Annotated in this window: 462 protein-coding genes, 25 pseudogenes, 3 riboswitches and 1 other annotated feature (2 of these 491 cut by a window edge); of the genes and pseudogenes, 372 read left to right on the top strand and 115 right to left on the bottom strand. The window is 35.4% G+C overall.

The genetic code is table 11. The annotated features are described in order from the left end of the window. The 12 genes and pseudogenes from LMD38_RS08440 to LMD38_RS08495 all read left to right on the top strand — a co-directional run. Positions 1–800 carry the 3' portion of a FecCD family ABC transporter permease gene (locus LMD38_RS08440; RefSeq protein WP_061183110.1) on the top strand. It extends 223 nt beyond the left edge of the window, so only the last 800 of its 1023 coding nucleotides appear in the window; the start codon falls outside the window, past its left edge; its stop codon occupies positions 798–800. 14 nt (positions 801–814) lie between these two features. Further along, positions 815–1636: an ABC transporter ATP-binding protein gene (locus tag LMD38_RS08445; RefSeq protein ID WP_062822118.1), complete on the top strand. Its 822-nt coding sequence runs from the start codon at positions 815–817 to the stop codon at positions 1634–1636. A 15-nt stretch (positions 1637–1651) separates the two neighbouring features. Further along, positions 1652–2470, top strand: a complete 819-nt coding sequence (locus LMD38_RS08450; protein ID WP_061183109.1) for an alpha/beta hydrolase — start codon at positions 1652–1654, stop codon at positions 2468–2470. 198 nt (positions 2471–2668) lie between these two features. Then, a complete protein-coding gene (locus tag LMD38_RS08455) occupies positions 2669–3043 on the top strand; it encodes an ArsR/SmtB family transcription factor (protein ID WP_000656811.1) in 375 nt (124 codons plus the stop codon). A 66-nt stretch (positions 3044–3109) separates the two neighbouring features. Then, a complete protein-coding gene (gene gpmA / locus LMD38_RS08460; RefSeq protein WP_000240143.1) occupies positions 3110–3832 on the top strand; it encodes a 2,3-diphosphoglycerate-dependent phosphoglycerate mutase in 723 nt (240 codons plus the stop codon). Positions 3833–3892: 60 nt separating this feature from the next. Beyond that, entirely contained in the window at positions 3893–4126 is a 234-nt protein-coding gene (locus tag LMD38_RS08465; protein WP_061183108.1) for a ferredoxin, read from the top strand. A 99-nt stretch (positions 4127–4225) separates the two neighbouring features. Continuing rightward, positions 4226–5173, top strand: a complete 948-nt coding sequence (locus LMD38_RS08470; protein ID WP_062822116.1) for a cation diffusion facilitator family transporter — start codon at positions 4226–4228, stop codon at positions 5171–5173. Between the two features lie 259 nt (positions 5174–5432). Then, complete coding sequence (locus LMD38_RS08475; RefSeq protein WP_000849103.1) at positions 5433–5660, top strand: hypothetical protein; 228 nt, start codon at positions 5433–5435, stop codon at positions 5658–5660. Between the two features lie 290 nt (positions 5661–5950). Next, positions 5951–6253 carry a metal-sensing transcriptional repressor gene (locus LMD38_RS08480; protein ID WP_000509876.1) on the top strand — a complete coding sequence of 101 codons (303 nt, stop codon included), beginning with the start codon at positions 5951–5953 and terminating at the stop codon, positions 6251–6253. Positions 6254–6455: 202 nt separating this feature from the next. Further along, positions 6456–6662, top strand: coding sequence for a copper chaperone CopZ (gene copZ, locus LMD38_RS08485; RefSeq protein ID WP_061183106.1), 207 nt, complete (start codon positions 6456–6458; stop codon positions 6660–6662). 95 nt (positions 6663–6757) lie between these two features. Then, a complete protein-coding gene (locus LMD38_RS08490; protein WP_062822115.1) occupies positions 6758–9175 on the top strand; it encodes a heavy metal translocating P-type ATPase in 2418 nt (805 codons plus the stop codon). Then, positions 9171–9263 (top strand): annotated as a pseudogene (locus LMD38_RS08495) (GNAT family N-acetyltransferase); the annotation flags it as partial. The gene LMD38_RS08490 and the pseudogene LMD38_RS08495, both read left to right, overlap by 5 nt. Before the next feature lie 19 nt (positions 9264–9282). Here the strand turns inward: LMD38_RS08495 and LMD38_RS08500 are convergent. Further along, a complete protein-coding gene (locus tag LMD38_RS08500) occupies positions 9283–9555 on the bottom strand; it encodes an HU family DNA-binding protein (RefSeq protein WP_001043904.1) in 273 nt (90 codons plus the stop codon). A 142-nt stretch (positions 9556–9697) separates the two neighbouring features. After that, positions 9698–10513, bottom strand: coding sequence for a formate/nitrite transporter family protein (locus tag LMD38_RS08505; protein WP_000110523.1), 816 nt, complete (start codon positions 10511–10513; stop codon positions 9698–9700). A 195-nt stretch (positions 10514–10708) separates the two neighbouring features. Between LMD38_RS08505 and LMD38_RS08510 the strand changes: the two genes are divergently transcribed. Then, entirely contained in the window at positions 10709–11602 is an 894-nt protein-coding gene (locus tag LMD38_RS08510) for a metallophosphoesterase (protein ID WP_061183104.1), read from the top strand. A gap of 112 nt (positions 11603–11714) precedes the next feature. Here LMD38_RS08510 and LMD38_RS08515 read toward each other — a convergent pair whose 3' ends face one another. Beyond that, entirely contained in the window at positions 11715–12797 is a 1083-nt protein-coding gene (locus LMD38_RS08515) for a chitinase (protein WP_062822114.1), read from the bottom strand. A 373-nt stretch (positions 12798–13170) separates the two neighbouring features. Here LMD38_RS08515 and gabP point away from each other — a divergent pair, with 373 nt between their 5' ends. The 8 genes from gabP to entD all read left to right on the top strand — a co-directional run bounded on the left by gabP (position 13171) and on the right by entD (position 22148). After that, a complete protein-coding gene (gabP, locus tag LMD38_RS08520; RefSeq protein ID WP_016718271.1) occupies positions 13171–14565 on the top strand; it encodes a GABA permease in 1395 nt (464 codons plus the stop codon). A gap of 133 nt (positions 14566–14698) precedes the next feature. Beyond that, the gene (locus tag LMD38_RS08525) at positions 14699–15037 is read left to right on the top strand and encodes a hypothetical protein (protein WP_116733334.1); all 339 of its coding nucleotides are present in this window, start codon (positions 14699–14701) and stop codon (positions 15035–15037) included. A gap of 318 nt (positions 15038–15355) precedes the next feature. Next, entirely contained in the window at positions 15356–15898 is a 543-nt protein-coding gene (locus tag LMD38_RS08530; protein WP_000228316.1) for a DUF420 domain-containing protein, read from the top strand. Positions 15899–16014: 116 nt separating this feature from the next. Further along, positions 16015–17178, top strand: coding sequence for an iron-containing alcohol dehydrogenase (locus LMD38_RS08535; RefSeq protein ID WP_001179079.1), 1164 nt, complete (start codon positions 16015–16017; stop codon positions 17176–17178). Between the two features lie 158 nt (positions 17179–17336). Further along, positions 17337–18089 carry a DeoR/GlpR family DNA-binding transcription regulator gene (locus tag LMD38_RS08540; protein ID WP_000957276.1) on the top strand — a complete coding sequence of 251 codons (753 nt, stop codon included), beginning with the start codon at positions 17337–17339 and terminating at the stop codon, positions 18087–18089. Continuing rightward, entirely contained in the window at positions 18086–18997 is a 912-nt protein-coding gene (gene pfkB, locus LMD38_RS08545; protein ID WP_016718269.1) for a 1-phosphofructokinase, read from the top strand. Before LMD38_RS08540 ends, pfkB begins: the two co-directional genes overlap by 4 nt. 13 nt (positions 18998–19010) lie before the next feature. Then, positions 19011–20867, top strand: coding sequence for a PTS fructose transporter subunit IIABC (locus tag LMD38_RS08550; protein ID WP_016718268.1), 1857 nt, complete (start codon positions 19011–19013; stop codon positions 20865–20867). Positions 20868–21215: 348 nt separating this feature from the next. Continuing rightward, positions 21216–22148 carry a cell wall-binding protein EntD gene (entD, locus tag LMD38_RS08555; RefSeq protein WP_016718267.1) on the top strand — a complete coding sequence of 311 codons (933 nt, stop codon included), beginning with the start codon at positions 21216–21218 and terminating at the stop codon, positions 22146–22148. A gap of 62 nt (positions 22149–22210) precedes the next feature. Here entD and LMD38_RS08560 read toward each other — a convergent pair whose 3' ends face one another. Beyond that, positions 22211–22456: a hypothetical protein gene (locus tag LMD38_RS08560; RefSeq protein ID WP_228920249.1), complete on the bottom strand. Its 246-nt coding sequence runs from the start codon at positions 22454–22456 to the stop codon at positions 22211–22213. 181 nt (positions 22457–22637) lie between these two features. Between LMD38_RS08560 and miaA the strand changes: the two genes are divergently transcribed. Beyond that, positions 22638–23591, top strand: coding sequence for a tRNA (adenosine(37)-N6)-dimethylallyltransferase MiaA (gene miaA, locus LMD38_RS08565; protein WP_016718266.1), 954 nt, complete (start codon positions 22638–22640; stop codon positions 23589–23591). 21 nt (positions 23592–23612) lie between these two features. Beyond that, positions 23613–23837, top strand: coding sequence for an RNA chaperone Hfq (gene hfq, locus LMD38_RS08570; protein WP_000813896.1), 225 nt, complete (start codon positions 23613–23615; stop codon positions 23835–23837). An 80-nt stretch (positions 23838–23917) separates the two neighbouring features. Here hfq and LMD38_RS08575 read toward each other — a convergent pair whose 3' ends face one another. Both LMD38_RS08575 and LMD38_RS08580 read right to left on the bottom strand, forming a co-directional pair. Continuing rightward, positions 23918–25570: a Gly-Xaa-Xaa repeat protein gene (locus LMD38_RS08575; protein WP_228920250.1), complete on the bottom strand. Its 1653-nt coding sequence runs from the start codon at positions 25568–25570 to the stop codon at positions 23918–23920. A 113-nt stretch (positions 25571–25683) separates the two neighbouring features. After that, positions 25684–26649: a tyrosine-type recombinase/integrase gene (locus LMD38_RS08580; protein WP_000450317.1), complete on the bottom strand. Its 966-nt coding sequence runs from the start codon at positions 26647–26649 to the stop codon at positions 25684–25686. A gap of 113 nt (positions 26650–26762) precedes the next feature. Here LMD38_RS08580 and spoVK point away from each other — a divergent pair, with 113 nt between their 5' ends. Beyond that, positions 26763–27719 carry a stage V sporulation protein K gene (spoVK, locus tag LMD38_RS08585; RefSeq protein WP_062822111.1) on the top strand — a complete coding sequence of 319 codons (957 nt, stop codon included), beginning with the start codon at positions 26763–26765 and terminating at the stop codon, positions 27717–27719. Positions 27720–27753: 34 nt separating this feature from the next. On the opposite strand, the gene LMD38_RS28610 is transcribed toward spoVK, so the two are convergent. Both LMD38_RS28610 and LMD38_RS08590 read right to left on the bottom strand, forming a co-directional pair. Continuing rightward, positions 27754–27888, bottom strand: coding sequence for a hypothetical protein (locus LMD38_RS28610; RefSeq protein WP_000181496.1), 135 nt, complete (start codon positions 27886–27888; stop codon positions 27754–27756). 99 nt (positions 27889–27987) lie between these two features. Beyond that, on the bottom strand, positions 27988–28611 hold the full coding sequence (locus tag LMD38_RS08590; RefSeq protein WP_000312265.1) for a trimeric intracellular cation channel family protein: 624 nt from the start codon (positions 28609–28611) through the stop codon (positions 27988–27990). 92 nt (positions 28612–28703) lie between these two features. Here LMD38_RS08590 and hflX point away from each other — a divergent pair, with 92 nt between their 5' ends. The 7 genes from hflX to LMD38_RS08625 all read left to right on the top strand — a co-directional run bounded on the left by hflX (position 28704) and on the right by LMD38_RS08625 (position 35233). After that, a complete protein-coding gene (gene hflX, locus LMD38_RS08595) occupies positions 28704–29978 on the top strand; it encodes a GTPase HflX (protein ID WP_016718264.1) in 1275 nt (424 codons plus the stop codon). Further along, positions 29971–31242 (top strand): methionine gamma-lyase family protein, encoded by a 1272-nt coding sequence (locus LMD38_RS08600; protein WP_000460298.1) that lies wholly within the window; start codon positions 29971–29973, stop codon positions 31240–31242. The genes hflX and LMD38_RS08600 overlap by 8 nt, the downstream gene beginning before the upstream one ends. A gap of 175 nt (positions 31243–31417) precedes the next feature. Next, positions 31418–31807, top strand: a complete 390-nt coding sequence (glnR, locus tag LMD38_RS08605; protein ID WP_000656783.1) for a transcriptional repressor GlnR — start codon at positions 31418–31420, stop codon at positions 31805–31807. A gap of 48 nt (positions 31808–31855) precedes the next feature. Beyond that, entirely contained in the window at positions 31856–33190 is a 1335-nt protein-coding gene (glnA, locus tag LMD38_RS08610; protein WP_000135330.1) for a type I glutamate--ammonia ligase, read from the top strand. Between the two features lie 377 nt (positions 33191–33567). Next, the gene (locus LMD38_RS08615) at positions 33568–33891 is read left to right on the top strand and encodes a PadR family transcriptional regulator (protein WP_062822110.1); all 324 of its coding nucleotides are present in this window, start codon (positions 33568–33570) and stop codon (positions 33889–33891) included. Next, positions 33884–34426 (top strand): DUF1700 domain-containing protein, encoded by a 543-nt coding sequence (locus LMD38_RS08620; protein WP_227585552.1) that lies wholly within the window; start codon positions 33884–33886, stop codon positions 34424–34426. The genes LMD38_RS08615 and LMD38_RS08620 overlap by 8 nt, the downstream gene beginning before the upstream one ends. Beyond that, positions 34427–35233: a DUF4097 family beta strand repeat-containing protein gene (locus tag LMD38_RS08625; RefSeq protein ID WP_016718262.1), complete on the top strand. Its 807-nt coding sequence runs from the start codon at positions 34427–34429 to the stop codon at positions 35231–35233. An 86-nt stretch (positions 35234–35319) separates the two neighbouring features. Here the strand turns inward: LMD38_RS08625 and lexA are convergent, their stop codons facing one another. After that, the gene (gene lexA / locus LMD38_RS08630; protein WP_000413738.1) at positions 35320–35940 is read right to left on the bottom strand and encodes a transcriptional repressor LexA; all 621 of its coding nucleotides are present in this window, start codon (positions 35938–35940) and stop codon (positions 35320–35322) included. A 141-nt stretch (positions 35941–36081) separates the two neighbouring features. Here lexA and LMD38_RS08635 point away from each other — a divergent pair, with 141 nt between their 5' ends. Both LMD38_RS08635 and LMD38_RS08640 read left to right on the top strand, forming a co-directional pair. Further along, positions 36082–36738: a YneB family resolvase-like protein gene (locus tag LMD38_RS08635; protein ID WP_000991471.1), complete on the top strand. Its 657-nt coding sequence runs from the start codon at positions 36082–36084 to the stop codon at positions 36736–36738. Between the two features lie 45 nt (positions 36739–36783). Further along, entirely contained in the window at positions 36784–37023 is a 240-nt protein-coding gene (locus LMD38_RS08640) for a DUF896 domain-containing protein (protein WP_000948565.1), read from the top strand. 27 nt (positions 37024–37050) lie between these two features. Here LMD38_RS08640 and LMD38_RS08645 read toward each other — a convergent pair whose 3' ends face one another. Beyond that, the gene (locus LMD38_RS08645) at positions 37051–38634 is read right to left on the bottom strand and encodes a bifunctional metallophosphatase/5'-nucleotidase (protein ID WP_061182994.1); all 1584 of its coding nucleotides are present in this window, start codon (positions 38632–38634) and stop codon (positions 37051–37053) included. Positions 38635–38818: 184 nt separating this feature from the next. On the opposite strand from LMD38_RS08645, the gene LMD38_RS08650 reads away from it, so the two are divergent. From LMD38_RS08650 to LMD38_RS08710, 13 genes are all read left to right on the top strand, one after another. Next, positions 38819–39757, top strand: a complete 939-nt coding sequence (locus tag LMD38_RS08650; protein ID WP_062822108.1) for a phosphate/phosphite/phosphonate ABC transporter substrate-binding protein — start codon at positions 38819–38821, stop codon at positions 39755–39757. Between the two features lie 83 nt (positions 39758–39840). Further along, positions 39841–40614, top strand: a complete 774-nt coding sequence (gene phnC, locus LMD38_RS08655) for a phosphonate ABC transporter ATP-binding protein (RefSeq protein ID WP_228920252.1) — start codon at positions 39841–39843, stop codon at positions 40612–40614. Next, positions 40611–41405, top strand: coding sequence for a phosphonate ABC transporter, permease protein PhnE (gene phnE / locus LMD38_RS08660; RefSeq protein ID WP_001000768.1), 795 nt, complete (start codon positions 40611–40613; stop codon positions 41403–41405). Before phnC ends, phnE (LMD38_RS08660) begins: the two co-directional genes overlap by 4 nt. Further along, positions 41405–42208 (top strand): phosphonate ABC transporter, permease protein PhnE, encoded by an 804-nt coding sequence (gene phnE / locus LMD38_RS08665; RefSeq protein ID WP_016718259.1) that lies wholly within the window; start codon positions 41405–41407, stop codon positions 42206–42208. Before phnE (LMD38_RS08660) ends, phnE (LMD38_RS08665) begins: the two co-directional genes overlap by 1 nt. Before the next feature lie 304 nt (positions 42209–42512). Beyond that, on the top strand, positions 42513–44513 hold the full coding sequence (gene tkt, locus LMD38_RS08670) for a transketolase (RefSeq protein WP_000019785.1): 2001 nt from the start codon (positions 42513–42515) through the stop codon (positions 44511–44513). A 156-nt stretch (positions 44514–44669) separates the two neighbouring features. Then, on the top strand, positions 44670–45110 hold the full coding sequence (gene sirA, locus LMD38_RS08675) for a sporulation inhibitor of replication protein SirA (RefSeq protein ID WP_000860645.1): 441 nt from the start codon (positions 44670–44672) through the stop codon (positions 45108–45110). Positions 45111–45188: 78 nt separating this feature from the next. Then, entirely contained in the window at positions 45189–45410 is a 222-nt protein-coding gene (locus tag LMD38_RS08680) for a YneF family protein (protein WP_001123317.1), read from the top strand. A 123-nt stretch (positions 45411–45533) separates the two neighbouring features. Then, positions 45534–47285 carry an ABC transporter ATP-binding protein gene (locus LMD38_RS08685; protein ID WP_000862464.1) on the top strand — a complete coding sequence of 584 codons (1752 nt, stop codon included), beginning with the start codon at positions 45534–45536 and terminating at the stop codon, positions 47283–47285. Continuing rightward, positions 47285–49048 (top strand): ABC transporter ATP-binding protein, encoded by a 1764-nt coding sequence (locus LMD38_RS08690; RefSeq protein ID WP_061182998.1) that lies wholly within the window; start codon positions 47285–47287, stop codon positions 49046–49048. Before LMD38_RS08685 ends, LMD38_RS08690 begins: the two co-directional genes overlap by 1 nt. Positions 49049–49179: 131 nt before the next feature. Then, complete coding sequence (locus LMD38_RS08695) at positions 49180–50226, top strand: GH25 family lysozyme (protein WP_062822093.1); 1047 nt, start codon at positions 49180–49182, stop codon at positions 50224–50226. 140 nt (positions 50227–50366) lie between these two features. Continuing rightward, positions 50367–51386 (top strand): nuclease-related domain-containing protein, encoded by a 1020-nt coding sequence (locus tag LMD38_RS08700; protein ID WP_062822092.1) that lies wholly within the window; start codon positions 50367–50369, stop codon positions 51384–51386. A gap of 249 nt (positions 51387–51635) precedes the next feature. Then, positions 51636–51782, top strand: coding sequence for a BC1881 family protein (locus LMD38_RS08705; protein WP_000644411.1), 147 nt, complete (start codon positions 51636–51638; stop codon positions 51780–51782). Between the two features lie 98 nt (positions 51783–51880). After that, a complete protein-coding gene (locus tag LMD38_RS08710) occupies positions 51881–52636 on the top strand; it encodes a sulfite exporter TauE/SafE family protein (RefSeq protein ID WP_000974645.1) in 756 nt (251 codons plus the stop codon). A 315-nt stretch (positions 52637–52951) separates the two neighbouring features. On the opposite strand, the gene LMD38_RS08715 is transcribed toward LMD38_RS08710, so the two are convergent. Then, the gene (locus LMD38_RS08715) at positions 52952–53152 is read right to left on the bottom strand and encodes a DUF3903 domain-containing protein (RefSeq protein ID WP_000624205.1); all 201 of its coding nucleotides are present in this window, start codon (positions 53150–53152) and stop codon (positions 52952–52954) included. Between the two features lie 141 nt (positions 53153–53293). Here LMD38_RS08715 and LMD38_RS08720 point away from each other — a divergent pair, with 141 nt between their 5' ends. Then, a complete protein-coding gene (locus LMD38_RS08720) occupies positions 53294–53707 on the top strand; it encodes an NUDIX hydrolase (RefSeq protein WP_016718256.1) in 414 nt (137 codons plus the stop codon). 12 nt (positions 53708–53719) lie between these two features. On the opposite strand, the gene LMD38_RS08725 is transcribed toward LMD38_RS08720, so the two are convergent. Together LMD38_RS08725 and LMD38_RS08730 are read right to left on the bottom strand one after the other, a co-directional pair. Then, the gene (locus LMD38_RS08725; RefSeq protein WP_000578951.1) at positions 53720–54397 is read right to left on the bottom strand and encodes an LrgB family protein; all 678 of its coding nucleotides are present in this window, start codon (positions 54395–54397) and stop codon (positions 53720–53722) included. After that, positions 54394–54759, bottom strand: coding sequence for a CidA/LrgA family holin-like protein (locus LMD38_RS08730; RefSeq protein WP_000872364.1), 366 nt, complete (start codon positions 54757–54759; stop codon positions 54394–54396). The genes LMD38_RS08725 and LMD38_RS08730 overlap by 4 nt, the downstream gene beginning before the upstream one ends. Before the next feature lie 152 nt (positions 54760–54911). Between LMD38_RS08730 and alsR the strand changes: the two genes are divergently transcribed. The 4 genes from alsR (at position 54912) to LMD38_RS08750 (ending at position 58563) form a co-directional block, all read left to right on the top strand. Then, entirely contained in the window at positions 54912–55817 is a 906-nt protein-coding gene (gene alsR, locus LMD38_RS08735) for an acetoin biosynthesis transcriptional regulator AlsR (protein ID WP_000423223.1), read from the top strand. A 231-nt stretch (positions 55818–56048) separates the two neighbouring features. Beyond that, positions 56049–56624: an FtsX-like permease family protein gene (locus LMD38_RS08740; RefSeq protein ID WP_061183001.1), complete on the top strand. Its 576-nt coding sequence runs from the start codon at positions 56049–56051 to the stop codon at positions 56622–56624. A gap of 90 nt (positions 56625–56714) precedes the next feature. Continuing rightward, the gene (locus tag LMD38_RS08745) at positions 56715–57626 is read left to right on the top strand and encodes an ABC transporter ATP-binding protein (protein WP_000180642.1); all 912 of its coding nucleotides are present in this window, start codon (positions 56715–56717) and stop codon (positions 57624–57626) included. Continuing rightward, positions 57619–58563 (top strand): ABC transporter permease, encoded by a 945-nt coding sequence (locus tag LMD38_RS08750; protein WP_000482765.1) that lies wholly within the window; start codon positions 57619–57621, stop codon positions 58561–58563. Before LMD38_RS08745 ends, LMD38_RS08750 begins: the two co-directional genes overlap by 8 nt. Positions 58564–58600: 37 nt before the next feature. On the opposite strand, the gene LMD38_RS08755 is transcribed toward LMD38_RS08750, so the two are convergent. Then, the gene (locus LMD38_RS08755) at positions 58601–59746 is read right to left on the bottom strand and encodes a M20 peptidase aminoacylase family protein (protein WP_000157891.1); all 1146 of its coding nucleotides are present in this window, start codon (positions 59744–59746) and stop codon (positions 58601–58603) included. An 87-nt stretch (positions 59747–59833) separates the two neighbouring features. After that, positions 59834–60742 carry an EamA family transporter gene (locus tag LMD38_RS08760; RefSeq protein ID WP_062822091.1) on the bottom strand — a complete coding sequence of 303 codons (909 nt, stop codon included), beginning with the start codon at positions 60740–60742 and terminating at the stop codon, positions 59834–59836. Between the two features lie 326 nt (positions 60743–61068). On the opposite strand from LMD38_RS08760, the pseudogene LMD38_RS28695 reads away from it, so the two are divergent. From LMD38_RS28695 to LMD38_RS08770, 3 genes and pseudogenes are all read left to right on the top strand, one after another. Continuing rightward, positions 61069–61213 (top strand): annotated as a pseudogene (locus tag LMD38_RS28695) (peptidase T). 16 nt (positions 61214–61229) lie between these two features. Further along, positions 61230–61937: a cytochrome c-type biogenesis protein CcdA gene (gene ccdA, locus LMD38_RS08765; protein ID WP_016718254.1), complete on the top strand. Its 708-nt coding sequence runs from the start codon at positions 61230–61232 to the stop codon at positions 61935–61937. Between the two features lie 90 nt (positions 61938–62027). After that, positions 62028–62534 (top strand): CcdC family protein, encoded by a 507-nt coding sequence (locus tag LMD38_RS08770; RefSeq protein WP_001028639.1) that lies wholly within the window; start codon positions 62028–62030, stop codon positions 62532–62534. Positions 62535–62596: 62 nt separating this feature from the next. Here LMD38_RS08770 and LMD38_RS08775 read toward each other — a convergent pair. Continuing rightward, positions 62597–63802: pseudogene (locus tag LMD38_RS08775) on the bottom strand (hypothetical protein); the annotation flags it as partial. 776 nt (positions 63803–64578) lie between these two features. Here LMD38_RS08775 and ltrA (LMD38_RS08780) point away from each other — a divergent pair. Next, positions 64579–66507: a group II intron reverse transcriptase/maturase gene (gene ltrA, locus LMD38_RS08780; protein WP_000999901.1), complete on the top strand. Its 1929-nt coding sequence runs from the start codon at positions 64579–64581 to the stop codon at positions 66505–66507. A 180-nt stretch (positions 66508–66687) separates the two neighbouring features. Here ltrA (LMD38_RS08780) and LMD38_RS08785 read toward each other — a convergent pair. Next, positions 66688–73041 (bottom strand): annotated as a pseudogene (locus tag LMD38_RS08785) (DUF7507 domain-containing protein); the annotation flags it as partial. A 275-nt stretch (positions 73042–73316) separates the two neighbouring features. Between LMD38_RS08785 and LMD38_RS08790 the strand changes: the two are divergent. Together LMD38_RS08790 and LMD38_RS08795 are read left to right on the top strand one after the other, a co-directional pair. Then, a complete protein-coding gene (locus LMD38_RS08790) occupies positions 73317–74387 on the top strand; it encodes a hypothetical protein (protein WP_062821822.1) in 1071 nt (356 codons plus the stop codon). Positions 74388–74429: 42 nt separating this feature from the next. Next, complete coding sequence (locus LMD38_RS08795) at positions 74430–75485, top strand: hypothetical protein (protein ID WP_000896226.1); 1056 nt, start codon at positions 74430–74432, stop codon at positions 75483–75485. Between the two features lie 31 nt (positions 75486–75516). Here LMD38_RS08795 and LMD38_RS08800 read toward each other — a convergent pair whose 3' ends face one another. Beyond that, a complete protein-coding gene (locus LMD38_RS08800) occupies positions 75517–75957 on the bottom strand; it encodes a DUF2621 domain-containing protein (RefSeq protein WP_000889381.1) in 441 nt (146 codons plus the stop codon). A gap of 103 nt (positions 75958–76060) precedes the next feature. Beyond that, complete coding sequence (locus tag LMD38_RS08805; protein ID WP_000262403.1) at positions 76061–76357, bottom strand: hypothetical protein; 297 nt, start codon at positions 76355–76357, stop codon at positions 76061–76063. 221 nt (positions 76358–76578) lie between these two features. Between LMD38_RS08805 and LMD38_RS08810 the strand changes: the two are divergent. Next, positions 76579–76668: pseudogene (locus LMD38_RS08810) on the top strand (ATP-binding protein); the annotation flags it as partial. Here the strand turns inward: LMD38_RS08810 and LMD38_RS08815 are convergent. Continuing rightward, positions 76667–77614 (bottom strand): class I SAM-dependent methyltransferase, encoded by a 948-nt coding sequence (locus LMD38_RS08815; protein ID WP_062821820.1) that lies wholly within the window; start codon positions 77612–77614, stop codon positions 76667–76669. The pseudogene LMD38_RS08810 and the gene LMD38_RS08815 overlap by 2 nt on opposite strands. A 194-nt stretch (positions 77615–77808) precedes the next feature. Here LMD38_RS08815 and hutP point away from each other — a divergent pair, with 194 nt between their 5' ends. From hutP to LMD38_RS08870, 11 genes are all read left to right on the top strand, one after another. Next, complete coding sequence (gene hutP / locus LMD38_RS08820; protein WP_000926516.1) at positions 77809–78249, top strand: histidine utilization transcription antiterminator HutP; 441 nt, start codon at positions 77809–77811, stop codon at positions 78247–78249. Between the two features lie 103 nt (positions 78250–78352). Next, entirely contained in the window at positions 78353–79870 is a 1518-nt protein-coding gene (gene hutH, locus LMD38_RS08825) for a histidine ammonia-lyase (RefSeq protein WP_000631849.1), read from the top strand. Between the two features lie 23 nt (positions 79871–79893). Further along, positions 79894–81552 carry a urocanate hydratase gene (gene hutU / locus LMD38_RS08830; RefSeq protein WP_000416709.1) on the top strand — a complete coding sequence of 553 codons (1659 nt, stop codon included), beginning with the start codon at positions 79894–79896 and terminating at the stop codon, positions 81550–81552. Positions 81553–81565: 13 nt separating this feature from the next. Continuing rightward, positions 81566–82837: an imidazolonepropionase gene (gene hutI, locus LMD38_RS08835; protein ID WP_061183400.1), complete on the top strand. Its 1272-nt coding sequence runs from the start codon at positions 81566–81568 to the stop codon at positions 82835–82837. Beyond that, the gene (gene hutG, locus LMD38_RS08840) at positions 82816–83787 is read left to right on the top strand and encodes a formimidoylglutamase (RefSeq protein ID WP_016718245.1); all 972 of its coding nucleotides are present in this window, start codon (positions 82816–82818) and stop codon (positions 83785–83787) included. The genes hutI and hutG overlap by 22 nt, the downstream gene beginning before the upstream one ends. A gap of 135 nt (positions 83788–83922) precedes the next feature. Continuing rightward, a complete protein-coding gene (locus LMD38_RS08845) occupies positions 83923–85050 on the top strand; it encodes an alkene reductase (protein ID WP_016718244.1) in 1128 nt (375 codons plus the stop codon). 67 nt (positions 85051–85117) lie between these two features. Further along, positions 85118–86692 carry an FMN-binding glutamate synthase family protein gene (locus LMD38_RS08850; protein WP_061183398.1) on the top strand — a complete coding sequence of 525 codons (1575 nt, stop codon included), beginning with the start codon at positions 85118–85120 and terminating at the stop codon, positions 86690–86692. 111 nt (positions 86693–86803) lie between these two features. Beyond that, positions 86804–87292 carry a CcdC protein domain-containing protein gene (locus LMD38_RS08855; RefSeq protein ID WP_001183912.1) on the top strand — a complete coding sequence of 163 codons (489 nt, stop codon included), beginning with the start codon at positions 86804–86806 and terminating at the stop codon, positions 87290–87292. Positions 87293–87592: 300 nt separating this feature from the next. After that, complete coding sequence (gene putP / locus LMD38_RS08860; protein ID WP_000687613.1) at positions 87593–89071, top strand: sodium/proline symporter PutP; 1479 nt, start codon at positions 87593–87595, stop codon at positions 89069–89071. 384 nt (positions 89072–89455) lie between these two features. Beyond that, positions 89456–90394, top strand: coding sequence for a ring-cleaving dioxygenase (locus LMD38_RS08865; protein ID WP_016718240.1), 939 nt, complete (start codon positions 89456–89458; stop codon positions 90392–90394). Between the two features lie 24 nt (positions 90395–90418). Beyond that, entirely contained in the window at positions 90419–91030 is a 612-nt protein-coding gene (locus tag LMD38_RS08870; protein ID WP_016718239.1) for an alpha/beta hydrolase, read from the top strand. A gap of 55 nt (positions 91031–91085) precedes the next feature. Here the strand turns inward: LMD38_RS08870 and LMD38_RS08875 are convergent, their stop codons facing one another. Next, positions 91086–92618, bottom strand: coding sequence for a BA3702 family sensor histidine kinase (locus LMD38_RS08875; protein WP_000087685.1), 1533 nt, complete (start codon positions 92616–92618; stop codon positions 91086–91088). 236 nt (positions 92619–92854) lie between these two features. On the opposite strand from LMD38_RS08875, the pseudogene LMD38_RS08880 reads away from it, so the two are divergent. Beyond that, positions 92855–93282 (top strand): annotated as a pseudogene (locus tag LMD38_RS08880) (VOC family protein). Here LMD38_RS08880 and LMD38_RS08885 read toward each other — a convergent pair. Continuing rightward, positions 93259–94098 carry a YitT family protein gene (locus tag LMD38_RS08885; RefSeq protein WP_153016942.1) on the bottom strand — a complete coding sequence of 280 codons (840 nt, stop codon included), beginning with the start codon at positions 94096–94098 and terminating at the stop codon, positions 93259–93261. The pseudogene LMD38_RS08880 and the gene LMD38_RS08885 overlap by 24 nt on opposite strands. Before the next feature lie 96 nt (positions 94099–94194). On the opposite strand from LMD38_RS08885, the gene LMD38_RS08890 reads away from it, so the two are divergent. Genes LMD38_RS08890 through LMD38_RS08900 form a run of 3 tightly spaced genes read left to right on the top strand, consistent with a single transcriptional unit; the run spans position 94195 to position 95752 of the window. Further along, positions 94195–95016 carry a protein phosphatase 2C domain-containing protein gene (locus LMD38_RS08890; protein WP_029141178.1) on the top strand — a complete coding sequence of 274 codons (822 nt, stop codon included), beginning with the start codon at positions 94195–94197 and terminating at the stop codon, positions 95014–95016. A gap of 14 nt (positions 95017–95030) precedes the next feature. Continuing rightward, the gene (locus tag LMD38_RS08895; protein WP_062821818.1) at positions 95031–95483 is read left to right on the top strand and encodes a peptidoglycan recognition protein family protein; all 453 of its coding nucleotides are present in this window, start codon (positions 95031–95033) and stop codon (positions 95481–95483) included. Positions 95484–95500: 17 nt separating this feature from the next. Continuing rightward, positions 95501–95752, top strand: a complete 252-nt coding sequence (locus LMD38_RS08900) for a DUF2164 domain-containing protein (protein ID WP_001994665.1) — start codon at positions 95501–95503, stop codon at positions 95750–95752. Between the two features lie 22 nt (positions 95753–95774). Here LMD38_RS08900 and LMD38_RS08905 read toward each other — a convergent pair whose 3' ends face one another. Together LMD38_RS08905 and LMD38_RS08910 are read right to left on the bottom strand one after the other, a co-directional pair. Continuing rightward, complete coding sequence (locus LMD38_RS08905; RefSeq protein WP_016718234.1) at positions 95775–95987, bottom strand: CsbD family protein; 213 nt, start codon at positions 95985–95987, stop codon at positions 95775–95777. Positions 95988–96158: 171 nt separating this feature from the next. Continuing rightward, entirely contained in the window at positions 96159–96971 is an 813-nt protein-coding gene (locus LMD38_RS08910; protein ID WP_062821817.1) for a GNAT family N-acetyltransferase, read from the bottom strand. A 152-nt stretch (positions 96972–97123) separates the two neighbouring features. Here LMD38_RS08910 and LMD38_RS08915 point away from each other — a divergent pair, with 152 nt between their 5' ends. From LMD38_RS08915 to LMD38_RS08965, 11 genes are all read left to right on the top strand, one after another. Further along, positions 97124–97327, top strand: coding sequence for a hypothetical protein (locus tag LMD38_RS08915; protein WP_000810212.1), 204 nt, complete (start codon positions 97124–97126; stop codon positions 97325–97327). Further along, complete coding sequence (locus LMD38_RS08920; RefSeq protein WP_016718232.1) at positions 97324–97884, top strand: GNAT family N-acetyltransferase; 561 nt, start codon at positions 97324–97326, stop codon at positions 97882–97884. The genes LMD38_RS08915 and LMD38_RS08920 overlap by 4 nt, the downstream gene beginning before the upstream one ends. A gap of 266 nt (positions 97885–98150) precedes the next feature. Further along, complete coding sequence (locus LMD38_RS08925) at positions 98151–98939, top strand: helix-turn-helix domain-containing protein (RefSeq protein ID WP_016718231.1); 789 nt, start codon at positions 98151–98153, stop codon at positions 98937–98939. 46 nt (positions 98940–98985) lie between these two features. Continuing rightward, positions 98986–99837, top strand: coding sequence for an ABC transporter ATP-binding protein (locus LMD38_RS08930; RefSeq protein WP_016718230.1), 852 nt, complete (start codon positions 98986–98988; stop codon positions 99835–99837). Next, the gene (locus LMD38_RS08935) at positions 99838–100488 is read left to right on the top strand and encodes an ABC-2 transporter permease (protein ID WP_000677371.1); all 651 of its coding nucleotides are present in this window, start codon (positions 99838–99840) and stop codon (positions 100486–100488) included. Positions 100489–100624: 136 nt separating this feature from the next. Further along, a complete protein-coding gene (locus tag LMD38_RS08940) occupies positions 100625–102238 on the top strand; it encodes a long-chain fatty acid--CoA ligase (protein WP_061183390.1) in 1614 nt (537 codons plus the stop codon). 123 nt (positions 102239–102361) lie between these two features. Further along, complete coding sequence (locus LMD38_RS08945; protein WP_001093342.1) at positions 102362–102937, top strand: biotin transporter BioY; 576 nt, start codon at positions 102362–102364, stop codon at positions 102935–102937. A 65-nt stretch (positions 102938–103002) separates the two neighbouring features. Next, positions 103003–104466, top strand: coding sequence for an acyl-CoA synthetase (locus tag LMD38_RS08950; protein ID WP_062821816.1), 1464 nt, complete (start codon positions 103003–103005; stop codon positions 104464–104466). Continuing rightward, the gene (locus LMD38_RS08955; protein WP_062821815.1) at positions 104459–105550 is read left to right on the top strand and encodes an acetyl-CoA C-acyltransferase; all 1092 of its coding nucleotides are present in this window, start codon (positions 104459–104461) and stop codon (positions 105548–105550) included. Before LMD38_RS08950 ends, LMD38_RS08955 begins: the two co-directional genes overlap by 8 nt. An 819-nt stretch (positions 105551–106369) precedes the next feature. Next, positions 106370–107635 carry a helix-turn-helix domain-containing protein gene (locus LMD38_RS08960; protein WP_001020463.1) on the top strand — a complete coding sequence of 422 codons (1266 nt, stop codon included), beginning with the start codon at positions 106370–106372 and terminating at the stop codon, positions 107633–107635. A gap of 557 nt (positions 107636–108192) precedes the next feature. Further along, on the top strand, positions 108193–108390 hold the full coding sequence (locus tag LMD38_RS08965; RefSeq protein WP_000840055.1) for a hypothetical protein: 198 nt from the start codon (positions 108193–108195) through the stop codon (positions 108388–108390). Positions 108391–108567: 177 nt separating this feature from the next. Here the strand turns inward: LMD38_RS08965 and LMD38_RS08970 are convergent, their stop codons facing one another. Next, complete coding sequence (locus LMD38_RS08970; RefSeq protein WP_001247723.1) at positions 108568–109149, bottom strand: DUF6434 domain-containing protein; 582 nt, start codon at positions 109147–109149, stop codon at positions 108568–108570. A gap of 104 nt (positions 109150–109253) precedes the next feature. Between LMD38_RS08970 and LMD38_RS08975 the strand changes: the two genes are divergently transcribed. Beyond that, a complete protein-coding gene (locus LMD38_RS08975) occupies positions 109254–109697 on the top strand; it encodes an NUDIX hydrolase (protein WP_061183388.1) in 444 nt (147 codons plus the stop codon). A gap of 44 nt (positions 109698–109741) precedes the next feature. Here the strand turns inward: LMD38_RS08975 and LMD38_RS08980 are convergent, their stop codons facing one another. Further along, complete coding sequence (locus tag LMD38_RS08980) at positions 109742–110944, bottom strand: serine-tRNA(Ala) deacylase AlaX (protein WP_000435906.1); 1203 nt, start codon at positions 110942–110944, stop codon at positions 109742–109744. Between the two features lie 137 nt (positions 110945–111081). On the opposite strand from LMD38_RS08980, the gene LMD38_RS08985 reads away from it, so the two are divergent. The 3 genes from LMD38_RS08985 (at position 111082) to LMD38_RS08995 (ending at position 114267) form a co-directional block, all read left to right on the top strand. After that, entirely contained in the window at positions 111082–111489 is a 408-nt protein-coding gene (locus LMD38_RS08985; protein ID WP_016718225.1) for a hypothetical protein, read from the top strand. Positions 111490–111602: 113 nt separating this feature from the next. Further along, positions 111603–112936 (top strand): IS3 family transposase gene (locus LMD38_RS08990; protein WP_228920254.1). Its coding sequence is split into 2 segments (ribosomal slippage): positions 111603–111990 and positions 111990–112936, totalling 1335 coding nucleotides; the frame shifts between segments, so codons are not numbered across the junction. Between the two features lie 92 nt (positions 112937–113028). Further along, complete coding sequence (locus LMD38_RS08995) at positions 113029–114267, top strand: MDR family MFS transporter (protein WP_062821461.1); 1239 nt, start codon at positions 113029–113031, stop codon at positions 114265–114267. Between the two features lie 93 nt (positions 114268–114360). Here the strand turns inward: LMD38_RS08995 and LMD38_RS09000 are convergent, their stop codons facing one another. After that, positions 114361–114747 carry an Hsp20/alpha crystallin family protein gene (locus LMD38_RS09000; protein ID WP_000516732.1) on the bottom strand — a complete coding sequence of 129 codons (387 nt, stop codon included), beginning with the start codon at positions 114745–114747 and terminating at the stop codon, positions 114361–114363. A gap of 124 nt (positions 114748–114871) precedes the next feature. Further along, complete coding sequence (locus LMD38_RS09005) at positions 114872–114994, bottom strand: small acid-soluble spore protein P (protein ID WP_000517649.1); 123 nt, start codon at positions 114992–114994, stop codon at positions 114872–114874. Positions 114995–115115: 121 nt separating this feature from the next. Here LMD38_RS09005 and LMD38_RS09010 point away from each other — a divergent pair, with 121 nt between their 5' ends. Both LMD38_RS09010 and pdaB read left to right on the top strand, forming a co-directional pair. Further along, positions 115116–115379 carry a hypothetical protein gene (locus LMD38_RS09010; RefSeq protein WP_001146297.1) on the top strand — a complete coding sequence of 88 codons (264 nt, stop codon included), beginning with the start codon at positions 115116–115118 and terminating at the stop codon, positions 115377–115379. 44 nt (positions 115380–115423) lie between these two features. Beyond that, positions 115424–116149 (top strand): polysaccharide deacetylase family sporulation protein PdaB, encoded by a 726-nt coding sequence (gene pdaB, locus LMD38_RS09015; RefSeq protein ID WP_123805654.1) that lies wholly within the window; start codon positions 115424–115426, stop codon positions 116147–116149. Positions 116150–116190: 41 nt separating this feature from the next. On the opposite strand, the gene sspO is transcribed toward pdaB, so the two are convergent. Then, positions 116191–116340, bottom strand: coding sequence for a small acid-soluble spore protein SspO (gene sspO, locus LMD38_RS09020; RefSeq protein WP_000518051.1), 150 nt, complete (start codon positions 116338–116340; stop codon positions 116191–116193). 291 nt (positions 116341–116631) lie between these two features. Here sspO and acnA point away from each other — a divergent pair, with 291 nt between their 5' ends. Further along, complete coding sequence (acnA, locus tag LMD38_RS09025) at positions 116632–119355, top strand: aconitate hydratase AcnA (protein ID WP_000238560.1); 2724 nt, start codon at positions 116632–116634, stop codon at positions 119353–119355. A 51-nt stretch (positions 119356–119406) separates the two neighbouring features. Then, positions 119407–121122 carry an ABC transporter ATP-binding protein gene (locus LMD38_RS09030; RefSeq protein ID WP_002028147.1) on the top strand — a complete coding sequence of 572 codons (1716 nt, stop codon included), beginning with the start codon at positions 119407–119409 and terminating at the stop codon, positions 121120–121122. A gap of 41 nt (positions 121123–121163) precedes the next feature. Here LMD38_RS09030 and LMD38_RS09035 read toward each other — a convergent pair whose 3' ends face one another. Continuing rightward, positions 121164–121403: a hypothetical protein gene (locus LMD38_RS09035; protein ID WP_001083878.1), complete on the bottom strand. Its 240-nt coding sequence runs from the start codon at positions 121401–121403 to the stop codon at positions 121164–121166. A 252-nt stretch (positions 121404–121655) separates the two neighbouring features. Here LMD38_RS09035 and LMD38_RS09040 point away from each other — a divergent pair, with 252 nt between their 5' ends. From LMD38_RS09040 to tlp, 5 genes are all read left to right on the top strand, one after another. Beyond that, the gene (locus tag LMD38_RS09040; protein ID WP_000269070.1) at positions 121656–122231 is read left to right on the top strand and encodes a TlpA family protein disulfide reductase; all 576 of its coding nucleotides are present in this window, start codon (positions 121656–121658) and stop codon (positions 122229–122231) included. A gap of 117 nt (positions 122232–122348) precedes the next feature. Next, positions 122349–123296, top strand: a complete 948-nt coding sequence (locus tag LMD38_RS09045; RefSeq protein ID WP_000526908.1) for a 3'-5' exonuclease — start codon at positions 122349–122351, stop codon at positions 123294–123296. A 139-nt stretch (positions 123297–123435) separates the two neighbouring features. Beyond that, complete coding sequence (locus LMD38_RS09050) at positions 123436–123579, top strand: FbpB family small basic protein (RefSeq protein ID WP_001254697.1); 144 nt, start codon at positions 123436–123438, stop codon at positions 123577–123579. A 43-nt stretch (positions 123580–123622) separates the two neighbouring features. Then, complete coding sequence (gene sspN, locus LMD38_RS09055; protein ID WP_000527987.1) at positions 123623–123757, top strand: acid-soluble spore protein SspN; 135 nt, start codon at positions 123623–123625, stop codon at positions 123755–123757. Positions 123758–123856: 99 nt separating this feature from the next. Further along, positions 123857–124054 carry a small acid-soluble spore protein Tlp gene (tlp, locus tag LMD38_RS09060; protein WP_001133509.1) on the top strand — a complete coding sequence of 66 codons (198 nt, stop codon included), beginning with the start codon at positions 123857–123859 and terminating at the stop codon, positions 124052–124054. 28 nt (positions 124055–124082) lie between these two features. On the opposite strand, the gene LMD38_RS09065 is transcribed toward tlp, so the two are convergent. After that, positions 124083–125375 carry a glycoside hydrolase family 18 protein gene (locus tag LMD38_RS09065; RefSeq protein ID WP_000614837.1) on the bottom strand — a complete coding sequence of 431 codons (1293 nt, stop codon included), beginning with the start codon at positions 125373–125375 and terminating at the stop codon, positions 124083–124085. Positions 125376–125484: 109 nt separating this feature from the next. On the opposite strand from LMD38_RS09065, the gene LMD38_RS09070 reads away from it, so the two are divergent. Continuing rightward, positions 125485–125904: an acyl-CoA thioesterase gene (locus tag LMD38_RS09070; protein WP_000495815.1), complete on the top strand. Its 420-nt coding sequence runs from the start codon at positions 125485–125487 to the stop codon at positions 125902–125904. Positions 125905–125930: 26 nt separating this feature from the next. On the opposite strand, the gene LMD38_RS09075 is transcribed toward LMD38_RS09070, so the two are convergent. Then, complete coding sequence (locus LMD38_RS09075; protein ID WP_001054446.1) at positions 125931–126221, bottom strand: HesB/YadR/YfhF family protein; 291 nt, start codon at positions 126219–126221, stop codon at positions 125931–125933. A 108-nt stretch (positions 126222–126329) separates the two neighbouring features. Then, the gene (gene plsY / locus LMD38_RS09080; protein ID WP_000258965.1) at positions 126330–126926 is read right to left on the bottom strand and encodes a glycerol-3-phosphate 1-O-acyltransferase PlsY; all 597 of its coding nucleotides are present in this window, start codon (positions 126924–126926) and stop codon (positions 126330–126332) included. Between the two features lie 225 nt (positions 126927–127151). Between plsY and LMD38_RS09085 the strand changes: the two genes are divergently transcribed. From LMD38_RS09085 to LMD38_RS09120, 8 genes are all read left to right on the top strand, one after another. Then, a complete protein-coding gene (locus LMD38_RS09085) occupies positions 127152–129008 on the top strand; it encodes an anaerobic ribonucleoside triphosphate reductase (protein ID WP_062821460.1) in 1857 nt (618 codons plus the stop codon). Further along, positions 129005–129457: an anaerobic ribonucleoside-triphosphate reductase activating protein gene (gene nrdG, locus LMD38_RS09090; protein WP_000867064.1), complete on the top strand. Its 453-nt coding sequence runs from the start codon at positions 129005–129007 to the stop codon at positions 129455–129457. Before LMD38_RS09085 ends, nrdG begins: the two co-directional genes overlap by 4 nt. Before the next feature lie 18 nt (positions 129458–129475). Continuing rightward, entirely contained in the window at positions 129476–130153 is a 678-nt protein-coding gene (locus tag LMD38_RS09095; RefSeq protein WP_001044683.1) for a response regulator transcription factor, read from the top strand. Positions 130154–130355: 202 nt separating this feature from the next. Then, positions 130356–131597, top strand: coding sequence for a S1C family serine protease (locus LMD38_RS09100; protein ID WP_000542636.1), 1242 nt, complete (start codon positions 130356–130358; stop codon positions 131595–131597). A 79-nt stretch (positions 131598–131676) separates the two neighbouring features. Next, entirely contained in the window at positions 131677–132090 is a 414-nt protein-coding gene (locus LMD38_RS09105) for a CoA-binding protein (protein WP_000972424.1), read from the top strand. A gap of 376 nt (positions 132091–132466) precedes the next feature. Continuing rightward, positions 132467–134431 carry a DNA topoisomerase IV subunit B gene (gene parE / locus LMD38_RS09110; protein ID WP_001062200.1) on the top strand — a complete coding sequence of 655 codons (1965 nt, stop codon included), beginning with the start codon at positions 132467–132469 and terminating at the stop codon, positions 134429–134431. A 1-nt stretch (position 134432) separates the two neighbouring features. Continuing rightward, entirely contained in the window at positions 134433–136856 is a 2424-nt protein-coding gene (gene parC / locus LMD38_RS09115; protein WP_001147473.1) for a DNA topoisomerase IV subunit A, read from the top strand. A 172-nt stretch (positions 136857–137028) separates the two neighbouring features. Further along, the gene (locus LMD38_RS09120; protein WP_062821459.1) at positions 137029–138060 is read left to right on the top strand and encodes an oxidoreductase; all 1032 of its coding nucleotides are present in this window, start codon (positions 137029–137031) and stop codon (positions 138058–138060) included. 47 nt (positions 138061–138107) lie between these two features. Here LMD38_RS09120 and LMD38_RS09125 read toward each other — a convergent pair whose 3' ends face one another. Next, positions 138108–138551 carry a VOC family protein gene (locus tag LMD38_RS09125; protein WP_016718218.1) on the bottom strand — a complete coding sequence of 148 codons (444 nt, stop codon included), beginning with the start codon at positions 138549–138551 and terminating at the stop codon, positions 138108–138110. A 59-nt stretch (positions 138552–138610) separates the two neighbouring features. Between LMD38_RS09125 and LMD38_RS09130 the strand changes: the two genes are divergently transcribed. Continuing rightward, positions 138611–139579 (top strand): helix-turn-helix transcriptional regulator, encoded by a 969-nt coding sequence (locus LMD38_RS09130; protein ID WP_062821458.1) that lies wholly within the window; start codon positions 138611–138613, stop codon positions 139577–139579. Positions 139580–139672: 93 nt separating this feature from the next. On the opposite strand, the gene LMD38_RS09135 is transcribed toward LMD38_RS09130, so the two are convergent. Beyond that, positions 139673–140293, bottom strand: a complete 621-nt coding sequence (locus LMD38_RS09135) for a TetR/AcrR family transcriptional regulator (protein WP_116733341.1) — start codon at positions 140291–140293, stop codon at positions 139673–139675. 138 nt (positions 140294–140431) lie between these two features. Here LMD38_RS09135 and LMD38_RS09140 point away from each other — a divergent pair, with 138 nt between their 5' ends. The 11 genes from LMD38_RS09140 (at position 140432) to LMD38_RS09190 (ending at position 153683) form a co-directional block, all read left to right on the top strand. Beyond that, positions 140432–141325: an ABC transporter ATP-binding protein gene (locus LMD38_RS09140; RefSeq protein WP_000626590.1), complete on the top strand. Its 894-nt coding sequence runs from the start codon at positions 140432–140434 to the stop codon at positions 141323–141325. Next, positions 141318–142124 carry a DUF2705 family protein gene (locus LMD38_RS09145; protein WP_001041456.1) on the top strand — a complete coding sequence of 269 codons (807 nt, stop codon included), beginning with the start codon at positions 141318–141320 and terminating at the stop codon, positions 142122–142124. The genes LMD38_RS09140 and LMD38_RS09145 overlap by 8 nt, the downstream gene beginning before the upstream one ends. Positions 142125–142179: 55 nt before the next feature. Next, complete coding sequence (locus LMD38_RS09150; RefSeq protein WP_061182418.1) at positions 142180–142533, top strand: VOC family protein; 354 nt, start codon at positions 142180–142182, stop codon at positions 142531–142533. A 127-nt stretch (positions 142534–142660) separates the two neighbouring features. Beyond that, a complete protein-coding gene (locus LMD38_RS09155) occupies positions 142661–143194 on the top strand; it encodes a sigma-70 family RNA polymerase sigma factor (protein ID WP_000864742.1) in 534 nt (177 codons plus the stop codon). A 12-nt stretch (positions 143195–143206) separates the two neighbouring features. Then, a complete protein-coding gene (locus LMD38_RS09160) occupies positions 143207–144205 on the top strand; it encodes a hypothetical protein (RefSeq protein WP_016718212.1) in 999 nt (332 codons plus the stop codon). Positions 144206–144222: 17 nt separating this feature from the next. After that, complete coding sequence (locus tag LMD38_RS09165) at positions 144223–145260, top strand: LCP family protein (RefSeq protein ID WP_062821457.1); 1038 nt, start codon at positions 144223–144225, stop codon at positions 145258–145260. Between the two features lie 205 nt (positions 145261–145465). After that, positions 145466–146728: a dicarboxylate/amino acid:cation symporter gene (locus LMD38_RS09170; protein WP_001223614.1), complete on the top strand. Its 1263-nt coding sequence runs from the start codon at positions 145466–145468 to the stop codon at positions 146726–146728. Between the two features lie 347 nt (positions 146729–147075). Then, on the top strand, positions 147076–148788 hold the full coding sequence (locus LMD38_RS09175) for a peptide ABC transporter substrate-binding protein (RefSeq protein WP_000727524.1): 1713 nt from the start codon (positions 147076–147078) through the stop codon (positions 148786–148788). 372 nt (positions 148789–149160) lie between these two features. Then, positions 149161–150867, top strand: coding sequence for a peptide ABC transporter substrate-binding protein (locus LMD38_RS09180; protein WP_000728458.1), 1707 nt, complete (start codon positions 149161–149163; stop codon positions 150865–150867). Between the two features lie 282 nt (positions 150868–151149). Further along, on the top strand, positions 151150–152856 hold the full coding sequence (locus tag LMD38_RS09185) for a peptide ABC transporter substrate-binding protein (RefSeq protein ID WP_000728487.1): 1707 nt from the start codon (positions 151150–151152) through the stop codon (positions 152854–152856). Positions 152857–152963: 107 nt separating this feature from the next. Further along, the gene (locus tag LMD38_RS09190) at positions 152964–153683 is read left to right on the top strand and encodes a class I SAM-dependent methyltransferase (protein ID WP_000828280.1); all 720 of its coding nucleotides are present in this window, start codon (positions 152964–152966) and stop codon (positions 153681–153683) included. Positions 153684–153724: 41 nt separating this feature from the next. Here the strand turns inward: LMD38_RS09190 and LMD38_RS09195 are convergent, their stop codons facing one another. Beyond that, entirely contained in the window at positions 153725–154123 is a 399-nt protein-coding gene (locus LMD38_RS09195; RefSeq protein ID WP_000554981.1) for a hypothetical protein, read from the bottom strand. A 133-nt stretch (positions 154124–154256) separates the two neighbouring features. On the opposite strand from LMD38_RS09195, the gene LMD38_RS09200 reads away from it, so the two are divergent. The 4 genes from LMD38_RS09200 to LMD38_RS09215 all read left to right on the top strand — a co-directional run bounded on the left by LMD38_RS09200 (position 154257) and on the right by LMD38_RS09215 (position 160570). Continuing rightward, the gene (locus tag LMD38_RS09200) at positions 154257–154592 is read left to right on the top strand and encodes a hypothetical protein (RefSeq protein ID WP_062821455.1); all 336 of its coding nucleotides are present in this window, start codon (positions 154257–154259) and stop codon (positions 154590–154592) included. Positions 154593–154842: 250 nt separating this feature from the next. Continuing rightward, positions 154843–156942: a vWA domain-containing protein gene (locus tag LMD38_RS09205; protein ID WP_016718210.1), complete on the top strand. Its 2100-nt coding sequence runs from the start codon at positions 154843–154845 to the stop codon at positions 156940–156942. 73 nt (positions 156943–157015) lie between these two features. Beyond that, complete coding sequence (locus LMD38_RS09210; RefSeq protein WP_000175139.1) at positions 157016–160378, top strand: tubulin-like doman-containing protein; 3363 nt, start codon at positions 157016–157018, stop codon at positions 160376–160378. 57 nt (positions 160379–160435) lie between these two features. Next, entirely contained in the window at positions 160436–160570 is a 135-nt protein-coding gene (locus tag LMD38_RS09215; protein WP_001116176.1) for a hypothetical protein, read from the top strand. A gap of 79 nt (positions 160571–160649) precedes the next feature. On the opposite strand, the gene gerSC is transcribed toward LMD38_RS09215, so the two are convergent. The 3 genes from gerSC to gerSA are packed head-to-tail and all read right to left on the bottom strand — an operon-like array spanning position 160650 to position 164419. Further along, positions 160650–161786, bottom strand: a complete 1137-nt coding sequence (gene gerSC, locus LMD38_RS09220; RefSeq protein ID WP_001252220.1) for a spore germination protein GerSC — start codon at positions 161784–161786, stop codon at positions 160650–160652. Further along, on the bottom strand, positions 161787–162884 hold the full coding sequence (locus LMD38_RS09225; protein ID WP_016718209.1) for an endospore germination permease: 1098 nt from the start codon (positions 162882–162884) through the stop codon (positions 161787–161789). It abuts the gene before it with no gap. After that, positions 162881–164419, bottom strand: a complete 1539-nt coding sequence (gerSA, locus tag LMD38_RS09230; RefSeq protein WP_062821453.1) for a spore germination protein GerSA — start codon at positions 164417–164419, stop codon at positions 162881–162883. Before gerSA ends, LMD38_RS09225 begins: the two co-directional genes overlap by 4 nt. 344 nt (positions 164420–164763) lie before the next feature. On the opposite strand from gerSA, the gene fdhF reads away from it, so the two are divergent. The 17 genes from fdhF (at position 164764) to LMD38_RS09315 (ending at position 180226) form a co-directional block, all read left to right on the top strand. Beyond that, positions 164764–167691 (top strand): formate dehydrogenase subunit alpha, encoded by a 2928-nt coding sequence (gene fdhF, locus LMD38_RS09235; protein ID WP_162493027.1) that lies wholly within the window; start codon positions 164764–164766, stop codon positions 167689–167691. Between the two features lie 12 nt (positions 167692–167703). Then, positions 167704–168186 (top strand): helical membrane plugin domain-containing protein, encoded by a 483-nt coding sequence (locus tag LMD38_RS09240; RefSeq protein ID WP_000729887.1) that lies wholly within the window; start codon positions 167704–167706, stop codon positions 168184–168186. Positions 168187–168301: 115 nt separating this feature from the next. Then, positions 168302–168646, top strand: a complete 345-nt coding sequence (locus tag LMD38_RS09245; protein ID WP_000039582.1) for a Na-translocating system protein MpsC family protein — start codon at positions 168302–168304, stop codon at positions 168644–168646. A 16-nt stretch (positions 168647–168662) separates the two neighbouring features. After that, a complete protein-coding gene (gene fdhD, locus LMD38_RS09250) occupies positions 168663–169460 on the top strand; it encodes a formate dehydrogenase accessory sulfurtransferase FdhD (RefSeq protein ID WP_228920256.1) in 798 nt (265 codons plus the stop codon). A gap of 20 nt (positions 169461–169480) precedes the next feature. Beyond that, complete coding sequence (gene moaA / locus LMD38_RS09255; protein WP_016718207.1) at positions 169481–170497, top strand: GTP 3',8-cyclase MoaA; 1017 nt, start codon at positions 169481–169483, stop codon at positions 170495–170497. Between the two features lie 200 nt (positions 170498–170697). Continuing rightward, positions 170698–171477 (top strand): formate channel, encoded by a 780-nt coding sequence (locus LMD38_RS09260; RefSeq protein ID WP_029141173.1) that lies wholly within the window; start codon positions 170698–170700, stop codon positions 171475–171477. Between the two features lie 24 nt (positions 171478–171501). Further along, positions 171502–172518, top strand: a complete 1017-nt coding sequence (locus LMD38_RS09265) for a molybdopterin-synthase adenylyltransferase MoeB (protein ID WP_016718205.1) — start codon at positions 171502–171504, stop codon at positions 172516–172518. An 18-nt stretch (positions 172519–172536) separates the two neighbouring features. Further along, positions 172537–173844 (top strand): molybdopterin molybdotransferase MoeA, encoded by a 1308-nt coding sequence (gene moeA / locus LMD38_RS09270; protein ID WP_016718204.1) that lies wholly within the window; start codon positions 172537–172539, stop codon positions 173842–173844. Beyond that, a complete protein-coding gene (gene moaE / locus LMD38_RS09275) occupies positions 173825–174289 on the top strand; it encodes a molybdopterin synthase catalytic subunit MoaE (protein ID WP_000531873.1) in 465 nt (154 codons plus the stop codon). The genes moeA and moaE overlap by 20 nt, the downstream gene beginning before the upstream one ends. Positions 174290–174293: 4 nt before the next feature. Then, complete coding sequence (gene moaD, locus LMD38_RS09280; protein WP_000628477.1) at positions 174294–174530, top strand: molybdopterin converting factor subunit 1; 237 nt, start codon at positions 174294–174296, stop codon at positions 174528–174530. A gap of 66 nt (positions 174531–174596) precedes the next feature. Next, complete coding sequence (locus tag LMD38_RS09285; protein WP_016718203.1) at positions 174597–175646, top strand: P-loop NTPase; 1050 nt, start codon at positions 174597–174599, stop codon at positions 175644–175646. Between the two features lie 14 nt (positions 175647–175660). After that, a complete protein-coding gene (locus tag LMD38_RS09290; RefSeq protein ID WP_016718202.1) occupies positions 175661–175885 on the top strand; it encodes a hypothetical protein in 225 nt (74 codons plus the stop codon). A 42-nt stretch (positions 175886–175927) separates the two neighbouring features. Continuing rightward, entirely contained in the window at positions 175928–176326 is a 399-nt protein-coding gene (locus tag LMD38_RS09295) for a hypothetical protein (RefSeq protein WP_016718201.1), read from the top strand. A 159-nt stretch (positions 176327–176485) separates the two neighbouring features. Further along, on the top strand, positions 176486–176734 hold the full coding sequence (locus LMD38_RS09300) for a DUF1294 domain-containing protein (protein WP_000871342.1): 249 nt from the start codon (positions 176486–176488) through the stop codon (positions 176732–176734). 92 nt (positions 176735–176826) lie between these two features. Then, the gene (rarD, locus tag LMD38_RS09305; RefSeq protein WP_016718200.1) at positions 176827–177768 is read left to right on the top strand and encodes an EamA family transporter RarD; all 942 of its coding nucleotides are present in this window, start codon (positions 176827–176829) and stop codon (positions 177766–177768) included. A 79-nt stretch (positions 177769–177847) separates the two neighbouring features. After that, positions 177848–178273 (top strand): divergent PAP2 family protein, encoded by a 426-nt coding sequence (locus LMD38_RS09310; RefSeq protein WP_000447823.1) that lies wholly within the window; start codon positions 177848–177850, stop codon positions 178271–178273. A gap of 99 nt (positions 178274–178372) precedes the next feature. Then, positions 178373–180226 (top strand): terpene cyclase/mutase family protein, encoded by a 1854-nt coding sequence (locus LMD38_RS09315; RefSeq protein WP_016718199.1) that lies wholly within the window; start codon positions 178373–178375, stop codon positions 180224–180226. Between the two features lie 72 nt (positions 180227–180298). On the opposite strand, the gene LMD38_RS09320 is transcribed toward LMD38_RS09315, so the two are convergent. Then, a complete protein-coding gene (locus LMD38_RS09320) occupies positions 180299–180448 on the bottom strand; it encodes a YfhD family protein (RefSeq protein ID WP_001035808.1) in 150 nt (49 codons plus the stop codon). A 133-nt stretch (positions 180449–180581) separates the two neighbouring features. Between LMD38_RS09320 and fabG the strand changes: the two genes are divergently transcribed. After that, positions 180582–181322 (top strand): 3-oxoacyl-ACP reductase FabG, encoded by a 741-nt coding sequence (gene fabG, locus LMD38_RS09325; RefSeq protein WP_062821452.1) that lies wholly within the window; start codon positions 180582–180584, stop codon positions 181320–181322. A gap of 50 nt (positions 181323–181372) precedes the next feature. On the opposite strand, the pseudogene dhaS (LMD38_RS09330) reads toward fabG, so the two are convergent. Beyond that, positions 181373–182086, bottom strand: a pseudogene (gene dhaS / locus LMD38_RS09330) (aldehyde dehydrogenase DhaS); the annotation flags it as partial. A gap of 257 nt (positions 182087–182343) precedes the next feature. Between dhaS (LMD38_RS09330) and LMD38_RS09335 the strand changes: the two are divergent. The 4 genes from LMD38_RS09335 to LMD38_RS09350 are packed head-to-tail and all read left to right on the top strand — an operon-like array spanning position 182344 to position 188805. Continuing rightward, complete coding sequence (locus tag LMD38_RS09335; protein WP_078386900.1) at positions 182344–183642, top strand: site-specific integrase; 1299 nt, start codon at positions 182344–182346, stop codon at positions 183640–183642. 21 nt (positions 183643–183663) lie between these two features. Next, positions 183664–186414 (top strand): hypothetical protein, encoded by a 2751-nt coding sequence (locus tag LMD38_RS09340; RefSeq protein ID WP_228920257.1) that lies wholly within the window; start codon positions 183664–183666, stop codon positions 186412–186414. 23 nt (positions 186415–186437) lie between these two features. Continuing rightward, entirely contained in the window at positions 186438–188123 is a 1686-nt protein-coding gene (locus LMD38_RS09345) for a tyrosine-type recombinase/integrase (RefSeq protein WP_228920258.1), read from the top strand. Next, positions 188116–188805, top strand: a complete 690-nt coding sequence (locus LMD38_RS09350; protein ID WP_228920259.1) for a hypothetical protein — start codon at positions 188116–188118, stop codon at positions 188803–188805. Before LMD38_RS09345 ends, LMD38_RS09350 begins: the two co-directional genes overlap by 8 nt. Before the next feature lie 47 nt (positions 188806–188852). Here LMD38_RS09350 and LMD38_RS09355 read toward each other — a convergent pair whose 3' ends face one another. Then, complete coding sequence (locus LMD38_RS09355) at positions 188853–189059, bottom strand: hypothetical protein (RefSeq protein ID WP_228920263.1); 207 nt, start codon at positions 189057–189059, stop codon at positions 188853–188855. A gap of 322 nt (positions 189060–189381) precedes the next feature. Beyond that, positions 189382–190152, bottom strand: a pseudogene (gene dhaS / locus LMD38_RS09360) (aldehyde dehydrogenase DhaS); the annotation flags it as partial. Positions 190153–190425: 273 nt separating this feature from the next. Here dhaS (LMD38_RS09360) and LMD38_RS09365 point away from each other — a divergent pair. The 6 genes from LMD38_RS09365 (at position 190426) to LMD38_RS09390 (ending at position 196933) form a co-directional block, all read left to right on the top strand. After that, a complete protein-coding gene (locus LMD38_RS09365; RefSeq protein WP_000800722.1) occupies positions 190426–190704 on the top strand; it encodes a YhdT family protein in 279 nt (92 codons plus the stop codon). 3 nt (positions 190705–190707) lie between these two features. Next, entirely contained in the window at positions 190708–192141 is a 1434-nt protein-coding gene (gene panF, locus LMD38_RS09370; protein ID WP_016718196.1) for a sodium/pantothenate symporter, read from the top strand. 122 nt (positions 192142–192263) lie between these two features. Further along, positions 192264–193196 carry a nucleoside hydrolase gene (locus LMD38_RS09375; protein ID WP_228920264.1) on the top strand — a complete coding sequence of 311 codons (933 nt, stop codon included), beginning with the start codon at positions 192264–192266 and terminating at the stop codon, positions 193194–193196. A gap of 117 nt (positions 193197–193313) precedes the next feature. Continuing rightward, positions 193314–194423: a serine hydrolase gene (locus LMD38_RS09380; protein WP_000751370.1), complete on the top strand. Its 1110-nt coding sequence runs from the start codon at positions 193314–193316 to the stop codon at positions 194421–194423. A 100-nt stretch (positions 194424–194523) separates the two neighbouring features. Then, positions 194524–196032, top strand: coding sequence for an argininosuccinate lyase (gene argH / locus LMD38_RS09385; RefSeq protein ID WP_016718194.1), 1509 nt, complete (start codon positions 194524–194526; stop codon positions 196030–196032). Positions 196033–196099: 67 nt separating this feature from the next. Continuing rightward, the gene (locus LMD38_RS09390; protein WP_000615396.1) at positions 196100–196933 is read left to right on the top strand and encodes a GNAT family N-acetyltransferase; all 834 of its coding nucleotides are present in this window, start codon (positions 196100–196102) and stop codon (positions 196931–196933) included. A 35-nt stretch (positions 196934–196968) separates the two neighbouring features. Here the strand turns inward: LMD38_RS09390 and LMD38_RS09395 are convergent, their stop codons facing one another. Next, entirely contained in the window at positions 196969–197718 is a 750-nt protein-coding gene (locus LMD38_RS09395) for a (S)-benzoin forming benzil reductase (protein WP_016718192.1), read from the bottom strand. Positions 197719–197834: 116 nt separating this feature from the next. On the opposite strand from LMD38_RS09395, the gene LMD38_RS09400 reads away from it, so the two are divergent. Next, the gene (locus tag LMD38_RS09400; RefSeq protein WP_062821451.1) at positions 197835–205307 is read left to right on the top strand and encodes a DUF7507 domain-containing protein; all 7473 of its coding nucleotides are present in this window, start codon (positions 197835–197837) and stop codon (positions 205305–205307) included. 47 nt (positions 205308–205354) lie between these two features. Here the strand turns inward: LMD38_RS09400 and LMD38_RS09405 are convergent, their stop codons facing one another. Then, positions 205355–205912 (bottom strand): CatB-related O-acetyltransferase, encoded by a 558-nt coding sequence (locus tag LMD38_RS09405; RefSeq protein WP_000966314.1) that lies wholly within the window; start codon positions 205910–205912, stop codon positions 205355–205357. Positions 205913–206022: 110 nt separating this feature from the next. On the opposite strand from LMD38_RS09405, the gene LMD38_RS09410 reads away from it, so the two are divergent. From LMD38_RS09410 to LMD38_RS09450, 9 genes are all read left to right on the top strand, one after another. Next, positions 206023–206364: an ASCH domain-containing protein gene (locus LMD38_RS09410; protein WP_012644528.1), complete on the top strand. Its 342-nt coding sequence runs from the start codon at positions 206023–206025 to the stop codon at positions 206362–206364. Further along, on the top strand, positions 206361–206756 hold the full coding sequence (locus LMD38_RS09415; RefSeq protein WP_016718190.1) for an NUDIX hydrolase: 396 nt from the start codon (positions 206361–206363) through the stop codon (positions 206754–206756). The genes LMD38_RS09410 and LMD38_RS09415 overlap by 4 nt, the downstream gene beginning before the upstream one ends. Positions 206757–206842: 86 nt before the next feature. Further along, on the top strand, positions 206843–207463 hold the full coding sequence (locus LMD38_RS09420; protein WP_000070938.1) for an acetate uptake transporter: 621 nt from the start codon (positions 206843–206845) through the stop codon (positions 207461–207463). Positions 207464–207602: 139 nt separating this feature from the next. Further along, complete coding sequence (locus tag LMD38_RS09425; protein WP_001062754.1) at positions 207603–208046, top strand: flavodoxin; 444 nt, start codon at positions 207603–207605, stop codon at positions 208044–208046. Positions 208047–208062: 16 nt separating this feature from the next. Further along, the gene (locus LMD38_RS09430; RefSeq protein ID WP_000449506.1) at positions 208063–208962 is read left to right on the top strand and encodes a WD40/YVTN/BNR-like repeat-containing protein; all 900 of its coding nucleotides are present in this window, start codon (positions 208063–208065) and stop codon (positions 208960–208962) included. Positions 208963–209178: 216 nt separating this feature from the next. After that, positions 209179–209379: a cold shock-like protein CspB gene (gene cspB, locus LMD38_RS09435; protein ID WP_001179150.1), complete on the top strand. Its 201-nt coding sequence runs from the start codon at positions 209179–209181 to the stop codon at positions 209377–209379. Positions 209380–209566: 187 nt separating this feature from the next. Then, positions 209567–210412 (top strand): exonuclease, encoded by an 846-nt coding sequence (locus tag LMD38_RS09440; RefSeq protein WP_062821450.1) that lies wholly within the window; start codon positions 209567–209569, stop codon positions 210410–210412. A 177-nt stretch (positions 210413–210589) separates the two neighbouring features. Further along, positions 210590–210751, top strand: a complete 162-nt coding sequence (locus tag LMD38_RS09445) for a hypothetical protein (protein ID WP_000387289.1) — start codon at positions 210590–210592, stop codon at positions 210749–210751. Between the two features lie 31 nt (positions 210752–210782). Then, positions 210783–211130: a hypothetical protein gene (locus tag LMD38_RS09450; RefSeq protein ID WP_016718188.1), complete on the top strand. Its 348-nt coding sequence runs from the start codon at positions 210783–210785 to the stop codon at positions 211128–211130. Between the two features lie 307 nt (positions 211131–211437). Here LMD38_RS09450 and LMD38_RS09455 read toward each other — a convergent pair whose 3' ends face one another. Both LMD38_RS09455 and LMD38_RS09460 read right to left on the bottom strand, forming a co-directional pair. After that, positions 211438–212529: a DUF3900 domain-containing protein gene (locus LMD38_RS09455; RefSeq protein WP_000345047.1), complete on the bottom strand. Its 1092-nt coding sequence runs from the start codon at positions 212527–212529 to the stop codon at positions 211438–211440. A 117-nt stretch (positions 212530–212646) separates the two neighbouring features. Next, positions 212647–212988 (bottom strand): hypothetical protein, encoded by a 342-nt coding sequence (locus LMD38_RS09460; RefSeq protein ID WP_001997954.1) that lies wholly within the window; start codon positions 212986–212988, stop codon positions 212647–212649. A 362-nt stretch (positions 212989–213350) separates the two neighbouring features. On the opposite strand from LMD38_RS09460, the gene LMD38_RS09465 reads away from it, so the two are divergent. From LMD38_RS09465 to LMD38_RS09485, 5 genes are all read left to right on the top strand, one after another. Continuing rightward, a complete protein-coding gene (locus tag LMD38_RS09465; protein WP_000488988.1) occupies positions 213351–214262 on the top strand; it encodes a VanW family protein in 912 nt (303 codons plus the stop codon). 330 nt (positions 214263–214592) lie between these two features. Continuing rightward, positions 214593–214699: riboswitch (SAM riboswitch) on the top strand. 69 nt (positions 214700–214768) lie between these two features. Beyond that, a complete protein-coding gene (locus LMD38_RS09470) occupies positions 214769–215437 on the top strand; it encodes an amino acid ABC transporter permease (RefSeq protein WP_000667175.1) in 669 nt (222 codons plus the stop codon). 19 nt (positions 215438–215456) lie between these two features. Further along, the gene (locus tag LMD38_RS09475; RefSeq protein ID WP_061183440.1) at positions 215457–216218 is read left to right on the top strand and encodes an amino acid ABC transporter ATP-binding protein; all 762 of its coding nucleotides are present in this window, start codon (positions 215457–215459) and stop codon (positions 216216–216218) included. 11 nt (positions 216219–216229) lie between these two features. Continuing rightward, positions 216230–217021 (top strand): amino acid ABC transporter substrate-binding protein, encoded by a 792-nt coding sequence (locus LMD38_RS09480; RefSeq protein ID WP_001232341.1) that lies wholly within the window; start codon positions 216230–216232, stop codon positions 217019–217021. Between the two features lie 74 nt (positions 217022–217095). Beyond that, on the top strand, positions 217096–218004 hold the full coding sequence (locus LMD38_RS09485; protein ID WP_062821449.1) for a VOC family protein: 909 nt from the start codon (positions 217096–217098) through the stop codon (positions 218002–218004). Between the two features lie 21 nt (positions 218005–218025). Here LMD38_RS09485 and LMD38_RS09490 read toward each other — a convergent pair whose 3' ends face one another. Further along, the gene (locus LMD38_RS09490) at positions 218026–218943 is read right to left on the bottom strand and encodes a hypothetical protein (protein WP_062821448.1); all 918 of its coding nucleotides are present in this window, start codon (positions 218941–218943) and stop codon (positions 218026–218028) included. Next, on the bottom strand, positions 218940–219458 hold the full coding sequence (locus LMD38_RS09495; RefSeq protein ID WP_062821447.1) for a GNAT family N-acetyltransferase: 519 nt from the start codon (positions 219456–219458) through the stop codon (positions 218940–218942). Before LMD38_RS09495 ends, LMD38_RS09490 begins: the two co-directional genes overlap by 4 nt. A gap of 290 nt (positions 219459–219748) precedes the next feature. Here LMD38_RS09495 and LMD38_RS09500 point away from each other — a divergent pair, with 290 nt between their 5' ends. After that, positions 219749–220426: an MgtC/SapB family protein gene (locus LMD38_RS09500; RefSeq protein WP_062821446.1), complete on the top strand. Its 678-nt coding sequence runs from the start codon at positions 219749–219751 to the stop codon at positions 220424–220426. A gap of 203 nt (positions 220427–220629) precedes the next feature. Then, complete coding sequence (gene colA / locus LMD38_RS09505) at positions 220630–223545, top strand: collagenase ColA (protein WP_062821445.1); 2916 nt, start codon at positions 220630–220632, stop codon at positions 223543–223545. A 39-nt stretch (positions 223546–223584) separates the two neighbouring features. Here colA and LMD38_RS09510 read toward each other — a convergent pair whose 3' ends face one another. The 3 genes from LMD38_RS09510 to LMD38_RS09515 form a co-directional block, all read right to left on the bottom strand. Continuing rightward, positions 223585–223770, bottom strand: a complete 186-nt coding sequence (locus LMD38_RS09510) for a hypothetical protein (protein ID WP_049113234.1) — start codon at positions 223768–223770, stop codon at positions 223585–223587. A gap of 172 nt (positions 223771–223942) precedes the next feature. Next, a complete protein-coding gene (locus LMD38_RS28815) occupies positions 223943–224173 on the bottom strand; it encodes a transposase (RefSeq protein ID WP_080120835.1) in 231 nt (76 codons plus the stop codon). Further along, the gene (locus LMD38_RS09515) at positions 224115–224501 is read right to left on the bottom strand and encodes a transposase (RefSeq protein ID WP_161485285.1); all 387 of its coding nucleotides are present in this window, start codon (positions 224499–224501) and stop codon (positions 224115–224117) included. The genes LMD38_RS28815 and LMD38_RS09515 overlap by 59 nt, the downstream gene beginning before the upstream one ends. A gap of 358 nt (positions 224502–224859) precedes the next feature. Here LMD38_RS09515 and LMD38_RS09520 point away from each other — a divergent pair, with 358 nt between their 5' ends. After that, entirely contained in the window at positions 224860–225162 is a 303-nt protein-coding gene (locus tag LMD38_RS09520; protein WP_062821443.1) for a hypothetical protein, read from the top strand. A gap of 56 nt (positions 225163–225218) precedes the next feature. After that, positions 225219–225620, top strand: a pseudogene (locus LMD38_RS09525) (Tn3 family transposase). A 58-nt stretch (positions 225621–225678) separates the two neighbouring features. Here the strand turns inward: LMD38_RS09525 and LMD38_RS09530 are convergent. After that, positions 225679–226182, bottom strand: a complete 504-nt coding sequence (locus LMD38_RS09530) for a GNAT family N-acetyltransferase (RefSeq protein WP_061183445.1) — start codon at positions 226180–226182, stop codon at positions 225679–225681. Between the two features lie 255 nt (positions 226183–226437). Here LMD38_RS09530 and LMD38_RS09535 point away from each other — a divergent pair, with 255 nt between their 5' ends. The 7 genes from LMD38_RS09535 to LMD38_RS09565 all read left to right on the top strand — a co-directional run bounded on the left by LMD38_RS09535 (position 226438) and on the right by LMD38_RS09565 (position 231580). Beyond that, positions 226438–226836: a DUF2871 family protein gene (locus LMD38_RS09535; RefSeq protein WP_061183446.1), complete on the top strand. Its 399-nt coding sequence runs from the start codon at positions 226438–226440 to the stop codon at positions 226834–226836. Positions 226837–227007: 171 nt separating this feature from the next. After that, positions 227008–228399: an FAD-binding oxidoreductase gene (locus LMD38_RS09540; protein ID WP_061183447.1), complete on the top strand. Its 1392-nt coding sequence runs from the start codon at positions 227008–227010 to the stop codon at positions 228397–228399. 4 nt (positions 228400–228403) lie between these two features. Continuing rightward, positions 228404–229372 carry a bile acid:sodium symporter family protein gene (locus tag LMD38_RS09545; RefSeq protein WP_061183448.1) on the top strand — a complete coding sequence of 323 codons (969 nt, stop codon included), beginning with the start codon at positions 228404–228406 and terminating at the stop codon, positions 229370–229372. Positions 229373–229384: 12 nt separating this feature from the next. Beyond that, a complete protein-coding gene (locus tag LMD38_RS09550; protein ID WP_061183449.1) occupies positions 229385–229732 on the top strand; it encodes a DUF4260 domain-containing protein in 348 nt (115 codons plus the stop codon). 23 nt (positions 229733–229755) lie between these two features. Continuing rightward, complete coding sequence (locus LMD38_RS09555; RefSeq protein WP_061183450.1) at positions 229756–230283, top strand: GrpB family protein; 528 nt, start codon at positions 229756–229758, stop codon at positions 230281–230283. 134 nt (positions 230284–230417) lie between these two features. Continuing rightward, positions 230418–231023 (top strand): FMN-binding negative transcriptional regulator, encoded by a 606-nt coding sequence (locus tag LMD38_RS09560; protein WP_016718173.1) that lies wholly within the window; start codon positions 230418–230420, stop codon positions 231021–231023. A 347-nt stretch (positions 231024–231370) separates the two neighbouring features. Further along, on the top strand, positions 231371–231580 hold the full coding sequence (locus LMD38_RS09565; protein ID WP_061183451.1) for a hypothetical protein: 210 nt from the start codon (positions 231371–231373) through the stop codon (positions 231578–231580). Between the two features lie 51 nt (positions 231581–231631). Here the strand turns inward: LMD38_RS09565 and LMD38_RS09570 are convergent, their stop codons facing one another. The 5 genes from LMD38_RS09570 to LMD38_RS09590 form a co-directional block, all read right to left on the bottom strand. After that, complete coding sequence (locus tag LMD38_RS09570; protein ID WP_061183452.1) at positions 231632–231820, bottom strand: Phr family secreted Rap phosphatase inhibitor; 189 nt, start codon at positions 231818–231820, stop codon at positions 231632–231634. After that, positions 231817–232911: a Rap family tetratricopeptide repeat protein gene (locus tag LMD38_RS09575; protein ID WP_016718170.1), complete on the bottom strand. Its 1095-nt coding sequence runs from the start codon at positions 232909–232911 to the stop codon at positions 231817–231819. Before LMD38_RS09575 ends, LMD38_RS09570 begins: the two co-directional genes overlap by 4 nt. A gap of 254 nt (positions 232912–233165) precedes the next feature. After that, positions 233166–234632 carry a protein adenylyltransferase SelO gene (locus LMD38_RS09580; protein ID WP_062821442.1) on the bottom strand — a complete coding sequence of 489 codons (1467 nt, stop codon included), beginning with the start codon at positions 234630–234632 and terminating at the stop codon, positions 233166–233168. A 177-nt stretch (positions 234633–234809) separates the two neighbouring features. Next, on the bottom strand, positions 234810–235808 hold the full coding sequence (locus LMD38_RS09585) for an NADP-dependent oxidoreductase (protein ID WP_062821441.1): 999 nt from the start codon (positions 235806–235808) through the stop codon (positions 234810–234812). 18 nt (positions 235809–235826) lie between these two features. Beyond that, complete coding sequence (locus tag LMD38_RS09590; RefSeq protein ID WP_000571881.1) at positions 235827–236171, bottom strand: ArsR/SmtB family transcription factor; 345 nt, start codon at positions 236169–236171, stop codon at positions 235827–235829. Positions 236172–236637: 466 nt separating this feature from the next. On the opposite strand from LMD38_RS09590, the gene LMD38_RS09595 reads away from it, so the two are divergent. Together LMD38_RS09595 and LMD38_RS09600 are read left to right on the top strand one after the other, a co-directional pair. Further along, positions 236638–238257, top strand: coding sequence for an FAD-dependent oxidoreductase (locus LMD38_RS09595; protein ID WP_062821440.1), 1620 nt, complete (start codon positions 236638–236640; stop codon positions 238255–238257). Between the two features lie 382 nt (positions 238258–238639). Then, the gene (locus tag LMD38_RS09600) at positions 238640–239584 is read left to right on the top strand and encodes a glycerophosphodiester phosphodiesterase (protein ID WP_062821439.1); all 945 of its coding nucleotides are present in this window, start codon (positions 238640–238642) and stop codon (positions 239582–239584) included. A 48-nt stretch (positions 239585–239632) separates the two neighbouring features. Here LMD38_RS09600 and LMD38_RS09605 read toward each other — a convergent pair whose 3' ends face one another. The 3 genes from LMD38_RS09605 to LMD38_RS09615 form a co-directional block, all read right to left on the bottom strand. Next, the gene (locus LMD38_RS09605; RefSeq protein WP_016718162.1) at positions 239633–240310 is read right to left on the bottom strand and encodes a YdcF family protein; all 678 of its coding nucleotides are present in this window, start codon (positions 240308–240310) and stop codon (positions 239633–239635) included. A gap of 92 nt (positions 240311–240402) precedes the next feature. Continuing rightward, the gene (locus LMD38_RS09610) at positions 240403–240912 is read right to left on the bottom strand and encodes a DUF3916 domain-containing protein (protein ID WP_016718161.1); all 510 of its coding nucleotides are present in this window, start codon (positions 240910–240912) and stop codon (positions 240403–240405) included. After that, positions 240905–241756, bottom strand: coding sequence for a LysR family transcriptional regulator (locus LMD38_RS09615; RefSeq protein WP_016718160.1), 852 nt, complete (start codon positions 241754–241756; stop codon positions 240905–240907). Before LMD38_RS09615 ends, LMD38_RS09610 begins: the two co-directional genes overlap by 8 nt. A gap of 107 nt (positions 241757–241863) precedes the next feature. Here LMD38_RS09615 and LMD38_RS09620 point away from each other — a divergent pair, with 107 nt between their 5' ends. Beyond that, a complete protein-coding gene (locus tag LMD38_RS09620) occupies positions 241864–243084 on the top strand; it encodes an MFS transporter (protein WP_016718159.1) in 1221 nt (406 codons plus the stop codon). Positions 243085–243182: 98 nt separating this feature from the next. Here the strand turns inward: LMD38_RS09620 and LMD38_RS09625 are convergent. Further along, a pseudogene (locus LMD38_RS09625) lies at positions 243183–243413 on the bottom strand (hypothetical protein). Positions 243414–243671: 258 nt separating this feature from the next. Between LMD38_RS09625 and LMD38_RS09630 the strand changes: the two are divergent. From LMD38_RS09630 to LMD38_RS09645, 4 genes are all read left to right on the top strand, one after another. Then, positions 243672–244799 carry a serine hydrolase domain-containing protein gene (locus LMD38_RS09630; RefSeq protein ID WP_062821437.1) on the top strand — a complete coding sequence of 376 codons (1128 nt, stop codon included), beginning with the start codon at positions 243672–243674 and terminating at the stop codon, positions 244797–244799. 287 nt (positions 244800–245086) lie between these two features. Continuing rightward, a complete protein-coding gene (locus tag LMD38_RS09635) occupies positions 245087–246244 on the top strand; it encodes an agmatine deiminase family protein (protein WP_016718157.1) in 1158 nt (385 codons plus the stop codon). A 332-nt stretch (positions 246245–246576) separates the two neighbouring features. Further along, complete coding sequence (locus LMD38_RS09640) at positions 246577–247572, top strand: agmatine deiminase family protein (RefSeq protein ID WP_228920266.1); 996 nt, start codon at positions 246577–246579, stop codon at positions 247570–247572. 42 nt (positions 247573–247614) lie between these two features. Continuing rightward, a complete protein-coding gene (locus LMD38_RS09645) occupies positions 247615–248436 on the top strand; it encodes a MerR family transcriptional regulator (RefSeq protein WP_062821435.1) in 822 nt (273 codons plus the stop codon). A gap of 53 nt (positions 248437–248489) precedes the next feature. On the opposite strand, the gene pepF is transcribed toward LMD38_RS09645, so the two are convergent. Then, positions 248490–250277 carry an oligoendopeptidase F gene (pepF, locus tag LMD38_RS09650; protein WP_000137552.1) on the bottom strand — a complete coding sequence of 596 codons (1788 nt, stop codon included), beginning with the start codon at positions 250275–250277 and terminating at the stop codon, positions 248490–248492. Between the two features lie 117 nt (positions 250278–250394). Then, positions 250395–251186 (bottom strand): arylamine N-acetyltransferase family protein, encoded by a 792-nt coding sequence (locus LMD38_RS09655; protein WP_062821433.1) that lies wholly within the window; start codon positions 251184–251186, stop codon positions 250395–250397. A 536-nt stretch (positions 251187–251722) separates the two neighbouring features. Between LMD38_RS09655 and LMD38_RS09660 the strand changes: the two genes are divergently transcribed. From LMD38_RS09660 to LMD38_RS09670, 3 genes are all read left to right on the top strand, one after another. Continuing rightward, positions 251723–253624, top strand: coding sequence for an endonuclease MutS2 (locus LMD38_RS09660; RefSeq protein WP_016718152.1), 1902 nt, complete (start codon positions 251723–251725; stop codon positions 253622–253624). A 6-nt stretch (positions 253625–253630) separates the two neighbouring features. Further along, positions 253631–254155 (top strand): GNAT family N-acetyltransferase, encoded by a 525-nt coding sequence (locus LMD38_RS09665; RefSeq protein ID WP_000256491.1) that lies wholly within the window; start codon positions 253631–253633, stop codon positions 254153–254155. Between the two features lie 160 nt (positions 254156–254315). Then, the gene (locus tag LMD38_RS09670; protein WP_000745512.1) at positions 254316–255026 is read left to right on the top strand and encodes a histidine phosphatase family protein; all 711 of its coding nucleotides are present in this window, start codon (positions 254316–254318) and stop codon (positions 255024–255026) included. Between the two features lie 111 nt (positions 255027–255137). On the opposite strand, the gene LMD38_RS09675 is transcribed toward LMD38_RS09670, so the two are convergent. Next, a protein-coding gene (locus LMD38_RS09675; RefSeq protein WP_228920043.1) for an IS3 family transposase occupies positions 255138–256471 on the bottom strand; the annotation gives its coding sequence in 2 pieces (ribosomal slippage) (positions 255138–256084 and positions 256084–256471; 1335 coding nt in all). A gap of 127 nt (positions 256472–256598) precedes the next feature. After that, positions 256599–257564 (bottom strand): quinone oxidoreductase family protein, encoded by a 966-nt coding sequence (locus LMD38_RS09680; RefSeq protein WP_062822159.1) that lies wholly within the window; start codon positions 257562–257564, stop codon positions 256599–256601. A gap of 122 nt (positions 257565–257686) precedes the next feature. Here LMD38_RS09680 and LMD38_RS09685 point away from each other — a divergent pair, with 122 nt between their 5' ends. The 3 genes from LMD38_RS09685 (at position 257687) to LMD38_RS09695 (ending at position 259878) form a co-directional block, all read left to right on the top strand. Further along, on the top strand, positions 257687–258580 hold the full coding sequence (locus LMD38_RS09685) for a LysR family transcriptional regulator (RefSeq protein WP_000403884.1): 894 nt from the start codon (positions 257687–257689) through the stop codon (positions 258578–258580). Between the two features lie 291 nt (positions 258581–258871). Continuing rightward, complete coding sequence (locus LMD38_RS09690) at positions 258872–259384, top strand: DUF2690 domain-containing protein (RefSeq protein WP_062822160.1); 513 nt, start codon at positions 258872–258874, stop codon at positions 259382–259384. A gap of 17 nt (positions 259385–259401) precedes the next feature. Continuing rightward, positions 259402–259878, top strand: coding sequence for a DUF2690 domain-containing protein (locus LMD38_RS09695; protein ID WP_000765226.1), 477 nt, complete (start codon positions 259402–259404; stop codon positions 259876–259878). A 236-nt stretch (positions 259879–260114) separates the two neighbouring features. On the opposite strand, the gene LMD38_RS09700 is transcribed toward LMD38_RS09695, so the two are convergent. The 3 genes from LMD38_RS09700 to LMD38_RS09710 all read right to left on the bottom strand — a co-directional run bounded on the left by LMD38_RS09700 (position 260115) and on the right by LMD38_RS09710 (position 262753). Then, positions 260115–261551, bottom strand: a complete 1437-nt coding sequence (locus tag LMD38_RS09700) for an IS4 family transposase (RefSeq protein ID WP_001053964.1) — start codon at positions 261549–261551, stop codon at positions 260115–260117. Between the two features lie 557 nt (positions 261552–262108). Further along, complete coding sequence (locus LMD38_RS28700; RefSeq protein WP_049113272.1) at positions 262109–262543, bottom strand: hypothetical protein; 435 nt, start codon at positions 262541–262543, stop codon at positions 262109–262111. Between the two features lie 6 nt (positions 262544–262549). After that, the gene (locus LMD38_RS09710; protein ID WP_049113274.1) at positions 262550–262753 is read right to left on the bottom strand and encodes a helix-turn-helix transcriptional regulator; all 204 of its coding nucleotides are present in this window, start codon (positions 262751–262753) and stop codon (positions 262550–262552) included. 385 nt (positions 262754–263138) lie between these two features. Here LMD38_RS09710 and LMD38_RS09715 point away from each other — a divergent pair, with 385 nt between their 5' ends. The 7 genes and pseudogenes from LMD38_RS09715 to LMD38_RS09745 all read left to right on the top strand — a co-directional run. After that, positions 263139–263333, top strand: coding sequence for a helix-turn-helix transcriptional regulator (locus LMD38_RS09715; protein ID WP_049113278.1), 195 nt, complete (start codon positions 263139–263141; stop codon positions 263331–263333). 139 nt (positions 263334–263472) lie between these two features. Further along, a complete protein-coding gene (locus tag LMD38_RS09720) occupies positions 263473–263949 on the top strand; it encodes a small multi-drug export protein (RefSeq protein WP_049114111.1) in 477 nt (158 codons plus the stop codon). A 17-nt stretch (positions 263950–263966) separates the two neighbouring features. Beyond that, positions 263967–264635: a GOLPH3/VPS74 family protein gene (locus tag LMD38_RS09725; RefSeq protein WP_049114110.1), complete on the top strand. Its 669-nt coding sequence runs from the start codon at positions 263967–263969 to the stop codon at positions 264633–264635. Positions 264636–264677: 42 nt separating this feature from the next. Further along, on the top strand, positions 264678–265601 hold the full coding sequence (locus tag LMD38_RS09730; RefSeq protein WP_062821227.1) for an ABC transporter ATP-binding protein: 924 nt from the start codon (positions 264678–264680) through the stop codon (positions 265599–265601). After that, entirely contained in the window at positions 265601–266377 is a 777-nt protein-coding gene (locus tag LMD38_RS09735; protein ID WP_062821226.1) for an ABC transporter permease, read from the top strand. Before LMD38_RS09730 ends, LMD38_RS09735 begins: the two co-directional genes overlap by 1 nt. Before the next feature lie 10 nt (positions 266378–266387). Continuing rightward, entirely contained in the window at positions 266388–267131 is a 744-nt protein-coding gene (locus tag LMD38_RS09740; protein WP_062821225.1) for an ABC transporter permease, read from the top strand. Between the two features lie 149 nt (positions 267132–267280). After that, positions 267281–267400 (top strand): annotated as a pseudogene (locus LMD38_RS09745) (CPBP family intramembrane glutamic endopeptidase); the annotation flags it as partial. Between the two features lie 214 nt (positions 267401–267614). Here the strand turns inward: LMD38_RS09745 and LMD38_RS09750 are convergent. Beyond that, entirely contained in the window at positions 267615–268109 is a 495-nt protein-coding gene (locus LMD38_RS09750; RefSeq protein WP_062821224.1) for a DinB family protein, read from the bottom strand. A gap of 196 nt (positions 268110–268305) precedes the next feature. Here LMD38_RS09750 and LMD38_RS09755 point away from each other — a divergent pair, with 196 nt between their 5' ends. After that, on the top strand, positions 268306–268761 hold the full coding sequence (locus tag LMD38_RS09755) for a DinB family protein (protein WP_062821223.1): 456 nt from the start codon (positions 268306–268308) through the stop codon (positions 268759–268761). Positions 268762–268952: 191 nt separating this feature from the next. Beyond that, positions 268953–269990: a DUF4003 domain-containing protein gene (locus LMD38_RS09760; protein ID WP_062821222.1), complete on the top strand. Its 1038-nt coding sequence runs from the start codon at positions 268953–268955 to the stop codon at positions 269988–269990. 124 nt (positions 269991–270114) lie between these two features. Here the strand turns inward: LMD38_RS09760 and LMD38_RS09765 are convergent, their stop codons facing one another. Further along, complete coding sequence (locus LMD38_RS09765) at positions 270115–270879, bottom strand: DUF817 domain-containing protein (protein ID WP_062821221.1); 765 nt, start codon at positions 270877–270879, stop codon at positions 270115–270117. A gap of 275 nt (positions 270880–271154) precedes the next feature. On the opposite strand from LMD38_RS09765, the gene LMD38_RS09770 reads away from it, so the two are divergent. The 5 genes from LMD38_RS09770 (at position 271155) to LMD38_RS09790 (ending at position 275306) form a co-directional block, all read left to right on the top strand. Further along, positions 271155–272189, top strand: a complete 1035-nt coding sequence (locus tag LMD38_RS09770; protein ID WP_062821220.1) for a FecCD family ABC transporter permease — start codon at positions 271155–271157, stop codon at positions 272187–272189. Beyond that, positions 272190–273206, top strand: a complete 1017-nt coding sequence (locus LMD38_RS09775; protein ID WP_062821219.1) for a FecCD family ABC transporter permease — start codon at positions 272190–272192, stop codon at positions 273204–273206. Positions 273207–273227: 21 nt separating this feature from the next. Next, positions 273228–274136, top strand: coding sequence for an iron-hydroxamate ABC transporter substrate-binding protein (locus tag LMD38_RS09780; protein WP_062821218.1), 909 nt, complete (start codon positions 273228–273230; stop codon positions 274134–274136). Positions 274137–274347: 211 nt separating this feature from the next. Beyond that, positions 274348–274899: a GNAT family N-acetyltransferase gene (locus LMD38_RS09785; protein WP_228920267.1), complete on the top strand. Its 552-nt coding sequence runs from the start codon at positions 274348–274350 to the stop codon at positions 274897–274899. 179 nt (positions 274900–275078) lie between these two features. Next, entirely contained in the window at positions 275079–275306 is a 228-nt protein-coding gene (locus LMD38_RS09790; RefSeq protein WP_001047304.1) for a coiled-coil domain-containing protein, read from the top strand. 110 nt (positions 275307–275416) lie between these two features. Here LMD38_RS09790 and LMD38_RS09795 read toward each other — a convergent pair whose 3' ends face one another. After that, the gene (locus LMD38_RS09795) at positions 275417–276742 is read right to left on the bottom strand and encodes an ArsB/NhaD family transporter (protein ID WP_062821216.1); all 1326 of its coding nucleotides are present in this window, start codon (positions 276740–276742) and stop codon (positions 275417–275419) included. 720 nt (positions 276743–277462) lie between these two features. Here LMD38_RS09795 and LMD38_RS09800 point away from each other — a divergent pair. The 4 genes from LMD38_RS09800 (at position 277463) to LMD38_RS09815 (ending at position 280314) form a co-directional block, all read left to right on the top strand. Continuing rightward, on the top strand, positions 277463–277813 hold the full coding sequence (locus LMD38_RS09800; RefSeq protein ID WP_000407043.1) for a YojF family protein: 351 nt from the start codon (positions 277463–277465) through the stop codon (positions 277811–277813). Positions 277814–277828: 15 nt separating this feature from the next. Then, the gene (gene bshB2 / locus LMD38_RS09805; RefSeq protein WP_228920269.1) at positions 277829–278491 is read left to right on the top strand and encodes a bacillithiol biosynthesis deacetylase BshB2; all 663 of its coding nucleotides are present in this window, start codon (positions 277829–277831) and stop codon (positions 278489–278491) included. 999 nt (positions 278492–279490) lie between these two features. After that, positions 279491–279769, top strand: coding sequence for a hypothetical protein (locus LMD38_RS09810; RefSeq protein WP_061130367.1), 279 nt, complete (start codon positions 279491–279493; stop codon positions 279767–279769). A 320-nt stretch (positions 279770–280089) separates the two neighbouring features. Continuing rightward, positions 280090–280314 (top strand): hemolysin XhlA family protein, encoded by a 225-nt coding sequence (locus LMD38_RS09815; protein WP_000390460.1) that lies wholly within the window; start codon positions 280090–280092, stop codon positions 280312–280314. A 43-nt stretch (positions 280315–280357) separates the two neighbouring features. Here LMD38_RS09815 and LMD38_RS09820 read toward each other — a convergent pair whose 3' ends face one another. Beyond that, positions 280358–280924: a DUF5823 family protein gene (locus tag LMD38_RS09820; protein ID WP_062821363.1), complete on the bottom strand. Its 567-nt coding sequence runs from the start codon at positions 280922–280924 to the stop codon at positions 280358–280360. Positions 280925–281290: 366 nt separating this feature from the next. Here LMD38_RS09820 and LMD38_RS09825 point away from each other — a divergent pair, with 366 nt between their 5' ends. Continuing rightward, entirely contained in the window at positions 281291–282490 is a 1200-nt protein-coding gene (locus LMD38_RS09825; protein ID WP_062821364.1) for a multidrug effflux MFS transporter, read from the top strand. A gap of 575 nt (positions 282491–283065) precedes the next feature. After that, positions 283066–284457, top strand: coding sequence for an amino acid permease (locus tag LMD38_RS09830; RefSeq protein WP_016718131.1), 1392 nt, complete (start codon positions 283066–283068; stop codon positions 284455–284457). Between the two features lie 49 nt (positions 284458–284506). On the opposite strand, the gene LMD38_RS09835 is transcribed toward LMD38_RS09830, so the two are convergent. Next, positions 284507–285526, bottom strand: a complete 1020-nt coding sequence (locus LMD38_RS09835; RefSeq protein ID WP_061182843.1) for a zinc-binding alcohol dehydrogenase family protein — start codon at positions 285524–285526, stop codon at positions 284507–284509. Between the two features lie 187 nt (positions 285527–285713). Here LMD38_RS09835 and aiiA point away from each other — a divergent pair, with 187 nt between their 5' ends. Further along, positions 285714–286466 carry a quorum-quenching N-acyl homoserine lactonase AiiA gene (aiiA, locus tag LMD38_RS09840; RefSeq protein ID WP_000216576.1) on the top strand — a complete coding sequence of 251 codons (753 nt, stop codon included), beginning with the start codon at positions 285714–285716 and terminating at the stop codon, positions 286464–286466. A gap of 40 nt (positions 286467–286506) precedes the next feature. On the opposite strand, the gene LMD38_RS09845 is transcribed toward aiiA, so the two are convergent. From LMD38_RS09845 to LMD38_RS09855, 3 genes are all read right to left on the bottom strand, one after another. Then, the gene (locus LMD38_RS09845; protein WP_228920360.1) at positions 286507–287001 is read right to left on the bottom strand and encodes a hypothetical protein; all 495 of its coding nucleotides are present in this window, start codon (positions 286999–287001) and stop codon (positions 286507–286509) included. An 89-nt stretch (positions 287002–287090) separates the two neighbouring features. Next, positions 287091–287555, bottom strand: a complete 465-nt coding sequence (locus LMD38_RS09850) for a DMT family transporter (protein WP_000965818.1) — start codon at positions 287553–287555, stop codon at positions 287091–287093. A 13-nt stretch (positions 287556–287568) separates the two neighbouring features. Then, the gene (locus LMD38_RS09855; protein ID WP_227585694.1) at positions 287569–288015 is read right to left on the bottom strand and encodes a DMT family transporter; all 447 of its coding nucleotides are present in this window, start codon (positions 288013–288015) and stop codon (positions 287569–287571) included. Positions 288016–288123: 108 nt separating this feature from the next. On the opposite strand from LMD38_RS09855, the gene LMD38_RS09860 reads away from it, so the two are divergent. From LMD38_RS09860 to LMD38_RS09875, 4 genes are all read left to right on the top strand, one after another. Next, complete coding sequence (locus tag LMD38_RS09860; RefSeq protein WP_061182846.1) at positions 288124–288816, top strand: cyclic nucleotide-binding domain-containing protein; 693 nt, start codon at positions 288124–288126, stop codon at positions 288814–288816. A gap of 21 nt (positions 288817–288837) precedes the next feature. Continuing rightward, positions 288838–289569 (top strand): metallophosphoesterase family protein, encoded by a 732-nt coding sequence (locus LMD38_RS09865; RefSeq protein ID WP_000684257.1) that lies wholly within the window; start codon positions 288838–288840, stop codon positions 289567–289569. Positions 289570–289708: 139 nt separating this feature from the next. Further along, positions 289709–290752: a flavin-containing monooxygenase gene (locus LMD38_RS09870; protein ID WP_062821365.1), complete on the top strand. Its 1044-nt coding sequence runs from the start codon at positions 289709–289711 to the stop codon at positions 290750–290752. 265 nt (positions 290753–291017) lie between these two features. Continuing rightward, positions 291018–291266 (top strand): hypothetical protein, encoded by a 249-nt coding sequence (locus tag LMD38_RS09875; protein ID WP_000666946.1) that lies wholly within the window; start codon positions 291018–291020, stop codon positions 291264–291266. 52 nt (positions 291267–291318) lie between these two features. Here LMD38_RS09875 and LMD38_RS09880 read toward each other — a convergent pair whose 3' ends face one another. Further along, positions 291319–291513, bottom strand: a complete 195-nt coding sequence (locus tag LMD38_RS09880) for a hypothetical protein (protein WP_062821366.1) — start codon at positions 291511–291513, stop codon at positions 291319–291321. A gap of 132 nt (positions 291514–291645) precedes the next feature. On the opposite strand from LMD38_RS09880, the gene LMD38_RS09885 reads away from it, so the two are divergent. Beyond that, positions 291646–291927 (top strand): hypothetical protein, encoded by a 282-nt coding sequence (locus LMD38_RS09885; protein WP_000397700.1) that lies wholly within the window; start codon positions 291646–291648, stop codon positions 291925–291927. A 28-nt stretch (positions 291928–291955) separates the two neighbouring features. Here LMD38_RS09885 and LMD38_RS09890 read toward each other — a convergent pair whose 3' ends face one another. After that, positions 291956–292246: a DUF3784 domain-containing protein gene (locus LMD38_RS09890; RefSeq protein WP_000171761.1), complete on the bottom strand. Its 291-nt coding sequence runs from the start codon at positions 292244–292246 to the stop codon at positions 291956–291958. 111 nt (positions 292247–292357) lie between these two features. On the opposite strand from LMD38_RS09890, the gene LMD38_RS09895 reads away from it, so the two are divergent. After that, positions 292358–292639 carry a MazG nucleotide pyrophosphohydrolase domain-containing protein gene (locus LMD38_RS09895; protein ID WP_001028126.1) on the top strand — a complete coding sequence of 94 codons (282 nt, stop codon included), beginning with the start codon at positions 292358–292360 and terminating at the stop codon, positions 292637–292639. Between the two features lie 145 nt (positions 292640–292784). Beyond that, a complete protein-coding gene (bla2, locus tag LMD38_RS09900; protein ID WP_062821367.1) occupies positions 292785–293555 on the top strand; it encodes a BcII family subclass B1 metallo-beta-lactamase in 771 nt (256 codons plus the stop codon). Positions 293556–293991: 436 nt separating this feature from the next. On the opposite strand, the gene LMD38_RS09905 is transcribed toward bla2, so the two are convergent. Beyond that, the gene (locus tag LMD38_RS09905) at positions 293992–295044 is read right to left on the bottom strand and encodes an MFS transporter (RefSeq protein WP_228920270.1); all 1053 of its coding nucleotides are present in this window, start codon (positions 295042–295044) and stop codon (positions 293992–293994) included. 243 nt (positions 295045–295287) lie between these two features. Between LMD38_RS09905 and LMD38_RS09910 the strand changes: the two are divergent. The 6 genes and pseudogenes from LMD38_RS09910 to LMD38_RS09935 all read left to right on the top strand — a co-directional run. After that, positions 295288–295749, top strand: a pseudogene (locus LMD38_RS09910) (hydroxylamine reductase); the annotation flags it as partial. A 308-nt stretch (positions 295750–296057) separates the two neighbouring features. Continuing rightward, complete coding sequence (locus LMD38_RS09915; RefSeq protein WP_000429483.1) at positions 296058–296378, top strand: PadR family transcriptional regulator; 321 nt, start codon at positions 296058–296060, stop codon at positions 296376–296378. 74 nt (positions 296379–296452) lie between these two features. Then, complete coding sequence (locus LMD38_RS09920) at positions 296453–296794, top strand: DUF1048 domain-containing protein (RefSeq protein ID WP_000891984.1); 342 nt, start codon at positions 296453–296455, stop codon at positions 296792–296794. A gap of 155 nt (positions 296795–296949) precedes the next feature. After that, complete coding sequence (locus tag LMD38_RS09925; protein WP_062821369.1) at positions 296950–297711, top strand: ABC transporter ATP-binding protein; 762 nt, start codon at positions 296950–296952, stop codon at positions 297709–297711. Next, positions 297712–298461 (top strand): ABC transporter permease, encoded by a 750-nt coding sequence (locus tag LMD38_RS09930; protein ID WP_000837838.1) that lies wholly within the window; start codon positions 297712–297714, stop codon positions 298459–298461. 292 nt (positions 298462–298753) lie between these two features. Further along, a complete protein-coding gene (locus LMD38_RS09935; protein ID WP_001267895.1) occupies positions 298754–299125 on the top strand; it encodes a DUF805 domain-containing protein in 372 nt (123 codons plus the stop codon). A 122-nt stretch (positions 299126–299247) separates the two neighbouring features. Here the strand turns inward: LMD38_RS09935 and LMD38_RS09940 are convergent, their stop codons facing one another. Next, entirely contained in the window at positions 299248–300219 is a 972-nt protein-coding gene (locus LMD38_RS09940; RefSeq protein ID WP_062821370.1) for a helix-turn-helix transcriptional regulator, read from the bottom strand. A 109-nt stretch (positions 300220–300328) separates the two neighbouring features. Between LMD38_RS09940 and LMD38_RS09945 the strand changes: the two genes are divergently transcribed. The 5 genes from LMD38_RS09945 (at position 300329) to LMD38_RS09965 (ending at position 304980) form a co-directional block, all read left to right on the top strand. Further along, positions 300329–300808, top strand: a complete 480-nt coding sequence (locus LMD38_RS09945; RefSeq protein WP_061182853.1) for a GyrI-like domain-containing protein — start codon at positions 300329–300331, stop codon at positions 300806–300808. Between the two features lie 156 nt (positions 300809–300964). Further along, positions 300965–301726: a glycosyltransferase family 2 protein gene (locus LMD38_RS09950; protein WP_061182854.1), complete on the top strand. Its 762-nt coding sequence runs from the start codon at positions 300965–300967 to the stop codon at positions 301724–301726. Positions 301727–302301: 575 nt separating this feature from the next. Continuing rightward, positions 302302–303024 carry an RNA polymerase sigma factor SigI gene (gene sigI / locus LMD38_RS09955; protein ID WP_000950303.1) on the top strand — a complete coding sequence of 241 codons (723 nt, stop codon included), beginning with the start codon at positions 302302–302304 and terminating at the stop codon, positions 303022–303024. Next, a complete protein-coding gene (locus LMD38_RS09960) occupies positions 303014–304438 on the top strand; it encodes an anti-sigma-I factor RsgI family protein (RefSeq protein WP_228920271.1) in 1425 nt (474 codons plus the stop codon). The genes sigI and LMD38_RS09960 overlap by 11 nt, the downstream gene beginning before the upstream one ends. 275 nt (positions 304439–304713) lie before the next feature. Then, positions 304714–304980: an ArsR/SmtB family transcription factor gene (locus LMD38_RS09965; RefSeq protein ID WP_000661864.1), complete on the top strand. Its 267-nt coding sequence runs from the start codon at positions 304714–304716 to the stop codon at positions 304978–304980. Positions 304981–305225: 245 nt separating this feature from the next. Here the strand turns inward: LMD38_RS09965 and LMD38_RS09970 are convergent, their stop codons facing one another. Next, the gene (locus LMD38_RS09970; protein WP_001072964.1) at positions 305226–305549 is read right to left on the bottom strand and encodes a winged helix-turn-helix transcriptional regulator; all 324 of its coding nucleotides are present in this window, start codon (positions 305547–305549) and stop codon (positions 305226–305228) included. Between the two features lie 124 nt (positions 305550–305673). Between LMD38_RS09970 and LMD38_RS09975 the strand changes: the two genes are divergently transcribed. The 6 genes from LMD38_RS09975 to LMD38_RS10000 all read left to right on the top strand — a co-directional run bounded on the left by LMD38_RS09975 (position 305674) and on the right by LMD38_RS10000 (position 310934). Beyond that, entirely contained in the window at positions 305674–306207 is a 534-nt protein-coding gene (locus tag LMD38_RS09975) for an NAD(P)H-dependent oxidoreductase (RefSeq protein ID WP_029141166.1), read from the top strand. A gap of 133 nt (positions 306208–306340) precedes the next feature. Further along, complete coding sequence (locus LMD38_RS09980; protein WP_062821803.1) at positions 306341–307840, top strand: class I adenylate-forming enzyme family protein; 1500 nt, start codon at positions 306341–306343, stop codon at positions 307838–307840. Between the two features lie 145 nt (positions 307841–307985). Then, positions 307986–308549 carry a GNAT family N-acetyltransferase gene (locus tag LMD38_RS09985; RefSeq protein WP_016718117.1) on the top strand — a complete coding sequence of 188 codons (564 nt, stop codon included), beginning with the start codon at positions 307986–307988 and terminating at the stop codon, positions 308547–308549. After that, complete coding sequence (locus LMD38_RS09990; RefSeq protein WP_001263473.1) at positions 308546–309250, top strand: SDR family NAD(P)-dependent oxidoreductase; 705 nt, start codon at positions 308546–308548, stop codon at positions 309248–309250. The genes LMD38_RS09985 and LMD38_RS09990 overlap by 4 nt, the downstream gene beginning before the upstream one ends. Beyond that, positions 309247–310023: a GNAT family N-acetyltransferase gene (locus LMD38_RS09995; RefSeq protein ID WP_016718116.1), complete on the top strand. Its 777-nt coding sequence runs from the start codon at positions 309247–309249 to the stop codon at positions 310021–310023. The genes LMD38_RS09990 and LMD38_RS09995 overlap by 4 nt, the downstream gene beginning before the upstream one ends. An 11-nt stretch (positions 310024–310034) precedes the next feature. Further along, complete coding sequence (locus tag LMD38_RS10000; protein WP_016718115.1) at positions 310035–310934, top strand: PhzF family phenazine biosynthesis isomerase; 900 nt, start codon at positions 310035–310037, stop codon at positions 310932–310934. A gap of 32 nt (positions 310935–310966) precedes the next feature. Here LMD38_RS10000 and LMD38_RS10005 read toward each other — a convergent pair whose 3' ends face one another. Beyond that, entirely contained in the window at positions 310967–311176 is a 210-nt protein-coding gene (locus tag LMD38_RS10005; protein ID WP_000801653.1) for a hypothetical protein, read from the bottom strand. A gap of 129 nt (positions 311177–311305) precedes the next feature. On the opposite strand from LMD38_RS10005, the pseudogene LMD38_RS10010 reads away from it, so the two are divergent. The 3 genes and pseudogenes from LMD38_RS10010 to LMD38_RS10020 all read left to right on the top strand — a co-directional run. Then, positions 311306–311470: pseudogene (locus LMD38_RS10010) on the top strand (aminoglycoside phosphotransferase family protein); the annotation flags it as partial. Positions 311471–311554: 84 nt separating this feature from the next. After that, a complete protein-coding gene (locus LMD38_RS10015; RefSeq protein WP_029141165.1) occupies positions 311555–312379 on the top strand; it encodes an MBL fold metallo-hydrolase in 825 nt (274 codons plus the stop codon). A 17-nt stretch (positions 312380–312396) separates the two neighbouring features. Further along, positions 312397–312963 (top strand): SGNH/GDSL hydrolase family protein, encoded by a 567-nt coding sequence (locus LMD38_RS10020; RefSeq protein WP_016718112.1) that lies wholly within the window; start codon positions 312397–312399, stop codon positions 312961–312963. Between the two features lie 45 nt (positions 312964–313008). Here LMD38_RS10020 and LMD38_RS10025 read toward each other — a convergent pair whose 3' ends face one another. Further along, positions 313009–313425: an SRPBCC family protein gene (locus LMD38_RS10025; RefSeq protein WP_000951525.1), complete on the bottom strand. Its 417-nt coding sequence runs from the start codon at positions 313423–313425 to the stop codon at positions 313009–313011. A 133-nt stretch (positions 313426–313558) separates the two neighbouring features. Between LMD38_RS10025 and LMD38_RS10030 the strand changes: the two genes are divergently transcribed. The 17 genes from LMD38_RS10030 (at position 313559) to LMD38_RS10110 (ending at position 331911) form a co-directional block, all read left to right on the top strand. Then, entirely contained in the window at positions 313559–314620 is a 1062-nt protein-coding gene (locus tag LMD38_RS10030) for an oxidoreductase (RefSeq protein ID WP_062821802.1), read from the top strand. Between the two features lie 32 nt (positions 314621–314652). Further along, a complete protein-coding gene (locus tag LMD38_RS10035) occupies positions 314653–315390 on the top strand; it encodes a GntR family transcriptional regulator (RefSeq protein WP_062821801.1) in 738 nt (245 codons plus the stop codon). A gap of 361 nt (positions 315391–315751) precedes the next feature. Then, positions 315752–316147, top strand: a complete 396-nt coding sequence (gene spxA, locus LMD38_RS10040) for a transcriptional regulator SpxA (protein WP_000261188.1) — start codon at positions 315752–315754, stop codon at positions 316145–316147. Between the two features lie 47 nt (positions 316148–316194). Beyond that, positions 316195–316329, top strand: a complete 135-nt coding sequence (locus LMD38_RS10045) for a BA3454 family stress response protein (protein WP_000573534.1) — start codon at positions 316195–316197, stop codon at positions 316327–316329. 163 nt (positions 316330–316492) lie between these two features. Further along, positions 316493–316906, top strand: a complete 414-nt coding sequence (gene saiR, locus LMD38_RS10050; protein ID WP_000093222.1) for an Rrf2-family transcriptional regulator SaiR — start codon at positions 316493–316495, stop codon at positions 316904–316906. Between the two features lie 127 nt (positions 316907–317033). Continuing rightward, complete coding sequence (locus LMD38_RS10055; RefSeq protein ID WP_000950600.1) at positions 317034–317369, top strand: IDEAL domain-containing protein; 336 nt, start codon at positions 317034–317036, stop codon at positions 317367–317369. A gap of 94 nt (positions 317370–317463) precedes the next feature. After that, complete coding sequence (locus tag LMD38_RS10060; protein WP_061183603.1) at positions 317464–318132, top strand: DUF3888 domain-containing protein; 669 nt, start codon at positions 317464–317466, stop codon at positions 318130–318132. 1013 nt (positions 318133–319145) lie between these two features. Then, positions 319146–320465 carry an aromatic amino acid transport family protein gene (locus LMD38_RS10065; protein ID WP_001014187.1) on the top strand — a complete coding sequence of 440 codons (1320 nt, stop codon included), beginning with the start codon at positions 319146–319148 and terminating at the stop codon, positions 320463–320465. A gap of 121 nt (positions 320466–320586) precedes the next feature. Next, the gene (locus LMD38_RS10070) at positions 320587–320994 is read left to right on the top strand and encodes an STAS/SEC14 domain-containing protein (RefSeq protein WP_153019369.1); all 408 of its coding nucleotides are present in this window, start codon (positions 320587–320589) and stop codon (positions 320992–320994) included. A 211-nt stretch (positions 320995–321205) separates the two neighbouring features. Then, a complete protein-coding gene (locus tag LMD38_RS10075) occupies positions 321206–321715 on the top strand; it encodes a heme-degrading domain-containing protein (RefSeq protein ID WP_153019368.1) in 510 nt (169 codons plus the stop codon). A gap of 412 nt (positions 321716–322127) precedes the next feature. Beyond that, complete coding sequence (gene zwf, locus LMD38_RS10080; RefSeq protein WP_000445366.1) at positions 322128–323612, top strand: glucose-6-phosphate dehydrogenase; 1485 nt, start codon at positions 322128–322130, stop codon at positions 323610–323612. A gap of 39 nt (positions 323613–323651) precedes the next feature. Beyond that, positions 323652–325646 (top strand): transketolase, encoded by a 1995-nt coding sequence (gene tkt / locus LMD38_RS10085; RefSeq protein ID WP_016718105.1) that lies wholly within the window; start codon positions 323652–323654, stop codon positions 325644–325646. Between the two features lie 112 nt (positions 325647–325758). Then, positions 325759–326652, top strand: coding sequence for a phosphogluconate dehydrogenase (NAD(+)-dependent, decarboxylating) (gene gnd / locus LMD38_RS10090; RefSeq protein WP_001195921.1), 894 nt, complete (start codon positions 325759–325761; stop codon positions 326650–326652). Positions 326653–326703: 51 nt separating this feature from the next. Continuing rightward, positions 326704–327372 (top strand): fructose-6-phosphate aldolase, encoded by a 669-nt coding sequence (gene fsa, locus LMD38_RS10095; protein ID WP_016718104.1) that lies wholly within the window; start codon positions 326704–326706, stop codon positions 327370–327372. Positions 327373–327749: 377 nt separating this feature from the next. Continuing rightward, entirely contained in the window at positions 327750–329075 is a 1326-nt protein-coding gene (gene gntP / locus LMD38_RS10100) for a gluconate permease GntP (RefSeq protein ID WP_016718103.1), read from the top strand. Between the two features lie 109 nt (positions 329076–329184). Beyond that, complete coding sequence (gene gntK, locus LMD38_RS10105; protein ID WP_000255192.1) at positions 329185–330726, top strand: gluconokinase; 1542 nt, start codon at positions 329185–329187, stop codon at positions 330724–330726. A gap of 126 nt (positions 330727–330852) precedes the next feature. Next, positions 330853–331911, top strand: a complete 1059-nt coding sequence (locus tag LMD38_RS10110) for a lactonase family protein (RefSeq protein ID WP_153019370.1) — start codon at positions 330853–330855, stop codon at positions 331909–331911. A 189-nt stretch (positions 331912–332100) separates the two neighbouring features. On the opposite strand, the gene LMD38_RS10115 is transcribed toward LMD38_RS10110, so the two are convergent. Then, complete coding sequence (locus tag LMD38_RS10115) at positions 332101–332277, bottom strand: DUF1272 domain-containing protein (protein WP_016098742.1); 177 nt, start codon at positions 332275–332277, stop codon at positions 332101–332103. A gap of 141 nt (positions 332278–332418) precedes the next feature. Continuing rightward, on the bottom strand, positions 332419–333000 hold the full coding sequence (locus LMD38_RS10120; protein ID WP_080454338.1) for a cysteine hydrolase family protein: 582 nt from the start codon (positions 332998–333000) through the stop codon (positions 332419–332421). 115 nt (positions 333001–333115) lie between these two features. Between LMD38_RS10120 and LMD38_RS10125 the strand changes: the two genes are divergently transcribed. The 3 genes from LMD38_RS10125 (at position 333116) to LMD38_RS10135 (ending at position 335425) form a co-directional block, all read left to right on the top strand. Then, positions 333116–333982: a LysR family transcriptional regulator gene (locus tag LMD38_RS10125; protein WP_227585555.1), complete on the top strand. Its 867-nt coding sequence runs from the start codon at positions 333116–333118 to the stop codon at positions 333980–333982. Positions 333983–334059: 77 nt separating this feature from the next. Beyond that, entirely contained in the window at positions 334060–334869 is an 810-nt protein-coding gene (locus tag LMD38_RS10130) for a pentapeptide repeat-containing protein (RefSeq protein ID WP_062821805.1), read from the top strand. Positions 334870–334888: 19 nt separating this feature from the next. Then, positions 334889–335425, top strand: a complete 537-nt coding sequence (locus tag LMD38_RS10135; RefSeq protein WP_061183597.1) for a hypothetical protein — start codon at positions 334889–334891, stop codon at positions 335423–335425. A 17-nt stretch (positions 335426–335442) separates the two neighbouring features. Here the strand turns inward: LMD38_RS10135 and LMD38_RS10140 are convergent, their stop codons facing one another. Further along, the gene (locus LMD38_RS10140; RefSeq protein ID WP_000814740.1) at positions 335443–336327 is read right to left on the bottom strand and encodes a DMT family transporter; all 885 of its coding nucleotides are present in this window, start codon (positions 336325–336327) and stop codon (positions 335443–335445) included. A 202-nt stretch (positions 336328–336529) separates the two neighbouring features. Between LMD38_RS10140 and LMD38_RS10145 the strand changes: the two genes are divergently transcribed. Next, positions 336530–336880: an SH3 domain-containing protein gene (locus LMD38_RS10145; protein WP_061183596.1), complete on the top strand. Its 351-nt coding sequence runs from the start codon at positions 336530–336532 to the stop codon at positions 336878–336880. 63 nt (positions 336881–336943) lie between these two features. Further along, positions 336944–337741 (top strand): glycosyltransferase family 2 protein, encoded by a 798-nt coding sequence (locus LMD38_RS10150; RefSeq protein ID WP_061183595.1) that lies wholly within the window; start codon positions 336944–336946, stop codon positions 337739–337741. Here the strand turns inward: LMD38_RS10150 and LMD38_RS10155 are convergent. From LMD38_RS10155 to LMD38_RS10175, 5 genes are all read right to left on the bottom strand, one after another. Beyond that, entirely contained in the window at positions 337710–338633 is a 924-nt protein-coding gene (locus LMD38_RS10155) for an NAD-dependent epimerase/dehydratase family protein (RefSeq protein WP_062821796.1), read from the bottom strand. The two genes, LMD38_RS10150 and LMD38_RS10155, sit on opposite strands and share 32 nt — an antisense overlap. Then, on the bottom strand, positions 338630–339853 hold the full coding sequence (locus LMD38_RS10160; protein ID WP_000435751.1) for a class I SAM-dependent methyltransferase: 1224 nt from the start codon (positions 339851–339853) through the stop codon (positions 338630–338632). The genes LMD38_RS10155 and LMD38_RS10160 overlap by 4 nt, the downstream gene beginning before the upstream one ends. A gap of 12 nt (positions 339854–339865) precedes the next feature. Beyond that, a complete protein-coding gene (gene rfbG / locus LMD38_RS10165; RefSeq protein ID WP_061183594.1) occupies positions 339866–340921 on the bottom strand; it encodes a CDP-glucose 4,6-dehydratase in 1056 nt (351 codons plus the stop codon). 1 nt (position 340922) lies between these two features. Continuing rightward, complete coding sequence (gene rfbF, locus LMD38_RS10170) at positions 340923–341690, bottom strand: glucose-1-phosphate cytidylyltransferase (protein ID WP_228920272.1); 768 nt, start codon at positions 341688–341690, stop codon at positions 340923–340925. Between the two features lie 114 nt (positions 341691–341804). After that, a complete protein-coding gene (locus LMD38_RS10175) occupies positions 341805–342599 on the bottom strand; it encodes a glycosyltransferase family 2 protein (RefSeq protein WP_062821804.1) in 795 nt (264 codons plus the stop codon). 275 nt (positions 342600–342874) lie between these two features. On the opposite strand from LMD38_RS10175, the gene LMD38_RS10180 reads away from it, so the two are divergent. From LMD38_RS10180 to LMD38_RS10195, 4 genes are all read left to right on the top strand, one after another. Next, positions 342875–343282 carry a MerR family transcriptional regulator gene (locus LMD38_RS10180; protein ID WP_000285644.1) on the top strand — a complete coding sequence of 136 codons (408 nt, stop codon included), beginning with the start codon at positions 342875–342877 and terminating at the stop codon, positions 343280–343282. Between the two features lie 119 nt (positions 343283–343401). Beyond that, the gene (locus LMD38_RS10185; protein WP_000402269.1) at positions 343402–344730 is read left to right on the top strand and encodes a hemolysin family protein; all 1329 of its coding nucleotides are present in this window, start codon (positions 343402–343404) and stop codon (positions 344728–344730) included. Positions 344731–344783: 53 nt separating this feature from the next. After that, on the top strand, positions 344784–345197 hold the full coding sequence (locus LMD38_RS10190) for an ATP synthase subunit I (protein WP_000613878.1): 414 nt from the start codon (positions 344784–344786) through the stop codon (positions 345195–345197). Between the two features lie 198 nt (positions 345198–345395). Then, positions 345396–345944, top strand: a complete 549-nt coding sequence (locus LMD38_RS10195; RefSeq protein WP_000938438.1) for a DUF2179 domain-containing protein — start codon at positions 345396–345398, stop codon at positions 345942–345944. A gap of 106 nt (positions 345945–346050) precedes the next feature. On the opposite strand, the gene LMD38_RS10200 is transcribed toward LMD38_RS10195, so the two are convergent. The 3 genes from LMD38_RS10200 to LMD38_RS10210 all read right to left on the bottom strand — a co-directional run bounded on the left by LMD38_RS10200 (position 346051) and on the right by LMD38_RS10210 (position 348058). Then, a complete protein-coding gene (locus LMD38_RS10200; protein WP_000747680.1) occupies positions 346051–346290 on the bottom strand; it encodes a DUF3923 family protein in 240 nt (79 codons plus the stop codon). Positions 346291–346343: 53 nt separating this feature from the next. Continuing rightward, on the bottom strand, positions 346344–346721 hold the full coding sequence (locus tag LMD38_RS10205) for a hypothetical protein (RefSeq protein ID WP_016718092.1): 378 nt from the start codon (positions 346719–346721) through the stop codon (positions 346344–346346). A gap of 149 nt (positions 346722–346870) precedes the next feature. Next, positions 346871–348058, bottom strand: coding sequence for an MDR family MFS transporter (locus tag LMD38_RS10210; protein ID WP_000834832.1), 1188 nt, complete (start codon positions 348056–348058; stop codon positions 346871–346873). Between the two features lie 112 nt (positions 348059–348170). Between LMD38_RS10210 and LMD38_RS10215 the strand changes: the two genes are divergently transcribed. The 5 genes from LMD38_RS10215 to LMD38_RS10235 all read left to right on the top strand — a co-directional run bounded on the left by LMD38_RS10215 (position 348171) and on the right by LMD38_RS10235 (position 355612). Further along, positions 348171–348722, top strand: a complete 552-nt coding sequence (locus LMD38_RS10215; RefSeq protein WP_228920273.1) for a CGNR zinc finger domain-containing protein — start codon at positions 348171–348173, stop codon at positions 348720–348722. 75 nt (positions 348723–348797) lie between these two features. Next, positions 348798–350131 (top strand): IS3 family transposase gene (locus LMD38_RS10220; protein ID WP_085966774.1). Its coding sequence is split into 2 segments (ribosomal slippage): positions 348798–349185 and positions 349185–350131, totalling 1335 coding nucleotides; the frame shifts between segments, so codons are not numbered across the junction. A 92-nt stretch (positions 350132–350223) separates the two neighbouring features. Continuing rightward, positions 350224–350979 (top strand): class I SAM-dependent methyltransferase, encoded by a 756-nt coding sequence (locus tag LMD38_RS10225; protein ID WP_062821795.1) that lies wholly within the window; start codon positions 350224–350226, stop codon positions 350977–350979. A 147-nt stretch (positions 350980–351126) separates the two neighbouring features. Beyond that, positions 351127–353589 carry a collagen-like protein gene (locus LMD38_RS10230; RefSeq protein WP_062821794.1) on the top strand — a complete coding sequence of 821 codons (2463 nt, stop codon included), beginning with the start codon at positions 351127–351129 and terminating at the stop codon, positions 353587–353589. A gap of 22 nt (positions 353590–353611) precedes the next feature. Then, the gene (locus tag LMD38_RS10235; protein ID WP_228920274.1) at positions 353612–355612 is read left to right on the top strand and encodes a collagen-like protein; all 2001 of its coding nucleotides are present in this window, start codon (positions 353612–353614) and stop codon (positions 355610–355612) included. Positions 355613–355666: 54 nt separating this feature from the next. On the opposite strand, the gene LMD38_RS10240 is transcribed toward LMD38_RS10235, so the two are convergent. Both LMD38_RS10240 and LMD38_RS10245 read right to left on the bottom strand, forming a co-directional pair. Continuing rightward, complete coding sequence (locus LMD38_RS10240; RefSeq protein ID WP_000945243.1) at positions 355667–355810, bottom strand: hypothetical protein; 144 nt, start codon at positions 355808–355810, stop codon at positions 355667–355669. A 97-nt stretch (positions 355811–355907) separates the two neighbouring features. Then, positions 355908–356050: riboswitch (cyclic di-AMP (ydaO/yuaA leader) on the bottom strand. Between the two features lie 38 nt (positions 356051–356088). Further along, positions 356089–356550: a GNAT family N-acetyltransferase gene (locus LMD38_RS10245; protein WP_016718088.1), complete on the bottom strand. Its 462-nt coding sequence runs from the start codon at positions 356548–356550 to the stop codon at positions 356089–356091. 136 nt (positions 356551–356686) lie between these two features. Between LMD38_RS10245 and LMD38_RS10250 the strand changes: the two genes are divergently transcribed. The 8 genes and pseudogenes from LMD38_RS10250 (at position 356687) to LMD38_RS10285 (ending at position 362912) form a co-directional block, all read left to right on the top strand. Continuing rightward, complete coding sequence (locus LMD38_RS10250) at positions 356687–356935, top strand: GlsB/YeaQ/YmgE family stress response membrane protein (protein ID WP_000539716.1); 249 nt, start codon at positions 356687–356689, stop codon at positions 356933–356935. Between the two features lie 63 nt (positions 356936–356998). Then, the gene (locus tag LMD38_RS10255; RefSeq protein ID WP_016718087.1) at positions 356999–358120 is read left to right on the top strand and encodes an AI-2E family transporter; all 1122 of its coding nucleotides are present in this window, start codon (positions 356999–357001) and stop codon (positions 358118–358120) included. Positions 358121–358521: 401 nt separating this feature from the next. Further along, positions 358522–358884: a VOC family protein gene (locus LMD38_RS10260; RefSeq protein ID WP_016718086.1), complete on the top strand. Its 363-nt coding sequence runs from the start codon at positions 358522–358524 to the stop codon at positions 358882–358884. A 106-nt stretch (positions 358885–358990) separates the two neighbouring features. Next, positions 358991–359200: a binding site (T-box leader), on the top strand. A 43-nt stretch (positions 359201–359243) separates the two neighbouring features. Further along, on the top strand, positions 359244–360242 hold the full coding sequence (locus tag LMD38_RS10265) for a tryptophan--tRNA ligase (protein WP_061183587.1): 999 nt from the start codon (positions 359244–359246) through the stop codon (positions 360240–360242). Positions 360243–360452: 210 nt separating this feature from the next. Beyond that, a complete protein-coding gene (locus LMD38_RS10270; protein WP_062822398.1) occupies positions 360453–361016 on the top strand; it encodes a maltose O-acetyltransferase in 564 nt (187 codons plus the stop codon). Positions 361017–361183: 167 nt separating this feature from the next. Next, positions 361184–361305 (top strand): annotated as a pseudogene (locus LMD38_RS10275) (MFS transporter); the annotation flags it as partial. Positions 361306–361441: 136 nt separating this feature from the next. After that, a complete protein-coding gene (locus LMD38_RS10280) occupies positions 361442–362470 on the top strand; it encodes an ROK family transcriptional regulator (RefSeq protein ID WP_062822397.1) in 1029 nt (342 codons plus the stop codon). 61 nt (positions 362471–362531) lie between these two features. Beyond that, positions 362532–362912 (top strand): VOC family protein, encoded by a 381-nt coding sequence (locus tag LMD38_RS10285; protein WP_061183584.1) that lies wholly within the window; start codon positions 362532–362534, stop codon positions 362910–362912. A gap of 59 nt (positions 362913–362971) precedes the next feature. Here LMD38_RS10285 and LMD38_RS10290 read toward each other — a convergent pair whose 3' ends face one another. Beyond that, the gene (locus tag LMD38_RS10290; RefSeq protein WP_000540479.1) at positions 362972–363421 is read right to left on the bottom strand and encodes an NUDIX hydrolase; all 450 of its coding nucleotides are present in this window, start codon (positions 363419–363421) and stop codon (positions 362972–362974) included. A gap of 17 nt (positions 363422–363438) precedes the next feature. Further along, positions 363439–364278 (bottom strand): DUF2785 domain-containing protein, encoded by an 840-nt coding sequence (locus tag LMD38_RS10295; RefSeq protein ID WP_061183583.1) that lies wholly within the window; start codon positions 364276–364278, stop codon positions 363439–363441. Positions 364279–364401: 123 nt separating this feature from the next. Here LMD38_RS10295 and LMD38_RS10300 point away from each other — a divergent pair, with 123 nt between their 5' ends. The 6 genes from LMD38_RS10300 (at position 364402) to LMD38_RS10325 (ending at position 370013) form a co-directional block, all read left to right on the top strand. After that, positions 364402–365124, top strand: a complete 723-nt coding sequence (locus LMD38_RS10300) for a GNAT family N-acetyltransferase (protein WP_228920276.1) — start codon at positions 364402–364404, stop codon at positions 365122–365124. A 51-nt stretch (positions 365125–365175) separates the two neighbouring features. Then, complete coding sequence (locus LMD38_RS10305) at positions 365176–366015, top strand: hypothetical protein (RefSeq protein WP_062822395.1); 840 nt, start codon at positions 365176–365178, stop codon at positions 366013–366015. A gap of 89 nt (positions 366016–366104) precedes the next feature. Beyond that, positions 366105–367127: a tyrosine-protein phosphatase gene (locus tag LMD38_RS10310; protein ID WP_016718080.1), complete on the top strand. Its 1023-nt coding sequence runs from the start codon at positions 366105–366107 to the stop codon at positions 367125–367127. A gap of 89 nt (positions 367128–367216) precedes the next feature. Beyond that, on the top strand, positions 367217–368161 hold the full coding sequence (locus tag LMD38_RS10315; RefSeq protein ID WP_080454412.1) for a phosphotransferase family protein: 945 nt from the start codon (positions 367217–367219) through the stop codon (positions 368159–368161). Between the two features lie 46 nt (positions 368162–368207). Beyond that, positions 368208–368918, top strand: coding sequence for a YjjG family noncanonical pyrimidine nucleotidase (locus tag LMD38_RS10320; protein ID WP_061183578.1), 711 nt, complete (start codon positions 368208–368210; stop codon positions 368916–368918). 132 nt (positions 368919–369050) lie between these two features. Continuing rightward, positions 369051–370013, top strand: a complete 963-nt coding sequence (locus LMD38_RS10325; RefSeq protein ID WP_062822393.1) for a tubby C-terminal domain-like protein — start codon at positions 369051–369053, stop codon at positions 370011–370013. A gap of 55 nt (positions 370014–370068) precedes the next feature. Here the strand turns inward: LMD38_RS10325 and LMD38_RS10330 are convergent, their stop codons facing one another. Both LMD38_RS10330 and LMD38_RS10335 read right to left on the bottom strand, forming a co-directional pair. Beyond that, positions 370069–370272: a helix-turn-helix transcriptional regulator gene (locus tag LMD38_RS10330; protein WP_061183576.1), complete on the bottom strand. Its 204-nt coding sequence runs from the start codon at positions 370270–370272 to the stop codon at positions 370069–370071. After that, positions 370260–370619: a DUF3796 domain-containing protein gene (locus tag LMD38_RS10335; protein WP_016718075.1), complete on the bottom strand. Its 360-nt coding sequence runs from the start codon at positions 370617–370619 to the stop codon at positions 370260–370262. The genes LMD38_RS10330 and LMD38_RS10335 overlap by 13 nt, the downstream gene beginning before the upstream one ends. A gap of 179 nt (positions 370620–370798) precedes the next feature. On the opposite strand from LMD38_RS10335, the gene LMD38_RS10340 reads away from it, so the two are divergent. From LMD38_RS10340 to LMD38_RS10365, 6 genes are all read left to right on the top strand, one after another. After that, positions 370799–370993, top strand: coding sequence for a hypothetical protein (locus tag LMD38_RS10340; RefSeq protein ID WP_000958870.1), 195 nt, complete (start codon positions 370799–370801; stop codon positions 370991–370993). Between the two features lie 87 nt (positions 370994–371080). Next, a complete protein-coding gene (locus LMD38_RS10345) occupies positions 371081–371806 on the top strand; it encodes an ABC transporter ATP-binding protein (RefSeq protein ID WP_000570195.1) in 726 nt (241 codons plus the stop codon). Beyond that, on the top strand, positions 371799–373457 hold the full coding sequence (locus tag LMD38_RS10350; protein ID WP_061183575.1) for a putative ABC transporter permease subunit: 1659 nt from the start codon (positions 371799–371801) through the stop codon (positions 373455–373457). The genes LMD38_RS10345 and LMD38_RS10350 overlap by 8 nt, the downstream gene beginning before the upstream one ends. A gap of 56 nt (positions 373458–373513) precedes the next feature. Further along, on the top strand, positions 373514–374272 hold the full coding sequence (locus tag LMD38_RS10355) for an SDR family oxidoreductase (RefSeq protein ID WP_062822392.1): 759 nt from the start codon (positions 373514–373516) through the stop codon (positions 374270–374272). Positions 374273–374610: 338 nt separating this feature from the next. Then, complete coding sequence (locus LMD38_RS10360) at positions 374611–375321, top strand: hypothetical protein (RefSeq protein WP_000782528.1); 711 nt, start codon at positions 374611–374613, stop codon at positions 375319–375321. Between the two features lie 81 nt (positions 375322–375402). After that, positions 375403–376473, top strand: coding sequence for a pyruvate kinase (locus LMD38_RS10365; RefSeq protein WP_074585785.1), 1071 nt, complete (start codon positions 375403–375405; stop codon positions 376471–376473). 46 nt (positions 376474–376519) lie between these two features. Here the strand turns inward: LMD38_RS10365 and LMD38_RS10370 are convergent, their stop codons facing one another. Next, on the bottom strand, positions 376520–376801 hold the full coding sequence (locus LMD38_RS10370) for a DUF1292 domain-containing protein (RefSeq protein WP_001997837.1): 282 nt from the start codon (positions 376799–376801) through the stop codon (positions 376520–376522). 161 nt (positions 376802–376962) lie between these two features. Then, positions 376963–377169 (bottom strand): annotated as a pseudogene (locus tag LMD38_RS10375) (hypothetical protein); the annotation flags it as partial. Positions 377170–377515: 346 nt separating this feature from the next. Between LMD38_RS10375 and LMD38_RS10380 the strand changes: the two are divergent. Continuing rightward, complete coding sequence (locus LMD38_RS10380) at positions 377516–377992, top strand: hypothetical protein (RefSeq protein ID WP_062822391.1); 477 nt, start codon at positions 377516–377518, stop codon at positions 377990–377992. Positions 377993–378067: 75 nt separating this feature from the next. On the opposite strand, the gene LMD38_RS10385 is transcribed toward LMD38_RS10380, so the two are convergent. After that, positions 378068–379381, bottom strand: a complete 1314-nt coding sequence (locus LMD38_RS10385; protein WP_324251911.1) for a histidine--tRNA ligase — start codon at positions 379379–379381, stop codon at positions 378068–378070. A gap of 337 nt (positions 379382–379718) precedes the next feature. Here LMD38_RS10385 and ybaK point away from each other — a divergent pair, with 337 nt between their 5' ends. The 7 genes from ybaK to LMD38_RS10420 all read left to right on the top strand — a co-directional run bounded on the left by ybaK (position 379719) and on the right by LMD38_RS10420 (position 389296). Further along, positions 379719–380195 (top strand): Cys-tRNA(Pro) deacylase, encoded by a 477-nt coding sequence (ybaK, locus tag LMD38_RS10390; RefSeq protein ID WP_000710870.1) that lies wholly within the window; start codon positions 379719–379721, stop codon positions 380193–380195. A 627-nt stretch (positions 380196–380822) separates the two neighbouring features. Further along, the gene (locus tag LMD38_RS10395) at positions 380823–381494 is read left to right on the top strand and encodes a 5'-methylthioadenosine/S-adenosylhomocysteine nucleosidase family protein (protein WP_000579419.1); all 672 of its coding nucleotides are present in this window, start codon (positions 380823–380825) and stop codon (positions 381492–381494) included. A gap of 711 nt (positions 381495–382205) precedes the next feature. Further along, positions 382206–383852 (top strand): group II intron reverse transcriptase/maturase, encoded by a 1647-nt coding sequence (gene ltrA, locus LMD38_RS10400; RefSeq protein WP_001097732.1) that lies wholly within the window; start codon positions 382206–382208, stop codon positions 383850–383852. A 359-nt stretch (positions 383853–384211) separates the two neighbouring features. After that, a complete protein-coding gene (locus tag LMD38_RS10405) occupies positions 384212–385336 on the top strand; it encodes a helix-turn-helix domain-containing protein (protein ID WP_062821824.1) in 1125 nt (374 codons plus the stop codon). Positions 385337–385352: 16 nt separating this feature from the next. Next, positions 385353–386378: an alpha/beta hydrolase family protein gene (locus LMD38_RS10410; protein ID WP_061182658.1), complete on the top strand. Its 1026-nt coding sequence runs from the start codon at positions 385353–385355 to the stop codon at positions 386376–386378. Between the two features lie 436 nt (positions 386379–386814). Next, positions 386815–388434, top strand: coding sequence for an S-layer homology domain-containing protein (locus tag LMD38_RS10415; protein WP_029141157.1), 1620 nt, complete (start codon positions 386815–386817; stop codon positions 388432–388434). Positions 388435–388870: 436 nt separating this feature from the next. Then, positions 388871–389296 carry a DUF2262 domain-containing protein gene (locus LMD38_RS10420; RefSeq protein WP_016718065.1) on the top strand — a complete coding sequence of 142 codons (426 nt, stop codon included), beginning with the start codon at positions 388871–388873 and terminating at the stop codon, positions 389294–389296. 101 nt (positions 389297–389397) lie between these two features. On the opposite strand, the gene LMD38_RS10425 is transcribed toward LMD38_RS10420, so the two are convergent. Then, positions 389398–390828, bottom strand: coding sequence for a YfcC family protein (locus LMD38_RS10425; protein ID WP_062821825.1), 1431 nt, complete (start codon positions 390826–390828; stop codon positions 389398–389400). Between the two features lie 200 nt (positions 390829–391028). On the opposite strand from LMD38_RS10425, the gene rraA reads away from it, so the two are divergent. The 6 genes from rraA (at position 391029) to LMD38_RS10455 (ending at position 397785) form a co-directional block, all read left to right on the top strand. Next, on the top strand, positions 391029–391508 hold the full coding sequence (gene rraA, locus LMD38_RS10430; RefSeq protein WP_016718063.1) for a ribonuclease E activity regulator RraA: 480 nt from the start codon (positions 391029–391031) through the stop codon (positions 391506–391508). A gap of 338 nt (positions 391509–391846) precedes the next feature. Further along, positions 391847–393670, top strand: a complete 1824-nt coding sequence (locus tag LMD38_RS10435; protein ID WP_062821826.1) for a DUF4430 domain-containing protein — start codon at positions 391847–391849, stop codon at positions 393668–393670. Between the two features lie 57 nt (positions 393671–393727). Beyond that, positions 393728–394576: a DUF4430 domain-containing protein gene (locus LMD38_RS10440; RefSeq protein ID WP_062821827.1), complete on the top strand. Its 849-nt coding sequence runs from the start codon at positions 393728–393730 to the stop codon at positions 394574–394576. Between the two features lie 22 nt (positions 394577–394598). Beyond that, the gene (locus tag LMD38_RS10445) at positions 394599–395477 is read left to right on the top strand and encodes an energy-coupling factor transporter transmembrane component T (protein ID WP_062821828.1); all 879 of its coding nucleotides are present in this window, start codon (positions 394599–394601) and stop codon (positions 395475–395477) included. After that, on the top strand, positions 395450–397111 hold the full coding sequence (locus LMD38_RS10450) for an ABC transporter ATP-binding protein (RefSeq protein WP_016718060.1): 1662 nt from the start codon (positions 395450–395452) through the stop codon (positions 397109–397111). The genes LMD38_RS10445 and LMD38_RS10450 overlap by 28 nt, the downstream gene beginning before the upstream one ends. Next, positions 397084–397785 (top strand): ECF transporter S component, encoded by a 702-nt coding sequence (locus tag LMD38_RS10455; protein ID WP_016718059.1) that lies wholly within the window; start codon positions 397084–397086, stop codon positions 397783–397785. The genes LMD38_RS10450 and LMD38_RS10455 overlap by 28 nt, the downstream gene beginning before the upstream one ends. A gap of 168 nt (positions 397786–397953) precedes the next feature. Here the strand turns inward: LMD38_RS10455 and LMD38_RS10460 are convergent, their stop codons facing one another. Further along, positions 397954–398145, bottom strand: coding sequence for a hypothetical protein (locus LMD38_RS10460; protein ID WP_000554030.1), 192 nt, complete (start codon positions 398143–398145; stop codon positions 397954–397956). A gap of 122 nt (positions 398146–398267) precedes the next feature. Further along, positions 398268–398366, top strand: a riboswitch (SAM riboswitch). Positions 398367–398466: 100 nt separating this feature from the next. Here LMD38_RS10460 and LMD38_RS10465 point away from each other — a divergent pair. The 4 genes from LMD38_RS10465 to LMD38_RS10480 all read left to right on the top strand — a co-directional run bounded on the left by LMD38_RS10465 (position 398467) and on the right by LMD38_RS10480 (position 400254). Continuing rightward, positions 398467–398724, top strand: coding sequence for a hypothetical protein (locus LMD38_RS10465; protein WP_000171475.1), 258 nt, complete (start codon positions 398467–398469; stop codon positions 398722–398724). A gap of 252 nt (positions 398725–398976) precedes the next feature. Beyond that, on the top strand, positions 398977–399366 hold the full coding sequence (locus LMD38_RS10470; RefSeq protein ID WP_061182667.1) for an SWIM zinc finger family protein: 390 nt from the start codon (positions 398977–398979) through the stop codon (positions 399364–399366). Between the two features lie 22 nt (positions 399367–399388). Further along, positions 399389–399964 (top strand): NAD(P)H-dependent oxidoreductase, encoded by a 576-nt coding sequence (locus tag LMD38_RS10475; RefSeq protein ID WP_016718056.1) that lies wholly within the window; start codon positions 399389–399391, stop codon positions 399962–399964. Further along, a complete protein-coding gene (locus LMD38_RS10480) occupies positions 399961–400254 on the top strand; it encodes a group-specific protein (RefSeq protein ID WP_227585531.1) in 294 nt (97 codons plus the stop codon). Before LMD38_RS10475 ends, LMD38_RS10480 begins: the two co-directional genes overlap by 4 nt. A gap of 100 nt (positions 400255–400354) precedes the next feature. On the opposite strand, the gene LMD38_RS10485 is transcribed toward LMD38_RS10480, so the two are convergent. Continuing rightward, entirely contained in the window at positions 400355–401701 is a 1347-nt protein-coding gene (locus tag LMD38_RS10485) for a short-chain fatty acid transporter (protein WP_062821830.1), read from the bottom strand. A 347-nt stretch (positions 401702–402048) separates the two neighbouring features. On the opposite strand from LMD38_RS10485, the gene LMD38_RS10490 reads away from it, so the two are divergent. Further along, entirely contained in the window at positions 402049–402531 is a 483-nt protein-coding gene (locus LMD38_RS10490) for a hypothetical protein (RefSeq protein WP_062821831.1), read from the top strand. Positions 402532–402703: 172 nt separating this feature from the next. On the opposite strand, the gene LMD38_RS10495 is transcribed toward LMD38_RS10490, so the two are convergent. The 3 genes from LMD38_RS10495 to LMD38_RS10505 form a co-directional block, all read right to left on the bottom strand. Next, complete coding sequence (locus LMD38_RS10495; protein ID WP_046647587.1) at positions 402704–403963, bottom strand: serine hydrolase domain-containing protein; 1260 nt, start codon at positions 403961–403963, stop codon at positions 402704–402706. 100 nt (positions 403964–404063) lie between these two features. Then, positions 404064–405263: an MFS transporter gene (locus LMD38_RS10500; RefSeq protein WP_001190316.1), complete on the bottom strand. Its 1200-nt coding sequence runs from the start codon at positions 405261–405263 to the stop codon at positions 404064–404066. A gap of 15 nt (positions 405264–405278) precedes the next feature. Next, a complete protein-coding gene (locus tag LMD38_RS10505) occupies positions 405279–405695 on the bottom strand; it encodes a MarR family winged helix-turn-helix transcriptional regulator (protein WP_062821832.1) in 417 nt (138 codons plus the stop codon). Positions 405696–405869: 174 nt separating this feature from the next. On the opposite strand from LMD38_RS10505, the gene phaZ reads away from it, so the two are divergent. From phaZ to LMD38_RS10530, 5 genes are all read left to right on the top strand, one after another. Further along, positions 405870–406787, top strand: a complete 918-nt coding sequence (gene phaZ, locus LMD38_RS10510; RefSeq protein WP_139866125.1) for an intracellular short-chain-length polyhydroxyalkanoate depolymerase — start codon at positions 405870–405872, stop codon at positions 406785–406787. Between the two features lie 60 nt (positions 406788–406847). Beyond that, on the top strand, positions 406848–407075 hold the full coding sequence (locus LMD38_RS10515) for a hypothetical protein (RefSeq protein WP_062821833.1): 228 nt from the start codon (positions 406848–406850) through the stop codon (positions 407073–407075). A gap of 114 nt (positions 407076–407189) precedes the next feature. After that, entirely contained in the window at positions 407190–408386 is a 1197-nt protein-coding gene (locus LMD38_RS10520; protein ID WP_062821834.1) for an MFS transporter, read from the top strand. Then, a complete protein-coding gene (locus tag LMD38_RS10525) occupies positions 408370–408570 on the top strand; it encodes an NETI motif-containing protein (RefSeq protein WP_000166303.1) in 201 nt (66 codons plus the stop codon). The genes LMD38_RS10520 and LMD38_RS10525 overlap by 17 nt, the downstream gene beginning before the upstream one ends. 381 nt (positions 408571–408951) lie before the next feature. Further along, positions 408952–409941 (top strand): hypothetical protein, encoded by a 990-nt coding sequence (locus LMD38_RS10530; RefSeq protein WP_062821835.1) that lies wholly within the window; start codon positions 408952–408954, stop codon positions 409939–409941. A gap of 197 nt (positions 409942–410138) precedes the next feature. On the opposite strand, the gene LMD38_RS10535 is transcribed toward LMD38_RS10530, so the two are convergent. Continuing rightward, positions 410139–410549: a DUF4279 domain-containing protein gene (locus LMD38_RS10535; protein ID WP_062821836.1), complete on the bottom strand. Its 411-nt coding sequence runs from the start codon at positions 410547–410549 to the stop codon at positions 410139–410141. 263 nt (positions 410550–410812) lie between these two features. On the opposite strand from LMD38_RS10535, the gene LMD38_RS10540 reads away from it, so the two are divergent. Beyond that, entirely contained in the window at positions 410813–411262 is a 450-nt protein-coding gene (locus LMD38_RS10540; protein ID WP_062821837.1) for a VOC family protein, read from the top strand. 147 nt (positions 411263–411409) lie between these two features. Here LMD38_RS10540 and LMD38_RS10545 read toward each other — a convergent pair whose 3' ends face one another. Next, positions 411410–412492: an S-layer homology domain-containing protein gene (locus tag LMD38_RS10545; RefSeq protein ID WP_062822243.1), complete on the bottom strand. Its 1083-nt coding sequence runs from the start codon at positions 412490–412492 to the stop codon at positions 411410–411412. 322 nt (positions 412493–412814) lie between these two features. On the opposite strand from LMD38_RS10545, the gene LMD38_RS10550 reads away from it, so the two are divergent. The 23 genes and pseudogenes from LMD38_RS10550 to LMD38_RS10660 form a co-directional block, all read left to right on the top strand. Then, positions 412815–413237 carry a hypothetical protein gene (locus LMD38_RS10550; protein ID WP_016718045.1) on the top strand — a complete coding sequence of 141 codons (423 nt, stop codon included), beginning with the start codon at positions 412815–412817 and terminating at the stop codon, positions 413235–413237. 26 nt (positions 413238–413263) lie between these two features. After that, complete coding sequence (locus tag LMD38_RS10555) at positions 413264–413569, top strand: WXG100 family type VII secretion target (protein ID WP_000014540.1); 306 nt, start codon at positions 413264–413266, stop codon at positions 413567–413569. A 22-nt stretch (positions 413570–413591) separates the two neighbouring features. Continuing rightward, on the top strand, positions 413592–414311 hold the full coding sequence (locus LMD38_RS10560; protein WP_062822242.1) for a DUF5081 family protein: 720 nt from the start codon (positions 413592–413594) through the stop codon (positions 414309–414311). Further along, positions 414311–414637, top strand: coding sequence for a hypothetical protein (locus LMD38_RS10565; protein ID WP_001198193.1), 327 nt, complete (start codon positions 414311–414313; stop codon positions 414635–414637). Before LMD38_RS10560 ends, LMD38_RS10565 begins: the two co-directional genes overlap by 1 nt. Before the next feature lie 33 nt (positions 414638–414670). Beyond that, the gene (locus LMD38_RS10570) at positions 414671–416437 is read left to right on the top strand and encodes a DNA/RNA non-specific endonuclease (RefSeq protein WP_062822241.1); all 1767 of its coding nucleotides are present in this window, start codon (positions 414671–414673) and stop codon (positions 416435–416437) included. Position 416438: 1 nt separating this feature from the next. After that, the gene (locus LMD38_RS10575; protein ID WP_000007322.1) at positions 416439–416930 is read left to right on the top strand and encodes an immunity protein YezG family protein; all 492 of its coding nucleotides are present in this window, start codon (positions 416439–416441) and stop codon (positions 416928–416930) included. A gap of 350 nt (positions 416931–417280) precedes the next feature. After that, on the top strand, positions 417281–417931 hold the full coding sequence (locus tag LMD38_RS10580; RefSeq protein ID WP_062822240.1) for a hypothetical protein: 651 nt from the start codon (positions 417281–417283) through the stop codon (positions 417929–417931). A gap of 8 nt (positions 417932–417939) precedes the next feature. Further along, entirely contained in the window at positions 417940–418476 is a 537-nt protein-coding gene (locus LMD38_RS10585) for a SecY-interacting protein Syd (protein WP_062822239.1), read from the top strand. Beyond that, positions 418476–418668 (top strand): annotated as a pseudogene (locus LMD38_RS10590) (endonuclease V); the annotation flags it as partial. The gene LMD38_RS10585 and the pseudogene LMD38_RS10590, both read left to right, overlap by 1 nt. A 314-nt stretch (positions 418669–418982) precedes the next feature. Then, positions 418983–419773: pseudogene (locus LMD38_RS10595) on the top strand (ADP-ribosyltransferase). Positions 419774–419833: 60 nt separating this feature from the next. Then, entirely contained in the window at positions 419834–420613 is a 780-nt protein-coding gene (locus tag LMD38_RS10600) for a hypothetical protein (protein ID WP_062822238.1), read from the top strand. 19 nt (positions 420614–420632) lie between these two features. Then, entirely contained in the window at positions 420633–421346 is a 714-nt protein-coding gene (locus LMD38_RS10605; RefSeq protein ID WP_062822237.1) for a pentapeptide repeat-containing protein, read from the top strand. Between the two features lie 113 nt (positions 421347–421459). Next, positions 421460–422164, top strand: a complete 705-nt coding sequence (locus tag LMD38_RS10610) for a hypothetical protein (protein WP_080454392.1) — start codon at positions 421460–421462, stop codon at positions 422162–422164. A 13-nt stretch (positions 422165–422177) separates the two neighbouring features. After that, complete coding sequence (locus tag LMD38_RS10615; protein WP_062822236.1) at positions 422178–422876, top strand: SMI1/KNR4 family protein; 699 nt, start codon at positions 422178–422180, stop codon at positions 422874–422876. 428 nt (positions 422877–423304) lie between these two features. Continuing rightward, a complete protein-coding gene (locus tag LMD38_RS10620) occupies positions 423305–423838 on the top strand; it encodes an AHH domain-containing protein (protein WP_228920280.1) in 534 nt (177 codons plus the stop codon). Between the two features lie 5 nt (positions 423839–423843). Beyond that, complete coding sequence (locus tag LMD38_RS10625) at positions 423844–424992, top strand: suppressor of fused domain protein (RefSeq protein WP_062822235.1); 1149 nt, start codon at positions 423844–423846, stop codon at positions 424990–424992. A gap of 211 nt (positions 424993–425203) precedes the next feature. Continuing rightward, positions 425204–425587: a hypothetical protein gene (locus tag LMD38_RS10630; protein ID WP_201099524.1), complete on the top strand. Its 384-nt coding sequence runs from the start codon at positions 425204–425206 to the stop codon at positions 425585–425587. A gap of 22 nt (positions 425588–425609) precedes the next feature. Beyond that, positions 425610–426071, top strand: coding sequence for an Imm30 family immunity protein (locus LMD38_RS10635; protein ID WP_061130544.1), 462 nt, complete (start codon positions 425610–425612; stop codon positions 426069–426071). Positions 426072–426660: 589 nt separating this feature from the next. Next, the gene (locus LMD38_RS10640; protein ID WP_061130545.1) at positions 426661–427005 is read left to right on the top strand and encodes a DUF2185 domain-containing protein; all 345 of its coding nucleotides are present in this window, start codon (positions 426661–426663) and stop codon (positions 427003–427005) included. 340 nt (positions 427006–427345) lie between these two features. Beyond that, the gene (locus LMD38_RS10645) at positions 427346–427777 is read left to right on the top strand and encodes an SMI1/KNR4 family protein (protein ID WP_062822234.1); all 432 of its coding nucleotides are present in this window, start codon (positions 427346–427348) and stop codon (positions 427775–427777) included. 175 nt (positions 427778–427952) lie between these two features. After that, on the top strand, positions 427953–428609 hold the full coding sequence (locus tag LMD38_RS10650; protein ID WP_061184296.1) for an SMI1/KNR4 family protein: 657 nt from the start codon (positions 427953–427955) through the stop codon (positions 428607–428609). A gap of 444 nt (positions 428610–429053) precedes the next feature. Beyond that, a complete protein-coding gene (locus LMD38_RS10655; protein ID WP_062822233.1) occupies positions 429054–429329 on the top strand; it encodes a hypothetical protein in 276 nt (91 codons plus the stop codon). Positions 429330–429399: 70 nt separating this feature from the next. Continuing rightward, positions 429400–429624 (top strand): annotated as a pseudogene (locus tag LMD38_RS10660) (Imm30 family immunity protein); the annotation flags it as partial. A 184-nt stretch (positions 429625–429808) separates the two neighbouring features. Here LMD38_RS10660 and LMD38_RS10665 read toward each other — a convergent pair. After that, positions 429809–430063: a SunI/YnzG family protein gene (locus LMD38_RS10665; RefSeq protein WP_000900622.1), complete on the bottom strand. Its 255-nt coding sequence runs from the start codon at positions 430061–430063 to the stop codon at positions 429809–429811. 306 nt (positions 430064–430369) lie between these two features. Between LMD38_RS10665 and LMD38_RS10670 the strand changes: the two genes are divergently transcribed. The 6 genes and pseudogenes from LMD38_RS10670 (at position 430370) to LMD38_RS10695 (ending at position 432423) form a co-directional block, all read left to right on the top strand. Continuing rightward, positions 430370–430702: a DUF3895 domain-containing protein gene (locus tag LMD38_RS10670; protein WP_061182938.1), complete on the top strand. Its 333-nt coding sequence runs from the start codon at positions 430370–430372 to the stop codon at positions 430700–430702. 98 nt (positions 430703–430800) lie between these two features. Next, on the top strand, positions 430801–431160 hold the full coding sequence (locus LMD38_RS10675; RefSeq protein ID WP_061182939.1) for an Imm3 family immunity protein: 360 nt from the start codon (positions 430801–430803) through the stop codon (positions 431158–431160). Positions 431161–431225: 65 nt separating this feature from the next. Beyond that, positions 431226–431428 (top strand): annotated as a pseudogene (locus LMD38_RS10680) (ankyrin repeat domain-containing protein); the annotation flags it as partial. Then, positions 431421–431555, top strand: coding sequence for a hypothetical protein (locus LMD38_RS10685; protein WP_048525239.1), 135 nt, complete (start codon positions 431421–431423; stop codon positions 431553–431555). The pseudogene LMD38_RS10680 and the gene LMD38_RS10685, both read left to right, overlap by 8 nt. A 64-nt stretch (positions 431556–431619) precedes the next feature. After that, a complete protein-coding gene (locus tag LMD38_RS10690; protein ID WP_061182940.1) occupies positions 431620–432111 on the top strand; it encodes an SMI1/KNR4 family protein in 492 nt (163 codons plus the stop codon). 60 nt (positions 432112–432171) lie between these two features. Continuing rightward, a complete protein-coding gene (locus tag LMD38_RS10695) occupies positions 432172–432423 on the top strand; it encodes a hypothetical protein (protein ID WP_061182941.1) in 252 nt (83 codons plus the stop codon). A gap of 127 nt (positions 432424–432550) precedes the next feature. Here the strand turns inward: LMD38_RS10695 and LMD38_RS10700 are convergent, their stop codons facing one another. Then, a complete protein-coding gene (locus LMD38_RS10700; RefSeq protein ID WP_016718024.1) occupies positions 432551–433168 on the bottom strand; it encodes a DUF4241 domain-containing protein in 618 nt (205 codons plus the stop codon). A gap of 664 nt (positions 433169–433832) precedes the next feature. Between LMD38_RS10700 and LMD38_RS10705 the strand changes: the two genes are divergently transcribed. The 11 genes and pseudogenes from LMD38_RS10705 (at position 433833) to LMD38_RS10755 (ending at position 438700) form a co-directional block, all read left to right on the top strand. Continuing rightward, a complete protein-coding gene (locus LMD38_RS10705) occupies positions 433833–434138 on the top strand; it encodes a hypothetical protein (RefSeq protein WP_000836238.1) in 306 nt (101 codons plus the stop codon). Positions 434139–434216: 78 nt separating this feature from the next. Continuing rightward, positions 434217–434456, top strand: a pseudogene (locus tag LMD38_RS10710) (DUF7021 domain-containing protein); the annotation flags it as partial. A gap of 50 nt (positions 434457–434506) precedes the next feature. Beyond that, the gene (locus tag LMD38_RS10715) at positions 434507–434998 is read left to right on the top strand and encodes an SMI1/KNR4 family protein (RefSeq protein ID WP_062822231.1); all 492 of its coding nucleotides are present in this window, start codon (positions 434507–434509) and stop codon (positions 434996–434998) included. Between the two features lie 61 nt (positions 434999–435059). Beyond that, positions 435060–435848: an Imm47 family immunity protein gene (gene imm47 / locus LMD38_RS10720; protein WP_062822230.1), complete on the top strand. Its 789-nt coding sequence runs from the start codon at positions 435060–435062 to the stop codon at positions 435846–435848. Between the two features lie 56 nt (positions 435849–435904). Then, entirely contained in the window at positions 435905–436459 is a 555-nt protein-coding gene (locus tag LMD38_RS10725; protein ID WP_062822229.1) for an SUKH-4 family immunity protein, read from the top strand. A 69-nt stretch (positions 436460–436528) separates the two neighbouring features. Further along, the gene (locus LMD38_RS10730) at positions 436529–437080 is read left to right on the top strand and encodes an SUKH-4 family immunity protein (protein ID WP_000602767.1); all 552 of its coding nucleotides are present in this window, start codon (positions 436529–436531) and stop codon (positions 437078–437080) included. Between the two features lie 3 nt (positions 437081–437083). Beyond that, positions 437084–437437, top strand: a pseudogene (locus LMD38_RS10735) (hypothetical protein); the annotation flags it as partial. A gap of 7 nt (positions 437438–437444) precedes the next feature. Continuing rightward, a pseudogene (locus LMD38_RS10740) lies at positions 437445–437599 on the top strand (SecY-interacting protein Syd); the annotation flags it as partial. Between the two features lie 68 nt (positions 437600–437667). Further along, positions 437668–437916: pseudogene (locus LMD38_RS10745) on the top strand (immunity 22 family protein); the annotation flags it as partial. Between the two features lies 1 nt (position 437917). Then, positions 437918–438106, top strand: a pseudogene (locus tag LMD38_RS10750) (DUF6985 domain-containing protein); the annotation flags it as partial. Between the two features lie 132 nt (positions 438107–438238). Further along, entirely contained in the window at positions 438239–438700 is a 462-nt protein-coding gene (locus LMD38_RS10755) for an Imm30 family immunity protein (RefSeq protein WP_016718018.1), read from the top strand. A gap of 66 nt (positions 438701–438766) precedes the next feature. Here LMD38_RS10755 and LMD38_RS10760 read toward each other — a convergent pair whose 3' ends face one another. Beyond that, the gene (locus LMD38_RS10760) at positions 438767–439474 is read right to left on the bottom strand and encodes a DNA alkylation repair protein (protein ID WP_016718017.1); all 708 of its coding nucleotides are present in this window, start codon (positions 439472–439474) and stop codon (positions 438767–438769) included. A 278-nt stretch (positions 439475–439752) separates the two neighbouring features. Here LMD38_RS10760 and LMD38_RS10765 point away from each other — a divergent pair, with 278 nt between their 5' ends. The 19 genes and pseudogenes from LMD38_RS10765 to LMD38_RS10855 all read left to right on the top strand — a co-directional run. Further along, entirely contained in the window at positions 439753–440187 is a 435-nt protein-coding gene (locus tag LMD38_RS10765) for an antitoxin YezG family protein (RefSeq protein WP_003294549.1), read from the top strand. A 103-nt stretch (positions 440188–440290) separates the two neighbouring features. After that, positions 440291–440665: an immunity 22 family protein gene (locus LMD38_RS10770; RefSeq protein WP_016718015.1), complete on the top strand. Its 375-nt coding sequence runs from the start codon at positions 440291–440293 to the stop codon at positions 440663–440665. Positions 440666–440792: 127 nt separating this feature from the next. Next, positions 440793–441131: a DUF4064 domain-containing protein gene (locus LMD38_RS10775; protein ID WP_062822228.1), complete on the top strand. Its 339-nt coding sequence runs from the start codon at positions 440793–440795 to the stop codon at positions 441129–441131. A gap of 101 nt (positions 441132–441232) precedes the next feature. Continuing rightward, positions 441233–441562: a hypothetical protein gene (locus LMD38_RS10780; RefSeq protein WP_016718013.1), complete on the top strand. Its 330-nt coding sequence runs from the start codon at positions 441233–441235 to the stop codon at positions 441560–441562. Positions 441563–441618: 56 nt separating this feature from the next. Continuing rightward, positions 441619–442576 (top strand): annotated as a pseudogene (locus tag LMD38_RS10785) (DUF3994 domain-containing protein). Positions 442577–442731: 155 nt separating this feature from the next. Further along, on the top strand, positions 442732–443187 hold the full coding sequence (locus LMD38_RS10790) for a hypothetical protein (protein ID WP_228920282.1): 456 nt from the start codon (positions 442732–442734) through the stop codon (positions 443185–443187). 374 nt (positions 443188–443561) lie between these two features. Further along, positions 443562–445337: an S-layer homology domain-containing protein gene (locus LMD38_RS10795; protein WP_062822227.1), complete on the top strand. Its 1776-nt coding sequence runs from the start codon at positions 443562–443564 to the stop codon at positions 445335–445337. Between the two features lie 290 nt (positions 445338–445627). Then, complete coding sequence (locus LMD38_RS10800) at positions 445628–446380, top strand: DnaD domain-containing protein (RefSeq protein ID WP_062822226.1); 753 nt, start codon at positions 445628–445630, stop codon at positions 446378–446380. A 110-nt stretch (positions 446381–446490) separates the two neighbouring features. Further along, positions 446491–449910 carry a DUF4132 domain-containing protein gene (locus LMD38_RS10805; RefSeq protein ID WP_062822225.1) on the top strand — a complete coding sequence of 1140 codons (3420 nt, stop codon included), beginning with the start codon at positions 446491–446493 and terminating at the stop codon, positions 449908–449910. Between the two features lie 100 nt (positions 449911–450010). Further along, a complete protein-coding gene (locus LMD38_RS10810; protein ID WP_062822224.1) occupies positions 450011–452401 on the top strand; it encodes a penicillin acylase family protein in 2391 nt (796 codons plus the stop codon). Between the two features lie 178 nt (positions 452402–452579). Beyond that, positions 452580–453524 carry an ATP-binding protein gene (locus tag LMD38_RS10815; protein ID WP_016718007.1) on the top strand — a complete coding sequence of 315 codons (945 nt, stop codon included), beginning with the start codon at positions 452580–452582 and terminating at the stop codon, positions 453522–453524. A 28-nt stretch (positions 453525–453552) separates the two neighbouring features. Continuing rightward, positions 453553–455286, top strand: coding sequence for a tetratricopeptide repeat protein (locus LMD38_RS10820; RefSeq protein WP_062822223.1), 1734 nt, complete (start codon positions 453553–453555; stop codon positions 455284–455286). A gap of 1 nt (position 455287) precedes the next feature. Next, positions 455288–455653, top strand: coding sequence for a hypothetical protein (locus tag LMD38_RS10825; RefSeq protein ID WP_016718006.1), 366 nt, complete (start codon positions 455288–455290; stop codon positions 455651–455653). 85 nt (positions 455654–455738) lie between these two features. Continuing rightward, positions 455739–456509 (top strand): hypothetical protein, encoded by a 771-nt coding sequence (locus LMD38_RS10830; RefSeq protein ID WP_016718005.1) that lies wholly within the window; start codon positions 455739–455741, stop codon positions 456507–456509. Between the two features lie 206 nt (positions 456510–456715). Continuing rightward, positions 456716–457783, top strand: a complete 1068-nt coding sequence (locus LMD38_RS10835; RefSeq protein WP_062822222.1) for a glycoside hydrolase family 113 — start codon at positions 456716–456718, stop codon at positions 457781–457783. Between the two features lie 89 nt (positions 457784–457872). After that, on the top strand, positions 457873–458064 hold the full coding sequence (locus LMD38_RS10840) for a DUF378 domain-containing protein (RefSeq protein WP_062822221.1): 192 nt from the start codon (positions 457873–457875) through the stop codon (positions 458062–458064). Between the two features lie 209 nt (positions 458065–458273). Continuing rightward, a complete protein-coding gene (gene serC, locus LMD38_RS10845) occupies positions 458274–459356 on the top strand; it encodes a 3-phosphoserine/phosphohydroxythreonine transaminase (RefSeq protein ID WP_062822244.1) in 1083 nt (360 codons plus the stop codon). Positions 459357–459368: 12 nt separating this feature from the next. Then, complete coding sequence (locus tag LMD38_RS10850; protein WP_062822220.1) at positions 459369–460541, top strand: 3-phosphoglycerate dehydrogenase family protein; 1173 nt, start codon at positions 459369–459371, stop codon at positions 460539–460541. Between the two features lie 13 nt (positions 460542–460554). Next, on the top strand, positions 460555–461373 hold the 5' portion of the coding sequence (locus LMD38_RS10855) for a DUF1015 domain-containing protein (RefSeq protein WP_062822219.1). Its footprint extends 429 nt past the window's final position; only the first 819 of its 1248 coding nucleotides appear in the window; the start codon lies at positions 460555–460557; the stop codon falls past the right edge of the window.

Genomic DNA, 461373 nt, shown 5'->3' on the forward strand with positions numbered 1-461373 from the left:
TCGGTGTTGCAGGTGCTGTTATTCAAGGGATTACGAGAAATGGATTGGCAGACCCAGGTATTTTAGGAGTTAATGCCGGAGCAGGAACAGCAATCGTCATTTTTATGTTTTTCTTCCAAGGACAATTAAAAAGCACAGACTGGGTTTCTATTATGATGATGCCAATGTTTGGTTTAGTAGGTGGATTAGGTGCAGCTATCATCATTTATCTGTTTTCTTGGAAAAACGGTAAGTTAGATTCGCAGCGACTTTTATTAACAGGGATTGCAATTGGATCAGGATTCGGGGCATTTTCTATGTATTTATCACTCAAAATGAAATCAACTGATTTTGAAATGGCTGCAGTATGGGTGTCCGGAAGTATATATAGTGCAAACTGGAAGTACATTATTGCCATGTTGCCGTGGCTTATCATATTAATTCCTCTCATACAAAAGAAAGCTTATTTATTAGATTTATTTCAGTTGGAAGAAACGAGTATTACAAGTTTAGGGGTTTCAGTAGAAAGAGAGAAATCTATTTTACTATTAAGTAGTATCGGACTTGTGAGCGCTTGTGTTGCAGTTTCAGGAAGTATCGGTTTCATTGGACTAATGGCACCACATATAGCGAAAAGACTTGTCGGTATTCAGCATAAGCATATCATTCCTACGTGCGGAGTAATCGGAATGTTTCTTGTAATTGCTTCAGACTTTATTGCAAAAACAGTTTTCACACCTGTAGAGTTACCAGTTGGAATCGTTATTTCTATTGTCGGTGTACCGTATTTCTTATATTTACTTTATAAGGCGAAAGCGTAAGAGGAGGAATAAAAGTGAGTATTTTAAGTGCAAAAAATTTAGAAACGAGTTATGAAAAGCTTACAGTGTTTCGCGATTTAAATGTGGAAATACAAGAAGGAAAAGTAACGACAATTATAGGGCCAAACGGGTGCGGTAAATCAACATTGTTAAAAACAATGGGAAGAATTTTAAAGCAAAAGAGTGGTAAAGTATATTTGCAAGGGCAAGATCTAAATACAATTCCAACGAAAGAAATTGCGAAGCAGTTAGCTTTACTTCCGCAAACTCCAATTGCGCCAGGAGAGCTTAAAGTAGAAGAATTAATTTCTTATGGACGTTATCCACATCGAAATAATGTAAATAAGTTAACTTCAAAAGATAAAGAAATGATTGACTGGGCATTAGATATAACGAAAACTTCTGCATTTCGAACGAGACAAATTGCAAATTTATCAGGTGGTCAACGACAAAAGGTATGGCTAGCAATGGCTTTAGCACAAGAGACAGAAGTGTTGCTACTAGATGAACCAACTACATATCTTGATATGTCTCATCAATTAGATGTATTACAAATTGTGGAGAAGTTAAATAAAGAACATAATTGTACGGTCGTTATGGTACTACATGATATTAACCATGCAGCAAGGTTTTCAGATGAAATTATTGCAATGAAGGAAGGGGAAATTATTACAACTGGTAGTCCAGAAGAGATTATTACAAATGAAGTATTAAAAGAAGTATTTCATATTGATGCGCGTGTCATGATCGATCCGTATAACGGGGCTCCTGTTTGCTTCGGTTATGATAGCGTTGTATCTCAAGAAGAAAAAGTAGAAATATATGTAACAAGTTAAAAGGGGGGATATAGGGTGAATACTGCTATTGAAAAACAGCAGATTAAAACATCTAATACAGAACAGTGGAACATGTATTCAAAATTAGAAGGTAACGAGTATCAAATTTATATTTCAAAGCCGAGGCAGCCAGCACCCGAGTCAGGGTATCCTGTTATATACGTATTAGACGGCAATGCCTTTTTTCAAACATTCCATGAAGCTGTTAAAATACAATCAGTTAGAGCAGAAAAAACAGGTGTTTTACCAGCCATTATAGTAGGTATTGGTTATCCGATTGAAGGGGCATTTTCAGGTGAAGAAAGATGCTATGATTTTACGCCTAGCGTAATTTCAAATGATGCACCTTTAAAGCCAGACGGTAAACCGTGGCCTAAAACAGGAGGAGCACATCATTTTTTTACTTTTATTGAAGAAGAATTAAAGCCGCAAATTGAAAAGAATTTTGAAATTGATAAAGGAAAGCAAACACTATTTGGGCATTCTTTAGGTGGTCTATTTGCTTTACATATATTATTTACAAATCTAAATGCTTTTCAAAATTATTTTATAAGTAGCCCGTCGATTTGGTGGAATAACCAATCTGTGCTTGAAAAAGAAGAGAATCTTATAAGTGAATTAAACAATGCAAAGGTTAAAACAGGAGTATTTCTTACAGTGGGTTCACTAGAACGAGAGCATATGGTTGTAGGGGCAAAGGAATTATCAGAGCGCCTTTTCCAAGTGAAACACGATCAGTTTAGATTTACGTTTTATGAAGCTGAAGGGGAGAATCACGCGTCTGTTGTGCCGACTTCTTTAAGTAAAGGATTGAGGTTTGTTAGTCACATATAGAAGAGGGAAAAGGTAAGCGATTGCTTACCTTTTTTTCATTATTGTTTAAAAGCAACGTATCCATCAATTAAAAAGCTAGTGAGAAAGCGAGTAATTTAATATAAACGAGAAACATTCAAATGAATATTTGAATGTTTCTCGTTTATAAGGTATACTACATACATAATCAAATATATATTTGAACAAGAGGTGTTACATATGAAGGAAGAACATTGTGAACTTTGTTATCATGATGAGCAAAAAGTAAAACATGCAAGTGATATGCTAGAGAAAGAAAATATAAGTAGTGTAGCAAAAATGTTTAAGGCACTTGCAGATGAAACACGTTTAAAAATTGCTTATGCGTTGTATACAGAAAAGGAACTTTGCGTACGCGATGTCGCAAGTATTATTCATAGTAGTATTGCAACAGCATCACACCACTTAAGACTATTACAAACGATAGGATTAGCGAAAAAGCGTAAAGAGGGGAAACTTGTTTTTTATTCATTAGATGACTCCCACGTAAATGGATTAATTGAATTAGCGTTTAGTCATAGTAGTGAAATAAGCAAAAAAGAACTAAATATGTAACAATGCATTTTCATAAAGATACTTCTTTATGAAAATGCAACTTTCAAGGGAGAGGGGATAATAAGTATGGTAAAGTTAGTTTTAATACGACATGGACAAAGTGAATGGAATGTTGAAAATCGGTTTACAGGTTGGACGGATGTTGATTTATCTAGTAAAGGTTTGGAAGAAGCAAGAGAAGCCGGAGTAATGCTGAAAGCTAGTGGTTTCTCATTTGATATCGCATATACATCTGTTTTGAGAAGAGCGATGCGTACTTTATGGATTACTCTCGAAGAAATGGATTTGATGTGGATACCTGTTTATAAAACATGGAAATTAAATGAGCGACATTACGGTGCACTTCAAGGGTTAAATAAGGAAGAGACAGCAAGAAAATATGGCGATGAACAAGTAACCTTATGGAGACGTTCAACAAATGTACGCCCACCAGCACTTACAAAAGATGATGAAAGATATGAAGCAGCACATCCGAAATATAGAGATATAAAAGATTATGAGTTCCCTCTTACAGAAGACCTAGAAGATACAGAGAAACGAGTTGTTTCATATTGGAATGAAGAGATAGCTCCTAACGTAAAAGCTGGTAAACAAGTAATTATTGCAGCCCATGGAAATACAATACGTGCTTTAGTAAAACATTTAGATCAAATTTCAGATAAAGATATAGAAAATGTAAACATTCCAACAGGAACACCATTAGTTTATGAATTGGATAACGATTTAAAACCGATAGGCCATTATTATTTAAATAGGGAAATAGAAACTTTAGAAGAAAAACAGGTGTGAAATAAACGATTTATAATACCCTACCTATGTATTGTATATTAACAATGGGGGTGATTAATAGTGTTACATTATACGGTCGTAAATAAAAAGAATTGTAAGTCATGTGGATTATGTACTTCTATAGCACCTGATATATATCAATTAGACGGAAGGGGGAAATCATTTGGTGTATTAGATAACAATCAAGGAATAGTGGGTATACCAAAAATTTTCTTGCAAGCAATGTTGGCGGCAAGTGACGGCTGCCCAACAAGTTCAATTCAGGTCAAAAAAGAGCCATTTATCCCACTTTAATGGGCAGTAAGACCCCCACTAATTGAAGTTTCACTTTATAAAGAAAGTAAAAATTTAATAGAGGAATTATGAAAGACAAAATTAAAAGGAGGCATTTATATGGGACATCATCACGGTCACCAACATCATGGACATGCTCATGGGCATTCACATGGACATCATCATTTTGAGGAAAGCAGGAAAGGAAATAGAAAAGGATTAATTACAGCTTTAGTAATTACAGCAACTATTATGTTCCTTGAATTTTTCGGGGGACTAGTCACAAATAGTTTGGCCTTATTATCTGATTCAGGCCATATGTTAAGTGATACAAGTTCATTATTATTAAGTTTAATTGCTATTGGATTGGCAGCTAGAACAGTTACTTCTAAAAAAACGTATGGATATTATCGTTTTGAGATTTTAGCAGCATTAATTAATGGAGTTACGTTATTTGTTGTAGCGGGGCTTATCGTATGGGAAGCAGTTGGTCGTTTTTTTGAACCACCAACTGTTGCAAGTGGTCCAATGATGTTAATCGCATCAATTGGTTTACTAGCAAATTTAATTAGTGCCTGGGCACTTATGAGACAAGGTGATGTGAAAAATAATGTGAATTTACGTAGCGCGTATTTACATGTTCTTGGAGATGCTTTAGGATCAGTGGGAGCGTTAGTAGCTGGTGTACTTATGTCATTATTCTCATGGTATATTGCAGATCCAATTATTTCAGTAGTTGTTGCTTTATTAATTTTAAAGAGCGCGTGGGGAGTAACAAAACATTCCATTCATATACTTATGGAGGGTACACCCGTTGCAATTGAACTAGAGAAAGTAAAACAAGCGATTAAAGGAGTAAAAGGTGTACGTGATTTACATGATCTTCATATTTGGACAATTACATCTGGATTAGATGCATTAAGCGTCCATGTAATGATTGATAAAAAACAGGATGATCAAGAAGTACTTCAAAATATTATTGATACGTTAAAACAAGAGTTTCATATTGAACATGCTACCATTCAAATTGAAACACTTACTATTAAACATAATGAAATGATCGTCTAATTAAATGTAAGCAAAAGGCTATGGGGAAATTCTCCATAGCCTTTTGTTTGCGTAAGTAGAATTGTCCTTTTTGAAAGTTTTGTTTCAATTTTTCGTCTAAAGAGACAAAAAGTTGTCACAATTCGTTCACAATTAGCATAAACATAAAATAGACGAAATGAACTTATTTCCGAAAAGGCTTGGTTCATTCCAATTATGATTCGTAGAGCTGAAAAAGCACGGATGAAAAGTTCACTATATTCTCAAGGAGGTAGATCGTATGAAAACTATTCTTGCTATTGCTGGGCTTATTTGGGTTTTATCACATGGCATTCCAATTTATGAAGGAGAACAAATTCGCAGTGCTCTGAATAAAAATTTTAATGAATATCATATTATTGATCGGCAAGATAACGTTGTGACTGTTCGTGTAAATGACTGTTTTCATACGGTAACCGTTGAAGGAACTTCAGTAGTGAATGATACAAAAGTATGTGATCAGCAATAATTATATATAGGAAGAAAAAGTCTCAATTTACATGTGTGAAGATTGAGGCTTTTATATTTGGGAATGAATAATAAGCGGGGATGGAAAATCCCCGCTTATTATTGTTTTTTGAAAAAAGGAAAGGGTATAATGAAAATTGAGACTGAGAAGCTAACAATGTATTAAAAATAATCATAAAGTGGAAATATACTCATATGGGGTATCATGCATAGATATTTAATGCTATAATTGGTATACTCGTAAAAGTAATTGTTTTATTGGATGAAGAGAAACTTTAAGAAGGTGATAATATGGGGCATAAAGAGCATGAAGCAGTAACACATAGATCAGAAAAAGAAAAAGAGCAAATTATAAATAGATTAAAGAGAATTGAAGGGCAAGTTCGGGGTATTCAAAATATGATTGAAAACGATCGGTATTGCGTGGATATTTTAGTGCAAATTTCAGCGATTAATGCAGCAATGAAAAAAGTAGGAATGGGTGTATTAAAAAACCATACAAGTCATTGTGTTTCAGGTGCAATTAAAGATGGTAATGGTGACGAAGCAATTGAAGAATTAATGACAGTATTTGAACGTTTTTCAAAAGCGTAAAAACAAGCTAGTACGTAACTGGCTTGTTTTTTGTTTACTTTCATATAAGGTTTCGGGGTATTGATGTGAAAAAGTGTATGTAAAATAAACTTTTAGAAAATAATTGAAAAATCATGATACAAAACTATTGATTACCTTAGGGGGGTATGGTAATATGTAATTGTGATTAACAAACAATAAAGAAACAAGAGGAGGATTTTAAATGGAACAGTTAACATTACAAGTTGAAGGTATGTCTTGTGGACATTGTGTAAATGCTATTGAAAGTAGTGTGAAAGAACTAGATGGCGTTGATCAAGTAAAAGTTCAATTAGCAGAAGGAACTGTTGAAGTTACTATCGACTCGTCAGTTGTAACATTAAAAGATATCATTGCTGTAATTGAAGATCAAGGATACGATGTTCAATAATTATTTTTAGATATGGAAATAAATCGTACTTTCTATAAAGTACGATTTATTTTGCTAATAATTATACCTCATAAGGGTATATAGAGGTGAGAGACATGAATGAACAAAAAGAGGCCAATCTTCAAATATCAGGAATGACATGTGCCGCATGTGCAAATAGAATTGAAAAAGGCCTAAAAAAAGTAGAAGGTGTTCATGATGCAAATGTAAATTTTGCACTTGAAAAAACAAAAATAATGTATGATCCCCAAAAAACAAATCCGCAACAATTTAAGGAAAAAGTTGAATCGTTAGGATATGGAATTGTAAGTGATAAAGCTGAATTTACTGTTTCAGGAATGACATGCGCAGCATGTGCGAATAGAGTAGAAAAGCGTTTAAATAAGTTAGAAGGCGTGAACGAAGCGACAGTAAATTTCGCTTTGGAATCGGCTACAGTAGATTTTAATCCTGATGAAATTAATGTAAATGAAATGAAGAGTGCAATTACGAAATTAGGATATAAATTGGAATTGAAATCAGATGAGCAAGATGGATCAACTGATCATCGCTTACAAGAAATTGAGCGACAAAAGAAGAAGTTTATCGTTTCGTTTATTTTATCATTCCCGTTACTGTGGGCAATGGTAAGTCACTTCTCATTTACATCGTTTATTTATTTACCTGATATGCTTATGAACCCTTGGGTGCAGATGGCTCTTGCAACGCCAGTTCAATTTATCATTGGTGGACAGTTTTATGTTGGAGCTTATAAAGCGTTACGTAATAAAAGTGCTAACATGGATGTTCTTGTGGCACTTGGAACGTCGGCTGCCTATTTCTATAGTGTATATTTAAGCATTCAATCTATCGGTTCTTCGGAGCATATGACAGATTTATATTTTGAAACGAGCGCGGTACTTATTACACTAATTATTTTAGGTAAATTATTTGAAGCGAAAGCAAAGGGACGTTCATCAGAGGCAATTAAAAAGTTGATGGGTTTACAAGCAAAGACAGCTACAGTTGTGCGAGATGGAACAGAAATGAAAATTTTAATCGAAGAAGTAGTAGCTGGTGATATCGTTTATGTAAAGCCTGGTGAAAAAATTCCAGTAGATGGTGAGATTGTAGAAGGAAAGTCAGCAATAGATGAATCGATGTTAACAGGTGAAAGTATTCCAGTTGATAAAACAATTGGGGATGTAGTAATCGGTTCTACAATGAATAAAAATGGATTTTTAAAAGTGAAAGCAACTAAGGTAGGAAGAGATACTGCATTAGCTCAAATTATTAAAGTAGTAGAAGAGGCACAAGGTTCAAAAGCTCCTATTCAAAGGGTAGCTGATCAAATTTCTGGTATTTTTGTACCAGTTGTAGTTGGAATCGCGATTATTACATTTGCAGTGTGGATGATCTTTGTTACACCAGGTGATTTTGGCGGAGCACTTGAGAAAATGATAGCAGTACTTGTTATCGCTTGTCCATGTGCATTAGGTCTTGCAACGCCTACATCTATTATGGCTGGATCAGGAAGATCAGCTGAGTATGGTATTTTATTTAAGGGCGGAGAGCATTTAGAAGCAACGCATCGATTAGATACAGTTATTCTAGATAAAACAGGTACTGTGACAAACGGGAAGCCTGTGTTAACAGATGTAATTGTAGCAGATGGATTCCATGAAGAAGAAATACTACGTTTAGTAGGTGCGGCAGAAAAGAATTCTGAACACCCACTTGCAGAAGCGATTGTAGATGGAATTAAAGAAAAGAAAATTGATATTCCAAGTTCAGAAACATTTGAAGCGATTCCTGGATTTGGTATTGAATCAGTCGTAGAAGGAAAACAATTATTAATTGGTACACGCCGATTAATGAAGAAATTCAATATTGATATTGAAGAAGTTTCTAAATCAATGGAAGAGTTAGAACGAGAAGGAAAAACAGCAATGCTTATTGCGATCAATAAAGAATATGCTGGTATAGTTGCCGTTGCAGATACTGTAAAAGATACGTCAAAAGCAGCTATCGCAAGACTTAAGAAAATGGGTCTAGACGTTGTTATGATTACAGGAGATAATACACAAACTGCTCAGGCAATCGCTAAGCAAGTAGGTATTGATCACGTAATTGCAGAAGTATTACCAGAAGGAAAAGCAGAAGAAGTGAAACAACTTCAAGCGCAAGGTAAAAAAGTAGCAATGGTTGGAGATGGAATAAATGATGCTCCAGCACTTGCAACGGCGGATATCGGTATGGCGATTGGAACAGGAACGGATGTAGCGATGGAAGCGGCAGATATTACGTTAATCCGTGGTGATTTAAATAGTATTGCTGATGCAATCTTTATGAGTAAGGTGACGATAAGAAATATTAAGCAAAACTTATTCTGGGCACTAGCTTATAATGGCTTAGGAATCCCGATTGCAGCGCTTGGCTTCTTAGCGCCTTGGGTTGCAGGAGCAGCGATGGCATTTAGTTCTGTATCGGTCGTATTAAATGCATTACGATTGCAAAGAGTGAAGTTAAAATAAAGGCTTTATGTGCATAAAGGAACAAAAGAAACAGCATAATGGTCAGATTTTTATTAATTATGTAATGAAAAAAATAGCCCTCTCGTAAACGAGAAGGCTATTTTTCATTATTTTACAGCTTCTTTTAGTTCTTTACCAGCTTTGAAAGCAGGTACTTTAGAAGCTGCGATTTGCATTTCTTCACCAGTTTGTGGGTTACGGCCTGTACGAGCAGCTCTTTCGCGAACTTCGAATGTACCGAATCCGATAAGTTGTACTTTTTCACCAGCAGCTAGAGTGTTAGTGATTGATTCTACTACAGTTTGTACAACTACAGTAGCTTCTTTTTGAGAAATCTCAGCATTTTGTGCTACGTTTTTAATTAATTCTGTTTTGTTCATGTTTTTCACCTCATATGTAAATAATGCTATTTAAGTTGTTATTATAACGTATAAAACATTCGAGAACAAGTGTACGCACATATATTCGTAAAAAAAATGAAATTTGTAATATTTTTTAGATACGTCTATATAGACGGTTCATTTAAGCGGATACAGATTTTTTCTTTAATTCGGTTTGCTCTTTATTGGAAGGTAGTTTCTTATTATAAGATATGAAATAAGGTAATGCCACAAATAACATACCTCCCACTAAGTTTCCGAAGAAAACAAAAATGAAGTTTGGAAAATATTCAATCCATGTTAAATGACCAGCAAAAATTGCAGCTGGGATGACAAACATATTGGCTACAACGTGTTGAAATCCAATTGCAACAAAAGTCATAACTGGGAACCAAATGCCGATAATCTTTCCGATAAATTCTTTACTTCCCATACTAAGCCAAACAGCTAAACAAACGAGCCAATTACATCCGATGGCAGAAATGAAGGCTTGTAGTGGTGTATCTTGTAGTTTAGCTTGCGCAATAGAAACTGTTTTTGCTAAAAAAGCTCCCTCTGTTAATCCGACGACATGACCGAAAAAATAAGCAACGAATACAGCACCTATGAAGTTGCTAAACGTAACAATAACTAAATTTCGAATGAAGTGAAATAAGTCGATTTTTTTATGAAGCCACGCCATTGAAACGGTCATCATATTGCCAGTTACTAACTCACCGCCTGCAAGAATAACGAGTATAAGACCGATAGGGAATACAGCGGCACCTAGAAAACTAGTAAATGATCCCCAAGCTTTTGGCATTGTTCCAATAACATGAATATCGAGTAAATACCCTAATGCTATGAAAGCACCGCCAAAAAAACCGAGAATTAGCATAGGGAGTAATGATAAATGAGCTTTTTTTCTTCCGGAATTAGCAGCAAGTTCCGTGATTTCTTCTGGTGTAAATACAGACATGAATAATCTCTCCTTAATAAAATGATAAAAGAATAAATGGAACATTTTTAAGAATCTATGTATTATAAAAACATGTTATGACTTCTGTATAAATTTGTCAAAGTGAGCAGGGCTGGAATTGAATATAACTAACATTGTTCGTGTTGTCACATGAATGTAACAATAAGGTTTTAAAGTACTTCTAGAGGTGAGAACATGAATACGTATCACGTAAAAGAAGAACAAAAAAAATCAATCGTCAAGATATCTATAATCAGTTTCGTAAGTGTAGTAATGATTTCTATAAGTTTGTATTTCTATGCGACAGAAATAGAACGAAAACTAGTAACAGTTACGTGGAATGAAATAGAAGCTTCTACAATTCCTAAAGAGTTTCATAATAAAAAAATATTACAGTTCTCAGATGTACATTTAGGACCAGAATTCACACTGAAACAATTAGAAAATTTGGTGGAGAAGATGAATGCATTAAGTCCAGATGTAGTAGTTTTCACAGGGGATTTAATAGATAAGTTTGGATCGTACAAAGCCGAAAGAGAAGAAGCGAAAGGGATTTTACAAAAAATACATGCGCCCTTAGGGAAATATGCAGTGTTTGGGAATCATGATAGGGGCGGCGGAGGTAGTTTATTTTATAAAAAATATATGGAGGAAGCTGGTTTCGCTGTGTTAGTCAATGAAGTGCAGAAAATTAAAGCGGAAAACGGCAAATATATTACAATATCAGGTTTGGATGATTTTTTATTAGGTAAGCCGCAAATAGACTCGACTTTAAAACATGTAAGGCAACAAGATTTCAATATGTTATTAGTACATGAGCCGGATGTTGTAGACAAAATAGTACGTTACCCAGTTGATTTTCAAATGTCAGGCCATAGTCACGGAGGACAAGTTCAAATCCCTTTTATCGGTCCATTCATTACGACAAAACTAGCTGAGAGTCATGTTGAAGGTATGTATGAATTAGAAGGAAAGAATAAGCCATTACATTTATACGTAAATCGTGGGATTGGGACAACTCGAATGCCTGTTAGATTTTTGAGTGTACCTGAACTTTCAGTATTTGTATTGAAGCAAAATAGTAACTAATGTATTCAATTCCACATCATCATTCTTAATTTGATTTTGATGAACGAGCGATGTTAATTGATGGTAAATAAAAAACAACAATAGGTCATATAAAACCTATTGTTGTTTTTTATTATTTTTGCAAGGAAATCGCATCAAAATATGTTCTATAGTTATTAGAGAATTCAAAGTTGTTTTTTGCATCCCAATTAATAGACCAAGACATTAGGCCGCGGAATGCAGGATAGCCACTCTCATTTGAAAGTTTATACTTTCCTCCGAAAGGAATTCCCTTAATGATATAATCTAAAGCTTTTTTCATTTCAGTTGGAGAAATATACCCACCACTTGGAGCGGCCGCTGGTGCTGCAGGAAGTCCAATCATGACTTGATCCGAACGAAGAGCTGGGAACATGTTATTTGCATTACCACCTACAGGAAAACCATGTAAGAGCATATCTGCCATAGCGACCTCGTAGTCTGCAGTACCTTGATTGTAGTTATTACCGTCCATTCCAATGCCACTGCCAGCGTTGTAGTGTTGAACGTGAATGTATGTTAGTTTATCTTTCACTCCGTAAATAATCGGTAAATATGCGCCCCAGATGCTTCCGTATGCGCTATAACCGCCTTGAACATAAGCTGTTTCAGGAGCCATGCTTAATAGAAAGTCGGGACCGTAATGATCTGAGATTGTTCGAATAGCCGAAATAAGATTTACGATTTGAGGAGTAGTTGGGTTTTTGAAATTAGTGTCATTACCGTTTAAGTAAATGCCTGATTCAAGGTCAATATCTATTCCATTAAAACCGTATTTATCGATTAGAGATTGTATGGAATTAATGAAACGTTGCTTAGCAGCATTGTCAGGAAGTAAAACGACCCCATTTTGTCCACCTATTGAAAGAACTACTTTCTTTCCTTTACTTTTTAAATAAGAAATATCTGATTTGAATTCTGCATCTGTACCATACACAGGAGAAAATTCAACAGTAGAACGATCACCACCAGTTTCCCCAAAAGATACATTGATTACATCCCATTTTGGTGAAACGTCTCTTAATTTAATAATGCCAGTACCGTTATCAAAGTTATGCCAGTATCCAACGAGTAGTTTTGATCCTAAATTGTTTGCTGCTTGTGCTTGAAAGGGGGATAGTGGTAACAGTAAAAAAATTACTAACGTACAACAAATGAATTTGAACTTGTTTAACATATCAACACTCCTATACAAAAAGTTGTCTAGATGTATAATCTTGTTTATTTGATAATATCTGAAAATTCATTCTTTTGTAAGGTAACTATAATTTTCTCAACAATTGTATATGGGAAATTGTTAAACTTAATGAAATAATTTTTATAGGAGCTTGCATTATAATTGTTAAATTCAGAATATTTTGATATATTTTAAAGTGTAGGCCAAGGTTTTTCACATAATACTCTTACATAAAGTTGAACCAATCGGGCATTTACGGGGAGTAGATTCCCACCTAACTTCTTTGCTTCCCCTGAATTTTGAGGTGGGGGTCTTACTGCCCGGTAATGCGGGGCAAATTTCAAAATTACGTTTGAAAGGGGATGTACAAGAGTTGGAAAAAAATCTTAAGAAAGACCTCAAAATACGCCATATTACAATGATTTCAATTGGTGGCGTAATAGGAGCTGGTTTGTTTGTTGGAAGTGGGGCGGTTGTACATTCAGCCGGACCAGGTTCTATCATTTCATATGCATTAGCAGGACTTCTAGTTATTTTCGTTATGAGAATGCTTGGAGAAATGGCAGCTATTAACCCGACAAGTGGGTCATTTGCAACATATGCAAGAGAAGCAATTGGTCCATGGGCCGGTTATACAATTGGGTGGCTATATTGGTTTTTCTGGGTAATTGTTATTGCAATAGAAGCCACAGCAGGTGCTGGTATTATTCAATACTGGATTCCAGAAATTCCACTTTGGTTATTAAGCCTAATATTAACGATTTTATTAACATTGACGAATGTTTTTTCGGTGAAATCATTTGGAGAGTTTGAATATTGGTTTTCTTTTATTAAAGTAATAAGTATCGTTTTGTTCCTTTGTCTTGGACTAGCTGTTATTTTAGGATTTGTACCAGGAACGGAAGCACCTGGCACTTCGAATTTAGTAGGACAAGGAGGATTTATGCCAAACGGTATAAGTTCGGTGCTACTTGGAATTACTGTCGTTATATTTTCATTTATGGGATCTGAGATTGTTGCAGTAGCTGCTGGAGAATCTGCTGAACCTGTAAAAGCAGTAAAAACAGCAACAAATAGTGTAATTTGGCGTATTCTCGTATTTTTCATTGGATCGATTGCTGTAGTTGTTACACTTCTTCCATGGAATTCAGCGAACATACTAAAAAGTCCGTTTGTAGCGGTACTGGAACATATAGGGATACCAGCGGCAGCACAAATTATGAATTTTATCGTTTTAACAGCTGTACTTTCTTGTTTAAATTCTGGTTTATATACGAACTCAAGAATGCTTTTTTCGATGGCAGAAAGAGGAGATGCTCCAAAGGCGTTTTTGAAATTGAACAATAGTGGTGTTCCAGTTCGGGCAGTTTTATTCGGAACGTTCTTCGCTTATATTGGAGTTGTTTTTAGTTATATATCTCCAGATAAAGTCTTTTTATTTTTAGTGAATGCATCTGGCGGGATTGCGTTGCTCGTTTATCTCGTTATAGCTGTTTCGCATTTAAAGATCCGTAAAAAAATGGGGAAAGTAGAACAACAAAATTTGAAAGTGAAAATGTGGTTTTTCCCGTATGTAACGTATGTTACAATTGCCGCTATTATAGCAGTTTTAGTTGCGATGCTTGCAATTGAATCTTTACGTTCACAAGCACTTTTGACGATGCTTGTTACTGTTCTTATAATACTTTCTTATTTTATTTTTAATAGAAATAAAAATAGTACAGTATCGAATACTACAAGTAAGAATGAGGAATCTGTTCGATTCTAATTTCTTGTTTTCGAAGAGATTTACACCCAATCATTGCTATAAAAGAATCATATATAATCATAGAAATGAGTAATTACTATTGTCATAGTGAATATAAACTTTTTTCTTGACTTTTTATACGAAGGCGAGCAGAATGGTAAAAAAGGAAGGGGGGATGACGATGGAAGATTACGTATTAGAGCTGTATAACCTGCTATATACGACAGAATGGCAAGATATTGTTTCGTTTCTAGGAATCGTATTTTGTATGAAAATAGTAATTGTATATATGGAAGAGCAAGGTATGTTCTATTCCTTCTCATCCCCGTTCGATATGCAACGCGAGCCGTTGCTAAACTATGCCAATGTGAATTACGAACAATTTCCTTTTGTTATTTTCTTTATGATTCGATTTATTACAGCAATTGTAAAGAAAAAGGAAAGTGACGATGAAGAGTGCCACTCAACTTGTAATATAGCGAATGTTTTTTAAGCTAAATACAAGGAGGAGATTTATATGTGGTTTCGATTTCTTATGATTGGTTTCTTTTCATTAACAGCAATTTCTTTAATGGGATACCAAGTGTCTGAAATTTTTCAAGCATATAGCGATACATTTTTTAACAAAAACTAATCGCATTGCTATTTGAATAATAAAGCGATAAAATCCTTCTTAAGAAGTTTTATTAAGAAGGGTTTTTTTCTTTGTTTTGTCTTGCTGTGTCAAACTATTGTCACATTTACACTGTGAATAGTATGTTAAAATAGTGAGGTTACGTATACATATTTGAAGGAAGAGGGAGTGACCATTTTGGTGGATCAATCAACAAATCAGAAAAGCTATGCTCCTATTGTGATAACGCTTTCTGTAATTGTAAATGCGATTATTTTATTTTTGTTCTTTGGACCTGTTGGCTATGAAGGAGAAGTACATTTTGATGTAACGATTTTACCAATGTTAAACGCAATTTTTAATAGCTTTACGTTCGTATTCTTATTAGCAGCGCTATACTCTATTATTAAGAAGAATGTGAAAATGCACCGTGGTTTCATCCTGGCAGCATTTACGACGACGTTGCTATTTTGTGTTTCTTATTTATCGTATCATTACTTAGCGCCGGCAACACATTTTGGCGGAGAAGGGTTTATTAAATATGTGTATTTCATCATTTTAATTACACATATTATCCTGGCAGCAATTATTGTACCACTTGCATTGTTTGCACTTGTATTTGGTTTTACAAATCAATTAACACGTCATCGTAAAATTGTACGTTGGACGATGCCGATTTGGTTATATGTAAGTTTATCTGGTGTTATTGTTTACTTAATGATCTCACCTTATTATCAATAAAAAATCTCAGCCTATAGGCTGGGATTTTTTTGTTAGGCAAATATTTTTGTGAAATGAAAAAAATATGGTATACAAAAGTATAGTTACTTTTCATATAGAAGGGATGGTAAAGGGATATGCAAAATTTTGTATTTCGTAATCCAACGAAACTTATTTTCGGTAAAGGGCAATTAGAACAGTTGAAAACTGAAATTCCACAGTTTGGTAAAAAAGTTCTTCTCGTATACGGGGGAGGTAGTATTAAAAGAAACGGTATTTATGATAATGTAATTTCTATTTTAAAAGATATAAATGCAGAAGTGTTTGAATTGACAGGCGTTGAACCGAATCCACGTGTATCAACTGTAAAGAAAGGAATTCAAATTTGTAAAGATAACGGTGTTGAATTTATTTTAGCAGTTGGTGGAGGAAGTGTAATTGACTGTACGAAGGCAATTGCTGCTGGTAGTAAGTACGATGGAGATGTGTGGGATATTGTAACGAAAAAAGCTTTTGCTAGTGAGGCATTACCATTTGGTACTGTACTTACGCTTGCAGCAACAGGATCTGAAATGAATGCTGGTTCTGTCATTACAAACTGGGAAACGAATGAAAAATATGGCTGGGGTAGTCCAGTTACTTTCCCGCAATTTTCAATTTTAGATCCCGTTCATACTGCGTCTGTACCGAGGGATCAAACAATTTACGGTATGGTAGATATTATGTCGCACGTATTAGAGCAATATTTCCACCACGGAACAAATACAGAATTACAAGATCGTTATTGTGAGTCTGTTTTAAAAACAGTAATTGAAACTGCCCCTAAGCTTTTAAGTGATTTAGAAAGTTATGAGCATAGAGAAACTATTTTATACTGCGGTACTATGGCGCTAAACGGTATTTTAGCGATGGGAGTAAAAGGAGACTGGGCAACACACAATATTGAGCACGCAGTTTCTGCGGTTCATGATATACCACACGGAGGTGGCCTTGCGATTTTATTCCCGAACTGGATGAAGCATGTTGTAGATGAAAATGTAAGTCGTTTTAAACAATTCGCTATTCGTGTATTCGATGTAGAAACAGATGGAAAGACTGATCGAGAAATTGCGTTAGAAGGAATTGAGGCGTTACGTCAATTTTGGACTTCAATTGAGGCACCAGTAACGTTATCTGATTATGCTATTGGAGAAAATGAAATTGATGTAATGGCGGATAAAGCGATGGCTTATGGCGAATTTGGTAACTTTAAAAAATTAAATAAAGACGATGTTTTAAGCATATATAAAGCTTCCCTATAAGTGAAGCGAGTAAAGGAACCCATTTGATATAACAATCCAATGGGTTTCTTTTTTGTTGTTTATAACTGTTTGTGACTGATTTTGATTATTTGTGAATGTTTGTGGTTGATTTTTGTGATCGTTTTCATTATACTGTAATCAAAGAAGAGGTGAATGAAATGTTAACTCCTGAACGTCATCAAATGATATTGCAACTTGTAAAAGAGCAGAAGGTTGTTAAATTACAACAATTAGTGGAAAGAACAGAAAGCTCTGAATCAACAATTCGTCGTGACTTAGCACAATTGGAAAAGCAAAGGTTATTAAAAAGAGTTCATGGTGGTGCGGCTGTTTTAACGGGAAAAGGACAGGAGCCAACGATGGTTGAAAAATCATCCAAAAACATTCAAATAAAACAACAAATTGCGAAGTATGCGGCTAACGTTGTGGAACAAGGTGATTGTATTTATTTAGATGCAGGAAGTACAACATTTGAAATGATTCCATTTTTAATAAATAAAGATGTTACCGTTGTTACGAATGGACTTATGCATATTGAAGCTTTAGTTGAAAATAATATTCGTGCATATTTACTAGGCGGAATGATGAAGAGTAGGACGAAAGCTTTAATCGGTGCAATGGCGCAGGAAAGTATGCAGAAGTATCGTTTTGATAAATGTTTTTTAGGAGCGAATGGTGTACATGAACAGCTTGGTTTTACAACACCAGATCCAGAAGAGGCACTTTTAAAGCAAATGGCATTAACATTAGCAAATGAAGGATATTTCTTAATAGATGAAAGTAAGTTTTCGGAAGTTGCGTTTGCGAAAATTGCCAATGTGGAAGAGGCAAATATTATTACAAACCATTTAGAAATTGATTTAGAAAAATATAAAAGACAAACCAATGTAATTGAGGCTGATAAACAATGATCTATACAGTAACTTTAAATCCATCTATTGATTATGTAGTACAAGTTAATTCCTTAGATTTAGGCGCAGTAAATCGAGCGGAGAAAGATATGAAGTTTCCTGGAGGAAAAGGAATTAATGTTTCTCGCGTTCTTCATCGTTTAGGTGTTGAAAATGTAGCGCTTGGATTTACTGGTGGATTTACCGGTCGATTTATTAAAGATGTATTACAGACAGAAGGTGTAATAACAAACTTCATCCAAGTAAGTGAAGATACTCGAATTAACGTGAAAATAAAAGGACGAGAAGAGACAGAATTAAATGGACAAGGTCCTAGTGTGACTAAGGAACAATTTGAACAATTAATGAAACAAATTGAAAGTATGGAGCAGGGAGATTGTGTTGTACTAGCTGGAAGTGTACCAGCGTCTATCCCAACTACTTTTTATGCATCAATCGCAGCGTTCGGAGCTGAAAAAGGCATTCGTGTAGTAGTAGATGCAAGTGGTAGTGCCTTGCAGCATGTAGTTAAAAATAAACCATTTTTAATAAAGCCTAATCATCATGAACTTGGTGAGTTATTCGGAGTAGAGATTTCCACAGTAGAAGATGTTTTACCATATGGAAGAAAATTAGTTGAACAAGGTGTAGAGCATGTTATCGTATCAATGGCCGGAGATGGGGCTTTATTATTTACGGCAGAAGGTATATATGAAGCAACTATTCCAAAAGGTGTTGTAATTAATTCGGTTGGGGCTGGAGATTCTCTCGTTGCGGGATTTGTAGGAAGATATGAACAGACAAAAGATATTGAAAAGGCATTTCAATATGGCGTTGCAACAGGGAGTGCAACAGCATTTTCAGCCGATTTATGTGAAAAGGAAAAAGTAGAAGAATTATTGTCGCAAGTAATTGTAACTAAGCGATAGGGGGAAGCAACATATGAAAATTACAGAACTATTAAAAAGGGATACAGTTATTATGAATTTGACAGCTTCAAATAAAGAAGCTGTCATAGATGAGTTAGTTGAGAAATTAAACGGGGCAAATCGTTTAAATAGCAAAGCTGAATTTAAAGAAGCTATTTTAAAGCGGGAGTCACAAAGTACAACCGGCATTGGTGAAGGGATTGCTATACCTCATGCGAAAACAAAAGCTGTTAAGCAACCAGCGATTTGTTTTGGTAGAAGTGTAAGCGGTATCAACTATGAATCGCTTGACGGACAACCAGCGCATTTATTCTTTATGATTGCTGCGAGTGAAGGGGCGAATAATACGCATTTAGAAACGTTATCACGCCTATCTACACTATTAATGGATGAAGGGTTTCGTAAGCAATTGTTAGAAGCGAAGGATGAAGAAGAACTTCTTCGTTTATTTGATGAAAAAGAAAATGAAAAAGAAGAAGAGGTTGAAGTTGCAAAACCAGAAGGGAATGAACCGTACGTATTAGCTGTTACAGCTTGCCCGACTGGAATCGCTCACACATATATGGCTGCAGATAGCTTGAAAGCAAAAGCAGAAGAGCTAGGAATTGCAATTAAAGTTGAAACGAACGGATCAACAGGTATAAAAAACGGTTTAACGAAAGAGGATATTGAACGCGCAACGGCTATAATTGTTGCGGCAGATAAACAAGTAGAAATGAACCGTTTTGCTGGGAAACATGTTATTCAAGTGCCAGTCGCTGATGGGATTAGAAAAACGGAGACGCTTCTTAATCGGGCTGTAAAACAAGATGCACCAATCTTTAAAGGTGTAAAAGAGGATGGAAAGGTAGAAAATACGGAGAAAGAAAAAGGATTAGGAATTTATAAGCATTTAATGAACGGCGTAAGTAATATGCTTCCATTCGTTGTTGGTGGCGGGATTTTAATTGCGCTAGCGTTTTCGTTTGGTGGTATAAAAGCAGAAGGTCCTTTAGCTGAATTGTTCATGTCTATTGGAGGAGGGGGAACAGGGGCATTTCTATTCCTTGTACCAATTTTAGCAGGATTTATTGCTAGTTCTATTGCTGATCGTCCTGGTTTTATGCCTGGTGTTGTCGGAGGATTTTTAGCGGCACATGCGAATGCTGGATTTTTAGGTGGATTAATTGCTGGTTTCTTAGCCGGATATGTTGTTTTAGGATTGAAAAAATTATTTTCAGGGTTACCAGTACAGTTAGAAGGAATTAAGCCTGTTTTGTTATATCCAGTCTTTGGATTATTGATTACAGGAGTTGTTATGCAAAAAGTAGTAATTCCGCCTGTAGTAGCATTGAATGAAATGTTAACAGGATGGTTAAATGGTTTGAACGGTACAAATGCTATATTACTAGGTCTTATTTTAGGTGCGATGATGGCAATTGATATGGGTGGTCCAATTAATAAAGCAGCATTTACGTTTGGTATTGCTGCGATAGAAGCGAAGAACTTTGGGGTGCATTCAGCGGTTATGGCCGGTGGTATGGTGCCACCGCTTGCAATTGCGTTAGCAACTACCTTCTTTAAATCGAAGTTTACAGAAGCGGAACGTAAGTCTGGTTTAACAAATTATATTATGGGGGCATCGTTTATTACAGAAGGTGCGATTCCATTTGCAGCAGCAGATCCGGTTCGGGTAATTGTCAGTTGTGTTGTCGGTTCAAGTATTGCAGGTGCATTATCAATGTTATTCCAAATTACATTACCAGCACCGCATGGTGGATTGTTTGTTATCGCTTTAGTCAATAAACCAGTGTTATATATTTTCTCGATATTGATAGGGGCAGTTGTTTCTGCTCTTATGATGGGAATTTGGAAAAAGAAAGTTAAATAATACGTGTAAAGGGAGTAGCTTTTATTAGCTGCTCCTTTTTATTACAAAAAAGGAGGTTAATAATTGGAGAATGATGAATTTTGGTAAAAGATGTAATGAAATATGATTTTTTTGTAACAAAAAAGTAATACTGTAATTTTTTCTGGAAAAAAATTCTGGTGCTTGTATGTGGAAAGTATATGAAAACTATTGAAGATTCTATTAGAAATGGGATTCATTAATATGGAAATTTATGTTACAACTCATTAATCGCATATTACGAATGGTTTGTAATTGTGTGATTTCGAAAAATACTAAAAATCTGTTGCTATAATAAAAATACGAAAACAAAGCAAATGGAGGCTATTCATGAAAAGATTATTAGGTATAGCAACGGCGGCAGTTTTTGGTCTTGGGATTTTTGCAGGTTCTGCGAAAGCAGAAACGATTGTAACAACAGACGTATTAAATGTTAGAGAAAACCCAACTGTAGAGTCTAAGCTTGTAGGTAAAATGTTAAGTGGAAATAAATTAGATGTTGTAAATACAGAAAACGGATGGACAAAAATTAAATTAAATGGTCAAGAAGCGTTTGTAAGTGCTGAATTTACAAAAAGTACATATTATGTGACGGCGGGTGTGTTAAATGTTCGCGCTGGAGCGAATACTGACTCAGAAATTCTTGGTAAACTGAATAAAAATGATGTAATTGAAACGACAAATCAAGTTCAAAATGAATGGTTGCAATTTGACTATAATGGAAAAACAGGATATGTTCATGTGCCATTTTTAACAGGAACGGCACCAGTGATTGAAAAGAAAGAAGTTGCAACGAAAGAAGAAGCGCCGGAAAGAGTAAATACGCCGGTTAAAAGTAATAAAGTAGTTAAGGGTAAAGAATCTGTTAAGAATGTAGAATCAAGTAAACCTGTGGCAAAACAGCAGTCAACTACGAAACAAGTTGCGAAATCTAATGAAACAAGTGCACCGGCTGGTGGACGTGAAATAACGGTAGAAGCGACAGCATATACAGCAGATCCGAGTGAGAATGGTTCGTATGGTGGTCGTGTATTAACTGCAATGGGGCATGATTTAACAGCGAATCCAAATATGAAAGTAATTGCTGTTGATCCTAAAGTAATTCCACTTGGATCAAAAGTATGGGTAGAAGGATATGGAGAAGCGATTGCTGGAGATACTGGTGGGGCGATTAAAGGAAATCGTATTGATGTTTTAGTTGGCTCAGATGGTAGTGCGAATAGCTGGGGGCGCAAATCTGTAAAAGTGAAAGTGATAGAGTAGTGTATATGTATTAATATAAAAGGCGGTTGCTTGAAAGTATGTAAGCAACCGCCTTTTATGGATTATTGAAAAGGGTAAATAGTTTTACCTGTAATAATTTTATATGCACTGCAAAATTGGTTTTGTATATACTCTGTATCTTTATTTTCTAGATGTAATGTTGTTTCTTGGAGAGCAGAATGAAAAGAACGTAGTAAACAATTTAAGGCAAAGTATAATTCTTCTTGTGAACAATTGTGTTCTTTTGTAGTAGTAGCTAAAATGAGGTCTTTTGTCAAAGATGAAAAATTGATAGTGGATTGTTTCATAGTTAACTCATCCTCTCGAAGGTATTTTTAATCATGTATATGCGGAATTGGACAAACTATGTTCTTTTTTATTTATAATTTCATGTACCGTAATGAAAGAACTTGCAATCATGCCGTTAAAATTGGTAAGATTGGATATAATCAATAGATGGAGTACATTACATAAAGAGAGTTGAATGATATGGGAGAAGTGCAACGTGAAAAAGTTGCTGTCATCATTGGACCAACTGCTGTTGGGAAGACGAAGTTAAGTATTGATCTTGCCAAAGCGTTAAATGGTGAAATTATAAGTGGAGATTCCATGCAGATTTATCGTACGATGGATATTGGAACCGCAAAGGTGACGAAAGAAGAGATGGACGGAATTCCACATTATATGGTTGATATAAAAAATCCGGAAGAATCATTTTCGGTTGCCGAATTTCAAGAACGTGTTCGTAAGCATATTCGCGAGATTACAGAGCGTGGTAAATTGCCGATTATCGTTGGTGGAACTGGTCTGTATATACAATCTGTTTTATTCGATTATCAGTTTACGGATGATGCTGGTGATGTTATATACCGAGAACAAATGGAAAAGTTAGCATTAGAACGTGGTGTGGAATATGTACATAAGAAATTACAGGAAGTAGACCCAGAAAGCGCTGAGCGTATTCATGCAAATAATGTACGCCGTGTCATTAGGGCGTTAGAAATTTTCCACACGACGGGTGAAAAAATGAGTGATCAACTTGAAAAACAAGAAAACGAGTTATTATACGATGTTTCCTTAATTGGCTTGACAATGGATCGTGAAATGCTATACGATCGCATTAACTTACGAGTTGATATAATGATGGACCAAGGTTTATTAGAAGAAGTAGAAGGGTTGTATAATCGAGGGATACGAGATTGTCAATCTATTCAAGCGATTGGGTATAAAGAGATATATGATTATTTTGAGGATCGTGTCTCTTTAGAAGAAGCGGTATCACAATTAAAGACGAATTCACGTCGTTATGCAAAACGTCAATTAACGTGGTTCCGTAATAAGATGGATGTCACATGGTTTGATGTTACAGACGGTGAAAAAACGTCAGAAATTTTACGATACATAGAAGGAAAGCTACAACTAAAGTCGAATAATAGTAAGTAGAGAAAAAGAGGAGGATTCGACATGAAGCAATCAATCAATATTCAAGATCAGTTTTTAAATCAACTCCGTAAAGAGAATACGTTTGTTACGCTGTACTTATTAAATGGTTTCCAGCTTCGTGGGTTAATTAAAGGATTTGATAATTTTACAGTCCTACTGGAAACAGAAGGTAAGCAACAGCTTATTTATAAACATGCAATTTCTACATTCGTACCACAAAAAAATGTTTCAATTGAATTAGAGTAGTAATAAATTATTGTACATAACAAAAAAAGAGCGAGTTTCTCGCTCTTTTTTTATTTGCCATAAACAATAAATAGTGAAATTTAAGCGATTCTAAATACAGTTAGACGAATGTTAGTGTTTCCTGTTGCAGGGATCGTAATCTCGTTAAGAGTAGATTGGACAGAAATGTTTGCTCCTGCAGCTAATGTTTCGATTGTAGTAAATGAAAGTGAGTCGCCTATTAAATTTGAAGAGAAGTTGTCAGTTGCAACTGCTCCATTTATTGAAATTCCTACTCCGAGTGGCGCACATCCTGGTGCAGTTGTAGAGATGGATACGCTAATTACATAAATACCACCGTTGATAACTGTAACTGTGTCTGTGCCATTAAAGATAATATTATTTACGTTAATTGCAGTACTGAAGATAAAGTTATTAAATTGTAGTACTGTTTGTTGAATGTTGTTTGTTACAACAATTGTTGCTATAGGGAAGCTAGGTCCAGTAGGCCCAGTAGGTCCTGTAACTCCTATACCAGTAGCGCCCGTTGGCCCTTGAACACCTTGAGGTCCAGTAGCACCAGTAGCACCAGTAGCACCCGCCGGTCCTTGAGCACCTTGAGGTCCAGTGGCCCCAGTAGCACCTGCTGGCCCTTGAATACCTTGAGGTCCAGTAGCACCTGTATTACCTTGAGGTCCCTGAGGTCCAGTAGGTCCAGGAGGCCCACCAGAAGGTCCAGTAGGTCCGGTAACTCCTATACCAGTAGCGCCCGTTGGCCCTTGAATACCTTGAGGTCCAGTGGCACCAGTAGCGCCCGCCGGTCCTTGAATACCTTGAGGTCCAGTGGCACCAGTAGCACCTGCTGGTCCTTGAGCACCCTGAGGTCCAGTAGCGCCAGTAGCACCTGCTGGTCCTTGAGCACCTTGAGGTCCAGTAGCGCCAGTAGCACCTGCTGGTCCTTGAGCACCCTGAGGTCCAGTAGCACCAGTAGCACCTGCTGGTCCTTGAGCACCCTGAGGTCCAGTAGCACCAGTAGCACCCGTGTTACCTTGAATACCTTGAGGTCCAGTAGTACCGGTAGCCCCCGCTGGTCCTTGAGACCCGGTAGCACCAGTAGCGCCAGTAGCGCCTGTATTACCTTGAGGCCCCTGAGGTCCAGTAGCACCGGTAGCCCCCGCTGGTCCTTGAGATCCGGTAGCGCCAGTAGCGCCTGTATTACCCCGAGGTCCTTGAGGTCCAGTAGCACCGGTAGCCCCTGCTGGCCCAGTAGGTCCAGTAGGTCCTTGAATGAATGAAGCAGAATTAACTAGAGCGGTTTGTAATGCTGCGATTAATTTAAGAAGCTCTTGAAGTGTGCAAGGGTCAATTCGGAATAGTTTTGTAATGGATAGTAAATAATTAATTAGATTTTGAAGCTCGATAAATACAGCGCTTGCTACGAAAGTTGGATTTTTTAATATAGTTATTAAGTTTTTAATAATAGCTAACCCTTGTGCTTTCAGGGAGGAAGTAGCATCTAGTGAACAAATAAATTTACTTAGTAGGTTCAATGTATCAATTAGATCTTCAATATTTTGGGGAGATGGATTTGCGAAAAGTTTTGGGATTATTTTTGTTAAATCGATAATGATTGCGCGGAATGTTCTAAGTTGTGCTTTAGTAACTGGGATTGATGGAGTATTTGGAATTCGTCCAGCGCTACTTGGAAAGCATGGTTTGGAGAATTTGTTCTGACTGTCGTTATAATGAGACATTAAATCTCTCCTTTCTCATGAGGATATGAACGAAACTCATCATAGTAGATGCAAAAATTAGTTAAATGGTCATAGTAAAATCGTTTGTTTGAAGAAAAAATAGAAAAAACGCCTTATGATAAGGCGTTTTTTCTATTTTCTGCGTATTGATAATATCGTTTTAGTGAAATCTTTGACTTGAAGCCAGCTAGCTTTATAATTTCTGACTCCGGAGTTTCTTTTTTTATTAAGTTTAAAATATAGGTGTTACGAAAGTGTTGTCCTGAGATTCCTTTGCGTAAATTAGCTCTGGATACTTCAAGGCGAATCATTTTTTGGATAGCGATTTCTGTTAATCCCTTTGGTGCATCATTTTCGTATACCCATCTGTATGTTCCACGATTAAAATCGAATGCGACAAATAATGGATCATTACTATGATATTTTGGACGAACGGGTTCAGGGATACTTTTGTAATAAGTATATAGTTGTTTTTTGTCTTCGCTAGTTAATGTAATTGTTCTTTCTACTCCTGCGGTTGCAGGTATAGATAACGTGTTAGTTTCAAAGTGGACGTGATGCATAGTTAATGCTGTAAGTTCCTGTAAGGATAATCCATAGTCAATTAATAAATTTAAAATAGCGATATTACGATCCATCAATAAAGGGCGTACAGGACGTTGTTTTTCTGAAAGTCCTTCTAATGAAGTGACTATATATTTTAATCTTTTTTCTTCATCAGATGAAATGAAATCTTCATTGCGGAGTGTGCGGTCTGGTTGAATAGACATTTCCATGTTCTTTAATGGGTTAGGAATATTTAGAAAGTGATGCATTCTATTTAATACAATGAATACACGGTGCATCGTTTTCTCTGAGTAATGTCGATTCTTTTTTAAGTCGGAAAAGTAATCTTCGTAGTCTTTTGTACAAAGTGTAGCCCATATATTACTGGAAGGGAGCTTTTTGTTTTTTTCTAACCAATGTCCGAAATCTTCAATGTCATAAACATAACGTTTAATGGTTGAAGGTTTTCGGCCTTTATTCAATAAAAAAATAGAAAAGGCTTGTATTGTATCATGGAATTCCGTTGTCTCCATAGTCCCACCACCTTCATTATTTCTTTTATTATAGCAAACTTTTCTGAAAATAGTCATTTGCAAAGGAGACAAGAATAATAATATTTGGTGAGTGGATAAAATGAGGTGATTGTATGGAACAATCGATGCGAAAGAAAAATAATAATCAAATTAACATTGTGTTAAATCATCGAAAGAAAATTTCTTTAACGGCTGCAGAAAATAAAACAGTAATTTCAAGTGAAACTACTACGAAACATGAGATGCTGCAAAGAATTGAAGAAGAGATGGGAAAACTCGTTGGGATGGATGATATAAAAAAGATAATAAAAGAAATATATGCTTGGATTTATGTGAATAAAAAAAGACAAGAAATAGGATTGAAGTCTGAGAAACAAGTACTTCATATGTTATTTAAAGGGAATCCAGGTACAGGGAAGACAACTGTTGCTAGAATGATAGGGAAATTATTATTTGAGATGAATATTCTATCAAAAGGGCACTTAGTTGAAGCTGAACGTGCGGATCTTGTAGGAGAGTACATCGGTCATACAGCTCAAAAAACAAGAGATTTAATAAAAAAAGCAATGGGAGGAATTTTGTTTATTGATGAGGCATATTCATTAGCCCGAGGGGGAGAAAAAGATTTTGGAAAAGAAGCAATTGATACGCTCGTAAAACATATGGAAGATAAACAACACGGTTTTGTATTGATTTTAGCTGGATATTCAAGAGAGATGAATCACTTTCTTTCATTGAATCCAGGACTGCAATCTCGTTTTCCATTTATAATTGAGTTTGCGGACTACTCAGTAAATCAGTTGTTAGAAATAGGGAAGAGGATGTATGAAGAACGTGAATATCAGTTATCGAAAGAGGCTGAATGGAAATTTAGAGATCATTTACATGCTGTAAAGTACTCATCGCAAATTACATCCTTTAGTAATGGACGATATGTCCGGAATATTGTTGAAAAATCGATTCGTACACAAGCTATGCGGTTGTTACAAGAGGATGCATATGATAAATATGATTTGATTGGAATATCAAGCAGTGATTTGATGCTTGAAGAGGAGACGCACAGTACGTAAACTGTGCGTCTGTTTTTCTGTATAAGTGCTTCTATTACTTTTTTGCTTTTTCTTGATAAGATTTATGGAATCGTTCCATTTTAGCACTTTTTTCGTGTGCGGAATTAGGGTCGTGTCCAATTTGACCTACTGAGCTTTTTTGAGCCCCTTTATTCACATGGTTTGTCATTTGTATTCACCTCGCTTTGAGGATTAGTATAAACATTCTGTAAAGAAAAACTCATTAGAAAAGAAAAACCCCTTTACGATTTGTAAAGAGGTTGGATTGCTATTTATGCATTGAACGTTCGTTTGTGTCGATGCGTCTATGCGGTAAATGCCATTTGTAATGAATAGAAACCATGCGGAAGCAAACAATTAAAATGAATAAGGTGTATAGAGCCCAATCGCTAACAATAATTTGAGCGCCAATTAAGAAACCTGCCAGAATCGTCCAAAAAGCATATACATCAGCTCGAAGAACGAGAGGTTTTCTACGGGCTAAAAGATCGCGGATAATACCGCCTCCAATGCCAGTTAAAACGGCTGCTACGATTGTAGCGCTAATTGGTAAATTTAATTTTTGAGCGTATAATGCCCCTTGTACGGCAAATGCTGATAAGCCGATAGCATCAGTGATGTTTTCCCACTTTTTCCAGTGTCTAATTAATTTATTTGGAAAAAGAAAAATAATCGTCATTGATAAAAGTGCGATTTGGAATAACATGTCTTGTTGCCAAAACGCGACAATCGGATAACCGATTAATAAATTACGAAGGGCACCTCCCCCAAATGCGGTTGCCATTCCTAAAATATACACCCCGAAAATATCATAATCCTCTTCCATTGCAACAATAGCCCCGCTTAATGCGAAAGCAATTGTGCCTATGATGCTAAAAATCTCCCATGCCATGAATTTTCTCCCCCGCTAACTAGATGAAATGTGCTTCCTCTGCTATTATATTAGAAGGTTTAAATTTCGAAAAGGATGAGTGAACATATTTGATGGAAGAAAAAGAGAAAGTCATATTAGTGGGCTGTCAATTGCCGCAAGATGATGATGAAAAATTTATGCATTCCATGAAAGAACTTGCATCATTAGCGAAAACTGCACGAGCAGAATTGTTAGTGTCTACAACGCAAAAACGACCGAAGTTTCATCCAGCGACTTATATAGGTAAAGGTAAATTAGAAGAGCTTACAATGTTAACTGAAGAATTAGAACCGGATGTTATCGTATTTAATAACGAATTAACACCGAGTCAAATTCGGAATTTATCCTCAGTATTAGATGCGAGGGTAATTGATCGAACGCAACTTATATTAGATATTTTTGCGCAACGTGCGAAGTCGAGAGAAGGGAAGCTTCAAGTAGAATTAGCTCAGTTGCAATATACAATGCCGCGTCTTATGGGGCAAGGGTTGTCTTTATCACGTCTTGGTGGTGGTATTGGAACGAGAGGGCCAGGTGAAACGAAACTTGAGACGGATCGTCGTCATATTCGATCACGGATTGATGAAATAAAGAAACAACTTGCAGTTGTTGTGGAACATCGAAAAAGATATCGTGAGAGAAGAAAAGATAATAAAGTATTTCAAGTTTCGTTAATAGGATATACAAATGCGGGGAAATCTACGTTGTTTAATAGATTAACGGAAGCTGATACATTTGAAGAGAACTTGTTGTTTGCAACGCTAGACCCGACAACAAGGAAGATGCCGTTACCTTCTGGTTATACAGTATTACTAACTGATACGGTTGGTTTTATACAAGATTTACCTACATCATTAATTGCTGCATTCCGCTCGACATTAGAAGAAGCTGGTGAAGCGGATGTTATTTTACATGTTGTGGATTCTGCAGATCCGAATTATGTAGGGCATGAGAAAACAGTAAAACAATTATTGTCAGAACTCGAAATCAATCATATTCCTATTATTACGTTATATAATAAAAAAGATGAATTACATCAAAACTTTATTCCGTTTCCGAAAAGTGACTTCTTAATGACTAGTGCTTTTGAAGAAAATGATCTATTACATATAAAAGAAGCGATAGAAACGAAAATGAAGGAAGAAATGAATTGTTATCAAGTGAAAATTCCTCCGAGTGAAGGTAAGTTATTAACTCTATTAAAGACAGAGACGCTATTAACGAAAATGGAGTTTTTGGAAGAGAAATTTGTATATGATTGCGCGGGGTATATTTTTGCTCATTCATCGCTTAATGTACAATTAAAGAGATTTTTAGTGGAAGAAGGAGAAAATAAAAATGTTTGATCGTTTGAAAAATGGAGAAAAAATTGCTCCAATCGTAAAAGAAGTAGAGAGTCAAATTACAGAAGTACATAAACGTGCGGATGAAGTAATTGAAAGTAATCAGTTTCGTGTGTTAGAAAGTTTCCGTAAACATAAAATTAGTGATTCACATTTTATTCCGACGACAGGTTATGGTTATGATGATATTGGTCGTGATACGTTAGAAAAAGTGTATGCAGATGTATTTGGAGCGGAAGCTGGTCTTGTTCGTCCGCAAATCATTTCAGGTACTCACGCAATTTCAACAGCGCTATTCGGTATTTTACGTCCAGGAGATGAGTTATTGTACATCACGGGTAAGCCGTATGATACGTTAGAAGAAATTGTTGGTGTACGTGGAAAAGGTGTAGGATCATTCAAAGAATATAATATTGGTTATAATGCAGTTCCGCTTACTGAAGAGGGGCTAGTTGATTTTAGAGCTGTTGCAGCTGCCATTCATAGTAATACGAAGATGATTGGAATTCAACGTTCAAAAGGTTATGCTACTCGTCCGTCGTTTACTATTTCTCAAATTAAAGAGATGATAGCGTTTGTTAAGGAAATTAAACCGGATGTTGTCGTGTTTGTAGATAACTGTTATGGCGAGTTTATTGAAGAGCAAGAGCCATGTCATGTTGGTGCAGATTTAATGGCAGGTTCGCTTATTAAAAACCCGGGTGGGGGAATTGTTAAAACTGGTGGTTACATTGTTGGTAAAGAACAGTATGTTGAAGCGTGTGCATATCGTTTAACATCTCCAGGAATCGGTGCGGAAGCAGGGGCATCTTTATACAGTCTGCAAGAAATGTATCAAGGTTTCTTCTTAGCGCCGCATGTAGCAGGACAAGCGCTAAAAGGTGCGATTTTTACAGCTGCATTTTTAGAAAAGTTAGGAATGAATACATCACCAGCGTGGAATGCACCAAGAACGGATTTAATTCAATCTGTTCAATTTGATGACAAAGATCGCATGATTGCATTCTGCCAAGCAATTCAATATGCATCTCCGATTAACTCTCACTTCACTCCATATGCCAATTATATGCCGGGGTATGAAGATGATGTAATTATGGCTGCGGGAACGTTTATTCAAGGTGCAAGTATTGAATTGTCAGCTGATGGTCCAATTCGTCCGCCTTATGTTGCTTACGTACAAGGTGGGCTAACTTATTCGCATGTGAAGATTGCGATTTGTTCTGCAATTGATGCATTAATTGAAAAAGAATTATTAACAATTTCTTAAAGGGAAGCTGTCGATTTCGACAGCTTTTTTTGCGTGAAAGTAATGATTTATTTCATTAGAAAAAAGAATGAAAAAAATTTTAAAAAAATCATGTAAGAAAAGCTAACATCTATTGACACTAAACATAACATGGTATAAAATGAGAAGCAGTTAAGGCGAAGGAGGAACTGAAACGATGAAAGAAGATAGACGTTCTGCCCCGCTGTTTCCTATTGGTATTGTTATGGATTTAACACAATTATCTGCACGTCAAATTCGCTACTATGAAGAGCATAATCTTGTTTCTCCAACCCGTACAAAGGGGAATCGTAGATTATTCTCATTTAACGATGTAGATAAGTTGTTAGAGATTAAAGATTTATTAGATCAAGGCTTGAATATGGCTGGTATTAAACAAGTGTTACTAATGAAAGAAAATCAAACAGAAGCAGTGAAAGTAAAAGAAGAAACGAAAGAAATTTCAAAAACTGAGCTTCGCAAAATACTTCGAGATGAACTACAACATACAGGTAGATTTAATCGAACTTCATTGCGACAAGGTGATATTTCAAGATTTTTTCACTAAAGAGAACTGATTCTGAAGGTGTTTAGAGGGACTAAGGAGGAATTTATAATGGCTAGGTACACAAAAGAAGATATTTTCCGTTTGGCGAAAGAAGAGAATGTAAAGTATATCCGTTTACAATTTACGGACCTTTTAGGAGTAATTAAAAACGTAGAAATTCCAGTGAGCCAATTAACAAAAGCTCTTGATAACAAAATGATGTTTGATGGATCTTCTATTGAAGGTTTCGTACGTATTGAAGAATCTGATATGTACTTATATCCAGACTTAGATACTTGGGTGATTTTCCCTTGGACAGCTGAAAAAGGTAAAGTAGCTCGATTAATCTGTGATATTTACAATGCAGATGGCACTCCATTTGAAGGGGATCCACGTAACAATTTAAAGCGTGTATTAAAAGAAATGGAAGCTTTAGGATTCTCAGATTTCAATCTTGGACCAGAGCCAGAATTCTTCCTATTCAAAGTAGATGAAAAAGGAAATCCGACATTAGAATTAAACGATAACGGTGGATACTTCGACCTTGCGCCGATGGATCTAGGGGAAAACTGTCGTCGTGATATCGTTCTTGAACTTGAAGAAATGGGCTTTGAAATTGAAGCGTCTCACCATGAGGTTGCTCCAGGGCAACACGAAATTGACTTCAAATATGCAAATGCAATTCGTTCATGTGATGACATTCAAACATTCAAACTTGTTGTAAAAACAATTGCTCGTAAACACGGTTTACACGCAACATTTATGCCAAAACCATTATACGGTGTGAACGGTTCAGGTATGCACTGTAACTTATCACTATTCAAAAATGGTGAGAACGTATTCTATGATCAAAACGGTGACTTACAATTAAGTGATGACGCTCGTCACTTCATCGCAGGTATTTTAAAACACGCACCAGCATTTACAGCGGTAGCAAACCCAACTGTAAACTCTTACAAGCGTTTAGTACCTGGATACGAAGCTCCTTGTTACGTAGCATGGTCTGCACAAAACCGTAGTCCATTAGTACGTATCCCTGCATCTCGTGGTATTAGCACACGCGTAGAAGTACGTAGTGTTGACCCAGCTGCAAACCCATATTTAGTAATGGCAACATTATTAGCAGCAGGTCTTGATGGAATTAAAAACAAATTAACTCCACCAGCTGCAGTAGATCGTAACATCTACGTAATGACAAAAGAAGAGCGCGAAGAAGCAGGTATCGTTGATTTACCGGCAACATTAGCGCAAGCTTTAGTTACATTACAATCTAATGAAGTAATTAGTAACGCATTAGGAGATCACTTACTTGAGCACTTCATCGAAGCGAAGGAAATTGAGTGGGATATCTTCCGCACGCAAGTTCACCAATGGGAACGCGATCAATATATGTCTCTATACTAAGAGGTGAGGAAGCCCTGATACTACGGTATCAGGGCTTTTTTATTTGTCGATAATATAGGTGTTAGTTGAAATGAATTGAATAGATGCCTGAAAAAATATGACGGTATTTGAATTTCTATTCCATATCTTTAATGTAACGTGGTGAAATTCGAATTACTTTGTGTTCCAAAAGGGTGGATAAGTAAAAGTAACATGCGTAATATCTATGGGTTTAAAAAATTGTATGATATGTTGTGTTCGGTATTGAATATGTTTAATACTAAAGTTCGGGTGTTTAAAAATATAGTACCTTGCAATAAATAGTACTAAGTGGTATATTATGGATAAGGAAGGTACCGTGTATTGAACAGTACTGAAATGAGAAAGGGGGATTGCACTTGAACGTTCAGTTTAAAAAAGGTGTGTTAGAACTGTGTGTACTGGCACTTGTGAAACGTAAGGATTGTTACGGTTATGAACTTGTTCAGCAAATCTCAAATAAATTTTTAATATCGGAAGGGTCAGTATATCCTTTATTACGCCGTTTAACGAAGGAAGGATATTTTCAAACGTATTTAAAAGAATCTACGGAAGGACCACCTCGCAAATATTATCAACTAACTGAGCAAGGGGAAACGCAACTGAATTTGTTAGTAACAGAGTGGCGTGATTTTGCGAAAGGTGTACAAGAAATTATTGAAGGGGTGGAATGGGGTGAGTAAAGAACAGTTTCTTAAGGAATTATCAAGTCACCTTAGAAAGTTACCGGACGAAGAGAGAAAAGATATTTTATTTGATTATGAAGAGCATTTTCAGTTTGGGATAGAAGAGGGAAAAACTGAATCGGAAATAATAAAGGGGCTTGGCTCTCCGAAAGTAATTGCAAAAGAATTGCTTGCGATGTATCGTTTCGATGAAATGAAAAAAGATCCATCAACTTCAAATGTGACAAGAGCTGTCATGGCGGCGATTGGACTTAGTTTGTTTAATTTCATTATTGTGTTAGGCCCGTTATTTGCAATTATTGCTTTTATATTTTCTTTTTGGGTCGGTGGGATTGCTAGTGTAGTGACGCCATTTTTCGTAATTGGAAAAGTATTTATGGGTACTTTTATATGGTTAGATTTATTCGTTAGTATAACTTTTGTTGGAGTAGGTTTGTTGTTATGTATAATCGCTTATTATAGTACGAAGTGGTTTAAAAAGCTTTGCGTACGTTATGTAATATGGAACTTCAAAATGATAAAAGGGGAGTAGATGATGAAAAAAATCTTGTTAGTAGCAATCGCTTGTATCATTATTGGAGTAATTGGGATTTCACAAACATATGAAAAAGCAGTGCAAGCTGCAGAAGAAGGAAACAAAGAAGATAAAATTAAAAACGAAACACTAAAAAATATAGAAGTTAAGTTAGATGTCGGGGATATTGTTGTCCGAAAATCTCCTGACGCTTCTTTTTATGTAAAGCAATCAGGAGATGCGCGTAAACAAGAGATTCGTATTACTGAAGATGGTGACACATTAAAAATCATTGGGGAAAGAGAAAAAGATGCTTCATTTGATTTTTCTTTTTACGATTTTAGGTTTCAAACGTCTACATTGACTCTCCTTGTGCCTGAACGCTCTTACCAAGATGTAAAAGTAAATTCATCTGCTGGACAAATTGAAATAAGTGATGTGAAAAGTGACCGTGTAAGTGCTAGAACACTTACTGGAGAAGTGGATTTGAAACATGTAACGGCTAAGAATGTGGAGGGATCTACAAAAGCTGGTGAAGTAAACTTTAAAAAAGTAATAGGGAAAGTGACTGCAAAAACGACCAGTGGGGAAATAAATATTCTAGAGCATGATTCTAAGTACAATCTAGAAGCAAGTTCAACTGCAGGAGATATAAATATTACTTTATCGGAAAAACCAAAAGATGCGGTAATTACTGGGCAAAGTGCTGCCGGGGATGTAACAATTTTTAATGAAGAAAATAAAGACGTAACGATTGGTAATGGGAGTAAAAAGATTAGCGGTAAAACAGCTGCGGGCGATGTGACGATTGAAACGCGTTCATAAGAAATAGAATGTATGAAAATCTATCAAAATACAAAAAAGAAGATAATTACCGTATATCAATAAGGTAATTATCTTCTTTTATATTCTTAATGTAAATCACGATATACGCCAATTACTTTACCGATAACGGACACTTGCTTTAAAATGATAGGTTCTAATGAAGAGTTTTCCGGTTGTAGACGGAAATGGTCTTTTTCTTTATAGAAACGTTTAACAGTTGCTTCATTATCTTCTGTTAAAGCGACTACAATTTCACCATTATATGCAGACTGTTGTTGGCGAACAACAACTAAATCTCCATCGAAAATACCAGCTTCAATCATACTATCTCCAGAAATACGTAACATAAACACTTGATCTGCTCCTGCGACAATGCTAGCTGGAAGAGGGAAGTGTTCCTCAACGCTTTCGACTGCTGTAATTGGTAATCCAGCAGTAACTTTCCCGACAATTGGAACTTGAATAACAGATTGTGTTTCTGTATCCATTCGGTCTTCACCTAAAATTTCAATTGCGCGTGGTTTTGTTGGATCGCGTCGAATGTATCCTTTTTCTTCTAATCTTGATAAATGTCCGTGCACTGTAGAACTAGAAGCGAGGCCGACTGCTTGACCAATTTCACGTACGGAAGGTGGATATCCTTTTTCTTGTACTTTTAGCTTAATAAAGTCGAGAATGTCTTGCTGGCGTTTCGTTAACTTTTCCATGTTTTCTAACACCTCGTTTTCTTTCATTTTTCTTATTAATAAGTATAACATGTGAAAAAACATTCTACAAACATAAGTTCGAACAAAAGGCGAATTTATGTTACACTAAAGGGAAATTATAGTGAGAAAGAGGGGTTCATAATGAATGCAATTATTTATGCGCGTGTGAGTACAACAAAAGAAGCACAAGAAACATCATTATTACGTCAAAAAGATGAATTATTGCATTTAGCGGAGCGCTATCAAATGAATGTTACTAAGGTGATTGAGGAACAGGCTAGTGGCTATACAATTGAACGTGACGGCATATTAGAAGTGCTAGATACAATTCGAGACGAACAAATTGATGTGCTACTTATACAAGATGAAACGCGCCTTGGTAGGGGGAATGCAAAGATTGCGTTAATGCACTGTTTACATAAAGAAGGAATAAAAGTATATACGCATACACATAATGGTGAATTGCAATTGTCGGATTCTGATTCAATGGTATTAGATATTATTGGTATTGTTGAAGAGTATCAAAGAAAGATTCATAATTTAAAAATTAAACGTGGTATGCAACGAGCAGTAGAAAAAGGCTATCGTCCAGAAAATAATTTAAAGAATCGTCATTTAAGTGTAGGACGAGAGAAGAAAGAAGTGCCAATTGAGGAAATTGTACGTTTGCGTAAGAGTGAACTTACTTTCGAAGAAATTGCAGCAACACTACGTGGCTTTGGTCATAATGTTTCAAAAGCGACGGTACATCGTAGATATGTAGAGTATACAAAGCAATTGCTTGATAAAGAAGAGTAACTATTGTATGATAATAATCAGTTTTGAGTAGAAGGGGGATTCGAGATGCTTAGTCACGAACTCGTTGAACGCATTAACTTCTTAGCGAAAAAAGCAAAAGCTGAAGGTTTAACTGAAGAAGAACAACGTGAGCGTCAATCGCTACGTGAACAATATTTAAAAGGATTTCGTCAAAATATGTTAAACGAACTAAAAGGAATTAAAGTTGTTAACGAACAAGGTACTGATGTTACACCGGCGAAATTAAAAGCTTTAAAAAAGCAAGATAATGCAAAATTAAACTAAAAGATGGGCGAAGCCCATCTTTTTTATTTATTTAATAACTTCCCAGTTGTTATTAACGGTTGCTTCTATCTTTTTATGTTTCAATATATAGTTAGCGATAAGTTCAGACATATTTGTTGGGATGTCTTTTATTACGGGCTTATTTTGAAACATAAAGAAGTTCCCTCCGCCGCTTGTGCGATAATTATTCATAACGACGTCATATTCTTCGTTCATATTAAGAGGAGTGCCTTTATGTTGTAAAGATTCTACTCTTGCGCCAATTGGTTTTGAAATGTTTAATACGTACGAAATTCCTTCCCACATATCGTAATTATAGTGTTGCGGCTTTGGTTCTATAAAGGTAGGGTTTACGATGATAGATCCATCTTCTTTTAATGTGAAATAAGAAGCAGAGAGTTCGAGAGCATCTTTTATATCTGAGCCAGTTATTCTAATTACTTTTAATGTATTTGGATAAATATAATTAGAAACGATGTCACGCATTGTTACATGTTCCGGGAAACCTGGAGATGTATTATGGAATAGGCTTGTACAAGAAATGGAAACATTAGCAATATCCATCTGTATTTTATTTATGAATTCAATAAAAGGATGGTCTTTCAAACGAGTTTGCATAGCATCTGAAATTTGCATGTCACCGTGGATGATTCCAATAGGTTGATCAAGCCATTTTTGTGTTTTCTCTTCATAATCGGCTACCAAGTAAAGAACATTTGGATCTGCCTCGATTTCTTGCACAGCCAATAGTTCTGAATAACTCTCTTTTTTTACCCACTCTTGTTTCATTTTTTCAAATGTTATAGTTACTTTTCCAACTGAATGTCCATTACATCCAGTCTGTAAAATTGTTACATCATTACCCACTGTTTGAGCAATTTTTCGGTGCTGATGGCCTGTTAATAAAATATCTATGCCTTCAATTTCATGACACATTGCATACCCTTGGTTTTCACCTGTTAAAACTTCAGTCGGTTCTCCAGTTTGTAAATCGCGTTCAAATCCCCCATGATACGCTACGACCAGTAAATCTGGTTTCTCGTGTTCGCGAATGTAAGAAACCCAATTTTTTGTTGTTTCTAACGCATCTTCAAATTGTAAGTCTTTAATGTGATGGGGTTGTTCCCAATTTGGAATGTAATGCGTTGTCATCCCTAAAATAGCAATTTTTATATTTGATTCAATCTGTTTTATTATATATGGTTTTCCGAAATAAGATTCTTTGCTGTTTTTATCTAAAATATTTGCTGATAAATACGGGAAGTTGGCAGTAGAAATAGCATGATTTAATACGTCCAGTCCATAATTAAATTCATGATTCCCAATCACTGCAGCGTCATAACGTAAATAGTTTGCTATTAATGACATTGGGTTTTTCTTATCTTTTTCATATGTAGCGTAATGATAAGTAAAGGGTGTTCCTTGTATGAAGTCACCATTATCAATTAATAGGACGTTTCTATTTTCGGAACGTTCTTTTTTTATAAGAGTAGAAATTTTAGCTAAACCAATTTCAGCTTTGGAGTTATCTTGATAGTGAATTGGATAAACGGTACCATGTATATCACTTGTTAATAAGATGTTTAAAGTTACAATTTGATTTTGATTCAATATCATTCACCTTTTCTATTGTTATCTACCAATTAAGCATATCAAATATAGGAAGAGAATTTTAATGTGAGTGTATAGAATGTGTAAAGATTCTGTAAATAAACAATTATTCGTGAAATTGTGTGATATATTTCTTCATGTTTACGGAAGGTTATTTTATAACAACAAAAATGGAGGCATTAATATGTTGAAAAAAGTTTTTGCAATGAGTACAACAGTTGTATTAGCAGCGGGTTTATTAAGTGGCTGTGGAACGAAGGAATCAAGCGCAAGTAAAAATGAAGATACGAAAAAAGGGTATGTACCGAAGACTTTAAATGTTCAATTTGTTCCTTCTCAAAATGCAGATACGTTAGAGGCGAAGGCAAAACCACTTGAGAAGCTATTAAGTGATAAGTTAAATATTCCAGTAAAAGTTAGTATTTCGACGAATTACAATACAATTGTAGAAGCGATGGCATCTAAGCAAGTAGATGTAGGTTTTTTACCTCCAACAGCGTATGTGCTAGCACATGAGAAAAAGGCTGCAAACGTAATTTTACAAGCACAACGTTTTGGAGTAGATGATGAAACGGGAGCTCCTACAAAGGATTTAGTAGACTTCTATAAGTCTGAATTTGTTGTTAAGAAAGATTCAAATATTAATGGTGTAAAAGATTTAAAAGGTAAAAAAATTGGTTATCAAGATGTAACGTCATCAGCGGGGTATGTGTGGCCTGCGGCTGTACTATTAAAAGAGGGCGTTGATCCGTTAAAAGATGTGAAACCTGTTACATTAAAAGGTCACGATCAGTCGCTTATTGCTCTTTTAAATGGTGATGTAGACGCAGCTGTTGTATTCCAAGATGCTCGTAATATTGTAAAAAAAGATTATCCGAATATATTCGATCAAACGAAAATAGTGAAATTTACGGAGAAAATTCCAAACGATACGATTTCGGTACGTTCGGATTTAGATGAAGAGTGGAGCAAGAAATTACAGGATGCTTTCATTGAAATTGGAAAGAATGAGGAAGGTCACAAAATCATTAAAGAAGTATATTCACATGAAGGATATGTTAAATCTGATGATAGTAAATTTGATATCGTTCGTGAATATGGGAAGAAAGTAAAAACGCAATAATACATATGGAAATGGAAGCTAACTGGAAAGGTATGTTTTCAGTTAGTTTGCCGTTTTGAATTCATAGAAGGTAGGTAAGATGTGTGATAGAGTTTCGAAATGTTTCCAAAGTGTATCCAAATGGTACAAAAGGATTGAATCATATAAACTTGAAAATTCAAAAAGGTGAGTTTGTTGTAATGGTAGGGCTGTCCGGAGCTGGAAAGTCTACACTTTTAAGATCAGTAAATCGTCTTCATGAGATTACAGAAGGCGAAATCATGATTGAAGGTGAGTCAATTACTGTTGCGAAAGGAAAAGGATTACGCCGCATGCGCCGGGATATTGGTATGATTTTTCAAAGTTTTAATCTTGTAAAGCGATCAACGGTATTAAAGAACGTATTAGCTGGCCGTGTCGGGTATCATTCGACATTACGTATAACGTTAGGCCTATTTCCGAAAGAAGATTTGGACCTTGCCTTTCAATCGTTAAAAAGGGTAAATATTTTAGAAAAAGCATATGCGCGGGCTGATGAATTATCAGGAGGACAACAACAACGTGTGTCCATTGCTAGAGCGTTGGCGCAAGAAGCAAAAATCATATTAGCAGATGAACCTGTTGCGTCGTTAGATCCACTAACAACAAAGCAAGTATTAGATGATTTGAAAAAAATTAATGAAGATTTTGGAATTACAACAATTGTAAACTTACATTCTATTGATTTAGCTAGGCAATATGCGACACGCATTATTGGATTACATGCAGGTGAAATTGTTTTTGATGGCCTAGTAGAAGAGGCAACGGATGAAAAATTTTCTGAAATTTATGGTGACGTAGCGCAGAAAAGCGAATTGTTAGAGGTGGCAGTTAAATGAATGACGTGACGATATATTCGAAATCGATACCGAAGCCGCCGAGTAAGTTAAAACATATGTTAACGTTAATTCTAGTCATTTTACTGTTGTGGGGAAGTAGTATGCAGGTCGACGCATCATTTTCAAAACTAGTAGTTGGTTTTCCTAATATGATGGATTTGTTAAAAGAGATGGTGCCGCCAGATTGGAGTTATTTTCAAGTTATTACAACAGCAATGTTAGATACAATACGTATGGCGATTATCGGGACGACTTTAGGAGCGATATTAGCTATTCCACTGGCACTATTTGCGGCAAGTAATGTGTTTACGAGCGCATTTTTGTACAGTCCCGCTCGATTGATTTTAAATTTTATCCGAACGGTACCAGATTTATTATTAGCGGCAATTTTCGTAGCTATTTTTGGAATAGGACCACTTCCAGGTATTTTAGCTCTTACGTTTTTCTCAATTGGGCTCGTGGCGAAATTGTTGTATGAGTCAATTGAATCGATTGATCCAGGTCCATTAGAAGCAATGACAGCAGTAGGAGCAAATAAGGTGCAATGGATTGTTTATGGGGTAATTCCGCAAGTGAAAGCGCATTTTGTCTCCTATGTTCTTTATACATTTGAGGTAAACGTACGTGCAGCAGCTGTTTTAGGTTTAGTAGGAGCTGGCGGTATCGGATTATATTATGATCGTACACTTGGATTTTTACAATATGAACAAACTGCATCTATTATTATTTATACCCTTGTTGTTGTATTGTTAATTGATTATGTAAGTACATTGTTGCGGGAGAAATTATAATGAGTAAAACGACGTTAATCGTACCAAAACCGAAGAAACCGAGTATGTATCGCTGGATTATTTTCATAGCACTTACATTTGTTTATGTATGGGCTTTTTCGGGAGTACCGCTAGAGGGAATCAAAGATACGGCGGGAGAAATTACAAAAGCAATTATGACAGGTGTATTGAATCCAGATTGGTCGTATGTATCTTTGTCAGATGGTGAAGATTTATTACATGGTTTAATTGATACGTTGGCAATTGCGATATTAGGTACATTTATTTCTGCCTTTTTATCTGTTCCATTCGCTTTTTGGGCGGCGACGAATATGAGTAGTGGAAAATTAACTTCGGGAACTGGGAAATTTGTACTTAGTTTTGTCCGTACATTTCCTGAATTAGTTATGGCTCTTTTATTTATAAAAGCTGTTGGACCAGGTTCTTTTGCCGGCGTTCTAGCTTTAGGGTTACACTCTATTGGAATGTTAGGAAAATTATATTCAGAAGGAATTGAAAATATAGATAAAGGACCGAAGGAAGCGCTAATAGCAACAGGTGCGAATCGATTTCAAATACTTTGGTATGCAGTATTGCCACAAGTATTACCAGATTTTCTATCCTATACGTTATACAGGTTCGAAATTAATGTGCGATCCGCTGCCATTTTAGGTGTTATTGGAGCAGGGGGAATTGGCACACCTCTAATTTTTGCGCTGAGTTCACGCAATTGGTCTCGTGTAGGAATTATTTTATTAGGCATCATTTTAATGGTTATTATCATTGATTTTATTTCAAGTTCGATTCGGAAACGGATTGTTTAACTGATTTGAAAAGCATCGAATTTAGATGCTTTTTTTGTATTTTTAAAGGTGGGCTAAAAAAGTTAGTATAGAAGGGTTTTGCATATATGTATAAATATACAGATAATTCTCTTTCTTTTTAAAATAAAAATAATGAAAAAGTATGTCATATTGAATGCCCATACATTCCCGGAAACATTGATTTTTTTATAAAAAATCAAAAAAACATCAACATATTTGTCGATACATGTTGTATAATCTTGCGTGGGAAGCTATCATATAAATGTATAAAACGTTTACTAATATAAGCGAAGGGAAGAATAGCATGTCACATTCAATCGAACAACTTTCTATCAACACGATTCGCACATTATCCATCGATGCGATTGAAAAAGCAAACTCTGGTCACCCAGGAATGCCAATGGGTGCAGCACCAATGGCTTATACATTATGGACTCAATTTATGAAACACAATCCAAATAACCCAACGTGGTTTAACCGTGATCGTTTCGTATTATCAGCAGGTCATGGTTCAATGTTATTATACAGCCTACTTCACCTATCTGGTTATGATGTAACAATGGATGACTTAAAGAACTTCCGTCAATGGGGAAGCAAAACTCCAGGACATCCTGAGTACGGTCATACACCTGGTGTAGATGCAACTACTGGTCCACTTGGACAAGGTATTTCAACTGCTGTAGGTATGGCAATGGCTGAAAGACATTTAGCTGCTAAATATAACCGTGATGCGTATAATGTAGTAGATCATTATACATACGCTATTTGTGGTGATGGAGATTTAATGGAAGGCGTTTCTGCTGAAGCATCTTCATTAGCTGCTCATTTACAATTAGGTCGCCTTGTTGTGCTTTACGATTCAAACGATATTTCATTAGATGGCGATTTAAATCGTTCATTCTCTGAAAGTGTAGAAGATCGTTACAAAGCATACGGATGGCAAGTAATCCGTGTTGAGGATGGAAACGATATTGAAGCTATCGCAAAAGCAATCGAAGAAGCGAAAGCTGACGAAAAACGCCCAACGCTAATTGAAGTAAGAACGACAATTGGTTTCGGTTCTCCAAACAAATCAGGAAAATCAGCTTCACATGGTTCTCCACTAGGTGTAGAAGAAACAAAATTAACGAAAGAAGCATATGCTTGGACTGCTGAGCAAGACTTCCACGTAGCAGAAGAAGTATACGACAACTTCCGTAAAACAGTACAAGATGTTGGTGAAACTGCGCAAGCAGAGTGGAACACTATGCTAGGTGAATATGCACAAGCATACCCAGAATTAGCAAACGAATTCCAAGCAGCAATGAACGGTCAACTTCCAGAAGGTTGGGAGCAAAACTTACCAACTTATGAATTAGGATCAAAAGCAGCAACTCGTAATTCTTCTGGTGCTGTAATTAATGCAATTGCAGAATCTGTACCATCATTCTTCGGTGGATCAGCTGACCTTGCTGGTTCTAACAAAACATACATGAATAACGAAAAAGACTTTACAAGAGATGATTACAGCGGTAAGAACATTTGGTACGGTGTACGTGAGTTCGCAATGGGTGCAGCAATGAACGGTATTGCACTACATGGTGGTTTAAAAACTTACGGTGGTACGTTCTTCGTATTCTCTGACTACTTACGTCCAGCAATTCGTCTTGCAGCATTAATGCAATTGCCAGTAACGTATGTATTCACACACGACAGTATCGCTGTTGGTGAAGATGGTCCAACACATGAACCAATCGAGCAATTAGCGGCGCTACGTGCAATGCCAAATGTATCTGTTATTCGTCCAGCTGACGGTAACGAGTCTGTTGCGGCTTGGAGATTAGCTCTAGAATCTACAAACAAACCAACTGCTTTAGTATTAACTCGTCAAGATCTTCCAACATTAGAAGGTGCAAAAGACGATACGTATGAAAAAGTAGCAAAAGGTGCATATGTAGTTTCTGCAAGCAAGAAAGAAACAGCTGATGTAATCTTACTTGCAACTGGATCAGAAGTAAGTCTTGCTGTTGAGGCTCAAAAAGCATTAGCAGTAGACGGTGTTGACGCATCTGTTGTCAGCATGCCATCTATGGATCGCTTTGAAGCTCAAACTGCTGAGTACAAAGAATCTGTATTACCAAAAGCAGTAACAAAACGTTTCGCAATCGAAATGGGTGCTACATTCGGATGGCACCGTTACGTAGGTCTTGAAGGAGATGTGTTAGGTATCGATACATTCGGTGCTTCTGCTCCTGGTGAGAAGATTATGGAAGAGTATGGATTTACTGTAGAGAACGTTGTTCGTAAAGTAAAAGAAATGCTTTAATGATTTTAGAAAAATCTCTCCGGCATGGAGAGGTTTTTCTATGTAAATGAGTTTTTTCGACAGAAAAAGTTTTTTCTCTCTCCGCAGTCAGACAATCATTGCAAAATTTCTTCTATATAATGAAGAGAAAAGGTTGTCCAGATTGGGAGGCGAAAGATGAAAACGTATGAATTGTATTTAATTCAAGAGGATATTGCGAAAGCTTACTTTGGTCGTGAATATTTGTTTTTTGATTTATTTGCTCGATTTTCAGAATCTGGGTCCCTTTCGGAGAAAAAAGTGCTATATAAACAAATGATGTATATAACGATGCCATTACAAGTAATGAAAATTCATCATAAATTAGAACAAGCTTTGCGCGTTCTTGGTAAATATGATCGAACACATCATACACATACACTTTATACAGGGGCAGAATATGGCGAAATAATGGTGAAACCACACTATATTCGCATGAATACCTCTGGAAATGTTTCTATGGAAACGACTTTCTTTGAGGTGCTTCGGAAGTGTGAATTAACATTTTTAGCTATGGATTATGAAAATACAAAGTACGGATGGCTGAATCCTCTAAAACAAGTACGAACATATGTGTAAAAAATGTCGAATTGTATCTTGTCTTATTGAAAAGGTTTTAGTACACTGTAAGGTAGACAACATGAAGGAGGAAAATATATGCCAATTTGGTTAGGTATTCTAGTGGGCGTAGTAGCACTAGTAGCAGGCGTGGCGTTAGGATTTTTCATTGCCCGCAAATACATGATGAATTACTTACAAAAAAATCCACCAATTAACGAACAAATGTTAAAAATGATGATGATGCAAATGGGACAAAAACCTTCCCAAAAGAAAATCAATCAAATGATGAGCGCGATGAACAAGCAACAAATGAAATAAGCGCTAAAAGACACTCGCTAAGAGTGTCTTTTCTTTTTGATATAGACAGAGTTTAAAACTTTTAAAAATTCTGTATTTTTGGTAAACTGAAAACATCGCTCATTTTAAGGGAGGAGGAAAAATATGAAAGTATTTATGAATTTAGCGTGGTTTTTTAAACAAGAAAAACGAGCGTACATAACCGGAATTATTTTATTATTTGGCGTCGCACTTTTAGAACTTGTAGCACCAAAAGTGATTGGGATTGTTGTAGATGAAATTAACGATGGAACATTAACGACTGATAAGTTACTAAAATGGGTTGTACTCTTAGTACTCGTAGGTATTACGATGTACATATTACGTTACGTGTGGCGCATTATGATTTTTGGGTCTTCATTAAAGTTAGCTCGCCAATTACGGAAAAATTTGTATGAACATTTTACAAAGATGAGTCCATCTTTCTATCAGTCAAATCGCACAGGTGATTTAATGGCGCACGCGACCAATGATATTCAAGCAATTCAGCAAACTGCTGGGGCGGGTGTTTTAACACTTGTTGATTCATTAGCTGTTGGAGGGTGTGTACTCGTAGCGATGGGTTTTACAATTAGTTGGAAGTTAACATTGTTAAGCTTAATTCCAATGCCGATTGTAGCAATATCGACAAATTATTACGGCACTTTATTACATAAAAGGTTTCATAAAGCACAGCAATCGTTTTCGGAAATCAATGATAAAGTGCAAGAGAGTATGAGTGGGATGAAGGTAATTCGATCGCTTGGACAAGAAAAAGAAGATTTACAAGCGTTCCGAAAAAAATCAGAAGATGTCGTACATAAAAATATGTTAGTTGCACGTATTGATTCGTTATTTGATCCAACAATCGCTCTTATCGTAGGTTTTTCTTTTTTAATTGCAGTATGTTACGGGTCAGTATTAGTTGTGAGAGGTGAATTAACAGTAGGTGATCTCGTTACATTTACGACATATTTAGGTACTCTCGTTTGGCCGATGTTAGCGTTTGGATGGCTGTTTAATATTATGGAGCGTGGGCGTGCTTCGTATGACCGTGTAGAAAAAATCCTCTCACAAAAATCAGATGTAGTAAATAGAGAAAATGCTGTGCATACAATAGCGAGCGGTGATATTTCATTTGCGGTCGATTCGTTTTCGTATAAGAAAAATGAACTGTTACATTTAACGGATATTCACTTTGATTTGAAGAAGGGGGAAACGTTAGGGATTGTAGGACGTACAGGTGCAGGGAAAACGACTTTATTAAAATGTTTAATACGTGAGTATGATCATTTTAATGGTGAGTTAAAAGTTGGGGAGCGGGATATTCGCGATGTAACACTTTACGGTGTCCGTTCTGCCATTTCATACGTGCCGCAAGATCATTTTTTATTTTCAGCAAGTATTGGGGAGAATATTGCCTTTGGAAAGGCGGATGCTACATATAATGAAATTACTCGGGCCGCAGAGATTGCTTGTATTCATAATGATATTCTCCAATTTTCAGAAGGATATGAAACAGTAGTAGGAGAAAGAGGCGTTTCGTTATCTGGAGGTCAAAAACAGAGGATTTCTATTGCGCGTGCTTTATTAACGAATGCTGAAATTTTAATTTTAGATGATTGTTTATCAGCAGTAGATGCAAAAACAGAAGAAACAATTTTAAATGCTTTAAAGAGGGAAAGAGCTGGGAAAACGACAATTATTACTGCCCATCGTTTAAGTGCAATTCAGCATGCCAATCTTATTCTTGTTGTGGATGAAGGTAGAATTGTACAACGAGGTACACATGAACAACTAATGAAAGAACATGGTTGGTATAAAGAAATGTATGAAAGCCAGCAGTTAGAAGCATTAGTCGAGAAAGGAGGCGTATGATGGCTGAGAAAAAACAGAGCGATTTAAGAAGATTACTGTCTTATATGAGGCCATATAAAGGACTGTTAGCATTAGCATTTTTATTTCTAGTTGGTGCAACTGTAACAGAAATGATGGGTCCTTTTTTAATTAAACAATTTCTTGATGAACACTTAGTACCACGTAACTTTGATCAATCAGCACTTGTTACTTTATTTGTAGTGTATATTGTTGCTCACTTATTAAAAGTATTATTTACTTATTTAGACTTGTTATATTTTCAAAATATTGCTTTTAAAATTGTTCAAGATATGCGTGTTGAAGTATATGAGCATGTTCAAAAGTTGTCATTAAGTTTCTTTGATCGTACGCCGATTGGTACGCTCGTATCGCGCATAACGAATGATACAGAAGCAATTAAAGATTTTTATGTCAGTGTATTATCAACATTTGTTAAAAATATCGTATTTTTAGTAGGGATTTTAGTAGCGATGTTTTTATTAAATGTAAAATTAGCGCTATTTTCTCTCGTATTAATTCCGATCATGTTTGCGATTATGGTGCTATATCGCCGGAAAAGTGCAGCTTTTTATTTAGAAGTCCGTAATCAATTAAGTGTGTTAAATGCAAAGTTAAACGAGTCCATTCAAGGGATGAATATTGTTCAAGTGTTCAGACAAGAAAAGCGCATGAGAAAAGAATTTGAAGAAGTGAATAATAAACATTATAGTGCAGGGCGACGTACATTAAAGTTAGATGCATTGCTTTTACGTCCAGCAACTGATTTAGTTCATATTGTAGCTATTGCGTTAGTACTTGGTTTATTTGGAATTGATGCTTTGAAGAGTCCTGTTGAAGTAGGCGTTTTATATGCGTTTGTTAACTATATACATCGTTTTTTCCAGCCTGTAAATGAGATGATGATGAAATTATCATTTTTCCAACAGGCACTGGTTTCATCATCACGTGTATTTCATTTAATGGATGAGAAAGATTTAGCGCCAGTTCAAAAAGGGGATGGAAATCCTCAAGTTATTAATGGAGATATTGAATTTAAAAATGTTACTTTTTCGTACGATGGAAAACGTGATGTTTTAAAAAATGTATCTTTTCACGTGAAACAAGGGCAAACGGTTGCTTTCGTTGGGCACACTGGCAGCGGAAAGAGTACTATTATGAATTTATTACTGAGATTCTATAATATTAATTCCGGAAATATTGTAATAGATGGTGTAGAGTTAGAGAAATTTGAAGAACAAGAAATTAGAAAGAAAATAGGACTTGTATTGCAAGATGCATTTTTATTTGCGGGAAATGTAAAACAAAATATTCGTATGTATAATGAAGAAATTACGGATGAAGAAGTAAAAGAAGCGGCACAATTTGTGCAAGCGAATACGTTTATTGAAAAATTACCAGAGCAGTATGAAACGGAAGTAGTAGAAAGAGGAGCTGCATTTTCTAGTGGTCAACGACAATTAATTGCTTTCGCTAGAACGATAGCAACGAATCCGAAAGTGTTAGTATTAGATGAAGCAACAGCAAATATTGATACAGAAACGGAAGATGCAATCCAAACAGCGTTACAGCAAATGCGAAAAGGACGGACTACGATAGCGATTGCGCACAGATTATCTACCATACAAGATGCAGATCAAATTTTTGTTATGCACGATGGAGAGATAGTAGAAAGAGGGACGCATCAAGAATTACTGATTGAACAAGGATTGTATTATAATATGTATTTACTACAAAATAAAGGAAGTTTACAAAAGGCCTTGTAATTACAAGGCTTTTTTACTTTGGTTATAAAATATGTTTGCTCTTTATGTCTATAGTATAAACGTCGTCACCCTTTAATAAAGTTGTACATATTGTATGTATACGAAATGAAAAAATTGATAGGAGCTTTTATATGCAAGATAGATCTAGTTCAAATATTACGTTTATTGATGTGTCTCATTGGGAAGGGAATATTGATTGGAATGCAGTGAAGGGATCCGGTATTTCAGCGGCGTATGCAAAAGCGACAGAAGGTGTAAATTACATTGATCCTACTTTTACTAAGAATGTACAAGCAGCACGAAATGCGAATGTATTAATCGGTGCATACCATTTTGCACGCCCAGAACAAAATGATGCAATTTCAGAGGCGAAATATTTTGTGAGTATATTACAAAGTAACCACACAGACTTAATGCCAGTTCTGGATTTAGAATCACCAACAGATCCGAGCAACAGTAATTTAACTGGTAGCGCTATATCGAATTGGGCAAGAAGCTTCATAAATTATGTGAAACAGGCTACTGGAAAAGATGTAATGTTATATACAGGAGTTTGGTATATTAATGAGTTCGGAATTAGCGGATTAAGTGATATTCCGCTTTGGATTGCTAGATACTCGAGTACACCGCCTGCTGATGCTGGTGGATGGACAGAGTGGACAGCGTGGCAGTACACAGATTCTGGACAAATTTCAGGCGTAGGAAATTGTGATGTATCAGCTGCAGTTTCATTAGAAGCTTTACAAGGGAATGGAGCAAGTGGTGGAGGTAATGTTTCCCCGCTTAATAATGCAACTCCAGTGTACGGAGTTGTTATAATTAATGGAGATAATGTGAATTTGAGAAGTGGACCATCTTTACAGTCTAGTGTAATTCGCCAATTGAATCGTGGCGAAGCATATGAAGTTTGGGGAGAACAGGGTGGTTGGCTTTGTTTAGGGACAAATCAGTGGGTATATAATGATTCGAGTTATATTCAGTATAAACATTATGTGGCGACTATTACTGGTGATAATGTAAATCTACGTGATGCTCCATCATTAAATGGAAATGTTATAAGACAGTTACATCATGGTGAATTGTATCGAGTATGGAGTAAGCAAGATGGATGGCTTTGCTTAGGGACAAATCAATGGGTATACTACGATTCAAGTTATATTCAGTATGGTGTACAATAGAGTGGAAATAAAAGGTATCTCTTCAGAGGTACCTTTTATTAAAAATATACAGCTTTTACAAGGTTTATATCGAAATCATAGTATACTATAATAGATATATTTATAAAAAATAATCGAAAATGCAATAAAGGAGAAAAAATATGAATTATGTGCTAATAGGTGTAATTTTATTATTATTAGCTGCAGTATTCGTGCTGTTTTATAAAAATAAACAACTAGAATCAGAGAGTCAGCAAGCGGAATTTGAAAAAAAACAAGCAATTGAAACGTACGAAAATGAAATTGCAGCTACGGTTACAGAATATAAAGAGCAGCAAAATACATTAAAAAATATGGAACAGAAAAAATACAATGATTTACAAATAAGTGCAGCGAGAGAACTTGAAAATATGCGTATGATGAAAAATCAATTAGCTGTGCAACACAGTAAAGAACGCAGTGAAATGCAAGAAAAACATAGTAACGAAATACATATGTTTCAAAAGTTAATTGCAGATTTGCGAGAGTATACGAAAAATGGAGCCGAAGTGAGTACACACGAAACATTACAATATATGAAGCGTGGCTTCGTAGAGCAAGGCATAATACTAGATAATGAATTTCATATAATGCCGAATGTTTTTATGAGGAATCAGCATGGAAGAAATGATTTCCGAATTCATCATCTTGTTTTAAGTAAAACGGGTATGTATGTACTTGAAACGAAAGAATGGACAGGGAAATTAATTCATGGCTTAACGAAAGAAAATGCTAGTACATATTCATTTATGATTGATGAAATTGGCAAGTATCAACAAGAGATAGAGAAAGAAGAGACGTTTGAATATATTACAGGTGAAGATTCATTAACGATACAAGTGAAAAATGAAGGGAACCCAGTATATAGAGCGAAGAAACTATCTCATATTCTATACAATTGTTTGAAAGAAATGCAAGTTGATATTGTAAAGGAAAACATAAATCCGATTGTATATTTTTATAATGAGAATGGGAAAGAAGTGCTAGATCTTTCTGAAGAAAAAACGCCGAGATTAAAAGATAGAGAGCAAATTGTATCGTTCTTCAGAAATGAATTCTTAACGGGGAAAGTAATATATACAGGTCAAGAGTTGGAAAAACTTCGAGAAACCATTAATCGAATGAATTATATAATGAATTAAAAAGAGGTGGGCTTTCTGAGTGTTATATTAAGGGGTATTTTGTATGTTTATTAATAGAATGTTAAAAGTAATAGAAAGTAAATAATGAAAAAGCATTCGCGATTGCGAGTGCTTTTTTATTTTTCAATACGTTATGGAAGGGAGAGAAGGGTTTTGAAGGGAATAAGGAATGAAAGCGGAGGTGATGCATATATATAGATGCGTTAAGTTGTTTTTGGCATATTGTATAAATGAAAAGGAGGTAAGACGGTGAAAGCTATACCGACTGATGTCCTGAGTAAAGAATTGATGGAAAGAGAAGGCGTTATATCTATTACAGTAAAGGAATTTGAAAAAATCGAAGTAGCTGGAGTAGTAGTCGCTGGCCCCGCGGTTATTTTGATTAATCAAGATTAAGTACATAGTATTGAAATAAAAAGTATCCTAGATGGATGCTTTTTATTTGTGTAGAAGAAAGAATATGGTGGATAATTGCCTTACTGGAGGGAGAGTATGTGGCAATTATTATAACGATGTTAGTAATGGGGATTTTATTAGGGTTTGTTGGAGCTGGGGGAGCCGGGTTTATTATCGCAATACTCACTTTAGTATTCCATATTCCTATTCACGTTGCACTTGCAACGTCTTTAACTGCTATGGCATTTACGACATTATCTGGGGTTATAAGTCATTATCGTGAAGGAAATGTAGTACTTACTATAGGCGGGATTGTTGGGGGATGTGGAGCGCTTGGTTCTTATATCGGTTCAAAAATTGGTTCACTTATACCAGGACATCTTCTTCATTGGTTTACAGCTGGGATGTTATTTTTATCTGCAATTTTTATGTTTATTAAATTAATTAAGTTTCAAAATAGGGAAGAGTTACTTTTAGCAGAGATTAAAGATTTTTCGAAAGAGAACATAATGAAATGTATATGTCTTGGATTAGTCACTGGAATGATGGCTGGTTCATTCGGGATAGGTTCTGCACCATTTATTCAACTTGGATTAATGTTTCTATTAGGATTAACGATCCAGCAATCTGTAGGAACAACAATGCTGGTTATATTGCCAATTGCGATTGGAGGTGGGCTAGGATATAGTTCAGAAGGCTACCTAGATCATATATTATTATTGCAAGTATTAATTGGGACGATGTTAGGAGCGTATATTGGGGCGAAGTTTACAAATTATGCACCAAGTATGCTTTTGAAGTTTTCAATGATTATGACACCAGTTCTAGCTGGATGCATGTTATTCATGGAATAAAAATAATATAGCAAACTAATATGTTTTACGAATGAATTATGTAAGTAATTCATATTTCCCATATAAAAGGATTTGCTTTAATATAATGAGTGTAAAGTTCGAGTATTCGAAGTACTACTTGAATTATATCCCTATCCCTTTTCTAAAAATGCGAACAAGTTTTGCCCTATTCTATTCAATATTTAATTGTATAGAAATATATTGTTCGATGACCATTATGGAACGTACATAATGGGAAAATCCCGATCCTTAAAGAGGATGCCCCTAATCTTCATGTGAAAATATGATCGGATATGAAAGCTGACCAATTTATGGTCAGCTTTCTTTTTGTTCAAAAACTATTTCTTCTTTAATTTCAGTTTGTAATAATAAAGCTTTTCCGAAACGACGTTTACATTCTGCACGCACTTTTTCAATAGCTAGTAGCTGAGTAGTAGCTGGAACTGTGACGATAGCCTGGCGAGGTTTTCGATTTTCTTCGCAAAAGACACATTCTACAACATATTTAGAAATCATGCTTTCATCCTTCCGTTTTTAATTTCTAAGAAGGAACTGCCTATGAAGTTGATGTAAATTTTCGTCATCGTTTTCCTTTTTTCCTCTTTTTTCAAGGAGAAAAGGAAAAAGGAACCGAATAGTAGTAGGGGAGGGATGTATATGGAAAGATGGATAGGCTGTGCAGCAGTATGTGTAAATGAAAGAAATGAAGTTTTAATGGTATTACAAGGACAAAAGGGTGAAGAAAAAAGGTGGTCCGTCCCAAGTGGAGGACTTGAAAAAGGAGAAACATTAGAGGAATGTTGTATCCGAGAGGTTTGGGAAGAAACAGGCTACAATGTGGAAGTTGTAAGTAAAATATACGAAAAAGAAGCGATTACATATGGGGTTCCTGTATACGTTCATTATTATATCGTAAAAAGAATAGGCGGTAGTATGAAAATCCAAGATCCTGATGAGTTAATACATGAAATTGCTTGGAAGGGGATAGATGAAATGAAGGAATTAACGCTATCTTTCCCGGAGGATTATGAGATTTTAAACAAATACATAAATAAAAAAGCGAGTGTGTAAACACTTGCTTTTTCAATGTATCCACGATAAGAAAAGCGGAACGATAACTAAACTAGCTCCTGCAGTTAAAAGCATAGATAAACTTGCGATCGTTCCCTCTACAGGACCGATTTCGAATGCTTTTGATGTGCCGGTTCCATTTGCGCTCGTTCCTAACATAATACCTTTTGCAATTGCTGTTTTAATACGGCATATACGAATGAGAGAAGGTCCGAGCAATGCTCCTGTTAACGCAGTTAAAACAACAAATACTGCTGTTAATTGTGACATACCACCAATCATTTCTGAAATGGCCATTGCAATTGGTGTCGTTACAATATGAGGTGCTAAACTATGTTCTAACGATGAATCAATTTGAAAATAATTTGCTAGTAGTGCTGAAGTAATAACTGATAGAAACGAACCGACAATGACATTAAGTAAAATAGCCATTCCATGTTTCTTGAGTAAATCAAAGTATTTATAGATTGGCCATGCAAAAGCAACTGTTGCAGGTTTTAATAATTCTGTTAACCATTGGCCTCCAGTTTCATACGTTTCATAAGATGTGTCTAGTCCGAGTAATAAAGCGATTAAAATAATAGGACAGACGAGAAGAGGAGAAAGTAAGCTCCAATTCCAGCGTTTATACATTTTCTTCGATATCCAATATGTGAATAGTGTTAATAGTAAACAAAGAAAACCGATCATTGCACGGATCCTTTCCGCTTTAGTAGCAATTCTGTTAAGAGTCCTGTAACGAGAGTGACACAAAGTGTACTAATCATAATAATTAAGATGAGATCGATTCCATATTGTGATAGTGTATCTTTGTAGCGTATGACAGCGACTGCAGAAGGAATGAAAAATAAAATAAGTTCTTTTAATAAAAAGTCTGCACCGTCCTGTATCCACTCTTTTTTCACTAGGTTAAATTTTAATGAAATTAACAATAAAAAAATACCGATAATACTTCCTGGAACTGGGAGGTGTGCCTGTTTTGCAATCCATTCACCTGTCCAAGCGAAACAAAATAATAGTAAAATTTGTCCGCTTAATTTCCACCATTTCATACAGTAACCACCTCTTTCTTTTTTTACATAAAAATTGTAAAAAAGAATTAACAAATTCTACTATACGTTCATTCAAAAAATTTGTCTAATATATAAATTATATGTTATTAATATATTAGACGTATTAATTGAAATGGAAAAGGGTGTCCAAAATGGAATTACGGCATTTGCAATATTTTGTTGTAGTGGCAGAGGAGTTACACTTTGGACGGGCGGCTGCTCGTTTACAAATGACACAACCACCGCTTAGTCAACAAATTCAGCAATTAGAAAAAGAAATGGGAGTTATGTTATTTTCAAGAACGAAGAGAAAGGTTGAATTAACAGAAGCTGGAGAAATGTTTTTGAAAGAAGTAAAAAAAGCGTTCGAACAAATTGAAAAAGCGGTAGAGATTGCACAAAGTGCCCAAAGGGGAGAAGTGGGCTCACTTTCAATTGGTTTTGTAGGTGCGGCGATATATGATATTTTACCATCTATCGTAAGGGAGTATAGAAAGAAATTTCCGAGGGTGTCTGTTGCATTACATGAATTATCTACTCCAGATCAAGTGCATGCACTTCATGATAATCGTATTGATATTGGATTTTTGCGTCCACCAATCCCAACACAATTATTAGAATTAGAGCCGATACAAAAACTATCGTGTACTTTATGTTTACCGAAGGCTCATCCACTTGCAGAGAAAGATGAAATACATATAGAAGATTTACGAGATGAACCGTTTGTATTTATTACGAGACCAGTATGGCCAGCGTTATACGATACAATTTTATCACTTTGCCGCGACGTCGGGTTTAGTCCGCGTATCGTACAAGAAGCGACGGAATATCAAACAGTTATGGGACTTGTAGCAGCAGGGATTGGAATTACAGTCATACCCGTATCGGCAAATAAATTATATAAAACAGAAGTTGTATATAAAGAACTATATGATTCTAATTTTGTTGCAGAAATGTCAGTAGCTTACAAAAAAATGAATAGCAATCCAGAGCTTTTAGAGTTTTTAAAAATTGCAAGAGAGAAGAAAAGAATAGAAGTTGAGGATGAGATTAATTAAGTTATTAAAAAGTACACCTCGTTAAACACTAAAGCGGAAAGGCAATAGTATTGCCTTTCCGCTTTAGTGTTCTTTTTTTAGTTCTATACTAAAGAGATAAACATGTTCGTTTTTGTGTTCTAGGACTAAAGACTTAGAGGAAATTCCGATTGTAGTGCGATGTTTAAAATGTCATATTTTTATACACTAGTAGTATAGAATGCGTATGTAATAAGGTAGGGGAAGAATTTTATGTCTTTATGTCGGTTAGCGAGAAAAAATATAAGAACATTTGCTGCCAAAAGGATGAAGCAATTTATGTGGATTGCTATGAGTACTATGATTTTGTTTTTTATGATATCGCTACAATTTAATGAAGTAGTTGTTGGGGAATTAGGGACTACACTTTTATTTCAAATGTGTTTTTACACGTTGTTTATCGTAGTCATTTTCATATGTATGTTTATTACATATAAAATGACGTATTCTCTTCTGCAAGTGAGGAAAGAAGAAATTAAATCTTATGTAGCAGAGAATGGGAAGAGAAATGATGTACTATGTTTATTATGTCAGGAGCAATTATTTATTTATGGAGTAGCGTTTGTGTTTGGGTTAGTTAATGGGATGTTATTTTTAAAATTGTTTACGATTATCTGTATGAAAATAGCAGGAATACAAGGGATAGATAGTGCACCGATTACAATATATGCAATCGTAGTCGTTAGTATAATTATGATCGTTATCCTTCTATTATCGATGGTGCAATGTTTTCGATTTGTTCAAAGTTTACAAGATAAAAATTCGTTTCATTTCAAGGAAAAGGCATGAGGAATCATGCCTTTTTCTATTTTACACAGAAAAATAATCATGTTACAGTGTAAAGACCTGACAAAGAATGGGAAGGAAAGGTTGTATAGAATGACAAATGAACAATCAATTGTAAAGGTCGAGCGGTTAACGAAGCGAATCGGTTCAAAGACACTTGTAGAAAATATTAGTTTTGAAGTTAAAAAGGGTGAAGTAGTTGGTTTGCTCGGACCAAATGGCGCTGGAAAAACGACTTTAATGAGAATGATGGTCGGCATGATTCGTATGACAGAGGGCGAAGTTTGGATTGATGGTCAATCTGTAAAACAACAATTTGAAAGTACTGCTTCGAAAATTGGAGCAGTAATTGAGACACCGGAATTTTATCCTTTCTTGAGTGGCTATGAAAATTTAACATATTTCGGACGAATGAATGGGAACGTGACAGAAGAACGTATCGATGAAGTAGTGAAATTGTTAGGAATGGGACAAGTAATTGACCGCAAAGTAAAAGCATATTCACTCGGCATGAGACAACGTTTAGGAATTGCTCAAGCGCTTATTCATGATCCAGATGTATTAATATTAGACGAACCAACGAATGGATTAGATCCTAGTGGAATACATGAAATGAGAATGTACATAAAGAAAATTGCACATGAACAAGGAAAAGCTGTTCTTGTATCTAGTCACTTACTTTCAGAAGTTGAATTAATGTGTGATAGAGTTATCATTATTCAGCACGGAGAATATGTCGCGACGCAAAATATTCAGCATAATCAAAGTGAAGAGATGGAGACAATCCGTATACGCGTAGATGATGCGAATAAAGCGGCAGAAATGTTAGACCAAGATGTTTTAATAAAAGGTAATGATTTACTTATTCATGTAAAAGATGAAGAAATCCCAAATGTTATTCGTACATTGCTTGAGAAAAACATTCAAGTGTATCGTGTATATGAAGAAAGAAAAACGTTAGAAGAGCAATTTTTAGAATTAACAGGGGGAAAAGATATTGTTTAATTTAGTGTATAACGAATTGTATAAAATATTTAAGCGAAAGCGAACGATTATTCCATTTGCAGTTATTGCAGTATTAATAATCGGATTAGGATGGGTTACTGTAAAGTATCTGGAGCCGGAAACAAAAGGATGGAAAGCTGATTATACAGAACGAACTGTAGAAATTGAGAAAAAGCTAGGCATGGAAAAAGAAGCAATTTTAGCGGAACGATCTGGGGATGAGCTTGTAAAGGAATATCAGCTTAAGATGAAGCATTTAGATACAGATACAGCACCGGCAAGTAGTTCTCCACTTTCTTTCATGAGAGATACAGGCTTTATCGTATTTCCAATATTACTTCCGTTTATCCTCGTGTATGCAAGTACAATTTTTGCGAATGAATATAGCTGGGGAACATATAAATTTTTAACGATACGACCAGCGAGTCGCTTTAAAATTTTGACAGCTAAGTTTTTAGCAATTGTCATATTTGCAGCGTTATTGTTTATATTTAATATGATTTTTTCCATTTTATGTGGGCTTGTTATTTATAAATTCCAGCAGCCTGCATGGAGCGAATTTATTTTCCAAGATGGAAATATTATAAAACAAAATATTTTTGTAGAGGCTAGTAAGTATTATATTTTATCGTGGTTGCCAACGATTGTGTATGCAGCGTTTGCATTTATGATTTCTGTGCTAACAAGATCTAGCGGAGGCGCGATTGGTATTTCACTATTTCTCGCTTTATCAGGAAACATCGCATTACTAGCAGCAACTAGATATGATTGGGCGAAATATTTATTGCCAGCAAACACAGATTTATATAGTATTGCAAAGAATGGAAGCTTTATTGATGGAGTAACGTTCCCGTTTGCATCATGTATGCTACTACTTTATTTATTCGTATTTTTAGGGGTTTCTTATACTGTATTTTTAAAACGAGATTTAACTTAAAAGAAAAGCCGTTAAGCACACTCTTAACGGCTTTTCTTTATGTTAATTGTTTAAGCGCTTTTTCGGCTAATAAAGCGAAAAATTTTGCGCTGATAGGCAATGCTTGTTCATCGATAGTGAACGAGGGATGGTGCCATTCATGTGTACCACTCGTTCCCATAAAGACGAATGATCCTGGTATGTGTTGTTGATAAAAAGAGAAATCTTCGCCAGCCATGGAAGGGGTAGGGGTAATCACGTCTAGTGACATTTCCTGTGCAGTTTGTGTACATAAATGAGTAAGACTTTCATCATTATGGACGGCAGGAGGACCTGAATGAAAATGGAATTCTGTTTTTACACCTAGTGCATCAGAAACGCCCTTAATGATACGTTCCATTAAGGCTGGAATTTTTTCGCGTGTTTCAGCTTGGAAAGTACGAACAGTACCTTCTAATATTGCTTTTTCAGGAATAACGTTCCACGTATTTCCTGAATGGATGTTTGTGACGCTAACAACTGCATTATGAGATGAACTTATATTTCGGCTTACAATAGTTTGTAATGCCATCACAATTTGAGAGGATGCGACAATTGGATCTACCCCAGCATCTGGTACAGCTGCATGTGTACCAACTCCGTGAATTTCAATTTCAAATCGATCAACTCCGGCCATAAGTGGACCATCTTTAATACCGATTGTACCTACTGGTAAATCAGGTTTGTTATGCATACCGAAAATAGCTTGTACGCCATGTAAATGCCCAGCTTCAATAACTTTGCAAGCGCCATTACTACTCTCTTCAGCCGGCTGGAATATAAAGCGAACAGTTCCATTTAGGGAAGGTTCTCTTTCTTTTAATAAATAAGCGGCACCTATAATAGCAGCTGTATGAAAATCATGCCCACAAGCGTGCATTTTTCCATGGATTTTTGAAGCGTAGGATAAATTTGTTTCTTCCTGAATAGGAAGGGCATCAATATCAGCACGGATTGCTATAAGCGGTCCGTTACTATTCCCCGAAATTTCAGCAATAACGCCCGTTTCTAAACTAGAATTGATAATTGTAATGTTTTTTTCTTCTAACCAATTCTTTATAGCTTTCGTCGTTTCGAATTCTTCGTAGGATAATTCTGGATTCTCATGTAAATTTCTACGAATAGAAATAAGTTGATCAGTTAACTGTTCTAGATTTGATGCCACTTATAATGCCCTCTTTCTTAAATAAAGTATTTACTATAAGTATACAATAATAAAAGAGAGGATTCTCAAATGAAAATCCTCTCTCGTTTATGCTGCCAACTTTTTGTGTGTCTGATGTTTACGATAACGTCCACGCATTGCATAGGCAATTTGCGGGATTGCAATCCCGATTAAAATAAGTGATACACCGAACCATTGTGAAGATAGTACAGCTTCTTTTAAAACGAATACAGACATAATTGTTGTAACTGGTAGTTCCGCAGCGCCAAGAATAGTCGCTAAGCCAGAACCAATCTTTGGAATACCAATTGTAAAGGCGATAGAAGGAATGACGATACTGAATGTTCCTAAACCTAAACCGTATTTCCAAAGTCCTTCAGAAATTGCACCGTTAAAAATAAATGTTGGAGGGAATACGATCATTACTAAAGTTAAAGCACCAGCCATTAAAAGAACACCGCGTGGTAATGAAGGTACTTCAACAGCAACTTTTCCGCTCACGAAAATGTATGTTGCAAATGTAACAGCAGATAATAGGCCTAATATAATTCCAGTCGTATCGAAATCACCTGCTGATTTTTCTAGTAAACCACTTGATAAAAATGTACCTGCAAGTAAGAAAATAACAGAAATAACTTTTTCTCGTGAAGGTAAAGTTTTTGTTGCGACTGCTTCAATAATAATTCCGACCCAAACGAATTGGAATAAAAGTATAATGGCGATAGATGCTGGTACAGTTTTTAATGAAGCATAATAAAAAATTCCAGTGAAACTTGCAGATGTACCTGCAACGAATAAAATTAAAGCTTGTTTTAATGGAACACGATGTCTAGAAAATAGAAGTGTAATAGCAAGCAAAATAATCCAACCGAACAAATATTGGCTGCCAATTACCTCTCCAAGTGAAAATCCTTCTGCATATGCAAGTTTAACGAAAATAGCTAAAATCCCATAACTACACGCTCCTAATAAAACTAAAAGAGAATAACGAAGCATGAAATAGTCCTCCTATCTATATGAAATAGTTCCGTAACGGACATATATAACTAGAGGGAAGTATACAAAATTAAAAATGAAGGGTCAAATAAAAGAAAAGTGTGACATTTTATAGAATAATAATAAAAGTATGATATTTATGCATAATCTTGAAATTAGTAATAATAGAAGTATTGTAAAATCAAGTTTGTATTGTATAAAGACAGCATTTGAAAAAAATATTTTTTAATCAATATGTATATAAACGTACGAATAACATGCTAATCATTTGAGAAACTATATTACCTTTGTTATGTTAATAACATTAGAGAGGTTTTGTAGTGTAATTGAGATTTTTCTATATAAATAGAAGGAAATGAAAACGTTTTTTTAGAAAAAGTGTGAAAGGGTAGTTTTTCTTATTATCACGTTGGAAAAGTGATTTCACGAATTGTTCATAGTATTTTTATATGTTTTTGCTACAATATGTAAGGAGAGGAGTGGAATAATGCAAGATATTAGTATTTTTTTAGCGTTTGGTGCTGGGTTTTTATCATTTATTTCCCCATGTTGCTTACCGCTTTATCCGGCATTTTTATCGTACATAACAGGTATGTCGGTTTCTGAGTTGAAAGAAGAAAATGCAATGCTTCGCAAAAGAAGTATGATACATACAGCGTTTTTCTTACTTGGATTTTCAATTATATTTATTGCAATTGGATTTGGTACAAGCTTTATCGGGGGCATTTTTACGAATTATAAAGATTTAATTAGACAGTTAGGTGGTATATTTATCATCGTGTTCGGTTTCATTATTGTCGGTGTATTTAAGCCGAAGTTTTTAATGCAAGACCGTAAATTTACATTTAAGAATCGTCCGAGTGGTTATTTTGGATCTGTTCTAATTGGATTGGCATTTGCGGCAGGATGGACACCTTGTACAGGACCTATTTTAGTATCGGTTATTGGATTAGCAGCAACAAATCCAGAATCAGCAATGATTTATATGATCGCATACATACTTGGATTTGCTATCCCGTTCTTTGTACTATCATTCTTTATTACGAAAATGTCTTGGATTAAAAGAAACAGTATGAAGTTCATGAAAATCGGGGGATACATTATGATTATCATGGGTATCTTCTTATATTTTAACTGGATGACAAAAATTATCGTATATTTCTCAAGTTTATTTGGTGGTTTTACGGGTTTTTAGTATTATTCTGTGAAAATGTTGGAAATACTAACGGAAAAGCATATAATGAAAGTATATTTTGCATATAGCCACAAAAAAGGATGAGAAAATATGAACATAGTTGTTTTATCCAGTATCGTTGCTGTTTGTATGGCTGTTGGTGCGATGTTTATTCGTTTAAAAGCAGCTAAGAAACCTGCAACATTGAAAAAAATTATACTTCCACCATTTTTTATGAGTACGGGAGCGTTGATGTATGTTTTTCCTGAATTTCGATTAACTCCAGCAGAAATGTTAGAAGCAATTGGCGTCGGTTTGTTTTTCTCTATTTTTCTTATTAAAACATCTAAATTTGAGATTAGAGGACAAGAGATTTATTTGAAGCGTTCCAAAGCATTTGTTTTTATATTAATTGGATTACTTGTCGTGCGGATTGTATTTAAAACATACTTAAGCCAATCTCTTGATTTAGGACAACTTAGTGGTATGTTCTTCTTACTGGCATTTGCGATGATTGTGTCATGGAGAATTGCAATGTACCGTTCCTTTACGAAATTACAGAAGGAAATGGAAAAAGAAGATGGTTTTTATAATGAAAAAGATATGAAATTAACTTAAAAACTGTATATGTATAAAATAAAAAGACAGCGTCAAAGGCGCTGTCTTTTTATTTTATATTGCTAACATCTTCTATTCCAACCGCGCCGGATAAAACGTTCCCCATTAAAGAAACAATTTAAATTTGGTGAGACGAACGGACCGATAAACGGAATAATGTTTGGCTCTGAAGTTTCATCAACGGAAATCGGTGGTTTAGTAGGATCTGGTCTGAGTGTATAGCGAATGCGGGCGGTATTTCGAATGAGACCATTTCGTGGCTCTGCTGTTACTTGAACGATAAAACGAACAACAACGGATTCACTTGGATTAACAGTATTGATAAGAATACCGATAGTTGGGTTAGTTCCAGGACGTGCTACTCCATTTACAGTTACTGAATTTGGATAGAAAGTAACTTCAGGAGGAAGTGGGTCGGTAATGAGTACGTTATTTACTGGGATGGTGCCATTGTTAGTAAAGGTAAGTGTATATGTGATGAAATCACCGAGATGGGCGCTATTTACATTTGCGGTCTTAATAAATGTGTTTGGCTCATTAGGGTTTACTTCTATCGTAATTGGTGGTGTTGTAGTCGTTGTTGTGATAGGTGGTCTAGTCGGGTCGGGTTGAGAAGTATACGTAATGGATGCGATATTTGTAATCATTCTATTAGCTGGAAGTGTAATAACCTGTACTTGGAATGAAATAGTTACGGATGCTGTTGGATTAAGAGTTCCGACTGGAATGCCTGTGGATGGATTTGCGTTTGGAACGGGAATGTTATTAATTGTGACACTATTTGGAACGAATGATGTGCCGACAGGAAGTGAGTCTGTAACAGAAATGTCAGTGACAGGAATCGTACCTTCATTTTGGAATGTGATAGTAAATGTAATCGTATCACCTACTGAAACGATGGATTTATCAGCGGTTTTTATCGGATTAATAGTCCCAACGTTTACAGGAGTAATTGTAGTAGGTGTAGGCGTAGTAACGGATACAGGTGGTTTAGTAGGATCGGGTTGGTACTGGAAGGAAACGTTACCTTGGTTTTGAATTTCTCCGCTTGGTGGAATTGAAGTAACTAGGACACGGAAAGAAATCGTTGCGGATTCAGAAGGAGCAAGTGTTGAAATTGGGATGCCTGCTGATGGATTTGCAGTTGGTTGCGGCACGTTGTTAATTGTTACACTATTTTGGATGAACGAAGTACCGATAGGAATTGTATCAGTTACAAGTATATGATTAGCAGGAATGGTACCTGTATTTTGGAGAGAAATCGTATACGGTGCGAGACGTTCTCGAGTAAGTAATGCGGGAGCATAGGCGACAACGAGGACTATTCTTAATTGTAGAAACATCGAAAACAATAAAGAGTAGGATAACTGTTCAGGCGAGTGAGAGGAATGAAGGAGTAACGCCCCGAAACTCTCCCAGTGAGATTCCCAACTGCATACACTCGGCAGAGTGAGATGTTGGAAGCAGGGTAAAACATGCGGTTACGGTTCGTAGTGTCTATATGGATAACCGAAAGCCAGCAGGAATAATAAACCGGCTGGAACTAACTAAGTACCGTATGCTGTCAACCGACAAGGTGAGAATGTGTAAACACTGACGAACTTGCGAATGTACACCTCGATAGGTTTACGGGTCAGAAATGATTCGGAGTCTGAAAATAAGACTTGTCTAATGGATTGGAAACATCGCATAGTGACCAATCCTAACGTTGTTACAGGCAACGGAGCTAGACACGGGGTAAAGCAAGCACCTAAATCGGAGATTGAAAGATCTTTAAAACAACGATAGTCTGAACGGAACGTCGAAAGCCACTAACGTTGGGTCTATGACTCTATCGGCGGATATAGTTGAATACGAAACGGGTAACCGAGGGAAGTATTCTTAATAGTGGTGAGAGTAGTGGCACGACCGTTGAAGATTCTGTAATGGAATTGGAGGAACAGCCACAAGCCTATTTGTAGGAACTGAAATTTCATCTAATCTTGCATGGATTCTGGTAAGACTCAAAAGGTCACCAAATCAATATGAGAGTAGGTGATAGACCATGAATGATAGAACTAAGTCCACGCCAAAGAATAAGAAACTAAGACACAACGAATACTACGGTATCCAAACTTTCTTAGATAACTTATACCAGAAGGCAACAAAGAAAAATTCTTTTAAAAATTTAATGCCTATCATTATATCAGATGAAAATATACTCCTCGCGTTTCGTAATATTAAAGGAAACAAAGGGAGTAAAACAGCAGCTTGTGACAATGTAAACATTAAGGATATTGAGAGAATGGAACAAAGCTATTTCTTGAACGAAGTAAAAAGACGCTTTCAAAACTACCAACCGCAGAAAGTAAGGCGCAAGGAAATACCGAAACCCAATGGGAAAACCAGACCTCTGGGAATACCAAGTATGTGGGATAGGATTATCCAACAATGCATCTTACAAGTAATGGAGCCTATCTGTGAAGCACACTTCTGTAACCGAAGTCATGGATTTCGCCCAAACAGAAGTGCTGAAAATGCTATAGCAGACGCAACAAAACGGGTAAATCAGCAAAACCTTACATATGTGGTGGATATAGACATTCAGGGATTCTTTGACGAAGTAAGTCACGTCAAACTCATGCGCCAACTATGGACACTGGGTATTCGTGACAAACAACTACTAGTCATTATCCGGAAAATATTGAAAGCGCCAGTGCAACTGCCTAACGGCAAAACGATATTTCCGACCAAAGGTACCCCGCAAGGTGGTATCCTTAGTCCACTACTCGCCAATGTTAACCTTAACGAATTTGACTGGTGGATTAGTAATCAATGGGAAACTTTCAAAGCCAAGAAGGTAAAGCCGAGATTGAAAGATGGGATTTGGAGTAATGACACTGTAACATATTGTCTATCCAAAACATCCAAGATGAAACCAATGTATATCGTAAGATACGCAGATGATTTTAAAATCTTTACAAATACACGTAGGAATGCGGAGAAAATTTTCGAAGCAACTCAAATGTGGTTAGAAGAACGTCTAAAACTGCCTATCTCAACCGAAAAGTCTAAAGTAACCAATCTGAAAAAGCAACAGAGTGAATTCTTAGGTTTCACTCTTAAGGCTGTAAAGAAAGGTAAGAAGAACGGTAACACACGATACATTGCAGTAACACACATCTCTCCAAAAGCACTGGAAAAAACAAAACAAGATTTAGCAAAACAAGTGAAAAGGATACAGAGAACCCCAAACTCTAATGAAACAATTAAGAGAATCAGTATATACAACAGCATGGTCATTGGTAAGCACAACTATTATAAAATAGCAACGCATGCTTCCCTGGATTTCAGTAAAATGAACCATAGTCTTGGTCACATGATGTATAACAGATTCCCAAAGTCAAAAATTAGAGGAAAAAGCAACACAAACGGATACACGAATATAGGGAAATATAAAGGGAAAGACAGAGGTATTAAACCATACCTAAAGTCAAAAGCGATGAGATTTCTCATGAAATGTCCTATTTTACCAATCTCCTATATTCAACACAAAAAACCGATGATGAAAAAGCAATCTATTAACAGATACACCGCAGAAGGACGAGCCCTTATACACAAAAACTTGGCAGAAATAACCGAAGCGGAACTGAAATGGTTAAGAGAAAACCCAGTTATAAATGAACGGGCAACCATAGAATACAATGATAATCGAATTTCTCTTTATATTGCACAAAAAGGAAGATGCAGTGTAACAGGTGAGAAACTCTCGCCTTGGGACATCCACTGTCACCATAAGCGATTATGGAGTGAAACAAGGGATGACAGCTACAAAAATCTTACCATCATCAAGCCAAGTGTCCATACACTAATACACGCGACCAATATAGAAACCATAAACCAATTCCTCAATAAATTAAAACTCAACGAGGAACAGTTAGGCAAACTTAATAAATTGCGGAAATTAGTCAAAAATGAGGAAATCTGTATGTAATCACAAAATGAAGTGGATATGGAACATGAACAACTAGCGTTGTTTGCTTAGAGCTTATCATTATTAGATGAAAAGAAAACTACAATATAGGTGGACCGCGGTATGCCGTGAAAGTGGCACGTACCGTGCGGATCGGGGGAAAAGTTGGAGATAACCTCAAAGACTTACCTATCGACAATTAATGATATCACCTAAAGTAACTGTTTCCGGCGTGGCTGTTTTTTTCGGATTTAATATAGCTGTATTTACATTCGTTGTGTTAATTGGAGTAGGGTCTGTAATTGTAATAGGAGGTTCACCAGGACCTGGTTCATATGTGAAAGTAACAGTTGCTTGATTTCGAATAATACCACCAGGTGGTACACTTGTGACTCTTGCTTGGAATTGAACAGTAATTGTATCGTTTGGATTGACTGTTCCAACAGGTATACCTACAACAGGATTTGCTCCAAGATCTGGAATGCCATTTATTACAACAGTACCTGGAAGAAACGTTAACCCATTTGCTAACGGATCAGTAATGATAACGGAAGTTGCAGGGACTGATCCGCGATTTTGGAAGGTTACAGTATACGTTATGATTTCATTTATATCTACAATTTGTTTGTCTGCTAGTTTATTTGGGTTAGGTGTAGGTGTAATAACGGCTACTTCAACAGTTGGAGTAGGATCTGTAATAGTAATAGGGGGTTCGCTAGGGTTTGGCTGGAATGTGTAAGTGACAGTTGCAGTGTTTTTAATAATACCGTCTGGTGGGAGTTCAGTTACAGTAACTTGATAAGTTAATGTAACAATTTGTCCTGGAGTTACAGTCCCAACGTTTACACCATTATTTGGATTTGTTCCAGGTTGCGTGACGCCATTAATCGTAACGCTGTTCGGAATGAAAGTAGTACCAGATGGAGTAGGGTCTGTAATAATAACATCTGTCGCATTAATATTCCCGACATTTTGGAACGTAATTGTATATGTGACAGTATCACCGAGATTAATAACTTGAGGGTTAGCTTGTTTGTTAGGATTAATAGTAACTTCACTTACTTGCGTCTTTGTAGTAGGTGTAGGTGTAGTAACAGATACAGGTGGTCTAGTAGGGTCTGGCTGATATTGGAATGAAACGATCCCTTCATTTTCAATAAAACCTGTCGGTGGTATCGAAGTTACTTGAACTTGGAAAGTTACGACGGCTGAAGTGTTAGGTTCTAATGTACCGATAAGAATTCCGGAACTAGGAACGATACCTGGTTGTGGAATGCCGTTTATCGTAACGCTATTCGGAATGAAAGTAGTACCAGCTGGAATAGGATCGGTTACAAGTACATTTGTTGCAGGGACAGTTCCTGTATTTTGTAAGGAGATTGTATAGGTGATTGTGTCACCTAATAAAGCAAATGCTTTATCAGCGGATTTTGTAGGGTTCGTTGTTGCGGTATTGACATTTGTAGTAGTAGGTGGAGTCGGTGTAGTTACTGTTACTGGGGGTTCTCCAGGATTAGGCTGGAATGTGTAGGTGATAGTAGCTTCATTTATAAGAATTCCGTTTGGGGGTATTGAAACAACACGAACTTGGAAAGTTACAATGATCGATTCACTAGGGTTTAATGTGCCAAGAGGTATGCCAAGAGCTGGATCTACATTACTAGTTGGAGTGCCGTTAATTGTAACGCTATTTGGAATGAAAGTAGCTCCTGTTGGGATTGGGTCTGTAAAGACGATGTCTGTCAGTTGTACTGTTTGTAAATTTTGGAATGTAACAGTGTACGTAATAATATCACCTATATCAACATTGTTACGATCAGCTGTTTTTGCTGGATTAATAATGGTGTTAATGATTTCAGTATTAACTGGTGGTGTTTCTTCTGTTTCTGTAATAGGAGGTTCATTTGGATTAGGCTGAGAGGTAAAGTTGACTGAACCAACATTTGTAACAACCCCGTTAGGAGGTATATTCGTAATCGTTACTTGGAACGTAATGGTTATTATTTGATTTGGTTGTATTGTACCAATGAGTATCCCAATGCTTGGATCAACACCTGGTTGTGAAAGGCCATTTACTGTAACAGAATCTACAATAAATTGTGTGCCTACTGGTGGTTGATCAATGACAGATACATTTGTCATAGGAATATTTCCAGTGTTTTCAAGGGTGATTGTATAAGTGAGTGCATCGCCAATGTTAGCGATTGGTAAATCTACTGTTTTTGTTGACTCTAATTCTGCATTTTGTACAATTGTTTCTGCGATTGGAGTCGGTGTGGTTGTTGTAATAGGCGGGAGTGTCGGATCTGGTTGAGATGTGTAAGTGACATTTGCTTCATTTGAGATAATGCCATTTGGTGGTAAAGTTGTTATTTGTACTTCTAAAGTAACAGTCACTATTTGTCTAGGGTTTAATGTGCCAACTGGGATTCCTGTTTCAGGGGTCAAATTAGGTTGTGGAATGCCATTAATCGTAATGCTACCAAGGATAAATGTAGTTCCAGTAGGGACAGAATCTGTAATAATGACATCAGTTGCAGGTATATTACCGGTATTTTGAAGGGTAATTGTATAAGTGAGCGTATCACCAATACTTGCAAACTCACGATCCACTGTTTTTTGCGGGTTCGGGTTAGCGGTACGAACAGGTAAAGTTACGGTAGGAGTCGTTTCTGTTGTTGTAATAGGAGGTTCGCTTGGATTAGGCTGAGAAGTGTAGGTAACACTTGCTGTATTTTCTATTTTTCCATTAGGAGGAATAGCGTTTATTTGAATCTGGAATGTAACAGTAACTGTCTCGCCGGGATTAACTGTTCCAACAGGAATTCCTGTGACTGGACTTACGCCGGGTTGAGCGACATTGTTTACAGTAACACTATTCGTAATAAAAGTTGTACCCGATGGCAAAGAATCTGTAATTGTTACACCAGTAGCAGGTATAGTTCCTTGGTTTGTAAATGTGACAGTATAAGTTACAATATCGTCAATTTCTGCAAACGTAAGGTTTGCTGTTTTTGTTGGACTTATGACTACAGTTTGGATAGGAGTCGTTGTTTCAGGAGTTGTTTCTGTTTTTGTGACTGGAGGTAAATTTGGATCCGGTTGATAATTAAATGTTGCACTACCTTGATTTCGGATTTCGCCGCTAGCAGGGATGTTTATTACTCGTACTTGGAAAGTAATCGTTGCGCGTTCGGATGGCGCTAAAGTTCCAAGTGAAATTCCTGATGATGGATTTGTTCCTGCTTGAGGAATCCCATTAATCGTAACACTATCTGGAATAAATACAGTACCGGCAGGGATAGAATCTATTACTGTTATATTCGTAGCAGGAACAGTACCGGTGTTTTGAAATGAGAGAGTATAGGTAATGACATCATTTAATGCAACGAAGGAGCGATCTGCTGTTTTTTGTGGATTTAGTGTAGCGGTATTAACTGCTGTTTCTGTTTCAGGAGTTGTAATAGTTGTCGTAACGGGAGGTTCATTTGGATTTGGCTCGTATGTGAATGTAATATTTGCTTGATTTCTAATAACTCCTCCGGGCGGGATACTATTTACTACACCTTGGAACGTAACTGTAATACTTTGACCGGGATTTACAGTGCCGACGGGTATACCAATTTCAGGGTTTTCTCCAAGTTGTGATGTGCCATTTACGACAACGCTACCTGGAACGAAAGAAACACCAGATGGAAGTGCATCTTTTATAATAACATTTGTAGAGGGGACGGTCCCTCTATTTTGGAATGTTACAGTAAAAGTAATCGTATCCCCTATATCAGCAACTTGTCGATCAGCAGATTTTGTAGTCGTTGGATTAGGATTATTAATTGGAATGTTTACACTTGGAGTGGTAGTAGTTGTTGTAACAGGAGGCTCACTTGGGTTCGGTTGATATTGGTAAGTGAAGGATGCTTGGTTTCTAATTATTCCATCAGGTGGTAAGTTTGTAACGACAACTTGATACGTGATTGTTTTCGTTTCTCCGACAGAAATGGTACCAAGTGGTATACCAAGTGATGGGGCTGCTCCTGGCGTTGTAATGCCATCGATTGTAACACTATTTGGAACGAAAATAGTCCCGTTAGGTGTAGGGTCTGTAACGACTACATTTGTAGCCGGAACGGTCCCGTTATTTGTAAATGTGACCGTGTAGGTAATCGTATCTCCTAAATCAGCAACTTGTTTGTCGGCAGATTTTGTAGGCGCTGTAATAACGGTCCCAACTTGAGTTTCAGTTTTAGGAGTTGGGGTAGTTGTTGTAACAGGAGGCTCATTTGGATTAACAATATAATTAAATGATACACTGCCTTGGTTTTCTATAATTCCATTTGGCGGGACACTTGTAACTTGAACTTGGAATGTAATTGTTTTTGCTTGATTTGGATTTAAAGTACCGATTGATATACCGTTTTCAGGATTACTGTTAGGTTGTGAGACACCATCAATCGTGACGCTATTTGGAATAAATGTTGTCCCGTTTGGAATTGGATCTGTTAGTACAATATTTGTTGAGGGAACAGTGCCGTTATTTTGTAAACTAATTGTATACGTAATAACATCACCAATATCAGCGAAAGTACGATTAGCAGATTTTGTAGGGTTAACTGTAGCGGTATTAACAGAGACTGTAGTAGGTGCTGTCGGTTCGGTTGTGGTAACCGGCGGTCTTGTTGGATCTGGCTGGTACGTATATGTCGTTGAAGCTTCGTTTGTAATAACACCGCCAGCTGGAATTTGTGTAACAAGAACTTGGAAAGATAGTGTTTTGGTTTCACCGGGATTAATTGTTCCAACCGGGATTCCTAGTGCGGGATTTGAATTTGGAACTGGTACATTATTTAAGATTACGCTATTCGGAATGAATGTTGTACCAGTAGGAATGGTATCAGTAAAAACTACATTTGTAGCAGGGATCGTACCATCATTAGTGAAAGTAATCGTATACGTAATAACATCACCAATATCAACAGTAGTTTTATCCGCCGTTTTAACAGGGTTTGTAATAGCGGTGTTAACAGGAGTAGTAGTAGGTGGTGTAGGGTTTGTTGTTGTAATAGCTGGTTTTGTAGGATCTGGTTGATACGTAAATGTTGTGGTTCCGATATTTCGGATTAGGCCATTCTCTGGGAGAGAGGTAACTTGAACTTGGAAAGTGACAGTGACAGTATTACCAGCTGCGATTGTACCAATTTGTATACCACCAGAAGGATTTACGCCAGGTTGTGAAGTACCGTTAATTGTGACGCTATTCGGAATAAATGTAGTGCTACTTGGAATTGGATCAGTTACAATAACGTTCGTTGCAGCGATGTTTCCTGTATTTGGTACAGTAATCGTATACGTAATAATATCGCCGATATCAGCAATTTGTGGACTAGCGGTTTTTGTTGGATTTACAATTGCAGTTCGTACAGAAGTAGTTGTTGGAGGTGGTGTTATCGTAGTGGTTGTTGGGGGTTCAGCCGGATTCGGTTGCGACGTAAATGTTACATTTGCTTCGTTGGTAATCGTTCCGTTAGCTGGAAGGGAAGTGACTTGGACTTGAAATGTGACAGTTGTAGTTTGGCCAGCAGGAATTGTACCTAGCGGAATATTTGTTGGAGTTACGCCAGATTGTGCCGTTCCATTAACTGTAACACTGTTGGGAATAAAAGTAGTGCCAGTAGGGATAGGGTCTGTGATAGAAACGTTTGTCGCTGAAATATTACCGTTATTTGGAATGGTAATCGTATACGTAATGATGTCACCAATATTTACAATTTGTTGGTTTGCACTTTTAGTTGGATTAATGATAGTAGCATTAATTTGTGTTTCAACTATATTACTTGTAGAGTTTCTGTTAATTGGTGGTTGGTTTGGTGGATTATATTGAAAACTTGAAGTTGCACTATTTGGAATAGGGTTAGGTGTAGGGAGAGTATTAACTCGAACTTGAAACGTAATTGTAGCATTCCCGTTTGCAGCAATCGTTCCTACATTTATTCCAGTAGCAGGATTATCTGTAGTAGAAGTACCATTAACTGTAACGCTACCCGGTACGAACGATGTGCCGGCAGGAGGTGTGTCTGTAATGATAACATTATTAGCAGCTAATGGGGCTTGATTTGTGGCCGTAATTGTATACGTAATCGTATCACCGATAGTAGCAATTGTTTTATCTACTGCTTTTGTTAATGCGACATTAGCTGTGAAAATATCTGTATTAACTATATTGCTTGTTGTTGTACGTGTGATAGTGGGTGCGTTAGGTGCAGGTTGAAATTCGTATCCAAATGATGCTACGTTACTGGCGACAGGTGGGGTAGGAATACTTGTTACATCTACTTGGAAAGTAATTGTAACAGAGCCACCAGCCGGAATATTATTAATAGGAATTCCAGTTGAAGGATTGCCGGCTGTTGGAGTACCATTAACAGTTACACTGTTTGGAACGAAAGTGGTGCCAGCAGGTATAGGGTCTGTAAATGTAACGTTTTGTGCAGGTAGTGTTCCGGTATTTTGGACAACGATTGTATAGGTTAAACGACTTCCTATTGTTGCTATTGCCATTAGATTCGTCCTTTCTAAATGAATTTAAATCCGATCAATAGTTAGACATTTACAAATAGTATCCATTTAAAATTGAAAGCTGGTTCTATTTGTAAAAAAATATGAAAAATGAGCTCGTCATTGCATCCTATTCAAATATAAATGAATAGGAATAGGCAAAGGCTTTTTTTTTGCCTAAATTAGCTCGTACGTATATAAATGGAACTTTTTCGTTTTGCTCGCATTAAATGAAATAGCGAGAAAATATTACTTTTAATAGAAAGGAAGTGAGGTTGTTGGCCTTTGTACAAACATATACAAAAACAGATTCGCTTTTTATGGTGCATACAGGAAATACGTTAGGGATGCGCGGTATTACGACAGCTACTGCATATCAATATAACGCATTAATTTCCACAAATACAAATTTGAGTTTTGCTGGGGTGCCGTCTTCCACAGATGCGGATACCTTTGCAGGAACGACGAATGATTGGACATTAAATGGTTCATGGGCAAGGTTAAATCCTTCACTAACAGACGTACCAGCAACAGCAACTGTAGATTTTGCGATGTTAGTTTGGCAAGGAACATTGGGAGGTACTGTTACAGAAGAGGTAGTAAATGCGAATACTCCAACATTCAGAACTCCGGATGATGTGACTCACACTATTACAAGTACGCCTGCGTGGGGAGAAACAAGGTCGAGTGGGACATTTCAAGGTACGATTTATACACGTGCAGCTAATGTGACGAGTATTCTTCAAGGACTTCCTACTCGTGCTGTAGGTGATTATTTTGTAGAACGTGTTCCAACAGCAAATCCACCTTTGCAAGGAACAGGGGTAGGGTGGGCATTAGTTGTTGTATATCGTGATAATTCATATCCTGTTAGGAATGTTAGTTTATATACTGGTTTACTCATTTCTACATTGGGTGAGACGGCGACGATTTCAAATTTCATTACTCCAACTGTAGCACCGGTTAATGCTCGTGTATTTACAATGGCGATTAACGGTGATACAGATGCGACTGGGGACACATTTGTTTTAAATGGTAGAGCACTTTCGGGGCCTAATAATAGAAATCCTAACTTTTTTGCCTCGCAAGTCAATAATTATTTAGGGAATTTAAATACAATCGGTAGTTTTGCAGATAGAAATATGCCGATTGGAACTGCTGCAACGAATCGGCGTGCTGAATTTGATGTGACGAATGTCCCAGCGAACGGTGTATTAACAGCTGGATCAACTTCTACGACAGTGAATATCCCAAATACATTTGACTATCTTTATGCTGGTGCTGTAGGTTTGCAAATAGATTTAGGAGAGGCACGTCTAACTGCTACAAAATCAGTAACTGTAAGTTAAATTGATAGAAAAATTCTCGTAAATTAATAGGGAGGAATTCTTTTGGCTTTCGTTCAAGCTTACGGTAAAAATGATAACTTATTTATGATGCATACGGGTAATACGATGGGAATGCGCGGTACTGCAAATACAAACTTTGCTTACAATGCACTTATAACATTAAATACAGATTCTACTTTTGGAGGAGTTCCTTCATCGACAGATCCGAATACATTTGGAGGTACAACAAATGATTGGACATTAGATGGCTCATGGGCTGAATTAAATCCATCGACTACTATCGTTCCAGCTACGGCGGTTGTAGATTTTGCGTTACTTGTTTGGTCAGGTGGATTGGATACGGCTGTTACAACCGCTGTTGTTGATGCGAATCCTCCAAATTTAGTTACGCCTGATGGAACGAGTACACAAGTGACAATTAATTCAGCATGGTCATCAGAAGGGACAAATCTCCCTTTTATAGCAAATGTTTATAACCGAGCAGCAGACGTCACATCTTTACTGCAAGGTTTACCGAATCGAGCGGCAGGAAGATATAGTGTAACGAGATTACCTACGCGTCAGCCAGTTGGTTATGGTGCTGGATGGTCTTTAATTGTAGTTTATCGTGATTCCTCCTATCCAATGAGAAATGTAAGCTTATTTCCAGGTTTTTTATTATCAGGTACACCACAAACCATTTCAGGATTTTTTACGCCAGCTACAGGAACAGTGACAGCGCGAGCCTTTGTAATGGCAGTAAATGGTGATCCGAACTTTACGGGTGATAATTTTCAGTTGAATTCTGTGACATTAACGGGACCGAATAATCCATCAGGGAATTTTTTTAGAGGGCAAGTGAATGATATTAACGGAAATTTAAATACAATTGGTAGTTTTGCGGATCGGAATTTTTCAGGAACAACTACAAATGCAAATGCAAGAGCTGAATTTGATATTACAAATGTAAATGCAACAGGTTCTATTGCACCAAATACGACATCTACACAAGTAAATATTACAGGTACAGGGGATACGATTTATACAAGTGCGGTTGGATTACAAATAGATTTGGCAGAAGCTAGATTAACAGCCGAAAAATCTGTAACTGTAAGTTAAAAAAGATTGCTATAAGCTAGCAATCTTTCTTTTATGAGGAGGATTTTGTCAGTAAAGATTCATAATGAGAATAATCAATTTCTTTTTCTTGTAGTTTTTTTACTAAAAATTTATGATCACGTTTCGGTGTAGCGATAATATACCCTTTAATAATTAAATCTTGTGTAATTTGAGAGGCTTTTTCTTGTAATGCAAGCTCTCCGATTTTGCCAGCAATTTTTGATTTAGCAACATCGCGAAATAATTCTGGAACAGGACTTACTAGCTCTTCTAACAATTGTTTTTGTTCGTCATCCCATAAATGCCTAGTTTTATTAATATAGTGCTCTTCCCAATCTAAAATGGACATACCATCTTCTTTTGGTAGTCGTTTCAGGAATTTTCTGAACATAAAATATCCACCGATAGACATAAGCCCTAATAAAATAACAGTCCATAGCACAATAAACCAACTGAACCATCCTTCGAGCAAATATATCCCCCCTTAATGATTGCGGTTTTCTATTATTCATATTATAAACAGTGAGATTCATAGAAAGCAAGAACGCTTGGTCATTTTGACCAAGCGTTATCATTTAAACAAAGTATAGTTGTTCCACACATAAATTATTATTATCATCTTCTACATATTCAATGATTAATGTGCCAACTTTACGATCTTTATCTTCAGTTGTGAAAATAGAGTAAGAAGTAAAACGTGCTGTTGATAGGCCACTTATATGTGTAGGTAAAGAAATGTAGTCGTTATCGCGGAAGAATTCCATCAGTTCAATATCCTCAAATTCTTTTCGGTCAACTTGTTTGTTTGTATAGCGGCGTTGAAGTTGTTTTAAAGACTCATTCCAAGAAATTGCTTTTGTATCGTATACCATTGTCTTATCTCCTTACTGTATGTAATCATTAAGAACATACGTTCTAAACTAGTATACTCTTTTTATTAGAAAAGGGAAAGCAAAAAATAATGTAAGCTTGGATTTCCAAGCTTACATTATTGATGCGTCCGTCATAATCTCTATTTTTTATTATAAGTTACATAAGAATAAGAAACAAGATGATATATATTTTGTTGATGGTTTTAAAAATTCTGTATGTTATGAATGTACTAAAGTGCAAGGGAATGAGAGGAATGGTATATGTAATTTCACTCCAAGGACCGATGGCAAGTGGAAAAACAACATTGGCTAGCTTTTTTCTTTTTGACATCGATAAATGGCTAACGTTTTTGGATCGCGCCATATACCGTTATGAAGTAACAATTCATTTTTTACTTCTTCTTTTAGCCATTCCTTCATTTCCTCGTGAAGATGTGTATTATCAGGTATATTTAGCGACGGAAACATGCTAGAAATATAGTTTACAATTGGAGTAGCATGATGAAAAACGAGAGCATTATGAATAACTGCTTCTTCAACAGTTGGAAAAACAGACTGTAATATCTCTTTACCATTTTCCAAACAAAATGGCGTGACTGAAGATGTTGTTTTCGGTAAATCAAATGCGTCTAACATGCGGTTACACATTTCAACTATACGAGGTAATGTAACGTCAGAATTTGTTGTAGCTAAAAGTGAGCCGCCAGGACGTATTACTTTATGGAACCCTTGGATGGTTTTTTCAACATCTTTCATGTGATATAACATATGTCTTGCGACGATCCAGTCGTAGCAATTGGCTTCAAAAGGAAGTTTTTCAGCGTCACCTAGTCTCCATTCAATTAAATTATTCGTTTTAGTGGCTTCAGAGAGCATGGCTTCTGATTGATCAAAACCTGTTAATTGACCTTTATGGCCATTCGCTTGCAAAAAGGAAAGAAATTTTCCGTTAGCGCATCCAACCTCTAATATTTTCTCGTCTCCTTGAAGTTGTAAATGATCCATGACGACTTTATCTAAATTCACATGTTTTTCTTCATAATGTTTATGCGTATCGATACGAGTTTGTAAATGGTTGCTTACGTTGTATTGGCGTTTTACATCATTCATCTTTTCGCATTCCACCTTCGTGCAAAATTGCTGAATTGCGTGCGTTAATACGTCGGTTTTCTTTAAGCCTTCGTAATGGAGTGCAGCTTCAAACCTTTCAAGTAATTTTTCTTCAATTCGAAAATGAATATCTTTTCGCTTTGTCACTGAAATCTCTCCCCTTTGTATCGGTTAGTGAGACTATAACACGCCTGAAAAATTTGTGTAAATCATTTGTGTACACAAATGGAGGAGATGAAAAAATTGTTTGAATGTGAGTTTAAACTATTGACGATTTAACCGTTTTCATATATTCTTAAATTAAGAAATATTCAAATAATTAAAAGAAATGAGAGAGTCACATGCTTCTTCAAGGAACACATCGAATTGGTCGTATGGCCATGCTGTTGGCACTTGCGGATGAGAATGAAAGCCCTGTATTATCTATCCCAAAAGGTTGGAAGTATTGTACGGGGAAAGTGGGTTCGATGAATTCGCAAAAGGTTGTTGCAGCAATGGAAACAGCGGCTAAGAGCAACCAAGTTATTGAAACAGACGTTTACAGAGAAACACATGCACTTTATCACGCAATTATGGAAGCTTTGTACGGAGTGACGAGAGGTCAAATTCAGTTAGCAGACGTTCTTCGTACAGTAGGACTTCGCTTTGCGATTGTGCGCGGTACACCATACGACGGAAAAAAAGAGGGCGAATGGGTTGCTGTTGCATTATATGGAACGATTGGTGCACCTGTAAAAGGATCTGAGCATGAGGCGATTGGTTTAGGAATTAATCACATATGATTTGCCCATAGTCTATTAGTTAGAAGGGGGCCTTACTTTTTTAGGACAGAAGTCTGTCTTAAAAAGATAAGGTCCCCTTTTGCCTTTTTAAGGAGGAAAAACAATGATTACGTTAACAGGACACACATTGACAATTGAAGAAATGAAGAGGTTGTTACTTGAAGGAGAAGGTGTAACAGCTTGTCCAACTAGTATGCAAAAGGTGGCGGAGTGCCGCGAAGTAGTTGAGAAAATTGTAGAGGACGGAAAAGTCGTTTACGGTATTACAACTGGATTTGGAAAGTTTAGTGATGTGCTAATTCAAAAAGATGATGTAAAGGCACTTCAACATAATTTAATTCAGTCACATGCATGTGGGATAGGCGAGCCATTCCCTGAAGAAGTATCACGCGGTATGTTAATTTTACGAGCAAACACGATGCTTAAAGGAGTATCTGGTGTTAGACCGCTCGTTGTAAATATGCTTCTTGAGTTTGTAAATCGTAAAATTCACCCAGTTGTTCCACAACAAGGCTCACTTGGTGCGAGTGGCGATTTAGCACCTTTATCTCATCTTGCGCTCGTATTATTAGGCGAAGGTGAAGTGTTCTATAAAGGAAAACGCGTTCATGCAATGGTCGCTCTTACAGAAGAAGGTCTTGAGCCAATTGAACTTGAAGCGAAAGAAGGTCTAGCGTTAATTAATGGTACGCAGGCGATGACAGCGCAAGGAGTTCTTTCTTATATAGAAGCAGAAGCAACGGCTTATCAAGCTGAATTAATTGCATCTATGACAATTGAAGGTTTACAAGGCATTATTGATGCATTTGATGAAAATGTTCATAAAGCACGTGGTTATAAAGAGCAAGTGGAAGTAGCGAGCAGAATTCGTGACATCCTTCATGATAGTAAATTAACAACAAAACAAGGAGAACTACGTGTGCAGGATGCATATTCACTTCGCTGTATTCCGCAAGTACACGGTGCTTCTTGGCAAGTTTTAAATTATGTGAAAGAAAAATTAGAAATTGAAATGAATGCAGCAACGGATAATCCGCTAATCTTTGATGGCGGGGAAAAAGTAATTTCAGGTGGTAATTTCCACGGTCAACCAATTGCATTTGCGATGGACTTCTTAAAAGTAGGAATGGCAGAACTTGCAAATATTTCAGAGCGTCGTATTGAGCGTTTAGTGAATCCGCAATTAAACGATTTACCACCATTTTTAAGTCCAGAACCAGGACTTCAGTCTGGTGCAATGATTATGCAATATGCTGCAGCGTCACTAGTTTCTGAAAATAAAACGTTAGCACATCCGGCGAGTGTTGATTCAATCCCGTCATCAGCTAACCAAGAAGATCACGTAAGTATGGGAACAATCGCTTCACGCCATGCACATCAAATTATTCAAAACGTAAGACGTGTTCTTTCAATTGAGATGATTTGTGCGATGCAAGCTGCAGAATATCGCGGTATTGAAAACATGAGTACAGTGACGAAAAGTTTCTATCATCAAGGTCGTCAGCAAGTGCCTTCTATTACAAATGACCGTATATTCTCAACGGATATTGAAAATATTGCGCATTGGTTAAAAACGAATTATTCGATCAAAGAAAGATTAGATGTAAACGCAGCACTATAAAATGAGAAAAGGGAGAGATTGAAATGGAAAAAGTTAAACAAACAATTCGCGCGCCAAGAGGTACGGAGTTACAAACGAAAGGGTGGGTGCAAGAAGCTGCACTTCGTATGTTAATGAACAATTTAGATCCGGAAGTTGCTGAAAAGCCAGAAGAATTAGTTGTATATGGTGGAATCGGCCGTGCAGCTCGTAACTGGGAAAGCTACAATGCAATTGTAGATTCATTAAAAACGTTAGAAAGCGATGAAACATTACTTGTTCAATCAGGAAAACCAGTTGCAATCTTTAAATCACATGAAGATGCACCTCGCGTTCTTTTAGCGAACTCAAACTTAGTACCGAAGTGGGCGAACTGGAATCACTTCCGTGAACTAGAGAAAAAAGGTCTTATGATGTATGGACAAATGACAGCAGGTAGCTGGATTTACATTGGAACACAAGGTATTTTACAAGGAACATATGAAACGTTTGGTGAAGCGGCACGTCAACATTTCGGTGGTTCATTAAAAGGTACATTAACACTTACTGCTGGTTTAGGTGGTATGGGCGGTGCACAACCTCTTGCTGTAACGATGAATGGCGGTGTTGTTATCGCTATTGATGTTGATAAGCGCAGTATCGATCGTCGTATTGAAAAGAGATACTGTGATATGTATACAGAATCATTAGAAGAAGCATTAACGGTTGCGAACGAGTATAAAGAGAAGAAAGAACCGATTTCAATTGGTTTATTAGGAAATGCGGCAGAGATTTTACCAGAGCTAGTGAAGCGTAATATTACGCCAGATTTAGTTACTGATCAAACATCTGCTCATGATCCATTAAACGGTTATATTCCAGTAGGTTACACGTTAGAAGAAGCAGCAAAACTTCGTGAAGAAGATCCGGAGCGCTACGTACAATTATCAAAAGAAAGCATGACAAAACATGTAGAAGCCATGCTTGCTATGCAAGCAAAAGGCGCAATTACATTTGATTACGGAAATAACATTCGCCAAGTTGCTTTTGATGAAGGTTTGAAAAATGCATTCGATTTCCCAGGATTCGTTCCAGCATTTATCCGTCCATTATTCTGCGAAGGAAAAGGACCATTCCGCTGGGTAGCACTTTCTGGTGACCCAGAAGATATTTATAAAACAGACGAAGTAATTTTACGTGAGTTTGCTGATAATGAGCATTTATGTAACTGGATCCGTATGGCTCGTCAGCAAGTTGAGTTCCAAGGTCTTCCGTCACGTATTTGTTGGCTTGGTTACGGCGAGCGCGCGAAATTTGGTCGCATCATTAATGAAATGGTTGCAAATGGTGAATTATCAGCACCAATCGTTATCGGTCGTGACCATTTAGATTGCGGATCAGTAGCATCTCCAAACCGTGAAACAGAAGCGATGAAAGATGGTAGTGATGCAGTAGCTGACTGGCCAATTTTGAATGCATTAATTAACAGTGTAAACGGTGCAAGCTGGGTATCTGTTCACCACGGTGGCGGCGTTGGTATGGGTTATTCACTTCACGCTGGAATGGTTATCGTTGCAGATGGAACGGAAGCAGCAGCAAAACGTATTGAGCGCGTATTAACTTCTGACCCTGGTATGGGTGTTGTTCGTCACGTGGATGCAGGGTATGACTTAGCTGTGGAAACTGCGAAAGAAAAAGGCGTTAACATTCCAATGATGAAATAAGGAGGAGAAAAACATGCTGGACACTTTACTAATAAATATCGGTCAATTACTAACAATGGATCAAGAAGATGGCTTGTTAAGACGGGAAGCGATGAACACGCTTCCTGTTATCGGAAACGGTGCGGTTGGAATTGAAAATGGTGTAATCACTTTCGTTGGAACAGCAGAAGAAGCAAAAGGACTTCAGGCGAAAGAAGTTATTGATTGTGGCGGGAAAATGGTTTCTCCTGGTCTTGTTGATCCGCATACCCACCTTGTATTTGGTGGATCTCGTGAAAATGAAATCGCGCTAAAATTACAAGGAGTTCCATACTTAGAAATTTTAGAACAAGGCGGAGGTATTCTTTCAACTGTAAATGCAACGAAACAATCGTCGAAAGAAGAGCTTGTTCAAAAGGCGAAATTCCATTTAGACCGTATGCTATCTTTCGGAGTTACAACTGTAGAAGCGAAGAGTGGTTACGGATTAGATGATGAGACGGAATGGAAGCAATTAGAGGCAACGGCACAATTACAAAAAGAGCATCCAATTGATTTAGTTTCCACATTTTTAGGTGCTCATGCAGTTCCAAAAGAGTATAAAGGTAGATCGAAAGAATTTTTACAATGGATGTTAGATTTATTACCAGAAATGAAAGAGAAGCAATTAGCGGAATTCGTTGATATTTTCTGTGAAACAGGTGTGTTCTCTGTTGAAGAGTCAAAAGAGTTTTTATTAAAAGCGAAAGAGCTTGGATTTGATGTGAAAATTCATGCGGATGAAATTGACCCTCTTGGTGGTGCGGAAGCAGCGGCTGAAATTGGTGCAGCATCAGCGGACCATTTAGTTGGTGCTTCTGATAAAGGAATTGAAATGCTTGCAAACTCTAATACAGTAGCGACTTTATTACCAGGAACAACTTTCTATTTAAATAAAGAAAGCTTTGCACGCGGCCGAAAAATGATTGATGAAGGTGTTGCAGTTGCGTTAGCTACAGACTTTAACCCGGGCAGCTGTCCAACGGAAAACATTCAGCTTATTATGAGCATCGCAATGCTGAAGTTGAAAATGACACCAGAAGAAGTTTGGAATGCGGTAACAGTTAACTCTTCTTACGCAATTAATCGTGGCGATGTAGCTGGGAAAATTAGAGTAGGTCGCAAGGCAGATCTAGTGCTATGGGATGCTTACAATTATGCTTACGTACCGTATCATTACGGCGTAAGTCATGTAAATACAGTATGGAAGAATGGTAATATCGCATATACAAGAGGTGAACAATCATGGAGCACGGCCACTATTTAAAGAAAAATGCCAAGTTTATCGATCGTGAAGTGACAAAATGGAGTGAAATGATTAAAGATTGGGAGGAAGGCGTGGAAATATTCGGTGCGGCCTTAATTGGAGCACCCCTTTCTAAACCATCTATTAGTCATTCAGGAGCAAGTTTTGCTCCAAAAACAATTCGTGCGATGTTAGATGCATATAGCACGTACGCAATTACAGAAGAACATGATATGAAAGAAAGTGTCTTATATGATTGCGGAGATATTACGATGCATGTGACGGATATAAAAGAAAGTCATAACCGAATTGCGAAAACAGTTGGTCATGTAACGAAAGTAAATCCGAACATGATACCAATCGTTCTTGGTGGGGATCATTCGATTAGTTTTCCGAGTATAACAGGATTTGCAAATAGTAAAGGGAAGGTCGGTATTATTCAATTTGATGCCCATCATGATTTGCGCAACTTAGAAGATGGTGGTCCGTCAAATGGTACACCGTTCCGTAGTTTACTAGAAAATGGTGTTATTACAGGAAAACAACTCGTTCAAATCGGTATTCGTAATTTTTCAAATGCACGAGCGTACCATGAATATGCAAAAGAACATGGCGTGACAGTGTATACAATGAAAGATGTACGAGAGCGAGAAATAAAAGATATTATGACGGAAAGTATCGAAGTATTAAGAAAGCAAGGCGTGACTTCTATTTATATTTCTCTTGATATGGATGTACTAGATCAAGCATTTGCGCCAGGTTGTCCAGCGATTGGTCCTGGGGGAATGGATAGCGCGACTTTACTGGATGCGATTGAATTTCTTGGCAAAGAACCTCTCGTTCAAGGGATGGATATTGTAGAAATTGATCCAACTCTTGATTTCAGAGATATGACGAGCCGAGTAGCTGCGCAAGTGATTATGAGTTTTCTTTTGGCGAGGGAGACGATCAGGAAAGAGATTCGTATATAAGGAGAAACCTCTCTATTTTATTAGAGAGGTTTTTCTATATACGAATATTACTAGGTAAGAGCGTATAAATTGACGTTACTATCTAAAAGTAAGTATGATGCGATTGTAGTAAGAATTTTTTTAGGGGGAAAAAACATGACAAGTTCGAACAAGAAAGCGGCAAGTATTTATGAAGGAACAAATGTAAACGCTTGGGGATCTTTTGAAAATATTGAAGAAACGAAGTTGTTTGATCAGATTCAAGTCGGAGCTTGGTCTCTTCGTAATCGCATAGCAATGGCACCAATGACAAGATGCTTTGCAGATAATGAAACTGGAGTAGTTGGTGCTGATGTAGCGGAATACTACAGAAAACGTGCTGCTGACGGAGTTGGATTAATTATTACAGAAGGAATTGTCATTAGTCCGAGAGCGAAAGGGAATCCAGGAGTACCAGGGATTTATACGCAAGAACAAATCGATTCTTGGAAACCTGTTACAGAGGCAGTACATAAAGAAGGCGGAACGATTATTGCTCAAATATGGCATGTTGGACGTATGAGTCATCACGAAATAATTGGTGGGCAAATGCCGCAAGCGCCTTCTGCAATCGCTGCAGAAGGGAATGTTCCGCGTTTTCGTAAACCATTTGATACACCAGAAGCAATGACGTTAGAAGAAATACAAGAAGTTATCAGTCAATACGCACAAGCTGCGAAAAACGCGATCGAAGCTGGATTTGATGGGGTAGAAATTCACGGTGCACACGGATATTTAATTGATCAATTTACTTATGAGTTTGCTAATAAGCGTACTGATAAATATGGCGGTGACTTAAAGCAAAGGTTAACGTTTATGAAAGAAGTAACAGAGGCTGTAATAGAAGCAGTTGGAGCTGATAAAACACTTCTTCGTTTCTCTGCTTTTAAAGGGGATAATCCTACTTATATGTGGGAAAACCCTGAGCTGGCGATTGAAACATTCGTAAATATGTTTAAAGAAGTTGGATTAACGATGATTCACCCTTCAACGATGAATTATACGCAAGTGATTGCTGACGGAAAGAATTTTCATCAATTAGTAAGAAAATATTGGGATGGTACGATTGTTGGGGTTGGTAATTTAAATCCGAAAGAGGCAGAAGAAGCACTGCAAGAAGGAACAATTGACATAGCTGCATTCGGAAGACCGTTAATTGCTAATCCAAATTTTGTTCATCGAATTAAACATGCTGAAAGTTTAGTTGAATATGACGCGAAAGAGCATCTTGCTACATTAATTTGAATAAAGATAAAAGGAGAACACATGGAGTGTTCTCCTTTTATTATGGAATTTCATAGGGGGAAGCGAGATGAGTGAAACGCTACTCGTTATTATTAGTATATTACTATTATTAATGTTGATTTTAATCGTCTTTTTTATTATCACATTTTTTATAAAAAAACGGACGCATCATTCTATTTTAAAATTACATCCATACTTAGGAAGAATGCGTTACTTACTGGAAAAGATAGGGCCGGAATTCCGACAATATTGGTTTGATCACGATACAGATGGAAAACCTTTTTCACGTTACGATTTTCAAAGTGTTATGTTTTTAGCGAAGTATCGCTCTGAAATACTTGGTTTTGGGTCGAAACGAGATTTTGAAGCATCTGGTTATTATATTGCTAATACGTTGTTTCCGGTATTAACAGAAGAATTAAGTGTGAACGTAACGCAAGAACGTGAAGGGAAAAAGTATGTGATTCATAAAGAAGGATTATTTTCACGGAGAGAAAAATTGACAGCGGATACAACGAATCTTTGGTTATACGAAGAAGACGATGCAATTATCGTCGGCGAAAATCGTAAATATCCATGGAAACTGTATGGCATGTTTGGGGCATCAGCAACTTCTTACGGTGCGATTGGTGAAAATTATATTTTAGCGAGCGGCTTTGGAGCGAAAATGGCAGGCGGATCGTGGATTAATACTGGTGAAGGTGGCGTTATTCCAGAACATTTACATACAGGGGCGAATATCGTGGCGCAAATTGGTCCAGGGCTATTTGGATACCGTGATGAGGACGGGAATTTTTCAATGGAGAAATTTATGGAGAAAGTGAAAGAAAGTAATATTAAAGCATTTGAATTGAAATTTGGGCAAGGTGCGAAAATACGTGGTGGTCATTTAGAGGGGCAAAAAGTAAATGAGAAAATTGCTTCTGTTCGGAATGTACGAGTAGGAGAGACGATTAATTCTCCGAATCGATTTTCATTTTTGAACAATGCAGCAGATACACTTTATTTTATTCAGCGTTTGCAAGAAACGGGCGGGAAACCAATCGGTATGAAAATTGTAATTGGACAGCAGGAGCCGTTGGAAGATTTATTTAAAACGATGAAAGAGTTAAATATCTATCCGGATTTTATTACAATTGACGGTTCAGAAGGTGGATCAGGAGCAACATATAAATCGATGGCAGATAGTATGGGGATGCCGCTTATTCCAGCGTTACTGACATGTATTGATACAGCGAATCATTATGGTGTTCGTGATAAATTCAAAGTGTTTGCCTCGGGGAAATTAATTACACCAGATAAAGTGGCAATTGCTTTAGCGATTGGTGCAGATGCTGTAAACTCGGCACGTGGTTTTATGATGGCAAGCGGTTGTATTATGGCGCTGCAATGTAATTCTGGCCAATGTCCATCTGGTGTTGCCACGACGAATCCGCACTATCAAAAAGCACTAGATCCGTATGAGAAGAAGTGGCGAGTCATGAATTATATAATAAGTATGAGATATAGTTTGTTCTCACTTGCAGCAGCAGCGGGAGTAAAGAGTCCACGTCATTTAACGAGAGAGCATATTGTGTTCAAGGATGAGATGGGGCGGGTAGTTTCTCTTTCAGATTTGTTTCCTATAGTAAATCGAACTTAAAAGTATATTTGAAATGTAAGATTTTCAGGAGGAATAATCATATTCTTTAGAAAATATTAAGAGTATAATGGAAAGGCTTTTAAAAATAAATATTTTTAGGGAGAGATTCACTTGCAGCAAGGTTCGTACAGTATTACAATTTTTTTACTCGTTATAGGGCTCGTTATATTTAGACGTATGCGTTCTATGAATCGACCAATTAAAAATAAAGGAAGACGACTATTATTGCCATTATTCTTTTTATTTCCAGGTTTTTCTTTATATGCAGCACCAATCCAACTTGCTGGTTGGAAAATTGGGATAGTTGCTGGGATTGGACTGTTATTATCAATTCCACTTATTATTTTAAGTGGATATGAAATCAGAGAAGATGGTCAAATTTATGCAAAAAAAAGTATTGCTTTTATTGCTACATTTTTAGTTATCGTTCTTTTACGTGCTTATTTTAGAAGACATTTACAAGGTTTAGATCCAAAGTCAATTGGCATTCTTTTCTACACCCTTGCGGTTTGTTATATAGTACCTTGGCGTATTGGGTGCTATATGAAATTCCGGAAAGTATATGTAGAGAAAGAGAGATTTGCGATGCCAATAAGCTGAAAGTCATACATTCGTATGGCTTTTTTCTTTTAAAATTTTTCGGATGAAAAATGAAAATAAGATGTGAAAAAACACACCGTGTTATTTTCTGAATATTTTTACTTTAATTTCTTTTGAAACCCGGGTAATCCACTGGGATAAAGGCGTTTATGAAGGTTTTCATATGTAGTAAAAAACACCTGTTCACTTGAAAGAACAAAAAATGTTTGTTAAGGTAGGGAACCATAAGCGAAAACAAGAAAATAGAAAAAGTCATTTTTCGAAATTTTGAATGGCTTATGTAACTAAGGGAGAGATTTGGTGAAGATTGAGATTATGGTTTCGCTTGCTATTTATATGGCAGGTATGTTGTATATCGGTTATTGGTCTTATAAGAAGACATCCGATTTATCAGATTATATGTTAGGCGGAAGGGGACTCGGTCCAGCAGTTACAGCTTTATCAGCTGGTGCTTCTGACATGAGTGGTTGGATGCTAATGGGATTACCTGGTGCGATGTATGCGACAGGGTTATCAAGTGTGTGGATTGCGATAGGTTTATTAATAGGTGCTTATGCAAACTATTTAATTCTTGCCCCGCGTTTGCGAACGTATACAGAAGTGGCTAATGATTCAATTACGATTCCAGACTTTTTAGAGAATCGATTTAAAGATCGTACGAAAATACTTCGTTTTGTCTCCGCTATCGTTATTTTAGTATTTTTCACATTTTATGCGTCGGCTGGTTTAGTATCAGGTGGACGTTTGTTTGAAAATTCTTTCAACCTTGATTATAAAATTGGTTTATTTGTAACTGTCGGTGTCGTAGTTGCTTATACACTATTCGGTGGTTTTTTAGCAGTAAGTTGGACCGACTTTGTGCAAGGGTGTATTATGTTTATTGCTCTCGTATTAGTACCAATTGTTGCTTTTACAGATGTCGGTGGTGTAACAGAGACATACAATACGATTAAGCAAGTTGATGCATCGCATTTAGATATGTTTAAAGGGACCACAATTCTTGGTATTATTTCCTTTTTAGCATGGGGTCTTGGGTATTTTGGTCAACCACATATTATTGTCCGCTTTATGGCAATTACCTCTATTAAAGATTTGAAAACTTCTCGTAGAATCGGTATCGGTTGGATGGCGATTTCCATTATAGGTGCAATGCTTACTGGCTTGGTTGGTATCGCCTACTATGCTAAAAATAATGGGACATTACAAGACCCAGAAATGGTCTTTGTAACATTCTCAAACATTTTATTCCATCCGTACATTACCGGGTTTTTATTGTCAGCTATATTAGCTTCTATAATGAGTAGTATTTCCTCGCAATTACTTGTTATTTCAAGTGCAGTAACGGAAGATTTCTATAAAACATTTTTCCGTCGTAATGCAAGTGATAAAGAACTTGTATTTATCGGTAGACTGTCAGTTTTAGTAGTAGCTATGATCGCAGTTGTTTTAGCGTATCATCCAAGTGATACAATTTTAACACTCGTCGGTTATGCTTGGGCAGGATTTGGTTCAGCATTCGGACCTGCCATTTTATTAAGTTTATATTGGAAAAGAACGAACAAATGGGGCGTTCTTGCTGGGATGATTGTTGGTGCAGTAGTTGTAATTACTTGGGTACAAATTCCAAGTTTAAAAGCGACTATGTATGAAATGGTACCTGGATTCTTCTGTAGCTTATTAGCTGTGATTGTTGTAAGTTTAGTAACGAAAGAACCAGTTAAAGCAATTCATCGTGAATTTAATGAGATGGAAGCAGTGCTGGAAGAAGAAACGAAATGATTTGAAAAGGGAGTAAACGGTGAATAGCGTTTACTCCCTTTTCATTTTAAATGAAATAAGTAACTTGTTGACAAAGAAAAGTAAGTAACTTATAATAAGTGTTAAGTTTGAGGTAAATGATATTCTAAATCACGTTTTATCCCACTTTAATGGGCAGTAAAACCCCCACTGATTATGGTATTAAAGTGAGTAAATGTTTTTTGGAAACTATCTTGAAATCGAGATAATTTCGATAAGTTAAACGTTAATGTGTAATTTTACAATTAATATCTCGAATTCGAGATAAAATTATCATGACGGATTTTACTTTCTAGTATGGACAAAATGAATAATGAATTTTAATGTAAAGCAATTTTTATAATGAATTAAAAAGGAGTGGACGAAATGGAAAAGAAAACAATGGGGATACATCACATTACAGCAATTGTAGGACATCCACAAGAAAATGTAGATTTTTATGCTGGTGTATTAGGTTTACGTTTAGTGAAACAAACAGTAAATTTTGATGATCCGGGTACGTACCATCTTTATTTTGGTAATGAAGGAGGAAAGCCTGGAACAATTATTACGTTTTTCCCATGGGCAGGTGCTCGTCAAGGAGTTATTGGTGACGGTCAAGTAGGTATCACTTCTTATGTTGTACCAAAAGGTGCAATGGAGTTTTGGGAAAATCGATTAGAAAAATTCGATGTTTCGTATACAAAAATGACTCGATTTGGAGAGCAGTATTTAGAATTTGATGATCCGCATGGTTTGCATATAGAATTAGTAGAAAGAGAAGAGGGTGAATCAAATAATTGGACTTTTGGAGAAGTTACGCCAGAAGTAGCAATTAAAGGATTTGGTGGTGCGGTTCTATTATCGGCACAGCCTCAAAAAACTGCTGAACTGTTAGAACATATTATGGGTCTTGAGAAAATTGGAGAAGAAGGTGAATTCGTTCGATTCCGTTCTTCTGCTAAGATTGGAAATATTATCGACTTGAGGTTATCAACAATCGGTCGTGGCCAAATGGGCGTTGGTACAGTGCATCATATTGCTTGGAGAGCGAGTGACGATGCTGATCAGTTAGACTGGAAAGAGCATGTGTCCCGTTTTGGATACCACGTAACTCCTGTACAAGATCGTAATTATTTTAACGCAATTTATTTTAGAGAACACGGTGAAATTTTATTTGAAATTGCAACAGATCCTCCTGGTTTCGCTCATGATGAATCGTTGGAGACGATGGGTGAGGAATTAAAATTACCGGAACAATATGAACAGCATAGAAAACAGATTGAACAAACGCTTTTGCCGTTTGAAGTGAGACATTTAGATTAAAGTGATTGAAAGGGGAAAAGAATTATGATGAAACATGTTTTTCAAAAAGGAAAAGATACGTCAAAACCAGTGTTGTTATTACTTCATGGTACAGGAGGAAACGAATTAGATTTATTACCACTTGCAGAAATAGTTGATCCGGAAGCATCTGTATTAAGTGTTAGAGGAAATGTATTAGAAAATGGCATGCCACGTTTCTTCCGTAGATTGGCAGAAGGCATTTTTGATGAAGAAGATTTGATTTTCCGTACGAAGGAATTAAATGATTTTTTAGATGAAGCTGCAAAAGCATATGAATTTGATAGAAATAACATTGTAGCTATCGGGTATTCAAATGGAGCAAACATTGCGGCAAGCTTATTATTCCATTACGAAAATGCGTTAAAAGGTGCTGTGCTTCATCACCCAATGGTGCCTAGAAGAGGAACACAATTGCCTAATTTAGCTGGGAAATCCGTGTTTATTGCTGCTGGAACAAATGATCCAATTTGTTCATCTTCTGAGTCAGAGGAATTGAAGCTACTATTAGAAAATGCAAACGCTAATGTAACAATGCATTGGGAAAATAGAGGACATCAATTAACGATGGGTGAAGTAGAAAAAGCAAAAGAATGGTATGGAAAAACAGTTCTATAAGTATAAATAATAAAAGAAGCATCTGCTAATCGTTAGCAGATGCTTCTTTTATTATTTAAGACTGGATTGCAAGGTGGGGTGAAGAAAGTGGTAGGTGAATATCGACGACCGTACCTTTATTTAATTCACTTGAAATGTGTAATTTACCATGATGTTCTTCAATTATTTTGTAACACATCATTAATCCTAGCCCTGTGCCTTTTTCTTTTAAACTATAAAACGGTTCGCCTAAACGGGAGATACGATCTTCTGGGATACCGCAACCTTCATCGATAATCCGTATTAAGATGAAATTCCCCTCTAATGGTTTTGTTTGGATGAAAATATTTCCGCCATTTGGCATTGCTTCAATCGCATTTTTTAATATATTTATAAAAACTTGTTTTAATTGGTTACCGTCACATTGAATGTCATATACGTAATCAAAATGATCCATAATGATATGAACGCTATGCATAATTGCGGTTGGTAAAATAAATGTAACTACCTCTTCAATTAAAGTTTGTATGTTACAAGTTTGGATTGCTAATACTTGTGGTTTAGACATCGCCATAAATTGACTCGTGATAGATTCCATCTGTGAAATTTCACTTAACATAACATCGATATACCACTTCTGCTCCTCATTTATTTCAGGGAGTAGCAATGTTAGAAAACCTTTTAGAGAAGTGAGTGGATTTCGAATTTCATGAGCGATTCCAGCTGTCAGTTGTCCGACTACTGCGAGCTTTTCAGATTTTCGTAATAACTTTTCCGTTTCCTTTAGCTCAGTAATATCTCTTCCCATTACGATAAGACCTTTACGGGAGCCGTCAGGGTGATAGAGAGGAACTTTCGATATACTTAAGATTAGGTCGAAATCATCTCTATGAATAATAAATTCTTCACCATGAAGAATTTGTCTTTGTTGCCATGCTAATTCATCGACTTCTTCACAATGTAAAAAAGCTTCTCGGTACGCTTCATTATATTGAATGAGTTCACTATCTTTTTTTCCGTGGTAAGGTACATGATGGAAATTGAAGCAAGAAAGTGCGTAGTCATTTGCCTCAAGCCAGCGCCCTTCATGATCTTTAAATATAACAAACGCAGGCATGGAGTTTACTAATGTACGTAACCTCTTCTCACTTTCTTTAAGCTTTTTCTCAATTCTTTCTGATTTTTCAAGAGGCTTCATAATGGCATATACGCCAGTTAGACGATTTTGGACAAAAATAGGAACTAGTTTTGTCACGACATCTAATAAGAATCCATCTTTATGATAAATAGATAAAATATACTCTTGTTGATTATCCGCTTCCGTATTCTTTATATTTTGTAATACTTGCTCAGAAATATGAGCTTCTAAAATCGAGGTAATGCTTTTCCGCTCTAACTCTGAAGAAGTGTAACCTAGTATTCTTTCGGCAGAAGGATTAGTGTGTATAATAATTCCCTCTAAATTTAATGAAATAATACCATCAGGGTTGTGTTCGAACAGAGATGCGTACATTTCTGTTAATGAACAATCTTGTATATGGTTGCGTAAACGTCTAGAAATGTTCGGATGACGTTTTCTTTGAGTTGATGAATATTTTTTACGACTCATAATAGTTCCTCCGTACAAATAGCATCTAAAAAGATTTGTCTATTCATAACTATAATATAGATGTAATGTGTATTTCTATAAAAAATGGAAGTTATAGAATAAATTTTGTTTTCTTTATTTTTCGCAAAGTGAATGTAGGGTAGTAATAAGGGGAGCTTATATTGTTTTATAAACCTTCTGTAAGTTACAGGAGTAGGTTTTCCTTATAATATTAGGATAGAGGAGGGGGAGAGAAAATGAAAAATTATATTCAAGGGATCGATCATGTACAAGTAGCTGCGCCTGTAGGGTGTTTAGCAGGTGTGAAGAAGAAGCACGAGAATTTTATGGTGAAAAAATAGGTATGGAGGAAATTCCGAAGCCAGAGGAATTAAAGAAACGTGGTGGATGTTGGTTTAAGTGTGGAAATCAAGAGATTCATATCGGAGTTGAGCAAAACTTCAATCCAACAAAAAAGGCGCATCCAGCTTTTTATGTTTTAAAAATTGATGAATTTAAACAAGAGTTAATAAAGCAAGGTATGGAAGTAATAGATGACCATGCACGTCCAGATGTAATTAGATTTTACGTATCAGATCCGTTCGGAAATCGAATTGAATTTATGGAAAATAAAAAACTAGGTGGAAATCCACCTAGTTTTTTAAACTTTTCTAAACAATCCTAATACTTCAACCGTTTCGGTAATGTTAACGAATGCATGAGGGTCAATTTCAGAAATTGTTAATTTCATACTTGCTAATTCTTCTCGAGAAACAACGGTCATAAGTACACGTTTCTTTTCGCTAGAATAAGCACCTTCGCCATCAAGTAATGTAATGCCACGTACAACAGTTGAAAGAAGTTGTTTTTTCATTTTTTCCGCTTCATTTGTTACAATCATAAGTGTAACCTTTCGATGTTTCGTATGAATAGCATCGATAACTTTACCAGTTACATAAATGGAAAGTAAGCTTGTAAGGGCAACATCCCAAGTGAAGAAGAATCCTGCAATAATAACAACGACTGCATTTAAAATAATAAGGAATCCACCAAGTTTAATGTCTCTTTTGCGAGACAACAACATACCGATAATATCAAATCCACCAGTTGATCCATTACAGTTAAAAACAAGACCGATACCAGCTCCGGCAATGACACCACCAAAGATGGAAGATAAAAGTGGATCTGTTGCTACGACTTTTACTGGAACGTAGTATAATGCAACAGATAATACAATAACAGAGACAATCGTGTTAAAAATTACTTTTTTTCCAAGGCCTATGTATCCTAAAATAAGGATAGGTAAGTTTAATACAAAGTTAATAATACCTGTGTTTACAGGAGTTACAATCCCTAAAATAATAGCAATTCCGCCAATTCCACTACTTAAAATTTTGTGGGGGATAAGGAAAAGATTAAAGGCAATCGCAATAATAATAGAACCAATAATAACACCAAGAAATCTGACCATCTCTTTCCCGTCCTTCACTAAAAAATTCATATTATTTCAAGATTATATATGATATTGAAAGTTTTGGGTAAAAACAGTTTATTTCGGTAAATTTGATTAATCAAAAGAATTTGAGTATTTTATCATTTGAAAGGGGATACAGTTGTGAAGATAAAAACATATCAACAGAAAAGCCCGTTGAAGCAAGAATGTGAGGATTCTTATTTTTGTAATGAAGAAAATAAGATGTATGGTGTATGTGACGGTGCAACACCTCTCGTCCCGTTTCGTGATGAACAGGGACATAATGGAGCATACATCGCTTCGCATTTATTTGCAAGTTATTTTGCTTCATTACGTGAAAATCATAGTTTACCAGTTGCAGTTGCAAAAGCAAATGAAGCATTGCAAAGAAAAATGTTAGAATATAGGGTAGATACGAGAAAAAAAGAGCATTTGTGGTGCACATGTATTGCGGCAGTTCAAATAGGTGGAGAGAAAATTGAATACGCACAGTTAGGGGACTGTATGATTGTCGCAATACTTCGAAATGGAACAATACAAGTATTAACGAAAGACACAGTTGAAGGAATTAGCAAACGAGCAAAAAAGAAGAGAGAAGAAGATCGTAAACAAGGGTTATCTGTACTAGAAGAACATGTTTTTCAAGATGTGCGAGAACAGTTAAAATATAATCGTTATCTTGCAAATATGCAGGGCGGGTATTCCGTTGCAAACGGAATGAAAGAAGCGATACATTATTTACAGCATGGTGAATTACATATAGATGAAGTGAGCGGCATTTTTATTTGTTCAGACGGATTATTCCACCCAGATTGGTCGCTCGAACAAGCTGTTGCATATATAAGAAAGAATAGTATAAGTGAATATGTAGCAATTATCGAAAAACTAGAAGGAGAAAAGAGAATAAGACCAGATGATAAAACAATGATGATGATTGATTTTTAAGGGAGGATGTTCAAATGGAAATTAAATGTGTTAATTTAACCTTTCAAGATGAATTAGTTCCTTTAGAAAAAGTGAATAAACTGATTATCCACCATACATCCGAAGATGGATGGGATGTATATCAAACACATGAGTTTCATCAAAAAGTAAGAGGATGGAGCGGGATTGGTTACAATTATTTTATTGAAGAAGATGGAACCATAGTTGAAGGACGAGGTTTACATATTGGAGCACATGCGAAAGATAATAATAGGGATACAATTGGAATATGTATGACAGGTAATTTTGATAAATATGATCCAACCCCTGCACAAATGAATGCAGTATATTCTTTATGTAAAATATTTATGAAGCAGTTTGCTATAGAGAAAGAGAATGTACTCGGTCATAGAGAGCTAGAAGGAGTTACAAAAACTTGTCCTGGAAAGCGTTTTTCTATGGTAGAGTTAAGAAACGTACTATCATAAATATAGAGGAGTAACAAATGATGATGAATATAAAAATACCAAATGATAAAAAAGAAGAGCTAGTAGCACAAATTCAGCAATTTTTCGTTGAAGAAGATTTAGATGAAATTGGACGCTTCCAAGCAGAGCGTTTAATAGAAGAAATGATTAAATTAGTAGGACCATTTGCATACAATCAAGCAATTGGAGATGCTAGAAAGCTTGTAACAGAGAAATTATCTAATATTGAAGAAGATTTGTATGTGTTAGAGAAGAATGAAGGGAAATAAAAAAGAGCCATTGGGCTCTTTTTTATTTCTCATTTTTATGCTCTTTATATTCATGTACTTTTTCTTTCACATTGCCAACCGTATCTTTAGCAGTGCCTTTTACTTTATCCCATTTTCCTTCAGCTTGTAATTTTTTATTGTCAGTTACTTTCCCGACAACTTCTTTTACTTCGCCTTTTACTTTATCAATAGCACCTTCTACTTTTTCTTTTAAACCATGATCATGTTTAGTCATACATTTCTCCTCCTTGTAGTTTGATTAGAGTTCTCTTTTCATATTGCAAGTTGAATGATGTATCTAGTAATAGCTTAACAAATACAGTTTGAATATTCAAATGATTAATGGTATAGAAAAGGAATTGTCATGGAATGTATAAGATTGTAATGGAAGGAGAAGGAATGTTAATTACATGTCTTTTGCAGTCCATATTGATTTTGTATAAGCAATTTTCATATGGGCACGTTCCATATTATTTTGACTGCTGCTACCGAATTTTGCTTGTCCGACTATTAAATGACAATTGGATTCAATAGCTGTCTCAATTCGTTTTTGAATTAAGGCAGTATGACAGCCTTTACGCTGAAATTCTGGCAAAGTAGCAGAAGCAGCTAATGAAGCAATCCCATTATTTATGTACAGAACACCAATGCCTGCAGGAGTATTTTGAACTTCGGCTATGAAAAAATGCCATCCTGGTTTATTATAAAGAATTTCGTTATTTTGGCGCACACCATCTTTTGTAAAGGATGGCATGTTAAAACCACGTACATATATATCTGCAAAAATATGAAATTCATTTTCTTTTAGTTGGCGTACTGAAACGTTAGAAGGAAGAAGGGATGGATTTTCTCTCGGTATACTATATAAAGCGGTATGGAAGCTAGATTGATAAAAACCTTTTTCAGATAAGTAATGAAATAGTTCAGCTGTACCTTGAGCGGGTGTAATTTCAAAACGACAAGGGATTTGTAGTGATTGATAATAAGAGATAATTTCATCCAACTCATCTGTATTTGTAAATGTAATACCTTTTACCGTATTAAAAGCCGGACCAGCAATTACTTTTGATGAAAAAGCAGTGGCACTACCGAACTTTTTCATTTGTACTTGCATTGGATTTCCGTTTATTGCTTGTAATAGCGTTAATCTAGAAGAGAGCATATGTATTTCTGCGTTTTCAATTTCTTGAGCTGTATTAAACGTCATAATCGTACTCATAAAGTTCCTCCGTCAATAAATATATTTCATAGTACATATACGATGTTTGTTCTGAGATTCCTGTTGAAATGTAAGAGAATAAGAGGTTTTTTGGAAGGGAAATGGAAGTGAACTGTCGAAGGGAGTAGAAACAGATTAAAGGTGGTGCTCTCATGAAACAGAAAGACGTGCAGACATGCTCTAATTGTGGTTCTCAAAATATAGGAGAAGGTGAGTTTGTCGGTTATGCACAAATACGGAAAAAGGAGACGATGTTCACATCTTCACCAGTAGATGCTTATATTTGTACAGATTGCGGGAATGTCCTTTTATTAAAAGTACGACATTATGAAAAGTTTAAGCAGAAGCCGTTATGATTATTGAGAAGTGGTCATATCCAACATTGTATACGAAACGTCTTATATTAAGGGAAATTAATATGAGTGATAGTTTACATATATATGAGTATGCTGCAGATAAAGAGATGACAACTTATACTGTATGGGATGCTCATCAATCGTTATGTGACACATATAACTATGTAGAAGAAATTGTGAGTCAATATAATAAAGGACAAGTAGCGCCTCTTGGAATCGTGTTAAAAGAGAAGCAAAAACTTATAGGAACGTGTGGATTTATAAAATATGATTTGACCGCACATACAGCAGAAATTGCATACGCCTTATCTCGAAAATATTGGGGAAGAGGATTAGCTACCGAGGCTGTGTTAGCTTTTTTCTACTATGGTTTTCATGAGTTGCATCTTAATAGTATTGAAGCGGGATGTGATTCAGAAAATGAAGCATCTGAAAAATTAATGAAACGTTTGAATATGGAGTACGAGTGTACGATTCAAAAGGATATGTTCATTAAAGGTAAGTATCGTGGCACGAAAAGATATTGTATATCTCGAGAAAGATATATGGATAAATGAAATATTTCATATTAAAAACTCCTTTAAATGAATAAGGGAGTTTTTATTTTTTATAACAATAATTACCTTTAATTGTTATAATTGGTTATTGGTATAGAGTATTTTTGTTCACACCATAATGATAAAAGAAAACTAGCTAAATTGTATAGAAAATGGCTATATAACACAATCGCAACCGTAAGTTGACAAAGTGCAACCATAGGAAGATAGAGATAAGTGCAATGTTTACATACAATTTAGGTAAGAAAACAAAGGGGGACACACATATGGGATTTGGTGAGAAGCTTTTTAAATTAAGAAAAGAAAAAGGTCTTTCTCAAGAAGCATTAGCCGAGAAATTAAACACAACAAGGCAAGCGGTTAGTAAATGGGAAAACGGTCAAGGTTTTCCTGAAACTGAAAAGTTAATAATGATTGGAAATGTATTTGAAGTTTCACTTGATTATTTATTAAAGGAAACTGCTGAGCAAAGTAATGAAAATGTAGATGGATATTACGTAAGTCAGGAAATGGCAGAAGGGTATGTAGTGTATGGACAAAAAATTTCTAAATATATTGCGTTAGGATTTAGTTTGCTCATTTTATCTACAATACCGTATTTATTATTTAAAGAAAATGCAACAATGTCGACATTCCTTGTCATTATTATTGCTGTTCTTGGAATTGGAGCAATGATGGTACCTGCAACGATAGAAGAGAGTCGATACAATGTATTGAAAAAAGAAGAACTATTATTTGATCAAAACTTTCTAAAAGAATTGACAAAAAGATATGCGATTATTAAGAAAAAGTATGCGGCAGTAATGATCATTGGATTTTGTTTTATAGCCGCAGGCGCAATACCGTTTTTGTTTGAGAAAAAGCATATCACTTCAGGAGAATTAGTGCAGTATTACCCTTACTGTGTTGTACTTATTGCAATTGGAGTCTATCTTTTTGTTCGTGTGTTAGGAGTATTAGAGGTGTATCGAATTTTAGTAGAAAATAAAGAATATAGTAATCGTCTTATTTTTAAACTGAAAAAGAAAGTGAGAGAAAAAGTGGATAATTTTTAATAGGAGAAAACATACTTTTATGAAAAGTTAAGATAGGAGTGTAATGATGTCAAATCTTCTAGAAATTGAAAATTTAAGTAAATCATTTGGAAACAAAGTTGTTTTAAGAGATGTTTCTTTCAATGTGCCGTCTGGATCAATTGTTGGATTCATTGGTGACAATGGGGCAGGGAAATCAACAACTTTTAAAACAGTACTACAATTAATTTCTAAAGATAGTGGTACAGTCAAAATATTTGGTAAAGAAAATATAAATAAAGATGCCAAGAATAAGGGGAAGATTGGAGTCGTATTTGATGCTATGAATCTCCCGGCTCATCTTACAATAAAACAAATAAATAAGGTTTTTGAAAAGATGTTTGACTCTTGGGATAGAGAAAATTTTTACCGATTAGTTCATTCTTTCTCTTTACCTACTTATGAAAAAGTAGGTAGGTTTTCCCGTGGAATGTCGATGAAACTATCTATAGCTGTTGCATTATCACATAATGCCAAATTATTAATTCTAGATGAAGCGACGGGAGGTCTTGATCCTTCATCTAGGGAGCAGGTGTTAGAGGAATTAAAAAGTTTTGTGAATAAAAGTAATGGTGGTATATTACTTTCTTCACATATTATGAGTGATGTAGAAAAAATAGCTAGTCACCTTATTGTGATAAAAGATGGAGAAATTTTATTGAATGAAGAAAAGGATAAGGTTTTAGACAATTATGCCATTGTAGGTGTTGATGAGGAACAACTAACTTTAATCAACAAAGATATAGTTGTGGTGAAAAGGAATAATGGTTCTTATTTCAATGTACTTGTATCAGATGTGCATAAACTACCAAATGGGATTGCTCATAGAACTATTTCGATAGAAGAAATAAGTGTTTTATTAACAAGGAGTGAAAAATAAATGAAAGGTTTATTATTGACAAACTATTATCTAGTGTATCGAACTTTCTTTACGTTCATGGGAATAGCGATATTAGGATCGGGATTTGTTTTTTATTTTGGTAATGCTTCAATGTACCGTTTAATTGCTACATTCATTATCTTATTTGCTGCAATTCCTGCACTTGAAGTTATTAAGTATGAGAGTAAGTCGGGTTATGAAAAATATGTACTTACTTTACCGGTTACTAGAAATAACATTGTGCAAAGTCACTACCTTTTCTATTTTATAGTTGTAATTATTGGTACTTTATTATCGTATAGCATATTTTACGTACATGCTTCAGTTTCAGATACGCCAATTGATGATGATATATTTAAGAGTGTTTCTTTAGGGACGTTCATCATCCTTAATGCCGGAGCAATAGCCTATCCACTCCTCTATATTTTTGGAGCAGAAAAATCTGATGCTATTACAATTGGAGGCGCATGTGGGGGACTTGTTATTTATTTTGGATTACAAAGTGTAATTGGCTATTTAATAGGACAATTTCCAATATCAAATTTAAATTTATCTGTATACGTTTCAATTCTATATACAATATTTGGCGTTATCATATATATCTTTTCTTTTGTTATTTCGGTATTTATATATCGTAAGAAGGAATTTTAGTATATTTTCTCTTAGTATTTTCTGAATTATTTCCAAAGGAATAATTCAGAAAATACAGAAAAATGTCGTAATTATTTACGAGAGTCTGTTATAATAAACGAAAAATGAAAACGCTTTAAAGGGGGATATAACCAATATGATGATGAATGTACCGCTAACAATTAGTTCTATGATGGAAAGAGCAGAAAAATTGTTTTCAAAGAAAGAAATTGTTTCACGGACACATGATACAATTACGACGTTAACGTATAAGCAGTTAGGTGAAAGGACGAGAAGGCTTTCCAGTGCGTTAAAAAAGTTAGGAATTAAGGAAGGCGAGCGTATAGGAACGTTAGCGTGGAATCATCATCGACATGTGGAAGCGTATTTTGCTATTCCAGGTATTGCTTCTGTTTTGCACACAATTAATATTCGTTTATCTCCTCAACATATTTTATATATTATTCAGCACGCAGAAGATCGCATTCTACTTATAGATGAAGATCTCGTACCGCTCGTTGAAAATATTCAATCACAACTATCAGCTGTACAAGCTTACATTATTATGACTGATAAAGATGAACTTCCAAATACTACGCTAGAACCTGTATATCATTATGAAAAGCTATTAGAAGAAGGCGATCCAAATTTCCAATTTGTAAAAGATATTGATGAAAACACACCTGCTGGTATGTGTTATACGTCGGCGACTACAGGAAATCCAAAAGGTGTTGTATATACGCATCGTAGTACTGTATTGCATTGTATGGCACTTGGTTTAGCGGATACAGCTGCTTTATCGGAAAGTGATGCAGCAATGGCGATTGTACCGATGTTCCATGTGAATGCTTGGGGACTTCCTTTCGCTGCTACGTGGTTTGGATCAAAACAAGTTCTTCCAGGACCGATGTTTACACCAAAAATTTTATTAGAAATGATCCAATCTGAAAAAGTGACGTTAGCTGCTGGTGTGCCGACAATTTGGCTCGGTGTATTACAAGAGTTAGAAAATAATAGTTACGATTTATCTAGTATGACGAGAATACTATGTGGTGGTGCAGCTGCACCGAAAAGTGTTATTAAAGCATTTGAACAGAAACATAATGTTCCTTTCATCCATGCATATGGTATGACGGAAACGAGCCCACTCGTAACACTTGCGCGTTTAAAAAGTTATGAAACAGAATTATCGTATGAAGAGCAATTAGAAATTCGATCAAAACAAGGGTATCTTGTACCTGGTGTAGAGATGAAAGTAGTCGGTACAAATGGTGAAGTGAAGTGGGATGGTACAGAGATGGGAGAACTTTGTTTACGAGCACCATGGATCGCTGAAAGCTATTATAACGATGAGCGTACTGTCGAAGGTTTTCGTGATGGATGGTTATATACAGGAGATGTTGTCACAGTCGATGAGGAAGGTTGCGTGAAAATTGTTGACCGTACGAAAGATGTTATTAAAAGTGGGGGAGAATGGATTTCCTCAGTGGACCTTGAAAATGCTTTAATGGCACATGATGCTATATTTGAAGCAGCTGTCGTTGCCGTTCCTCATCCGCAGTGGCAAGAGCGACCAGTTGCCTGCGTTGTTCAAAAGAAAAATAGTACAGTAACAAAAGAAGAAATATATGCGTTTTTAAAACCGCAGTTTGCAAAGTGGTGGTTGCCAGACGAGATTGTATTTATGGAAGAAATACCGAAAACATCTGTTGGGAAGTTTTTAAAACAAGCGCTTCGGAAAGAACTTGAGCATTTGGGTAAAGGGGAATAATGGAATTCATATTTGTAAACCTATTATGAAAATAAGTTGACAAATTCTAGATAGAAATATAATATAACTTCTATAATATGTTATCCGAAAATTATTTTCAGTTTACAAATGGGAGAAGCAAATATGAATACAAAAAACTTAGTTTTCGTCGCTTTATTTAGTTCTATTATGGGAGTGTTAGGATTAATTCCTCCAATTGCTCTTTCTATTACACCAGTTCCAATTACATTACAATCACTTGGTGTTATGCTTGCTGGTGGACTGTTAGGATCACGTCTTGGTGCATTAAGTCAACTTGTTTTCTTACTTATTGTAGGAGTTGGAGCACCATTACTTGCTGGTGGACGTGGTGGCTTTGGTGTATTTGTTGGGCCAAGTGCAGGATATTTACTTGGTTATATTGTTGGAGCGTTTGTCATTGGTTATTTAATTGAGCGTTTACGTGAAGTTTCTATAATAAAAGTATTATGCATTAATATAATTGGTGGTATTTTCGTAGTTTATGTATTGGGTATTATTGTACAAGCTTTCGTAATGGATATTTCTATATGGCAGACGATGAAAGTAAGTGCTGTGTTCTTACCAGGGGATTGTATAAAAATAATTATTGCAGCAGTTCTTGTAACAAAATTACACCGTTCATTGAAACATATTATTACGCCTGCTTTAAAGAGTGGGAAATATACAAATGCGGGATAAAAAAGAGAAGAAACACGTTCATTGCGTGTTTCTTTTTATTATTTTTAAGAGAAAGGACGTCTCATATGGGGATTACAAAAGAATATAAAAAGCATGCTTCCTTACAACCGAATAAAATAGCAATAAAGGAAAATGATCGAGTTTTAACATATAAAGAGTGGTTTGGGTCAGTGTGTAAAGTAGCAAGCTGGTTGGATGAAAAAAAGTCAAAGAATAAAACGATAGCAATTGTATTAGAAAATCGTATCGAGTTTTTACAACTATTTGCTGGTGCTGCTATGGCCGGATGGGTTTGTGTGCCATTAGATATAAAATGGAAAAAGGATGAGCTAAAGGAAAGACTAGTAATCAGTAATCCGGATATGATTGTGACGGAACGATATAAGTTGAATGATATATCGGGAGAGGAAGGAAGAGTAATAGAAATTGATGAGTGGAAAAGAATGATAGAGAACAAACTGCCTGCATATTATCCTGTAGAAAATGTACAACATGCTCCTTTTTATATGGGGTTTACATCAGGATCGACTGGAAAGGCAAAAGCATTTTTACGTGCACAACAATCGTGGATTCATAGCTTTGATTGTAATGTACATGACTTTCATATGAAAAAGGAAGATTCTATTTTAATAACTGGAACGCTCGTTCATTCCCTTTTTTTATACGGGGCAATAAGTGCATTATATATAGGACAAACGGTGCATATTATGAGAAAGTTTATTCCAAATCAAGTGTTGGATAAGTTAGAAACGGAAAAAAATTCGGTCATGTATACAGTTCCGACAATGCTAGAATCTTTATATAAAGAAAAGAGAGTAATAGAAAATACATTGAAAATTATTTCGTCAGGAGCGAAATGGGAAGCTGAGGCGAAAGAAAAAATAAAGAGTATATTTCCTTATGCGCAAAAATATGAATTTTACGGTGCATCGGAACTAAGTTTTGTAACAGCATTAGTTGATGAAGAGAGTGAAAGAAGGCCAAATTCAGTAGGGAAACCTTGTCACAATGTGCAAGTTCGAATATGTAATGGAGCAGGTGAAGAAGTACAGAAAGGTGAGGTAGGAACTGTTTATGTGAAAAGTGATCAGTTTTTTATGGGTTACATATTAAATGGGATTGTAGTTCCAGAATTGAATGCAGATGGCTGGATGACAGTGCGAGATGTAGGCTATGAAGATGAAGAAGGCTTTATATATATTGTAGGTAGAGAAAAGAATATGATTTTATTTGGAGGAATTAATATTTTTCCAGAAGAAATAGAAAGTGTATTACATGAACATCCAGCTGTAGATGAAATAGTTATAGTTGGTGTGAATGATAGTTATTGGGGTGAAAAGCCTGTCGCCATCGTCAAAGGAAGTGCTACGAGGCAACAATTAAAGAGTTTTTGCTTACAACGATTATCCTCGTTTAAAATACCGAAAGAATGGCATTTTGTAGATGAAATACCTTATACAAATAGTGGAAAGATTGCTCGTATGGTAGCAAAAAGTATGATTGAAAAACGGGAGAAAATATATGAATAGGGCAGTTATTGTAGAGGCGAAAAGAACACCCATTGGTAAGGAGAATGGGATGTTAAAAGATTATGAAGTTCAGCAATTAGCAGCACCACTCCTTACGTTCTTAAGTAAAGGGATTGAGAGAGAAATAGACGATGTTATATTAGGGAATGTTGTGGGACCAGGAGGGAATATTGCTAGATTATCTGCTTTAGAAGCAGGACTAGGTTATCATATTCCGGGAGTAACAATTGATCGGCAATGTGGTGCCGGATTGGAAGCGATTCGCACCGCATGTCATTTTATTCAAGGCGGGGCAGGTAATTGTTATATTGCAGGAGGAGTAGAGAGTACAAGTACATCACCTTTTCAAAATAGAGCACGATTTTCACCAGAAACAATAGGTGATCCTGATATGGGAGTAGCGGCTGAATATGTTGCAGAACGTTATAACATCACGAGAGAAATGCAAGACGAGTATGCTTGCCTCAGTTACAAACGAACACTGCAAGCATTAGAAAAAGGATATATACATGATGAAATAATGTCTTTTAATGGATTATTAGATGAATCTATAAAGCTAGAAATGAATTATGAACGAATGATTAAAAGAACAAAACCTGCATTTTTACAAAATGGTACAGTAACGGCAGGGAATTCATGTGGTGTAAATGATGGGGCATGTGCAGTTCTTGTAATGGAAGAGCGGCAAGCTCGAAAATTAGGATACAAGCCTATTCTTCGTTTCGTTTGTAGTGCTGTAGTTGGAGTAGATCCCAACCTTCCGGGGACTGGTCCAATATTTGCGGTGAACAAATTACTAAACGAAAGGAATATGAAAGTAGAGGACATCGATTATTTTGAAATAAATGAAGCATTTGCTTCAAAAGTTGTAGCTTGTGCAAAGGAGTTACAAATTCCATATGAAAAATTAAATGTAAATGGTGGTGCAATTGCACTCGGTCATCCGTACGGTGCATCTGGGGCTATGCTTGTAACACGTTTGTTTTATCAGGCGAAACGAGAGCGTATAAAATATGGAATCACGACATTAGGAATAGGGGGCGGAATAGGGCTTGCTTTATTATTTGAGAAAGTAGAAGACTAGCGAGGTATTAACTGTACTATGATTAATAGGGGATAATTAGTTCAATATATGAGTTAATATCCGCTCTTAGTAACTATAAAACAAACAAATATTATTCTATATTTTGGGGTTACCTGAGGTTGAATTTGTAAGCTTGAGCCTCAGATTATTGGTATAATGTATTGACACTCCCACGGCTAAAGCCGCAAGCTGACTAACGTCAGTGGGATTCTTGCTACCAAAGGCGACGTCTATTTCTAGTATCGCTGACGTGCAAGATTGCGGTGTGCCATCACCACTCCGTATCCAGTGCATCTAGCAGATACGGCACTCGTTCTATTACCAAACGAGTCAGATTGTGAGTTCTCAAATGTGTTTTAGCGTCTTGTACTTGACGACTCAATACATTTTACGGAGCAGAAGAATTTGTTACTCCAACCTCATATGTATTCTGTTTTCAGAGAACAAGATTGTTTTAGAGACTTTTACTTGTCTGTTATGAAAATTATACCATTTCAAATACTTGATGTACAGAACGTATTTTCGGTATTTTATCTGTACATCGCATTTGACCTCACTATCATCCCACCCCTAAAGGGGGTACTATCGCACCGTAGTGGGCTTTCCTATTCGGAAAATCTGTAATATGGGTGGGAGATGGAAAAGCTGATATTAGTAAATTGAGCATAAAAATTTCATATGCATCCAGATAAGTATTAATAACATTTCTCTCTCTGAACATAAAACTATACACATATTATGCTAGATAATATAGGCGTTATTCTTATTATATTGCTCTAAAATAATCAAACCAGTTTATTTGAAGAAAGGAATGGGAATATGAACATTGGTGAACGGATTCGACAAATACGTATACATAAAGAATTCACGCAAGGGGAAGTAGTATCAGGGGTATGTTCTATAACTTATTTAAGTAGAATTGAAAATGGACAAATTAAACCTTCAAATTCTGTTTTAAAAAAAATCGCTAAAAATCTAGATATTGATTACAACTTTCTTGTAGGTGCAGATTATGAGGATATTGAAGCTAAGATTCTTGAAATATGTAATAGGTATAAAAATGATAATGTTATAAACTCTAAAGACTTATCATCTTTAGAGTTATATGTTCGCGATACAGACTCTATTCTCTTATTATTAAAGGCCTATGGTGTTCTAATATACTACCATTCTCGAAATAATAACTTATTACATGTAGCAACGATTGTAAATGAGGCTTCGCAAGTACTTCCAAATCAAGTAGCCTCCCTGTATACTCAAGACTTTATATATTATTTAATGGCTCGAGGTTATTATTTTTCTAATAAACAAGACTATATGACTGCAAATGAAATTTATATGCAGACAGAGAGTTTACTTGGTCTAGATGAAACTAGGCTACACGCTGATATATATTATAATCTAAGTCTAACAAATCAAAGTCTTTATAAAGATCAAACGATTAGTCGTTTGTATGCTAAAAAAGCCTACAGATTGTATGAAAAATTAAATGTAGAAAATCAAGTAATAAACATTCTTATAATCATTGCACTACAATATCAAAAAGATAATCTACCCGAGAAAGCTCTTGAATCTTTAAAACAAGCAGAAATTAAAGCAGAGGTTAGTGCTAATCCCATGTATTTACCTTTGATTGCATATAATTATGGGAAAATATATCAAGGATTAAAAGATTACACCAATTCTATTAAATACTATGAAAAAAGTTTACAGACTAGCAATCTCTATCCAGATCAAGCTCAAAAAATATACGCAGTAAGAAACTTAATAGAAATTTATATAGAATCTAAAGACTGGAAAATTGTTAATAAACTGATGGATGATGCATTAGAAATGTTATCAATTTCTGATATGCCACACGCATATGTTGAAATATATGGACTGAAGGGGAAAATATCCAAATTAAGGGGCGATAATCATGGATATGAGAAAAATATGCAAAAAGCTATTGAAAGGGGTCTAGAAAAAAAGCAATACCCTCTAGTTCGTGAACTCGCTACTGAACTAGGAAACTATTTTTATGATAATCGCGCTTATAAAATGTCAGCAAAGTACTTGAAAATATCTAGTCAACTCCCCACTTAAGCTACGCTTAAGTGGGTTTTTTTATGTATTGATCTAATAGGGAATTAACACTAGTAAAACTACTATGTTTATAACGCTCCCATTCAAGTACATTACTTTCGTCAAATATCTAGTTAGGGGAGTAAATCCTTCTGAAATTTCCAAAAAGGTAAAATATCAAGTTTAAAACAATTGATAATTCGCTAAAATTTTAATGGAATTTTACTAATTGTTATTAACATAAATGAACATGTATATTTTAAGTACAGAAACTCAAACAGCAAGGAGGGAGTTATTCTGATGCAAGAGAAAAAATGATCTACAAATATGATAGACAATATAAATTATCATTTGAATTAGAGTAAAGGTTATAATCAATATTTTAAAATCCTTTCAAATGAACGTGAAGTATTGCCATATCATGTTTATAAACACTCATAGCGGAAACATACATCACAAAAAGAATGGATGAAAAAGACAGTATTTAAGCAAATGCAAATGAGATGAACAAAAAAATTGATGGCACTGAAGATACAATGCAGCATACTTTACTTAATAAATAAGAAAGAGGGATACATATGAAAAGCAACGAAACGGGAACTAAGCGAAAAGTAGTAAGATATACGGGTGGAATTGCAATACTTTTATTATTGATATCCTTTATATATCAATGGAAAAATGGTTTAGAGGTTGATACTACTGAAAACTTCAGTCTGGCATTAGTTGTTGCCATTTTCCTTTCTAGTTTTATTCCTGAAAGAAAAAGAGATAGTTAAATAATTGAATAGGCAATTGGGATCTATTTCTCAATTGCCTATTTATGCAAATATAAATTCAAACTAAGAGATAAATGCTTAATATCGGTGATTACATACTTGAATAACAACTAATTTCTATTCAATATTTAATTATCTTTTAAAGTTTTTTAGATTTAGGCCTTGATAGTAGTGCTACTAGTTTTCTACTCTTTGAGGAATATAAGCGTTGCTACCAGGCTTTGCTTTTATTTCATTCCAAGCAGCGATAGCATCAGCTTTTGATTTCCCTTTGTTATTTGGATCTTCGAAAAAGTCGCGAGTAAAGCGATTGTATTCAAACTGCGGGCTGATAGTTGTTTTATAAGTAGGATCTTTTTTTCGTTCGTTCTCTTCATACCAAAACGTTATCGCGTCTTCATATGTTTTGCCAACATTCTCTTTAAAAAACTTTTGAAGAGCTACTGTAAAGCGGAAGTTTGCTCCAATTTTTTCTTTGAAAAAAGCACGAACATCTTCGCTACAGCGGTGATTGTTAGTAATAATTGTTTGAAGAGAAAGGTCTTTATAAGAGAGGGAAGCTTTACTCACCTTTTGAACAGAGTTGTTTTTTAATATTTTACCAGTATGTAAATAATGGGAGATACGCTCGGTTATTTCAATCTTAGAGCCACTAGCTGGCAAACCATGCTCACGACAAAATGTTTGGAGTTCTGCTTTTAACCAATAATAGTTTTGGAAATCTTCAAGTGATATAAACTTTGTTAAAGGTGGACGCATGAATGTAACAACTTCTTTCTTCCATAATTTTCTTTAATTATAAAACATACGTTCTTTTTGTGGAAGGATTAATTTGTAAATATAACGGGAAGAGGAGATTATATATGGAAAATGTAATGCAAGTTCGTGTAACCGGAATTTTAATTGAAGATGAAAAGGTATTGCTAGTAAAGCAAAAAGTGGCTAATCGAAATTGGTCTTTACCTGGGGGAAGGGTAGAGAATAGTGAAACGTTAGAAGTAGCGATGATTCGAGAAATGAGAGAAGCAACAGGGTTAGAAGTTAAAATTAAGAAGCTACTCTATGTTTGTGATAAACCAGATGTTAGGCCATCTTTATTACATATTACGTTTCTGCTTGAAAGGATTGAGGGAGAAATTACGCTACCTTCTAATGAGTTTGATCATAATCCAATTCATGATGTGCAAATGGTACCGATTAACGAATTAAGTCATTATGGTTTTTCGGAAACTTTTATAAAATTGGTAAATGAAGGGTTTGCAAATGCAGGGAGTTATCAAGGCTTGAAACAAAATGTAGGCCTGTAAATATAGTTGAAGGATAGCCGTTAGCTATCCTTCATAAACATGTTTTACACTGCTGACTGTAAAGAAGAAACAAGTTGATTTAAAAACTCATCCCCAGTCATAACCGCTTTTCCGCCGCCGCGCGCACTCTTTTTATTTCCGCCGCCTTTTCCTTCGATTGTAGGAAGTGCCTTTTTTAACAGAGCATTCATATCGAGCGTGACTGTTTTTCCGCAAGCAAGGATGCATTGTAGTTTGTCATCATTTTCAATGACAAAGTATGTAATGGCGTGCTCTTGTTGTTCTGTAATAATAGCAGAAAGCTTTGAGACTTCTTGCATAGAACGATTTGTAAACATTTTAGAAATAAGTATGCCAGCATGTATTTCGGTAGGGTGTTGAAGTAGTTCGTTTGCCTCTGCATATAATAATTTTTCAGTCATTGTTTGTATTGTTTTTTCGTTTTCTTTTTGAGAAGTAAGCAGTTGTGCTACTTTTGCTGGAATATCACTTTCGCTACTGTTTAATTGTTTGGAAACATCCTTCATAATTTGTTGCTGTTGCCCCACAAGTTTTAGTGTGCGCCAGCCAGCGATAAACGTTAGTCGTATGCCACCTTTATTGCGTTCCCAGCTAAGAACTTGAATAGGACCTACTTCACCAGTACGTTTCGGGTGTGTTCCGCCACAGCCGTTATAATCAAAGTTTTCGATCATAACAACGCGTATATTTTCAATCATAGTCGGTTCTTTACGAAGGGGTAACGTTTTTGCTGCTTCTAAGTTCATCCACTCTATACGGATTGGATGGTTTTCAAAAACTATATTGTTTGCAATTTGTACTGCTTTTTCAACTGTTTCTGTATGCAGATTTTCTGTTTCTAAATCAATTGTTACTATTTCTCTACCAAGATGGAACCCAATCGTAGGTATGTTAAAATGATCCCAAAAAGCAGCAGATAAAATGTGTTGAGCCGCATGTTGCTGCATATGATCAAAACGACGCTCCCAATTAATTTTACCTTCTACTTCTTCTGTATGTAATTGTTCTGTAATGAAGTGGCGGATTTCTTCATCGACTTCTTCAACATCGAGTACAGCAATACCATTTAAAGTTCCAGTGTCATGGGGCTGCCCGCCACCTGTCGGATAAAATGCCGTTTCGTTTAAAACAACGTATAAGTTACCGTCTTTATCATAATTTTGCTTTATAACTTTTGTAGTAAAGTCTTGTTTATAAGCGTCAGTGTAATATAATTTTTGCTCCAATTTTCTTTCCCCTTTCGTGTTCACTAGTTTCATTGTAAAGCAATCGAAATTAGTTTCCTAATATTTCAGAAGAAAGAAACTTTTTTTGGAATTTTCTTGCTATAATAAGAAAAAGAAAATGCGGGGGTGGAATGAATATGTTATATGAAAACGGCGTAGATAAACTGCTTAGTTTAAGCAAAAATATTTCTGAATTGTATCGAGAATTAAATGAAATGACCCGGATTTTAACGGATTGTAATCGAGAAAGTGTGAAGTTTGATCGGTTATATGTAAAAGAGGTACTGTGGAAGAAAGAAGATGTAATCGAGAAATATGACCAGCTGCTTGTGCAACTTTGTATAAATGAATGCTTTGATCTAAAAAGTGTTATTACAGGAGAATATAAGTATACATATGAAGAAGTAGAAAACATCGTTTTACAATTTAATGAGAAATATAATGTCGCAATTTTAATTAAAGATGTTTGTAAAGAATTACAGTTTACATATGGCATAGATATGGATATAACGAGAACAGCTCGGGTATCAACAACTCAAGTATAAAAAGGGAAAAGAGAGCTAAACTGTACCCTATAGAATAGACACTTAAAAAAAGTCTATTCTATAGGGTATTTCTTGTATAATGAGAGAAAAATGAGAATCGGAGAAATTTCAAAATGACGAAAAAATTGCTTACAGAAAAGGAAATTCAAATATTATCAAAAAATCGATACGTAAAATCGGTAAGCCAAAAAGGAATTACCTATACCGATGAATTCAAGCGTATTTTTATTAAGGAAAATGAACAGGGTAAACCACCTCGTATTATTTTTGAAGAATGTGGTTTTGATATAGATATCATCGGTCTACAACGTATTGTGTCATCAGGAAATAGATGGCGTACGTCCTATAAGCAAAACGGTGTATGGGGCTTAAGAGACACACGTAAGGAAAACTCAGGAAGAAAGTCAGAAAGAGAACTTACATTAGAGGAGAAATATGCACGTTTGGAAGCGGAACGAAACTTATTAAAAGCTGAAAATGAACTGTTAAAAAAGATCAAATTTATGGAAGGGAGGATGGGAAAGAAATAACGTTACACGCTAGTCAAAAGTACCTATTAATTCGTTCTATCATTGAAAAATACCGCCTGAAAAATATGGTGAGATATTTGTGTCAGGTCGCAGGCGTTTCACGTTCTGGATACTATAATTATTTTTTAGCCATTTCTCAAAGTCGGCGAGAGAAAAGAATACATCAAGATGAAATATGGAAAGAGATTATATTAAAGGCATTTCGATTTAAAAACCGAAAAAAGGGGGCTCGTCAGATCAAAATGACATTGGCGGGTCAATTTCAAGTTGTCTACAATTTGAAACGCATCCGTAGAATCATGAAAAAATATGGGATAATCTGTCCTATTCGTAGAGAAAATCCCTATAAAAAAATGTTGAAAGCGACGAAAGAACACTTCGTGGTACCCAATCGATTAAAACGCGAATTTAGGCAAGGTGTACCGGGAAAGGTACTTCTTACAGATATCACATACCTGTTTTATGGTAAGAATCAAAAAGGATATTTATCTACTATTCTAGACGGGTCTACGAATGAAGTTTTGGCGTATCATGTTTCAGAACGACTTACCTTAGATATCGCAACGACGACGCTGCACAAACTAAAGAAGAATAAGAAGGTACGATTAACGCAAGATGCCTATATTCATTCTGATCAAGGTGCTCATTACACAAGTCCTACCTATCAAAAATTAGTCAAAAAATTAAAGCTGGGACAATCTATGTCAAGGCGAGGAAACTGTTGGGATAATGCCCCACAAGAATCTTTTTTCGGGCACTTTAAAGATGAAGCACACATCAAAACTTGTACATCTTTCACACAGTTAAAACAAGAAATTAAAGACTATATGAAATACTATAATCAGCACAGATATCAGTGGAATTTAAAGAAGATGACTCCTGTCGAATACAGAAACCATCTTCTTGATGCCGCCTAACTTTTTTTAAAATGTCCTTTACAAAGGGTACAGATTAAGCAGATCCTTTGCTTTCTTTTTTTATGTGATAACAGGGAGAGTAGGTTTTTAAGATGAAGGGGAAGTTACAAAATATTCATCCGTTAGGAATGACAATTATAATAGGGACTTTATTTGCGAGGTTCGCCACGTCAATGAGTATCCCTTTTTTAGCGATTTATTTAACGACTATTAAAGGTGTATCAGCTGGAATGACTGGTGCTATTATTGGAGCGAGTGCACTTGTTGGTGTTTTTGCTAGTTTTATCGGAGGGAATTTATCAGATCGATTTGGCCGGAAAATGATTATGCTCTGGTCCATGATTGTTTGGATGTTTGTGTTTATAGGTTTTTCACTTGCAGATCATGTTTTAAGTTTCTTTTTATTAAACGCTTTAAATGGATTATGTAGGTCGTTTTTTGAGCCAACATCAAGAGCATTATTATCAGATTTAACAAAGCCTGAGTATCGGTTACTCGTCTATAACTTGCGATATGGTGCAATAAATGTTGGAGTTGCAATTGGACCAATTGTTGGACTACAGATTGGAAGTGCAAAATCAACAATTCCTTTTTTAGTAGCAGCTGGGGTATATATTCTATATACAGCTATACTAGCGTTCCAATTTAAGAAGTATCCAATGGAAAAAAAGAAAGTGAGTACAGAAAAACCTGTTACAATGCTAAATGCAATGCGTATATTGCGAAAAGATATAGTATTTTTAGTTGCTTTAGTCGGTATTATTTTGAGTAATTGTGGTTTTTCACATTTGACGACGACGGTATCTCAATATTTTGCAAATGCACATATATTCCAGGATGGAGTGAAATTATTTTCATATATGTTAGCTTTAAATGCGATTGTTGTAGTCGTAATTCAATACCCTGTTATTCAAATATGTAAAAAGTATACACCGTTAGTATCCATTATGGTTGGAACTTTATTTGTGAGCGGAGGATTGTTTGGATTTGGAATAATAGAATCTACGCTAGGTGCTGCCATTTGTACAATTATTTTTACAATTGGAGAAGTCTTAATGTTTTCAATGACGGATGTATTTATTGATGATATTGCTGTCGCGCATCTAAAAGGAACATACTTCGGGGCGATGGGCTTTTCGGGAATTGGAGCAGTAATTGGTCCGTGGTTTGGGGGCATACTTCTCGATTATTACGGGTACCAAAATGGGTTTGTAGTATTTTCAGCGCTAGCTATATTTTCAACTGTAGCGTTTCCAGTGCTGTTAGTTACGAAAAGTTTATTGAAAAAAAGATATGATGGAAATTCTAATATGGGATTACATGCGAAATAAAATAAGCCCCAGTCACCTGCTGGGGCTTATTTTTGTATTTATCCCGCTATTAACGGGCAGTAAAACTCCTGTTGGTTAAAGTTTTACTTTATTTTAATTCTCAATTTGAAAAAGAACTTTTTCCTCATGTTTATGAGCAACTTCATTTTTGGAAATATGAATGGCTAAATATCCATTCTCTAAGCAGGCTAGCATCTTTTTATAAATAATATTATCGGGTAAAGGAATGATTCTCTGCAAAGAAATATTTTTATGAAGTATGCAAATGTTTAGGCCTGTCTTCATCTTTTTAATGACTACATTTTGTTCTTTTACATTTGGTACATCTGTTTCCAAAATGTATTCTTGTTCCGTTTCACAAAGGTCAATATGAATTTGATTTGGGAAACTAAAGTTGCTACAAGAATCAGAACAAAACTGATCCATCCATTCTTCGAAACCATCAACATGAAAAAGACAATCCTTCTTTTTCTTGCCCATGTAAGACACCCTCCGTAAAATCTCAATTCATACTATGTTATGCATGAATGAAGTAGGGGTGAAGAATAAATGGAAAAATATAAACATTGTATGTGGAAAAGGTAGCTAGTGTGCATTTTTTGTTTTACATATCATGATGTGCATGATGTTTTTGGCGTGAATGGTTACGGTTTTTTACTTTATGAGATCCGCTTAATGGTTCGGGTTGTCCTTTTTTTTCTTTCGCTTCACGATTGTTTTTGCCCATTGTCTGTGACACCTCCTCTTTCTTTTTAGAATGAGAGAAGTTTGCAAATTTATACGAGAATGTTTTTAGAAAAAAAGGTAAAGATAAGTGGGACTAACTATTATGGAAAGGGGATTGTATAATGCCATATCATAAAGATAAGCAACAAGCTTTTCAAGCAGCGCAGCAAGGCGTTACACAAGCAGAAAATGCATTTAACAACATTGTGAAAAATGATCCAAACTACGGTCATGATTTAAAAGAATTACGCCAAGAGGTTCAGGAAGCATATGAACAAATTCAAAATGCACTAGAGGTAGCTTCAGAAACACAACGTCCACAACTTGAGCAATATGAAAGTAATCTCCAAAACATTATGCGAAATGTAGATCAATTAGAAAAGTAAATGAGATTGTTGGTGTTCGACAATCTCTTACTTTAATGAATATTATGCTAAAACAGAAAGTTTTTTTAGTAATTTTTTCTTTACTATGCGCAGTACATATATTTCAAGTGGAAAAAGTGGAAGCGAAAATGTTGCTCAGAAAAGAGCTAGAACCAACTGGCTATGTAACGTGGGAAGTACCTAATAATGAAAAGATTATTGCCATTACATTTGATGATGGACCAGATCCAACTTATACAACACAAGTTTTACATTTATTACGTCAATATAAAGCGGAAGCGACATTTTTTATGATCGGATTTCGAGTGCAGCGCAATCCATATTTAGTAAAACAAGTGTTGAAAGAGGGACATGAAATTGGAAATCATACGATGAATCATTTATATGCGAATAGTTCATCAGATGAAAAATTAAAAAAAGATATTTTAGATGGAAAGAAATATTTTGAGAAATGGGTAAAAGAACCTTTGTTATTCCGTCCACCTGGTGGATATATTAACGATGCTGTATTTAAAACAGCGAAAGAAGCTGGGTATCAAACTGTACTATGGTCATGGCACCAAGACCCACGTGATTGGGCAAATCCAGGTGTTGAATCCATTGTAAATCATGTAGTGAAAAATGCTAAAAGTGGAGATATTGTATTGTTACATGATGGAGGAAATGATCGTAGTCAAACAGTAGCAGCGCTAGCAAAAATTTTACCGGAGCTTCAAAAGCAAGGCTATCGATTTGTAAAGGTTTCGGAATTGTTACGTTATAAACATTAGAAAAAATCCCAAAAGGTGAATGTTCCTTTTGGGATTTTTCGTTACTGGTTCTTTTTGCGTTTCTTATTATTTTGTCGTTCTGCAGCAGTTAAGTTTTCATTTGCAAACTCTTCGTTATAACCAGCACCTTGTCCTTGTGCAGATGCCGCATTCATTCCTGAAATAGTATGATTTGCTTTTCTTTTACCCATTTTATTTCACCTCTATAACTTTTTTTGTAAGTTGAATGATGAGCAGTTCATAGTATGTATGAACTGTAAGTAAAGCGCTAATAGAGCACTTTACTTTATGGTAATAGTATTCATAAGGAGCATGAACACTATTCAAATTTAGAAACATAAAGAAAACTTATGATAATCTATAAGTTTCTTATTATTTACTTATTTAGAAAGTTGTAATAAGATATTATCGTAAGGTATTGAAAAGTTTGTCTACATTTTATATTCAGACAACTTAGTCACGTTTAACAGGGGGGAAACATAATGGTCAAACATAATCCATTTCAATCACGCGCAACTTTTGAAGTAGATGGAAAAACGTATCATTATTATGATTTGAAAGCGCTTGAAAACGCAGGGGTTGGCAACGTATCTCAATTACCATATTCCGTGAAAGTTTTACTTGAATCAGTACTTCGTCAAGTAGACGGACGTGTAATTACAGAAGAGCATGTTACAAATTTAGCGAAATGGGGAACGAAAGATGTGCAAGATATCGATGTTCCATTTAAACCATCTCGTGTAATTTTACAAGATTTCACTGGTGTTCCAGCTGTTGTTGATTTGGCTTCGCTTCGTAAAGCAATGGCAGACATGGGTGGGGATCCTGATAAAATTAATCCAGAAATTACTGTAGACCTTGTAATTGATCACTCTGTACAGGTTGATAGAGCGGGTACGGCAGACGCGCTTGCATTCAACATGGACTTAGAGTTTAAACGTAATGAAGAACGTTATAAATTTTTAAGCTGGGCACAAAAATCATTTGATAACTATCGTGCAGTTCCACCAGCTACAGGTATTGTACACCAAGTAAACCTTGAATATTTAGCACCAGTTGTTCATGCTGTGAAAAATGCGGAAGGTGACTTAGTTGCATATCCAGATTCATTAGTTGGAACAGACTCACATACAACAATGATTAACGGTATCGGTGTTCTTGGATGGGGCGTTGGTGGTATTGAAGCAGAAGCAGGAATGCTTGGACAGCCTTCATACTTCCCAGTACCTGAAGTAATCGGTGTGAAATTAACTGGTACACTTCCAAGTGGTACTACAGCAACTGACGTTGCATTAAAAGTAACGCAAGTATTACGTCAAAAAGGTGTAGTTGGTAAATTCGTTGAGTTCTTCGGTAATGGACTAAAGAGCATGCCTTTAGCTGACCGTGCAACAATTTCAAACATGGCACCAGAATACGGCGCAACTTGTGGATTCTTCCCAATCGATGATATTTCATTAGAATACTTACGTTTAACAGGTAGAGATGAAGAGCAAATTCGAGTTGTTGAAGAATACTGTAAAGCAAACGGTTTATTCTATACAGCAGACAGCAAAGATCCAATTTACACTGATCTTGTTGAAATTGATTTAAATACAATTGAATCTAACCTTTCTGGACCGAAACGCCCACAAGATTTAATTCCACTTTCAGATATGAAAGATGCGTTCCACAAAGCTGTTGTAGCACCAGTTGGAACACAAGGACTTGGATTTAATGAGCAAGAGTTCGATAAAGAGGTGAAGGTTACATTAGAAGATAAAGAAGTAACGATGAAAACAGGTGCAATTGCAATCGCTGCAATTACAAGCTGTACAAATACATCAAACCCGTACGTATTAATTGGAGCAGGTCTAGTTGCGAAGAAAGCAATTGAAAAAGGACTTAAAGTACCTGAATACGTAAAAACATCATTAGCACCAGGATCTAAAGTTGTTACAGAGTACTTAGATAAGTCTGGTTTAACAACATATTTAGATCAATTAGGTTTCCAAACAGTTGGTTACGGCTGTACGACTTGTATCGGTAACTCTGGTCCATTAGCGCCAGAATTAGAAGAAGCAATCGCAGCAAACGACTTATTAGTAACATCTGTTTTATCTGGTAACCGTAACTTTGAAGGTCGTATTCATCCACTTGTAAAAGCGAACTACTTAGCATCACCACCACTTGTTGTGGCATATGCACTTGCAGGTACTGTTGATATTGACCTGAAAAATGATGAAATCGGTAAAGATGCAAATGGCAATGCTGTTTACTTCAACGATATTTGGCCATCAGCTAAAGAAATTGAAGATGTAGTTCAAAGCGTTGTTACATCTGAACTATTCAAAAAAGAATATGCACAAGTATTTAATAGCAATGAGCGTTGGAATGAAATCCAAACTTCAAATGAAGCTTTATATACTTGGGATAATGATTCAACATACATTCAAAATCCACCATTCTTTGAAGGTTTATCTAAAGAGCCAGGTGAAGTTGAAACGTTATCAGGCTTACGCGTAGTTGGTAAATTTGGTGACTCTGTAACGACAGATCATATTTCACCAGCAGGTTCAATCGGTAAGCATACACCAGCTGGACGCTACTTATTAGAAAACGGCGTACAACCAGTTGACTTTAACTCTTACGGTTCTCGTCGTGGTAACCATGAAGTGATGATGCGTGGTACATTCGCGAACATCCGTATTAAAAACCAAATTGCACCAGGCACAGAAGGCGGATATACAACATACTGGCCAACTGGTGAAGTAACATCAATCTATGATGCTGCTATGAAATATAAAGAAGACGGCACAGGCCTTCTAGTTGTTGCAGGTAAAGATTACGGTATGGGAAGTTCTCGTGACTGGGCTGCAAAAGGTACAAACTTATTAGGTATTAAAGCAGTAATCGCAGAAAGCTTCGAGCGTATTCACCGCAGTAACTTAGTGTTAATGGGCGTATTACCGCTTCAATTTAAAGATGGTGAAAGCGCTGAAACATTAGGTCTTGTTGGTAACGAGTCATTTGAAATTCAAATCGACAAAACAGTTAAACCACGCGATCTTGTAAAAGTAGTTGCAACTGATGCAGATGGCAACGAAAAACAATTTGAAGTAGTAGCTCGTTTCGATAGTGAAGTAGAAATTGACTACTACCGTCACGGTGGTATTCTGCAAATGGTTCTTCGTGAGAAAATCGAAGAGTCTAAAGTGTCAAACTAAACAATTGAAATGAATGATAAGGAAGCTAACAACTGTTAGCTTCCTTATTTTATGGAAAGGGATGAAACCAAATGGTTTCATCCCTTTCTTTTTACTATAAAAAATGGAGGGGATATTATGAAAGAATATAAAAGAATTTTGTTACCGTTACAGAAAGAAAAAATATTAGTAATAGCAGCAGTATGCAGTGGGATTTTTGCAGCTATTTTAAATCTATCCCGTCCGCTATTCATGGGACTAATTGTAGATAACCTAATTCAACGAGAGCTGAAGGGAGCGTATTTTTACATTACTTTGTTTACAGTTAGCCGCTTGTTGATGTGGGTGAACAATCTTTCATTTGATTATGTAAGCTCAAAAGCAAGTCAACGAATATTGCAAAAGAAGCGTATAGATGTATTGCGCCATTTTTTCTTATTACCATTTGAAGAGAGTGAGAAAATCAAACAAGGAGAGTTAGAAACGTTAGTTGTGTCTGATATTCCAAACTGGGTCAGATTATATGGTTCTATATTAATAGAATATATACATGCCATTGCACAATTTATAGGTGCGTTCATAGCACTACAACATATAGATATACAGTTTATATTGTGGGTAACTCCGTTTTTATTTTTAAGTGCAACGGTTCCGATATTGATGGGGAAAAAGGTAAGAAATATTGCAAGTATTGCTCAAAACAATCAGTCAACTGTTGTAGAGATGGTGTCACAGTTTGTAAAAGGAGTACAAGATTTGCGTAGTTTACAAAAAGAAAAATGGGCCATTCGCTTATTTAAGAGAGTAACAGCACAATCTTATAAAACAGAAGTAAAGAAGACGATGATGCAACATTGCATTGGGGTAGTTGGAACGGTGATGGAAACAGGAGCATATATCGTTGTTCTCATTGTAGGTGTGCAAAAAATAATGAAGGGGGAAATAGAAGTTGGTTCACTTGTTGCAGTGTTAGCGACAATTGAAATGCTCTTTTTCCCTGTCCGTTATGTGGGCGATTTATTAATGATGACACAAGTTGCAATTGCTTCGGCAAATAGAGTTTTTTCCTTTTTAGATAAACGAGTGGCAAATAGTAATGTAGAAAGAGCGATGGGGATGACATTAACAAATGTTTCATTTCAGGAGAATGATGAAGAGAAATGCAGAATTTATAATATTGATTTGCAAATTAAACCTGGTGAACTCATTATGATTGTAGGAGAAAGTGGTGCAGGAAAAACAACGCTTTTAAAATTAATGGCAGGCTTGTATAAACCATCTAACGGTAGCGTTGCTTATTATGGAAATGAGGCTCGATTGACTACAGTGTGGCAAGAACCACGTTTTTTTCGGACGACAGTAAAAGAGAATATGTATTTCGGTGAAGAGTATATAGAACACCAGTTAGAAAAAAATATTGAACTTGTAAATGGAACATCAATTATTAGGGACTTGCCTGAAGGGATTCAAACTGTATTACATAAAAGTGGTGAAGAGTTTTCGGGAGGAGAAAGGAAACGTCTTGCATTACTGCGAGCAATTGTTTCAAATCCAAATCTTATTATTTTAGATGAACCGACTGCCGGATTAGATCCGAGCAATCAAGAAATTGTTTGGAATATGATAGAAGGGCTGGGAGGCGAGGTCACGAGAATTGTGGCTACGCATGATGTAGAGAAAGTAATACTAGCAGATCGCGTTGTCATCATGAAAGAAGGAAGTATTGTAGCATGTGGAAGTCCTGAAAAATTAATAAATAGTCATTCATTTTTTAAGAGATGTGAATAAAGATAAGAGCAATGCTCTAATCTTTATTCACCGTCATTTAGTTAATACTCGATAGATTCGGAGTGATTTAGATCAACGTTAAAAGTAGCAGTCATAAGGAAAGTGGCAATTCCAAGAATTAAGAAAAGGACGAATGAGACTAGAGAAACGTAGAGACAAATACGCCCTACTTTCTTTTTTTCAAGATCGTTACTAAAGAGTGAAATGATCCATGTAATAATACCGATTGGGTATAAAAGAAAACTAAGAATATATAATGTTATTTTTTCGAATGAATTCATAAAAAATCCCCCTTTTGTTGAAGTTTATATAACTACGAAAGTAAAAAGGTGAATAGGTCCATAAGAAAATAAACAACACTGCATTTATTTTTCTAATTATATGATAAAAAGGAAAAAAATGCACTTTAAATAAGAATATTCTAATTATTTCGACTGTGAATATTTCCAAGCTTGTCCGTATAAGCTAAAATAAGGTATATAGTATTTGAGTGATTAAGTTATAAGAAGATAAATACGTTAGGGTGATATAAAATGTGGAGGAAGCTTACGATTATTGTAGTGTTACTTTGTTTAGCGGGATATGCAGCTTATGAACAGTTTGGTAAAAACGATCAGGTAGTGCAAGGGGAGCAAACAAAAAGTGAAGCTGCTATGAAAGAAATGATTGCAAGTAATGGTATTGAAATAGGGAAGAGTGCGCCAGACTTTGAATTAACGAAGTTAGATGGAACGAATGTAAAGTTATCAGATTTAAAAGGAAAGAAAGCGATTTTAAACTTTTGGGCAACGTGGTGTGGGCCTTGTCAGCAAGAAATGCCAGATATGGAGGCTTTCTATAAAGAACATAAAGAAAATGTAGAAATTTTAGCAATAAATTATACGCCTTCAGAAAAAGGCGGGGGGATAGAAAAGGTAAGTAATTTTGCTAAGGAAAAAGGAATTACTTTTCCTATTTTATTGGATAAGAACATTGATGTAACAACAGCGTATAAAGTCATTACGATCCCAACTTCGTATTTTATAGATACAAAAGGTGTCATTCAAGATAAGTTTATTGGGCCGATGACGCAAAAAGAGATGGAGAAACGGATTGCCAAATTAAAATAACAGTGAAAAGGTAGAGATGAAATATAATCATTTCTGCCTTTTCTTTTTCACGTAGTGATAACTGCATGGTATGATAAAAGAAATATAAACGTTGAAAGATAAAGGAGTGTATTTGGAGTGGGGAATATATCCTTACCGTTAGATTATGTTGTAATTGACTTTGAAACAACAGGATTTAATCCTTATAATGATAAGATCATTCAAGTGGCAGCAGTGAAATATCGTAATCATGAACTAGTAGATCAATTTGTTTCCTATGTGAATCCGGAGCGTCCAATTCCGGACCGAATAACGAGTTTAACAGGTATTACAAATTATCGTGTTTCGGATGCACCGACGATTGAAGAAGTGTTACCTTTATTTTTAGCATTTTTACATACAAATGTAATTGTCGCTCATAATGCATCTTTTGATATGCGCTTTTTGAAAAGTAATGTGAATATGCTTGGTTTACCGGAACCACAAAATAAAGTGATTGATACTGTGTTTCTAGCAAAGAAATATATGAAGCACGCGCCTAATCATAAACTTGAAACGTTAAAGCGAATGCTTGGAATTCGTTTAAGTTCTCATAATGCATTTGATGATTGTATTACTTGTGCAGCAGTTTATCAAAAATGTGCCTTTATTGAAGAAGAGGCGAAAAGGAAATCGAATACAGAAGTACTTGATGAAACAGCAGTATATGAAGCGGTAAAAGAGATACTTGTACGAAATAAACGTGATATTGAATGGATTCGTTGCATGAATGTAGGAAGCTATTTAGATATAAAAGCTTTTTATCCAGTTATGAGATTAAAGGTAAAAGGGCGAAAGAAATACGTATTAACAGACATATTAGAAGATGATGTGAAAGAAATATGTACGAGTTTAGCCTGTGAACCGGCGTTAAAAAGTGAAGTTGGTAACACGAGAATTATGCTTAATAGCTTAGAGGACGTCCTGAAATTAGAAAGTTATATTTTAGAACAGTATGATTTTGTATTGCAAGCGCTGCATGATTATAAACAAAGTGAAATGAATGCAGATGAAAAACTAAAAGAATATTTGAATATTATGGTGTAAAAAACTCCGTGTACATTTTACTGTACACGGAGTTTTTTTAGGAGTACTAAAACATAAAATTTTCTTGCAAATCTGATTAAATAGTTTTTCCTTTGCTCATACTATGTAATAAGAAAGCGAAGGAGAGAGGGGGAACAGCATGAGAAGAAGTCGCCGTAAATCGTTTGACGAGCTTGTGAAAGAAAATAAACAACAATTATTAAGCGATCGCGATGCAATCGATCGCATTGAAGAGCGTATTGAAAAACGTTATGAAATGAAACTTTTTAAGCAAGCTGAATAATTCTTAACACTAGTACGATACTACTGTTAAGGAGGCGATAGTAATGGGTAATCCGAAAAAGAATTCAAAAGACTTTGCACCGAATCATATTGGAACACAATCAAAAAAAGCTGGTGGCAATAAAGGAAAGCAAATGCAAGACCAAACGGGCAAACAACCGATTGTTGATAACGGTTAAAGAAAAGGAGAATATTGTATTCTCCTTTTTTATGTATAAATTTGAGGGAAGATAGGTAATTTAAGATGGTGTGTATATACAATATTAGGAGGAAAGTACATGCCAAATCCAGATAATCGAAGTGATAACGCTGAAAAGTTACAAGAAATGGTGCAAAATACAATTGATAACTTTAATGAAGCAAAAGAAACAGCGGAGCTTTCTAATGAAAAAGACCGTTCTGCTATTGAAGCAAAAAATCAAAGGCGTTTAGAAAGTATTGACTCATTAAAAAGTGAAATCAAAGATGAATCTTAACAGAATGTACAAAAAGGGCTGACTTTTGTCAGCCCTTTTTCGTAATTGTAAAGTTTTCAACGAGTAAACGCCAATTTTGTGGAAATGGCAAGCCAATCTTCCAATAACTAATACCGCCAATGCCTTGTTCTTTCATTAAATTGAATTTACTTTGAATAGATCTCGCATCTTCAAACCAAACTTCGTGTTGTACACCGTTTTCGTCAAAGTAATTGAAATGTGGAGCTTGAGCTGTGAAATCATAGCGGATAGGAACATTGTATTTACGAGCAAGTGCAACAGCTGCAACAGAGCTAACTGCTTTTGCTGGTGGGTTTCCTTGTTTGAACGGAAGTTTCCAATCGAATCCGTATAAATTTTGCCCCATCATAATTTTTTGAGGAGGCATTTGAGATTTTGCGTATTGAAGTACTTCTTTTACAGGACCGATAGGAGAAATAGCCATCGGTGGTCCGCCTTGCCAACCCCAGTCATATGTCATAATGACGACGAAATCAACAATTTGTCCTTGTGCTTTATAATCGTGAGCTTCGAAAAATTTTCCCTTTTGATTGGAACTTGTTTTCGGTACAAGCGTTGTACTTAATGTGTATCCGTTAGGTAAGCGTGTTTTCACATTTCGTAAAAAACGATTATACGCTTCGCGATCTTCGGGTGCAACACTCTCAAAATCGAAATGAATATCTCGCATACCGTACTTCTCAGCAGTTTGCAAAATATTTGTAATAAATTTGTTTTGGATTGTTGCGTCCCGTAAAATAACTGATGTCAGATCGGCACTGAAATTTCCATTTTCAATATTTGTAATAACGAGCATAGGAATGGTGTTGCCTTGCGTTGCAATATTAGCAATTTTAGCTGTTTCAGTTGGTTCTTTTAACGTACCATCTCTTTTTGCCTCGAAGCTGAAGTAAGCTAAGTATGTTAAAAATGGATTAATAGCACGTGTAGCATTAACTAAACTTTCTTTAATAGGTATAGTGGAAGGTTGTAAATAAGCGATGGATTCTACTGCACGTTTCGTCCCTTTCGGTATATATAATTGCTGTCCAACGTGGAGAATGGATTTTAAAGATAAGTTATTCACTTTAGCTAAACTAGCGAGAGGAACGTTATATGTTTGAGAGATTCGATATAGGCTATCGCCAGGCTGTACATAATAATTATTCCCTTTCGTATTCACGATCAGAGCCTGACCAACAACGAGTGTTTCAGCTGGATTTAATCCATTGTCTTTTACTATCTCGTCAGGTGTTGATCCATATTTTGATGCCAAGCTATATACGCTATCACCGCTACGAACCGTTACAATTTGAATCATATGCTTGCTCCTTTCGGTAAAAGATTCACTGTTTTTATTTTATTTTTGATTCCGCTGTATTATGATTAAATGTATGCAAGGTAGCAGAAGTGAAAGAAGGCGAATATATATGTTTGTAGCAGAACATGAAGTTGAAATCCGTTATGCGGAAACAGATCAAATGGGTGTTGTTTACCATTCAAACTATTTAGTGTGGCTTGAATTAGGTCGCACGAAACTTATACAAGATTTAGGGTTTTCATATGTTGAAATGGAGAAAGAAGGAATTATTTCTCCTGTGTTAGATTTGCAAATTTCTTATCGTAAAGCAATGCGTTACGGGGAAAAAGCAATTGTAAAAACGTGGGTTGATACAGTGAGCCCGCTTCGCGTTGTATATGGATATGAAATATATAATGGTGAAGGTGAACTTTGTATTACGGCAAGTACGACAAATATTTGTGCGAAAAAAGAAGGGTTCAGGCCCGTATCATTTAAAAAGTTCTATCCAGAGTGGTATGCGAAATATGAGGAAATTAAGAAAAAATAAAAAAGCGTGGCGGAAGCCACGTTTTTTTATTTTTCATAATTAAATTGCGGGAAATCATCACCGTCGTTAAATGTAACAGATAAATTATGTCCATCGAAGAACCATTCATCATCGCTTTCAATAAAGAAGTTAATACCTTCTTCTTGAATTTGAACAGCAGGATGTGCAGGATCATCTTTACGAATACCTAAAGAAAGTCCTTTTTGCACAGTACTACAACCGCCATATTGTACGAAAAGGCGCAGTGTTTCACCCGATTGTAAGTTTAATTCGTTTTTATACCATTGTGCTGCTTCTTTTGTTACGGAAAGATTCATGTATAGTTCCTCCAAATTATGTTGCTTTTTCTTTAGTATAAAAAATAACGCAAAAAGACGCTATTAATATGCTTCACGTTTTCTTTTTGCGTTATGTGGGTTACGATCTTATTTTTGCTTTTTTGAAAAGTTTGCTTTCGGTTCAGTTTTATTTATAATTCGTCCAATATTTGCACGGTGTTTATAAATAACCATACCTGCTAATAAACACATCGCAATAATGAAGATTTTATCCCCGCTAACAATTGATGCGATAACGGCAACGACAGCTGTTACCATAGAAGAAAGTGATACGTATCTTGTTGTAAATAAAAGGCTGAAAAAGACAACAGCTAAAATTGCAAAAACAACTGGTGAGTAGCATAATAGCACGCCAGCAGAAGTTGCAACTGCTTTACCACCACGGAATTTCGCGAAAATCGGATACACATGTCCAAGAACAGCTGCTAATCCGAACCATAGTGGATGAATGTCTAACGCGAAAATAATCGGTAGACTCGTTGCTAATGTACCTTTTAAAATGTCAGCAATTGTAACGATAAAACCTGCTTTTTTCCCTAGTGTGCGGAATGTATTGGTTCCGCCTAAATTACCGCTTCCGTGCTCACGAATGTCAATTCCATAACCAATCTTTCCAACGACTAGTGCAAATGGAATCGAGCCAAGTAAGTAGGCAACGATAAATAAAAGATATGTAGTAACCATAAGTTCAGTCTCCTTTATTCAAATGTGTTGATAAAGGGTAAAAAGAGTTTTTCCCGTATATTGTACCATACATTTGTAAAGAGCACATTTCTTTTTTGTAAATGAAAAATTCATTATTTCGTGCAAAAAATTTCACAGGAATGTTACATTTCTCACAGAAACACTAAGACTATATGTAGTAACATTTTAATCAAAAGACAACAACATATTGGTGGAGGGTTATAAATGTTACAAAAAAATACACGTGGAGAAGAATTAATGAGAGTATTTGAGACAATAGTCCACGGCAATGAACAAGATTTAATGCAAGAAAATGCAAATGTAGACGGCCGCTCTCCGATGGGAGTAATGGGAACGTTCGCATCTGAGAGTGCGAAATATTACGCTGTTGAAAATTTATTGTCAGATTCAGTGAAAAAAGCGATAAATGAAAATATATTATATCCGCATGACTTAGATTTTTATGCGACTGGAACGACAACTTGTTCGCAAATTCCGTTAGCGCAAATGCTTGCGAACGGTTTTCATACCGGACATGGACATATGAGACAACCGCAAGACATTAAAAGTGCATTAGCTCTTTCATCTATTATTTTTCAAGCGAATCAAAATATGCAGCACGGTGGTCAATCGTTTGCACTCTTTGATGTTGATTTAGCTCCATATGTGAGAAAAACAGTAGAGAGACATAAGAAACGATTACAGTCATATCCGCTTACGAAAGAACAAATAGAAGAATTTGCGTGGAAAGAAACAGAAAATGATACGTATCAGGCGTGTGAAGCTTTTATTCATAATTCAAATAGTATGCATAGTAGGGGCGGGGGACAAGTACCGTTTATTTCTATTAATTATGGAACAGACACATCGAAAGAAGGAAGACTTTTAATTAAACAACTTTTAAAAGCGACACAAGCTGGTCTTGGTAAAGGGGAAACACCAATTTTTCCTATTCAAATTTTTAAAATGAAAAAAGGTGTGAATTTTGAAGAAAGTGATCCGAACTATGATTTATTTGAATTAGCGTTAGAGACAACGGCTGAACGATTATTCCCTAACTTTTCATTTTTAGATGCGCCATTTAATGCTGTGCATTATGATGGAAGACCGGAAAGTGAAGTATGTTACATGGGATGTCGTACTCGTGTTATGTCGAACGTACATGGAGAAGAAACGGCGATTGGAAGAGGGAATTTATCATTTACATCTATTAATTTAGTGAAATTAGCGTTAATTAGTGGTTCAAAAGAAGCGTTTTTTGAAGCGTTAAATTATTATTTAGATGTAGGAATCCAGCAATTATTAGAGAGATTTGAGTATCAATGTACGAAACGAGCAAGAGATTTTCGATTTTTATATTCACAAGGTGTATGGCGCGGTGGAGAAAAGTTACAGCCTGAAGATTCTGTAGCATCGATTTTAAAGCAAGGGACGTTAAGTCTTGGTTTTATCGGTCTTGCGGAGTGTTTAGTAGCTTTAACAGGAAAGCATCACGGAGAAGATGAAGAATCATGGAAACTCGGATATGAAATTATTTCCTTTATGAGAGATAGAATGGATAAAGCGACAGAAGAACATGAACTGAATTTCTCAGTCATTGCAACTCCTGCAGAAGGGTTATCAGGGAAGTTTGTGAAAAAGGATAGGGAAGAATTTGGCGTGATTAGCGGTATAACTAATCATAATTACTATACGAATTCATTCCATATTCCAGTTTATTATAACATGCAAGCGATAAATAAAATTCGTTTAGAAGGCCCGTTCCACGCTCTATGTAACGGGGGACATATTACGTATATTGAACTAGATGGAGCAGCAATGCATAACAAGAAGGCATTAAAACAAATTGTACAAGCGATGGCAGAGAATGGCGTTGGATACGGTTCAATTAATCACCCTGTTGACCGTTGTAAGTGCTGTAGTTATCACGGAGTTATTGGAAATGGATGTCCGAGCTGCGGAAATGAAGATGAGGCTAACATAGAAAGAATTCGCCGTATAACAGGTTATCTTGTAGGAGATATGTCGAAGTGGAATAGTGCGAAACGTAGTGAAGAGATGGATCGGGTGAAGCATAAATGAAAGTGATGAACATCATTCATGATAGTGTAGTAGATGGAGAAGGGTTGCGGACAGTCGTGTTTTTTGCGGGCTGTCCGCATCGTTGTTTCGGTTGCCATAATCCAAAATCGTGGAATATTTGTAATGGAACTGAAATGACAGTAGAAGAAATTGTGAAAGAGATTGCAAGTAATCCATTAACTGATGTAACATTTTCAGGTGGAGATCCATTTTTTCAAGCTGCTGAAGTGAAACAAGTAGCAAGAGCAGTGAAAGATTTGAAAAAAAATTTATGGATGTATACAGGTTATACGTTAGAAGAGATACAGAGTTCTCAAAATAATGATATGATAGAGTTGTTACATTATGGGGATGTTTTAGTCGATGGAAGATTTGAAATCGAGAAAAAAGATTTAACACTTCCATTTCGCGGAAGCTCCAATCAACGTATTATTCGATTGAAAGAGTAAAAAGGCGGGATAGATTATATGAATAAAACAGTATTACTTGTTGAAGATGAAAGAAGATTACGTGAAATTGTTAGCGATTATTTTCGCAATGAAGGCTTTGAAGTAATCGAAGCAGAAGACGGAAAAAAAGCGCTAGAATTATTTGCAGAGCATGAAATTGATTTAATTATGTTAGATATTATGTTACCAGAAATAGATGGATGGTCTGTTTGTAGACGAATTAGAAAAGAATCAGCAGTACCAATTATTATGCTAACAGCACGTTCGGATGAGGATGATACATTACTAGGGTTCGAATTAGGTGCAGATGAGTATGTAACGAAACCTTTCAGCCCGAAAGTGTTAGTAGCTCGCGCGAAGACGTTACTGAAACGTGCGGATGGCGTGGTAGGGGTAGCAGAAGAAAATGCTATGTCTTTAGCTGGAATAGAAGTGAATCGTCTATCTAGAACTGTTTTAGTAGATGGAGAAGAAATTATTTTGACACATAAAGAATTTGAACTTCTCGTTTATTTAATGGAGAACAAAGGAATTGTGTTGTCACGTCAACATTTATTAGATCAGTTATGGGGATATGACTATTACGGCGATGACCGAACGGTTGATACTCATATTAAAAAACTACGAAATAAGCTAGGAGATAAAGCGAAGCATATCGGTACGGTTATTCGTGTTGGTTATAAATTTGAAGAATAACGCGGAACGTATTGTGCGCTTCACTCTAGGAAAATAACAATTTTATATCCTCTTTTGCAGGTAGAATGTACAAAAAATGCTTTTTTTGTCTACAATGTTAAATAAGCGTATTTTTTTAATTGGATTTCACGATGAGTTCACAAGAAGGACACAAAACGTGACTATACTGAAAATACGAATTCACCAGAGAGGGGAAGTAAACATGGGATATTACGACGGACCAAATTTAAATGAAGAGCATAGTGAAACGAGAGAAGTGAGAAAATCGGGCAGTAAAAAAGGCTATTTTTTCACAGGTTTAGTCGGAGCTGTAGTTGGGGCTGTTTCAATTAGTTTTGCAGCACCATATATGCCATGGGCTCAAAATAATGGAGCGGCGGTATCATCATTTAGTTCAGATTCGAAAGTAGAAGGTACTGTAGTTCCTGTTGTCAATAAAGCAAAAAATGAGACTGATTTACCTGGGATGATTGAAGGCGCGAAAGATGTTGTTGTAGGTGTTATTAATATGCAACAAAGCATTGATCCATTTGCAATGCAACCGACAGGTCAAGAACAACAAGCCGGTTCAGGGTCAGGTGTGATTTATAAAAAAGCAGGAAATAAAGCATATATTGTAACAAACAACCACGTAGTAGATGGAGCAAATAAACTTGCTGTAAAACTAAGTGATGGTAAAAAAGTAGATGCAAAGCTTGTAGGGAAAGACCCTTGGTTAGATTTAGCGGTTGTAGAAATTGATGGATCTAATGTAAATAAAGTTGCCACTTTAGGTGATTCAAGTAAAATCCGTGCGGGTGAAAAAGCAATTGCGATCGGTAACCCACTAGGGTTTGATGGAAGTGTAACGGAAGGTATAATCAGTAGTAAAGAACGTGAAATTCCAGTTGATATTGATGGGGACAAACGTCCAGATTGGCAAGCACAAGTTATTCAAACAGATGCAGCGATCAATCCAGGTAATAGTGGTGGTGCGTTATTTAACCAAAACGGTGAAATAATTGGGATTAATTCAAGTAAAATTGCACAACAAGAAGTTGAAGGAATTGGATTTGCTATTCCAATTAATATCGCAAAGCCAGTTATTGAATCACTTGAAAAAGACGGAGTAGTGAAACGTCCAGCCCTTGGAGTAGGTGTTGTTTCATTAGAAGATGTGCAAGCTTATGCAGTAAATCAATTGAAAGTACCGAAAGACGTAACAAACGGCGTTGTATTAGGTAAAATTTACCCAATATCACCGGCCGAAAAAGCTGGTTTAGAGCAATATGATATTGTAGTAGCATTAGATAATCAAAAAGTAGAGAATGCTCTTCAATTCCGTAAATATTTATATGAAAAGAAAAAAGTAGGCGAGAAAGTGGAAGTTACATTCTATCGTAACGGTCAAAAAATGACGAAAACAGCTACTTTAGCAGATAACTCAGCTACAAAGAATCAATAATCGGAATAAAAGAAAGTCTCTTTCATATTGAAAGAGACTTTCTTTATCGGCTATACTAAAGGAATAGGAGGGATTAATTATGATGATTGAAAACCCAACTCGTACGGAAATTGGTGAAGTATTAAAGAAAAGCAAAACAATTGCGGTTGTTGGATTATCAGATAAGCCAGAACGTACATCGTATATGGTGTCAAAAGCAATGCAAGATGCTGGGTATCGCATTATTCCAGTAAACCCAACAGTAGATGAAGTGCTTGGAGAAAAGGCAGTTGCTTCACTAAAAGATATTAAGGAACATGTTGACATTGTAAATGTATTCCGCCGTTCAGAATTTTTAATGGATGTTGCAAAAGAATTTGTGGAGATTGATGCAGATGTTTTTTGGGCACAATTAGGAGTACAAGATGAAGATACATATCAACTTTTAAAAGAAAAAGACTATACTGTAATAATGGATCGTTGCATAAAAGTAGAACATGCAATGACAAAATAGTATAGATTGTAAAGTTAGAAAGATTGCTTCAGCCCTTATTATAGATAAGTAGGGCCGATGAACGAGGTGTTCATCATGAGATTTTTTAAAGGCTGTTTTTGGGGATTGTTACTTGTAATCCCGTTTTGGATCTTGATCATTTGGATCATAATAAAGGTTTGGAATATGTAATCTTGGCATACATATCCATTTCTCGTTGACAAACGATTATTTTTCTGAAATAGTAGCCTAGAGGAATCCTTGTGAAAAAACAAGGATTTTTCTATTGAAAATGGTATATAAAAGAGATAAGATAACTTGCCAAAACTATAGTCGAGGCGTTATTCTATAATAGAAACATATGTTCTGATTTTGGATTAGGAAAGGGGCAAGGAGTTTGGCGAAGCATCAGTTCCAATATAATGAAGATGCGATTCAAGTGTTAGAAGGACTTGAAGCCGTTCGAAAACGCCCGGGTATGTATATCGGGAGCACGGACAGCCGTGGATTGCATCATTTAGTATACGAAATAGTAGATAACTCCGTTGATGAAGCGTTAGCGGGATTTGGCGACGAAATTTCTGTCGTAATACATAAAGATAATAGTATTAGCGTTATTGATAAAGGGCGAGGAATGCCTACGGGAATGCATAAACTTGGGAAACCGACACCTGAAGTTATTTTAACTGTACTTCATGCAGGCGGTAAGTTTGGTCAAGGTGGCTATAAAACAAGCGGTGGTTTACACGGTGTTGGGGCATCAGTTGTAAACGCCTTATCAGAATGGTTAGTCGTAACGATTAAGCGTGACGGAAATATTTATGAACAACGCTTTGAAAATGGTGGTGTTCCTGTAACGACGCTTGAAAAAATCGGAAAGACGAAAGAATCTGGTACGACAATGCATTTTAAACCAGATACAACAATTTTCAGTACAACAAATTATAACTATGAAACTTTATGTGAAAGATTACGCGAATCTGCATTTTTATTAAAAGGGATGAAAATCTCAATAAAAGATGAACGAAATGATTTAGAAGATGTGTTTCATTATGAAACAGGAATTGAAGCTTTCGTTTCATACTTAAACGAAGAGAAAGATTCGATTCATCCAGTTGTATATTTCTCTGGTGAACAAAATGGAATTGAGGCAGAGCTAGCATTTCAATTTAACGATGGCTACTCAGAAAATATTCTATCGTTTGTAAATAACGTACGTACAAAAGATGGTGGAACACATGAAGCTGGATTTAAGACAGCAATGACGCGTGTGTTTAATGAGTATGCTCGTAAAGTTTCGCTATTAAAAGAAAAAGATAAAAACTTAGAAGGTACAGATATTCGTGAAGGTGTAGCGGCTATTGTTTCTGTACGTGTACCAGAAGAAGTACTTCAGTTTGAAGGACAAACGAAGGGGAAACTAGGTACAAGTGAAGCTCGTTCTTCAATTGATGCCATTGTATCAGAGCATTTAGCTTACTTTTTAGAAGAAAACCCGGACGTAGCTACACTTCTTGTGAGAAAAGCAATTAAAGCAGCACAAGCACGTGAAGCCGCTCGTAAAGCGAGAGAAGAAGCACGTACTGGTAAAAAGAAAAAGAAATCAGAAGGTACATTAAGTGGTAAATTAACACCCGCACAATCACGTAATCCGCAGAAAAATGAACTGTACCTAGTAGAGGGTGACTCTGCCGGTGGTTCTGCGAAACAAGGACGAGATCGACGTTTCCAAGCGGTATTACCATTACGTGGTAAAGTAATTAATACAGAAAAAGCAAAGCTTGCTGATATCTTTAAAAATGAAGAGATTAATACAATCATTTATGCAATTGGCGGCGGTGTAGGCAATGAATTCGATGTGGAAGATATTAACTACGATAAAGTTGTCATTATGACCGATGCTGATACAGACGGGGCGCATATTCAAGTATTGTTATTAACATTCTTCTACAGATATATGAAACCACTTATCGAAGCTGGTAAAGTGTTTATCGCACTTCCTCCTTTATACAAAGTAAGTAAAGGAAAAGGAAAAAGTGAAGTAATTGAATACGCATGGTCAGATGATGAATTAGATGAAGTAACGAAAAAAGTTGGAAAAGGTTACATGTTACAGCGTTATAAAGGACTTGGCGAAATGAATGCGGATCAATTATGGGAAACAACGATGAATCCTGAAACGCGTACATTAATTCGCGTGAAAATTGATGATGCAGCGAGGGCAGAGCGCCGCGTTACAACATTAATGGGTGATAAAGTAGAACCGCGTCGTAAATGGATTGAGCGCAATGTACAGTTTGGTATGCAAGAAGAAGGAAATATTTTAGAAAATGAAATGATTATGGAGACGGAGGTGGAATAACATGCAAGCAGAGAAGTTTCATGACCTCCCGCTTGAAGACGTGTTAGGTGATCGCTTTGCACGTTATAGTAAATATATTATTCAAGATCGCGCGCTTCCAGATGCGCGTGACGGTTTAAAGCCGGTACAAAGACGTATTTTATATTCTATGTATGTAGAAGGAAACGTGCACGATAAAGCATTCCGTAAGTCAGCTAAAACAGTCGGTAACGTTATTGGTAATTATCATCCGCATGGCGATTCCTCTGTATATGAGGCGATGGTACGTTTAAGCCAAACTTGGAAAGTACGTAATGTTTTAGTTGAGATGCATGGTAATAACGGTAGTGTTGACGGGGATCCAGCAGCAGCAATGCGTTATACGGAAGCCCGATTATCACCAATTGCATCTGAGTTATTACGTGATCTTGATAAAGAAACAGTAGAATTCGTATCCAATTTTGATGATACGAGTGAAGAACCGGTTGTTTTACCAGCAGCGTTCCCGAACTTATTAGTGAATGGATCTACAGGGATTTCCGCTGGTTATGCAACAGAAATTCCTCCGCATCATCTTGGAGAAGTTATTGACGCTACAATGATGCGTATTGATAAACCGAATAGTACTGTTGATGATTTATTAACAGTTATGAAAGGACCTGATTTCCCAACAGGTGGTATTATTCAAGGGATTGACGGTATTAAAAAGGCGTATGAAACAGGTAAAGGTAAAATTATTATTCGCGGGAAAGCAGAAGTTGAAACGGTTCGTGGTGGGAAACAGCAAATCGTAATTACTGAAATTCCATACGAAGTAAATAAAGCAAACCTTGTTAAGAAAATGGATGAGTTACGCCTAGATAAAAAATTAGATGGCATTGCTGAAGTGCGTGATGAGACAGATCGTACAGGTCTTCGTATTGTCGTAGAATTAAAAAAAGAAGCAAATTCTGAAGGTATTTTAAATTATTTATATAAAAATACAGATTTGCAAATACCATATAACTTTAATATGGTAGCGATTAATAATCGTCGTCCAACGCTTATGACATTACCGAAAATTTTAGATGCATATATTGGGCATCAAAAAGAAGTTGTTACGAGACGTTCACAATATGAATTAAGAAAAGCAGAAAATCGTCAACATATTGTAGAAGGTTTAAAGAAAGCATTATCGATTTTAGACCAAGTTATTGAAACGATTCGAGCTTCAAAAGATAAGCGTAATGCAAAAGATAATTTAAGTGCGAAATTTGGATTTACAGAAGCGCAAGCGGAAGCAATTGTATCCTTGCAATTATATCGTTTAACGAATACAGATATTACAGCACTACAACAAGAGGCAGATGAGCTTAATAAGAAAATTATTGAGCTACAGGCAATTTTACAAAGTGAAAAAAGATTACTTCAAGTAATTAAAACAGATTTAAAGAGAGTTAAGAAAACATATAGTGATGATCGACGCGCGATTATTGAAGATCAAATCGAGGAAATTAAAATCGATGTAGAAGTGATGATCCCACAAGAAGATGTCATCGTTACTGTAACGAAAGAAGGATATGTGAAACGTACTGGATGGCGCTCACATAATGCCTCAAACGGCAAAGACTTCGGTATGAAAGAGGGTGACATCTTACTTGAACGATTCGATACGAATACGACAGAGACAGTCCTCTTATTTACGAATAAAGGAAACTATATATATTTGCCAGTATACGAAATGCCAGATATTCGTTGGAAAGATTTAGGTCAGCACGTTGCTAATATCGTTTCACTCGACCGGGATGAAACCATTATTTGGGCAACTGTCGTACCGAACTTTGAGGAAGAAAAGCGATTTATCGTATTTGTAACAAAGAATGGTATGATTAAGAAGACAGAATTAAACCAATATAAAGTACAGCGTTACTCAAGAGCGTTCGTTGCTGTAAACTTGAAAAAAGATGATGAAGTTGTTGATATATTTGCGACAGATGGAACGAGTGATATCGTTCTTGCTACACACGGTGCATATGCACTTATTTTCCATGAAGATGAAGTAAGTCCAGTCGGTGTAAGAGCCGCTGGTGTGAAAGCAATTAATTTAAAAGAAGATGACTATGTTGCTGCTGGTAAGCCATTAAATGGTGACAAAGATCAACTTATTCTCGTAACGCAGCGTGGTGCTGTAAAACGCCTAAAAGCATCAGAAATTGAGAAATCAACGAGGGCGAAGCGAGGTCTTGTTATTTTCAAAGAGTTAAAACGTAATCCATACCGCATTGTCGGTATTGAAATCGTTAGAGACGATGAACTAGTTTACATGAAGACAGAGAAACATATCGTAGAAGAAATTGATCCGAAAGCGTATCGAAATAAGGACAGGTATAGTAACGGTAGTTTAGTACTAGATGTTAATGATACTGGTGAAGTTATTGAAACGTGGACGAAAAAACGCCCGGAATAAAAAAAGCATCTTGCCATGAATAATGGCAAGATGCTTTTTTCTAGGCAATTTATTATGTGAATAATAATAATCTTGTTATAATAATTGAATGAAATCGTTCTCATGAAGTGAAACTTAAATGAGTGGGGGTCTAACTGCCCACAAATAGCGGGATAAATGGAGGGGCAGCAACATGAAAAAAATAGGTGTAGGGATTGTAGGGTTTGGATTTTCTAGCACAACATTTCACATCCCATTATTACAAACGATAGAAGAATACGATATTCGTACCATATTATCTTCAAAAGAAGAGGTAGTAAAAGAAATATTACCGAGTGCTAACGTCGTTAGTACAATTGATGAATTGGTGAAGCGAGCTGATATTGACTTAGTCGTCATTACTTCACCAAATACAACTCATTTTCCATATGTAAAAGAAGCAATATTAAACGGTAAGCATGTTGTTGTAGAAAAACCATTTGTTGTTTCAATTGAAGAAGGGGAAGAGCTTATTTCATTAGCAAAGAAACATAATGTGGTATTAAGTGTATATCATAATCGCCGTTTTGATAATGATTTCTTAACAATTAAGAAATTATTAGAAGAAAATAGAATAGGGAATCTATACGCATATGAAGCGCATTTTGATCGTTTCCGTCCACATGTACGTGATCGCTGGAGAGAAAAGAACTTACCAGGATCAGGAATATTATATGATTTAGGATCGCATTTAATTGACCAAGCATTATCATTATTTGGGAAACCAGACGCGATACGTGCAGATATAATCAAACAACGCCCAGGTGCAGAGGTGGATGATTATTTCCACATAGTACTTTATTACGGAGTTAAACGTGTCATTTTACGTAGTAGCAGTTATGTGAAAAAGGCAGGTCCACACTTTACAATGCATGGAGATAAAGGTTCTATCGTGAAATACGGTATGGATTCACAGGAAGAACAATTAAAAAATGGAATGAAGCCAGGCGATAACGGTTACGGAGTAGACATTGAAGAGAATTTTGCTACTCTAGAAACAGAAGAAGAGTCAGTACGTATTCCAACAGAAGTTGGCTGTTATGACATGTACTATAAAGGTGTAAGAGATAGTATTATAAGTGGTGAGAAATTACCTGTAACAGCGCAAGAAGGTTTAGAAGTAATTAAGCTGATTCAATTAGCGGTTGAAAGTAGTGAAACGGGTAGAGTTATCACTGTAAAATAAAAAGACACGAATTTCGTGTCTTTTTTATTAGGAATATGGCAAATTATTTAGTTTAATCGTTTATCATACATTAACTGGATTTGGATGCCGTAAGGATCTTCAATAATACCATATGCTTCACTAAATATATTTTTTTCTAGTGGAGAGATTACCTTCACATCTTTATCGGCAATTAAATTATTATAAAATCTTTGTATTTCTTCTAAATTAGCGCTTTGAATGCAAAGTGACATGTTATTTCCAATGTTATAACCTTCGTTAGGATTCATTGTATCTTCTGCTATCATTAGCTTTGTATTCCCAATTTGTAAAACAGAGTGAGCAATATGATCTTTATTTTCACTTGTAATTTTGAAAGAACTATCTCTTTTCGCCAGTTCTTCATACGTAACAACCATTAACTTTTTGGCTTCTAAATTACGTATATAAAAATGAATTGCCTCCTTTGCTTGCCCATTCATTGAAAGAAAAATAGCTATTTCTAATGTCATAAATTTATAACTCCTTTATTAGTTAATAATTATAATATAGACTAAAAAGGTTTCAATACATGACACCTTTCGAGGAGGGAAATATGAAAAAAACGGAACGAATAAATGATATGCTTATTTTCTTAAATAATAAAAGATATTTTAATTTAAAAGATTTAATGGTTAGATATGATATTTCTAAAAGTACCGCGTTGCGAGATATTCAATCATTAGAAGAAATAGGTGTACCAATATATTCTGAACTAGGCAGAAATGGAAGTTATAAAATTATAGAAAATAGTGTGTTGTCACCAATTTATTTTAGTGTGGATGAAATGTATGCATTATATTTTTCAATTCTTACATTAAATGGATACAAGACAAAACCATTCAATATAGAAAGTATTGCGCTTGAAAATAAATTTAAACATGTCTTACCTGATAATGTGCGTAAAAATATTGCAATTATGGAACGAACGCTTTCTTTTGAAGTAACAAATCATAGTAATTTTAGTCCGTTCTTAAAAGAAATTTTGCAGGGGATTTTTGCTGAGCGAGTTTATCATTTAACATATTTAAAAAAAGATGTGGAGAAAGCCTTGATTGCACAATTTATTCGAATAGAATCTAAATTTGGCCAGTGGTATGCTAAAATCTTTAATTTTGAGACAAATAATGTTCAAATAATTAGATGTGATAAAATTCTTTCTATTATGGAAACAAGTAATACGAAGCCAAAAAATCTTGAGGAATTATTAAATTATCTTGCTACTTTTCACAGAAAACCTGATGCAATTGATTTTATTGTCATTGTTAATCAAAGAGGAAAAGACATTTTTGATAAAGAGAATTATCCTTCCATGAGGATACAAAAAGAAAATGAACATTATATTATAACAGGCTATTTCAATAAACAAGAAGTTGATTTTATCTCGAACTATTTTCTGAATTTCGGTGAAACGATTATCTCAATTCAGCCTGTTATGCTAAAAGAGTTAATCTATAATAAGGTGTTATCTATAAAGCAGCATTTCACTTCTTTAAGGTAAAGTTAGTTTTAGCCATTTATTTGACATGAAAAAGCCCTTGAGATTTAAATATCAAAGGGCTTTTTGTTGATTTTATTTGTTCTTTAGATACAATTATTTTTCTGGGACGGACAGTCCATAAAAGAACATCGTAACGATATCTTGTATATGTTTTTCACGATCTCTTTCAAGAAGTTGTGCTCCGAAATCATCCCCTAATTTAGTAAACATTTGAATGTAAAGTAACATCATTTCTTTAGTAAGGTGGGGATTAATTTCATTTTTTTGCTGTGCTTGTTCTAATATTTCTAAATACCAAGGCAAAATTTTTTCGTTTTGATAACTATAAATAAACTTTCGGAGCTCTTCATCTCTTTGCATCATTTGTAGTAACATATCCGGCTGAAATAACCCACCAGTATTCATTTTTCTTACAATCATTTTTTGCATCATATCATGAAAAGGTAATTTTTCCGCTGCAAGATCTTTATAATATTGAAATTCAGATATAATAAATTCTTGTATAAGCTCTCGAAATAACGCATCTTTACTTCCGAAATGATTATAAATGGTTACTTGAGAAACGTTTGCTTCTTTTGCAATATGTTCTATTTTCACTTCATTAAATCCGCGTTCTGAAAATAATAAGAAGGCTGCCTCTTTAATAGCACGTTTTTTCTTTTCTTTCACTTTTTCAAAGCCGTTCAATGCAATCACCTCAATTAAAATATACAAGAAAAAATAATGAAAAACAATAATATTTGAAATATAGACATATAAATATTTCAAAAAGTTGTTGCGAATATGAAAGATGAGGAGTACAATAATTTTGAAATATCATATATTAAATATTTCAAAAAATGAGGTGGAATGATGATTTCAGTTCAAAATGTCACAAAAAAATTTTCAAATGGAAAAGGTTTGTTTCATATCACATTTGAAGTGAAAGAAGGGGAAGTATTCGGTTACTTAGGACCAAATGGTGCCGGGAAATCCACAACAATTCGTAATTTAATGGGGTTTATAAAACCGACAGATGGTAAAGCGACAATTTTTGGATTGGATTGTTGGAATGAAGCAGCGAAAATTCAAAGAGAAGTTGGCTATCTACCAGGAGAAATCTCTTTTATTGAAGGAATGAACGGATTAGAGTTTTTGAAGTTAATGCAAGGAATGCGTGGGCTAAAGGATACGAAAAGACGAGATGAATTAATAGAACGTCTTCAATTTGATGTGAAAACACCAATTCGAAAAATGTCTAAAGGAATGAAGCAAAAAGTAGGGATTGTCGCTGCATTTATGCATGATCCAGAGGTGTTAATTTTAGATGAACCGACATCAGGACTTGATCCACTTATGCAGCAAGTGTTTATAGATTTAATAGTAGAGGAAAAGCAAAGAGGAAAAACAATTCTTATGTCTTCACATATTTTCACTGAAATTGAGCGTACATGTGACCGAGTAGCGATTATTAAAGATGGGCGCCTTGTAACGGTTGAAAATATTCATGATTTACAAAGTATGAGACGACAAGTGATAGATGTAACCGTATCATCAGAGGAAGAGATTAAATCTCTTACGCAATGTAATTTACAATTTGAAGCGGTAAAAGGTAGAGAGGCATCGATTATTGTACAAGGAAACTATCAAATTGTTTTACAAATACTTTCAAACTATAATGTAACAGCGCTTCAAACGAGAGCGATGGATTTAGAACATTTATTTATGCATTATTACGATAAGAAAGAAGGGGTAAAGCATGAATAAGCAATTGTTTTTAGCTAGTTTGAAAGAGACGCAAAAAAGTATTTTGAGTTACGCAACTGGTGCAGCTCTATATTTATGGTTGTTAATTTGGATATTCCCTTCAATGGTATCAGCGAAAGGTTTAAATGAATTAATAAGCGCTATGCCTGATAGTGTGAAAAAAATTGTTGGCATGGAAAGTCCGATTCAAAACGTAATGGATTTTTTAGCTGGTGAGTACTATAGTCTATTGTTTATTATCATATTAACAATTTTTTGCGTTACAGTTGCAACACATTTAATTGTCCGGCATGTAGATAAAGGGGCGATGGCATATTTATTAGCGACACCTGTATCTAGAGTGAAAATTGCAGTCACGCAAGCCTCTGTTCTCATATTAGGACTACTAATTATTGTAGTTGTTACGTATGTAGCGGGCATAGTAGGTGCGGAATGGTTTTTACAAGATAATAATTTAAATAAAGAATTATTCCTGAAGATAAATATAGTCGGAGGGCTCACATTTTTAGTCGTTAGTGCTTATTCATTTTTCTTTTCTTGTATATGTAATGATGAAAGAAAAGCACTTAGCTACTCAGCAAGTTTAACTATTTTATTTTTTGTACTAAATATGGTAGGTAAATTAAGTGATAAGTTAGAGTGGATGAAAAGTCTATCGTTATTTACACTGTTTCGTCCAAAAGAAATTGCGGAAGGAACGTATAATATATGGCCAGTAAGTATAGGTTTAGCTGCGGGAGCGCTTTGTATTTTTATAGTAGCGATTGTATTGTTTAAGAAGAGGGATTTACCGTTGTAGAGTAGAAAGTCCACTATATGAGTGGACTTTTTTTGATGAGGAGGAAACGAATGAGTTGCAGCTATATGTAAATGATGTAGAAAAGTCATTATTGTTCTATGAAGAAGTAATTGGTTTAAAGTTGTATAAACGAAATATGCATGCAGCACGTTTTAATTTCGACCAGTTTTCTTTATTACTAGTTAGTGATTCAAGATTGAATGAAAATCACTATTTTTACAATCGAAAAGAGATGAAGGGGAAGGGCTTTGAACTAATTATTGTTGTCAATCGGATTGAAGAAGTATATGAACGTTGTAAAGAGAATCGGTGCACAATACAAGAAGAAATTCAAACTTATCCATGGGAGATGAGAGGATTTAAAATTGTGGATCCAGATGGGTATTTCCTTAGAATTACATCTAAGTAAAGGTAAACATGAAAAATGTTTACCTTTTTTTATGAAAATATTCAAAAAAATGAACCTTTTTCTAGGCTCATCCGTCTAATACATGTAAAGTTAAATTTGAAGTGAGGATGAAACAGGAGGAGCAATTGTGAAAGTAATCCCTTTATATAAAATGATTGTAAAAGAAGAAACCGATGTTTCTTTAGCGAAAAAAGGTGATCATGAAGCATTTATGAGGCTTATACATACAGAAAAAGTAAAGATGTATCGTATTGCAAAGGCTATGTTACGTGATGAGACAAATATAGAGGATGCGATACAAACAACAATTTTAAAAGCCTATGAAAATATAAAAAAATTAAAGAAAGAAGAGTTTTTTCAAACTTGGTTGATTCGAATTTTAATGAATGAATGTAATAACATTATTAGAACGTATAAAAAGATAATTGTGACAGAAGAGAATGATTACAATATGAGTGCGTGCGATCAGTATGAAGATATAGATTTGTGTAATGCGATTCAATCGTTACATGAAGAGTTAAGAGCTGTTACGGTGCTTTATTATTATGAAGATATGAATCAAGAGAGTATAGCGAAGCTTTTAGAAGTACCAAAAGGAACAGTGAAATCGAGATTGGCACGTGCGAGGGAACAACTACAGAAACGATTAAAGATGGAATAGGGGGTGCAAAGGATGGATAATGAAAAAATATTTGATGAGAAATTAAAAAAGAGAATAAAAGAAGAGAGTGTTATAGTGCCACCAGAGTTAAATGAAAAGATCAATTGTACACTACATAATCTCCCGGTAAAAAAGAAAGGTTACAGAGTTTATATGATGGCTATAAGTGCTGCGGTTCTAGCACTTTCAATTGTGTCTATGTCGGAGTTTTCTGATCAAATTTTTGCTCAAAACGGCGGAGTGTTTGAATATGTAAAGAAAAAGGCATTTTCTGATTACGAAAACGAAGAGGAAATAAAAGCGAATGCAAATTATCCAGATAAAGAAAAGATTCATGAAAAGATGCTAGATTCCATTGATCATTTTAATAATATTTCAGGACAATTTGAGGAATATTCTAGTTCTTCAAGAATTGCTACAACATACAAATATGCGATTGATACGGAGCAACAAAGAGGTATCTCTTCGAAAGAAGATAAACTAGTGAAAAAACGAACCATTATATATAACGAGGGCAAGAAAAAAGAGTTTGATGACGAGAAGTATACGTACAAAGAAACAAAATGGAGCCCGAAAGAAAGAAACTATGAACTATTAAAATTAAATCCTACGGAAAGGTTATTGAGAAAATCAGGTGAGAAAAAAAGGTATGATGATGAATATATAGGATTCGCGAAGTATAGTATTCAATCCGAATTTGCTGATCTATTAATTCGATATAAAGATTGGAATTATAAAGAAACGAAGTATCTTGGACTGGATTGCTACAAAATAGAAGGGACAATAAATATAGAAATGCCTGTAAGTACATCTGAAGATTTAAGAGGGAAATTTGAAATGGTTGTAGAGAAAAATACGGGGATTATGCTAAAGTTCCTTAGTTTCCACGAAGGTATGATTCAATATTCGATTACGACTGAATGGATACAAATAAACAAAGGGTTGAAAGAGAATGCATTTCAAAAGGATAGCTCTAAGTATGAAAAATTGAAAAATATATTAGATGAATAGAAAACGGAGGAAATGATATGGAGAATACCTCTTCTTCAAGAGAACAGAAAAATAAACGAAAATATAAAAAGACAACGATAGTAAGTGTATTGTTAGCGATATTACTATTTTGCGGATTTGGATATGGTACTTACGTATATATGAAAACTTCTAATCTCGTACAAAAATCAAATGTTAATTTAGCACGTGGTGAAAGATCAAATTTACGTGAGGAAACTGTAAAACCGATTACGAATAATGTTTCACTTTTAATTATGGGAATTGATGAAAATCAAGAACGACAAAAGGAGTATAATGGTGCATTTCATACAGATGCACTACTGTTAGCTACTTTTAATAAAGATGATAAGACTGTGAAATTAACGAGTATACCACGTGATACATACACATATGTTCCGGTTGAAAAGAAAAAAGATAAAATAACGCATGCATATGGAAGTGGTTTCGTTAAAAATGGTAAAGATGGAGGGCCGCAAGCTTCAGTGGAAGCGGTAGAAAAGTTATTACAAGTGCCTGTTGATTATTTTGTAAAGTTTAATTTTAATTCATTTACTAAAATTGTTGATGGATTAGATGGGATTGAAGTAGATGTCCCAGTTGAATTTACGGAGCAAAATAGTAAAGATGAACCTGACGCGATCCATTTGAAAAAAGGACTACAAAAATTAACAGGGGAAGAGGCACTTGCCTTAGCAAGAACGCGTCATATTGATAGTGATGCAATGAGAGGACAGCGCCAACAACTTGTTATGGAAGCGATTTTAAGTAAATTAAAAAGTGTAGGATCGATTACGAAGCTAGAAAAAATAGTTGAGGCGGTTGACGGTGATTTTAAAACAAATTTAGTAATGGATGATATTTTATCTTTTTATAAATACGGTTTAAATTGTTCGATTGAAAAAATTCAATTAGCAGGTGATGATTTATACTTACCTAATGGTCCAAATGGGCAACGTGTATATTATTATAATCCTAATAAAAAAGATTTGCAGAGTTTGAGTAATACGCTTAGAACACATTTAGGATTAAGTGAAAAACAGATTGAGGAAAATTAAAGCAGATGTAATGTCTGCTTTTTTATTACGTTTAATAGTATGTACTTTATTCATTAATGTTATATACTATTTTCAAATTTAAGATAATAGTGTAACATAAAATTGTAGTTTAAGTTACATAACAGGGGGGCTATTACATAGAATATATCATTAGCAATTATTGAAAAAGTATGGGAGAAATGAAAGAAGCAGGGGAGTATCAAAAATGAGAATCGTAAAGAATTTAACATTTCAAGTTATTGTGGCCATTATTTGTGGTATTGCAGTAGGAGCTATTTGGCCGAGTGTTGGACAAGAGATGAAGCCAATTGGTGAAACGTTCATCAATATGATTAAAATGGTCATTGCACCGATTATCTTTTTAACAATTGTGCTTGGTATTGCAAGTATGGGAAGTATGAAAAAGGTAGGTCGTGTTGGTGGTAAGGCATTATTATATTTTGAAATTGTTACAACTGCGGCTTTAATTATTGGTATTATCATAGCGAATGTTGTACGTCCCGGAGATGGATTAGATCCCTCAAAGCTAAAGGGCGGAGATGTTTCGCAATATGTACAAAGCGGGCAAGAAATGAAGTGGGTGGATTTCTTTTTACATATTGTACCGTCTAACATGTTTGAAGCATTTGCAAAAGGTGATATTTTACAAGTGCTGTTCTTCTCCATTTTATTCGGTGCTGGGTTAACGATGTTAGGGAAAAATGGACAACCGGTAATCGATTTTTTTGAAAGGTTATCGAAAGTATTTTTTAACATTTTATCAATTGTAATGAAATTAGCACCGATTGGAGCATTCGGCGGGATGGCGTTTACAATTGGCAAATATGGTTTAAGTACACTTATTCCACTTGGTAAATTAATGATTTGTGTATATGCGACAATGGCATTATTTGTTTTTATTGTTTTAAATTTTATTTGTAAACTGTACAAATTTAGTTTGTGGAAATATTTAGCTCACATTAAAGAAGAATTACTCATTGTTCTCGGGACATCATCATCAGAATCAGTATTACCGCGAATGATGACAAAGATGGAAGACTTCGGATGTTCGAAGCCGGTAGTAGGTTTAGTCATTCCGACGGGATACTCTTTTAATTTAGATGGAACGACAATTTATTTATCGATGGCTACTATATTTTTAGCACAAGTCTTTCACGTCGATCTTTCACTAGGTCAACAATTAACGATAATAGCTATTTTGTTAGTTACATCTAAAGGAGCAGCCGCGGTAACAGGTGGAGGCTTTATTGTACTAGCGTCTACTTTATCTGCCATGAATGTTATTCCATTAGAAGGGTTAGCGCTATTACTTGGTGTAGATCGTTTCATGTCAGAAGCACGTGCTATCGTCAATTTAATTGGTAACGGTATTGCGACTGTAGTTGTTGCAAAAAGTGAAAATGAATTTGATGAAGAGAAGTATACGAGAGTAATAGAGGAAATGAAAAAAGAGAAAATGGTCGGATAAAAAGTCAGCTTTGCTGACTTTTTTATTTTTGTAGAAAAGAGGTTTGTTATGATATACATTATTTATTAACAATAATTTACAGGTGTATTATAGTGGAAGGATATAAAGGTTATTAAATCAGTACATATAATTCAATGAGGTATAGTGTTTCGAAAGATTATGGAATTTTTATGAATATTACTGTAATAAAATAATTTTTTAAAAATTTTCAATAATAACACTTTACAAAACTCAAAAAATTAGTAGAATAATAGTTAATAAGAATCTTCTGATAAATATATAAAGAAAAACGGAATTATCAGAAAATTCTTAAATGAGAGCGTTTAGAATTAGGGAGGGTACAGAAAGTGAAAAAGAAAAAAATGAAAAAACTAACAGCAGTTGTAGCACCAGTTTTAGCAATGAGTATGGCATTAACAGCATGTTCTACATCAGGTGGAGATAAGAAGACAAGCACAAATTCTAGCTCAGGCGGAGATAGCAAATCAGAAGAAAAATTAGCAGCGAAACAAGTACTAAATCGTACTGAAACAAATGAGATTCCAACAATGGATACTTCTAAAAATACAGATACATTAGGTTCTCAAATTTTAGGGAACACGATGGAAGGTTTATATCGATTAGATAAAGATAACAAACCAATCCCAGCTGCGGCAGAATCAAGCACGAAGAGTGAGGATGGTAAAAAATATACATTCAAATTACGTAAAGATGCAAAATGGTCAAATGGTGATCCTGTAACAGCGAAAGATTTCGTATATGCATGGCAACGTTTACTAGATCCAAAAACAGCTGCTGAGTATGCATTTATCGCATTCCCAATTAAAAATGCAGAAGCGGTTAATAAAGGCGAAAAACCTGTAACGGAACTAGGAGTAAAGGCAGTAGACGATCTTACTTTAGAAGTTGAATTAGAACAAGCAGTGCCATACTTCTTAAACTTAGTAGCATTCCCATCGTACTATCCGTTAAATGAGAAATTTGTAACAGAAAAAGGGGATAAATTCGGTTTAGAGTCTGATACGACAGTATATAACGGACCGTTCGTTCTTACTGATTGGAAGCATGAGCAAGGCTGGAAACTAAAGAAAAACGATCAATATTGGGATAAAAAGACTGTAAAACTAGACGAAATTAACTATAGTGTAGTAAAAGAAGTAGCGACAAGAGTAAACTTATATGATACAAATGCAATTGACTTCGCGCTATTATCGGGTGAATTCGTTGATAAGTATAGAAACAATAAAGAAGAGTTTGGCACATACTCACAAGTAAGTACTTACTTCTTACGTATGAACCAAAAACGTGGCGGGCAAGATACACCGTTAAAGAGCCAAAAATTACGTGAAGCAATTGCATTATCAATTGATAAAAAGAATTTATCAAATGTTATTTTAAATGATGGATCTAAGCCTGCGGACTTCTTAGTACCAAAAGGATTAGCGACTGGACCAGACGGTAAAGACTTCCAAGAAACATTTAAAAATGGTATTAAACCAGATGCGAAAAAAGCAGCAGCTGCATGGGAAGAAGCGAAAAAAGAGCTTGGAAAAGACCAAGTTACAATTGAGTTATTAAACTATGACACTGGTAATGCGAAAAAAGTTGGGGAATATGTAAAAGATCAAATTGAGAAAAACTTAAAAGGTGTAACTGTTAATATTAAACTTCAACCATTCAAACAAAAACTGAAATTAGAAACAGAGCAAGATTATGATTTATCATATGCTGGTTGGGGACCTGACTACGCTGACCCAATGACATTCTTAGATATGTTCCAGTCTAATCATTCTCATAACCAAATGAGCTTCGCTGATCCGAAATATGATGATATGATCAAAAAAGCTGGCGGAGAATTAATGGGTGATGCGAAGAAACGTTGGGAAGAGCTAGGAAAAGCTGAGAAATTACTTCTTGAGCAAGATGTAGCACTTGTACCTTTATATCAACGTGGTGATGCATACGTTCAAAAACCAAATGCAAAAGGCATCGTTCACCATAACATTAGCCCAGAGTATAGCTTCAAGTGGGCATATATGACTGAAAAAGATGGGAAATAATTTTAAAGAATAATACTATCTTGAAGTGGATGCATACAAGTTTCTTAGCTTATTTTGTAGTAAGAATCTCGTTGTCCACGATAGAAAGATAAAATGATAGAGCATTCCAAAAGTAGACTATTGACTTTTGGAATGCTCTTTTATTATGAGATTAAATGTAAATGAACCGATAGATATAGATAATTTGTATAGTAACAACTGTGAAAAATGTCTTTTACTATTACAAAAAAATAATTTTTAGAATATTTTAAAAATAACTTTACAAAACCAGAAAAATTAGTAGAATATTAATTAATAAGAATTTTCTGATAACTAATTATTAGAAAATCTCTCAAAATGAGTTTCGTACATATAATTGGGGAGGGTATAAAAATGAAGAAAAAGATGAAAAAGTTCACGGCGGTTGTAGCGCCAGTTTTAGCGATGAGTATGGCGTTGACAGCGTGTTCTGGATCTGGTGGGGAGAAGAAAACAACTACGACGTCTAGTGGTGGTGGGGAAGAGAAAAAATCTGAAATTAAATACGCAGCGAAACAAGTGTTAAATCGTACAGAGAATCAAGAAATTCCGACGATGGATACGTCTAAATCTACTGATACGTTAGGGTCACAAATTTTAGGGAATACAATGGAAGGATTATATCGTCTTGATAAAGATAATAAGCCAATCCCAGCTGCAGCGGAATCTAGTACGAAGAGCGAGGATGGCAAAAAATATACATTTAAATTACGGAAAGATGCAAAATGGTCAAATGGTGATCCAGTAACAGCGAAAGATTTTGTATTTGCATGGCAGCGCTTACTGGATAAAAATACAGCGTCAGAATACGCATTTATTGCTTACTATATTAAAAACGCAGAGGCAATTAATAAAGGTGAAAAGCCACTAACAGATTTAGGGGCAAAAGCGGTAGATGATTATACGCTAGAAGTAGAATTAGAAAAACCGGTGCCGTATTTCTTGAATTTAATGGCATTCCCATCGTACTATCCTTTAAATGAAAAGTTCGTAAAAGAAAAAGGAGATAAATTCGGTTTAGAAGCAGATACAACGTTGTATAACGGACCGTTCGTTATGGCTTCATGGAAACATGAACAAGGATGGCAGCTAAAGAAAAATGATAAGTATTGGGATAAGAAGACTGTGAAATTAGAAGAAATTAACTATAGTGTAGTAAAAGAAGTTGCGACGAAAGTAAACTTATATGATACAGGATCAATTGATTTCACACTATTATCAGGAGAATTTGTTGATAAATATAAATCGAACAAAGAAGAGTATGGTGAGTACTCAGAAGCAAGTACATTCTTCTTACGTTTAAATCAAAAACGTAATGGACAAGACACACCGTTAAAGAGTAAAAAACTACGGGAAGCAATCGCATTATCAATTGATAAAAAAGGTTTAGCAAACGTTATTTTAAATAACGGTTCAAAAGCAACAGATCAATTGGTTCCAAAAGGGCTTGCGACAGGACCTGATGGTAAAGATTACCAAGATGCATTTAAAAATGGTCTGAAATATAACCCGAAAAAAGGTGCAGCAGCTTGGGAAGAAGCGAAAAAAGAGCTTGGTAAAGATCAAGTTACAATTGAATTACTAAGCTATGATGATGGAACAGCGAAAAAAATTGCTGACTACTTTAAAGATCAAATTGAGAAAAACTTAAAAGGTGTAACGGTTAATACGAAAATTCAGCCGTTCAAACAAAAACTAAAATTAGAATCGGCACAAGATTATGAAATTTCATTTGCTGGTTGGAGTCCGGACTATGCGGATCCAATGACATTTATTGATATGTTCGAATCGAAGAGCCCATATAACCAAATGAGTTATTCGAATCCAAAATATGATGAAATGGTGAAAAAAGCAGGGAATGAATTAATGTCTGATGCGAAGAAGCGTTGGGAAACGTTAGGGAAAGCAGAAAAATTATTACTTGAAGAAGATGCAGGAATGGTACCTTTATATCAAACAGGTAGAGCATATGTAATGAAACCGAATGTAAAAGGCATTGTGAAACATAACATTAGTCCAGAGTATAGCTTTAAGTGGGCTTATGTAACGGAAGGGAAATAATAAAAAGGAGCGTGTTAAAAGATAATTACCTTTAACACGCTCTTTTTCTATTAAATTAAATAGAGAAGAATAAGAAAAGTGGTACTGACATATAGTAGATGGGGGAGAATTCGTATAGTAGTAATAGTAAAATACTTAGTTACTATAAAAATAAAATAAGTGAAACTTCAAAAATGAGGATAATTAACAGGATGTTAATTAGTGAAAAGGTATTAATAACTAAGTTCATAGAAAAATCTCTCAAAGTTAGTTTCGTACATATAAATTGGGGAGGGTACAAAAATGAAGAAAAAGATGAAAAAGTTTACGTCGGTTGTAGCGCCAGTTTTAGCGATGAGTATGGCTTTAACAGCATGTTCTGGATCTTCTGGTGGGGAGAAAAAAACGACTACAACGTCTAATAATGGTGGGGAAGAGAAGAAATCTGATATTAAATATGCGGCAAAGCAAGTGTTAAATCGTACAGAAACGAATGAAATTCCGACGATGGATACTTCCAAAAATACAGATACACTTGGTTCACAAATTTTAGGGAATACAATGGAAGGTTTATATCGCCTTGATAAAGATAATAAGCCAATCCCAGCTGTAGCGGAATCTAGCACAAAAAGCGAGGATGGTAAAAAATATACATTTAAATTACGGAAAGATGCAAAATGGTCAAACGGTGATCCTGTAACAGCGAAAGATTTCGTATTTGCATGGCAACGTCTAGTAGATCCAAAAACAGCTGCTGAGTATGCATTTATTGCATACTATCTTAAAAATGCAGAAGCGATAAATCAAGGAAAAGCAGAAGTTTCGACATTAGGTGTAAAAGCGGTAGATGATTATACGCTTGAAGTAGAACTAGAAAGACCTGTACCATATTTCTTGAATTTAATGGCATTTGCTTCATACTATCCATTAAATGAAAAGTTTGTAAAGGAAAAAGGAAATAAATTTGGTTTAGAGTCTGATACAACGCTTTATAATGGTCCATTTGTGCTTACTGATTGGAAACATGAGCAAGGCTGGAAATTAAAGAAAAATGATCAGTATTGGGACAAAAAGACTGTAAAATTAGATGAAATTAACTATAGTGTAGTAAAAGAAGGGGCTACTCGAGTGAATTTATATGATACAGGTGCAATTGACTTCGCGCTTCTATCAGGTGAATTTGTTGATAAGTATAGAAATAATAAAGAAGAGTTTGGCGCATATTCGGAAACAAGTACGTTTTACTTACGTTTAAATCAAAAACGTGGTGGGCAAGATACACCATTAAAGAGCAAAAAACTACGTGAAGCAATTGCATTATCTATTGATAAGAAAGCTTTAACGAATGTTATTTTAAATGATGGTTCAAAACCAGTGGATTACTTAGTACCAAAAGGTTTAGCGAGTGGACCAGACGGTAAAGATTTTGCAGAAACGTTCAAGAATGGTTTAAAACAAGACTCCAAAAAGGCAGCGGCAGCCTGGGAAGAAGCGAAAAAAGAACTAGGAAAAGATCAAGTGACGATAGAGTTATTAAATTATGATACTGGTAATGCGAAAAAAGTTGGGGAGTATGTAAAAGATCAAGTTGAAAAAAACCTAAAAGGCGTGACAGTAAATATTAAACTGCAACCATTTAAGCAAAAACTAAAATTAGAATCAGACCAAGATTATGATTTTTCATATGGTGGCTGGAATCCAGATTATGCGGATCCAATGACATATCTTGATATGTTTGAAACAAAAAATTCGCAAAACCAGATGAGCTACTCAAATTCAAAATATGATGACATTATTAATAAAAGTAAGACAGAATGGATGGCTGATGCAAAAAAACGTTGGACAGAGTTAGGGAAGGCTGAAAAAATATTACTTGAAGACGATGTAGCGCTTGTACCATTATATCAAAATGCTAGATCATATGTAATGAAACCAAATATAAAGGGAATCGTGAAACATAATATTAGTCCGGAATATAGTTTCAAATGGGCGTATGTAGAAGAGAAATAAAAAAGATAAGAGCATTTTCAAGTTGCGGTATTAGAGCACTTGAAAATGCTTTTTCTATGCACTTTTATTTCTTCCTTGAATATATAAAATGAAAAAGGGAGAATCCCATGAAACGAAACACATACATCGATTTCTTAGCTTATTACGGAATAGGGAGTGCTCATCCAGGTGGTTTTACGTTAACAAAACAATTGCTAGCACAACTGCCCCTTAGACAGGGAGCGAATGTCCTAGAGATAGGTTGCGGCACGGGAAAAACCGCAGCATATATGGCAAAAAATTTTGGATATAAAGTAACAGCGGTGGAAAAGAATGAAATTATGATTCAAAAGGCGAAAGATAGATGGTCGTTTGAAGGATTAGATATACAATTAATTGAAGAAAATGTAGAGAATTTACCGTGTTTGAATAACTCATTTGAATTGGTACTCGGAGAATCGATACTTGCTTTTACAGAGAAAGAAAGGGTTATTTCGGAGTGCTATCGTGTACTACAGAAAGACGGTAAGCTTGTTGTCATTGAAATGATTATTGATAGGCATATTGATAAGGGTGAGGAAGAGAAAATCGCTCAATTATACGGGATGAAAGAGCTATTAACTGAGAGTGAGTGGGTACAATTATTTCAGAAAGCAAATTTTAAGCGGGTTACTATTGCTGGCGGTGGTACAATTGCAGAAACAATCACTGCTTATATAGAAGAGCCGGAATGGAATGTATCACAATTTATTCCGAATGAGTTATATGAGGCATGGGTGCAACATGAAAATATAAGGCTTATGTACCAACACATTTTAGGGCATCGTATTTTTATATGTGAAAAATGAAGAAAAAGAGTTGGCTAAAAATAGTCAACTCTTTACTTATATTAAATGAAAAATAATGCAGCTAATGTAATTCCGAAGATAAAACCAAATCCGAGTTCAACACCCCAGCCGCAACCGCCGCCCCAGCCACAACCGCCGCCATCACAATTACCACAACCTCGACCACCACAACCGCAACCACTGAATCCACCGCCGCAACCGAATCCACAGCTGTCACATCTACTAAGGCCACCGCAAAGGTCACAGCCACCGTTTGCATATGCGTCATAGTATCCGAATCCTGTATCAAAAGATGAATGCTGTTGCATGGGCTCAATCCATACGGAATCTTTTGTCACATCGATTATTTTACCTAAATGAATACGACCATCAATGTCTTCAATTCGAACAACTTTACCGAAATAACGTCGGCACGTATCATAACATTTTTGTCTATGCATGTTTCTTCTCCTTCCGCATTACAGTAATACGATATGTAAAGGGGACAAGTGCGGCTTGTACGAATGCCCTATCTATCATAATTGTTATAGGAAAGGGGAAATATAGGAAGAGGATATATAAGGAGGAAAAGGCATGAAATCTACAGATCAGTTTCAGACATACGAAGTATCATGGGAAGAGTTTATTGAAGCATTGCGAGAGGAAATAAAGAAACAAGTAGGGGCAGATATTATTGATACAGTAGTTTGCAATTTAGAAGACGGTTTTGAAGTGTATACATATGTGCAAGGGGATTTGGATTTTGAATATAAGGAAGCACTGGAAAGGAAATATGGGAGTGATGCAAAAACTCCTAACGTGTTAACAATTATGTTATTAGCTAGCATATATAGTACAAGTGAGGAGAATATACGCTTGCATGCGGATCATAAAGATAATCCGATTGTTGAAGTGTATGTGAAGCAATAAATCAAACTTTTTGTTATGTGTTTTTAAAATAAAAAGTAGGAAAAGTCTGTTTTAAGTGTAGAGCTTAAACAGGCTTTTTTACTTATAGTATCGGATAGAAAACGCTAGAAGGAATCATATTCAGCTTTTATAACTGTTTACATAATAAAGTTATGCTGTGTTCGTTGTCCTAAAATACAAGTCATATATCTTGTATCCTCTCATAAATTTAAACATAGGAATTTGTCTACAAAGGTGGCGAAGCCTCATCATGAAAATTCGAATTTGTGCCACATTCATGTTGTTTCTATTTATATGGTTACATCCTTTTTGGACTTTTGCAAAAGGAGAGGAGGCAAAGGAAAGGGTCGTTTCACTTGTATATGATGATTCGGGCAGCATGAGAAATAACGATCGCTGGAAATATGCCAATTATGCTTTGCAAAGTTTAGTTGCGCTATTAGATGAAAAAGATACATTTTCTTACGTTCCAATGAGCAAGCCGAATGATCCATTAAACATTTCGTTAACGAAGGATAAGAGACAAACGGAAATTGAGGGAATTGGAGCGTGGAAAACGTATTTAAATACTCCGTTTAGCGCAGTAGAAACGGCGATGCAATCTATAAAAAAGGAAGCAGATATAGATGGGAAACGTGAATTTTGGCTTATTGTCTTAACTGACGGGGCATTTAATGATTTAGAGAAAGATAAGATTGGCGGAAAAGAACAAATTACACAAAAGTTAGCACAGTTTAAGAAAGAAATGGATGCAAAAAAGATATCGTTACATCCAATTTTAATTACGATGGAAGAGGATTTAGGACAGCAAGAAAAGGCACAACTAAATACGTTTAAAGAAATATGGAAAAAAGAGATAAATGGAGTTACGATGCCATCTAGTGGAGAGGATGGTATTGTAAAAAGCGTCAATCAAGTGGCGGCATTAGTTGCAAATCGTGATCCGTTCTCCTCTGTTGAATCGATTGTGAAAACGAAAGTGGTAGGAAAGAAAGTAGAGATTACAACACCATTTCCGTTAAAACGTATGACGCTTGTGCGACAATCGCCTTCTTTGTCTAATTATCAGGTCACACAAATTTCTAAACCATTACAATTACAATCTTCTTTTTCCATACATGCACCAGGTGAAGCGAAATTGTTCGGAAATATAGTTCATATCAGTACGGAAAATGAAGAAGTTATTAAACCAGGAACGTATACGATAGAAGTGGATCGAGATATTGAGAAAGAAGGGTTACAAGTACTAGTCGAACCGGCGCTTAATTATACTGTTTCTACTTATGACAAAGAGGATAAGGATAGAAAAAATGTTGAGGAAATGTATGAAGGTGTGACAGCTGTTATTGAAGCAAAACCTACTGAGTTGCCAGTTCAGTCTTCTTACTTTCAGGCAGAAGTAGAAATAGGCGGAAAGCAATATGCGATGAAGTGGGACGATAAAAGACATGTATTTTATTACGAAACGAAGCTTACTAAAGGATTAGTACGCGGGAAAGTTCATATGAACATAAAAGGATTTTACAGACAGACGAAAGAATTTAAAATCGAAACAACGAAAAAGCCTGAATTATCTCTTCGAACTGTCACGAAAGATTATGAAGAAAAAGTAACGAATTTAGAGAGTAGTAAACCATTTATTATACAACCACAGTTAGATGATAAGCCGATGACAGAAGAGGCTGTAAAAAAACTATTAAAATCTACTGGTGTCACATCTAAACAATCCATCAACTATGAAATAAAACAACATGGTAATCAAATTTATATTTATCCTCGACCTCATTACTCCGACACGTTCAATTTTACAGATACCGGCACCGTAGAAGCTACCATCGTAGTGCAGGATTCAAAGTTACAAGAAGTAAAGAAAAACATAAAACTCCACATTCAAGATGCACCGTTTTATGAAAAGTATGCGCTTATTTTTAAGTTTGTTATTCCTATCACTTTATTACTGTTAATAGTAGGAATAATCGTTTTAGGATGGATTGTCCGTCCGAGATTTCACCGTAAAGCACTATTGTATTACGAATGGGATCAAGAGGTAGCGAAAGATTGGTTATATCAATCTGAGCCAGAATTACTGAAAAATAAATGGTGGAAGCATTATTTTGGTATTCCGTTTAGGGCAGAAAGAAAGACTGTGCAATCCGTTACGTTTATAGCGAAGAAAGGATCAAAATCGATATTTGTAGCGAAAGAGTCACAAGTAGTAGGAATGATTATTGATGGGATGTTTATAACAGAGGATGAGGTTGGAATGGAACATAAGACACTATATCCAAATGAACTTTTAGTAATTGATAGAGGATATGGTAAGGAGATTTACAAATACGAGTGTGAATAGTAGGTGGGGAGAAGAGGAGAATGTTATCTTTCCCTCCTCTTTTCAAACAAGCAAGAATAGGAAGGTGGTTCACATGACGTTACAAGTTCCAACGATATTAATTGGTTTAGGTGGAATCGGTAGTACTGTGACACATCAAATATATGAAAGACTGCCTGAGGAGCGTCGAAAAAAGGTAGCAATGCACGTATTTGATACAGATGTGAATACATTGAGTAAATTTGATCATATTCGAAAGTTTAAGACGCAAACGAGTTCGAGCAAAACGCCTAGGGAGTATATTGCAGGAGATCCAACGATTCCAGAATGGTTTCCGATGGACCCGACTATACTTGATAAACCACTGACAGAAGGGGCAGGACAGTTACGCGTTATTTCCCGTTTAGCGTTACGTGCTGCGATGAAAGAAGATAAACTCACGTCCTTTTGGCAAGAAATTGAGAAGATTTTTCCAGTTACGAGCGATCAAACAGAATATGGAGTGCGTGTCATTATCGTAACATCACTAGCGGGCGGAACAGGTTCAGGAATGTTTCTACAAATTGCATTATATTTACGTGAAATGCTTCGGAAAAAACTGCAGCATCACAACATTTTAATACGCGGTGCATTTCTAATGCCGGATGTGTTAGTGAAGACGAGAACGGTTAGTGCGAAAGAGTTTGAAACGGTGCAAGCAAATGGCTATGCCTCGTTAAAAGAATTACATGCCATTACGCTCGGTTCTACTGGAGAGTTATCAAAACGCGGCGGGGTTACGATTGAATTAGAGTATCGACCGGATCAAGTAGATGAGGACGGAAGAACGAATCATACAATTAAACAACATCATTTACCGTACAATTATTGTTTCTTATATGATTACGAAAATTTACATGGACACCATCTGCACAATTTATCAGATTATATGGAGCAAATGGCAAATACGATTTATTTACAGTTATTTAGTCCGATGTCCGCAAATCATTTTGCACAGGAAGATAATCAAATTCAGCAATTAGCAGAATCAAGTGGGAAAGGACGATATTGCGGAGCAGGAACGGCAAAGATTATTTATCCATATGAGCATGTGTTAAAATATTGTGCTTTAAAATGGGCCGTGCAAGGTTTAGATGAATCGTGGCTTCATTTAGATCAATTGTTTCAAGAGAAGAAGCATAGATATGACCAAGATGTAAAACGTGGTATGCAGCGTGAAAAGCCAGAGCGCGGGAAAAGTTATTTAGAAGATTTAGAACATCTTGCTACTCGTCCAGAGCAGGCTCATATTTTCTATAGACAAATGTACAATGAAACGCGTGAAGGAGCAGAAGGCGGTAAGGTTGGTGTTGCGAAATCTAAACTGTTTTTAGAAGCTGTAGAAAGCTATGTACAGCGTACGGTACAAAAAGACGAGGAATTAAATCGTCTGCAGCATGAGTGTAAAATTTCGGCTGCGAAACTGAAAATGATGGAACAAATGAAAGGTGAAGTAGCAAGGGTCGATCATGCGGTTCGTTTATATGCGTATGCGATTCCGAGCCGTGTACATGAACATGTAACGACACTTTTATATGACATGATTGAATCAGACCGTTTTTCACCGAGTGGTTCTGAAGGCCAGTCATATCAATTAAATACATGGTTTTTAAAGAAAACAGATCCAGTTCATCCAGTAGCAGCTCGTTTTATGTTGTATGAAATTCGAAAGCAGTTAGTGGAAAAAATGAATCGACTACATGAAAATAATGAACAAAAGCGTAATTTAATTCAAAACTACGATAAGAAATTTAATGTGAGTAACATTGATGGAACGGTAACAGCTGTACGCCGAGTAGAAATTGCGCAACAACAAGGTTGGTTCGGAAAAATGATTAATAACCAGCAGCGTTTATTTAAAAAGGAATTTGAAGATATTGTAACGCAGTACGTACACAAATTAAACGAATACCGTAAAGAAATGCTATTAGAACTCGTTTATCAATCGCTATATCAAGCGGTTAATAAAATGATTCAATATTGGGAAAGGTTTTTTGATAATTTACATGAAACACGTGAAAATTTATTGTTCGAAATTCAAAAACGAAGCAAAGAATTTGAAGGGAAAACAAACCCAACGAATGTATACGTATTAGCGGAAGAGAAGTTACAAGAAAAGATATGGCAAGATATGCAACAACATTTAAATTTAGGTGTATTACCGAAAGATATATCAGCAGAAATTTATATGAGCTTATACGGGGAATATTGCCGGGATGCGAAAACAGAAGAGATTCAATCGAAAAAGGTAGAAGACTTTTATCGTGAGCACATACTAAGCTATTGCTATGACGAATTACAAATACGCTATCGCGATAAATTAGAGCTGAATATCGTTGAGGCATTACGAAAAGAGGCAGATTATAAGAATCGTGATCGTGATGAATATGTTCGTGAAAAAATTGAAGACTTGTTCCATTTAGCAAGTCCATTCGTGCCGAAAGTTTCTCATCATAGGGAATTACAATATTGGGGCATACATCCATCTTTAAAGAAAGAACTGCAAGAGGAATTAATGCAAGAAATGTTTAAAGAAAAAGATACAGTAAATGAAGCTTTCTCGCCATTTGAAGTCATTTGTTATCGTGCACATTACGGTTTATCACTACAAGACTTTCCTAAGCTTTCGTCTGGACATATTGCAAATGGATTTATGAATGATAAAGGTGATTATTTTCAGTCGTACTATCGCCGTGTAAACAAGTTGAATAGTAAAAAATCTAGTTTAACACCGCATTTAGATAAGTATTGGCACTTACCAGCATTCATGCCAGACTTAAATGCAACGCAAACGAAGTTAGATTATGATAAATGTAATCGAGCTCTTCTATACGCGTATATGTATCGCTGGATAAGTTTAGTTGCTGTTGATGGTCAGTTCGTGTATCAATATAACGGTGTTGGACGTAGCTTCTTAATTCAGTCGATGGGTAAAAATATTTCAAGTGAAAGTTATAAATTACACAGAGCATTGCTTCATAATCCATTTATTTATGAAAACATTTTGTCCAGATTTGAAGAAGAACAAGAAAAGGCGATGATACAAGGTGGACATTTATATACGCATCCATTTGTATTAGGTGCTCAAGATATTAGATGGCTACGTAAAGAGCATGTCCATAATATTTTAGATATGATTTTAATGTATGACCGTGAAGCGAAATATGATCCAACGTTAGAAGAAACTTCTGATGAATTATTAAGACTGTTCCTTGATGAAATTGAGTTATATTTCCAAAACTATTACGGTACAGGTGCCGATATGGTTGCCAAGAAAGAGAAAGAAATGTTTATTAAACAATTGTGGGATCGTTCGTACGCGAAAGGATATGTAGATCCAAATAGTGCTCCTTATAAAAAGTGGCAAAATTTATTAAGCGTTCATGATGAAGAAGAAACGCCAAAAACGAATGTATAATGAATGAAAAGGGAATCCTTAAAAGTGGCAATACAACTTTAGAAAAGAGGGATTCCGATGCCGTTTTTAGGAAGTGTATATCAAATATTCGGATTGTATCCAGAAATTTATTATGGAATGATTTCAGCTGAGCTTGCAGAGCAGCAAAGATTGGAAGAAGTGGAAAACGAAGAACCAGAAACAGAAGTGTAACTGTATAAGAAGCTTCAAAATAAAGATGATAACACGCTACTTGTTCTTTAAACGTATAAGAACAAGTAGCGTGTTTTTGCTATTTAATAATCCCATTTTCTAAAATTTTAATAGTAGGTGCTACTTTTACGTTAGCTTTTGAAAAGGCACTCGGCCAATCGTCTTCAACTCTTTTCCATTTTTCATATTGAAACGCTCTCGCATAATCACCAAATCCGAATGGATCAAGCTGCTGTTTTTGAATGTTGTGGATTAAATCGTTTAAATCTTTGTTTAGTTGTTTTGTAATAAGAGAAGTTAATTTCTTTCTATCTTTGTCTATATCCATATTGAATGTAAGTTCAGATACAGCGATTTTTAAATTCATTTTAACATTAAATTTGAAGCGGTTATCGCTATAGTCTGTATGGATATCACGATTCATGCTAAGAACATTTATTGTTACGAAATCGCCGCCATCGGTATCTTTTAAATCACTATTACTTTCAACTGAAGTAGAAGGGATTTTCAATGTAAGCGAAACCGGTGTATTCGCTTTCTTTTGTAACAAAAGAAGAAGGGCGCTTTCATAACGATTTAATGACATTTTATAAATTCCGCGAGAAGTTAATAGCGCGGAACCGGTAACGATAACATCTTTTTTACCTTTTTTTATTTCTGAAATAGCAGGTGTTATACCTTTATTAAACGTTTGCCTGTGAAATTCATGGAATGTTGTAAAAACGGTCCGATTGTACAGTTTGTTCGTATTAATTAAATCTGTTAAATACTCGGGAAGGGCAGGCTTGTCTTTAAAGTTATTATATATAACTGAAGAAATTGGACCGTCTACTGCAACCATACGCATGTTTCCAGTGTTTTTAGGATCACGATACCAAACATCAAGGTAAGGCATAGCCCCTTCTTGTTTTAAAAAATTTGTGCTAAATAAAATGAGCTGTAACTTTTCTGTAGATACTAAACCGCCACTTGAACTATTAAACGTTGCTTTTGCTTCTCGAGGTGTACGTACTTTCGCTTCATGTGTTTCGTACTTTTTTTCTACATCTTCATTAAAAATAGGATTTACGTGGTACACAATTAATTTTCCTTTTGCTTTTGCGTCAAAGCCGTAAATTAATGAAATCGATTGTTTTTCTAAGTCGAGTCGATCTCCACAGCCTGTTAAAAAGGTTATGAGAAAGTAAAGTATAGTGAAATGAATAAAGCGCCTCATTTAAACTCTTCTCCTTTTCCAATGCTGATAAAGTGTCATGTATAAGAGAAATACGACTGGGAATAGAAAAGCGATAAAATAACTGGCAGTTCCCCAAAAGTCTCGCAACGCATTTATTTGGTAAGAGGAAGGGATATAAAAGAATAAGACAACAATACACCCGAATAATAAAAACCAAATAGGTAAGGAACTCCCTTTTTTGTTAAGTAATTGATTGATTCCATCTGAAGCAGTAAATATGTAAGGAATGCAAGAATCAAAAATAATGAAGAGATAAAAAGATAAAAAGATAATTTCAAACCGTTCAAGAAACGAAAAGTGAAATGGTGTAACAAGAGAAAGGGTGGGCCATAAAAACTTTGTTATACCATCTGGACTAAAATAAACGAAAGAAACGAACGTGACTTGAAGATAAAGAAATAGTGTAATTAAATTTGCGATAACAATCCCTTTTTTAGCAGAGGATTTGTTATTCAAATACGGATAAAGGACAAATGCAAACTCAAATCCAAGAAATGCAATAATAGTTGATTTTACGGTGTTTAAAACTGGTATCCAGCCCTCTTTAAGAAGAGGGAGAAGGTATATCCAATGCCCATCTTTAAGAGGGATAAACAATAGTAAAGGCATCCACAGTGTGAAAAACACAGTGAAAACAGCATAGCGACTTATAATAAGAACGCCTTTACATGCGAGCATAAGCATGGGAATAGATAGTAAAATCATAATTAAAAACATTGGAGTTCTAGGTAAAATCCAAATGTGAATAACGTATAAGAGGGAAAAAATTAAGGAAATAGCTGCAAGGACAGCATATAAAATCCAAAAAATCATTCCTGCTCTTCCTAGCCACTTCCCAAGATAACGAGTTAGCACATCGAGTAAAGTATATCCAGGATGCTTTTCCATGATTTTTACAATAGACAGACTGACTAAAGTAGTAATAGCGCATCCAATAATGATAGAAATCCATCCATCTGTATTCGCCCCTTGTGCAACTTCGCGAGGAAGTGTAAGGACACCGAATCCTACTTGAACACCACTAATCGTTAAAATGTATTGAAATAAACTAATCTCCCTCTTTGCATGCTTTGTCACTTCTCTTCCTCCGTTCCTTCTATATCGCGTTGTCGATTCTCTTGTTTTAAGTTAAGGGATAGCGGGCGCTTCTTCATTATTTTCCATGGTAAACGTATAAGAATATCTTTTAAATCCGAAGCAAATAACGGAGAAAAAGGACTACCATAAGGAACACCGAGAGATTCCATAGAAAGTATATGAATAATAATGATTGCCATCCCAACCATAATACCAATGACACCAAATAAAGAGGCAATTATCATCATTGGGAATCGAAGAAGGCGAATTCCTGCAGACATTTCTAGATTAGGGATGATGAAAGAAGCAACTGCAGTAATAGATACGACGATAACCATAACATTACTTACTATTCCTGCTTGAACTGCAGCTTGTCCAATAACAATTCCTCCTACGACACCAATGGTTTGTCCAACGGGTCCAGGAAGCCGAACTGCAGCTTCGCGGAGCATTTCAAGTACTAATTCCATCAAAAGTGCTTCTAATATAGGAGGAAAAGGAATTTTAGCTCGAGATTCTCCAATCGTTAACAATAATTTAAGGGGAATCACTTCATAATGAAAGGAAATCATAGCAATATAAAGAGCAGGAGCAAAAATTGCAATAAATAATCCAGTGAAACGAAGTAATCGTATAAAAGATGGAATCATTGGTCTGAAGCTGTAATCATCTATCGTCTGAAAAAAAGCTGAAAAAGTCATTGGTCCTATTAATACGCCTGGTGAACGATCTACAACAACAGCAATTCGCCCATCCAGAATATGATGTGCTGTTGTGTCAGGGCGTTCAGTTATTGATAATTGCGGAAAGAGAGTATAGGAATTATCTTCAACAAATCCTTCTAATTCTCCGGTAGTAAGAATGGCATCTACTTTGATTGATTCGATGCGGCAGGCCATCTCTTGTACAACATCTTCGTTTGCAATGTCTGCTAAGTACAGCAAAAAAACTTTTGAAGTAGCTCGTTCACCAACAGTGAATTCCTTTACTTTCAATTCGCGATTTGGAATATATCGACGAATAAGTGCAAGGCTGTCGCTCGCTACTTCATTAAATCCTTCGTGTGAGCTTTTTATGGAGCTCTCTGTTGTAGGCTCTTCAATGCTCCTTTTTGGTGCCGCTTGCGTATCAAGCTCTAAAGCGGATAATTGCCCGTTTATAAATAAAATACTTTTGCCGTGTAAAAGAGATTGTTCAATGTCTGTCCACTGCTCAATCTTTTTAATATTTCCGATAGAAACAGAGGCTTCCCAAAAATCGTCTTCATTCCACTCTTTAAACAAGAGAGGACGAAGGATGTTTACGTTAATAACAGTTTTGTCTACAAGTCCTTCCATATATATAAGTGCAGCTTCCTGTCCGTTTTTTAATGGAAAAGTGCGTGTTATTAATTCTGGAATACCGCTAAACAGTTTGGACAAGTGCTTTAAATTAAGGGAAAGGGAAGAAGAGATAAATTTATTTAATGTGTGATCAGCTTGCTCTTGGGTAGAAAAAGATTTTTCACCACGAATCCATTTATTAAAAGACCCCATTTGTTTGCTTACTCCTTGTTATGTTTTATCCCGATTGGTGAGGGTTGATTAAAGTTTCACTTTATATGGGTTATTATGGATAGTTCCAAGCTCACATATGCGTAGTTTAAATTTTATATTGTATATTTTTAACTTTAACGCTATAATTATAGTGTTAAAGATGGAATCGTGATATGACCTGTTATGAATCTATCGTTTTATTTATGAATAAATGGATTGGTATTTTAGCAAGATGTGCTAATAAACTACTCCACCATGATAATAACGTGCCGAAATGTGGTGCGTATATTTTCGTGGTGGAGTTTTTTTATTCTCAAAAAGGGGGAAAGACCGTGAATAACAACATGGTTCATATTACAATTGACGGAAAAAAGTATACAGCGGAGCCCGGTTCAACGATATTGGGTGTTATAAATGAGAACGGGATTGAACATCCGCAAATTTGTTACGTGCCAGAAGTAGATCCTATTCAAACATGTGACACTTGTATTGTAGAAGTTGACGGAAAGTTAATGCGCTCTTGTTCGACAGTAGCGACAGAAGGTATGAACATTGAACGTAACTCTACTCGTGCGAAAGAAGCACAAACAGAGGCGATGGATCGGTTATTAGAAAATCATTTATTATACTGTACAGTATGTGACAACAACAATGGGAACTGTAAACTGCATAATACAGCAGAATTAATGGAAATCGAACATCAAAAATATCCTTATGAACCGAAAGTAGATGTAAGTGAAGTTGATATGACGCATCCGTTTTATCGCTATGACCCGAATCAATGTATTGCATGTGGTCAATGCGTTGAGGTGTGTCAAAACTTACAAGTAAATGAAACGTTATCGATAGACTGGGAAGCGGAGCGACCACGAGTGATTTGGGATGAAGGAGTAAATATTAATGATTCTTCATGCGTGAGCTGTGGTCAATGTGTAACGATTTGCCCTTGTAACGCTTTAATGGAAAAAACGATGCTTGGTGAAGCTGGATTTATGACGGGATTAAAACCAGATATTCTTGAACCAATGGTAGATTTAATTAAAGAAGTTGAGCCTGGATATAGCGGTATTTTTGCGGTATCAGAAGTGGAAGCGGCCATGCGTGATACTCGCACGAAGAAAACGAAAACAGTATGTACATTTTGTGGTGTAGGGTGTTCATTTGAAGTGTGGACGAAAGGACGTAAAATTCTTAAAGTACAACCTTCTTCTGATGCGCCAGTTAACGCAATTTCTACTTGTGTAAAAGGAAAATTTGGTTGGGACTTCGTAAATTCTAAAGAACGAATTACGAAACCTTTAATTCGTAAAAATGGAACGTTTGTTGAATCTACATGGGAAGAAGCATTGAATGTAGTTGCAAGTAAATTAGGAGCGATTAAAGAAGAGTACGGAAAAGATGCTATCGGTTTTATTTCTTCATCTAAAATTACGAATGAAGACAATTATGTGATTCAAAAATTAGCTCGACAAGTATTTGAAACGAATAATATTGATAACTGCTCACGTTATTGTCAATCACCAGCGACAGACGGATTATTCCGGACAATTGGTATGGGCGGAGATGCTGGAACGATTAAAGATATTGCACAATCTGGTCTTGTTATTATTGTAGGTTGTAATCCGACAGAAGGTCATCCTGTTTTAGCTACACGTATTAAACGTGCACATAAATTACACGGACAAAAATTAATTGTGGCTGATCTTCGTAAAACAGAAATGGCAGAGCGTTCAGATGTCTTTATTAGTCCAAAACAAGGAACAGATCAAGTATGGTTAATGGCTGTTACGAAATATATGATTGATCAAGGCTGGCACGATCAACGATTTATTGATGAGAATGTAAATTTCTTTGAAGATTTCAAAGAGAGCCTTACAGCATATACACTTGAATATGCAGAAGAAATGACTGGTATTTCAAAAGAAACACTGATTCAAATGGCTGAAATGATTCGTGATGCAGATGGTACATGTATCCTTTGGGGAATGGGGGTAACGCAAAATACAGGTGGATCTGATACTTCCGCTGCGATTTCAAACTTACTACTTGCAACAGGTAATTATCGTCGTCCAGGCGCTGGTGCATATCCGCTTCGAGGTCATAATAACGTACAAGGTGCTTGTGATATGGGTACTTTACCAGGATGGCTTCCTGGATATCAGCACGTTACGAACGATATGGAACGTGCGAAATTTGAAATGGCTTACGGAGTGAAAATTAATAGTGAACCAGGTCTGAATAATATTGAAATGCTTCACGCGATTGACGAAGGGAAAATGAAAGCTATGTATCTTGTCGGAGAAGACATGGCTCTTGTAGACTCTAATGCGAATCATGTACATGAAGTATTATCAAGCCTTGATTTCTTCGTTGTGCAAGATGTTTTCTTATCTAAAACGGCTCAATATGCAGATGTTGTATTACCAGCAGCGCCATCTCTTGAAAAAGAAGGTACTTTCACAAATACAGAGCGTCGTGTTCAAAGACTATATCAAGTTCTTCCTACGCTTGGAGATGCGAAGCCAGACTGGTGGATCGTGCAGGAAGTTGCGAATAAATTAGGTGCAAACTGGAATTATAGCCATCCAAGTGAAATCTTTGCTGAAATGGCAAGTTTATCACCACTATTCTCACAAGCAAACTATGAAGTACTGGAAGGATGGAATAGTTTCCATTGGGGAAGTTTTGACGGCACGAATACACCATTGCTTTTCCAAGATGGATTTAACTTCCCAGATAAAAAAGCTCGTTTTGCGATTGCTGACTGGGTGCGCCCAGCTGAATTCCCAGCTGAGTTCGACCTTCATATTAACAATGGTCGTATGCTTGAGCACTTCCATGAAGGGAATATGACAAATAAATCAACAGGTATTCAAACGAAAGTGCCTGGCGTTTTCGTTGAAGTTTCTCCAGCACTTGCAAAAGAACGTGGAGTAAAAACTGGTTCATTAGTCCGTCTTGTCTCTCCGTTTGGAGCGTTAAAATTACGTGCACTTGTAACAAATCGTGTAAAAGCGAATGAGTTATATTTACCGATGAACTCTACAGATAATGAAACAGCAATTAATTTCTTAACAGGTCCTGCCGTTGATACGCGTACGAACACACCTGCTTATAAACAGACGAAAGTGCGTATGGAAGTGCTGGAAATTGAGGGTGAAAATCCGATGCCAAAAGCGAATCCGCGTAATAAAAAACGTCATCCTCAATCTGGTATTGAGGTACATCGTAAGTGGGCACGTCCAGGGTATGTGCATTTAACGGATAAGTAGGAGGAGAAAAATATGGCTGCACCTATAAAAATGATTCAAAAACAAGAATTAACTGAGGAAGAAATAAAACAGAAAAAATTAGATGATTTAAAAGAGCTTCTAGCTAATAATGAAGACGCTCTAAATCAAATGTTTAACATAGTAGGGGAATTGAATGATATTGGCATGTTAGAAGCAGCTAATTCTATGCTAAAGGCGAAAGAACCAATCGCAAAAATTGTTCTTGGCCAAGTGACTCGTGAGCCTGTTACAAATTTAATTAATAATATGATGGGGGCTGCAGGTGCTTTAACAGAACTTGATCCGGAACTTACGAAAAAGCTTATAGGTAGCTTATTAGTAGGGCTAGAAGAAGGTAATGAACATCTAGAGAGTAATAAAAAAGTAGGGGTATTCGATCTTATGAAAGTATTGAAAGATCCAGACATTAACCGTGCTATCGGATTTGGGCTTCATTTCTTAAAAGGTATGGGTAAAGGGTTAAAAGACGAGTAACCTTCACGAAGTGAATCTTTTCGCCCAAATGTTTGTACGAAATAGTTTGGGCGGAAGGCTCATTTTGGTAAAATATATAATAAAGTAAAATGAGGCTTTTGGGAGGTATAGTGGTATGTCAAAAAAAGTACATGAATTTAATGATATGATTCGAAAACTTCGAAAGGAACTTTTCGGAAAAGGGCCAGAACGAATTCATACTGTTTTCGCTGAAAATATGGCGATTGCGACTCTTTACGGAAACTTAACACCTACTGAAAAATTCATTTCAAGTACGATGGACGGTGCGGAAATGGTTCATATGGCTAGAACGAAAATGATTCAAGAAGTGTATGCTGCAAATTCCCGTGAACATTTGGAGGAACTTGTTGGAGCGAAATTAGTGAATTTGTTTTCAGATATGAAAGTAGAAGAAGATATTGCAGTTTCGGTATTTGTTTTTGATAAAAATATAACGTGAGAGAAGGATACTGATCGTGAAACCGATACAGGTAGAAAGAGAAATCTTTCGTTATGAACAAGGGGCGTTTAAACATATAGAGGACAGCATTGTAACAGAGTTTCCAGTCACGATTAAAATGAACGGACAGGAGTTTGTTACAATGGTTAGTACTCCAGAATATATAGAAGATATGGTAATAGGCTTCTTAGCATCTGAGGGAATCATTCGGAAGTATGAAGATATTGATGACATATGGGTACAAGAGAAAGAAGGATTTGTACATGTCACGACGGCAAAAGTAAATCCGTATTACGAACAAATGCAAAATAAACGGTATATTACTTCATGCTGTGGTATGAGTAGACAAGGATTTGTTTTTGCAAATGATGCACTAAGCGCAAAGAAAATGAATGGCGTCCATGTACAGGTTACTGCAGAAGACTGTTTTCGATTAATGAAAGAAATGCAGCAATCTGCGGAGACATTTCGTCATACAGGGGGCGTTCATAATGCATCTTTGTGCAATGTGAATGGTATTATTTTAAGTCGAATGGATATCGGAAGGCATAATGCGTTAGATAAAATTTACGGTTATTGTTTAAAAAATAATATTTCTATAAGAGATAAAATCATTGTTTTTAGCGGTCGTATTTCTTCGGAAATATTATTGAAAGTTGCAAAAATTGGTTGTGAAATTATACTGTCAAAATCAGCTCCAACTGAGTTGGCTTTACAGCTAGCTGAAGAATTAGGTATTACTACGATAGGATTTATTCGGAATGAACCCTTAAATGTATATACGCATCCGGAGCGTGTTTTAAATATAAAATAAGTAAAAGCGAGGCAATAAATATGAAATCTGTCACATTAGACAAACTACAACGTCCGTTAAAGGATTTACGTATTTCAGTTACTGATCGCTGTAATTTTCGCTGTCGATATTGTATGCCAGAAGAAATATTTGGTCCTGATTACTCGTTTTTGTCTAATGATAAAATTTTATCTTTTGATGAAATTGAAAGGATAACGCGTATTTTCGTTTCTTTAGGTGTTAGAAAATTACGGATTACAGGCGGAGAACCGTTACTTCGAAGAGGTCTTCCGCAGCTTATTGAGCGCCTGAATAAAATAGATGGTGTGGAGGATATCGGTTTAACAACTAATGGATCGTTACTTAAAAAGTTTGCTCCTGATTTATATAAGGCGGGTTTATCACGTGTGACAGTTAGTTTAGATTCCTTAGAAGAAGAGCGGTTTTTCTATTTGAATGGTAATAGAAGCAAAGTACAAAGGGTTCTGGAAGGAATACAAGCTGCAGCTGAAGTCGGTATGAAAATTAAAATAAACATGGTCGTTCAAAAGGGGAAAAACGAACAGGATATCTTGCAGATGGCGCAATACTTTAAGGAAAATAAACATATTATTCGTTTTATTGAGTATATGGACGTTGGAAATTATAACGGTTGGGATTTAAAAGAGGTTGTCTCTAAACAAGAAATAGTAGATACGATTCATCAAGTTATGCCATTAGAACGAATAGAAGCGAATTATGTAGGAGAGGTTGCGACTCGCTATCGTTATATTGGAAGTGATGAAGAAATAGGTATTATTTCATCAGTAACAGACTCCTTCTGCTCCTCATGTACGAGAGCTCGTATTTCTGCAGAAGGAAAATTATATACTTGTTTGTTCGCTTCTAAAGGAAATGATTTGAGAGAACTGCTTCGATCAGAATACACTGACGAGGAAATAACAGATGTCGTACGCGATATATGGAACAAACGAGAAGATCGTTATTCAGATGAACGCTTAAGTCATACAAGTAAAAAAAGAGCACCTAAAATTGAAATGTCACATATTGGTGGTTGATATATATAAGTGACAATATGATGAAGTATATACAAAATGGAAGATGTGCAACGGTTGTAGATTTTCTATTTTATAGTAAAAGTGATGGTTGATCTCTCTGTAAAAGATGTGCAGAGAAATTAAGCAGCATTCAAAAACCTTTATGTTGAGGAGGTTTTTTGAAGCTGCTTTTTTATTTGGAGAAAATGGAGGAATTAGTAATGGCATTTCATAAACCGGAACAAATTGCTGAGCTTGTCATTGAGGCCGGTGTTCAAAAAGTAAGTCAGACCTTGCCAGCAATGCTTATTCTCGGTTTTTTAGGAGGAGCGTTTATTTCGCTAGGTTTTTTACTTAACATTCGCGTTTTAGGTAATTTGCCTGAGCGCTGGGGGAGTTTAGTAAATATTTTAGGAGGAGCGGTTTTTCCTGTTGGACTCATGCTCGTTGTATTAGCGGGAGGAGAATTAATTACCGGAAATATGATGTCACTGTCTATGGCGCTATATGCAAAGAAAATTACATTGGTTAGTGTGCTAAATAACTGGATTTGGATTACTTTTATGAATTTTGTAGGAGCTATTTTCGTAGCGTATTGTTTCGGTCATCTTGGCGGATTAACAGAGGGAGATTATTTAAATAAAACGGTAGCGATAGCAGAAGGCAAGTTACATGAATCTTTTGGAAGAACTTTAATTTTAGCAATTGGGTGTAATTGGCTCGTTTGTTTGGCGCTTTGGCTCGCTTATGGGACGAGTGATTTTGTCGGAAAAATAATCGGAATTTGGATTCCCATTATGGCATTTGTAGTGATTGGATTTCAGCAAGTGGTAGCAAATATGTTTGTCATCTCAGCAGTTATTTTTGCAGGTCATCTCACATGGATGGATCTTGCTAAAAATTTTGTTCCTGTCTTTATCGGAAATGTAATTGGCGGAGCTGGTTTTGTTGGATTTGCGTACTTTGCTTGTTATCAAAAACAACATTCTAATATGAAATAGAGTTCGTGAGAGGAAGGGTATGTAATGGCTGAGCGGTATTCACGACAACATTTGTTTAAACCAATTGGGAATAGAGGGCAAGAAAAAATTCGAAATAAACATGTGTTAATTGTAGGAGTAGGCGCATTAGGAAGTGCAAGTGCCGAAAGTTTCGTACGTGCAGGTATTGGCAAGTTGACGATCATAGATCGTGATTACGTTGAATGGAGTAATTTACAAAGGCAACAATTGTACTCTGAACAAGATGCAAGAGAGAAATTGCCAAAAGCAATCGCTGCTAAAAATCGGCTAGAAAAACTTAATTCGGAAGTACAAATACATGCTTTCGTAATGGATGCGTGTGTAGAAAACTTAGAAGGGCTATTAGAAAATGTCGATGTAATCATTGATGCAACAGATAATTTTGATATCCGATTTATAATAAATGACTTATCACAAAAACATAATATCCCGTGGGTATATGGTTCTTGCGTTGGCTCGTACGGTATGAGTTGTACAATTATTCCGCAAGAGACACCGTGTTTACATTGTGTGCTGAAGAACGTTCCAGTTACAGGTGTGACGTGTGATACAGCTGGAATTATTAGCCCGACTGTACAAATCGTCGCAGCATATCAAGTGGCGGAAGCACTCAAAATTTTAGTAGAAGATTTTGCAGCAATTAGAAAAACATTTTTCATATTTGATATATGGAGTAATCAAAACCATTTTATAAAACTAGGGAAAATCAAGACAGACAATTGCTCTTCATGCGGTTTGAATCGCATTTATCCTTATTTATTATACGAAAATCAAACGAAGGTAGCTGCTTTATGCGGAAGAAATACAGTTCAAATTAGACGAGTAGACAATAGAAAATACAATTTTGATGATATAGAAAAAGTATTAAAAAAAGTGGGGGAAGTAGATCGGAATCCGTATTTACTATCTTGCCAATTAGATGAGTACCGCATCGTTGTTTTTCGGGATGGTCGTATTTTTATTCATGGCACAAATGATATTTCGAAAGCGAAACAACTATATTATCGTGTATTCGGCTAATAGAAAGGGTTGTCAACAATGGAAAGAAGAGTACCAATCACAGTTGAAGAGGCTGTTCGTAAAGTGATGGGATTTGCTCATAACGGCTTAAAGGAGCTACTACCTATTGAATTAGCTTACGGACGTATATTAGCAGAGGATTTAGTAGCTGACCATGATGTGCCGTCATTTAATCGTTCACCGTATGACGGGTTTGCTATTAGAGCAAAAGATACGGATTTAGCAAGTTATGAAACGCCAATTGTATTTGAAGTAGTGGGTGAAATTGGTGCAGGATCGCTATTCGATGAGAAAGTAGGTCCGTTTCAAGCAGTTCGAATTATGACAGGAGCGCAAATTCCGAGTGGATGTGATGCAGTTGTTATGCTAGAGCTGACTCGTCAATATGAGGAGGCTGGCAGTAAGTATATGGAATTGAAACGGTCATTCAAAACGGGCGATAATATTTCTTTTCAAGGTGAAGATGCTCGTAAAGGAACGGTTCTTGCAAAGAAAGGAACATACATTAATCCAGGTATTTCAGCTCTTCTTGCTACGTTCGGGTATAGCGAGGTGCCAGTTGCGAGAAAGCCTGTAGTTGGACTATTAGCGACTGGCAGTGAATTACTGGATGTAAACGATTCATTACAGCCAGGGAAAATCCGAAATAGTAATACGTATATGATATTGTCTCAAATCCGAAGAGCAGGCGGAAGAGTAAAATATTTTGGGAAGTTTAGCGATGATTTTTATACGTGTTTTACGGCTGTAAAAGAAGCATTAAGCCAAGTAGATATGCTCATTACAACAGGTGGTGTATCAGTAGGGGATTACGATTATTTGCCAGCTATATATGAAAAATTAGGTGCATCAGTTCTTTTCAATAAAGTTGCAATGAGGCCAGGAAGTGTTACGACTGTAGCGCAATTAAATGGCAAGTTATTATTTGGATTATCAGGAAATCCATCTGCTTGTTACGTAGGGTTTGAATTATTTGTAAGACCTTGTATTCGGACGTATATGTTTAGTGAAAAAGCACATGTAAAAAGAGAAAAAGCGTTATTAGGAGAAGACTTTCTAAAGCCAAATCCATTTACAAGATTTGTACGAGGAAAACTAACATATAACGAAGGGCAGTTAATCGCTTATCCGTCAGGGTTTGATAAATCTAGCTCAGTTTCTTCTCTAGCAGAGACAAATATATTTATTGTACTTCCAGGTGGTACGAGAGGGTATAAAAAAGATATGTTCGTAGATGTTCTCTTGTTGGAAGATAACGAAGGTAGTGAATGGCCTTGGACATTTTATAAAGTGAGAGGTGATTCTAATGGGACAAGTGCTATTTGAAATTGTAGATATACCGATTGTAGTTGAAGAAGTAACAAATAAGGTTGCAAGAAGAGACGCAGGTGCGATTACAACTTTTATTGGTACAGTGAGAGAATTAACAAAAGGAAAACGAACGCTACATTTAGAGTATGAAGCATATAAACCAATGGCAGTAAAGCAACTTATGAGAATTGGTGAAGAAATTAGTGAAAGATGGCCGGATGCAAAAGTAGCAATTACTCACCGAGTAGGCCGGCTAGAAATAATGGATATTGCGGTAGTCATTGCAGTTTCATCACCGCATCGTAAAGTAGCTTATGAAGCGAATGAATACGCAATTGAACGTATAAAGCGAATCGTCCCAATATGGAAAAAAGAATTTTGGGAAGATGGGACGATGTGGATTGGCGATCAACTTGAAAATACACCATATCCAGCAGGAAAACCGAAGAAGGAAGAATGAGAAAATGATTACAATTTTACTGTTTGCAAATTTGCGTGAGGAAGTCGGATTAGATCGATTCGTAATTTCAGAAAAACAAGAAATGACAGTGCAGCAATTAAAAGAATGGCTCAAAGCAAACTATAGTTTACAATCGCTTGATAGAGTGATGGTGGCTGTTAATGAAGAGTTTGTAACGAATGAAGAGATGATACGAGCTGGAGATATTGTCGCATTCATCCCGCCTGTTAGTGGTGGATAATAAGCGTTTCTTGAAACGATAAGAAGATGCTATATATAAATTCGAATACGAGAAGGGATGAGTTCTATGCTTACTCAAGAACAAATAATGAATGCGTTAAAACATGTAGAGGATCCAGAATTACACAAAAGTATTGTAGAGTTAAACATGGTTAGAAATATACAAATGAATGGAACAGAGGTTAAACTTGAAGTAGTGCTAACGATTCAAGGTTGTCCGTTAAAAGCAAAAATTCAACAAGATGTAGAAGAGTCTCTGCAGGCAATTGGTGCATCTAAAGTAGATTTGACGTTTGGTTCTATGACACAAGAAGAACGAGCTACGCTAACAGAAAAGTTAAAGAAAAATAGTAGAACAGAAACTGGTATGCCGAGCATGCTTCGTCCTGATTCAGGAGTACGATTTATTACTGTAACGAGCGGAAAAGGTGGAGTCGGAAAATCAACTGTAACAATTAATCTTGCAACGGCTTTAGCTCGTATGGGCAAAAAAGTGGGGATATTAGATGCAGATATATATGGTTTTAGCATTCCAGCTATGATGGAAACGAATCAAAAACCAACGATGATTGATCAAACAGCAATTCCAGTTATTAGTCACGGTGTTAAAATCATGTCGATGGGATTTTTTACAGAAGGAAATAATCCGGTTATGTGGCGCGGACCGATGTTAAATAAATGGATTCAAAATTTCCTTGCGAATACGCACTGGGGAGAATTAGATTATTTACTGCTTGATTTACCACCTGGTACAGGAGATGTTGCCATTGATGTTGCAGCAATGATTCCGCAGGCGAAAGAAATTATTGTTACAACACCACATAATGTAGCTTCATTCGTAGCATCTAGAGTAGGCGTAATGGCAAAACATACGAAACACGAGATTTTAGGTATTGTGGAAAACATGGCTTATTATGAAGAACAAGATGGATCGAAAAATTATCTGTTCGGAAAAGGCGGCGGGGAAATGTTAGCAGAACAATTGCAAACAGAAGTAATCGCACAAGTACCTTTTGCAAAACGTGAAGAAAACAGCGGTTCATCTGTATATGATGAAGATTCCCTTGTTGGAGAAGTGTTTACATCGTTAGCAGAAGATATTATTTATAAAGGATAGAGGAGGAATTTTTTATGGCGTGTAATATCGATCATTCTATTGAAGATGTAAGGAATAAACTTGAAAGTCAAAAGAGTTTTTTATCTGAAGAGATTTTTAAAGGGTTAAAAAATTTTTTACAAGGTAATCACTCACAAGAAATGTTAAATGATGTCTTTCATCTTCTAAAAAAGTATGACTTAGTTAGTGAAGAAGAAAGAGAGACGAGAAATACTCAATTATTGCTGATTATAAAATAAATACGCTTTGGCTTTTGTTTTGTAACAGGAGGGGTAAATGTAATGAATATGAAGAAGATGATTGAAACGATAGAAGCAACAAAAATGGCTGATGAAGAATTATCGATTACTCATTTACATCAAAAGCTCGTGAAGTTATATAGTCAAAAAAATGTTGCTCATTATACGGAGTTATTAAAATATATTTTATCCTTATCCGTGCAGCTTGATTTACATTTCGTATTGAAATATTTTGGTGTGCGACCGGTTGTTGCTATAGACGAGCGTATGCAATTTCAAGAGATATTTAAATGTTTAGCTAATAAGGATGATAATGGGGAATGGTTTTTAAATTTCGTTTCTTTATATGTAGGGCTAATTGTAGTTCTTCACTTTGATGAAAAAGTGATTGAGAGAAGTTTTTTCGATGCTATGGTAGTGGGGGAAGGGAATGAAATATAAGGATCTTGCCCATAACATCTTTCTATTTAATAGCTATAATTAGTCTTTTGATTGGCTATGTAAATATGAAGGTAACAAATTAATAAAAAGTGTTCTTCAGTTGTTTCCATCGTTTTTTCATGTTACCATTAAGCGAATTTTTCATAGGGAGAGAAAGCGATGAAATGGATTTATTTTATTATGATTAACGTTATAGCTTTTAGCCTTATGGGGCTTGATAAACGAAAAGCGAAGAAGAAACAGTGGAGAACGCCAGAAAGTACGTTGTTTTTATCAGCAGCAGCTGGGGGAGCAGTTGGAGCTTGGATTGGTATGTATATGTTTCATCATAAAACTCATAAAAAGAAATTTGTTTTCGGCATACCGTTACTTGTTGTAATAACGGTATGTTTATTATTCGTTGTATGAGAAATGTCGAAAGAAATGCAGATTGATTATTGGTAAAGTGAGCACGTGGGAACGTATAATGGAGAAAAAATGAGAAGAGGAGAAAAAGGAAGATGGGGAGTCAAACAGCAGAGCAAAAAAAAGGGATTATATATGCGGCTGGTGCGTATACGATGTGGGGAATACTACCAATCTATTGGAAATGGGTTGAGGAAGTTCCAGCAGATGAAATATTAGCACACCGCATCGTTTGGGCGTTCGTGTTTATGTTAATCGTATTAGGTGTTACGAAGAGATTTCGTCAGTTTATTGGGGAGTTCGTGAATCTTTTTAAACGACCTAAATTATTAATGTCATTAACAATAGCTTCTGTCTTGATTAGCGGAAACTGGTTTGTTTACATATGGGCCGTTAATCATAATCATGTTATTGAAGCAAGTCTTGGCTATTATATTAATCCACTTATTAGTATTTTACTTGGTACAGTGGTTTTAAAGGAAAAGTTAAACTTTTGGCAATACGTTGCAGTTGGTTTGGCTGGGGTAGGGGTTATCATTTTAACAGTACGTTTCGGGGCTATCCCGTGGGTTTCTTTATCACTTGCCCTTTCATTTGGATTATATGGATTAACGAAAAAATTGTTAAACTATGATGCGACAATTGGACTTACGATGGAAACGATGTTAGTGACGCCGTTTGCGATTATTTATCTAGTAATGACAGGAGTACATGGTTTCGGCTCATTTGGCTCGATTTCAATGTTATCGACATTACTATTAATAGGGGCGGGCATTGTTACAGCATTGCCACTTTTTTATTTTGCAAAAGGAGCCCAACTTATTCCGCTTTATATGGTAGGGTTTTTACAATATATTGCACCAACAATTAGTTTGATTTTAGGTGTATTCGTATTTGGTGAACATTTCACATCTACTCATATGATTGCATTTTTCTGTATATGGGTTGCATTATTTGTATTCTCGGTAGCGAAAACAAAGTTCTTGGTGCAGAAACAACCGAAATTTATAAAAAATAAATCAGCAAAAGTATCATAATGCGTAGTATTTTCTACGCATTTTTCTTTATACTGTTACTATAAAGGATTTCCATTATAGCTAGTAGGGAGCTGAGAACGTGGAAACAATTTTACATAATGATCCGCTTATGGCCGCTGTAATTTCATGGTTTTTAGCACAATTAACGAAAGTAGTCTTTAAATTAGTCAAAACGGGTGAATTTGATTTTGCAAAGTTTTTCGCTTCAGGTGGGATGCCAAGTTCTCATGCTTCAACTGTTACAGCACTGGCGACAGGTGTTGGCGTTGTAGAAGGTGTGGAAAGTACTTTATTTGCAATTGCTGCTATTTTTGCCATTATAGTTATGTATGATGCTTCAGGAGTAAGGCTTGCGGTAAGTAAACAAGCGAAAATATTGAATGAGTTTTTTCACGGTAGACAAACAGAATATAAGAAGTTAAATGAACTTGTCGGGCATACACCGTATGAAGTAGTAGTTGGTGCTTTATTAGGGATTATTGTCGGAGTAGGATATTGTTTATGAGCAGAACATTTTATATGTTCTGCTTTTCTTTGTATTCATACATATTCAGCTACTTTCTTGAATATCGTTATACGGATTTCAAAAGGGTGGGTGAGTAACTTGTTATTATATGAAAAAGCGCATGAAGAAATAGCGAGAAGAGCAACTGCACTTCAATCGATGCAATGGCAAGATGGTACGTGGCGATTTTGTTTTGAAGGAGCTCCGTTAACAGATTGCCATATGATTTTTTTGTTAAAATTATTAGGTAGAGATAAAGAGATAGAACCGTTTGTAAAAAGATTAGCATCACTTCAAACAAATGAAGGAACATGGAAATTGTATGAAGATGAAGTAGGTGGTAATTTATCTGCTACAATTCAATCTTATGCTGCCTTACTGGCTTCAAAAAAATATACAAAAGAAGATGCGAATATGAAGCGAGCTGAAATGTTTATTAAGGAACGTGGCGGGGTAGCGCGTGCTCATTTTATGACGAAGTTTTTATTAGCGGTTCATGGAGAATATGAATATCCTTCACTCTTTCATTTGCCAACACCAATCATGTTTCTACAGAATGATTCTCCCCTCAGTATATTTGAATTGAGTAGCTCAGCACGTATCCATTTAATTCCGATGATGCTCTGTTTAAATAAAAGGTTTCGAGTAGGGAAAAAGTTATTGCCAAATTTAAATCACATTGCAGGCGGGGGCGGAGAATGGTTTCGGGAGGAGCGGTCTCCGTTGTTTCAAACGTTAGTAAGTGATGTAAAACAAATTATCTCGTATCCACTCTCGTTACATCATAAAGGGTATGAGGAAGTCGAACGATTTATGAAAGAGCGTATTGATGAAAATGGAACGTTATATAGTTACGCAACTGCCTCGTTTTATATGATTTATGCTTTACTTGCGTTAGGGCATTCTCTTCAATCATCAATAATTCAAAATGCTATAACCGGGATAACATCTTATATATGGAAGATGGAAAGCGGTAATCATTTGCAAAACTCTCCTTCAACTGTATGGGATACAGCTTTACTCAGCTATGCGTTACAAGAGGCCCACGTTCCGAAAGATAATAAAATGCTTCAAAATGCAACAGCATATTTATTAAAAAAACAGCATACAAAAAAAGCTGATTGGAGCGTACATGCACCGGCGCTTGCTCCAGGCGGTTGGGGTTTTTCGGATGTGAATACGACAATCCCTGATGTTGATGATACAACAGCTGTGCTAAGAGCATTGGCAAAAAATAGAGGGAATGAAAATATAGATTATGCCTGGAAGAAAGGAGTCACTTGGGTTAAAGGATTACAAAATAATGATGGTGGCTGGGGAGCATTTGAACAAGGTGTGACGAGCAATTTATTAGCAAATTTACCAATCGAAAATGCAAGCGACATGATTACGGATCCTTCTACACCAGATATTACAGGAAGAGTGTTAGAGCTTTTCGGAACATATGCACAAAATGAATTGCCAGAGAAACAAAAACAAAGAGCGATAAATTGGTTAATGAATGTACAAGAGAAAAATGGATCATGGTATGGGAAATGGGGGATTTGTTATATATATGGTACGTGGGCGGTGATGACAGGTTTACGGTCACTCGGAATTCCATCTAGCAATCCATCATTAAAACGTGCAGCTTTATGGCTTGAACATATACAGCATAAAGACGGTGGATGGGGAGAATCATGCCACAGTAGTGTGGAGAAAAGGTTCGTTACTTTACCATTTAGTACACCATCCCAAACGGCATGGGCGCTAGATGCTCTCATTTCTTACTATGATACAGAAACGCCAATTATTCGAAAAGGTATTTCATATTTGCTTGCGAATCCTTATGTGAATGAAAAATATCCTACTGGAACAGGTTTACCAGGTGGGTTTTATATTCGTTACCATAGCTATGCCCATATATATCCACTACTTACTTTGGCACATTATATAAAAAAATATAGAAAATAAACCGAGAGATACCTCTCGGTTTATTTTGTTGGGTAGTAGGTCCCTGTTGAAAAGAATAAGGTTGTGTTTTCCTTATTTTTCAGTTGACTGGCGTTTTTGACGTGCATCAGCGGCATTTGCACGTGCATTTGCTTCTAAGTCATTGTGGTCAGCAAGTTCACGAGAGAACTCTACATCAATGCCATCAGTAGCTTTGTTTTGTTTGAAATTTTTTTTGTTCATTCGACACAATCTCCTTGCACTCTATGCGACGTTGCAAAGTTAGTTTGACACAAATAGACTTTTTTATACAAAGAGGAATTGGAAAGTAAAAAGCCGAAATATACAGTATAAGTAATAGAAATGGGGGATAGGAATGGAGTTTTTAAATGGGAAAACAGCTGTTGTAATAGGAGCTGCACAGGGAATTGGAAGAGAGATTGCAAGGGTGTATGCAAAACTAGGGGCGAAAGTATTAATTAGCGATGTAAATGAAGAGAAGCTACAAAAAACGACACGTGAGTTATCGGACGAAGGATATGAAGTGTGCTCATATCGATGTGATGTGAGTAATCAAAATGAAGCGAAGTCGTTAATTGAATATGCGGTTCAAAAATTCGGTACATTACATATTTTGGTGAATAACGCTGGGATTACAAGAGATGCAATGTTACATAAAATGGAGAAGTCTGCTTGGGAACAAGTGTTACAAGTGAACTTAACCGGTGTTTTTTATTGTATGCAACCAGCGCTTCTTTACATGAGACAACAAGGGTATGGACGCATTATTAATATATCTTCAATTAGTAGGGAAGGAAACATAGGTCAAGCAAATTATGCGGCTACGAAGGCAGGCGTTGTAGGTTTAACGAAAACGGCAGCGAAAGAAGTTGGAAGTTTCGGTATTACGTGTAATGCGATTTGTCCAGGGTTTATGGATACAGATATGACAAAAACGATACCAGATAAAGTGAAAGAAAAGATGGTTGGTGCGATTCCAGTTGGTAGAATTGGAACACCAGAAGATATTGCGAACGCAGCAGCCTTTTTAGCATCAGAATACGCATCCTATATTACAGGAGAAGTATTAAATGTGAGCGGAGGATTGCAAGTTTAAAGGAATACATAATGAAAAGAACCTGACCGGATAGGTCAGGTTCTTTCTCCTTAATTTAAGTTAAGCCAAACGCTCTTCACTTCTGTATAGTTATTTAATGCATAAGATCCCATTTCACGACCAAGACCGGATTGTTTAAATCCTCCAAATGGAGATGCTGCATCAAAGACGTTATAACAGTTTACCCATACTGTACCAGCACGTACTTTACTTGCAACGTAGTGTGCTGTTTTAACATTTTCTGTCCACACACCAGCTGCTAAGCCGAATTGTGATTTATTTGCACGTTCAATTACTTCATCAATATCGTTAAATGGTATTGCAGAAATAACTGGACCGAAAATTTCTTCTTTTGCAATCGTCATCTCATCATTAACGTCAGCGAATACAGTAGGGGAAACGAAGTATCCTTGATCGAATGGATTACTTCCTCCGCATAGTACTTCAGCACCTTCTTCAATTCCTTTTTCAATGTAGCCCATTACACGTTTTTGTTGTTCTTCAGAAACGAGAGGACCGATTGTAGTTTCTGGACTTAAGCCAGCACCTTGATTTAATTTTTTAGAGTAAAGAACAAGGTCAGCCATGACATTATCATACATTTTCTTCGGAACAAATAAACGTGATCCAGCAGAGCATACTTGTCCTTGGTTAAACATAACACCAGAAAGTGCACCAGGAATCGCGCGAGATAAATCAGCATCTGGCAGGATGATATTTGGTGATTTACCGCCTAACTCAAGTGTAACGCGCTTTAATGTTTCATATATCCCCGATATAGGTCATAATATAATTTAAACATAAAAAAGGATAAAAGAAGTATTGATATAAAAGGAATAAAGGGGTATTTTTAAAATAGCCCTTTATTCCTTTTATTGGACAAAATAGAAGGAATAAATTACTATATAATTAGGTACTATTTCAGAGGAATGAAGATAGTAAAAGTAAGTATGTTACACAAAAATAAAAGAGTGTACATAGGGAGAAAATCTTTTATGAACAAGGGGAAGTGAATGGAACAATGGATTATAAATTTGTAAGTAAAGAAACTACTGTAAACGAAATGATTAGAGGGAAAATGAGAAATATAAAAGTGATTACGATAGGCGTGTTGGAGGAAAGTACAGGCATTGTATATCCACATCCCATATCAGAGTTCATAAAAAGGCAGTATGAGTTTTATGGGAAATCATTAAACAGTTCCGATGGGCCTTCACGAGTAGTGTGTCGTTTTTTGAATTTTTGTTTACAAAAGATTGAAGAAGGACATGAAGAATTTGTAGAGTTGAAAGATAAGGGAATCAATGGATTAGAACGTAGACATGGTAGTCAATATTTAACACATTGTTCTTTAGAGGGATTGCAAAAAACAACAGTAGAACAGTATGAAAAATACCTTTCTAAACTGTATGTGTTTTTGAAAAAAATGAATTGGATAGATGAAGATTTTCCTTTAGAGGGGAAAAAGAATTCTAGTGGAGATACAATTTATCGTTCAGTGTTTAGAGAACCAAGTTTAGGGACAAGATTTCCTTCGCGAAATACAAGTAAAAGAAAACTCGCCAAACTAAAGGATTTTGGGGAAGATCGAAATCAATTAACAGTTCATTTCATTCGAACAGCTATGGATATTGCAGGAGACATTGCTTTAGGGTTGTGTTTTCAGTTTTATGGGGGATTGAGACGTGGTGAAGTTGTTAATGTTTCGAGAGGAGATTTGATTGTAAGTGAAGGAGACGGAATGGAAGTCCAAATAAGAGATAATCGCAGAAAATTCTTTTCTCGTCTAAAGGATACAAAAGCGGAAAACCCTAAACGATTAAATTATTTACAAACAGATATGTGTCGGCAAACAATTTTAGATAATGATCTCGTTTGGGAAGTGTATCAAAAACATAAAAAAAGACTAGATTACATGATTAAGAGTGGGAAATGTAAGAATCATAGTGCTTTATTCCTAAATGAAGACGGAGAACCAATGTCAGGGAAAGTGTATGACAGACGTTTCCGTAAAGTGAAAAAGGCATTCCTTGAATCATTAATGGGACATAAAGATTATGAACTTTTGTCGGGAACGTTTTGGTCCACGCATATTTGTCGAGGAGTCTTTACGAACATGCTAATTGATATGGGATTTACTCCTACGCAACTAGCGATTGCTCGTGGAGACCGAAACTTAAATTCGGCTATGGAATACATTGACCAAACACTTACAACACAACAAATACAACAGGCTGTAAACGACTTCAAAGATTACCCAACAGAAAAATTAGGGGTTATTGATTATGACCATGTGAAGAAATGGAAGAAACGATTATAAAGATATAAGGCGGGAGTACTAGTGGAACAAGAATGGATTACAAAATCAGACGTCATTACAAGTGAGAAATATAGAAAGATTTCAACAACTTATAAGGGACTTAAAGTTTGGGTGGAAATGGGACATCTTACTTCAAAAGAAGGCTCAGGGGTTAATGGTAAGTCGTCAACCTTTTTTAATGTAAAAGAATTAGATGTTTTGTCCGCAAAAATAGAAAAACTAGAAAAGTATTATCTAACCGAAAAAGAAGTTATACGCAAATTGGGCTTTAAAGAAGATACTTTTACAACAAAAAAATTACAACAAAAAATAACAGGAATCATTGCCCTTTGTGATTCCGAAAACATTAAGTATAAATACTACGAAAAAGGCTTTAATAAAGGCTATAAAAAAACCTTTTTATATGTAAACAAAGCACAATTATTGCACTTTTTAGAAACGCATATAAGCAATGAAGAAATAAAGGAAAAACATAACACAAATTATAAACAATTTGGTTTGGTAGAACGACAGTTCAACATCAAGAGAATATGTTTTAGTAAGTATTTGTGGTTTTATCGTATAGAGGACATTAAATATTTCGAGATATTTAATACAATTCAAAACGATTATTACACATTAAAAGAGATCCGCGATATTCTTGGTTTGGAAAAATGGGGAGTTCTGTCTATCGTTAAAGAAGAAAAAATAGAACCAATTAAATTGAATGCTATGAAAATTTATTACTCGAAGAAAGATGTTGAAAGTATTGCTGAAAAGATGAAAGAATGTAAAGAAAAGTATTGTCTTTCAAGTGAAATCAACGACATTTGCGGTGTATTTGTTAGAGACCCTAAAGTTACTTTTTCACCAATTTTGACAAATGCTATTATGCGATATGCATTTAAAACCACTGCGAAGTTTGTATTTTTGCGAGAAGAAGTACAAGAATACAAAAATAAAATTGATATGAAAGATAAAATGAATAGAATATTTTCAGAAGAAAATCCAATAAAAGGATTTGAGAAAATATTAACATTAAAAGGCATTTCATTTTCTGAGAATAGCCAATACACTGCTCAAGAATGGTTTGCATATTGTAAAGAAAAGATGATGCTGTCTGAAAGAAGTAAAAAAAACATGAAACAATTAATAAAAGATTCTATTGATTGTACAGAAGCTATATCGGCTTTAACAAAAGAAAAAGAATTATACGCCTTAACTTCTAATGAAATTAATCTTAATTTATTCAATCCTTCAATAGGCGTAAAAAAACAAATGCTTTTATACAGTTTCTTAAAAGAATTTCATGCAAAGTTAACTGTATATTTAACCCAAAAAAGAGAAAAGAAAAAAACATTTGACATGGATAGGATTGTTAATCCTCATGAGTACGAAGTTGAGGAAAAAGACAAAGAAGTATATGAGTATGACGAGTACATAAAAGTATACAAGTATGTCAAAAAAGAAAAACATAAGCACAAAGCTATTGCTGATGCAAAAAAAATTATAGTGGGTAAAAATAAAAAAGAAATATCTTATTACGCTTCTGCTTGGCTTTATGTGTTGACGCATTTAGGTAATGGATGGCGACATGGAGACGTAATGGAAATACCAGCAGTTGATTTCGAATCAGTTGGAATTAATTCTCTAGAAACATTAAAATCAAGAGATTTAACAAAGGAAGAAGCGAATGCAGTTATCAATCAAATTAAACGAAAAGATTTGACAGTAAACAAAACTGGAGCAACCAATCGTTTCAATTGTCCAGATGATTTAGTTGTTTCATTTGCAACCGCAATTATTATTTGTTCAATCATTACTAAAAAGCGGACAAGCCTTGTGGTTAGCTCAAATTCTAATGAAACAAGAATCATAGATTTTGGCACACAAGATGATAGTTATTTTGGTCAAAAAGCTCATAATGCTTTCTTCGAAAATTTTGAAATAGATGATTTTCAATTTCAAAGCAGAAAAATGAATCGTACAGTATTAGTGTTGATATATATGGTTCTTGTGAAGAAAGGGAAAGGTAGTGCAGCTTTAGAATTAGCCCAAAGACTGAGAGCACACGAGGATTTTGAAACTACTAATATTTATCTTATGATTCCACAACATGAACTCGATGCACTAAGTGAAAGCTTGTTTAACCGCAAAAATTTTGGCTACATTCCCGATCTAATGGCTGATATTTTACTTGGTGATACGAAAGACAGAGAACAACGAACACAAGAAATAGTGGCTCTAAATACAACGTTTGGTGGAATTCGTAAACTCGAAGCAACGTCTGGTTTTATGAATAGAGTTTTAGCCGAAAGAAAAAAAGTAGCCGATCAAATTTTCAACATGGGATTGGATGAGGTCACAGATTTAATGTTCGATTTGGAAGTCAATGCTCTTACGAGCAATGAAGAAAATTACCAATGTCTTGTTTCTCCAAACTGTCAAAAGCCACATTTAGAGTCATGCAAAGATTGTCCGTTTTCAATTCCAAACTTTTATGCAGTTTCTTCTCTCGTAGAAGGTTTTAAAACGTCCATTTTTGAGTTCGTTAAGGAATTCGACCCAAAGACCTTTGATGGTGAAAAAACGCGTCTTATGAACGTGTTATACAAAGATTTGGATCATTTACATCGTGCTATGCAGAAGTTTGGGGAAGAAGAAGTGTTTCATTTCTTCGAAAGAGGAAAAGAAGAATATAACGAATTAGTCGATCTAATTGGAGAAGTACAAACAAAAACAGGTGAAGATTTTGATGAGTATCTAACATACAATCCAAAATATTTATCTTAATACAGATTACAGGGGGAGTTAATATGTCCGTGATAGATAGCACAATAAAAGAATTAGAACTCGATATAGACGTTTTTTCTGACGAAGGATTTGACATAAAACAAAGCGTTATTGATGCTAAAGAAATTGTACAAAAACTCGTAGCAGAAAATCGTTGGTTTCAAGGTGAATTTGAAGAAGATTATTGGAAAGTTAATAGACCTTTATATGGTGAACTTGCCAACGTTTATAAATTTAGTAAGTTTGATTCGTCTCAATTTAATCATAAATTGCCGAAAAATTTTAAAACGATTGTAAAGTGTTGGATTGTCAACCTTCTCGATCAGTATAAGGAAATAGCAATTCAGTGTCTTATTCATCTCACCAAAGGATTCGAAGTGACGAAAGGATTTCAAACAACTGAAATAAAAACTTTGGTAGATTATATTGAATATGGGGAATACAGCCATAATTATAGACGAGCAATGATTAATGCACTGTGTAATTTCTTTGATTATGCTGATCTAGAAATAGGTGATGACTATCTTCCTGTCCTTATAGAACTCAGAGATAAAATGCCTCAACATCAAACCAGTATAAGAAAATTACCTTCTTCAAAGAATGTATTAACATTTTCTTATTACTTAGAAAAACATTTTGAAACATTGATGGAACGCTTTGTAAATCAAGAAAACTTTGATAAGGAATTAATCATGATATATCCAGTCGTGATATGGTGGAGATTAACAACAATTATCCCAATGCGTGCTTCAGAATTTTGTTTGATAGAACGAAATTGTTTGATTGTAGATAAAAATAAAGACAAGTATTATATACAATTGCCAAGAACGAAACAGAATTCGAAAAGAGTGCAAGTTATGGACAAAATATTAATAGACGAAGAAATGTATCAATTGATTAATCGTTATATTGATTTAACGAATCAATATGGAAAAACAGATACTTTAATTTCAATTCGTTCAATTATGAGTGTGAAAAACGATAATCATGCGTATATGCAAAAAAATTCAAATCAATTTAATCGAACGAATCTACAAACATTGATTGAAATATTTTATAGAGCGATAGAACGAGTATATGATTTTAAAGTAGAACAAGAATACCAGCTTCGACCGAATGATACACGGCATTTGGCTTTTATGTCATTGATGATGCAAGGGTATAGTCCTGTGGAAATTGCAAGACTAGGAGGACATAAAACGATTCAAACACAATTGCATTATAGTAGCCACAAAGAATACTGGGTAGATTCTGAAGTATTTAAGCTAATGAAAAAAGTGAAAAATACTAGTATTTCAATTGAATCAGTAGGAACTATTCCTGACGAAGTAAAATTGAAGGTATATGAAAACGAAGGAACATATAAACAAAAAATGAACATAGGGTTTTGTAAAGACGAAGAACAAAAATGCGAATCCAAACGTTGTTATTTCTGCTCTCATTGGGGAATTTCGCCAGAAGAGTATTCGAAAAAGAAAACAATAATTCAAACTGAAATACTTGAAATGAAAAACAACGTAAATGAAATGACAGCAGCACTTCAAAACCTAAATAAACAATTTTTACAAGACGAATTATCAAGAAGAAATCCAGAAATGTTAACGAAGATAAAAACAAAATCAAACGCTATACAGAGTGACATTTTCAAGATGGCATTACTAGGTTCTAAGTTAGAAGAAATGGACGGAGGAGGAATGTTGCATGACTAAAACAGTTGGTCGTAAACCGAAATTAACCGAGGAAGAAGTGCGAAAAGTAATCTTGATGTTTAGAGAGAATGTACAGGCTATGGGGAATATCAGTTATTCAGAGATTCACCGTTATGCGAATGAACTTCATGAACAAGGAGTCATATCAGCTTCTACCTCTGATTCCTTTTGGAGAAAAGAAGGTCGTCTTGGTCGAATCGAAGTAGATCAAGCGAATGAAGTATTCAGCGAAACGGTAACTGTTTCGAACGGGAAAGAAGTAAAAGTGCCAAACGTAGTAGACCTGGTGAATAAAAGATATAAAGATAAAGACGATCTGTTAAAGCATTTACTCTTCATGGAAAAGCAATTTCATGAGTCATTAGACAGAGAGAAGAAATTACAGAAAGATTTGTCTAAACTGCAAGAAAGTCACAATGAGCTGAAAGACAATCTGAAAAAAGAAAAAGAAAGTAAGGACAAGCTACAAGGTGTGGTATATAGACTGTATAGAACGCTCACGGGACACGCTAACGAAGAAGTAAACCAAAAGGTGGACTATGCCATGAAAACAGCGTTTAAGGACCCTACGGCTTTCTTAGGGACGTTTAAAGAGAAGAAAGAGGTACAAGAAGGGCCGAAGGTTCTTTCAATCGACAAGAAGCCAGTAAAGTCTTCGTTTGCAAGTAAGTTTCGAAAATAGAGTTATCACGCAAAGAACATAAAAAGAAAAAAAGCCTTCGAATCGTTTCATTCGGAGGTTTTTTGATTTCGATCTTTGTATCCTAATTCTCGTTTGAGTCTATCTGTTTTTTCTTGGAGGACTTTTAGTTTTGCTTCGAACTCTGCTTGATCTTGTTTTCGTTGTTCGCGTCTCATTTTTACATAGTCTGCAATCGTAAATGTTTTCAGTTCTTCTATCTCGTTTTGTTCTTCATTTTCTTTTTCTTCAAACATAAAAGTCCCTCCTAGTAAAAAATGTCTCAGTGTTATGCAGGACTCCACCCAGTAACAGTATATGCGTTACCAGTAAAGAGTTTCCTAACAAAATGCTGGATGCACCCATAATATCATATGCGGGTTATCCTAACGAAATGCAGGGCTACCAACCCAGTACATATTATATGTGTATTTGTGCTTAAAAGTGAGTTGAAAATAGAGGTTTTAGAAGGAGTTAGCGAATCATTTCGACCAATAGGTGTTGGGCGAAATATAAATAACCTATGAGGCACAAGGGGAAAATAAAAGTGACCAAGAAAAAACGTACCTATAAGCGCGTAGATGCTTGGCGCATAATTTGCTTACCGACTGGAGTAGAACCAGTAAATGCAATTTTATCAACGAGTGGATGATTAACAAGAGCTTGTCCAGCTGATTCACCGAATCCAGGAACGATATTAATAACACCTTTCGGGAATCCAGCTTCTTCAATTAATTCAGCTAAGTATAAGGCAGATAGTGGAGTTTGTTCTGCAGGTTTTAAAACGATTGTACATCCTGTAGCAAGCGCTGCTCCCATTTTCCACATTGCCATAAGAAGCGGGAAGTTCCAAGGGATAATTTGACCAACGACACCAACAGCTTCATGGCGTGTATAGTTAAAGTAATCACCGGAAACAGGGATTGTTTGACCAACGATTTTCGTCGCCCAGCCAGCATAATAGCGCATATGCTCAATTGCAAGTGGTATGTCTGCTGCCATTGTTTCACGGATTGGCTTTCCGTTATCTAGCGTTTCAAGCTGTGCAAGCTCTTCTTTATGTTCTTCCATTAAATCAGCTAACTTGTACATAAGCCGGCTTCGCTCAGCAGGGCTCATGCGAGACCAAGGACCTTCGTCAAAAGCCATGCGAGCTGCAACGACAGCTTTATGAATATCTTCGCGACCAGCTTCAGAAACGACGGCAAGTGTTTCGCCAGTTGCTGGGTTAGGTGTGTTAAATGTTTTACCGGAAGCGCTTTCAATAAAGGATCCATTCACATATAACTTTTTTGTACCTTGAAGAAACTTTTCTACCTTTTCATGAAGATTTACAGCTAGTTGACTCATTGTATAACCCCCTTGAAAATATAATGTAAACGCAGTACGAGACGGCGTTTATTCCGAAATCAAGGATGTGGAAACTAGATGGAAAGCCTCTAATTAAAATCATAATTAACAAATACTGAAAATTCAAATTTCATTTGTGTTACAATTGTAAAAAATATGTAATGTAAGAAAGTCTTCTATATGATTATAAAAAATCCTGCTTGTTTTTGCTTTCTAGTAGGAAAAACTAGAAGAACAATGGTACAATAATACATCGTGAGAGGAGGGAGAAAAATGAAGAATTATCATGATGATCCACGCTTTCGAATCGCCCATAGAGAAGCGTTAATTGGTCTTGGACTTGCTATTATCAATTTTATAATATGGTACGGATTTGCTTATGGGCTTGGTAGTAAAAATCCAAGTGAATATACATATGTATTTGGTTTTCCAGCATGGTTTTTTTATAGCTGTATCGTTGGTTTTATCGTTATGGTTATTTTACTTAGTTTAGTTGTTCGTTTTGTATTTCAAGATATTTCACTCGATGAGGAAGAAAAAAGTGAGGAATAATAGATGAATTGGTATGTAATCATTCCAATGATAATTTCGTTTATCGTTGTATTTTTAATTGGTGTATATGCTTCAAGACGTGTACAAGCGACTGCCCATAATAAGTTTTTGCAAGAATATTTTTTAGGTGGGCGTGAGCTCGGTGGTTTATTATTAGCAATGACAATGATTGCTACGTACGGTAGTGCTAGTAGCTTTATTGGTGGCCCTGGTATAGCATACAATATGGGGCTTGGATGGGTATTGTTATCTGCGATTCAAGTTGTAACAGGGTATATCGTTTTAACAGTTATCGGTAAAAAGTTTGCCATTATTGCTAGGAAGATGGAAGCTATTACTCTTATCGATTATTTAAAGGGAAGATATAATAATAAAGCAGTTGTCATACTTTCTGCGTTATGTATTATTATCTTTTTATTTTCAGCAACAGTAGCTCAGTGGGTCGGCGGTGGCCGATTAATTGAGTCGCTAACGGGTCTTTCTTATACAACAGCACTATTTTTATTTACTTTTTCTGTACTTGTGTACGTATTAATTGGTGGATTTCGTGCAGTTGCTTTATCAGATACGTTATTAGGTATCATTATGTTAGTTGGGACGACAATCATTTTAATCGCTACTGTCGTTGCCGGTGGTGGAATTGAAAAGATTATGCAGGAACTTGTTCAAATCAATCCGAATTTAATTACACCATTCGGAGCGGATGGAAGCTTAACGAAATCATATGTGACATCATTTTGGATTTTAATTGGAATTGGCGTTGTTGGTTTACCGCAAATTAGTGTGCGTGCCATGTCTTATAAAAATTCAAAAGCGATGCATCAAGCGTTAATAATTGGGACGATTGTTGTGGGTACCATTATGATTGGTATGCATTTAACGGGTGTGTTCGCACGAGTCGTACTTCCAGGTATAACAGTACCAGATAAAGTAATGCCGCTACTCGCGATGGAAGTGTTGCCACCGTGGCTAGCTGGGGTTTTCTTAGCTGCACCAATGGCAGCCATTATGTCTACAGTAAACTCGTTATTGCTACTTGTAAGTTCATCAATCATTAAAGATATATACGTGAATTACATAAATAAAGATGCAGCAGATAGTACGATTAGAAAAGGAAGTTTATGGATTACTGCTATCGTAGGGCTGCTCGTTTATGCAGCAGCAATTAAACCACCAGATTTTTTAATATGGTTAAATTTATTTTCTTTCGGTGGATTAGAAGCAGCATTCATTTGGCCGATCGTATTAGGGTTATATTGGAGAAAAGGGAATGCAACAGGAGCGCTTGCGTCTATTGTAGTTGGAGTAGGGTCATATATGTGTATCCATCTTTTCTACCCAAATCCGTTCGGTATACATACGGTTGTCTTCCCGATTTGCTTAGCGTTTATCGCTTACATCATTGGAAGTATGAGTGCTGTGAAAAAAACAGCATAGGTTATATGAAAAACGTAGTCCTTATAGGACTGCGTTTTTTCGTATGAATTTGTTCTTTTTTATTCTGTATATCAATGACTATTCATAAATTAATAACAATTGAGGGGATGGAGTTGAGGTCGATGAAAAAAGTGTTATTTTTGGGAGACCCGGGAATTGATGACTCTTTAGCCATCATGTATGGAATTATGCATCCTGATATTGATATTGTTGGTGTTGTAACGGGATATGGAAATGTAACGCAGGAAAAGGCAACGAGTAATGCAGCATATTTATTGCAAATGGCAGGGCGAGAGGATATACCTGTTATTAATGGTGTAAAAATCCCTTTATCCGGAGATGTTACAACGTATTATCCAGAAATTCATGGGGCAGACGGTTTAGGACCAATTAAACCTCCAAAAACTTTTTCACCAAATATAAAACCTTTTTGTTCTTTTTTTGATATTCTTGAAAAGTATAAAGGAGAATTAATTATAGTTGATGCAGGTAGGTCAACGACACTAGCGACAGCGTTTATTTTAGAAAAGCCGATGATGAAGTTTGTGAAAGAATATTATATAATGGGTGGTGCTTTTTTAATGCCTGGAAATGTGACACCAGTCGCAGAGGCGAATTTTCATGGTGATCCCATTGCGTCACAATTAGTTATGCAAAATGCTAAGAATGTGACATTAGTGCCACTTAACGTTACATCTGAAGCTATTATTACGCCGGAAATGGTAAAATATATTACAAAACACTCTAAAACGAGTTTCAATAAGTTGATCGAGCCGATATTTACGTATTATTATAAAGCATATAAAAAGTTAAACCCGAAAATAACAGGTAGTCCAGTACATGATGTCGTTACAATGATGGTAGCGGCAAATCCGTCCCTTTTGGATTATGTATATCGCCGAGTCGATGTAGATACAGTTGGAATTGCAAAAGGAGAGAGTATTGCTGATTTCCGGCCTCAACCTGACTCAAAAGCATTAAAGAATTGGGTGCGAATTGGTTGGTCGTTACATTATAAAAAATTCCTCGAAGATTTCGTTAAAATTATGACGTAGACATAATGGGAGAATACAAGTTAAAATAATGGAGATGATTACTAAAATAATCATCTCCATTATTTTGTTTGTAAGAGATAGATAGAGAAGAGTTACACAATAGGAGAGGAATTTTATTTGAAAAAAACTATAGTATGCGCAGTGATTGTGGGTATTTTCGTTTTGCTAATATCGGGTAACTTTTTAGTGAAAAAAGTGTGGAGTTCAAATAATGATGATGCACAGTATATTGCATCCTTTATTGAAGAACATAAAGATGAAAAAAATAGTGCGCTTCTAGTAAAGAGAAATGATAAAGTTGTTTATTCTGTCAATCCTAACGTTGTATTGCCAGTTGCTAGTACAATGAAATTAATTGTGGCGCTTGAATATACGAAACAAGTTACGGAAGGGAAAATTGATTCGTCTAGTTTTGTTTCCATTAATGACGTGAATCGGTATTATGTACCGAATACAGATGGTGGTGCACAAGATAGATGGCAAAGATATTTGGAGAAGACAGGCAAGATAACTGAAGGAGCGGTTTCTTTAGAAGAAGTGGCAAAAGGAATGGTTAAGTTTAGTTCGAATGCGAATGCTGAATATTTAATGGAAGTGTTAGGATTAGATAATATTAATCGGAATTTACAAAGTTTATCGCTTCCAGCACATCAGCCGCTATTTCCAATCGTTTCATCTTTATACATTCCAGGATATTTGCATAAAGAATTACATGTTCCGAAATATAAAATAGAGAAGAAGTTAAAAGAAATGTCTCAAGAGCAATATCGTGAATATGCAATGATTATTCATGAACGCTTAAAAAAGAAGGGGCCATTATTACAGAAGGAAATTCCTCTTTATTTAGAGGAACGTTACGATAAAATTTGGTCAGATCGATTGCCAGCTGCTTCTGCAAACGATTATATGGTACTGCTTCAAAAGGCAAATCATAAAGGTGGCCTAACAGAAGCTGAAGAAAAAGTATGGGCGAATATCGTTGAAACAGATATGAGCGCTAAGAAATATCGTAAAACATTTAGACATGCAGGCCAAAAAAATGGTTATACACCATGGACAGTTACAAAGGCAGTTTATGCAATGGATAAACGCGGGAACTGTACAGAAATAGTGTTCTTAGCAAATAATTTAAATGAGGACGACAGTGCAGAAATACGGAAACATTTAGCAAACTTACATTTCCAAGTGTTGCAAAGTGATAAGTATGATGCGACTTTTATTAAGTAAACTCGGTGCAGAGGCGCCGAGTTTATTTTTATATACAAGCACTTTTTTGCTATATCTGGGTATGATGGGTAGTAATACTTAGGTGAAAGGGGAAAAGGTGATGAAACAAAATAAAGAAGAGTTTATAAAGAGTGAAGGCGCTGATTTCCCTGGGAAAACATATGTGAATTGTGTATTACAACATGTATTTAATTTTCAACGAAATTACTTATTGAAAGATATGTTTCAAGTGCATAAAGCGCATATTACAATGCTGATGGAAGAAAATTTAATGAAAAAGGAAGAAGGTAAAGTTATATTACACGCATTAAAAAAGGTCGAGGGAATGCCAGAAGAGCAATTGCTCTATACAGAGCAGCATGAAGATCTCTTTTTTTTAGTGGAACATTTAATTTCTCAAGAAGCAAAAAGCGATTTTGTAAGTAATATGCATATTGGTAGAAGTAGAAATGATATGGGTGTAACGATGTATCGCATGAGTTTAAGACGGTATGTATTACGATTAATGGAACATCATTTGTTATTGCAGGAAAGTATGCTGCAACTTGCTTCTGATCATAAGGAAACGATTATGCCAGCTTATACACATACACAACCAGCACAGCCAACGACATTTGGTCATTATACGTTAGCGATTTATGATACGATGCAGAGAGATTTAGAACGCATGAAAAAAACGTACAAACTTTTAAATCAGTCGCCAATGGGAGCCGCTGCGCTTTCTACAACAAGTTTCCAAATTAAACGAGAGCGAGTTGCCGATTTACTTGGGTTTACAAATGTAATTGAGAACTCATATGATGCTGTTGCTGGAGCGGATTATTTATTAGAAGTTAGCTCTTTACTTATGGTAATGATGACGAATACGAGCAGATGGATCCATGACTTCTTACTATTAGCGACGAAAGAATATGATGGTATTACTGTGGCGAAGCCATATGTGCAAATTAGTAGTATTATGCCGCAAAAGCGAAATCCAGTTTCTATTGAACACGCCCGTGCAATTACGAGTAGTGCTTTAGGAGAAGCATTTACAGTATTTCAAATGATTCATAATACACCATTTGGTGATATTGTGGATACAGAGGATGACTTGCAGCCGTATTTATATAAAGGGATTGAAAAGGCTATTCGTGTTTTTTCTATTATGAATGCAGTTATTCGAACGATGAAAGTAGAGGAAGAAACGTTGAAAAATCGTTCCTATAAACATGCAATTACGATAACTGATTTCGCAGATGCTTTAACAAAAAACTATGACATTCCATTTCGGCATGCGCATCATGCAGCGAGTGCTATTGCAAATATGTTATTGGAGCAGAAAAAGGAGCTTCATGAATTACATTTGAAAGATGTGAATATGTACTTACAAGAAAAATTTAATATAACTTTATTAGAAAAAGAGTGGAAAGAAATTATATCGCCAGAAGCTTTTATACAAAAAAGAAATGTATACGGTGGGCCGAGTAAAAAAGAAATGGAGCGCATGATTAACAATCGAAAAGAGTCATTTCGACAAGAAGAAGAGGTATTTGAAAAGGAAAAACAGAGAATTTTACAAGCTGAAAATGATTTGAATACGCTAGCTTCAAATATTATTGAATCGTAAAAGAGGAATTTAGTGAATTAAGCGCCAATACCTTAATAAAACTATAAATAGAGAGAAGAGATTGTCGATGATTCAATTGCATGTATATGAAGAGATTGTTAATTTTAAAGAAGAGGTTACACCATTTCTAGAAAAGAATGAACAGGAAAATAATCTCATATTAGGCGTATTACAAATGGTCCACCAACCGATATTTATGGGGATAGCGAAACAAGGAGAAGAAATTGCAGTTGTATTTCTTCAAACAGAAGAGAAGAAACAAATTATTGTTGCAACTTCTGAAATTTCGGGAGTAGCTATCAAGGAGCTTGCAAAAGAGTTAACGAAAATATATCCGGATATTCCTGGATTAATTGGTGATAAGAAAGTTGTACAGCACTTAGCAGAAGAGATTGCGGTGTTAGAAAATAAGAAAACGAATGTTGTAATGGAGCAAGGGGTATATGAGTTGAAAGAAGTGAAGAAGAAACCGAGCGAGGATGGGTTTTTTCGAGAAGTAAGTAGTGATGAACTAACATTAATAGAAGAGTGGATATATCAATTTTGTGAAGATGTGAATCTTCCTACTACGAAAGAAGAAGCAAAACAAACGGCACATACATTAATTACTAATCATCGTTTATTTGGTCTAGAAGTAGACGGGAAACTTGTTTCTGTAGCAGCAAAAACACGTCCAACTAAAAATAATATAACAGTTAATTTCGTATATACACCTAAAGAAGCAAGGAAAAAGGGATACGCATCTAATTGTGTAGCGGCACTTAGTCAACGTATGTTAGATGAAGGGTACAAGACGACTACGTTATATACTGATCTAGCGAATCCGACATCGAATAAAATTTATCAAGAAATCGGTTATGAGCAAATTGCGGAGTCTGTGCTCATATTTTTAGAGAAGTAGAACAAAAAGGCGTGCTAAAATAGCACGCCTTTTTGTTATTCGTCAATTCTAATAACCTCGCCTTGAGGGAAGTCTTCGGTTTCTAATAAATTCCGAATAGCTTTCGCAACATATTCGGGTGATAATAGCTTTCCTTCTTCTTTTAATGTAATGAAGCGGTCTAAGTTTGTGAAGTCTTCTTTATTTGTTTCCCGAATTTGTGCTTGCATATTTGTATCAACAACACCAGGTGCAAAAGCGACGATTTTTACTGGATATTCTTTTTCTGCTTCTTCGGTTGCTACGCACTGTGTAAACATATTTACGCCAGCTTTCGTTGTACAATAAGCGCCCCATCCGAAGTAAGGATTTTTTCCTGCACCAGATGAAATGTTTATAACACGTTTATCTACTTTCCATTCTTTCGTATGTTTCATGAAAGTGGAGGTGAGGATCATTGGCGCAAGTAAATTAATGTGAACGTTCGTAATGAGCAGTTCACTTTCTGCTTTTTCAATTGGTTTCATAGGGGCAACCGTACCCGCATTATTAATTAAATGAATAGAAGATACACTGTCTTCTTGAATAGATGAAATGATTTTGTTAAAGTTCGTTTCTAAATTATGTACATCTTGAAGATCTAAGGAGTGGAAAACACAATTGCTATTATATTGTTCTGCGAGTTTCGTAAGCTCTTTATTTTCTCTTCTAGAAATAGAGATGACAGTTGTATTTTTTTCTAACAATTGTGTGGCAATAGCCTCACCTAAACCTTGTGAAGTTCCTGTTATGATAACGTAGCGCATAGTTTTATAAACTCCTCTCATATGTGCGGAATTTTGTTGGACAACGTACATTGTATAGTTTGTCTACATTTTATAGTATAGAGCACTTTTTACTATAATTGAAATGAGATGATTGTGTGCCTTTTATAAATCGTTTTACGACAACAGTACCTGGTGCCGTCACGTTTACTGGGAATACGCTGGGACTTAGCCCTACATCACCTGCACCAGGTAATATTTTTGGTACACTTGCTGTGTTTACGACAGTAAATACAGCGCTGCAAGTACCAGGATTCCCAGCAGGGACAACAGATGAGTGGCAATTGAATTCTTCAAGTGCAATTTTAAATCTTCCAGCGGGAAGCAGTGTGTTATATGCAGAATTAGTTTGGGCTGGTACTTTCCGGACTGATACGGAAGATGTTTTACCATTTTTAAATGATAACATTACATTTACAACGCCAGCAGGAACGTTTTCTGTTACGCCAGATCCTGCTACTGCGCAGCAAGGTTCAGTAGGAAACCAGTTTTATTATGCTCGCTCTGCCAATGTAACGAATCTTGTTAGTGCAGGTGGGGCAGGCACGTATACAACGGGTGCTGTGCCAGCTGCAAGAACTTCAGCTGACCCAACAATTAGCCGTTCAGCGGGATGGACGCTTGAGGTTGTGTATCAAAATGCAAGTTTACCACTTCGAAATTTGTCAGTATATGCAGGTCAAGAAATTATTGATGCTTCATCACCACCAGTTGATGCTACTATTTCAGGATTTGCTACGCCAGCTACAGGAGCTGTAACAGGAAGGGTACTTGTAACTGCACAAGAGGGAGATTCCAACATTTCTGGAGATCAACTTCGCTTTGGACCAAACCCAAATGCTACAGTTGCATTATTCGGGCCGAGAAACCCTGCAAATAATTTCTTCCAGTCTCAAATTTGTAATGACAGCGGAAATTTAGATACGAGCGGTACATTTGGAGATTTAAACCAGCCGTTAGGGGTAGCTTTGGCTGTTCGAAGACAAGGATGGGATATTACAAACGTAGATGCTTCATCATCATTAGTAAATAATCAAACGTCAGCAACCGTTCGGTTCGTTACAAATGGTGATGGTTATGCAGCGGCTGGTTTTGGTGTTCAAATTGATGCGACGGGGCCGATTATAAATCCTGCCAAATCTGTTGATAAAGCAGTTGCAGGTATAGGGGATATTCTCACTTATACGATTACAGTTCCGAATACAGGAACAGGAAGTGCGGACAACGTTGTATTACAAGATAGTATTCCGAACGGCACAACATTTATAGCTGGTAGTGTAACGGTAGGTGGAGTAACACAACCAAGTGCAAATCCAACTAGTGGAATTAATTTAGGAACGATACCAAATAATGCTCAAAGAATCGTTACATTTCAAGTTCGAATAACATCATTCCCGAATCCAAATCCTATTTTAAATCGTGCAATGGTATCGTATCAATTCCGTCCTTTCGTCGGTAGTCCACTTATTACTAGTATGTCTTCTTCAAATACTGTACAAACGACAGTGAACCAAGCAACTATAAGTATGCAAAAATCTGTAGATCTACAGACTGCGACACTTAATGATGTATTAACGTACACAGTTAATGTCACAAATAATGGAAATGTTGCTGCAAACAATGTGATTTTTGTTGATAGCATCCCGGCTGGAACAACATTTGTTCCAAATAGTGTTACAGTGAATGGAGTAGCGCGTCCAGGAGCGAATCCAGCAAGTAGTATTAATCTAGGAAGTATTAATGCTTCACAAACGACTGTAGTGCGCTTTCAAGTTCGAGTAACATCTAATCCTCTTGTCAATCCAATTCCGAACCGTGCGAGTGCAACATTTACCTTTACCCCAGTGCCTGGTCAACAACCAGTTTCAGGGCAAGCGACAAGTAATACTGTAGTGACTACTATTAATATAGCTGATATAAGAACGAGAAAAACAGTAGATAGAGCTTTTGCGACAGTGAATGACGTTCTTACGTACACTATTACTATTGAGAATATCGGAAATGTACTTGCGACAAATGTTATTTTTCAAGATCCGATTCCAGTTGGAACGACTTTTATCGCAAATAGTGTGACTGTGGACGGGGTTTCACAACCTGGGGCAAATCCAGCGACTGGGTTTACAGTAGCTAATATATCTCCTGGCGGAAGTAGGACTGTTACATTTCAAGTTCGAGTTACATCTACACCATCGGGAGGTACGATTGCGAATCGGGGGAGTGTATCTGCTAATTTTGTTGTTAATCCGAATCAGCCGCCAGTTACAATTAATAGAATGACGAATACAGTGGTAACACAAATTAATACAGGCGGTTTAAATGTAATAAAAGAAGTGAATACAACGCAAGCAGCAGTAGGAGATACTTTAACATATACGATTGCCGTTCAAAATACAGGAAACGTTCCCCTAACAAATGTGTTATTCCAAGACACTATTTCTTCCGCTGTTTCTTTCGTTGCAAATTCTGTAACAATTAATGGAGTATCACAAAGTGGATTGAATCCGAATACAGGATTTTCTCTTCCAAATATTCCTGCGGCTCAAACGGTTGTAGTCACATTTGAAGTAGTAATTGTACAGGATCCAGGAGATGAAGATATTTTAAACCGCGCGAATGTCACAGCAAGTTTTCAAGTGAATCCGAGTGAACCACCAGTTACGATTACTATTCCGAGTAACCTAGTGAATACAACTGTACAATCAGGGAATTTTGAAGTTGTGAAAGCAGTGAATACGGATGTGGCAACCGTAGGCGATATTTTAGTATATACAATCGAAATCATAAATGCAGGTAGTGTACCAGCTACAAATGTGTTTTTCCAAGATTCAATTCCACAAGGAACATTATTTATTGAAAACAGTGTATTTGTTAATGGTATTTTACAAGAAGGTGCAGATCCAGAACTTGGATTCCCGTTAAATGATTTGCCTACTGGGGCGAATGTAATTGTTACGTTTGAAGTATTAATTGATGAAATTCCCCAAGGAAATAATGTTGTAAATAATGCGAATGTCACTGGAGATTTCCTTCTGAATCCAACAGAGCCACCAATTACTGTAACAGTACCAAGTAATACTGTTATGACGGTCGTGAATTCTTCAGGATTAAATGTAATGAAAAGTGTAAGTGCTACTGAAGCCGGTGTAGGAGATACGTTAACGTATACAGTTCGTATACAAAATAGTGGAACAGTAGCAGCGACAAATGTATCATTCCTTGATCCGATTCCTTCTGGAACAACGTTTGTAGCAAACAGTGTAACAATAAATGGAACACCTCAACCAGGTTTAAACCCGACAACTGGATTTCCACTTGCTAATATTCCGGTAGGAGGGATGGTAACAGTTACTTTCCAAGTGACAATCACAAGTGTACCATCAAATAGAGTTCTTCCGAATAATGCGAATGTAACTGCTGATTTCCAAGTAAGTCCTCTCCAGCCACCAATTACAATTGTAACGATTAGTAATATTGTTGTGACGCGAGTGAATGTAGGATCACTTAATATAATGAAGAGTGTAAATACACCACAAGCAGGAGTAGGGGATACGTTAACGTATACGATTCTTATTCAAAATACAGGAACTGTTCCTGCGACGAATATTATTTTTCAAGATCAAATTCCCTCCGGTACTGCGTTTGTAGTAAATAGTGTAACAATCAACGGAGTCGTTCAGCAAGGCGCGGATCCTATGGCAGGATTCTCAGTACCAAATATTCCGGTCGGACAAACGGCCACGATTACGTTTCAAGTTACAGTGAAGAGTATTCCGAGCGGTGGAAATGTTCGAAACCAATCGAACGTTACTGCAAGTTTTCTTATAAATCCAGCAAACCCTCCAATAACGACTATTACAAATAGTAATTTTGTAGTGACGCAAGTAAACACAGCACAATTAAATATACAAAAATCTGCATCTGTACAACAAGCAGCACTTGGAGAAACTTACACATATTCTGTTGTCATTCGAAATAACGGTACAGTAACAGCAACAAATGTTTCTTTCATTGATCCAATTGCTCCAGAAACGACATTTGTAGCAAATAGTGTAACGATAAATGGAACGCCTCAACCTGGATTCGATCCGAATATAGGTTTCACGCTTCCTAATATTGTGGCTGGAACATCGTTGACAGTAACGTTCCAAGCTACGGTAATTGCACCGTCTACACGCGGAGCAGTATTAAATACAGCATCTGCTACAGCCACTTTCTTATTAAATCCTTTACAACCACCTGTAACAACAACGAATTCAAGTAATACAACGGTAGTTACAATACCATTACCTCCTCCTGGCGAAGTGACAGCAACAAAAACAGTAAATGTTGCCGCCGGAGCTGTTGGAGATGTATTAACGTATACAGTGTTAATAACGAATGTAGGAATTATCCCTGTTACAGACGTACTCTTCCAGGATGTCATTCCAGAAGGGACGACGTTTGTTGAGAACAGTGTAACGATAGGTGGAATACAGCAACCTGGATTAAATCCAGAAGTAGGCTTTACAGTTACTCCGTTATTAAATGCAGGTGCAAATATTACTGTGACGTTCCAAGTGACGATTACGGAAATTCCAGATAATGAAGTCATATTAAATGATGCAGATGTTACATTTACTTCACAACCAAATCCGCAAGAACCACCGATTACGGAAACGATATTAACGAATTTAGTCGTTACGACAATTAATATAGCGTTTATCTTTCCATTGAAACTAGTAGATAAAGAAGTAGCAACTGTAGGAGAAATATTAACTTATAATGTATTTATCTTTAATTTTGGAACAGTGGCAGCGACGAATGTTCAATTTATCGATACTACTTCCGCGGGTGTAGAATTTGTACCAGGAAGTGTGAGCATAAATGGGGTACCGGCACCAGGATTAGATCCTTTTAGTGGTTTTACAGTTCCAAATATACCTGTAGGTGATTTTGTACGTGTCACATATCAAGAGAAGGTAAAAATCATACCAGAAGGTGGGACAGTTGTTAACTTTGTAGACGTTACAGCTACATTTGCAGTAAGTGAAACAGAGCCGCCTATTACGGAAACAACGACGAGTAATACGACATTAACAGAAATCAATGAGCCTGGTTTAAATGTATTAAAATCAGTAAGTCAGCCGGTTGTTGCGGTAGGCGATACAATCACATATACAACAGTAGTTCAAAATACGGGAACCGTGATAGCAACGAATGTTCAATATAGTGATGTATTACCTTCCTCTATAACATTCATACCGAACAGTGTAACGATAAACGGTGTGTTACAACCTGGGTTCAATCCGAATAATGGGTTCACGCTTCCAGATATAAATCCAGGTGAAAGTGTAGAAGTCACATTCCAAGTAACAGTTGTTAGCGTTCCGTCAAACGGAACAATTGCCAATACGGCAAATGTTACTGGAAGCTTTATATTAGTACCAGGAGAACCACCAGTTATAGTAAATCAGCCAAGTAATACAACACTCACAACTGTAAATAGAGGACGCTTTAATGCTATTAAACAAGTAAATAGAGTCGCTACTCTAGTGGGAGATATATTGACGTATACAGTACAAATAACGAATACAGGAACAGTAACAGCTAACAATGTTCAGTTTATTGATACCATTTCAACAGGTGCGTCATTTGTAGCAAATAGTGTAACGATAAATGGAGCCCCGCAACCAAACTTAAATCCGATTACTGGATTTGGAGTTGGAGATATACCAGTTGGTGAAACGGTTATCGTGACGTTTCAAGCGACAGTTACAAACATCCCGTCATCAGGAACAATTACGAACGTTGCAAATATAACAGGAAGCTTTACTTTAGTGCCAGGAGAGCCACCAGTTATAGTAAATCAGCCAAGTAATACGACAATAACGAGGGTGAATAGAGGGCGCTTCAATGTAATAAAAACAGTAAATAAACAAGCAACGCGAGTAGGAGATACGTTAACGTATAGTGTGCAAGTTACAAATACGGGAACGGTAACAGCGACGAATGTTCAGTTTGTTGACGTCCCATCACCTAGTTTAGAATTCGTTCCTGGAAGTGTACAAATAAATGGAATTCCGCAAGTAGGCTTAGATCCATTTGTAGGCTTTTCATTACCGAATCTTGCAGTAGGAGATAGTGTATTAATTACATTTGAAGTAAATGTAATCGCGGTTCCACCTTCTAGTAGCATTATGAATACAGCGAGAGTAACGGGTGATTTCGAATTGATTCCAGGAGAACCTCCGTTTACAATTACGAATTCAAGTAATACGACGGTTACGCCAGTAAATAGAGGCAGCTTAGATATGCTAAAAGAAGTAGATCATTCAGTTGTTGGAGTAGGAGAAACGGTAACGTATACGGTTCGTATATTAAATACTGGTACTGCTGATGCAATGAATGTTCAATTTATAGATGTGCTATCTCCAGAAGCCGATTTCGTCGCAAATAGTGTAACGATAAATGGAGTTTCACAACCGGGGTTAAATCCGCAGCTCGGATTTACGATACAAGATATTCCAGTTGGTGAGACCGCACTTGTAACATATAAAGCTACGATTACAAGTTTTCCAGATGGTGGTACAGTAGTGAACGTTGCAGGGGCGTTGGCAGAATATATTTTAGTACCAGGAGAGCCGCCAGTTACAGTGATGGATACGAGCAATACAGTTATAGTAACGGTAAATACTGCAATCTTATTTGTTGCAAAAGGAGCAAACTTTGAAGTAGCGATGGTAGGAGATGTTATCACTTATGGAATCGCCGTTATAAATGACAGTACAGTTCCTGTGACGAATATTATTTTAACAGATATCATTGATCCGAATACGTTATTTATAAATGGCACGGTAACGGTAAATGATGTACCTCTCCCATTTGCCAATCCGAATACTGGTATCCCGTTAGGTGATTTTCAGCCAAATGATGCGGCAATTATTAATTTCCAAGTTGTAATAACAGGAGGACAAATAAATAATTTAGTTACAAATACTGCTATAGCAAATGGGCTTGCAATTGTAAACCCGAATGAGCCGCCAGTAGTAGTTGAAGGTGATAGCAATACAGTTGTTATCCCGTTTATTTCTCAAAATGTCTCAACGACAGTCGTAAAAACAGCAGATTTACAGGCAGCAACGATTGGAGATGTTATTACGTTTACGACAGTTATTACAAATACGGGGGATACAGCAATACAAAATATTCGTTTTCAAGATATGTTAGATAGTAGTGTTCAATTTGTCCTTGGAACTGTAGCGGTTGATAATACGTCAGTGCCAAATGTAAACCCAGTATCAGGATTTCTTATAGGAAGTTTAAATCCTGGTCAAGCGCGAACCGTTTCGTTCCAAGTAGTAGTGCAGAGCGCACCAAGTGGTTCAGGAAATTATATTAATCAAGCGAGTATTCGTTTCGAACATCAAGTAGGTACAGTATTGCCACCTGTTACACAAATAGTAGAAAGTAATATAGTCGTCATTCCGTTCGTTCCAACGATAGAACAAATTTGTGAAACGAATCTTAATTGTTTAGGGAAAATTCCTTTTCAATGTTCTCCGTGTGATCACTTGCAAATAAAGAAAAAATAAATGCAGAAAGAGCATCCTGTAAGAGAAGGATGCTCTTTCTGCATGAATCATGTAGATTCTTTTTCGGGCGAGGTGAAAAATTCATCGGTTTTGTCGGAGAGTAGTAATGGAATCGCTCTTTTTATAACAGAAATGTCCCAATCCCACCATGCAAGATTCTCTAGTTTGTCAATTGTTTCTTGCGGGAAACGATATCGAATAAATTTTGCTGGATTACCAGCCACAATTGCATATGGAGGGACGTCTTTTGTAACAACACTTTTGGCACCAATAATGGCACCGTTACCAATTGTAACACCAGATAAAATGCAGGATTGATAACCAATCCATACATCATTGCCGATTACGATATCACCTTTTGAAGAGGGGTGACCAGTAATATGGGCTCCTTCGCTGAAAAGAGCGTTAAATGGATAAGTCGTTATCCAGTCCGCGCGATGTTCTCCGCCAAGTATGAAAACAACGTCTTCTCCTAATGAACAAAACTTACCTATTTTTAATTTCGTTTCATCATTCCAAGAAAAAATAGTTGGACCTACTTTACTATAAGTATAATCACCGATATCATACTTACTATATTCAGGTTTTTGATTTAAATATAACATGATTCTTCAACCTTCTTTCTCAATCAAGAAATAAGCGTGGAATATTATATGCAAGGTGTAGTAAGGTGACCAGTGTTAATAAGTAAAATGAATAAATGGGAGTGGAATGTATGAGGTATGAGATGGGATTATATAATAAACCTTTTCAGTCAATTCAATCAGGGAAAAAAGTGTATGAAGTGCGCTTATACGATAAAAAACGTCAACTCATAAAACAAGGCGATCATATTATATTTACGAACCTTACGACAGCAGCAACGATGGCTGTAAAAGTAACGGAGATAAAACGATACGAAAACTTTCAAGCAATGTACGAACAAATTGATAAAAAATTATTGGATTGTGAAAATGATAGTTTAGAGGAAATGTTAGAAAGTACATACAAAATATATACGAAAGAACAAGAACAAAAGTGGGGAACAGTTGCGATTGGTATTGAGGTAATAAAATGATAAGAAATCGCGGCGCGGCTATCATTGTGCAGAAAGGAAAAATAGCTCTTATAAAACGTATTCGAGAAGATGAAACGTACTATGTTTTTCCAGGCGGAGGAATCGAAGAAGGAGAAACACCTGAAGAAGCAACAAGGCGAGAAATTTTTGAAGAATTAGGGGTACATATAAAAGTGGAGCATTTAATTGCAAAGGTGGAGTATAAGAGTACGGAGTATTATTTTAATGCCGATATTATAGGTGGAGTTTTTGGAAGTGGTAAAGCTGAAGAATTCGAAATGAAAGATAGAGGGATTTATATTCCGTTATGGTTGCCGATATATGAGTTGGAAAAAGTGAATATAAAACCGTATGAAGTGGTCGGAAGTATATTCAATCATTATAAAAAGTAAAGTCTGACAACATACAAAAAAAACCATTGACATAGCCTTCTGATTTAAGTATTGTATTCGAGTATGTTTATAATCAGGAGGTTTATATGAGCAATCAAACAACTACACATCATGTGAAAATGACAACAGCAGATCCATCTGGAATCGGTCTATTTGGATTAGCGATGGTAACACTTGTAGCATCATCTCAAAAGTTAGGCTTAACAGATGGCGTTTCACTCGTATTACCGTGGGCAATCTTTTTAGGAGGATTTGCACAAATCTTTGCGTGCATTCATGATGCAAAGCATAACAATACATTCGGTACAACAGCATTCGGTGCGTACGGTCTATTTTGGCTAGGCGTTGGAATGACTTGGTTAATTCAACTTGGAGTATTCGGCGAAAAATTAGCACAAGCTGCAGATTCAAAACAGCTTGGTGTAGCCTTTATCGGATATTTGATTTTCACAATCTTTATGACAATTGGTGCAATGGAAACACATAAAGTATTATTTATGATTTTCGTTCTTATTGATTTCTTATTTATTGGTCTTTCATTAAGTACTTTAGGTGTTATGCCGCATGCAATGCATAATTTAGCAGCATATTCTGAACTTCTTATTTCATTATTATCTTTCTATGGTTCAGCAGCAGCAGTGTTAAACACACACTTTGGAAAAGTTGTTTTACCAGTTGGAAAGCCGTTTGGTATTTTTAAAAAGTAATAAAAAGCACAGATGATTGTATAGTCATCTGTGCTTTTTTATATGGAATAAATAAGAATAAAAAAATATAATTGAAATTGATTCTCATTATTAATATAATGAGAATGAGAATCATTTATTGTAAGAGGGGGATGCCGAAGTGGCGAAAATTTTAATAGCTTATGCGAGTATGTCAGGAAATACAGAGAGTATTGCTGATTTAATTAAAGTTAGTTTAGATGCCTTTGATCATGAAGTAGTATTGCAAGAAATGGAAGGCATGGATGCTGAAGAGTTATTAGCTTATGATGGAATCATTTTAGGGTCTTATACGTGGGGAGATGGGGAATTGCCATTTGAAGCGGAAGATTTCCATGATGACTTAGAAAATATAGATTTATCAGGGAAGAAAGCAGCGGTATTCGGATCAGGTGATACGGCGTATGAACTATTTTGTGAAGCGGTAACGATATTTGAAGAAAGACTTGTAGAGCGCGGTGCAGAGCTTGTACAAGAAGGGTTGAAAATCGAACTAGCTCCAGAAGATGAAGAGGATGTTGAAAAATGCAGTAATTTTGCAATTGCATTTGCTGAGAAGTTCTAAGAATGGGAGTGTCAACGTGGAGACAATGTTAAGTGCGACCGCTATTACAAAGTTAAGAGATGGAAAGCTTATGTTAGCTACTACATATAATGGTTTATTTATTGAACAAGACGGAGAATGGAAACAAATTTTACATGGTTTTCAAAAACGAATTAGGGATTTACATAGCGAAGATAATGTAGTGTATGGTGTAGGTGACGAAGGAATTTTTATTCGTAGTATGAATGGTGGGGAGAATTGGACGGTTCAACGTTTTCCAACAAAGGCAACGAGTTGGAATGTGTGTAGTAATATAGAAGGAACTGTCATTGCTCATGGAGATAAAACGTTGTATCATTCGAATGATTTTGGTTCGACATGGGAAACCATTCATCCATTTCTTGAGTATGGTGGCGGGGCACCATCTATTCGATCGTTGTTTTTATATAAACATTACTTATTTATTGGTACGAAAATACATACTAAATATGGTGGTGTTTGGCTCTTTAATTTGGAGACACGTAAATTAAAGAGGATTAAAATCGTAATGAATCAGATGATTTCAGCGTTGACTTTACACAATTCTTATTTAGTAGCAGCCAGTGGGTCGTGCAAGGGGATTAGCGGTAATATTTCTTTTTGTAAAATAGATGAAAGTATAGAGAGTGAAAAAACATATTGGCACACATGTCAAAGTGAGCAAAAAGCAAGTAGCTATTTAGACTTAAGTGTAGATCAACATGTGCTATATACAACGTCAACGCAAAATAAGGCGGGGATTAGTACCGTTTGTCGTGTACTTCTAGAAGAAGGAATTGTTACAGTATGTGACTCAGTTAAAGGGCATGGTTGGCGCATCGTGAACGAAAAAGAAGGCTATGTTGTAGCTGGATCAGGTGAATCAAAAGCAATGCAATGGAAGAAAAAAGTTGTATAGTAAAAAAAACTTTGCTTTTATTATATTGATATGATATATTATATTTAAACCATTTTACTTTTAATAATATAGAGATTTAAATGAGCTGTAACTTCCGAGGAGGATAGCAATGTTAAATCTCCTCAGAGTTGCAGTTTTTTTAATGTCTGACTTATTTTTGTAAAGTGGTTGAAAATGAATATGTACATATAGGTACATTGTAGGAGGATTTTTTTCATGCAAAACGGTAAAGTAAAATGGTTTAACTCAGAAAAAGGTTTCGGATTCATCGAAGTTGAAGGCGGAGAAGACGTATTCGTACATTTCTCAGCTATCCAAGGCGAAGGCTTCAAAACTTTAGAAGAAGGTCAAGAAGTTACTTTCGAAGTAGAACAAGGTAACCGTGGACCTCAAGCTACTAACGTTAACAAGAAGTAATTGTGGAAAAAAGAAGGGCTTGCCCTTCTTTTTTTTTGCGTTTTTACTGAATAACCCCCTATGTACATATAGTAATGAGATTGAATTTGTTTTTTAGACAAGGTATTACATGCATAAAGTGTATGAATAAATAAATACTGAAAATAAAGTATGTGTGTGAAAAGGAACTTAGAAAGAGGTAAAAAAATTGAAAAACACTACACATTTTATTGTGTTTGATATAGAGAGAAATTTTAGGCCGTATAAATCAGACGACCCGTCAGAGATAGTTGATATCGGGGCTGTAAAAATAGAAGCGAGTACAATGAAGGTAATTGGAGAATTTTCGGAATTAGTAAAACCGGGTGCTAGGCTTACTCGCCATACGACAAAATTAACGGGAATTACAAAGAAAGATTTAATGGGTGTAGAGAAATTTCCGCAAATTATAGAGAAATTTATTCAGTTTATCGGAGAAGATTCTATATTTGTTACATGGGGAAAAGAAGATTATCGGTTTCTAGTTCATGATTGCACGTTACATGGTGTAGATTGCCCGTGTATGGAAAAAGAAAGAAGAATTGATTTGCAAAAGTTTGTTTTCCAAGCGTATGAAGAATTATTTGAGCATACACCGAGTTTACAATCTGCAGTAGAACAACTCGGTTTAACATGGGAAGGAAAGCAGCACCGTGCTTTAGCGGATGCTGAGAATACAGCGAACATACTTCTTAAAGCATATAGCGAGAGAGATATTACTAAAAGGTATAAAAGGCATGGTGAACTTGAACTAGTAGAGAACGGAAAACTAACAGAAAAAGCGAAAAAAAAGATGCGAAAATGGGTATTTAAAGAAATGAGAAAAAATACTGAGCGTCCGTTCGCTTGGAGTACATTTGAAAGTAGTGACACGTGGGAAAGTATAACGGAAAGATATTATATAAGTGAACCTACAATAGAACTTCTGAAAAAACATTTTCGTACGGCGGTTAGAAAAGCGGAAAGGCAGATTAGGTATTTGGCTGAGATGGAGAAGAATGCAGAGGTTAAATGACATTCTTCTCTATTTCTAGCTACATAAATTTACTGTCATTGTATTGATGGATGAATAAAGTATTCATATAAATAGGAATTGATTTGCTGTGCTACTTTGAAATTTAAGGTGTGGTAAGAAATTTTTTAATATATTCATAAAATTAGAGCCTATAGAAATGAAAGAGGGTAAAGTTGAATGGAAGCAATCTTTAACATTGTAACAGTTTTAGTTTTTGGGATAATATTTACCACGCTATTAGCGGTAATTACACTTCCTTTCATAGCAAAGAAGAAGAATTGGAAAAAGCTTAATATATCTTTAAAGCGTGGTGTATTAAAGATTAAAATCGAAGAGTAAAAGATGAGCTTTATACAAGGGAGGTGTGATAGTGATAGACTTAGATATTAAAGACGTCAACGTACAGATGGAATTAAACGGAATCTTTTGGAATGAGGATGGGATTGCTGAAATGACGGTGACTACAAAAGAAGAGCATTCTTTTCTTCTTCGTTTAGTAGTTAATTTAGAAAGTAAAACGATTAGGGCGACGAGTATTGAAATAGTGAATGGATTTTGTCCTCTGTGCAAACAGAAAAGGAACGAATGTAGTGAACTTAATGACTTGCAAAACAAAATGGAAATTTTAGAAGAAGCTTACGATTGGGTGAGAGAGCATCCGGAATATCGTTTTCAGTTATCTTTTTACGAGTACAATAAGTTTGAGGTAGTGAAATGAAACTTTAATTTTGAGAACATACATAGTGACTAAAAGGAAAAACACCAAAAACTTATAGAAGGATTTGGTCTATTAGGAATATTGAAGCCAATATTTCTAATGGAAATACGTTTGTATAATCAGAAAGGGATGGACTTGATTCTGCAACAAATGTCATCCTGAATCAAAATTATTTTTAAACATATTTTGTTATAAAGCAGAAAAACCGATTCTTAGTGGAATCGGTTTTTAATATAAATGAAAACTATGTCCCAAATAAAAGAGCGCTTATTAAAAGCGTCCAGTAAAAACAGTTAAATGGAAGGATTTATTCAATCCCGTTCGGATCATAAGAATACTGCTGCTTATTCTCAATCCGCTCAATTACGTCTTGCAATTCATCTGGCTTCAGAAACTCAATTGGAGAGAAGCCTTTCTCAAATGTAAGTGTATCAGCCTCAATCATTAATACGTATCGGTCATTTACCTTTGCGATATGTATTTGATCCCCGAAATCAGCAAGCAGGGCCTTTACAGAGATATGGTCTGCTTTTAGCTTTAATTCCACTTCAGGCGCGTGCTCGACGATTTGAGCGGTAGCTTCCATTACTTCTTCGGTTGAAAATTGTTCCATAATTTCGCGTTTCGGACTGGCAGCCCATACTTCCATCGCTTGGTCGAATTGTTCGCGCTCTTCCGTACCTTCTTCAAATACATCTTCAATTTGGTCGTATACCATGTCCATTACTTGTGTTTTCATAATTTCAGGCATAGAGCGTTCGTACTCGACGAATTTTAAGAAGTCTTCAAAGTAACGGGCGTGTGATGCTTGGTGAATCTTTAGCTCGCCCACTTCGACCATACCTTCTTCGGGCATGTACGGATATTGGATAGATTTCATATTTTTTGTTGTAATGGCCATTTCAACGTTACGAATTAGTGTGGATTCATCGGAAATAGAAGCGACTTTTGGCTCGAAGTCACATTTCATAACGAAGACGAATGGATCATCAAAGTATTTGCGTAGTTTTGCTTGCGCAATTAAAAATACACCACCGCGCACAGCACTTGTGTCAAGATATGTATAAACGAGAGGTTCGCTCATATCTTTGAAGTTTTCCTTCGTTTCTGCAAAGCGGATGCGATTAAATAAGTTGTAATGAGGGTTTGAATCAAGTTCGTGCCCTTCTTCTACAATAAAGCGACCAATCTTTGTCGGAGCTTGTTCTGTTTTCGCATGACGTTCTACTTTTCGCTTTGAAATTTTTAATAATTCTCCATTCAAAAATTCTTTTAAGGAGCTATCTTCATACTCTTCAGCGTCTAATGTTTGAAAATGTTTGTAGCGTTTATCAACAGCTTCACCTTTTCCTTCTACTTGTACAACATAAAAGGAAAGATAATTTATTTCAAAATCCATATTTATCACCTTGTTTCATTTCATTAACTCTTATCAGTATAGAGATGGAAAAAACTTTCGTCAATTTATATAAGGAAGGGGAAGCCCCCTTCCTTCATATATTTTTTATTTTCGAAATTAAAATCCGTCTTCTAATGCTGAAAATGGAATGTTCAGTCTGTTTTCTACTGTACGTAAACGTTGGTTTAAGCGGTTTAATCTACGTGTATGACGCTCAACCGTGTTTTCTAATTGACGTACTCTTTGTTCAAGCTCATTTACTCGTCTTTCTAATTGACGGTTTCCAGCACCAGGAAAAGAGATTGGAAGTTGGAATTGTCGAGTTTGATCATATGGATTAACTTGTTCTACTGGATCTATATATTGTTGGTATTGTGCTTGTAAATCATATTGAGGTTGATAACCAGTTTGGTTATATGGATCGTATGGATTGTAGGGGTACATAAAAACATCCTCCATTTCTTTAAAATAGGTTAATTCACCATAATGTATGTGTAAAAGCGGAGCGTGGCACGGCAAATACCTATTTATGTTCACAGGATGTTTTTTTATAAATACGAATATGGAGTTTTACATTTGTATTTCGTTCGTTTTATGGTATATACTGGATAATAGGGAGAGGTTACGTAAAGGTTACAATTCTATCAAACTCAAACTTTTATGTAAATATGTATAGACATTTGGAAAAGAAAAGAGTAATTTATATAGAGTAAAAAATAACTTGTAACAATTTATAAATATATTGTAAAATGATTGTAACAAAACATACATAAAAATGAAATAATACATAAAAGTAGTATTGGGGAAAAGGGGAGAGTATATTGTTCCGTAAAGTAAAGGGTATATTAGTTGGGGTTTTATGTGTAGCTGTAGTGAGTGGCTGTGGTACAAAAGTAAGTGATGTTGCATTAGTAAGTGATATTGGTGGCCACACGGTAGAGGCTAAAGCAGAAGTACAGGATTCTATTAGTTTAGTAGATGGTCGTACAGGTACGGAAGTGAAAAAGCTAGATTTGTCGAGTCTAGGTTATTTTGAAGATGAAGCGAAATTTAAAAAATCAGTTGAGAAGGTTGCTAGGGAAGTTGGAAAAAATGTTGACAAAAAGATGGTCCCTTCACGTCTAGGATCTGATGGAAGTTGGCAAGAAGGGAAACCTTCTTATGAATTAATGGAAAAAGAATTAGTAGATAAATTATTAAACGTAGGTATGTGGGATTCTTCCTATCAATTACCTATTGTTGAGAAGAAGCCTACTGCAACATTAAGTGATGCGCAAGGAAGTGGTACGGTAATTGGTAGATATGAAACGAATTTAGGTGGCTCAACAGGTGGCCGTATTGAAAATATTCGTTTGTCAGCAGCGAGCATAAATGGAGTTGTATTAGCAAAAGGAGACCGTTTCTCTTTCAATGCATTAATTGGTGATACAACGCCAGATAAAGGATATCAATTAGGAAAAGAAATTGTAGATGGTAAATTAGTAGATGGATATGGCGGTGGTGTTTGTCAAACATCATCAACATTATACAATGCAGCAGATCAAGCTGGTTTGAAAATGGTAGAGAGAACAACACATTCTAAAACGGTAGGTTACGTTCCACAAGGAAGAGATGCTACAATTGCATATCCATACTTAGACTTAGTGTTTGAAAACACGAATGATGCACCTGTGAAGCTTTATATGGGTATTCAGGGCGGAAAGTTAGTTGCTGAAGTACATAAAATGCGATAAGAATCATAATCTAGAAAAAGCCATTATTTCTACTAACAATAGAAATAATGGCTTTTTCTGTGTAGTTTATCCAGTATTAGTGATACATTTCAAGACTAGGTGAATGTGAGGAACAAGATGTTTGGGAATTTATCCGGCTTTAATGGGCAGTAAGACCCCCCACCTCAAAATTCAGCGAAAGCAAAGAAGGTTAGGTGGGGGATGAAGAAACCCCCCACTGATTAAAGTTTCACTTTATCGAATTTAATTCTTAGTTTTCCTATTGACATTATTAGTTATTAATTGTATTCTTCATAATAACAACTAAATAAATGGAAAAATTTATTAGTTTTCTTATCAAGAGAGATGGAGGGACTGGCCCGATGAAATCTCAGCAACAGGCTATAAAAGTACTGTGCTAAGTCCAGCAAACGTATGAAGCGTTTGGAAGATGAGGGGAAATGGATTAACATTCAACTCTTCTTATATGTGTAAGAAGAGTTTTTTATTTAGAGAGGGGGGATAGAGTGAAGTTTGATGTAACGTATTTTTTAGAAAGTTTTCCGCAATTATTTAAGTATGTATACATAACTTTAGGAATTACTGTAGTTTCAATGATTATTTCTTTTGTTATAGGGATAGGTTTGGCGATCATAACGAAAAACAAAACGAAATTTCTATATTCTATTGCAAGAGTATATATATCTTTCTTTAGAGGAACACCTTTATTAGTTCAATTGTTCGTGTTGTATTTCGGATTGCCGCAAATATTCCCAACCTTTACAGTACTTACAGCGATGCAAGCGACTTTAATTGGTCTCAGTTTAAATAATGCAGCGTATTTGTCAGAAATTATTCGAGGTTCATTAAATGCTGTCGAATCGGGACAAATGGATGCTTGTTTATCAGTTGGAATGACAAAGGCGCAAGCTATGCGACAGATTATCTTTCCGCAAGCTATTCGGGTTGCGGTACCGTCACTTGGAAATAATTTTGTTGGATTGTTAAAAGAATCTTCGTTATCTTTTGCACTTGGGGTGGCTGAAATTTTAGCGCAAGCGAAAATGTTAGCGGCACAATCGTATCGTTATATGGAAAGTTACTTAGCGGTAGCGATTGTATATTGGATTATTACAATCGTAATTAGCTGGGGACAGAAAAAGTTAGAAAAGAAACTTGATGCACCGTATTTGTAACAAGGATGAGGTGATATGTGTGATTGAGATAAGTGATTTGTATAAATCTTATAAGAGTAATGAAGTACTAAAAGGAATCTCACTTACTGTCGGTAAAGGGGAGGTAGTAGTCATTATTGGACCTTCTGGTTCAGGTAAATCGACACTATTAAGATGTTTAAATTTATTAGAACAACCAGAGGGTGGAAGTATTAGAATTGAAGATTTAGAGATTCATGTGAAGAAGCTTTATAAAAAGGAAATAATAAAATTACGCCAAAAAACAGCAATGGTTTTTCAAAACTATAATTTATTTAAAAATAAAACAGCATTGCAAAATATTACAACGCCATTAACAGTTGTACAGAAAAAAAGTGAAGAAGAAGCAAAAAGAATAGCAAGAGAAATATTAAAACAAGTAGGTTTAGCTGAAAAAGAAAATTTCTACCCAACGATGTTATCAGGTGGGCAACAACAAAGAATAGGTATTGCTAGGGCAATGGCTTTAAATCCCGCTGTATTATTGTTTGATGAACCGACTTCTGCACTTGATCCAGAATTAGTGAACGAGGTATTGCAAGTCATTAAGGATTTGGCAAGGCAGCATATAACGATGGTTATTGTCACACATGAAATGAATTTCGCAAAAGAAGTAGCGGACCGTATTATATTTATGGCTGAAGGCATTATTGTAGAGCAGGGAACGCCAGAAGAAATTTTTCGGAATCCACAAAATGAGCGTACGAAAAAGTTTTTACGACAATTGAATGCTTCAGAAGAAGGCAATCATTTCGTTATTTAGGAGGAAAAATTATGAGGAAATCATCATTATTACTAACATTGGCATTAACAGTATCGGTTGGGCTTTTATCTGCTTGTGGTTCAGATACAGCGAGCAAAAAAACAGATGAAAAAGTAGTGAAAGTTGGGACGTCTGCAGGTCGTAGTCCATTTATTTTTAAAGAGGGTGAGAAAGTAAAAGGCTTTGATGCTGAAATTATTGAAGCGGCTGCTAAAAAAGCTGGATATAAAGTTGAATGGAACGTTTCTGATTTTGAAGGATTATTCGGTTTATTAGACTCGGGTCGTATTGATACAATTGCAAATGAATTATCGGTTTCTCCGGAAAGAAAAAAGAAATATGACTTTTCAATTCCATATGTTTATTCAGGATCTGTTTTCGCGGTGAAGAAAGATAATAATACAATTAAATCGATAGAAGATCTAAAAGGAAAGACTGTAGGTGTGGGGCTTGGTACAGCCGGGGAACAAGAATTAAAAGCTTTAAATAAAAATAATGCTTTTACAATTAAAACGTTCTCAGAAGATCCAACAGCAGAATTGAATGAAGTGGGACTTGGTCGTGTAGATGCTTACTATAATGATAAAGTGCAAGTAGAAACAACAATTAAAAAGGCAGATTTAGATAATGTGAAAGTAGGATTTGGTCCACTTAAATGGGGAGAGATTGCATTTCCATTTGCTAAAAAGAGCGAAAAGTTAGAAGATATAAATAAAGCATTGAAAGAATTAGAACAAGATGGGACATTAAGCGAAATATCAAAAAAATGGCTGAAAGTTGATGCTACAAAAAAACAAAATTAAAGTATGTTCGTTGAATGTGGCTATTGTCCATCAACTTATATAAAAATAAAAGGAAATTGGGGAGGAAGTTACTCATGGTACAAATTCATCCAAAAACACGTATTGGTCATGTTGAATTTAAGGTGTTAAATTTAGAACGTCAAATTGCTTTTTACGAGAATGTTGTAGGTTTAGAAGTAATTAAGCAAGAGGGGAATAAAGCGTATTTATCTGGAAAAGGTGGAAAGAACACGTTACTTGTTCTTGAAAAGTTAGAGGACGGGGTACTGCAAGAGCCGCGTACGACTGGTATATATCATGTAGCCTTTTTAGTTCCGACTCGTGAGGCGTTTGCTTCGGCATTATTTGGTGTGATTCGTAATAAGAATGTAATTGATAGTCCAGCTGAGCAAGAGGGACGTTATACATATTCAAATGAAATTTTACCAATTTCAAGGTTTAATAGTGCGAGTGATCATACGTATAGCGAAGCGTTTTATTTACAAGACTTAGAGGGAAATGGTATTGAAATATATGCGGATCGTCCGCGCGATCAATGGGGAGAAGGGCCAGGAGGAAGTACCCCGCTTGATTTAAAAGAACTAGCAACGCTTGTTGATTATGAATTTGATGGATTACCTGCTAATACTGTCGTTGGACATGTACATTTACGAATAGTTAATGTAGAAGAGTCACATGACTTTTATGTAGATACAGTAGGCTTTGAAGTGCAGCAACGCGAAGATGACTGCTTATTCATTTCTGCAGGAGGATATCATCACCATATAGGCGCAAATACGTGGAACGGAGTAAATAATCCGCACCCACCGGCACATGCAACTGGATTAAAAGTGTATACGATAGTACTGCCGCATAAAGAAGCGTTAGATGAAGTGAAAGAAAGATTAATAGAAAAACAGCATGAAATAAATGAAACTATAAATGGGTTTACAGTAGTAGACCCGAGTGGTATTACAGTACAGTTTGAAATAGAAACAGCATAAAAGAAGTCGGAAGGTGTATAATTACCTTCCGATTTCTTTTTGATACGTAATCCAGGTAGCACAAGGATTGAAAGGGAAAGATTTTAATATCTCCATTGCATATATACTTGTTGAATCGAATTCACCTTGAAAGAAAGAATAACCGTGTGTATTTGCATACATAGCTTGTTTGAAAATGAGAAGTTTCAGTAAGGATACATTTTCTGTATTGTGAGTCCCGCACCATCCTAGTTCTACTGTATTATCCTTTTCTGATGTATGGAGGAAAGAGTATGCCATAATTCGATGCTCTTCATCTATAATGAGAAAGCTCCCATCTAGTAGTACGTCATCAGCTAAAATCATCTCTTGCCAAGTTTGTAGTGGGAATGAGGCAACGGGATTTGCTAGGTGGGTTTGCTCATAATTTTCTTTTACTAAGTAGGCTAGTTTTTCTAATAAATTATTATTTGATACGATGTTCGATAAAATTTGTATATGATAATTTGAATTAGGGACTATCTCGATAGAAACTATTTTTTGTAAGTCTAATATCGGCATATATGTTCTTCGGATTTCCGTAAAATTATGTTCTTCAAAAAACGCTTTTAAATGAGCTGATGTTTCCCATATAGAGGTTTGTAATGGTAGTTTGAAGTTTTCTCTTTTTGAAATCTCGTTTAATAAAAATTTTTCAATGTGTAGCTCCGAATAGAAAGGATTCGTATATATTCGAAAGTATGTGCAGTATGGATGGAAGTTACTGCCCCAGGTGAAAAAGATGCCTACTACATCTTTTTTATAGTAGGCAACATACGCACATTTTGTTTTATTATCTCGTAATAAGTGAAATACGTACGATTCTTCATTATATAAATCAATAAGTTGTTTTACTTGTAGCTCATTATTTTTACTATATTTCTCTATAACAAGATTATGTTCATTCAATGACTTCTTCATAGCTCAATCCAAAAACGTCTTACTACATTTCCGTCTTCCTCAGTGAAATCATCATCACGAAGGCTGCCGTTATGTAAAATTGTTTTTTCTGAAGCAGTATTTACTTCATCGCAAACGACAAGTGCTTTTGTGATGTTTAATTGCTTCGCTTTTTCCAGTGATAATGCTAGTAACTTCGTAGCATAACCTTTTCTTCTTTCAGAAGGGCGAATGCCATAACCGATATGACCGCCAGCGTTAAATAAATGTTCGGTTAAACTATGACGTATATTAACAGCGCCTACAATTCTATTATGATCTGTAACGAGCCAATACGTAGAATCTGGTACCCAAGATTCAGGAAGATTTATTCCGTTATGTGCATCGAGTAGTTCTTGTACCATAGCAGGGAAGTTAGAAGGGTCTTTTGTAATAACCCACGGAATCATCGTTTCACCGCTATCTTTCCATTCGTTATAAAAATCTAAGTATTCGTCTTGTAAATCGGTAGTAGGTGTAATCAAAGAGACGTTCATTGTTAGCAAGCTCCTTTATTTATGTAGAATGTATAAAAAATTACAACACAAAATGAAAGCGTTTTCTAAACTTTCTCAACCTCATTTCATGTAATCCACCTTTGTTTTTCAAGAAAATGAGTGGATGTTTAAAATTAGAAGTTATTCATTTTATGTTAATATTTAAAATATTAACATAAAATGACCTAGGTATTCAGTGTATTTTAATGAAATTCATTCATATCGATAAATCGATGTGTGTGATAATTTTTATTTTATTTATCTATAATGAATGAAAGGGGGAAGGGCTCGTGAGTGTAAATATTGATTTCATTATACGAATCGGTGTTGCTGGTTTGTTAGGAGCAATAATCGGTATTGAAAGGGAAATTCGATCAAAAGAGGCGGGATTAAAAACACATTTCCTAGTAGCGGTAGGAAGTGCTTTAATAATGGTCGTTTCGAAATATGCTTTTTCAGATATTATGAATGAAGAACATATGGCTCTTGATCCAAGTCGTATTGCAGCGCAAGTTGTTAGTGGAGTAGGGTTTTTAGGTGCAGGTACAATTATTATTCAAAAGCAGGCGGTAAAAGGATTAACGACAGCGGCTGGTTTATGGGCTACAGCAGGAATTGGATTAGCAATTGGGGCTGGCATGTATGTAGTAGGAATTGGAGCGACGATTCTCGTTTTAATTGGTTTAGAGATTGTAAGCCGTATTTTTAAGGTGCAATTTTTATTTCCGCAAAATATAACGGTGCAAATGTGTATAAATAAACATGAAGCAGTACAACAAATATTAGAAACACTACAAGTGAAAGGCATTCCAATACTTTCATATGAAGTGGAAACTTCACAGCAAGGTACAGAAATAGTTTATAAGGTAGGGATGCAGCTGAAAAATATATCGTCAGAAGAAAAGAATGAGTTTATTCAGTATATGCAAACATTACCGGAAGTAACATTTATAAATTTAAAATCATAGCGCTGAAAACGAGGATAGATGTAGCGGGAATTTCGCTATTATCTATCTTTTTTTGATATAAAATGCACATAAAGTCAAGTGTTAATTTTACACGGCGTGGATACATGTGTGAACGTTACCTTATTTTTTCTCAATACAGTATAAAAAGTAAAAATAGTAAAATAATGGTGCGGAACACTAAAAAATGTAAGGTAGGGGAGAGCATGAAAGGCTATTCAAAAAAAGTGTTAGTAGGGGTAAGTTTTGCTAGTTTCATGTTAGGGAGTTTTCAAGGGGGCGCATTGGCAGAAAGTACAAAGGGAGAACCAGTTTCTTATCGGAACGTTCTCAAAATGGAGCCAGTTGGTGTGCAATTATCAGTGCAAGAATTAGCTCATTCATCAAAAGTGCTTGAAAGCAAGTCTTTTGAGAAAAGGCTACAGCTTGCTGATTTATCGCAAAGACCACCAGAAGTAAAAAAGAAAAGTAAACAATTAACCGCAGCGAAAACGTATACAATTGCTGAATTAAATCAATTGAGCAATCAGCAGTTAGTGGATTTACTTGTAACAATTGATTGGGAGCAAATTACTGGGCTATTTCAGTTTAATAAGGACAGTCTTGCATTCTATCAAAATGATAGTAGAATGCAGGCAATTATTGATAAATTGAAGCAGCAAGGACAAGGTTATACGAGAGATGATTCAAAAGGGATTGAGACTTTAGTAGAGGTATTACGCTCAGGGTTTTATTTAGGATTTTATCATACAGAATTAAGTAAACTAAATGATCGAAGCTATCATGATAAATGCTTACCTGCATTAAAAACGATTGCGAATAACCCGAATTTCAAACTCGGTACGTTAGAACAAAATAGAGTTGTCTCATCATACGGAAAATTAATAGGAAATGCTTCGAGTGATGTGGAAACGATAACATCAGCTGCAAAGATTTTTAAACAATATAACGATAATTTTTCTACATTGGTAGACAATCTATCAGCTGGAAATGCGATTTACGATATTATGCAAGGTGTTGATTACGATATTCAATCGTATTTATACGATACGAGAAAAGCACCGAAAGATACAATATGGTATCAAAAAATTGATAGCTATATTAATGAATTAAGTCGTTTTGCCTTAATTGGAACGGTGACAGAGAAAAATGGTTGGTTAATTAATAATGGTATTTATTATACAGGTAGACTTGGTACGTTCCATAGTACAGGAACGAAAGGGTTGCAAGTTGTAACGGACGCAATGAAAATGTATCCGTATTTAGGAGAGCAATATTTCGTAGCGGCTGAGCAAATTGCAACGAATTATGGCGGGAAAGATGCAAATGGAAATGTTGTGAATTTAGATCAAATACGAGAAGATGGAAAGAAAAAATATTTACCGAAAACGTATACGTTCGATGATGGAGCAATTGTGTTAAAAGCTGGAGATAAGGTGACAGAAGAAAAAGTAAAACGTCTATATTGGGCGGCAAAAGAAGTGAAGGCACAATTCCATCGTACGGTTGAAAGTGACCAGCCGTTAGAAAAAGGCAATCCTGATGATGTATTAACGATGGTTATTTATAATAGCCCAGCTGAATATCAATTTAACCGTCAATTATACGGGTATGAAACGAATAACGGCGGTCTTTATATAGAAGGAACAGGTACGTTCTTTACGTATGAACGTACGCCAGAAGAAAGTATTTATAGTTTAGAAGAATTGTTCCGACATGAGTTCACACATTACTTACAAGGTAGATATGAAGTGCCAGGACTTTGGGGACAAGGGAAGATGTATGAGAATGAGAGATTATCTTGGTTTGAAGAAGGGAATGCGGAGTTTTTTGCAGGTGCAACGAGAACAGATAATGTTGTACCGAGAAAGAGCATTATAGGAGGAATATCTTCAAATCCAGCAGAACGTTATACAGCAGAGAGAACGTTAAACGCAAAATATGGAACGTGGGATTTCTATAATTATTCCTTCGCTTTACAATCGTACATGTACAATAAGAGATATGATATGTTTGACAAAATTCATGATCTTATTAGGAAAAATGATGTAACAGCATATGATGCATACCGCTCTGCTTTAAGTAAAGATGCGAATTTAAATAAAGAATATCAAGATTATATGCAAATGTTAGTAGATAACCGTGAGAAATATAATGTTCCGTTAGTATCAGATGATTATTTAGCAACTCACGCACCGAAACCAGTTTCAGATATTGCGGCAGAAATTACAGCAGAAGCAAAATTAAATAATGTATCAGTTAAGAAAAATAAATCACAGTTCTTTCATACATTTACACTACAAGGGACGTACACAGGTACTACTGCAAAAGGAGAATATGAAGACTGGAAGACAATTACACAAAACGTGAATGATACGTTAAAACGTTTAAGTGCGAAAGAATGGACAGGCTATAAAACAGTAACAGCTTATTTCGTAAATTACCGTGTGAATGCAGCAGGACAATTTGAGTATGATGTTGTATTCCATGGTATTAATACAGAAGAAGGTGCTGTGAATAAAGCGCCAGTTGCAGTTATAAATGGGCCCTATAGTGGAAATGTAAATGAAGCAATTTCGTTTAAAAGCGATGGATCAAAAGATGAAGATGGGAAAATTACTTCGTATAAATGGGAGTTTGGTGATGGAGCAGTAAGTAATGAGCAAAATCCGACTCACGTGTATACAAAAGAAGGAACATATACAGCGAAATTAACAGTAACAGATGACAAAGGATTAACGAATACTGCTACAACGAATGTAACGGTTCAAAAGAAAGAAGATAACAGTGTGGAAAAAGAGCCGAATAACTCATTTCAAACAGCAAACAAACTGCAGCTAAATCAAATTTTACGTGCTAGTTTAGGAAATGGCGATACGAGTGATTTCTTTGAAATTAATGTGGATACTGCTAAAAACCTTCAAATTAACGTAACGAATGAAAATAATATCGGAATGAACTGGGTTCTTTATTCGGAAGCAGATTTAAATAATTATGTTACGTATGCCCAGCAAGAAGGAAATAAGTTAGTAGGAAGTTACTACACGTATCCTGGGAAATATTATTTACATGTGTATCAGTATGGCGGGGGAACAGGGAATTATACGGTAGAAGTGAAATAGTAAAAAGGTCGCCGTGAGTGGCGACCTTTTTGTTGCGTGTTATACAAAAAAATTTACAAAAGCTTGATAGGCACTACCAAGAGAAAATAACGTAGCTACCATATGTGCAGTCCATTTAGGCATATTTAAATTCAATACGACATTATACAAGATTCCATATAAGATACAAATGATTAATATAAATGCAATGAATTGAAGAACTAATAAAAATAGTGGTTGTCCCATTTATTCTCACCTCTTTATTTAATATATTAATATAATAAATTTATAAACGGAAGAATTATTTCTATAAAGTACCAAAAATGCGATATGAAAGGATCATCACCAAAAGATGGGGTTGATAAAATCAACGTTCTGTTTCTAAGCGAATGCGCAAGAAAAGATGGTCATCACTTCTTTAGCCAAACCCACGCCGTTTGATAAGTTTAATCTTATTGTTTGTTCCCTCCATGATTCCATTGGATAAAGGTGACACAATTGTATCGAGCATCGCTTTCTCACGTAATACGAAGCTTTTCACAATTTTCGCAACCGCACCGCAAACATGGAATTGATAGCGTTTTATCCAATCAGCTAATCGTCTTTTTGCCTGTTTCGATTGCCTCTTGATTACGATTCGGAACGACAGTTAAAACATGCCCTGTATCTGCATTTAGCACACTTGTTGCATACGTGTGCCCTTTACGAATCGCAAACTCATCTACACAAATTCGAGTAGCTATTTCATCATGGAATTGTTCAGGTGCATACCAATAAAACCAGCGCTCTATCGTGGTGTAAGGCAAGTTATATTCGCAGGCAACATCTGACAAAGCGCGCCCCTTACAACGCTGTACAATTTCACGACGAAATGAGGCTGTTGAAGAGTGAATCAGCCCTAACCCGTAATCAAAAGTAAATGTATAATTGCACTGTATACAACGTTGACGAGGCACCGCTAATTCAATCCAAAGCACTCCAATTCATGCTAAGCATAAGTTTACCAATAAAATAAAAAAACAAAGTCTGTAAATTTATGTAAAATAATGATATAATTTAATTGAATATAAAGAAAAAGGAAACGGATACAGCTTGTGCGTATGCAGTGCATTTTGGTCTGGCTCACAGTGTTTTAACGTGCTCGAACTACAGGAGGAGTAAGTATATTCCCGATGGATCCATTTCTATACTTCCATTATCTGGGTGGTCCCCTGGTATCCAAGACTAAATTTTACCCATACATCATTTTTTTGATGTAGCTCTTGAAGATAAAAACTATTTAATTTTCAAGGAACAGTTATTAACTTAAAACTTATTATACGAGGAGGGTGTATCATGAAAAAAATATGCTTTGTATTAATTGTCGACGCTGGTATAAATTATGGTTCAATATTTTCTCTACCATTTTTAAGGAATCAGGATGATTTGAAGGAATATTTTTCTAAGTATTATGATGTTTCGATTAATTATATTAGAGATAAAAACTCAGTTGACTATTTGGTAGTTCCCAAACCGTGTCCACCTTTTGATAATGAAAATAATCTTCCAATAATTGAAGTACCAGCAAACTTATTTATGGAAAAGGATTTTGAAAAAATAAAGACTTATATAGACAATTATTTTTCTAATAACTCATAAAGAAAATAAAAGTACAGTAAAAAGAAGCCCGATAAAAAACGAGTGGTGAAGACTCAATGAATAAGGCACAGACAACATTAGTAAATTACCAGCACCAACTAGATTTAGCTTCTTATTGGGGAGATGGTACCACTTCGTCTTCAGATGGGATTGGCATGCAAATGGGGGGTCACCTTTACATGCAGACGCAAATCCACAGTACGGAACAGGTAAAGGTGCTACCATTAAATTCCGATTGGTGAAGGCTAATAATCAGTGGGGGATGAAGAAAACCCTCACTAATTAAAGTTTCACTTTATCGCTTTAGGAGTGATCAATTCTCTAGCTTTCATACAAAAGTGATTAATCCGAATGCTAGGGATGCCGTTCATGTCATTGATGGTTTACTACATCACGAAACAGATTTACATATTGAAGAGCATTCTATTCGATCATTACGCCTCTTAGAACATAAATAAAACCCTTGATTTTCTGCTTAGCGTAGACAAATCAAGGGTTTTTCTTTCAAAATCTTTTTTACGCGTTATACCCGAATAATTTTAAATCTTCCCCTGAGTCCGAAATGATCTCTTCGAACTTCAATCCTACTTTTTCTAAAAGCTTTCCTGAATGGATGTTATCAATAGTAGTAATTGCTACAATTCGTTTCAGACCTAGGTTCTGTACACCGTAGTCTATTACAGCAGAAGCTGACTCGTAGCCATATCCTTTTGAACGGAATTCTTCTAAAAAGGCAAAGCCAATATCAACATCTTCTAATGAATCTCTTTTAATAAGACCGCACATACCGAGTGGAGTGAGATCTTCTTTTCGCTCTACTAAGTAAAGACCAAATCCAAGTTTGTTATACATATCGATTGGTCCGTTTACAATATAATTTGTTGCGTCTTCCAGGGTTCTAACTCCTTTATTACCGATAAACTGAATCCATGCAGGATCGTTTACTAACTCAAGAATAAACGGAGCATCTTTTATATCGAGCCAACGAAGAGTGAGTCGTTCCGTTTCAAGAACTATCAAGCTACTGCACCACCTTTAACATTTATAATCATTAGTATGGATTGTGTAATACAAAATCGCAACATATTTTAAAAGAGCCCGGATTGTTCACATAAAGTTCGTTTGTTTTGCATAAAGGGATATTTTATAATTAGAATTGATTGTAAAGAGTGAGATGCTTATACAATGACTCCTAGGTGACTAGGAGTTTTTACTATATAACTATCATTATTACTAAATATGACACACTACACATTCTACTCAAGGAGGCACATAATGAAGAAATTATATAATGCATCGTTTACGTATTTGATTATCGGTTTATTATCAGGGATTTTCGCTAGGGAGTATGGAAAGTATAAAGGGATTGTAGGATCTACTTTGTTAAACCTTTTACATACACATACACTTGTACTCGGCTTTTTCTTCTTTTTAATTGCTTTAGGATTAGCAAAAGTATTCGCGTTTCATGAAGCGAAAAGTTTTAATAAGTGGTTTGTTGTACATAATATCGCACTAATTTTAATGTTAGGTTCGCTAGCAGCAAGAGGGCTTCTTCAGTTAAATGGAGCGGACTTTAAAGGGTTAACTTATATTGTTGGTTTTTCTCATTCGTTGATGGCAGTTACTTTAATTTGGTTTATGTTGTTAATAAAGAAGTCGTTTAAAATGTAGTTTTATAGAAAAGAACTTGCGATAGGTATTGCAAGTTCTTTTTGTTTATTCGACAGTATGAAACGAATTGCATATGTATAAAACTTGAATTATTTAATTTTTCGGATTATTATGTATAAAACACTTAACATATTTTGTAATTCAAATTTATAGAGAGTAGGAGAGTGTACGATGGAAATAACAGTAGAGCGTTTAGTAAATGAATTAAAAAACGTAATTCCTGAAGATCGAGTAGTAATCAATACGACAGTAAGAGAGTTACATAGTAAAGATGAATCTTATCATGCTAGTAGTTTACCTGATGTAGTAGTTTTTCCGCAAACGACCGAAGAGGTTAGTAGAATAATGAAAGTAGCGAGTGAGCATAAAAAAACTGTCGTTCCTTTTGGGGTAGGCTCTAGTTTAGAAGGGCATGTTATTCCATATGAAAAAGGAATTACAATGGACTTTTCACTTATGAATAAAATACTCGAGATAAGAGAGAAAGATTTTCTAGTGAGAGTACAGCCGGGAGTGACTCGTTCTCAGCTTAATAAAGAGTTAAAGAAATACGGTTTATTTTTTAGTGTAGATCCAGGGGCAGATGCAACGTTAGGTGGAATGGCCGCTACAAATGCGAGTGGAACGACAGCCGTGAAATATGGCGTTATGCGTGATCAAGTTCGTGATTTAGAAGTCGTTCTTGCTGATGGGGAAGTAATACATACTGGGAATTTAGCTGCGAAGTCGTCATCAGGTTACCATTTAAATGGTGTTTTCGTAGGATCAGAAGGTACGCTTGGATGTTTTACGGAATTAACACTAAAAATATACGGTATACCAGAACATGTTATGGCCGCGAGAGCATCGTTTCCAACTATAAATGATGCAGTAGAAGCTGTTATTAACATATTACAAGCGGGTATTCCAATTGCGAGAATTGAACTCGTTGATGAACTATCTATAAAACAAGTCAATCATTATAGTGAAACAAGTTACAGAGAAGAGCCTACGCTGTTTTTAGAGTTTCACGGTAATGAAGCAGGGCTAAAGCAAGATATTGAGTTTACGAAAGAAATTGTTTTTGATCATAAATGTAAAGAAGTTGCGTTTGAGACGGAGACAGCAGCGAGAAATAAACTGTGGGATGCAAGACATAACTTAGCGTACTCTTATGTGCATAGTTATCCTGGTAAAAAATTAATGAGTACAGACGTATGTGTACCAATTTCAGAATTGGCTGGGGCAATTCAACATGCGAGAGAGACATTAGATAAGGTTGGTCTTGTTGGTGGTATTCTTGGTCATGTAGGAGATGGGAATTTCCATGTGCTCTTAATGATTGATCCTAACGATAAAGAAGAAGTGGAAAAGGCAGACGAAATAAATGAAAATATCGTTTTGTATGCTCTTAAACGAGGGGGAACGTGTACGGGAGAACATGGCGTTGGAATCGGAAAGCGGAAGTACCAAGAAGAAGAACATGGGGCGGCATTACTCGTAATGGAGAAAATAAAGAAAGCTCTTGACCCGCAAAATATTTTGAATCCGAATAAGGTGTTTGAATTAAAGGATAGGGGTTGATCGGGTGAAAGTACTAGAAGCGATAAGTAATATAGCTGGAAAATATTTTGCATTTTGGGTTATTTGTATTGCAGCTATTGCGTATTTTATTCCCGCGCCATTTCTTGGGTTAAATAGTTACATAACGATTTTACTTGGAGTTGTCATGTTTGGGATGGGATTAACGTTAAAGGCTGTTGATTTTAAAATCATAGCTACAAAACCATTGCCAGTTATTATCGGTGTATGTGCTCAGTTTATTATTATGCCACTTGTCGCATACGTACTAGCCTACGTTATGAATCTGCCAGCCGAATTAGCAGCTGGACTAGTGTTACTCGGTTCAGTACCGGGTGGCACCGCATCAAATGTTATGGTTTATTTAGCAAAAGGGAACTTAGCGTTGTCTATTGCAATGACGTCATTATCAACGTTACTAGCACCAATTGCTACACCTCTTATTTTACTATTGCTTGCAGGACAATGGATGCCGGTTAATCCTATGTCTATGTTTCTTTCTATCGTACAAGTCATTATCATACCGATTATTTTAGGATTAGTAGTGAAGAAGTTTTTCCCTAAAACTGTTACGAAAGGAATGACCGTTATCCCTTTCATATCAGTTGTAGCAATTATCATTATCGTTTCAGCGGTAGTTTCAGCAAATGTAAGTAGCATTACTTCTTCAGGACTTCTTATATTTATCGCAGTTATGCTTCATAATGCATTTGGTTTTTTACTCGGATATATAACAGCATTCGTACTTGGACTAGATGAAGGGACAAGAAGAGCTATTTCAATAGAAGTAGGAATGCAAAATTCAGGCCTAGGTGTTGCGCTAGCAACAGCACATTTTGGACCAGCTGCCGCACTCCCAAGTGTATTAGCTGCAGTATGGCATAACATTGCAGGACCGATTTTAGCAACCATCTGGTCAAAAAATGCAAAGGATACTTTCAGTGATGAAACTTTATCGGTAAATATAGAAAAATAGGAATGATAAAGAATGCAAAAACGTATTGTACATTTTGAAGGGCTAGTTGTTTTCATAGCTGCGATTTATGCGTATTCAGTATATGAATTTAGTTGGATAATATTTTTTCTGTTCCTTTTAGCTCCGGATTTATCAATATTAGCGTATGGTATAAATAATCATGTAGGTGCTAAGATTTATAATATATGTCACACATATATTATATCGATAGTAATAGCTATCATAGGAGTCTATTTTAAGGTAGATACGGTTATAATGATCGGTTTAATATGGACAGCACATATTGGAATGGATCGAATGTTTGGATATGGATTGAAATATGAGACAGATTTTAAGGATACTCATATTCAGAGGTTATAGTTGCTTTTGAGGAGAGGGATACATTGAAACAAAGAATTACTATCGAAGAATATAACATCAAATGGGAAAGTGAATTTAATAAGCTACAAACTCTCATTAACGATGTAATGGAAGACAGCATTTTATCCATTGAACATGTTGGGAGTACATCTATCAAAGGGCTTGCAGCAAAACCAATATTAGATATTGATATTGTAATAGAAGATTATGGTTTTTTTTCTAAAGTAGTAACAAAGCTTGAAGCGATAGGATACTATCATCAGGCAAAATGGAGCTACAAAGGGAGAGAGGCGTTTGGCAGAAAGGACGCTTTCGTTCCGTGGAGTGAAGAAAGTACAGTTTGGATGGAACATCATTTATATGTTTGTGATAAAAATAGTGAAGAGTTAAGAAAACATATAGCGTTTCGGGATTACCTTCGTGAACATGACGATGTTGCTGGTGAATATGGACGTTTAAAGGAAGAGTTAGCAAGAGAGTCAAAAAGTAGAACTAGCTATAGTGAAGGTAAGACGAAATCTATTACAAATATATTAGAAGAAATAAACTAAGGCGGCATGGAATACATGCTGCCTATTCTTTTGAAATAGAACGCTGCCATTATAAAACAAATATAAACTGGCCCTGTTGAATGCTACGAGATTTAAATATAATGAGAAATAAAAGATCGGAAAAGAGGGAGCTTATGTACATACCAAAATATTTTGCAATACAAGATGAAGAGGTGAAGTATGAAATAATGGAACAAAATAGCTTTGCGACATTATTTTCTCAACATAACGGGGAACCATATGCAACACATTTGCCATTGTTGTTAAATAGGGAAACACTCACGTTACATGGTCACTTCGCACGGCCGAATGAACAGTGGAAAGATATTGGGACTCAGCAAGTACTAGCTATATTTCAAGGACCACATAGTTACATCTCTCCGTCATGGTATGAAACAAACAATGCAGTACCAACATGGAATTACGTTGCAGTGCATGTATATGGTGAATTAGAAATTGTTGAAGATGAACAGGAATTAATAAATTCTCTTCAAGATTTAGTACATACATATGAAGATCCACAGAGTGCCTACTCACTTGATGATGTAGATCCAAATTATATGGTGGGATTAAGTAAGGGGATAGTTGGTTTTAAAATTAAGATTAGTAAAATAGAAGGAAAAGCGAAGTTAAGTCAAAATCATTCTGTGGAAAGAAGAGCATTAGTTGTGGAGAAACTTGAGAAAGTTGGTAGTGAGGGGAGTAAGGGGATTGCGGAATTGATGAAAGAAACAAAATGAGTTTGGGAAAATAAAGGTGATTTACCGATTTTGTAGAAATATATTTTACTTGCAAGAAAAATGCCTCCGTAGCTCTAGAAGGGAAGAGCGCCGGAAAACATGTCGCACCGGGTCGCAAGGCGAAGGTTTCAGAAGCACCGAAAAGCAAATAAGCTGAGACAGGTGGAATTCCTGTCGGTGAAATTCCGTAGGGAAGCGTGTTCCCCTTAGCCTATGCTTACGAAAGGAGTGCGGGTTCGAATCCCGTCGGAGGTATATGGAAAAACTTGTATGAATAAAGAGTTTATTTATGTTATTCTCATTTAATGGTAAAATTAAAGTTAGGATGTTTTGTAGGAGGAAACAAAATGGAAGTGTTTTTAGTAGCTGCTTTTTCAGCTATTATCATAATGATGACAGTTTTTGTTATAATAAAAGCTTCTTTTACTGGGTACAAGAGGAATGATATATCATTTCGGAAATTTATCCTTTTATCTAGTGCTTCAATAATGATAGGCTGTATAGTGTCATTGGTACTACCATTTGGATATGAAAAAATATTCGAATACATTAACTAAATAAGCGCTTTAAAAAACGAAAGACCTTCTAAATTGAAGGTCTTTCGTTTTTTAAAGTGTCTTTTCAGTTGTTGTTGGGTTATAGTCTTTACTTGCGTCAACGGATTGAACAAGGTCAGGTCTTTGTGGTGCAGGGAGATCGGCGTGACTTGCTTGATATGTAAAAGAACTATTTATGCCAATAGAAATAATACCGATAACAGACAGTCCTAGAACGACAGAACAAATTTTTTTAATCATTTTAGAGCTCCTTTCTCAAACGTTTTTTCTTTTGCTTGTAACGCTTTATGAAAATACTCACTCGCTTTCACATGATTATTTTCATCATAAAATTTAGTTGCTAATTTCTCTGAATATTCTTGAGTGTAGTTATATAAAGATTCTTTGTCGAAATACGTAATTCCTTCAAGAATAATATTTTCTAAATCTTCAGTTGTCTCATTATTGTTAAGGGAATGTAAAATTTTAAAATGAAGTATATATTCAACATTGCTTAGTTCTGTACAAACTTCCAATCCTTTTTTAATAAGTTCTTCAGCAATGTTTATTTCACCAAGTTTATAATGCTCTCTGGCTTGTAAAAAGAGTGCTTTAAAGTGTGTAGGCACTTTGGTTGTTACCTCTGATAAATGTCGAATCGCTAGAGAAGACAGGTTTTGACTTGCATAGAGCCAACCTAGATTATTGCGAACGCTTAAAACTAAATCCTTTTCGTTTAGTTTTTGTAAAATTGAAAGAGCAGAATTGAATTTTTCCTCTGCTTGTTCATATTGCTTTAAAAATACACATGAGGAACCTATTATATTGTCGCAAAGTGCTAACTTGATCTCAAACCCATTTTCAGTCATGAAAATATTTCTGGCTTTTGTTGCTTGCTGAATTGCATCAATCGGTTTATAAAAATGTTGATTAAAGATAGCGAATCGGTAATTATATTCTGCTTCCTCTAGTTTATCTGAAACATTAACTAATAGCTTTTCAGCATGTTCATAATGTTCACCTGCTAAATTATAATTTGTTGTTAAAGTAGCATGAATTGCTTTAAATAAATGATAGTAGTAAGAAAGTTGGTGATTAGGTGAAATCGCGTAAGAATCTATTTTATTGAAACTGTCTTTTGTAATACTTAAACCATCAGTTAAAACTTTGAAACGAAAATCTAGTAGAGAATAGTATAATGCTAAGTTTTCATCTTCTGTAATGTTTAGTTGCTTTTCTTCAATTTCATGCTTTAAGTTTGTCGCCTGGGACACATCTTGTTTTAGCATAGCTAAATACCAGTCATTAAATAATTTTGTAACTTGTTCATTACCTTGTAGTTGAACGTTCATGAAATCCCCTCACTTTTTGAATATTCTTATAAAATATAGTATCAAAAATAACAATATTTAGAAATATGATTTTTATTTCTCAATATTTGTTTAACAAATATTTTAGTAAGCCAATTGGAATAGTGATGTTTTTGTTTTGGAGTAAAGAAAGGAATTGGTGAAGAGGCATTTTAAAGTTCTAGTTGAGAGGTGAGGATATAAAAAAGGTGTGTTCACACAATTTGTATGAATACACCTTTTTACATATTAAACAATCAAGTCCCACAAAAAGTACGATAAGGACGATTCGTAGGCGCAGGTGGAACGCAGTATTCTTCTTGATCTGTAGCATACGCATAAGGATTTGCTAGAGCTTCAAGAAGTTTTTCCATTACGCTATAGTCGCCATTTGTGACAGCTGCTTCTAGTGCTTCTTCTACGCGATGGTTTCTTGGGATGATTGATGGGTTATTATTTTTCATCATTTCGTAGGCATTTTCTTTCGATTCATCTTGTTTTTCTAATCGAGATTGCCACAGTTTGTACCATTCTTTAAATTCAGGGCTATCGAATAGAGGGGTATTTTCTAACGTATCAAGAGTTAATGAACGGAATGTATTTGTGTAATCCGCTTTAAATTTCTCCATCATTTTTAAAAGTTGCTCAATAAGTGATTGATCTTGTTCCTCGTTGCTAAATAGTCCTAATTTCTTTTTCATTCCAAGGAACCAATGGTTTTCATACTGTACGCTAAATTTTGAAATTTCATCTTGAGCAATTTTTAATGCCTCTTCCTCATCGTCATGTAGGATTGGTATTAAAGATTCTGCTAATCGCGCGAGATCCCATGCGGCCATATATGGCTGATTTCCATATGCGTAGCGACCTTGTGTATCAATGGAGCTAAATACAGTTCCTTGGTCGTAATTGTCCATAAATGCACAAGGGCCGTAATCAATCGTTTCACCGCTAATCGTTATATTGTCAGTGTTCATTACGCCGTGAATAAATCCAACAAGTTGCCATTTTGCGATAAGATTTGCTTGTCTTTTAATGACTTCTTGTAGCAATGCAGTATATCGGTTTTCATGATCTTCAATTTCTGGATAATGTCTTTTTATTGTATAGTCAGCTAGCGATTGAAGATCCTCGATAGAACCGCGAGCTGCAGCATATTGAAATGTGCCGACGCGTATATGGCTGCTTGCTACTCTAGTTAAAATAGCTCCAGGTAACTTTGTTTCACGATAGGTTGGTTCGCCTGTTGTGACAACTGCTAAACTGCGGGTAGTTGGAATATCAAGTGCATACATAGCTTCGCTAATAATATATTCACGTAGCATCGGACCGAGTGCAGCGCGACCATCACCGCGGCGTGAATACGGAGTAGGACCAGAACCTTTTAGTTGAATGTCAAAACGTTTTCCTGAAGGAGTAATTTGTTCGCCAATTAAAAGAGCACGACCGTCGCCTAACATATTAAAATGCCCGAATTGATGACCAGCATATGCTTGAGCTAATGGATGAGCGTCTTCTGGGAGAGCATTACCGGCGAAAATGGCGATTTCGGCTTCTTTCTTCAGTTCTTCAGGATTAAAGCCAAGAGATATTGCTAGCGAATGGTTTAGTTTAACTAACTCCGGTGAACTTACGGGAGTAGGGGGGATGTCTGTATAAAATGATTTTGGCAAAGTAGCATAACTATTATCTAAATTCCAACCTGCTTCATTATTTTTAGTCATTTTATCTCCTCCTTGTTTCTTTTTTTATTATGTATTTGTACGTATGTATTCTTTGTAAAATTAGCTAAAAGTATAATATGATATTTCCCCTTGCAATCTATTGTAAGGACTTCAGTACACTATGTCTATTTAACAGCAAATATAAAAACTCCATTTTAAAAAATGGAGTTTTTATTATTACTTAATTTTTACAATTATTTTCCCCTTTGCTCTTCCAGCCTCTGAATATTCCATTGCTTTTTGCGCATCCTCAAAAGGGAAAACGCGATCGATTACCGGTTTGATTTTGCCGGCTTCAATATAGTTTGCAATAGTGCGTAGCTGATCTCCGCTTGGCTTCATAAATAAAAATGAATATTGAGCATTATGCTTTTTTTCAAGTGCAGTAAGTTTTTTACTTGCTAATGAAAATAAGAATGTTTTAAAAAATCCAGAACCAAATTCTTTACCGAAACGAGCATTTGGCATTCCTGAAACGGAAACAATGTTGCCGCCGCTTTTTATAATATTGAATGATTTTTCAAGTGTTGTACCACCAATGGTATCAAATACTGCATCATAATCTTTTAGTATTTCTTCAAATTTTTCTGTTTTGTAATTAATAATTTGATCTGCTCCAAGAGACTTTACTAAATCGGAACCAGCTTCACTAGCAGTTGTTGTAACGGTAGCGCCCATTATTTTTGCTAACTGAATTGCGAAAGTACCAACACCACCAGATCCAGCGTGAATTAAAATCTTTTGATCTTTTTGTAATTGCATAATGTCATGTAATGCTTGGTATGATGTTAAGCCAACAAGTGGAATTGAAGCAGCTTCTTCAAAACTTAAATTTTTCGGTTTTAAAGCTATGTCATCTTCATGAATGGCTATATATTCCGCAAAAGTACCAATCTTATTTTTTCTTGGACGTGCATATATTTCATCGCCGACTTTAAAACGAGTTACTTTTGATCCAACCTTTATGATGACACCAGCAAAGTCATTCCCAAGGATTAGGGGCATTTCATATTTAAGTAACATCTTTACTTTTCCATCGCGTATTTTAAAATCAATTGGGTTAATACTAGCTGCATGAATTTCTGCGAGCACTTCATGCTCATTTATTTCAGGAATAGGTACCTCGGCCATACGCATTGGGACTTTTCCGTACTTATCAATTATCATCGCTTTCATTTCTTATACCTCCACATTTCAATAAAAGTTGTGCAATAGCTTTTCGATATCTAATACAAGATTTTTTAATAAACTTAATTTTGTACGTATATCAATATAATAAAAGTTTTTTGTACCTTCTTTTCGCATTAAAATAATACCGGCTTCTCGTAAAATTCTAAGGTGATGTGATACCGCTGGTCGAGAAAGGTGTGTTTGTTTCGTAATTTCACCTACACGTAATCCTGTTTGACATTCCGTTTCCATGAGAACTAACAAAATAGCTTGACGTGTTTCATCACCAATTGCCAATAATACTTTTTGAGAATCAATAAAATCTTTTTTTATAACATTTAATTGTTCTTGTTTATTCATTTCAATCACTTTACCTCCTGGAAATTAGTCGAAAGGTTTAAGATGATGGACCATTACTTCGATAAGGTAATGCTACATGATTGTTGTATGAGCTGCAATATTGGGAAAGAAAATCGAGACGAATGAAATTTTATGAGTTGAAAATGGTAGGAGATAGAAAAGGCTTAATAATACGTTGTTTACAGATGAGGATGGTTAAGTCATTGCACAAAAAATTAAGCGGTCGTAACCCTATATAATTTATTGGGTTACGACCGCTTATCATGTTTTTATTATTTTGAAGTGAGTTGTTTCGTTTTACTCTTTCATACATGCATAATTCAAGCAGATTATAGATGTATGAAAAAGTAAAAGTAATTTGGGGCGTAATCTATCTATATGATAATTTAAAATGAAATATAAGTCTATATCTTTGTTGTTTTTTTGATTATATTTATGTCACTGAGCTCAGAACAATGATGTGGAGGATAAGTATATGGAATTGAATTATGTACCAGTTTTAATTGTTGGAGGGGGATTATCAGGATTAGCGTCTGCGTTATTCCTTGCAAAACATAATATTGAGTACTTACTTATTGAAAGGCATCCGTCTACTGCAATTCATCCAAAAGCAGGTGGAATCACTTTTCGTACGATGGAGTTATTTCGAGAATTAGGTTTAGAACAAAGAATTAGATCAGCGGGTAAAGCGTTAGAAAATTGCCGAGGAAGAATAGCGGTTCATACAATAGCTGAGGCGAATCAGGAAGAATTGGCACAAATGAGGGTAAATCAGTATGAAAATGATGAAAAGTTACTTCAGAAAATAGAAGAGATTAGTCCATCTAAACAAACTGCTTGTTATCAAATTACTTTAGAAGAGATGATGTTACTAGAAGCAAAAACATTAGGTGGGCAACTATCTCTTTATCATGAGTTAGTTTCATTTGAACAAAAGGAAAACGGAGTAATTGCAACGATTCGAGATCGTGAAACGGAAAAAGAGAGCGTTGTTCATTGTGACTACGTAATTGCAGCGGATGGAGCGAAAAGTAAAATACGTGAGCACTTAGGGATTAGTACCGAGGGCCGTGGAACAATTGGTGGTTATTATATGAATATTTATTTTGAAGCGGATTTAAGTGAATTTATACAAGGAGATACATTTGGTTTTACTATGGTACTTCATCCTGAAGTTCTTGGTGCGCTTATTCCAGTTGATAACGAAAGAAGATGGATTTACCATGTATCCTACGATCCATTAAAAGGAGAGCAACCAGAAGATTTCACTATAGAACGTTGTAAACAAATTATTCAAACCGCAATAGGAAGTACAAATGTTGAGCCGGAGATAGTAAGTGTTTTACCGTGGGAAGCGAGTGAAAGTACTGCTACAAAATTTCAAGATAATCGCATTTTTTTAGTTGGCGATTCTGCACATATTATGCCCCCAACAGGAGGGTTTGGTTCCAATACAGGAATACAAGATGCACACAATTTAGCTTGGAAATTAGCGGCTGTTATAAAAGGCAAGGCAAAAGCAAAATTGTTAGAAACATATCACGAAGAGAGATACCCTGTTGCAAAATTAACGACAGATTATGCGAGTAGTTTACTGTTTCGTGCTGCGAATAGAGAGGAAGGCCGTCTGAATAATATGGACGGTTTAGCTGTTACAGTTGGATATCAGTATTGTTCAGAGGCGATTATAGATGACTCAGTCATTCCACATAGAATGGATAGCGTAGAGTTGAACGGGAGACCTGGAACGCGAGCGCCACACTTTTGGGGGATGTATAAAGGGAAAGAAGCTTCTATATTAGACTTATTTGGTAACAATTTTGTATTACTTACTGGAGTAGACAATAGCTCTTGGGCTGAAGCTGTATATGATGTTTCATCTAAATTAGGGATAAATATTAATGTATATCGAGTAGGGGGAAGCGGAGATTTTATTGCTCAAGAAAATGTTTTTCGTGAATTATATGGGATAGAAAATGAAGGAACTGTATTAATTAGACCAGACGGCTTTATTGGATGGCGTTCGGAAAAAGCAGTGGTAAATCCAGATGTAATACTGGAGAAGGTAATGAGTAATTTATTATGTAGTTTTTAAGTAGCTATGGAAGTATATTGTTTTATATGCTTCACTTTACTGAAAAAATAATATTCACAAATATTAATAGGTTTGGTATGATTAATTTCGACAAGTTAATCGAGGCCGGAGATATTTGAGATAAGCCATAAATTTATTTAAGGATACAGAAGTGTCCTTTAAATAATTTATGGCTTTTTTTATTGATGAACTGTAATCAATAGGAAGTTACATGTGAATAGGGGGGATATGGAAAATAAATAGTATAGTAATAACATAGGGGAATTATATTTGTAAGATTGGAATTTTAATATAAACTTATAAAAATGATGAAAGTATATCTTCTATTTCGTGTAAATCTCATTAACTTGTTGAAATTTGCAGCGTAGGAAGGATTAGAAGGATGAGAAAAATTATTAGCGTGTTAGTTATCTTCTTTATGACGGGAAGTATCTTTGCTGGGGGAGCTGTTCATGCGAAAGCAGAAGGGAAGCATGAATGGAATACGAATAAGTTTTTAAATATTGCACATCGCGGAGCAAGTGGACATGCACCTGAGCATACTTTTGCTTCTTATGATCTTGTGAAAAAAATGAAAGCGGATTATTTGGAATTAGATATTCAGTTAACTAAGGACGGCCAGTTGATTGCAATGCATGATACAGCAGTTGATCGCACTACAAATGGAACAGGTGAAGTACGAGATAAAACGTTAAGTGAAATAAAAAGCTTAGATGCAGGATCTTGGTTCAATAAAGCTTATCCAGAAAAGGCTAAGCAAGAGTACGTTGGTCAAAAGGTTCCGACTCTTGAAGAAATTTTCCAAAAGTACGGAAGAAGCATGAAGTATTACATTGAAACAAAATCACCAGATGTGTATCCAGGAATGGAAGAGAAATTATTAGCTTTATTAGAAAAATATAATTTAATAGGTCAAAACATGTCTTCTAGTCGTGTTATGATTCAATCATTTAGTAAAGACAGTTTAACAAAGATTCATAGTATGAATAAAAACATTCCGTTAGTTCAACTGCTTTGGTATTATCCAAATGAAAACAATGAAATTGTTGAATGGTCTGCTATTACACATGAACCGAAACGTGTAACGAATGAAGATTTTCAAGAAATTAAAAAGTATGCAGTTGGTATTGGACCAAACTTACGTAATGATAACGGAGAATTAATTATTGATGAGTCATATATGAAAATGGCTAGAAATAATGGACTGCTAATTCATCCTTATACAATTAATGAGAAACCAGATATGAGATTGTTAATAAAATGGGGTGCTACAGGAATGTTTACAAATTACCCTGATCGATTACATAGTGTACTAAAAGAAAAATAAGTGAGATAGGAGAAAAGGTATACCGACGTTTTGGTATACCTTTTTCTATTATGCTAGATTATAGTAGTAGGATACATATTCTTCTAAACCTTCAACCTCATTTTCAGGTGGCTCAATGCCGCCTTTTCTACCGTAGCAAATATTTCTCAAGTATTCTCCAAAAATCATAGAGCGGCTTTTCTCATTTTCCATCCAATTATATCTATTAATTATAAACTCACCATCGAAACTTGTATCAAATGTATATGGGATACAAGTAATAGTTTTAGGTAAATGTTTTTTTAATACTCTGTATTGCCGACCAGCGCCTAAGCTTTTGCAAACAAATAGTAGGCGATTAATCTTTGTAAAATCAAAAATCTTTTTCGCTTCTATTACATTAGCGATAGAATGGAGGGAGTTTTTCTCGAACATGATAGCATCTTTTGGTACGCCATGTTCAATTAATTTATTTACAATTACTTCTGCATCTGACAAATCCCCGTAATTCCAGCTCGGATGTTTCATGCCATGCAAACTAGTACCACCTGTAACAATAATTTGATTTCCTAAACCTTGTCGGTAAGCTTCTAGAGGAGCTTGCCAATTGCCGGGATGAGAACCGCCGAAAACGAAAATAGCATCACATTTTTGTGTTGTTATTTCTTTTAGAAAAACGATTTCTGTAATTTGATCGATTTGTTTTTTCGTAAGAGTAGGGACATCAGGATATTTAGGTATTACCATTTGAAAACCTCCGATATAGTAAATAATAAATTTATTATATAGCGATTTTATTAAGTGAAAAAAGGGAAGCTTTTCATTTGAAAGTACCCCTTTTAAGATAACTCTCCAATAAACCAAATCTCTTTTTTATCGATTGCATCTTCATCATAAATGACTTCTTGAAAGTGCAACATTTGGGCAGTAGGGCAAATTGAAATTCCCCAAGTTTCCCAAAAATTAATTTCAATTGAAAGAGGGATCCATGTTTGAAATTCATTATTTCTATTGAAAAAAATTTGAAAGTAGTCATCGTTTTTAAATACGATAATTTGCGATCTCCATAAATTTTCTATAGAAATTATAGTAACAACTCGATATGTATGTGTATCACTTGGTTTTATTTTTATTAAATGATTTACTCGATCTATTAAGGTTTGTATACATAATCGTTTTACTTTTCTAGGTGTTTTATGAGACTCGATAAAAGCTTGAGAAACTGGTAAAGGCATATACCAATATTCATCGTTATAGAAAGTAGAAGGGAACGTTTTTGTATGTTCCTCAATGCGCTTAATCATAGTGTTTGTTTTTCGTTTCATACCACGTATTTTCTTTTCATGCATTGTGAGTCATCTCCATAAATTTTTGTAATGCAGCTGAGCGAAATATATCGTTTCTAGTAATGAAAGTAGTAGGAACTTTTTTGAAGCTATTGGGTAAAGGATTGAATGATACGTCATGTTCATGCCCCTTTAAAATTGATTTCATCATAATCGCTACGCCCATACTTGATTTTACACATGCAAGTATAGCTTCGATTGTCCCGAATTCTAAAACTCGTTTAGGTGAGATGTCTTCTTCTTGAAGCCAGTCTTCTAATAAACTTCTATAATAGCACCCGTGACTAAAAGCAAGTAAATTCATATCTTCTATGTCTGTAAGAGAGGACAAAGGTTTTTTACTAATGAGAACCAATTCTTCTTCATGAAATACAGTTGTATGGAGTTCAGTATGCTGAGTAGAGCCAGCTATAAACGCTCCGTCTAGTTTTCGCTCTAATACAAGCTTAATTAGTTGTTCAGTCGTATTTGTTTTCAAAATCAATTCGACTTCTGGGTACCTCTCATAGTAGGCCGTTAATATAGAGGGAAGCCTTACCGCAGTTGTAGATTCTGTACATCCGATTGTCAAAGTGCCTTTAGGATCAGTTCCATTACTTTGAACCGCTTTTATAGATTGATCCATTAAGTGGATAATTTGTTTGGCGTACGTTAATAAAATCTCACCGTTAGAAGTTAAAGTTACACCTTTTCCGTTACGGTAAAATAAAGGCACGCCTAATTCATTTTCTAGTTGTTTCATACGCATTGTTACGCCTGATTGCACGTAGTTCAAATTTTTCGCTGCGTGAGAAATATTATTTTCCTTCGCGACCTCGTAAAATACAGTTAAATCTTTTATGTCCACGTATCATCCCTCCGAAAAGGTATCAATTTTTTTGATGGATTATATGATGAATCTTTATTTTATATGATATCAGAACTTTCATACAATGGAAGGGGGGAGGGATTATTATGTTGATTGAAGAAAGGGTGAATCGTACTTATAAATGGGTTATGTTAATTGTTGCGACGATTGCTCAAACAACAGCGACACTTATAACGTATGGTGTCGGGGTTTTCGCTTTATTTTGGAAAGAAGAATATGCGCTTACGAATACGGAGAGTGGATTGTTAGTAAGTGTTGTAAATATTGGACCGTTATTTTGTATGCTTTTTGTCGGTCGGCTACTTGATCAATATAATGAAAAAATATTAATTTCTATCAGTTCATTTTTTCTAGGGAGTTCGCTTTTACTAACTAATATAGTAAGTGGATTTAATGGGTTATTATTTGTACTTTTATTAATAGGAATGTTTTATAGTGTTTCTCAGCCAGGAGGAAGTAAAGTGATTTTAAAATGGTTCCCAAAAGAAAATCGTGGGCTAGCGATGGGAATAAGGCAAGCTGGTATACCGATTGGTGGCGCGTTAGCGGGAGTACTAATCCCGTTTCTTACAATACAATATAATGTGACTTACGCGATAAATAGTATTGCATGCATTTGTATTATTGGAGGGCTATTATTTTTTATGTTTTATAAAGAGCCATATGTTAAGGAGGAAGCGAGGAAAGGACATATTAAAATTTCCTTTTGGACAAAGCTAAAAGTAGTGATATGTAAAAAAGCGTTGTATCCAATTTATATGGCGGGTATTTGCATGATTTCTTTACAAATGGTGTTAGTTGGACACTTCATGAAATTTTTAGTAAGGGAACAATCAATTACATCTATTGTAGCCGGAACAGTATTTTCAGTTATGTTCTTTTCTGGAATGATTGGCCGTGTTGTATTAGCAGCTATTAGTGATGTGTTTTATAAGGGAAATCGGCGCATACCTTTATTTATAACTGTCTGTGCTTCTATCGGTTTGGTTCTATTGTTAGTAATAAGTATACATACAATAACGAGTGGAGTATTGTATGGTGTAAGTGCATTGTTAGGATTCTTTTCAATTGGATGGTTTAGTCTTTTTATAGCCGAAGTTGCTGAGTTGGCGAGGGAAGATTCTGTTGGGATAACAGTTAGTTTGGCACTTACATTCAATCAAATTGCTATTATTGTTGCACCTATTTTGTTTGGTTATATTGTAGATAAGAAAGGGTATACGTATGCGTGGTTGTGTATAGTAGTATTACTATGTATCTCAGCAGTTAGTTTATATAGAAAAACCAAAAAAATAAAAGAAAGTTAGCAATGTAAATTTTTTATGAAGAAAGTCTAAAGAAATGCCGAATGAGCGACATTTCTTTTTTATATGTTGTATAATTAAAATGTAAATGAGATTCGTTTTCAGTTATGCTCATTTCCTCTTTCGAAATTGCCTGTTACTTTAGCCATAATGAGTTGTTTTTCTGTATCATTATGTGCATGATTTATTTTGTATAAAAATTTGTCAGCGTCATTTCCTTTTAATACGATAATCTATTTTATGTAATATTCAATTAAAACTATGTTATTTTTTGTTACCCTGTAATGAAACATCCTATCATTTAAGCGATTGCGTTTGTCAGTATTTTTCATCGTAACAACTCCGTTTCTTATCATGTGTAACAAATGTTACATAAGATGTTGAAATTATAGTAGGGTGCATCCGATTGTAAGGTGGAAATTTTGCAAGAAAGAAATACAATAGAGAGTAGCTAAAAACTGAATATGAGAAAAAGGAATCTAGTTCATTTAGGTGAATAATAGGTAGTATTATAAAATATTTGAAAATAAAAAGATATAGAACAGAATGGATGTACGTTAAGTGAAACTATATAAAAGAGGGTTCCTATTATGCTAAAGAAATGGTTAATCGTTTTCTTTGTTTTTGCTATTTTTTGTGGGAGTGTCGTTGCACTAATACATGCAAATAAAGGTAAGAAATATGATATAAAGGCATTTTCTAATTTAAATAGTAAGCAAAAGGACGATATGCAAGAAGTTGATGCAACTGAGAAAAAACGCTATGAAGCTGTAGCTGGAAAACTAGATCAATATTTAAAAGATAAAGGATTTAATGGGAGCGTTCTTGTAGCTAGTAAAGATCATGTGATTTTACGAAAAGGTTATGGGTATGCAAATGTGAAAGATAAAGTAGTAACAACGCGAAGAACGAAATATCGTATTGGTTCTATTACGAAAACGGTCGTTGCAATATCTATTATGCAGCTAAAAGAAAAAGGGAAATTAAACATTGAAGACAATGTAAATAAGTATATTCCATCGTTTCCAGCAGATAAAAACATTACGTTACGAAATCTATTAACACACACATCTGGCTTGCCAGATCAAGGACAAGGTAGGGTGGATGCAGGGTCACGTTTAAAGTTAGTAACGTGGATTGGAGCGCAAAAATTGCAGTTTCCTGCAGGGACAGGCTGGAAATATACAGACTATAATTACATGGTGCTTGCATATATTGTAGAAAAAATTACGAATAAACCGCTCGCTGAATACGTCAAAGAAAATATTTTTACTTCTGCTGGCATGCATGAATCTGGAATGGGGGCGACTCTCCCAGAAGATATTTTTTTAGCAGAAGGTTATACGAGAAAAGATAATGAATTAATAGCTGCACCCCGCTTAAAAATGAACTGGTTGTATGGGTGTGGTGAAATGTATACAACTGTTGAAGATATGAAAAGATTAGATGAGGCAATAATGGATGGAAAGCTGTTATCTAAACAAAGTGTATTAGATATGTTTACGGCATCACCTGCAAGAAGATATGGATTTAGTTTCTATACGTATCCAGATTATTATCATAACCACGGCGTATTAGCGGGGTGGAATACTTTTAATAATTTTAACTGGGATAAAAAAACGTTTGTCATATTATTCTCTAACGTTCAAAATGGTATGAATGATGCATTTAATCAAGAGTTTAGGAAAATGGCGAATGATTTAATAGAAGGAAAATAATAATTTGAAAATCGGTATTGATATGTAATTATCAATACCGATTTTTTTGTTTGGAGATGTTAAGTTTGCTGAAGAAGTAATGAGGAAAGGGGAATATTAGAATAACTTTGTATAGAAAGTTAAATGATATGGATGTTAAATATAGGAAAGTTGATGTGTGAAGTTCATCTATACGTAATGAATTTATGTGGAAAAATAATTGGTAAATTTTACATCGGTAAAAAAGCTTGAGCTTCACACTATGTGAAGCTTTACATTATTGAAGTAACAAACAGGAGGTTAGAAAAATGAAAAAAGCAATAAAGTTTTGTTTAATAGCTACACTCTCTACAGCGATTGTTAGTGGATGCTCTTTTGAGGGGAACAATGAAAATGCTAAGGGGAAAGAGGGAGAAAAAGTAGAGATACAGAAAACCGTCGGAAAATATACGATGCCAGATGAAAAAGATAAACATGAAGGTACATGGCTGCAATGGCCTCATGAATACACATATGGTGAAGAGTATAAGCAGGAAGTTGAACCGATTTGGATTAAGATGGCAAGTGCTTTAACTGAGGGGGAAAAAGTCCACATTGTTGCATACGATGAGGAGGAGAAAGAGCGAATCAATAAACTTTTAATAGATAAAGGACTGAATATGGATAAAATTGATTTCTTTATCGCTCCTACTGATGATGTATGGGCACGAGATAGTGGACCAATCTTTGTTTATGACAATAATAAAAATTTGAAAATATTAGACCCGGCATTTAATGGGTGGGGAAAGAAAACGCCGTACAAAAATGATGCTCGTATACGTGAAAATGTAAGTAAACAAGCAGGAATTGAAAGAATTGATTGGGGGGAATTTGTCCTTGAAGGCGGCGCAATTGAATTAGACAGCAATGGGACTGCTTTATTAACTCGAAGTGCGGTAACGAACAAAAATAGAAATCCTAATTTATCAGAAAAGGAAATTGAAAAATATATAAGTGACCTGGGTGTGACAAACTTTATTTGGTTAGACGGAGTGCCTAATTTAGATATTACTGATTTTCATATTGATGGGTTTGCTAAATTCCATAATAAATCTACCATTGTAACGATGAAAGAAGATGACCTAGCCGAATGGGGTTTATCTAATAAAGATATGGATACATTGTTAGATGCAAAAAATGCTTTAGGAAAAAAATATAAGTATGAATACTTACCGCTTAGTAAAGAAAAGGTTGTATTAGAAAATGGAAAAACTCTCGATTATAAGGGGTCATATATCAATTATTATATTGGAAATACAGTAGTGTTGGTGCCTAATTATAATGATCCGAATGATAAAATCGCAAACGATACGATTCAGAAATTATATCCAGATCGTAAAGTAGTCGGTATTGATGTGAGAGAGCTTTATAAAAATGGCGGTATGATTCATTGTGTGACACAACAACAACCGATTGCATTGAAGTAATAGATTGGAATTTCGTTATGCTGCTATATAGACAAAATAGGTGGAATATTATCTTTGCCTATTTTGTCATGTTTTATTTTTTGCAAAAAGGGAGTAACGGTATTGAAAGAGATAATCTTAACTAGCTTCATAATGATAGGGATTATGATTCTATTATTAAATTTCATACTTTCATATGAATTCTTAATATTGTATTTTAAAATCCTGTCAATAGTCGATCTTTCGCTTAACTAAGGTTTTGTATATATAATATTTCACCGTACTATATCCACCCAAGAAATGTTGAGGAAGAGTGGGCTACTTAATTACTATAAAAAAGCGAGGGAAAGAAAATGGAACAAAAACAAAAGGGAATTATTTTTACTGCGATACCAGATGAATCAGATGAATCAAATGAATCAAATGAATATTATGAACCGTTTTATGAAGAAATTATTTATTTTAATGAAAATTTAAATAAAAAAAAGGGAGCTACAGATCAATTTATTTCTTTATCTGTTGAAGAACAAGACTTTTATACAAGCTTTTTTGAGTATGATGATATTTGGCTAAGAGATGTAGCACCAGTTGTAACGAATCATCTTGTTAAATTTAAATATCGACCAAATTATTTGCCAGGTGATCAAGGGAGATATTTAGATCAACAGTTTAATAAATGGTTGAAAAAGAATGACTTTGAATATGTGAAGTCCCCGTTAATATTAGATGGTGGTAATCTGATTTGGAATAAAAAAGATACCATTATAGTAACAGAACGCATATTTGATGATAATGATGATTGGACAGAAGAGGAAATTATTGAGCAATTAGAGTGGGATTTAGATGTAAGCCGGGTTATTATTATTCCTGCTGAAGAAGGAGATGTACTGGCACACGCAGACGGAATGGTTAAATTTATTGATGAACATACGATGTTTATTAGTGATTTTTTAGGGGATCATGAATTTAGATATCATGTTCAAGAGATTATTCAAGAGCAAATGCCAGAAGCTGAATTTATAGTTGTTCCTTCCTCATATACAGAGAAAGGGCAATATGATCAAGAAATAGCGTCGGCAAAAGGATTATATATAAATATGTTGGAAACATGTGATGCTCTTTACGTCCCTAAGTTTGGGCTAGCTAAAGATAGAGAAGTTTTACGATATATTCAACAACATACAGAGAAACAAGTTATTCAAATTCATGTAGGAGAAATATCGACCATGGGAGGCGCAATGAATTGTTTAACGTGGTATTGTCCGAGTCATTTGTTACCTTCAAAGATGAAAAAATTGAACAATCAGAATGAAAGTTCTTCAATTAGAAAGTTTTTAGATTGGTTTTAATAATAAAGTTTACAAAAGAAAATGTATTCAAGGGGTATGTATATGTATACAATTACTGAATTTTCTCGGATTTGTAAAATGAGTACACGGATGCTAAGGCATTATGATAAAGAGGAAATATTGAAACCGGCATATGTAAATCCGGTAAATGGATATAGATTTTATGAGCAAGGGCAGCTAGAGATAGCACTGAAAATTAAAAAGCTGAGGGAGTACAAGTTTCCTTTGCCGAAAATTAAAGTAATACTGCAGTCATCAGATCAAGAGTCATTTATTCACCATATGCAGGCGCAAATTATCGAGTTGTCTCATGAGGTGAAACAAAATTTACAAGTTATTTCTGAAATGAATGAGATGGTAAATATGAATACGGCTTTAAATATTGCTCGTCATAGAAGTTACGATATATTAATTGGGATGAGAAATGAAATAACAGTAATTGCTCAAAGATTGCAAATAGATATAGATCATATGGATGATTATTTTTATGACTTATATGAAGAAGTACAAAAAAATAATTTGCAAATAGTAGGCTCTCCTTCTACCGTTTTTTATGATGAAGAGTTTATGCCGGGTCACAGTGATATTGAATTCCGAATTCCGATTATGGATGGTGACGATAAAAATGAATTGCAAGGATGCGAAATAAAAAAGATACATCAACATCAAATTGTTACTACTTTGCATTATGGTAGTTATGACTATATAGGTTATGCTTATATGGCATTAGAAGAGTGGGTGGAAAAGAACGGTTATACAATAGATGGTCATCCATATGAAGTTTATATAAAGGGGTCTGAATGTGATTGTTTAGTAGAAGAGTATGTGACACAAATTTGTTTTTTAGTTACGAAAATAGCATGAGGATAAAGTGATTCAAATGAAAAAGCATGCAGAGCATATACTCTGCATGCTTTTTATAATGCTGAAAACTCTTCAACAAGTTCACTAAAACGATTTAATGCACTTTCAATCGGTTCTGGCGTAGTTAAATCAACACCAGCTTTTTTCAATAAGTTTAATGGGTAGTCTGAACTTCCGCCTTTAAGGAATTCAATATAATGTTTTTGAGCATTTGGATCGCCGCTCAATAACTTATCGGCAATTTGGATTGCAGAAGCGAATCCAGTTGCATATTTGTACACGTAAAATGGACGATAGAAATGCGGTATTCTAGCCCATCCGTATTTTACTTCTTCGTCAAATACGAGGGAGTCGCCATTATATTCTCTAAACAAGTTTTCGTAAACCTCGCTAAAGGTTTGGGCATTTAATGGTTTACCTTGCTGTGCCATTTCATGTGTGATTTTTTCAAACTCAGCGAACATGATTTGTGTAAAGAAAGTGCCTTTAAATTTGTCGATGAAGTGATTTACTAAATGGTTACGTACATCAGCATCTTTTGCTTCTTTTAATAAATGATGAATTAATAGCACTTCATTTACTGTAGAAGCGACTTCTGCGACGAAAATAGTATAGTGTGCAGAAATTCTTGGTTGGTATCCGTGTGAATAGTGCGTATGCATACCGTGCCCGCATTCATGAGTAAGAGTGAAAAGGCTATTTAAATCATCGTGATGGTTTAAAAGAATGAATGGATGAACGCCGTATACACCAAAGTTATAAGCACCGGAACGTTTTCCTGGCGTTTCTCTCACATCAATATAACGTTTATCTTTAAAGCTCTTTAATGTTTCAATATATTCTTCACCTAAAGGGGCTAGTGATTCAATCATGATGTCAAACGCTCTATCGTATGGAATGTCCTGTTTTACACCAGATACTAAATCAACACTTAAATCGTACTGGCGTAGTTCATCTACATTTAATTTTTCTTTTCGAAGTTTATTATAAGTATGTAAAGAATGAATGTTTTTTTTCGTTGTATCAATTAGGTTTTCATATACTTCTTTCGGAACCATATCGCCAAATAATGATTTTTCTAAAGCTGATGGATAGTTTCTTAGCTTAGAAACAGTAACATTATTTTTAATAGCTGCAGATAAAGTAGAAGCGATAGAATTCTTTAATTGAACGTATGGTTTGTAATAAGCTTTATAGGCTTCTTTACGTTTTTCACGGTTCTCATCTTCTATTAACTTTGCATACATTCCTCTTGTTAAAGTAACTTTTTCTCCATCATTAGTAGTCACTTCACCAAATAGTATATCTGCATTATTTAACATGCCATATGTATGTTGCGGAGAGGAGAGCGCTTCGCCCATTTGTGATAAAATCTCTTCTTGGTCTTTATTCAATACGTGTTTTTTATAACGATATAATTCAAATAAGTCTTCTTTATAATATTGTAAGCCCTCTGCTTCTTCTATGTAAGATTGTAATGTGTTTTCATCTATGCTAAGTAAGAATGGGGAAAAGAAAGATTTAGCCGCACTTACTTTCACTTGTAATTGTGTTACTTTATCGACAAGAGATTGAGCGTCAGTATCGCGTGTATCAAGATCAGATTGTAATCGTGCATAAGCGAACATTAAAGTTATTATGCTAGAAATTTCTTCACTCTTTGTTAAATAGGCTAATAAACTATTGCCATCGTGAATATTTCCATTAAACTCGTGTAATTCTTTCGTTAATATTTCAATTTTATGAAAATCGCTTTCCCAATCTTCAATGGTATCGTAAATATCCGTTAAATCCCATTTTTCTTTATCCGCTACTTGTAGTCGATCTTTAAGTTCTGTCATAATCATTTCCTTTCTAAATATGTAGTTATATTCCTATATAACTATGAAATACAACAAATTGCAAAAAATCCCTGCTGAAAATTGAAAAGCCTTGCTAAAATGGCAAGGCTTAAAAAATTATAATGTAATTCCGAATTTTGCATGTAAAAGATTTTTATATTGCACATCTGTAATTTTTTCTTTCATTTTTTTACCGTTTTTCGCTATTGTGAGACTATCCTTCGTTAAAGATGCATGCCCATCTTCAGTTAGTTTTACAATGAGAGGTACTTTGTTAAATGGTGAGTCCTCATGTTCAACGATAATTTTTTGTGCTGCATTTGCTTTTTCTTCATCCACTTCTTCTATATAAAATGCATACCCTAACGTCCAATCATCAGTAGAAGATTGATCCAAAAACTCATTGTTTTTACGCATCTCTAACATGTAGTTTCCTTTTTCAGTCATTTTTTTACGAATACGATAATCTCCTGTAACGGAGTGAATGACTTCACCTGAGAAAGGAACAGGTGCAAGAGGTAAGTATGATCCGAATCCTACTTCAATTAAGTAAAGTTCATTATGATATGTTAAAACGGTTGCGATATGGCCAGAATCAACAGCCCATATGGAGTTTGCAGCGTTATACACTGTTCCTGAAACGAGATGAACATCAAATCCAGCGTCTTTAAGGAAGTAATACATAGTAGGATTGAGTTCATAACAAAGACCGCCACGGTTGTTTACTAAAATTTTTTCTTTCAGATTGTCTTTAGATATTTGCGTAAAGTTGTTTTCGAGAATATTTAAGTTTTCAAAAGGGACAGTTTGTGCCATTGCGTACATAATGTTAGGTAAATCTTCAAATGAAACTTTGTCTTTTTTTTCTATATGTAATCGTGCGAAAAATTGTTTTTGAAAGTCTGTCATGGAAATCCCTCCGTTAAACGATTTATATATATTGTATCTAATATTGCAAGAGGAAACATCTGCATATGTGCGTACGACTAAAGTATGACACCTTTACTTCTTGCTATACATATAGTATGATGATTTCAGTAAATTAGATTTCAATGACCATAATATAAAATAATGAGAGGTGCTTTTTGTGAGTGCGGTAGGTACTAAATAGGAAAAATTGAATGAAATAAATCGGATAAGAACAGGGGATTTTTATGTATACCATACCCCTAATTTTGTCATGGATTTATTTCGATACCTATGAAGATACCTACAATACTTTATAAAGCGTGTAATAAGGGGATTGCCATCCGTTTTTTATGGTTTATTTCCCCATATGTTATTACTCATGCCTTGTAAATGTAAAAGCTGCGGTATCCCCGCAGCTTTTTTGTGTATATTTTTAATGTTTAAAAATGGTAATTGAATCATGTAGAGCTTATTGGAATCTAATGAGTAGGTATCTTCATTTATGATAGAAATCAATCATAGTGAGGAGAAACAAAATGAATACGATGACTTTTGAAAAGTTACAATATAACGAATTAAAGGATATAGTGAAATCTTATTGTGTAAGTGGATTAGGAAAAGAATTAATAAATAAATTAGAGCCGAGTGCAAGTATAAAAGTAGTAAGGAATCGATTGAATGAAACGACGGAAGCACGAGCTATATTAGATGCAGAAGGGCATGTGCCTTTTTTCGGTATTTCAAATATTGCTAGTACAATTCAAAAATTAGAAAAAGGGATGATTTTAGATCCAGAAGAATTAGTAAGTGTTTCAGACTTTTTACGTGGATGTAGAAAGATTAAAAAGTTTATGTTAGATAAAGAATTTTTTGCGCCAGTATTAGCTTCTTATGCAAATTCAATGACTGAATTTAAAAGTATTGAAGAGGAAATTAATTTTTCAATAAAAGGTAATAGTATTGATTCTGCCGCTAGTAAAGAGTTAAAACGAATTCGAAATAACATTGATTCGGTAGATGGGAAAATAAAAGAACGTTTAACGAAGTTTTTAAATAGTAGTGCAAATAAGAAGTATATTCAAGAATTCTTTATTAGTAAAAAGGACGATAGGTACACGATTCCGATTAAATCTTCTTATAAAAATCAAGTTGCGGGAAGTATAGTTGAAGCCTCCGCTAAAGGTTCTACTGTATTTATAGAACCGCATACGGTTACAAAGTTAAATGTGGAACTCGCAAGTTTGAAAGCAGAAGAAGCGATGGAAGAATATCAAATTTTAGCGACTTTATCAGGAATGGTAGTAGAAAATATTTATCATATAAAAATTAATATGGAATTGATTAGTCAGTATGATATGGTGTTTGCGAAAGCGAAGTTTAGTAAATCGATTGATGGAATAGAGCCGAAGTTAAATGATCATGGCTACGTTCATTTAGTAAATTGTAAGCATCCGCTTTTAAGTGGAAAAGTAGTACCATTAAACTTTGAAATCGGTCAAAACTATCGTAGTTTAATTATTACAGGGCCGAATGCGGGCGGGAAGACAATTGTGTTAAAAACGATTGGATTGTTAACATTAGCGACAATGTCAGGTCTTCATATTGCAGGGGATAAAGAAACAGAAATTGCTATTTTTGAAAATGTATTTGTAGATATTGGTGATAATCAAAGTATCGAAAATGCATTAAGTACATTTTCATCACATATGAAAAATTTATCTGAGATTATGAGGATGTCAAATAATAATACGTTGCTACTATTTGATGAAATAGGAAGCGGGACTGAACCGAATGAAGGAGCAGCACTTGCAATTTCTATTTTAGAGGAGTTTTATCTTGCTGGATGTATTACAGTTGCGAGTACGCATTACGGTGAAATTAAACGCTTCTCAGAAATGCATGATGATTTCATGAACGCAGCAATGCAATTTAATAGTGAGACACTAGAACCGCTTTATAAATTAGTGATCGGTAAATCAGGTGAAAGTAATGCGCTTTGGATTGCAAATAAAATGAACGTAAGAGAACATGTACTGAAAAGAGCGAAAGAGTACATGGGAAATAAAGAATATGCATTAGAAAAAGTGAATGAAAGTAAAATTAGAAAACCGAAATTCGTGCAAGAAAAAAGAGAAAATCACTACGAGTACAAAATCGGTGATCGTGTAAATTTATTAGATTATGATGATTTTGGTATTATCTATAAGGAAATAGATAATTTCTATAATGTTGTTGTATATTATAACGGCGAATTTGTTGAAGTAAATGTAAAACGCATTAATTTAGAAGTAGCGGCAAAAGAATTATACCCAGAGGGATACGATTTAAATACACTATTTGTCGATTATAAAGAAAGAAAAATGCAGCACGACATTGAGCGTGGATCGAAAAAAGCGCTTCGTAAAATCCAAAAAGAAATAAGGAAGAATAGAGGATAAATTAAAATGGTAACGATTAGACAAGAACAACAAACTGATTATAGAAAAACGGAAGAAGTTGTACAACAAGCATTTTTGAATGAAGAATTTAGTGATAAAAAGGAACATGAACTTGTAAAGCGTATTAGAGAATGTGACGCGTTTATTCCTGAATTATCTATCGTTGCGGTAGACGAAGAAATAGTCGGGCATATTATGTTATCTAAAATTACGATAGAACAAGATGGAGCTTCTGTAGATTCATTAGCGCTTGCACCAGTATCAGTTGCCAGGGGCTATCAGAAAAAAGGAATTGGTGGAAAGCTTATAGTAGCTGCGTTAGAAAAAGCGAAAGAACTTGGATACGGATCAGTTGTAGTATTAGGACATTCAGAGTACTATCCGAAATTTGGTTTTAAGAAAGCAAGTGAGTGGAATATAAAAGCACCATTTGAAGTGCCAGATGAAGCGTTTATGGCGGTTGAGCTAAGTGAGAACGCTCTGCAAGGTATAGAAGGAGTTGTGCAATATTCGAGTGCATTTGCTGAGTAGGAGTATTGTTTAAAAAAATGTAATCATAAAAGATGCTATCTTTTTGTAGGGATATACAGAAAGATAGCTTTTTTATTAAACAAATGCACTTACGTATATTTTGCTCAATGAATAATTAAGATGATAAAATTGATATAGAAATGTAAAGGGAGAGAATTGAATGAAGAAGCGAGAAACAAATAGCAATGAGAATGTAGTTACGTTATATGTTACAAGACATGGTAAAACAATATTAAATACGAACCATCGCGCGCAAGGTTGGGCAGACTCTCCGTTAGTAGAAAAAGGTGTGGAAGTTGCCACGAATTTAGGAATGGGATTAAAAGATGTTCATTTTATGAATGCGTATAGTAGTGATAGCGGCCGAGCGATTGAAACTGCTAATTTAGTATTAAAATATAGTGAGCAATCAAAATTGAAACTTGAGCAAAGGAAAAATTTACGAGAATTAAATTTCGGTATTTTTGAAGGTGAAAAGCTTGAAAATATGTGGGATGTGGTTGGAAAAGCTGCGGGCGTTGCATCACCAGAAGAACTTATGAAGTTTTCTATTCAAGAAGTAATTAATCTTATTAGAGCAGCAGACCCTACGAAACAGGCGGAAGATTGGGAATTATTTTCTACTCGTATAAAAGCAGAGATAGATAAAATTAGTGAAGAAGCTGCTAAAGATGGTGGCGGTAACGTTTTAGTTGTTGTTCATGGGTTGTTGATTACTACCTTAATAGAAATGTTAGACAGTAGTAAAACAAAACTTGGAGTGGAAAATGCTAGTGTAACGAAGATTGTATATCAAGATGGAACATACACAGTCGAGTCGGTTGGAGATATGAGTTATGTTGCAAAAGGGACAGAAAGTGTGGAAATATAAAGTGAAACTTTAATCAGTGGGGGTCTTACTGCCCATTAAAGCGGGATAAAAATAAGAAAAGGAAGATAGAGAAATAATCTGTACCCTTTGTAAAGGACATTTTAAAAAAAGTTAGGCGGCATCAAGAAGATGGTTTCTGTATTCGACAGGAGTCATCTTCTTTAAATTCCACTGATATCTGTGCTGATTATAGTATTTCATATAGTCTTTAATTTCTTGTTTTAACTGTGTGAAAGATGTACAAGTTTTGATGTGTGCTTCATCTTTAAAGTGCCCGAAAAAAGATTCTTGTGGGGCATTATCCCAACAGTTTCCTCGCCTTGACATAGATTGTCCCAGCTTTAATTTTTTGACTAATTTTTGATAGGTAGGACTTGTGTAATGAGCACCTTGATCAGAATGAATATAGGCATCTTGCGTTAATCGTACCTTCTTATTCTTCTTTAGTTTGTGCAGCGTCGTCGTTGCGATATCTAAGGTAAGTCGTTCTGAAACATGATACGCCAAAACTTCATTCGTAGACCCGTCTAGAATAGTAGATAAATATCCTTTTTGATTCTTACCATAAAACAGGTATGTGATATCTGTAAGAAGTACCTTTCCCGGTACACCTTGCCTAAATTCGCGTTTTAATCGATTGGGTACCACGAAGTGTTCTTTCGTCGCTTTCAACATTTTTTTATAGGGATTTTCTCTACGAATAGGACAGATTATCCCATATTTTTTCATGATTCTACGGATGCGTTTCAAATTGTAGACAACTTGAAATTGACCCGCCAATGTCATTTTGATCTGACGAGCCCCCTTTTTTCGGTTTTTAAATCGAAATGCCTTTAATATAATCTCTTTCCCTATTTCATCTTGATGTATTCTTTTCTCTCGCCGACTTTGAGAAATGGCTAAAAAATAATTATAGTATCCAGAACGTGAAACGCCTGCGACCTGACACAAATATCTCACCATATTTTTCAGGCGGTATTTTTCAATGATAGAACGAATTAATAGGTACTTTTGACTAGCGTGTAACGTTATTTCTTTCCCATCCTCCCTTCCATAAATTTGATCTTTTTTAACAGTTCATTTTCAGCTTTTAATAAGTTTCGTTCCGCTTCCAAACGTGCATATTTCTCCTCTAATGTAAGTTCTCTTTCTGACTTTCTTCCTGAGTTTTCCTTACGTGTGTCTCTTAAGCCCCATACACCGTTTTGCTTATAGGACGTACGCCATCTATTTCCTGATGACACAATACGTTGTAGACCGATGATATCTATATCAAAACCACATTCTTCAAAAATAATACGAGGTGGTTTACCCTGTTCATTTTCCTTAATAAAAATACGCTTGAATTCATCGGTATAGGTAATTCCTTTTTGGCTTACCGATTTTACGTATCGATTTTTTGATAATATTTGAATTTCCTTTTCTGTAAGCAATTTTTTCGTCATTTTGAAATTTCTCCGATTCTCATTTTTCTCTCATTATACAAGAAATACCCTATAGAATAGACTTTTTTTAAGTGTCTATTCTATAGGGTACAGTTTAAAATCTAGCTTCCTTTTTTTACTGGAACGATTATGGGATTAATAAAATCTTCCCTGTACTTTTTCTGCTCTCTAATAATTCATGTGCACGGGCACCGTCTTGTAAAGAGAATGTAGTAGGGCTCGCAATGTTTAATTTTCCACTTGCGATCCAATCAAATAATTGAGTAGAGCGTTTTTTTCGTTCTTCAAAAGTAGTAAGCACATTCCAAAGGTCTCCGCCAGTTAAAGTTTTTGAAGTATCCATAAGCATACGCGGATCAACTGGCGCAGGATTACCACCGGCCATTCCGTAAAATACGACAGTGCCACCAGTTTTAGTAGCGCTAAAACTTTCCTCTAATGTAGAACCTACTGATTCATATACAACATTTACTCCAGTGCCGTTTGTTATTTCAAGTACTTTCGCAGGCCATGCTTCCGTATATAAAAATACGTGGTCAGCACCAGCTAATGTAGCTATTTGTGCTTTTTCTTTTGCTGACGTGAGGCCGATTACCTTTCCGCCTAGTAGTTTAATGATTTGAATAAGAAGTTGTCCAACACCACCAGCTGCGGCATGGACTAAAGCTATATCACCTTGTTTTATTTCATAGCTATCTTTCGTTAAATAATGTGCCGTTAGACCTTGTAATAAGACAGAAGCGGCTGTTTCAAAAGAAATAGAATCTGGAAGCGGGATTGCTTTTTTTGATGGAACGGCAACTAATTCTGCATTTGCAAATGGAACGTCAGCAAATGCAATGCGGTCTCCAGGATTAATATTCGTAACGTCAGCTCCTACTTTTTCAACAATACCAGCGCCTTCATAACCTAATATATAAGGTGGGTTGCCAGCGAGATGATAATCACCGCGGCGTCTATAAATATCGGCGAAATTTAAACCGATTGCTTTCGTGCGGACAAGAATTTCATTTGGATTTATGATTGGATCATTTAGTTCTTTATATTGTAGTACATCCGGATTTCCAAACTGTTCGAAACAAAGTGCTTTCATATGGAATACCTCCATTATATTGTTTGTCGATGCTCTTTATCATACAATATAAATATCAATAGACAAAGAGGATTATTTCGATGAAATCAATCGGGAATATCGATTGAAAAGAGGGATGATAAATGGAGATAAAACAATTAATTACATTTAAAGTAGCGGCAGATACTTTGAACTTTACACAAACTGCGAAGAAATTAAACTTTGCTCAATCGAGCGTGACAGCGCAAATTAAAACGTTAGAAGCTGAGCTAGGTACGCCGTTATTTGAAAGATTAGGAAAACGCCTTTTCTTAACTGAAGCGGGCAGAAAGTTTCAACTATATGCCGACAAGATGATTGCACTTAGTAACGAAGCGAAGGTGGCTGTGAAAGATGATGAGGAAATAGCAGGTACGTTAATAATCGGTGCGCAAGAAAGCCAATGTACATATAGACTTCCTTCTATATTAAAGAGGTTTAAAGCGCAATTTCCTCAAATAAAACTTATATTTAAACCAGCGCATTCCAATAAAGATGCGAAGGAACAATTGATGGAGGGAAAAGTCGATCTTGCATTTATTTTGGACGAATGTAAAACAGAAGATGTTTTACATGTGGAGCCGCTTATGAAAGAAGAATTAAAAGTAGTAGCTGCTCCAGGGCATCATTTACTCCAGCAAACTTCCGTTTCTATAAAAGATTTAGAGAAGGAAACACTTTTATTAACAGAACTAGGGTGTTCATATCGAATTTTATTTGAAGAGTTATTCCGCATCCAAGATGTGTATCCAGTAAATAAGATTGAGTTCGTTAGTGTAGAGGCAATTAAACAATGTGTGATTGCAGATTTAGGTGTAGCAGTTTTGCCAGCGATAGTAGTAGAAAAAGATATACGAGAGGGAACGATAAAAGAGTTACACCTAGACAATACTATCAATCCAATTTTCACACAAATTGCTTGGCATAAAGACAAATGGATGACAGTGCCACTGCAGCAATTTATTGATGTAACGAGGGAGTTTTTTACAACAGACTAAGTGGAGAAATATTTATTTTATATAAAAGAAAAAATGGCAATTTTGTATAAAAGAACTGATGCTTGCATGGAACAAGTATCGGTTCTTTATGTTTTAAATAAAGGATGTTTTCAAATGTGTATTTCTCAACTTTTTTCTTAAAAGGATAAGTAAATTTCTTCGTATATTCCAATAATCGTAAGGGAATTTACAACGTTTATTCGTTTCTGTAAGATGCCTCTAGGCAGCACGAAAGGAGGGGCGTACATAGGGGATAGATATACGTACTTATTTTGAGGGAGGAGATTTACAATGTTTAAAAAGTTAATGAAAGTATGTGTGTTAAGTGTAGCGAGTGTAGGGGTATTATTTAGTTTTCAAGGAAGTACATTTGCAGCTACCGATCTGAGTAGTTATTATGACGGGAAAAATCCAGCAACAACGAAAGTATACGGAGGCAGTACAACATGTGATGCAGATGGATTTAATGCAAAGTCTACAGCGGTGTATGAAGGTAGTAAAAAAGTAGGAACAGTGTATTTACGTTACAGTAATAAATGTCATGCGGCATGGTCTAAGCTTGTTTTAGATCAACCAGCACCTTCTGTTTCTGGAGGAGTATATGCTTACGCTGTTATTAATAAATATAAAAATGGTGTATTTCAAAAATCAGTAGATTCTAATAGTGGTAATGGAGCAATTAAAACGGGGCAAACGAGCACCTATACAGGAATGGTATTTGATTTAACTGCTGATTTTGGTTATACAGCTGATGCTGAAGCGGTGACGATTAATAATGGCTACGGGAAAACTGCACGCTATTAATAAAGGAGTGGAATTCTATGAAGCTTTTTAAAAAGGTAAGCGCATGTCTTTGTCTGGCATTGCTCGTTGTAACTAGTATGTTTAGTACGACGAATAATGATAAAGCATTTGCAGAAGACCATTCATATGATGGAAAAAGCCCTTACTACAATAGCTGTGACCAATCAGCAGTAACGAAAGAAAAGAAGTGGATTGATTCCAATTCTTATGTGGAATTAAAATTTAGCACAACGTGTAAGACAGCATGGGCAAAAGTTACTGTAACCCGCCCAGCAGTATATAATAATGAAGCTGATGCAAGAATTGTAAGAAAAACAGATGGAAAGGCATATACTTGTGGAAGTGCTGGAGGAAATGGTGTTGTAAATAAAGGGCAAACATCATGCTATACGCCAATGGTATATGATTTAGATCCAAGAAAGGCACAAGCGCAGGGGAAACATGCCATTCCGAATAGTGATGCTTATAATTATGCTGAGACTATTTGGTATTGATACGATTATAAATGTGTTAAGAGCTGTTATTTGATATAAAAAAGAAAGAGCCTTACTACATTTTATTGTGGTAAGGTTCTTTAAAATTGTTTAATAGGGGTCACCATACATGCCCATCAACTTAAGAACGAAAACAAAATGAACTTTCGTTCAAACAAACTAAAAAACACGTAATGTACTTTTGGTATTGAAAAGTACACACACCAAATAAACTCTAACGAGTTTCATTTTAAAAATTATGCAGCTTTCTTTTGTTTTCCAAACCCATTATACTCATAGACAACACCCATAATATCAAAGATAGTTTTCTTCTCATATCGATGAGATTTCCGTCCATTCTTCTGTAGGAGGTCGAACAAACGGATTAAAATCTTTGTTAGATTTTGGGTGTTTCTCTGTATCGCTTGATATAACAGCGATACATGATCTTGAATCATCCCAATGGCTTTATATTCACTTAATTCTCTTTTGTTCTTTTGCAAAAGAAGTTTACGCATCTTAAACATCGTAGAAGAACAGATAAAGATGGCAATAAGTCTTCCATACACATGACATTCTAATCGCTCTTTTTTGATAGTTTGCCAATGATGAATTTGAAATAAGGATTTCCACGTTTTAAAAATAATTTCTATTTGCCAGCGAAGGGAGTAAAAGTCATGTATTTGTTCCATCGGAACAACTCCTTCAGGCGTATTTGAGACATATATGTTGATACCCGTTAATCGTTTACTCTTTTCTGAAAATGTAATACCCTTTTTACTTTCAGTGTAACTTTGTTTTTTTCTACGTTCCTGTATCTGTTTGTCTGTTAAACGATAGATAATTACACGTGTGAATAGTTTTTGATTCTTTCCAATGTAAGCTTCTTTTATTTCGTATGTTTGACCGGGTTTTAAATTGTTCATAATATGTTCTAAATCAACTTGGATATACTGTGATTGCTTTTTTACGGTTCCGTTTCGAAAGTATTCTGGAAACGGATTTTTTACATACACGGTATGGTTTAATTTTAATCTGGATATATAATAAGCACCTCGTTGATCCATTTGATCTAAGTCTTCTAATGAAAAATAACCTAAATCACGGATACATAAATCGCTTGGACGTAATGTGTCTAAGCATTCTGTTCCAAAGGTCTTATCATTATTTTTTCCTGGACCTATCTGAAAGTTTAGAAACTGTCCGCTATGTAAGTCATATTCTAATTGAATCTTGATACCCGCTGTTTGTGCACAACCACCTGATCCAGGATATACATGGGCTAAATGTTTTGGTACTTGGAAAATCGTCGCATCTAAAATACGAATTCGTTGAAAATACGTGAGCGCCGCGCTTGAAATGGCCGATGTTTCACAGATTTTACTTTTCCATAATGCCGAAAAAATATATTTCAAAAATTCAACCGCTTTTTTATCAAAGCGTTTATTGAGTCCTTCTGGACTCATAAGAGTGCCTGTGGCCGCATGTAATTGACTGCATAGTCGAACAAGCGAGTCACTCGCTGTACGTTGACTTACCCAAATACATATGGTAGCTAATTCATTTCCAGAAAACTTTCGTTTTCTTTTTACAAAACCCAATTCTTTTGCGAGTTCTTCCAAAAGAGAAGGGGTTAAATGACGATACAGTTCTTCAGAAAATAGTTGTAATTCATCTTGAATCGAAAGATTCATAAAAAATGTCACCCTTTCTAGCTAGCTTTTTAGAAAGAATAACGTTTTTTGTCACTTGGGGGTAGTGAAAATTCTTAAGTTGATGGGCATGGGGTCACCATATCATTTCGGGAAAATTGTACGTTTAGACACAATTTGGACACAAAATAACCGATTCCCTGTACGTTAAGGGATCGGCTATTTTTTTATCAAGTTAATTAATAACTGTCTTATTAAAGTACCACTTGTCAGCATCAATGTATCTAGAATCATATGAAAAGCTATTCAAATTTTCGATAGGAACTTTTCATTTACATAATCCTTGTTAGAAATTTGCTTATCGTAACACAGCTCTTATCGCTGCGAAATAAAGTTTGATCCAAAACATCTCGCAAACCCGTATTTTACGATAAATAAGAAGAAACCATTTTGAAAAATCTTTAATCAAAATGGTTTCCTCTATACCATATCTAGATGTTTTTTATAATTCTTTAATCGAATAGGTACATCTTTTTGATAAACGGTACGACTTTTTAAAAGCTACAACTGTTTATTTCTTTCTCGAACTTTTGTATTGTTCAGACAGACTTTAATACGTAAACAGTAGTTAACCAATAAACAATGTATTGCCCTATACCTAATACACCAATGCTTAATAATGGAACAAGATTATTTTGAGAAAAGATAAAACAGATTAGTACAGTAACTGGAATAGCAAAGGTGTAGTATATGTACACATTACGGCAAGCCTTAAATGTTACCCACTGTTGCCCTTCATCCATTTCGCGAAATTCCGGTGGAACTATGCTCATTGATTTAATCTTATTTTTAGGATTTCTTCGGTTATAAAGGTTTATAAATAAGGACCATCCAAACGTAAAAAATATTAAAATTCCAAAACATAATTTAGCCAGAAATACCTGTGTATTCATTAGAGACAGTAACAAAAATGCAGTAATAAATACTAATAAGCTCATAGGAAAAAATGGTGAACGTAAAATATGATTCAACATAAAGAATTAATCCTCCCCTTTTAAATAAAATACATCTTCTACAGAAACATTAAACGATTGGGCTATTTTTAATGCCATCGTAACTGACGGGGAATAGTCCCCTTTTTCAATTAATCCAATTGTTTGTCTCGTTACTCCAATTGCATCAGCTAAGTCTTTCTGAGTCCACCTAAAACGGGCGCGTAATTCTCGAACTCTATTTTCAAGCATTCAAACTTCCCTTTCTTATATCGATTCAATACCTTAATTGTAATGGATGTGTTATGAAATGCAAATAATTATTTGCATTTTGTTATAAATAATTGCATGAATTAAACATAAATGATCCCTTTCATAATTAGGACGGCATTATGTTTCTGCAATAACAATTGTGTGCGAAGTCAATAAAAATTAAACCACCTGTTCCTAAAGGAATATAGGGAACGAATGGGTTAAGTGTTTTGATGTGGGGGGCCCGTTTTCAAAGATCACTTCATAAAAATAATTTCCTAAATACATTTAGGCAATTATTTTTTACAAAATGCAAAGGATTATTGACATTATTAATCGCTTAATTTATTATAAGCGTAGTTAAATTATGGAAAGGACTAGTGGGATGCTAATTAATAAAGTCAGAGAAATGCGTGCACGCCACAGATGGTCTCAGCAAGATTTGGCTAAAAAAATTGGGACCACAAGACAAAAGATTGGATTAATTGAGAAAGGTGATTATGCACCTTCCATAACGTTAGCCTTAAAAATCGCCAAGGCTTTTCAAGTCACAGTAGAAGAAGTTTTTTTCCTTGAATAAGGTCTCTTATTATTCCAATATTTTTATTTATTCTGCTAGTTACTTTTTTTTATTTCTTTCCTGTATAACCCCTAGGATGAAAAGCAGCTATTTGTTGACGATTCGTAATTTAAATAAGGATTAAAAAGGAGGTGATGTAATGCTTGAATGGGCACAAGACCAAACGACTGTCTGGCAATTCATTGTAATTTTCATTGTTGCTTTCGCTCCTTGGATGGATGTATCTATTGTAGTTCCTATCGGTGTGGCATGGGGACTTCCGCCGCTTGGAGTTGCAATAGTTGCTTTTACAGGTAACTTGTTTTTAGTTTTACTGCTAGGATTTTTCTTTAAGCAATTTTACGTATGGAGAGAAAAAAGGAGAAAAGCAAAAGGAATTACGGCTCCCTCCAAACAAGAAACAAGATCCAGAAAAATTTGGGATCGATACGGTATTCCAGGTCTAGCACTTCTTGCGCCAATTTTTGTCGGTACTGATATTGCCGCTGTTTTAGCTTTAACATTTGGTTCCTCTCGGACACAAGTGGTAAGTTGGATGACTGTTAGCTTAGCTGTTTGGACAACTATCTTCACTATCGGCTCCATGTATGGCTTTAGCTATCTAAACATTATTTAATATAGAGGGGTGAATTTATGGAACATCGGCTTTCTTTGCCAGAAGAAATGGTTCTATTAGGGGCGAATCATCTCCGTTTGAAATATCGTTCATACACAGAAACATATAGTGTTGGATCTATATTTATTGACCTACTTATAAAAAGGAAAATAGAGTTGGATACAAAGGGAAAAGTTATAGTTGTTGATGCTGATACAACTGGAGATGATTATTTGGACCAAGTTATCCTTATTCTTGTCAAATCATTTAGAACGAGAAAATTAAAAGCTTGGATTAAGTATTTCCATTTCAAAACCCGGTTACGAGGAAAGATACACAATTCTATTCTTCAAGAACTGCAAAAAAAAGGGGCAATCACCTTAGGTTTAAAAGTTCCTTTTCTACCTCTACGAAAAATCACCGAGATTAATCAATCGCGAGAACAAGTTGTTAAAATGATTCATTCTCAGCTCATCTATAATAAAGTTCCTGATGAACAGACAGTTGTTCTTTTATATTTGCTGAAAGAGACAGGATTATTAAAAGATTATTTTAACTCAAAAGAAAGAGCAGAAATAATGAACTGTATAAATGAGCAAAAAGACCAGCTTTCAATTGATATAAATTCTATTCAACGGATTGAAAAAGCCATACAGGATATTACAGCTTGTCTTGCCTCTTTAGGTGGGGCACTAGTGACTCCTTAGACGGTAATTATTCCTTAATTAAATAGTGAAGGGAGATACAAAATGAACTCACTAATTATCAATACAAATAATCTCACAAAGACCTACAAAAAAAATATAGTTGTAGATTCTTTAAACATGAAAGTCAGTCAAGGTGAGATTTACGGATTTTTAGGTCCGAACGGTGCAGGGAAAACTACGACTATTCGTATGTTGCTTGGTCTTATTCGCCCCACTAAAGGTGATGTGAAGATATTTGATCAGGATTTAAAGAAGGATCGCTTGTCAATTTTAGGGAAAATTGGATCTCTTGTTGAAACACCGACCTACTACGGTCATCTCAGCGGATATGAAAATTTAGAAGCTGCCAGGCGACTGCTGCGAATAGATAATACAGATAGAGTAAAGGAGGTACTCAAAATTGTTCAGCTAGAAGGTGCCAAGGATAAAAAGGTTAAAAATTATTCCCTAGGAATGAAACAAAGGTTGGGTATTGCAACCGCTTTGTTAAATCGCCCACAGCTTTTAATTCTAGATGAACCAACCAATGGTCTTGACCCTGCTGGTATTCATGAAATACGTGAACTTATTAAAGAAATGCCTGCAAAGTTTGGAATGACCGTTTTGGTTTCAAGCCATTTACTTAGTGAAATAGAGTTGATGGCAACTCAGGTGGGGATTATTCAAAACGGGAAGATGCTTTTTCAAGATTCTATTGAGATTCTAAGGAAAGAAAGTGAACCTAAAATTAAAATAAAAGTCGATAAGCCTTTGGAAGCAGCTAGTTCTCTTAACCATAAAGGCATTGAGGCAAATTTTGAAGAGGAAGAAGGGACTGTGTATATTCAAGAATCTTCACCATCTATAGCCGGGGAAGCCAACAAGATACTAGTAGAGGCTGGATTTACAGTCTCCCGCCTGGAAGGTATGAAAAAGTCACTTGAAGATATCTTCTTAGATCTTACAGGGAAAGGACAGAGCTTATAATGGGACCGATATTCTCGTCCGATTTAGTTAAAATAAAACGTTCATGGTTTTGGGGACTTGTCCTATTTTTCCCTGCTGTATTAGTAGGAGGGGTAACTCTGCTACTTTTGCTGAATGCTGGTGATATACAGCAGGAGGTCTCGGAAGGTAGGAGTTATAACATTTGGGGTACCATATGGATGATTACATTTTACGGCAACTATTTTATTATCCACCTTTCCGTTACAATTTTATGCTCGTATATTGCTAATTTAGAGCACCAGGCAAGGTCGTGGAAACTTATCTTTTCTATGCCAATATCCAAGACTCAATACTATTGGACGCGCTACATGTGGATATGCTTTGGTGTCCTATTTTCGGGGTTATTTTTAATGGGTGCTATGTGCCTTTCTGGATTTTTATTTGGAGGGAGCGCTACATTTAATGCCTCTAGAATCTTTTATTTTACAATGTTTCCATATCTGACTTCTTTTGCTCTTATTGGGCTGCAGCTATGGATGTCCATGGTATTAAATAATCAGGCGATACCGATGATGATGGGAGGAGTAGGAATAGCCTTGGGGCTATTTTTGATTCAGCTGCCGGGGGTTACACAATATCTTCCGTGGGTCCTGCCATACCAAGTAACATTTTCAAATGAAAATATCATTACTGATTTTTCTAGTATAGTTAATTCCCCTAATTACCAGTGGGAATGGGTTTGGATTAGCCTTGGCATGGGCTTATTTTTCACTATCATTGGATCGATACATTTTTCCAATAGAGAAGTAGATTAGGAGGAAGAGTATGTTTAAAGATGTATTATGGAATGATTGGCTGAAGCTTAGGAACTATACGCAAATTTGGCTGATTATTCTGATAACACCTCTATTTCTTACTGTTGTTGGAGTGGCCAACTATGTTACTCATATCCATGTTTTTGAAGAGAATGGAATGGTAGGATGGACGGGGGCATGGACCCAAGTCGAGTTTTTGTATGGAACTGTTCTTTGTCCACTACTTTCAAGTGTGTATCTGGCAATACTCTGCCGTTTTGAACATGCAAATGGGGGGTGGAAGCAACTTTTGTCCTATCCTATTCCAAAAGTATACTTTTATCTATCAAAGATGATATGGGGTTGGCTGTTGGTAGGAATGACAAATGTTATGATGTTTTTGTATTTCCTTATATTAGGGAAAGTGATGGGGGTGACAGGAACATTTCCATATTTCGAATTTTTAGGCCTGTTTCTAAATGGGTGGTTGTCCATTCTGCCTCTTATAGCCCTTCAAACCTGGCTGGCGATACAATGGAAAAACTTTTCTCTTCCAATTGCCTTGAATTTTGCTTTTATAATTCCGAATATCTTTGTGACAGGTTCAAAGTATGGAAGATATTATCCTTGGTCACAGCCTGCTTATGCTATGACACCCGAAAATCAACTTGGATTTACACAGACAACCCAAGATTTGTACCTAGCAGTAATAGGTGGTTTTCTCTTGTTTAGTTTAGCTGGAGTCTGGAATTTCATGCGTACTGAAATGAAATAAATACCTATCCAAAATAAGGAGGGAATTATAGTGAAAAAAGGCACCATTATTACCATTATGGCGGTAGCAGTAGTTGTATTAGCTCTCTTATTCTTTTTTGGACCTTTAGGGGAAATGTTTGTATAAACAGGATGGCACGCACATTTCGAAAAATGTACGTGCCAAATGATAAAGTGTTACCAGCGTTTTCAACTTTTATTTTCGGAATTTTCGTGTTTGTTTTGTATACATTCATAATAAAAAGAAAGAACCTCTTATTGATTAGGTAACTGAAATTATAGAAGGAAACATATTAATATATTTTTTATGGATATGAAACTAGTTAGTAAGAACACGACACAAACATAATTAAAATATATTACAAGTTTGTGCCGCAAAAAAATTGCAAAACTATAAACAACATCAAAAAGAATGAAGGGCCTTTCCATATATATAAACACTGCTAACGATAGTTATAGTAATTCATTTGTTTGAACGATTGAATTAATTAAGATTAAGATCTGTATCAGGAGGATTGTACCCAAGGTGACGAGCCATAGATACAATTTGGCCTTTATGGTGAAATTCATGCGTTTCCGTATGAGTTAAAAGCCATAGCGGAGTTATGCTCCAAGGCTCTTTTTGCCATTTCACTTCATTTGCTATATTTTCGAGCCACCGGTCGTTGTATTCCTCTAAAAACCGTTGTACAGTCTCATCTACTAACTTAAATCTAGCACGGACTTTCTCTACATCTGCATGCTCAATTTCATCATCACTAGCAAATGAAAAATCTGCTCGCTTTTGCTTAAATGCGAATGATCCAAGCCAGTATCGGTAGCAATCAGCTACATGAATATGGGTCTTTATAATACTACCGTTTCCGAAATTGGGAACAGTGCTATGTAATTTTTCTAGCGGGATTTCTTCCAAAAACGAAAATAAAGTTTCTCTTGTAGAGCTAATAAGGTGATATTGCTGTTTTAAAACATGTAACATGAAATTAACACTCCTTTTTTGTTTACTAAAATATTTGTGCAGTAAGTAATTCTATATTTACGAGGGGTGAACCTTTTTATTAAGCATATTAGGTGTATTTATTAATTGTTTCTGATAGATTATACAAGGTGAAACTTTAATAAGTTGAACATTCTTAGTTCATAATAAATTGTGCATCAAGAGGGAGAACGATAAGATGAATAGATTAGTTGGTTTAAAACAATTTGAAATAACGCGTGGGGAATTGTTTAAATTTATGGAGACGCTAGACGATAAAACTGCGGATACGCAGCCGAATGGTTTTAATAATACAATCCGCTGGCATATCGGTCACGTTTTAACGGCAGCAGAAGTTTTTATGTTTGGAAAAGAATTCAAACAATTACCAACGGAATATCCAGGTATGTTTGGATATGGATCAAGACCATCTAAATGGAAAACAGAAGGACCGTCATTAGAAGTATTAATGGCCCAATTAAAAGAACAAGCAAAACGTATTAACGAAATGCCAGCAGAAGCATTTGAAAATAAACTGCCAGAGCCATTCTTAGGACTAGAAACAGTTGGTGAGCTATACGGCATGATGCTTTATCATGAAGCGGATCATATTGGGCAAATGAAGGCGATGGAACGTATTATTAAAGCTCTTTAGTCTTAATTGCATATAACAAGCAATACAGGTGTAATGTTAAATAATATATACAAAAAAGGTAGATAAATTATTATCTACCTTTTTTGTATAACTTCTTGAAGGATTAGGGGGGATCATCGTGCTACTGATGAAGAAGGACAAGAAACCTTCTAATTTTTAAGATGTGATTATGAAATAAGGTATTCCTAAATATGGAATATACGTATAATAAAAGAGAAGAACTAGAAATAGGGGTGAATACTATGATTACATTAGAACAAAAGCTGGAGCAATATATACATACATATTCACAGTTAAAGGGAGAACTAAAATGGAAAACGAGTGATCCTCGAACAGGAATGATGATTGCTGCTATGTATGCAAGTAGTGATAAATTGCTTGATCTCAAACGTTTTTTAGAAATTAGTAGTTATATTAAGAATGAGGCAGGAATGTTTTCATACTTAAAGTCTTATCATCGCTTTGTAGTGGCTGCAACATTAGATATTCACTTTACAGATTACAAGAAAGCTTTTCGGAAGTTTTTAGATTTATATGAACAATTGGTCGCTGGTGGTTTTAGCCGGAGTATATTTACTTATCTTGCAGCAGCTGTGCTTTTAACAGAAGATAATGAACATCATGGCACGCACATTCAGCGTTCGATGCAAGTATATAAACGTATGAAAGAGGATCATCTTTTTCTAACAGGTACAAATGATTATCCGCTCGCGGTTTTATTAGCGGGACAATCAGAGCATGTAGAAACACTTATGGATCGAGTGGAGCGTCTTTATCAGAAACTAGCAAAAGCTGGCTTGTGCAAAGGGAATGACCTCCAATTTCTAAGCCATATTCTTTCACTAAAGAAGGATGTCAGGGAAGAAATATTAGTTGCAACATGCACAAACATATGGAATTTGTTAAAGCAAGAAAAGGTAAAAGTGAAACAGATGCATTACCCAGCAATCGGGCTATTAGCGTTACTTGAGGATGGAGAAAAAGAGATTCATTCTATTAAAGCGTTGATTGAAAAATTGCAGGGAGAGAAATTATTCCGTTGGCATACAGATACGAATATTCTTATTGCTATTCAACTGTTCGTAAGTCAGAAAGGTGAGGAAAGTAAAGCTACCAACACAGGTTTACAAACTATGATAGAAGTCCTTATCCAAGCACAACAAGCAGCTATGATGGCAACGATTGCCGCTTCATCTGCAGCAACTTCTTCAGCTAGTAGTAGTTCATAATGTGCAACTGCTTATGCTATTGTAAATTATAACTCCTTTGATAAGGACGGTTTAAAAAATATTACTAAAAAAAGCCCATCACCCTCTAATGAGTGATGGGCTAACTGTTTTTACATAATCAGTATTATCTTTTCGACTCTTTCAAATGTTTGAGTTGTGTAACAATCATAATGCTAATAACAACGAGTAAAAACCATGAGCTAATTTTACTAAAGTGGACGAGATCCCACGCTTCCCGTTGATTTGGATATTGCCATGCACCGAAAAATGTTGCGATGTTTTCTGCAATCCAAATAAAGAATCCGATAAGAAAAAAGGAGAGAACGAGCGGCATTTTATATGTAACGCCTCGTAATGAAAATTCCACAAATGTCCGAAAGAAAACGATGAATAGAAGTAAAGTTAAGAACCATCTAAAATCGTATAGAAAATGATGTGTGAAAAAATTGAAGTAAATCATTGCTCCTAGAGGTATTACAAAAATAGCTTTCGGCCAATGATGCATTTGCAAATGCAATCTTCTCCACGCTTGGCATATGTAACTTGCAACACTTGCATACATAAAGCCGCTGTAAAGTGGAACTCCAAAAACCTTTGAATATGCCTCTTCCGGATAACTCCATGAACCGAAATGAACTTTATATATTTCTAGTAAAAGGCCGATGAGGTGGAAGACAGTAATTACTTTTAATTCGTCTTTCGTCTCAAGGCCAGTCTTGTACATAACCCACTGCATAAGAAGGCATACGATGAGTATGAAATCGTAGCGATATAACCCTGGGATCGAAAAGATTTTTGAAAGGGCTAGTGTTAAGAAAATAACGACTGGGAATAAGCAGGATAATGCTTGTTCATAAGTAAAATAGAGTAGTTGTTTTATATATAACATTGCATCACCTTGGATATTTTTATTTGAAAACTCAAAATAATGATTAAGTATACTACACTTTTAAAAATAAGCTAGTATTCTATTTTGCGTGTATTTGTAAGTTTTGGAAGGGAATTGTAATAAGTATTTTAATATTTAACAAAGTAAAAAAATAGTTTGCTATTTAAAAAAAGTGGCGATATAATATCTAAATGAAAATGATAATTATTATCAATAATAATTACAAATAAAAAATAATTATAAAAAACAACTGAATATAAAGGATGAAATGAAACATGTTACATAAGCCTGCTGTATATGCTGGCAATAATCGCTGGCTACATATTAAGTTCATATGTTTCATGAGCTTAACAATTTTATCTTTAATCGGCTCTATATTTTTAGCAGTTGCATTTGGTGCAAAGGATATCCATTTACAAACCGTATGGACAGCGGTTTTTGATTATAATCCGAAATTAACGCAGCACCAAATTATTTATGAATTAAGACTCCCAAGGGTAATTGGTGCAGCAGTTGTAGGAGCGGCTTTTGCAGTGGCTGGAGCTGTTATGCAGGGAGTAACACGAAATCCTTTAGCGGATGCAGGTGTGCTTGGCATAAATGCAGGTGCGATGTTTGTAGTAGCACTTAGTTTTGCCTTTTTCCCGCATATGCCGTATTCCTATTTAATGATTGTCTCCTTTATTGGAGCGGTCTTAAGTACAGTGCTCATTTTTATTATCGGATCAGCAACATCAGGCGGATTAACACCGATGAGATTAACAATCGCTGGGGCAGTTATGGCTGCGCTTTTACATTCGTTAAGTTCAGGTGTCGCGATTTATTATGACTTAAGTCAAGATTTAGCTTTTTGGTACGCTGGTGGTGTTGCAGGGGTTAAGTGGGAACACTTGAAATTTTTAGTTCCTATTATTCTCATAACAATTCTTTTTGCAACAGTGATAGGGCGGTCTATTTCACTCATATCAATGGGGGATGACGTCGCTACGAATTTAGGAGTAAAAACGAACCGAACGAGAATACTAGGGATGATTATAGTAGTCATTCTTGCAGGTGTATCTGTTTCAGCTGTTGGCTCTATTGGATTTGTAGGACTAGTTATCCCGCATATTGCTAGAAAATTAGTTGGTGTGAATTATCGACTCATTATTCCTATGTCAGCATTTTTAGGAGCCATGTTATTAGTTTTAGCTGACTTAGGGGCAAGAACAGTAAATCCTCCTAAAGAACTTGCAATAGGAATTATGGTGGCTCTTGTTGGAGTTCCGTTCTTCCTCTATATAGCACGTAAAGTTGGGAGGGAGTTGTAAGTGAAGAAGATTTTAAACACAGATAAAACGAGAGCCGTTACTGTAACTACAATATTTGGTTGTATTAGTATCGCTGTCATTTTGCTTAGCTTAAATACGGGGACACTTAGCATTGCACCGCTCAAAGTAATTCAAACGCTTTTCGGTCATGGTGATTTTGAGAGTGCAACCGTGCTATACGATTATCGTATGCCAAGAATTATAATCACAATGTTAGCTGGTATTGGCCTTGGGATTTCCGGTGCGATTTTGCAAGGGTTATCCCGTAATGCATTGGCCGATCCTGGTATTCTTGGACTGCATGCAGGTGCATCTTTCGGGCTAATTATATTCGTTACTTTCTTTCATTCTATTAATGAGAATGCATCGATTTTAATACCGTTATTTACATTTGGCGGAGGAGTATTAGCTGCATTTCTTATTATTTTACTTGCGAGTGATCGGTCAAAAGGTTTACTTCCCATTAGACTTATTCTCGTTGGTATTGCCGTTTCAGCTGGCTTTAGTGCAATTTCGTTATTTTTCTCTCTCAAGTTAAATGATGAGACATATACATTCGCTTCTAGATGGCTAGTTGGTAACGTGTGGGGAAGGGATTGGATTCATGTCTTTGCATTATTACCTTGGATAGTCATACTAACCCCTTATGCGTGGCTAAAATCTAAAACGTTAAATGCATTGTCACTAGGTGATAGTGTAGCAGCAGGACTTGGTGTTTCTGTTCAAAAAGAACGGTTATTACTTTTAGCTACAGCGGTTGGATTATCTTGCGCAAGTGTATCGATGGCAGGAGGAATTGGTTTTATCGGTTTAGTTGCTCCGCATATCGCAAGGAAGTTAGTAGGTACTACATATCAACACTTTCTTCCTTTAGCTGGCATTATCGGAATGATTATTTTAGTACTAGCAGATACGATAGGCCGTTCTATATTTGAGCCAAACTCTATTCCAGCTGGTGTAGTAGTGGCCGCATTAGGAGCACCGTATTTTCTTTATTTACTTACAAAAACAAAATAAATACTTCAAAGAGGAGAACATATGAAAAAGAAACTTACTATTTTATTTAGCATCATGTGTATTTTATTATTAGCAGCATGTGGTCAAACGAAATCTAATGAAGAGGCAACGAAAAAAACGGAAAAAAGTAATGACCCAAAAATTGCTTCAATGTCTATTCATTTAACAAATGATTTACTTGCATTAGGAGTTACACCAGTAGGTTCTGTAATTGGTGGAGATTTAAAAGATTTCTTACCACATGCAAAAGAACAACTGAAAGATACGAAAAAACTTGGTGTTGTAACTGATCCGAATATGGAAGCATTACTTCAATTAAAGCCTACTGACATTTATGTGGATGAAAAATACGCGGGTAAAGATGTAGCGAAATACGAAAAAATTGCAAAAACGCATACTTTCAATTTAGATGAAGGTACGTGGAGAGACCATTTAAAACAAGTTGGTAAACTTGTAAACCGTGAGAAAGAAGCGGATCAATATATTCAAGATTACGAGGAGCAATCAAAACGAGTAAAAGGTTTAATAGATAAAGAGCTAGGTAATAACGAAAAAGTAATGGCAATTCGCGTTACTGCAAAAGAATTACGTGTATTTAGTACGAAAAGACCGATGGGACCAATTTTATTCCAAGACTTAGGATTACAACCTGCAAATGGTGTAGAGAAAATCGATGAAAAACGTCCTTTCGAAGTCATTTCACAAGAAGTATTACCTGACTTTGATGCAGATGCGATTTTCGTTGTTGTAAATAGAGACGATAAGGCAAAAGCTGCATTTAAACAACTTCAAGAAACACCAATTTGGAAAGATTTAAAAGCTGTTAAAGGCAAGCACGTATACATTATCAATGACCAACCATGGCTTGATTATTCTGCTTTAGGAAACAAAATGGCAATGGATGAAGCTGAGAAAATGTTTACGAAATAATATCGATTCGTTGTTCGGAAGATCCTCTAAATTTTGAGGGTCTTTTTATTGTTAGAATAAATAAAAAATTATACAATGAACGTAATTTAATGCAGAGGAGATGTGCCAATGTCAGCGCTTATTGTAAGTATCCCGTTTATAAAGCAGTTTATGGAACAAGGGGATAGATAGGCTAATAATTATCCCCGTTATTAAAAAGGGGGAGTTTGAAATGACAATGAATCTTTTTCAAAATAAAACGATTAAATTAACAGCTATGAGAGAAGCAGATGCTGAAGTAATGGCTATGTGGCAAGAGGATAGTGAGTATTTAAGAAATGTCGATACAGATGTAGCATTTCCACAATCGTTACAAGAAATAGCAAGTGATGGGTTATTAAAGGGACGGAGATCGAATAGTGTATCTTTCATGTTGAGGACAGTTCAAGAAGATCGTTTAATTGGTTTTGTTGCAATTCATGGCATAGAGTGGAATAACAGAACGGGGTTATTAGCAATTGGTATAGGAGATGCAAATGATAGAGGAAAGGGATATGGAAGAGAAGCAATCCATCTTATTTTAAAGTATGCTTTTTATGAATTGAATTTACACCGCGTTGGTCTTGATGTTATTTCTTATAACAAAGCTGCTATTGAGTTGTATAAAAAGATGGGTTTTCAGATGGAAGGCTGTATGAGAGAAGCAGTGCAAAGAGATGGGAAATGTTTTGATCGTATCATTATGGGGATACTGCGGGATGAATGGATAGAGCTGCAAGATTAAAAATGCATTCTTATATGTGTAAAATGCAGGAGATATAACGATAATTGGCGAATTTTTACAATGTACTGATTGAACTTATCCCGCGTTAACTGTCCGTAAACGTCCGATTGGTTCAACTAATAATAAGTGGGGGATGCCCCCCACTTATTAAAGTTTCACTTTATAAGGAGTCATGCAAAATGAATTTAGAAAAAGCAAAACCAGTAAATGAAGAGGTCGCTGAATTGAAGGAACTAATTAAAGAATTACACGGAAGTGTACATCAACTTCAAAGCGAAGTGCAGCAACTAAGGCACGAAAGACCGGTTGTTGAAGTGAGGAAAGGTGTTCAACTATCACCAACAATCGTTGGACAAATTGGTGGTATGATTTTAGGCGGATTAGCAATTATCGGTATATTTTGGTGAACGAAAAAAGGTATGCAGTTTAGCGCTGCATACCTTTTTCGTTGTCGTTATTTGTCGGTAAGTCGATATTCTCTGTCGAATCGTCGATATAATTTCATGCAATACAACTTTTACATTAAATAACGTAAATATATATAAGCATGTGATAATAGTAATGCAATGATTGTTAACGGCAAACCAATTTTTAAGAAGTCCATATAAGAGAAAGCATGTCCTTCACGTTTAGCGATACCAGCAACGACTACGTTTGCTGATGCTCCGATTAACGTTCCGTTTCCTCCTAAGCAAGCTCCAAGTGATAATGCCCACCATAGTACTTCGATTTGCGGAGAATCGACAGATAGTCCGAGCCCTGTAGCTAAATCTTGAATAAGTGGGATCATCGTTGCGACAAATGGGATATTGTCAATTGTCGCAGATGCGGTCCCTGATACCCATAAAATAAGTATAGCGGCAAAACCGATATCACCATTCGTTACGTCGAGTACTTCTTTTGCGAGTGAAGAAATAAGTCCGATATCAATTAACCCGCCAACGAGAACAAATAGTCCAGCGAAGAAGAAAATAGTTACCCATTCAACGTGGGCAAATACATCTTCAATATCGTGTTCTTTTACTCCAATTAGCATAAGAAGTGTAGCGCCTGTCATCGCGACAACCGCAGCGTCTACATGAATAACAGAATGAAGGATAAACCCTAAAATAGTTAGTCCCAAAATCGTGATCGATTTTAAAAGGAGGCTTTGATCTTTAATATAATCTTTTTCATTTAATGACATTAATTTTTCGATTTGCTCAGGTGTTGTTTTTAGTTTGTTACGATACAGGAAGTAAATAATGCCAAGTGTCACGATAGAAATAATAATTACGATAGGAGCTAAGTTAAGTAAAAAGGCATTAAAGTCTAAATGCTTATTTGCTGATCCAATCATAATATTAGGTGGGTCACCGATTAATGTTGCTGTTCCGCCTATATTTGAAAATAATACTTCTGAAATCAAATAAGGAACAGGATTTACTTTTAAAATACGTGTAATAGATAGTGTAACAGGTACGATTAATAAGACGGTCGTTACATTGTCCAAAAATGCAGATCCGACAGCAGTTAATAGGGATAGCAGTAATAAAATACGGATTGGTTTTCCGCCAGCTGCCTTCGCTGCTTTAATGGCCACAAATTCAAAGACGCCTGATTGACTCGTAATATGTACGAGAATCATCATCCCAATTAAAAGAGTGATCGTTTCCCATTGAATATGTGATGTGAAAGCGGTATGTAATTCAACAACTCCAAAAATAATCATAATAGCAGCACCGAATAGTGCGATTACAGCACGATTCAATTTCTCAGAAATAATAAATCCGTACGTGACTAAAAATACGGCAATTGCAAAATAATATTGCCAATTTGCTACTTCATGTGCTGATTGTTCCAATCATGTCACCTTCTTTAAAGTATGTATTTAATTGTCAAAATGTATCTCGCTGTATTCATACGGGATAAAATATATTGTAGCAAATTCAAAAAAGAAAGAAAACTATTTAACAAAGTGAAGGAAAAAATGATGATTTTACAGATTTTCCGAATAGGAAAGCCCACTACGGTGCGATAGTACCCCCTTTAGGGGTGGATGATAGTGAGGTCAAATGCGATGTACAGATAAAATACCGAAAGTATGTTCTGTACATCGAGTATTTGAAATGGTATAATTTTCATAACAGACAAGTAAAAGTCTCTAAAACAATCTTGTTCTCTGAAAACAGAATACATATGAGGTTGGAGTAACAAATTCTTCTACTCCGCAAAATGTATTGAGTCGTCAAGTACAAGACGCTAAAACACATTTGAGAACTCACAATCTGACTCGTTTGGTAATAGAACGAGTGCCGTATCTGCTAGATGCACTGGATACGGAGTGGTGATGGCACACCGCAATCTTGCACGTCAGCGATACTAGAAATAGACGTCGCCTTTGGTAGCAAGAATCCCATTGACGTTAGTCAGCTTGCGGCTTTAGCCGTGGGAGTGTCAAATATGATATAAAAAAATGAAGAAACACAGTGCAAATTATTAGGAAAAGTGGGCGTTGTCCTCTAATATAGAGATAGCAATTTACATTATTTTTGCGTAAAATGGTTTAAAGAGGTGAATTCCGATGGAAATAGTAAAAGATAGTTCTCTTATTCAAAATGAAATTGAACGTTTTGTAAATAAAGATGTATATATTCATTTAGAAACGACGAATGGAGCGTACGCGTCACACTTTAATGAAAAGATGATGACAGTTGGAGCATTCATTCGAAATGCAATGATTCGCTTTGAGCGCGGAAAGATTACTGGAACAAACCCATACCGAGTTGGTCTAAAGATGGATCATGGCTGGGTATATGCAGAAGGTATTACGCACTGGGAAGTAGACGATAAAGAGCGTTTATTACTTGCAGGGCACGATAACCAAGGCCGCTTAGCAGTTGCACTTGAGTTAAGCTTAACGCCATTTAAGTAAGAAGGAGGGAAACTTATGGAGAGACATGTACTTGTTGTATTTCCGCATCCAGATGATGAAGCATTTGCGGCGGGAGGAACAATTCGCTTATTAACAGATCAAGGAGTACCTGTAACGTATGCGTGCGGTACGCTAGGACAAATGGGACGTAACATGGGTAAGAACGTATTTGCTAACCGTGAAACGATTCCGAATATCCGTGAAAAAGAATTAAAAGATGCATGTGAAGCGATGGGAATCAAAGATTTAAGAATGCTTGGTTTCCATGATAAAACGTTAGAATTTGAAGATGTTGATTTCGTTGCAGACAAAATTGAAGCGATTATTCAAGAAGTAAATCCATCTCGAATTATTACATTTTATCCAGAGCACGGCGTACATCCAGATCATGATGCATTTGACCGCGCTGTAGTTCGAGCTGTATCACGTATGTCAAAAGAAGAACGTCCAGTTATTCATGCGGTTGCGATTACGAAAAATCGCGAAGCTGTACTCGGTGAGCCGGATGTTGTAAATAATATTAGTGAAGTATTTGAGCATAAATTAGCTGCACTAGGTGCGCACCGTTCGCAAACAGAAGCGATGCTTGAAGAAACACACGCGAAAATTAAAAACAAAGATGCAGCAACATTAAAATGGTTGCAACTGGAACAATTTTGGACTTATAAATGGGAGTAGACTAGAAGGGTATCTTCTAGTAGCTCTTACATAGAAAAAGCACCGTCATTTGTGACGGTGCTTTTTTGTGCTATTAACAATATTAGCATCATCCCTTTCTAAAGATAGGACAGCTTTAGCTACTTTCTTACTAGAATGAGGATGTTATAAGAAAGTTTGTTGCTTTTATCATTATTTGGAATCTGTATTATTACATAAAGTTCAAGTGGAGAAGAGAGTATACTTTTTGTATGGTGTAATAAAGATATAGCCCGCCTACAGAAATAGGCAGGCTATTTTTTATAAAGAAAAGACAACTTAAGGCTAGAGCCCTTGTTAAGAAATAGGGTGAAAACAAGATTTTTTAACGAGAGATAAGGTCGTTCAACAGATAAAGATATCGTATTTGAAACACGTGATTATTCGTGGGTTAAGTTATATTTTTGATAAAAAATCTTTAAAAAGCATTACAATTCCTAGAAGAGATAAGACTTCAATCGAAAACCAAAATACACTTTTTTGAGGTTTTTTAAATTCCATTATTATGGAGAAAAATAAAAAGATAGCAATGAGAAAAAAAATTAAGAGACGAAGTATATCAAACATCAATAGCACTCCTAATAGTTAATTTGTTTCACTATATAGTTATTTCCAATATTACAGAACTTAAGAAGCGACTAATTAATATTAAAGCAAAAAGTTCTCAGAATCCATGAATTAAAAATGAAAAAATTTGAGCCACTGAAAACAGGGGGATTATATATTAATTAGTTTAGCGATTGAAAGAGTAATTTTTTAATCTTGTAAATGTCTGGTTAGTTCAACTAAACAATTAGTGGGGGATAGATACCCCTCTTAATGATTAGAATTTCATTTTATTTGTTTTCTTTTTTATATAAAGTCTTAGAACTGGAATTTAGTAATGGTTTATAAGAAACATATATTTTGAATTGTTTAATAGAATAATATATATTTATATAGATTTAATGATTTTAGTTTGTTAAAAATGGGGAAATCGATATGAAGGTTAAATTTGCTGTAATAAAAGATGAAAACTTTGACTGTAGTTTATTAAAAACAAAATTACTGAAAACTTTTAAAGAAGTAGATTGTGAAGCAGATATTGTAAAGGTTGAGGATGGAATTTTTGAAAACAATGGTATACAAACGCATTTATTAGAAATAACCATTCATGTTACTGGAAAAAATATTGGGTATAGGTCTGTTTCCGCCAGTATATTTATTGTTCTAGAGAGTTTATCAATGGAACTATTTCGTATTACTATTAGTATACATTAAGCAGCTAACAAAGTAGACTCTTCATAAAATCATACTGACTATATTGAGTCAGTAAACATGAAAATGGTGATGAAAACAATAGAAATTATCTTAGGTGCTCTCATATGCTGGAGAGCACCTTGTTTGCTGTTACATAAACAAGGGATTCCTTTTCTATATTTAATTTATCCTAACGCTAATTTTAATATAGAAGAATGGAAACATAATTAGATTGTGCAAATAATTTGGTGCGCACATATATGGAATGTATTCACCGGTAAGAGGGTTGTCTCATAATATATATAGATTTTTCTATTAAGATGAACAGAGGGTGTGAATATATGGAAGATGTTTATGCTAAAATTGACAGTCTCAAGGCCGACCAAAAAGAAATTATGAGAGACATTCGTGCTTTAGAAACGCGTACTACTATTAATGAGAAAGACATAGCAACAATTAATAAGCAATTAGAAAAAATAAGTACAAACACAACTTGGATTTTGCGAATTATTATTAGTACGATAATAATGTCAGTTTTAGGATTGATATTAAAAGGGATGATATAAAAGAAAGAGGGGAGCTCCCTCTTTCTTTTATATAAATGAGAAACTATACATTTTCCGTTTCTTTTTCATCTGCATACTTATCCTCTAAGGAAATTAATAGAGGGATTGATATAGTTACAAGAATGATTAAAGTGGTGATAAAAGATTTAGAAAGAGAAAAAGAACCTTCAATTAAAGGTGATAAAAACTTGAACGAAAGTATACTTGTTATTAAGGAAATTACTAAAAAGCTAAAAAGTAATATATTTTTATTCTTTATAGATGTCTCTATAAAGTCTTTAACGCAGGTTATTAAGACAAATATAGTTAATATGATAAGAGAAACAAAATAATGTGTTACATTCGTCATACTAATAGTAGGGTCGTCTATTATGTAAGCAAGTAACTTAGATACTAACATGCCTCCAAACAATAAAATAATAAAAGCGAGTAATCCTTCCAATATATAAGTGCTGAAATTATCTTTCTTGTTAAAAAGCTTATAGTTCAGAGTAGATTGGGTTATTTGAATTAGGAATAGGCTAATAATCCATACATAATATACAATTGGTAATTCTCCTGAGAATAGAGAAATTAGGAAGTTTAATAGTGTCCTTAAAATTTCAATCATTACGAAAGTCCTCCTGTTTGTAAGCTTGGCGAAATTAGAAATATGCTAGTCTATCGTTTAATAATTAAATCTATTGATTCAAACTATTTCTAATTATTCCATAAAAAGGTTGTTGATTCAAGGTATCTCTTTAATAAATCTGCCAAGGCCGAATAATAGAAAAAGAAACGCAATATGTAATATAATTGAAAAAGTGTATTTAAAAAATCAATGTTAATATTACCCTCCTATAAGTATTAACATACGTAATTGAGGTGTTTTCTTTGTTGTTTTATGAGCGAATTTCTATCATGGCCCCTCCTGTTCCGTAGCTAAGGAAAGTCTTTTTATTTCTGAGATTTTCAAAGTTATAGGAGGGTATGAAAAATGAAAAAAGTCTCAGTACCATCACTTTTGTTAATGATTATTCTTGTCGCATTTCCGCAAATTAGTGAAACGATCTACACACCGTCTTTACCGGACATTTCAAAGGCGTTACATGTAAGTAATAATGAGGTACAGTTAACGCTTAGTGTGTATTTTGCTGGATTTGCTTTAGGTGTATTTTTTATTGGATGGTTATCAGATATAATTGGCCGTCGCCCAGCAATGTTACTTGGAATTGTCGTATATGGCGTTGGGAGTTTCTTATGCTTTATTACAAATTCCATTGAAGTTTTATTGGTAAGTCGTTTTATTCAAGCGTTTGGAGCAAGTGCAGGATCAGTTGTGACACAAACGATTCTACGTGAAAGTGTAGAGGGGCATAAGCGCCATGTTATGTTTGCTCAAATTTCGGCAGTTATTGCTTTTACACCAGCGATAGGACCGTTAATTGGTGGCTTTCTTGATCAAATGTTTGGATTTAAAATCGTATTTTTAAGTTTAGTAGTTATGAGTATCGGTATTTTTCTGTATACGTTTGTTTCTCTTCCAGAAACAAAAACGGACTCGGTAACGAATAAAATAAATGTGTTTGCAGTCTTAAAGAAGTTAATTACAAATCCGAAAGTAGTAACGTATGGGCTATTAATTGGAGGAGCAAATGGTGTTTTATTTAGCTATTATGCAGAAGCACCGTTTATCTTTATTGAATACTTTCAATTATCGCCTAGTATGTATGGATTTTTAGGAATTGTTGTAGCGTCTGCTTCTATTGTTGGAGCGAAAGTTTCGAAACGTTTACTTGCTACTTATAAACCAGAGAAAATTATATATATCGGTTGTCTCGTAATGACAGGAGGAGCTATCCTTTTATCTGTTATTACGTTTGTTGGACCAAATCCGAATGCAATATATATGGTTGTATTTTTAGTAGCGATGTTTATATTGCTATTAGGAATCGGAGTAGCGCTACCTAACTGTTTAAGTTTAGCATTAGTAGATTTTCAAGATGTTATTGGTACAGCAGGTGCATTGTTTAGCTTAGGGTACTATGTAATTGTAACGATGACAATTTGGGGAATGAGTCAGCTGCATACGGGCTCGTTACTAGTGATGCCACTTTATTTTCTAACTATAGTCGTTATCATGACAGTGTTTACTAAAGTGTTTATTTTAGGTAAACAAACTTCAAAAACGATTTAAATATGTAATGGTAAAAGGGTCTCATTAAAAATGAGACTCTTTTATATTTTATCCCGCTGTTTTGAGGCAGTAAGATTCCTGCCTCAAAATTAGATTAAAAAAGTTAGTAGTTTATTAATATATTAAATTTCTGGTTGGTATATGAATTGGACGCGTGGGAAATTACGTTATCAACTATAACAATTGAAGTACATGAGATGTGAAACCGAGGAAAAAATGCTCTCCTCGGTTATTTATATTGTAATAATATACATACCGGAATCATATTGAATAGATGTATTTTATTGTTAATTCAGTTAAAATTTAAACGTAATCATGCATATTAATTTATTGAAAAAATAATTGAATTTTTCAGATTAATAAATTAATATAAGGTAAGTAATTTTAAGATTTATAGAATATTGGAAGATGAAAGGTTTTGAGAATTTTATAAGAAGCAATAAAAACGATTTTAGGATAGCTTTAAAGCTAGTGTAAAATGACGTTTGCTTCATCATTTTCAAGGCCGAAAAGAATTAGGGGAAAGCATCTTGTTTTAAAATGCGGCTATGAATCATCTAAGAGGGGGAAGTGAAGTGGCAAACAAAGAATTGAAAAGAGGTTTAGAAGCACGTCATATTCAAATGATTGCTTTAGGCGGAACAATTGGTGTTGGTTTGTTTATGGGGTCAGCCAGCACGATTAAATGGACAGGTCCGTCAGTTATGCTTGCTTATGCAATTGCAGGTATTTTTATCTTCTTCATCATGCGTGCCATGGGAGAAATGTTGTATATGGAGCCAAGTACAGGGTCATTTGCAACGTTCGGTCATAAGTATATTCACCCGTTAGCTGGTTATATGACAGCGTGGAGTAACTGGTTCCAGTGGGTTATCGTTGGGATGTCAGAGATTATCGCGGTTGGGGCGTATATGCAATATTGGTTCCCAGATTTACCAGCTTGGATACCAGGTGTAATTGCAATGGTTATTCTTGGTGCAGCTAACTTAATTTCTGTTAAGTCATTTGGTGAATTTGAATTTTGGTTTGCGATGATTAAAATCGTTACGATTTTATTAATGATTATTGCGGGATTTGGACTTATTTTCTTTGGAATTGGTAACGGCGGAGAAGCGATTGGTATATCAAATCTTTGGTCAAATGGTGGTTTCTTTACAGGTGGTTTTTCGGGATTCTTCTTTGCATTATCACTTGTAGTAGGAGCGTATCAAGGAGTGGAATTAATCGGTATTACTGCTGGTGAAGCGAAGGATCCGAAGAAGACACTTACAAGAGCGATTCAAAGTACAATTTGGCGTATTTTAATTTTCTACATCGGTGCTATTTTCGTTATTGTAACTGTGTATCCGTGGGATCAATTAAGTACAATTGGTAGTCCGTTCGTAGCAACTTTTGCGAAGGTTGGTATTACGGCAGCAGCTGGACTTATTAACTTCGTTGTTATTACAGCGGCAATGTCTGGTTGTAATAGTGGTATTTATAGTGCTGGTCGTATGCTATATACGTTAGGTGTAAATGGACAAGCGCCGAAATATTTCACGAAACTTTCTGGAAATGGTGTACCTTTATTCGGAACAGTTGGCGTAATTATCGGTTTAGCGATTGGTGTTGTATTAAGTTATATCGCACCGAAAAATTTATTCGTATATGTATATAGTGCGAGTGTACTTCCTGGTATGGTACCATGGTTTGTCATTCTAATTAGTCAAATTAATTTTAGAAAAGAAAAAGGGGCAGAGATGAAAGATCATCCTTTCAAAATGCCATTTGCTCCTGTTACAAACTATTTAACAATTGCCTTTTTAATTATGGTATTAATCGGAATGTGGTTTAACGATGATACGCGCATTTCATTAATTGTAGGTATCATTTTCTTAGCTATCGTTACAATTAGTTTCTATGCTTTCGGAATAGGGAAACGACCTCCGTTAGATGTTCAAAATGATCAAGAGATTTCAAGTAAATAAAGATAGTAAAAAAGTCCGATTTCTCATTTGGAAATCGGACTTTTTGTTATTAAAACTTTTCTAAAACGATCTTCCCAATTGTACTGCCGCTTTCAAGCAGTGCATGTGCTTTTTTTACATTTTCAGCGTTAATTGGTGTAAATGTTTCATTTAAAGTAGTCTGTAAAATGCCTTCATCTAGTAGTTCGCTTACTTTATTTAATAGTTCGTGCTGCGTAATCATGTCTCCAGTTTCATACATCGCTTTTGTGAACATAAATTCCCAAACGAGTGTAGCACTTTTACTTTTTAAAATGCCCATCTCAAGAGGGTGCTCATTTTCTACGATAGAGCAAATTTTTCCTTGTGGTTTAATGAGGTCACATATTGCTTGCCAATGTTGATCTGTATTGTTTAGGCAGAAAATATAATCTACATCTTTTAGCCCAAACTCTAATATTTGTTCTTGTAAAGGTTGGTGATGGTTAATGATATAATCGGCACCGAATTTTTTAACCCAGTGTATCGTTTCATTGCGGGATGCAGTTGTGATAACATTTAGTCCGGCCCATTTTGCAAGTTGAATGGCAATTGAACCTACACCACCAGCACCGCCTATAATTAAAATGTTTTTAAAGGAGTTCGTATCTTTCTTATTATAATCAATACCTAAACGTTCGAATAAACCTTCCCAAGCTGTAATAGCTGTTAACGGAAGTGCTGCAGATTCAGCATCACTTAACGTTCTTGGTTTTTTACCAACAATTCTTTCATCAACGAGGTGGTATTCACTATAGGTACCTTGTCTCGTAATACTTCCAGCGTAAAACACTTCGTCGCCTTCTTTAAATAACGTACAACTTTCGCCAGTTTGTACAACAACACCACTCGCATCCCAGCCAAGTATTTTCGCTACTTCTTCTTTTTTATCTTTCGGAGAGCGAACTTTTGTATCAACTGGATTAACGGAAATAGCGTTAATTTTAACGAGTATATCTCTCCCTGTAGCAACAGGTTTTTCAACTTCCATATCAATTAAACTGTTTTCTTCTTCAATAGGTAAGTATTCATGTAAACCAATTGCTTTCATTTGTATTCCCTCCATTAAAGTAAGAGTCATTTACTCTTTTATTATAGTAGGTGGAGTGTCATTATGTAAAAAAGTACACTCTTTTTTATTTATGCTGGTATGAAAGTGTGGAAGGAGTTTATTTCTAAAAAGAAGAATTTTTAACTGTGTTACTTTATCTAAAACTAAATGTAAAGGTGGATACGTAATGACAGTAAAGAAACTTTATTTCATCCCAGCAGGTCGTTGTATGTTGGATCATTCGTCTGTTAACAGTGCGTTAACACCGGGAAAACTATTAAACTTGCCGGTTTGGTGTTATCTTTTGGAGACGGAAGAAGGTCCTATTTTAGTAGACACAGGTATGCCAGAAAGTGCAGTTAATAATGAAGGGCTTTTTAACGGTACATTTGCAGAAGGACAGATTTTACCGAAAATGACTGAAGAAGATAGAATTGTAACTATTTTAAAACGTGCAGGGTATGAGCCAGATGATCTCCTATATATTATTAGTTCGCACTTGCATTTTGATCATGCAGGAGGAAATGGTGCTTTTTTGAATACGCCAATCATTATACAACGTGCTGAATATGAGGCGGCACAGTATAGAGAGGAATATTTGAAAGAGTGTATACTGCCAAATTTAAACTACAAAATTATTGAAGGTGATTATGAAGTGGTACCTGGTGTTCGGTTATTGTATACACCAGGACATTCTCCAGGACATCAGTCATTATTAATTGAGACGGAAAAAAACGGTCCTGTATTATTAACGATTGATGCATCTTATACGAAAGAGAATTTTGAAGATGAAGTGCCGTTTGCGGGATTTGATTCGGAATTAGCTTTATCTTCAATTAAACGTTTAAAAGAAGTTGTGACAAAAGAGAAACCAATTATTTTCTTTGGACATGATATAGAACAGGAAAAGGATTGTAAAGTGTTTCCTGAATATGTATAGTGCAAAAAGTCATGAGCTCACGTGCTCATGACTTTTTCGTTTAAATAATTTTTTTAAATAAGTTATAAACTTTTTTGGAACTATCTTCATTTAATTGATAGTACGTTAGGTTTACATCATCAGGAGTATCTTGCTGAGCAATCATCACTTCGTTATTGTGATGATCAACTACCCATATGAAATATTTTTTATAAGTTCCATCTTCGAAAGTAATCCACATATCACAATCTATTAAATCTGATCCTTTTTCATCTAATGTTAATTTTCCTTTTTTTGCGGTATCCATACTATTAATAAACGTTTTTAATTCATCTGTTTTTGTGAGGAAGAGATCCTTTTTTGTTTTAATGGATTCGACATGTATATCTTTTATTTCCTGTTTTCCTAAAAAGACAGGGGGCTCATTTGGATCCCTTTGAGTGGAAATAATAGTAGCTTTTTTCTTGGGCTTATTTGCTGTATAGAGATCTTGAATAGATTTTCCAGAGTTTATAAACCATACGATTCCACAAATAATCAATGTGCTACAAATCAGTAAAATAATTTTCTTAATAGAATATTCTCCTCTCTATTACTTCGTATGAAGAGCTTTTCTATTAATATATGATAGGTAAGCGTAAAGTATTATAGTTGAACGTGGCTATTCTTAACAGTTTTAAGAGGGCGATCAACGAGTAAATTGTAAGTAAGCCCAATTAATACGAAAACACCGCCGATAATCTTTCCAGTTGAGAGTTCATTTGTCAGGAAGAAATCAATGATAGTCCCTGCAAATAACTGTCCGATAAAGATGAGTAACGTTAAATAAAATGCTGATATTTTAGGAGTGATATAGTTCGATAATGAAATAACGATAACGCCTACTAATCCCCCTAAATATACAGCGATAGGTATGGATTGTAACGTATGCATTGGAATATACATTGAATCTGAACTGAAAATTAAAAATAACATAGAGAAAAATAAGCCAGTAATATAATTAAAAAACGTGCCTTCCCAATTCCCAATTTTCTTTGCTAAATTCGCGTTAATAATTCTAGCAACAACGATAGAAACACCAGCTAAAATAGCGATCGTAATATATAACATTTTCTTGCCCCCATTAATAAATTGTCATGATTATAATTCCAGAAGAGATGAAACATAATCCAATTAGTTTTTTCTTTTCAAATTTAGCAACTTTCATTCCTAATAAACCGAAATGATCAATAACGATGGAAGCAATGGATTGACCGAGTAAATTTAATGCGATCGTAATAGAGGCACCAAGGACCGAGAAGCTTATATTGTTAAAAAGAACAGTGAATACTCCAATCGCTCCAGCGCTATATAAAAAAAGCGGAATACTTTTATCAAAATGGATTTTATGTTTGTTTATGATTAAAACGAAAATAACTGCAATTAAACCGACAAAGTGAATGACAACACTTGCTGTATACTTGCCAATTAACTCAGATAAAATCCCATTCAATGGAAGCATAACGGCGATGAGCACACCAATAAAGACAGAAAGAAAGTTATACAATGTAATATCCCCTTTGTATTTCATATTTGTAATGACTGTATCATGCTGAAATTGTGTATTACTATGACATATGTCATAGTGGAGGAAGAAAATTTTGATTACAATGGGGATGAGTCGTAAAGGTGGGGGACTATGAAGAAAATATGTAATTCAATTAAATTAGCAGAGTATATGAAACAAAATAACATTGATTCATTTTTTACTAATGATATGAAACCATATATGGAGCTTATATTTTTTAAAAAGAATGAGTTTATTTGTAGAGAAAATGAAGAGATAGATTATTTGTTTTTCTTCGTTGAAGGAAAAGCAAAAGCGTTTAATACATTAAGTAACGGGAAATCTGTATTATTATGCTTTTATGATAGTTTGCAGCTGTTAGGAGATGTGGAGTTAATTCATTCTCAAAAGACGGCTTCAAACGTACAAGTAATGGCAGATTCATATTGTGTTGGTTTGCCTTTAGGAAAAGTGAGAAATCAACTATTTCATGATGCGAAATTTTTACGATGTATTTGTGGATCGTTAGCACATAAGTTAAATCGACTTTCAAAAAATAGTACAATTAATTTATTGTATCCGCTTGAAAATAGACTTGCGAGTTACATGTTAGCAGCAGGGGAACGAGCGGTGCAGCACGGAAATAGAATTGTATTTAGTGGGAATTTAACTGAAACAGCGGAATTATTAGGAACGAGTTATCGGCATTTATTGCGCACATTAAATATTTTTTGTGATAAAGAGATTATAAAAAAGAACGATGGATGCTTTGAAGTAGTGAATGTGGATGTTTTGAGAGAATTGGCGGCAGATGTTTATAAATAATATAGTAAAGTGGGGATTTAGATGAAAATAGCTATAATTTCAGATGTTCACGGGAACAGTCATGCATTAAAAGCAGTATTAGAAGATATTAAACATCGCAAGGCTGAAATGATAATAAACTTAGGGGATAGTCTGTATGGGCCGTTAGATCCTTTAGGGACAATTGAAATATTGATGAAGAACGAGATGATACATATTAAGGGTAACTGTGATCGCATGCTTTGGGAACCTATACAAGGGCAGTCTGCTACACTAACTTTTGTCCAAAATCAATTAACAGAAAATCATATAGATTGGTTACAACAACATCCTTCACAATATATTGTAGACGATATTTTATTTTGTCATGGTACGCCAACTTCAGATGAGGTGTATTTACTAGAAGAGATGGACGAGAATGGTGCAGTATTAAAGAGTGAAAAAAATATAATGGATCAACTCCAAAATATAGAACAAAAAATAATAGTATGTGGTCATACACATATTCCTAGAGTTGTTTATTTAGCAAATGGAAAAATCATAATAAATCCAGGGAGTGTAGGACTTCCAGCGTACAAAGATGAATTACCCATTGTGCATAAAATGGAATCAGGAACTCCGCATGCAAAATATGTAGTGATAGAAAAAGTTTCGGGAGAATGGATAATTGAACAAATTTCAGTTTCTTATAATTGGGAAGAAGCAGCTGGATTGGCTGTTCAACAGGAAAGGTATGATTGGGCACAGGCGCTAAAGACTGGGAAGATAGAATGAAGGGGAGTTTACTTTATGGTAAGCTGCTCTTTTTTATTTTGAGTACATATTGAATCATATAAAAATTAAATGTTATGATTATGGAAACATATGAATACGTGAACAAGTATTCATATGTTTAAAAAGAGGAGGGGTTAGAATGAAAGACCTAATTATTATTGGGGCGGGTCAAGCTGGATTAACAATGGGATACTATTTGAAGCAAGAAGGATATAATTTTTTACTACTCGAGGCAGGAAACCGAATTGGTGATTCATGGAGGAATAGATATGATTCTTTACAGCTCTTCACACCGAGGGAATATAGTAGTTTACCAGGGATGATATTAAAAGGAGAAAGGAATGGATTTCCACATAAAAATGAAATTGCAATGTATTTAGAAGAATATGCACAGTATTTTCAACTACCGGTACAATTGCAAACGGAAGTTTTAAAAATAAGGAAGGAGGAAGAAATATTTGAATTGCACACTCCGACAGAAGTTTTACAATCGAAAAAAGTTATTATCGCAACAGGTGGTTTTCAGCAACCGTTTATTCCCTCAGTTTCAGCAAATCTATCATCACATGTTTTTCAAATACATTCATCACAATATAAATCACCACCACAAATTCCTAAGGGGAAAGTACTCGTAGTAGGTGGCGGGAATTCAGGAATGCAAATTGCAGTAGAACTTGCAAAAACTCATGAAGTTATGATGTCTATCAGTCATCCTTTAACGTTTTTACCGTTACATTTTTTTAGAAAAAGTATTTTTAATTGGTTAGAAAAATTGGGTTTATTGTATGCTGAAGTTAGTACCAAGAGGGGGAAATGGTTTCAGAAGAGAAAAGATCCTATTTTTGGATTTGAAGGTAAGGAACTTATTCGTAATGGAGCAATACAACTACAGGAAAAAGTAGTAAGTGCATCAAAAAATAACATTATGTTTCAGAACGGTGAAACATATAGTGCAGAAAGTATTATATGGTCAACAGGCTTTATTCAGAACTATAACTGGATTGAAATAGAAAAGGCAGTGGATGAGAATGGATTGCCTAATCATGTAAAAGGAATAAGTCCAGTAAGAGGATTATATTATATCGGCTTGCCATGGCAGTCTCAAAGAGGTTCTGCACTTATTTGTGGTGTAGGAAAGGATGCGGCGTATTTACTTTCTGAAATCAAAAAAATAGATCAGTAGCAGCGACTACTGATCATCCATATGTACATGAATTAGGAGAGGTCAAACATTTATTGACTTTATTATAATTGATTTTCATAAGAATAAAAACTGAAAATTCTAATTTCGTGTTGAGAAAGTTTTTTGAATCGAAATATATAAAAGAATAGGGGGTTTTTAGTAAAAAGAAATATGATATTTATATTTTAATAAATTATGATATAGTTTATAAAGAGTAGATTACATAAAATGTTATTTTATTACATATAAAGTAAGGGGGATGGCTGTGAAGTTTGATGATCAACGCCTACTAGGAGTACGATTAGGTTCTGTACTTGTAACAGAAGAAAATCAATATTTAGTAATAAAGAAAAAAGATCATTATGCACTTTTAAATATACATAATTTAGAATGCACACATGTTGAAGTACAGTTAGAACATATTGAAGAAATGTTGCAGGAAGATTTCCAAGAAAGTATAACGGAGATTATCGCACCAGAACATATAAAAATTGTTGCGAAAAATGTTATATAGAGAATGAGAGAAAAAGAAAAAACTTCATCTTTTATCGATGAAGTTTTTTTAGTTAATTCGAAGTGAATGTTTTAAAAAATTTATCGCGGTACATGTACATAAGCCATGAGGCTGTAATTAATGAAATAATGATTTGTTTGTTTTGAATTGGCGCCATGAAAACAAGCCAGCCAACGATATCAAATAATAAATGTAGTGCAATTGAAAGAACTACAAATTGTAGTAACGTCTTAAAAAATCTTTTCATAAAGTGTCCCCCTGAAATAAAAGGTTTATCAACAGTGTTGTATATTACTATTATACATTAAATGTGTTTCGTGGTAAAATTTACATAAGTTAGTGAAATAAAACAAATGAAAGCTAGTGAGGAGGGATAGTCATGGAATTTTGGATGATCATACCGATAGCGATCTTTGGGTTTATTTATATCGTTGAAAAGTTAAATAAAATTGAAAAGAAAACGGATGCGCGTTTAAAGCGAATGGAAGATAGGTTACAGCTAATTACGAAAGAAATGGGAATTGTAGATAGAGAACCGGAAATTAATAAAGAGTTGCGGCAGCTTATGGAAGAAGGAAAAACAGTTACAGCAGTTAAGAGAGTAAGAGAAGCTTTTGGTTTTTCTTTACTAGAAGCGAAGCAATATGTTGATAAATTATAAGAAGATCATCCGTGTGGGTGATCTTTTTTCACTGCACCATGCGTGTATTTACATAAGCAGCGATTATAAAGTGTCCAATTATAATGATAGGAAATAAGATTTTTACATTAGGAGTAAGGAAGACGCTACCAATTGTGGCAATAACACCAGCAGTTAAATTATAAAGACCAACTATTTTTGATAACTTATCTTTTTCTGGTACACGGCGTTCATTGAATCCTGATAAGAGCCAAGTGTATTGTTTTACTCCGATGAAATAAGCTAGTGCAAATGAAATGATTGCTAGTATGAATAATGATGGGGAAGCGAAGAGAGTCATTGAGAACACCTCCGTTAAAGGGCTATAAATCAATTATAGTATGAATGTTATAATTTAACAAAATATAAGTGTAATAGAAAATGGAGTATGTATCATGAAGGGGGATTAAGTATGAATATTGTGGAATTCCAGAGATATGTATCAAATTTCAGTGAAGAAAAAGGATTTCAAGATACAACAATTGAAGAGCGTACAATGTATACAATGGCGGAATTAGGGGAATTAGCGGAAGTTATATTAAAGCGCGATAAAATACAAGATGCAAAAAGAGAAATCGGTTTAGAAATGTTTGATGTCATTTGGAATATATGTGATTTAGCAAACAAGTTAGAAATTGATTTGGAGAAGGCATTTGAAGAAAAAATGATGATTAATAAAAAACGTGAATGGTAAAAGGGAAGTTAAAAAGCGTACAAAATTTTGTGCGCTTTTTATTAATGGTATGAAAAAAATATGTAAGAAAAGATGGAACAAACACTGAAGATGAATTGTCTATTATAGGTAATAACTATTTTGTTTGAAAGAAAGGGTGGAGAAAATGAAAAATACATTATTAAAATTAGGGGTATGTGTTAGTTTACTAGGAATAACTCCATTTGTTAGTACAATTTCTTCTGTACAAGCAGAACGAACGGTAGAGCATAAAGTAATAAAAAATGAGGCAGGAACTATTTCGATTTCTCAGTTAAACAAAAATGTATGGGTTCATACGGAGTTAGGTTATTTTAGCGGAGAAGCAGTTCCTTCGAACGGTTTAGTCCTTATTACTTCTAAAGGGTTAGTACTTGTCGATTCTTCTTGGGATGATAAGTTAACGAAGGAATTAATAGAGATGGTAGAAAAGAAATTTAAGAAGCGCGTAACAGATGTCATTATTACACATGCACACGCTGATCGAATTGGTGGAATGAAAACATTGAAAGAAAGAGGCATTAAAGCGCATAGTACAGCGTTAACTGCGGAATTAGCAAAGAAAAATGGATATGAAGAACCACTTGGAGACTTACAAAGCGTTACAAATTTGAAGTTTGGAAATATGAAAGTAGAAACATTTTATCCAGGGAAGGGACATACAGAAGATAATATTGTTGTTTGGTTGCCACAATATCAAATTTTAGCTGGAGGCTGTTTAGTTAAGTCTGCGTCCTCGAAAGATTTAGGAAATGTTGCTGATGCTTATGTAAATGAATGGTCCACATCGATTGAAAATGTGCTGAAGCAATATGGAAATATAAATTTAGTAGTGCCTGGTCATGGAGAAGTAGGGGATAGAGGATTACTTTTACATACATTGGATTTGTTGAAATAAAAAAAGCGAGGAGAAACAATTTTCTCCTCGCTTTCTTCTAACTATATTTAAATGCGAAGTCCGCATACGTTACTGAGATTTTAATTCCAAGTATACAAATACCAGTACCGTCATAATTGCGATAACAACGTAAGTAGCATCAAGCATAATAAGTGTTTTTAAAGTTTCAGTCATCCTCATTCACCCCTGGTATAAAAAATATAACATAATCTCTTATCAATTAAATCAGAGATTATAAAGATAACAATGTACATGAAATTTATTAAGTAGATTCTATATAAATATATCATATAAATAATGTAAACAATGTTAAGATAATGTAAATGTATTGTAAAGAAAAGGACGGTTCATCATGTCTGTAAATCTATTCATTTATAAATGCTATGTATCTCTCGTGTGCTGGATAGAACGCAGTTATAATATGTGAAAAATAGATTCATTTTGATAAATCAATCACGATGCTAGATGTTACTACATTTTCCTCTATTACTTCTACCTGTACTTGTTCATCGTTTCTCCAATTGATATTGAAGTTGTCTGTCGTATACATTTCCTTAAGAGTGACCTCTTTATATTTTTCTAAAATGCTACCTCTTTTCCCATAATAGATTCTTACAGTTGAGCTGGGACTTGGTCCTTTTGATTTTATTGTTTCTCTAAGCTCGATAATATTTATGAGATTTGGAGATTCACTTTTTTGAAAGGTAAAGGAACTGACCACTTTTTGTACCTTCTTAAAAACAGGACCATTGGATTTATTTGATATGTTAAATTCCACAACTTCAGGTACGGATTCTTTTCCTCGTAGTGTTATCGTTGCTTCATAATCGTTTTTCCAATCTACGAAAACGTTTGAGGAATCGAGGCGTTCTCCCTCATTTGCAATACTTATGTCAAAATGTTCCCATAAGCCGTATTTAATTCTGACGGGAGAGGAACCATGAGAAGAGTCTGAATCTATTTTCACTACTTTAATCGTATTTTTATTATTTGGAGAATGACTTTTTTTAAGTGTAATGTCCTGTAAATACAAAGTGTAAGACAAACAGCCTACTACTAAAATAATTGGAATTACAATACGTAAGGCAGTAATTGGACGACCTCGTGTCCTTTTTTTCTGAGTGCTTTTACTATTTTGTTCAAGGTCTTTTTCAATACTCGTTGGAGCTATTACTTTTGGCGGGCGAATAAGCCACCAAACGAAAGCTATAAGTAGTAAGAAAAGAGGTATTCCTTGAATAAAGAAAAATCCTTTCCAAAAATCAAGTGCAGTACTATATGGAGAATCCGTTGCCATCCCACCTATAAAAAGTGCCATTGGGCTTACAAGTATATTTATCCCTAAAGCGATCAATATGAATGAAAGATTTTTATTTCTAATTTTTCGTGACCCAGCCATAATAAACAGAAATACTGCAATACCGAGTATAAGAAACAGTGTTCCGTAGTAAACTATCATATTATCCCTCCATAACGTTAATTGTACCATCAGTAAGGAAAATTTTGTGAAATGTTAGGTGGATATGATATTTGTATTCCTTAAAAGTGTACCGATATATGATGCAAATAAATCATGTGCAAGTATGAATGCCAGGATATAGTAAAAATATTATGTCAACAATATGAACTGTCACAAATCTTTATATATTATTGTGATTGATATCACATCACTTTTTTTCAATGGATATTATGCTTAGGGTGTAATGAATGATTGGGAGAGGGTGGGATGATAATGTTTTGTTATCAATGTGAACAAACGCCAACAGGCGGATGTAAAGTAATAGGTGTTTGCGGTAAAAATGAAACAATTGCAAGTTTGCAAGATACGATTTTGTTTGGATTAAAAGGAATTGCTGCTTATCGTACGCATGCTGCTCAGCTAGGATATACGGATGCATTTGTAGATGCTACGACGCAAGAAGCACTGTATATGACATTAACCAATTCTAACTTTAACAAACAAGAACATATTGATATGGCTATGAAAGTTGGGAAATCGGCTTTACGAGTAATGGAGTTGCTAGATGAGGCACATACGAATCATTTTGGTGTGCCAGAGCCTGTTCAAATTACACAAAACCATGTAGAAGGTAAAGCTATTGTAGTTACAGGCCATAATTTATTTGCGTTAGAAGAACTATTAAAGCAAACGGAAGGAAAAGGAATTAATATTTATACGCATTCTGAAATAGTTGATTTTAGAAAAAATATAAAAATCGAGTTGACATTCATCGCTACCTAGTCATACAATATACTTGTAATAAGCAATACTGAGTAGTGTTGTTTCTCAAAATATTTTCAGTAGACAATAGGTAATTGCGGATTTCAGAAAAAATTTGAAAATTAGTTGACATCTATTGCTACTTAGTCATACAATGTAGATGTAATAAGTGATACTGAATAGTATGAATTCAAAAAAGCTACTCAGTAAAAAATTCGCCTTAGTACTCTGTAATACTGAATATAAGTCAGACAGAATAGGGGGTAAAGGAGGATCAGAACATGGAAAATTTAACTGAAATGCTGAAAGGTTCACTGGAAGGGTGTGTGCTGGAAATCATTAGCCGCCGTGAAACGTATGGTTATGAGATTACTCGCCACCTGAATGATCTTGGGTTTACTGAAGTCGTGGAAGGAACGGTCTATACCATCCTCGTACGATTAGAGAAGAAAAAGCTTGTGAATATTGAAAAGAAACCATCAGATATGGGACCACCTCGTAAGTTTTATTCATTAAATGAAGCTGGACGTCAGGAACTTGAATTGTTTTGGAAAAAATGGGATTTTGTATCGTCAAAAATTAACGTCTTGAAGTCAAACTAGCTTCATAATATAAAATGTTCCGGCTCATATTTGGAGAGTTTCTTGTCTGCTTTATAAAAAAGGAGGAAAATAAGATGTTGGAAATGTTCAAAAAATTAATTGGTGATAAAAAAGAGTACAAAATGATGATGGCACGTGTTGCAGCATTGCCAGAGGACTATCAGTTTGTGTTTAAGAAAATTCAAAACTACATGTGGAATTTTTCAGCCGGTAACGGGATGGATATGCTGCACATACAGTATGAATTAATCGATTTGTTTGAAGCTGGTGCAGCGGAAGGCAGACAAGTGCTAGATATTACTGGGGAAGATGTGGCATCCTTTGCTGACGAACTAGTGGCAAACGCTAAAACGTATGTCTCAAAATATCGTGAAGATTTGAATGAAAGTATTATGAAGAAATTGAGAAAAAAATAAATGCAATACGTAATACCGACTGATTAGCTGGTCATAAATGTGAACTACCGCCATCGCTATTCAGTTATATTTTCAACTCGGTACTAAGTAGTACAGAATATCAGTGATACTAAATAGAGGGTATAGGTAATCTATTTTTGTAAGGGGGAAAAAGTATGAGCGATGCAGCGATTTCTGTAAAAGGGTTAAAAAAAGCTTTTAGAGATAAAGAAGTCTTAAAGGGAGTAGATTTTGAGGTGCAGCGTGGAGAAATTTTCGCGCTGCTAGGCTCAAATGGAGCTGGAAAGACGACAACGGTTAACATCCTTTCGACGCTACTGAAGCAAGATGGTGGCGAAGTAAGTATTTGCGGATTTGATATCAAGCGCCAACCAGATTATGTTCGCCAAAGCATCAGCTTGACAGGGCAGTTCGCAGCTTTAGACGGTATGCTCACTGGGAGAGAAAACTTGATAATGGTTGCTAAGTTACGCGGAGTTTCCAATCCTACACAAGTCGCTGACAATTTGCTTGAGAGATTTAGCTTGACTGGTGCAGCTAATCAGAGGGCAGAGCAATATTCAGGAGGGATGAAGCGCCGGCTTGATATCGCCATGAGTTTGATTGGGGCGCCAGCAGTTATTTTTCTTGACGAACCGACGACAGGGCTTGATCCTGAAGCGCGGATTGAAGTTTGGGATACAGTGAAGGAACTTGCTGGTAGCGGCACAACGATTTTGCTTACGACTCAGTACTTGGAGGAAGCAGAACAACTGGCGGACCGTATCGCTATTTTACATGGCGGAAAAATTATTACGACAGGTACTCTTATTGAACTGAAAGAGATGTTCCCACCAGCTAAAGTGGAGTATATCGAGAAGCAGCCGACATTGGAAGAGATTTTTCTTGCTATTATCGGTAAAAAGGAGAAGATGTAAATGAAAAGCAAAACAGGGGTATTACTAGGTCGTTTAATGCGTAACATTATGCGTAGTCCGGATACAATTATTACGGTAGCGATTACACCGATTATGATGATGCTATTATTTGTCTACGTGTTTGGCGGCGCAATACAAACAGGAACGGAAAACTACGTAAATTATTTATTGCCGGGAATTTTGCTAATGGCTATCGCATCCGGTGTAGCTTACACTTCCGTGCGACTATTTACGGATGTAAAGAGTGGGCTAATGGCACGTTTCATTACGATGCCTATTAAGCGCTCATCGATATTGTGGGCTCACGTATTAACCTCTCTTGTTGCTAATGTACTTACTATCGTGGTGGTTATTCTTGTTGCACTCTTAATGGGCTTTCGTTCCAGTGCGAATATGCTAGATTGGCTTGCAGTAGCTGGGATACTAGGAATGTTTACGTTATCGCTCACATGGCTAGCTATCATTCCAGGGCTGAAAGCGAAGTCTATGGAAGGGGCGACAGCATATTCGTACCCACTCGTTTTTCTTCCATTTATTAGTTCGGCCTTCGTACCTACCGAAACGATGCCAAAAATTGTTCGTGCATTTGCTGAAAACCAGCCTGTCACTTCAATTGTGAATGCGATTCGTGCTCTATTATATGAAGGAACTGTTGGTAACGATATTTGGATTGCGCTCACTTGGTGCATAGGTATAATGATTATCTCTTACTTTTTCGCTAGTAAAGCATTTAAACGTCAGTTAGGGTAAGTGAAATAAATAGTCCGAAATCATATATATTTTTGAAAAAGCACGGGAAGATTTTCCGTGCTTTAATCATACATTTATACTTCGCTTAATTGTAGTAGTTTTAAAGTAAATAGGAGAATAATACATCGAATACACATGCTTTGAAGTATGGTATGTAACGCTTCACAAAAATAACTTGAAAAGAAACAGAATATTCTATATAAAAATAGAACTTAAAGATGTTATATTTATACTTATAAGGTATATAATGTATAACTTCGTTGTTTAGGGGATAGAAAAGGGAGAGGTTCAAATGAGATGGTATTTATATACTCTCAAAAACTATGCGAAATTTAGTGGGAGAGCTACGAGAAAAGAATACTGGATTTTTACTTTATTTAATAAGATTACGTTTTGGTCATTAATATATTTGGCCTCTTATTCTTCGTCTGCTTTTTACTTAAGAGCCAACATTACCTTGTTATATATAGCAATTTTCATCGTTCCTACTCTGGCGGTGGAGGCTCGCCGATTACATGATAGTGGAAAAACAGGATGGTGGCAGCTATTAAATTTGGTGCCATTTGGAGGAGCGGTTCTACTTGTGTTTTGTATCATTGAAAGTGATGAAGGTGAGAATAAGTATGGACCAAATCCACATTCAAATCTTAAACAAGCAATTTAATGTATGTATAGTAAACTCTAATATAAAAAGGTGTGAACTAAAAGCTAGTTCATACCTTTTTTGTTGTATTATTCATAGACGCCTCGTTAAGAAGTGACTAGTTAAACTCAATATTTTGAGGTTTAACTAGTCACTTCTTGTGGAGTGTATAAGCATAACCGCTCTTGTAAATCTTTTAATACTTCTTCAGGCATTTCCCTAATTGTAATATCTTTACCTAGGAAAAGCAGCCAATTTGTCATCTCTGTCACTTCATCGGAATTGTGAACATCGATAAATGTTTTTAAAATAGCTGTAGATTGGTAAGGGTTTGTATAAGATATTGAAACTTTGAAAGGGTGGTACTTTTTGAACTGTGCAATTGCTTTCGGACCAAGTTCAAATACAAGGTTAATTGCTTCGTCCTTCTTACTCAGTCTTTCTAAAATCTGTTTCTTATGTAACCTCTTTTTGGGCGTGTACGGTTCGATATTGATGAGGTCATCGACAGGAAACATCAGCTTCTTTTCTTCTTTTAAGTCAAATCCTTCAATCATCCAATAGCTTTTTTCTTTATAAAGGTGTAATAGGTAAATTGGATAAGACTTGATTTCTTCTTTGACAGTAATCAATAAATATCTATCCAAAAGAAGGATTTGAATGAGTTTTTCTAACATAGGGTGAGGAAGGTCAGAAAGCTCAAGTAGATCAGGGTTATGAGGATTAGTCCCTTCAAAAAGCAAAAGTTGATTTAAAAGAACAAGGTCATCTTGCTGGGTTTCTGAAATGAGTCCTAGTAGCTTTTCCGCTAAAGATTGCCGACTCTTTAGATAAGGGAGTTGTTGATTTCTTGTAGCCATAAAGGCAATAAAAAGAGCTTTCACTTCGTTATCAGTAAAGCGAACAACGGGTAGGATAGAATTATGCATGACAAAATATCCACCAGATCTCCCAACTTCAGCGACAAGTGGCATCCCCATAGCTTCTATTTCTCTAATGTCTCTAATAGCTGTTGATCGTGATATATTAAATTCTCGTATGATTTCTGAAATTGTAAAGTGGGAGCGGTTGTTGATATACCGCATAATTGTATTAATCCGTTCAACTTTTTTCATTTTGGTCTCCTAAACAGTATCATTTTTTGACATGGTTTAAAGGTATTATAAACGTATCAGATGAAAAGATAAATCGTTTGATTAATAAAAAAAGAGGAAGGTTTTGAATATGAAAAATTATACGATTGAAGAAAAAGATAGCTTTATTGTGCTAGGTATTGGAACTGAAATTAAAAGTGACTATACAGACTTTGTGGGAATAAATAAAGAAAAGGAAGACTTTTGGTCGGCCGTTAAAGAAGATGGAAGACTGGATACTTTAAAAGCTTTAGCTACAAATGAATACATTTTTTCTGTGAGCGAAGCAGTGAATAATAAGATGATGTATTATGCTGGCGTTATGACAGAAGCACAAATAGAAGAAGAGTCTAGAGTGATCCAGTTTCCTAAGGGAGAATACTTAGTGGTGAAAGGTGAAGACAAAACGGCTGAAGAGCTAAGCAATAAGCTGACTGGCATCGCTTTTGGTCAAGCTTTACCAGATGCAAAAGATTTTGCCTATGTTGGTGGGCCAAATACAACGGTTGAGATGGGAAGAAGAAATGGTTTAGTGTTTGGTGAAATGTGGATTCCAGTTGTTAGGAAGTAAAGGGTACGAATATGAAAAGTAGAGGCTAACAATTTTGCATTGTTGGCCTTTTTGATGTCCATATTGTTTTAATTACTTTTTTAATAATATAACTTAATAAATTTTAATATACGTTATGTATAACAGATATTTATCTTATGAAATAAGGGGGATATTATGACTGAGACAAACGAACCTTCAGGAGGCAATTTGAAAAAAGATGTGAAATTTTCTATTATAATTCCTGCACATAATGAAGAAAAGTACATTGGAAAATGTTTAGATTCCATTGTAAATGCATCAGAGGCATATAAAGAGCAAACGGAAGTTATAGTTGTTTTAAATCGTTGCACCGATAAAACAGAGGAAATAGCAAAATCTTATCATTGTATTACATTAAAAAATAATGATAAAAACTTATCTAAAATTCGAAATGCAGGGGCGAAAATAGCTAGTGGAGAAATAATCGTTACTATAGACGCTGATACCATAATGACAGAGTCTATGTTGTCTAATGTAGATACATATTTAGCTTCAGGTAAATACATTGGTGGTGGGGTAAATGGGAAGTTCGAAAGAATATCTTTAGGAATATTTCTGTCCGCAATGTTAATAATAATCCCCTTACTTTTTAAATACGGAGCTATATCTGTAGGGATTTTTTGGTGCTATAAAAAAGATTTCATGGCAATTAACGGATTTAATGAAAACATGCTGATGGCAGAAGATGCAGATTTCGCGAAACGGTTAAAAGAATGGGGAAAGCGAAATAATAAGAAATTCGGTACCATTAAAAATGGAATGATAACTTCATGCAGGAGATTTGATACATATGGAGACTGGGCTTTACTTAAAAATCCAAAAGTAATCTTAGCTTATCTAAAAGGAAATGATAGAAAATATGCAGATAAGACATATTATGATAATCAAGAAAGGTAACGCTTGAGAAAATCGGTAGGAAATAGTGAAAATAGCTGATTTTCTAATATATAATGAGAGCACAACTTAATTTAATAGATATGATAATAAAACCATTGATTGGTCCTTTTTCAAATCAATGGTTTTTATTTTTGAAATAAATATGTATTTTTTATAAAAATATTTTTTGACCCCCATAAAACGATGTTTTCCTCCGAATATATATAGTGGAAAAATAAGATAGAAGAAAAATGATTATGAAAGAATATTGAAGTATTAATAAAAATTACTAGATTAAGTTGAGCATCTAAAATAAAAGGATGAAATTACTAATTATATAGAGAAGAGTTATTTAAGGATTGCCGATAAAATAGAAAAAGAATAAGCAAAACGAACGGTAGAAAATAAGAAAGTACCTTAAAATATAGGATTAACTTTAGTACCGAGAGAAAACGTTGGGAAAAGTTAGACTTGAAAAATAAAACTAACAGCAAGAAGAAAAGACCAAAGAAAAGTACTACCAAAATGTGGTTAAATGGTCGCTTGTTTAGTGACCATTTTTCTATTTAAAGCAGAGGGAGGCTGAGAGATCACCAGTGTTAAGTTTAGTAATGAAGATCTTAAGAAAACCGAAAATAGAAGATATCGTATGTAACATCCAAAACAACGGAGAAGATAAGGAAGCCTTTATCGTTCAGTATCAGCCGTTTATTAGAAAATCAATTTCGTCTGTTTGCCGCCGATATATTACAGAACAGGATGATGAATATAGTATTGGATTGTTTGCGTTTAACGAAGCAATTGAACAGTATTCATATAAAAAAGGGAAATCTTTTCTAGCGTTTGCTGATCTTCTTATAAAAAGAGATGTAATTGACTATATACGCAAGGAGTCTAAGCATAACCGTGTCTTTTTAAAAGAAGATGAGCAAGAGGAAATGTTAGAAATGCAAGTATCGCTTACGGAGTATATGAAAGAGATGGACAATAGTAACCGTAAGGAGGAAATTCTTCATTTTCAAAGTGTGTTAGCTGAGTTTAAAATCACATTTTCAGAGCTTGCGAAAGAATCTCCTAAGCATCGTGACACCCGAGAGCACTTAATAGAAATTGTAAAGATGATTATAAAGGAAGAGGAAATGATGGAGGAGCTGTTCCGAAAGAAAAAGTTACCGCTTAAACGTATTGAACCACGTGTGAGGGTAAGTCGTAAAACGTTGGAAAGACATAGAAAATACATTATTGCAATGTGTATTATTTTTGCAAACAACTATACATATATTCTTGATTACATAAGAGGAGAAAAGCATGATGAATAAAGGAATTGTGATGGATATAAAAAAGCATAGCGTAGTTGTTTTAACACCAAATGGAGAGTTTATTACGTGTAAAAGAAAAGGGGATTCTTGCATGATTGGAGAGGAAATCTCGTTTGAAGAACAAGAACAAAGAGCATCTCGTTTTTCAATCCCTTATTTCTTAAAGCCGGCATCATTACTTGCTGCTTGTTTTCTATGTGGGCTGTTATTTTTCTACAATCAACCAGAAGAAAAGGTGTTTGCTTACGTCTCAGTTGATATAAATCCAAGTTTAGAGGCGAGCGTTACGAAGGATCTTCGTGTTATAGATTTGCGGGCTTGTAATGATGACGGAAGGCGTATTTTAAAAGAAATGAAACGGTGGGAAAATAAGCATCTGCAAGATGTGATACGCACTATTATAAAGCAAAGTCAAGAGGATAAATATTTAACGAATGATAAGCAAGTTATGCTAACAGCTATTGCAAAGGACAAGTCGTTAGAACCACAGTTGGAAAAGGCTATGCTGGAATTAAAGAAAGAATATGAGTTCAAACATATTACAGTCGAATATCAAAGCAGTACGATGCAAATACGGGAGGATGCCAAGAAAGCAGGAGTTGGAACGGGTGTTTATATAAAACAAGAAAATGAGAAGAAAAAGTTGCTTACCCCACCTGCACCGCCGTCTTATCAAGAACAGCAAAAGTCATCTTCTGATGTATCATCGGACGCATCTCCTGTAAAAGAAGAAAGCAACGAGAGGGGAGAGTATATAGAACAACAGCAATCTAAGGCACAACAACCGAAGCAAATAAAAGAAAATAATAGAAATCAACAGGAGAACAACGGAAGAGAATTGCAGCAAGGAAACAACGGAAGAGGGTCCCAAGGAAATAATGGGCACCAGCAAGAGAACAACGGAAGAGGATCGCAAGGGAATAATGGGCACCAGCAAGAGAACAACGGAAGAGGGTCCCAAGGAAATAATGGGAATCAGGAAGGAAACAATGGAAGAGGGTCCCAAGGAAATAATGGGCACCAGCAAGAGAACAACGGAAGAGGATCGCAAGGGAATAATGGGAATCAGCAAGAGAACAACGGAAGAGGATCGCAAGGAAATAATGGGCACCAGCAAGAGAACAACGGAAGAGGATCGCAAGGGAATAATGGGAATCAGAAAGGAAACAATGGAAGAGGTTCCCAAGGAAATAATGGGAATCAGGAAGGAAACAATGGAAGAGGTTCCCAAGGAAATAATGGGAATCAGCAAGGAAACAACGGAAGAGGGTCCCAAGGAAATAATGGGAATCAGGAAGGAAACAATGGAAGAGGCTCGCAAGGGAATAATGGGCACCAGCAAGAGAATAATGGAAGAGATTCTCAAGGGAATAGTGGACATAAGCAAGAAAACAATGGAAGAGGATCGCAATAAGGAAAATTCCTACCACATAATATCGAGTGAAAGAAAAATGTATCCCGCTTTAATGGGCAGTAAGACCCCTACCTCAAAATTCAGCGAAAGTAAAGAAGTAAGATGGGGATCAACTGCCCATAAAAGCCCGATTGGTTCAACTAATAATCAGTGGGGGATTCTTTCCATCTGAAAAGATTTTTTATTTTTTTTAAAATGACGGACATAAAATCGTATATCCTTTCGAATTATATATATGGATATCATTAATATTTATATAAAAGGGGAGAAAAAATATGAAAGAAATGTATGAAGAAATCACTGAAGTATTGAAGGTATTAGCACATCCTGTCCGTTTATCATTAGTAAAAATAATGGTTGCAAAAGGTCCTATTAACGTAACGACAATGTATGAAATGTTACAAATGCCTCAAAGTACAATTAGTCAACATTTATCTAAACTAAAAGCTACTAAAGTCGTTACAGGTACTCGAAAAGGGTTAGAAATTTATTATGAAGTAACGGATAATCGTACAAAAGCGATATTATTAAGCTTGGCTTAATGGATAATTGTTTAAACTTCAAAATGAAGTAAGAAAGACATTCAGCGACTATAATTTTCTTATTAACATCAGCCGTGCGTTGTTGTTAATTTGTTTCATATACTTCTTTATTTGGGTCTTGCCGTATCACTATCAAGCTAATTCTTAAATGGACTATAAACATGAAAGTTTTTTATTAAGGTCTTTTTGTTAGCTTGATAGTGATGTGCCGTTCCCACCAGTATGTAAAGAAGTTGGTAGGTTTTTTAGTCATGTAATCTTTTCATTTGATGATCTTTTCCCCACTCAAATAGTTCATTCATAATTTGCATTAAAGACTTCCCGTATTCGCTTATTGTGTACTCAACCTTTGGTGGTACTTCTTGATATACAGTACGATGGATAATCCCATCAGCTTCAAGTTGCCGAAGTTGTTGAGTCAGAACTTTTTGCGTAATGTTTGGGATTTCTCGCCGGATTTCATTTGTGCGCATTTTTCCATCCATTAAAACACATAAAATATGAACTTTCCATTTTCCGCCGATTACATCGAGTGTCGTTGCAATTGGGCAGTCATCATTTTGATTCATATAACACCTCCACAGGTACTTTAAGGTTCCTATAGCACTTTAAAGTACGTACTTTTCAATTATATGTGACTCATTCATACTAATACGTAAAGGGTTGAATAATTTATAAAGGGGATGGAAGATGATGAAAACACTTGTAATTGTAGCACATCCTGATATTGAAAAATCAAAAATTAATAAAAGATGGATTGAAGAACTTGAGAAATATTCGGATGAAATTACGGTGCATGAATTATATAAAGCGGCACCGAATTGGGAGTTTAATGTGGAAGAGGAACAAAAGCTGTTAGTAGAACACGACCGATATATATTTCAATTTCCGCTATACTGGTACAGCTCACCACCATTATTAAAAAAATGGTTTGACGATGTATTAACATATGGATTTGCTTACGGATCAAAAGGAGATAAAGTGAAGGGGAAAGAATTTGGTGTAGCTATTTCGATAGGTGGATTAGAAAAAGACTATGAAAATAGTGGGATCACGATGGATGAGTTAACAAAACCATTTCAAGCTACATGCTTATATACAGATATGAAATTTATACCTTCGTTTTATTTATACGGTGCTGAATATAAATTAAGTGATGAAGAGATTGATAAAAGCGCACCGGAGTATGTACGATATGTGATGAATAAGGAGTATTCTAATATATAAGAGGGGATAGCCATTTACTTGTTAAGTAGATGGCTATTTTTATAAAATTTATATTCACTAAGTGTAATCTTTAGTAAATTAATAATTAATCTGGTAAAATAAAAAACCTAACATATATAAAGGGGAGTTTTACTTGAGAACGATGCAAAAATTATTACAAAAAAGAGCAATGCAATCACCAAATTTGGAAGCGTTTGTAGGGGGAGGGAAAAGGTATTCGTTTCAGCAGTATAATGAACGAGTAAATCAGCTTGCACATTATTTGTTACAGAGCGGTGTACAAAGAGGAGATCGTATTGGAATACTATGCAAAAATAATCATCCATTTCCAAGCGTTATGATGGCAAGTTTAAAAATCGGAGCGGTATGTATTCCACTAAATCATCAGCTTACTGCGTATGAATTAGAAACGATTGTAAAAGAAGCAAAATTAAAAGTGTTAGTTATTGATGAAGAGTTCCATGAAGCTTTAAAGATTGATGCTGTTAAAGAAATTCCTTATGTAATTCAAACGACAAAAGAAGGCTTTGGTTCATTTGAATTAACATTACAAGAACAGCCAAGTACAGAGCCGAACGTAGAAGTTCATGAAGATGATGATGCCATTTACTTATTTACTTCAGGAACGACTGGACAAGCAAAAGCATGTGTAATTGGACATAAAAACTTACATCATTATTTTGCAGAGATTGCAGGACAAAGAGAAATTCCGGCAGGAGAACGCTTTTTATCCGTGCATCCATTGTTCCATATGAGTGGCGTGCTTTCTATTTTAAATTGCATTTATCACGGTGTTACGATGATTTTCTTAGCTGATTCGAATCCTACTCTTATTTGGGATAAGATTGAAGAAGAGAAAATTACGACGATGCTTGCATTCCCAGCTGTTTATAGCTATATGCTTGATGAACTAAATAAAAAGGAACGTAACATTTCAACTTTTAAAGTAGCACAAAGCGGTGGAACAAAAGTGCCAGAAACACTCATCCAAAAATATATGGAAAAAGGAATATATATGGTGCAAGGCTATGGTAGTACAGAAGGTTGGGTTGTAACTTCATGGCATCCAATGATGGGAAAAGAAAAGATGTCTTCTGTAGGGAAAACCTTGAAACATGTAGAGGTGAAAATTGTTCATCCAGAAACAGGACATGAACTAACAACAAATGAAGTTGGGGAGATTCATGTAAGGAGTCCATATATGTTTAAAGGGTATTGGAATAATGAAAAGGCGACAAAGAAAGTAGTAAAAGATAATTGGTTTAACATGGGCGATGCTGGCATGATAGATGACGATGGATTCCTGCATATTATGGGAAGATATAAAGACGTTATCATACGCGGTGGTGATAACGTATATCCAGATCAAGTAGAAGATGTTATTCATGAAATACATGGTGTTTTAGAAGTTGCAGTAGTTGGGGTTCCAGATGATTTTTGGGGAGAGGTTCCAACGGCGTATATTGTAAAAGATATGCAAACATCTTTAACGGAAGAAGAAATTATACAGCATTGTAAAGAAAAACTGGCAAGTTATAAAATACCAGAAGTTGTATTTATGGACAAATTACCGAAAAATGCTTTAGGGAAAGTGTTGAAGAGGGAATTAAGAGAAGGTGTACTTGTAAAATAAAAAATGATTAGGTGATGAGGAATCCAGTTATGTATAAAGCATAACTGGATTTTTTGTTTATCAAGAACATAATAATTTACTAGATTTTGTATTTTGTGTAAGATAATAAAGAAAATTCAAATATTAATTAAGGGAAGAGATGTAAATGAAGCTTCCGCTATTACAGGTAGAGACAGAGAGACTTATGATTCGTCCGTTCCAAAATGATGATTATGAAAATTGGTTCGATGGATTTCATAAGAGGTTACCATCGCAGTATAAATATGACGATGGCTATCAAGTTATGGCATCATCAACGAAAGAATGGTTTACGGAATGGATAAGAGGTTTTGATGAAGCAGCACATCGAGATGAGATGTATGTATTAGGTATTTTTCGTAAAGAAGACGGGGCTAATATTGGAAAGCTAGAGCTGATAAAAATTTTACGTATGGACTATCAATGGGCGATGATGGGGTATTCCATACATAATCAATACTGGAAAAATGGATATGGTATTGAAAGTGTGAAAGCTGCGTTATCGTTATTTTTTAATAACCTTCGTTTTCATAGAATTGAATTACATATACATGTTGATAATGAGCCATCCATCCGTCTCGCGGAAAGAGCAGGTTTTTCTTTTGAATGCAAGAGAGAGGCATTTTCTTTAGAGAATGGTAAGTGGATGGATTTTCTTATTTATTTTAAAAATAAGGAGATGAATATATGAGAGTGTTTATTACAGGTGGAAATCGTGGATTAGGATTACAGTTGGTAAAAGTATTTCATGAAAATGGGCATATTGTTTATCCGTTAGTTAGAACTGAGGTTGCGGTAACACAATTGAAGCAAATGTTTAGTTGTAGATGTTTTCCTATATTGGCAGACTTATCACTTGATGAGAGTACGGAGCAAATTAAGAACCAGCTTGCGGAATATACAGGGTATTTGGATCTAGTTATAAATAACGCTGGCATTACTGGAAAGGAGACTGAAGTTTTACATACGAATTCAGAAGAGTTAACGGATGTATTTAATATTCATTGTTTAGGTGTAATTCGAGCTGTAAAAGGTACATATGTAGCTTTAGAGAAATCGGATCATCCGAGAATAATAAATGTGTCCTCTCGATTAGGTTCATTACATAAAATGGCGAACAAAGAGTTTTCGCAAGGTCAGTTTTCCTATTCCTATCGAATTGCTAAAGCTGCACAAAATATGTTAACGCTTTGTCTGCAACAAGAATTTGAAGATAAAGGAATTCGTGTAACTGCCATTCACCCTGGAAAATTAAAGACTGACATTGGTGCTTTTGATGCGAATATGACTCCGGCTGAAGGAGCGCAAAATATATATGATTGGGTAATAGATTCAAATGAGGATGTTTCAGGGAAGTTTATTGAGCCGGGTGTAGGTGAATTAAAGTGGTGATATACGATCTTGCAATCATTCAGAATCTGTTTGGCCCTTCTAAAAAAGTATTAAATGGCTTACCAAATGCAGTAACGATTGAAGAGATCGAAGAAGACGTTTTGTATAACGTACAAACATATAAAGAAAAGATAAGTAGATTTGAAGAGGTTTGTTTTAATTGGGAGTTAAAAAGAGCGAGTATTGTATTAAACAAAAGGTTTAGTAGTTATAACTCAAGCGCAAAAGTGTTACTTGATGCCGGTTTTTCTTTGTATGCCGCAAAGATAGAAGTATGTAGAGAATTGAACAATGTAGAAGAGCTTGAAAGACAATATACATATCGATCAATAGCAGAAGGAACGTTATCGGAAAAAGATTTTAAATATATTTGGGAACAATGTATGTCGGGTTCAGGGAATCAAACTTCAATTTTAACTATCGATGAGCATTTTTATTCAGTGCAAACAGAGTTAGGTAAGGGCTGGGAAAAGTCATGTATTGTTTTTTATGATAAAAATGAGCCGATTGGTATGTCTATACCCCATATAGAAACTGGAACAGAAAGTGAAGGACGATTATTTTACTTTGGGGTAATGCCTTATTATCGCGGGAAAGGAATTGCTTCTCGGTTGCACCTTCAATCGTTGCATATGTTAAAGGAAATTGGGGCTACTTATTACATCGGAAGCACGCATACATCGAACGAAAAGATGCAGAGGATATTTTGGAGAAATCATTGTTCGTTGAAAACGGAGATAGAGCTTTATTATAAAATTTTTAATGAGGGTTAGGAGAAAAGAAAATGAAGACTATAAATGTATTTCATTATGACGCATTTACGAATAAACCGAATATGGGGAATCCAGCAGGTATTGTATTAGAGGCAGATGGATTAACGGAAGAGGAAATGCAAATTATTGCTGAAAAAGTTGGATATAATGAAACAACTTTTGTTCTTTCCTCAGAAGTAGGAGATATAAGAATGCGCTACTTTACACCTGGTTTTGAAATGGATTTATGTGGTCATGGGACAGTAGGGACGCTATATGCCTTGCGCGAAAAAGGTTTATTAGAAGAGAAAAGTAACCTTACGATTGAAACGAAGGCTGGGATTTTACCGATACAAATAGGTGTAAATGAAAATGGAGAAACCTTTATTAAAATGAGGCAGGCAGCACCTCAGTTTAAAGAATTTACAGGTTCAAAAGAAGAATTAGCTCATAGTATCGGTTTAGAAGTAAATGATTTAGATGTAAGTTTACCGATTGTATATGGAAGTACTGGTAATTGGACTGTAATTGTACCGATTAAAAATCTAGATGCGTGTGAGAGAATGAACCCTAATAATGCTGCATTTCCATCAGTATTAAAAGAAATACCTAATGCTTCTATTCACCCAATTTGTCTAGAAACTTATGATGAACAGGCACAAATGCATGGACGTCATTTCTCATCGGCTTATGCTGGAACGATAGAAGATCCAGTGACAGGAACAGCTTCAGGTGTAATGGGGGCGTATTATGCGATGTATTTGGAAAAAGATTTTGACCATGAAATGGAGTTAATTGTTGAACAAGGACAGGAAATACATAAAGATGGTCGTGTAACGGTATATGTAACGAAAGATGAAGGGAATGCGAATTTACAAATTGATATTGCTGGAATAGCGGTGTATGTGAAAGAATTTGAAGTTTCAATATAAAAAAGAAAGCCCGGCATACATCCGGACTTTCATTATCTGTTCAATACTTCAATATACGAAGCATCGCCAGTTGTTCTTAAAGCAGAGCGGAAATTGTTGTTTTCTAACGTTTTAGCGACTTGTTGTAACTGCTGTGCATCATCATGATGGATAAGTAAGCTGTCAGCACCGCTTTCTTCTATATGAATGTGTTCGACATTTCCAATGGCATCATGTACAGCTTTTAAAAATTCAGGTTTCATATTGTCCTCCTATAGGTATGTAACGTTTTTGTTAGTATTTCCTTATTTTTGAAATATAAAAGTAAATGTTTTTTGTTATATTAAGATTTTTAGAAGGAATTCCTTTGTGTTTGTCAAATAATAGTAAAGTTGTCTTTTAAATTGATGGAATCTTCGGTATTAAAGGGTGAGGGAATGGACATTTCAGTAATCGCTGCACAACTAGTTAAGGAGAAAGTGATTTCACATGATCTAAATAGCATAAAAGTGTTGAACGGAGGAACGACAAGTACAGTGTGTTTCAGAAAAGAAAAAGGATTTACTGTAATTCCATTATCATTTTATTAATTGAAAATAAAAAATCAGCTTAATAAAAATATAGGGATAGGGGAAATGATCATGAAAAATTATGTTTGTACAACGTGTGGTGTGCAGTATGCAGCGAGTGTAGAAGAACCGGTGAGTTGTCATATTTGTGATGAAGAAAGGCAATATGTGAATCCGAAAGGACAGTCTTGGACGACGCTAGAAAGCTTACAAACAAGTGATACATATAAAAATGAAATAATCGAAGAGGAAAACGAGCTTTATAGTATTACGACAAAACCAGGGTTTGCGATCGGTCAAACGGCATATGTAGTGAAAACAGAGTCATATCGTTTGCTGTGGGACTGCATTACTTATTTAGATGAAATGACAATTACGAAAATAAAAGAGCTTGGCGGATTAGATGCGATTGCATTGTCTCATCCTCATTATTATTCAACGCAAGTAGAATGGGCAGAGACATTTGATGTACCAATTTACATACATGAAGATGATAAAGAGTGGGTGATGCGCCCGAGTAGTCGTATTATTTATTGGTCTGGTGAGTCTTTACAATTAGCGGATGGATTGGTCATTCATCGTTTAGGTGGTCATTTTAAAGGAGGATCTGTCTTACATTGGGAAGAAGGTAATGACGGAAAAGGAATTTTGTTAACAGGCGATATTATTCAAGTTGTAGCAGATGAGCGATGGGTAAGCTTTATGTACAGCTATCCAAACTTAATTCCATTACCAGCGAGAAAAGTGGAAGAAATGGTGAATCGAGTAAAGCCGTTACAATTTAATCGTTTATACAACGCTTTTCATCGTGTAGTAAAAGAAAATGCAAATGAGGCAGTGGAACGTTCTGCTGAAAGATATATGAAGGCGGTAGAAGGAAAATTATTTCATACATAAAAGGAGAGTTAGACTTTATGAATACGTTAGTATGCTTCGGTGATAGTATTACAGCTGATGAAACGTTTTTTGATGGAACGCCGAGGTTAACACCGCGTTTGCAAGAGATGTTTCCGAATTGGAAGGTGGTAAATGCGGGGGTTCCGGGTGATAATACGTTCGATGCGTTACATAGAATTGAAGAAGATGTATTATCACATAAACCAGATTTCGTAACAGTTTTTCTTGGCACGAATGATGCAGTTTCTTTTTCACAAGGATCATTACAAGTATATAAAGAAAACTTAGAGAAGATTGTGAAGCGGATTTCGTCAGATAAAGTACTGCTTATCAGTCCCGCGCCAGTTGATGAGGAAAGACAGCACAATAGAACAAATAAAGTGCTCGGTCAGTATGCAGATGTGGTAGAGAAAGTGGCGAAAGAAACGGGAAGTCACTTTCTAAATTTGTATGCTGAAATGATTCAAGAACGTGATTATAAAAGGTTTGTAGAAAATGATGAAAAAGATGGTTTGCACTTTGGGATAGAAGGCTATGAGTATGTAGCGAAGTTAATTGGTGAAAAGTTAAAAGGGATTTTATAAAAAAGCAAAGCGATATCGCTTTGCTTTTCGTTGTTTTTTAGTAGTTCAATCTAAAAATGCTTGCTGCAATGCTTTCAGTCCATCACTGTAAATACCATGAAACAGATTTATTGCCTCTTCATCACTAACCTCAACAGGAGTGAACGTACCAAACCACTCTACTAATGATGTTTTACTTTCAGCACCTTCTTTAACCCGGATTGTGGACTCATAATTAGTGACTGGGAATGGTGAATTCATGATTGAATACGTGTAGTACCGTTCCTTATCATTGAATACTTCTAAACGTTCTATAATCGTATCACCATCTGGATTAGCTAGGTGACGTACACGACCGCCTTCAGTTAATTTACTGCTAGGTATATAAGGTAACCAGTCTGGAAGGGAGTTGAATCCTCCAATTAATTGCCATACTTGTTCAGGTGAACCGAAAATTTCCATAGATGTAGTAGTGTGTGCCATATTTGTTATGCTCCTTTTTAACCTGAATTTTTTATTTAATATATAATTTATAAATCAAAACTATATACTTTTTATAACTAAACTATATAATAAATATAGAAACGAAAATTTATGAGCAAGGAAGTTGAAGAACATGACATTAACAATGGGCTTTATTGGATTTGGAAAGTCAGCTAACCGCTATCACTTACCTTATGTAAACACACGTAATAATATAAAAATAAAAACGATTTTTGTACGTCAAATAAATGAAGAATTAGTAGCTCCATATGAGGAAAAAGGTGCTAGCTTTACTACTGATTTGGATGAATTGTTGAATGATAAAGAAATTCAAGTAGTGACGGTATGTACGCCAGCACATACGCATTATGAATTCGCGAAAAAAGTTATACTTGCGGGAAAGTCAGTTATCGTTGAAAAACCATTTTGCGATACAGTAGAACATGCGAAAGAATTGTTAGCTTTAGGACGAGAGAAAGGTGTAGTAGTTATGCCTTACCAAAACCGTCGTTTTGATGGTGATTTTTTAGCAGTGAAGCAAGTTGTGGAACAAGGATTCCTTGGTGATATTGTCGAGATTGAATCACATATTGATTATTTCCGTCCTGGTTCAATCATTCATGAAGCTCCAAAAGAAGAAGGCTCATTTTATAGTTTAGGTATTCATACGATGGACCGTATGATTGCACTGTTTGGCCGTCCAGATACGGTGACATACGATATTCGTAATAATGAAGTGGAAGGTGCGGTTGATAACTATTTTGATGTTGGTCTACATTACGGAAATAAGCTGAAAATTAAACTAAAAACGAACCATGTTGTAGTGAAAGATTATCCGCGTTTTATCGTTCATGGGACAAATGGATCGTTTATTAAATATGGTGAAGACCAGCAGGAAAATGATCTGAAAGCGGGTATTATGCCTGAGAGTGCAGGATTTGGTGAAGATTCGCCGATGTACTATGGGGTTGCTAAATATCGCAATGCAAACGGTGATTGGATTGAAAAACAAATTAAAACGCCGCTTGGTGATTACGGTCGTTTCTATGATGCAGCGTATGAAACAATTGTAAATGGTGCACCAAAGCTTGTGAAAGACGAAGAAGCAATAACGAATATTGAAATTTTAGAAAATGGATTCGCTGCGCCATCACCTTCAGTTTACAAACTGGAGGCTTTACATTTGAATGAATAGAAGAGGGAATACAGCATAAAGGAGGTATGGAAATGGCAAGCGGATCAACACAAGTAAAATACCTCGGCATTTATCAAAAAATGAAACAGAAAATTTTAGATGGCGAATATAAAATCAACGAAAAAATTCCAAGTAGTCCTATACTTGCTGAAGAATTTGGCGTTTCAGTCCTGACAATAAAAAAAGCGCTGGATCTGTTAGTGAGAGACGGATACATCATCCGTCGGCGCGGAAGTGGAACAGTCGTTCAAGATTGGCGTCAACAGGAAAAGGCACGAACGATTCAAACTTTAACAGGTACGAAAGCTGTTTATGGCAGCGAGGTAGAAAGTAAAATTATCGAGTTTACGATTGTCGGAGCTGAGGAAATCATTGCTGAAAAATTGGGCATTTCAGTAGGGGATTTCGTATATAAAATCATTCGCCTTCGTATCATTCACAGTATCCCAACGATTATGGAGCATACATGGATGCCTATTTCGGTCATTCCAGGTGTTGAAGCTTCGGTTTTAGAGGAGTCGATCTACTCATACATTCAAAATAAACTAGGTCTTAAAGTGGGAACATCCGTTGTTAGGGTCAAAGGAATTCGCCCAGATGATAGGGAAAAGCAGTTTATGAACTTAACAAATCAAGATTTTCTAATGAGAGTGGAGCAGGTGGCCTATTTAACGGATGGACGAACTTTTGAATACTCTTATGCTGATCACCTGCCAGAAACCTTTGAATTTGAAACAGTTATTACTGCAAAAAGTTATAAAGAGGTATAAAAAATAGGTTGGGGCACGTATTGCCTCAACCTATTTTTGTGTCTTCAATAACGCTATGGGGGAAATTCACATAAAAAAATGATTAATTACTCCAAGACTTAACATTTGATTAATTGAACTGTAAGGTTTAAAATTACAGTAAGCTTTTTAGAAGTGAGTTGTCATCGTCTGTAAAATGTAGTTTCAACAAATGTATAGAAGAAGCATTTTAAAAGAAATGAATAATAGAGATAAATGAAGCATTGCTGAATAACTAACATTACGTGAATTTGATTCTAAACTGTAATTTTTTTTAATACATTTCAGTAACCGATATTTAAAATGTGCATTTCATAAAAAACATTAAAGGAGTGAGTGAAATATGGTGGTTTTATATACAACAGCAAGCTGTAGTTCATGCCGAAAAGCAAAAGCATGGCTGGAGGAGAATCAAATTGATTATACTGAAAAAAATATCGTATCCAACTCTATGACAGTGGATGAACTTAAATCCATTCTTCGTTTAACGGAAGAGGGAGCTACTGAAATTATTTCAACTAGATCCAAAACTTTTCAAGACTTAAATATAAATATAGATGAGCTCTCGCTAAATGAATTTTATACATTAATCATTGAGCATCCGCTAATGTTGCGTCGTCCAATTATGCTGGATGAGAAAAGATTACAGATTGGTTTTAACGAAGAAGAAATTCGCAAATTTTTACCACGTAGCGTCCGAACATTTTTAAATATTGAACTGCAAAAGTTGGCTAATTAACAAGTAATATTTTTTAAGAAAAGTTTTTTGAAAGGAGGAAGCAGAAGATGATTGAAGTATGTGTTACAGTTAATTATAACGATAGAAATTATCAAACAAATGTTATTGTAAGCAAAGATACAGTGTGGAAAAAAATTAAACAGTTGGCAGAAGAACAAGTGAAGAAACAATGGAGTCTTTAAATGTATTGTAACTTAAAAAGCTAAATGAAGTTATGGAATCTATTTCTTTATGCTAAGAGTGGGTCTTATATGTTTTAATGTTTGGCTAATCTATCTGTAATGTTTATAGCTACAGTATGTGAATATAGGAGAAATAATTTTTTTGGATCGTAGGAGGAAAATAATGAGCAGCGACTTTACCTTGGCCATACACAGTTTAACTTATTTAGCTTTACAGCCAGACCGGATGTCAACAAGTAACGCTATTTCAGAAAGTGCAGGTGTTCACCCAGTACGCATTCGCAAAGTGCTAAGTTTGTTAAAAAAACATAAGTTTATACAATCGAAAGAGGGGACTGGTGGCGGTTTTATTTTTGCTCGAGATTTAAGTGAAGTTAACCTTTGGCATATATATCAGATAACCTCTGAAGGTGCGTTGCAGCCTAAGTGTCCTGAGTCAAATAATCAGTGTATTGTAGGTTCAAACATGCGAAAAGTTCTTTTCGCTATTTTCTTAGGTGCGGAAGAACATCTAGGTGAATACTTAAAGAACTATACAATGAAAGAAGTTGTTGATCTTATCAATCAAGAACGTTAAGCGGCTTACTTGTTATATAGAGCCGTAAGTTCTTACTATTTAAATGTAATGGAAAATATTACAGTTTGATTTCGTTTTTATTCCTTGTTTATCGTTACAAAAAATATTGACAAGAAGGTGAAAAAGTATGTTGTCAAATAATAATCATGTTTTAAAAGTAGGAGATTGGGTTCGTGGAATATCAAATGAGGGCGAATTTATAGTTGGTTACATTGTATCACTTGATGAAGTGGAAGATGTAGTTACAGTTAGCATTGTGAAACGCGACGACAAGTACACAAAAAACGAAGCGATTTTACTCTTTAGTAAACATGTTAACAAACTCCCTGAATCAAAGGTAATCAATAAGGAGCAAATCCTTTATCTTATAGACCTTGCATTATTAACAGGAGACGAAGAATGGTTTATCGAGCTTTCTTCAAAATTAAACTCGATAAAAGAGCTAGTTAACGAGAGGTTTTAGAGATTATATGATTTGCTTTTAATAGGTTGAATCGTGCAATAATCAATAATATCATCTCTTTTGTTGCATTTTAATAAAAGAGGTGATTGGTTGTATGAAAATAAAAATAATTAGCATCATATGTTTTCTGAGTTTTTTATTACCCTGTATTCCCACTCAAGCAATTGTAAAAAATAAAGGCTTTGACATAGATTTAACCGGTTATGAAATTTATTCGTTTGGTGATTTTAATCAATTAGGTTATAAGATAACACCACTTACTCAACTGTTTCTAGGGATAGTCCAAACAGAAGGTGAGTGGATTGATGAACCAAGATTATATATTAAGGGAAATAAAGGTTATTTTCATCTTTGGAAAGCAGACGGTACGAATGTTCTTTATACTGTTGAAAAGAGTGGCGGTTTTTGGAAAATTATAGATGTGAAAAGGAAGGAAATTAACAGAATACCCGTACCAAAACAGTTTTTAAAAGAAGTGGTCATTAATCTCTTATTAGAGCCGATAAGTAAAGAAGTTGAAAACTATTATAAGGAACCAAAACTTTGGTATCGAGGTTCTGAAAAAATACTTGAAATAAAAACAGATAAAACAAACAATATTTTTTATGTAACTGTTCAAATTCAAACTTTTGAGGGTGCGCATAATCCGCCTTATGGAGAGGACACAATTACTTTTCGTATAAAAGGAAACGATGTAAAAACGATTCGGTATAAACATAGAGATATTCCTGAAGAAGAGTTGAAAAAAATCGAATTAAGGTGACTTTGAAATGATTTGTTTGCCCACTCCTGATAATGATAATTATGTCAATGAGCTGCCTGATATGGGCAGCTCATTTTATTTTTTCGTGTAGCGTAGGTTTTTGTAAAATGTTAGCGGTCCTCTTATTGCTATGAATTAAAAAAGTATTTTTCCTAAAAATGTATATGAATGCAATAGTGATAATATATATCCTTAAAATTTGTTTGTACATTCAAAAAGATATTTCTTTTTAACTACGTTAATCATTTATCGGAATATCTTTTTTTGATTAAAATAATTTTTTGACAGAAAAAAATATAAGTATCTTTAAAATGAGTAACTTTGATAAGTATTGTATGACTGTATTTTATTTTAATTCATTCAGTTTTAAGCGCTAGGAACAAGGGTTGTGTACGAACTGTAAAATATTATCCATATAAAATTTTGTTCACTAAATATTTCTGAAAATATAAAAATATTAATTTTATAAATATACACGTTATAATGAGGGCGTCGAGAGAAATTTTATTATCTCTGGAGAAAATATAAAAAATGCGATTATAAGTAAGAAAGGTGTGTGGTTAGAGGCGAAATGTATGTAAAGTGCTTCAGTGGCTTGTGTAATCAATACCATAAATGCTGCCGAAGCTATGAAAGTGATGTATAGAATTGAGAAAGAAATGCCTCATAAATGAAGAGAGGCCGGTTTAACTAAAATTACTTGTTACAAGTAATTTAGAGAAACCATTAAAGTAATACATTGTTATTAAAAATGTTGCAACGTATTTATGAAATCTATTCTATATTGTTCTCTTAAGCGGTCTTTATATAAGGAGCGGATAGTACGAGTAAACTTTTTTGTTAACGCTAACAATTATATTAGGACGCTATCTAGCGAATGTTTTAATTTGGATTCATTTTGATGAAGGACATACAATGTGGGGCAACTTGTAAGGAATTCATTTTCCGAAAAAGAAAAATATTCGTTAGCTATAAAGAGAGCTGCAGGAATAGATAAAAGGGGGAGTTATTATATGAACGGGAATACTGCAAAGAAAATAGAAGTTCAAGCTGAAAATACCGCACGAAAAAACGAGCAATATGCAGATCCGAAAAAGTGGCATAAGCAGGATACTACATGGGCACTCAGTCTATTTGGAACTGCAATTGGAGCAGGGGTGCTCTTTTTACCGATTAATGCAGGTTCAGGTGGATTATTATCGTTACTACTAATTACATTGCTTGCATATCCAGTTATGTATTACTCACATAGGGCACTTGCTAAAATGATATACGCTTCTAATTCTGCTGATGAGGGGATCACAGGTACAATTAGAGAGTATTTCGGAAATAAAGCGAGTATCATTTTTAACATCGTATATTTCGGTTCAATTTATACAATCGTACTAATGTATTCGGTTGCGCTTACAAACACTGCAAGTAGTTTTATCGTACATCAATTGCACATGCCAGAACCTCCAAGGGCTATTTTATCACTTGTATTAGTTCTTGGTCTTATCGCTATACTGAATTTTGGTCAAGATATTACTGTAAAAGTCATGAGTATGCTAGTGTATCCTTTCATAGCTTCTCTACTATTTATCGCAATATCTTTAATTCCACAGTGGAATACGTCAATGCTTAGCTTTTCAGCTGTTTCTACTGCTTCAACAGGAACAGGATATTTTGGAACGATATTAATGATTTTACCAATCATTGTATTCTCATTTAATCATTCACCTATGATTTCATCATTTGTTGTGAAACAGAGAGCTACGTATGGAATCGAAGCTACTGATGCGAAATGTGCACAAATACAAAAAGTTTGTTACATCATGACATTCGTTGTAGTTATGTTCTTCGTTTGGAGTAGTGCACTGAGCTTAACTCCAGAGGATTTAAAAATGGCAAAAGAGCAAAACTTATCAATCCTTTCATATCTAGCGAATGAACTTAATTCACCTGTAATTACGATTGCCGCTCCAATCATTGCTTTTGTGGCTATTACAAAATCTTTCCTTGGCCATTATATCGGAGCATTTGAAGTAATGCGTGACATGATTATTAAGTTCGGTCAATCACGTGGAAAAGTAATTGAAGAAAAAACAATTAAGACAATCGTTCTTACTTTTGTTGTATTATCATGCTGGTTTGTTGCTTACACAAATCCAAGTATTCTTGGACTTATTGATTCTTTAAGTGGTCCATTAGTTGCTGCTATCTTATGTCTATTACCGATGTATGCGATTCAAAAAGTACCAGTACTAGCTAAATACAAAGGGAAAATGAGTAACGTATTTGTTATTATTGTAGGTGTACTTACTGTTTTAGCAAGTATTAAATCATTATTCTAATTCACGATTATTAGTTCGAATGAAAAATAGAACGATTTTGGGACAGGCTTCTCCGTTTGGAGGGTCTGTCCTTTTTAATGCGTTACAGTTTTATTTTGTTGCTTTTAGGAGATAATTCCGCATAATTGTAGCTAAGGGAGATGATTTCAGGTTGAGTAAACTGAATGTTAGCACAACGGTTTCGGGAGATATAATTGTTACTCGTCTTATCGGCAAGATTAAAACAGATGATGTGTATGAATGGTTTAATGGTTTCGAGCAAGTTTGTCAGCAATTCATTTCCGAGGGACGGAAATACAAATTGTTGGTAGATAGAAAAGGCTATATATCAGATCATTTTTCTGTTCAAAAAGTATGGAAAGAGAAGTTTTTTAATGAAACGATTTTGAATCACAGTAAGGCAATTGCTTTTCTCCTTGAAGAAGGCGAGATCATGAATTATTTACAACAATCCAATACGAAAGAATCCGTAAAGTTTTTTGATGATTATAGACAAGCATTCCTTTGGTTGAATGAATATCCCATATGAAATTTTAGCCAACCAGTTGCGTAAGCAATTGGTTTTTTTAGCTTGTAATGTTGTTGATGTCTCTATACGAAATGTTTAGTGCGTATAGCAGCATTTTAAGGGACATACATTTTGAATGCGTTAAATATAATTCTTATTAGCACCAAGAGGAAGAGAGTACTAGTAATATTGAAAGGTCATACGATAGAGTCACATAAATTGAAAAATATCCATGTGGCATAAAGTGAGTAAGGGGGATAAAGATATGAGCAATTCAAATTTGAGTGAAATAAGTAAACAAATTTTAAAAGAGGAGGAAACACTTCAATTTTCCTCTTTTACAAATGAAGATGCCTTACAACTAGGTTTATTTATCGTTGAAACAGCGAAGCAAGAGGGAAAATTGATTGCTGTTGATATAATGAAAAATGGTGTGCAATTATTTCATTTTAAGATGACGGGGACAAATGAGGAAAATACGAAATGGATTGAGCGTAAAAAACGAGTCGTTTCCCTGCATGATCGTAGCTCGTATTATATGCAGGTACAAAGTGAAATAACTGGAGTCTCCTATAATGAAAAATATCTTTTAGATACTTCGGAATACGCTGCATTTGGTGGATGCTTTCCTATCAGAATAAAAAACGTAGGGGTTATTGGAATGATAACCGTTTCAGGATTACCACCAGAAGAAGATCATGAATTGGTTATAAGAGCGGTTAAAAATCAATTGAAGCAATAATAAAAAGGCAAAAACGAACATATTCTTGTTCGTTTTTGCCTTTTTATTATTCATTTTATGTGATGAAGATAATTCTAATAAATAAACAAGTACGAAAAGATAGTACGGAATGGGAAATCTTTAATTCGAGACACTTTACTTGACGATGATAATCTATGTGGTTAATATGATAGATATAAAATAACCTAATTACTTTTAATAATTAAGTTATTTTATTTAAGTGACAGTAGGTAAGTAAGATGTGATGGAAATGCTTTGAATTGCCACTATTAATATTGGGGACAATTAGAAAGCGAAAGGTATAAAAAGAATTGGAATTTGCGAATTCTTTGTTTTTTATAAAAACAGGGGCTTCTGTACAATTCATTTTTAAAATATTGACAAGGATTATACAACAAGAGGGGGACTGAAATTGGAATCAATGACCTTTGTTTTATTTGGAGCGACAGGGGACTTAGCGAAACGAAAAATTTACCCCGCACTATATAACTTATATAGAGATCAAAAGCTTCCAAAGCAAATATCCGTTATCGGGCTTGGAAGACGCCAAGTATCTCATGTAGACTTTCAAGGAAGAATAAAAGAATCAATAGAGACATTTTCCCGTCATAGAGAAGAAGGTACTCTAGAACTTGAAGGTTTTTTAGATAATTTTCGCTATTGTCCATTAGATGTGAGTAAGCCGGAAGACTATGAGAGATTATTGCAAGTCGTTCGTGAAAGGGAAGAAGAACTACATATAAAAGGGAATAGAATGTTCTATCTTTCCGTTGCTCCTGAATTTTTCGAGACCATTGCTTTAAATATTAAGGAAAGCGGACTTGATAAAACGGATGGATGGAAACGCCTAATGATTGAGAAACCGTTTGGGCACGATCTCAAATCTGCTCGTGAGTTGAATGATAAGCTTAGTCGCACGTTTGAAGAAGATGAGATATACCGTATTGATCATTATTTAGGTAAGCCGATGATTCAAAACCTTGAAGCACTAGAATTTGCAAATCCTGTTCTCCAATCAATTTGGAACAAAGAGCATATAGCGAATGTACAAATTACAGCGAGTGAAACAGTTGGGGTTGAAGAAAGAGCAGGATATTATGATCAGGCAGGAGCCATTCGAGATATGGTTCAAAATCATATGTTACAAATATTAATGATGACTGCTATGAATCTGCCGGAAAAGGTTAATGCATGTGAAATTCGAGAGGAAAAGCGAAAGGTAATGGAGACGCTTCGTAAAGTGAAAAAAGAAGACGTTCAAAACCATATCATTCGCGGACAATACGCTTCAGGAGAAATAAAAGGTGAACAAGTTGTAGCATATAAAGAGGAGCCAGGAGTAAATCCTTCTTCTAATATAGACACATTTGTTGCTGCTCGTTTATGGATCGATAATCCATTTTGGACTGACGTTCCCTTCTATATACGAACAGGCAAACGAATGAAAGAAAAGTCTACTCGTATTGTAATCGAATTTAAAAATACGCTAAAACAGCAATACCAAGATAATAATCCAAACGCAGAACCTAACTTATTAATAATTGAAATTAGCCCAGGTGAGAATGTTTCGTTACAGTTAAATAGTAAAAATCCATTGAAAAATGGAGAAATTGAACCGATGCGTATTAACTTTACTTGCGAGCAAGCAGATGTAGGAGTGCCTGAAGCGTATGAAAGACTTATTCATGATGCTGTGAGTGGAGACGCTACATTCTTTGCACATTGGAGAGAAGTTGAATTGTCATGGGAATGGGTACAACCAATTCTTGAAGCATTCGAGGAAAACTTATTACCACTTCATGAATATGAGTCTGGTTCATATGGTCCAGATGCGTCTCATGAATTATTGCAAGAAAGTGGATTTAAATGGTGGTTAGATCAAGAAACGGAAAAATAAGTACTTTCTTTCATGAAAGCATTTAGGGGGACGATTATTATGACACAAAACATAAATCAATTAGCAGTGAACACACTTCGTACGTTATCAATTGATGCTATTAATGCGGCAAATTCAGGTCATCCAGGTCTTCCGATGGGCGCAGCACCGATGGCTTATGCATTATGGGCGAATCATTTAAATCATAATCCGAATCATCCAAAATGGTTTAACCGTGATCGATTCGTTTTATCGGCTGGACATGGATCTAGCTTATTATATAGCCTACTTCATTTAGCTGGATATGACGTTTCAATTGATGACTTGAAAAGTTTTAGAAAGTTAAATAGTAAAACACCAGGACATCCTGAGTTTGGTCACACTTCTGGAGTTGAAGCGACTACAGGCCCGTTAGGACAAGGCATTGCAAATGCTGTTGGGATGGCAATGGCGGAAGCTCATTTAGCAGCGAAGTTCAATAAGGATGGTCACTCTATTATAGATCACAATACGTACGCTTTAGTGGGGGACGGTGACTTAATGGAGGGTGTCGCTTATGAAGCGATGTCAATGGCAGGGCATATGAAACTTGGTAAGTTAATTGTACTGTATGATTCAAATGAAATTTCACTTGACGGAGAATTAAACATTGCTTTCTCTGAAGATATGCAGAAAAGGGTAGAATCTGCACATTGGCAATATGTAAGAGTTGAGGATGGAAACGATGTTGATGCGATTACAAAAGCGATTCAATTAGCGAAAGACAATAAGGATCAACCTACTCTTATAGAAATTAGAACGATTATAGGTTACGGAAGTCCAAAAGTTGCTGGAACAAACAAAGCACACGGTAACCCGCTTGGAGTAGAAGAAGCGACAGCGACAAAACAAGCGTATGGTTGGCATTATGAGGAAGATTTCTTTGTACCTGAAGAAGTAACAGCTCATTTTAATGAACTGAAGCAAAAAGGTATTGAAAAAGAGAACAAGTGGAATGAGCAGTTCAACGTATATAGAGAGTCGAATCCAGCACTAGCAGATGAATTAGAAAAAGCGATTACAGGTGAGGTTTTAATCGAAGCGAAAGACATTCTATCCTTTGATACTGAAAAAACGATTTCCACTCGTGTTGCAAGTGGGGAAGCTATTAATCATTATGTGAAATCGATTCCTTCTATTTTCGGTGGAAGTGCGGATCTTTCTCATTCTACGATGACAGATATAAAAGGGGAAGCAGTGTACGCAGTAGAATCGTATGCTGGCCGCAATATATACTTCGGTGTACGTGAACATGCAATGGGCGCGGCAGCGAATGGACTGGCACTTCATGGAGGAGTAAAGCCGTTCGTAAGTACATTCTTTGTATTTAACGATTATCTTCGTCCATCGATTCGACTGGCTGCATTGCAAAAGTTACCTGTTACGTACGTATTTACACATGATTCGATTGCTGTAGGAGAAGATGGTCCAACGCATGAACCAATCGAACATTTGGCAGCTCTTCGGGCAATTCCTGGTTTAACAGTTATCCGCCCGTCAGATGCAAATGAAACAGCAAGTGCGTGGGCGTATGCTTTACAGCAAACGGAAGGTCCAGTCGTTTTAGTACTGAGCCGTCAAAATTTACCGGTGTTTCATGAAACGAAAGCGAACATAGAGAATCTTTCTAAAGGAGCTTACGTATTAACACAAACGAATGAAAATCCGGATGTAATTTTAATTGCGACAGGTTCTGAAGTATCCTTAGCTGCTAGTGCGAAAGCAAAATTAGAAGAAGATCAAGTTTCTGTTCGCATCGTTGCAATGCCGAGCTGGGAATTATTCGATCGCCAATCGAACGAATATAAAGAATCCGTTCTTCCGTCTTCTGTAACGAAACGAGTATCTCTTGAGATGGGTGTATCTCTCGGCTGGGAGCGTTATGTAGGACAAGAAGGAAAAGTACTATCAATTGAAACATTTGGAGCTTCAGGAACTGGAGCTGAAGTCATGAATCTATTTGGATTTACGACAGAAAATGTTGTTCAAATTACAAAAAATGTGTTGAATTCTTAAGCTATGACTGTGAATACCTTTCTGTACGTACTAACATTTCAGTGCTGAAAGGTATTCCAGATTGTAGTGATGTGGATTTTTAATAAAAGATGATTTGAGGAGGAATTATATTATGCAAGTAGGATTAATTGGGTTAGGTAAAATGGGATTAAATTTAGGGAAAAATTTAATGGATCATAAACATGAAGTAGTAGCATTTGATTTAAATGCAAGTGCAGTGGAAGAAATGAAAGAGTACGGGGCTACAGGTACATCTAGCTTAAATGAACTTGTTCAGTCATTACAATCACCAAGAGTTCTTTGGGTTATGGTACCACACGCTGTTGTTGATTCTGTTATTGATGAGGTTACACCACTTTTATCAAAAGGAGATATTTTAATTGAAGCGGGTAATTCACATTATAAAGAGTCCATTCGCCGATATGAGCAACTAAAGAAAGATGGCATTCACTTTATGGATGCAGGAACTTCTGGCGGAATGGAAGGCGCTCGTAATGGTGCTTGTTATATGATCGGAGGAGATCAAGAAGCTTGGGATATCGTTGAACCTATCTTCCGTGATACTGCTGTAGAAAATGGATACTTATATGCTGGAAAAGCTGGTAGTGGTCACTTCTTAAAAATGGTTCACAACGGAATTGAATACGGTATGATGGCTGCTATTGGTGAAGGATTTGAGATTCTAGAGAAAAGTGAATTTGACTACGATTATGAAAAAGTATCAAGAGTATGGAACAACGGTTCAGTCATTCGTTCATGGTTAATGGAATTAACAGAAAATGCATTTTCTAAAGATGCAAAATTAGATGAAATTAAGGGTGTTATGCATTCTTCTGGTGAAGGAAAATGGACAGTAGAAACAGCATTAGACCTTCAAACAGCAACTCCTGTTATCGCAATGTCTCTATTAATGCGCTACCGCTCATTAGATAATGATACATTTACAGGAAAAGTAGTAGCAGCTCTGCGCAATGAATTTGGCGGACATGCAGTAGAAAAGAAATAAACATCTTAAAATTATAACTCGTTAACGTTTAAAAAATGGAGGGAATAGATTATGAAGTTTTTTATTGATACTGCAAATCTTGAGGACATAAAAAAAGCATATAAACTTGGAATTTTAGCTGGTGTTACAACGAATCCTTCTTTAGTAGCAAAAGAGGGCATTAAGTTTGAAGACCGTATTGCAGAAATTTGTCAGGCAGTGCCGAAAGTTGAATCTGTTTCGGCAGAAGTAACGCCAGATGCTGTGACAGCTGAAGAAATGATTGCTCAAGCAGAAGAACTGATTAAAATTAACGGTGGCGATGAAAAAGTTACAATAAAACTTCCGATGACGCTAGCGGGATTAGAAGCTTGTCGCTATCTTACTGAAAAAGGTGTGAAAACGAACGTTACCCTTATTTTCACTGTGAACCAAGCTCTTTTAGCTGCCAGGGCAGGTGCAACGTATGTTTCTCCATTTTTAGGACGTTTAGATGATATTTCTGAAGATGGCGTATTATTAGTTGCTAAAATTGCTGAATTATTCGATGTTCACCAATTAGATACACAAATTATTGCGGCTTCTGTTAGACATCCAGATCATGTAACTCGTGTAGCGATGGCAGGTGCTCACATTGCAACAATTCCTTATAAAGTAATTGAACAACTTGCTATGCACCCATTAACAGATCAAGGTATTGAGAAGTTTGCTGCGGATTGGGCGAAAGCACCTAAATTATAATATATGAAGTGAGGAGACTTTCCGAAAATTTCTTTTCATGAGAGGGTAGATTCCTAGGTAACTCCATCGTTTAACTTGGATCTCGAGTTTGGAGTCTTACTATGTGAAAATAGCAAGAGAAGAAAGTGTCATTCACTTTTGAAGAAGGAAAATTTGCTTACGCGTAGCGTTTATCACAATAACATTACAATTATGAAAGAGAAATCCCCTTATCAGAGAGAGTAGGTAACATGTATCTCTGGTAAGGGAAATTCTTTTTATATAAATTATTATATTGTGAAGATGAGTTATAAATTTTTACTCAAGAAAGAACTATATAGGTTCTTTTCATTGTATAGCATTTTTGAAAGGGTTTACATAAAGGGGTGGAATTGCGTATGAATATGTACCTTTTAATGATTACATTATTATCAATTGTAATTGTTATTTTAGGGGTATCGTGGTGGAGATGGCATGCGTTTATTAGTTTGACGGTTGCAAGTTTGTTTTTAGCAATTATGTCTGGAATGCCAATGGATAAAATAGTGAGTGCTTATGAAACGGGAGTCGGAAGTGTTCTTGGGCATTTAGTAGGTATTTTAGTATTAGGTACAATATTAGGGAAAATGATGGCAGAGTCAGGTGCTGGAATGCAAGTGGCAGAGTTTTTTATTAAATCCTTTGGGATAAAAAACTTACCATGGGCGATGTTAATTGCAGGTTTTATTATTGGAATTCCGGTGTTTTTTGAAGTAGGCATTTTAATATTACTACCATTAGTAATTTCAATTCATAAAACAACGAAACAAAATATTTTATTGATAGCATTACCAGCAATTGCTGGGTTATCTGTCGTACACGGCCTTGTTCCTCCGCATCCAGGGGCAATCGTTGCAATTGGTATTTATAAAGCGAACCTTGGGAAGGTACTATTGTATTCACTCATTATTACATTTTTTGCAGCGATTATTGCAGGTCCTATATTCGCTCAATGGATTCACAAACGTGTAATTCCTGAAAATGAGCCAGAATTGATACGTGTAAATACAAAATCAACGAAATTACCAGGAATAGGAGTTTCATTTTTAGTTATATTGTTACCTGTTCTGTTAATGGTTTTAGCTGCAGCAGCTCCTTATGTTCCACTTTCTACTACTTTGATGAAGATTGTCACATTAATTGGTAGTCCTATCATTGCATTATTGATTGCATGTTTTGCAGCGTTTTATTTTCTTGGATTTCGTCAAGGTATCGATAAAAAGGCGATTAAGAAGGTAACAGAAGATAGCTTATTACCAATTGGTTCAATTGTTGCGATTATTGGTGCTGGCGGCGGATTTAAGCAAATTCTTATCGATAGTGGTGTAGGGAATGCTATTGCTCAAATGTCTGAGCATTTAGCTCTATCTCCAATTGTATTAGCATTTATGGTAGCTGGATTAATTCGAATTGCGACGGGATCAGCGACAGTCGCTTTAACAACAGCAGCGGGTATCGTTTCACCAATCGTCGAAAATGCGACAGGTGTGAATTTAGAATTGCTCGTCATTGCAACAGGTGCAGGAGCATTAATGTTTTCACACGTAAACGATGCTGGGTTCTGGATGGTAAAAGAATACTTAGGTTTAACAGTAAAAGAAACATTTAAAACATGGACGGTATTAGAAACATTACTTTCATTTATCGCTTTTGGAGGCGTTTTACTACTCGATATGTTTATTTAAAATAGGGATGTTTCTATTTAGATAAATGCAACATACAACGTTATCAATAGATAAAAGGAATGTATTTTTATGGTAGGATACGGTAGTAATTTTTTGTTAGGAGGAAGAAATGGTGAGCACAAAATATATGATTGGTGTAGACATTGGGACAACTAGTACAAAATCAGTTCTATTTTCTACTGCTGGGTCTGTTATTGCAAGTCATGGAATTGAATATCCTTTATATTCTCCTACACCTGAAATAGCAGAACAAGATCCAGAAGAAATTTTTCATGCAGTAATAAATACAATTAAAGAAACTGTACAATCGAGTAATGTACAGCCAAATGATATTCTTTGTGTTTCTTTTAGTTCGGCAATGCATAGTATCATTGCTGTAGATGAGAAGGGAAAACCGTTAACGAGATGTATCACTTGGGCAGATAATAGAAGTGCAAGCTGGGCAGAGAAAATAAAGAATGATATGAATGGTCATGAAATTTATTTACGGACTGGGACACCAATTCATCCGATGTCACCACTTTCGAAATTAGTTTGGCTACAGAATGAGCAGGCAGAGTTATTCGCAAAAAGTTATAAATTCATTTCTATTAAAGAATATGTTTTTTACAAGTTATATAAAGAATATGTAATTGATTATTCTATAGCATCAGCGACAGGAATGTTCAATTTAAAATCTTTAAAATGGGATGAAGAGGCTTTACATGTAGCGGGAATTACAGATAAAAAGCTTTCAAAGCTTGTTCCAACAACGCACAGTTTAACAGGATTAGATGAAGAGCTTGCCAAAGAGATGAATGTACTTGTTTCTACGCCTTTTGTAGTAGGAGCGAGTGATGGAGTCCTATCCAATTTAGGTGTAAATGCAATAGATCCTGGTGTTGTGGCTGTGACAATTGGTACAAGCGGTGCGATACGTGCTGTAACAAATCGTCCTGTAACAGATCCAAAAGGTAGAATTTTTTGTTACGCCTTAACTGAAGACCATTGGGTAATTGGTGGACCAGTTAATAACGGTGGTATGATTTTCAGGTGGGCTCGTGATCAATTAGGCACTTCAGAGATTGAGCTTGCGAAACGTTTAGGAAAAGATCCATATGAAGTGCTTACTGAAATAGCAGCAAAAGTGAGTCCGGGGTCCGACGGTTTATTATTTCACCCGTATTTAGCAGGAGAAAGAGCTCCTTTATGGAATGCAAATGCGCGAGGATCTTTCTTTGGACTTGGATTGCATCATAAGAAAGAACATCTTATCCGTGCTGTGTTAGAAGGAGTAATTTATAATTTATACACCGTTCTTCTTGCTTTAAAAGAGCTAATTGGTGAACCGAAAAAAATTCAAGCGACAGGTGGTTTTGCAAGATCGGAACTTTGGAGACAGATGATGGCGGATATTTTTCATCAAGATGTATATGTTCCGGAAAGTTTCGAAAGCTCTTGCTTAGGAGCTGCAATCCTCGGTTTATATAGTTTAGGTGAAGTAGATACGTTACATGTAGTTTCTGAAATGGTAGGTGCGAATTTCCACCATGAACCAAACATGGAAAGTGTGGAAAAATATAAAGATTTAACACCAATCTATATTCGTCTGTCCCGTCAATTGGAAGAAGAATATGAAAGTATAGCAGCGTATCAAAAAAAGTGGGTTTAAAGGCTATTTAGCAGAGAAATATGGTAACGTATAAAGAAGTACTCCAATTTTTTAGGATACTCTTTCAACATAAAATATGTTAAGAAGTATGATGAACAAAAAATTTAGGGAGAGAGGGTTATGAAAATGACGGATAACAAAGAGTTTATTGGATATGTTGGAACATACACGAAAGAAAATAGTGAAGGAATATATAAGTTTACTTTAGACACAGAAGCAAAAAAAATTAGTAATGTAACACTTGCGGCTAAGATGGATAACCCTACATATGTAACGATTAGCAAAAATAATGAATATCTCTATTCTGTTGTTAAGGAAGGCGAATCTGGCGGTGTAGCTGCTTATTCGATTGATAGTAAAACGGGAGAGCTAACGGAACAAAACAGACAAGTAGTAGAAGGGGCTTCTCCTTGTCATGTGAGTGTTGATAGTAGAAATCATACAGTAGTTACAGCAAATTACCATAAAGGAACGATTGAATCTTTTGAAGTAAATGAAGATGGAACTATAAATCCTGCTACATCGATTATGGCACATGAAGGTTCAGGTCCGAACAAAGAAAGACAAGAGAAACCACATGCACATTACGCGGGATATACGCCTGATGAAAAATATGTAGTGGGCGTTGATTTAGGGATAGATAAAATAATTACGTATGAAATAAAAAATAGTGCATTACAAGAAGTGAATAGCTTGTCTGTAAATCCAGGAAGTGGTCCGAGACATATTACATTTCATCCAAATGGAAAGTATGCGTATGTGATGACGGAGCTTAGTTCAGAGGTTATTGTGTTAACATATAACCCATCAGAAGGGGCCTTTACAGAATTACAGTATATTTCTACCATTCCTGAAGCATTTGATGAAAATAGTCAAGGAAGTGCGATTCATATTTCTTCTGATGGCCGCTTTGTATATGCAGGTAATCGCGGCCATAATAGTATTGCTGTTTTCAGTGTAGATGAAAACTCAGGCCAGCTTACATTTATTGAACATACATCTACAAAAGGAAATTGGCCAAGGGACTTTGTATTAGACCCTACTGAAAAGTTTCTTGTTGCTTCAAATGAAAAGTCGCATAATCTTGTGCTATTTTCAAGAGATGAAACGACAGGGAAGCTAACTCTTTTACAATCTGATGTTGTTGTGCCGGAGCCTGTTTGTGTGAAGTTTTTGAATATATAAGTTGCGTTGAAGCTAAATGCATGCTGGGATGTCGTTATTTGTCGGTAAGTCGATATTCTTTGTCGAAACGTCGATATATTGAAAAAATCGTTGATATATTTGAAGTTGTGTTCGATATATTTGAAAAATCGTTGATATAATTTCATATACCCAGAAAACAGTAAAAAGCAAAGCGATATCGCTTTGCTTTTATTGTTTCTTTTTCGGTCTACGTACTAACTCGCCGCCACAGTTTGGGCAAACGTTGTGCCTTTCTTCTGTACATGGTGCGCAAAATGTACATTCATATACGCAAATGTATGCTTCAGAATCTTGTTCCAATGATTGATCGCAAATTTGACAGTTTGTTTTCATTTTTAGTGCCATAGTATTGCTCCTTTTTGTTTGAATTTTTATAATTTAATGATAATGTTTAATAGTGGAAACTGCAATTTAAAATGAAAGTTATTATTGTTTATTGACTGTCATTTGTAACTTTATTTCATATTAAATTTTTCATTTGAAAATTTATAAGGATGAAGATTCATATGTTGTTATATTTAATAGATCATTGGTCGTTAAAACCGTTGCAAACATTTCGTGAAGGCTTAGTAAAGCAAATTTGTGGATATCGTTAGCGCAATAATATTTCCCATCGTATGCAATTCTATCAAATGTAGCAGTAGCATCAGAAATTACATAGGTAGAGAAACCTAAATTACCAGCCATTCGGACTGTTGTGGAAATACAATAATCAGTTGTTAAACCTATAATTACGATGGTTTTATAATTGTGTTTTCGTAAATAGGATTCTAATTCGGTTCCAATAAAAGCACTGTTCACGCTTTTCTTGAATACGGGTTCATTTATAAGTGGAATAGCGAATTCTTGAAATTCACTACCGATGAAATCTTCTCTTAAAGGATGATTTTCTTTATTTGAAATGTGCTGTATATGAATAACAGGTCGATTTGTATCTCGCCATGTTTGTAGAATGAGCTTCATATTTGATTCAGCATGAGGATTGTTACGATTTCCCCAATATGAATCGTTGAATCCTTTTTGAACATCAACTAAAATAAGTGCGATATTTTTAGATATTTGTTTCATTTTCATTCTCCTTTATAGGTGTGATTTATTGTTATATTGAAAGAATACTATGTATTATAAAGAGTGAGAATTTCCATTATTTTTGAAGGGTATAATAAAAAGTTTTAACAAGGGGATGTGGAACGTGGATATTGATTGGTTACGTTGTTTTTTAATTTGTGCGGAGTATAAAAGTTTTTCGAAAGTGGCAGAACATCTTCATATGACACAACCGGCAGTAAGCAAGCAAATTAGAAAGTTGGAGGACGAGTTAGGTGTAGAATTATTACATAGATCACCGCAAGGAATACAATTGACAGAAGCGGGTATTCAGTTTCAAAAAAGAACTACTTCACTCCTTGAGGACTGGGAAATTATAAAAAAAGATATGAACAAGTTTGGAGAAAGAGTGGATATAACATTGGGGTTACTTCCTAGTCTTGCAGCATTTTATCTACCTCAAAAACTTGTTAATTATAAGGATGAAAATGTAAAAATAAATACGAATGTGTATGATATGTCAAAGGAGATAATGGAAGATCTATTGAGCGGGAAAATAGATGCTGGTTTAGTAGATGAAAAGTGGGTGCCTAAAAATTATTGGAATAAAGAATTATTCAAAGAATCATATGATGTAGTTTTTCAAAAGGAACATTCATTTCATCAACAAGATATTGTTTTCATGAATCAATTATTGCTTGAACGGCTAGTAATGTATCCTGCTGGATGTGATATACGCAGAGCGATAATTGAGGAGTATGAGAAATGGAAAGTAAAGCCTAATATTAGTACTGAAGTCTCATTTAGAGATTTTATTCTTGGTATGGTTGCTTCTGGGGCTGGAGTTACAATTGTACCAAGAACAATTTCAGAACACATTGGTCATTTACCGTTGTTAGCAAAACCAATTTGCGATTTTAAAAAGCAAAGAGTAATATATGTAATTGCTAGAACTGAGAAAATTGGAAAGACCCTTTTTAAAATGTTTGGGGAAACAGTATGATACATAATAATTGGTGTATGAGGATAATGTTTAAGTGAGTATAACAGGGGGAATTTGGTTTGTTTGGAGAAAAAGATATGAATCATTTAAAAGCAAACTGCGAAAAATGCTTCGGTCTATGTTGCGTTGCATTACCGTTCGCAGCGTCAGTAGATTTTGCAGTGAATAAAGATGGCGGGAAACCATGTTCCAATTTACAATCAGATTTTAAATGTAGTATACATAAAAATCTTCGTGGAAAAGGTTATAAAGGTTGTACAGTATTTGAATGTTTTGGCGCTGGGCAGAAAATTTCTCAAGTTACATTTAACGGGGTAGATTGGCGGAAAGGTGCGAAGCATGCGAGAAAAATGTATGATGCTTTTCCAGTTATGCATCAGCTACATGAAATGCTTTGGTATTTGAATGAGGCTATTTTATTGAAGGCGACACAATCGATCCATAAAGAATTAAGTAAAGCAATTGAAGAGACGGAGCGACTTTCGAATTTACATGCGGACGAGTTAATGAAAGTAAATATCCCATTACATCGTGCAGAAGTGAATATTTTACTTTTAGAAACGAGCGAACTAGTTTGGAAGGAAATGAATACTGCGCGTAAGAAAAGAATCATTCACCGAGGCGCAGACCTTATGGGAGCAAATTTGAAAAAGAAAGATTTGCAAGGAGCGAATTTAAGAGGAGCTTACTTAATTGCGGCTAACTTAAATGGAGCAAATTTAAGAGGAGCAGATCTCATCGGGGCAGATTTGCGAGATGCAGATATTCGCGGGGCTGATTTTACTAATAGTATTTTTCTAACGCAAGTTCAAGTTAATGCGGCGAGAGGGGATAAACATACGAAATTACCGAAAATGTTGTCCCGTCCATCGCATTGGGGTGCGTAAAGAATGAGGAGTAATTAGTGTGGATATATTTCAGTATTTAGAAGAGATGCAAGAAGATGTTTTTTCGTTAGCAGTAGAGCAAATAGAAGGGAAGTATTATGATATTTGCTGCATGTTAGCGTCTAAGGGTTATGCAGAGAGAATTAAAGCAATTCATTTAGGAGCATATGAGGAAAGTATTCGACTAGCATTGTATGAAGCTATACAAATCGCTACTAGTGAAGAGGCAAAAGCAATTTATTTTGAATATGATCTTGATAATGAATGGGATAGTCAGTTTTATATTTGTGAAGAGTATTTTTCGCTGGAAGAAGAGGATGATGATTGGGCTTCTGAATGGACATATGATGTTGAAGGACCGAAGTCTATAGAATTAGCAGATGTGTATGCTGAGAATGGCTTTGATATAAATGAAAAGGCAATTGGTATAAATTTGTATTTAATTGCTAGAACGGTATGTAGTTTTATGAGTGCGTGTAGTGAAGTGCAAAGGAATATACCGATTTGTATTGGTTTTCACGACCAAGATCCAATTATACGAACAGGCAGAGATTAAGTATCTCTGCCTGTTTTTCATTTCTTTTCAAAAGTAGTAATAAAAACACTACATACAATAAGAATACCACCAATAAAAAAGTTACTATTTAATGTCTCATTTAATAAGAGCCAACCAAGCAATGATCCAACAATAGGCTGGAAGAAGAAAAATAACGAGCCGATGCTTGCATCCATTAATTCTAATCCTTTATTCCAAAGGAAAAAGGCACCTGCAGTTGAGACGATTCCTAAATAAAGTACGCCTAATACTACATATAGGTTCATATGTTCAATTGGGTTTGATTGAAATTCCCATACCATAAAAGGTGTAATAAAAAAGAGTGAAAAGAATATAGCGTACGTTGTAATCACTAAAGATGAAAATCGAGCTGAAGCAATTTTTACATAAATAGATAGTAGAGCCCACGTAATAGCTGCCCCAACTAATATGATTGTACCGATAAAATAGGAGCCAATTTCAATATCCCATCCGATTACGATAATGACACCGATTGTCGCTATGATGGTAGATAGTAATCTACGAGCGGTTAGTTTTTCTTTTAAAATGATCGCTGCAAATATAACCATAAATGCAGGTGTAGCTGATGTTACTAAAGATCCTGTATGAGCGTCGGATAGTTTTGTTCCGATAAATTGACAAGTGATCGAAATGAAATATCCGATAAATCCAATCCAAGCGAATAGGAGCCAATCTTTTTTGTGAATGGTTACTGTTTTCTTTTGTTTTTTCTCAGCTATTTTTAAAATCATATACAAAACAACAAAAGCAATGATAAAGCGTAGCCAAACGAGTGTTAGTGGAGGGATAAAGTCGAGTACATATTTGCTAACAACGTACATACCGCCCCATATACTAGCTGCTAGTGATAAACATATAGCTCCTAAAATTGTTTGTTTCATATAAAGTACCTCCGTCTATTTTTAGGGTATGATGAGTTCCCTAAGACGAGGCATAGTGCATGTGTTATATGAATGCCCGTCTTAGTTTATAGACGGCCTACTGGTTGATCGTTTTCGAATGAAGTGTTGTAGTACATGTGTATTCCTCCTTCTTAAGTTATAATGACATTATAACTTAATTTTCTGATTATTGGAGGTTGTTATGAAATATATCGTTATAAAATCATATGTTAGCAATTATCCTGATCCAATTCGCTTAGAAGAGGGGGATGTAGTGAAAATGATAGAGAGTTACGATGGTCCTGAAAATTGGGAAAACTGGATGTTTTGTCACGAAGAGAAATATGACCGGAAAGGGTGGGTTCCGGAGCAAATTATAATGAAAAATACAACTGATGTAGGAATCATTACGAAACAATATACTGCCAAAGAATTAAATGTAAGTATTGGAGAAAGATTGATTGGATTAGAAGAATTGAATGGATGGGTTTGGTGTGAAAAAACAGGTGGTGAGGATGGCTGGGTACCGAAGGAAAACTTACAAAAATATTAGTAATACTATTTGGTCATTAATATAGGAAACATATTTTTAGTTTATGAGTATATTGGTTGTAGGGTGAAAAATAGATTAATAGAGAAAGAGGAGATTATTATAACTACAACCGTTATTTCTCATTTTTATAACGAAGAGTATTTATTACCGTGGTGGCTTGCTCATCATACGAAGTTATTTGATCATGGCATTTTAATTAATAAAGGTTCAACAGATCGTTCCGTTGAAATTTGTAAAAAGTTCGCGCCGCACTGGGAAGTACGAGATTCTGCAAATCCAGAATTTGATGCATTAGCGACAGATCATGAAGTAATGAGGGTGGAACAAGAAGTAAAGGGATGGAAAATGATTTTAAATACGACTGAGTTTCTTTGTGTGCAAGATAAAAATCAGTTTTGGAAATCACTAAATGAATTGGGAGGAAGGATGTATTGGCTGGAAGGGCTTATTATGGTTGATGATCCTAACTACAATTATCCGGACCTTAACTTTGGTATACCTTTAATGAAGCAGCGATTTCACGGTTATTTACCAGAAGAATGGCCGTTATGGAGAAGAGGTAGATTTATTCATAATCATGAACACGGAAGTTATACGGTTGGAAGACATTTATCTGCACATGAATCTATGATTTATCCGCCTCTTGCTTGTATATTATGGTTTGGGTTTAGCCCGTGGAACGATGAGATGAGAAAGAGGAAATTACAAATTGGTCCGACCCTTTCTGAAGCTAGTAAGGATCGGGGGATGGGTACACACCATATTATTACGCCGGAAAGATTAGAAGAATGGTATAAGGAATTAGCAAGAGGGACGAAGGATTTACGTTTTAGTGATGCGTACCGTTATGCTTTTGTATAAATGATTCCCACCATGAAATTGTTTCTTCGATTCCTGTATTTAGATCGTATGTCGGTTTCCAGTTTACTTCAGTTTTTAAACGCTCTACATGAACGCCGACAAATAAAGGTTCATCTTTAGAGAAAGGGATTGCACCCAGTTTAATTAAATGCTCTTTTCCTATCTTTGTCCCAATGATAGATGCTAATTCTTTAATTTGTACAGATTGACCAGAAGCGATATTGATTGTGCCTGTAACGTCGTGTTCTAATATCGTTACGAGAGCATGAGCGACGTCGCTCACATGGAGGAAATCTCTTGATTGTTTTCCATGTGTACATAGTGCTTCCTCATTTTTTAATAAAGAAGTGATAATGTTAGAAACGAGCCGATTCCCCTGTTCGTGAGGGCCATACATATGAAAAATACGGCCCCAACACATGCTGAGGCCTGATTGCTCAGCGTACGTTTGTAGCCAGGAGTGTAGTGCGTTTTTACATAATGAATACGGTGTTTTATAGGAAAGAAGCGGTGAATCTTCAAATAGTACGCCGTTAAACCATTCATACTCTGCGCCGGTGCCGGCAACAACGACTCGCTTTCCGCCGCATGTTGTGAAGTGTTGAATCAATGAGATGCTGGATGTAAGCCAATAGTAATTATTGATAGATACATAACACGCTGGCGGCACTGCTTCCCAAGCTAAATGAATGAGATGACTAGGCTTCATGTCGTAAATGAGTTTTTTTACTTCTTCATCGCAAAGTAAGTTGACTTTATGCCAATGGCAAGAAAGATGGGAAGGCTTATTTGTATTGTAAGTGGCGTGCACTTCATAGCCCTTTTGAATAAGAGAATGTACAACATATTTACCAATCCATCCGCTACCGCCTGTTACAAGGATTTTTTTCATGGCTCAATTACCTCAACTTCTGGTATTGTTACTAAAAATTTGCCGCCCCACTCACGAATGAAAGAGCATTCTTTCATAATCTCGTCTTTTAAATTCCAAGGAAGTATAAGAATGTAATCAGGTTTTGTACGTTTTATTTCTTCTGGAGATTTTATTGGAATGCGGGTTCCTGGTAGAAGGAGATTTTGTTTATGAGGGTTTTTATCTACTGTATAAGCTAGAAATTCTTTTCCTATCCCGCAATAATTTAAAAGGGTGTTTCCTTTAGCTGGCGCACCGTAACCGATAATTTGTTTGTTTAAAGCTTTCGCTTCTATAAAAAACTGTAAAATATTTATTTTCAATTGTTCGATGCGTTTAGAAAAAAGGAGATAACAATCTAATGTATTTAGCCCGTGATCTACTTCTTTTTGGATTAATTTTGTAACACTAGAATGGATAGTTGATTCGTCACTATGATGTTTTACAAAAATACGTAAGGAACCACCGTGCGTTGCAAGTTCTTCTACATCGACAATTTGTAAATGATGGTGAGCTAAAACTTTTTGCAGGCTTATAAGTGAGAAATAGGAGAAGTGCTCATGGTATATCGTATCAAACTGTTTAAAGGATATGAGATTTAATAAGTGCGGGAATTCAATTGTTATTGTTCCGTCTTGTTTTAATAACGTTTTTAAACCTGCCACAAAATCATGTAAGTTCGGAACGTGTGCTAATACGTTATTAGCGATGATTAAATCTGCTTGCGGTAATTTTTTTGCTAAGTCGTTGCTGAAAAAATTCACTTCAGTAGGGATTCCTTTTTGGATAGCGATTTCTGCTACATTTTTTGCTGGTTCAATTCCTAACGTTTCGATATGTTCTTTTTGAAAGTATTGTAATAAGTACCCGTCGTTACTCGCGATTTCAACAACCTTTGAATGTTTCTTTAAGCGGAAGCGCTTAATCGCCATTTCTACATATTGTTTAGCATGCAGTAGCCAGCTTGATGAGTAAGAGCTAAAGTATAAATAGTCATGAAAAATATTGTGCGGAGATTCAAATTCATCTAATTGTACGAGTAAACAAGAGTGACAAACAAATGTGTGCAATGGATAAAATGGTTCCATTTTATATGAGTTTTCTGGAGAAACAAATGAGTTAGCGAGAGGAGAAACACCTAAATCTAAAAAAGTGTTGCTGAGTAATGAGTGGCAAAAACGGCATTTTTTCTGTTCCATTTTATAGCCCCCTTATAAATTTTTGAATGCATCGATTTGTTGTCGCGTGAAAGATTCGATATTTTCACCAGATGCATATTTTTTGTACCAATCAACAGTCCAAGTGATAGCCTTATCTGTTGATAACTTAGGAGTCCAGCCGAGTTTAGTTACTGCTTTTGTACTATCGAGTGTTAAAACAGGCGATTCATAAGGAGTGTTTGTAGAGGGGGAAGTGATTGTTAGTTGTTTATTCCATAATTTTATTACAGATTGAATGACATCGTGAACGGTTCTGTTAGGTTCGTTCAACGGGCCGAAATTCCATGCTTCTGCATATTCAGCGTCTGTCCAAAGTTTTTCAGCTAAAAGGATATAGCCGTGTAAAGGATCTAATACGTGTTGCCACGGGCGAATAGCATTTTTGTTTCTAATCGTTAATGTACCATCTTGTAAATATGCACGAATGACATCTGGGAATAATCGGTCTTCTGCCCAATCCCCACCGCCGATGACGTTACCTGCTCTTACTGAGGCAAGGTTCTGAGTGTTAGTGTGGAAGAATGATTTTTGATAGGATGTTGCCACTAGTTCAGCGCAAGCTTTACTAGCACTATAAGGGTCGAAACCTCCTAGTCGGTCACTTTCCACGAATGCCCGGTTACCGCTCCCGTCATTTTCATAACATTTATCACTTGTAACATTAATGATGCCACGTATACTTTCTATATGTTTTGCAGCTTCTAATACGTGAACAGTGCCTAAAACATTCGTTTTAAATGTTTCGATAGGATTTTTGTATGAAGTGGTGACGATTGGCTGGGCAGCTAAATGAAATAGTATGTTAGGGTTATGATGTTTTAGGGCGTGGAATAAAGAATCGTAATCTGTAATGTCGCCATGAATTGTTATGCACTCTTTTGCTACGTTACATTGTTCAAAAAGATTAGGAATCGATGGGGGGTGAGAAGAAAAGCCAACTACTTCTGCACCTAAAGAAGTTAAGAAAAGGGTGAGCCAAGAGCCTTTAAATCCAGTATGTCCCGTAATAAATACTTTTTTCTTATTCCAAAAAGATGAAGAAGCCATATTACCAAACCTTCCACGGAGCGTTATTACTTTTCCATAGCTCGACTAATTTATTTTTATCGCGCAATGTATCCATCGGATGCCAAAAACCAGTATGTTGATATGCTGATAGTTCGTTTTTGTTTACTAACTGAACTAAAGTGTCTGTTTCAAAAACAGACTTATCTCCACTAATGTAATTGAAAACTTCAGGGTTTAAAACGAAAAATCCACCGTTAACCCATCCGCCATCCCCGAGTGGCTTCTCTTGAAAAGATGTTACAGACTGTTTATCTAATATGAGAGAACCGAATCTACCAGGAGGTTGTACGGCGGTAACAGTTGCCATTTTTCCATGTTTTTTATGAAATGCAATAAGTTCTTTTATATTTACGTTACTTAATCCATCACCATAAGTGAGGCAGAAAGGTTCGTCTCCAACAAAATTTTGAATTCTTTTCACTCGTCCTCCCGTTTCGGTATTTACACCAGTATCGATTAGTGTAACTTTCCACGGTTCTACACGATGAGAATGGCTAGTAATTGTATTATCTCTTAAATGTATCGTGAAATCTGACATGTGTAAGTTGTAGTTTAGAAAGAATTCTTTAATCGCATATCCTTTATAGCCTAAGCAAATAATAAATTCAGTAATACCGTAATGGCTATACAAACTCATAATGTGCCATAGAATAGGTTTTGTTCCAATTTCAATCATAGGTTTCGGCTTTAAATGTGTTTCCTCCCCAATCCTTGTCCCGTATCCACCAGCAAGAATAACAGCTTTCATTTTTTCCTCCTAAAATAAAAATTTATAATATATACAGTATTCATATGAAATACAAATGGTATGGTTTTTAGCTAAGTGTGTAAAAATGTGTGGAATATGATAGGGTGAGAAATATTAAGGTTTGAATTTAGGGAATAATTGTTGGTATTCAGGGTGGTTACGAAGATCTTGGGTTATGCTACTAAGCTCTAAAAATCGAGTTTCGAGTTGCTCAGGGGACTGACCATAATGTGTTTGAAGTCCCATTCGAACGCCCTTTTTTGAAAGGGTAGGTGTAATTTGTAATTTTCTTGCCTTTGTATGTTCGTTCCAAGGGCTAAAATAAAATTTGAAAATGAATGAAGGAGAGTTATAAACGATAGGTTGGTGCCGAGAAAAATGTCTGCCTGGTAAATATGCACCATCAAGATGGTTGTGTATAAATCTCCAGGCACAGCCGGTTTCTGGTTTATAAGGAAAGAGCCCGTGATATCGTTGTTCTACTAAAGGAATGGAGTATCTTAGTTTTGAATGATTGTAATCATGCTTGTCAATCATGACAATCATTCTAATCGCATACATATTTTGGCCTAACGTATGAAGTGATGAGAAAAATTCTTCTACATTATTACAACAAAGAAATTCTGTAGTATTTAATACCATCTTCCAACCTGAAACTTCTCTTTCAATTTCCATTACTTCAATGTCAGTATTAGTGGGATCGAATTCAAGAAATCTTGAATCTCGTACTTCCCAGTGGGGAGCAAATAATTTGCAAATCTCTACGGAACGATCTGTAGAACCTCTATTAATTAAAATACCGTGATCGAATATTTTTGTATGATGCATAAGCCACCATGGTAATAAATACTCCTCGTTATAAAAGTGAGAGATAACTGTCCTAGTGATTTTAATCTCCTCCAATTGCATAAATAATGATTGTATTTCACTATTATTATCATATGTTTTACAGTAAGAAAGGTTGAAAGGAACGGGGAATTCCATTTTCCTATTTTAGTATCAGTATATCGAAAAAACAGCAATCTAACTATATAGATAGAGTTATAGTTTGTGAATATACTACATACTTAGATGTGTGTGAAATTGTGTATAAATTATGAATAGTAAACCGTCACGTTTGACTGTACAGTTTATGTATTGTATGATGTTAGTAATATAAACAAGGGGGGAAGATCGTTGGGAAGGTGTATCGAATCGGACAGTTGGCTCTCATGGCTCACGTGTCGAAACGAACGATTGATTATTATACGAATCTAGGTATCTTAAAAGCGGAGCGATCTCAATCTAATTATCGCTATTACGACGAAACAGCAGTTGAGACATTACAATTTATTGAGAAGTGCAAAGAAATGCATATGCCGCTTTGTGAGATTAAAGAGAAAATCGAGGAGAAGAAGAAGCTGCTCGGTATCAATGAACACGTTTCGAAACAAGTGAATGAAGTGACAGACCATATTCATCGATTAGAAGCAGAGTTAACAGAGTTAAAGCCGCTTTTAGATGGATTGACTGATTCACAACGTGAAAAAATATCGAAATCTTTATCTGGTCAAACGACAGCTTTAATACAGACACTTGCTCTATTATTATAGAAAAAGTGAAATCCGACCTCTTTAATTTTTGTATCGGGCTATGTTTTCTAAGAAAGAAATAAGAAAACATTATAGTATACAGGAGGTGGACACCTTAGTTTTTTAACTAAGGGGATTCATTGGAAATATTTAATTTAGTCATGGTTGCGATTTTAATCGCATTTACTGGATTTTTCGTAGCAGCTGAGTTTGCGATTGTAAAAGTACGTTCAAGTCGTATTGATCAGCTTGTTGCAGAAGGAAAACGCGGTGCTTTAGCAGCGAAAAAAGTAACAACAAATTTAGATGAATATTTATCTGCTTGTCAATTAGGTATTACAGTTACAGCTATGGGATTAGGTTGGTTAGGTGAACCGACAATTGAAAAGTTATTACACCCGTTATTTGAGAAATGGAACTTAAATCCTTCTATTTCATCAGTATTAACATTTGGTCTTGCTTTTATGATTATGACGTATTTACACGTTGTAGTAGGAGAATTAGCTCCAAAAACGATGGCAATTCAAAAGGCTGAAAGGGTAACGTTATTATTGGCGGGTCCATTAATGATGTTCTATAAAGTGATGTATCCATTTATTTGGGTATTGAACGGTTCAGCGCGTGTTGTAACTGGCTTATTCGGTTTAAAACCAGCTTCAGAACACGAAGTAGCTCATACAGAGGAAGAATTACGCCTTATCCTTTCAGATAGCTATGAAAGTGGCGAAATTAATCAGGCTGAATACAAGTATGTAAATAACATTTTTGAATTTGATAATCGTATTGCAAAAGAGATTATGGTACCGCGAACAGAAATCATTGGTTTCTATCTGGAAGATTCAGTAGAAGAACACATGAAAGTAATCCAAAATGAGCGATACACACGTTATCCGATTTTTGGAGAAGATAAAGATGATATTATCGGTATGGTCAACGTAAAAGATTTCTTTATTCGATATATGACCGAGGATCAAAAAGATTTATCATCAATTCGCTCGTATATGCGTCCGATTATTGAAGTGATGGAAACGACTCCAATTCACGATTTATTACTTCAAATGCAGAAGAAGCGAATTCCGATGGCTGTTTTATATGATGAGTACGGAGGGACAGCTGGAATTGTAACGCTTGAAGATATCTTGGAGGAAATCGTCGGCGAAATTCGTGATGAATATGATGAGGATGAAGCACCACCAATTCAACATGTGAACGAGCAACATATCATTGTTGATGGAAAAGTGCTTATCTCAGAAGTGAAAGATTTATTTGGATTACACATTGAAGAAGATGATGTGGATACAATCGGTGGATGGATTATGATGCAAAATCATGAAATCGAAGAAGGACAACACGTTGAGGCGGAAGGTTATGAATTTAAAGTGTTAGAAAAAGACGCTTACCAAATTAAACGTGTTGAAATTCGTAAGATGGAAGAGGAACAAGAAGAAGAGAAAGCAGCAACTGTGTAGGTTGCTGCTTTTCTTCTAAAGTACAAAAAAATGAGAACTTAGGAGCGGATATTTTGATTCAAGAAGCCTTACGTGTATATCGATTACAATTGTATGTGATCTTTAGTGGTTTACTACTTATGTGGACGATTACTCCGTTTGGAAAACAAGTAACAGGGTTTGGTATCGGATTAGCTGTAAGTGCATATTGCCTTTGGTTATTAGCTCGCAGAGTAGAGAAACTCGGGAAAAGTATCGTAATGAAGGAAAAGGCTCCAGGATTAGGAGTTTTAAACCGATTTGCAGCTGCCATTTTAGGAGCTATCATCATGTATGAAATTGAACATGAAATGGAAATGTGGGCATTCGGTACAGGCATTTTAGGTGGTCACTTTTTAATGATTGCGAATTTAGCTTATGCAAATATGCAGGTAGTGAAAGAAGAAGAGAAGAAAAGGGAACATGCTTCGAAAAACATAGAGCTATGATGAAAGGGACCTAATTGGGGTTCCTTTTTATTTTATTGATATGATACAAATAACCAAATTAACGACAAATATAATACGCTTCTTTTTTACGTTTTTCAATAGTATGAAAAATAATAAAAAAAAATTTAAAAACCCATCGATTTCTAAAGGTTATGTATGTTATCATGACAAAAGACTTTTTGAAAGAGGTGGATACCAATGTTACAAGCGCTACTTATTTTTGTGCTTCAAATTATTTACGTTCCCATTTTAACAATCCGTACGATTTTGCTTGTAAAGAATCAAACAAGATCCGCTGCTGGCGTAGGATTGTTAGAAGGAGCTATTTACATTGTCAGTTTAGGTATTGTGTTTCAAGATTTATCAAATTGGATGAACATCGTTGCCTATGTCATTGGCTTTAGTGCGGGACTGTTATTAGGCGGTTATATAGAGAATAAATTAGCAATTGGTTATATTACGTATCAAGTTAGTTTACTAGACCGTTGTAATGAATTAGTAGATGAGTTACGTCACTCTGGATTTGGCGTTACAGTATTTGAAGGCGAAGGTATTAATTCAATACGTTATCGCTTAGATATCGTCGCAAAGCGTTCTAGAGAAAAAGAACTGTTAGAAATTATTAATGAAATTGCACCGAAAGCGTTTATGTCTTCTTATGAAATTCGTTCATTTAAAGGCGGATATTTAACGAAGGCGATGAAGAAAAGAGCGTTAATGAAGAAGAAAGATGAACATGCATCTTAAAAAAAGAGGAGTAGTGCTGCATGAAAAGCGCAGTATAAGTCCAAATGTAAAAGGGAGGAATCTATTTTGATGTAGATTCCTCTCTTTTCTATTGTTAATTGAAAAACTAAATCGTATAATTATTTTTTCTGCTCATCCTCAAATTAATAATTAGCCATATAACTTGAAAAAATACCGGTATGATAAACGCGATTAATAAAACGATAAGTGATATGGATTTAATTTCGGGTGTTTGAATAACACCAGCACCATCAACATCTCGTAGCCAAATAATAGCGGCCCATATTCCAAAAACGATAATCCAAAATATGTTACCGATCCACCAAGAAATCCATCGTTTTTTCATGTTAGCACCCCTTACATTTATCCACTGTTATTTATAATGAAACAACTTTAAAATTAGTTTTTAACCGTATATCTAACTTGTTTAAAGGTAACTATTTCTCCATCATTATGATCATCTTTCGTTTGCAAAAGTTGAACTTTAGGTTTGTAGTCTGTCCTATGAGCGTGTTCGATATCTTTAATGTTAAGCTTGTAGGATTCACCATTTTTTAGCTTTTGCTCCAACACTTTTTTATTAGCGACATAAATAAAAGTTACTTTATTTTCATCAATACCTTCAGTCTTAATTTCTAATTCATTATCTTTTGTTGTAATCGTTGGTGTTAATAATGCCATACTGCCGTTTCCGGTTTCTAAAGAATTTTCTGCAATAGCTGAACATCCGGATAATATGATTCCGGTGAATAGAAGAACAATTAATTTCTTTTTCATAACATCCCCCCGATTCTATGTAATTTTTGATTTTGGCATTGTTAGACTGCTAGTGTGGAGCGTAAATGTTTAGCTAGTACTCTTTTGATTGTACCATAATATGTAAATCAAATTTAAGGGAGATTGAAAAGTTTACTTATTGTTGAGTATCAATATTTTTCTAGTAGGTATATATCTTCTTTAGAGCGCTCTTTTTTTATATTTAAAATATGAAGTGAAATAAAACCAATAAGTCCTATTCCCCCGAAAATAAGCCATGGTGTATACATTCCGTTTAATTTGGATTTAAACCATGTACCGGTATAATTACCGATGATAAAACCAAATGCGAGTGATAATTGATAAAATCCGAAGAAAGTAGCTGTATATGATTCATTACTGTAATTTGCAATAGCGATATCAGCGTTAGGTAATACGAGTGTTTCACCAATTGTAAAGAAAATTACACAAATAAATAGCCAATATGGGTGTTGAAATAAAGGGATGAGTAAAAAGGAAATACTCATTAATAAAATACCGTATTTAATAAATGAAAGCGTGTTGTATTTGTGAAAGAGTTTTCGAAATAACACCATAAATATGACGCCTGTTATTGCATTTATCGTAATGACTAATGTAGCAAGCTGATTGCTATTACTAATGTTTTTCATATGAAGTGGAAGCGCGACAGTAAGCTGAGTAAACATAATATAGAAGAAGATCATGATAAATGAAAACAGAAGGAAAGACTTGTTTTGTAAGATAGTCTGTATTCCTAATGCAATAGACGTACTTTCAGTAGTGACTTGGAAGTGGTTTTTAAGTAAGTAAAAGATTAAAGCAAATAACAGCATAAGAGATCCTGTTAGAGAGAAAGCATAGATTGGATCGAGTAAGAGTAAGAACCCTCCTGCAATTGGTCCGATTATTGCACCGCAATTAAAGCTAAGGTTTAAATATGTAAATAAATTTTTTCGCAAATGAGCTGGCTGTGAGCCAAATATAGCGCGCGCAGCAGGTTCGTAAAATGCAGTTCCGAAGCCAATAAGTGCAGAAGAAATAGAAACTGTATAGAAATCAGAGCATATTCCTAAAGCGATAAATCCGATTCCTCTTAAAAATAATCCGGCTATCATCATAATGATATAGCCTATTTTGTCAGCAATTAAACCTGAGAATAAAGGGATAACCCGTGATGTAATTATTATAACTGTCAACACTGTTCCGACTTGAAAAGTTGAAAAATGAAGAAAGCTTAATAGATAAATAGCTAAAAATGCGTATACTGCAAAATACCCAAAAGACATAAAAAATGAAGAAATAAGCATGAAACGTATCGGTATTGAGAAACTTTTCATAAAACCCCTCCTAATTATGTAACCAGTAAAATCATTTGATGGTTAACTATTTTATACTATAATTATACACAAAGTCAGAAAAAAGTAAATTTTAAGAAGAAGGTGAATGGAATTGAGCCAAAACGCACCAAACGAATTAGAGTATATTCGAGAATTTTTAAATACATGGAGAATACCAAACGATACGAGAGAAGCAATTGATTTGCTGCAAACAGAAGAGGATATAAAGCTCTTTATGAAAGAATATTTTCATGAAGAGTTTCCATTTCATACGATAGAGGAATTAAAAAGTTTTCGAGAAGATATTCGGGCGGCAATTGAAGGTGAAGGATCATTGCAAAAGTGGTTAGAGAAATATCCATTTCATGTACATGTAATGGAAGATATGAAAGGTATTACGTATGAACCAATACACGAAGAAACTGTATATACAAAAGTATTAAGCATTGTTTTAATAGCAGTTCAAGAAAATTTATGGGGGAGGTTAAAAGCATGTCCAGATTGCCGCTGGGTATTTTATGACAATTCACGAAATGGAAGTAAAAGATGGTGCGGTATGTATGCTGGAGAAGAAGGAAGAGCATGTGGAACAATCGCGAAAGTAAAAAATTACAGGGCGAAGAGAAAAGGGAGATCGGGTTATAAACTGTACCCTATAGAATAGACACTTAAAAAAAGTCTATTCTATAGGGTATTTCTTGTATAATGAGAGAAAAATGAGAATCGGAGAAATTTCAAAATGACGAAAAAATTGCTTACAGAAAAGGAAATTCAAATATTATCAAAAAATCGATACGTAAAATCGGTAAGCCAAAAAGGAATTACCTATACCGATGAATTCAAGCGTATTTTTATTAAGGAAAATGAACAGGGTAAACCACCTCGTATTATTTTTGAAGAATGTGGTTTTGATATAGATATCATCGGTCTACAACGTATTGTGTCATCAGGAAATAGATGGCGTACGTCCTATAAGCAAAACGGTGTATGGGGCTTAAGAGACACACGTAAGGAAAACTCAGGAAGAAAGTCAGAAAGAGAACTTACATTAGAGGAGAAATATGCACGTTTGGAAGCGGAACGAAACTTATTAAAAGCTGAAAATGAACTGTTAAAAAAGATCAAATTTATGGAAGGGAGGATGGGAAAGAAATAACGTTACACGCTAGTCAAAAGTACCTATTAATTCGTTCTATCATTGAAAAATACCGCCTGAAAAATATGGTGAGATATTTGTGTCAGGTCGCAGGCGTTTCACGTTCTGGATACTATAATTATTTTTTAGCCATTTCTCAAAGTCGGCGAGAGAAAAGAATACATCAAGATGAAATAGTGAAAGAGATTATATTAAAGGCATTTCGATTTAAAAACCGAAAAAAGGGGGCTCGTCAGATCAAAATGACATTGGCGGGTCAATTTCAAGTTGTCTACAATTTGAAACGCATCCGTAGAATCATGAAAAAATATGGGATAATCTGTCCTATTCGTAGAGAAAATCCCTATAAAAAAATGTTGAAAGCGACGAAAGAACACTTCGTGGTACCCAATCGATTAAAACGCGAATTTAGGCAAGGTGTACCGGGAAAGGTACTTCTTACAGATATCACATACCTGTTTTATGGTAAGAATCAAAAAGGATATTTATCTACTATTCTAGACGGGTCTACGAATGAAGTTTTGGCGTATCATGTTTCAGAACGACTTACCTTAGATATCGCAACGACGACGCTGCACAAACTAAAGAAGAATAAGAAGGTACGATTAACGCAAGATGCCTATATTCATTCTGATCAAGGTGCTCATTACACAAGTCCTACCTATCAAAAATTAGTCAAAAAATTAAAGCTGGGACAATCTATGTCAAGGCGAGGAAACTGTTGGGATAATGCCCCACAAGAATCTTTTTTCGGGCACTTTAAAGATGAAGCACACATCAAAACTTGTACATCTTTCACACAGTTAAAACAAGAAATTAAAGACTATATGAAATACTATAATCAGCACAGATATCAGTGGAATTTAAAGAAGATGACTCCTGTCGAATACAGAAACCATCTTCTTGATGCCGCCTAACTTTTTTTAAAATGTCCTTTACAAAGGGTACAGATTATTATAATGTCTAATTTATATTATGGGGAAGAAAATTGGATGGGGGAATGTAGCATATGAAAGGTACGCAAATGTTAGCTTTAAATAAAAAGTGTTGGGATACAGTTGCACCATATTTCTTTCAAGTGGATTGTTTACCGAAATATGGTCCTTATACGGCGTCTGAAGATGAAATTCATTTGTTCGATTCAATTAAAGGTAAAAAGGTACTTGATATTGGATGTGGGAGTGGGCATTCGTTGCAATATATGGCTGAACATGGCGCTGAGGAAGTATGGGGGCTTGATCTTTCAAGTGAGCAAATTAAAACAGCGAATGAAACGTTAAAGAGTTGGGATTCAAAGTTAATATGTGGAGCAATGGAAGAAGAAGGGGATATACCGAAAGATTATTTTGATATTGTATACTCCATTTATGCATTAGGATGGACTTCGGATTTAAGAAAAACGTTGGAACTGATATATTCATATGTAAAGCCAGGAGGAAGCTTTGTTTTTAGCTGGGAGCATCCCGTATATTCAAACTTAATGTATGGAACAGAGGAGATTGCTTTAAGTTCGTCTTATCATGAAGAAACTCCTATTACGTTTGAAACATTTAAAGGAGAAAATGTACAAGCAACGTTATATAAGAGAAAAATAAGTACATACATAAATGAGTTAAATAGAGCGGGATTTACAATTGAGAGGATTGAAGAGCCTGAACCATCGAGCTCGTTTGATGAAGAATTAGTGGAGCCTTCTACGAAATATTATTCTTTATATAAAGCTAGGATGGTTCCAACTACTTTTATTATTAAGGCGAGAAAGTAAATTGTTTAATAAAAAGAAGCCTATCATTTCATTCATTTGAAATGATAGGCTTCTTTATTTTTTAAAAAATGAGGTCAGCTGTATACTTTTCTTATAAAAATGCATTTCATATAAAAGGTGTAATTATTTTGGGGAAGGGGGATTGTTGTGCGTCATCATAGAAAGTGCAAAAAATTTGGAGTGGCACTGCCTCTTCCGCTTATAGGAGCAACTGGTCCAACAGGTAATAGTGGTCCAATTGGTCCAACTGGAGGGCATGAAGGTCCTGTTGGTCCTACAGGGGTGACTGGACCGACGGGAGCAACTGGGTCCCAAGGTCCTCAAGGTATTAGGGGAATACAAGGTCCGCGAGGTACAACAGGGGCTCAAGGAATACAAGGTGCCGTTGGTGATACTGGAGAGCAAGGTGTAACTGGTCCAACTGGCCTCCAAGGTCCTCAAGGATTAATTGGAAATCAAGGTCCAACGGGTGATATTGGAGTACAAGGATTAGAAGGAATACAAGGAATTACAGGCCCAACTGGTAGTCAAGGTATACAAGGTCCTCAAGGAATACAAGGAGAAATAGGCGAGCGGGGACAAACGGGAGCACAAGGAATGCAAGGGGTAATAGGTGAAGCTGGTATTACAGGTGTAACAGGTCCACAAGGTCCTCAAGGGGCGCAAGGAATACAAGGGGAGGATGGAACTACAGGTATACAAGGAGAAGAAGGTCCACCAGGGATACAAGGAATTACCGGAGAGCAAGGACACCAAGGTGATCAAGGGATACAAGGTGTAGTAGGCCCAACTGGTTCTACTGGAATACAAGGTCCTCAAGGTATAAGTGGAATAAAGGGGATAACCGGTGTAACAGGCCCTCAAGGTCCACAAGGTGTTCAGGGAATACAAGGAGTAAGTGGATCTACAGGTTTTCAAGGAGCAAAAGGAGTACGAGGGATAACTGGAGCAACCGGTCCAACTGGTACACAAGGTGTAGAAGGTCCTCCTGGGGGACCAACAGGAGCAACCGGTCCCATTGGTCCATCTAGTGGAGTGACTGGTCCATCAGGCCCGCCTGGTCCACCTGGGGGGCCAACTGGTCCAACGGGTGAAACTGGTGCGCGGGGTGTAACAGGGGGAACTGGTCCTCAAGGTGTAAGAGGCGCGCAAGGAGCTCAAGGTGTAGTTGGAGCAGTTGGATTTCAAGGAGCACAGGGGCCCCAAGGGTTACAAGGAATAACAGGAGCAACCGGTGTAGAAGGTCCACAAGGCATACAAGGTCCGCAGGGAGAAATCGGTCCAACGGGTGCAGAAGGTCCTAAAGGTGTGCAAGGAATACAAGGAATAACAGGTCCAACAGGAGCACAAGGCATACAAGGGTTACAAGGAATAATAGGTCAGGCAGGCATAACAGGAGCGGCAGGAGCTCAAGGTACACAAGGAATCCAAGGGGTAACCGGTCCAGCAGGAGCACAGGGCATACAAGGTGCACAAGGAATACGAGGAGAAACAGGGGCAGCTGGAGTACAAGGGACCCAAGGAGTTCAAGGGATACAAGGGACAACGGGATTGACAGGTCCGCAAGGTGCACAAGGTCCTCAAGGAGTACAAGGAATAATAGGACCGACTGGAGCTATTGGTATGCAAGGACCTCAAGGAATACAAGGTATAGTAGGCCCAACAGGTGCACAAGGCTCTCAAGGAATGCAAGGCATACAAGGAATAACCGGTCCGACAGGTGCGCAAGGAATTAGAGGTCCCCAAGGGAATCTAGGAGAAAACGGGATAACAGGTCCTCAAGGGGTGCAAGGTACACAAGGTATTGAGGGACCCGAGGGACCACAAGGAAATATTGGGGCTACGGGCGTAACTGGAGAAACAGGAGCGACAGGAGAAGTAGGGGCGACAGGAGCACAAGGAATACAAGGCGTTCAAGGGATTATGGGGATACAAGGAAGTACAGGAATGACAGGACCTACCGGAGCAACAGGAGTAACTGGAATACAAGGTGTGCAAGGAATACAAGGAATACAAGGCCCAACTGGAGCAAGTGGAATAACAGGGGCTAGCGGTAGTCAAGGGCCAGCCGGAGCGCAAGGTAGTCAAGGATCGATTGGGGCTGTAGGACCTACCGGAGCAACTGGTAGTCAAGGGTCTATAGGTTTTTTAGGAATTGTAGGTGCAACAGGAGCAACTGGTTTACCTAGCGGGGGCGGTTATTTCTTTTCTACTGCAACGAGTACAATTGCAGCGAATGCGTTAATACCAATTAATTCCGGATCTACAGTTTTTGGTTCTGGTGTAAGTTTAACAAATGCAACAACTGTAACGTTAAGTACGCCGGGAATCTATTTAGTAAGTTATTATTTTCAAGGTGATCCAAATGGGGGGAATGAAACGATTTCCGTGAGGCTTACTTTAAATGGAACACAAGTAGCAGGGAGTTTTATTTTTTATGTTACAGGAGGTGTTTTTATATTAGAACCAGCAGTTTCGAATACGATGGTCATTGAAGTTACTTCTTCAAATGCAACTTTGTCTTTACAAAATGGTCCATTAGCTATCGGCCATGTAACGACATTATCTGGTGTGATAACAGCTAGTTTAAATGTATTAAAAATAGTTTGATACGCTAGTTATAACGGGGGAGATGCTTGTGAAGGATCAAGATAAGTGTAGTAAGTTTCAAGCACCTATTCCTTTTCCAGCGTCAGGTATTACGGGACCGACTGGTCCAACGGGGCCGACAGGTTCTTTAGGTGGACCGACTGGCCCGCAAGGAATACAAGGCGTACAAGGACCAATTGGTCCAACAGGTCCGACAGGAATACAAGGAGTGCAAGGGGTGCAGGGAGAAATCGGTCCAACGGGGCCAACTGGTTTAACAGGACCACGGGGTGCTCAAGGGAGTCAAGGACCTATGGGGGAACAAGGTCCACAGGGAATTCAAGGTGTTCAAGGTATGCAAGGGGGAAGAGGACCGACTGGTCCAACAGGAATACAAGGGATACAGGGAATACCAGGGCCAATGGGAGAAACAGGTCCAACTGGAATACAAGGTATACAGGGCATGCAAGGTGAAGTGGGGCAGGTAGGCCCAACCGGAATACAAGGGATACAAGGAGTGCAAGGTGAAATTGGTCCGACTGGCCCAACAGGAAATACGGGTATACAAGGTGTTCAAGGGAATTTAGGGAATAGTGGTTTACAAGGTGTAACAGGTATACAAGGTATTCAGGGACCAATTGGCCCGACTGGTCCAACAGGAGTAACCGGTCCAACAGGATCTGCAACAGGTCCAACTGGAGCAACCGGCCCAACCGGACCGCCAGGAGGTCCGACCGGTCCAACAGGTCCAGCAGGATCACCAGGAGGTCCAACAGGTCCGACGGGAGCAACTGGTGTAACGGGAGCGACGGGAGCAACGGGAGCGACTGGAATTCAAGGAGTGCAAGGAGTACAGGGACCAACTGGAGCAACCGGTTTAACAGGTTTGCAAGGAGTACAGGGACCGATGGGTGCAACCGGTCCAACGGGTGATCAAGGTATTCAAGGACCTCAAGGTGTAATGGGAGTAACCGGTCCAACCGGTCTACAAGGTTTACAAGGGATACAGGGACCGGTAGGAGCGACTGGTCCAACCGGCCCACAAGGCGAGCAAGGGGTGCAAGGTCCAATCGGTCCAACCGGTCCACAAGGAATTCAAGGCATACAAGGTGAGCAAGGGGTAAGGGGAGAAACAGGTCCAACTGGTTTACAGGGGCTACAAGGGATTCAAGGCATACAGGGACCTCAAGGAAATATAGGGCCAACCGGAGCGACTGGAATCCAAGGAGTGCAAGGTGCAGAGGGTCCAACAGGTCCAATAGGGGCAACAGGCCCACAAGGAATTCAAGGCATACAAGGTCTACAAGGCCCAACCGGTCCACAGGGCATTCAAGGAATCCAAGGAATCCAAGGTCCACAAGGGATAACAGGTCAGGCGGGGGCGACAGGTCAAACGGGGGTAACGGGTCCACAAGGGATACAAGGAATTCAAGGGCCGCAAGGAGTAACCGGTGTAACGGGAGCAACCGGCCCAACGGGAGCAACGGGAGCAACAGGACCGACAGGAACCCAAGGTCTACAAGGTATAACAGGAGCGACAGGGGGAACAGGAGTAACAGGCCCAACAGGTGCCACGGGTCCAACAGGCTTAACTGGAGCAACAGGATCATCTGCTATATCGACAGGTGGTGGATATTTCTTTTCGACCTCAACAAGCACAATTGCTGCAAATGCCAACATTCCAATTAATTCAGGATCCACTGTATATGGAACAGGTGTATCATTAACGAGTGCTACGACAGTTACAGTAGCGACGCCAGGAATATATTTAGTAAGCTACTATTTTCAAGGGGATGCTAATGGGGGGAATGAGACTGTATCTGTTAGGTTGCTATTAAATGGAACACAACTAACAGGGAGTTTTATACAAAACGTAACGACATCAACGGTCGTTCTAGAACCAGCTATTTCAAATACGCTCCTCGTGAATGTAACGAGTGCTAATTCAACGTTAGTATTACAGAATGGTCCATTAGGTGTAGGGCATGTAACGACCATAGCAGGTGCGATTACAGCAAGTTTAAATGTAGTGAGAATATTATAAGGAATATAAAAAACACAAGGGGTGTCTACAAAGACACTCCTTGTGTTTTTCTCTTTATCTTTTCGGCTGAAAAATATGTTGAAAGAAGTATTTGTGATGTAAATTATCGACAACTTTATTTGCTTGATATGTGCGTTGTTTTTCTATTCGAAGTCTTTGCTCCATCATTTTTATTGCGTGATCAGATAAACGTAACATTATACATTTCTCCTTTTCTATAAATATAGGTGACTATTTGGTATCGATCCCATATTTATTATTAAGGAGGCAAAATGTGTAACATAGGCAAAAAGCACCTTCCTCTCCCATTACGCTTACGAGGTTAGCTGTCGGACTCGGGAAGTGAGAGTTTCCCTACTTAAATAAGATTCGCCCCAAGTAGCAAAGCTACAAAAATGGTTCCCCCGCTCCAAATTTTGGACTCAGCAAAAGGTTTTATAAAGTAAAAGATAACATAAATAAAATGATGAGTCAAACTATTTGTTGTTTTCTGATTTTTTAAGTGAGGTTAACACCACTCCATCGGGTAATATGATCTCCTTTACTTCAATAAAGCCATGTTTTTTATATAAAGAAAGAGCAGGTGTATTTTCTTTCCCTGTTTGTACAATATATGTTTTGGAGGGGGAGAACATGTCAAATACATAAAGTAGTAGTTTTGTTGCAATCCCTTTATGAAAATGATCGGGAGATACTACTAAACGATGAATATCTACTGCCTCTTCATTCATTTTAAAAGAAATAAACCCAGCAAGTGTATCTTCATAAAAATAGCCGTAGAAAATTTCATCACACGATTGAATATCGGCTACAGTATCATAAAGGCGCGGGATAGCTGTACTATTTATATATTTTGCCTCAATTTCATAAGCGGGTATTTGAATGCTTAAAATAGAAGTTGCAGTTTTGTGAGAAGTTGTGATTAATTTTTGAATCATATGGTAAAACCTCCTTATATACTTTATTTTCATAGATTTGACAAGATTTTTCTTTTTTGGATATAATAATTACATAGTTACACAATAAGTTAGTAGCTAAATTGAATTACACTATAATAGAAATGGAGGACTAAAGATGGGGTGGATTATCACATTAATAGTTGGTGCTATTATAGGTGCAATTGCAGGTTCTATTACAGGTAAAGACTTTCCTGCTGGCATGTTTGGAAATATAATTGCTGGTTTATTAGGAGCCTGGTTAGGCGGTAAATTATTTGGAGATTGGGGTCCATCACTAGGTGGTATTCATATTATACCAGCTTTATTAGGATCAATTGTGCTCGTTCTTATTGTATCATTTGTAGTGAAAGCTGCAAGGAAATAAAGAGTTATATTATGATGAAAAGCCCTATATAAGGGCTTTTCATCATTCGAAGAGGTGGTTTTATTGGAGAAAGTAAGTTTAAGAAAACGAGATAAGTTGAAAAAGTTTTTTAGAGAACACAATTATTTAGCAGTATTACTTGGGTTTGCATTATTGTTCATTAACATATTATTACTAACAAAAATATCATTTGTTTTTACACCGTTTATCGTCTTTTTAAAAACAATTTTCTTCCCAGTATTATTAGCGGGCGTACTATTTTACATTTTGCATCCATTCGTTTCACTTTTAGAAAAGAAAGGTGTTTCGAGAATTGTATCAATAGCTTCTATATATATAATCGTACTAGGATTATTTGTATTTTTAGTTGTTACAGTAATCCCGATCATTAAAGATCAAATTGATGCATTGATAGATAACTTACCGTATTTCGGTCATGAAATCGAACGAGCAGCACGTAGATTTGGAGAAAGTAATTTACTAGGGAAAATTCAGGAGAATTTAAATATTGATGTAGCAAGTATGGTAAAAGACTATACAGTTGATTTTACGAAATCTTTATCATCAGTAACAGGAAATGTAACTGGATTTTTAAGTACTGTTACAGAGGTCGTTTTAACGTTTGTAATGGTTCCGTTTATATTGTTCTATCTTTTAAAAGATGGTGAGCAATTACCGAATCATTTTTTAAAGTTTATTTCAGAACAAAGACGACCAGCAGCGATGAGAATACTAGACGATATGCATTATGCGATTAGCTCGTATATTAGAGGACAAATTATCGTTAGCTTATTTATCGGTATTATGCTATTAATTGGTTACCTTATTATCGGTATTAAATATGCGGTACTACTCGCTATTTTAGCGATGATTGTAAATATCGTCCCGTACGTAGGTCCGATCATTGCAATTACACCAGCGTTAATTATCGCATTTATTGACTCGCCAGCAATGGTTTTAAAGGTAATTATCGTAATGATGGTCGTACAATTAGCAGAAGGCAAATTTATTTCTCCGCAAGTCATGGGGAAAAAGTTAGATATTCATCCGATTACTATCATCTTTATTATTTTAACTGCCGGAAATTTATTTGGAATTATGGGGATTATTTTAGCAATTCCAGGGTATGCGATATTAAAGGTGTTAGTAACGCATGGTTATCGATTTGTTAAGTTGAATACGTGAAAAAAAGAGCTGAAACAGAGAAGATAGATTAATCTTCTCTGTTTTTTTGTATTTGTTGCATTAATAATAATGGTGCTAAACATCTGTCTAATACTCTGTAAGTGATCTGTCGGGCTGTTGCTTCTTCAAAGTTAAGGGAATGACAATGCTTAGAGAAGTGTGTGTGCTATTTCCAATGATCTATTTCAAGGAAGGCTTTCCATGTTTTAAAAACTAATTTGATTGGACAACTTAAAGAATAGTGTTTTTTCGGCTTGATTATGATGTAATGCTACACATATAAGGAAAACTTATCGATTATTATAATTAATAAATATTCCATTTATTATATTTAATGGTGTAAGATAATAGTGTATTCTAAAAATAAAGAGTATTGAAAATTTATAATAGGAGAGGATTTTATGATTCTTGGTTTACATCATGTTCAGATAACTATTCCAAAAGGCGCCGAACTAGAGGGGAAAAAATTTTATTGTGAAATTCTTGGTCTCACTGAGAAAGAAAAGCCCGAATCATTAAAGGGGCGTGGAGGGTTTTGGTTAAAAGTGGCAGATAGAGAAGTACATATAGGTACAGAAGATGATTTTGATCGGCTAAAAACAAAAGCCCATATTGCTTATCAAGTAGAGGATATATCGTATTGGAGAAATGTGTTGGAACAAAATGAAATTCAGATAATTGAAGGGGTACCTATACCTGGTTTTGAACGTTTTGAGTTTAGAGATCCATTTGGAAACAGAGTAGAAATGATTCAAGAAATGTAGTCGCTCCATTAGCTGATTGATATAAAGGAAAGAAATAGTACTTTAATATAAAACTGAAAATTCTATTTTTTTATTAAGGTAAAATATGATAAACTGTAAAAAATAACGAAAAGCGATGAAAGAGAATAGTACATATTCGAAACTTTTCAGAGAGCTGATGTGTGGTGGGAATCAGCAAGGAATGAATATGGAATGGGCTCTGGAGCTTCTAACTGAAATGAGTAGGTAAAGACGGTTACTTCCCGTTATTGAAGTGTGAAGTGAGCTATAAAGATAGCTAATTAAGGTGGTACCGCGGGAGTCTCTCGTCCTTTTTTAAGGATGAGGGGCTCTTTTGTTTTGAGAAAGGAGGAGTTAGGATGAGTGACAAAATAATGTTAACAGGAATTAAGCCGACGGGTTATCCGCATTTAGGAAATTATATTGGTGCAATTAAACCTGCGTTGCAAATGTCAAAGAAGAATGAAGGAAAAGCATTGTATTTTATAGCGGATTATCATGCGTTAAATGCTGTGCATGATCCGAGTCAGTTCAGTAGTTATACGAAAGAGGTAGCAGCTACTTGGTTATCACTTGGACTTGGGGAAGATGTTATTTTTTATCGGCAAACAGAAGTACCAGAGATTCTAGAATTAGCTTGGATATTAGCTTGTCTAACTCCGAAAGGGCTTATGAACCGTGCTCATGCGTATAAAGCGAAGGTAGAGCAAAATAAAGAAGCGGGTTTGGAGGTCGATGCCGGAGTGAATATGGGGTTATATACGTATCCGATATTAATGGCAGCTGACATATTACTATTTCAAGCTACGCATGTACCTGTTGGAAAAGATCAAATTCAGCATATTGAAATCGCGCGCGATATTGCGACGTATTTTAATCATACATTCGGCACGACATTTAAACTCCCAGAGTATGTCATACAAGAAGAAGGTGCAATCTTACCTGGTCTTGATGGAAGAAAGATGAGTAAAAGTTATGGGAATGTTATCCCGTTATTTGCGGAGCAAGAAAAACTACGAAAGTTAATATTTAAAATCAAAACAGATTCTTCACTTCCAAATGAACCGAAAGAACTAGAAACGTTATTTACAATTTATAAAGAATTTGCGACAGAGGGTGAAATGCAGTCGTTACGTGAAAAATATGAGACTGGAATCGGATGGGGCGATGTGAAAAAAGAGTTATTCCGCGTTGTAGACCGTGAATTAGCTAGGCCACGTGAGAAATATACTATGTATATGAATGAACCGAATTTATTATATGAAGCGTTGGAAAAAGGTGCTGAGAAGGCACGGGCTATTGCGAAGGTAAATTTAACAGAAATTAAGAAACGGATTGGATTTGAGAGGGAGCGCTGAGCGTTCCCTCTTTTTTCTCTATAACTTATTCGTCATATCGATGAGTAAAGCAAAGAGTTCGCATATTCTTTTGAAACTTTTTAGTTGCATATGTTAAAAAGTATGCTACTATAGGGTTACTTATTAAACTTGTTTAATAAGTATAATTAAAGTCACTTATTAAAGATGTTTAATAAGCAGGGTTCATTTGATTACGAAGGAGATGATTCTATGAAAACAGAAAAAGAAAAGATGTTAGCGGGAGAAATGTATATTGCGGATGACGAAGAATTAGTAGCTGATAGGGTGGAGGCAAAACGTTTAACACGCCTTTATAACGAGGCGATGGAGACAGGAGATGACAGGCGTTTTACATTATTAAATCAGCTTTTAGGTTCTTCAGCTGATGGGAAAGCCCAAATTAATCCTGATTTTCGCTGTGATTACGGCTACAATATCCATGTTGGAAAGAGCTTTTTTGCAAATTTCAATTGTGTGATTTTGGATGTTTGTGAAGTTCGAATCGGTGATCATTGTATGTTTGCACCTGGGGTTCACATTTACACTGCTACGCATTCTTTACACCCGATAGAGCGGAACTCTGGCAAAGAATATGGGAAGCCTGTAAAGATTGGTAACAATGTTTGGGTTGGCGGGGGCGCTATTATTAACCCTGGTATTTCAATTGGAGACAACGCTGTAATTGCTTCAGGGGCAGTTGTGACAAAAGATGTACCTAATAATGTAGTAGTTGGTGGTAATCCAGCTAAAGTGATTAAAACGATAGACTTATAGAAATCGTTTTTTATGAGTGCATGAATAAACTGATGTCGTATCGTATAGACAATGTGAAAGGTGTTTCATATAAAGAAAAATAGTGCGGAAAATCGTACGAAGACATTACTTACTTCTTGAAACGCTCTTTTTCGTATTTATTTTGCCGGTTTTCTCGTTTGCTGTAAGTTGCTATCATCGGTTATACAACAGCCTTTTTAGTCGGCTAGGTATACTAGGGGAATCATTCGGAATACGTAATACCTTGTTAGCTGTTTTATTATTTGTTCTCTTATCTGGAATTGTATGAATGCATCAAGCAAAACAGAGAGTGCGTGCATCGGAAATATATCATCTTTATTGCTTTAGAAAATGATGTATGATATATTGTCAACGCAACTTATTAAAAGGGTTTAATAAGTATGTTGATTAAGGTGGTGAGCGATTTGAGTGAACAGTTTGTTACTCAAAAATCGATTAAAGAGACAATCCTTCGTGGCATTCGTAAAGTTCTTTTAGAGCGAGGTAGTGCAACGAAAGTTGAGCTTAGTAATACATTAGAAATCAGTTTTCCAACGATAAGTAAATTTATAGAAAAAATGAAACAAGACGGTGAAGTCACTTTAGCTGGTTTAGATGATTCAAGTGGTGGAAGAAGAGCGAAACGATATGAATATAATCCAGAATATATGTTAGGTTTAGCGATATTTTTAGAAAAAAATGAGACGAACTATACAATTTTTAACTGTTTAGGGGAAGTAAAAGAACAGGGGAGTACTTCAAGTATGTTAGTTGATACGGGCGTAAATGTATTATTTAAACATATTGAAGGTCTTATCGCTACATTCCCGAAAATAAGCTCTATATCAATAGGTGTGCCTGGTTCGGTTGATAATGGTCGTATTTTTTATATTCCTGGATATGAAAAGTTCCAAAATTTTAATTTGAAAAGTCATTTGGAGGAACAGTTTTCTATACCAGTAGTAATCGAAAACGATATGAATGCCGCAGTACTCGGTTATCATAAAAATACTGGAAATAATGAAAACTCCTCTCTTGTATATTTGTATTCAGGTCAAAATGGACCAGGTGCGGGGATTATGGTAAATGGAGACGTCGTACGAGGGAGTACGTTTTTCTCAGGAGAGATATCTTTCGTACCGCAGTATGATAATAAAAATTTCTTACAAGCTTTGAGAAGTGAAGATTCGAATAATCCAGAGGAATATAATATAGATGCTATTACTCGTTTAATAGCTACATGTATAGCTATTATTAACCCTCATGCCTTTATCTTCTGTGATGATGAAGTGAATCAATTTGTTATAGATCAAATTGTAAAAAGTTGTCCGCAGTACATTCCGGCAGAACATATCCCGAAAATAACAGTGAGCAATTGGAAAGAAGATTATTTATATGGATTAAAAAGCCTTGGACTTGATCTTATGATTACGAGAACAAATAAAGAAAATTAAATGTCCTGGCAACGAAGCATCCAATTGTCAGTTGAATAACATAAAAGAAAAGGTGCCAATTATGAAAATTGAACATGTAGCAATTTGGGTGAATGATTTAGTAGGAATGCGTGATTTTTATAAACAATATTTTAATGGTGAAGAAAATAGCTTATATCATAATTCGAAAAAGCAATTTAAATCTTATTTTATAACTTTTGAAGGTGGTGCGCGTCTAGAACTTATGAAGCGGGTAGGGATAGAGGATGCATTACAAACAGAAACAATAGGATATGCGCATATTGCTTTTTCTGTAGGTAGTAAAGAAAAGGTGAACGAATTAACGAATACATTAAGAGAAGCAGGATACGCTGTGTTAAATGGCCCGCGTACTACAGGGGATGGTTACTACGAAAGTGTAGTAAGTGATCCTGAAGGAAATCAGATTGAGATAACGATCTAACATGAACAACCTCATTTCGCATTATCATGACGGGGAATGAGGCTGTTTTATTTTTATCTTTAATTGGAGTGATGAAAATCGCGAAGAATCCCCTCAATAACTGGATGAAGAGTACTAGGTAATTCATCAAGCGGAAAGAAACGTAATTCTTTTGATTCTGTTTGATCACATACAAGCTCACCGTGAAATTCTCGGCAAATATAAACAACGAGTACACCGTGTACTTGATCGCCGTTTGGGTAGATTTGAAAGAAATCTGGTCCTGAATATGTACGGAATAGTTCTGGATTTTTAATAATAAGTCCAGTTTCTTCATATACTTCTCGTTTTAAAGCGTCTTCTAACGTTTCGTTATATTCTAAGGCGCCGCCAATGATGCCCCAGCGGTTGAAGTCTGTACGGAGCTGCAATAATATTTCATTTTTCTCATTTACTATAATAGCGTGTGAACCTATTAAAATCAGTGGATGATTTCCTACTAAATTTCTCATGTCTTCGATATACCCCATAGTTGTTCTCCTTATAGCTAATAATAATTAGGAAGTTCTTTTAACATTCTTTCTGTTTTACGTGCTGTAAAGGCTAAGTTATGGTCATCTTTCGTTCTGAAAAATAATGTGCGTAAAAAGGTTTTAATGTTGGCGCATAAAATACAATATTCATTTAACGAAAGGCGTTTTCTAATTTGGGGAAGCCTTTTTATTTTTTTTTGAATAATAGAAATTAACTCATCTTGCGGGAAGTCATGATACAGCATTGCTAGTAATGGCGTAACAATTCGTTCATCTTCGTTATTATGAAAAAGGTCAGATGGAATGAAGATTTTATTTAATAAGCAATGAATTAATTCTTCATACCATTCAAAGGTCGTATAAGAATTGTGGACAATTTCAGTAAAGGCATCAGATACGTGAGCAAGACAATGAGCCCATCCTTTATTTTCAATATAGCCTCGGAAATCTGTTTCTAAGTTTGTGTATGTAATGAGTTTGGTTTTTATTTCTTCAATATCCTCCTCTGTACAAAAGTAGTGCGAATTAGCGAATTGGAGTATTAACGCAATTAACGAAACAGTGTAAGAACGTGTGAAAACCCCATCTGAATGCGGGGAGTAAATGTCACAATATAAATATTCATCACTTAAACAAGTTTGCAACAGTAATTTCAGTTGATCATCCATAAGGAATTCATGATGAATAAAATGCACAAAACATTTATATATAAGCTGGTAACGAACGTAACTATCAGTCGTTCCAATATACTGAAGCATATGGAGCGTTAATTCATTTATATCTATATGTCGCAGTTGCGTATAGTCATTTTGTTGTATAAGCTCTAACTGTTGTTGCAGCGCTGTAATATCCAATGGAGAACCTCCTCCGCACTTTAAAGATGCGATGTTTTCTAGTATTCTATATATTCAAGGACAATCCTGCTCATGCAAGGAGAACAAGTAGAAATTCAAGTATGACATAGATGAGGGAAGTATATGACGACTATAGAACAGTTAGAAAAACATTTTAAAATAAGAAGAAATGCTTCTTCTATCATGATAAAAGAAAATAATGCAGAGATTTTTACAGAAGAGCAATTAAAGGAAATCATGCAATATTGCGTTGCTGAGGCTGAAGAAGAGGGAATAGAAAACTTACATTTTGAGATTTCTTCGAAAAGCCCCAATTATAATATGTATAAAAAATGTTTTGAAACGTATTCGTTTGAATATGTTACTGAAAACATCATTGTGTTTAAGGATCTATATAAAGTAGAAGATGTAGAAAGTGAAATTGATTTTAAGTTGATTGAAGAAGTAGGAGAAGATGCTTTTTATTCTCTTTGGAGTGAGATGACGGAAAAACAAGTCACTTATGATCAATTTGGAAATATGATGCTACAAGAAATTGGTGAGCAATGGAAAGAACATTGTTTAACAGCGAGTGTAGGTGAAGAGCTGATAGGAATTGTAATCCCGCATATTGAAAAGGGGACGTTAGAAGAAGGAAAACTTATGTATTTCGCAGTCGCTCCAAATATGAGAAATAAAGGGTATGAAGCAGCATTCTTTACAGGGGCAATGTTTGTTTTAAAAGAAATAGGTGCATCTTATTATATCGGTGATACAAATGTACAAAATGAGTGGATGAAGGATGTTTTTGAAGAGAATGGATGTCAGCTGCTTAGTTCAACTGAGAGATATGTGAGAAAGTTTTAGGAGGATGAATGATGTATACTCTCGAACTCGTATAGCGGGAGGGGACTATATATGTTAAAGAAATCCATGCATTCATTCGTGTTATTGTATCCAAATGTATTGTTAGAAGGCTGGAATATTGAAAAAGTTTCAGAACGTTATGAAGGTGAAAAGTGGGGAACTTTTTGGTTTCAGGTTGTTACTCCAACTGGGATGTTTCGAGTAAAGGAATTTTTTCTCGATATAATGGAACCAGTATTTCCGGATAGCTGTATTTCTCAAGCAAAAGGAGATTGTTTTCAATATAAAGGGCTTGTGTATTGGAAAGGTATAAATTATAAAGGAAAAGAAAGTTACGTTACATCTATATGGAAAACACAAGTTGAAATTTCTGTTGATCATGGATATGTAAACCAAGACGAAATGGAACGATTTCTATTTGAATTACAACCAGTAAATATGGAGCTTGGGAAAACGATATTACATACACTATTTCACTTATTAAGCTTTCAAGCGAAGAGAAGTGAAATGGGTGAGATAGGAAGATGTAGAGAGTGGAATGCTCCAGATGACGTATCCTATGTAAAATTGTCAATTCATGAAAAGCTAAGTTGGAAACTCGAATCGGTCGGTTTCGGAAATGACGAAACGCAGTATGTATACTGGGACGAAGTTAATAAACTATATGCACTTTGGGTTTGTAGACATAAAAACAAAGCGTATTATCCTATTTCTTCATGGACAATGAATTATGGCCCAAAACAAATTATAAATGGATTAGAGTTTTATTCGCACCCTGATCGCGGGACAGTTGTATATGAAGATTCAGGTGATGAACAAATCGCATATGTATTTCGAGGGAATCCGTGCACAACTTATGAACAAGTAAAAGAACTTTTTGCCTCTTTGTAAGATAAAAAGAAAAATGAGAACGACAAAGTAGATATTCGTATAATACAATAGGATAAGATTCGATTATAAGAGAAAGCGTTGGTGAAAGAATGGGGCAGCAAAGAAATTGGTTACAAGCAACTGTAGAAAGAAATGAAGATAATACGTTACAAATAAAGTGGGAAAATAATATAGAGGAAGTTTGCATTTATTGGAGTACTTCGCCAGATCATATTGAAGAAAATGGAGAATTACTTGCAACGGTAAATGGAGAATCATCATATACAATTGAAAACCCGAGCGAAAATGAGCGTCCATATTTTAGACTAGTAGGTAGTAATGGACAAGCAGTAACAGTAGCTGAGCGTAGATTGCCATTACAAGGCGCGTTTAACTTCCGTGATATGGGAGGATATGAAACGCTTGAAGGCCGTAAAGTAAAATGGGGCAAATTGTACCGCTCTGAAGAATTAGCAGGATTAACAGAGTGGGATATCGACTATTTACAAAAGTCTGGCTTAAAGTTAATTTGCGATTACCGTACAGACTTTGAAGTGAAGCATAAGCCAAACCCTGAGATTACAGGAGCTCGTCAAGTGTGCTTACCAGTTATGCAAGATTTAGCAAAAGACCTAAATATAAATGAGTTTTTCCAAGTTGGTGACCTTTCTATGTTAGGGAAACCAGGTGAATACCTTGTGAAAATGAATCAAGACTTCGTAAGTGGTAATGAAGCATTTGTGAGCTTCTTAAACTTAGCGCAAAACCCGGAAAACTTACCGTTAGTAAACCATTGTACAGCTGGAAAAGACCGTACTGGATTTGGATCAGCATTATTATTACTTTTACTAGGTGTACCAGAGAAAACAGTAATGGAAGATTATTTACTAAGTAACGGTTTCCGTGAAAAGTTAAACGAGAAAATGATGGCCTTTTTAGGCGCAAAACTACAAAATGATGAGAGTAGAGCGATATTGGGTGCGATGTTTGAAGCACGCACTGAGTATTTACAAGCTGCGATTGATGAATTAAAAAAGCAATACGGTTCAGTTGAAGCGTATGCTGAAAAAGCACTTGGCTTTACGAAAGAGTCGTTAGAAGAAATGAAAGAGTTATTGTTAGAGGATAAATAAGAATTTGGGAGGCTGATTGGATTAGCCTCCTTTTCTTATTGTTGTTATAATTTTGCTAATGAGGATGTTGTGCAACGAAGAGAGAATGGATGAAAAGAACTTACGAATCGGGGGATAAAATGATTCATACACGTGGAAAAGCAGAGGGGTTAAGAGAAAAGCTAGCAACAATACTAAGTCAAGATTATAAGGAATTAGCTGTTCAGGATTTAAAGGTGATTGGAACGGGAGTGCAAAATATTGTTTTTCGAGGAGATTCAGAAAAGGGATCTTTAGCTTTTCGAGTGCCATGGGAAAGAGAAGTAGAAAATATAAATGAAGATTTATTTAATAGTCGGATTTCATTGCAAAAGGAAGCAGAGCTTTCTAAGTATTGTCATTCAAAAGGTATTTCAGTGCCAAAGATACACGGATTGCATCTTTCTGCCGAACTTGATTTTTTAATTTCGGATTGTGTGTATACTGATCATATGCCAATTTCTGCGCACAAAATAGGAGAGTTAGTGAGCAAGCTTCATAGCATGCCAATTGAAGATTTGCATTACGAACAAAATATTAGAGAGCCCATTAGTAAGTATATAGCAGAACGAATTGTGAAACGGATAGAAGGGTTTAATACAATTACGAACTGTGGAATGAAACTTCCAGATATAAAAACAATTGAACATATTCTTAGTACAGCGGATCATGAAAAGAGTTTACTACATATGGACATTCGACCAGCCAATTTAATCGGGTATAATGGAGAAGTTAAAGCAATAGTTGATTGGGATAACGCTTTAATTGGTCATCCATTACTGGAGCTTATGAGAATAGCTGAAACAAATGAGGTTAGTTGGGATGAATTTAAAGATGGATATAAGAATGATAGTATCTTTAACGCTACTTCTCATATCGTTAGTTTATTTTATAGGTTAGATACAGCGGTCATGCTTGCAAACTTATTTATAGCACATTTGAAAATAGAAGATAAAGGTGTATTCTATAAAGAGCGGGTTAAAGCAATCCATCACGAAATATATAAAAGTTTATAAGCTATGAGAATAAATTTTTGAAATAGAATTGAGGAGAAAGAACATCATGAAATACAAAGTTATATTATTCGACGTAGACGATACATTATTAGATTTCCCTGAAACGGAAAAACACGCATTACACAATGCGTTTGAAAAGTTTGGTATGCCTACAGGGTATAGTGATTATCTTGCAAGTTATAAAGAGATTAGTAATGGGTTATGGAGAGATTTAGAAAATAAAATGATTACGTTAAGTGAATTAGCGGTAGATCGATTTAGACAATTATTTGCCCTTCATAATATAGAAGTAGATGCGCAGCAATTTAGTGATGTATATCTTGAAAACTTAGGGAAAGAAGTACATCTTATAGAAGGTGCAGTGCAATTATGTGAGAATCTACAAGATTGCAAGCTAGGCATCATTACGAATGGATATACGAAGGTGCAACAATCTAGAATCGGAAATTCGCCTTTATGTAATTTCTTTGATCATATTATTATTTCAGAAGAGGTTGGTCATCAAAAACCAGCACGTGAGATTTTTGATTATGCATTTGAAAAGTTTGGGATTACGGATAAATCAAGTGTACTAATGGTTGGAGATTCGCTCACTTCTGATATGAAAGGCGGAGAAGATTACGGCATTGATACGTGTTGGTATAATCCGAGTTTGAAAGAGAATAAGGCAAGTGTTAAGCCAACTTATGAAGTGGAGAGCCTGCTGCAAATTTTAGAACTTGTAGAAGTGGCGGAAGAAAAGGTAGCTTCATTTTAATCGTGTCGATATTTGTTGATAAGTCGATATTCTTTGTCGAATCGTCGATATATCGAAAAAATCGTTGATATATTTTGAATTGCTCCGGTCAATTTAGGAAAGAGCTGTGTAACAACTAGAGGTGAATAAAGAATGTTAACGTTTTTATTTGAGTTAGACAAGAATATCCCGCAAAAGGATGAACCATGGTATGATGCCTATTCAAAGGGCTTTATCGAAGGGGATGTAACGATTCACGCGAGTAACAGCGTATTTTTTCAAAAGTCATGTGTGAAGGTCGCAGAGCTCGGCATTTATTTAGGACAGTGGATGGAGCAAGTGCAACATGGGCAGAATGTACATATGAATTATGAAACGCCTGACCGTGAAGAGATCATTCTTAGTTTCTCTTATGAAGAGGACAATCAGTGGAGAGTTTCTTCCAGTTGGCAACAATTTGAGCTTCAGGAGAGTATCTCTACTACAACAGTAGTGGAGAGTGTTCAACGCTATTTATATGAGTTAAATAAAGAACTGCGCGCAATAGAATATCCTGTGACGTTTGATCAGTACTTAAGAGGAGAGCAAATGATGCAGCTTTCTTACAAACGACTGTGTGATAGTAAAGCGGATACGACGTCAATAGAGGTTTATAATGAAAGCGAAAGAGTAGGAGCAGTACGGGGCTATTATAAAAATACGTTGATGAAAGTGCTAGACTTTATTCCGAAAGTCGGTAGTAATATCATTTATGAAATAAAGGATAGTAAGGACAATATTCGCGTTATTGCAAAGGATGTAAGTAGGCAGCGCCAAAGAAGGATTTTAGTAACGTACAAAGATAATCATGATGTAGAGCATGAAATACTTGTATGTGACGGAAAGTTATTAGATGCAAATTTTTTATTTACCTTTACATATAAGGCGGAAGAATTTGTTATTCATAAAACTACTTTTGGGATGGGAAAGTTATTACGAAAGGGCTATGTAATTGCAGATTGGAATATTCGTCTTGAGGAAGATATGTATCACATCGAGATGAATGTATACGATGAAGATTATATAGAAGACCAATATTTACTGTTGGGCGTATTTCATACGGTTTTGTATGGGTGATAGTTGTATAAATGAAAAATACCGGCATTCTTTGTGAAAAGAATGCCGGTATTTCTTATTCATCCTCAAAAATAAAAACTTCATCAATCGTACTTTGAAGTGCCTTCGCTATATCGTGAGCAAGCTGCAAGGAAGGGTTGTATTTTCCTTTTTCAAGGTGGCTAATTGTTTCACGACGTACACCAACGCTCTTTGCTAACTCTTCTTGTGTCATGTTCAATTTAGCGCGATATTCTTTTATTTTCGTTACGAACGCCATGGTGCATCTTCCATTTCGTCAACAGGTTTATCGTAAAAGAACATAGAGAACCCGAACGTAAGAATGAGTGTGCTGAAAATAAGGGCGATATCAATCTCTTGTAGTACTGGGTTTGGAAATAACATTTCAATAAACAGAATGATAGCAGTAGTTAGTAATGTAACGATAAAAGCATTACGGCACGATTTATTGACGATTTGTTCAAATAGTTCATCGTGTTGAACCGTTCTATACGTTGTGAAAAAGGAGAAGAAACAAAACATAGTAAACAATCCTTTTTCATAAAAAAAGCCGAGGAAACCGAAGAAACCGAGAAACCCTAAATATTTTATCCAAGTTGTTTTCATGATAGATTCTCCTTTCAATGTTAGAAATAAATCACGTTACGTTATAAATATATCACATATGGATAGAAATGGTAATAATAGTTTTCCAGTTTACTTCATAATAATAGTAAAAAGAGGAAATATACTGCGAAATAAAGAGGATAATATTGTAAAATGGTTGTAAGGAGGGGGAGGAAGGTATGCTAACTTGGATCATGGTCGTTGTATTACTTGTAGTGATTACTGTAGTCGCGACGGTGTTAATTGGGCGAAATGGTGATGCAAATTATAGTAAAGCGACAAAGGGGAATATTAGAAGGCTTACGATGATTTATATTATACTAGCTGTCGTTTTAATCGTTGGATTAGGTTTGTATATTTATTTTAAAGGTTAAAAAACTGAAAAATACAAAAATCTGAAAATAGAAGTATGCTATAATGTTGATATAGTTATTTGGTAATTAAGGAAAGGATTGGATGGAATGATTGAGATTACGAATGTGTCAAAAAGTTATAATGGTTCTACCTATGCAGTAAAAGATTTAAGTTTATCTGTGCCTAGCGGAGAAATCTTTGGATTTTTAGGACCGAATGGTGCCGGTAAATCAACGACAATTAAGATGATTACTGGTATCCATGGGGTGGACAAAGGGACGATTACGATTAATGGTATAGATATTATGAAAAATCCGATGGAAGCGAAAAGGACGTTTGGTTATGTCCCAGATAGTCCAGATATGTTTTTACGATTAAAGGGAATTGAATATTTAAACTTTATGGCAGATATGTATGAAGTGCCGAAAGAAGTACGCCAAGAACGAATCGAGTCTTTAGCGAAGAAATTTGATCTTTACAATGCGTTATCGGATCAAATACAAAGTTACTCGCACGGTATGAGACAAAAGATTGTTATTATTGGTGTGCTCGTGCATGAGCCAGATGTATGGATTTTAGATGAACCGTTAACGGGGCTGGATCCGAAATCTGCATATATTTTAAAAGAAATGATGAGAGAACATGCGGATAAAGGAAAGATTGTATTCTTCTCTACACACGTATTAGAAGTGGCAGAAAAATTATGTGACCGCGTCGCGATTATTAATAAGGGGAATTTGCAGTTCAAAGGGAATTTAGATGAAATGAGAGATCATTTTAAATCCAATGAATCACTTGAAAAAATGTTCTTGGAGATGACGGGCAATGAGTAAAATTTGGACGTTAACGAAAGTATTATTGAAATTAAATTATGCAGATTTTATAACAGATAAGAAGAAGCGATGGGCGTATGTATTTTCATTTGCGGCTATTTTATTTGTCGGATTTTTACTGTTTGGTTCTATCACGCATGCAATGTATGAGGGAATGATACATTTAGGGCAAGATCCAGGAATGATTATCGCAATGGGACTTGCGATTGCGAGTATATGGGTATTTTTAATGAGTATTACGAACATTTTAACTGTATTTTACTACAGCAATGACATTGAAATGTTATTACCATTACCGTTAAAACCAGCGCAAATTATTTCAGCCAAATTTTTAACCGTATTAATTACACAATATGTAATGAGTTCATTTATTTTATTACCAATCTTCATTACATACGGTTTAAAAAGTGGCGCATTTATTACATATTACATATATATGATTTTCATTTACTTACTCTTCCCAATTGTGCCGTTAGTATTAGCTTCATTACTCATGACAGTTATTATGAGGTATACAAATATAGGGAAAAATAAAGACCGAGGAAATATATTTATTGGAATCGTAAGTATACTATTTATTGTAGGAATTAACGTATTTTTGCAGTGGAAAAATAAAAGTTCGTTTTCTGAAGATGCAATTGCGGATTACCTTGCAAACAACCAATCTTCTCTTTTAGTACAAATGACAAACTATTTTCCAACTACATATTTTGGAGCAGTAGCATTAGTAGAAAATGCAAATTGGAAGGGTCCTTTATACGTAATAATCTTTGCAGTTATTTCATTTGTATTTTTTGTGTTGTTTTATTACATTGCAGAGCGTACATATTTAAAAGGGGTTATTGGACTTTCAACGAGTACAGCAAAAAAAGAAGTCATTTCAGCAGAAGGCTTACAGAAATCTACGGTACAAAGTTCACATTTGAAAGCATATGTGAAAAAAGAATTTAAAACGTTATTCCGTACACCACAATTTTTCTTAAATTGTATCGTACAAACTTTCGTTATGCCGATTATGTTGTTCTTCATTTTATTCGTGCAAGATGGGAATTTAAAATGGATCATGGGATATATTGATAATCCAAAATCAGCAGGACTTGCAATTGGTGTTGGTCTTTGTGCATCGCTATTTTTAATGGGAAGTAACGTTATTGCAACAACTTCATTCTCACGTGATGGAAGCTCTTGGTTTGTAAATCGATATTTACCTGTAAAAGCTTCGGATATCTTTTTTGCAAAAGCAATCACGGCTTGGTTAATTAATGTAATTATTTTAGCAGTGTTCGGTATTACGATGGCAGTTGTAGCGGGAATTTCTCCAGTATTTATGGTTCTTTGGTTCTTATTAAGTGCGAACGGTTTATTACTAATTAATTTAATCGGCACACGCTGGGATGCACAAACTGCAGATATACATTGGGATACAGAGCAGAAATTATTTAAGAGCCGCTATACAACTTTGTGGAATTTTTTAGCTAATATTTTAATAGCTTTAGTTATTGTAGCGGGAGTAAGTCTATTATACTTCTTCCTTCATGTCGGACTGTGGGTTATGTTTATCGTTTTATTTGTAATGTTTACGATTGTAAATTATATCTTTATTAAAATTTTAAAATTAGGTGCAGAACGTATATTGTCAAATATTGAATAAAAAGATAGATCCTCTGTATTCGTGCAGAGGATTTATCCATAGGTGGAGGAGAAAAGGTGAAGAAAATAGCAATTGTAACAGGGGCAACTCGTCTGAATGGAATTGGTGCAGCTGTATGCAAGGTGCTTGCTCAAAAAGGAATAGACATTTTTTTCACGTACTGGTCTCAGTATGATAAAGCGATGCCGTGGGGAATGCATGAAAAAGAGCCCTTTTTGTTGAAAGAGGAGATTGAAAGTTTAGGTGTTCGATGTGAAATGGCAGAAATCAATTTATCGCAGTCATATTCGCCAAACCGTTTGTTTTATATGGTATCAGAACGGTTAGGTGATCCATCTATTTTAATTAATAATGCAGCGTATGCTACTCATACGAGAATCGAAGAATTAAATGTAGAGCAGTTAGATAAACATTATACAGTAAATGTTCGCGCTACTATGTTATTAAGTTCATTATTTATAAAACATTATGCAAGCAAGGCGAGTGGCCGTATTATTAATCTTACTTCAGGGCAGTCACTCGGGCCAATGCCTGAGGAACTAGCATACGTAGCGACGAAAGGAGCAATTGAAGCATTTACAAAATCAGTAGCACCAGTTGCGATGGAGAAGGGGATTACAGTGAATGCTGTTGATCCAGGACCAACGAATACAGGATGGATTACAGAGGAGCTGAATCATCATTTAGTATGGAAGTTTCCACAAGGTAAAGTAGGAGAACCGGTGGATGCAGCACGCTTAATTTCTTTTTTAGTCAGTGAAGAAGCAAAATGGATTACAGGGCAAATTATTCATTCGAATGGTGGTTACTCATAAATATATTATGTTGACAATTGTTGAGAAACAAAAAAACGAAAGAAAATTTTATTTTTTTGTATAAATAAAATGTCAAGAAAGAGAAAAATTTGATAGAAGAGTATATCGTCATATGAGGATCGTAATTCTTTATATGACAATATACTCTTTTTCTTTTAGTAAAGAGAAGAAAAATGAAGTAGAAGAAACTCGAATATTTAAATTGTTTTATCGGTTTTTGTACGTATTATTATGAAGATTACTGTCGGAAAAATGATAATTCGTATGAAAAGGGATTTTTTAAGGGGAAATCGAATCGTAAAGGGGAGGATAAATTACGTAAACATAGGGGGATTTATATGAAAATGAAAAAGGTCGCTATCGCATCGATAACAATTGGTACAATGCTTACTATGGCAGCTTGTAGTCCTTCAGCAGATAAAGAGGCAGAAAAGAAAGAGCAAGTAACAGCGCAAAATGAAGGAGAGGCAAAAACGACAAGCGCAGACGAAGCATCAAAAACAACGAAAGATACTGAAAAAGAAACAAATACTTCTTCAAATGAAAAAACAGATAAAGATGCAAAAAATACGAAAGAATCATCAGGAACAGAAAGTAACGGTAAAACATCAACTCAAAATGAGAATGTAAAAACAAAAGAAAAAGAGACGACAGGAAAGACGAATGATCAAACGACTAGCGGGAAAACAACAGATCAAAGTACAAGTACAAACTCAGACGGAAAAACAACGAAAGATCCGAAGAAAAACGTAGCGGTGAAAACAAATGTAAAAGAAGTTGCGGCATTAATTGATAGTTTAGACAAGCAATTAGCTGCGAATCCGAAATTAGAAACAGTAAATAAACTTGGAAAACAAATTAATGCAAAGTGGGATGTAATTGAGAAAGAGTTAGAAACATCACACCCAGCTGAATCTAAAACAATTGGACAAAGTATGTATCCGTTAATTGTAGGAGCGGAGAAAGAAAAGATAGATATTACTAAAATGAAGTCATTGACGACGAAAACGAAAAAAGATTTAAATCAGTTATTAACGAAACTTTCGTAGTTTCAAAAGCCTACTTGTGGGAGTAGGCTTTTTTTATGTTGAGAGTGTAATGAAAGTTTATGGGAATCATAATGAAAAAGGATGGTGATAAGAGTGACAATCGATCGAATTTGTACAATTGGGCCAGCAAGTAATAATAAAGAAACGTTAGCGCAGTTAATAAGCAATGGTATGAAAATTGTTCGGCTAAATTTATCACATGGCACGCATGAAAGTCATAAAGATATTATTCGTTTAGTGAAATCGTTAGACGATTCTATTAAAATTTTAGGCGATGTACAAGGTCCTAAAATAAGGTTAGGTGAAATAAAAGGAGAACAAATTACGCTTCAGGCGGGAGATTCTTTTATTTTACATACGCAACCAGTTACAGGGAGTAGTACGGAAGCAAGTGTTGATTATGAAGGGATCGCGAATGATGTGAAAGTCGGAAGTAGAGTTTTAATGAATGATGGTGAAGTTGAGTTAATCGTAGAGAAGGTAAGTACGGATAAAATAGAAACAAAGGTCAAAGCAGGTGGTAATATCTCATCTCATAAAGGGGTGAACTTACCAGGCGCAATCGTTCGTTTACCGGCTATTACAGAGAAAGATAAACAAGATATTCAGTTTCTTTTAGAAGAGGGTGTTGATTTTATCGCATGTTCTTTCGTAAGAAAACCTAGCCATATAAAAGAAATACGAGATTTTATACAACAGTATAAAGAAACCTCACCTAATTTAATTGCAAAAATAGAAACGATGGAAGCGATCGAGAATTTTCAAGATATATGTAAAGAAGCAGATGGAATTATGATTGCAAGGGGCGATTTAGGAGTTGAGTTACCGTTTCAATTTATTCCGCTCTTGCAAAAAATGATGATTCAGGAATGTAATCGAACGAATACATATGTTATTACAGCAACACAAATGCTTCAATCTATGGTAGATCATTCTATTCCAACAAGGGCAGAGGTAACTGATGTGTTTCAAGCTGTACTGGACGGAACGAATGCTGTTATGCTTTCTGCTGAAAGTGCTTCAGGAGAGCATCCGGTTGAAAGTGTGAGTACACTACGTCTCGTTTCTGAATTTGCTGAGCATGTAAAAAAAGACGGTCCTTTTGTGATGAAAGATGTACTGGAATTGCTGCATAAATCTTTGGATGAGTGAAAAATAAAAAGAGGGCGGATATGCATCCGTCCTCGTGTGTTTCATTCTATTCTTGCTCTTGCTCATCCAAAATCTTTTCAAACGCAGCAGATACTTTTTCAAATTCCTCGTCATTCTCAATATATGAGAATTCACTATCTTCTTCTACTTTTAAAAAGAAAATATCAATGTCTTCCTCGGTTTCTGTTTGGATATCTTCAACAAAGGCAACTGCAATATATTCAGCGCCTTCGACATCCATCGCTCCAAGCACTTCTACTTCTTGCTCTTCGTTATTCTCATCACTAAGAGTAAACACTTCGCCAACTTCAATATCAGACATATTCATTCTCCTCCTGTCCAACTCTAATAAATAGAGTGTTTAAACTGCATACATACTAATATATCTTTCCATGAAAAATGAATTTCATACGTAAGAAAAATGAAATTCTACTTCTTTAGTATGCGTATACAGCTTATAAGGAGGATTATTTTTTACGTGTTATATCTCATAGTAACTACCTGATTAATCAAATGAGGGTATGTATTCATGCCTTCTTTTTTAAATAATAAAATAGTAGTGATATGTAAAACAATCAATAGTAGTAAAGGTATTCCATATAAGTTAACAAGACGTGGAAATACATAATAACAAGGAAGTAATAAAAGATGATAGATACCTGTAGTCCACTTTAGTGCTTGGATGTAAGTTTTCAAAGTAAATCCTCCTAAAATAAGTAATATCTATATATTACTTATTTTAGGAGGTAATTGGATATTAATTATTTGTAGATTTTAGTAGAATATAATTTTTTTATGTTAACTAATTATTGGTTATTTATAAAATAGAAAAACCAACTCAATAAGGGGAAGGGACGTTATCCACATTGATCAGAAAGTAAGTGAAAAATATTTGACTAGATTATTAAGTTAATCTCAGTTGTTTAAAAACTTGTATACGAGATTCTATAAAGGGATGAAGGTGCTTTTTATTTAAGGGATAATATATCCATTGCTTTTAGGGAACAGTAATTCAAAACTTAAAACAATGGAGGTTATCATAATGCAAAAAATGCTTTTTTCGTTCTTATGCATATTTTGTTTCGTAATTGGAAGTTCTTTCACTGTTCATGCTTTTTCTCCAAAGCATTTACCGATTTCTCAAACGTCAGATCGATGGAAAATAGAAATTAAGCAACCTGATAAAAAAACTGGTTTAGTGACATCTAAAAAGGATGTTTTTGATACGTATGGTTTCGAGGTTCAAGATATCGGGAAGGACGCTTATCATGTAACTGTTGAAGTATTTCGAAATGAACCAGATTCCCAGACGAAGTATGAACTTTTCACTTCTAAAAAAGATCATGTGTTAAGTAAAGAAGTTGCTTTTAATCATGCGAATTTTCCTATATCCGTTCAGTCTGATGAACTTGAAGTTATTATCACTTGGCAAGAAAAGCCTTCTAGGTTGCTAAAAGATGGACAAAAAGATTGTGAGTCGGAAAGAAAATATAAACAGACATTTACATTTAAACATTAATAAATAACAGTAAAAACTCCATTATTAAATGGAGTTTTTAGCTTACATAGATTATGCTTTAGGAAGGATTCACAGCTATAACTTAATGGGTATATTACAATAATTATTAAATGTATTATCTTTCAAAGAAGAAAGCGGAACCTTCACCTCACTACCTTCCTTCATATTCCGCAGCACAGCGGTTTCTGTACTAAGTTCGTCTTCCCCAATAATAAGCACATAAGGGATATTCTCTTTATTGGCATAATTAAGGGCACGTTTTAATTTACGTCCTGCTAGTTCAAGTTCGACTTTTAAGGAAGTGGTAGAACGTAATTGCTGGGCGATTTGTAAGCATTGTAATTCTGTTCCGAGCGGGATGATAAATACATCCGCTGTAGATGATATCGTTTCTTTCTGTGATAGTGCTGTATAAATAACGTCTAAACCGAATGAAATACCGACTGTTGGATAATTCATATTATCACCACGGAATGCCCCAATAATATTATCGTATCGTCCTCCGCTACCGATGCTGGATGTAATTGAGCCATCTTTTAAAAAGATTTCATACACGGTACCTGTATACATTGTCAGTCCTCGCGCTAAAAACGGATTAAATATAGCATTTTCATTTATTCCAAGAGCGATTAAATATTGTTGTAATTGTTGTAATTCGTTTACTCCATCGGCAACGAGGGGATTATTGAAAGCTTCTTTAAAGTCAGCAATTGTAAGCTTTAGACAAGATAAAACAGTATTACATATCGTATCAGCCATTTCTTCAGAAATTCCGCGCTCTAATACATCTTTTCGTACACCATCTATCCCAATCTTTTCGATTTTGTCTAATGATAAAATGACGTCACTCGTTCGTTCAGTAGGGATGTTAATAGATTCGAGAATACCGTTTAACAATTTTCGGTTATTATATTGGATCGTTACTTCTAAGTTTAACGTTCGGAACAGCTCAAACGCCATACTCATAAGTTCAGCTTCTGCCATGACAGATTCTACACCGACTATATCAACGTCGCATTGTATGAACTCACGAAATCTCCCTTGTTTAATAGGGCCATCTCGAAATACTTTTCCAATTTCATACCGTTTAAAAGGGAGGCGGATGTTCGGATTCATTGCAACGACTTTTGCGAATGGAATTGTTAAATCATAGCGTAAGGCAAGGTTACGTTTTCCTTGATCCTGAAGCGTATATATTTCTTTTAAAATTTCATCACCACCGCCGTACTTGTATGACATAAGCTCATACATATTTAACGTTGGTGTCTCTAACGGTTTACAGCCATAACGTTCAAACGTATCTTCACAAGCTCTTTTAATTTTATTTCGCAGCACTTGTTCCTCTGGTAAATAGTCTTTCGTTCCTTTTACATTTTTCATTTCCATCATAATCACTCCTTTTTAAATTAAAAAAAGCTATGCAGGTATAAAAATACCCACATAGCTTTATGAACGCTTCGTGGGTCAACAGGAAAAGCCCTGTACCCACGAAGAAAAATTTTTCTTCGGATACACGGCGTTACGTATGATGATGAAGTTGGAAAGAAGTATTAACATTTCGCATTACAAATCTCTCCTTAACATAAGTTTTTTTCAAAGTATATCAGATGATTTTTGAATTATCAATATTTTTAGTTTTGAAATATACGTGAAGTTATGTAGGAGAAATGGAAAAGGGTGTATAATAAAACTTAATAATATGAAATAACCTTTTAAGGAGAACGTTATGAAAAAAGATAAAACAAATGCGATGCGAATATTAGATAAAGAAAAAATTGAATATTCGATGATGTCATATGATCCAGATGATGGGAAAATTGACGGCGTATCAGTAGCCGGGAAAATTGGACGAGAAGTGAAAGAAGTATATAAAACGTTAATCGCTCAAGGAAATAGTAAAAATTATCATGTGTTTATTATTCCGGTAGATGAGGAACTAAATTTAAAAGCTGCTGCAAAAGCAGTAAGTGAAAAGAAAATTGAAATGATTCCTGTAAAAGATATTACGAAAGTGTCAGGATACATTCGCGGCGGTTGTTCACCAGTCGGAATGAAGAAGTTATTTTCTACATGTATTGATGCGAGTGCTCAATCACTTGAAACGATCATTGTAAGCGGCGGGAAAATTGGTGTACAAATTGAGCTGAAAGTGGATGACTTGGTGAAAGTTACGAGAGCTCAGTTTGGTGAAATAACGAAATAATGATACATAGGAAAAGAAGTTCTAGTTTTATTAAGTTTAGATAAGAAGTTATAGGATAGTTAGTCCATTAGGGGGGATTATCCTTTTTATTTACATACTGGATAAACTGAATCATTTGTTTGGCTTTGAGGGGGAGGACTTTAAATAAACAAGAAGAGTTACTCACAAAGATAGACAAAGGAAGGAAGAGTGTTTTAATGAAAGTTTAAGAAATGCCAGTATGTTTGAAAAAAACTATGCTAAGAGCATGCAAGATTTTATACAGTTTTTTTGCTAATCCAGTAACAAACAAGAACACTAAAACGATACCAGGATAGGAATGTATAAAACATGTATAGATTCATAGAAATAAAAAAGAAGGTTCCCTTGTGAGAGCAGGGTTCTCCTTTTTCCTTGCTACTGATAATGAGATGTTATATGAACTACATATGTATATAATATTCACCCGAAAAATGAGATAGTTCTTATTCGACTAACTGGAAAGATAGTTCAATAAGAAAAGGACTTTATAAATCAAAAAAAGAATAATGCTATATGAGTTTCTTTGCCCATTCCTCCCAAAAAAAAGGGGAATAAAGCTATGGAAGGTATTGAGCTTAATTTAGAATATTGTAGGGTGATAAGTCGATGATAGGAATAAGTATAGCAACTAAGTGGGAATATGAAGCGACATTGGAATACTTTAGCATAAAAGACAGCGAATGTTTTGGTTATCCTTATGGCGAGTATTTCATGAGAACAATTAATAATACTAAACTTGTTTTTTATAGTACCGGTGTAAGAAAAGTAAATGGTGTTGGTGGTAATCAGTATATGATTTCCAAATTTAATTTAACTAAAGTAATCGTTGTTGGAACATGTGCAGGAATAGATAATAAGTTCAATAATTTGGATATTTTTGTACCCGATAAAGCTGTTCAATATGATTGTACAGTAAAAGAAATTGAGCCTTTTATTAAACAATCCTTCATAGTCGATATTGATTTATCGAAATATGGAAATGAATTTTATACTGGAACAATTGGCACCGCTGATAAAGCAGTAGTTATGTGGAAGGACTATTTAGAACTTAAAGAAAACGAAATAATAATAGCCGATACAGAAGCGGGCGCAATTGCTTATATCTGTAAGAAGAATGATGTTGAGTGTATTATTATAAAAGGAATATCTGATTTTCCAACAGATGAAAGTAGCTCTGATAAATTTGAATCGAACATTGAACAAATTAATGTTTATTTAGAAAACACCCCCAAAGTTATGAATAAAATATTTGGCGAATATTTAAAACGATTTATTTAAATAAATTTAAAGTTAATAAAAAAGATAGAAATAGTCAAACCTGTATTATTCCCCTTTTTCGGGGGATGGGCAAAGTTATCCAACTTCCAATAACGAAAGTTATGGTGCGACAAGAAGTCGCATTCCCACAGGGTAGCTTCTGCTACTAGATTAGATGCAAAGTCTATCTCCATCCGAAACTGCGGACTTGGTAACGGGCTCGTGGGTTGCATGAGGAAATGTGGAAACAGAGAGTCTGTACATGACTCGGAATACCGCTAGGAGAAGACAGGTACGGTGAACGAGAGTGAAGGCTCGTAAGCTTCGTAATCGTTAGCTTGGGATAATGTACAGCTCTACCCAGGTCTTGATAAGAGGAAAGGCATTCTCATAATACTGCCGCGTTGCATCCCGCAACTTATCCGGAGTAAAGAGTCCACCTAACCCTGTCGTATCTGTGGAATGTGAAACTTGGTAAGCCCTATGTCATCTGCGCAAGCAGTAGGATGACTGTAAAGTCAAACGATGTGGCAGAGGGTAAAGGATATAAGAGAAAGCAAAAGCCGCTAGCCGAAAGGAAACAGGAAAGCATAGAAATATGTATAACTGAGCGGATATTGTCGTCCTTACGGACAAACCCATGACAAGCCTGAAAGGGAGCCCACTTCTTATAGGTCTTCAACATGGAAATACATTTGTAAGTTATCTTCTGACGAATAGGAGCGTGCAGTTATGAACACCTCAGAACGAGCGTCGGCGCACGTCTCGTATACAAACTGGAAAGCAGTTCAGATGTATGTGACGAAGTTACGACAAAGAATTTACCGTGCCGAACAGTTACAGCAACAAAGAAAGGTAAGAAAACTTCAACGCTTACTCATGAGAAGCGAAGCAAACTTACTGTTATCAATTAGACGAGTAACACAGCAGAATAAAGGAAAGCGAACAGCAGGTGTTGATGAACATACAGCCTTGAGTCGCAGAGAAAGAAATCTTCTCTATGAGCAACTCAAAAAGTTAAATACGCTACAACACCGACCAAAACCAGCAAAACGTATATACATTGTGAAGAAAAACGGAAAATTGCGACCGTTGGGCATCCCAACTATAAAGGATAGGGTATATCAAAATATAGTGCGAAATGCCCTTGAACCACAGTGGGAAGCCAGATTTGAAGCTATTTCTTACGGGTTTCGTCCTAAGCGAAGTACCCATGATGCCATACGAAGCATTTTCAATAGAATCAACGGGGGCACAAAGAAGAAATGGATATTTGAAGGAGATTTTCAGGGCTGTTTTGATCATCTCAACCATGAGTGGATACTCAAACAAACTTCTTACTTCCCAGGAAGAAAACTATTGAAGCGATGGCTCAAGATGGGATACATGGAGCAAAGCTTTTTCGCGGAAACGCAAGAAGGTACTCCGCAAGGAGGAATTATCTCGCCACTTCTCGCTAACATTGCCCTTCATGGAATGGAAGAAACCTTGGGAATTACTTACAAGAAAAACTATAAAGCTAATGATAGTTATATTATGAATCCTGCTTGCAAATTTACCCTTATCCGTTACGCAGATGATTTTGTGGTCTTAACGGAGACAAAAGAACAAGCACTCTCTGTATATATGAGACTTCGTCCCTACTTAAAGGACAGGGGATTGGAATTAAGCCCTGAAAAGACGAAGGTTACACATATTGAGGAAGGATTTGAGTTCCTAGGATTCTTGATTCGGCAGTACCAAACTGAACAGGGGAATAAACTGTTCATCAAACCAAGTAAGGGCAGTAGACAGAAAGCGAAGAAGAAAATTGGAGATACTTTACGTGTCATGAGGGGTCAACCCATCGGAGAAATCATCCGAGTGCTTAATCCTATTATCAGAGGATACGGGCAATACTGGAAACATGTCGTTTCTAAGAAAATCTTTGGTACAATGGATAGCTATATCTATTGGAGAATCGGCAAACATCTTCGACAGCTCCATCCAAAGAAGTCGTGGAAATGGATATATGCAAGATATTACAGGCATCCACATCATGGTGGAAATGCTTGGACACCAACCTGCCCGAAAACAAATATCCAACTCTTACATATGTCATGGATTAAGATTGAGAGACACAACATGGTGAAATTCAAAAATAGTCCTGATGACCCAACATTGAAAGAATACTGGGAAAAAAGAGACCGTAAGGTATTTGATACGGAAAACACGATGGATAGAATGAAGCTGGCTAGAAAACAAGGTTACCGCTGCGCTATCTGCAAAACTCCACTACAAAACGGGGAAAAGGTAGTCGTAAAAGACATGCCTGTTCCGCAACACCTCATATTGTCTAATTTAAACTTAAAATTAGTTCACTTACCTTGCCTATACTAAAGGGACTGAAATCGGATAAAAAGAAGGCTTGAGCCGTATGATGGGAAACTGTCACGTACGGTTCTGAGGGGAGTTGGGGGCAGCGATGCCCCCCGCTTACCCGACTAAATAAGCTGTTCAATGGATTCCCATAGAAAACTATGGTGAGATGAAATGTTTGATTTTGAAGCACTTCAAACTCTTAGCTAGATGGCTATGTATCGGTACCCCACAATAAAAAGGCAGGGACATATTAAATATGTCCCTGCCTTTGATTTTAGAGACATGTTTCCTAACAGTTGATTTTGTTAACGAAAGTCGACTTTAAATCTATATTTTGTGTGAAAAAAGAACATATAATAAAAGTATGAGGTGATGGTGTGAAGGAGATAAACATTCATAAAATAATTGCGGATAAGAGAAAAGAAAAGGGAATTACACAGGAAGAGTTAGCGGCGTATATCGGTATTACGAAGGCATCTGTTTCTAAGTGGGAGACAGGGCAGAGTTATCCGGATATTACATTTTTACCACTGTTAGCATCGTACTTTAATATAAGTATAGATGAACTAATCTGTTATACACCGCAAATGGAACCAGAAGATATTAGGGATTTATATCATAGACTAGCGGAAGCTTTTAGTGAAAAACCATTTGATGAAGTAATGATGGAGTGCAGAGAAATAATTAAAAAATATTATTCTTGTTTTCCGTTATTACTTCAAATGGGACTACTTTTTATTAATCACCATATGTTAACAGAGGATATGGATAAAAGAATTGACATGTTAGAAGAAGCAATGAATCTCTTTAGCAGGGTTCAGGAAGAAAGTGATGATGTTTCTCTTGTGAAAGAGGCGGTATCGTTTCAAGCAACTTGCTATCTTATACTCAATAAACCGAATGAAGTATTGCAATTGCTTGGCGAAACGATACGTCCTAACGTTCCAGAGGAAGATCTAATCGCACAGGCGCATCAAATGCTTGGAAATACTGAAAAGGCAAATGAAATAATGCAAATTAGTATGTATCAACATTTAATACAACTTGTTGCGACAATACCGAATTATGTAGTAATAAATGCCTCAAGCGCTGAAAAGGTAGAAGTAATTTTAAATAGAGCTTTTATGTTAATAGATATATATGAAATAGAAACATTGCATCCCAATATGACTTTAAAAGTATACTATGCTGCTGCGCAAGTATATTGTATGCAAGGCAATTTTGAAAGAGCATTAGAAATGTTACGTAAATATGTAGCAGTTTGTACGGCAAGCTTCACAGTAAATAGTCTACATTTACATGGAGATTCTTATTTTGATGCGATTGATGGATGGTTTGCAGAATTTCCACTCGGCGCTAAAACAGTTAGAAATGAAGAGATTATAAAGCGAAGCATGTTACAAAGTATTGCAGAGAATCCAGTTTTCACTCCGATGAAAGATGAAAGAGAGTTCAAAAATATAATAGCGAGTTTGAAATTCAAATTAGATATAACTGAATAGAAGGAGGACTAATATAATGACCTTCGATGAATATGAAGTAGCGATAAATAGTGAATTTACGTTGCAAGGTACGATTACTAAACCGAAAGCTGGCGGGAAGTATGCGGCGGTTATCATTATTGCTGGATCTGGGGAAATTGATCGTGATGGAACGATATTACCGCTAAAGCTTGAGTCGAACATATATAAAGATTTAGCACATGTAATGGCGAAGCTTGGAGTAGTGACGCTCCGTTTTGATAAGCGCGGGGTAGGAAAGAGTGAAGGGGAATTTCTGAAGACTGGAATGAGGGATTTAGTTAATGATATAGAGGCTACGATTACGTATTTAAAAGAACAACCATTTGTTGATCCGGAAAATATCATTTTAGCTGGTCATAGTGAGGGGTGTATGTTAGCAACTGTAGTAAACGCAAGAACACCAGTTAATGGGCTTATCCTTCTTACAGGAGCTGCGGAATCATTAGAAGAGGCTACGAAAAGACAAAGAGAAATTGCATATAAAGAACTAAAAGAACAGAAAGGAATAAAAGGAAAACTAATGCGTCTTCTCAATGTGGAGAAACGTGGAGAGAAGCAGATGGAAAAAATAAAAGAGAAAATGACGAACACAGAAAAAGATACGATTAAAGTTGGTTTTAAACCGATGAACGCAAAGTGGTTTAGAGAGCATTTTCAGCATGACATTTATAAAGATTTACAACAAGTAACATGTCCAGTGCTAGCGATTGCTGGTGATAAAGATATTCAGGCTGATCCTGAAAAAGCGAAGCGAATTGGTGATTATGTGAAGGGGGATTCTGAGGTACATGTAATAAAAGATATGGATCATAGTTTGAAAAGTTTTGAGGGGGATTTTAAAGCTTTAGAGTTTAAAAAGAATTACGAAGAAGGGGCGAGAAAGCCACTTCATCCAGAGGTGGAAGAAATAATTGCGAATTGGATGGATACGTATTTTATCTCGCAGTATGCTGGCAGTAAGACATCCACCTTAAAAATCTGCGAAAGCGAGGAAGTTAGAAGGGAGAGTAACTGCTTGTAAAAGCCTGATTGGTGTGGGTACCTATGAATCCTACACCAATCGGGCTTTTTTGTAATTGTCGTTTCAATCCCACGAAGGAAACAGCATTCTTCAACTAACTCTATTACAGAAGCCGCTACACCCTCATCACAATGATTCTTGAAAGAACCTATCATAAGAAATTTTTCTTTTTAATTTATAATAAAGATTAAAAAAATGTGAATTTCATAGAAAAAGAACGACATATGAAGTAAAATGTCATGTATAGTTTCTATCATTTTCTTTTATAATTGTTTGAAATGTTCTTACATATTGATTTATCTGGGAGAATGTATAGATTTCGATTGATTATATGTAATGAAAAATGAAGGTGTTATGTAACTATTAGGATGTACATTAGAAGAAGTGTGAGGAGGAAGGTATATCTATTAAAATAGCGAGATATACTAAATTAAATATGAGTATTAGATTGAATAAAAAAGTAGTAGCATTAACAGCAGGACTAACGGTATTATCTTCATCGATGGTATCGTTCGCAGAAGAACAGCCATCTGTAAATAACCATCAATCTATAAGTATTCAGGAACAAAGCGGGACAGATCAACTTCAAGTATCAGAAGAACAAGTTTTAAAAAGTATTGAAGAAAGTTTTGAAGGGGTAGATGGACGCGGTGGAGGTACTGTCAATAATAAGAAAGTGGACAGTCTTCAAAGTTCAGAAGGTATTTATGAAGAAACGGGTACATTAACTGTTCCTCACCATTCAGGTAGAACAAAGCGTAGTCTTGTTTTCTCAGCACCTACAGTTTCTAGTACGATAAACGGGGTTCCATTCACGGAATGGATTGTTCCAGCAGGTAACGAGAATATTCGCCCTCAAAATCATATGACTCCAAAGTATATTACAATTCATGAAACTGATAATAAAAGCGTAGGAGCAGGAGCTAAAAGCCACGCTCAATACTTGTATAACCAAGCAGTAGGGGAAACAGACCGAGCTGCATCATGGCACTTTACAGTAGATGATAAAGAAATTTATCAACACTTACCATTAAACGAGAATGGATGGCACGCAGGAGATGGTGATGGGGCGGGTAATAGAGAATCTATTGCAATTGAAATTGCAGTTAATAGTGATGGTGACTACAATAAGGCAGTCGATAACGCTAAGAAACTTGCAGCTTATTTAATGAAAGAAACGGGTGTACCATTAAACAACATCGTAAAACATCAAAAATGGAGTGGTAAAAACTGTCCCGATATGTTGATTAATAGTGGACAATGGGTACCATTCGTAAATGGTGTTGAAGGATATTATAATAAATTTTATCAACCGACAGACGATATAACAGGAGGTTGGTATGAATCGGCTATTCGTGATTTGAACAGAAGAGGTATTATGGTAGGAGAAGGAAACGGCATTTTTGCGCCTAATAGATCTGTAACAAGAGCTGAGTTTGCGCAATTAATCTCGAATTCTTTAAGTCTTCCAGCTGGAGATGCGACGTTTAAAGATTTAAATGATGTAAATTCAACTTTACGAGATGGTATTAAACGTACTGCAAGTGCAGGCATCATTTCTGGTAGAGGAGACGGTAATTTTGACCCTAACACACCTATTACAAGAGAAGAAGCAGCGGTTATTGTAAATAAAGCTTTACAGTACAAAGGAATAAATGGACCATTGGTAAACTTACCATTTACAGATAAAGATCAAATTATCTATAAAGAAGCTGTACAAAGATTATACGGCTTAGGTATTGTAACAGGTATGGGAGATAACCTATATGTCCCTAAAGGAACAACAACTCGTGGTGAAACTGCAGCATTCATTTTAAACATGCTTCAAGTTATTGAAACTGGGAATGTTCAAAAAGGAATTGGTACGGTTGAAATAAATGGTATTGGGGTAAATGTTCGCAGCGGAGCAGGATCTAGCTACTCTGTTGTTAGAAAAGCAAGCAAAGGTGAAAAAGCTACAGTATACGAAGAAAAGAATGGTTGGCTAAGAATTGGTACAAGTGAGTGGGTTTATAATGAGCCTAGCTACATCGTCTATACGAAAGATAAAAATTAAATAGTTACGAGTAAGTCATACATCACATATCTCATGTATTCCCAGGCAATGGACAGCATTTTCTCCATTGCCTGTTTTTGTGTTTCAGTTTTTTAATAGTTAAATAAAAATTTAAAATGGGGTTAGAAGGAAGAGTAATTGCCTGTAAAACATTGACCGTTTTAGGTTAGTTTAGTATATAGGTTTTTCAGTTTTTTCGTAATTTTGTATTTGTGAACGAGAGCTTTTGTTATTACACTATCTTCATTTTTTATCGGCAGAGTGGGGTGAAATATAGGATATTGCAATCCAATTAAAGTTTTACTTTTTCCATAATGCAGTTTTTATATAATATGAAAGTCAACGGTTATAACTACTTAAAATATAGCCGTTTCTTTTTTGCGAATAGAAAGGAAATGAAATCATGGAAAAATCAATAAAAAGTGAATGAATTGGAATGTTTATCTTTAATGAAACTTTTCATACATATGAACAAAACGAAGGAAAAGTACATTGGGAATTGGATGTTAGAAATGAGCATGTACACGTATATGAAATGATAAAAAGAGCAGAAAAGCTTTATATATGCTTAGAGGAATTTGATAAAAATGCTAAGGTCGCTATAGCGAAAGAATTAATAGAGTATAAAAATGATTTTTGGCCTGAATATGATGAGAATGATAAACATTTAGATTGGGATGCTGTAGATGCAGGAGAATATGATATGACGAAAGAAACATTTGAGCAGTCTATTACTCTTATGGATATTGTAATGAGAGAAAATGATATATATTGCGAGTATAATGATGGAGATTTATTTGGAGGACATAGAATCCATGCTTCTTTTGACTACGAGTACAATTTGTTAGATGCAGAGATTTAGTTTTGAAAGATGAAAGTAAAAAGGATTGATTACTATAATCAATCCTTTTTGTCATTATTATAAGATAACGGTGAGATAAATAGGTAGAGAGTTGCATAGTTTTAATACGGCCCCCACTCAATATTAACCCCAACAATAAGAAAAATAAGTCCAATAATAAACCAAATGAATGCAAGTGGAGCCATAAATCGAATCCATTTGCCATAAGAAATGCCGCTCGCTGCGAGAACGCCCATTAAAACACCGGAAGTTGGATTGAGGCAGTTCACTACACCTTCGCCGAGCATAACAGCTTGTACTGTAACTTGGCGTGTAATGTGCATGAAATCAGCTAATGGAGCTAATATCGGAATGAAAATAACAGATTCACCTGTACCGGATGAAATAAGGAAATGTAATGCGGCACTACTTACATACATACCGATAACGCCAAATACTGGGCTTTGTCCTTCGAGAGACTGTGCGAGTTGGTTAACGATTGTATCAAGTAATTTCCCTTGCTCCAAAATGACTGAAATACAACGAGCCATTCCGACGATCAAAGCACCGTATATGAGATTTTGGCAGCCTGCTAGAAAAGTAGAAGCGATATCGTTTGCTTTCATGCCACCTATTATTCCGGCTGTAATTGCTATGAAAATAAAAGTAGCAGTCATTTCTGCGTCTGTCCAATGTAGACGAAAAGCGCCAATTAAAAATGCAATTAATGATAAAGCTGAAACGAGTAAAATTAATTTATGACGTATTGTCCAAGGAACTTCTGTTTTCTGCGCTTCTTTTCCACTTGAAAGAGCATTACTTGGAAACCAGTTATCTCCGAGTATGCTTCCTTTATTCGATTTTTTTAAGCGTTTTACGTACCAATTAATATATAGAATGGTAGCAAGTAAAAAAGAGAGATAAATTGCTGTGCGTAAACCAATTCCCGAAAACATCGGAAGTTCTGCGATTTTTTGTGAAATACCTAAAGGTGAGGGCGATAATATAGTAGCATTAAAACCAGCATAAGTGCCCAAATAAATAATTGCTACGCCGACGATAGCGTCCCATTTCAATGTGCGTGCAACGATGATGCCGATGGGGATAAAGCCGATAACCGAGTTAACGATAATACCAGTCGTTCCGAGAATAGAAAAGAGTGCGGCGACTATACAAATGAAAAGGAATTGCTGATTACGAAATTTGTTAATTACATGATAGATTAAACCGTCTAGAGCACCTGTTTTTTCAAGAATGGCAATAGCTCCGCCCGTAAATAAAATTAAAAAGATGATAGGAGCAGCAAGTGTCATTCCTTTTTCAATAGCGGTAAAAAAAGAAACAAACCCTACCGGTGATTGCGGAACAGAATGGTAACTTCCTGGTATTGTCGTTGTAACAGTACCATTTGTAACTCTTTTAAATTCTCCAGCAGGAACGAAATAAGTAGCTATTGCACAAAGCAGAGCAATAAAAAATAGTAGTACGTACGCGTCAGGCATTTTAAACTTTCGTTTACTAGGTTGTTTTTTTACTTCAGTTTGTAGTTGCATAAAATCCCTCCTTTTTCACTTAGTTAATTTTTAATATTCTGAAATTTATCTGTGAAATAGATTATAATAAAGGTGGCTTCTTAAGGCAATAGTTTTTCTGTCCTTTTCCCGCACATACAAATTATTGCAACATTAGACAGGGAAACGAAAATAATCCAAGAATATGTTAAATAGAAAGTAAAAGGAAAAGAGGGAAAAAGATGTGGAAAACTACGGATCTATGTGATGAGTTTGAAAAGGAATTGCAAATATGCCGCCAATCTTTTCGGTCTTTTGGGAAGAAAGAACAATTTCACGGGAAAATTGCAACGGTAAAAGTGAAGGATGATAATGTACTAGTGAAGGAAGGATTGCAAACATTACCAGAAGGAATGGTATTAGTTGTTGATGGCGGCGCGTCTACGAATTGTGCGTTACTCGGTGATAATTTGGCAGCTATTGCAGAAGAAAGAAAGCTAGCAGGAATTATTGTGAATGGATATGTTCGTGATTCTAGTGAACTAAAGAATGTTAATATAGGTATTTTAGCGTTAGGAACAATGCCGAATAGAAGTGTAAAAGAAGGGAAAGGAGAACGAAATATTTCATTGCAATTTGGAGGAGTAGAATGGAAGCCAAATGATTATTTGTATGCGGATGAAGATGGCGTCATTATTAGTGAAAAAAGTTTGCATCGTTAAAGGTTAGTAAGTTACTATTCTTAGAAAATAAATCCGATAAAGCATGGACAAAATTCTATGTCAATAGTAAAATAATACAGAAATTTATAATTTACAGAATGTATAGGTTTATCGTTTTGCGATAACTTAAATGGAAGTCAGTTTTGCCTAGAAAAGTGAATGTTATCACAATGATACGTTCATGAACAAAATTATTTTTCCTATACAAATATAGCCGCGAATGATGCGGGTAGGAGGTGTTGCACAGTTTGTTCGACACTTACAAAAAAAGAGTGTCAATTGCACGCCCTTGAAGGGCCTTTTTTTGTGTGAATAGTAGTAAGGGAGGAAATTTTGGGATGGCAATGTTAAAAAAATGGCTGCTTACGTCGTTAATGGCAGTTACACTTGTATTTGTTTCTTTTGCAAATACAGTACATATTACGTTTGCTGAAGGAAATACAGCAAAACTTGCAATTGTTGGTGAATCACAAAAGGGCATTATGTTATGTCCGAAAGAAGAGCAAATTAAAGATGGGGAAACAGCGTTAAGCTTGCTGCAAAAAGTCATGGGGGACAAAGTAGAAGCTGAAACGATGTCGTTTGGAACGTATGTAAAAGGCATTGATGGATTAATGGCCGGGGCTACAAGTGGCTGGCTGTATGATGTAAATGATAAATCTGCGGAAGTTGGAGCGGATAGTTATAAATTAAAATCTGGAGATGTTGTTGTTTTCCGCTTTGTTTCAGACTGGAGCAATATGAGTCAAGAAACATTACAACAAACATTAGATAAATTTGGTACTTGTAAAACGGTAGAAGAACCAAAGACAGATGATCCAAAACAAGAAAAACCAGAAGAACCAAAAACAGATGATCCAAAACAAGAAAAACCAAAAGAACCAAAGACGGATGATCCAAAACAAGAAAAGCCAGAAGAACCAAAAACGGATGATCCAAAACAAGAAAAGCCAGAAGAACCGAAGACGGATGATCCAAAACAGGAAAATCCGGATGGAACAAAAACACCAGAACAACCAAAGCAAGAGAACATTCAAATTCCAGTAGCACAAGTAAATGACGCGATCTCTAAGACGTCTGAAAAGATGTTACAAGATGGAATTGAAAGTGATTGGGTAGCGCTAGGTCTTTCTCGTTCTGGAAAGAATATACCAATCGAGGCGAAATTAAATTATGTTAAGGCTGTAACTGAAAAGGTAGAAAAGCGCGTTAATCGTTTTTCAGCGACAGATTTAGCTAGAACGATTATTATGATGAATGCAATGAATGCAGACCCAAAAATGGTAGGCGAACATAATTTAGTTCAAAAATTGTACGAATCAGATAAAGTGAATTCTGTTACAGGTTATACATTTGCTTTACTTGCATTTGATACGAAAAAATATGAAATTCCAGTAGATTCAAAATGGAATCGAGTTGCTTTAGTAGATGCACTTTTAAACGCGCAACATACAGATGGCGGCTGGACTTATGATAGCGCAAGCAGTAAAGATAGTGCTAGTAGCGTTGATGTAACAGGTATGGTTTTATCAGCATTAGCTCCTTATCAAGACCGAGCAGATGTGAAACCAGCAGTGCAAAAGGCTGTCGCATACTTATATAATGAACAACTAGAAAATGGCGGTTTCTCTGCTGATGGACAAGAGAATTCTAATAGTGCTGCGCAAGCTATTATTGGATTATCCCTTGTGAAAGATGTAGATCAAAACCGTCTTCATAAGGCAGTGCAAAATCTATTGTCATATCAACTTCCAAATGGTGAATTTAAATGGTTACCAGGCGATCAAACCGGTAGCGGAATGGCAACAGAGCAAGCATTATTAGCTTTACTTCAGTTTAAAGACCTTGGAAAATCGATTTATGACTGGTCAACGGAATCTGTTATTGAAATCGATAAGAAACCAAATGTAGACTCAGAAAATGTTGTAGTAGAAAAAGAAGTTACTGAACAACCAGAAGAACAAAAACAAGTACAACAAGAAACGAAAGATGACAATTTAAAAGTTGTTGTTGATAACGAACCGGTTAAACATAAAAAATCCGGAAACGGTAGCACATTACCAAAAACAGGAGCATCTTCTCATAGTGCAGCGACAGAAGTAGGTATGGGTGTATTATGTATTGCTTCTGCATATGTATTATGGAGACGTAAAGCAGCTTAACAAAAATTAGGAGCAATTATTTGCTCCTAATTTTTAATATGAAAGGTGAGAGGCAACATGAGTAAGATGAAATGGTTTATTTCTTTACTGCTTTCACTTGGGCTACTTGCCGGATGTGAAGAGGCAGCGGTAAAGCCTGAGAAGAAAGTAGAACCGAAGCAAGAAGAAGTAGCAAAACAAGAAGAGAAAAAAGATGAAGCGAAGCCGGAAGAAAAACCGGAGGAAAAACAAGCTGAACAAGAGCAAAATAAGCAAGACGAACAGAAAGAAAAGCAAGAGCAAAAAGTAGAAGAGAAGCCGAAAGAAGAAAAGCCACAAGCACAACCGGAAGTAAAGAAAGAAGAAAAAACGCAGGAACAGCCTGTCGCTACTAAGCAACCAGAACAACAAAAAGCACAAGAAGAGAAACAACAAGAGAAACAACAAGAGCAACAACCGAAAGCGCAAGAAGTAAAAGAAGAAGCAAAGGTTGTGAATCAGCCGAAGGAAACACCGAAGCAGGAGCAAAAAGTTGATCCGAATAAAGAGGAGAAAACGATACCGACTCCGCACGTCCCAAATTCTGAACGACGAAAACCAGACCCGGTTCCACCACCAAAACCACAAGCAAAACAAGTTACGATCTCAGTAAAAGGTAATGAAGGATATTTATTAGGTGCAAAAAAGGTGGATGTACAAGACGGCGATACTGTTTATAAAGTATTGCAGCGTACAGGTTTAGATGTGGATGCAAGTGGATCTAAAGGCGATGTTTACGTAAAAGGTATTAATGATTTATATGAAAAAGATATTACCGCTACTAGTGGATGGAAATATCGTGTGAACGGGGCATTTCCAAATCATAGTGCAGGTGTAGTAACAGTTAAACCAGGAGATACAATCGAGTGGGTGTATGTATTAAAATAAGAAAGGCATTTGGTAAAGGACTATGAAAATAAGTTTTTCTTCTTTACATCCTTTTGTGAATTTTTCCTATTATATCGGGGTGATGATACTATGTATGATGTGTCTTCATCCTCTTTTTTTAATTGGAGCAATTCTATTAATCGTTATAATCAATGTGATGCAAGGGAATAGCGACAAGATAAGAAAGATGTTACCGAGTACAATTGTATTCTTTTTTATGGTCATTTTATTTAATTCGTTATTCACGCATAGAGGCCGAACTACGTTATTTTGGTTAGGTGATAGCCGCATTAAGCTTGAGGCAATTATGTTTGGAGTAGTAATGGGGTTATTACTAGTTGCGATTATGTTTACGTTTGCTTCGTATAATGATATTATTACAAGTCATAAATTTTTATATTTATTTTCTAGAATTTCACCGAAAGTAGCATTGTTAACGATGATTACGGTGAGGTTTGTTCCTTTGTTTATGAGGCGATTACAGAAAATAACACTCTTCCAAAAGACGAAAGGTGTACAGGTAGATGCAGGTTCCATTGTGGAACGTGTGAAAAATGGTATGCAACTATTGCAAGTATTATTAATTTGTTCATTAGAAGATGCATTACAAACGGCAGATTCTATGCAAGCTCGTGGATTTGGTGTAACGAAACGTACGACTTATATTCGGTATAGAATGGAAAGATGCGATTGGTATACGCTCAGTTATTTAAGCATTCTATTTATAGCTGCTATTATATGTAGTAATTATGGCGGAGGAAAATTGATTATTTATCCGAAAGTCGAATCGATTTTATTTCAGCAGTTCGATGGGATGATGTTTGTCGTATTTACGATGTTTATTAGTTTACCAATTATAATGGAAGGACGGGAATGGATATGGTGGCGCATGCAGAAATAAACAATTTATCATTTGTATATGCTGATGAAAACGAAAAAGCGTTACAGCATATTTCTCTTTCTGTTCAAAAAGGAGAGTTTATTGTACTTGCTGGAGGATCAGGATCCGGGAAGACGACTTTATTAAAACATTTAAAAAAAGAATTACTTCCAATTGGTAAGCGTACTGGGGATACATATTATGATGGTACTTTATTAGAAAATGTACCGGACTTGTTATCTGCCCAAGAAATTGGCATGGTATTTCAAAATCCAGAAAATCAGCTCGTAATGGATACGGTCATTCAAGAATTAGCATTTTCTTTAGAAAATATCGGATTACCATCACATATTATTCAAAAAAGAATAGCCGAGCTTATTAGCTTCTTAGGATTCCAAGATTTATTGCACCAATCTGTTCATACGTTATCTGGCGGGCAGAAGCAACTTGTCAATTTAGCTGCCGTATTAGTTATGCAGCCGAAGTTACTATTATTAGATGAACCAACTGCGCAGTTAGATCCAATTGCTGCGAAAGAGTTTTTAGGGTTGTTAAAGCGTATTAATGAAGAACTTGGCATTACGATCGTTTTAAGTGAACATCGTTTAGATGAGGTAATACCACTTGCTACGCGCGTTATTTGTATGAGTAACGGCCAAATCGTGTATGACGGTAGTCCGAAAACAGTTGTAGCAAATATGTGGGAAGTAGAAGGATTTCGTCCATTTATTCCACAAATCCCAAGATTGTTTTTAGAGTGGAATGCGAAAGATATACCATTTACAGTGCGAGAAGCACAAATGAAAATGAATGATTTTTCAGCGATATCATATGTAAATGAGCCAATAGTACAAAGGGAAAAGCAAGAAGTCATTTTAAGTGCAGAGCATATTTCGTTTCAATATGAAAAGAATAGTCCGCTCATTTTACGAGATTTAACAGTATCGATTGAAAAAGGAAAATGGGTAGCTCTCGTTGGAAAAAATGGCACAGGGAAGTCTACACTGCTAACGATTTTAGCGGGATTACAAAAAGCGAGAAGAGGGAAAGTAAAGTGGAATGGGAAAGTGATACATAAAATTGATTCGAAAGAACGATTTAAAAGTATCGGGTATGTATCGCAGCATCCATATTATCATTTTACATTTGATACAGTGTGGGACGAGGTGTATGAACGAGCGCGTGAATTATACGGAGAACAAGGAAAAGAAATAGCAGAACAGCAGCTTAAAAAGTTTTGGCTATATGCACTTAAAGAACGCCATCCGCATGATTGTAGCGGGGGAGAGCAACAATTACTTGCATTATGTACGACGTTATTGTCAAAGCCGACTTTATTATTACTGGATGAACCGACAAAAGGACTAGATCCGTGGAAGAAAGAAAGGGTAGGAGAGTTATTTAGGAAACTGCAAAAAGAAGGGACAACAATTGTAATGGCAACGCATGATATTGAGTTTGCAGCGAAATACGTGGATCAATGTATGATGTTATTTGATGGAGCAGTCATTATGAATGATGCACCGAAAGAATTTTTTAGTGGCAACTTCTTTTATACAACCTCTATCAATCGATTTATTCGAAAAGAATTGCCATATGCATTAACGTGGGAGGATGTGTACGAAGCGTGTCCAAACGATATGTTGCATTCATAATATGTATTTTTGCAGTGATGATAGGTACATTACTTTTTACTACACTTATCATGGACGGTTATTACATGTTAAGTAGTTTGTTTTTATTAGTTGTTATTATGTTACCTTTCTATATCCGTTTTGAAAAGAAGGCGTTTGTTTCACGTGAAATTGTTCTCGTTGCTGTGTTAGCAGCAATTGCAGCAGTGAGTCGTGTACCATTTTCTCTTTTACCAAGTGTACAGCCGACTTCTTTTGTCATTATTGTTTCTGCAATTGTGTTTGGAAGTGAAACTGGTTTTATGATTGGTGCAACAGCGGCTATCGTATCTAACATTTTTTTAGGACAAGGTCCGTGGACGCCGTGGCAAATGTTTTCATGGGGTATGATTGGCTTTATAGCTGGATTATTGCGGAATACGTTTTTAATGAAAAAGCTATGGGGAAGACTTCTATACGGATTGTTTGTTGGATTTTTATTTGGCTGGATTATGAATTTCTGGGGGCTTCTCGGTTTTATACGAGAGGCGACATGGGAAACAGTCATTTCGTATTATATCGCAAGTTTTTATTTCGATTTGAGCCATGCGATTTCAAATGTTGTGTTCTTACTACTATTTAGTACGTCTTGGATTACGATTCTTACAAGATTTAAAAAGAAATATGGCATATTGGATAAGCATAACATGGTATAGAAAAGCATACTCATATAAGGTAGGGTCGCGACTTACATATTCGTTTGCCTCTTTCATGCTTCTTACATATTGTAAGGAGCATTTTTCTGTATATTTTTTAATTATAACGGCAATAATTATGAAGTATGCCATTTGAAAAAACTTCCCACCTTATGATGGGAAGTTTTTTCACTCTTGTTCTAAAATGTGAACGGTGTAATCGCAGCGTTGAATAGCTTGTTCGATCGCATAAAGAGATTGCTCAATACGAGCGCGATTAAAATCTTTTTCAACAGTCTGTAGTGCTTCTTCTAAACAATGTTTTGCTTCTTGTAACGATTGAAAAGAATCTTGTACATATCCACGAGCATTTTGATGCATTTCATAATCCTCCTTGCATACTCATATATGTATAGTATGAACAGTAAAGAAGAAAATATAATTCGTTATATTTGTTTGACAATTAAAATGAAATTACGTATAGTAAGAATTAAGTGAATATTTTCTTATCCAGAGAGGTGGAGGGACTGGCCCGATGAAACCCAGCAACCGCGATGCAGGTGCTAATTCCAGCAGAACAAATTTGTTCTGGGAGATAAGATGAAGATATATACGTAACTTCTTCTTATCGGAGAGGTTTTTTTATTGCAAAAAAACCGATTACGAAAATTTATATTAAGAAGAAAGGGGTTGCGCATTGCTGTGACACTCGAAAAATACGTAAAACTGCGTAGTACAGTTTATGAATATATGATAGAGCAAGATAAGCCAATATCATTGTTAGATATTCAAGAACATATCGTTTCGCATCATGAAGGAAAATTCACGAAAAAGATGTTACATCAATTTTATTTATCAAGATTATTAGATGAACTGAAACTGGATGGGAAAATTACATTAGCTGATGAATATCTCTATGCTGAAAAAGGGGTATTTTATAAGGCGAGAAAAGGGAGCTAAGCTCTCTTTTTTTGAAGTATGTAGAGTAAAAGACTGCTTAAGCAGCCTGATACAGGGAATGGTGTTGAGTGTGTAGTGTCAAAAATTGAATGTGCCTGAAAGAGGCAATTCATATCGGCTGCAAATGAAAAGAGACACCTTCGCCGAATAGGTGTCAGTCGTTTTGTCATATAGACTTGCTATTTGACAGTTATTAGAATAACATGCAGTGGCTCTAGAAGTCAAAAGGGAATTAAAGGAAGAGGTGTTGTTATGTACGCTTATTTAATAAAAGAACTATATAGGTATATCCCGAAACACATTATTGATAGAGGGTATGAATATTATGAAGATGGACATGTAGAAGATGTAGAAATACATAATAATAAAGTATTTGCATTTGTGACTGGTAATGCAGGGAATTATGAAGTAGTGATTGAACTCGATGATTTTTCAGAAAGTAGTTGTGAGTGTCCATATGAAAATTATTGTAAACATATGGCGGCGGTTGTTTATGATATTCAAAGTGCTGGCGAGAGTACGGTTAAATCGGAATTGCAAGGTTTAGAAAAAGAAGAGTTACTTATAGTATTAAACCGGTTGTTACAAAGTTCAAAAAACGTGCAAATTGTAGAGAAGATGTTAAAGAAGGGGAAACTTTAACTTATGAGGGAGTTGTTTTGTAGTGAATGTACTAATTGTATACGCTCATCCTAGTCCTTCAAGCTTTAACGCGGCGATTTTAGAGCATGTGCAAAAAGGATTGCAAGAAACTAATCATTCGGTTACAGTACTTGATTTATATAAAGAACAATTTGATCCCGTCCTTGTCTTTAATGAAGAGAAGAAAAGACGTGATTTAGTAAATGAAGAGGAAACAGCCCGGTATAGAACATTAGTAGAAGAAGCAGATATGCTTCTATTCATCTATCCGATATGGTGGTGGGGGATGCCAGCTATTTTAAAAGGATTTATTGATCGCATTTTCGTAGCTGGATTTGCTTATAAATATGAAGGGGCCCTGCCGAAAGGCTTATTGAAAGGTAAGAAGGCTTGGGTAATTAATACGTTAGACTCACCGTTATGGTACGTCGCATTACTATATCGATCAGCGGATTGGATTATAATGAAGAGAGGTGTTTTACGTTTTTGCGGCATTCGCGATATAAAACGGTCAGTATTTCAATCTGTGAAAACGAGTAAACGAGAGAAGCGGGAAAAGTGGTTATTACAAATAGAAGAAAAGGCTCGTACACTATGAATGAAATGGAACGTATTATAAAGTGTTGCGGGGATGACAACGAACTTTTGCGAACGTATATTACATGTTTACTTCAACTGAAGGAATGTAGTGAAACATTTGGGCAAATTCAAATAGAGTTAAGAAATGACTACTTGATAAGAGGAATTTGTGAAAGAGAAGTTGATGAGGTAGTAATGGGAAGTAAAGAATATGAAACATATTTTCTTCCAAAAGCGTTACAGTGGAATTTTTTGAGGGAACATCCACACCTGATCGGAAAAATTTGCGAAGACTTTTTTGCATTTTAGTCATTACATCTTACGGAGATAGAGTGGGAAACGATTATAAATTGCGTGGGAAATAAGAGATTTATTATATAAAAAAGCTAGTATAAAACTAGCTTTTCGTTTAAATAAATAAGAAACATAGACTTATGATAAATCCTGCATATAGTAAGTTCACGACGCAAAATCCCATAATATCACGAGCGCCTAAACCAGCTATTGCCAATGCCGGTAATGCCCAGAAAGGTTGAATTAAATTCGTCCAAGCATCGCCCCACGCAATGGCCATTGCTGTTTTTGCAGCAGGTACACCAAGTTCAGCACCAGCTGGAATCATAATGGGTGCTTGCACAGCCCATTGACCGCCACCAGATGGAACGAAAATATTAACGATGCCAGCACTAAAAAAAGTAAAGAGTGGGAAAGTCGTTTCGTTTGAAATGCTAATAAAGAAATTTGAAATAGCTCCTCCAAGTGAAAGTCCTTCACTATTTGCTCCAATCATCATCCCCATAATTCCTGCATAAAATGGAAACTGAAGTAAAATACCAGAAGCACTTTTTGTAGAATCTGAAAAAGCGCGAATATATTGAATCGGAGTACGGTGGAAAATAAGTCCAGCAATTAATAACATAAAAATAACGATATCAAGTGTAAGGTTAAAACCTTTCGTATAAAAGTAATTGAAAATATAAATGAGACCTAACAATCCAACGCAAAGTGTAATAATGATGCTATTTTCCATTTTCTCAGCGAACGTATTTTTTTCTACTTCTTGAGCGGCAGCTTCTTCATGGAATACGCTAGGATCTACCGTTATCGTATGTTTTTCATCTGGATGCATCGCTTTATTAATGAGAGGCATCGTAACGAGAAAAATAATAACTGGCACGAGAGCGTATGGTGAGAATAACGTTTCTGTTATTGGAATCGCTTCTTTTATACTTCCTGCTGTCGTTTTCATTAACGTTTCACCGCCAGTTGCTAACGTAAGAGGGATAGAAGCAGAAAGCCCCGCATGCCAAATGAGAAATCCAGAGTAGGAAGAGGCAATGGCTAACCTATAATCTAATCCTTCAAGTTGCCTTGCTACTTCCTTTGCATATAAAACAGATACAACAATACCAAAGCCCCAGTTTATGTACGCCCCTAGTAAACTTACGATTGAAATGGCAATAATACCTTGTCCATTCGTTTTCGGTAGTTTTGCAGCTTTCGTTAACCATTTTTTAATGAGAGGAGCGTTTGCTAAAGCAGATCCTGTCACGAGTACAAGTGCCATTTGCATAGAAAAGGCGAGAAGTCCCCAAATGCCATTCCCCCAGTGATTAATCATTTCCACAGGTGTTTGATGCGTTGCAAACATACCAAAGAAGATAACGAAAACAGTTAATAAACATGATAAAATAAACGGTTCTGGTAAGAAGCGTTGCACTAAGGCGACGCAACCATTAGTAAAAGAACGAAACAAAATAGATCAACCTCCTTATGTATATGTATTACAATTATTCGAGGTTGTTTGGGGGATAACCTTCAATATAAAGAAAATTCAGATATTTAAAGGGTGGTAATTTATTGATAGGTTAATATAGAGCCTTGTATCAGATTCTGCTTTTAAAATGCTAGAAGAAAACGGTTGTAAATGGGGTAGCGCTTATAGGGATAGTATAGAGAAAGGTTACTAGCTGATTTCAAAGCAACTATTGCAAAGGGAGAGGATATTCAATACAATAGTGTTGCATTACATGAGTAATATGTTTTAGCGCAAATCTAGCTAAAAATGTTTATACAAATACATTTAAAATTGATGGAGGAATCATGATTAAAAGTTTTTATCTTTTAAAGCCTAAAATGTTTACGGCAGATATATATTATAAAGTTTTTATTACAGGTGAATGTATATATTTTATAAAGATTGGCGGACAGTTTCATAGTCGACATGCTTATAAAAAACAATTACCTGGTATTTCAGAGCTATTGTTTTTGTTCTGGTTCAAAAAAATTGAGAAAAAACAATTAAACTTAGAAACTGAAATAGATACAAAAATACATACTGGCAATATACATGAACTCTTGCAATTAAAGAATAACTTTTCAATTGAAATAAATATAATTGAAGAGGTACTATTAAATAAACGAGGAACGTTTCATACAGGTTTTAATGATAATGGAACAATTTCCTTTATGTTAAAAAATGATCAAAAAATAAAGTTCATCATACCGGAAGAAACTTTATTTTCATCTATAGAAGAAATTTTCGACCAATATGAACAGACAATCTTTGTAAGGGAAGTGTTTTAATACATTCTCCAAAAGATGTAGATGTATTAGTTAAACGCTCAATTAAAATTGTAAACTGCTTATAAAATTTTAATTGAGCGTATTTTAAGCAATTATTTTTTCAACATCTTCTAATAACAAAAAGGTAATTGGTATAGTAGTGTAAATAATGTACTGCAATGAGAAGCTTCCACTACTGTGGAAGCTTCTCTAAATGATGTGCAATATCAATATACATATTGGAGTAAACGGAATGGATTTCATTACTTGGCGTAGCATTAGAAGAGAAGTGGACAATTACCATATTCGCTTTCGGATCGATGTAAAGTGTTTGTCCGTAACTACCTAACACTTCGAAAGCACCTTGTTCATTGTGCGGAATCCACCATTGATTATGATAAGAAATGGAAGCGCCAGGGCCAACTGCAAGTTCACCTTCTTGGACATTTTTTATATCTTCAGTAATAGAAGAAGGGAGAATTTGTTTTCCGTTATATTCCCCGTTGTTTAATAGTAATTGCCCGAATCTAGCCATATCTCTAGCAGTTGCATTTAAACCAGCACTAGCTTGTTCAACTTTTGTTTCATCTGTTACGTAATACGCGTTTTCTTCCATACCAATTTGAGACCAAATACGCTCACTAACATTTTCAGCTAATGATTTACCAGTGATCGTTCGAATCACCCAAGCGAGTGTTTCTGCTGATCCGTTATCGTAAGAAAAATCGGAACCAGGCGGTGCAGTTTCTTCTGCTTCTCGTAACATATCATAAATTTTCATCGGGCCGTCGTAATTTTTACCTCGAGGTAAAATATTGCTCGCTAAATATAGTTGTGCATCTTGATTTTCTAATGCTGGATGTTCATATCCGTGAGTAGGATATTCTACAGAAACTTGCATATCCAATAATTGCTGAAGCGAGGCTTTACCAAACGGTGTATTTTTTAATTCTTTTATATATGTGTCAGCTGTTTTTTCTAAGTCAATACGGTTTTCTTCAGCGAGAGATTGTATAATTGCCCCGGTAAATACTTTTGCTAATGACGCCATACCATGAGGTTCGCTCTCGTTATATCCATTGAAATATCGTTCATATACAAGTTGTCCATTATGTACAACGACGAAAGCATCCGTTTTGTTATCATCTAAAAGTTTTTTTAGAGGAGTTGTATTTCCAAATCTACGCTCCACAGCAAAATCGTCTAAGTTTTGCAATGCGGTAGAGAAGTGAAAAACGTGATCCGGGTTATTTTTCACCTCGTTAATTAAAGTGAATTCTTTCATATGTGTATACGACCAACGTAAGTACGGGTCATCTATCCAATTTTTCTTCGTCACGTTATTTTTCGATGGAGTCGTTTTATTATGTTTGAAGTATGTAAAACCGAGCCCTGTAATTACAAATATAAATGTGATTATGAGTAAGAGTAGGGGAGATTTTTTAAGTTTCATATCGGTCCCTCCTTGTTTTTTCTATTATAAGTATACGCTTCAATTGAAAGAAATACAAAATAAGGAAAGTAAACGGGGAAGTTTACTTTCCTTATTTATGTTAAGCGGAAACTTTTCCGTCTGTATGTTGTTTCTTGAACTTTTGTTTTCGTCCGTGTAATCCATAATAAAGAAGTAAAGTGAACGCAACGATAATGGCTGCGATGAAATACATATTATGGTAACTTGATTTCGCTGCGACGATACCTAAAATGAAAGAACCAAAGCCAATACCACTATCAAAGAATGAGAAGTACGTAGCTGTCGCAGAACCACGTCTATGGTTTGGAGCTGCAGAAATCGCAATCGTTTGGAAGCTAGGAATTAATGTTCCGTAACCTAAACCGATTAACATACCTGCGCCAAGGAACCAAAATGAAGTTTGTGCTTGGCTTAAAATGAACATCCCAATTGTGAAAATAATAATAGCTGGATAAACAAGTACATTTTCACCGAAGCGATCAAAAATCTTACCTGTAAATGGACGAGAAATGACAACAACAAGTGCATATAAAATAAAGAAGTAACTTGCAATGTCAGCTAAACCGAGCTCTTTTGCATAAATAGGAATAAAGGATAAAATGCCACTATAAGAAAAGGCTAAAACAAATCCTGTAAGAGCGATTGGAATAGAAGATGGTTCAAGTAAGTCTTTCCATTTCATTTTTTCTCGTTTTTGTTTGCTTACAGGTGCTTCATGCGGAATATTTACAAGTAGTCCTAATAAAAATGCAAGCAATGAAAATATGGAACAAACGATAAATAGTACAGTGAATGAAAAATGAGAAATAATTGTTAAACCTAAAAAAGGACCAATTACCATCGGCAAACTCATAAATACGCCGAAATAGGCAAGTGCTTCGCCGCGTCTATGAGCTGGCGCAACATCTGTGACAATCGTACCAGTTGCAGTTGTTGCCATCCCAAACCCAATACCATGTAAGAAGCGAAGGGCAAGTAATAAAAATAAACTTTGCGCACCGAAATACATAACAGTAGCAGCTAAAAATAAAGAAAGTGAAATAAATAATATTTTCTTTCTTCCTAAATCATCGAGCCATTTTCCTGTAAATGGTCGACATAATACAGATGAAATAAGAAATACAGTTGCAACTAAACCAATTTCCTCAGGTTTTCCTTTTAGGCCGTCTATTACATAGACGGGTAAAGTAGTCATAAGCATATAAAATGTTAAGAAGAGAAATAGACTACTAAAACAAGTTCCGAGGAAATCCTTCGTCCAAAGTTTTTCACTTTGCATCGTCATCCCTCCAATTTAATCTAAGTTTTTAATAATTTGTTGTAACACTTGAAATGCTTGATGTAAATCATCTTCGTTAATACCTTCTAGCGTCTTTTCTTCGAAAGTATCAACTTCTTCTTGCCATACCGTAATCATTTTTATCGCTGTTTCTGATAAAGAAATGAGCTTCTCACGGCGATCTTTTCCTTCAGTACGAATAATCCATCCCATCGTTTCCATACGTGTTAACGTACGAGTCATCGTTGGTGATTCAACATTTAAATACTGACATAATTCTGTTTGCGTACAAGAACCAGTTTGATTAATACGGAAAATTACAGCCCATTGCGCACTAAATAACCCAGTGGGAGATACGCGTTCATTAAATTTCTTCGTAAACTTGCGAGAAGTCTGGCTGACAAGGTGAAAAAAATGTTGTTTTTCGTCCATGTATGTTAATCCTTTCAAATTAGTTACCTAGCTAACTATATACTTTTTTATTATAATTGTCTAGTAATAGACATGTTGATTTATGTAAAAATTTCGTATCGCTTTTTTGTTGAGAACATACATTCTGCATGTTATTCTTTAATTAAGTAAAGAATTTTCTTTCTATTAAAAAGAATGGGGGAACTTGTGATGATTAAGCCTGCAACAATGGAGTTTGTTTCACTATCGAACGGAGAAACGATTGCGTATCAGGAAGTTGGAAGGCAAAATGCAGAAATTCTTGTACTCATTCACGGAAACATGACATCGTCACAACATTGGGATTTAGTCATTGAAAAGCTGCAAGATCAATACCATATTTACGCTCTTGATTTAAGAGGATTTGGTCAATCAACATATAATAAAGCGATAGATTCCATACAAGATTTTGCAGAAGATGTAAAACTATTTATTGATCAATTAAAACTAGAGAAATTTTCATTAATGGGCTGGTCAATGGGCGGTGGTGTTGCGATGCAATTTACAGCGAATCATCCAACGTTTGTCGAAAAGTTAATTTTAGTAGAATCGGTGGGCATGAAGGGATATCCAATTTTTAAAAAAGATATAAACGGGCAGCCAATCGTATCAAGTTTAGTAAAGACGAAGGAAGAGGTTGCACAAGATCCTGTACAAATTGCTCCAGTACTAGATGCGATAAAAAATATGAATAAATTATATTACCGAACAGTATGGAATCTATTAATATATACACATAATCAACCTGAACCAGATCGTTATGAAAAGTATTTAGACGATATGTTAACGCAACGTAATTTCGTAGATGTGAATTATGCGCTCATTACATTTAATATTTCGGATGAACATAACGGGGTTGTAGAGGGAAATAAGCAAATTCATCGTATTAAAGCTCCGACGCTTGTCATACAAGGTGACAGAGATTATGTCGTACCGCAAGTAGTGGGTGAGGAGTTAGCGAAACATTTGCCGAATGCTGAATTGCAATTATTAGAAGATTGCGGTCATTCACCGTTTATTGATTGTTTAGATGTATTTATAAAACATGTAGAGGATTGGTTAGAACAGAAATAATCCCCGAAATGAAAGGTATTGCATATGCTATAACATTGTATGTAAAAGGGGAGATTATCCATGCATCATCCGCTCTTCATTGCGCATTCTCCATATAATCATCATGTGTATACAAAAATGATGATAGCTCCGCTGTATATGCAAGTTTCACCAGTTGTAGTTCCGTTACAAATACAACAGCCACCAATTGTTCATTCGCATCATTATTTGTATGAAACTGCTTTTTATAAACATCCGTATTTCAAGCAATTCCATAACAATGTGAAAGCACAAGTTTGGGAAGGATAAGAAGCTAAAAGATTCATTCTTTTAGCTTCTTTTTTATTGCGAATATTCGTACACGCATTTGCAGAAACAGTTTATAATGAGAAGTGGAAAGCGTGAGAAGGAGAGGGAAAGGGAATGTCGATACGTTTTACTTTTTGGATTATGGTTGGGATTGTAGCAATCTCGGGTTTGTCACAAGGAATGCTTTTACCGGCCATTGCAATGATTTTTGAACAAGAAGGGGTTAGTTCAAGTATTAACGGTATTCATGCGACAGCACTATACATTGGGATATTAGTAATCTCACCGTTTCTTGAAAAACCGATGCAAAAATTTGGAATGAAGCCAATTATCGTTATTGGTGGGTTTCTCGTTATCATTTCATTATTCTTTTTTACACAAACATTTTCGTTTTGGGTATGGTTTATCCTTAGATTTCTAGTTGGAGTCGGAGATCATATGCTTCATGTCGGAACACAAACATGGATTACGACAACATCAGACCCGAGTAAAATTGGGAGACAAGTATCGATATACGGTGTATTCTTCGGAATTGGTTTTGCCGTCGGTCCGTATTTAGCAAGCACTGTACAGTACGGTCTTGCAACGCCATTTATTATATCTACTGTACTTTGTTTAATAGGTTGGCTGTTATTACTGCCAACGAAAAATGCATTCCCGGCGCAAGATGAAAGAGAAGTGAAGAGTGAATCATCCTTTTCTCGTTATAAACAAGTTGTTGGATTAGGATGGATTGCACTGCTGGGACCACTTGCATATGGCGTACTGGAAGCAATGTTAAACAGTAACTTACCAGTATATGCGCTTCGTAAAGGATGGTCTGTTTCAGAAGTATCCTTCTTATTACCAGCATTTGCAGTTGGGGGCATTATTACACAAATTCCGCTCGGTATATTAAGTGACAAATACGGAAGGGACCGTATTTTAACGTGGACGTTCAGCATAAGTACGGGCATTTTCTTGCTAGCAGCCGTATTTGATCAATATTACTGGATCGTCTTTGCCTGCATGTTGTTAGCTGGTATGGTCATTGGATCGTGCTTCTCGTTAGGACTTGGATTTATGACAGATTTATTACCGAGACACTTATTGCCAGCAGGTAATATATTAGCTGGAATCGCCTTTAGTTTAGGGAGTATACTGGGACCTGTATTAGGAGGCGTATTTATAGAAAAAATACAGTATACAAGCTTTTTTATTGCGGTTATGATTATAATAGGAATTCTCGCAATGTTATATATGATTTACATGAAGAATCAATTCGCATCAAGAAAAATAGAAAGTAGGTTAGGGCATGACAAAACAACCTAATAAAAAGAAATTTGAAGTACTCGAAAACGAAACAATTACAGACTGCTTAGCACGTATGGAACAAGAAGGTTACGCACCATCACGTCGCATGGAAGAGCCAATCTTTCATGAAGTGAAGAAAGACGGTAAAACAGTAGTGGAACCGTGCGGTAGGAAGATTGTTTTTGAGGGGAAATTGAAGTAATACAAATAGCAAATTCTCTTTATGGTATAGAGCCACCCAATTCATATGAATTGGGTGGCTTGTTTTGTTACTGAGTAATGAAGGAATAGGTAGATTAGGAATTGAATAGAATGAATGGATATTTTCTAGAGAGGATGAAGTTAGTTGTTCGGGCATGGATTATAGAGCTAAAACTATAATTTTGCAGAGGGAAATAGGCATATGCCATTGATTTTGTTGTCTGTAAGAAGACTTCAATATCATAAATACTATAAATACGTATAACTACTTGTATAGAAAATGTATAATCGCAACGTTAAATCTTCCTGGGAGAGCAGTTACAATAGTTTTGGATTTTAGCTAGTTCAAAATTCAGCGTGCAAGCGAGGTGGAGTTCAAAATATGGAAGGAAATCAAAATGAGCGAATTCTTTATGCGGTTTTTGAGAATGAAATGAAACTACCGATTTTGGATATTACGCATCCCTTGTTCAACGCAAGTATTGATGAACAGGCGTATCATTTGAATTGCCTTAAATCAGCACGGAGCATTGAAGCATTAAAAAAGATGCCGGGTTTTATTCAGAACATTTTTGTGAAAATGTCGAATGTTGATGATTCTTATCTTAGTGGTATGCGTACGTTACTGTACAAACTTGGACCTGATTTAAGTAAGGGGATAAAATTAGGCTTCCGGGACAAGTGGGCGGTAAAGCAAACCTCTTTTATGGGGCTTCGGATTAGGCTGAGGGATCTTTGCAGACAGCAGTCGGAACTTTTGTTGCCTCAGCTTAGGGCGTTTCCTGAACGTGGCCTTTGTTTTTTTAATATTGCTGGTGGAGCTGCTGCAGACAGTATCAATACTTTGATTTTAATTCAGGAATCGGACCCAGAATTACTTAAGGGACGAAAGATTGGAATTAACATTTTAGATATTGATACGTACGGCCCTAATTTCGCAAAGCGGTGCATCGATGCTTTGAAGCAACCGGGAGAACGCTTTTATGGCCTTGATATAACACTTAACACAATACATTATAACTGGAGCCAATCGGAGTCATTATTAAAAATGAGCTTGGATCATTCAGGTTGGATTCAGCTCTGTTCATCGGAGGGGGGGCTTTTTGAGTATGGTTCGGATTCGGATATTATTGAGAATTTAGACCGTTTCTTTGAAAATTCCCCAGCGGATGCCAGGGTGACGGGTTCGTTAATTTTCGACCGAGCATATGTTAATCCAGGATATCTTGGGTTTACAGAGTTTATTGGCGTGCAAATTAGATATCTTGGATTGGAAGGATTACAGAAGCTTTTAGCTCAAACCTCATGGATTTTAGAAGAATCGCATGAAATTGAAAAAATTTATATTCTGTTTTCGTTGAAGAAAGCGTGAAATATAGACTGTTTATCACGTATGGACACCATCTCGTCGTATGGAAGAGCCAACCTTTTATGAAGTGAAGATAGACGGGGAAATCAAAGTGAAAAAGGTTACATAAAAATGAATCTGCTTTGTTCTCACAAAATAATTCACACATCTAGTCACATAAAAAAACGCTATTGATTCTAACATCAATAGCGTTTTTATTTTTAGTAAATATATAGATCAAAATGAATTTCTGCTTGAATCGAACTAGCGAAATCAAGTATATCTTTTTGTAAATACATTGCGGGTGATTCGTTATTCTCAATTTGAATGACTACCATAAATAGAAATTCTAAATCATATTTTTTCTTAAGCTGTTTTAATGGTTCTGTTTTCTCTTCAAGTGATTTTAGAATAACATGTAACTGATTATTTATATCGTATGATTCTTGATAGCCAGTGCTTAAAGTCCAATTAGTTTCTTTTCTATATAGGGTTTTGGTGGATACAAGATTCGGATTATCACGTCTTGCAACAACATCACCTTTTTTATAAGTTCTTGTAGGCTCGATACTTAGGGCATTGGTAATTGCTTCAACAGGGAATATATCACCCGTTATACTAAAATAAGCCATAACTTTGGTTTTATCCAGAATGGTTCCTCCTCTATTGTTAAGATGTCACTCTTATTACATTATAAAAATTTAAGAATGTATTTACTAGAATGTAAATGTGTTTTTGATTGAATTTTGGTGTTGGGATATAAATGATAATGCTAGATATATACCTTTGTAGTAAGGGGGAATTATACAAAAGTAGGATGATTTCAAATGTATTTATTTGTATTATAAAAATAAATTGTTTTTCAAAAATTGGAATGTAGGGGAGAGGAATCATAATGATACAAAGCATATATGAAACGCATTTACATGTAAGAAATTTAGAAAAGGCGATAGATTTCTATCAAAATAAGTTAGGTTTAACATTAGCAAAAAAACTATCGAAAAGGCGGGTTGCTTTCTTTTGGGTAGGAGAAAATAAAGAACAAATGCTTGGATTATGGGAAGTACATAGTAATGAAGATTTTGAGATGAAACACTTCGCTTTTCGTGTAGATGTAGCGTTTTTAAAGGTTTCTAAATTGTGGTTAGAAAAACGTGGAATAGAGGTAGTAGGGAGTCAGGGGAAAGGAAATGAAGAGCCAATTGTCCAAAGGTGGATACCAGCTGCAAGTGTATATTTTCTAGATTGTGATGGAAATAAATTAGAGTTTATTTCTATACTAGATGATGATCCAGATGAATTAGAATATGCAACGTATTTAAGTGAATGGAATGCGGAGCACTAAGAAAAATAAAGTGGAACTTTAATCAGTAGTGGTTTTACAGCTTTGTATTATGTTAAATAGGTAGGAACAAAATAAAATCCCTCAAGAAAAGGCACGTTCTTGAAGGATTTTTTTATGCTTTATATATTTTATATTGCTTGTAACATATTAATGGTGTTCACTTTTAGATATTTCAGCGCGTTGAATATAACCATCAGAGAAGCTGAAATAAAGAGAATAGCTTCCTCGATTATATATAAAGCCTTCGCTAGTCATATCCTCTCCGATTAAATCGGGCTCACCAAACCACTCTTTTAATTCATTGATAGAGATATCCATTTTCACCCATATATATCTAGCGTCCGAAGGGTACATGTCAATATTATAATCTCCGTATACCGCTGTATTAGGTGCATCACATTCTGTACATGGTGCTTTTTTCAAAACATCAGGCACTCCATATTCTTTTTTTACGTCAGATAGCTCTTTACCCAATGAATTTAATTTAAATGGACCAAACGTCCCATTCTCTAAAGCTGTTGTTAACATTTGTTTCATTTCTTCTTTTGTATTGATGTTGAAATTATAATCTCTGTTTTTTGCTATTGCATTATATAAAAATTGTGCATACTCCTCACGTTTCACAAGCGTGTTGCCATTGTAATTACCTGCCTCATCACCGTAGGATATTCGGTTACTACGTAGCGTATTTACAAATTTATAAGCCCAATGATCTTGAGGTACATCTTTAAAGTTATTTTGTCCTTTTGATTGTAATTGAAATGCTTTTTGTAATACTACTGCCATTTCATACCGAGTTAATGCATCATCTGGACGAAAAGCACCTGTTCCATCACCTGTCATAATTCCGGCTTGTACAATAGCTTTAATATCCTTTTCAAACATATGATTTTTAATATCGTTAAACATATTGCTCTGTTCATTGTTTGCTGTTAAACCTAAATAACGAGCGATTAAAGAAGTTACCTGGCCTCTAGTAATATGATCCCCAAAACCAAATTTTCCATTTCCATATCCGTTAAAAAGTCCTGCTGCTGCTAAGTAATCAATAGCATCTTTTGACCAGTGGTCCTTTGGTACATCTGTAAATACAGTGTTCGCATTGCCAGATACTTTATCGTTATTCGTAGTTGTTTGTGCGTTTGCTGTGCCTACCATCGTTGTAGTTACTAGAGCTGCGGTGATTACGAATCCGAAAATTTTTTTAGCTTTGCTTGTTTTCTTCCCCATTTGCGAAAGCCTCCCCAGTTTAATTTAACTTTATTAAACATACGTATTACACATATACATCTAATACAATTAAATGTATACATCGCAATTATAACATGTTAATGATGATCATTTGTCATTCATTTCCTTTATGTGGATAAAATTTCAATAATCTAATTGAAGAAAAATGCGAAAGCTTTTTATAAAATATGGAAATGTTAAAATCCCTTTGATAAAATAGCAATATGCAAAAATAATTATTTATAAATTCTCAATGTAATGAATATTCATGTTCAAATATACGAATTTAACTACATAGTTATTGTAATAAAGGGGGAGAAAGATGTTAGATGAATTGTACAATGCTTTTTTAAATGCATCGGGTTTTACAGAAAGCGCGAGGAAACGAGACCAGTATGATAAATTACATGATTATTTGAAAGATCAAGAAAGAGAGTTAAAGCAATACATTCAAGAGGCTGAATCAGCGAAGAGAGATTATGAGAGTAAAAGTAATGGTTTAGAAGCAAATAAAATTCCAGCAGTGGAATTTGAACAAAAACGTCATGAAAAGGATGAAGACTTACATACAGTATTATCCTATTTTAAAAGTGAATTAAGCAATGTTGGATCTGCGATAGGTACAGCTTATGCAAAGTATTTGGAATATAAAGCGAAAGCAGAAGCGGAGAAAGCGTCAGCATACGCTGCAGCGACCAGAGCTTTTGAAGAAAAGAAAAAGGAAATTGAAAAACTTATCCATTAAGTATACAAAGAATGGAGGGAACTAATATGAGTGGTAAAGAGGTTGAAATTATAGGAAGTAACACTGCAAGTGCCATTTCTTACGCACAAAACATAGAGAACGGCATGAAAGATTCTTTAAATCAAGCGAAAAACTTAAAAGCGTACGTTACATGTGCGAAATGGAATGGAAAAACGAGAGATGCCTTTTTAAGTTATCTTGATTTAATCATTCAATATAACTCAGAAATGGTAGAGGCATTTGAAGGACATACGAAAGCTTTGAAAGAGTTAGAGAAAAGTATTCAAACGTATGGCGATATATCGGAAGTAAGGGCGATAAAAAAATTGTGATGGAGAAATGAGGGATAAAAGAATGGGGAAAGAAATGGTTTTTGCACCTGCTGAATTATATGTTCTCGCAGGTGCAGCTGGGGTTACCGATATATTTGGATTGCCAAACCGTGACGTAATTATTTTACTTGATGAAGAATGTGTCACGAAAGCAACTACGAGTTTAAAAGAAAAGGGCTTACTTACAAGTGAAAATGGAATTACCCCTGCCGCTTTTCAAATGATTGAGCTATTAAAAGAATATGAAAATTGTCATGAATACACGAGAATGAATAATGTATTAATTGGCTTTTTGAAAGAGGATAAAGACCGAGTGGCTGTATTAACGGAAATAGAGCCAAATAAAAAATACGAGATCGACTACATACCAAAGCCAGACGTATATTTTTCCTTATTAACACGCATCCCTTTCTTATTGAGAGAACCGAGGGAAATAGAAGATACATTTTTCTCAAAGAGAATGACAGAAGAAGAACAACAAACATTTGAGGAAAAAGATTTATCAAATAAAGATGTTATAGCGATAGAAACATATACGAGGCCTCGGAGTAACAGAGGAGGAAAATGGGAATGTTTCTTATATTTCACTGAAGGAGAAGATTTCGTTCAAATTGATGTAGAACGTAATCGGTATGACTGGGTGAGTCTCTATGCGGTAAATAAGAAATTGTATGACGTGTTAAAAATGCCGTATAAAAAATTAATTGACCCGAGACAATTTTCGTTAGGAGGTATTGAATAATGCAAGTATCAATGGGAGATGGTGGTTCTGGTGGTGGAGAAGAAGTATTAGTTAATTTTCAAGAACTACTTGATATAGTAATGAAATTAGAAGATATATATAAAATCCATGTAGACGTCATTGGAACGAATATTGAGAGTTTATTAAGCAGTGATTTTTATCAAAAAGGTGAAGCGATGAGAGTAATTGAAAAATATCCTGATATATTACACAAAACACTTGAATTTGCTGAACACTATTCTAGGTCGGCGAGACTTGTAAGGGTCGCATGTGTAGAAATGCTTGAAAAGGACGAACAATTACGTGAAATATTAAGTAAGTTGTAGAAATCACCATACGGCTGGGGAGATGAAAACGAAATGGATGTGAAATATAGACCTGAACCATGGCAAAACATGGGGGATGGTATGAATCGAATTACAAAAGATGCACTCATAAAATTACAGCGCGCAAATGAATTATTGAAAAAAATTGATGGAAGAATACGAGATTTAGACTCAGATGGCAGTATACATTTTAACCCAAAAGATCAATCGCAAAAAATCGGGGAATTACTTGATAGCTATTCGACATTACAAAGATATTGCGGAGAAGCAGGGCGATTGGTCTCTGAACATATAGATAAACCTTTTTTAGTAGAAATGGATAAATTCGCTCAAAAAATGAGAGATACATCTATTCTCAGTTTCGAAACAGATAACCGAATTGGCTCCACAACAACGACAGTATTACCAGATGCGCACGCAGGGTACGGAAGTGTACCACAAACAATAAAAACAAAAAAAGATAAAATAACAGTAGAAGATATTTTTAGAGATTCACCTGCATTTGATAACGTACTGAGAGAGGAATACAAAGAACTAAAAAAACAAAACCCAGATGCAAAATTAAATTATGAAGAATATAAGAAAGTAGTCCCATCCACACGAGGATTTGAATATAAATCGATAGAAGATGAACAGAAAAAACTAGAAATGGTGCGAGACATAGGAATAGGCCTAGGAATCATCATCACAACAATCCTTTGCCCACCACTCGGAACCGCTGCGGCAGTTGTATACGGCGCTGTACAAATCAAAAGTGGTATCGACGGAGAAGACTGGGGAACACACCGGAAATTGAGCCAAGAAGAGCGGGTAGGAAACATCATTTTTGGCGGATTAGACGCAATCCCAGTTGTTGGAGCAGTAGGAAAAGGAGTAAAAGCATTCAAAGACACGAGTGAATTAGCTGATTTAGCGAAATTATTAAAATTCAAAGAAGGAATGCCTGGTTTTAATCCAAATTTGGGTGGAAATGTGGTACAATCATTGCGTGATAATAAAGCTATTATGCTTGACCGTTTGAAACTAGTAAGCCTTAAAATGGAGAAATCCGGAAATGAAAAGATGTATCAACTTGGCGAAAAAATAGCCAAAAGCATAGATGATAGGACAGCCAAATCAGCAAGTTTTGAAGTTGACGGAAATGGCTTACTAATATCTAAACAAGGTGGTACAGATTTCCAAAGCTGGGTGAATAAGCATCATACAGAAAGTAATAAGATTATAGATGATAAGATTAAGGGTGTAGAGGCTTCTCTTGCTAGTAAGGGTACGGGTGAAACTCCTAAGATAACTGAAATAAAAGAGAAAGATCTTGGGAAGCACATTATTAAAGGGAAAAATGGAAGGAAAGAACTTGCGCCAAACGTGCGTTATATTACTGAGGATGGTTATAAATATACAACAGATGAGCTTGGTAGAATAGTAGATGTTGAGGCAGGAGAATTAATACTTCAAAAAGGAAAACGAAACACAGGAATGCAAGTGGCTGCAGGAAGAGAAGATAGATTGCCGGATGATGATGGTGGGCATTTGATAGGGACGCAATTCCATGGATCCGGTGATATTGATAATTTAGTCGCTCAAAATAAACAAATTAATCGTTCGGGTGGAGAATGGTATAACATGGAGAAAGAATGGGCTAATGCATTAGGTGGAAAGCCTCCTAAAAAAGTGTCAGTAAAGATTGAACCAGTATATAGTGGACAATCAATGAGACCAAATTCGTTCATGGTAGAATATCAAATTCAAGGGAAGAAACCGGTTATACGTGAAATTTTAAATAAAGCAGGAGGTAAATAATATGTCATTTGAAAATGAATTAAATAAACTTTATCGTAAAATTGCTGAAAAGATAAACGATATGATACCTGTTGAATGGGAAGAGTTTTACTTCAATGGTGAGGTGAAAGATGGGGAAGGAGGAGTTTATTTTTTCTATACAACCTTAGATGAAAAACAAGAATATAAATATTCACACTATATACCTAGAATGTATAATGTTGATAGAAAAATTTATAATCAATTTCTGCACGAATTATTTGATTTGACAGTTCAATTACAACAAGTATTTATTGATAATCAACAAGAGGCGTGGTTTTCAGTTACAATGATTGTGAATGGTGAAGGGAAATTAACAGTTCGGTTTAGTTATGTTAACTGGAATGATTCAGAATTTGGACCTTCAGATAGAATTGAATATTTTGAGTATAAATATTTAAATAGAGAACTAACAGATGAAATAGACAAAGAACTGATGGCAAGAATGAAAAAGTATGAAGAAGAGCGGTCTTAATATAAAAAACATAGTGATTTTGTAAGTACAATGTGCAATTCTAGAATGGAAAACAAAGTGCGAGCTTTGGCGAGAGGAAATTTTATTGGGCGATGAATATAAACTATGGAATGGGCATGAAACTAACGAACTCGTACAAACTCGTAAGTTTTAACGTAGTAGTTGTCATACTGTTACTATAAAACTTACAAATTTATGCTACTTAAAAACATATGAACTTAAAGCACTTGATTGTCTACGAAAGGCAACAAGTGCTTTTTTTATAGATAGGCATGTTATAAAATTTTAAAAATTATTTTTGTGAATTAAAGTTAACACAAATTACTAGTATTATATAATTAGTAAAAGTTGTGGACACGGACACCGTATCCCCATTCGTTAAAGGTGTAGAAATACTGCCAAATGGAAGTGTCGTTAGAACTGGAACGAACTATAGCGGGAAATTCCAAGAAGCCCATGATGCCTCAAAGGCGAGTATTCAGAGTAGGGTCTCGAATTTGGAGAGTGGTGGGGTTAAGGGTACGGGTGATATTGATAATCCTATTAGAACATATCGTGGTGTAGAACTTCAAAATATAGATCCAGTTTATATTGCATCTCAACGTACAGTTGTTGAGATGCCTTTTGTTGGGAAAGGCGAAAAGTACACTAATGCAGAAGGATGGAGACGTGATTTAAAGTATTTTTGGAGTGAACTCCTTGATCGACATCCAGAAGCATTCAGCCCGAATAATAGAGCAATAATAGAAGGTAGGAATCCTTTTACTGATAGTCCTGTTAATGATAAGGTGTTTAGGGAATATTTCTCTCAATATGATGTTAAAGGTGTTAGGGGGGATAAATTAGTTCATCATCATATTGGTGGAGGTGGACAAGCATTTCCAGTGCCCCAAAAACTACACCCAGGCTCCGGTGGAATTCATAATATAGAAAAAGAGGCAGGGATATGGGGGAAAGATAAAATTTATTCAGAGTTACTACAGAAACTTATTAAGGAGTGATTTCTAATATGAAAGAGGTTATGAAAGACTATTTTGAAAAATTTATAGATAAATGGATGGAGTACAACAATTCCTTACCGCAAATAGCATGGAATGAAGATGTAGATGAATTTATATATTCGGGTGAAGAAGATGAATATGGATATATTTCTTGGAAACCAATAGAGAAGGGAGTGGAATTTTCCTTTGATGAAATTGAAAGTCAATATAATGTTCAGTTACATGATTCGGTGAAGCAGTATTTCAATTCATATTGGTTTTTAGAATTAACGGGATGGATTTCTTTTTATAATATTAATTTGCACCCCGTTATTCCAGGGATTGAACCAGATTATTTTATTTCACTTGTCAAAGACTATGCAGAATCTAAAGAGGATATTTTTAAATTTTTCCCAATTGGTTTTGAATCAAATGGCATGTTAATAGTACTAGACAACAATACAGGTGAAATTTTAGTTGAAGATTTTGAATTAAATGAGTATAAACGAATAACTAATAGTTTAGAAAGTCTCATTTCACAATTGAAATTTAAGGATGAACAATAGAAATCTATAGTCGAACTTTAAGTACGACAAAATGTTCAACCTATTTTTGTTTCTTGTAGGAACTGGATTGATTTAGATACAAGTACTGAAATTGTTATGAACTGTATTAATAATGAGAGTCATTTATCTATTCCTGTTAGATTAGCAGATTTAGAAACACATAAAATGAGGAAGAAGTTAATAGGAGAATAAAACAATGTATTCTATATTTATTAAGCAATAACTACAAGTAGAATGCATTTATATAAACTTGTAAGTTTTACCTAGTATTTGTCACAACATGTAAGGCTGTCGAACTGTTACTAAAAAACTTACAAATTTAATACTACTTAAAAATATATAAATTTAGAGCACTTGATTGTCTACTAAAGGCAACAAGTGCTTTTTTAATAGATAAGCATGCTATAAATTTATAAAAATTATTTTTGTGAATTAAAGCTAACCCAAATTACTGGTATTATATAATTGAAAATACATTAGCAAAAGTTGCGGACTTCGTATCCCCAATCTTTAAAGGTGTAGAAATACTGCCAGATGGAAGTGTCGCTAGATCTGGAACGAACTATAGCGGGAAGTTCCAAGAAGCCCATGATGCCTCTAAGGCGAGTATTCAGAGTAGGATCTCGAATTTGGAGAGTGGTGGGGTTAAGGGTACTGGTAGTAACGCAAACCCAAACAAAATTAAACTAACCCCGGAAAGAGAAAAATACTATCGAATAAAAATAGATGAAGCCAAAGCACGGGGGAATTATAAGGAAGCAGATAACATTAGGTATAATCGTCATTGTGAAGAAACAAAAGAGCCTTTAGAACGTAAAGAGTGGGATGTTAAGCGTGAAAATTTAAAGAAAAGTCAAGAGCGTGGAAGAGAAGAAGAAATAAAAGGGAGAAAAGCTTTGGGAGAACATCTTGATCGCCAATTAGAGGACAATAACTCTGGCAAGGTTGTTACGTATACATCCAGTGAAGGGCATCTTACGCGTTCAGATAGTATTGGTCGTAATGCTAAGGATGAAATCGATTTAGTTCATGATCAAAAACACAAAATAAGTGACAAAGAACACGTTATTCATAATGACAGTCAAATACGAGCTGAAAGAGAGATGCTCGAAGATAAAAATGGAAGTCAATTGTGACAATATCAAGTGATAAACCCGATTTGAATGGGATTCCTCCTCATTCAAGACCAAGTGGGCCTTTAGCGAAAGAGAGTGACATTTTCTATGCTGATCCAAATAGTGGTAAAGTGACACAAAAATGGGAGAACAATACACGTTTACCTGGTGGAGGTAGGTAGAAAAAACTATGAATAAAAATTATTATGTGACAATATTTTTTAGTATTAAGGAGGATATACATGAAACCTGATTTTTTCTCAATTACAATGTATCCTACAGTATCTTTTAACGAAGAAGAAGTATTAGGTCGTCTTTTGGATGTGTTTGAGTCAAATGAAAAATTTGCTCCTACTCATTGGGGTAACAGTGAAATGGTACGAGTAGAATATAATCGTCAGGAAATCCTGGAAAAAGTAGTTTCAGAGCATAAAGTATCAGAAGTTTACCTTTATCGTGATAAATCGGTGAACTATAGTGGGAGTTTTGAAGTTAACTGGAGTCATCGCTCATTTTTGAAGTTTGAGTTTCATAAATCGATACCTAAAAAATTATGGCCTGCTTTTTTTGAGTTATCTGACCAAATTGCAGAAATTGCGAAACCAAGTTATGGAGTAACTCAAATTTTTTGGCCTTTATCATATCCGTGGAATACCGAACGTGAACGATTACAAATGTGGATGGAAATATCTTCCCAACCAATACCAGTTAGGTTTCTTCCTAACGGTCCCTTAGGGATAGGCGCTAGAACATACTTTAGTGGTCATATTTTAGAAATGTTTGATAAGGAATTATTACAAAATAGTCCAGCTGTGGTATCTGAGCTAGATTGGGGTGGCCTTTGTATTGATATTTTAAATAATCCATTAGGGAGTGATAGTGATACATTACTTGATAATTGGCTACAAGTAATGAAGTATTTGGAACCAGCACAAGTAATGGCTATACCAAGTTTTGATGAAGATCAAATGGGTGTAACTTATTCTCCAAATATTGCTTGGAAGGACTATCTGAAAAGCTAAATGAAAGGAGATCGTAATAATGAATGAGAATGGTAATGATAGAATAAGAGTCATGGAAATATTAAATAGATCTCAATACAATGATGAGGTTATAGATGGGCTAGATATGAGCAATTTAGATCTTACTTTTTCAGATTTTTCAGAGGTGATGGCAGAGGGTATCATGGCAAAACAAGTCCATTTAAGAGCTTCTTCACTAATGAGAGCATCTTTTTTTGATTGTGATTTTGAGCTTGCTGATTTCAGGAGCTGTAATTTAGAGGAAATACATATTGCAGATTGTAGATTTGGTGAAGCTAATTTCTCTAAAGCCAATATGAAATATGCAAAGGTAAATATAAGTAGTTGTTTTGAAACATGTTTTGATGAAGTTGATTTTTCATATGGAGAATTAGTTGGAACAATATTAAATCATGCTACTTTTCGCCATGCAAATTTGGCAGAAATCAATGCGGAACAGGCTGACTGTACGGGAACAAATTTCAGCAACGCGAATCTTACAGAAGGTAACTTTGAAAAAGCATATTTAGAAGATGCTAATTTATCAGAAGTAGATGCTAGAAATACAGATTTTACAAACGCGGATTTAACAGGAGCGACCCTTTTAAATGGTGATTTTACTGACGCGAATTTTACCGGTGCTAAACTTGACAATGTAGTTTGGACAGGAGCAAAGGTAGAAGGAGCCAAGTTTGACGAAAATGTGAAGGAACAAATCTTAAAAATGATTTAAATATGATGGGAAGTATATACATTTAAGCACTCGAAAACCTATGATTGGTAGCGAGTGCTTTTTTCGTAGAGATTGATAAATAAGTGAAAATCAATATAGATTATTTTTAAGGATTGTTAGATAGATTAAGTCGGGAATATTATATAATTGAAAATACAGTAGCAAAAGGTGTGGACTCCGTAACCCCATTCGTTAAAGGTGTAGAAATAATGCCAGATGGAAGTGTCGTTAGATCTGGAACGAACTATAGCGGAAAATTCCAAGAAGCCCATGATGCCTCAAAGGCGAGTATTCAGAGTAGGGTCTCGAATTTGGAGAGTGGTGGGGTTAAGGGTACGGGTGATATTGGAACACCGCCTCGATACGGGGAAAGAAGAATCTCAAAGGAATTATATGATGAATTAAGAGATGGAACGCCTACTGCAAAGCTACGGGAAAAAGTTAATGAGGGCATTGAGGATAAAATAGGAACGCCTGACCCTGCTTTACCTGGTAAGTATATTACAGATAGACTTCAAGCTGATCATATCGTATCGATGAAAAATATGGCAAAGATGGAAAATTTCGATAAATTAACGAAAGAACAACAACTTAAGGTTTTAAACAATGAAGAGAATTTTCTAGGATTAAGTGAAGCAGCCAATAAATCTAAGGGGTCTAAATCTTATTCTGATTGGACAATTTATAAGAAAGAAAAAATTGAAGTTGATCCTAAGTTTAGAGAAGAAATGATAAAGAAGGAAAAAGAATTAGAAATGAAATTACAAAAACAAATTGATGATTTTGTTGAAGGAAATAAAAAGGATATAGATAAATAAAGGAGCTAGAATTATGGAACAAAAACTTGGTTTTTTAAGAAAATATAAAAGAAATGCACAACTTATATCATGCCATGAGATTAATAAACTTGATAGTGGGAAAATACCAAATTCATGGTATGAATTGTTTCAAGAAGAAAACGTAGACAAGAGAGTTGAGAGTATTTTATCGATATGGAAAGAGCAAGTAGGAGTGGAATTAAGAAACACTATTTCTTATTTGTCTAGGCACCTTGAAGAAGTAGAGCTTATGAACACAAATGGTAGATATTCAATTTTATACACTATTAAAACAGATAATGGGGAAATTCTATATTATGAAGGGGGAAATCCCAAAGATGAGTTTAATAATGAAGAATTAGAAAAATCTTGGGATAAGATTCCTTCAACAATACGAAATTTTTATCGAACTGTTCATAATGGTTTCTATTTTTATGCGAGTCAATCTATGGGTTTAGTTCCTTTAGAAAATGTAACTTTTTTTGATGATGATGAATGGGGTATTATTGAGGAGTTAGAAGAACCTTTACAAATTGATTTACAAACTACTTTTGGTTTCTTTAAAAGTGGTATGGGTGGTTATGTTGCAGTAGATTATAAGAATTCTAATAATGATAATGCGATTTTATGGTGGACGAATAAAGAGCCTAGATATAATATGAATTTTTGGGACATAGTTGATGAATGGATAGTAATTGGATTTGAAGTTTAGTTTCAAGGTTCTGTTGCAAAGTTTTTATATAAACAAAAAAATCCTAATTTAGTAGGTAGAGTTTATACAACTTTGAATAGATTCTCTAATTCCTTGTACGTCGAAAAAACGAAGTACGAGCTTAGGCGAGATGACATTTTACCGGGCGATAAATATAAACACATGGAATGTATATAAAACTAACGAACTCGTAAGTTTTATCATAGTATTTGTCATGATGTACAAAAGGTGTCATACTGTTACTACAAAACTTACTAATTTATGCTACTTAAAAACATATGAAACTTAAAGCACTTGATTGTCTATTTGAGGCAACAAGTGCTTTTTTAATTGAAATGTATACTATAAATTTATAAAAGTTATTTTTATGAATTAAAGCTAACAGAAATTACTAGTATTATATAATTGAAAATACATTAGCAAAAGGTGTGGTCTCCGTACCCCCAATCTTTAAAGGTGTAGAAATACTGCTAGATGGAAGTGTCGTTAGAACTGGAACGAACTATAGCGGTAAATCCCAAGAAGCTCATGATGCCTCAAAGGCGAGTATTCAGAGTAGGATCTCGAATTTGGAGAGTGGTGGGGTTAAGGGTACGGGTAAGGTTACTAAGGATGTAGACAAAATTGATTATGGAGCTTATTTAAAAAAGAATATAGGAGATCCTCCAAAAGATATGTATGATCCGCATGCGCATCATATTGTATTTAAAAAGGGAAATGGAAAAGCCCAAAAAGAATTAGTTAAAGAGGGGCAAGAGATATTAAAGGAATATGATATTGATCCGATTTTAGGACTTGAAAATCTTGTTTGGGCTCCCAATAGGGTTAAAGGTCAGCATGGTATTGAAGCGCTTAGAAATGTTGTTGATAACCTAAAAAAAGTAAGAGATGCTGGTGGAGATAGAGATGATATATTAGAAATGCTTAATAAACTTGGAGATATTGCAAAAAGGAGGAAGTAATTAAGATGGATAGTAAGCAGGTTGCAAAAGAAATCAGGTCATCTATAAAAAATGGCAATGTTGAAGAGGTGGCTGAATTAATTGGTTCTAATAAAGAACTTTTAAATATGATGACACCTTTTGGGACATGGCTTCATGTGGCTGCTTCTAGAGGAAAGTTGGATATAGTAAAAAAACTAGTAGAACTTGGGTCAAATATAAATACGTTAGGTGGTGTATATGGTGGTGGAGCATTAAACGAAGCTGCTTCTGAAGGGTATATTGATATAGTAAGATATTTATTGTCATGTGGAGCTGATATGGACACAAGTGAGCCCGAAAGGAATCCATTGTTTGGTGCAATTAGTAATGAGCATGTTGATATTGCAAAACTGTTAATTGAGAGTGGGATAGATACAAAAGTTAAATATAGTGGTGAATCCATGAAAGATATAGATGCATTAACTTTTGCAAGGGAACAGGGTCAATTAGAAATTGTAAAGTTATTAGAGAACCAAAAAGAATTGAATACTACTATAACCGAAGTAAATGATAATAATCAAGATTATCATGATGAAATCTTAGAGCATGTAACTAAATACTTTGGAACTATCCAAAATACTATAATTGAGATTGTTCCTGGTAGTAAAGTTTCAGTCAATATCCATATAATTTCTCCGTCAATGAATAAAGATTTTGTAACTATGGTAACTACAGGTATGAGTGATGTACCTATGGGTTATTCAAATGAAGAAAGCGAGTTTAAATATGCAGAATTGTTATTGAAATTGCCTTTGAGTTGGGTAGTTGGGAAAGAGAATATGGAGGAAAAAAACTATTATTGGCCTCTTGAATGGTTAAGGAAAGTAGCTCATATTCCACATATTTATGATGGATGGCTTGCTGAAGGAGTTATTCTTCCCAATGGAGAACCCCCACAACCATTTGCATCGAATACAAAATTATCATGTATAATGGTATGTCGTCCCAAAGAATTCGGACTAGATAGAGTTCAAGTTGAACAAGGAGATATAAATATATATACACTTGTTCCTATTTATGAAGAAGAAAGAAATCTGGCGTTAGAAAAGGGTTATGAGTACCTACTTAAAAAAATGAATGAGAAAGGTATCTCAGATGTTTTAGATATAAACAGGGTAAATGTTGGTTTATAGTAAGAATTATAGATATTATTTAACGTAATAATGCTACGTTAGACAGGCCGATTATAGTCAGATAACACTATGATTGGTCTGTTTTTTTGTTTATTTAACTGAGTGCTTGCTTGTTTTACAAGAGAAGAAGAGTACTTTTTTGATTTTAGAACGAAAAGTGAAAAGAGAATTATAATTTTATAAGTGCACTAAGGGTACGGGTAAAGCTCTATTGACTAATGAAGGAAAAGTTGGAACCTATAAACAACTTGTGAAACAAGGAACTGCTTTTGATAATATTACTCCACATCATATGCCTTCTGCAGAGAAAATGAAACAAGCTGGTATAAAAAGGAATGATGGTGTGAGTATGAATATGGAACAACCTCATCCTGGAACCGGTGGGAGACATCGTGAAACATATACATATGGTCTATCAGGAGAAAAATCGAAGGCGTATTTAAACCTTAGCTTTCGTGATGCCTTAGCTCATGATATTTTGGATGCTCGAAGAATTTATATAAAAGATGGTTTATATACTGCTGAGATAAGAGAAGGTTTAAGAGAAGTTATTAAAAGAAACAAAGAGCTGTATCCGCATTTATTTGATAAATAAAACATGGAAAGGATGATTACCTTTGGATATTAAGAGTCATCTAAAAAGACTATACGATAATCGTTTATTAGAAAATGAAAATGAGATACGAGATTTTAATGAGTCATTAATGGAAGTAATAGAGTACAACGACGTCTCTGTTATTACAGATTTATGTTTAGTTTTGGATGATGAGACTGAGCAATTTGAGGTTATGTTTGGTTTGATTCATGGAATAGAGAGCTTATATAAAAATAATATAGAAGAAGGACTTGTATGTATTGCTAAAGCTGTTCCGAAGATGATTAACTCAGCAAAAGAATGGGTAGAAATTTTACATTATAGAATTCTTAATCACCCTCAAGTAAGATTAGCATATGGAAAAGTACTTTCGGGATTTGATCCATCAATTACGATTAGTATTAAAGAATTATTGATTGATATAAAAAATGAAGACCCTGATATGTTTAGTGAATCTGTTAATGAGGTAATTAAGAGCATCTAATGTTTAAAGTTGAAAAGATATAAAAGCACATAAGGCAAGTCAACAACAAAAGAACTTATTATTGTAGTGGAAAGAAAAAGAATAGGTTGTTTAAAAGTGCATACTCCATGATGGTTGTACCATCATAGAGTATTATGTGCAATGGTAGAATAGAAAACGAAGTACGAGCTTAGGCGAGATGACATTTTACATGGCGATAAATATAAACACATGGAATGGACATAAAACTAACGAACTCGTACAAACTCGTAAGTTTTAATGTAGTAGTTGTCATGATATACAAAAGGTGTCATACTGTTACTACAAAACTTACAAATTTATGCTACTTAAAAACATATGAACTTAAAGCACTTGATTGTTATTTTGGACAACAAGTGCTTTTTTCATAGATGTATGTAAACTTAATGAATAATGCGCGGTATATATTAATAAAAGAAAATAGATTGTTAATATTGTATAATTGAAATTAGAAGAGCAAAAGGTGTGGATTAGTAGTGGTTCAAAGTATCATTTGAAAGATCATGTGTGGATTATACCAAAGAGTATTCTTTGAGAAATGATTTATTAAATCTTATTGAGGAGTATGAATATGAAAGTTAATAATTCTGACTATGGAGGTTTTATTGTTTCTAAGAATGTTGTAGCAGGAAAACCAATACGTTATACATTTAGAGAAAAATCAGAAGTTCCTCAATTAAATGGGTGGACTATTTACTCTTCAGAAGATAATGATGAATATGTAAATGATTCTAGTAACTTTCAAGTTTTAGGAGCAAACTCTGTATTAGAAATAGCACCAGTTATGTTAGAAATTTTTGATGCTCCCTATGGAACAGACCTATGTTGGTTGTATAAAGAAGGTGTTCATGTAGGATTTTATGATTTGATAAGTGAAGATGAGAAAGATATTGGTCAAATTGTAAAAGGAAATTGATGCTATTTTGTGAGTTCTTTGGGCACTGCCAAAAATACATTTCCAATAAGAAAAGTCAACAGCTACGTTAGGAGAACGTAGCTGTTGACTTTTTTAAGTGTCATTTCATGACAAGAGTTATTTATCATCTTTGTTTAAGTTAATGGTTTCTTTGTTTTTACGAACTTCAAGGATAGCTTTTCTCATGTCTCGTTCGATTCGTTGCTTGTAAAGAAGTTCTGTAAATGCTCTGAAGCATTCATTACCACTTCCAACATACACTCGAATCAATCAGTTTAAATAAAAAAGCTCGTCTTTTTCATCACTGTTTTCTCAACAAAAATAGAAAGTTAAAATTAAAATGAACATACTACATAATATCAGTGCTATGTATACTGTTGATACAAAAGAACCTCCTTCGAAAGAAAAAGAAATTAAAGCGCTTCAGCATTTCTCAGTAATAGATGTACCTACAGAATATATAGAAATGATTCAGCTAGCTTCAAATGTTGAAATTAATGTTAATGACCAAATGTATATTAGGATATGGGGAGCTTCGGATTGCATAGAAATGAATGAAGCTTATAAAGTGCAGAATTACCTTCTTTATTCACTCGCAATTGGTGATGATGAAGGTGGGGGTGCATTAATTTATCTACAAGGTAAAGATGGTTTTGGTATATACTATAACAGTTTTGGAAATTTAGACATGGAGGATGCAGTTAAAATTGCACCATCTTTAACCGAGTTATTAGTAAATAATGTAGGTGTGAATATCTTATTAGACATTTGAGAACATGTAGAGAATTTGGTGTTATAGTTTCATTGTAATTTGTTTTCTAATAACTATAGGGAATACAGCAAAGAAAAAATAACAATATCTATTATTAATATTCTTGGCTTAGTTTGTTAGTAAACAACCAGATACAAAAGAATACATATAAAGTATGAATAGGGATGTAGTAAAAATGACAATGATACAATTTAATTCTTATCATCAAAAAGTAGAGATAAAGAGAAATTTAGAACTTATGAACTTAGAATATAAAAAAATTAGAGAGTATGTAAATTTTGATGTATGTTCTTTTGAGCAATTAGATGAATTTCAAGTAGGATACAGCATTGACACCGATGGAAACTCCCTTGTAACCGATGAGGAAGATACTTGGGATGCAAATTGGATTGTTATTGCATATGAAACTATGTGTGGAGATCCAATTATTATTGACTTAAGTGAGGAAGGATACCCTATATCTTCACTCATGCATGGAATGGATAGTTGGAGTGGTGGCGATTTTCTTGCAGATTCCATGGAATCATTTATTAATTTTATGAAAGATATAGGTGATTTTCTAACTGAGAAACAAGTGTTAGAAGGTAAAAGAATGATACTAACTAAAGAATTGGATATATTGTTAAATGAGTTTTTGGAAAGAAATAAATTTACTGATTTTGAAATATGGAACTCTTTATTAAGTCCATTATTTGATATCGCAGAAGAATATGAGCAAACAATGGAGAGAAAAATCAAAAAGATGAAGGAAGAAGGAAAGAAAATAACGGAAATTGCCCACATGCTTAATATAAAACCTAAAGAAGTGTATGAGTATATTAAGAAAGTTTAATAATGCCTCTTTACTTTAGCGAGAACAATCAGGAACGATGATAGAGCGATACAGGCAGAAAATGCTTGGATTTTTTATAAAGTCCAAACAAAAATCTGCTGAAGAAGAATCCATTTTGATCAATCTTTTTTCAAGATGGATGTTTTTTATTTATCGTAAAACTTAGGATTGAGAGTTGTTTTTGATTAGAATTTATTTCGAAGCGAGGGCAATGGGGTTTCGAGGTAGCTCTGCATGAGTAAAGATACTTACAAAAAATCAATGAAATTCAAAAGAATATCCATAAGTGAATACAGTATGGAGAATGGGAACGAAGGACGATGGACGCGGAAGGTGGCTACAGGGATGAAGTATGGTGAAAATACTAAGTTAGTTGAGGAAAGGCCATTGTTGGAGTGGTGAAAAATAGAAATAAAATTTATGATAATTAAATAGGAGGACATAGTGAACAAGAAAAGGCAGTTAATTCAACAAGTAAAAGTCGTGATACATAAGTTGGAGAAAGACTATGCGAAAGATATTAATAGTGGTATTTTACAATTAATATATAAAAGATATAAGAAAGCGTTAGAAATATTAGAGAATAACGAGGATACTAAGGGAATAACCATTGTGGGTGGCGTACGTGCATATATGGACAGTCACAATGATTATCCACATACATTATTAGAAGAATTATATAAAGCTGAAACAATCACCAAAGAATTAACTAACAGATAGTGATAGAGGAAAAACAAGACGTGATAAAATAAGGGAGAAGTTTTATAAAAAGCAAAATATAATTCTTGTAATGTTTGAGAGTGCAAAAGAGTGGGCAATGCTACTAAACATAAGAATTTTAAATAATGATTTATATAGAAGTGAGTATGCTAAAGTACTTGTAGGAATGAATCATGATATACAACTAACGATAATTAATTTACTTAATGAAATTATTGCTGATAACCCTAAAAGATTTGAGAGGACTGCCAATGAGGTTCTTAGTCAATTACAAGGAGTTCATAAAAATAAATAAGAATTGTAGAACTACTGTATTATAGATAAAACTAAGAATACCCTAGCGAAGAGCTAGGGTGTTTGTGTTATATAGTTTCACCATATGCTTCCGAATTAGGAGCAGGAGTAATCAACGAACCTTTTGTAGCGTTTCCTATAATAGAATGAAAGTGTTTAACGTTTAAATATAGGAAGAAAAACAATTAAGCTTTTATTTTATTTAAAATGGATACTCTATTAGTAGTGAATAATAAATAATTTTGTTTTACTGTCTTAATTAAAATACGATCAGTTGTACCATATGCTGTTCCAATTCGGATTACGCTTTTTTCTTCAACACCAGCATATGTATTATCTTCCGTTACCTCAGTGATTTCACATAATGGAATATGAATTTTAGAGAATTGCCATGAAATAATTAGTTCATCTTTTGTTTTTTCAACATGAATACCTAACATATTACCAGAACCTTTCTATAATAAAATTTTACTCGTACTATTTTATTATACAAATTTATAAATTGTAATTGTATTTTTTTACAGAGAGTATACAATTAACAACGAGAAAATGTTCATTATTACTTTCATTCCTATTATAACGAATTCTACAATAGAAAACAGAACGTATATTTGGTATAATCGGAATATACTATATGAAACGATGTACATGAGTTTGGGATTTATGAAAAAAGGTAACATAATAATACATACGCTATAGGATTCAGTTCATGTTATACAAATCAATCGTTAGAAAGGAAAAGAAGTATGAATCAAATTTCATTCGAAGATTTATTTGAAGAAGAAAACAAACGAGAAAAGGTGGAGGTAGCTGAGACCCCTGTGCCTTTATTGCCCTTACAAAAGGATATTTTAGAATTAATTAATTCTGAAGAAATAAGTGCACTTGAGTTATGCGAACAATTAATACGAGCTGGTAAAATATCAGATGAGAGATTCACAACGAATAAGCCTAAAGCATATGGGCAAGTATGCTTACTATTAGAAGGTTTTGTTAAAGAAGAAAAGCTTATTTTTGTCAAAAGTGATGAGAAAAGAGATAGAGTATATAAATTGAATGAAGAAGATTCTAACGAATAAAATGTGTAAAGTATAGTAATGAAATAAGGAAGTCCTCATATTTGTGTTGAAAGATTATTTTCACATAAGCGTGGGGATTTTTTTTTGAGGGAGGATGTATGAAAGATTGGGAGTATAATGAATTATTTCATGCAATTCGGGAGGCGTATGAAGAGTTATTAGATGAAGAGAGAGGGTATCGATATGCTATAGCAAAACTAGCGGATGAATTTGATAATTTAGGAAAGATTGAAGGTGTTATAGTTGATACTGCCATAGGAGAAATTGCAGTAGTCGATCATCATATAGTTTTTGTTGGGCGTATTGAAGGTATAACAAAGAGGCTAAGTATGTTTAACCCTCAAGAGGCAGAAGGAGAATTGACAGTAGAGGAAATAAAAGATTTATTGGGAAGAATAAATAATGTAATAGAAGGGTTGAAAAATGTAAAGGTTGCTTATAAATCTTCGATTGAATAGTTCATGTTTCTGCAAATCTAGGAGACATAGTTAGACAAGAGAAAAGAAATATAGGAGGTGATGTTGTGGAGGAGAAAAATATAAATAAAAAAATAAGAAATGCTATTAAGCTTGGTGACATTAATGAAGTAAAACGTCTAATAGGTGATAATCCAAAATTTTACATTCGATGACACCATTTGGTACGTGGTTACATGTTGCAGCAAAGAAAGGACATATTGAAATTGTTCAGCATTTGATTAATAAAGGGATAGATATGAATGCTAGAAATATTTGAAGCACCATATGGAACAGCCCTTTTTTGGGTATATGAAGATAATGTACATGTTGGTTTTTACGATTTAGTGAAAGACTGTATGACAGATATAAATAAGATTTTAAATGTAATTTATTAAGGTCTCTTATAACTATTTTAGATGTGTAGTAATTAATTGAGGAAATTCAGAGGGATGGTGCGAGATGAATAAAGTAGAATGGAGATCACCAGATAAGCCTTTATTGCGAGAAAATGTAAAGAATGTGGAAAAAGAGTTGGGCATTCATTTTCCTTTAGATTATATAGAATGTGTAATGAAGAATAACGGAGCACATGTTAGCCCAGAAGTATTTGAAGTTGAGGGGAAGAGAAAAGTTTTTGGTACATTACTAACTTATGATATGGATGATGATGATGAAAATATTATTGAGGTATTCAATGACTACAATGGCACATTACCTAGTGCATTGGTGCCATTCGCATTTGATCCAGCAGGAAATTTAATCTGCTTTGATTATAAAAATCATAAAGAAGATCCAATTGTCGTCTTTTGGGAACATGAGGGGGCATGGGAAAAGGAAATATTGATGGAAAGTGAAGGGGTTACGGCTGAGGAAGCAGAGGAAGTAGCGAGAGAAAATGTATTTTTTGTAGCTAATAATTTTACGGAGCTTTTAAATAAGTTACATGATTAATAGTGGGAAAGGGATTTAAACTTATTTGGCTGTGATAAAGCAAATAAAAGGAGTAGTAAAATGAAACCGAATTATTTTACAATCGCAATATATCCGACTGTAGCATTTAACGAGGAAGAGATATTGAATCGTCTTCTAGATGTATTTGAGTCAAACGAAAAATCCGCTCCTACTCATTGGGGAAACTGTGAAACGGTGCAGGTAGAATATAATCGCCAGGAAATCATAGAAAAAGTAATTTCGGAGCGTAGAGTGTCTGAAGTTCAACTCTATCATGATAAAATGACGGGTTATATTCACTTAAGAATATAACCCTATTTATTAGAACCAGTAGTATATAAGGAAATTATCCCACGGGTTATTTGCAAATATTAGACGGGGGATATTTGACGCTGTAAAAGAAAAAATATTGACTCTTATATCATTATTGATGTTGTCCTCAATTTTCCTCATGTAGCACTTGAAAATCAGTAACAAGTGAAACGATTTTTCCTGCTTCATCGATTCCCCAATAGGAAGGATAAAATCCATCTCCATAACCTGAACGGAATATAATGATATTACTTCCTGTTTCCTCACACACCACGCAATTTCCCCAATCTTCATCATGTTCTGTTAGTATGTCATCTATAAGATCATCATACAAACTAGTAAATTCTTCTCCTAGTTCTTGTTGTAACCTGTCTTCTATTTCTTCTAACTTACCAATTGCTTCAACATCTGCAAAGCACCCTAAGCCTGTATCAACTGGGTAACCAAAAATATATCCGTCTTCCAGTTCACTTATATTTTGTCCTGGTTTTGTTGCCCTCTTCCATCCTACCGCTTTTGACTCCGACAATTTTAATTCAGCACCAGCAATGACTCCATCTTCCTTATGCCACCAAGCAACAATTGGATATGTACCTGGCTGAATTGTTTGTTCGAAGTGATTTTCATTAAAAATAAGAGGATCACAAGCAACAATTTTACCTGAAGTAACTTTCAACTGTTCTAGTGCTTCGGAACGCAGGGCCTCACTATCCGGTTTAGATAATTCACGTAATAACTTTGACATAATGTTTCTCTCCCTTTCCTTTTAAAATATTTGTTGGTGCTGCCTCCCATATATTTTTACATGAGTTACATTTGTGTTCTGTGGTATTTCTAGCGCCTTTGTATGTTCCTATAACTTCGATATTATCGCCATGAACTTCTAAAACCTCTGCGGCATATCGTACCCGCATTTTTCTAATAGTTCCGCAACATATTCTTCATGCGTTTTACGTTTTCGGATACATTGCTCCCCCGTACAAGTGTAGATGGAACAAACCTTTATTCATTGAAAAATATAACAAATGAATTTGACTTTAAAATTAGACCCAGTTTTGAGGATGTAAATAATAATCCACCCGTTGATTATATTATTTTAAGGGTGAAAATGCATTAATTAAAAATTCAATAAAAGAAGATCGAACTAGATAGTCTTTCTAGATTGATCTTCTTATTTTATATTCTCAAGGGATATTCCCCTTCACTGCAACTCATTGCAATATGTCTACTTCTGTGACACATTACACAATTGTACAGAGATAATGAAGTAATATGAAAAATAATATAAAGATTTTAATTTAATTCTATATATTTTTTATAAATTCTAAAAGTAAATCCCTTATTTTTGGTATGATTGACAGAGATTATTTAATTTCTTATGAATATTCTTGAAAAGGGAGTGATGCTGTATGAAATCAATAAATGTAAATGGGAATATATATCATATTGAATCTGTTCCTTTTGAAGATAAGAGTGAGCAGGATGAAGAAGGATACTACGAATATTTTTACAAAGGAGTCAATTTATCGTTTCACTCGGACAAAGAAATAATTAAAGCCCGAATTTATGACGACGAAGAAATAATATATTTTTTAAAAAATCCATTTCTTGCTTTTGGTAAAGATTTTGAAGCTATAAAAGTATATATAATTAAAGAATATGATGTAAATAAATTTAAAATTCCAGGTGAAAAAAAAGCCTATATAGAATTATAGCTATAATTCTATATAGGCGTTACCATGACCAATTATAATAAAACAGGAAAACTCACAAAGTACTTATGCCTGTGGGTGATGAAAGGAATGTATTCAAAATTGAGTAAATCAAGTGAAATAAGTAGATTTGAAAATAGATTCTCAGAAAATGTGATTGAAATAGCAGCTGTCACAGGGGCATTAGGAATCGGTGCATCAAAAGGCGGTGACAACATTTTGTGGACTGCGTCAATTGATTTGATTGCGTGGAAAGACTTACATAACAATGAAGCGATTACAAAAGAAGACATACGACTGGCATGGTTGGTTGATGATGCAATTAGTTATTTTGGATAAACGTGATGTGATTTGTTAGGAGGTGAAGTTAAATGAGAAATGACTTAACATGGCCAGTACCGGATGAGCCAGTTTCAGCAGAATATATAAACAATGTGGGAAAAGAGATAGGGTGTATATTTCCAAGTGACTATGTAGAATGTGCTACAAATAATAATGGTTCAGCTGTATTACCTTATAAATTTGAAATAGATACGATAACAAAGGTATTTGGAACTTTACTTTCTTATGATGTAGATAGTAGTGAATATATCGTTAAAGTATATAACCAGTATATTTCTACTCTGCCAAATGAATTGGTACCATTCGCATTTGATCCAGCAGGAAATTTAATTTGCTTTGATTATAAAAATCATGAAGAAGATCCAATTGTCGTCTTTTGGGAACATGAGGGGGCATGGGAAAAGGAAACATTGATGGAAAGTGAAGGGATTACGGCTGAGGAAGCAGAGGAAGTAGCGAGAGAAAATGTATGCCATATTGCTAATAATTTTACGGAGTTTTTAAATAAGTTACATGATTAATAATATTATTCATATGAAATGGTTCGTATAAATGTAAGCAGCAATAAAAGGAGAGAGAATGATGGACTTAGAGCATTTAAAAAAAGATATTTGGTATGGAGAAGTTTCTAATCATACAATTGAAACTCTTAAGTCTAACTTAAGGGATAGTGCAACAGAGAAAGAATCCTTTATTTTAATTAATGAATTGTTAAAGCTTGGTGATTTCTCTGTAAAGAGGTTACTAATCGAACTTATGAATAGTACTCGAGATGAGCTTGTTTTGAATTTATGCACTAGACTATTTTGTTCAGCAGCTACTCACGATGATTTATTAGAAACGAATAATTTGAAATTCCTTTCAAGTGCTTCAGAGGATGGAGTTCATAATTTTGTAGTAAGTGCTGGTGAAACTCTTTCATATCATGTAGTACCATATCTTTTAGCATTACTAGAAGAGTGGGAAGATACCTTTGTTGAAAAAGCTATAAGAAATGAACTTTCATGGATGCTTGGAATTGAGGACGAGTATTATGAAGTATCGTTAGAAGAATTTAATGAAGCTTATTCTAGTTTTATCGAAAATAACGATACGCAAGAATACTATTATCGTAATAGACTATCTTTTCCTGGAGATTTGGCAAAGGAGTTAGTTTCGGAAGTTATGAGTTCTTTAAGAGATAGAACTACTTATAATGTTGTTACTATACCTTCCGTTTTATCAATTTGGAGTGGAATCAAATGTCCAATTCAATACGATACGATAATAACAAATGAAAAAAATAGAGAGTTAATGTCATATATCGATGTTCTAACAAAGAAAGAATGGAAGATTGGTAAAAAGTATTTTTATGGATATGTAGTCGTATAAGAAAGCAATATACGAGTAAAATCGAATACAGAGTGTATGATATACAGGAGGATAAAATGATCTCACCACAAGATTTTTTAGTGAATTGGAATGAAGAAATATACGGTTTAATTCATTATAATGAAAAAATCATTCACTCGTTTTCCTTCTCGAAAGAAACGAAAGACTTCTTAATTAAAGCAGGTTTTCCCGAGTCTGCTCCTCCATTTCTTACATTTGAACCTGCGGATAACGGTGGCGGGATAAGGTTGAGCGAGATACAAAATAAATTAGGTACGATGTATGATAAGTTTATATATTTTGGATTTACTGGTAGTGGAAATCCAATCTGTATTGATGAATCTAAATCACAACTCGTATATATAGATTATGACAATGAAAATAAAGTTGTTCTTATAAATAGTACGATAGAGAAGTTTGCAGAATCTTTACTTGTCTATGTGGAATTTATAAAAGAAGTAAAGGCTGCCAATGGAAGAAAGGCTTATATTGAAAAAAATATACCTAAAGGTTTGGTGGAGTGGATTTCTAGTGCACTTCGAAAAATTGATGCAGCTGCTTTAACAGAAGGATGTTTTTGGACAGAGGAACTAGGGAGTTTTAGTGAATAAGTGTAGATAATACCATCTAGTAGCCCAATTAAATCTTAAAAGACATAAATACATCAAGAAGGTGAAAAAATGATACTACCAGAGGATTTTCGAGAGAAATGGGATGTTAATAAAGATGGCCCACTCATTACATTTCCTGAAAAAGAATTAATAAACAAAAACTTTTCAGCTGAAGTGAAACGATTTTTGTCTATAGGAGGCTTGCCAGAAACACCGCCACCATATTTAGAATTTACTTCATCTCAGTCTTTCGTAAGGTCTATTATAAATGTATTTCATATGCCAGAAGAGTTTCGAAAATATTGGTATTTAGGAACAACAAGTTCTGGAGATCCAATTTGTATAATTGAAAAACAAGAAAAAATAGTATTTCTAAATAATAGTGATGCGTATAAAGAAGTGTTTATGAATTCTTCTATACAACAATTTGCAGCATGTTTATTAGTATATTCAAAAATGATTGATAAGGCAGTAGAGATAAATGGTGAGGATGCCTTTATCGATAATAATATACCAGAGTGTACAATAAGTTGGTTGAAGGAAGAATTGAAAAAAATTGATGATAAGTGTATGGAAAAGGGTTCTTTTTGGTGTATGGAAATTGAGAGCTTATATGAATAATTAGAAGTGAAAGAAAAGAATAAATGGAGTACAAAGAAGAAAGTGACCGTATTTGGGTTGATATTATTTGTATTTATTGGATTACCTACTATCGAAGGGTATCAGAATAGTAAACTAGTTGAAGAAGGTACATCATTACATGCAGAAATTGTAGGTAGGCATGTAGAGAAGGAATTCATGTTTACACATCCAACATTAGTAGTTGAGGTAGACGGTAAAAAGCATAATGTATGGGTAAGTGAAGAGACATATAACGGAGCAGAGTGGTTAGGTAGACTAAAAGTCATCAAAACAAAAGATGGTAAAGTGGAGAAAGACCCTAGATATGAGGGTGAAGACTTAATCACGAGTTATTAAGGGACAAGATAAGGTTCCTATAGTGGTAGAAAGAAATGGTTCACTATTTGTTTTAAATAATGTAAGTGGAAAGAACGAATTCGAGGATTTCGAACGTGGTTGTTTATAGAGGTTTCGAATAGTTTAAATGAGTTGATTTCTAGTTTGAGATTACAAAAATAGTAAAGTGAAGAATGTTTATGTGAATTATAGACCGGCTAGAGGGGCATGGAAAAGTGGAATATAGTGGAATGGCTTCAGTTTGGTTTGGAATTTCTAAATCACTCCAAAAACTTGAGGAGTATGTCGATATAGATTACACGATAGATGGTGATTCAGTTCATTCAAAGTTTGGGACGAGCTTTGAATTCGGTTATTATGATGAAGATAATATTGAAATTTGTTTTTATGAGAATAATAAAAGGGACGTTGAACATATTTTAAGTGATTTTTCTTACAGTGAACGAATTACTCCTAAAATAAAAAAGCTAATAAATGGAGGTTGAAACAACTGATCAAATGCTAGAGATGGTCAGTTTAGATGGTATTGTTGTTCCGTATGCACATATTACGGAAGGACGAGAGATTGGAATTACATTTAATTGTACGTGGGATATAGAAAATGGTGTAGGAGTTCGTTTATTAAATGAAAAGGTAATTAAAGTAGGTTATCAGGATATTACTTTTTAATTTAAATACGTCTCAACAAACGCTTGTATATTACTTTGAAAATAAAATAGCTGATTTACTGATGAAATTTACGATAAAAATCAATCGGGACAGTGAACATTTTGAAGATGAAAAAAGAAAGGATAATCTTTTTTGGATACTAAAGAACATTTAAATCGATTATATGATAACCGTTTGCTAGAAAATGAAAATGAGATACAAGAGTTTAATGAGTCATGCATACGAGTGATTGAGTGTAACGATGTTTCTATTATTCCAGATTTATGTTTAGTCTTTGATGATGATACTGAACAACCTGAAGTTATGTTTAGTTTGATTCATGGGATAGAGGGCTTATATGAAAATCATATAGAAGAGGGATTGAAATGTATTGCTACAGCTGCTCCGTCGATGATGAGTGGCGCTCAAGACTGGATAGAGATTATACATTACAGAATACTGAATAATCCCCAAATAAGAACGGTGTATGGAAAAGTACTTTCGCAATTTGATATATCCATTACGAGTAGCATTAAAGAACTATTATTGGAAATAAAAAATGAAGATCCTGATATGTTTAGTGAATCTGTTAATGAAGTTATTGAGCTTATCTAATAGTTGAATAACCTTAATTAAAAAGGTGTCAATCCTTCTCGAATTGACACCTAGGTATGAATTTCTTTAACATCTTACATACTTACGCTTGAAACCAAGTCTTCCTCTATCAAGTTCTTTCTGAATACTTTCAGAAGCATTTAACAAATTGCTTTTTTTATTATCACGTTTGACTTCAACTATACCAACTTCTTTTGCAATCTCGACTGCTTTTTCATGTAGTGGTACATATGAGATTGCCACAGTGTTTAGGAAATTATTCATAGCGGATTTTGTTCGTTCTGGAGAATGATGAATTGTATCTTTCACCATTTTAAGCATATCAGAAATTTTGCTTTCGGAAAATTCATTGTCTTTACGATTTCCTAAAAGCCAACAGTAGCAACTCCAGCCCGCAGACATTTTAAGCTCGTCCCCACTTGCAATCCATTTATCAGCAACGTCTTGCGCAATATTTGATTCTGATAAAGTGACTGCCACCACATAATCAGACAACATATAGAAATACGCTCCGTCTATCCAGCGATCAAAATCAGACTCACTCATAGCTTTCGGATCGGCAATAATGCCTGCAAAGTACATAGCATCGTAGTTGCCAGTGGCATACAGTTCCTCGGCTAACTCTTGATTGATTTTTATTTTCTTAGCAATTGGTTTCATAGCACCTGTAGCTACGCCAAAAACTGGCTCATGGGCACCGTTAGATATGTATATTTTTTTCGTACGTTCCTTACCTAGAGCTTCAAGTTCTTGCATGACTGTTTTAAAATCCATAGTTGTGCACTTCCTTCCTTCATGTAAGAGCCTTTTTAAGTCTTTCATATTTCTTATTTTAATACTAATTGTATTTAAGAGGTATGTCTACTTTCTAAAGGCATCGAAACTTGGTTTGATTTTTAGATGAACTACATTACACTTTAGTGTAAATAAAGAGCTAATTAAAAGAATGGTATAATATAGAAAAAGTAAGTGATGAAAATTAAATAGGGGGAATTTAATTGGAAATAAAACTGAATCAATTATATAGAGAGATAGCGGAAACGGTTCATGCCATGATTCCAGAAGAATGGGAGAAATTTTATTTTTATGCACAAATATCAGAAGATGGAGGGGGAACTTACTTTTTCTATAACAACTTCAGAAATAAAGAAAATTATAAGTATAGTGTAGAAATTCCTTTTAAATACGAAGTTGATGAAGAGGAGTTTGAAAGGAAAGAAGATTTTTTATATAAATTGAGTAAGGAATTAAGAAATGTTTTCAAAGATAATCAGCAAGAGCTTTGGTACTCTTTTACAATGTCTCTGGAACATAGTGGGGAATTTAACATGCATTTCGATTATACAAATTGGTTCGATACAGAATATAGTTTTAGTGATCAGATGATTATTTGGAAACATAAATACTTAGGTGAAGTACCAATTGATGAAAATGATAAAGAGCTAATTCATAAGTATGACAATGAATTTCCGAATAATCCTATTTGACTGAAAGGAAAGAAGAAATAGTTTTTATAAAAATCTCGACTTTTAAAGTAGTCAGTAAGTTATAAAATTGGTTCTGCAAGATAAAAAATAAAGGAGAACTACAATGGAAGTACACGGAATGGTTTCAATATGGTTCGGTAATATGCAAACGCAAGATCAGTTAGATGCATATATCGATGTTACATATGATGAAGAAGGAGACGCTATACCAGCAAGATTTTTTGTTGATTTTAATATAGATATGATTGATGTAGATGAGGATTTTATTGAAAAGGAAGTGTTAGAAGAAGCGAGTGATGACATTTCTATGTTATTAACGGGATGTTCATATGATGATAAAATAATCTCTCGAATTAAGAAAGTAGTTAAATTAAATAAATCCTATAATTCTATCGTTTTAATTTATAATTTTCAGTATGACAATCCGGCTAGTAATTTTGAAGGCTTTGATTTTATAACTGCAACAAGCTATCTATAATGGTAAGAAGGTCACTGTAAGGTAAGGAAGAATGAAAAGTATGTATAGTTTTTCCAATAAATATTTGGTATGATGGTGAATGGGAAAAATATACAAGTTGTTAGTGGCTCATAAAAGGAGGATAGTATTGAAAAGAACGCTTGAATTCGTACTAGGTTTAATTGGTGGCATTATAGGAATTATTACTTCCATACTATTAATAGTTGTAGCGTTTAATATTATGAAAGGTGTTGATTATGAACTTTTAGCTTATTACTCTATTATTTTAACGGTTCAAATAGGGTTGCTTATTTTATCATGTTTAGTAAACAAGGTTAATAATAAAGTTTATGGAGTTTGTATGATTGTGATTCCTATAGTTATGTTATTTATGTCATTATTCTTTTTGCTTATTCCAACAATATTACAAATTATGTCTGGTTCATTTGCATTTAGAACACTAAAGTTAGAATCGAATGTGGAATAAATATAATTATTTACGTCTGAATATTCGGTTTATTTAATGTTTTCATTTGTAGTTCAAATTAACATAAGGTACAAAGTTGTACGCTTTAGGAGGAGAAATAGATGATTATTTGGTCTGGTTGGGGTTTTTTAGTCGCAATTATTGTAATTATTAATACTCTTTTGGGTAATGTTATCTTTGAATCTATAACAGGAGATACTACATATTTTCAAGAGCATAGTTGGCCAATGGCGGTAATGTTTATTATATCAGGGGTTATGTCTTGGTATTTGGGTAAATATATTAATAAACCAGATGGGAAAGTTTATATAGATGCTGAAACTGGTGAAAAAGTTATGTTTAACAAAAAACACTCACTATTTTTTATAAAAATGGAATATTGGGGACCGATTCTAGGAGTTATTGCGATTGTAACTTTAATTACAAGATAAAAAAAGAGGCTGGGTATAGTAAGGATAATCGATTGAAGTAAAAGGGGAAATTAGTCATGAATGTAAAGAAACTACTAGGGGTAGCAGTTCCGGTCATGTTGTTATTTGGTTGTGGAGTGTCTGAGAAAACGAGCACTTCTAAACAGGAGAAAACGGAAGAGTCTAAAGTAAAAGAATCGAAGTCTAATAGCAAGAAAGAAAAAGTTTCAAAGGAAGACTATCCTAATAAAGTGTATACATTAGGGGTAGAGTTTGATAAGTTGTTTGCGGAGCATAACAACATTACAAGAGAGGTTTTTGACGGTAAGAAAAAGAAATCAGATATAGTAGATAGTGTGAAAGAATTAAATAAAATGTTAGATAAATTTGAGTCGATAGATCCCCCTGCAGAGTATGTAACTCAACAAAAGGATTTTGAAAAAGCAATTGGTTATTTTTAGAGAGTCTTTTTCTTTAATAAATGAAGTATTCACCCGAAAAGAAAAAAGAGAAAAAGGCGATAAGACTGATAAAGAGTTAATGGAGAAATCCGAAAAGTTAGTGAAAGAAGGAGATATTTACTGGCTTAAGGCATTCAAAGATCTTGAAGGGGATATTAAAATCGGTGACGGTACAGTATCTGTGAAAGATTTGAAAGAGTTAGATAAGAAAGCTGGAATTAATACGGATAACGTTATGAAGAATGTGAAAGATGGTACGGAATTAATTGGTAATTGGGGATTCAAAGGAACAGACGGTTTCATTATGTCACTTATTCTAAAAGGTGATAAGACATTTGAAACGTATGGTAAAGGTGAGTATCCAAATAAAAAGAATTATATTGAAGGAACTTGGGAATATGATAAGGAAGCTTTTACAATCTATTTACACCTCAATAAACGTTTAGTAGATGGTGTAGAAGATACAATTCAAAAAAAGAAAATAGCATATAAAGTTCAAGATTATGATGGGGAAAACTTACGATTATTTAATGAGGCTTCATTCAACACAATTAAGTATGTGAAGCAAAGATAAAGTTATGTAGGACTAGGTTTAAAAAACCTGGTCCTTAATTAATTTGTGGGAATGCAACTAATATTTTATCGTTGGCTTTGCCTATTTTATATCATGTTATTTTTTAATAAATTGATAAATGGAATTTAAATGTAAGTATGAGGAGTTGCTTAGAAATGATAAAGAAATTTACTAGAGTAGTACTAACTACGGTGATGCCAATTGGTCTTATCATGGGTTGTGGGAACGTTGAAAAAACTAAAGCAGAAGAACCAAAAACGGCGGAGAAAAAGGACTATACGGATTACTCATATGGAAGCAAAGGTATAGTAGTAAGCGGCAAAGCGAAAGAACGTCAACAATACGAGGTTGGATATATGGATGATAACAAGTTAATTGGGATTGACGAAAATATTGAGGACTGTATAGTGTTAGATAATAAAGATGAAGCAGGTCTTGTTTGGAAGCAAATAGAGCGTGGATCGATTATTGAAGTGCAATATGGTAAGAACCGCAATGATATTGTAGGCGTACAATTAGTAGGAGATCGTGAGCCATACGAAATTAGTGATAAGTTTGATCGAAATACGATAAACGAGATTGTCGAAAATGTTAAAGGAAATTTGCAATAGATGTATTCCGCTAGTATAGGATTTCTTATCATGAAATTATGATCAACGGCATTTTTTATATGAAAATGCCGTTGATTCATTTTAAAAAGTACATGTTGTTCTATTGAAGAAAATGAGTAAAAGGTATCCTAATCTATTTTTTGAGAAGTAGTAGTGTGCAAAAGGGGACAAGTTCTTTTGACGGCAATAGCAATTGGTTATAAAATAATGTCTGTTAAGGGATTTTCTAGAAAATATAATTCGCCTTCTGGGGATAAAATGAAAAGGTGGAATAAACATATTTTCATACATAGTAGATTCATAGTCTTTCACGAATGAGAAAATAAAGGGAGGTTGAGATATTTACACGGATAGTGTAGGTATCGATTATAGCAATGAATATTAAAAAACGAGTAATCGCACTATCAACAAGTCTAGTAATTTTAGGGAGTGCACCTTTATCAATATCAGCAGAAGAGATAAATAAATCTCATACTGACCAGCTTAGTATTGCACAAGGGGAGCGTGGAACGAACGGATTACGTTATTCTAATTTCAATCTAGAAACTCCAGATCACATGCAAATTAATGAAGCAGAAGTATCAGAGAACGAGGAAATTCTTCTAGAAGAATATAAACATAAACATGATGAAACAGAAGAGTTACATAAAATGAAAGAAGCGAAAAAAGGTCAAGTAGCGGAAGATGAAGCTATTTCAAATATTGAAAAGGCATTTGAACATGTAGACGGTCGAAATGATGGCTCTACTCGTGAAATGAAACCGGTTGAAAAACGAAGAGCTATTCAGTATAGTGCATCGATGACTACAAAGAAATATGGAACACTTGCAGGTGTCCCGTTTGTAGAGTGGATTGTTCCAGCTGGAAATCCTGATATTCGTCCTGCAAATCCGATGAAAGCACGCTACATTACAATTCATGAGACTGCAAACACAGCTCGTGGTGCAAATGCTGAAAATCATGCTAAATATTTGTATAAACAAGCAACGGAAGGTACGTTCCGAACAGCTTCATGGCATTTTACTGTAGACGATAAACAAATTTATCAGCACTTACCAACAAATGAAAACGGTTGGCATGCAGGAGATGGGGATGGATCAGGAAATAGAGAATCTATCGGGATTGAAATTTCAGTTAACCAAGATGGAGATTACAATAAAGCGTTAGAGAATGCAAAGAGACTTGCAGGTTATTTAATGAACAAAGAAGGTATTAGTGCGGACCACATTTATAGGCATCAACAATGGAGCGGGAAAAACTGTCCTGATATTTTAATTTCTCGTGGGAATTGGACTGGCTTCGTACAAGGTATTCAATGGTATGCAAATGTTAACGCACAAATTGATTCGCCTTTACAAGAAAGAAATGAGCTATTTGATTCCAATGAATATAATCCAGCTGAACCTAATATGGAGCTTGTAGTGAATGGTGATGGTATAAACGTACGCAGTGGTTCGGGACTTGAACATCATATCGTTCGTAAAGCTTCAAACGGAGATCGTTACAAAGTGTTAGCAGTTAAAAATGGTTGGTATAAAGTAGGTAACGATGAGTGGATTTTCTATAACCCAAGTTGGATTAAAATAAACTATAATGTGCCACATAAAGAAGTACAAAAACCAAAAGATGATATTACAGGTGGATGGTTTGAAGGGAACATTCGTAAGCTGAACAGCCTAGGAATTATGAACGGTGAAGGAAATGGTGTATTTGCGCCTTATCGTAATGTTACGAGAGCTGAGTTTGCAACATTAATCTCAAATGCTCTCAAGCTACCGGAAGGAAATAAGTCATTTGTAGATATTAATAAAGCGCATCCATCCCTTCATAGCGGTATTAAACGTAGTGCAAGTGCGGGAATTATTAACGGTCGTGGCGGCGGGATTTTTGATCCTAACGCATCTATTACACGTGAAGAAGCATCGATCATGATTGACAACGCATTACAGTATAACGGTGTTACAGGTGAATTAGTTGCATTGCCATTTAGGGATAAACATTTGATCACATATAAACAGCCTGTTCAACGATTATATAGCTTAAAAGTAGTTACTGGTGTTGGAAATAATGAGTTTAATCCGAAAGGAACAGCAACTCGTGGTGAAGCAGCTGCCTTTTTAGTGAAGATGTTAGATGCAAGTCAAAAATAGAAAGAATGATAAAGGAGCTATCCAAAATGAAAATTTGGAACAGCTCCTTTTTATATAAGTCCTTATTAAGCCCCTTCCAAGCCCCTTATAAGCACCTACCAAGTAATAAATCACTAAGAAAAAACAAAACAAAAACAACTACAAGAACAAAAAAGCGCGAAAAAATAAAACCGTCGTTGTAGTAGTTAAAAAAATTTGGAATTCAACTGCAAAAACCAAGCCCTCACTCCTATATGTATATTGAAGGATTGAAATCTACCTTTTTATGAATAAAAGGGGGAGGTAAACATATGGCGGTGTACCGTAATGTGCAAGTGAACTTTTGGCAAGATGAATTCATATTAGATTTAACGCCAGAGGAGCGTTATTTTTACATATATTTGTTAACTGGTACGAAAACGAAGCAATGTGGAATTTACGTATTACCGAAGCGTGTGGCAGAACTTGAAACAGGCTACAATATGGAGACTGTTGAGAAGTTATTAAATAGGTTTGTTGAATACGGAAAGCTTTTATACGATGCGGAAACGAAAGAGTTATACATCATAAATTGGCTACACTATAATCCAATTTTAAATACGAATGTAGAAAAATGTGTGTTACGTGAGTTAAAGACTGTAAAAAATAAAGAATTCATACATATGTTTTTACGTACATGTCTGGAAAAAGAATGGAAGATTCCATTGTTATTGCAGTATTTTGGTATGCCAGAAGAAGAGGATACTAGTAGTTTACAAGAAGTTGTTGAAGAAATAAAAGATGTGGAAGTGGAAGAGGACACTCCACATAGTGAAGTTTATAAGTTTTACGAGCAACATATAAGTAGTCTATCCCCATATATCGTGAAGGAATTGAAAGAGTGGATACGAAAAGTTTCAGGAGAGAGAGTATTAGAGGCACTTAAAATTGCATTTGAACAGAATAAGCGAACGTTTGCTTATGTGAAGGGGATTTTGAGGAATTGGTGTAGCGAATATGTTGGAGAGAAGTGTGTAATGGGTAGTTTAGAGAGAAGGAGAAGTGTTTTGAGTAGTGTGTTTTAATTTACATTAATTTAATATAGAATGTATGTTCGTTTTGGTGAGTTTTATGCTATACTATCATTAAATAAGGGTGTTTTCATAATAGATAAAAAGATGCGGGGGAACAAAGTTTGACTACAAATACAGCTCAGCTGTTTCAATATATTCATATGACAGAAGAACAGGAACAATTATCACTGCTATATTTACAAACAAAAGAAGAAGAGATTTTGAAAGATATTCAATTAACGACACTTCGAGATCAAAGAAGAGGCGATTTTGCTGAGCGGTTTATAAATGATTTTAGGAAAGTGCATAAGCAAGATCCAGCTTTCTTACGATTATTCTATTATTTATTAGGGGAGCAGTTGTTAAATGTTCTTATAATAAGGTTTAAATATGTGGATTTTTCTAATATGAAGGTTTATTTAGAAAAAAGTACACTTCCATTGGATCAACTTGTAGTAATTGCATGTAAATATTTAACTAATATCTCTAGTTATGTGAATGAGGCGTATAGTTTTCTAAAAGAGTTGACAAAAGAGGATCCGAACTATATAGAGAGACAATTACATACTTTACTCAATAAGCAACAACTATCACTACTTCTCGTAATGTTTGAAGTAGATTATGAGAGGTTCCATACGTATAGCTCTTTATTGGAAGAGAGATTAAAAGAACATGCTGAATTTATTTTGAATTTGAATGGGGAAAAAGAAAAGATTGAAGCAACTGAAAGATATATAAAAGGTGAAAGTGATAGGGAATTATTTTTAGGTGGAAATTTACCGGACTATATTTGGCGACTGTTATTTCATGTTCATAAGTATTCAAACGTTGCGAGGCGATATGTGGAAATATTAGCAAAGAAAAACGTGTGGGGGTTTATGAATTATGCTACGCGCTATATGTGTCATGCTCTTGGCCAGCCTCAAAACTACAAAAGAACAGGTAGTGTAAATAAGAAAACGTATGAAGAAATTCAAAGTTTTTGTAAACAGTTTTGGATAGCTGAGGAAAGGTTTTTTGCGCACCGCCTAAGGCAACATAATTTGAATAGTGAAGACTTTTGTAAGACGTATGAATATGAATTGCTTTGCTTCATGTTGGAAGAAAATCCGGAATTTGTTCAACGCACTTTGCAATATGTAAGTAAAATGAATTATCTTATTATCGCGCGAACGTTAGCTGAAAAAGGACATGAGCTAAATAGAGGAAAAATGCGAGAAGAATTTTTTGTTGCTGCTTTGCAAATTAAATTGTCTACAATACGTGATACATATTGTAATTATTTACTAGGGAAAGTGTCACTTGAGGATATGAAGCACATACTTAAAAGTCCGAAATATAGAAGTATGTATTGGGGTATGCCGGTGTTAGAGGTTGCACTCCTTTGGGATATAGATGATGTAGCAAAAAGGGAAGCTGTACTTACACTACAATTCGGAGATGAATATAGTGTTAATTTATACGAACTTCTTTACGAATGCTCTGTCAGAGGGATAGAACCGAAACAAGTATTAGAAGAACTTCTTTCGTATGGGTTAAGTAAGGAAAAGTTGATTGCCTATGCAGTTGAACAAGCTGCATGCTACAGTGAAGAGAGAAATGAGGCGAAGGAAGCACTTGTTCATGTCATTGTAAAAGAACAAGCGTACATAATTGAACGGTTTGATGAGTATTCTGCTGTTGCCAAAGCATATATTTTAGAAGTGTTAGCAAAGGATAATATGATTAAAATGCGTCCCATTTTAATTAAAACTTTAGGGGATTCATCTAAAAAAATGCGTGAGTCTGTAGTTAAACTTCTTTCAAGAGATGTAGAAGCTGCAGAGGATGTAGCGCTGGAACTTCATAATAAAAAGAAAATTGTTCGTGAAAATGTGATGAAACTGCTTATAGAGTATAAGATTGAAAAATATACAGAACTTGTACAGGAAGCTTTGCAAGATAAGAAGAATGCCTCTTTTGTTGAGAAGTTTGCTCCGTTACTTGAAACGGAGAGAAACTCAGAAAGTATAGAAGAACTTTGTGGACGTATCGTAACGGAACAAAAAAGAAATTCACTTATGCAATTGATTGGGGATGAACCACAAATCCGTCTTCGTCATTCTAATGAAATTGCCGATGCTACAATTCCGTTAGCTTATTTGCAGCAGTACATTTCAGATTCTGTTATCGAGAAGAAAGAGGCAGCTGAAGCGATTGGGAGTACTTTAAATGAACAGGACTTGAAAGAATGTGTGCAAGAAATATATCAAACATGGATTTCTCAAGATGCAGATGTGAAGAAACGCGGTATTCTTTCGTTATATGGAATATATAGTGATGACAAAATGGTCGGCATACTGAAAAAGCAAATCGATGAATGGGTGCTCGATATGCGAGGGAAAATTGCAGCTGATGCTGTTCGGGCTTTAGGCTTGTCCTCATCTAAGCTTGCACTTATGTCTATTCATACAATGGCCTTTAAATATAAACATAAACAAGTGCGTAATGCAGCAAAAGAAGCACTAAGTCTCGCTGCAAAAACGCGTGGTATAACGGAAGAAGAGCTGGAAGATCAACTAGTACCAAATCTTGGTTTCAATATACGTGGTGAGAAGGAAATTGATTTTGGGAATAGATGTTTTACGGCCATATTAACTGCAGAGTCAAAAATTGAATTAGAGACAGAAGAAGGGAAACGTATGAAGTCGCTTCCAAATCCGAATGCAAAAGATGATATAGAAAAAGCTGAATTAGCTAAGAAAGAGTTATCTACTTTAAAGAAAGAGCTTCGAAGTGCTCTTTCCATGCAGAAACAACGGTTGGAAGCTGCTCTATCAAGAAAGCGCTATTGGTCATATGACTCCTGGAAGTCGGTATTTCTAGAGAATCCAATTATGAAGCAATTTGTAACTTCACTTATTTGGGGTGAATATATAGAAGGGAAGTTACTGAAAATGTTCCGTTATGCGGAGGATGGTACGTTTTATTCAATGATAGGAGAGAATCATGAATTTTCGTCTGGAACCGTGATTGGTTTCATTCATCCGTTAGAATTATCCGAAACGGAAAAGGAAATGTGGAAAGAGCAACTGGAACATTCGAAAATTGTCCAGCCATTTCTACAAATTGAACGTCCTGTGTTTGTAGTAGAGGAAGACGATAAGGTTACTGTTGAGAGATTTGGTGGTATTTTATTAAATGGTCGCTCGTTATTCGGTAAGATGACGAAACTTGGATGGATTCGCGGATCAGTTCAAGATGGCGGTGTGTATTATACGTTTTATAAAGAAGATACTCGCACTGGATTAGGGGCACAACTGTCATTTAGCGGAGCACCAATTGGCTATGAAGACGAAGAAGATATATGTGTGTATGACATTGAATTTTATAAAGCAGGTACAGTGAATCGTGGTTCATATGAATACGATGAAATTGATGATGAAAGACGCATTGTGCCAAAAAAAGTAGATAAGTATTTCTTTAGTGAAATATTATATGATGTACAATTAGCGACCGATTCAAATCTTGGTTATAATGAAAGCTGGCGTAACAAACGATAAAAATTCCCCCTTCATTTGTAGGAAAATGAAGGGGTTTTTCAAATTTTCTAAAAGGTTCTTTCAAAATAGAAGCGAATAGTTTGAGGAAGGAGGGGGTTATATGGAAGTTGTTATAAAAAAGAAACGAACTCGTGGTAAGAGAATTTTTATTTGGTCTAGTAGTATCGTCCTTTTGTTGGTTATATGTACAGCGATTTTTTTGAACATATATACGCTTAAATCTGTGCCAAAGATAGATGGAACGATAAAGCTAGAGGATTTACAACGTGCTGTTACGATAAAGCGAGATAGTAAAGGTGTACCGCATATTAAAGCGGAAAATGCACACGATTTATATTTTTCGCAAGGGTATGTACAAGCGCAAGATAGGTTATTTCAAATGGATTTAAGTAGAAGGCAAGCTTCTGGGATGTTAAGTGAGGTTGTAGGGGAAGCAGCTATTGATCGAGATAAGTTGTTTCGAACGCTCGGTTTACGGCGAGCAGCCGAAGCGTCTGTTAATCAATATGATGGAGAAGCGAAATATGCTCTGCAGTCATTTGCTGATGGGGTGAATGCCTTTATACGCGAGGCAAAAGAGGAAAAGAAATTGCCAGTTGAGTTTACTATATTAGGCTATGAACCTGCTGAATGGTCCATTGTGGATACGTTAACGATTGGAAAGTATATGGCGTTTGATTTAGGGGGACATTGGCACGGACAGGCATTTCGATATTGGGCGCTGAAAAATTTGCCGAAAGAGCAAGCAAATGAGTTATTTCCTACATATCCGAAAGATGCGCCTAGATTGCTAGCTGAACTAAAAAATACAAATGTAGACGTAGCGCAAAGTTTTGCAAAAACGATCATTCCACCAGAGTTTAATGGTAGTAATAACTGGGTTATAAGCGGTGAGAAGAGTGCGTCTGGTAAGCCGATGTTAGCGGATGATCCTCATTTATCTCTTGCGACGCCTTCTATTTGGTATCAATCGAAACTTGAAATGAAAGATTTGAATGTGAGTGGCGTTATTTTCGCTGGCGTACCAGGTGTTATATTAGGTCACAATGACAAAATAGCATGGGGCGTTACGAATACCGGTCCTGATGTACAAGATTTATATATTGAAAAGCGAAATCCTAATAATGAAAACGAATTTCTATATAACGATAAATGGGAAAAAGCGACTGTTCTGGATGAATCTATTAAAGTAAAAGGCGGAAAGACAATACCGTATAATGTTACGGTTACGAGGCACGGTCCAGTCATTTCAGAGTTTGCGGATAAAGGGAAAGAGAAAACGAAAACAGTATTTGCTTTAAAGTGGACTGCTTTGGAACCTTCCGCTGAATTAAAGGCAGTATTAAATATGAATAAGGCGAAAGACTGGAATGAGTTTGAAACAGCTCTTCAAGATTTTCATACACCAACTCAAAACTTTGTATTTGCATCAAACGACGGCACAATTGCTTATAAAGCAAATGGAAATATACCAGTGCGTAAAAAAGGTGATGGTAGTCTACCAGTGCCAGGATGGACAGATGAATATGAATGGGAAGGGTATATCCCATATGATCAACTTCCAAAAGTAATCAATCCAAAACAAGGGTTTATTTCTACTGCGAATAATAAAATTGTGGATGATCATTATCCGTACCATATTAGTAATACGTGGGCACAGCCATATAGGCAAATGCGTATTCAAGAGTTTTTACAAGAGAAGGAAAAGTATACGGTAAAAGATTTAGAAGAGTTACAGATGGATCAAAAAAATTTATATGGGAAAGAGTTTGCTCCTATATTTTTAAAAGAGTTAAATAAAACATCTTTAAATGAAGTAGAGAAAGAGGGCGTAAAACAATTAACGAAGTGGAATTTTTACGATAGTAAAGATGAATCGGCACCGTTAATATTCCATCTATTAATGAAAGAGATTTCAAATACGTTATTTTCAAAAGAAATACCGAAAGATGTGATGGAGTTATTTGAAGGAAAGGCACAAGTTGTTGATGAATTAATTCGAAAAGAAGTAGCAGGAGAACATAGCGCTTGGTTTATGAAGTACGGAGGCTTCACAAAAGTTGTGCATACATCGTACGAGAATGTAATGAAGAAATTACAGAAGGAGTATGGACCAGATGTTACGGAGTGGAAGTGGGGCGATTACCATCAACTTGCTTTTACACATCCAATCTCCAAATCATCTAGTATGTTAGCATTACTTGCATTTAATCGCGAAAAACCAGTTCCAATTGGCGGAAGTCAAGTTACCGTTCAAGCAGCAAGTTACGGCGATAACGGTATCGTCAATCACGGAGCTTCTTGGCGATTCGTCATTGATATGAAAGATATGTCAAACGGTTATCATATTGTAGGGCCAGGACAATCAGGAAACTTTAGAAGCGATTGGTATCATGATCAAATAGATGATTGGGTAAATGGCACGTATCATACGACTACATTGAATACGGAGGGGATAGAGGGGAAGGTGTTAACTTTGCAACCGAAATAATATTAGAAGAGGCTCTTACTATAGGTAAGGGTTTCTTTTTTGTTATATGACAAGATTTGACAAAAAAATCTGTGGAACTTTGTTATAATTTCTTTTGGAATATTTTGTTTATAGTTTTACAGCAATAAGCATACATGTATTCTACATTAAAGGGGTTTATAGGGGGATAGTTACAAGAATGAACGACATGGAGAAATATCGAGAAAAAATTAAAGTGATTTCTTTTGATAGAGAAAAAAATCAAATGGTTGAAGTGGAAGAAAGTAAAATAACTTTTGATGATGTTGGCGGAATGGAAGATATTAAAAAGAAAATAAATATGGACTTTATTATGCCGATTAAGAATCCAGAGTATTTTCAAGCTTTCGGTAAGAAAGTAGGAGGCAGTTTATTATTTTATGGACCGCCTGGATGTGGTAAGACATTTTTAGCGCGAGCAGTTGCAGGTGAGATAAACGCTAATTTTATTCATTTAGAGTTGCAAGCAATACTATCGATGTGGTCAGGAGAAGCAGAGAAAAGTTTACATGAAGTGTTCGAAGAGGCAAGAAAAACAAAGCCTTGTATTTTATTTATAGATGAGTTAGACGCATATGGCGGGAATAGACAGAAGATGGGTGCTCATCATCAAAGAACGTTAGTTAATCAATTGCTAGTTGAGATGGACGGAAGTAATTCTTTTAATGAAGGTGTTTATATAATTGGGGCAACAAATACACCATGGTATATTGATCCAGCGTTACGACGACCAGGCCGTTTTAATTCACTTGTTTTTGTGGCACCACCAAATAACGAGGAAAGACTAACAATACTAGAGCTGAAAACAAAGGATAAACCGAGAATGGAATTGCAGTTAGAGTTTGTATCGAAGTATGCAGAGCATTTTTCAGGGGCCGATTTAACGTATTTAGTGGAAGACGCTATTAATGAAGCTATTCAGCGTTCATTTGAAACGGGACAGTTACAACCCTTATCCAATGAAGATTTATTAAAAGCAATGAAAAAACGGCAACCGACAACTTTAGACTGGTTCTCAACTGCAAAAAATTATGCAACGTTTAGTGATGTAAATAAAGATTTTGACAAAGTATTAGAGTATATGGAAGAACACCAATTGAAATAAATGATATTAGATTGGGGGAAAGGAATAGATGGAAGAGCAACTTAGGAGAATCTCGCACTTATTAAAGCTTGGTGATGTTGAGCTTGCAAAAGAAGAAGCGGAATGGATGATTAAAGAAGATCCAGAAGATGCGACTGGTTATCTTTGTTTAAGTCATGTGTACTACTTTGGTTTTCGACAAATTGATGAAGCAAGTAAATATTTAGAAGAAGCACTAAAGATAGATCACTTAGATGAAAATGTTTTGTTAACAGCGCTAGACATTTTTTATGCGCAAGAAAATTTTGAGAGATTAAAAGAGATAGCAGAAATAGGGATAAAAAATTATCCGGAAGAAGGCGTATATTACTTTTATGTCGGCGAGGCAAAAATACATATCGAATCGTTAAATAAAGGTATTACTTACTATAACAAAGCGATAGAATTAGAACCTGAAAATGATATGTATGTAGGAAGATATGCTTTTATTCTTTTGAGTTATTATCCGAAACGAATAGAAGAGGGTATAAAGGCGGAAAAACGTGCTTTAGAGCTAAATCCAGAAAATGTAACAAATCTAGTCTTTTTTGCAAATGTAGCAAGAGAAAAAGGGAATTTTAAAAAAGCAAGAATGCTAGCTGAAACTGCGATACGATTAGAGCCAAATCATGAAGGTGCTTACAAAATTTATAGAGATACAATCGGAACGAAAAATAAGTATTGTGCTTTTATGGCAAGTTTTACGTATACATTTTGGAATGCATTTTCTAAGTTTTGTAAAATATTTTCGTTTGCAAGTAAGAGGAATCTTACATTGCACTATATTTTAGTTATTTTAAGCCTTTTAGGTTGGATAATACTGCCTGTATATTTGACAGGTTGGTATGCCGGTTCCGTGTATATAGTTATTTTTATGATGTATATCATTTCATCTATTATAAAAGGGCGAATTCATAAAGAAGTAGGATTAGGAACACCCTTTGATGCTGAATACAATGTGAAAAGAAATAAAATCATTCGAAATCGTGAAATTTCCAATATGGAAAGTACAGTTAAAAAAGGAGAGGCTACTACTATTCCAGCTGCGAAACTATCAAAAGAAGAACTGGAAGCACAGCTAGAGGGTTTTTGGAGTAAAGGAACTGTGTATGAGGGGCAGCAAGAGGTTGCTGCGGTAGTGCAAGAGCCCACTTTATCATCAGCTGAACATAAAAAGATTCAATCATATTCAGATATTGAATCACCAAAATATAGTAAATGGTATATTTGTTTAATTGTCGTTTTATCGATCTCCTTTATATTTAAAGTTGGGAAATTGTATAACTTAAATCATACAAATGCGGTGAATACGACGCCACAAATGAGTCAAGAAACGAAGGATATTATTGTAGAGCAACAAGATAAAGCGCTCAAAGATAAAAAAGAATCGTTCGATAAGTTAGAAGTAGTAACTGTATTATACGTATTAAGAAAAGGTGATTGGAATGGAAGTACAATCGAGGGAGCTATAGAGAAAAGTTATGTACCGGTTATGTTAGAAAAAGTAGGACAACCAGCCGGGGAGAAGTTAAAAAAAGCGACTCCTATAAAAATATATAAAGAGGATACAAGAACGTACGTATTACTTCAAAATGGAGATAGCTCTTTTATAATTGAAATAACAGCAAGAAAGTTAACTCATATTTACGGTGAGAGCTGGAATAATGCGCAAGAAGAGATGCAAAAATATGAAGAGCTACTTGGGAAAATAGAGTCACAAGGCGTTGAAGCAGGGGGGATTTAGCATGAGTATTAAAGTAGTAAGGGCAACGGGAATGATGGGAGGAGCAGCAAGAGTCGCTGTAAAGATAGATAATGAAGTAGTAATGAAACTTGAAAATAATGAAGAATATACGCTTCCTTTTGAGGGAGATGAAGCAAATATAAAAGTGAAACAATTCTTTTTTGGGAGTAAAGAAAAGAAAGTAAAGGATGGCGATATAGTAGAAATTAAGATAAATAGTATCGCCATTTTATTCATGATTGTGTCAATAATGGCTGTTGTATTTGGTTCTTCAATTGGTATAAATATAGTTATTTTTGGTGTTATAGGAGCGTTAGTTACGTTAGTATATGGATTGAACAATTGGTTTAGTTTAGAAGTGAAATAAGTATTGTATCTGTTTTTATGTTAATTTATTTCGTTTACTATACATGAAGTGTAATTATTTCTAATAGGGAATGGGGAGGATCATTATGAAGAAAATGATTGTAGCATCTAGTTTGGCGTTAATAGTAGGTTTGACAACGGGGTGTAGTAGTGAGAAAACGAATGTTACGAAGCCAGTCGCTGTACAAAAAGAAAATGAACTAGTAGCGAAAGATATTTTTAAAAAAGCAGGTGATAATTTAAAACAAGAGGATTTTCTCACTTTAACGTCTCTTATGTCAATGAAGGGGAACAGTCAATCAGAAGAGATTAAAATGAACATTCAAATGGAGCCGAAACGAAAGAATTCTAGAGCAGAAATGAAAATAAGTGGAACAGATATTGTAACGTACGAAGTAGATGGAAAAGTCGTTGCTCAAGTGAAAGACCCTAGTACAGGAGAGTTAATTACGATACCTAGTGATCAATTTAATGTAAATGACGTAATGGTAAGTAAAAATTTACTTAATGAGTTAGATCTACCAGAAGTTTTGGCTAAGAAAATGAAAGCGAAGAAGGAGGGAGATACACATAAGCTTACACTTGACCTAAAGGGGAAAGAAGCAGTTGATACATTACAGAAAATTAATGGAGATATGAACAAATTAATGGAAGGATTTAATATGGATGCGTTAACTGTTGAATATATAATAACGAAAGATTATAAATTTGAAGAGATGCGCACAGCTATAAAACTGAGTGAACGTAATACAGATAAAAAATCTAGTGCGGATAAAGAAAAATTGGATACAGTTGTGAGCATAAAAATTGATTCATTTGAAAAATTTGATCCAATTAAGTTACCAGAAGGAAGTTAATAATTTCAATCATATAAGGGGAAAAAGGAGCGGAAATATGCTCCTTTTTTATTTACCTTACTATTTTTAGGAAGTTAGTCTGAATAAGATATGGATAAAGGGTGAATAGCATTTTTATTAATAAAAATTTATTGGATTTTTTGTGGAATATATATGAAATGTTGTATAAAATAATCAGGAAATCCAAAAATTATAGGGGGAAAGTTGTGAAGAAAAATAAGAGTTTAATAAGTTTTTTAGGAGTGTTTATTATGCTATTTTCTTTTTGTTTTCAAGGAAATGTACAGGCAGATGTAAATACTGTTCAATCTGGAAAAATCAAATCAGGAAATGTAACGGTATGGGAAGTTGGAAATGTGGCAAAAGTGTTAGCTGATGTAGAGCGCTTAAATTTAAATACAGTAAATGTACCGATTCAGGTAGATATTCCGAATGTGACTTCTACGAATATGGTAATTAATCAAGCGCAAAAGCAACAGGCTATTATTTTAATTCAAGAATTATTAAAGCGTAATATTCAAGTTATAGTGGAGCCGTTCCCATATATTCAGCAAGGAAATGTTGGGGAAACGGAATGGAATCCAAGTAATATTAATGATTTCTTCTGGAATTGGAAAACGGTTATTTTGCAAGACATCTTTAACTCGATTACAAGTAAATACAATGTGTACGGGCTTAAGATTGCTTCTAATTTCGTGAATATGGAATATGCAGAAGGATATTGGAGCGATACAATTGATTTTGTTCGCCAGCAGTATAAAGGAAATGTTTTGTATCAAATGAATTGGTGGTTAACAGCAAGTTGGGATCCTTCATATGAAGCGAAGTTTGTTGAGAAAATAAATCGTCCGTATTTAAAGAAGGTAGACATTGTTAGTATCGATAGTTGGTTTGAAGTTTCAGGAAAAAGAAATCCATCATATGAAGAAGTGAAGCAAAGTTTATTTGCGACGACAGTATATAACCGTGAACAAAATGTTGTTCAACAACTAGAACAATTACATAAAGCAACAGGAAAACCGGTTTATTTTGGCGGATTTAACGTTCCGGCGCGTGAACTAGGCTTACAAAATCCGTGGAATCCAGATGTTTCTAATGTGTTTTCAAAAGACGTACAATTAAACGGATGGCGCGCTTACCGTGACGTATTAGAACCGAAGTCATATTTTAAAGGCTTTTCAATTTGGTTTATTGGATCTAATAATAGTACGCATGCGTATCAAATACATAGTCAAGAAACGGCAGCAGTTATTAATGGCTGGTACCGAAAATAATTTTTATAAAATAGGCAAGTTTTGAGGTTCACTACATATATTTCTAGTGAAAGGCCTTTCACCATCTTATCACCTAGGGGGCAATCATCATGAAATTTTTGTCTTACCTTACAGTAATTTTGGTGATTCTTGGCGGTTTGAATTGGTTATTTGTGGCGTTAGATTACAATGTAGTTGAGAAATGGTTTGGTTCTATGCCGGCGCTTGTGGACACTATTTATTGGCTCATTGGTCTTTCTGCTATTTATCAAATTTTTGATCGGTTCTTTACGAACAATTAGCTATTATTCCATTACTACTAGAGTGTTAAGTACGATTATGTACTTAGCACTTTTTTGTATGTTTATAAAAATAGTTTGCATATGCAAGCGATTCCATTGCGTCTTACGCCGTAATATTAGAAAAGAAATTGACCGTGTCTTGTATTGTGGGTTATAATTCAGAAAGTTTAAAAAATATTAAAATGAGAAATAGGGAGGTCATCTGGGTGATGGAAAGAGTGTATAATTTTTCAGCAGGACCATCAATACTCCCTTTGCCAGTTTTAGAGAAAGTGCAAAAGGAGCTTGTAAATTATAACGGGACAGGCATGTCTATTATGGAAATGAGTCATCGATCTTCTTATTTTCAAAGTATTATAGATGAAGCGGGTAGCTTGCTTCGTGAATTAATGAACATTCCTGATGAGTATGAAGTATTGTTTTTACAAGGTGGTGCGTCATTACAATTTTCTATGATACCGCTGAATGTAATGAATACGTATAAAAAAGCAGGATATATATTGACTGGCTCATGGTCTAAAAAGGCGATGCAAGAAGCTGAAAAAGTAGGAGAAGTACAAGTGATTGCTTCTTCTGAAAATGAGAAGTTTACTACAATTCCTAGACTGGATGGTTTACTAGGCGATGAAAAACTAGATTATGTACATATTACAACGAACAATACAATTGAAGGAACGAAATATGTGGAAGTTCCACATGTAGATAAAGTACCGCTTGTTGCGGATATGTCCTCAAATATTTTATCAGAACGATATGATGTTTCGAAGTTTGGTCTTATATATGCGGGAGCGCAAAAGAATTTAGGGCCAGCAGGCTTAACGATTGCAATCATAAAAAGAGATTTAATTGGGGGAGCAGATCGCTCTTGTCCTACGATGTTAAACTATGAAACTTACAGTAAAAATAACTCCTTATACAATACACCGCCGTCCTTTAGTATTTACGTAACGAAACTTGTATTAGAGTGGCTGAAAGAGCAAGGCGGGGTATCTGCGATTGAAGAACAAAATAAAATGAAATCTTCACTTCTTTATAATTTCTTAGATGAATCAAAATTGTTTACTTCACCGGTTGATCCTACGTATCGATCACTTATGAACATTCCGTTTACAACGCCGTCAGAAGAGCTGAACAGTGAGTTTCTACAAAAAGCGAAAGAACGCGGCCTTGTTACGTTAAAAGGACATCGATCAGTCGGTGGTATGCGCGCTAGTATTTACAATGCGATGCCAGCAGAAGGCGTACAGCAATTAGTAAAGTATATGAAGGAATTTGAGCTTGAGAATAGATAGGGAGATGGGGATATGTTTCGTGTTCAAACGTTAAATCAAATTGCAGAAAAAGGTTTGCAAGTACTTAGCGGAGAGCGCTATGAAGTAGGGGAGAGAATGGATCACCCAGACGGTATTTTACTTCGCAGTTATTCTTTACATCAAGAGGATTTTTCAAAAGACTTAAAGGCGATTGCAAGAGCTGGTGCAGGTGTAAATAATATTCCTGTCGAGCGATGTACAGAAAAAGGGATTGTAGTATTTAATACACCAGGAGCGAATGCTAATGCAGTAAAGGAACTTATTATTGCAAGTCTTATTATGTCTTCACGTAACATTATTAACGGAGTAAGCTGGACGAAAAATTTAGAAGGAGAAGAAGTACCGCAGCTTGTTGAATCAGGAAAAAAACAATTCGTTGGATCAGAGATTGCAGGGAAACGTCTAGGAGTTATCGGACTTGGTGCAATCGGTGCTTTAGTTGCGAACGATGCGTTAGCTTTAGGGATGGACGTTGTCGGATACGATCCTTACATTTCAGTTGAAACAGCATGGCGCCTTTCTACACATGTGCAAAGAGCATTTAGTTTAGATGAAATTTTTGCAACATGTGATTATATTACCCTTCATATTCCTCTTACGAATCAAACGAAGGGGATTATTGGTGAACACGCTATAGAGAAAATGAAAAAAGGAATGCGTTTATTCAATTTCTCTAGAGGAGAACTTGTAGATGAAAAGGTTCTTCAAAAAGCGTTAGAAGAAGACATTATTGCACATTACGTAACGGACTTCCCGAATGAAAATGTGATTAAAATGAAAAACGTAACAGCGACGCCTCACCTCGGTGCATCTACATCTGAATCAGAAGAAAATTGTGCAGTCATGGCAGCGCGTCAATTACGTGAATATTTAGAGACAGGAAATATTCGTAATTCAGTCAACTATCCAAATGTTGAGCTGCCGTATATCGGAAAGAAACGAATTACGATTATGCATCAAAATGTTCCGAACATGGTAGGACAAATTACAGGATGTTTAGCAGAACATCATATTAATATTGCCGATATGATTAATCGTAGTAAACATTCTTGGGCGTACACAATGATTGATATTGATAACGGAATTGATGATATAATAAAAGAGAATATAGTGGAAAATATAAGCAAAATTACAGGTGTTGTAGCCGTTCGAATGATTGTGTAAAGGAGAGAGGAACTTGGCAAAAATCCGACCGTTTCGGGCCATTCGTCCAGTAGAAGAAAAAGCAGTACAAGTTGCGGCTTTACCGTATGACGTATTAAATAGTGAAGAGGCAAGAGAGGTTGTAAAAGGGAATCCGTATTCTTTCTTGCACGTTGATAAAGCAGAAATTGATTTAGACCCAGCGCTTTCACCGTACGATGATCGCGTATATGAAAAAGCGGGTGAAAATTTAAATCGATTGATACGAGAAGAAGTGTTCATACAAGACGAAGAGCCAGCGCTATACATTTATGAACTGACGATGCAAGGAAGAACGCAGTCAGGCCTTGTCGTTTGTACATCTATTGATGAGTATGAAGACGATACAATTAAAAAACATGAAAGAACGCGTCATGAAAAAGAACTAGATCGTATTCGTCACGTAGATGTGTGTGACGCAAATACAGGTCCTATCTTTTTAACATATCGTACAAAAGAAGAAGTGAAACGTTTCATCACAAGCTGGAAAGAAGAACATGCGCCAATCTATACATTTACAGCAGAGGACGGTGTTAGGCATGTTGCTTGGAAAATAGCTGATGAAGAAGTAATTACAAGTTTAGTAAACTTATTTGAAGATATCCCTAACTTGTACATTGCAGACGGACACCACCGCTCCGCGTCAGCCGCAAAAGTAGGGCTCATGCGAAGAGAACAATATCCGAATTACACAGGAGAAGAAGAGTTTAATTTCTTCCTATCAGTTTTATTCCCTCATGATGAATTATCTATTTGGGACTATAACCGAGTTGTAAAAGATTTAAATGGATTATCAGAAGAACAGTTTTTAAAG

Source organism: Bacillus pacificus (genome assembly GCF_020861345.1).
Classification (GTDB): Bacteria; Bacillota; Bacilli; order Bacillales; family Bacillaceae_G; genus Bacillus_A; species Bacillus_A pacificus.

What these genes read in the sequence shown, in the direction of transcription:
- LMD38_RS08865 (WP_016718240.1), top strand. Translation starts at nt 89,456, where the DNA reads ATGGAAAAGAAAACAATGGGGATACATCACATTACAGCAATTGTAGGA.
- LMD38_RS09075 (WP_001054446.1), bottom strand. Translation starts at nt 126,221, where the DNA reads ATGAATCTTTCCGTAACAAAAGAAGCAGCACAATGGTATAAAAACGAA.
- LMD38_RS10790 (WP_228920282.1), top strand. Translation starts at nt 442,732, where the DNA reads ATGATAAAGAAATTTACTAGAGTAGTACTAACTACGGTGATGCCAATT.
- tkt (WP_016718105.1), top strand. Translation starts at nt 323,652, where the DNA reads ATGACACAAAACATAAATCAATTAGCAGTGAACACACTTCGTACGTTA.
- aiiA (WP_000216576.1), top strand. Translation starts at nt 285,714, where the DNA reads ATGACAGTAAAGAAACTTTATTTCATCCCAGCAGGTCGTTGTATGTTG.
- LMD38_RS09300 (WP_000871342.1), top strand. Translation starts at nt 176,486, where the DNA reads ATGAAATGGATTTATTTTATTATGATTAACGTTATAGCTTTTAGCCTT.
- LMD38_RS10840 (WP_062822221.1), top strand. Translation starts at nt 457,873, where the DNA reads ATGAAATTTTTGTCTTACCTTACAGTAATTTTGGTGATTCTTGGCGGT.
- LMD38_RS10560 (WP_062822242.1), top strand. Translation starts at nt 413,592, where the DNA reads ATGGGGAAAGAAATGGTTTTTGCACCTGCTGAATTATATGTTCTCGCA.
- LMD38_RS10370 (WP_001997837.1), bottom strand. Translation starts at nt 376,801, where the DNA reads ATGAATATGTCTGATATTGAAGTTGGCGAAGTGTTTACTCTTAGTGAT.
- LMD38_RS08930 (WP_016718230.1), top strand. Translation starts at nt 98,986, where the DNA reads ATGTCAAATCTTCTAGAAATTGAAAATTTAAGTAAATCATTTGGAAAC.
- LMD38_RS10505 (WP_062821832.1), bottom strand. Translation starts at nt 405,695, where the DNA reads ATGGACGAAAAACAACATTTTTTTCACCTTGTCAGCCAGACTTCTCGC.
- pfkB (WP_016718269.1), top strand. Translation starts at nt 18,086, where the DNA reads ATGATCTATACAGTAACTTTAAATCCATCTATTGATTATGTAGTACAA.
- LMD38_RS09880 (WP_062821366.1), bottom strand. Translation starts at nt 291,513, where the DNA reads ATGAAAAGATTTTTTAAGACGTTACTACAATTTGTAGTTCTTTCAATT.
- LMD38_RS10695 (WP_061182941.1), top strand. Translation starts at nt 432,172, where the DNA reads ATGAAACCGAATTATTTTACAATCGCAATATATCCGACTGTAGCATTT.
- LMD38_RS10815 (WP_016718007.1), top strand. Translation starts at nt 452,580, where the DNA reads ATGAACGACATGGAGAAATATCGAGAAAAAATTAAAGTGATTTCTTTT.
- LMD38_RS09395 (WP_016718192.1), bottom strand. Translation starts at nt 197,718, where the DNA reads ATGCGCTACGTTATCATAACAGGAACTTCACAAGGTTTAGGTGAGGCT.
- LMD38_RS09940 (WP_062821370.1), bottom strand. Translation starts at nt 300,219, where the DNA reads ATGAAAAAAGTTGAACGGATTAATACAATTATGCGGTATATCAACAAC.
- rfbF (WP_228920272.1), bottom strand. Translation starts at nt 341,690, where the DNA reads ATGAAAGCTGTTATTCTTGCTGGTGGATACGGGACAAGGATTGGGGAG.
- gerSC (WP_001252220.1), bottom strand. Translation starts at nt 161,786, where the DNA reads ATGAGGCGCTTTATTCATTTCACTATACTTTACTTTCTCATAACCTTT.
- LMD38_RS08895 (WP_062821818.1), top strand. Translation starts at nt 95,031, where the DNA reads ATGGAAATTAAATGTGTTAATTTAACCTTTCAAGATGAATTAGTTCCT.
- LMD38_RS09655 (WP_062821433.1), bottom strand. Translation starts at nt 251,186, where the DNA reads ATGACAGACTTTCAAAAACAATTTTTCGCACGATTACATATAGAAAAA.
- LMD38_RS09975 (WP_029141166.1), top strand. Translation starts at nt 305,674, where the DNA reads ATGAAAACACTTGTAATTGTAGCACATCCTGATATTGAAAAATCAAAA.
- LMD38_RS09605 (WP_016718162.1), bottom strand. Translation starts at nt 240,310, where the DNA reads ATGGTAATACCTAAATATCCTGATGTCCCTACTCTTACGAAAAAACAA.
- LMD38_RS10550 (WP_016718045.1), top strand. Translation starts at nt 412,815, where the DNA reads ATGTTAGATGAATTGTACAATGCTTTTTTAAATGCATCGGGTTTTACA.
- LMD38_RS08690 (WP_061182998.1), top strand. Translation starts at nt 47,285, where the DNA reads ATGGCTGAGAAAAAACAGAGCGATTTAAGAAGATTACTGTCTTATATG.
- LMD38_RS09595 (WP_062821440.1), top strand. Translation starts at nt 236,638, where the DNA reads ATGGAATTGAATTATGTACCAGTTTTAATTGTTGGAGGGGGATTATCA.
- LMD38_RS09520 (WP_062821443.1), top strand. Translation starts at nt 224,860, where the DNA reads ATGAAAAAAATATGCTTTGTATTAATTGTCGACGCTGGTATAAATTAT.
- LMD38_RS09535 (WP_061183446.1), top strand. Translation starts at nt 226,438, where the DNA reads ATGAAGAAATTATATAATGCATCGTTTACGTATTTGATTATCGGTTTA.
- LMD38_RS09870 (WP_062821365.1), top strand. Translation starts at nt 289,709, where the DNA reads ATGAAAGACCTAATTATTATTGGGGCGGGTCAAGCTGGATTAACAATG.
- LMD38_RS10260 (WP_016718086.1), top strand. Translation starts at nt 358,522, where the DNA reads ATGATTCTTGGTTTACATCATGTTCAGATAACTATTCCAAAAGGCGCC.
- LMD38_RS10145 (WP_061183596.1), top strand. Translation starts at nt 336,530, where the DNA reads ATGAAATATATCGTTATAAAATCATATGTTAGCAATTATCCTGATCCA.
- pepF (WP_000137552.1), bottom strand. Translation starts at nt 250,277, where the DNA reads ATGACAGAACTTAAAGATCGACTACAAGTAGCGGATAAAGAAAAATGG.
- LMD38_RS10000 (WP_016718115.1), top strand. Translation starts at nt 310,035, where the DNA reads ATGAAGACTATAAATGTATTTCATTATGACGCATTTACGAATAAACCG.
- LMD38_RS10605 (WP_062822237.1), top strand. Translation starts at nt 420,633, where the DNA reads ATGAATGAGAATGGTAATGATAGAATAAGAGTCATGGAAATATTAAAT.
- ccdA (WP_016718254.1), top strand. Translation starts at nt 61,230, where the DNA reads ATGCAAGATATTAGTATTTTTTTAGCGTTTGGTGCTGGGTTTTTATCA.
- LMD38_RS09405 (WP_000966314.1), bottom strand. Translation starts at nt 205,912, where the DNA reads ATGTTATATTTAAATCAAAAACCTGAATATAGTAAGTATGATATCGGT.
- LMD38_RS10690 (WP_061182940.1), top strand. Translation starts at nt 431,620, where the DNA reads ATGAATAAAGTAGAATGGAGATCACCAGATAAGCCTTTATTGCGAGAA.
- LMD38_RS09265 (WP_016718205.1), top strand. Translation starts at nt 171,502, where the DNA reads ATGGCTGAGCGGTATTCACGACAACATTTGTTTAAACCAATTGGGAAT.
- LMD38_RS08760 (WP_062822091.1), bottom strand. Translation starts at nt 60,742, where the DNA reads ATGCTTCGTTATTCTCTTTTAGTTTTATTAGGAGCGTGTAGTTATGGG.
- LMD38_RS10380 (WP_062822391.1), top strand. Translation starts at nt 377,516, where the DNA reads ATGCAAAAAATGCTTTTTTCGTTCTTATGCATATTTTGTTTCGTAATT.
- moeA (WP_016718204.1), top strand. Translation starts at nt 172,537, where the DNA reads ATGGAAAGAAGAGTACCAATCACAGTTGAAGAGGCTGTTCGTAAAGTG.
- LMD38_RS10500 (WP_001190316.1), bottom strand. Translation starts at nt 405,263, where the DNA reads ATGCAAAGTGAAAAACTTTGGACGAAGGATTTCCTCGGAACTTGTTTT.
- LMD38_RS09985 (WP_016718117.1), top strand. Translation starts at nt 307,986, where the DNA reads ATGAAGCTTCCGCTATTACAGGTAGAGACAGAGAGACTTATGATTCGT.
- LMD38_RS09460 (WP_001997954.1), bottom strand. Translation starts at nt 212,988, where the DNA reads ATGGAGGATGTTTTTATGTACCCCTACAATCCATACGATCCATATAAC.
- LMD38_RS09130 (WP_062821458.1), top strand. Translation starts at nt 138,611, where the DNA reads ATGACACCTTTCGAGGAGGGAAATATGAAAAAAACGGAACGAATAAAT.
- LMD38_RS08975 (WP_061183388.1), top strand. Translation starts at nt 109,254, where the DNA reads ATGGAAAATGTAATGCAAGTTCGTGTAACCGGAATTTTAATTGAAGAT.
- hutI (WP_061183400.1), top strand. Translation starts at nt 81,566, where the DNA reads ATGCTGGACACTTTACTAATAAATATCGGTCAATTACTAACAATGGAT.
- LMD38_RS09455 (WP_000345047.1), bottom strand. Translation starts at nt 212,529, where the DNA reads ATGGATTTTGAAATAAATTATCTTTCCTTTTATGTTGTACAAGTAGAA.
- LMD38_RS09180 (WP_000728458.1), top strand. Translation starts at nt 149,161, where the DNA reads ATGAAGAAAAAGATGAAAAAGTTCACGGCGGTTGTAGCGCCAGTTTTA.
- LMD38_RS09765 (WP_062821221.1), bottom strand. Translation starts at nt 270,879, where the DNA reads ATGTTATATATAAAACAACTACTCTATTTTACTTATGAACAAGCATTA.
- LMD38_RS09575 (WP_016718170.1), bottom strand. Translation starts at nt 232,911, where the DNA reads ATGAACGTTCAACTACAAGGTAATGAACAAGTTACAAAATTATTTAAT.
- LMD38_RS10420 (WP_016718065.1), top strand. Translation starts at nt 388,871, where the DNA reads ATGTTTATCTTTAATGAAACTTTTCATACATATGAACAAAACGAAGGA.
- LMD38_RS10520 (WP_062821834.1), top strand. Translation starts at nt 407,190, where the DNA reads ATGTCGATACGTTTTACTTTTTGGATTATGGTTGGGATTGTAGCAATC.
- moaE (WP_000531873.1), top strand. Translation starts at nt 173,825, where the DNA reads ATGGGACAAGTGCTATTTGAAATTGTAGATATACCGATTGTAGTTGAA.
- LMD38_RS10760 (WP_016718017.1), bottom strand. Translation starts at nt 439,474, where the DNA reads ATGGATTTTAAAACAGTCATGCAAGAACTTGAAGCTCTAGGTAAGGAA.
- LMD38_RS08920 (WP_016718232.1), top strand. Translation starts at nt 97,324, where the DNA reads ATGATTATTGAGAAGTGGTCATATCCAACATTGTATACGAAACGTCTT.
- LMD38_RS09490 (WP_062821448.1), bottom strand. Translation starts at nt 218,943, where the DNA reads ATGAAGAAGTCATTGAATGAACATAATCTTGTTATAGAGAAATATAGT.
- LMD38_RS10340 (WP_000958870.1), top strand. Translation starts at nt 370,799, where the DNA reads ATGCTAACTTGGATCATGGTCGTTGTATTACTTGTAGTGATTACTGTA.
- LMD38_RS10300 (WP_228920276.1), top strand. Translation starts at nt 364,402, where the DNA reads ATGACGACTATAGAACAGTTAGAAAAACATTTTAAAATAAGAAGAAAT.
- LMD38_RS09905 (WP_228920270.1), bottom strand. Translation starts at nt 295,044, where the DNA reads ATGGTACAATTAACGTTATGGAGGGATAATATGATAGTTTACTACGGA.
- LMD38_RS10310 (WP_016718080.1), top strand. Translation starts at nt 366,105, where the DNA reads ATGGGGCAGCAAAGAAATTGGTTACAAGCAACTGTAGAAAGAAATGAA.
- LMD38_RS10705 (WP_000836238.1), top strand. Translation starts at nt 433,833, where the DNA reads ATGAAATCAATAAATGTAAATGGGAATATATATCATATTGAATCTGTT.
- LMD38_RS10345 (WP_000570195.1), top strand. Translation starts at nt 371,081, where the DNA reads ATGATTGAGATTACGAATGTGTCAAAAAGTTATAATGGTTCTACCTAT.
- LMD38_RS09415 (WP_016718190.1), top strand. Translation starts at nt 206,361, where the DNA reads ATGATAAGAAATCGCGGCGCGGCTATCATTGTGCAGAAAGGAAAAATA.
- LMD38_RS10435 (WP_062821826.1), top strand. Translation starts at nt 391,847, where the DNA reads ATGGCAATGTTAAAAAAATGGCTGCTTACGTCGTTAATGGCAGTTACA.
- LMD38_RS09285 (WP_016718203.1), top strand. Translation starts at nt 174,597, where the DNA reads ATGCTTACTCAAGAACAAATAATGAATGCGTTAAAACATGTAGAGGAT.
- LMD38_RS08600 (WP_000460298.1), top strand. Translation starts at nt 29,971, where the DNA reads ATGTTTGATCGTTTGAAAAATGGAGAAAAAATTGCTCCAATCGTAAAA.
- imm47 (WP_062822230.1), top strand. Translation starts at nt 435,060, where the DNA reads ATGGACTTAGAGCATTTAAAAAAAGATATTTGGTATGGAGAAGTTTCT.
- LMD38_RS10545 (WP_062822243.1), bottom strand. Translation starts at nt 412,492, where the DNA reads ATGGGGAAGAAAACAAGCAAAGCTAAAAAAATTTTCGGATTCGTAATC.
- LMD38_RS09010 (WP_001146297.1), top strand. Translation starts at nt 115,116, where the DNA reads ATGCCATATCATAAAGATAAGCAACAAGCTTTTCAAGCAGCGCAGCAA.
- LMD38_RS08590 (WP_000312265.1), bottom strand. Translation starts at nt 28,611, where the DNA reads ATGGCATGGGAGATTTTTAGCATCATAGGCACAATTGCTTTCGCATTA.
- LMD38_RS10035 (WP_062821801.1), top strand. Translation starts at nt 314,653, where the DNA reads ATGGCAAGCGGATCAACACAAGTAAAATACCTCGGCATTTATCAAAAA.
- LMD38_RS10160 (WP_000435751.1), bottom strand. Translation starts at nt 339,853, where the DNA reads ATGGAACAGAAAAAATGCCGTTTTTGCCACTCATTACTCAGCAACACT.
- LMD38_RS09510 (WP_049113234.1), bottom strand. Translation starts at nt 223,770, where the DNA reads ATGGGACAACCACTATTTTTATTAGTTCTTCAATTCATTGCATTTATA.
- ybaK (WP_000710870.1), top strand. Translation starts at nt 379,719, where the DNA reads ATGAAAAAAGATAAAACAAATGCGATGCGAATATTAGATAAAGAAAAA.
- rfbG (WP_061183594.1), bottom strand. Translation starts at nt 340,921, where the DNA reads ATGGCTTCTTCATCTTTTTGGAATAAGAAAAAAGTATTTATTACGGGA.
- LMD38_RS09660 (WP_016718152.1), top strand. Translation starts at nt 251,723, where the DNA reads ATGAATACGATGACTTTTGAAAAGTTACAATATAACGAATTAAAGGAT.
- LMD38_RS08640 (WP_000948565.1), top strand. Translation starts at nt 36,784, where the DNA reads ATGCTTAGTCACGAACTCGTTGAACGCATTAACTTCTTAGCGAAAAAA.
- LMD38_RS10245 (WP_016718088.1), bottom strand. Translation starts at nt 356,550, where the DNA reads ATGATTCAAAAATTAATCACAACTTCTCACAAAACTGCAACTTCTATT.
- LMD38_RS09620 (WP_016718159.1), top strand. Translation starts at nt 241,864, where the DNA reads ATGTTGATTGAAGAAAGGGTGAATCGTACTTATAAATGGGTTATGTTA.
- hutU (WP_000416709.1), top strand. Translation starts at nt 79,894, where the DNA reads ATGGAAAAAGTTAAACAAACAATTCGCGCGCCAAGAGGTACGGAGTTA.
- LMD38_RS09890 (WP_000171761.1), bottom strand. Translation starts at nt 292,246, where the DNA reads ATGACTCTCTTCGCTTCCCCATCATTATTCATACTAGCAATCATTTCA.
- LMD38_RS10685 (WP_048525239.1), top strand. Translation starts at nt 431,421, where the DNA reads ATGCTAGAAATATTTGAAGCACCATATGGAACAGCCCTTTTTTGGGTA.
- LMD38_RS09345 (WP_228920258.1), top strand. Translation starts at nt 186,438, where the DNA reads ATGTCCGTGATAGATAGCACAATAAAAGAATTAGAACTCGATATAGAC.
- LMD38_RS08525 (WP_116733334.1), top strand. Translation starts at nt 14,699, where the DNA reads ATGGTAAAAAAGGAAGGGGGGATGACGATGGAAGATTACGTATTAGAG.
- nrdG (WP_000867064.1), top strand. Translation starts at nt 129,005, where the DNA reads ATGAAAGTGATGAACATCATTCATGATAGTGTAGTAGATGGAGAAGGG.
- LMD38_RS09790 (WP_001047304.1), top strand. Translation starts at nt 275,079, where the DNA reads ATGAATTTAGAAAAAGCAAAACCAGTAAATGAAGAGGTCGCTGAATTG.
- LMD38_RS10825 (WP_016718006.1), top strand. Translation starts at nt 455,288, where the DNA reads ATGAGTATTAAAGTAGTAAGGGCAACGGGAATGATGGGAGGAGCAGCA.
- LMD38_RS09635 (WP_016718157.1), top strand. Translation starts at nt 245,087, where the DNA reads ATGAAAAAAGCAATAAAGTTTTGTTTAATAGCTACACTCTCTACAGCG.
- LMD38_RS08560 (WP_228920249.1), bottom strand. Translation starts at nt 22,456, where the DNA reads ATGAAACAATCCACTATCAATTTTTCATCTTTGACAAAAGACCTCATT.
- LMD38_RS10730 (WP_000602767.1), top strand. Translation starts at nt 436,529, where the DNA reads ATGATACTACCAGAGGATTTTCGAGAGAAATGGGATGTTAATAAAGAT.
- LMD38_RS09990 (WP_001263473.1), top strand. Translation starts at nt 308,546, where the DNA reads ATGAGAGTGTTTATTACAGGTGGAAATCGTGGATTAGGATTACAGTTG.
- LMD38_RS10025 (WP_000951525.1), bottom strand. Translation starts at nt 313,425, where the DNA reads ATGGCACACACTACTACATCTATGGAAATTTTCGGTTCACCTGAACAA.
- LMD38_RS10110 (WP_153019370.1), top strand. Translation starts at nt 330,853, where the DNA reads ATGACGGATAACAAAGAGTTTATTGGATATGTTGGAACATACACGAAA.
- argH (WP_016718194.1), top strand. Translation starts at nt 194,524, where the DNA reads ATGAAACAAAATAAAGAAGAGTTTATAAAGAGTGAAGGCGCTGATTTC.
- LMD38_RS09210 (WP_000175139.1), top strand. Translation starts at nt 157,016, where the DNA reads ATGACGTTACAAGTTCCAACGATATTAATTGGTTTAGGTGGAATCGGT.
- fdhF (WP_162493027.1), top strand. Translation starts at nt 164,764, where the DNA reads ATGGTTCATATTACAATTGACGGAAAAAAGTATACAGCGGAGCCCGGT.
- LMD38_RS09785 (WP_228920267.1), top strand. Translation starts at nt 274,348, where the DNA reads ATGACAATGAATCTTTTTCAAAATAAAACGATTAAATTAACAGCTATG.
- LMD38_RS09000 (WP_000516732.1), bottom strand. Translation starts at nt 114,747, where the DNA reads ATGGGCAAGAAAAAGAAGGATTGTCTTTTTCATGTTGATGGTTTCGAA.
- LMD38_RS09825 (WP_062821364.1), top strand. Translation starts at nt 281,291, where the DNA reads ATGAAAAAAGTCTCAGTACCATCACTTTTGTTAATGATTATTCTTGTC.
- LMD38_RS09480 (WP_001232341.1), top strand. Translation starts at nt 216,230, where the DNA reads ATGAGGAAATCATCATTATTACTAACATTGGCATTAACAGTATCGGTT.
- LMD38_RS09100 (WP_000542636.1), top strand. Translation starts at nt 130,356, where the DNA reads ATGGGATATTACGACGGACCAAATTTAAATGAAGAGCATAGTGAAACG.
- LMD38_RS08625 (WP_016718262.1), top strand. Translation starts at nt 34,427, where the DNA reads ATGATGAAAAAAATCTTGTTAGTAGCAATCGCTTGTATCATTATTGGA.
- LMD38_RS10205 (WP_016718092.1), bottom strand. Translation starts at nt 346,721, where the DNA reads ATGAAAAAGAAATTAATTGTTCTTCTATTCACCGGAATCATATTATCC.
- LMD38_RS09850 (WP_000965818.1), bottom strand. Translation starts at nt 287,555, where the DNA reads ATGTTATATATTACGATCGCTATTTTAGCTGGTGTTTCTATCGTTGTT.
- LMD38_RS10425 (WP_062821825.1), bottom strand. Translation starts at nt 390,828, where the DNA reads ATGCAACTACAAACTGAAGTAAAAAAACAACCTAGTAAACGAAAGTTT.
- LMD38_RS09160 (WP_016718212.1), top strand. Translation starts at nt 143,207, where the DNA reads ATGGATAATGAAAAAATATTTGATGAGAAATTAAAAAAGAGAATAAAA.
- LMD38_RS09895 (WP_001028126.1), top strand. Translation starts at nt 292,358, where the DNA reads ATGAATATTGTGGAATTCCAGAGATATGTATCAAATTTCAGTGAAGAA.
- LMD38_RS10575 (WP_000007322.1), top strand. Translation starts at nt 416,439, where the DNA reads ATGTCATTTGAAAATGAATTAAATAAACTTTATCGTAAAATTGCTGAA.
- LMD38_RS09295 (WP_016718201.1), top strand. Translation starts at nt 175,928, where the DNA reads ATGAATATGAAGAAGATGATTGAAACGATAGAAGCAACAAAAATGGCT.
- LMD38_RS10820 (WP_062822223.1), top strand. Translation starts at nt 453,553, where the DNA reads ATGGAAGAGCAACTTAGGAGAATCTCGCACTTATTAAAGCTTGGTGAT.
- LMD38_RS10365 (WP_074585785.1), top strand. Translation starts at nt 375,403, where the DNA reads ATGGTGATAAGAGTGACAATCGATCGAATTTGTACAATTGGGCCAGCA.
- LMD38_RS10600 (WP_062822238.1), top strand. Translation starts at nt 419,834, where the DNA reads ATGAAACCTGATTTTTTCTCAATTACAATGTATCCTACAGTATCTTTT.
- LMD38_RS10360 (WP_000782528.1), top strand. Translation starts at nt 374,611, where the DNA reads ATGAAAATGAAAAAGGTCGCTATCGCATCGATAACAATTGGTACAATG.
- LMD38_RS10350 (WP_061183575.1), top strand. Translation starts at nt 371,799, where the DNA reads ATGAGTAAAATTTGGACGTTAACGAAAGTATTATTGAAATTAAATTAT.
- LMD38_RS08885 (WP_153016942.1), bottom strand. Translation starts at nt 94,098, where the DNA reads ATGAATTTTTTAGTGAAGGACGGGAAAGAGATGGTCAGATTTCTTGGT.
- LMD38_RS09120 (WP_062821459.1), top strand. Translation starts at nt 137,029, where the DNA reads ATGAAAAAAATAGGTGTAGGGATTGTAGGGTTTGGATTTTCTAGCACA.
- LMD38_RS09585 (WP_062821441.1), bottom strand. Translation starts at nt 235,808, where the DNA reads ATGAAAGCGATGATAATTGATAAGTACGGAAAAGTCCCAATGCGTATG.
- LMD38_RS10240 (WP_000945243.1), bottom strand. Translation starts at nt 355,810, where the DNA reads ATGTTACGTTTATCTGATCACGCAATAAAAATGATGGAGCAAAGACTT.
- LMD38_RS09260 (WP_029141173.1), top strand. Translation starts at nt 170,698, where the DNA reads ATGGCATTTCATAAACCGGAACAAATTGCTGAGCTTGTCATTGAGGCC.
- LMD38_RS10045 (WP_000573534.1), top strand. Translation starts at nt 316,195, where the DNA reads ATGATTGAAGTATGTGTTACAGTTAATTATAACGATAGAAATTATCAA.
- LMD38_RS10495 (WP_046647587.1), bottom strand. Translation starts at nt 403,963, where the DNA reads ATGAAACTTAAAAAATCTCCCCTACTCTTACTCATAATCACATTTATA.
- LMD38_RS09970 (WP_001072964.1), bottom strand. Translation starts at nt 305,549, where the DNA reads ATGAATCAAAATGATGACTGCCCAATTGCAACGACACTCGATGTAATC.
- LMD38_RS09205 (WP_016718210.1), top strand. Translation starts at nt 154,843, where the DNA reads ATGAAAATTCGAATTTGTGCCACATTCATGTTGTTTCTATTTATATGG.
- LMD38_RS08905 (WP_016718234.1), bottom strand. Translation starts at nt 95,987, where the DNA reads ATGACTAAACATGATCATGGTTTAAAAGAAAAAGTAGAAGGTGCTATT.
- LMD38_RS10055 (WP_000950600.1), top strand. Translation starts at nt 317,034, where the DNA reads ATGTTGTCAAATAATAATCATGTTTTAAAAGTAGGAGATTGGGTTCGT.
- LMD38_RS09195 (WP_000554981.1), bottom strand. Translation starts at nt 154,123, where the DNA reads ATGCATAGACAAAAATGTTATGATACGTGCCGACGTTATTTCGGTAAA.
- LMD38_RS10670 (WP_061182938.1), top strand. Translation starts at nt 430,370, where the DNA reads ATGAATCAAATTTCATTCGAAGATTTATTTGAAGAAGAAAACAAACGA.
- glnR (WP_000656783.1), top strand. Translation starts at nt 31,418, where the DNA reads ATGAAAGAAGATAGACGTTCTGCCCCGCTGTTTCCTATTGGTATTGTT.
- LMD38_RS10585 (WP_062822239.1), top strand. Translation starts at nt 417,940, where the DNA reads ATGAAAGAGGTTATGAAAGACTATTTTGAAAAATTTATAGATAAATGG.
- LMD38_RS08970 (WP_001247723.1), bottom strand. Translation starts at nt 109,149, where the DNA reads ATGCGTCCACCTTTAACAAAGTTTATATCACTTGAAGATTTCCAAAAC.
- LMD38_RS09105 (WP_000972424.1), top strand. Translation starts at nt 131,677, where the DNA reads ATGATGATTGAAAACCCAACTCGTACGGAAATTGGTGAAGTATTAAAG.
- LMD38_RS10650 (WP_061184296.1), top strand. Translation starts at nt 427,953, where the DNA reads ATGACAATGATACAATTTAATTCTTATCATCAAAAAGTAGAGATAAAG.
- phaZ (WP_139866125.1), top strand. Translation starts at nt 405,870, where the DNA reads ATGGGGGAACTTGTGATGATTAAGCCTGCAACAATGGAGTTTGTTTCA.
- LMD38_RS09190 (WP_000828280.1), top strand. Translation starts at nt 152,964, where the DNA reads ATGAAACGAAACACATACATCGATTTCTTAGCTTATTACGGAATAGGG.
- LMD38_RS10265 (WP_061183587.1), top strand. Translation starts at nt 359,244, where the DNA reads ATGAGTGACAAAATAATGTTAACAGGAATTAAGCCGACGGGTTATCCG.
- LMD38_RS10470 (WP_061182667.1), top strand. Translation starts at nt 398,977, where the DNA reads ATGTACGCTTATTTAATAAAAGAACTATATAGGTATATCCCGAAACAC.
- LMD38_RS09485 (WP_062821449.1), top strand. Translation starts at nt 217,096, where the DNA reads ATGGTACAAATTCATCCAAAAACACGTATTGGTCATGTTGAATTTAAG.
- LMD38_RS10305 (WP_062822395.1), top strand. Translation starts at nt 365,176, where the DNA reads ATGTTAAAGAAATCCATGCATTCATTCGTGTTATTGTATCCAAATGTA.
- LMD38_RS09350 (WP_228920259.1), top strand. Translation starts at nt 188,116, where the DNA reads ATGACTAAAACAGTTGGTCGTAAACCGAAATTAACCGAGGAAGAAGTG.
- LMD38_RS09540 (WP_061183447.1), top strand. Translation starts at nt 227,008, where the DNA reads ATGGAAATAACAGTAGAGCGTTTAGTAAATGAATTAAAAAACGTAATT.
- bshB2 (WP_228920269.1), top strand. Translation starts at nt 277,829, where the DNA reads ATGGAGAGACATGTACTTGTTGTATTTCCGCATCCAGATGATGAAGCA.
- spoVK (WP_062822111.1), top strand. Translation starts at nt 26,763, where the DNA reads ATGGAACAATCGATGCGAAAGAAAAATAATAATCAAATTAACATTGTG.
- fabG (WP_062821452.1), top strand. Translation starts at nt 180,582, where the DNA reads ATGGAGTTTTTAAATGGGAAAACAGCTGTTGTAATAGGAGCTGCACAG.
- LMD38_RS09005 (WP_000517649.1), bottom strand. Translation starts at nt 114,994, where the DNA reads ATGGGCAAAAACAATCGTGAAGCGAAAGAAAAAAAAGGACAACCCGAA.
- LMD38_RS10385 (WP_324251911.1), bottom strand. Translation starts at nt 379,381, where the DNA reads ATGATGGAAATGAAAAATGTAAAAGGAACGAAAGACTATTTACCAGAG.
- moaD (WP_000628477.1), top strand. Translation starts at nt 174,294, where the DNA reads ATGATTACAATTTTACTGTTTGCAAATTTGCGTGAGGAAGTCGGATTA.
- hutH (WP_000631849.1), top strand. Translation starts at nt 78,353, where the DNA reads ATGATTACGTTAACAGGACACACATTGACAATTGAAGAAATGAAGAGG.
- LMD38_RS10130 (WP_062821805.1), top strand. Translation starts at nt 334,060, where the DNA reads ATGAATCATTTAAAAGCAAACTGCGAAAAATGCTTCGGTCTATGTTGC.
- LMD38_RS08635 (WP_000991471.1), top strand. Translation starts at nt 36,082, where the DNA reads ATGAATGCAATTATTTATGCGCGTGTGAGTACAACAAAAGAAGCACAA.
- LMD38_RS09065 (WP_000614837.1), bottom strand. Translation starts at nt 125,375, where the DNA reads ATGATTCAAATTGTAACGGTTCGTAGCGGTGATAGCGTATATAGCTTG.
- LMD38_RS08695 (WP_062822093.1), top strand. Translation starts at nt 49,180, where the DNA reads ATGCAAGATAGATCTAGTTCAAATATTACGTTTATTGATGTGTCTCAT.
- LMD38_RS10065 (WP_001014187.1), top strand. Translation starts at nt 319,146, where the DNA reads ATGAACGGGAATACTGCAAAGAAAATAGAAGTTCAAGCTGAAAATACC.
- LMD38_RS10235 (WP_228920274.1), top strand. Translation starts at nt 353,612, where the DNA reads ATGCTTGTGAAGGATCAAGATAAGTGTAGTAAGTTTCAAGCACCTATT.
- acnA (WP_000238560.1), top strand. Translation starts at nt 116,632, where the DNA reads ATGGTCAAACATAATCCATTTCAATCACGCGCAACTTTTGAAGTAGAT.
- LMD38_RS09165 (WP_062821457.1), top strand. Translation starts at nt 144,223, where the DNA reads ATGGAGAATACCTCTTCTTCAAGAGAACAGAAAAATAAACGAAAATAT.
- LMD38_RS08730 (WP_000872364.1), bottom strand. Translation starts at nt 54,759, where the DNA reads ATGAAATGGTGGAAATTAAGCGGACAAATTTTACTATTATTTTGTTTC.
- LMD38_RS10640 (WP_061130545.1), top strand. Translation starts at nt 426,661, where the DNA reads ATGAAAGTTAATAATTCTGACTATGGAGGTTTTATTGTTTCTAAGAAT.
- LMD38_RS08960 (WP_001020463.1), top strand. Translation starts at nt 106,370, where the DNA reads ATGAACATTGGTGAACGGATTCGACAAATACGTATACATAAAGAATTC.
- LMD38_RS09715 (WP_049113278.1), top strand. Translation starts at nt 263,139, where the DNA reads ATGCTAATTAATAAAGTCAGAGAAATGCGTGCACGCCACAGATGGTCT.
- LMD38_RS10315 (WP_080454412.1), top strand. Translation starts at nt 367,217, where the DNA reads ATGAAAAGAACTTACGAATCGGGGGATAAAATGATTCATACACGTGGA.
- LMD38_RS09070 (WP_000495815.1), top strand. Translation starts at nt 125,485, where the DNA reads ATGTTTGTAGCAGAACATGAAGTTGAAATCCGTTATGCGGAAACAGAT.
- LMD38_RS09040 (WP_000269070.1), top strand. Translation starts at nt 121,656, where the DNA reads ATGTGGAGGAAGCTTACGATTATTGTAGTGTTACTTTGTTTAGCGGGA.
- LMD38_RS09420 (WP_000070938.1), top strand. Translation starts at nt 206,843, where the DNA reads ATGAGCAATCAAACAACTACACATCATGTGAAAATGACAACAGCAGAT.
- LMD38_RS09740 (WP_062821225.1), top strand. Translation starts at nt 266,388, where the DNA reads ATGTTTAAAGATGTATTATGGAATGATTGGCTGAAGCTTAGGAACTAT.
- LMD38_RS10480 (WP_227585531.1), top strand. Translation starts at nt 399,961, where the DNA reads ATGAATGAAATGGAACGTATTATAAAGTGTTGCGGGGATGACAACGAA.
- LMD38_RS08770 (WP_001028639.1), top strand. Translation starts at nt 62,028, where the DNA reads ATGAACATAGTTGTTTTATCCAGTATCGTTGCTGTTTGTATGGCTGTT.
- LMD38_RS10140 (WP_000814740.1), bottom strand. Translation starts at nt 336,327, where the DNA reads ATGAAACAAACAATTTTAGGAGCTATATGTTTATCACTAGCAGCTAGT.
- LMD38_RS09960 (WP_228920271.1), top strand. Translation starts at nt 303,014, where the DNA reads ATGATGAATAAAGGAATTGTGATGGATATAAAAAAGCATAGCGTAGTT.
- LMD38_RS08875 (WP_000087685.1), bottom strand. Translation starts at nt 92,618, where the DNA reads ATGAGTCGTAAAAAATATTCATCAACTCAAAGAAAACGTCATCCGAAC.
- LMD38_RS08510 (WP_061183104.1), top strand. Translation starts at nt 10,709, where the DNA reads ATGAATACGTATCACGTAAAAGAAGAACAAAAAAAATCAATCGTCAAG.
- LMD38_RS10540 (WP_062821837.1), top strand. Translation starts at nt 410,813, where the DNA reads ATGATACAAAGCATATATGAAACGCATTTACATGTAAGAAATTTAGAA.
- rraA (WP_016718063.1), top strand. Translation starts at nt 391,029, where the DNA reads ATGTGGAAAACTACGGATCTATGTGATGAGTTTGAAAAGGAATTGCAA.
- sspO (WP_000518051.1), bottom strand. Translation starts at nt 116,340, where the DNA reads ATGGGTAAAAGAAAAGCAAATCATACTATTTCAGGAATGAATGCGGCA.
- LMD38_RS10005 (WP_000801653.1), bottom strand. Translation starts at nt 311,176, where the DNA reads ATGAAACCTGAATTTTTAAAAGCTGTACATGATGCCATTGGAAATGTC.
- panF (WP_016718196.1), top strand. Translation starts at nt 190,708, where the DNA reads ATGAATTGGTATGTAATCATTCCAATGATAATTTCGTTTATCGTTGTA.
- LMD38_RS08680 (WP_001123317.1), top strand. Translation starts at nt 45,189, where the DNA reads ATGCCAATTTGGTTAGGTATTCTAGTGGGCGTAGTAGCACTAGTAGCA.
- LMD38_RS09550 (WP_061183449.1), top strand. Translation starts at nt 229,385, where the DNA reads ATGCAAAAACGTATTGTACATTTTGAAGGGCTAGTTGTTTTCATAGCT.
- LMD38_RS10415 (WP_029141157.1), top strand. Translation starts at nt 386,815, where the DNA reads ATGAGTATTAGATTGAATAAAAAAGTAGTAGCATTAACAGCAGGACTA.
- hutG (WP_016718245.1), top strand. Translation starts at nt 82,816, where the DNA reads ATGGAGCACGGCCACTATTTAAAGAAAAATGCCAAGTTTATCGATCGT.
- LMD38_RS09810 (WP_061130367.1), top strand. Translation starts at nt 279,491, where the DNA reads ATGAAGGTTAAATTTGCTGTAATAAAAGATGAAAACTTTGACTGTAGT.
- LMD38_RS28700 (WP_049113272.1), bottom strand. Translation starts at nt 262,543, where the DNA reads ATGTTGAATCATATTTTACGTTCACCATTTTTTCCTATGAGCTTATTA.
- LMD38_RS08985 (WP_016718225.1), top strand. Translation starts at nt 111,082, where the DNA reads ATGTTATATGAAAACGGCGTAGATAAACTGCTTAGTTTAAGCAAAAAT.
- LMD38_RS10075 (WP_153019368.1), top strand. Translation starts at nt 321,206, where the DNA reads ATGTGGCATAAAGTGAGTAAGGGGGATAAAGATATGAGCAATTCAAAT.
- phnE (WP_016718259.1), top strand. Translation starts at nt 41,405, where the DNA reads ATGAGTAAAACGACGTTAATCGTACCAAAACCGAAGAAACCGAGTATG.
- LMD38_RS08650 (WP_062822108.1), top strand. Translation starts at nt 38,819, where the DNA reads ATGTTGAAAAAAGTTTTTGCAATGAGTACAACAGTTGTATTAGCAGCG.
- LMD38_RS10615 (WP_062822236.1), top strand. Translation starts at nt 422,178, where the DNA reads ATGGAACAAAAACTTGGTTTTTTAAGAAAATATAAAAGAAATGCACAA.
- LMD38_RS10665 (WP_000900622.1), bottom strand. Translation starts at nt 430,063, where the DNA reads ATGTTAGGTATTCATGTTGAAAAAACAAAAGATGAACTAATTATTTCA.
- LMD38_RS10490 (WP_062821831.1), top strand. Translation starts at nt 402,049, where the DNA reads ATGATTAAAAGTTTTTATCTTTTAAAGCCTAAAATGTTTACGGCAGAT.
- LMD38_RS10565 (WP_001198193.1), top strand. Translation starts at nt 414,311, where the DNA reads ATGCAAGTATCAATGGGAGATGGTGGTTCTGGTGGTGGAGAAGAAGTA.
- LMD38_RS08720 (WP_016718256.1), top strand. Translation starts at nt 53,294, where the DNA reads ATGGAAAGATGGATAGGCTGTGCAGCAGTATGTGTAAATGAAAGAAAT.
- LMD38_RS10525 (WP_000166303.1), top strand. Translation starts at nt 408,370, where the DNA reads ATGACAAAACAACCTAATAAAAAGAAATTTGAAGTACTCGAAAACGAA.
- LMD38_RS08950 (WP_062821816.1), top strand. Translation starts at nt 103,003, where the DNA reads ATGGGGATTACAAAAGAATATAAAAAGCATGCTTCCTTACAACCGAAT.
- LMD38_RS08505 (WP_000110523.1), bottom strand. Translation starts at nt 10,513, where the DNA reads ATGTCTGTATTTACACCAGAAGAAATCACGGAACTTGCTGCTAATTCC.
- LMD38_RS10700 (WP_016718024.1), bottom strand. Translation starts at nt 433,168, where the DNA reads ATGTCAAAGTTATTACGTGAATTATCTAAACCGGATAGTGAGGCCCTG.
- LMD38_RS09770 (WP_062821220.1), top strand. Translation starts at nt 271,155, where the DNA reads ATGTTACATAAGCCTGCTGTATATGCTGGCAATAATCGCTGGCTACAT.
- LMD38_RS10175 (WP_062821804.1), bottom strand. Translation starts at nt 342,599, where the DNA reads ATGCAATTGGAGGAGATTAAAATCACTAGGACAGTTATCTCTCACTTT.
- LMD38_RS10290 (WP_000540479.1), bottom strand. Translation starts at nt 363,421, where the DNA reads ATGGGGTATATCGAAGACATGAGAAATTTAGTAGGAAATCATCCACTG.
- LMD38_RS09240 (WP_000729887.1), top strand. Translation starts at nt 167,704, where the DNA reads ATGGCTGCACCTATAAAAATGATTCAAAAACAAGAATTAACTGAGGAA.
- LMD38_RS09750 (WP_062821224.1), bottom strand. Translation starts at nt 268,109, where the DNA reads ATGTTACATGTTTTAAAACAGCAATATCACCTTATTAGCTCTACAAGA.
- LMD38_RS09410 (WP_012644528.1), top strand. Translation starts at nt 206,023, where the DNA reads ATGAGGTATGAGATGGGATTATATAATAAACCTTTTCAGTCAATTCAA.
- LMD38_RS10800 (WP_062822226.1), top strand. Translation starts at nt 445,628, where the DNA reads ATGGCGGTGTACCGTAATGTGCAAGTGAACTTTTGGCAAGATGAATTC.
- LMD38_RS08580 (WP_000450317.1), bottom strand. Translation starts at nt 26,649, where the DNA reads ATGGAGACAACGGAATTCCATGATACAATACAAGCCTTTTCTATTTTT.
- LMD38_RS09245 (WP_000039582.1), top strand. Translation starts at nt 168,302, where the DNA reads ATGTCAAAAAAAGTACATGAATTTAATGATATGATTCGAAAACTTCGA.
- gerSA (WP_062821453.1), bottom strand. Translation starts at nt 164,419, where the DNA reads ATGGGGTCTTTTAATAAATGGATTCGTGGTGAAAAATCTTTTTCTACC.
- LMD38_RS10810 (WP_062822224.1), top strand. Translation starts at nt 450,011, where the DNA reads ATGGAAGTTGTTATAAAAAAGAAACGAACTCGTGGTAAGAGAATTTTT.
- LMD38_RS08805 (WP_000262403.1), bottom strand. Translation starts at nt 76,357, where the DNA reads ATGGTATACGATACAAAAGCAATTTCTTGGAATGAGTCTTTAAAACAA.
- LMD38_RS09095 (WP_001044683.1), top strand. Translation starts at nt 129,476, where the DNA reads ATGAATAAAACAGTATTACTTGTTGAAGATGAAAGAAGATTACGTGAA.
- LMD38_RS09185 (WP_000728487.1), top strand. Translation starts at nt 151,150, where the DNA reads ATGAAGAAAAAGATGAAAAAGTTTACGTCGGTTGTAGCGCCAGTTTTA.
- LMD38_RS10450 (WP_016718060.1), top strand. Translation starts at nt 395,450, where the DNA reads ATGGATATGGTGGCGCATGCAGAAATAAACAATTTATCATTTGTATAT.
- miaA (WP_016718266.1), top strand. Translation starts at nt 22,638, where the DNA reads ATGGGAGAAGTGCAACGTGAAAAAGTTGCTGTCATCATTGGACCAACT.
- hutP (WP_000926516.1), top strand. Translation starts at nt 77,809, where the DNA reads ATGCTTCTTCAAGGAACACATCGAATTGGTCGTATGGCCATGCTGTTG.
- LMD38_RS09050 (WP_001254697.1), top strand. Translation starts at nt 123,436, where the DNA reads ATGAGAAGAAGTCGCCGTAAATCGTTTGACGAGCTTGTGAAAGAAAAT.
- LMD38_RS10120 (WP_080454338.1), bottom strand. Translation starts at nt 333,000, where the DNA reads ATGAAACAAATATCTAAAAATATCGCACTTATTTTAGTTGATGTTCAA.
- LMD38_RS09565 (WP_061183451.1), top strand. Translation starts at nt 231,371, where the DNA reads ATGGAAGTGTTTTTAGTAGCTGCTTTTTCAGCTATTATCATAATGATG.
- LMD38_RS08915 (WP_000810212.1), top strand. Translation starts at nt 97,124, where the DNA reads ATGAAACAGAAAGACGTGCAGACATGCTCTAATTGTGGTTCTCAAAAT.
- cspB (WP_001179150.1), top strand. Translation starts at nt 209,179, where the DNA reads ATGCAAAACGGTAAAGTAAAATGGTTTAACTCAGAAAAAGGTTTCGGA.
- LMD38_RS10320 (WP_061183578.1), top strand. Translation starts at nt 368,208, where the DNA reads ATGAAATACAAAGTTATATTATTCGACGTAGACGATACATTATTAGAT.
- LMD38_RS09215 (WP_001116176.1), top strand. Translation starts at nt 160,436, where the DNA reads ATGCCGTTTTTAGGAAGTGTATATCAAATATTCGGATTGTATCCAGAA.
- LMD38_RS10440 (WP_062821827.1), top strand. Translation starts at nt 393,728, where the DNA reads ATGAGTAAGATGAAATGGTTTATTTCTTTACTGCTTTCACTTGGGCTA.
- LMD38_RS08955 (WP_062821815.1), top strand. Translation starts at nt 104,459, where the DNA reads ATGAATAGGGCAGTTATTGTAGAGGCGAAAAGAACACCCATTGGTAAG.
- LMD38_RS10200 (WP_000747680.1), bottom strand. Translation starts at nt 346,290, where the DNA reads ATGAAAAAACGATGGATTTCTTGGTGGATCGGTAACATATTTTGGATT.
- LMD38_RS08870 (WP_016718239.1), top strand. Translation starts at nt 90,419, where the DNA reads ATGATGAAACATGTTTTTCAAAAAGGAAAAGATACGTCAAAACCAGTG.
- LMD38_RS09630 (WP_062821437.1), top strand. Translation starts at nt 243,672, where the DNA reads ATGCTAAAGAAATGGTTAATCGTTTTCTTTGTTTTTGCTATTTTTTGT.
- LMD38_RS10530 (WP_062821835.1), top strand. Translation starts at nt 408,952, where the DNA reads ATGGAAGGAAATCAAAATGAGCGAATTCTTTATGCGGTTTTTGAGAAT.
- LMD38_RS09670 (WP_000745512.1), top strand. Translation starts at nt 254,316, where the DNA reads ATGAAGAAGCGAGAAACAAATAGCAATGAGAATGTAGTTACGTTATAT.
- tlp (WP_001133509.1), top strand. Translation starts at nt 123,857, where the DNA reads ATGCCAAATCCAGATAATCGAAGTGATAACGCTGAAAAGTTACAAGAA.
- LMD38_RS09755 (WP_062821223.1), top strand. Translation starts at nt 268,306, where the DNA reads ATGAATAGATTAGTTGGTTTAAAACAATTTGAAATAACGCGTGGGGAA.
- LMD38_RS09365 (WP_000800722.1), top strand. Translation starts at nt 190,426, where the DNA reads ATGAAGAATTATCATGATGATCCACGCTTTCGAATCGCCCATAGAGAA.
- LMD38_RS09935 (WP_001267895.1), top strand. Translation starts at nt 298,754, where the DNA reads ATGAGATGGTATTTATATACTCTCAAAAACTATGCGAAATTTAGTGGG.
- LMD38_RS10445 (WP_062821828.1), top strand. Translation starts at nt 394,599, where the DNA reads ATGAAAATAAGTTTTTCTTCTTTACATCCTTTTGTGAATTTTTCCTAT.
- LMD38_RS08455 (WP_000656811.1), top strand. Translation starts at nt 2,669, where the DNA reads ATGAAGGAAGAACATTGTGAACTTTGTTATCATGATGAGCAAAAAGTA.
- LMD38_RS08900 (WP_001994665.1), top strand. Translation starts at nt 95,501, where the DNA reads ATGATGATGAATATAAAAATACCAAATGATAAAAAAGAAGAGCTAGTA.
- lexA (WP_000413738.1), bottom strand. Translation starts at nt 35,940, where the DNA reads ATGGAAAAGTTAACGAAACGCCAGCAAGACATTCTCGACTTTATTAAG.
- LMD38_RS09445 (WP_000387289.1), top strand. Translation starts at nt 210,590, where the DNA reads ATGGAAGCAATCTTTAACATTGTAACAGTTTTAGTTTTTGGGATAATA.
- LMD38_RS09665 (WP_000256491.1), top strand. Translation starts at nt 253,631, where the DNA reads ATGGTAACGATTAGACAAGAACAACAAACTGATTATAGAAAAACGGAA.
- LMD38_RS10460 (WP_000554030.1), bottom strand. Translation starts at nt 398,145, where the DNA reads ATGCATCAAAATGCTCGTGGATATGTACAAGATTCTTTTCAATCGTTA.
- LMD38_RS10115 (WP_016098742.1), bottom strand. Translation starts at nt 332,277, where the DNA reads ATGGCACTAAAAATGAAAACAAACTGTCAAATTTGCGATCAATCATTG.
- LMD38_RS09945 (WP_061182853.1), top strand. Translation starts at nt 300,329, where the DNA reads ATGAAAAATTATACGATTGAAGAAAAAGATAGCTTTATTGTGCTAGGT.
- LMD38_RS08940 (WP_061183390.1), top strand. Translation starts at nt 100,625, where the DNA reads ATGATGATGAATGTACCGCTAACAATTAGTTCTATGATGGAAAGAGCA.
- LMD38_RS10765 (WP_003294549.1), top strand. Translation starts at nt 439,753, where the DNA reads ATGATTCCAGAAGAATGGGAGAAATTTTATTTTTATGCACAAATATCA.
- LMD38_RS08745 (WP_000180642.1), top strand. Translation starts at nt 56,715, where the DNA reads ATGACAAATGAACAATCAATTGTAAAGGTCGAGCGGTTAACGAAGCGA.
- LMD38_RS09140 (WP_000626590.1), top strand. Translation starts at nt 140,432, where the DNA reads ATGATTTCAGTTCAAAATGTCACAAAAAAATTTTCAAATGGAAAAGGT.
- LMD38_RS10030 (WP_062821802.1), top strand. Translation starts at nt 313,559, where the DNA reads ATGACATTAACAATGGGCTTTATTGGATTTGGAAAGTCAGCTAACCGC.
- LMD38_RS10850 (WP_062822220.1), top strand. Translation starts at nt 459,369, where the DNA reads ATGTTTCGTGTTCAAACGTTAAATCAAATTGCAGAAAAAGGTTTGCAA.
- LMD38_RS08490 (WP_062822115.1), top strand. Translation starts at nt 6,758, where the DNA reads ATGAATGAACAAAAAGAGGCCAATCTTCAAATATCAGGAATGACATGT.
- LMD38_RS09030 (WP_002028147.1), top strand. Translation starts at nt 119,407, where the DNA reads ATGGAAAGGGATGAAACCAAATGGTTTCATCCCTTTCTTTTTACTATA.
- LMD38_RS09290 (WP_016718202.1), top strand. Translation starts at nt 175,661, where the DNA reads ATGGCGTGTAATATCGATCATTCTATTGAAGATGTAAGGAATAAACTT.
- LMD38_RS09690 (WP_062822160.1), top strand. Translation starts at nt 258,872, where the DNA reads ATGTTTAAAAAGTTAATGAAAGTATGTGTGTTAAGTGTAGCGAGTGTA.
- LMD38_RS10675 (WP_061182939.1), top strand. Translation starts at nt 430,801, where the DNA reads ATGAAAGATTGGGAGTATAATGAATTATTTCATGCAATTCGGGAGGCG.
- LMD38_RS09915 (WP_000429483.1), top strand. Translation starts at nt 296,058, where the DNA reads ATGGAAAATTTAACTGAAATGCTGAAAGGTTCACTGGAAGGGTGTGTG.
- gnd (WP_001195921.1), top strand. Translation starts at nt 325,759, where the DNA reads ATGCAAGTAGGATTAATTGGGTTAGGTAAAATGGGATTAAATTTAGGG.
- LMD38_RS08845 (WP_016718244.1), top strand. Translation starts at nt 83,923, where the DNA reads ATGACAAGTTCGAACAAGAAAGCGGCAAGTATTTATGAAGGAACAAAT.
- LMD38_RS10645 (WP_062822234.1), top strand. Translation starts at nt 427,346, where the DNA reads ATGAACATACTACATAATATCAGTGCTATGTATACTGTTGATACAAAA.
- moaA (WP_016718207.1), top strand. Translation starts at nt 169,481, where the DNA reads ATGAAATCTGTCACATTAGACAAACTACAACGTCCGTTAAAGGATTTA.
- LMD38_RS08850 (WP_061183398.1), top strand. Translation starts at nt 85,118, where the DNA reads ATGAGTGAAACGCTACTCGTTATTATTAGTATATTACTATTATTAATG.
- LMD38_RS08470 (WP_062822116.1), top strand. Translation starts at nt 4,226, where the DNA reads ATGGGACATCATCACGGTCACCAACATCATGGACATGCTCATGGGCAT.
- LMD38_RS10410 (WP_061182658.1), top strand. Translation starts at nt 385,353, where the DNA reads ATGACCTTCGATGAATATGAAGTAGCGATAAATAGTGAATTTACGTTG.
- LMD38_RS09645 (WP_062821435.1), top strand. Translation starts at nt 247,615, where the DNA reads ATGTATACAATTACTGAATTTTCTCGGATTTGTAAAATGAGTACACGG.
- LMD38_RS09950 (WP_061182854.1), top strand. Translation starts at nt 300,965, where the DNA reads ATGACTGAGACAAACGAACCTTCAGGAGGCAATTTGAAAAAAGATGTG.
- LMD38_RS09125 (WP_016718218.1), bottom strand. Translation starts at nt 138,551, where the DNA reads ATGACATTAGAAATAGCTATTTTTCTTTCAATGAATGGGCAAGCAAAG.
- gpmA (WP_000240143.1), top strand. Translation starts at nt 3,110, where the DNA reads ATGGTAAAGTTAGTTTTAATACGACATGGACAAAGTGAATGGAATGTT.
- LMD38_RS10330 (WP_061183576.1), bottom strand. Translation starts at nt 370,272, where the DNA reads ATGGCGTTCGTAACGAAAATAAAAGAATATCGCGCTAAATTGAACATG.
- copZ (WP_061183106.1), top strand. Translation starts at nt 6,456, where the DNA reads ATGGAACAGTTAACATTACAAGTTGAAGGTATGTCTTGTGGACATTGT.
- LMD38_RS09865 (WP_000684257.1), top strand. Translation starts at nt 288,838, where the DNA reads ATGAAAATAGCTATAATTTCAGATGTTCACGGGAACAGTCATGCATTA.
- saiR (WP_000093222.1), top strand. Translation starts at nt 316,493, where the DNA reads ATGAGCAGCGACTTTACCTTGGCCATACACAGTTTAACTTATTTAGCT.
- LMD38_RS09580 (WP_062821442.1), bottom strand. Translation starts at nt 234,632, where the DNA reads ATGACTAAAAATAATGAAGCAGGTTGGAATTTAGATAATAGTTATGCT.
- LMD38_RS08965 (WP_000840055.1), top strand. Translation starts at nt 108,193, where the DNA reads ATGAAAAGCAACGAAACGGGAACTAAGCGAAAAGTAGTAAGATATACG.
- LMD38_RS09335 (WP_078386900.1), top strand. Translation starts at nt 182,344, where the DNA reads ATGGATTATAAATTTGTAAGTAAAGAAACTACTGTAAACGAAATGATT.
- LMD38_RS10250 (WP_000539716.1), top strand. Translation starts at nt 356,687, where the DNA reads ATGGGGTGGATTATCACATTAATAGTTGGTGCTATTATAGGTGCAATT.
- LMD38_RS09710 (WP_049113274.1), bottom strand. Translation starts at nt 262,753, where the DNA reads ATGCTTGAAAATAGAGTTCGAGAATTACGCGCCCGTTTTAGGTGGACT.
- LMD38_RS09920 (WP_000891984.1), top strand. Translation starts at nt 296,453, where the DNA reads ATGTTGGAAATGTTCAAAAAATTAATTGGTGATAAAAAAGAGTACAAA.
- LMD38_RS08740 (WP_061183001.1), top strand. Translation starts at nt 56,049, where the DNA reads ATGTCTTTATGTCGGTTAGCGAGAAAAAATATAAGAACATTTGCTGCC.
- LMD38_RS08535 (WP_001179079.1), top strand. Translation starts at nt 16,015, where the DNA reads ATGCAAAATTTTGTATTTCGTAATCCAACGAAACTTATTTTCGGTAAA.
- LMD38_RS08945 (WP_001093342.1), top strand. Translation starts at nt 102,362, where the DNA reads ATGAATACAAAAAACTTAGTTTTCGTCGCTTTATTTAGTTCTATTATG.
- LMD38_RS09600 (WP_062821439.1), top strand. Translation starts at nt 238,640, where the DNA reads ATGAGAAAAATTATTAGCGTGTTAGTTATCTTCTTTATGACGGGAAGT.
- LMD38_RS09965 (WP_000661864.1), top strand. Translation starts at nt 304,714, where the DNA reads ATGAAAGAAATGTATGAAGAAATCACTGAAGTATTGAAGGTATTAGCA.
- spxA (WP_000261188.1), top strand. Translation starts at nt 315,752, where the DNA reads ATGGTGGTTTTATATACAACAGCAAGCTGTAGTTCATGCCGAAAAGCA.
- LMD38_RS09560 (WP_016718173.1), top strand. Translation starts at nt 230,418, where the DNA reads ATGTACATACCAAAATATTTTGCAATACAAGATGAAGAGGTGAAGTAT.
- LMD38_RS10155 (WP_062821796.1), bottom strand. Translation starts at nt 338,633, where the DNA reads ATGAAAAAAATCCTTGTAACAGGCGGTAGCGGATGGATTGGTAAATAT.
- LMD38_RS09720 (WP_049114111.1), top strand. Translation starts at nt 263,473, where the DNA reads ATGCTTGAATGGGCACAAGACCAAACGACTGTCTGGCAATTCATTGTA.
- sirA (WP_000860645.1), top strand. Translation starts at nt 44,670, where the DNA reads ATGAAAACGTATGAATTGTATTTAATTCAAGAGGATATTGCGAAAGCT.
- rarD (WP_016718200.1), top strand. Translation starts at nt 176,827, where the DNA reads ATGGGGAGTCAAACAGCAGAGCAAAAAAAAGGGATTATATATGCGGCT.
- LMD38_RS08480 (WP_000509876.1), top strand. Translation starts at nt 5,951, where the DNA reads ATGGGGCATAAAGAGCATGAAGCAGTAACACATAGATCAGAAAAAGAA.
- LMD38_RS28610 (WP_000181496.1), bottom strand. Translation starts at nt 27,888, where the DNA reads ATGACAAACCATGTGAATAAAGGGGCTCAAAAAAGCTCAGTAGGTCAA.
- LMD38_RS09145 (WP_001041456.1), top strand. Translation starts at nt 141,318, where the DNA reads ATGAATAAGCAATTGTTTTTAGCTAGTTTGAAAGAGACGCAAAAAAGT.
- plsY (WP_000258965.1), bottom strand. Translation starts at nt 126,926, where the DNA reads ATGGTTACTACATATCTTTTATTTATCGTTGCCTACTTACTTGGCTCG.
- LMD38_RS09375 (WP_228920264.1), top strand. Translation starts at nt 192,264, where the DNA reads ATGAAAAAAGTGTTATTTTTGGGAGACCCGGGAATTGATGACTCTTTA.
- LMD38_RS10285 (WP_061183584.1), top strand. Translation starts at nt 362,532, where the DNA reads ATGAAAATTGAACATGTAGCAATTTGGGTGAATGATTTAGTAGGAATG.
- phnE (WP_001000768.1), top strand. Translation starts at nt 40,611, where the DNA reads ATGAATGACGTGACGATATATTCGAAATCGATACCGAAGCCGCCGAGT.
- LMD38_RS10210 (WP_000834832.1), bottom strand. Translation starts at nt 348,058, where the DNA reads ATGAAAAGTTTCTCAATACCGATACGTTTCATGCTTATTTCTTCATTT.
- LMD38_RS08725 (WP_000578951.1), bottom strand. Translation starts at nt 54,397, where the DNA reads ATGATCGGTTTTCTTTGTTTACTATTAACACTATTCACATATTGGATA.
- LMD38_RS09855 (WP_227585694.1), bottom strand. Translation starts at nt 288,015, where the DNA reads ATGAAATACAAAGGGGATATTACATTGTATAACTTTCTTTCTGTCTTT.
- LMD38_RS10780 (WP_016718013.1), top strand. Translation starts at nt 441,233, where the DNA reads ATGATTATTTGGTCTGGTTGGGGTTTTTTAGTCGCAATTATTGTAATT.
- LMD38_RS10570 (WP_062822241.1), top strand. Translation starts at nt 414,671, where the DNA reads ATGGATGTGAAATATAGACCTGAACCATGGCAAAACATGGGGGATGGT.
- LMD38_RS10015 (WP_029141165.1), top strand. Translation starts at nt 311,555, where the DNA reads ATGAAAAATTATGTTTGTACAACGTGTGGTGTGCAGTATGCAGCGAGT.
- LMD38_RS09725 (WP_049114110.1), top strand. Translation starts at nt 263,967, where the DNA reads ATGGAACATCGGCTTTCTTTGCCAGAAGAAATGGTTCTATTAGGGGCG.
- LMD38_RS08995 (WP_062821461.1), top strand. Translation starts at nt 113,029, where the DNA reads ATGAAGGGGAAGTTACAAAATATTCATCCGTTAGGAATGACAATTATA.
- hflX (WP_016718264.1), top strand. Translation starts at nt 28,704, where the DNA reads ATGGAAGAAAAAGAGAAAGTCATATTAGTGGGCTGTCAATTGCCGCAA.
- LMD38_RS09930 (WP_000837838.1), top strand. Translation starts at nt 297,712, where the DNA reads ATGAAAAGCAAAACAGGGGTATTACTAGGTCGTTTAATGCGTAACATT.
- LMD38_RS08550 (WP_016718268.1), top strand. Translation starts at nt 19,011, where the DNA reads ATGAAAATTACAGAACTATTAAAAAGGGATACAGTTATTATGAATTTG.
- LMD38_RS09685 (WP_000403884.1), top strand. Translation starts at nt 257,687, where the DNA reads ATGGAGATAAAACAATTAATTACATTTAAAGTAGCGGCAGATACTTTG.
- LMD38_RS09640 (WP_228920266.1), top strand. Translation starts at nt 246,577, where the DNA reads ATGGAACAAAAACAAAAGGGAATTATTTTTACTGCGATACCAGATGAA.
- LMD38_RS10060 (WP_061183603.1), top strand. Translation starts at nt 317,464, where the DNA reads ATGAAAATAAAAATAATTAGCATCATATGTTTTCTGAGTTTTTTATTA.
- LMD38_RS10725 (WP_062822229.1), top strand. Translation starts at nt 435,905, where the DNA reads ATGATCTCACCACAAGATTTTTTAGTGAATTGGAATGAAGAAATATAC.
- LMD38_RS09495 (WP_062821447.1), bottom strand. Translation starts at nt 219,458, where the DNA reads ATGAACGTCTCTTTGATTACACCTACTACCGATTTACAAGACGAATAC.
- LMD38_RS09035 (WP_001083878.1), bottom strand. Translation starts at nt 121,403, where the DNA reads ATGAATTCATTCGAAAAAATAACATTATATATTCTTAGTTTTCTTTTA.
- LMD38_RS09735 (WP_062821226.1), top strand. Translation starts at nt 265,601, where the DNA reads ATGGGACCGATATTCTCGTCCGATTTAGTTAAAATAAAACGTTCATGG.
- LMD38_RS09925 (WP_062821369.1), top strand. Translation starts at nt 296,950, where the DNA reads ATGAGCGATGCAGCGATTTCTGTAAAAGGGTTAAAAAAAGCTTTTAGA.
- LMD38_RS10020 (WP_016718112.1), top strand. Translation starts at nt 312,397, where the DNA reads ATGAATACGTTAGTATGCTTCGGTGATAGTATTACAGCTGATGAAACG.
- pdaB (WP_123805654.1), top strand. Translation starts at nt 115,424, where the DNA reads ATGCTAAAACAGAAAGTTTTTTTAGTAATTTTTTCTTTACTATGCGCA.
- LMD38_RS09680 (WP_062822159.1), bottom strand. Translation starts at nt 257,564, where the DNA reads ATGAAAGCACTTTGTTTCGAACAGTTTGGAAATCCGGATGTACTACAA.
- LMD38_RS09885 (WP_000397700.1), top strand. Translation starts at nt 291,646, where the DNA reads ATGGAATTTTGGATGATCATACCGATAGCGATCTTTGGGTTTATTTAT.
- LMD38_RS09695 (WP_000765226.1), top strand. Translation starts at nt 259,402, where the DNA reads ATGAAGCTTTTTAAAAAGGTAAGCGCATGTCTTTGTCTGGCATTGCTC.
- LMD38_RS08540 (WP_000957276.1), top strand. Translation starts at nt 17,337, where the DNA reads ATGTTAACTCCTGAACGTCATCAAATGATATTGCAACTTGTAAAAGAG.
- LMD38_RS10770 (WP_016718015.1), top strand. Translation starts at nt 440,291, where the DNA reads ATGGAAGTACACGGAATGGTTTCAATATGGTTCGGTAATATGCAAACG.
- LMD38_RS09200 (WP_062821455.1), top strand. Translation starts at nt 154,257, where the DNA reads ATGAAATCTACAGATCAGTTTCAGACATACGAAGTATCATGGGAAGAG.
- glnA (WP_000135330.1), top strand. Translation starts at nt 31,856, where the DNA reads ATGGCTAGGTACACAAAAGAAGATATTTTCCGTTTGGCGAAAGAAGAG.
- LMD38_RS08925 (WP_016718231.1), top strand. Translation starts at nt 98,151, where the DNA reads ATGGGATTTGGTGAGAAGCTTTTTAAATTAAGAAAAGAAAAAGGTCTT.
- LMD38_RS09170 (WP_001223614.1), top strand. Translation starts at nt 145,466, where the DNA reads ATGAGAATCGTAAAGAATTTAACATTTCAAGTTATTGTGGCCATTATT.
- LMD38_RS10555 (WP_000014540.1), top strand. Translation starts at nt 413,264, where the DNA reads ATGAGTGGTAAAGAGGTTGAAATTATAGGAAGTAACACTGCAAGTGCC.
- ltrA (WP_001097732.1), top strand. Translation starts at nt 382,206, where the DNA reads ATGAACACCTCAGAACGAGCGTCGGCGCACGTCTCGTATACAAACTGG.
- sspN (WP_000527987.1), top strand. Translation starts at nt 123,623, where the DNA reads ATGGGTAATCCGAAAAAGAATTCAAAAGACTTTGCACCGAATCATATT.
- fsa (WP_016718104.1), top strand. Translation starts at nt 326,704, where the DNA reads ATGAAGTTTTTTATTGATACTGCAAATCTTGAGGACATAAAAAAAGCA.
- LMD38_RS10335 (WP_016718075.1), bottom strand. Translation starts at nt 370,619, where the DNA reads ATGAAAACAACTTGGATAAAATATTTAGGGTTTCTCGGTTTCTTCGGT.
- LMD38_RS09320 (WP_001035808.1), bottom strand. Translation starts at nt 180,448, where the DNA reads ATGAACAAAAAAAATTTCAAACAAAACAAAGCTACTGATGGCATTGAT.
- LMD38_RS10395 (WP_000579419.1), top strand. Translation starts at nt 380,823, where the DNA reads ATGATAGGAATAAGTATAGCAACTAAGTGGGAATATGAAGCGACATTG.
- gntP (WP_016718103.1), top strand. Translation starts at nt 327,750, where the DNA reads ATGAATATGTACCTTTTAATGATTACATTATTATCAATTGTAATTGTT.
- LMD38_RS10195 (WP_000938438.1), top strand. Translation starts at nt 345,396, where the DNA reads ATGTTACAAGCGCTACTTATTTTTGTGCTTCAAATTATTTACGTTCCC.
- serC (WP_062822244.1), top strand. Translation starts at nt 458,274, where the DNA reads ATGGAAAGAGTGTATAATTTTTCAGCAGGACCATCAATACTCCCTTTG.
- LMD38_RS09570 (WP_061183452.1), bottom strand. Translation starts at nt 231,820, where the DNA reads ATGATTAAAAAAATTTGTTCTGTCGTTCTAGGACTGTCTGTTATCGGT.
- LMD38_RS09780 (WP_062821218.1), top strand. Translation starts at nt 273,228, where the DNA reads ATGAAAAAGAAACTTACTATTTTATTTAGCATCATGTGTATTTTATTA.
- LMD38_RS09730 (WP_062821227.1), top strand. Translation starts at nt 264,678, where the DNA reads ATGAACTCACTAATTATCAATACAAATAATCTCACAAAGACCTACAAA.
- tkt (WP_000019785.1), top strand. Translation starts at nt 42,513, where the DNA reads ATGTCACATTCAATCGAACAACTTTCTATCAACACGATTCGCACATTA.
- hfq (WP_000813896.1), top strand. Translation starts at nt 23,613, where the DNA reads ATGAAGCAATCAATCAATATTCAAGATCAGTTTTTAAATCAACTCCGT.
- gntK (WP_000255192.1), top strand. Translation starts at nt 329,185, where the DNA reads ATGGTGAGCACAAAATATATGATTGGTGTAGACATTGGGACAACTAGT.
- LMD38_RS08700 (WP_062822092.1), top strand. Translation starts at nt 50,367, where the DNA reads ATGAATTATGTGCTAATAGGTGTAATTTTATTATTATTAGCTGCAGTA.
- LMD38_RS08575 (WP_228920250.1), bottom strand. Translation starts at nt 25,570, where the DNA reads ATGTCTCATTATAACGACAGTCAGAACAAATTCTCCAAACCATGCTTT.
- LMD38_RS09815 (WP_000390460.1), top strand. Translation starts at nt 280,090, where the DNA reads ATGGAAGATGTTTATGCTAAAATTGACAGTCTCAAGGCCGACCAAAAA.
- LMD38_RS10515 (WP_062821833.1), top strand. Translation starts at nt 406,848, where the DNA reads ATGCATCATCCGCTCTTCATTGCGCATTCTCCATATAATCATCATGTG.
- LMD38_RS09835 (WP_061182843.1), bottom strand. Translation starts at nt 285,526, where the DNA reads ATGAAAGCAATTGGTTTACATGAATACTTACCTATTGAAGAAGAAAAC.
- LMD38_RS09610 (WP_016718161.1), bottom strand. Translation starts at nt 240,912, where the DNA reads ATGCATGAAAAGAAAATACGTGGTATGAAACGAAAAACAAACACTATG.
- LMD38_RS08910 (WP_062821817.1), bottom strand. Translation starts at nt 96,971, where the DNA reads ATGAGTACGATTATGACGTTTAATACAGCTCAAGAAATTGAAAACGCA.
- LMD38_RS08715 (WP_000624205.1), bottom strand. Translation starts at nt 53,152, where the DNA reads ATGATTTCTAAATATGTTGTAGAATGTGTCTTTTGCGAAGAAAATCGA.
- LMD38_RS10325 (WP_062822393.1), top strand. Translation starts at nt 369,051, where the DNA reads ATGTTAACGTTTTTATTTGAGTTAGACAAGAATATCCCGCAAAAGGAT.
- LMD38_RS10270 (WP_062822398.1), top strand. Translation starts at nt 360,453, where the DNA reads ATGAAAACAGAAAAAGAAAAGATGTTAGCGGGAGAAATGTATATTGCG.
- LMD38_RS08475 (WP_000849103.1), top strand. Translation starts at nt 5,433, where the DNA reads ATGAAAACTATTCTTGCTATTGCTGGGCTTATTTGGGTTTTATCACAT.
- entD (WP_016718267.1), top strand. Translation starts at nt 21,216, where the DNA reads ATGAAAAGATTATTAGGTATAGCAACGGCGGCAGTTTTTGGTCTTGGG.
- LMD38_RS10625 (WP_062822235.1), top strand. Translation starts at nt 423,844, where the DNA reads ATGGATAGTAAGCAGGTTGCAAAAGAAATCAGGTCATCTATAAAAAAT.
- LMD38_RS10225 (WP_062821795.1), top strand. Translation starts at nt 350,224, where the DNA reads ATGAAAGGTACGCAAATGTTAGCTTTAAATAAAAAGTGTTGGGATACA.
- bla2 (WP_062821367.1), top strand. Translation starts at nt 292,785, where the DNA reads ATGAAAAATACATTATTAAAATTAGGGGTATGTGTTAGTTTACTAGGA.
- LMD38_RS09820 (WP_062821363.1), bottom strand. Translation starts at nt 280,924, where the DNA reads ATGATTGAAATTTTAAGGACACTATTAAACTTCCTAATTTCTCTATTC.
- LMD38_RS08500 (WP_001043904.1), bottom strand. Translation starts at nt 9,555, where the DNA reads ATGAACAAAACAGAATTAATTAAAAACGTAGCACAAAATGCTGAGATT.
- ltrA (WP_000999901.1), top strand. Translation starts at nt 64,579, where the DNA reads ATGAATGATAGAACTAAGTCCACGCCAAAGAATAAGAAACTAAGACAC.
- LMD38_RS10715 (WP_062822231.1), top strand. Translation starts at nt 434,507, where the DNA reads ATGAGAAATGACTTAACATGGCCAGTACCGGATGAGCCAGTTTCAGCA.
- parC (WP_001147473.1), top strand. Translation starts at nt 134,433, where the DNA reads ATGCAAGCAGAGAAGTTTCATGACCTCCCGCTTGAAGACGTGTTAGGT.
- LMD38_RS09355 (WP_228920263.1), bottom strand. Translation starts at nt 189,059, where the DNA reads ATGTTTGAAGAAAAAGAAAATGAAGAACAAAACGAGATAGAAGAACTG.
- LMD38_RS10125 (WP_227585555.1), top strand. Translation starts at nt 333,116, where the DNA reads ATGTGGAACGTGGATATTGATTGGTTACGTTGTTTTTTAATTTGTGCG.
- LMD38_RS09390 (WP_000615396.1), top strand. Translation starts at nt 196,100, where the DNA reads ATGATTCAATTGCATGTATATGAAGAGATTGTTAATTTTAAAGAAGAG.
- LMD38_RS09760 (WP_062821222.1), top strand. Translation starts at nt 268,953, where the DNA reads ATGGAATATACGTATAATAAAAGAGAAGAACTAGAAATAGGGGTGAAT.
- LMD38_RS08935 (WP_000677371.1), top strand. Translation starts at nt 99,838, where the DNA reads ATGAAAGGTTTATTATTGACAAACTATTATCTAGTGTATCGAACTTTC.
- LMD38_RS09800 (WP_000407043.1), top strand. Translation starts at nt 277,463, where the DNA reads ATGGAAATAGTAAAAGATAGTTCTCTTATTCAAAATGAAATTGAACGT.
- LMD38_RS10795 (WP_062822227.1), top strand. Translation starts at nt 443,562, where the DNA reads ATGAATATTAAAAAACGAGTAATCGCACTATCAACAAGTCTAGTAATT.
- colA (WP_062821445.1), top strand. Translation starts at nt 220,630, where the DNA reads ATGAAAGGCTATTCAAAAAAAGTGTTAGTAGGGGTAAGTTTTGCTAGT.
- LMD38_RS09700 (WP_001053964.1), bottom strand. Translation starts at nt 261,551, where the DNA reads ATGAATCTTTCGATTCAAGATGAATTACAACTATTTTCTGAAGAACTG.
- LMD38_RS08685 (WP_000862464.1), top strand. Translation starts at nt 45,534, where the DNA reads ATGAAAGTATTTATGAATTTAGCGTGGTTTTTTAAACAAGAAAAACGA.
- LMD38_RS10535 (WP_062821836.1), bottom strand. Translation starts at nt 410,549, where the DNA reads ATGGCTTATTTTAGTATAACGGGTGATATATTCCCTGTTGAAGCAATT.
- LMD38_RS08515 (WP_062822114.1), bottom strand. Translation starts at nt 12,797, where the DNA reads ATGTTAAACAAGTTCAAATTCATTTGTTGTACGTTAGTAATTTTTTTA.
- LMD38_RS10830 (WP_016718005.1), top strand. Translation starts at nt 455,739, where the DNA reads ATGAAGAAAATGATTGTAGCATCTAGTTTGGCGTTAATAGTAGGTTTG.
- LMD38_RS09085 (WP_062821460.1), top strand. Translation starts at nt 127,152, where the DNA reads ATGTTACAAAAAAATACACGTGGAGAAGAATTAATGAGAGTATTTGAG.
- alsR (WP_000423223.1), top strand. Translation starts at nt 54,912, where the DNA reads ATGGAATTACGGCATTTGCAATATTTTGTTGTAGTGGCAGAGGAGTTA.
- LMD38_RS09860 (WP_061182846.1), top strand. Translation starts at nt 288,124, where the DNA reads ATGAAGAAAATATGTAATTCAATTAAATTAGCAGAGTATATGAAACAA.